302 protein-coding genes, 4 pseudogenes and 1 riboswitch are annotated in these 334,781 nt (G+C 62.1%); of the genes and pseudogenes, 170 read left to right on the top strand and 136 right to left on the bottom strand.

Annotated features, from left to right (window positions below):
• The 3 genes from repC to repA form a co-directional block, all read right to left on the bottom strand.
• Nucleotides 1-1,215 carry a plasmid replication protein RepC gene (repC, locus tag RHEC894_RS28950; protein ID WP_085740117.1) on the bottom strand — a complete coding sequence of 405 codons (1,215 nt, stop codon included), beginning with the start codon at nucleotides 1,213-1,215 and terminating at the stop codon, nucleotides 1-3.
• Between the two features lie 154 nt (nucleotides 1,216-1,369).
• Complete coding sequence (repB, locus tag RHEC894_RS28945) at nucleotides 1,370-2,362, bottom strand: plasmid partitioning protein RepB (RefSeq protein ID WP_010068840.1); 993 nt, start codon at nucleotides 2,360-2,362, stop codon at nucleotides 1,370-1,372.
• Nucleotides 2,359-3,555 carry a plasmid partitioning protein RepA gene (gene repA, locus RHEC894_RS28940; RefSeq protein WP_085740116.1) on the bottom strand — a complete coding sequence of 399 codons (1,197 nt, stop codon included), beginning with the start codon at nucleotides 3,553-3,555 and terminating at the stop codon, nucleotides 2,359-2,361. The genes repB and repA overlap by 4 nt, the downstream gene beginning before the upstream one ends.
• A 200-nt stretch (nucleotides 3,556-3,755) precedes the next feature.
• Here repA and cobF point away from each other — a divergent pair, with 200 nt between their 5' ends.
• The 5 genes from cobF (at nucleotide 3,756) to RHEC894_RS28910 (ending at nucleotide 8,100) form a co-directional block, all read left to right on the top strand.
• Nucleotides 3,756-4,520 carry a precorrin-6A synthase (deacetylating) gene (cobF, locus tag RHEC894_RS28930; RefSeq protein ID WP_085740114.1) on the top strand — a complete coding sequence of 255 codons (765 nt, stop codon included), beginning with the start codon at nucleotides 3,756-3,758 and terminating at the stop codon, nucleotides 4,518-4,520.
• Between the two features lie 73 nt (nucleotides 4,521-4,593).
• Nucleotides 4,594-5,976: a precorrin-3B synthase gene (gene cobG / locus RHEC894_RS28925; protein WP_085740113.1), complete on the top strand. Its 1,383-nt coding sequence runs from the start codon at nucleotides 4,594-4,596 to the stop codon at nucleotides 5,974-5,976.
• Nucleotides 5,977-5,978: 2 nt separating this feature from the next.
• Complete coding sequence (locus tag RHEC894_RS28920; protein WP_085740112.1) at nucleotides 5,979-6,611, top strand: precorrin-8X methylmutase; 633 nt, start codon at nucleotides 5,979-5,981, stop codon at nucleotides 6,609-6,611.
• A complete protein-coding gene (locus tag RHEC894_RS28915; RefSeq protein ID WP_085740111.1) occupies nucleotides 6,608-7,339 on the top strand; it encodes a precorrin-2 C(20)-methyltransferase in 732 nt (243 codons plus the stop codon). The genes RHEC894_RS28920 and RHEC894_RS28915 overlap by 4 nt, the downstream gene beginning before the upstream one ends.
• Complete coding sequence (locus tag RHEC894_RS28910) at nucleotides 7,336-8,100, top strand: precorrin-3B C(17)-methyltransferase (protein ID WP_085740110.1); 765 nt, start codon at nucleotides 7,336-7,338, stop codon at nucleotides 8,098-8,100. The genes RHEC894_RS28915 and RHEC894_RS28910 overlap by 4 nt, the downstream gene beginning before the upstream one ends.
• Here RHEC894_RS28910 and RHEC894_RS28905 read toward each other — a convergent pair.
• The gene (locus RHEC894_RS28905; protein ID WP_085740109.1) at nucleotides 8,064-8,834 is read right to left on the bottom strand and encodes a cobalt-precorrin-6A reductase; all 771 of its coding nucleotides are present in this window, start codon (nucleotides 8,832-8,834) and stop codon (nucleotides 8,064-8,066) included. The genes RHEC894_RS28910 and RHEC894_RS28905 overlap by 37 nt on opposite strands.
• Between RHEC894_RS28905 and cbiE the strand changes: the two genes are divergently transcribed.
• Together cbiE and cobM are read left to right on the top strand one after the other, a co-directional pair.
• The gene (gene cbiE / locus RHEC894_RS28900) at nucleotides 8,833-10,065 is read left to right on the top strand and encodes a precorrin-6y C5,15-methyltransferase (decarboxylating) subunit CbiE (RefSeq protein WP_085740108.1); all 1,233 of its coding nucleotides are present in this window, start codon (nucleotides 8,833-8,835) and stop codon (nucleotides 10,063-10,065) included. The genes RHEC894_RS28905 and cbiE overlap by 2 nt on opposite strands.
• A 4-nt stretch (nucleotides 10,066-10,069) precedes the next feature.
• Nucleotides 10,070-10,828 (top strand): precorrin-4 C(11)-methyltransferase, encoded by a 759-nt coding sequence (gene cobM, locus RHEC894_RS28895; protein WP_085740107.1) that lies wholly within the window; start codon nucleotides 10,070-10,072, stop codon nucleotides 10,826-10,828.
• Nucleotides 10,829-11,057: 229 nt separating this feature from the next.
• On the opposite strand, the gene RHEC894_RS28890 is transcribed toward cobM, so the two are convergent.
• Nucleotides 11,058-11,870: a TIM barrel protein gene (locus RHEC894_RS28890; protein WP_085740106.1), complete on the bottom strand. Its 813-nt coding sequence runs from the start codon at nucleotides 11,868-11,870 to the stop codon at nucleotides 11,058-11,060.
• 162 nt (nucleotides 11,871-12,032) lie between these two features.
• On the bottom strand, nucleotides 12,033-13,061 hold the full coding sequence (locus tag RHEC894_RS28885) for a LacI family DNA-binding transcriptional regulator (protein ID WP_085740105.1): 1,029 nt from the start codon (nucleotides 13,059-13,061) through the stop codon (nucleotides 12,033-12,035).
• Nucleotides 13,062-13,193: 132 nt separating this feature from the next.
• Between RHEC894_RS28885 and RHEC894_RS28880 the strand changes: the two genes are divergently transcribed.
• From RHEC894_RS28880 to RHEC894_RS28825, 13 genes are all read left to right on the top strand, one after another.
• Nucleotides 13,194-14,282, top strand: coding sequence for a fatty acid desaturase family protein (locus tag RHEC894_RS28880; RefSeq protein WP_085740104.1), 1,089 nt, complete (start codon nucleotides 13,194-13,196; stop codon nucleotides 14,280-14,282).
• Nucleotides 14,283-14,303: 21 nt separating this feature from the next.
• Complete coding sequence (locus tag RHEC894_RS28875; protein WP_010067887.1) at nucleotides 14,304-14,618, top strand: MocE family 2Fe-2S type ferredoxin; 315 nt, start codon at nucleotides 14,304-14,306, stop codon at nucleotides 14,616-14,618.
• 10 nt (nucleotides 14,619-14,628) lie between these two features.
• Nucleotides 14,629-15,855, top strand: a complete 1,227-nt coding sequence (locus RHEC894_RS28870; RefSeq protein ID WP_085740103.1) for an FAD-dependent oxidoreductase — start codon at nucleotides 14,629-14,631, stop codon at nucleotides 15,853-15,855.
• Between the two features lie 29 nt (nucleotides 15,856-15,884).
• Nucleotides 15,885-16,697 (top strand): 3-methyl-2-oxobutanoate hydroxymethyltransferase, encoded by an 813-nt coding sequence (locus RHEC894_RS28865; RefSeq protein ID WP_085740102.1) that lies wholly within the window; start codon nucleotides 15,885-15,887, stop codon nucleotides 16,695-16,697.
• Nucleotides 16,698-17,057: 360 nt separating this feature from the next.
• Entirely contained in the window at nucleotides 17,058-17,987 is a 930-nt protein-coding gene (locus RHEC894_RS28860) for a hypothetical protein (RefSeq protein WP_206427946.1), read from the top strand.
• Between the two features lie 69 nt (nucleotides 17,988-18,056).
• The gene (gene nadA / locus RHEC894_RS28855; protein WP_085740100.1) at nucleotides 18,057-19,028 is read left to right on the top strand and encodes a quinolinate synthase NadA; all 972 of its coding nucleotides are present in this window, start codon (nucleotides 18,057-18,059) and stop codon (nucleotides 19,026-19,028) included.
• Nucleotides 19,025-20,584 carry an L-aspartate oxidase gene (locus tag RHEC894_RS28850; RefSeq protein ID WP_085740099.1) on the top strand — a complete coding sequence of 520 codons (1,560 nt, stop codon included), beginning with the start codon at nucleotides 19,025-19,027 and terminating at the stop codon, nucleotides 20,582-20,584. The genes nadA and RHEC894_RS28850 overlap by 4 nt, the downstream gene beginning before the upstream one ends.
• 1 nt (nucleotide 20,585) lies before the next feature.
• Nucleotides 20,586-21,485 (top strand): carboxylating nicotinate-nucleotide diphosphorylase, encoded by a 900-nt coding sequence (nadC, locus tag RHEC894_RS28845; protein ID WP_085740098.1) that lies wholly within the window; start codon nucleotides 20,586-20,588, stop codon nucleotides 21,483-21,485.
• A 225-nt stretch (nucleotides 21,486-21,710) separates the two neighbouring features.
• A complete protein-coding gene (locus RHEC894_RS28840) occupies nucleotides 21,711-23,663 on the top strand; it encodes a BTAD domain-containing putative transcriptional regulator (RefSeq protein ID WP_085740097.1) in 1,953 nt (650 codons plus the stop codon).
• A 104-nt stretch (nucleotides 23,664-23,767) separates the two neighbouring features.
• Nucleotides 23,768-23,911 (top strand): hypothetical protein, encoded by a 144-nt coding sequence (locus RHEC894_RS33190; RefSeq protein ID WP_010065794.1) that lies wholly within the window; start codon nucleotides 23,768-23,770, stop codon nucleotides 23,909-23,911.
• A 94-nt stretch (nucleotides 23,912-24,005) separates the two neighbouring features.
• Nucleotides 24,006-25,289 carry a YcaO-like family protein gene (locus RHEC894_RS28835; protein WP_085740096.1) on the top strand — a complete coding sequence of 428 codons (1,284 nt, stop codon included), beginning with the start codon at nucleotides 24,006-24,008 and terminating at the stop codon, nucleotides 25,287-25,289.
• The gene (locus RHEC894_RS28830) at nucleotides 25,286-26,029 is read left to right on the top strand and encodes a TfuA-like protein (RefSeq protein WP_085740095.1); all 744 of its coding nucleotides are present in this window, start codon (nucleotides 25,286-25,288) and stop codon (nucleotides 26,027-26,029) included. The genes RHEC894_RS28835 and RHEC894_RS28830 overlap by 4 nt, the downstream gene beginning before the upstream one ends.
• A 65-nt stretch (nucleotides 26,030-26,094) precedes the next feature.
• Nucleotides 26,095-26,361 carry a hypothetical protein gene (locus RHEC894_RS28825; protein ID WP_085740094.1) on the top strand — a complete coding sequence of 89 codons (267 nt, stop codon included), beginning with the start codon at nucleotides 26,095-26,097 and terminating at the stop codon, nucleotides 26,359-26,361.
• Between the two features lie 216 nt (nucleotides 26,362-26,577).
• Here the strand turns inward: RHEC894_RS28825 and RHEC894_RS28820 are convergent, their stop codons facing one another.
• The 3 genes from RHEC894_RS28820 to RHEC894_RS28810 form a co-directional block, all read right to left on the bottom strand.
• The gene (locus RHEC894_RS28820; protein WP_085740093.1) at nucleotides 26,578-26,982 is read right to left on the bottom strand and encodes a helix-turn-helix transcriptional regulator; all 405 of its coding nucleotides are present in this window, start codon (nucleotides 26,980-26,982) and stop codon (nucleotides 26,578-26,580) included.
• A 207-nt stretch (nucleotides 26,983-27,189) separates the two neighbouring features.
• On the bottom strand, nucleotides 27,190-28,026 hold the full coding sequence (locus tag RHEC894_RS28815) for an amidohydrolase (RefSeq protein ID WP_085740092.1): 837 nt from the start codon (nucleotides 28,024-28,026) through the stop codon (nucleotides 27,190-27,192).
• Between the two features lie 180 nt (nucleotides 28,027-28,206).
• Nucleotides 28,207-28,992 (bottom strand): IclR family transcriptional regulator, encoded by a 786-nt coding sequence (locus RHEC894_RS28810; protein WP_085740091.1) that lies wholly within the window; start codon nucleotides 28,990-28,992, stop codon nucleotides 28,207-28,209.
• 384 nt (nucleotides 28,993-29,376) lie between these two features.
• Here RHEC894_RS28810 and RHEC894_RS28800 point away from each other — a divergent pair, with 384 nt between their 5' ends.
• From RHEC894_RS28800 to RHEC894_RS28775, 6 genes are all read left to right on the top strand, one after another.
• Complete coding sequence (locus RHEC894_RS28800) at nucleotides 29,377-30,111, top strand: SDR family oxidoreductase (RefSeq protein ID WP_085740090.1); 735 nt, start codon at nucleotides 29,377-29,379, stop codon at nucleotides 30,109-30,111.
• An 87-nt stretch (nucleotides 30,112-30,198) separates the two neighbouring features.
• Entirely contained in the window at nucleotides 30,199-31,476 is a 1,278-nt protein-coding gene (locus RHEC894_RS28795) for an L-fuconate dehydratase (RefSeq protein ID WP_085740089.1), read from the top strand.
• Between the two features lie 224 nt (nucleotides 31,477-31,700).
• Nucleotides 31,701-34,283: a caspase family protein gene (locus RHEC894_RS28790; RefSeq protein WP_085740088.1), complete on the top strand. Its 2,583-nt coding sequence runs from the start codon at nucleotides 31,701-31,703 to the stop codon at nucleotides 34,281-34,283.
• Between the two features lie 24 nt (nucleotides 34,284-34,307).
• Nucleotides 34,308-34,643 carry a hypothetical protein gene (locus RHEC894_RS33185; protein ID WP_164517721.1) on the top strand — a complete coding sequence of 112 codons (336 nt, stop codon included), beginning with the start codon at nucleotides 34,308-34,310 and terminating at the stop codon, nucleotides 34,641-34,643.
• Between the two features lie 14 nt (nucleotides 34,644-34,657).
• The gene (locus tag RHEC894_RS28780) at nucleotides 34,658-35,875 is read left to right on the top strand and encodes an isoprenylcysteine carboxylmethyltransferase family protein (protein WP_085740087.1); all 1,218 of its coding nucleotides are present in this window, start codon (nucleotides 34,658-34,660) and stop codon (nucleotides 35,873-35,875) included.
• Nucleotides 35,876-36,051: 176 nt separating this feature from the next.
• Nucleotides 36,052-37,197, top strand: a complete 1,146-nt coding sequence (locus tag RHEC894_RS28775) for an IS4 family transposase (protein ID WP_010069540.1) — start codon at nucleotides 36,052-36,054, stop codon at nucleotides 37,195-37,197.
• A gap of 182 nt (nucleotides 37,198-37,379) precedes the next feature.
• Here RHEC894_RS28775 and RHEC894_RS28770 read toward each other — a convergent pair whose 3' ends face one another.
• The gene (locus RHEC894_RS28770; RefSeq protein ID WP_085740086.1) at nucleotides 37,380-38,987 is read right to left on the bottom strand and encodes a hypothetical protein; all 1,608 of its coding nucleotides are present in this window, start codon (nucleotides 38,985-38,987) and stop codon (nucleotides 37,380-37,382) included.
• Nucleotides 38,988-39,135: 148 nt separating this feature from the next.
• Between RHEC894_RS28770 and RHEC894_RS28765 the strand changes: the two genes are divergently transcribed.
• The 9 genes from RHEC894_RS28765 (at nucleotide 39,136) to RHEC894_RS28725 (ending at nucleotide 51,526) form a co-directional block, all read left to right on the top strand.
• Complete coding sequence (locus tag RHEC894_RS28765) at nucleotides 39,136-39,726, top strand: hypothetical protein (protein WP_085740085.1); 591 nt, start codon at nucleotides 39,136-39,138, stop codon at nucleotides 39,724-39,726.
• A gap of 134 nt (nucleotides 39,727-39,860) precedes the next feature.
• Nucleotides 39,861-40,232, top strand: coding sequence for a hypothetical protein (locus tag RHEC894_RS28760; RefSeq protein ID WP_085740152.1), 372 nt, complete (start codon nucleotides 39,861-39,863; stop codon nucleotides 40,230-40,232).
• A gap of 212 nt (nucleotides 40,233-40,444) precedes the next feature.
• Nucleotides 40,445-42,370 (top strand): DUF4384 domain-containing protein, encoded by a 1,926-nt coding sequence (locus tag RHEC894_RS28755; RefSeq protein WP_085740084.1) that lies wholly within the window; start codon nucleotides 40,445-40,447, stop codon nucleotides 42,368-42,370.
• A 21-nt stretch (nucleotides 42,371-42,391) separates the two neighbouring features.
• A complete protein-coding gene (locus RHEC894_RS28750; protein ID WP_085740083.1) occupies nucleotides 42,392-44,008 on the top strand; it encodes a caspase family protein in 1,617 nt (538 codons plus the stop codon).
• Nucleotides 44,005-46,602, top strand: a complete 2,598-nt coding sequence (locus tag RHEC894_RS28745; RefSeq protein ID WP_085740082.1) for a trypsin-like serine protease — start codon at nucleotides 44,005-44,007, stop codon at nucleotides 46,600-46,602. The genes RHEC894_RS28750 and RHEC894_RS28745 overlap by 4 nt, the downstream gene beginning before the upstream one ends.
• 13 nt (nucleotides 46,603-46,615) lie before the next feature.
• Nucleotides 46,616-47,818: a serpin family protein gene (locus RHEC894_RS28740; RefSeq protein WP_085740081.1), complete on the top strand. Its 1,203-nt coding sequence runs from the start codon at nucleotides 46,616-46,618 to the stop codon at nucleotides 47,816-47,818.
• A gap of 44 nt (nucleotides 47,819-47,862) precedes the next feature.
• Nucleotides 47,863-50,268: a serine/threonine protein kinase gene (locus tag RHEC894_RS28735; RefSeq protein ID WP_085740080.1), complete on the top strand. Its 2,406-nt coding sequence runs from the start codon at nucleotides 47,863-47,865 to the stop codon at nucleotides 50,266-50,268.
• A 358-nt stretch (nucleotides 50,269-50,626) separates the two neighbouring features.
• Nucleotides 50,627-51,025, top strand: coding sequence for an Imm50 family immunity protein (locus tag RHEC894_RS28730; protein ID WP_010068197.1), 399 nt, complete (start codon nucleotides 50,627-50,629; stop codon nucleotides 51,023-51,025).
• Between the two features lie 189 nt (nucleotides 51,026-51,214).
• A complete protein-coding gene (locus tag RHEC894_RS28725) occupies nucleotides 51,215-51,526 on the top strand; it encodes a DUF982 domain-containing protein (RefSeq protein WP_010068196.1) in 312 nt (103 codons plus the stop codon).
• Nucleotides 51,527-51,919: 393 nt separating this feature from the next.
• Here the strand turns inward: RHEC894_RS28725 and RHEC894_RS28720 are convergent, their stop codons facing one another.
• The 4 genes and pseudogenes from RHEC894_RS28720 to RHEC894_RS28705 form a co-directional block, all read right to left on the bottom strand.
• Nucleotides 51,920-52,138 (bottom strand): hypothetical protein, encoded by a 219-nt coding sequence (locus tag RHEC894_RS28720; protein WP_085740079.1) that lies wholly within the window; start codon nucleotides 52,136-52,138, stop codon nucleotides 51,920-51,922.
• 194 nt (nucleotides 52,139-52,332) lie between these two features.
• Entirely contained in the window at nucleotides 52,333-53,304 is a 972-nt protein-coding gene (locus tag RHEC894_RS28715; protein WP_085740078.1) for a DMT family transporter, read from the bottom strand.
• Between the two features lie 71 nt (nucleotides 53,305-53,375).
• Entirely contained in the window at nucleotides 53,376-54,437 is a 1,062-nt protein-coding gene (locus tag RHEC894_RS28710; protein ID WP_085740077.1) for a DMT family transporter, read from the bottom strand.
• Between the two features lie 269 nt (nucleotides 54,438-54,706).
• A pseudogene (locus tag RHEC894_RS28705) lies at nucleotides 54,707-54,898 on the bottom strand (4-oxalocrotonate tautomerase); the annotation flags it as partial.
• A gap of 119 nt (nucleotides 54,899-55,017) precedes the next feature.
• Between RHEC894_RS28705 and RHEC894_RS28700 the strand changes: the two are divergent.
• Entirely contained in the window at nucleotides 55,018-55,902 is an 885-nt protein-coding gene (locus RHEC894_RS28700; RefSeq protein WP_085740075.1) for a LysR family transcriptional regulator, read from the top strand.
• A gap of 196 nt (nucleotides 55,903-56,098) precedes the next feature.
• Here the strand turns inward: RHEC894_RS28700 and RHEC894_RS28695 are convergent, their stop codons facing one another.
• Entirely contained in the window at nucleotides 56,099-57,220 is a 1,122-nt protein-coding gene (locus tag RHEC894_RS28695) for an NADH:flavin oxidoreductase (protein ID WP_085740074.1), read from the bottom strand.
• Nucleotides 57,221-57,321: 101 nt separating this feature from the next.
• Here RHEC894_RS28695 and RHEC894_RS28690 point away from each other — a divergent pair, with 101 nt between their 5' ends.
• Entirely contained in the window at nucleotides 57,322-57,729 is a 408-nt protein-coding gene (locus RHEC894_RS28690; protein ID WP_085740073.1) for a helix-turn-helix domain-containing protein, read from the top strand.
• Nucleotides 57,730-57,759: 30 nt separating this feature from the next.
• Here RHEC894_RS28690 and RHEC894_RS28685 read toward each other — a convergent pair whose 3' ends face one another.
• Nucleotides 57,760-58,530 (bottom strand): glucose 1-dehydrogenase, encoded by a 771-nt coding sequence (locus RHEC894_RS28685; protein WP_085740151.1) that lies wholly within the window; start codon nucleotides 58,528-58,530, stop codon nucleotides 57,760-57,762.
• Nucleotides 58,531-58,755: 225 nt separating this feature from the next.
• On the opposite strand from RHEC894_RS28685, the pseudogene RHEC894_RS28680 reads away from it, so the two are divergent.
• Nucleotides 58,756-60,680: pseudogene (locus tag RHEC894_RS28680) on the top strand (adenylate/guanylate cyclase domain-containing protein).
• An 886-nt stretch (nucleotides 60,681-61,566) separates the two neighbouring features.
• Here RHEC894_RS28680 and RHEC894_RS28670 read toward each other — a convergent pair.
• Genes RHEC894_RS28670 through RHEC894_RS28620 form a run of 11 tightly spaced genes read right to left on the bottom strand, consistent with a single transcriptional unit; the run spans nucleotide 61,567 to nucleotide 71,905 of the window.
• On the bottom strand, nucleotides 61,567-62,442 hold the full coding sequence (locus RHEC894_RS28670) for an FHA domain-containing protein (RefSeq protein WP_085740071.1): 876 nt from the start codon (nucleotides 62,440-62,442) through the stop codon (nucleotides 61,567-61,569).
• 2 nt (nucleotides 62,443-62,444) lie between these two features.
• Nucleotides 62,445-63,350, bottom strand: a complete 906-nt coding sequence (locus tag RHEC894_RS28665; RefSeq protein WP_085740070.1) for a type II secretion system F family protein — start codon at nucleotides 63,348-63,350, stop codon at nucleotides 62,445-62,447.
• Nucleotides 63,347-64,210: a type II secretion system F family protein gene (locus RHEC894_RS28660; protein WP_085740069.1), complete on the bottom strand. Its 864-nt coding sequence runs from the start codon at nucleotides 64,208-64,210 to the stop codon at nucleotides 63,347-63,349. Before RHEC894_RS28660 ends, RHEC894_RS28665 begins: the two co-directional genes overlap by 4 nt.
• 54 nt (nucleotides 64,211-64,264) lie before the next feature.
• Nucleotides 64,265-66,163: an ATPase, T2SS/T4P/T4SS family gene (locus tag RHEC894_RS28655; RefSeq protein WP_085740068.1), complete on the bottom strand. Its 1,899-nt coding sequence runs from the start codon at nucleotides 66,161-66,163 to the stop codon at nucleotides 64,265-64,267.
• A gap of 20 nt (nucleotides 66,164-66,183) precedes the next feature.
• Nucleotides 66,184-67,122, bottom strand: a complete 939-nt coding sequence (locus RHEC894_RS28650; RefSeq protein ID WP_085740067.1) for an RcpC/CpaB family pilus assembly protein — start codon at nucleotides 67,120-67,122, stop codon at nucleotides 66,184-66,186.
• Nucleotides 67,119-68,030, bottom strand: coding sequence for a hypothetical protein (locus tag RHEC894_RS28645; RefSeq protein ID WP_085740066.1), 912 nt, complete (start codon nucleotides 68,028-68,030; stop codon nucleotides 67,119-67,121). Before RHEC894_RS28645 ends, RHEC894_RS28650 begins: the two co-directional genes overlap by 4 nt.
• Nucleotide 68,031: 1 nt before the next feature.
• Nucleotides 68,032-68,712 carry a TadE family protein gene (locus RHEC894_RS28640; protein ID WP_085740065.1) on the bottom strand — a complete coding sequence of 227 codons (681 nt, stop codon included), beginning with the start codon at nucleotides 68,710-68,712 and terminating at the stop codon, nucleotides 68,032-68,034.
• Nucleotides 68,684-70,324 carry a Tad domain-containing protein gene (locus tag RHEC894_RS28635; RefSeq protein ID WP_085740064.1) on the bottom strand — a complete coding sequence of 547 codons (1,641 nt, stop codon included), beginning with the start codon at nucleotides 70,322-70,324 and terminating at the stop codon, nucleotides 68,684-68,686. The genes RHEC894_RS28640 and RHEC894_RS28635 overlap by 29 nt, the downstream gene beginning before the upstream one ends.
• Entirely contained in the window at nucleotides 70,321-71,118 is a 798-nt protein-coding gene (locus tag RHEC894_RS28630; RefSeq protein ID WP_085740063.1) for a TadE/TadG family type IV pilus assembly protein, read from the bottom strand. The genes RHEC894_RS28635 and RHEC894_RS28630 overlap by 4 nt, the downstream gene beginning before the upstream one ends.
• A gap of 5 nt (nucleotides 71,119-71,123) precedes the next feature.
• Nucleotides 71,124-71,687 (bottom strand): prepilin peptidase, encoded by a 564-nt coding sequence (locus RHEC894_RS28625; protein ID WP_049735002.1) that lies wholly within the window; start codon nucleotides 71,685-71,687, stop codon nucleotides 71,124-71,126.
• A gap of 14 nt (nucleotides 71,688-71,701) precedes the next feature.
• On the bottom strand, nucleotides 71,702-71,905 hold the full coding sequence (locus RHEC894_RS28620) for a hypothetical protein (protein ID WP_003563674.1): 204 nt from the start codon (nucleotides 71,903-71,905) through the stop codon (nucleotides 71,702-71,704).
• Between the two features lie 382 nt (nucleotides 71,906-72,287).
• On the opposite strand from RHEC894_RS28620, the pseudogene RHEC894_RS28610 reads away from it, so the two are divergent.
• Nucleotides 72,288-73,694: pseudogene (locus RHEC894_RS28610) on the top strand (ATPase, T2SS/T4P/T4SS family).
• Nucleotides 73,695-74,176: 482 nt separating this feature from the next.
• Here RHEC894_RS28610 and RHEC894_RS28605 read toward each other — a convergent pair.
• The 7 genes from RHEC894_RS28605 to RHEC894_RS28575 all read right to left on the bottom strand — a co-directional run bounded on the left by RHEC894_RS28605 (nucleotide 74,177) and on the right by RHEC894_RS28575 (nucleotide 81,535).
• Complete coding sequence (locus RHEC894_RS28605; protein ID WP_085740061.1) at nucleotides 74,177-75,070, bottom strand: LysR family transcriptional regulator; 894 nt, start codon at nucleotides 75,068-75,070, stop codon at nucleotides 74,177-74,179.
• A 269-nt stretch (nucleotides 75,071-75,339) separates the two neighbouring features.
• The gene (locus tag RHEC894_RS28600; protein WP_085740150.1) at nucleotides 75,340-76,281 is read right to left on the bottom strand and encodes an XdhC family protein; all 942 of its coding nucleotides are present in this window, start codon (nucleotides 76,279-76,281) and stop codon (nucleotides 75,340-75,342) included.
• A gap of 57 nt (nucleotides 76,282-76,338) precedes the next feature.
• Complete coding sequence (locus RHEC894_RS28595; RefSeq protein WP_085740060.1) at nucleotides 76,339-78,720, bottom strand: xanthine dehydrogenase family protein molybdopterin-binding subunit; 2,382 nt, start codon at nucleotides 78,718-78,720, stop codon at nucleotides 76,339-76,341.
• Nucleotides 78,717-79,709, bottom strand: coding sequence for a xanthine dehydrogenase family protein subunit M (locus RHEC894_RS28590; protein ID WP_085740059.1), 993 nt, complete (start codon nucleotides 79,707-79,709; stop codon nucleotides 78,717-78,719). The genes RHEC894_RS28595 and RHEC894_RS28590 overlap by 4 nt, the downstream gene beginning before the upstream one ends.
• Nucleotides 79,706-80,197, bottom strand: coding sequence for a (2Fe-2S)-binding protein (locus tag RHEC894_RS28585; RefSeq protein WP_085740058.1), 492 nt, complete (start codon nucleotides 80,195-80,197; stop codon nucleotides 79,706-79,708). The genes RHEC894_RS28590 and RHEC894_RS28585 overlap by 4 nt, the downstream gene beginning before the upstream one ends.
• Before the next feature lie 139 nt (nucleotides 80,198-80,336).
• Entirely contained in the window at nucleotides 80,337-81,035 is a 699-nt protein-coding gene (locus RHEC894_RS28580; RefSeq protein ID WP_085740057.1) for a DUF4405 domain-containing protein, read from the bottom strand.
• Nucleotides 81,032-81,535 (bottom strand): cytochrome P460 family protein, encoded by a 504-nt coding sequence (locus RHEC894_RS28575; protein ID WP_010065698.1) that lies wholly within the window; start codon nucleotides 81,533-81,535, stop codon nucleotides 81,032-81,034. Before RHEC894_RS28575 ends, RHEC894_RS28580 begins: the two co-directional genes overlap by 4 nt.
• Before the next feature lie 230 nt (nucleotides 81,536-81,765).
• Between RHEC894_RS28575 and RHEC894_RS28570 the strand changes: the two genes are divergently transcribed.
• The 3 genes from RHEC894_RS28570 (at nucleotide 81,766) to RHEC894_RS28560 (ending at nucleotide 84,114) form a co-directional block, all read left to right on the top strand.
• Nucleotides 81,766-82,389 (top strand): nucleotidyltransferase family protein, encoded by a 624-nt coding sequence (locus RHEC894_RS28570; protein WP_085740056.1) that lies wholly within the window; start codon nucleotides 81,766-81,768, stop codon nucleotides 82,387-82,389.
• A 325-nt stretch (nucleotides 82,390-82,714) separates the two neighbouring features.
• Nucleotides 82,715-82,897 carry a hypothetical protein gene (locus tag RHEC894_RS28565; protein ID WP_010066628.1) on the top strand — a complete coding sequence of 61 codons (183 nt, stop codon included), beginning with the start codon at nucleotides 82,715-82,717 and terminating at the stop codon, nucleotides 82,895-82,897.
• A 26-nt stretch (nucleotides 82,898-82,923) separates the two neighbouring features.
• Nucleotides 82,924-84,114 (top strand): MFS transporter, encoded by a 1,191-nt coding sequence (locus RHEC894_RS28560; RefSeq protein WP_348630168.1) that lies wholly within the window; start codon nucleotides 82,924-82,926, stop codon nucleotides 84,112-84,114.
• Nucleotides 84,115-84,512: 398 nt separating this feature from the next.
• Here RHEC894_RS28560 and RHEC894_RS28555 read toward each other — a convergent pair whose 3' ends face one another.
• The 4 genes from RHEC894_RS28555 to RHEC894_RS28540 all read right to left on the bottom strand — a co-directional run bounded on the left by RHEC894_RS28555 (nucleotide 84,513) and on the right by RHEC894_RS28540 (nucleotide 88,632).
• On the bottom strand, nucleotides 84,513-85,352 hold the full coding sequence (locus RHEC894_RS28555) for an SDR family oxidoreductase (RefSeq protein WP_164517728.1): 840 nt from the start codon (nucleotides 85,350-85,352) through the stop codon (nucleotides 84,513-84,515).
• Nucleotides 85,353-85,426: 74 nt separating this feature from the next.
• Entirely contained in the window at nucleotides 85,427-86,587 is a 1,161-nt protein-coding gene (locus RHEC894_RS28550; RefSeq protein ID WP_085740054.1) for an NADH-dependent flavin oxidoreductase, read from the bottom strand.
• 323 nt (nucleotides 86,588-86,910) lie between these two features.
• Complete coding sequence (locus RHEC894_RS28545; RefSeq protein ID WP_085740053.1) at nucleotides 86,911-87,771, bottom strand: SDR family oxidoreductase; 861 nt, start codon at nucleotides 87,769-87,771, stop codon at nucleotides 86,911-86,913.
• A gap of 261 nt (nucleotides 87,772-88,032) precedes the next feature.
• Complete coding sequence (locus tag RHEC894_RS28540) at nucleotides 88,033-88,632, bottom strand: nuclear transport factor 2 family protein (protein WP_245339571.1); 600 nt, start codon at nucleotides 88,630-88,632, stop codon at nucleotides 88,033-88,035.
• 154 nt (nucleotides 88,633-88,786) lie between these two features.
• Between RHEC894_RS28540 and RHEC894_RS28535 the strand changes: the two genes are divergently transcribed.
• Nucleotides 88,787-89,728 carry a LysR family transcriptional regulator gene (locus RHEC894_RS28535; RefSeq protein ID WP_085740051.1) on the top strand — a complete coding sequence of 314 codons (942 nt, stop codon included), beginning with the start codon at nucleotides 88,787-88,789 and terminating at the stop codon, nucleotides 89,726-89,728.
• Between the two features lie 324 nt (nucleotides 89,729-90,052).
• Here RHEC894_RS28535 and RHEC894_RS28530 read toward each other — a convergent pair whose 3' ends face one another.
• Together RHEC894_RS28530 and RHEC894_RS28525 are read right to left on the bottom strand one after the other, a co-directional pair.
• Nucleotides 90,053-91,459: an RtcB family protein gene (locus RHEC894_RS28530; protein WP_071091744.1), complete on the bottom strand. Its 1,407-nt coding sequence runs from the start codon at nucleotides 91,457-91,459 to the stop codon at nucleotides 90,053-90,055.
• Nucleotides 91,460-92,254: 795 nt separating this feature from the next.
• Entirely contained in the window at nucleotides 92,255-93,805 is a 1,551-nt protein-coding gene (locus RHEC894_RS28525) for an RNA-binding protein (RefSeq protein ID WP_085740050.1), read from the bottom strand.
• A 210-nt stretch (nucleotides 93,806-94,015) separates the two neighbouring features.
• Here RHEC894_RS28525 and rtcR point away from each other — a divergent pair, with 210 nt between their 5' ends.
• Nucleotides 94,016-95,623, top strand: a complete 1,608-nt coding sequence (rtcR, locus tag RHEC894_RS28520) for an RNA repair transcriptional activator RtcR (protein ID WP_085740049.1) — start codon at nucleotides 94,016-94,018, stop codon at nucleotides 95,621-95,623.
• Nucleotides 95,624-95,911: 288 nt separating this feature from the next.
• Here rtcR and RHEC894_RS28515 read toward each other — a convergent pair whose 3' ends face one another.
• The 5 genes from RHEC894_RS28515 to RHEC894_RS28495 all read right to left on the bottom strand — a co-directional run bounded on the left by RHEC894_RS28515 (nucleotide 95,912) and on the right by RHEC894_RS28495 (nucleotide 102,545).
• Nucleotides 95,912-97,042 carry an RNA ligase gene (locus tag RHEC894_RS28515; RefSeq protein WP_010069311.1) on the bottom strand — a complete coding sequence of 377 codons (1,131 nt, stop codon included), beginning with the start codon at nucleotides 97,040-97,042 and terminating at the stop codon, nucleotides 95,912-95,914.
• Nucleotides 97,043-97,507: 465 nt separating this feature from the next.
• On the bottom strand, nucleotides 97,508-98,056 hold the full coding sequence (locus RHEC894_RS28510; protein ID WP_085740048.1) for a sarcosine oxidase subunit gamma family protein: 549 nt from the start codon (nucleotides 98,054-98,056) through the stop codon (nucleotides 97,508-97,510).
• Entirely contained in the window at nucleotides 98,049-101,003 is a 2,955-nt protein-coding gene (locus tag RHEC894_RS28505; protein WP_085740047.1) for a sarcosine oxidase subunit alpha family protein, read from the bottom strand. Before RHEC894_RS28505 ends, RHEC894_RS28510 begins: the two co-directional genes overlap by 8 nt.
• Complete coding sequence (locus RHEC894_RS28500; RefSeq protein WP_085740046.1) at nucleotides 101,000-101,281, bottom strand: sarcosine oxidase subunit delta; 282 nt, start codon at nucleotides 101,279-101,281, stop codon at nucleotides 101,000-101,002. The genes RHEC894_RS28505 and RHEC894_RS28500 overlap by 4 nt, the downstream gene beginning before the upstream one ends.
• A gap of 13 nt (nucleotides 101,282-101,294) precedes the next feature.
• Nucleotides 101,295-102,545, bottom strand: a complete 1,251-nt coding sequence (locus RHEC894_RS28495) for a sarcosine oxidase subunit beta family protein (protein ID WP_085740045.1) — start codon at nucleotides 102,543-102,545, stop codon at nucleotides 101,295-101,297.
• An 86-nt stretch (nucleotides 102,546-102,631) separates the two neighbouring features.
• Here RHEC894_RS28495 and RHEC894_RS28490 point away from each other — a divergent pair, with 86 nt between their 5' ends.
• From RHEC894_RS28490 to purU, 7 genes are all read left to right on the top strand, one after another.
• The gene (locus tag RHEC894_RS28490) at nucleotides 102,632-103,591 is read left to right on the top strand and encodes a GlxA family transcriptional regulator (protein WP_085740044.1); all 960 of its coding nucleotides are present in this window, start codon (nucleotides 102,632-102,634) and stop codon (nucleotides 103,589-103,591) included.
• 81 nt (nucleotides 103,592-103,672) lie between these two features.
• Nucleotides 103,673-104,356, top strand: coding sequence for a helix-turn-helix domain-containing protein (locus RHEC894_RS28485; protein ID WP_085740043.1), 684 nt, complete (start codon nucleotides 103,673-103,675; stop codon nucleotides 104,354-104,356).
• Between the two features lie 89 nt (nucleotides 104,357-104,445).
• Complete coding sequence (locus RHEC894_RS28480) at nucleotides 104,446-105,351, top strand: glutamine amidotransferase family protein (RefSeq protein ID WP_085740042.1); 906 nt, start codon at nucleotides 104,446-104,448, stop codon at nucleotides 105,349-105,351.
• A 69-nt stretch (nucleotides 105,352-105,420) separates the two neighbouring features.
• A complete protein-coding gene (locus tag RHEC894_RS28475; RefSeq protein WP_010068902.1) occupies nucleotides 105,421-106,107 on the top strand; it encodes a GXGXG domain-containing protein in 687 nt (228 codons plus the stop codon).
• Nucleotides 106,108-106,121: 14 nt separating this feature from the next.
• Nucleotides 106,122-107,450, top strand: coding sequence for an FMN-binding glutamate synthase family protein (locus tag RHEC894_RS28470; protein WP_085740041.1), 1,329 nt, complete (start codon nucleotides 106,122-106,124; stop codon nucleotides 107,448-107,450).
• A gap of 80 nt (nucleotides 107,451-107,530) precedes the next feature.
• Nucleotides 107,531-108,838, top strand: a complete 1,308-nt coding sequence (gene glnT, locus RHEC894_RS28465; protein ID WP_085740040.1) for a type III glutamate--ammonia ligase — start codon at nucleotides 107,531-107,533, stop codon at nucleotides 108,836-108,838.
• A 90-nt stretch (nucleotides 108,839-108,928) separates the two neighbouring features.
• Entirely contained in the window at nucleotides 108,929-109,813 is an 885-nt protein-coding gene (gene purU, locus RHEC894_RS28460) for a formyltetrahydrofolate deformylase (RefSeq protein ID WP_085740039.1), read from the top strand.
• Between the two features lie 335 nt (nucleotides 109,814-110,148).
• Here purU and gabD read toward each other — a convergent pair whose 3' ends face one another.
• Together gabD and RHEC894_RS28450 are read right to left on the bottom strand one after the other, a co-directional pair.
• The gene (gene gabD, locus RHEC894_RS28455) at nucleotides 110,149-111,597 is read right to left on the bottom strand and encodes an NADP-dependent succinate-semialdehyde dehydrogenase (RefSeq protein WP_085740038.1); all 1,449 of its coding nucleotides are present in this window, start codon (nucleotides 111,595-111,597) and stop codon (nucleotides 110,149-110,151) included.
• Between the two features lie 33 nt (nucleotides 111,598-111,630).
• Nucleotides 111,631-112,683, bottom strand: a complete 1,053-nt coding sequence (locus tag RHEC894_RS28450; RefSeq protein WP_085740037.1) for a tartrate dehydrogenase — start codon at nucleotides 112,681-112,683, stop codon at nucleotides 111,631-111,633.
• A gap of 421 nt (nucleotides 112,684-113,104) precedes the next feature.
• Between RHEC894_RS28450 and RHEC894_RS28445 the strand changes: the two genes are divergently transcribed.
• The 10 genes from RHEC894_RS28445 to RHEC894_RS28400 all read left to right on the top strand — a co-directional run bounded on the left by RHEC894_RS28445 (nucleotide 113,105) and on the right by RHEC894_RS28400 (nucleotide 125,064).
• Complete coding sequence (locus RHEC894_RS28445; RefSeq protein WP_245339570.1) at nucleotides 113,105-114,007, top strand: LysR substrate-binding domain-containing protein; 903 nt, start codon at nucleotides 113,105-113,107, stop codon at nucleotides 114,005-114,007.
• Between the two features lie 146 nt (nucleotides 114,008-114,153).
• Entirely contained in the window at nucleotides 114,154-115,605 is a 1,452-nt protein-coding gene (locus RHEC894_RS28440; RefSeq protein ID WP_003594316.1) for a gamma-aminobutyraldehyde dehydrogenase, read from the top strand.
• 244 nt (nucleotides 115,606-115,849) lie between these two features.
• Nucleotides 115,850-116,911 (top strand): phosphotransferase, encoded by a 1,062-nt coding sequence (locus RHEC894_RS28435; RefSeq protein ID WP_049732715.1) that lies wholly within the window; start codon nucleotides 115,850-115,852, stop codon nucleotides 116,909-116,911.
• Complete coding sequence (locus RHEC894_RS28430) at nucleotides 116,908-118,254, top strand: aspartate aminotransferase family protein (protein ID WP_085740035.1); 1,347 nt, start codon at nucleotides 116,908-116,910, stop codon at nucleotides 118,252-118,254. Before RHEC894_RS28435 ends, RHEC894_RS28430 begins: the two co-directional genes overlap by 4 nt.
• Nucleotides 118,255-118,310: 56 nt before the next feature.
• Nucleotides 118,311-119,348 carry an ABC transporter ATP-binding protein gene (locus RHEC894_RS28425; protein ID WP_085740034.1) on the top strand — a complete coding sequence of 346 codons (1,038 nt, stop codon included), beginning with the start codon at nucleotides 118,311-118,313 and terminating at the stop codon, nucleotides 119,346-119,348.
• A 58-nt stretch (nucleotides 119,349-119,406) separates the two neighbouring features.
• Nucleotides 119,407-120,861 (top strand): sugar ABC transporter substrate-binding protein, encoded by a 1,455-nt coding sequence (locus tag RHEC894_RS28420; protein WP_245339569.1) that lies wholly within the window; start codon nucleotides 119,407-119,409, stop codon nucleotides 120,859-120,861.
• A gap of 59 nt (nucleotides 120,862-120,920) precedes the next feature.
• Nucleotides 120,921-121,781, top strand: a complete 861-nt coding sequence (locus RHEC894_RS28415) for a carbohydrate ABC transporter permease (protein WP_049732711.1) — start codon at nucleotides 120,921-120,923, stop codon at nucleotides 121,779-121,781.
• Nucleotides 121,778-122,740: a sugar ABC transporter permease gene (locus tag RHEC894_RS28410; RefSeq protein ID WP_049732710.1), complete on the top strand. Its 963-nt coding sequence runs from the start codon at nucleotides 121,778-121,780 to the stop codon at nucleotides 122,738-122,740. Before RHEC894_RS28415 ends, RHEC894_RS28410 begins: the two co-directional genes overlap by 4 nt.
• 50 nt (nucleotides 122,741-122,790) lie before the next feature.
• A complete protein-coding gene (locus RHEC894_RS28405) occupies nucleotides 122,791-123,225 on the top strand; it encodes a hypothetical protein (RefSeq protein WP_049732709.1) in 435 nt (144 codons plus the stop codon).
• A 105-nt stretch (nucleotides 123,226-123,330) separates the two neighbouring features.
• The gene (locus tag RHEC894_RS28400; protein ID WP_085740032.1) at nucleotides 123,331-125,064 is read left to right on the top strand and encodes an NAD(P)/FAD-dependent oxidoreductase; all 1,734 of its coding nucleotides are present in this window, start codon (nucleotides 123,331-123,333) and stop codon (nucleotides 125,062-125,064) included.
• 314 nt (nucleotides 125,065-125,378) lie between these two features.
• Here the strand turns inward: RHEC894_RS28400 and RHEC894_RS28395 are convergent, their stop codons facing one another.
• The 5 genes from RHEC894_RS28395 to RHEC894_RS28375 all read right to left on the bottom strand — a co-directional run bounded on the left by RHEC894_RS28395 (nucleotide 125,379) and on the right by RHEC894_RS28375 (nucleotide 132,162).
• Entirely contained in the window at nucleotides 125,379-126,200 is an 822-nt protein-coding gene (locus RHEC894_RS28395; protein WP_085740031.1) for an oxidoreductase, read from the bottom strand.
• Nucleotides 126,201-126,491: 291 nt separating this feature from the next.
• Entirely contained in the window at nucleotides 126,492-127,238 is a 747-nt protein-coding gene (locus RHEC894_RS28390) for an NAD(P)-binding domain-containing protein (protein WP_085740030.1), read from the bottom strand.
• Entirely contained in the window at nucleotides 127,235-127,900 is a 666-nt protein-coding gene (locus RHEC894_RS28385; RefSeq protein WP_085740029.1) for a TetR/AcrR family transcriptional regulator, read from the bottom strand. The genes RHEC894_RS28390 and RHEC894_RS28385 overlap by 4 nt, the downstream gene beginning before the upstream one ends.
• An 18-nt stretch (nucleotides 127,901-127,918) precedes the next feature.
• Nucleotides 127,919-131,047 (bottom strand): efflux RND transporter permease subunit, encoded by a 3,129-nt coding sequence (locus RHEC894_RS28380; protein ID WP_085740028.1) that lies wholly within the window; start codon nucleotides 131,045-131,047, stop codon nucleotides 127,919-127,921.
• A complete protein-coding gene (locus RHEC894_RS28375) occupies nucleotides 131,047-132,162 on the bottom strand; it encodes an efflux RND transporter periplasmic adaptor subunit (protein ID WP_085740027.1) in 1,116 nt (371 codons plus the stop codon). The genes RHEC894_RS28380 and RHEC894_RS28375 overlap by 1 nt, the downstream gene beginning before the upstream one ends.
• Before the next feature lie 98 nt (nucleotides 132,163-132,260).
• Between RHEC894_RS28375 and RHEC894_RS28370 the strand changes: the two genes are divergently transcribed.
• From RHEC894_RS28370 to minE, 11 genes are all read left to right on the top strand, one after another.
• Nucleotides 132,261-132,848 (top strand): TetR/AcrR family transcriptional regulator, encoded by a 588-nt coding sequence (locus RHEC894_RS28370; RefSeq protein ID WP_085740026.1) that lies wholly within the window; start codon nucleotides 132,261-132,263, stop codon nucleotides 132,846-132,848.
• Nucleotides 132,808-133,929, top strand: coding sequence for a helix-turn-helix domain-containing protein (locus tag RHEC894_RS28365; protein WP_348630167.1), 1,122 nt, complete (start codon nucleotides 132,808-132,810; stop codon nucleotides 133,927-133,929). The genes RHEC894_RS28370 and RHEC894_RS28365 overlap by 41 nt, the downstream gene beginning before the upstream one ends.
• A 225-nt stretch (nucleotides 133,930-134,154) precedes the next feature.
• Nucleotides 134,155-135,288 (top strand): aminomethyltransferase family protein, encoded by a 1,134-nt coding sequence (locus tag RHEC894_RS28360; protein WP_085740024.1) that lies wholly within the window; start codon nucleotides 134,155-134,157, stop codon nucleotides 135,286-135,288.
• A gap of 11 nt (nucleotides 135,289-135,299) precedes the next feature.
• A complete protein-coding gene (locus RHEC894_RS28355) occupies nucleotides 135,300-135,905 on the top strand; it encodes a dimethylamine monooxygenase subunit DmmA family protein (protein ID WP_085740023.1) in 606 nt (201 codons plus the stop codon).
• Nucleotides 135,902-136,867, top strand: coding sequence for a PDR/VanB family oxidoreductase (locus RHEC894_RS28350; RefSeq protein WP_085740022.1), 966 nt, complete (start codon nucleotides 135,902-135,904; stop codon nucleotides 136,865-136,867). Before RHEC894_RS28355 ends, RHEC894_RS28350 begins: the two co-directional genes overlap by 4 nt.
• Before the next feature lie 34 nt (nucleotides 136,868-136,901).
• The gene (locus RHEC894_RS28345) at nucleotides 136,902-137,942 is read left to right on the top strand and encodes a DUF3445 domain-containing protein (RefSeq protein ID WP_085740021.1); all 1,041 of its coding nucleotides are present in this window, start codon (nucleotides 136,902-136,904) and stop codon (nucleotides 137,940-137,942) included.
• Nucleotides 137,943-138,021: 79 nt separating this feature from the next.
• Nucleotides 138,022-139,359 (top strand): NAD(P)/FAD-dependent oxidoreductase, encoded by a 1,338-nt coding sequence (locus tag RHEC894_RS28340; protein ID WP_085740020.1) that lies wholly within the window; start codon nucleotides 138,022-138,024, stop codon nucleotides 139,357-139,359.
• A 93-nt stretch (nucleotides 139,360-139,452) separates the two neighbouring features.
• Complete coding sequence (locus tag RHEC894_RS33845) at nucleotides 139,453-140,055, top strand: PAS domain-containing protein (RefSeq protein ID WP_085740019.1); 603 nt, start codon at nucleotides 139,453-139,455, stop codon at nucleotides 140,053-140,055.
• Between the two features lie 210 nt (nucleotides 140,056-140,265).
• The gene (gene minC, locus RHEC894_RS28330) at nucleotides 140,266-140,991 is read left to right on the top strand and encodes a septum site-determining protein MinC (RefSeq protein WP_085740018.1); all 726 of its coding nucleotides are present in this window, start codon (nucleotides 140,266-140,268) and stop codon (nucleotides 140,989-140,991) included.
• An 82-nt stretch (nucleotides 140,992-141,073) separates the two neighbouring features.
• A complete protein-coding gene (gene minD, locus RHEC894_RS28325; RefSeq protein WP_085740017.1) occupies nucleotides 141,074-141,889 on the top strand; it encodes a septum site-determining protein MinD in 816 nt (271 codons plus the stop codon).
• Nucleotides 141,886-142,146: a cell division topological specificity factor MinE gene (gene minE, locus RHEC894_RS28320; protein ID WP_049734360.1), complete on the top strand. Its 261-nt coding sequence runs from the start codon at nucleotides 141,886-141,888 to the stop codon at nucleotides 142,144-142,146. Before minD ends, minE begins: the two co-directional genes overlap by 4 nt.
• A 41-nt stretch (nucleotides 142,147-142,187) precedes the next feature.
• On the opposite strand, the gene RHEC894_RS28315 is transcribed toward minE, so the two are convergent.
• Nucleotides 142,188-142,568, bottom strand: coding sequence for a DUF6481 family protein (locus RHEC894_RS28315; RefSeq protein ID WP_085740016.1), 381 nt, complete (start codon nucleotides 142,566-142,568; stop codon nucleotides 142,188-142,190).
• 267 nt (nucleotides 142,569-142,835) lie between these two features.
• Nucleotides 142,836-145,205: a DUF1989 domain-containing protein gene (locus RHEC894_RS28310; protein WP_085740015.1), complete on the bottom strand. Its 2,370-nt coding sequence runs from the start codon at nucleotides 145,203-145,205 to the stop codon at nucleotides 142,836-142,838.
• Between the two features lie 249 nt (nucleotides 145,206-145,454).
• Here RHEC894_RS28310 and RHEC894_RS28305 point away from each other — a divergent pair, with 249 nt between their 5' ends.
• Nucleotides 145,455-147,239, top strand: a complete 1,785-nt coding sequence (locus RHEC894_RS28305; protein ID WP_085740014.1) for an APC family permease — start codon at nucleotides 145,455-145,457, stop codon at nucleotides 147,237-147,239.
• 66 nt (nucleotides 147,240-147,305) lie between these two features.
• Here the strand turns inward: RHEC894_RS28305 and RHEC894_RS28300 are convergent, their stop codons facing one another.
• Nucleotides 147,306-148,337: an aldo/keto reductase gene (locus RHEC894_RS28300; RefSeq protein WP_071091679.1), complete on the bottom strand. Its 1,032-nt coding sequence runs from the start codon at nucleotides 148,335-148,337 to the stop codon at nucleotides 147,306-147,308.
• A gap of 333 nt (nucleotides 148,338-148,670) precedes the next feature.
• Complete coding sequence (locus RHEC894_RS28295; RefSeq protein WP_085740013.1) at nucleotides 148,671-149,936, bottom strand: NAD(P)/FAD-dependent oxidoreductase; 1,266 nt, start codon at nucleotides 149,934-149,936, stop codon at nucleotides 148,671-148,673.
• Between the two features lie 113 nt (nucleotides 149,937-150,049).
• Between RHEC894_RS28295 and RHEC894_RS28290 the strand changes: the two genes are divergently transcribed.
• The 5 genes from RHEC894_RS28290 to RHEC894_RS28270 all read left to right on the top strand — a co-directional run bounded on the left by RHEC894_RS28290 (nucleotide 150,050) and on the right by RHEC894_RS28270 (nucleotide 154,487).
• On the top strand, nucleotides 150,050-151,030 hold the full coding sequence (locus RHEC894_RS28290; protein ID WP_085740012.1) for a 3'-5' exonuclease: 981 nt from the start codon (nucleotides 150,050-150,052) through the stop codon (nucleotides 151,028-151,030).
• 190 nt (nucleotides 151,031-151,220) lie between these two features.
• Nucleotides 151,221-151,367: a DUF1127 domain-containing protein gene (locus tag RHEC894_RS28285; protein WP_003594835.1), complete on the top strand. Its 147-nt coding sequence runs from the start codon at nucleotides 151,221-151,223 to the stop codon at nucleotides 151,365-151,367.
• Nucleotides 151,368-151,965: 598 nt separating this feature from the next.
• Nucleotides 151,966-152,802: a 5-dehydro-4-deoxy-D-glucuronate isomerase gene (gene kduI, locus RHEC894_RS28280; protein WP_085740011.1), complete on the top strand. Its 837-nt coding sequence runs from the start codon at nucleotides 151,966-151,968 to the stop codon at nucleotides 152,800-152,802.
• The gene (gene kduD / locus RHEC894_RS28275; protein WP_281069169.1) at nucleotides 152,799-153,563 is read left to right on the top strand and encodes a 2-dehydro-3-deoxy-D-gluconate 5-dehydrogenase KduD; all 765 of its coding nucleotides are present in this window, start codon (nucleotides 152,799-152,801) and stop codon (nucleotides 153,561-153,563) included. The genes kduI and kduD overlap by 4 nt, the downstream gene beginning before the upstream one ends.
• A 177-nt stretch (nucleotides 153,564-153,740) precedes the next feature.
• Nucleotides 153,741-154,487, top strand: a complete 747-nt coding sequence (locus RHEC894_RS28270; RefSeq protein WP_085740010.1) for a FadR/GntR family transcriptional regulator — start codon at nucleotides 153,741-153,743, stop codon at nucleotides 154,485-154,487.
• 3 nt (nucleotides 154,488-154,490) lie between these two features.
• Here the strand turns inward: RHEC894_RS28270 and RHEC894_RS28265 are convergent, their stop codons facing one another.
• The 3 genes from RHEC894_RS28265 to RHEC894_RS28255 form a co-directional block, all read right to left on the bottom strand.
• A complete protein-coding gene (locus RHEC894_RS28265) occupies nucleotides 154,491-157,775 on the bottom strand; it encodes a cellobiose phosphorylase (protein ID WP_085740009.1) in 3,285 nt (1,094 codons plus the stop codon).
• A 105-nt stretch (nucleotides 157,776-157,880) separates the two neighbouring features.
• Nucleotides 157,881-159,422 carry a DHA2 family efflux MFS transporter permease subunit gene (locus tag RHEC894_RS28260; RefSeq protein WP_085740008.1) on the bottom strand — a complete coding sequence of 514 codons (1,542 nt, stop codon included), beginning with the start codon at nucleotides 159,420-159,422 and terminating at the stop codon, nucleotides 157,881-157,883.
• Nucleotides 159,423-159,681: 259 nt separating this feature from the next.
• On the bottom strand, nucleotides 159,682-160,590 hold the full coding sequence (locus RHEC894_RS28255) for a flagellin (protein ID WP_085740007.1): 909 nt from the start codon (nucleotides 160,588-160,590) through the stop codon (nucleotides 159,682-159,684).
• Nucleotides 160,591-160,619: 29 nt separating this feature from the next.
• Here RHEC894_RS28255 and RHEC894_RS28250 point away from each other — a divergent pair, with 29 nt between their 5' ends.
• From RHEC894_RS28250 to RHEC894_RS28220, 7 genes are all read left to right on the top strand, one after another.
• Complete coding sequence (locus tag RHEC894_RS28250; RefSeq protein ID WP_085740006.1) at nucleotides 160,620-160,850, top strand: hypothetical protein; 231 nt, start codon at nucleotides 160,620-160,622, stop codon at nucleotides 160,848-160,850.
• A 77-nt stretch (nucleotides 160,851-160,927) separates the two neighbouring features.
• Nucleotides 160,928-162,619, top strand: coding sequence for an ABC transporter substrate-binding protein (locus tag RHEC894_RS28245; protein ID WP_085740005.1), 1,692 nt, complete (start codon nucleotides 160,928-160,930; stop codon nucleotides 162,617-162,619).
• An 18-nt stretch (nucleotides 162,620-162,637) separates the two neighbouring features.
• Nucleotides 162,638-163,618 (top strand): ABC transporter permease, encoded by a 981-nt coding sequence (locus RHEC894_RS28240; protein WP_085740004.1) that lies wholly within the window; start codon nucleotides 162,638-162,640, stop codon nucleotides 163,616-163,618.
• Nucleotides 163,618-164,520, top strand: coding sequence for an ABC transporter permease (locus tag RHEC894_RS28235; protein WP_085740003.1), 903 nt, complete (start codon nucleotides 163,618-163,620; stop codon nucleotides 164,518-164,520). The genes RHEC894_RS28240 and RHEC894_RS28235 overlap by 1 nt, the downstream gene beginning before the upstream one ends.
• Nucleotides 164,517-165,332, top strand: coding sequence for an ABC transporter ATP-binding protein (locus RHEC894_RS28230; protein ID WP_085740002.1), 816 nt, complete (start codon nucleotides 164,517-164,519; stop codon nucleotides 165,330-165,332). The genes RHEC894_RS28235 and RHEC894_RS28230 overlap by 4 nt, the downstream gene beginning before the upstream one ends.
• Nucleotides 165,329-166,273 carry an ABC transporter ATP-binding protein gene (locus tag RHEC894_RS28225; protein ID WP_085740001.1) on the top strand — a complete coding sequence of 315 codons (945 nt, stop codon included), beginning with the start codon at nucleotides 165,329-165,331 and terminating at the stop codon, nucleotides 166,271-166,273. Before RHEC894_RS28230 ends, RHEC894_RS28225 begins: the two co-directional genes overlap by 4 nt.
• Nucleotides 166,274-166,324: 51 nt before the next feature.
• Nucleotides 166,325-168,346: a beta-N-acetylhexosaminidase gene (locus RHEC894_RS28220; protein ID WP_010069372.1), complete on the top strand. Its 2,022-nt coding sequence runs from the start codon at nucleotides 166,325-166,327 to the stop codon at nucleotides 168,344-168,346.
• 82 nt (nucleotides 168,347-168,428) lie between these two features.
• Here RHEC894_RS28220 and RHEC894_RS28215 read toward each other — a convergent pair whose 3' ends face one another.
• Entirely contained in the window at nucleotides 168,429-168,905 is a 477-nt protein-coding gene (locus RHEC894_RS28215; RefSeq protein WP_010069371.1) for a helix-turn-helix domain-containing protein, read from the bottom strand.
• Between the two features lie 188 nt (nucleotides 168,906-169,093).
• On the opposite strand from RHEC894_RS28215, the gene RHEC894_RS28210 reads away from it, so the two are divergent.
• The gene (locus RHEC894_RS28210) at nucleotides 169,094-170,095 is read left to right on the top strand and encodes an NADP-dependent oxidoreductase (RefSeq protein ID WP_085740000.1); all 1,002 of its coding nucleotides are present in this window, start codon (nucleotides 169,094-169,096) and stop codon (nucleotides 170,093-170,095) included.
• Nucleotides 170,096-170,107: 12 nt separating this feature from the next.
• Here RHEC894_RS28210 and RHEC894_RS28205 read toward each other — a convergent pair whose 3' ends face one another.
• A complete protein-coding gene (locus tag RHEC894_RS28205; protein WP_085739999.1) occupies nucleotides 170,108-170,848 on the bottom strand; it encodes an AraC family transcriptional regulator in 741 nt (246 codons plus the stop codon).
• Between the two features lie 276 nt (nucleotides 170,849-171,124).
• On the opposite strand from RHEC894_RS28205, the gene RHEC894_RS28200 reads away from it, so the two are divergent.
• The 3 genes from RHEC894_RS28200 to RHEC894_RS28190 all read left to right on the top strand — a co-directional run bounded on the left by RHEC894_RS28200 (nucleotide 171,125) and on the right by RHEC894_RS28190 (nucleotide 176,534).
• Entirely contained in the window at nucleotides 171,125-172,039 is a 915-nt protein-coding gene (locus tag RHEC894_RS28200) for a DMT family transporter (RefSeq protein WP_085739998.1), read from the top strand.
• Nucleotides 172,040-172,220: 181 nt separating this feature from the next.
• Nucleotides 172,221-173,600, top strand: coding sequence for a M20 family metallopeptidase (locus tag RHEC894_RS28195; RefSeq protein WP_164517726.1), 1,380 nt, complete (start codon nucleotides 172,221-172,223; stop codon nucleotides 173,598-173,600).
• A 15-nt stretch (nucleotides 173,601-173,615) separates the two neighbouring features.
• Nucleotides 173,616-176,534, top strand: coding sequence for a P-loop NTPase fold protein (locus tag RHEC894_RS28190; protein WP_085739996.1), 2,919 nt, complete (start codon nucleotides 173,616-173,618; stop codon nucleotides 176,532-176,534).
• Nucleotides 176,535-176,633: 99 nt separating this feature from the next.
• On the opposite strand, the gene RHEC894_RS28185 is transcribed toward RHEC894_RS28190, so the two are convergent.
• The 5 genes from RHEC894_RS28185 to RHEC894_RS28165 all read right to left on the bottom strand — a co-directional run bounded on the left by RHEC894_RS28185 (nucleotide 176,634) and on the right by RHEC894_RS28165 (nucleotide 181,310).
• A complete protein-coding gene (locus RHEC894_RS28185; RefSeq protein WP_085739995.1) occupies nucleotides 176,634-177,836 on the bottom strand; it encodes an ROK family transcriptional regulator in 1,203 nt (400 codons plus the stop codon).
• Between the two features lie 75 nt (nucleotides 177,837-177,911).
• Nucleotides 177,912-179,135 carry a major facilitator superfamily MFS_1 gene (locus RHEC894_RS28180; RefSeq protein ID WP_010066808.1) on the bottom strand — a complete coding sequence of 408 codons (1,224 nt, stop codon included), beginning with the start codon at nucleotides 179,133-179,135 and terminating at the stop codon, nucleotides 177,912-177,914.
• Nucleotides 179,136-179,233: 98 nt separating this feature from the next.
• Entirely contained in the window at nucleotides 179,234-180,010 is a 777-nt protein-coding gene (locus tag RHEC894_RS28175) for an SDR family oxidoreductase (protein ID WP_085739994.1), read from the bottom strand.
• 25 nt (nucleotides 180,011-180,035) lie between these two features.
• Complete coding sequence (locus tag RHEC894_RS28170) at nucleotides 180,036-180,899, bottom strand: MurR/RpiR family transcriptional regulator (protein ID WP_010067848.1); 864 nt, start codon at nucleotides 180,897-180,899, stop codon at nucleotides 180,036-180,038.
• A gap of 21 nt (nucleotides 180,900-180,920) precedes the next feature.
• Complete coding sequence (locus tag RHEC894_RS28165) at nucleotides 180,921-181,310, bottom strand: RidA family protein (protein ID WP_049735854.1); 390 nt, start codon at nucleotides 181,308-181,310, stop codon at nucleotides 180,921-180,923.
• A gap of 111 nt (nucleotides 181,311-181,421) precedes the next feature.
• Here RHEC894_RS28165 and RHEC894_RS28160 point away from each other — a divergent pair, with 111 nt between their 5' ends.
• The 4 genes from RHEC894_RS28160 to RHEC894_RS28145 all read left to right on the top strand — a co-directional run bounded on the left by RHEC894_RS28160 (nucleotide 181,422) and on the right by RHEC894_RS28145 (nucleotide 185,949).
• Nucleotides 181,422-181,904 carry a hypothetical protein gene (locus RHEC894_RS28160; RefSeq protein ID WP_085739993.1) on the top strand — a complete coding sequence of 161 codons (483 nt, stop codon included), beginning with the start codon at nucleotides 181,422-181,424 and terminating at the stop codon, nucleotides 181,902-181,904.
• 29 nt (nucleotides 181,905-181,933) lie between these two features.
• Complete coding sequence (locus RHEC894_RS28155; RefSeq protein ID WP_085739992.1) at nucleotides 181,934-183,409, top strand: M81 family metallopeptidase; 1,476 nt, start codon at nucleotides 181,934-181,936, stop codon at nucleotides 183,407-183,409.
• Nucleotides 183,410-184,510 (top strand): D-TA family PLP-dependent enzyme, encoded by a 1,101-nt coding sequence (locus RHEC894_RS28150; protein WP_085739991.1) that lies wholly within the window; start codon nucleotides 183,410-183,412, stop codon nucleotides 184,508-184,510. It abuts the gene before it with no gap.
• A gap of 293 nt (nucleotides 184,511-184,803) precedes the next feature.
• Entirely contained in the window at nucleotides 184,804-185,949 is a 1,146-nt protein-coding gene (locus RHEC894_RS28145; RefSeq protein WP_010069540.1) for an IS4 family transposase, read from the top strand.
• Between the two features lie 630 nt (nucleotides 185,950-186,579).
• Here RHEC894_RS28145 and RHEC894_RS28140 read toward each other — a convergent pair.
• Nucleotides 186,580-187,746, bottom strand: a complete 1,167-nt coding sequence (locus RHEC894_RS28140; RefSeq protein WP_085739990.1) for a DUF262 domain-containing protein — start codon at nucleotides 187,744-187,746, stop codon at nucleotides 186,580-186,582.
• 276 nt (nucleotides 187,747-188,022) lie between these two features.
• On the opposite strand from RHEC894_RS28140, the gene RHEC894_RS28135 reads away from it, so the two are divergent.
• Nucleotides 188,023-188,715 carry a hypothetical protein gene (locus tag RHEC894_RS28135; RefSeq protein ID WP_085739989.1) on the top strand — a complete coding sequence of 231 codons (693 nt, stop codon included), beginning with the start codon at nucleotides 188,023-188,025 and terminating at the stop codon, nucleotides 188,713-188,715.
• 45 nt (nucleotides 188,716-188,760) lie between these two features.
• Here the strand turns inward: RHEC894_RS28135 and ugpC (RHEC894_RS28130) are convergent, their stop codons facing one another.
• From ugpC (RHEC894_RS28130) to RHEC894_RS28110, 5 genes are all read right to left on the bottom strand, one after another.
• The gene (gene ugpC / locus RHEC894_RS28130) at nucleotides 188,761-189,894 is read right to left on the bottom strand and encodes a sn-glycerol-3-phosphate ABC transporter ATP-binding protein UgpC (protein ID WP_085739988.1); all 1,134 of its coding nucleotides are present in this window, start codon (nucleotides 189,892-189,894) and stop codon (nucleotides 188,761-188,763) included.
• A 93-nt stretch (nucleotides 189,895-189,987) separates the two neighbouring features.
• Nucleotides 189,988-191,193: an extracellular solute-binding protein gene (locus RHEC894_RS28125; RefSeq protein WP_085739987.1), complete on the bottom strand. Its 1,206-nt coding sequence runs from the start codon at nucleotides 191,191-191,193 to the stop codon at nucleotides 189,988-189,990.
• A 73-nt stretch (nucleotides 191,194-191,266) separates the two neighbouring features.
• Nucleotides 191,267-192,124, bottom strand: a complete 858-nt coding sequence (locus tag RHEC894_RS28120; protein ID WP_049735831.1) for a carbohydrate ABC transporter permease — start codon at nucleotides 192,122-192,124, stop codon at nucleotides 191,267-191,269.
• Complete coding sequence (locus RHEC894_RS28115) at nucleotides 192,121-193,005, bottom strand: sugar ABC transporter permease (protein ID WP_085740148.1); 885 nt, start codon at nucleotides 193,003-193,005, stop codon at nucleotides 192,121-192,123. Before RHEC894_RS28115 ends, RHEC894_RS28120 begins: the two co-directional genes overlap by 4 nt.
• Before the next feature lie 13 nt (nucleotides 193,006-193,018).
• Nucleotides 193,019-194,176 (bottom strand): Gfo/Idh/MocA family oxidoreductase, encoded by a 1,158-nt coding sequence (locus RHEC894_RS28110; RefSeq protein ID WP_085739986.1) that lies wholly within the window; start codon nucleotides 194,174-194,176, stop codon nucleotides 193,019-193,021.
• Between the two features lie 297 nt (nucleotides 194,177-194,473).
• Between RHEC894_RS28110 and yghX the strand changes: the two genes are divergently transcribed.
• Together yghX and RHEC894_RS28100 are read left to right on the top strand one after the other, a co-directional pair.
• Nucleotides 194,474-195,361, top strand: coding sequence for a YghX family hydrolase (yghX, locus tag RHEC894_RS28105; protein WP_085739985.1), 888 nt, complete (start codon nucleotides 194,474-194,476; stop codon nucleotides 195,359-195,361).
• Nucleotides 195,362-195,723: 362 nt separating this feature from the next.
• Entirely contained in the window at nucleotides 195,724-195,948 is a 225-nt protein-coding gene (locus tag RHEC894_RS28100; RefSeq protein WP_049735827.1) for a hypothetical protein, read from the top strand.
• A 47-nt stretch (nucleotides 195,949-195,995) separates the two neighbouring features.
• On the opposite strand, the gene RHEC894_RS28095 is transcribed toward RHEC894_RS28100, so the two are convergent.
• Nucleotides 195,996-196,436, bottom strand: a complete 441-nt coding sequence (locus tag RHEC894_RS28095) for a DMT family transporter (RefSeq protein ID WP_010066180.1) — start codon at nucleotides 196,434-196,436, stop codon at nucleotides 195,996-195,998.
• Entirely contained in the window at nucleotides 196,433-196,918 is a 486-nt protein-coding gene (locus RHEC894_RS28090) for a DMT family transporter (RefSeq protein ID WP_085739984.1), read from the bottom strand. Before RHEC894_RS28090 ends, RHEC894_RS28095 begins: the two co-directional genes overlap by 4 nt.
• A gap of 170 nt (nucleotides 196,919-197,088) precedes the next feature.
• Between RHEC894_RS28090 and RHEC894_RS28085 the strand changes: the two genes are divergently transcribed.
• On the top strand, nucleotides 197,089-197,328 hold the full coding sequence (locus RHEC894_RS28085) for a hypothetical protein (RefSeq protein WP_085739983.1): 240 nt from the start codon (nucleotides 197,089-197,091) through the stop codon (nucleotides 197,326-197,328).
• A 64-nt stretch (nucleotides 197,329-197,392) separates the two neighbouring features.
• Here RHEC894_RS28085 and RHEC894_RS28080 read toward each other — a convergent pair whose 3' ends face one another.
• Nucleotides 197,393-199,159: an SLC13 family permease gene (locus tag RHEC894_RS28080; RefSeq protein WP_085740147.1), complete on the bottom strand. Its 1,767-nt coding sequence runs from the start codon at nucleotides 199,157-199,159 to the stop codon at nucleotides 197,393-197,395.
• Between the two features lie 241 nt (nucleotides 199,160-199,400).
• Here RHEC894_RS28080 and ligD (RHEC894_RS28075) point away from each other — a divergent pair, with 241 nt between their 5' ends.
• From ligD (RHEC894_RS28075) to RHEC894_RS28040, 8 genes are all read left to right on the top strand, one after another.
• Nucleotides 199,401-202,046, top strand: a complete 2,646-nt coding sequence (ligD, locus tag RHEC894_RS28075; RefSeq protein WP_085740146.1) for a DNA ligase D — start codon at nucleotides 199,401-199,403, stop codon at nucleotides 202,044-202,046.
• 200 nt (nucleotides 202,047-202,246) lie between these two features.
• Nucleotides 202,247-202,972, top strand: coding sequence for an FCD domain-containing protein (locus tag RHEC894_RS28070; protein ID WP_085739982.1), 726 nt, complete (start codon nucleotides 202,247-202,249; stop codon nucleotides 202,970-202,972).
• A 51-nt stretch (nucleotides 202,973-203,023) separates the two neighbouring features.
• Nucleotides 203,024-204,016 (top strand): D-erythronate dehydrogenase, encoded by a 993-nt coding sequence (gene denD, locus RHEC894_RS28065; protein WP_085739981.1) that lies wholly within the window; start codon nucleotides 203,024-203,026, stop codon nucleotides 204,014-204,016.
• A 141-nt stretch (nucleotides 204,017-204,157) separates the two neighbouring features.
• Entirely contained in the window at nucleotides 204,158-205,225 is a 1,068-nt protein-coding gene (ugpC, locus tag RHEC894_RS28060; protein ID WP_085739980.1) for a sn-glycerol-3-phosphate ABC transporter ATP-binding protein UgpC, read from the top strand.
• A gap of 156 nt (nucleotides 205,226-205,381) precedes the next feature.
• Nucleotides 205,382-206,686 (top strand): ABC transporter substrate-binding protein, encoded by a 1,305-nt coding sequence (locus RHEC894_RS28055; RefSeq protein ID WP_085739979.1) that lies wholly within the window; start codon nucleotides 205,382-205,384, stop codon nucleotides 206,684-206,686.
• Between the two features lie 142 nt (nucleotides 206,687-206,828).
• The gene (locus RHEC894_RS28050; RefSeq protein WP_085739978.1) at nucleotides 206,829-207,761 is read left to right on the top strand and encodes a sugar ABC transporter permease; all 933 of its coding nucleotides are present in this window, start codon (nucleotides 206,829-206,831) and stop codon (nucleotides 207,759-207,761) included.
• A 10-nt stretch (nucleotides 207,762-207,771) separates the two neighbouring features.
• Nucleotides 207,772-208,671, top strand: coding sequence for a carbohydrate ABC transporter permease (locus tag RHEC894_RS28045; protein ID WP_085739977.1), 900 nt, complete (start codon nucleotides 207,772-207,774; stop codon nucleotides 208,669-208,671).
• 88 nt (nucleotides 208,672-208,759) lie between these two features.
• On the top strand, nucleotides 208,760-209,440 hold the full coding sequence (locus RHEC894_RS28040) for a redoxin domain-containing protein (protein ID WP_085739976.1): 681 nt from the start codon (nucleotides 208,760-208,762) through the stop codon (nucleotides 209,438-209,440).
• Between the two features lie 26 nt (nucleotides 209,441-209,466).
• Here RHEC894_RS28040 and RHEC894_RS28035 read toward each other — a convergent pair whose 3' ends face one another.
• Nucleotides 209,467-210,060, bottom strand: a complete 594-nt coding sequence (locus tag RHEC894_RS28035) for a TetR/AcrR family transcriptional regulator (RefSeq protein ID WP_085739975.1) — start codon at nucleotides 210,058-210,060, stop codon at nucleotides 209,467-209,469.
• Nucleotides 210,061-210,213: 153 nt separating this feature from the next.
• Between RHEC894_RS28035 and RHEC894_RS28030 the strand changes: the two genes are divergently transcribed.
• The 3 genes from RHEC894_RS28030 to RHEC894_RS28020 all read left to right on the top strand — a co-directional run bounded on the left by RHEC894_RS28030 (nucleotide 210,214) and on the right by RHEC894_RS28020 (nucleotide 211,830).
• Nucleotides 210,214-210,612: a RidA family protein gene (locus tag RHEC894_RS28030; RefSeq protein WP_085739974.1), complete on the top strand. Its 399-nt coding sequence runs from the start codon at nucleotides 210,214-210,216 to the stop codon at nucleotides 210,610-210,612.
• A gap of 301 nt (nucleotides 210,613-210,913) precedes the next feature.
• On the top strand, nucleotides 210,914-211,399 hold the full coding sequence (locus RHEC894_RS28025; protein WP_085739973.1) for an NUDIX domain-containing protein: 486 nt from the start codon (nucleotides 210,914-210,916) through the stop codon (nucleotides 211,397-211,399).
• 149 nt (nucleotides 211,400-211,548) lie between these two features.
• The gene (locus tag RHEC894_RS28020; protein WP_085739972.1) at nucleotides 211,549-211,830 is read left to right on the top strand and encodes a hypothetical protein; all 282 of its coding nucleotides are present in this window, start codon (nucleotides 211,549-211,551) and stop codon (nucleotides 211,828-211,830) included.
• 32 nt (nucleotides 211,831-211,862) lie between these two features.
• On the opposite strand, the gene RHEC894_RS28015 is transcribed toward RHEC894_RS28020, so the two are convergent.
• Nucleotides 211,863-213,908 carry a flotillin family protein gene (locus RHEC894_RS28015; RefSeq protein WP_085739971.1) on the bottom strand — a complete coding sequence of 682 codons (2,046 nt, stop codon included), beginning with the start codon at nucleotides 213,906-213,908 and terminating at the stop codon, nucleotides 211,863-211,865.
• A gap of 487 nt (nucleotides 213,909-214,395) precedes the next feature.
• On the bottom strand, nucleotides 214,396-215,448 hold the full coding sequence (gene ligD, locus RHEC894_RS28010) for a non-homologous end-joining DNA ligase (protein ID WP_085739970.1): 1,053 nt from the start codon (nucleotides 215,446-215,448) through the stop codon (nucleotides 214,396-214,398).
• 279 nt (nucleotides 215,449-215,727) lie between these two features.
• Here ligD (RHEC894_RS28010) and RHEC894_RS28005 point away from each other — a divergent pair, with 279 nt between their 5' ends.
• Nucleotides 215,728-215,910: a hypothetical protein gene (locus RHEC894_RS28005; protein ID WP_085740145.1), complete on the top strand. Its 183-nt coding sequence runs from the start codon at nucleotides 215,728-215,730 to the stop codon at nucleotides 215,908-215,910.
• Nucleotides 215,911-215,922: 12 nt separating this feature from the next.
• On the opposite strand, the gene RHEC894_RS28000 is transcribed toward RHEC894_RS28005, so the two are convergent.
• From RHEC894_RS28000 to RHEC894_RS27980, 5 genes are all read right to left on the bottom strand, one after another.
• Nucleotides 215,923-216,837 carry an SMP-30/gluconolactonase/LRE family protein gene (locus RHEC894_RS28000; RefSeq protein ID WP_085739969.1) on the bottom strand — a complete coding sequence of 305 codons (915 nt, stop codon included), beginning with the start codon at nucleotides 216,835-216,837 and terminating at the stop codon, nucleotides 215,923-215,925.
• Nucleotides 216,838-216,851: 14 nt separating this feature from the next.
• The gene (locus RHEC894_RS27995; RefSeq protein ID WP_085739968.1) at nucleotides 216,852-217,802 is read right to left on the bottom strand and encodes an ABC transporter permease; all 951 of its coding nucleotides are present in this window, start codon (nucleotides 217,800-217,802) and stop codon (nucleotides 216,852-216,854) included.
• The gene (locus RHEC894_RS27990) at nucleotides 217,799-218,746 is read right to left on the bottom strand and encodes an ABC transporter permease (RefSeq protein WP_085739967.1); all 948 of its coding nucleotides are present in this window, start codon (nucleotides 218,744-218,746) and stop codon (nucleotides 217,799-217,801) included. Before RHEC894_RS27990 ends, RHEC894_RS27995 begins: the two co-directional genes overlap by 4 nt.
• On the bottom strand, nucleotides 218,743-220,194 hold the full coding sequence (locus tag RHEC894_RS27985) for a sugar ABC transporter ATP-binding protein (RefSeq protein WP_085739966.1): 1,452 nt from the start codon (nucleotides 220,192-220,194) through the stop codon (nucleotides 218,743-218,745). The genes RHEC894_RS27990 and RHEC894_RS27985 overlap by 4 nt, the downstream gene beginning before the upstream one ends.
• Nucleotides 220,195-220,265: 71 nt before the next feature.
• Nucleotides 220,266-221,282, bottom strand: coding sequence for an ABC transporter substrate-binding protein (locus tag RHEC894_RS27980; RefSeq protein WP_085739965.1), 1,017 nt, complete (start codon nucleotides 221,280-221,282; stop codon nucleotides 220,266-220,268).
• 279 nt (nucleotides 221,283-221,561) lie between these two features.
• Between RHEC894_RS27980 and RHEC894_RS27975 the strand changes: the two genes are divergently transcribed.
• Together RHEC894_RS27975 and RHEC894_RS27970 are read left to right on the top strand one after the other, a co-directional pair.
• Entirely contained in the window at nucleotides 221,562-222,815 is a 1,254-nt protein-coding gene (locus RHEC894_RS27975; RefSeq protein WP_085739964.1) for a sensor histidine kinase, read from the top strand.
• Nucleotides 222,812-223,534, top strand: coding sequence for a response regulator transcription factor (locus RHEC894_RS27970; RefSeq protein WP_049735793.1), 723 nt, complete (start codon nucleotides 222,812-222,814; stop codon nucleotides 223,532-223,534). The genes RHEC894_RS27975 and RHEC894_RS27970 overlap by 4 nt, the downstream gene beginning before the upstream one ends.
• 124 nt (nucleotides 223,535-223,658) lie before the next feature.
• Here RHEC894_RS27970 and RHEC894_RS27965 read toward each other — a convergent pair whose 3' ends face one another.
• A complete protein-coding gene (locus RHEC894_RS27965; RefSeq protein ID WP_085739963.1) occupies nucleotides 223,659-224,687 on the bottom strand; it encodes a proline racemase family protein in 1,029 nt (342 codons plus the stop codon).
• A 230-nt stretch (nucleotides 224,688-224,917) separates the two neighbouring features.
• Between RHEC894_RS27965 and RHEC894_RS33180 the strand changes: the two genes are divergently transcribed.
• A complete protein-coding gene (locus RHEC894_RS33180; protein ID WP_164517725.1) occupies nucleotides 224,918-225,061 on the top strand; it encodes a hypothetical protein in 144 nt (47 codons plus the stop codon).
• A gap of 14 nt (nucleotides 225,062-225,075) precedes the next feature.
• On the opposite strand, the gene RHEC894_RS27960 is transcribed toward RHEC894_RS33180, so the two are convergent.
• Together RHEC894_RS27960 and RHEC894_RS27955 are read right to left on the bottom strand one after the other, a co-directional pair.
• Nucleotides 225,076-226,098: a class I SAM-dependent methyltransferase gene (locus RHEC894_RS27960; protein WP_085739962.1), complete on the bottom strand. Its 1,023-nt coding sequence runs from the start codon at nucleotides 226,096-226,098 to the stop codon at nucleotides 225,076-225,078.
• Nucleotides 226,099-226,297: 199 nt separating this feature from the next.
• Nucleotides 226,298-226,705: a carboxymuconolactone decarboxylase family protein gene (locus RHEC894_RS27955; RefSeq protein WP_085739961.1), complete on the bottom strand. Its 408-nt coding sequence runs from the start codon at nucleotides 226,703-226,705 to the stop codon at nucleotides 226,298-226,300.
• A 294-nt stretch (nucleotides 226,706-226,999) separates the two neighbouring features.
• Here RHEC894_RS27955 and RHEC894_RS27950 point away from each other — a divergent pair, with 294 nt between their 5' ends.
• The gene (locus RHEC894_RS27950; protein WP_085739960.1) at nucleotides 227,000-227,929 is read left to right on the top strand and encodes a TauD/TfdA family dioxygenase; all 930 of its coding nucleotides are present in this window, start codon (nucleotides 227,000-227,002) and stop codon (nucleotides 227,927-227,929) included.
• 46 nt (nucleotides 227,930-227,975) lie between these two features.
• Here the strand turns inward: RHEC894_RS27950 and aspA are convergent, their stop codons facing one another.
• The 12 genes from aspA to RHEC894_RS27885 form a co-directional block, all read right to left on the bottom strand.
• Nucleotides 227,976-229,403: an aspartate ammonia-lyase gene (gene aspA, locus RHEC894_RS27945; protein ID WP_071091469.1), complete on the bottom strand. Its 1,428-nt coding sequence runs from the start codon at nucleotides 229,401-229,403 to the stop codon at nucleotides 227,976-227,978.
• 146 nt (nucleotides 229,404-229,549) lie between these two features.
• Nucleotides 229,550-230,608 carry an asparaginase gene (locus tag RHEC894_RS27940; protein WP_085739959.1) on the bottom strand — a complete coding sequence of 353 codons (1,059 nt, stop codon included), beginning with the start codon at nucleotides 230,606-230,608 and terminating at the stop codon, nucleotides 229,550-229,552.
• Nucleotides 230,609-230,681: 73 nt separating this feature from the next.
• On the bottom strand, nucleotides 230,682-232,154 hold the full coding sequence (locus RHEC894_RS27935; protein ID WP_071091463.1) for an amino acid permease: 1,473 nt from the start codon (nucleotides 232,152-232,154) through the stop codon (nucleotides 230,682-230,684).
• A 237-nt stretch (nucleotides 232,155-232,391) separates the two neighbouring features.
• Nucleotides 232,392-233,096, bottom strand: coding sequence for a FadR/GntR family transcriptional regulator (locus RHEC894_RS27930; protein ID WP_085739958.1), 705 nt, complete (start codon nucleotides 233,094-233,096; stop codon nucleotides 232,392-232,394).
• Between the two features lie 51 nt (nucleotides 233,097-233,147).
• Nucleotides 233,148-233,867, bottom strand: a complete 720-nt coding sequence (locus RHEC894_RS27925) for a FadR/GntR family transcriptional regulator (RefSeq protein ID WP_085739957.1) — start codon at nucleotides 233,865-233,867, stop codon at nucleotides 233,148-233,150.
• 73 nt (nucleotides 233,868-233,940) lie between these two features.
• A complete protein-coding gene (locus tag RHEC894_RS27920; protein ID WP_085739956.1) occupies nucleotides 233,941-234,762 on the bottom strand; it encodes a bifunctional allantoicase/(S)-ureidoglycine aminohydrolase in 822 nt (273 codons plus the stop codon).
• A gap of 79 nt (nucleotides 234,763-234,841) precedes the next feature.
• The gene (locus RHEC894_RS27915) at nucleotides 234,842-236,677 is read right to left on the bottom strand and encodes an ABC transporter ATP-binding protein (RefSeq protein WP_085739955.1); all 1,836 of its coding nucleotides are present in this window, start codon (nucleotides 236,675-236,677) and stop codon (nucleotides 234,842-234,844) included.
• A gap of 18 nt (nucleotides 236,678-236,695) precedes the next feature.
• Complete coding sequence (locus RHEC894_RS27910) at nucleotides 236,696-237,892, bottom strand: aminotransferase class V-fold PLP-dependent enzyme (protein ID WP_085739954.1); 1,197 nt, start codon at nucleotides 237,890-237,892, stop codon at nucleotides 236,696-236,698.
• A 71-nt stretch (nucleotides 237,893-237,963) separates the two neighbouring features.
• Complete coding sequence (locus RHEC894_RS27905; protein WP_085739953.1) at nucleotides 237,964-238,476, bottom strand: RidA family protein; 513 nt, start codon at nucleotides 238,474-238,476, stop codon at nucleotides 237,964-237,966.
• A 48-nt stretch (nucleotides 238,477-238,524) separates the two neighbouring features.
• Nucleotides 238,525-239,394, bottom strand: coding sequence for an ABC transporter permease (locus RHEC894_RS27900; protein WP_085739952.1), 870 nt, complete (start codon nucleotides 239,392-239,394; stop codon nucleotides 238,525-238,527).
• Complete coding sequence (locus RHEC894_RS27895) at nucleotides 239,394-240,335, bottom strand: ABC transporter permease (protein WP_085739951.1); 942 nt, start codon at nucleotides 240,333-240,335, stop codon at nucleotides 239,394-239,396. Before RHEC894_RS27895 ends, RHEC894_RS27900 begins: the two co-directional genes overlap by 1 nt.
• Before the next feature lie 237 nt (nucleotides 240,336-240,572).
• The gene (locus RHEC894_RS27885) at nucleotides 240,573-242,099 is read right to left on the bottom strand and encodes an ABC transporter substrate-binding protein (RefSeq protein ID WP_085739949.1); all 1,527 of its coding nucleotides are present in this window, start codon (nucleotides 242,097-242,099) and stop codon (nucleotides 240,573-240,575) included.
• A 228-nt stretch (nucleotides 242,100-242,327) separates the two neighbouring features.
• On the opposite strand from RHEC894_RS27885, the gene RHEC894_RS27880 reads away from it, so the two are divergent.
• The 11 genes from RHEC894_RS27880 (at nucleotide 242,328) to RHEC894_RS27830 (ending at nucleotide 252,526) form a co-directional block, all read left to right on the top strand.
• Complete coding sequence (locus RHEC894_RS27880; protein ID WP_085739948.1) at nucleotides 242,328-242,912, top strand: DUF1349 domain-containing protein; 585 nt, start codon at nucleotides 242,328-242,330, stop codon at nucleotides 242,910-242,912.
• A 128-nt stretch (nucleotides 242,913-243,040) separates the two neighbouring features.
• Nucleotides 243,041-243,137: riboswitch (TPP riboswitch) on the top strand.
• Between the two features lie 51 nt (nucleotides 243,138-243,188).
• Nucleotides 243,189-243,992, top strand: a complete 804-nt coding sequence (thiM, locus tag RHEC894_RS27875; protein ID WP_085739947.1) for a hydroxyethylthiazole kinase — start codon at nucleotides 243,189-243,191, stop codon at nucleotides 243,990-243,992.
• The gene (gene thiE / locus RHEC894_RS27870; protein ID WP_085739946.1) at nucleotides 243,989-244,624 is read left to right on the top strand and encodes a thiamine phosphate synthase; all 636 of its coding nucleotides are present in this window, start codon (nucleotides 243,989-243,991) and stop codon (nucleotides 244,622-244,624) included. The genes thiM and thiE overlap by 4 nt, the downstream gene beginning before the upstream one ends.
• On the top strand, nucleotides 244,621-245,430 hold the full coding sequence (thiD, locus tag RHEC894_RS27865; RefSeq protein ID WP_085739945.1) for a bifunctional hydroxymethylpyrimidine kinase/phosphomethylpyrimidine kinase: 810 nt from the start codon (nucleotides 244,621-244,623) through the stop codon (nucleotides 245,428-245,430). The genes thiE and thiD overlap by 4 nt, the downstream gene beginning before the upstream one ends.
• Before the next feature lie 216 nt (nucleotides 245,431-245,646).
• A complete protein-coding gene (locus RHEC894_RS27860) occupies nucleotides 245,647-246,126 on the top strand; it encodes a GNAT family N-acetyltransferase (protein WP_085739944.1) in 480 nt (159 codons plus the stop codon).
• Between the two features lie 24 nt (nucleotides 246,127-246,150).
• Nucleotides 246,151-247,173 carry a glycoside hydrolase family 3 N-terminal domain-containing protein gene (locus RHEC894_RS27855; RefSeq protein WP_085739943.1) on the top strand — a complete coding sequence of 341 codons (1,023 nt, stop codon included), beginning with the start codon at nucleotides 246,151-246,153 and terminating at the stop codon, nucleotides 247,171-247,173.
• A 43-nt stretch (nucleotides 247,174-247,216) separates the two neighbouring features.
• Nucleotides 247,217-248,863, top strand: coding sequence for an ABC transporter substrate-binding protein (locus RHEC894_RS27850; protein WP_085739942.1), 1,647 nt, complete (start codon nucleotides 247,217-247,219; stop codon nucleotides 248,861-248,863).
• A 109-nt stretch (nucleotides 248,864-248,972) separates the two neighbouring features.
• Nucleotides 248,973-249,950 carry an ABC transporter permease gene (locus tag RHEC894_RS27845; RefSeq protein WP_085739941.1) on the top strand — a complete coding sequence of 326 codons (978 nt, stop codon included), beginning with the start codon at nucleotides 248,973-248,975 and terminating at the stop codon, nucleotides 249,948-249,950.
• A gap of 1 nt (nucleotide 249,951) precedes the next feature.
• Entirely contained in the window at nucleotides 249,952-250,830 is an 879-nt protein-coding gene (locus tag RHEC894_RS27840; protein ID WP_085739940.1) for an ABC transporter permease, read from the top strand.
• Nucleotides 250,827-251,630 carry an ABC transporter ATP-binding protein gene (locus RHEC894_RS27835; RefSeq protein ID WP_085739939.1) on the top strand — a complete coding sequence of 268 codons (804 nt, stop codon included), beginning with the start codon at nucleotides 250,827-250,829 and terminating at the stop codon, nucleotides 251,628-251,630. The genes RHEC894_RS27840 and RHEC894_RS27835 overlap by 4 nt, the downstream gene beginning before the upstream one ends.
• Complete coding sequence (locus RHEC894_RS27830; RefSeq protein ID WP_085739938.1) at nucleotides 251,627-252,526, top strand: ATP-binding cassette domain-containing protein; 900 nt, start codon at nucleotides 251,627-251,629, stop codon at nucleotides 252,524-252,526. Before RHEC894_RS27835 ends, RHEC894_RS27830 begins: the two co-directional genes overlap by 4 nt.
• Before the next feature lie 19 nt (nucleotides 252,527-252,545).
• Here RHEC894_RS27830 and RHEC894_RS27825 read toward each other — a convergent pair whose 3' ends face one another.
• Nucleotides 252,546-252,983: a VOC family protein gene (locus tag RHEC894_RS27825; RefSeq protein WP_085739937.1), complete on the bottom strand. Its 438-nt coding sequence runs from the start codon at nucleotides 252,981-252,983 to the stop codon at nucleotides 252,546-252,548.
• A 209-nt stretch (nucleotides 252,984-253,192) separates the two neighbouring features.
• Here RHEC894_RS27825 and RHEC894_RS27820 point away from each other — a divergent pair, with 209 nt between their 5' ends.
• A complete protein-coding gene (locus RHEC894_RS27820) occupies nucleotides 253,193-253,873 on the top strand; it encodes a hypothetical protein (RefSeq protein WP_085739936.1) in 681 nt (226 codons plus the stop codon).
• A gap of 37 nt (nucleotides 253,874-253,910) precedes the next feature.
• Here the strand turns inward: RHEC894_RS27820 and RHEC894_RS27815 are convergent, their stop codons facing one another.
• The 3 genes from RHEC894_RS27815 to RHEC894_RS27805 all read right to left on the bottom strand — a co-directional run bounded on the left by RHEC894_RS27815 (nucleotide 253,911) and on the right by RHEC894_RS27805 (nucleotide 255,939).
• Entirely contained in the window at nucleotides 253,911-254,705 is a 795-nt protein-coding gene (locus RHEC894_RS27815) for an aldolase/citrate lyase family protein (protein WP_085739935.1), read from the bottom strand.
• 37 nt (nucleotides 254,706-254,742) lie between these two features.
• Entirely contained in the window at nucleotides 254,743-254,943 is a 201-nt protein-coding gene (locus RHEC894_RS27810) for a hypothetical protein (RefSeq protein ID WP_085739934.1), read from the bottom strand.
• A 90-nt stretch (nucleotides 254,944-255,033) separates the two neighbouring features.
• Nucleotides 255,034-255,939 carry a LysR family transcriptional regulator gene (locus tag RHEC894_RS27805; RefSeq protein WP_085739933.1) on the bottom strand — a complete coding sequence of 302 codons (906 nt, stop codon included), beginning with the start codon at nucleotides 255,937-255,939 and terminating at the stop codon, nucleotides 255,034-255,036.
• Between the two features lie 94 nt (nucleotides 255,940-256,033).
• Here RHEC894_RS27805 and betC point away from each other — a divergent pair, with 94 nt between their 5' ends.
• The gene (gene betC / locus RHEC894_RS27800; RefSeq protein ID WP_085739932.1) at nucleotides 256,034-257,548 is read left to right on the top strand and encodes a choline-sulfatase; all 1,515 of its coding nucleotides are present in this window, start codon (nucleotides 256,034-256,036) and stop codon (nucleotides 257,546-257,548) included.
• Between the two features lie 18 nt (nucleotides 257,549-257,566).
• On the opposite strand, the gene RHEC894_RS27795 is transcribed toward betC, so the two are convergent.
• Both RHEC894_RS27795 and RHEC894_RS27790 read right to left on the bottom strand, forming a co-directional pair.
• Entirely contained in the window at nucleotides 257,567-258,427 is an 861-nt protein-coding gene (locus RHEC894_RS27795) for a TIM barrel protein (RefSeq protein WP_085739931.1), read from the bottom strand.
• A gap of 65 nt (nucleotides 258,428-258,492) precedes the next feature.
• Nucleotides 258,493-259,863, bottom strand: a complete 1,371-nt coding sequence (locus RHEC894_RS27790; protein WP_085739930.1) for an amidase — start codon at nucleotides 259,861-259,863, stop codon at nucleotides 258,493-258,495.
• A 278-nt stretch (nucleotides 259,864-260,141) separates the two neighbouring features.
• On the opposite strand from RHEC894_RS27790, the gene RHEC894_RS27785 reads away from it, so the two are divergent.
• Both RHEC894_RS27785 and RHEC894_RS27780 read left to right on the top strand, forming a co-directional pair.
• Nucleotides 260,142-260,420, top strand: coding sequence for a hypothetical protein (locus RHEC894_RS27785; RefSeq protein ID WP_206427949.1), 279 nt, complete (start codon nucleotides 260,142-260,144; stop codon nucleotides 260,418-260,420).
• Nucleotides 260,421-260,528: 108 nt separating this feature from the next.
• On the top strand, nucleotides 260,529-260,966 hold the full coding sequence (locus RHEC894_RS27780; protein ID WP_085739928.1) for a DUF1810 domain-containing protein: 438 nt from the start codon (nucleotides 260,529-260,531) through the stop codon (nucleotides 260,964-260,966).
• On the opposite strand, the gene RHEC894_RS27775 is transcribed toward RHEC894_RS27780, so the two are convergent.
• Complete coding sequence (locus tag RHEC894_RS27775) at nucleotides 260,963-261,151, bottom strand: hypothetical protein (RefSeq protein WP_085739927.1); 189 nt, start codon at nucleotides 261,149-261,151, stop codon at nucleotides 260,963-260,965. The genes RHEC894_RS27780 and RHEC894_RS27775 overlap by 4 nt on opposite strands.
• 71 nt (nucleotides 261,152-261,222) lie before the next feature.
• On the bottom strand, nucleotides 261,223-261,843 hold the full coding sequence (locus RHEC894_RS27770) for a TetR/AcrR family transcriptional regulator (RefSeq protein ID WP_085739926.1): 621 nt from the start codon (nucleotides 261,841-261,843) through the stop codon (nucleotides 261,223-261,225).
• Between the two features lie 128 nt (nucleotides 261,844-261,971).
• Between RHEC894_RS27770 and RHEC894_RS27765 the strand changes: the two genes are divergently transcribed.
• Nucleotides 261,972-262,187, top strand: a complete 216-nt coding sequence (locus tag RHEC894_RS27765; RefSeq protein ID WP_085739925.1) for a hypothetical protein — start codon at nucleotides 261,972-261,974, stop codon at nucleotides 262,185-262,187.
• A 56-nt stretch (nucleotides 262,188-262,243) separates the two neighbouring features.
• Here the strand turns inward: RHEC894_RS27765 and RHEC894_RS27760 are convergent, their stop codons facing one another.
• Nucleotides 262,244-262,774 (bottom strand): winged helix DNA-binding protein, encoded by a 531-nt coding sequence (locus RHEC894_RS27760; RefSeq protein ID WP_085739924.1) that lies wholly within the window; start codon nucleotides 262,772-262,774, stop codon nucleotides 262,244-262,246.
• An 86-nt stretch (nucleotides 262,775-262,860) separates the two neighbouring features.
• On the opposite strand from RHEC894_RS27760, the gene RHEC894_RS27755 reads away from it, so the two are divergent.
• Entirely contained in the window at nucleotides 262,861-266,472 is a 3,612-nt protein-coding gene (locus RHEC894_RS27755; RefSeq protein WP_085739923.1) for a hydantoinase B/oxoprolinase family protein, read from the top strand.
• An 89-nt stretch (nucleotides 266,473-266,561) separates the two neighbouring features.
• Here the strand turns inward: RHEC894_RS27755 and RHEC894_RS27750 are convergent, their stop codons facing one another.
• Nucleotides 266,562-267,419, bottom strand: coding sequence for an SDR family oxidoreductase (locus RHEC894_RS27750; protein WP_085739922.1), 858 nt, complete (start codon nucleotides 267,417-267,419; stop codon nucleotides 266,562-266,564).
• Nucleotides 267,420-267,534: 115 nt separating this feature from the next.
• Here RHEC894_RS27750 and RHEC894_RS27745 point away from each other — a divergent pair, with 115 nt between their 5' ends.
• Together RHEC894_RS27745 and RHEC894_RS27740 are read left to right on the top strand one after the other, a co-directional pair.
• A complete protein-coding gene (locus RHEC894_RS27745) occupies nucleotides 267,535-267,783 on the top strand; it encodes a type II toxin-antitoxin system prevent-host-death family antitoxin (RefSeq protein WP_085739921.1) in 249 nt (82 codons plus the stop codon).
• 203 nt (nucleotides 267,784-267,986) lie between these two features.
• A complete protein-coding gene (locus RHEC894_RS27740; protein ID WP_085739920.1) occupies nucleotides 267,987-268,826 on the top strand; it encodes an IclR family transcriptional regulator in 840 nt (279 codons plus the stop codon).
• A 7-nt stretch (nucleotides 268,827-268,833) separates the two neighbouring features.
• Here the strand turns inward: RHEC894_RS27740 and RHEC894_RS27735 are convergent, their stop codons facing one another.
• The 3 genes from RHEC894_RS27735 to RHEC894_RS27725 form a co-directional block, all read right to left on the bottom strand.
• A complete protein-coding gene (locus tag RHEC894_RS27735) occupies nucleotides 268,834-270,042 on the bottom strand; it encodes an amidohydrolase/deacetylase family metallohydrolase (protein ID WP_085740144.1) in 1,209 nt (402 codons plus the stop codon).
• A gap of 444 nt (nucleotides 270,043-270,486) precedes the next feature.
• Entirely contained in the window at nucleotides 270,487-271,779 is a 1,293-nt protein-coding gene (gene rhaI / locus RHEC894_RS27730; RefSeq protein WP_085739919.1) for an L-rhamnose catabolism isomerase, read from the bottom strand.
• Between the two features lie 187 nt (nucleotides 271,780-271,966).
• Complete coding sequence (locus tag RHEC894_RS27725; protein ID WP_085739918.1) at nucleotides 271,967-274,063, bottom strand: bifunctional rhamnulose-1-phosphate aldolase/short-chain dehydrogenase; 2,097 nt, start codon at nucleotides 274,061-274,063, stop codon at nucleotides 271,967-271,969.
• A gap of 197 nt (nucleotides 274,064-274,260) precedes the next feature.
• Here RHEC894_RS27725 and RHEC894_RS27720 point away from each other — a divergent pair, with 197 nt between their 5' ends.
• The 9 genes from RHEC894_RS27720 to RHEC894_RS27680 all read left to right on the top strand — a co-directional run bounded on the left by RHEC894_RS27720 (nucleotide 274,261) and on the right by RHEC894_RS27680 (nucleotide 283,252).
• A complete protein-coding gene (locus RHEC894_RS27720) occupies nucleotides 274,261-275,073 on the top strand; it encodes a DeoR/GlpR family DNA-binding transcription regulator (protein ID WP_085739917.1) in 813 nt (270 codons plus the stop codon).
• 48 nt (nucleotides 275,074-275,121) lie between these two features.
• A complete protein-coding gene (rhaS, locus tag RHEC894_RS27715; RefSeq protein ID WP_085739916.1) occupies nucleotides 275,122-276,117 on the top strand; it encodes a rhamnose ABC transporter substrate-binding protein in 996 nt (331 codons plus the stop codon).
• A gap of 154 nt (nucleotides 276,118-276,271) precedes the next feature.
• Nucleotides 276,272-277,807: a sugar ABC transporter ATP-binding protein gene (locus RHEC894_RS27710; protein WP_089152753.1), complete on the top strand. Its 1,536-nt coding sequence runs from the start codon at nucleotides 276,272-276,274 to the stop codon at nucleotides 277,805-277,807.
• 10 nt (nucleotides 277,808-277,817) lie between these two features.
• Complete coding sequence (locus RHEC894_RS27705) at nucleotides 277,818-278,807, top strand: ABC transporter permease (RefSeq protein ID WP_085740143.1); 990 nt, start codon at nucleotides 277,818-277,820, stop codon at nucleotides 278,805-278,807.
• Nucleotides 278,804-279,814, top strand: a complete 1,011-nt coding sequence (locus tag RHEC894_RS27700; protein ID WP_085739914.1) for an ABC transporter permease — start codon at nucleotides 278,804-278,806, stop codon at nucleotides 279,812-279,814. The genes RHEC894_RS27705 and RHEC894_RS27700 overlap by 4 nt, the downstream gene beginning before the upstream one ends.
• Entirely contained in the window at nucleotides 279,811-280,131 is a 321-nt protein-coding gene (rhaM, locus tag RHEC894_RS27695; protein ID WP_010068510.1) for an L-rhamnose mutarotase, read from the top strand. The genes RHEC894_RS27700 and rhaM overlap by 4 nt, the downstream gene beginning before the upstream one ends.
• Nucleotides 280,128-281,507, top strand: coding sequence for an FGGY-family carbohydrate kinase (locus tag RHEC894_RS27690; RefSeq protein ID WP_085739913.1), 1,380 nt, complete (start codon nucleotides 280,128-280,130; stop codon nucleotides 281,505-281,507). Before rhaM ends, RHEC894_RS27690 begins: the two co-directional genes overlap by 4 nt.
• A gap of 78 nt (nucleotides 281,508-281,585) precedes the next feature.
• Nucleotides 281,586-282,344: a fumarylacetoacetate hydrolase family protein gene (locus RHEC894_RS27685; RefSeq protein ID WP_085739912.1), complete on the top strand. Its 759-nt coding sequence runs from the start codon at nucleotides 281,586-281,588 to the stop codon at nucleotides 282,342-282,344.
• A gap of 128 nt (nucleotides 282,345-282,472) precedes the next feature.
• Nucleotides 282,473-283,252, top strand: coding sequence for an ATP-binding cassette domain-containing protein (locus tag RHEC894_RS27680; protein WP_085740142.1), 780 nt, complete (start codon nucleotides 282,473-282,475; stop codon nucleotides 283,250-283,252).
• A gap of 8 nt (nucleotides 283,253-283,260) precedes the next feature.
• Here the strand turns inward: RHEC894_RS27680 and mmsB are convergent, their stop codons facing one another.
• From mmsB to RHEC894_RS27640, 8 genes are all read right to left on the bottom strand, one after another.
• The gene (mmsB, locus tag RHEC894_RS27675; RefSeq protein ID WP_085739911.1) at nucleotides 283,261-284,142 is read right to left on the bottom strand and encodes a 3-hydroxyisobutyrate dehydrogenase; all 882 of its coding nucleotides are present in this window, start codon (nucleotides 284,140-284,142) and stop codon (nucleotides 283,261-283,263) included.
• A 9-nt stretch (nucleotides 284,143-284,151) separates the two neighbouring features.
• On the bottom strand, nucleotides 284,152-285,747 hold the full coding sequence (locus RHEC894_RS27670) for a GMC family oxidoreductase N-terminal domain-containing protein (protein WP_085739910.1): 1,596 nt from the start codon (nucleotides 285,745-285,747) through the stop codon (nucleotides 284,152-284,154).
• A 68-nt stretch (nucleotides 285,748-285,815) separates the two neighbouring features.
• The gene (locus RHEC894_RS27665) at nucleotides 285,816-286,805 is read right to left on the bottom strand and encodes a branched-chain amino acid ABC transporter permease (protein ID WP_085739909.1); all 990 of its coding nucleotides are present in this window, start codon (nucleotides 286,803-286,805) and stop codon (nucleotides 285,816-285,818) included.
• A 1-nt stretch (nucleotide 286,806) separates the two neighbouring features.
• On the bottom strand, nucleotides 286,807-287,694 hold the full coding sequence (locus tag RHEC894_RS27660) for a branched-chain amino acid ABC transporter permease (protein WP_085739908.1): 888 nt from the start codon (nucleotides 287,692-287,694) through the stop codon (nucleotides 286,807-286,809).
• A 4-nt stretch (nucleotides 287,695-287,698) separates the two neighbouring features.
• Nucleotides 287,699-287,938, bottom strand: coding sequence for a hypothetical protein (locus tag RHEC894_RS33175; RefSeq protein WP_164517724.1), 240 nt, complete (start codon nucleotides 287,936-287,938; stop codon nucleotides 287,699-287,701).
• Between the two features lie 2 nt (nucleotides 287,939-287,940).
• Entirely contained in the window at nucleotides 287,941-288,642 is a 702-nt protein-coding gene (locus tag RHEC894_RS27650) for an ABC transporter ATP-binding protein (RefSeq protein ID WP_085739907.1), read from the bottom strand.
• Nucleotides 288,642-289,424 carry an ABC transporter ATP-binding protein gene (locus RHEC894_RS27645; protein ID WP_085739906.1) on the bottom strand — a complete coding sequence of 261 codons (783 nt, stop codon included), beginning with the start codon at nucleotides 289,422-289,424 and terminating at the stop codon, nucleotides 288,642-288,644. The genes RHEC894_RS27650 and RHEC894_RS27645 overlap by 1 nt, the downstream gene beginning before the upstream one ends.
• Nucleotides 289,425-289,429: 5 nt before the next feature.
• A complete protein-coding gene (locus RHEC894_RS27640) occupies nucleotides 289,430-290,635 on the bottom strand; it encodes an ABC transporter substrate-binding protein (RefSeq protein WP_085739905.1) in 1,206 nt (401 codons plus the stop codon).
• A 174-nt stretch (nucleotides 290,636-290,809) separates the two neighbouring features.
• On the opposite strand from RHEC894_RS27640, the gene RHEC894_RS27635 reads away from it, so the two are divergent.
• The gene (locus tag RHEC894_RS27635) at nucleotides 290,810-291,763 is read left to right on the top strand and encodes a LysR family transcriptional regulator (protein ID WP_085740140.1); all 954 of its coding nucleotides are present in this window, start codon (nucleotides 290,810-290,812) and stop codon (nucleotides 291,761-291,763) included.
• On the opposite strand, the gene RHEC894_RS27630 is transcribed toward RHEC894_RS27635, so the two are convergent.
• Nucleotides 291,764-292,102: a cupin domain-containing protein gene (locus RHEC894_RS27630; protein ID WP_085740139.1), complete on the bottom strand. Its 339-nt coding sequence runs from the start codon at nucleotides 292,100-292,102 to the stop codon at nucleotides 291,764-291,766.
• 174 nt (nucleotides 292,103-292,276) lie between these two features.
• On the opposite strand from RHEC894_RS27630, the gene RHEC894_RS27625 reads away from it, so the two are divergent.
• The 4 genes from RHEC894_RS27625 to RHEC894_RS27610 all read left to right on the top strand — a co-directional run bounded on the left by RHEC894_RS27625 (nucleotide 292,277) and on the right by RHEC894_RS27610 (nucleotide 295,986).
• The gene (locus tag RHEC894_RS27625; RefSeq protein WP_085739904.1) at nucleotides 292,277-293,464 is read left to right on the top strand and encodes an acyl-CoA dehydrogenase; all 1,188 of its coding nucleotides are present in this window, start codon (nucleotides 292,277-292,279) and stop codon (nucleotides 293,462-293,464) included.
• Between the two features lie 91 nt (nucleotides 293,465-293,555).
• Nucleotides 293,556-294,017: a DUF4126 family protein gene (locus RHEC894_RS27620; protein ID WP_085739903.1), complete on the top strand. Its 462-nt coding sequence runs from the start codon at nucleotides 293,556-293,558 to the stop codon at nucleotides 294,015-294,017.
• Nucleotides 294,014-295,375 (top strand): FAD-containing oxidoreductase, encoded by a 1,362-nt coding sequence (locus RHEC894_RS27615; protein WP_085739902.1) that lies wholly within the window; start codon nucleotides 294,014-294,016, stop codon nucleotides 295,373-295,375. The genes RHEC894_RS27620 and RHEC894_RS27615 overlap by 4 nt, the downstream gene beginning before the upstream one ends.
• Before the next feature lie 41 nt (nucleotides 295,376-295,416).
• Nucleotides 295,417-295,986, top strand: coding sequence for a DedA family protein (locus tag RHEC894_RS27610; RefSeq protein ID WP_085739901.1), 570 nt, complete (start codon nucleotides 295,417-295,419; stop codon nucleotides 295,984-295,986).
• A 15-nt stretch (nucleotides 295,987-296,001) separates the two neighbouring features.
• Here the strand turns inward: RHEC894_RS27610 and RHEC894_RS27605 are convergent, their stop codons facing one another.
• On the bottom strand, nucleotides 296,002-297,045 hold the full coding sequence (locus RHEC894_RS27605) for an NAD(P)-dependent alcohol dehydrogenase (protein ID WP_085739900.1): 1,044 nt from the start codon (nucleotides 297,043-297,045) through the stop codon (nucleotides 296,002-296,004).
• 497 nt (nucleotides 297,046-297,542) lie between these two features.
• Between RHEC894_RS27605 and RHEC894_RS27595 the strand changes: the two genes are divergently transcribed.
• The 8 genes from RHEC894_RS27595 (at nucleotide 297,543) to RHEC894_RS27560 (ending at nucleotide 306,933) form a co-directional block, all read left to right on the top strand.
• Nucleotides 297,543-297,905 (top strand): copper resistance protein CopC, encoded by a 363-nt coding sequence (locus RHEC894_RS27595; RefSeq protein WP_085739898.1) that lies wholly within the window; start codon nucleotides 297,543-297,545, stop codon nucleotides 297,903-297,905.
• A gap of 300 nt (nucleotides 297,906-298,205) precedes the next feature.
• Nucleotides 298,206-298,295, top strand: coding sequence for a K(+)-transporting ATPase subunit F (kdpF, locus tag RHEC894_RS27590; protein ID WP_085739897.1), 90 nt, complete (start codon nucleotides 298,206-298,208; stop codon nucleotides 298,293-298,295).
• A gap of 69 nt (nucleotides 298,296-298,364) precedes the next feature.
• The gene (gene kdpA, locus RHEC894_RS27585; protein ID WP_085739896.1) at nucleotides 298,365-300,068 is read left to right on the top strand and encodes a potassium-transporting ATPase subunit KdpA; all 1,704 of its coding nucleotides are present in this window, start codon (nucleotides 298,365-298,367) and stop codon (nucleotides 300,066-300,068) included.
• A 63-nt stretch (nucleotides 300,069-300,131) separates the two neighbouring features.
• Nucleotides 300,132-302,189 carry a potassium-transporting ATPase subunit KdpB gene (kdpB, locus tag RHEC894_RS27580; protein WP_085739895.1) on the top strand — a complete coding sequence of 686 codons (2,058 nt, stop codon included), beginning with the start codon at nucleotides 300,132-300,134 and terminating at the stop codon, nucleotides 302,187-302,189.
• Nucleotides 302,190-302,249: 60 nt separating this feature from the next.
• On the top strand, nucleotides 302,250-302,819 hold the full coding sequence (gene kdpC, locus RHEC894_RS27575) for a potassium-transporting ATPase subunit KdpC (protein WP_085739894.1): 570 nt from the start codon (nucleotides 302,250-302,252) through the stop codon (nucleotides 302,817-302,819).
• 178 nt (nucleotides 302,820-302,997) lie between these two features.
• A complete protein-coding gene (locus RHEC894_RS27570) occupies nucleotides 302,998-305,706 on the top strand; it encodes a sensor histidine kinase KdpD (RefSeq protein WP_085739893.1) in 2,709 nt (902 codons plus the stop codon).
• Complete coding sequence (locus RHEC894_RS27565) at nucleotides 305,703-306,395, top strand: response regulator transcription factor (RefSeq protein ID WP_010067185.1); 693 nt, start codon at nucleotides 305,703-305,705, stop codon at nucleotides 306,393-306,395. The genes RHEC894_RS27570 and RHEC894_RS27565 overlap by 4 nt, the downstream gene beginning before the upstream one ends.
• 82 nt (nucleotides 306,396-306,477) lie before the next feature.
• Nucleotides 306,478-306,933, top strand: a complete 456-nt coding sequence (locus RHEC894_RS27560) for a PTS sugar transporter subunit IIA (RefSeq protein WP_085739892.1) — start codon at nucleotides 306,478-306,480, stop codon at nucleotides 306,931-306,933.
• A gap of 49 nt (nucleotides 306,934-306,982) precedes the next feature.
• Here RHEC894_RS27560 and RHEC894_RS27555 read toward each other — a convergent pair whose 3' ends face one another.
• Nucleotides 306,983-307,999, bottom strand: coding sequence for a porin (locus RHEC894_RS27555; RefSeq protein WP_085739891.1), 1,017 nt, complete (start codon nucleotides 307,997-307,999; stop codon nucleotides 306,983-306,985).
• Nucleotides 308,000-308,359: 360 nt separating this feature from the next.
• Here RHEC894_RS27555 and RHEC894_RS27550 point away from each other — a divergent pair, with 360 nt between their 5' ends.
• The 5 genes from RHEC894_RS27550 to RHEC894_RS27530 all read left to right on the top strand — a co-directional run bounded on the left by RHEC894_RS27550 (nucleotide 308,360) and on the right by RHEC894_RS27530 (nucleotide 313,266).
• Nucleotides 308,360-309,385 carry a sulfate ABC transporter substrate-binding protein gene (locus RHEC894_RS27550; RefSeq protein WP_085739890.1) on the top strand — a complete coding sequence of 342 codons (1,026 nt, stop codon included), beginning with the start codon at nucleotides 308,360-308,362 and terminating at the stop codon, nucleotides 309,383-309,385.
• Nucleotides 309,386-309,393: 8 nt separating this feature from the next.
• Nucleotides 309,394-310,251 (top strand): sulfate ABC transporter permease subunit CysT, encoded by an 858-nt coding sequence (cysT, locus tag RHEC894_RS27545; protein WP_085739889.1) that lies wholly within the window; start codon nucleotides 309,394-309,396, stop codon nucleotides 310,249-310,251.
• Nucleotides 310,241-311,113: a sulfate ABC transporter permease subunit CysW gene (gene cysW / locus RHEC894_RS27540; RefSeq protein WP_085739888.1), complete on the top strand. Its 873-nt coding sequence runs from the start codon at nucleotides 310,241-310,243 to the stop codon at nucleotides 311,111-311,113. The genes cysT and cysW overlap by 11 nt, the downstream gene beginning before the upstream one ends.
• A gap of 10 nt (nucleotides 311,114-311,123) precedes the next feature.
• A complete protein-coding gene (locus RHEC894_RS27535) occupies nucleotides 311,124-312,164 on the top strand; it encodes a sulfate/molybdate ABC transporter ATP-binding protein (protein ID WP_085739887.1) in 1,041 nt (346 codons plus the stop codon).
• A 223-nt stretch (nucleotides 312,165-312,387) separates the two neighbouring features.
• Complete coding sequence (locus RHEC894_RS27530; RefSeq protein WP_085739886.1) at nucleotides 312,388-313,266, top strand: cell wall hydrolase; 879 nt, start codon at nucleotides 312,388-312,390, stop codon at nucleotides 313,264-313,266.
• Between the two features lie 50 nt (nucleotides 313,267-313,316).
• Here RHEC894_RS27530 and RHEC894_RS27525 read toward each other — a convergent pair whose 3' ends face one another.
• Complete coding sequence (locus tag RHEC894_RS27525) at nucleotides 313,317-314,255, bottom strand: SDR family NAD(P)-dependent oxidoreductase (RefSeq protein WP_085739885.1); 939 nt, start codon at nucleotides 314,253-314,255, stop codon at nucleotides 313,317-313,319.
• Nucleotides 314,256-314,421: 166 nt separating this feature from the next.
• On the opposite strand from RHEC894_RS27525, the gene RHEC894_RS27520 reads away from it, so the two are divergent.
• Nucleotides 314,422-314,958: a TetR/AcrR family transcriptional regulator gene (locus tag RHEC894_RS27520; protein WP_010066785.1), complete on the top strand. Its 537-nt coding sequence runs from the start codon at nucleotides 314,422-314,424 to the stop codon at nucleotides 314,956-314,958.
• Nucleotides 314,959-314,965: 7 nt separating this feature from the next.
• On the opposite strand, the gene pepT is transcribed toward RHEC894_RS27520, so the two are convergent.
• The 7 genes from pepT to RHEC894_RS27480 form a co-directional block, all read right to left on the bottom strand.
• Entirely contained in the window at nucleotides 314,966-316,198 is a 1,233-nt protein-coding gene (gene pepT / locus RHEC894_RS27515) for a peptidase T (protein ID WP_085739884.1), read from the bottom strand.
• Between the two features lie 94 nt (nucleotides 316,199-316,292).
• Complete coding sequence (ugpC, locus tag RHEC894_RS27510; protein WP_085739883.1) at nucleotides 316,293-317,351, bottom strand: sn-glycerol-3-phosphate ABC transporter ATP-binding protein UgpC; 1,059 nt, start codon at nucleotides 317,349-317,351, stop codon at nucleotides 316,293-316,295.
• Nucleotides 317,352-317,356: 5 nt separating this feature from the next.
• Nucleotides 317,357-318,187, bottom strand: coding sequence for a carbohydrate ABC transporter permease (locus RHEC894_RS27505; RefSeq protein WP_085739882.1), 831 nt, complete (start codon nucleotides 318,185-318,187; stop codon nucleotides 317,357-317,359).
• Between the two features lie 4 nt (nucleotides 318,188-318,191).
• Nucleotides 318,192-319,127, bottom strand: a complete 936-nt coding sequence (locus RHEC894_RS27500; protein ID WP_085739881.1) for a sugar ABC transporter permease — start codon at nucleotides 319,125-319,127, stop codon at nucleotides 318,192-318,194.
• Between the two features lie 213 nt (nucleotides 319,128-319,340).
• Complete coding sequence (locus tag RHEC894_RS27490) at nucleotides 319,341-320,600, bottom strand: sugar ABC transporter substrate-binding protein (RefSeq protein ID WP_085739879.1); 1,260 nt, start codon at nucleotides 320,598-320,600, stop codon at nucleotides 319,341-319,343.
• 31 nt (nucleotides 320,601-320,631) lie between these two features.
• Entirely contained in the window at nucleotides 320,632-321,804 is a 1,173-nt protein-coding gene (locus RHEC894_RS27485; protein WP_085739878.1) for a PLP-dependent transferase, read from the bottom strand.
• Nucleotides 321,801-322,523, bottom strand: coding sequence for a FadR/GntR family transcriptional regulator (locus tag RHEC894_RS27480; RefSeq protein WP_085739877.1), 723 nt, complete (start codon nucleotides 322,521-322,523; stop codon nucleotides 321,801-321,803). Before RHEC894_RS27480 ends, RHEC894_RS27485 begins: the two co-directional genes overlap by 4 nt.
• Nucleotides 322,524-322,851: 328 nt before the next feature.
• Between RHEC894_RS27480 and RHEC894_RS27475 the strand changes: the two genes are divergently transcribed.
• Entirely contained in the window at nucleotides 322,852-323,544 is a 693-nt protein-coding gene (locus RHEC894_RS27475) for a PDZ domain-containing protein (RefSeq protein ID WP_085739876.1), read from the top strand.
• A gap of 252 nt (nucleotides 323,545-323,796) precedes the next feature.
• The gene (locus tag RHEC894_RS27470; protein ID WP_085739875.1) at nucleotides 323,797-324,360 is read left to right on the top strand and encodes a hypothetical protein; all 564 of its coding nucleotides are present in this window, start codon (nucleotides 323,797-323,799) and stop codon (nucleotides 324,358-324,360) included.
• Between the two features lie 71 nt (nucleotides 324,361-324,431).
• Here RHEC894_RS27470 and RHEC894_RS33665 read toward each other — a convergent pair.
• Nucleotides 324,432-324,987: pseudogene (locus tag RHEC894_RS33665) on the bottom strand (cytochrome c).
• Nucleotides 324,988-325,175: 188 nt separating this feature from the next.
• Between RHEC894_RS33665 and RHEC894_RS27460 the strand changes: the two are divergent.
• From RHEC894_RS27460 to RHEC894_RS27425, 8 genes are all read left to right on the top strand, one after another.
• Nucleotides 325,176-325,679 carry a cytochrome b/b6 domain-containing protein gene (locus tag RHEC894_RS27460; RefSeq protein ID WP_085739874.1) on the top strand — a complete coding sequence of 168 codons (504 nt, stop codon included), beginning with the start codon at nucleotides 325,176-325,178 and terminating at the stop codon, nucleotides 325,677-325,679.
• Nucleotides 325,680-325,804: 125 nt separating this feature from the next.
• Nucleotides 325,805-326,203: a hypothetical protein gene (locus RHEC894_RS27455; RefSeq protein ID WP_085739873.1), complete on the top strand. Its 399-nt coding sequence runs from the start codon at nucleotides 325,805-325,807 to the stop codon at nucleotides 326,201-326,203.
• Between the two features lie 93 nt (nucleotides 326,204-326,296).
• Nucleotides 326,297-326,524, top strand: coding sequence for a hypothetical protein (locus RHEC894_RS27450; protein WP_085739872.1), 228 nt, complete (start codon nucleotides 326,297-326,299; stop codon nucleotides 326,522-326,524).
• Nucleotides 326,521-327,987, top strand: coding sequence for a TolC family protein (locus tag RHEC894_RS27445; RefSeq protein WP_085739871.1), 1,467 nt, complete (start codon nucleotides 326,521-326,523; stop codon nucleotides 327,985-327,987). Before RHEC894_RS27450 ends, RHEC894_RS27445 begins: the two co-directional genes overlap by 4 nt.
• Nucleotides 327,988-328,001: 14 nt before the next feature.
• Complete coding sequence (locus RHEC894_RS27440) at nucleotides 328,002-329,348, top strand: copper oxidase (RefSeq protein ID WP_085739870.1); 1,347 nt, start codon at nucleotides 328,002-328,004, stop codon at nucleotides 329,346-329,348.
• A 34-nt stretch (nucleotides 329,349-329,382) separates the two neighbouring features.
• Nucleotides 329,383-329,862, top strand: coding sequence for a plastocyanin/azurin family copper-binding protein (locus tag RHEC894_RS27435; protein WP_085739869.1), 480 nt, complete (start codon nucleotides 329,383-329,385; stop codon nucleotides 329,860-329,862).
• A gap of 24 nt (nucleotides 329,863-329,886) precedes the next feature.
• Nucleotides 329,887-330,174: a copper-binding protein gene (locus RHEC894_RS27430; RefSeq protein ID WP_085740137.1), complete on the top strand. Its 288-nt coding sequence runs from the start codon at nucleotides 329,887-329,889 to the stop codon at nucleotides 330,172-330,174.
• 57 nt (nucleotides 330,175-330,231) lie between these two features.
• Nucleotides 330,232-330,690: a DUF411 domain-containing protein gene (locus tag RHEC894_RS27425; RefSeq protein ID WP_085739868.1), complete on the top strand. Its 459-nt coding sequence runs from the start codon at nucleotides 330,232-330,234 to the stop codon at nucleotides 330,688-330,690.
• Between the two features lie 29 nt (nucleotides 330,691-330,719).
• Here the strand turns inward: RHEC894_RS27425 and RHEC894_RS27420 are convergent, their stop codons facing one another.
• The 5 genes from RHEC894_RS27420 to RHEC894_RS27400 form a co-directional block, all read right to left on the bottom strand.
• Complete coding sequence (locus RHEC894_RS27420) at nucleotides 330,720-331,088, bottom strand: hypothetical protein (RefSeq protein ID WP_085739867.1); 369 nt, start codon at nucleotides 331,086-331,088, stop codon at nucleotides 330,720-330,722.
• 94 nt (nucleotides 331,089-331,182) lie between these two features.
• On the bottom strand, nucleotides 331,183-331,611 hold the full coding sequence (locus tag RHEC894_RS27415; RefSeq protein ID WP_085739866.1) for an EF-hand domain-containing protein: 429 nt from the start codon (nucleotides 331,609-331,611) through the stop codon (nucleotides 331,183-331,185).
• 155 nt (nucleotides 331,612-331,766) lie between these two features.
• A complete protein-coding gene (locus RHEC894_RS27410; protein ID WP_085739865.1) occupies nucleotides 331,767-332,072 on the bottom strand; it encodes a hypothetical protein in 306 nt (101 codons plus the stop codon).
• A 231-nt stretch (nucleotides 332,073-332,303) separates the two neighbouring features.
• A complete protein-coding gene (locus RHEC894_RS27405; protein WP_085739864.1) occupies nucleotides 332,304-333,119 on the bottom strand; it encodes an endonuclease/exonuclease/phosphatase family protein in 816 nt (271 codons plus the stop codon).
• Nucleotides 333,120-333,214: 95 nt separating this feature from the next.
• Nucleotides 333,215-334,678, bottom strand: coding sequence for a phosphatidylserine/phosphatidylglycerophosphate/cardiolipin synthase family protein (locus RHEC894_RS27400; protein ID WP_085739863.1), 1,464 nt, complete (start codon nucleotides 334,676-334,678; stop codon nucleotides 333,215-333,217).
• Nucleotides 334,679-334,781: the final 103 nt, after the last annotated feature.

The following is a 334,781-nucleotide window of genomic DNA, read 5'->3' as shown; positions in this document are numbered from 1 at the left end:
TCATCCGGTTTTCCTCGCTACCGGGCCATTTGCCCGCATCAGCGCCATCAGCATCGGACCGAGCGAGAATTCGCCGCGCTCCGCCCGCCGTGTGAGATCACGCAGATAGCCGCCGGCCGAGTTGATATGACCGCCCCTTTCCAGAATGCAGGCGATCACCGTGGCGGCGTTTTCCGGCCCCATGACGTCGCAGGCCAGCTGATAGGCACTCGGGCTGACGCCAAGCATCGATCGGACGATGACGGCTGCGGCCATCAGATCCCGCCAGCTGCCGATCCCGCCGCCCGGCCCGTAAGCGACGATCTCCGGGCAAGCCTGCAGCACCATGGCAAGCGGGAAGGATTTCGGCGGCTCCCGCCACGGCCGCGGTTCGTCCTCCGGCTTTGCGCCCTGCTTCGGTTCGAAGCTTGGTTCAAGTTCAGATTGGGGGTGTGGGTTTGAATTATGTATGTGCCGACCGTTTTGGCTGTCATTGGCGTCTGTTTTTTCTGTTTTCGTCTTCAATTCCAGCGTCTTGACGATCATTTCACGGAAGGCTTCGAGATCGGCCAGCAGGCTTTGCATCTCGGCGGCCGACGGGCGGCGCGGCAGGCTGGCGGACAGCAGATTGAAATGCCGCTGCATCTCGATCCATTCGCCGGCAATCTGCTCTTCCAGCGCGATCTCGATGAGCTTGGTTATATCCCGCCGGCAAAGCGTCAGCCGCTCCCGCAGGCGCTTCCATTCGAGCTTGGCAGCCATCACCTCGGCCGCCTGCCCCTCGATCTCGCGGGCGCGGACAAGGAGAGGTGCCAGGCTGAAGCCGAAGGCCTCTCCAAGCCCGCCCTCGCCGTTGCGACGGGCAAAACGTTTGCCGTTCGGGCTGTCCCTGCGGATGATCAGCCCCGCCTCCACCAGCATCGCCAGGTTCCGCCGCAGCGTCGTGCCGGCCATGCCATGCGTGCGCAGCGACAATTGCTCGTTCGAGGGAAAGACGACGAAGCCATTGGCCTCGGCAATCTCGTTCTTCGGGTAGAAGGTCAACAGCGCGTTGAGAACCGCGAGCGCACGATCTGATACGCCGACGAGCTCCTTTGCTTCGCAGAGCGAACGAAAGATCTTCCACTTGTCGACCGATGCTTCCGGATCGACCCTGCTGGCATTTTCCTGGCTTGCCAGCATGCCAAGCGTCATCGATCGCCGCCCAAAGGGCGTCGATACATATTGAGGCTCCATGTCCCTCACCTTTTTTCAAGGCAAAAGAAACCTACCACCCAAAAGGATGCCGAAGACGCTTGACAGTGATTCGAGGAAGTGCGATTCTCAGATTGTCCAGATATGAGAAAGGCTTCCGCGGCGGCAACGTTCGGAGGCTTTTTTCTTTTGCGGCCTACTCTCCTGCTTGCAACTTGCCGGCCCGATAGGCTTCGTAAAGCTCATCGAGGCGACGTGAAATGTAAGCGCCGAAATCCGGCGCGTCGCCGGTTTTCAACGCGATCGTGAAGGAATTGCCGGCGCTCTTGATTCGGCCGGCAATCTTGCCGCCGGTCTTCGGCTTCCAGTCATATTCCGTGGCTTCGGGCTTGGCCTCTTTCCTGGCGAGCTCGGCAACCAACAGCTCGAAACGGCGGTCGCTCTCTTCGGCTCGGAAATTTTGCGAGGCAATAAGCTTCGCTAGCCGGGCGGCCGTCAGCCCGTTCCAGTCCTGGGCAAGCGCCATCCACCTGCGCCGTCCGATGCCCGGCGCGGCGCCGACCGACCTGACGATCTCGGCCGGAATGGCTTTTGCCACGGATAGCAGCTTCGACAGCTCGGTTTTGTCGGTCGACAGCGCCTTCATGATCACCGGCCGCTCGAAGCCCTTGAGCTCGAGATTGAAGGCAAAGACGGCACGCTCGATATAGGAAAGATTGCGCCGCGCCGAATTTTCGATGCCCTGCGCGATGACGACATCGGTATCGTCGAGCTGACGAACGATCGCCTGCACCTTGCGCCCGAGCAGCTTGATGGCCTGCAGCCGGCGATGGCCGTAGGCGATCTGATAGCGCTCCTCGTCATCGGGATGACGGCGGACGAGGATCGGCACTTCCTGGCCGTTCTCGGCAATCGACTGCACCAGCTCGTCCTCGATATCGAGCTGATCGGCAAGGCGGTCGCGGACGAAGGAGGAATCGATCAGATCCGGGTCGAGTTCGACGATGCGTTCGCCGGAGAGCAAGGCGGCTTCCATCGCCCTGCTCTCTTCCTCCATGCGCCCGAGGGTCAGCGCCATCGTCCGCACCGGCCCGGCCGATCCGCGTAAAGACGTCTCCTCGTAGTTGGCCGCGGCCAACTCCTGCGCCGTATCGTCGAACAGGCCTTTCAGGCGATCGCGTCTGCTCATGTGCGGCCCCAGGCTTTGTGAATGCCGGCGAGAACCTCGCCATTGGCGGCATTGACCGATTCCAGCGCCCGATCATAGGTCGAGCGCCGCACCTGCCCCTTCTCGATTTCAAAAAGCGTCTGCTTTGTCAGGCCGGCATCGGCGATCGCCGTCGATTTGAGAATGGTCGCCGTCAACACGTCGTCGCCGAAGAGGCTGCGCAGCAACGCAACGATCTGCGACTGCGGCGCATCGAAAGGCTCGTGACGGGTGACGATGTATTTGATGAAATCATGCTGCAGATCGCCGCCGGCCTTGCGCACCACGGAGAGCAGATCCGAAGTCATCAGCAGGAATTGCGACATGGAGGCGACATCGACCATCTGCGGATGGATGGTGATCAGCAGCGACGTGGCGGCGCAGACGGCGCCGAGCGTGAGGTAACCGAGCTGCGGCGGGCAGTCGATCACCACGACGTCGTAATTGGCCTCGACCTCGGCGATGGCAACGCCGACGCGGCGGAAGAACAGTTCCGCCGGCCTCTGGCGATCGTTGAGCGCCCGCGGCGTCTCATGTTCGAATTCCATCAGTTCGAGATTGCCCGGCACCAGATCGAGCCCGTCGAAATAGGTCTTGCGGACGATGTCCTTCAGCGGCTTGCGGCCGGCATCGTAGCGGATGGCGCCATAGAGCGTATCGCCGTCGGCAAGATCGAATTCCGGCTGGACGCCAAGCATGGAAGACAGCGAGGCCTGCGGATCGAGATCGATGGCGAGCACCCGGTAACCCTCCAGCGCCAGATACTGCGCCAGATAAAGCGTCGTCGTCGTCTTGGCCGAGCCGCCCTTGAAATTGGTGACGGCAACCGTCTGCAGCTTCTCGCCGGGGCGCCGCCAGGGCAGATAGCTGAGCGCGTCCTTCGGCTTGAGCTTTGCCATATAATGGCGCAATTCGTTGATCTGGCCGAGCGTATAGGAGCGCCGGCCGTTCTGGGAAAGCTCCGGCTGCGGGCCTTTGCCGTCGAGCGAAAGCTGACGAAGATAACCGTCGGAAACGCCGATCATCTGCGCCGCCTCGCCGGAGGAGAATGTGCGCAGCGTCTTCTGCGCGAGCGGCGGGAACAGCTTGTCGCGGAGGAGCTTCAACTGCCGCGAAAGCTGGTTCGCATGCCGCTCGATCCGCACATCTGTCGTCGATACGCTAATGTTGTCCAAAACACCCAATCCTTTTCGATGCGCTTTTCTGTCAATATAGCGTCAAAAAGCGTATCGAAAGTGACACGATTCGGGATTTGCAGCAAGAATAGGGCTCCGGCGCGTCCACAGGCTCGGTTGGCCGCGGCCAACTCGCTGCTGCGCCCTTGCGGCGAGCCGGCTTTTTCGGCAAGACCGCCAGGAATCACGGGAGTATCGGCTTGAGGCACATCCTTATCATCGGCATCGGCACGGGCAACCCGGAGCACGTCACCATACAGGCGATCAATGCGATGAACGCAGCCGATGCGATCTTCCTGCCGGTCAAGGGCGCCGACAAGGAAGAGCTCGCCGCGGTTCGGCGTGACATCTGCGAACGCTACATCACCCGGCCAGACGTCAGTATTTCAGAATTCGAGGTGCCGCAAAGGCAGACGGCGGATAGAAGCTACGCACAAAGCGTCGACGCCTGGCACGGCGAGATCGCCCGCATCTATCAAGAGCTGATCTCCAGCCTCCCGGATAATGGCAGCGGCGCCTTTCTCGTCTGGGGCGATCCCAGTCTCTACGACAGCACGATCCGTATCGTCGAACGCGTGCGGCAGGTAGGCATCTTGGATTTCGATTACAGTGTCATTCCCGGCATCACCAGCATCCAGGCCCTGGCGGCCAGTCACAAAATCCCGGTCAACCTTGTCGGCAAGCCAATCGAGATCACCACCGGGCGCAGATTGGCGCAGGACGGGCTCCAGGCGGCTTCGACGGTCGTCATGCTCGACGGCGAACAGGCCTTTGCGAAAATCGACGATCCCGATGCCGAGATCTTCTGGGGTGCCTATCTCGGCACCGGGGATGAGATCGTCAGATCCGGACGGCTCGGCGATATCGCCGCCGACATTCTGACCCTGAGGGCGGAGGCCAGGCAACGGCACGGCTGGATCATGGACATCTATCTCCTTCGCAAGGGGCAGGATTTCGAGGAATAGCCGGCCAGAACCGTTTCCATCATGTTTTGCCGCACCGGCTGCGATCATGTAAGACATGGTCAGAGGATTGAGCATGGGCATTGAGGCCGTCACAGTAATCGACAGGACAGGCGAGACAGATCGGCACGGTCGCCCCACGGCGAAAATCCGTGCCCGCGGCGCCTGCCCTGCCCTTGCCGCGCCGATGCCGACCGGCGACGGCCTGCTGGTGCGGCTGCGACCGTCTGGCGGCGCCTTGACGCTGTCGCAATTTTCAAGCCTCGCCCGCGCCGCTGCGGCGCACGGAAACGGCATTCTCGAGATCACCGCGCGCGGCAATCTGCAGATCCGCGGGCTGCGGGCCGACACCGTCGGCCGGCTCGCTGCCGATATCGATGCCGCCGGGATCACCGTGCCGGATGGACCGACGATCGAGATCTCGCCGCTGCACGGCATCGACCCGGAAGAGACAAGCGATCCGGCGGCAATGGAACTGGCCTTGCGCGGCACGCTCCGCGATCGCCTCGCCTCGCCGCGGCTTGCGCCGAAACTGTCGGTCGTCGTCGATGGCGGTGGAGCATTCAATCTGTCGGCACTTTCCGCCGATATCCGTCTCGTCGCCTTGTCTGACGCCGATTGGCTTGTCGCGATCAATGGCGATGACGAGACGGCAACGCCCGTGGCGATCGGTCCTGCGGCGGCGGCGATATCGGCCGTCGGCGAAATTCTGAGCCTGCTGGCAGCGCTCGGACAGGGCAGGCGGGCACGGCATATCGATCCGGCGCTTCTGCGGGCACGTTTTCCCGCTGCGGATAACCTTCGCGCCGCTCCGTCACCTGCAGTAAGCATGCCGCTTTCCGGCCTGCATCGGCTAACAGACGGCAAAACGGTACTTGGCATCAGGCCGGAATTCGGACAGATGCGGGCAGCCGACCTGACCGCCTTCATCGATCTCGCCAGCGCCCATGGCGCAACCGCCATCCGGTTTGCACCCGGCCGCGGTTTCTTCCTCATCGGGCTGCCCGCAAATACAGTGCCGGCTATGCAGATCGCAGCGGCCGGGCATGGTTTCAGCGCGCAGGCCGGCGAGCGCAGCGAACATATCGCCGCCTGTGCCGGCGCCGGCGCCTGTGGCTCTGCCTTCTATGAGACGAGGGCGCTGGCGCGCCGCATCCTTGTCGCGGCACCCGCCCTCTTCGACGGTTCGCTGACGCTGCATCTCTCCGGCTGCGCCAAGGGCTGCGCCCATGCCCGGCCGGCGCTGACCCTTTCGGGCACGGCCGAAGGTTACGACCTCATCCTCAACGGATCGGCAGGGGATCGCCCGGATGAACGGATCGCTGGCGGTCGGATCGATTTCGCTATAGAGAGGCTCGCCCGGTCCATCGAAGACAACAGAAGCGCTGGCGAATCGGCTGCCGCCTGCCTTACACGGCTTGGCGCAACCGGCGTTTTAGAGGCGCTGCGACAGGAATAAGAATGCCAGACTACGATTATATCCGCAGCGGCGACGCGATCTACGAGCGTTCCTTTGCGATCATCCGCGCCGAGGCCGATCTCTCGCGCTTCAGCGAAGAGCAGGCCGAAATCGCCGTGCGCATGATCCATGCCTGCGGGCTGGTCGAGGCGGCGGAGCATTTCGTCTTCTCCGCCGACGTCGTGGATGCGGCGCGCGCCGCGCTGAAGGCCGGGGCGCCGATCTTCTGCGACGCGGAAATGGTCTCGCACGGTGTGACCCGGGCGCGGTTGCCGGCGCTGAATGAGGTGATCTGCACGCTGCGCGATCCCGCCACGCCGGAACTGGCGCGCGAGACCGGCAATACGCGATCGGCCGCCGCCATGCATCTCTGGCTCGACCGGCTCGGCGGCAGCGTCGTTGCGATCGGCAATGCGCCGACCGCGCTCTTCCATCTGCTCGAACTCCTGCGCGACGGCGCCCCGAAACCCGCAGCGATCCTCGGCATGCCTGTCGGCTTTGTCGGCGCGGCCGAATCGAAGGATGCGCTGGCCGAGAATTCCTATGGCGTACCCTTTGCCATCGTGCGCGGCCGGCTCGGCGGCAGCGCCATGACGGCGGCTGCCATCAACGCACTGGCGAGGCCGGGCCTATGACGACACCAGGCCGTCTCATCGGCGTCGGCACCGGTCCCGGCGACCCGGAACTTTTGACCCTCAAGGCCGTCCGCGCCATCGAAGGCGCCGACGCGATTGCCTATTTCGCCAAGCAGGGCAGGGGGGGCAATGGCAAGGCGATCGTCGAGCCGCTGTTGAAACCCGGCATAACGCTGCTGCCGCTCTATTATCCCGTCACCACCGAGATCGACAAGAACGACGAAAGCTACCGGAGCCTGATCACGGAGTTCTATGATCGCTCCGCCCAGGCCGTCGCCGGCCATCTCGATGCCGGGCGGACGGTCGCCGTGCTCAGCGAAGGCGATCCGCTGTTCTACGGCTCCTATATGCACCTGCATGTCAGGCTTTCCCAGCGCTACCCGACGGAAGTGATCCCCGGCATCAGCGCCATGTCGGGCTGCTGGTCGCTGGCCGGCCTGCCGATCGTTCAGGGCGACGACGTGCTTTCCGTACTGCCGGGTACTATGGCGGAGACCGAGCTGACCCGCCGTCTTGCCGATACGCAGGCCGCCGTCATCATGAAGGTCGGCCGCAACCTGCCGAAGATCCGTCGCGCCCTGGCGGCGGCCGGCCGGCTTACCGAAGCCGTCTATGTCGAACGCGGCACCATGGCGAATGCCGCGATGGAAAAGCTTGCCGACAGGACCGAGGGCGACGCGCCATATTTTTCGCTCGTGCTGGTGCCGGGCTGGGAGGGCAGCCGATGAGCGGCCGGCTTTTCGTGATCGGCACCGGTCCCGGCAATCCCGAGCAGATGACGCCGGAGGCGCTGGCCGTCGTCGATCAGGCAACGGATTTCTTCGGTTACGGACCGTATCTCGACAGGCTGCAGCTGCGCCACGATCAGCTGCGCCATGCCTCGGACAATCGCGAAGAGCTGAGCAGGGCCGGAGCGGCACTCTCGATGGCGGCTGACGGCGCCAAGGTCTGCGTCGTCTCCGGCGGCGACCCCGGCGTCTTCGCCATGGCGGCGGCCGTCTGCGAAGCGATCGAGAATGGGCCGGCGGCTTGGCGCGCGGTCGATCTCACCATCCTGCCCGGCATCACGGCGATGCTGGCGGTGGCGGCAAGGGCCGGCGCACCGCTTGGCCACGATTTCTGCGCCATCTCGCTGTCAGACAATCTAAAGCCTTGGAATATAATCGAAAAACGCCTGGAGCTGGCGGCGAAGGCAGGCTTTGTCATAGCCCTTTACAATCCGATCAGCCGGGCGCGGCCCTGGCAGCTCGGCGACGCCTTCAAGCTGTTGCGCGACCATCTGCCCGCAACAACGCCGGTTATTTTCGGCCGCGCGGCCGGACGACCGGATGAGCGCATCGCGGTACAGCCGCTGGCGCAGGCCGATGCCACGATAGCCGATATGGCGACCTGTATCATCATCGGCTCGGCCGAGACGCGCATCGTCACGCGGCCGGGCCGGCCGGATCTCGTCTATACCCCGCGTTTCATGGCGGAGGGGAAGAGGTGATCGATCGCCGCCAGCGCCGCCTCGACAGTGTCGACCGTCCTGACGGTGGACGCCGCCGCGCGTGCCACCATCAGCACCTCGATGCCGAGCAGGCGGGCTGCCTCGATCTTCGCATAGGTGGCGGTCCCACCGCTGTTCTTGGCAATGATGACGTCGATGCCGTGCTGCTTCAGCAAGGCGCTTTCGCCTTCCAGCGTGAACGGGCCGCGATCAATCACATAGTCGACATTGGCAAGCGCCGCGGGCGGTTCGACGGGATCGACGCTGCGGATGAGATAGTGATGTTGCGGCGCCGCTTCCGCATGATGCGCGCCCTGCCGGCCCGTCGCCAGGAAGACATGGCGAGGGGAGGGGCCGAGCGCTGCGATGGCAGCCGGAATGCTCCGCACGTCGCGCCAGCGGTCGCCCGGCAGGCGCTGCCATTCCGGACGGCGCAGAGCGATTGCGGTTATACCGGTCGCCTCGGCCGCAAAGGCGGCATTGGCGGAAATCCGCTCGGCGAAGGGATGCGTGGCGTCGATCAGCAGATCATATCCGCCGGCCTTCAGAAAATCGGCCAGCGCCGCAGCGCCACCGAAGCCGCCGATGCGAACCGGAACCGGCTGCGCGGCCGGTTTTTCGGTGCGGCCGGCCAGCGACAGAAGAACATCGCAATCTCCCCGCGCCGCGAGCGCCTCGGCAAGCAGCCGCGCTTCGCCGGTGCCGCCGAGGATCAGGATGCGAGGTCTTCCCATGTCTGATCTTTCTCCTGCCTCAAGCCCGCGCTGGCTGACTATTATCGGCATCGGCGAAGATGGTCCAGAAGGGCTCGGCGAAGAGGCGAGGCGGCTGATCGCCACCGCGCCTGCCGTCTTCGGCGGCGCGCGGCACCATGCGCTTGCCGCCTCGCTGATATCAGGCGAGACGTTTTCCTGGCAGAGCCCGTTCGAGCGCTCGATCGATGCCATCCTCCAAAGGCGCGGCACGCCCGTCGTCGTGCTCGCCTCCGGCGATCCGTTTCTCTACGGCGTCGGCGCAACGCTTTCCCGCCACGTGGCGGCGGCAGAGATGCGCACCATCCCCGCGCCCTCGGCCTTCAGCCTTGCCGCCTCGCGCCTGGGTTGGCCACTGCAGCATGCCACTGCGATTTCGCTGCATGGCAGGCCGATCGACCTGATCCGGCCGCATCTGCATCCCGGGCGGCGCATCATCGCCTTGACCTCGGACGAGAAGGGGCCGCGCGAACTCGCAACTTTGCTTGCCGCAACCGGCTTCGGTCAGTCGCAACTGACCGTGCTCGAGGCGCTTGGCGGCGATCGGGAACGGCAGAGAAGCGTCGTGGCGGCGGATTTCGATCTTGTGGACATCGATCCCCTCAACGTCTGCGCCCTTGAGATCGCGGCAGGGGAGGGGGCTCGCATTCTGCCTTTCAGCCCCGGGCTCGAGGATGATCTCTTCGAGCATGACGGACAGATCACCAAGCGCGAAATCCGGGCGATGACGCTGTCGGCGCTCGCGCCGCGTCACGGTGAGCTGCTCTGGGATATCGGCGCCGGTTCGGGATCGATCGGCATCGAATGGATGCTGGCCGATCCCAGCGTGAAGGCGATCGCCATCGAGCAGTCGCCGGAGCGGGCCGCCCGCATCGCCCGAAACGCATCGGCCTTCGGCGTGCCGCATCTTGCCGTCATCGAAGGCGCGGCGCCCGCCGCGCTGGCGGGCTTGCCGCAACCCGACACGATCTTCCTCGGCGGCGGCGGCAGCGAGCCTGGCGTCATCGATGCCGCGATTGCCGCGCTGAAACAGGGAGGGCGGTTGGTCGCCAACGCCGTGACGCTGGAGATGGAAGCCGTGCTGCTCGCAGAACACGCAAAAGGCGGCGGCTCGCTGACACGCATCGAAATATCGCGCGCCGCGCCTGTCGGCGGCATGAGCGGCTGGCGGCCGGCCATGCCGGTAACGCAGTGGCGCTGGACGAAAGGATAACGGCATGAAGGTGCATTTCATCGGCGCGGGGCCAGGGGCTGCGGATCTGATCACGGTGCGCGGCCGCGATCTCATCGCCCAATGCCCGGTCTGCCTCTATGCCGGCTCGATCGTCTCGCCGGAACTGCTGCAATATTGCCCGGCGGATGCGCGCATCGTCGATACCGCGCCGATGTCGCTCGACGAGATCGAGGCGGAATATCTCAGTGCCGCTGCGGCTGGCCAGGATGTCGCCCGGCTGCATTCCGGCGATCTCTCGGTCTGGAGCGCGGTCGCGGAGCAGGTGCGCCGGCTTGAGAAACACGGCATTGCCTATACGATGACGCCTGGTGTGCCGGCCTTTGCCGCCGCAGCCTCGGTGCTCGGGCGCGAGTTGACCATCCCGGCCGTCGCCCAAAGCGTGGTGCTCACCCGCGTTTCCGGCCGGGCGTCACCGATGCCGAATGACGAGACGCTCGCCAAATTCGGCGCGACGGGCGCCACACTGGCGATCCATCTGGCAATCCATGCGCTGAAGCAGGTGGTGGAGGAATTGACGCCGCTTTACGGCGCCGATTGCCCGGTCGCCATCGTCGTCAAGGCCTCCTGGCCGGACGAGCGCATCCTGCGCGGTAGGCTCTCCGATATCGAGGAGAAAGTCGCGGCCGAACCGATCGAACGCACGGCGATCATCTTCGTCGGCCCGTCGCTCGCAGCGGCGGATTTCCGCGAGAGCTCGCTCTACGACCCGGCCTATCAGCGCCGGTTCAGGGGCCGGGAATAATTTCAAAAAATGGCCGCGCTGGTGCGCGACCTCTCGGAGCCCAATAACAGGCGAGCCTGCTCGCCCTCGGTTTGTTGACAAGCCTGCAAAACCCGCGGCGTCATCCTCGGCCTTGTGCCGAGGATGACGCCGGTCCAATTAAGTACCTGAAAAGAAAAGTTTTCCTGTCAACCAACAGCAGTGGTCAGATGCTCGGCACAAGGCCGAGCATAACAGAGGAGATTTTGTCTCAGACCCGCGCGGTCAGATACTCCATGCTGGCGCGAAGCACGCCGGCCGGGTCCTTGACCGCATGCACCTCGGCCGCGAAGGGCTCGAAGGAGAACGGGCCGTTATAGCCCGCCTGCAGCAGCGCCTTGATCTGCCCGGCATTGTCGAGCCGGTCGTCGGCGCCGACGAGCACACGATGGGAATCGCGCATGTCGGCAACGGAAACGGCAGGGTCGCTGACGCCGGAAATGTGCACAAGACCGGCAAGCTCCGGGAAGGTCGCGGCTTCGCCGGCAAGATGATGGTGGAAAGTGTCGTGGACGAGTTTGAAGGTCGATTGTGCGCCGAGCTCCCTGATCGCCTCGGCCGCCTCGGTCTTCGAGCGCAGCGAGCAGATCTCGAAACCGAGCGGCTCGACCAGGCCAGTGATGCCGGCTTTTTCAAGCATCGGCTTCAGCGCCGACAGAGACTGGCGCAGATTGGCCTGCCGTTCGCCGTCGGCGCAGCCGGTGCCGTCGTTCTTCGGAACGAGGACCAGCGCCTTGGCGCCGCAGGCGCTCGCATAATCGATCAATTCCTGCGCTTCCCGAGCGCGGGCTTCATTCCATTCGTTGAAACGCTGCAGGGCGTTGATCGAGATGATCGTCAGCCCGTGGCGGGCGGCGGCCTCTCTGATCGCTTCCGGTTTGGTGCCGTCGAGAATGGCATTGCCGGAAAGGTCGTTGCGGATCTCGACCGCATCGATGCCGAGCGACTTTGCCAGCGCGAAGAAATCATCGATAGCGAGCGACGGCGCGGCCATATGGTTGAGCGCAAAGCGGATCGAAGTCATGACGGATTCTCCTCCTCGTCTCCGCGACATCAGCGGAGCGGTTCCTCGTGAATGGGTGAGCGAATCTCTATCGGAATTCCCAGGGCAATCCATCCGTCATCACCAGCGCCGGCTCTCATTCCTGATAGAATTTCGGCGATAATGATAGAATCCCATCATTCCTCAGATATTCTCTGAAAGGTAGATGTCGAAGGGCAGGAAAGACTGACCGGGGATGGCGGCTTCGCTGTTCTCGATCGCATCCTTCATCAGGACCATCAATTCCTGACAGAGCCCGGGCAGGGGAGTGCCGATCGCCATGGCGACGATGTCATCGGCAAGACCTGCCTTGCTGTCGGGCGTAAGTTCGTTGACCACCAGCACCACCTTGCCGCCAAGGCTTTCTTCGCGGAACGCCGAGATTGCCCCTTCCATGCCGCCGCCGCAGATATAAAGCCCGACAAGGTCGGGATGTTTCTGCAGCAATGTCAACGTCGCCTCATGCGTGATCTCGGGCGTATCCAGGTTGATCAGTGTGTCGATCACGTCAAATTCGGGCGCATTTTCGCGGAAATAGGAGCGGAAGCCGATTTCCCGCAGTTCATGACCATGGAAACGATGACTGCCGACGAAACAGGCGACCTTCCCCGGCTTGCGCGCCGTCCGCGCGATCAGCCAGGCGGCGGTGCGGCCGACCTTGCGGTTGTTGACGCCGATGTAACCGGTGCGTACGCCCGACGCGAAATCGGAGAGCAGCGAGAAGACCGGGACGCCTTTTTCTTTCAACTCCTCGATAGCGGCCGTGACCGCCGGGTAGTCAGGCGCCACCAGGGCAACCGCCTGGTTGCGCGCGCCGAGAGCTTTGAGTTTCTCGACGATCGCAGCCGGCGTGGCGGCGGAGGGAAAGTCGATCTGCGTCTGAATGCGGGCGTTCGTGACCGCCCGCGCCGCCGCTTCGATCTCGCGGGCGAACGCCTGATAGAACTGCTGCGTCGGCTTCTGCAGCAGAAAGGCGAGCTTGTATTGCGGCAGATCCTCGAAGACGCGCTGCCGGATGAGGCCGACGGCATGATAGCCGATCTCCTGCGCCGCGTCATAAACCCGCCGCGCCGTTTCCTCCCGCACGCGGTGGCGGGCGTTGAGAACCCGGTCGACGGTGGCAACGCTGACGCCGGAGGCGCGGGCAAGATCGGATATGGTGGGACGGCGCATGAGTTTTCCTGATGGATTCGATCATTTCTGCAAGCCACTTCTGATGGCTTTTGATAGAATATATCAAGCCTGCATTGAGCCTCTTCCGAAGTCAACCTATTCTCTCGGCAACGGCATAACGGGAGGCGGATAATGGCGATCGAGGCAAAGAAACGGGACTACGACCTGCTCGGCGAAAGCGGCCGCACCGCCGTCGAGACGGGGCTGGCGGCAGCGCAGTGGTATCACACCGACATTCCACGCAAGGAGATGAAGGCGCTGATGCAGCGCTCCGACGCGCCTGCTATCCGCGACACCGTCATCTGGCTCGGCAGCATGGTCATCTTTGCCGGGATCGGCATTTATTTCTGGGGCTCTTGGGTCGCCGTGCCCTTCTTTCTCGCCTATGGCGTGCTCTACGGCTCGGCCTCCGACAGCCGCTGGCACGAATGCGGTCACGGCACCGCCTTCAAGACGCGCTGGATGAACGATGCCGTCTATCAGATCGCCTGCTTCATGATCATGCGCAATCCGGTGACCTGGCGCTGGAGCCACACGCGCCATCACACCGATACCGTCATCGTCGGCCGCGATCCCGAGATCGCCGTCATGCGGCCGCCCGATCTCGCTCGGCTGGTCCTCAATTTCTTCGGCATCCTCGACGCCTGGCATGCCATCGTCGACATGCTGCGCAATGCTTTCGGCGTCATCAGCCCGGCGGAAAAGACCTTCATTCCGGAGATGGAGCAGCCGAAGGCGATCCGCTTTGCCCGCATCTGGCTGGCGATCTATCTCGTCACCATCGCCGCCGCGGTCGCCATGGGCTCGATCCTGCCGTTGATGCTGATCGGCCTGCCGCGCCTCTACGGCGCCTGGCACCATGTGCTGACCGGGCTCCTGCAGCATGGCGGCCTGGCCGACAACGTCATCGACCACCGGCTGAACAGCCGCACGGTCTATATGAACCCGATCAGCCGCTTCATCTATTGGAACATGAACTATCACGTCGAACATCACATGTTCCCGATGGTGCCCTATCACGCGCTGCCGAGGCTGCACGCGATGATCAAGCACGACCTGCCGGCGGCAAACCCGTCGATCCTGTCGGGCTATCGCGAGATGATCCCGGCCTTCCTGCGCCAGTTGCGTAACGAGGATTATTTCCTGAGGCGCGAACTGCCGGCGACAGCGCGGCCCTATCGCGAAGAGTTCCACAATGAGCTGGCCCCGGCCGCGCAATAATCACGATCAAGGGAGGATAAGATGAGCGGAAACTGGATCCAGGTCTGCGCCAAGGACGAGATCGACGAAGAGGATGTCATCAGCTTCGATCACGACGGACGCACCTTCGCGGTCTATCGCAGCCCGGACGACGAATTCTTCGCCACCGACGGTCTCTGCACCCATGAACATATTCATCTCGCCGACGGGCTTGTCATGGATGAAATTATCGAATGCCCGAAACATAACGGCCGCTTCAACTACAAGACGGGCGAAGCCAAGGGCGCGCCGGTCTGCGTCAACCTCAAGACCTATCCGGTCAAGGTCGAAGGCGGCAGCGTCTTCATCTCGGTCTGAGGAGGCGGATGTGGCTCATTTCGTCATCATCGGAGCCGGCGAATGCGGCGCGCGTGCCGCCTTCGCCTTACGCGAAAAAGGTTTTGACGGCGAAATAACGCTTGTCGGCGCCGAACCCCTCCATCCCTATGAACGGCCGCCGCTGTCGAAGGCCGGTTCCGCCGAGGCCAGCGATCCGAAATTCATCGCTGCGGCGGAAAAATATGCCGACAGCGGCATCCGGCTGCTGACCGGCCTGGAAGCCCGGGATTTCGATACATCCTCCGAGACCGTCACGCTTTCGGACGGGACGACGCTTTCCTATGACAAACTTCTGCTGGCGACAGGTGCAAGCGCTCGATCCTTTCCCGGCGCGCCGGAAGATAGCCCGCATATCCGCTCGTTGAGGACGCACCACGATGCGGCGGCGCTGCGCGGTGCGATGAAACCGGGGAAACATATCGCCATCATCGGCGGCGGTTTCATCGGGCTGGAACTTGCGGCGACCGCGCGCCTGCTCGGCGCCGAGGTCACCGTCGTCGAGGGGCTGGAACGGGTGCTGAAGCGCGGCGTGCCGGAGGAGATCGCTCATCTCCTGACCGAGCGCCATCGCGCCGCGGGTGTCGATATCCGCTGCGGTGTGTCGATCGAGGCGCTGACCGAGGAAGGCGGAAAAGCCGCGATCAGGTTGTCGGGCGGTGACGTGATCGAAGCCGATCTCGCCCTTGTCGGCATCGGCGCCCGGCCGAATGTCGAGATCGCCGAAAGGGCGGGGCTAACCATCGACAACGGCATATCAGTCGATATCCATCTGCAGACCTCGGCGCCTGATATATTTGCCGCCGGCGACTGCTGCTCCTTTCCGCTGCCGATCTATGGCGGCCGGCGGGTGCGGCTCGAATCCTGGCGCAACGCCCAGGAGCAGGGCACATTGGCCGCGGCCAACATGCTCGGTCTCGATGAGGCCGTTTCATCAGTGCCATGGTTCTGGTCGGATCAATACGACGTGACGCTGCAAATTGCTGGCCTCGCCGAAGGGGCCGCCACGCATCAGCGCCGCGAGCTCGGTGTTGGCGCCTTCATCCTGTTCCATCTCGATGCCGGCGGGCGGTTGATCGCCGCCAGCGGCATCGGCCCCGGCAATGCGGTGGCGCGTGATATCCGTCTCGCCGAAATGCTGATCGCAGCCGGCGCCCATCCGGATCCCGCCGCACTCGCCGCCAGCGACATCAAACTGAAATCCCTGCTGGCCGCCTGAGCCGGCCGATATATTCAAAGGAATTGACGATGAAGAAACATAGACGCGCGACCGTCGCCGATCTGCTCGCGGAAAAGGGCAAGCGCCAGCTCACCATGCTGCGCGTTACCTCGCTGGAGGAGGCGGAAGCCGCCGAAAAGGCGGGCATCGATATCGTCTCGGTGCCGCCCTCGCTGCTCGGCCCGGTCTTCCGCGAGATCGCCCCGACGCCCTTTGCCATTCCGGGCCTCGAATATGGCGACCACGTCTCCGCCGAGGACTATCTGCGCGCCGCCTTCGCGGCGTTGAAAGCCGGTGGCGATGCCGTCTATTGCGCCGCAAGTCTGCAGACCATCCGGCGCATGCGTGACGAGGGCATCCCGGTCTGCGGCCATCTCGGCCTGATCCCGTCGAAGGCCACCTGGACCGGCGGTTTCCGCGCCGTCGGCAAGACGGCGGCCAGTGCCGCCGAAATCTGGCGGCAGACCAAGGCGCTGGAAGAGGCCGGCGCCTTCGCCGCCGAAATCGAAGTCGTGCCGGGCGATGTCGCTGCCGCCATCAGCAGCAACACCTCGATGCTGATGATCTCCATGGGCGCCGGCAGCGGCTGCGACGCCCAATATCTCTTCGCCGACGACGTGCTCGGCGCCAATCGCGACCACTATCCCCGCCATGCCAAGGTCTATCGCAACTTCGCCGCCGAACACGACCGGCTGCAGCGCGAACGCATCGCCGCCTTCACCGAATTCGCCGAGGATGTCCGCACCGGCGCCTACCCGGAGAAGCGCCATTGCGTCGGCATCGACGAAGCGGAATTGACGGCTTTCCTGGATCGGTTGGCGAGCGAGACCGGCAATCGTTGAAGTAGTCCCACCTATTCTTTGCCTTCGCTTACGCTCCGCATTCGCTTCGCTCACCCCATCTGCCTGCCGGCATCTTCCCCGCTGGGGAAAAGGGGGGGTGTGGCGGCGTCTCGCGCCTCTTGAGACCTTTGCTGTAGGAATGGCACCGTGCGGCTTGCTCCCCCTTCTCCCCAGCGGGGAGAAGATGCCCGTCAGGGCAGATGAGGGGGGGGAGGAGCGTCAGCGACGAACGCCTTGAGCGGTAGGCGAAAGGCAAACACGGCGTGCCCAGCCGCCCGCTCATCCACCTGACAGCACCTTCTAACCCGCTGGGGAGAAGGGGGAGCACGCCATTGGCTTCCGTCTCGGCCTGTGTCAGGAATGACCCAACCGGAACGGAGTATTCTGCCCCCTGTGACGATCGGCTTTGCGCATGCGGAATTGATTGCGGTGCTCGTCGCGGTGACGGGGGACGAGCCGCGTGTGATGACGATCCGCTCCGGCAATGCGCTGCCGTCAGGCCCTTTCGAAATGGGCCATCGCACCCTGCAATCGGGCCTGCGGGAATGGGTGCAGGAGCAGACGGAGCACCCCGTCGGCTATCTCGAACAGCTCTATACTTTCGCCGACCGCGACCGGAACAACGACATTCCGGGCGGGCGGACGATCTCGATCAGCTATCTCGGCCTCGTCAACGAACAGTCGGGCGCCGGCCGGCCAGGCTGGCACGGCTGGTACGAATATTTTCCCTGGGAAGACCATCGCCACGGCCGCCCGGCCGTGCTGGACGAGATCATGGCGCGGCTGAGACGCTGGGCCGATGCCGATCCCTTCAGACGCGACCACCGCCATCGCCGGGCGGATTTCACCTTCGGCCTCGACGGCGGCGGCTGGAACGAGGATCTGGTGCTGCAGCGCTATGAGCTGCTCTATGAAGCGGGGCTCGTCACCGAGGCCGGATGCGAAATAGAGGCCAATCTCGGCCGGGCAATGTTTGCCGACCACCGCCGGATTCTGGCGACCGGGATCGCCCGGCTGCGCGCCAAGATCAAATACCGCCCCGTCGTCTTCGAGCTGATGCCGGAGAGTTTTACGCTGCTGCAACTGCAGCGCGCCATCGAGGCGCTCGCCGGCCTGACGCTGCACAAGCAGAATTTCCGCCGCCTGATCGAACAGCAGGAGCTGGTCGAGGAAACCGGCGGCACCGAAAGCGAAACCGGCGGGCGGCCGGCCAAGCTCTTCCGCTTCCGTCACACGGTGCTCGAAGAACGGGCTCTTGCCGGAACGAAATTACCGCTCTCCCGCAATTGACATATGCTCATGGTGAGAATATCTATTTGCCCATAATATGCTCAAATAGAGCATAATTAGGAGCCGGCCATGAATCATCCTGTTTCCGCATCTTCGCTCTATCAGCGCGTCAGCCGCGTCATTCCCAAAGCCGAATGGATGGCCTTCGAAAACGACGTCGACGCCATCCTCGAGCTCAAGCGCCGCCGCAACGCCGTCATCCTGGCGCACAACTACCAGACGCCGGAGATCTTTCACGGCGTCGCCGATATCGTCGGCGACAGCCTGGCGCTCGCCCGCAAGGCGATCGAGGTCGATGCCGACGTCATCGTGCTGGCCGGCGTGCATTTCATGGCCGAGACCGCCAAGCTTCTGAACCCCGAAAAAACCGTGCTGATCCCCGATCTCGGCGCCGGCTGTTCGCTGGCGGATTCGATCACGCCGGAAGACATCGCGCTGCTTCGCCAGGCCCATCCCGGTGTGCCCATCATCACCTATGTCAACACCTCGGCGGCGGTGAAGGCCGCCTCCGACATCTGCTGCACTTCGGGCAATGCCAAACAGGTGGTGGAATCGCTCGGCGTGCCGAAGGTGCTGATGATCCCGGACGAATATCTGGCGCGCAACGTCGCCCGCGAGACCGATGTCGAGATCATCGCCTGGCACGGGCATTGCGAAGTGCATGAACTCTTCACCGCCGACGACGTGCGCCAGCTGCGCGAAAACCACCCCGGCGTGACGGTGCTCGCCCATCCCGAATGCCCGCCCGAGGTGGTAGCAGAAGCCGATTTCGCCGGCTCGACGGCCGTGATGTCGGATTATGTCGGCACGCAAAAGCCGGCCCGCGTCGTGCTGCTCACCGAATGCTCGATGAGCGACAATGTCGCCGTGCATCATCCCGATGTCGAGTTCATTCGCCCCTGCAATCTCTGCCCACATATGAAGCGGATCACCCTTGCCAATATCCGCGCCGCCCTTGAGGAAAACCGTCACGAGGTGACCGTCGATCCGGCGATTGCGGTGGCGGCGCGCCGCGCCGTCGAAAGGATGCTGGCGATATGACCGAGATTCTCCACAATCTCCCGGGGCGCACGGTGATCGTCGGCAGCGGCCTTGCCGGGCTGATGACCGCGCTGACGCTGGCGCCCGAACCTTCCGTCATCGTCACCCGCGCCGCCCTCGGCATGGAGACATCGAGCGCCTGGGCCCAGGGCGGCATCGCCGCCGGCATGGGCGCGGACGACAGCGCGGCGCTGCATCTTGCCGATACGCTTGCCGCCGGCGACGGCCTCTGCGATCCCACTATTGCCGCCGGCATCGTCGCCCAAGCACCGGCAGCGATCACAGCGCTGGAGCAAGCCGGCGTGCGTTTCGACCGCAATGCCGCGGGCGAACTTTCGCTCGGGCTGGAGGCCGCCCATAGCCGCCGCCGCATCGTCCATGCCGAAGGCGATGGTTCGGGAGCGGCGATCGTCGCCGCCCTGGTGCGGGCGGTGAAGCAGACACCGTCCGTCACCGCGCTCGAAGGCTTTGAGGCGCGGCGGATTTTGATGGAGGGCGAGCATGTCGCCGGCCTGCTCTGCGCGACCGTGAATGGCGCCGCCATCCTGCCGACATCAAAACTGGTGCTCGCCACCGGCGGCATCGGCGGGCTTTATGAAGCGACCACCAATCCGATGGGCAATTTCGGCCAGGGGATCGCGCTTGCCGCAAGGGCGGGCGCCGAGCTCACTGACATGGAATTCGTCCAGTTCCATCCGACGGCGCTCGATTCCCGCCGCAGGCCCCTGGCGCTGGTCAGCGAGGCGGTGCGTGGCGAGGGGGCCTTGCTCGTCAACGAGCGCGGCGACCGGTTCATGGCCCGAATCCCGGGCGCCGAGCTTGCGCCGCGTGACGTCGTCGCACGCGCCATCAGCGCCGAAATCGCCCGCGGCGGCCGTGTCTTCCTCGATGCCCGCGCGGCACTCGGCAGCCGCTTTGCCGCCCGCTTTCCCGTCATCGCAGCCCTTTGCGGCGAGGCCGGCATCGATCCGGCGAAAGACCTCATTCCCGTGCGACCGGCCATTCACTATCACATGGGCGGCGTTGCCACGGATGAGAATGGCCTGAGTTCGGTTTCCGGTCTGTGGGTGGTGGGAGAGGCAGCCTCGACCGGCCTGCACGGCGCCAATCGCCTCGCCAGCAATTCGCTGCTGGAGGCGGCTGTCATGGGCATGCGGGCGGCGCGCGACATCTCGGCCATGCCGGCAGGCCCCGCCGGCGCCACCCTCGCCGCGAGGCTGCCGGCGCCGGCCGATGCATCGCTCGTCCGGCCGATCGTCTCGCGCCATCTCGGCGTCTTGCGCAACGCCGATGCCATAGATGGGGCGATCGCTGCCCTGCTGCCGCTTGCCGAAGGTGACGGCCCTGCCGCCGATCCGGCTATCGTCGCGCTGCTGATTGCCGTCTTTGCCGGCCTGCGGGCGGAATCGCGCGGCGCCCATGCCCGCACCGATTTTCCGCTGAAGCTTGCCCAGGCGAACCGGCGGCGGATGCACCTTGCCCAAGCGCTGGAGATCGCCCGCGCCACGCCGCCCTATGCCTTTGCCCCGCTCCATACTCTTGCAAGGAGTGCCTGAGATGACCCTCGTTCCGCTTCCGCGCCTGATCGTCGAACCCTTGGTCCGGGCAGCCCTGCTCGAAGATCTCGGCCTTGCCGGCGACATCACCTCGGCCTCGGTCATTCCCCACGACCACCGCTCGACGGTCATCATGGCCGCCCGTCAGCCGGGCGTGATCGCCGGTCTCGACGCGGCCGAACTCGCCTTTGCCCTTGTCGATCCGGAGATCGTCCTGCGCCGGCATCTCCAGGACGGTGACGCGGTCAAGCCGGGCGACGTCATCGCCACCATCGAAGGTCCATCCCGCGGCCTGCTAACGGCTGAGCGCACCGCGCTGAATTTCCTCGGCCATCTCTCCGGCATCGCCACCGTGACGGCGGAGATTGCCGCCGCCATCCGCGGCGCCAAGGCTAGGGTCACCTGCACCCGCAAGACGACGCCGGGGCTGAGAGCGCTGGAGAAATATGCGGTGCGGGCCGGCGGCGGCATGAACCACCGTTTCGCGCTGCATGACGCGGTGCTGATCAAGGACAATCACGTCGCGATATCCGGCAGCGTCGCCGAGGCCATCCGCCGGGCGCGAGCCGGCATCGGCCATCTGGTGAAGATCGAAGTCGAAGTCGACACCCTCGATCAGCTGCGCGAGGCGATGGAGACCGGCGTCGACGCCGTTCTGCTCGACAATATGACGCCGGATCAGCTGCGCCAGGCCGTCGCCATCGTCGCCGGCCGGGCAATCACCGAGGCCTCCGGCCGCGTCACCCCGGCAACCGCCGCCGCAATCGCAGCCTCCGGCGTCGATCTCATCTCCGTCGGCTGGCTGACGCACAGCGCGCCGGTGCTGGATATCGGACTTGATTTCGTCGCGGCAGCGGCGGCAACGAAAACATATTCCAGGCGGACTTCGCAGGCGCTGTAACGGAGGACGGCGGCAATAACGTGCCGTGCCGCGACGCAAAAACACCTGTCATGAAAGTGTCGGCCAAGCATCTTCTCGGCGAGCGGCATGCAAAAATGCAAATAATCGCTGAAATTTCTTCTTTTTATAGCAAGGGCCGCTATGCGCGGCGGCTTTATAGCTTTAACATGATTTCTTGACCGCTGGTGCGTTTACGCGCCTTGGCTTTCAGGGGTGAGAACCGAGATGCAACCGACATCCGGGCAAAAGTCGACGAACAGGCTGTGCCTGCTCGGACGACCGAGATTGCTGGCGGCGGGGAAAGAACTCCCCCTGCCGGAGAAGTCTTATTTTCTCCTCGCCATGCTCGCCGCCGAAGCCGGTCTCGAACTCGATCGCGAAACAATCAGGCGGCAGCTCTGGCAATCGGAACTGCCGGAAAAGCGGGCAGGCAGCCTGCGCCAGTTGTTGGCGCGCATCGAGCAGAGCATTCCTGCCGGCCTTCCGCCGCTGCTGGCCGCAACTCGAACCCATATCGGGCTTGCCGACGGCTGGGAGGTCGACGTCCATATCCTGAAGCAGAAAGGGCCGCTCGCTCCCGAAGACCGCGATATGCTGAACGGCGATTTGCTCGAAGGCGCCAAATCGCCGACGCAGGGCGCCGAGGACTGGCTGACCTTCGAGCGCCAGCGGATCGATGAATTGCGCTCGGCCCATCTCACCCGGCTGATCGAAACGTCGGAAGACGGATCGGAAGACGAGCAGGTGACGCTTGCCAGGCGCCTGCTGCAGCTCGACCCTGCCAATGAGACGGCCTATCGCGCCCTGATGCGCACCCATGTCAGGCTGAACGATCCGGCCGCCGCCCGTCAGGCCTATTTGAAGTGCAAGAGCCAGCTGAAGGACGACTTCGACACCGAGCCGGAGGAAAGCACCACGGCGCTTGCCCGCGAACTCGGCCTGATCCCGCCAGCACAAGCCGCCGCCCCGGAGCGCCCGCCGGCCTCAGGCATATCGGCTGATATGCTCGGCCAGCCGCGCATCATCATCCTGCCGCCGGAAAGCATCTTCACCGATCCGCTGATGGAGCGCGTCGGCAGGGCGCTTCTCGAAGACGTCACCATCGGCCTCAGCCAGCAGCGCGGCTTCAAGGTGATTGCGGCCCATACCAGCCTGGAAATCCTCAGCCGTTCGATCGATCCGGCGCGTGCCGTGCCCGGCCCGCTCGACCTCAGCTTCGACTATGCGGTCTACGTCACCATCCAGGGCCGCGACGAGGATGTCTTTGCCACCTGCCGGCTGACGCGGACGACGACCTCGGAGGTGATCTGGGCCCTGGAACTGCCGCTGGTCATGCAGAAGATCAGCGAATCCTTCGCGCATCTGACGCGGCGGATCGTCTCCTCGCTCGCCGACACGATCGAGCGCCATGAACTGGCGATGCCGATCGGCGAGGCGCCGGCCTCTGCCTACCGTCTCTACCTGGAAGGCAAGCGGCTGATCGCCCAGACCGATCTGCAGCATCTGCGCCAGGCGCGCAAATGGTTCAAATCCTCGCTCAATCGTTATGAGCATTTCTCCGCCGCCCATGCCGGCGTGTCGCGCGCGCTCGGCATGGAATGGCTGATCCGCGGCATGCGGGACAAGGAACTGCTCGACGAGGCGAATGGTGCTGCGCGGCTGGCGCAGCAGTCCGACCCCAATAGCGGCCGGGCTTACCGCGAGCTTGGCTTCGTCGCGCTGTATCGCCGCCGCTTCGACGAAAGCCTGGAATATTTCCAGCAGGCGCAGGATCTCAATCCCAACGATGCCGACATTCTGGCCGATTTCGCCGACGCGCTTTCGCATGACGGCGATTTCGACCGGGCGCTGGAGCTGAGCCGCGCCGCCTTCAAACTCAATCCGCTGCCGCCGGACTATTATTACTGGAACCTCGGCGGCATCCACTTCATGCGCGAAGAGTATGAAAAGGCGATCGAGGCGCTGGAGCCGGTGAAGGCGAAACAGGCGACGGCGCGTCTGCTGGCCGCCTCCCATGCCATGGCCGGCGATACGGCCAAGGCCGGAAATTATGCCCGGACGGTTCTGGAAAACTTCCCGGACTTCCGCAGCGAGGACATTCGTCACTTCGTCCCCGATCGCGATCCCGCCTTTACCGACCCGCTGATAAGAGGCCTGCAACTCGCCGGTCTTCCTTGATTGCATCGCCTTTTAACGAAGCCTGTAACGCTTAAATGACGCAGGCAATGTTTTCCTCCGATGGTTAACGGCAGCAAGGGCTGCCCAACAATCGGAGATGAACCATGAAGACGAATGCTGAAACCACCGCCCTTCAGACACAGTCCCTGCGTTTCTCTGCAGCCGCCAAAGCAGCCATGAAGCAGGACGAACTCAGCGTTTCCGCCAATGGGCTCGAGAGCCTGACACACGCCCTGAGGTTCCGCTAAGGGCGAGATCGGTATGTCCGCTTGCACCGACCCAGAGCAATTCCAGCAGAAATGTGCAGCGGTTTTGCGTCCGGAATTGCGTGAAAAAAACGAGATGGAGCATTTTCGCGATTCGAGGAGAAACGAAAATGCTCTTCAGACGCTTGCCGGTGATCTCGAACGATCGTCGGCGGGCGTCAGCGATTATCACGACCGCGCGATCACCCCGGCTCAGACGCTTGCGGCCATCAGGCCGCATCTGCGCGAATTCGGCATTACCCGCGTCGGTCTGCTGACCGCGCTTGACGTCCTCAACATTCCCGTCGCCTTCGCCACGCGGCCGAACAGCCATACGCTCTCGGTGTTTCAGGGCAAGGGGATCGACAATGACGCCGCCATGACCTCGGCCGCCATGGAAGCGATCGAGACGCGGATCGCCGAAATCCCACCCGCCGACCTGACGCAGGCGACGGTCGAGAGCATGCGGGCGGAACATGCCGCCATGATCGATCTCGACAATGTCGCTCGCTGCGCACCCGACGAGATCGGCAGCGGACCCATCCCCTGGTGCTCCGGGCTCGACATCCTGTCCGGCCGCAGCGTTTTCGTGCCCTGGTGGCTGGTCGGCCTCGACCATCGCGGCGACAGGCCGCCGGGCTTCGAGCAGTCGAGCGATGGGCTCGCCTCCGGCAACACGCCGTCAGAAGCGGTGCTGCACGGGCTTTGCGAACTGGTGGAGCGCGACGCCTGGGCCTTGACCCAGCTGAAATCGCCGCAGCGGCTGAAGGAGAGCCGCATCGACCCCGCCTGTTTCGGCGATGCGGTCATCGACATCATGACCGATCGGATCACCCGCGCCGGCATGCGGCTGCTGCTGCTCGATATGACCACGGATATCGGCATCCCGGCTTTTCTTGCCGTCATCATGCCCGGCAATCTTTCCGACCGGGTCGATGCCCGCTGGGCCCATGTCTGCGGCGGCTGCGGCTGCCATCCCGATCCCGTGCGCGCCGCGCTGCGCGCCATCACCGAAGCGGCGCAGAGCCGGCTGACCGCCATTGCAGGCAGCCGCGACGATTTCTCGCCGCGCGTCTATCAGCGGCTCGACCGGAGCGAGGCGATGCAGCAGGTGGTCGAGCTCTGTGAGGGCGGTGGCCGGATGCGCGCCTTCCAGCCCCGTCATGCCAGGGCTGCAACGATCCAGGCAACCATCGGCCAGATTGCCGGCCGGCTGGCGGCAGCCGGCATCGATCAGATCGTCGTCGTGCCGTTTGCGCACCGGGCTCTGCCGGTCTCCGTCGTCAGGGTGATCGTGCCGGGCCTGGAGGTCGATATATCGGGCCAGTACGTCCAGCTCGGCCTGCGCGCGGTCAATACCATCAGAGGAGCCCAATCATGAAGGTGCTGTTCGTCGGCCCGAGCCTCGGCAGCGATCTCACTGCTGCGAGAATCATGTCCCCCCGCATCGATTTCCGGCCGCCGGCCGCCTGCGGCGATATCCTGAAAGCCGTCCACGACGGCGCCACCGCCATCGGCCTCGTCGACGGTTATTTCGGCGATCTGCCGTCGGTCTGGCACAAGGAAATTCTTTTCGCCCTCGACCATAATGTCGCCGTTGCCGGCGGCGCCAGCATGGGCGCGTTGCGGGCAGCCGAATGCGCGCCTTTCGGCATGGTCGGGATCGGTTCGATCTTCGAGGATTACGAGAACGGGCGGCTGCTCGACGACGAGGCCGTCGCTCTGGTGCATGCGCCGCAGGCGCTCGGCTGGCTGCCGCTGTCGGTGCCCTGGGTCGATTTCGAGCCGACGATCGATGCGCTTCTTGCCGGCGGCGAGATCTCGACCGCCGAGCGCAAGAAACTGCTGCTTGCCGGACGTTTCCTGCATTTTTCCGAACGCACCTATGCCAAGGTCGTCGACGAGTGCCATTTTCGCAAGCCGCGGCGCGACACCATCCTCGCCGCCATCCGCGGCAATCGCGTCGAGCGCAAGCGCAACGACGCCCGGCTGGTATTGGAATGGCTGCGCCGGGACGAATTCCTGCCCGTCGACCGTGACTGGCACTTTGCCGCCACCTCGCATTGGCAGCTTCTGCACGCCGAAGTCACGCGTAATAAGGTTCCTGTAACGCTTGAATAACGGTCGCGGCGGAAGATGCAGTGGTGATGGAATCTTAGGGTTTCGCGACCAGAGGGGCGGGAACGATGTTTGAACAACACAACGAGCCGACGGGCAGCGAATACGCAAGGATCTTCCGGCTGCTGTCGGCAGCCAAGGAGGAGGCTGAAAAGCTTCAGCTGCGTAATCTGATGCACCTGACAAACATGGCGCTGCTGCAGGTCGTCATCGATTGGGACGGCATAGATCCCGACAGGGAGCTAGACGTCAATCTCGAGAAGCTGCTCGGCAGCAAGGCCAAGATCGCAATGAAGGATGCCAGCGAGAATCTGATCCTGATCGATCGCCATTGATCCCAATCGATAACTATCGATCTCGGTCGATGACTATCGATCACCGTCGATGACTATTGATCCCGATCGATAATTTTCGATGTCGATCGATGGCAAATTGAGCCGATCGATGGCAACTGATCCGGATTGATCCCCTTGGTCCCGATCGATTGCTATCGTGATGGCTCGCCACTGATCCTCATGCGGATCGCCTGGAGCGCGTGAAGGCCAGCCGGTTTATTCGGCGGCGTCCGCTTCCATCTGCTCGGTATGCGCGATCGCCTGGACGAGCTTCAGGATCTTCTTGCGAAGAGCTTCGTTCTTGATCGAGAAGAACGCAGCATTGAGAAGCACGCCTTCGCGCGAAATCACGAATTCCTCGCTGGGGGCCGGGTTGTCGTTGGCGGTATCCGGCGCGGCCATGTCGTCGAAAAACGTCCTGACGTCGACCTTCAAAGCGCCGGCGATTTCCACCAGCATGCTTGCGGAAACGCGGTTGGAGCCCTTTTCGTATTTCTGGATCTGCTGGAACGTTACGCCGACACGATCTCCCAGTTCCGTCTGGGAAACTTTCCTCAGCAGACGCTGTATACGGATCGTCTTGCCGACATGGACATCCACTGCATGTGGTTCTTCTTTCATTTGTTTTCCCTCCTGAGGACACCGGATATGAAGTTATTCGCCAAATCCGTATCTGACAACTTTTACCTGAGATGGCTAAAGCTAGCAATTGTCCGGTGGTAAGTCGTCCCAAACCGAAACACTTGCGTTACTTCATCCTTACACAAGCAAAAGACATGCCAAAGTAGCACTTTTGCATGCCACAGCACATCACATGATTTTGTGACCTCAGAGCGACCAGAGGCGCTGCGCATTGGCGAAAAGCAGCCTGGAACGCTCCGCCTCGCTGCTCGAAGCAAGCACGGCATGGGTCGCGGCGACCCAGGTGGAGAGGCCGCCGCCGAGCGTGCAGACCGGCCAGTCGCTGCCCCAGACGACACGATCCCAGCCGAAATTGGCAATCACATGCTCGATATAGGGCCGCAGCGTTTGCGCCGTCCATGTCGCGGCATCGGCATAGGCAACGACGCCGGAGATCTTGCAGACGACATTCGGCCGCCGGGCAATCTCCGATATACCGGCCTTCCATGGCTCGAAGGCATCGGAGCGGATATCCGGCACGCCGCAATGGTCGAGGACGAATTGCACATCCGGCGCGAGATCGACGAGGGCGGTGGCGCGGCCCGCCTGGTGCGGCAGGGTGCAGAGGTCGAAGGTCAGGCCGCTGCCGCCGATGCGCCGGATATTTTCGCGAAACAGCGCGCCTTCGGAAACCTCGTCGGGCACCACATGCAGCACGCGGCGGAAGCCCTTGACGAAGCGATCGGCCTTCTGCCGTTCGAGATAGGCGGCAAAACCTTCCTCTTCCGGCCGGCAGGAGACGATGGCCCCGGCAATCAGGCTGCCTGCCTTTCCCGCGATGGCGGCGACATGGTCGGTCTCAGCCTGCATGGCGGCGGGATCGACATCGACCTCCATGTGCAGCGCCGTGGTGATGCCGCAGCGCCGCGCCTCGGCCGCATAGGTCTCGTAGAGGAAATCGTGATCGAGAGCAGGAACGCCGGAGAGCCAGGGATAGGGCAGCGCCGAGCGATCGATAATGTGCAGATGGGTGTCGATGAGCACGCGTTTCTCCTCCAACAATGGCCACGCCGCAGCCTATTTCTGGTGAATGAATTATTCAAATAGAAATTCCGCCCAGACGTACCGTGCGAGAGTGAAGGGGAAACGGAGAGGCGGCTTTCAAGCCCTCTTCCCCCTCGGGGAGAAGAGGATCGAGACGCCCCGGCACATCCCTTCGACCCATCAACCAGAATTGACGACATCCGCCCCCGCCAGCAGCGAAAGCTGCGCGGCGGCCTTCTGCACCAGCATGATCGCCTGGGTGATATCGGGCGCCGACGGCGCATTGACGAGCGCGATGAAAGGGCAGGTGAGGGCGGCGATGCAGCGGCGGTCCGGCCCGAGAACCGGCGCGGACAGATTGTAGACGCCCGATGTCTGGGCGCTCGCCATCATCTCGTAGCCGCGCTCGCGGATCTGGTCGAGGCGATCGTAGAATTCCGGCCCGAGTTCGATATCGGCGCGGCTGCGCACATGCTCGGAGATCATCATCTCCCGCTCCTCCGCGCTGCGGAAGGCGAGCAGCACATGCCCCGAACCGGTATCGAACAGGCTGATATGGGCGCCGACGCGGATCGAGAACCCCCAGTAGTCGGGCGCCTCCTGCTGGGCGATGACGACGGCAGCGCCGCGATCGAAGACGGCGAGATGATTGGCCTGGCGTGTGCGCTGGGCGAGCTCGCGCATCAACGGCGTGGCGTAGGAGGCAAGCCGGCGCACCGGCGCGTGCAACTGAGCAAGACCGAAGAGCTTCAGCGTCAGCGAATAGCGGTCGCCGTCCAGCCGGGTGACGTAACCGCGGCGCACCAGGCGGTCGAGCATGCGGTAGAATTCATTGGGGCTGCGGTCGAGCCGCTTGGCGATTTCAGCCTGGGTGAGACCGCTGTCGACGCCGGCGAGCAATTCCAGGATATCGAGACCCTTGTCGAGCGCAGGAGCGCGGTAGCGGTCTGACTCGTCGGTCTCCATTCCTTCCTCCTGTGAATATGGTTCTGCATATACGCAGAACCGCCGCCGGAAAAGGAAAAGTTTAGGCTTGCCTCTTGGCTAATCGTCTGTTTGTCTATAAACAGACAAATCATCACTGAAAACGCTCGCTCGGCAGCGCGTGCAACTGGGGTGCCGAAGGCGGCCAAGCGGCAAGATCGCAAACAGCCGGGCAGGGAGGAAAACAATGCAGCGCATGGCAACGATCCTGCGGCCGCATGCCTTGCCAGAGGCCGGTCGAAGCGCGCAAAAAGACAGGTGGAGGCGATGATGATGGGTGCGTTCCGCTATCGCCACCCAGCCTTCGTCAAGACATGAACTGCATTCCATCGTTCGGCGTAGACAATTCCAGAAAAGGCCCGTGACATGACAAACAAACTTTCCGGCAAGTCCGTTCTCATCACCGCCGCCGGCCAGGGCATCGGCCGGGCGACGGCGGCAGCCTTTGCCGCGGCCGGCGCCAAGGTCCACGCGACCGACATCAATACCGACGCGCTGGCGACGCTTGCGGCCGAAACCGGGGTTTCGACCCATCAGCTGAACGTGCTCGAAGAGGATGCGGTCAATGCGCTCGTCGCCAGGATCGGCGCGGTCGACGTGCTGTTCAACTGCGCCGGCTTCGTCCATGCCGGCTCCATCCTCGAGATGAAGGACGCCGATTTCGAATTCGCCCTCGATCTCAACGTCAAGGCGATGATCCGTACCATCCGCGCCGTTCTGCCCGGCATGCTCGAGCGCAAGGACGGGTCGATCATCAACATGGCCTCCGTCGCCTCCAGCATCAAGGGCGTGCCGAACCGCTTCGCCTATGGCGTCACCAAGGCGGCGGTGATCGGGCTGACCAAATCCGTCGCCGCCGATTATGTCGCTCAAGGCATCCGCTGCAACGCCATCTGCCCCGGCACGGTGGAAAGCCCGTCGCTGCAGGATCGCATGCGCGCGCAGGGCGATTACGACGCGGCGCGCGCCGCCTTCATCGCCCGTCAGCCGATGGGCCGGCTCGGCTCGCCGGAGGAGATCGCCGATCTTGCCGTCTATCTCGCCGGCGCCACCTACACCTCGGGTCAGGCGATCGCCATCGACGGCGGCTGGACGATCTGAGCTCGGCCGATGACGCGGCCGGCAGCATTGCCGGCCGGCAAGATGATCGGCCGATATGACAGGCCTTAAGAATCGGGAGGAACAACCATGACCCGCATCACCGACCTTCGTGTCTTCGATCTCCGTTTTCCCACCTCGCAGAGCCTGGACGGATCGGATGCGATGAACCCCGATCCGGATTATTCGGCCGCCTATGTCATTCTCGATACGGATGCGCCCGATCTTGCCGGCCACGGCCTGACCTTCACCATCGGCCGCGGCAACGACATTTGCTGCATGGCGATCGAGGCGATGCGCCATCTCGTCGTCGGTACTGAGCTTGCCGATGTCCTCGCCCATCCCGGAAAGTTCTGGCGGCATCTGACCAGCGACAGCCAGCTGCGCTGGATCGGCCCGGAAAAGGGCGCCATTCATCTGGCGACCGGCGCCGTCGTCAACGCCGTCTGGGATCTGCTTGCCAAACAGGCGGGAAAACCGGTCTGGCGGCTCGTCGCCGACATGTCGCCGGAAGAGATCGCCGACATTGTCGACTATCGTTATCTCACCGACGTGCTGACCCGCGACGAGGCGATCGAGATCCTCAAGCGCGCCGAAGCCGGCAGGGCCGAACGCATCGCCACCCTCGAAAAGGAGGGTTACGCCTGCTACACGACCTCGGCCGGCTGGCTCGGTTATGAAGACGAGAAACTGCGCCGCCTCTGCCGGGAGGCGATCGAGGCCGGCTTCAACCATATCAAGATGAAGGTCGGCCGCGACCTGGAAGACGATATCCGCCGCTTGCGGATCGCCCGCGAGGTGATCGGCCCCGATCGTTACCTGATGATCGACGCCAATCAGGTCTGGGATGTCGGTCAGGCGATCGACTGGGTCAAGGCGCTTGCCCCGGCCAAGCCCTTCTTCATCGAGGAACCCACCAGCCCCGACGACGTTGCCGGTCACCGCAAGATCCGCCAGGCGATCGCGCCGGTGAAGGTCGCGACCGGCGAAATGTGCCAGAACCGCATCATGTTCAAGCAGTTCATCGCCGAGGGCGCAATCGACATCGTCCAGATCGATTCCTGCCGCATGGGCGGGCTGAACGAGGTTCTCTCCGTGCTGCTGATTGCCGCCAAATTCGGCCTGCCGGTCTGGCCGCATGCCGGCGGCGTCGGCCTCTGCGAATATGTGCAGCACCTGTCGATGATCGATTACGTCGCTGTGTCGGGCACCAAGGACGGCCGCGTCATCGAATATGTCGACCATCTCCATGAACACTTCCTCGACCCCTGCCGGATCGAGAACGCCGCCTATATGCCGCCCGTCCTGCCGGGCTTCTCCATCGAGATGAAACCGGACTCGATCAGCAACTATACGTTTCGAGGCTAATGAAACCTCGCCGGTCCACATGATAATTTCCTGTTTTCGATAGTCTTTCCTTGAGGTAACGGACTTCCAATCAGACGGGACTGCTCCAATTCACTTGGAAGCGGCGAAGCTTGCTTTTTTTAGCAGTGGGGAATATTTTCGAATTGTGAATGCGAAGGGGGCCCAGCACCAGCAGGCCAGCAAATTTTATTGAACTTAAACAATAGAATGTTTGCGATCCAGCCATGCCCAAGTTTCACCACGTCAAGAGACTGTGCGCCTATCTGCTGATCCTGGCGGCAATGCTGCTGCCGGTCGGCCTGGCGCATGCCGCCGTAACCGAAGGCGAGAACGGACGCCGTGTCGCCCTCGTCATCGGCAACTCGGTCTATAAGACGCTGCCGTCGCTCCCCAATCCCGCCAATGATGTCGAAGAGGTCGCCAACACGCTGCGGGCCGCCGGTTTCGACGTCACGATCGGCGTCAATGTCGACCGTATCGGGCTCGAAGATACGGTGCGCCGCTTCCTGCGCTCGACCAGCCATGCCGATGCCGGCCTGATCTATTATTCGGGCCACGGCATCCAGGTGGGCGGACAGAATTTCCTCGTGCCGGTCGATGCGACGCTGGAGACGCCCTATGACGTCGAGACCCAGACCATGCCGCTCGACCTCATCCTGAACCACCTGAAACAGAATTCGCGGGTGCAGCTGATTTTCCTCGACGCCTGCCGCAACAATCCCTTCAACGCCCAGAAATTCTGGATGGCGGAAAAGCTGGAACCGGTCGGCGCCACCCGCGGCCTCGCGCGCATCGACAGCGATCTCGGCAGCCTGATCGCCTTTTCCACCGAGCCGGGCCAGGTGGCCCTCGACGGCGAGGGCGCGCTCAGCCCCTATTCCGAATCCTTCATCAAACGCGCCAGCGAACCCAACAAGGAAATCCGCCAGGTCCTGACCGACGTGCGCCGCGACGTGATCGCCATGACCAACGGCAAGCAGGTTCCCTGGGAAAATTCCTCGCTGATGGACAGCTTCTATTTCATTCCGGCGCCGCCGCCGCCGAGCGTCGAGGCGATGCAGCAGGTGAGCGTGCCGGAGGGAGCAGCCGCCACGAAACTGCCGATCGCCCCACCGCATGACGAGACCGGCTCGGCTCTGCTCGTCACCCTGAACCAGCTTCCCCAGACCGGCAAACTCAGCTTCGACGGCAAACCGGTCGAACAGGGCGCCAAAATGCCCGCCGCGGCGCTGACGGCGCTCACCTATGATTCATCCGGTGTCGCCGCCGGAACCGTCGGCCTGATCGGTTATACCGTCAGCGATCCCTATGGCCAGGCGACGCAGGGCGTCGTCGCCATTACCGTCTCGGCCGATGCCGGCGCCAAGCTCGCCCAGCTCGAACAGCAGAAGCAGACCCGGCTTGCCGATGCCGGCGCCTATCTGAAGGAACTGCCGCGTGACGTCGACGCGACGATCGGCGTTGGCCCCGTTGCAGCCGCTCTGCCTGAAATCCCGGCATCGGCTGCGGAAATGACCTTCAAGGTCGCGGCCCTGCCCGACAAGGGCACGCTGCGGGCCGGAGATCGGGTGATCGGCCTCGGCCATGTGTTGGAGTCCGCCGATATTCCAGCATTGTCCTACGAACCGCAGATCGGCACCGAAAACCAGCCTTTCGCCCTGACGCTGCAGGCCGCCAATGACAACCTGCCGCCGGCCACCGTCACCTTCAAGCCGACGCTCGACGCCTGCGACAGCGCAGCCGCAGCACCGCTCGACCTGCAGGGTGTGACTTCGGGCAAACTGCCAAACGAGATCGATCCGGCCATCGCGGTGCCAGCCTGCACGGACGCAATAAAGACCTATCCTCAGGTGGCGCGCTTCGTCTACCAGCTCGGCCGCGCCCAGCTTGCCAACCGCGACACCAAGACGGCCTTTGCGACGATCAAGAAGGCGATGGATGCCGGGCATGTCCGGGCGATTCAGGAATTGTCGAGCCTTTATGAGTTTGGCGCTTCCGTTCCACGTGATGCCGCCAAGGCCAGCGAGATTGCTAAAGGGGGCGCCGCCAAGGGCGATCCCTTCGCCCTGCACAGCTACGGCAAGTCCCTCTACTACGGCCGTGGTACCAAGGCCAATCAGCGAGAGGGATTGCGGATGATGCTGCAGGCCGCCGACCTTGGCCATACTTATGCGATGAACGAGCTCGGATATATCTTCCTGAATGGTGTCAACGTCCCAGCCGATCCCGAGCGCGGTATTCGTTTCTATGAGGCCGGTGTCGAACGCAACGACATCTACTCCTTGAACAATCTTGCCCTAGTCTATCGCTTTGGAAAAGGTGCCCCCCAGGATCTTACCAAGGCACTTGACCTTTTCACTCGGGCTGCAGAAGGCGGACAGCCTCATGCCCCGACAAACCTCGGGCGCATGTATCGCGACGGCGTTGGCGTTGCCGCAGACAAGACGGAAGCGGTGAAGTGGCTGGAGATGGGCGCCGAACGCGGCGACTATTGGGGTGCTCTCGACCGTGCCGTCCTGGCGAAGGAAGAAGGCGGCGATAGTGACGGCCTTGCGACGGCGGCGCATTATTTCGCGCTGGCGACCGCCATCAACATGCCGGGCAGCGGCGATCCGAAGAACCAGGCTTTGGCAGAACTCAAGAGGCTGCCCAATGCTGCGAAGAAGAACGCAGAAGCCGCCTTTGTCGCCGACCTGACTGCTCAGGAGCAAAAAGCAATTCCAAAATCTAAGTCGATCGAGGACAGGCTCGTCAAGCTCGCCAAGGCGACATGGATAAAGCGAAATCCGAGGTACGATCTCTTCTGAAATGGCGAACCGGGGGCGCCCTACATGAACAGCAAGCTCATCATCCGTGTGCTATTGTGCTCTACCTTCATCGCGGGCTCAGCCGCTATCCTACAGAGTTGTGTGTTCGACCCAGGCGCCAAGACGCTGTTCGCCAGCGACGAGCCGAATAGGAACACCCCGAACGCCACGCCGACCAGGAAAACAACGCCCACTGTCAAAAAGGTGGTAGCAAAGAGCAATGAAACGGCTTTTGGCCGTTCCGGCAATGACTCCGGTTCGAATTCCGGCTCCGGTTCCGGTGGCATGGGCGGCGGCTCATCGAGTTCCGGTGGTTCTTCTAGCTCCGGCAACTCTTCGAGCGGCGGCCCGTCCTGGTAGGGGCAGGATCCTTCATGATTCAAGTTGCGACCCTTATCGGAGGCGTCGCCGGCATTGCGCTCTCGAACTATCTGCTGCTTGAGCCCGGCCAGGCGATGGCGCTTGCGCTGTTCTGCCTTCTCCTCGTTTGGATCGTCGTTGACGGCATGCCGGCCACCCGAGGGGTTTGGGTGTCGAGACAGAGGCGGAACGAAGCTTCGGCCCTCTTCTGGCGGCGCGTCGGGACCAAGCTTGTTGGCCTCGCTGCGCTTTTGGGTGCGGTCGTCATCGCCTGCTCGGTCTTTCCGTTTTTCACGCAGTCGTCGGCGGTCCAATGGTTCATCGGGGCCGGCCACACGACCATTCCCATTTCCATCGTCCTTGCCGGCGCCACTATTCTCTACGTCGCGGTCACCGATCTCGTTGCCGAGGAGCCCGACGATTATCTCCATCAGGCCGGGCGTGCGGTGCTGATGCAGGATTTTCGCGAAGAGGACGTGCTCTTTGCATTGCGCCTGCTCGCGATCAAATGCTTCTTTCTCGTGCTGATGTTTTCAAGCGGCATGGCGGCTCTTTCCGATCTGGCCGACAAGCCGGCCTGGGCCTTTCCTCCACTGTCAGCGGCCTGGTTCGAAGGCTGGACGCGGCTTGTCTTTCTCCTCGACGTCATCCTTGCAGCCGGCGGCTACATCGCCACCTTCAAGCTTTTCGGCTGGCATGCCAGGGCAACGGAGACGACGGCGCTCGGCTGGCTCGTCTGCCTCGTCTGTTACGAGCCGTTCTTTCCTGCGATCTCGCATGCCTTCGTGCCCTATGGCGAGGGGCCGGGCTGGGAGAGCGTCATCCGGGAGGGATCGGCAGTCTTCATCCTCTGGAGTGCCGCGATGCTGTTCTGCGCCCTGATCTATGTCTGGGCGACCATCGCCTTCGGGCCGCGTTTCTCCAACCTTACCCATCGCGGCATCATCACCTCAGGCCCCTATCGCTTCATCAAACATCCGGCCTATGTCTCGAAGAACATCGCCTGGTGGCTGTTTGCGGCCCCGAGCTTTATCGCCAGCGGGTTTGCGGAAGGACTTGCCCGGGCAGGCATGCTGGCGATCGTCACTCTCATCTACATCATGCGCGCCCGCGCCGAAGAACGCATGCTGAGCCGGGATCCAGCCTATCGGGACTATGCCGAGCGGGTCGCAGCACACGGTCTTCTGGCGATGGCGAAGCGGCGTCTGGCGCCGACAGCGCCGCGCGTCTGAAAGTCGGGCGAAGTAGGCGAGGGTGAGTTTGGCGGAAACGGCCCCTCATTCTCCGTCATCCTCGGCCTTGAGCCACTGCTGTCCGGTTTAAATTTAGTGGACATGGTGCACGGTGTTGATTCTACTCGTATTCGAGCGTTTCGCGACGATCTCGGACACGAAATAGGAGCAACACCGTGCGGCATGACAATAGCGTCTTTCATGATCTGTTGAAGCGGATTCCGTGGACGATCTTCGAAAGACTTGTGGAGGAGCATCAGGCCGACAAGCATGTTCGGCGGCTGTCGACGAAGAGCCAGTTGATCGCCCTGCTTTACGGCCAGCTTGCCGGTGCCGTCAGCCTGCGCGAGATCGTCGGGTCCCTGGAAAGCCATAGTGCCCGCCTTTACCATCTCGGCGCTCGCCCGGTGTCGCGCTCGACTTTCGCCGATGCCAACGGCCTGCGTCCGAGCGCCGTTTTTACCGAGTTGTTTACGCAGATGCTGGCCCGCGCCGGGCGCGGCCTCAAGCGGGCCATCGGCGAGGCGGTCTATCTGATCGACGGCAGCAGTCTGCCACTTTCCGGGGCGGGATCGCAGTGGGCCCGCTTTTCCGATCAGGCCTGCGGCGCCAAGATGCACGTCGTCTATGATGCCAATGCCGAACGGCCGATCTATGCGGCCGTCACCGCGGCCAATGTCAACGACATCACCGCCGCCAAGGAGATGCCGATCGAGGCGGGCGCCACCTATGTCTTCGATCTCGGCTATTACGATTTCGGCTGGTGGGCGAAGCTGGATGCCGCCGGCTGCCGCATCGTCACCCGCCTCAAGTCCCATACGAAACTGACAGCGAGCGCCGAGCAGGCGGTCAACGAGGATGCCGGCATCCTGTTCGACCGCATCGGCCTGTTGCCGCAGCGCCAGGCCAGGAGCCGCCGCAATCCGATGAACCGGCCGGTGCGCGAGATCGGCGTGCGGATCGAAACCGGCAAGATATTGCGCATCTTCTCCAACGATCTTACCGCCCCGGCCGAGGAGATCGCCGCACTTTACAAGCGCCGCTGGGCGATCGAACTGTTCTTCCGCTGGGTCAAGCAGACGCTGAAAATCCGCCATTTCCTCGGCAACAGCGAAAATGCAGTGCGCATCCAGGTGGCCGTCGCTCTGATCGCCTATCTGCTGCTGCAGATGGCAAAGGCCGACCAGGCCACCATCATAAGCCCGCTGGCCTTCGCCCGCCTGGTGCGCACCAACCTGATGCACCGCAAAAGGATCGACCGCCTGCTAAAACCACGCAACAACCCTCCCGGAAATCCCGGCCAGATGAGCCTCCAATGGTGACACAATTTAAACCGGACAGCAGTGGCTCAAGGCCGAGCATGACGGAGGACGAGGTGGCGGAAGTGGCAAATCATAGCGTGGACACCCGCGTCAGCAATGTGGTCCGCATGCCTCAGAGAGCTGCGGCGGCCGCCGTAATAGTTTGAATTATGCAGCAGACAGCCGGCGTGACGCTCCCGCGGTCACCCATCCAGCCCCTTGAAGCGCACCGGCTGGTAGCCGCGCATCAGCAGGCTGCCGAGGGAATAGGTGTTGCGGCAGACGCGGCCCTTGCAGGCGTTCGGCGAGGCCTCCATCACTTCCACCTTGCGGTCGTCGGTGAAGCGCATGAACAACAGCACATGCGAGCCCGGCTTGTTCAGCGCGTCGCCCGGACGCAGCGACCAGGGGTCGGAGAGGCGTTTGGTGATGCCGGGGATGGCGCGCGTCGAGACATGCATCTTCAGGCCCCAGGCGTCGCTGACGAAACCGGAGCAGTCGACGCCGAGAATGTTGGATTGCGGCGCGCTCTTGGTGCAGACATTGCCGGCGGTCTGGCCCTTTTCGACGCCGCCGATGAAATTCTCGAGCGGCGTCTTGCAGCCCCAGCAATAGGGAACGCCCTTCACCGTCTGGCCGCGCTTGCCGATCAGGTAGATCGGCCGGCGCAGCCGGTTCATGTTGAGGCAGCCGGGCCCGGGATCGCCGCCATAGGCGGTCGGCGTCACCAGCCAGTTCAGCGTCTCGAAGCCGATCGCCCGCTCGATGACGTCGTCGCGAGATTTCGGCACGATCGCCACCTTCGGCGTCCTGCCGGGTTTATCGGGTTTGAGCGGCTTGGCGGGGTTGATGACGGCAAGCTTGCGGCCGGGATCGCGGCCGTCGAGTTTGACCACCTGCGCCCGGCCCTCCTGCGATCTTAAATAGAGCACATCGCCGCGCGGGCCGATCGCCACGAAGCGCCTGGAGAACACCGTGCCGGGGTCGATCGGCAGGTCGTAGACCCGGTCCATCGCGCCGTTCGGCGTGAAGCGCGCCACCAGCATGCCGGTGCGCTCGGGCCGGTCGGCCGGCACCAGTTCGACCAGCGCATAAGGCCTGCCCGTCGTATCGATGTCGAGAAGTTCGACGGTTCCGATCCGCCCGTCCGCACTCAGCTGCAGCGACAGGAAATTCTCCTCCGAGCTCGCCCGCCGCAGCAGGATCTCCGCCTTGTCGTTGCCGGCCGAGACCTCGGCGACGATATCGCCGAGCCCGCGGCTCGGCACATATTGGATAACAGGCGGGCGGGCCTCGGGCCGGCTGACGCTGCGGCCGATCTCGTCGATGATGCTGTTCAGCGGCCCTGGCGGCACCGAGCCCATCGAGGCAAAGACCGAGCGGGTGTAATCGTCGGCATCGCCGCCGCCGTCGACGGCGCGCAATGTCTGCGCCCGGCCATCGGCCTCGGTGGAGCGCTCGAGCGGCACGACGCCGTCGGACCAGAGATAGAGCTCGTTATGGACGACGGCGAGATCCTCCGGCGCGGCATTCTCCGGCAGCGGCAGGATCTCGGGCTCGGCCTGCGAGCGTTCGGCGTCGATGGCGAGCACGCGGCCGTTGTTCTGGTCGAGGATATAGATGGTGCCGTCGTCGCCGACGGTGATCGCCGCCGGGCCGGAGGCTTCGACCTCCTCATTGGCGGAAATGATGCCGACCGAGCGCCCGCCGTCGCCGCCGGGAAGCTCGATGATCACAGTGTCTTTGGCAAAAACCGGCGAAGCGACCGCAAGTGCCGCGGCAAACAGAATATGCGACGCCAAACTACGCATTGCCTCGACCCCCAAAAGTCGTCAAGTCTTTAAAATGTTAGGACAGTTGCGCCTCCTCAGCAAGCTGTTGCTTTCCAAACGATTTGGAGATCTGCGCTGGGAATAGTACAAGATCATCGTCTCGACGATTTGCTGGCAGGGAATGCTTATGCTGGAATGGAACGGTGACGAACTGGCGCTCGACATCAGCCTGCTGGAGCAGGTGCGCGCCGCGCGGATCGGCTTCTCCGATCGGGTCTGCGCCGCCTCGGCCAGCAAGGACGACAAGCATCTGGCGCAGCTGCGCTCCGAGCCGACCTATCTGATGGCCGAGTTCCTCTATTCGATGAAGGTCTTCGGCATCAGCACCGCCGAGGATATCGAACGTTTCGCCGATCTGCACAATGATTACGTGGTGTCGCTGACCCGCGACCCGGCCAAGCTGCAGCGTCTCGGGCTGTCGCAGGATCGCGCGCTCGCCTCGATGTTCACCGCCGACACCAAGCCGCGGCTGATCCAGAACTGGACGGAGAAGGCGGGCGCCATAGACCAGTCCAATCTCGCCCGGTTCCTGGTGGCGGTCATGTCGAGCGAGACCTGCCGCAAGACGCTGATCGATTTCGAGACGGCGGGCTTCATGCAGCGCAAACGCTCGCCCTACGGCACCATGGTCGTCTGGTCGACGGGCAAGATCGAGGAAATCTTCGGCGAGATGCTGCGCGATCTCCGCCTCGGCCTGCAGCAATTGAAGATCCTCTGATTTCTAACCGATTTCACCCCTCCCAACCGATTGGCACTCGATTGGCACCGGGCGCCGTTGCCATCTTTCCGGCCTCTGCCTATTGTTTCAGCGATAGCCTCGCAAATGGCGCCACCAAGACGGATGCGACGACGATGACGAAATCCCGGCTCATATCCCTGTCGATCGGCCTTCTCATGGCGCTGCCTCAGCTCGGTCATGCCGGCCCCGCCGAGGATGCGCTGGCGGCGCGCAACCCCTCGCTTGCCGCGCTGCGCCAGCATGACGAAAAGGCCTTTTTGGCGGCAGCCGCGATCATCGCCGACCATGAACGCGCTGAGGGACTGACACCCGGCGCGGGCAGGCTGCCGGATCAGACGTCGCCCGGCCGCGACATGGGCTCCAGCCCCGGCAAGGAATTCACCGTCGATAATCCGGATATTCTCTGGCTCTACAATTCCTCGCCCGAGGGCATGAGCGACCTGATCTCGATTTTGAAATCAGCCGGGCAGAAGCCGAAGAACTAAGCACCGTTCCAAAGTCGAAACGACTATAACAGGCGGCGGATATTGCCGGTCCTTGAGTCTTGCTCACGTCTTTTGCCTGCCGGAGACTTCCAGGCTCCAAATAATTTGTAACCCTCCCTCAAGCAAGACGGCCGAAACCATCCCAATTTCACCGGTCAGTGCTATTCTCATCTTCAACACAGTGTGAGATTGTTCGAAGAGGAGGTTTTCCAATGCCGAACCGTAAAGCCATCCTAGCCGCAGCTACATTTCTTTCGTTCTTTGCGGTAGTTCCGGTCGTCGAGGCGCAGAACGAACGCACACTGACCGAAGCGCCGGCGCAGACCGGCCCCGTCAGCATCACCTTCGATCGCGCGGAGGCCAAATACGCCATCGGCGAAGTCGTCGGCCTCTTCATCCAGTCGAGCGAGAATGCCTATGTCACGGTGCTGAACGTCTCGCCGGACGGTTCCGTCGTCAAACTTTTCCCGAACAAGTATCAGACCGATGCGCTGGTCGGCGCCGGCAAGCGCGTACAGGTGCCGGATCCGGCAAGCGGCGCCCGGCTGCAGGTCTCCGGCCCGGTCGGCCAGGAGCAGATCAAGGTCTTCTATTCTTCCAAGCCGCTCAACATTTTCGCCGATCTCGGCGGCAGCGGCAGCGGCATGTTCCGCTCGATCGACGGCGGCATGGATGCCGTTTCCCGCAGCCTCGAAGAAGCCCGCAGCCTCGGCACCAAGATCAGCAGCAAGACGCTGATGCTGACGACGGTCGACAGCCCGGCGGCCCTGCCGCCCGTCGCAACCCCGCCGGTTGCCGCCGCTCCCGCCGCAAAACCGGTCGAACAGGCGGTAAAGCCGCCGGTTGCACCGAAGCCTAAGCCGGCGAAACAGGAGGTCGCCAAGAAGCCGGAAACGGTGGTGGAAAAACCGAAGCCCGCCGCCCCGAAGAAGGTGGCGCCGAAGCCGGTCGAACAGGCCACGACGCAGCCGCCGAAGAAATACAAGATCGTCACCAACCTGGCGCCCGGCCAGGAGCTTGCCGCCGACGAGCTGCAGCTGATCGGCCCGGCCGACACCACGTCCTCCACCCGCCCCAGCCAATATAAGCAGCCCACCCAGTCCTACCAATCATCCCAGACGAAGATGCCGCAGCTCAAGATGCCGCAATTCAAGCTTCCCGGCGGTTTCAGCATCAAGATGCCGCAGCTCAACCTTGGCCGTTCGGCAGAGCGCGACCAGGCCGGCGAAGGCGAACAGATCGAGGTGGCCAATGCCGACACCCCCGCCTGCACCGCCCTGCTCGACAAGCTGAACGAGGCCGTCGCCGCCAAGGACATCCCGGCTGCCGCGACGGAAGCCGATGCGATCGCCGTCAGCGCCGAATGCGGCCAGTTCCAGGTGAATGCCCAGCGCCGCGTCGCAGCGCTCAGGCTTGCCGCCGCCCAGGAGATGATGGCCGCCGACAAACCGGTCGCCGATTACGAGCCGCTGCTGGTGGCCGCCGACAGCCCGCAGGTGCTCTGGCAGGCCTCGGCGACACTCGGCGAGATCTATTTCTCCGCCCGCCGCTTTGCCGATGCCGCCGCCGATTACCAACAGGCGATCGAGATCATCAAGAACGAGACCCGCACGCCGAAAGCGCCGCCGGCCGATACGATTTCCGATCTTATCCAGCGCGCCGCCCAGGCCCGCATCCTTGCCGCCAATCCGTCGAGCGACAACCCTGAAGGCAGCTTCGTGCCGGCCGAGAAGGATCACCGCAGCGGCGTGCTCGGCGGCATCTATTCGGAAAATGTCCGCGGCATCGTGCCGGTCTCCATCCCGGTTCCAATCACCTTCGATTTCGACAAATCGACCTTCACCTCGATCGGCACCGAGGCCGCCGAGGAACTGCTGGAAGCGCTGAAGGAGCAGAAGCCCGGCCGCATCATCCTCATCGGTCACACCGACCGGCGCGGCGGCGACGATTACAATCAGAAGCTCTCCGAGCGCCGCGCCCAGGCGGTTGCCGATTTCCTCAAGAGCCACGGCATCGACGCCTCGATCGATGCTGAAGGCCGCGGCGCTTCCGAACCGGTTGACGTGACCGCAACCGCAAACCTCACCGAAGACGATGTCGATGCGCTGAACCGGCGCGTCGAATGGCGCCGCGAATAGCTGGGGCGAGGGGGCTCGGCCATGTCCACATCCGTTTCCCTGGCCGCAGTCCTTGCCTTCCTCACTTTGACGGCCTCGGGCAGCCTGGCAAGGACGATCGAGGCGCCCGAGCGCGGTGCCGTCCGGGCGGTGCTGATCGGCATCGACCTCTACCGCAACGTTCCGCCGCTGCACGGCGCCGTCGCCGATGCCGAAGACCTCTCGCTGTCGCTGCGCTCGGTCGGCGTCGAGGACATGACGCTGTTGAAAAACGGCGCTGCCGACCGCGAGGGCATATTCCACGCGATCGAAGCCGTCACCGAAAGGGCAGGGCCTGGCGATCTCGTCGTGCTCGGCATTGCCGGCCACGGCTCGAGCGAGCCGGAGCGCGTCAAGGGCTCGAAACCGAGCGGCCGCGACGAGGTCTATGTGCTTGCCGGCTTCGATACCCGGTTGCCGGGCTCGCGCGAGCGCATCTTCGGCGATGAGTTCAAGGTGCTGATCCATAATCTCGAAGCCAAGGGCGCCGATGTCGTCTTCATCGCCGATACCTGCCATGCCGGCGGCATGACCCGCGACGTCGATCCGCGCGGCGCCGACATCACCTGGCGCCAGGCGCCGTCCTATACGATCGAGGAGGACGACCTCGCGCCAATTTCGACGACATCAGATGCGCTGTCCACCGGCTTCGATTTCAAGCGGCTGACCTTTCTCGCCGCCGTAGACGACAACACCAAATCGCCCGAAATCTCGATCCCCGGCATTGCGCAGAAACGCGGTGCGCTGAGTTATGCCACGGCCCGCGCCTTCGAAGGCGCGGCCGACCGCAACGGCGACGGCGCGGTCAGCCGCCGCGAACTCTTCGAATATGTGCGCCAGGCGGTCTATCAGTTCACCGACCAGCGGCAGAACATTTTTACCGAAAGCCCGCCCGGAACCGATCTCGACCGCGCCGTCGTCTACACCTACGAAGGGGCCGGAGCGCAGGTGGCGGCCGCGAAATCGACCGCCCCCCCGCCCGCCGCAGCCGCGCCGATCAGCATTGCCGCCCTCGGCCCGGATCACCCGCTGCAGGGGATCAGCCCCGCCGTCACGCCGTTCACGCTGACAGAGGCTGCCGATGCAGAACTGGTCTTCGATCCGGAAAAACACGAGGCGATTGCCGGCGGCGATGTCGTCGCCTCCGGCGTCGGTGCCGGCGACATGCCCTTCGTCGTCGACCGCATGGCGGCGCTCGATACGCTGAAGCCGCTGTCGGAGGCCAATCCGCAGACGGTGCGCGTCACACCGTCGGATGCGGTGCATCGCGAAGGCGAGCGCGTCGGCGTCACCGTGTCTGATCTCGCCGGCCGCAAGCTCGTGCTCTTCGACGTCACCGGCGATGGAACGGTGCAGTTCCTTTATCCCGGCGAAAAAGATGCCGATGCCGGAATGCCGCAGAGCTTCGATCTCGATCTTTCCGTCGTCGCACCCTTCGGCACCGACCTGCTCGTTGCCGTCAGCTCTGAAACCCCGATGCCGCAGCTTGTCGAGTTCCTGAAGCAGAACGACAGGCGCCGCACGGCCGGCAATATCGCCAGGCGCCTCGGCGAATTCCTGCCCGAAGGCGCACGCGTCGGGTTTACGGTCCTCTATACCTCCGCCGGAGCCAAGTTATGAGCACGTCGATCAGCAGGATCCTCAATATTGCGTCCGTCATGCTGCTTCTGTCCGCTCCGGTGCTGGCGCAGCAGGATACCGATTTCGCCGGCGAGGATGGCGGGCGCGTCATCGGCGGTCAGGCGGCGAAGAAGGGCGAATGGCCCTGGCAGGTGAAGATCCTGGCGCCAGATCCCGAGCAGCGCGGCCGCTTCGGCGGCCATTGCGGCGGCTCACTGATCGCCCCGCGCTGGATCCTGACGGCCGCCCATTGCGTCACCAGCGGCCGCTCCGGCAAGCAGGATCTCTTCGCCCGCGACCTTCTCATCGTCGAAGGCAAGTCGAAGATCGACAAGGTGATATCGGTCGACGGCCCCGACAAGCCGGGTCTCGCCGTAGAAGACGTCATCATCCACGAGGATTTCGACCGCAAGGTCTTCGCCAACGACATCGCCCTCATCAAGCTCGCCGAACCCGCCGTTTCCAGGCCGGCCATTCTCGCCTCGGCCTCGGACGAGGACGTGGAGGCCGCCGGCCACAAGGCCGTCGTCACCGGCTGGGGCTACACCAAGGCCGATCACGGCTGGGACGATAAATACCTGCCGACCGAACTGCAGGAGGTCGAACTGCCGATCGTCCCGCGCGAGGATTGCCGTGCCGCCTATCGCGACAGCTCGATGCGCATGAACCCGATCGACGAGCGCAATGTCTGCGCCGGTTATGCCGAAGGCGGCAAGGATGCCTGCCAGGGCGACAGCGGCGGGCCGCTGGTCGCCCAGCGCCCGGACAAACGCTGGATCCAGCTCGGCATCGTCAGTTGGGGCGCCGGCTGCGCCGAGGCCGAGCATTACGGCGTCTACACGCGTGTGGCCGCCTTCCGCGACTGGATCGCGGCAAAGACCGACGGCGATGTGCCGAACGTTGAAGGGCCTGATGCCGGGCAAGCCGGCGACGATCAGGTCGCGTCGACCACAACAGGCACCGGGGCAAAGCAGAAACAGTCCGGCCAGCAACAAGCCAACCTCGCCATCACCTCACCAAGTGGTGAGACCTCGCCGACAGGTGAGACCTCACCGACAGGTGAGACCTCGCCAACCGGCGACACCCCGCCCGCCGGCGCAACCGAAACGCCGAACCCCGACGTGCCGGCCGCGGATGCGCCGCTCGACAATCAGCCCGCCGTCCAGCCGGCACCCGTTCAAACCCCTGCGACCCAAAGCTCTCCCGGCGACCGCGCGCTGCTGATCGGCATCGACGATTACGAGATGCGCGAGGCCAAACTCACCGGCTCGGCGAGCGACGTGAAGGCCATGCAGCTCTTCCTCGCCAAGACGCTCGCCTACCGCCCGGAACAGATCCATACGCTGACCAACCGCAAGGCGACCCGTGAGGCGATCCTGGCCGAGATCGACGACTGGCTGGTGCGCCAGTCGACGCCGGGCAGCCGCGTCTTCCTCTATTTCAGCGGCCAGGGTTCCGAGGAAATGGGCTCGGAAGAGATGGGCGCCGAGGCAACGACGAGCCCGACGCTGGTCGCAGCCGATGCCAAACTGACGCGCGAGGGCGGCAAGGTGACGGTCACCAACCAGATCCGCGAAACCGAGATCGCCGCCCGGCTGAACAGCCTCAAGGACCGCCGCGTCACGCTGCTGATCGACGCCTGCCATGTCGGCCCCGGCAGCCGCAGCGCGGTGGCCGCCCCCGCCGGCGGCACCGTGCGCTGCCTCGGTCCGGCGCTTGCCGCCCTGGAGCCGCCCAACAAATCGGGCAAGGAAGCGAAATTTTCTTTCGGCGGCGAAAACGCCATGGTCTGGTCGGCCGTCAACGCGGGCCAATGGGCACTGGTCGATCGTGAGGCCAAGCCGGCGCTCGGCGTCTTCACCCGCCGCTTCATCGAAGGCGTGCAGAATGGCGTCGCGCGCGCCGCCGACAAGCCCGACGTCAGCAATGCCGCCCTGCTCGATTATGTCAGGCGCAAATCGGACGAATATTGCCGGACGCATGCGCAAGACTGCCGCTTCACGCCGGTGCCGCAATTTTATGGCCAACCGGATGCGCTCGGCCGCGACGTCATCACCGGCGAGGAAGCAAAGACCCCGGTCGCCGCCGTCGAAAACACGCTGAAGACCGATAACGAAGCCGGTGTCGCCGTCGACATGCTGCCCGGCACGTCGGTCGGCATCGGCGACAAGGTGGCGATGCGCGTCTCCACCAAGAAATCAGGCTATCTCATCCTGGTCGATATCGACGCCTCCGGCAAACTCACCCAGCTTTACCCGAACAAGCGCTCGATGGGCCTGAAACCGACAGCCAAGAGTGGCGACAACCGGCTCGATCCGGCCCGCCCGGTCGTGGTGCCCGATGCCCGCAATCCCTATATCGGCTTCGAATATCAGGTGGAGGGACCGGCCGGCGTCGGCATGGTCGTCGCCATCCTCAGCGACAAGCCGATCGAAGTGCTCGACCTGCCGGATGTGCCGACACCGCTCGTCGGCCAGCGCGCCGCCTTCAATTATGTCTACGACCTCGCCCGCAGCCTCAGGATCGTCGGCGACGACGAGACCGGCGCCCAGGGCAAATGGTCGTTCGATTCCAAATTCTATCGCATCCGCTAACGAGGAGCGAACCATGCCGAAATCCATTCTGCTGGCCAGTCTTGCCGCTTCGCTGATCACGCTTGCCCCAGCCGCCCATGCCGGTGAGACCGGCGACGGCAAGGCGTTGCTCACCGCGCAGACGAGGCTTGCCGTCGAACTGCTCGACCGCACGCTGGCGAGCGAAAAGGCGGCCAATATCATGGTGTCGCCGGCAAGCCTTGCCGCCGCCCTCGGCCTCGCAAGCCTCGGCGCTTCGGATCAAGGCAAGGCGTCGATCGCCAGAGGCCTTGGCTTCGGCAGCGCAGTGCAGGGTCCGGCGAACGTGCTCGACGCGATGATCCCGGAGAAGCCGGCAGCGGCGGATGCGCCTTTGGCAACGGCGGTTGCGATCGTCTTCGACGACCGGCTGGTGCTTGTCCCCGACGCACTCCCCATGCTCGCCACCCATCGCATCAAACCGACGATCGAGGACCTGGACGGCCCGGCATCGGTCGAGCACGTCAACGCCTGGGTCAAGGAGACGACGCGGGGCGCCATTCCGTCGATCCTCGACGCGCCGCCCGGCGGCGGTTTCGTCAGCCTCGGCGCACTCTCCTTCAAGGCGCACTGGAAGACCTCCTTCGATCGGGAAAGCCCGGCAAGCCCCTTTCAGCGGCCTGATGGTTCGACGATCTCGGTGCCGATGATGCATCTTGCCGGCGACGGCCAAAAATTCCGCTCCGACGAGAAATTCTCAGCCGTCGACCTTGCCTATTCAGGCGAGAACTACAGCATGGTCGTGGTGGCGGCACGCTCCGGCAAGGGTGTCGACGGCACCGATCTGAAGGCGCTCACCTCCTGGCTGCAAGGGGAAAAATTCGAAGCCGCCAAGGGCGAAATCTTCCTGCCGCGCTTTTCCCTGAACGACGGGCGTGATTTGATGCCGGTCCTGAACGCGATGGGCGTAGTGCCCGAAAAGGCCCGAAAGACTGAGAAGGCCGGGGATGCGGCTTTCCCGGGTTTCACCAGGGAAAACATCCGCTTGTCGCGCGTCCTGCAGAAGACCATGATCAAGGTCGACGAAAACGGCACGGAGGCAGCGGCAGCCACGGCTGCGATCACCGAGCGCAGCATCGATCCGAAGCTGGTGCGCGTCGTCGCCGATGCCCGCTTCGCCTTTGCGCTGCGCGATACAAGGACCGGCCTGGTGCTCGCCGCAGGCCTGATCGGCGATCCACTACTGGCCGGCGAATAGAATTCGGTTTCATGGAATGCCAATGATTGCAGGGGGACATGTGCATGAGAAGTGATCTGATCGCCCGCTACACGATCGGCGAGCCGATCTATGAAAACGAATTCATCGTCTATCCCGCTGAGGATAAGCGGATGGGCCATGCGGTGTTCATCGTCACGCCCGATGTGGCGCTGAAACTGGACAAAGCCCGTTTCGAGCGGGTCTGGGCCTCGATCAACGAGGCCAAATCGCTGACGGCGCGGCGCTTCGTCGAAATCGAAGACCTCATCCCGCCGTCGCCGGAAGACGATAATTTCTATATCGTCGAGAAGCGGCCGTCGAAAACCCTGCACCAATATCTCGACGAAACCGAAATGGTGGCCTATGAGCGCGCCGTAGAAATCGGCCGCCACATCCTCGAAGGGCTGGCGACGCTGCATGGCGCCGGTTACGCCCATAATGCGCTGACCGACCAGTGCATCTATGTCTCCGAGGATTATTCCGGCCTCTCGGTCCGGATCGGCAACCTGCACCTGATCTCGAAGATCGGCGAGCACATCATCCCGCCCTATGTGCCGGAATTCGGCGCGCCGGAGATCTATGCCAGCGGCACCTTCTCCGCCTCGCCGGCCCTCGATATCTACGCCATGGGCATGATCGCCTATAAGCTCTTCCTGCCGCGCCAGACCTATGCCAGCGTCTTCGACAGCGTCATGGTCTGGGAGGATGAGCACCAGCGCGAGCAGAGCTGGAAGAACATCCATCTCGACCCCTCCAATATCTTCCCGCGCCTTGATGTGCTGATCCCCGGCTTTCCCGAGGGCCTTGCCAGCCTGATCGAGCGCATGCTGAGCCGTGATCCCGGCGTGCGGCCGCGCACCGGCGCCGATGCGCTCGGCGAATTCAGCCGCGTCACGACAGGCATCCAGCCGATGTCCTGGGATCCGCGTGGCGGCATGCCGCAGCAGCCGGAATCCCCGAAGCGGAAAAAATGGACGCTTGCGCATATCTCGATGTTTACAGCGCTGCTGCTGATCTGCATCGGCGTCGGCATCGTCACCATTCCCAAATTGCTGCGCCCGGATCCGAAACTCGTCGCCGATGTCGGCACCTGGAAGAAGGAGGCCGAAAGCCGCAAGCAGAAGGCGATCGCCGCCAAGGCGCCGGAGCGTCCGGCCAGCGACCAGGCGAAACTTTCCTATGACACCGGCGCCACGGCCCTGACCTCGGCCGACGCCCTGCTCAAGGACGAGGATTACGACAAGGCGCTTCCGGGCTACCAGTCTGCTGCCATCAATCTCGGCAATGCGCTGATCGCCATATCAAGGGAAAATGCCGAAAAGGCGAAAGCCGCCGCCTCGGCCGCCGGCGGCGACAAGGCGCCGAGCTTTGCCGAGGCCGAGACCAAGATGAAGGCTGCCGCCGATGGCGCGGCCGCCAAGCAGATGCATGCCGCCGTCGACAATTACGACGCGGCGAAAGCCGCCTACGACGGCCTCGCCAAGGCGCTGACCGCGCTGACCGCGGCCGAAAAGGATGCGGCGGCAAAACGCGAAACCGTCACCCGCATCGTCGCCGGCGACAGCCCCGACGTCGCCAAGGCGAGCAGCCTGATGACCGAGGCCAAGGCCAAGGCGGAGCAATGGCAGCTGCCGGCCGCGACCTCGGGCTATGGCGACGCCGCCAAGCTGTTCGACAAGCTGATATCAGATGTCATGGCGGCCAAGGACGAGGCGACGGCGCTGCGGCAGAAAGTCACCGATCTCCACGCCTCGATCACGACACGCGCCGGCGCCGCCGACCCCACGCTGGCAGCGCTCACGCCGAAGCTGACCGAGGCCGACGGCCGCTACACCAACGAAGCCTATAAGCTCGCCATCGCAGCCTACCAGCCGATCCTCGCCGATCTCGAAGCCCTGTCGGCGCGCGGCTTCTGCCCGGTGTCGCAAACCCTTGCCTTCGAGACCGTGCCGGCCGGAAGTTATCCGCTTGACAATGTCCGGCTGATGACTTCGTCGCTGAAGGATCTCGGCGGCATGCTCGGCGTCGCCAATGGCGCCGTGAAGGTCGAAAAATCCTTCTGCATGCAGGCGAGAGCCGTGACCCGCGCCGAGATCGCGCAATACTACACCGCCAACTCGGACCCCACCGCCGCACAAGCCTATGCCGACAATCCCGAGCAGCCCGCCGACGACGTGCCGCTCGCCGTGGCGCAGAACTACACCGCCTGGCTGTCGAAACAGCTGAACACCCCCGTCCACCTGCCATCGGCGACGGAATGGATGGCCAGCGCCGTCAAGCTGACGCCCGAAAAACTGCCCGACAACGGCGACATCATCCTGCAATGGAGCGCCACCCCCTGCGAAGCCGGCGGCAACGTCGCCTTCATGGCGCAAGAGGGCTCCACCTTCGTCGTCTGCTCGGATGCCTCGGCCGGCGGGATTTTTCGGGTGAGTGCGGAGTTGCGGTGAAGGAGCGGGGAGTGTGGGAATTGAAGGGGAAGCTGGATGCTGCTGACTGTGCGCCAAAAGCGGCCGAAGAAATTTCCGCTTTGCGATGACACTGTTGAAAAACGCGGTTGCGCTTGCTTCAGAATACGCGTTTGTTGTGCCCGGCTATTCAAGAGGCATAATGGTAGGCGCGCTCATGCGAACCTGGGGACGCCGCATGGGGAAAAATCAACCTGTCGACATGTCGGCACTTCGGTCGGATGCGAAGACCACGTCGAAATATCTCGTTTCTCAGGCAATGAAGACGCCCTGGATGAAAGCGTCCTGGACGACATCTTGAAAGACCGGCGTTGACGGTCAATCTCACTCGCGAGCAATAATGTCCTCTACATCAATCCTACACGACATTCCCGGAGGCAAGCCGCTGCTTGAGTGGTTTGGGCGCGTACCCCGCTTCCATGATGCCAAACTGCTTGAGATCGCCTTCTCCAATAGCGGAGCCGGACTGCTGCGCATTCACGCCTGGAACATGACGGACGAGGTGGATGCCGCGGGCTACTTCGTCCTCGACAAGCACGCGATAGTCACTCTTACCCTTGAGGGCGTGAGCGCGATCAATTGTACCGATTTCGATATGGCACCGGGCATCATCTTCGATTTGGAGATCACCAAAGTCGACGAGCATTTCCGCGTTGAGTGGGATGCGAGCTACGGCGTGACCGGGCTAGTCACCGCCAGGCACATACGCATCAATTTGGAGCCGGGGAAACCCGATTAAGACTCTTTTCGAGATAGGCTCTCAGGATCGGGGGCGCGCCGACGCAAGGTCGCAGAGCGCCCTTTCCTGGCATTCGGCACCTTCACGCCCAAGCAGTGTTCGTCATAAAGTTTTCAATTCCCAATTTTAAAATACGCGCGTATATTGCAGCCGGGATTGCAGTATCCGTGCCTTGAGGGGTCGAGGACAATGTGCTGGAATACATCGTCGGCATTCACGCCGGTCGCGCTTTCTTTGAGCCGTCCGGTATCTCGCAAAATCGTACGGACGCTGGGTGACGCCGCGTATCTCCTGATCAACGACTGGCCTTTCGATGACGGCGAGGAATATGTCGCTGCCGTGAAAGCCTGCGTCGACGCCATCAGCGGGAAGATTGCCCCGGAACAATTCCGGGAAGCGCTTCTGCGGGCGGCCGAGGAGGCCGGCATCGCTGCTCTATCGCTCGTCCCGCAGGGCGTTGGACAGCGACGAGCCGACCTGCCCCCGGCGATGCGAACATAGGCCTTGTTTCACGCGGCGGCCGGCCTTTCGGCATCAGGTTTGCGCCAATAGCAGACGTCCAAGAAAAACGAAAATGCCACCAGATATTTGCCGTGGCTCTGCTTCAGGATAGACTGGCGCCGTGCGTGTGGCCCCCTCATCCGACCCTTCGGGCCACCTTCTCCCCACGGGGGAGAAGAGAGAGATTGCCGCGTCGCCATCCACCCCGTTGGAGGGAGTGCCGTTAAGCAGGCCGTTCGTTTGGGTACTGCCGGTGCGCCTTGCACCCTCTTCTCCCCTCGGGGAGAAGGTGGCCCGAAGGGTCGGATGAGGGGGCCACACGGCACGCCTCTCATTCGAGCAATTCCAAAAAACTGCGTAGCAGCTTTGTATCAGGAACGCCCCCGCCCGATCTCAATGGCTGCGCGGCTGTGCTTTTGCGAGAGCTTCGTCGAGCCATTTATCATGCACGATATTGTCACACTTCGGATAGTAGCATTTCTCGGTCTCGTAGGTGAAGCGGCTCGGATCCATTCCTTCGAGCGACAGATTGCTGAGCGAATAAACCCCGGCCAAACCGGCAAAGAGGCAGAGCAGAATGACCGCATAGGTAATGTGACGTGTTGTGATCAATCGCGCAGCTCCAAAGCCGCAAGCTTATAGGAAGGCTGTTTGTCGTTTCGTCACCAAATTCGTTAAAATTGCACGACAACGCACTGCCGGCGATGCGTTGAGAAACCAGGCCTGACGGAGCGTGATGCCGGAGGTCGAGAAGCGCCACAGCGGGCGGGCGGAAGCGGTCACCGGGAAAGCCATTGCGCTCGTCCTCAGGCTTTGGCCGCCTCCGCTCTGGTCGTCGGCTTCAGCAGGATGATGAGCAGCAGGCCGGCGACGATGAGTGCCGCGCCTTCGAGATGATAGCGTTGCAACTGTTCGCCGAGGAACAGGTAGGCGAGCACGGCGATAAAGATCGTCTGGATGTAAAGCAGCACGCCCGCCCGCGCCGCGCCCAGGGCCTCGATGCTGCGATTGAAGAGATAATACATGACCGCGCCGCCGGGGATCGAGACATAGCCGAGCGCGATGAGGCCGCTGGCATTCAGCGTCGAGCGCTCGTCAGAGGCGAGCTCGAAAAGGTAGAAGGGCAGCGCCGTCAGCACCGCCGCACCGAGAAGGAGGACCAGGAGCGCAAGCCGATTGAGATCGAATTTCGCCCGGCGCAGCAGCACGGTATAGAGGCTGAAACAGAAGGCGCCGGCGACGATCCATAATTCGCCGGGATTGAGGTCGAGGCGCAGCAGTGCGGCCGGGCTGCCCTTGACGATGATGACGACGATCCCGAGAAAGGCGAGGATCGATCCGATCACCTGCCAGCGCCCCATCGGCTCGGCCAGAATGAAACGGGCAAGAATCATGGTGATGATCGGGATGAGGGCGATGATGATGCCGGCGGTCGTGGCATCGGCATGTTCGAGGCCGACAAAAATCAGGCCCTGGCAGATCGCAAGCCCGATACCGCCGATGGCGAGCAGCTCGAGGCCGCGAGCCCGCACGAGCGCGGCCATGGCGCCGAAATGCCGGGCGACGATCGGCATCAGGATCGCCCAGGCGATCAGCACGCGCCAGAAACACAGCGCCCAGGGCGGCATCTCCGAAGAAACCCATTTCGCGGCGATATAGACGCCGGCCGACAGCAGCCAGCAGAAAACCCCCACGGAATAGGCGGCAGCAAGTGAACCGCCCGCCGCCTGTTCCGTCCCGACCGTGTCGCGATGGACCGCCAAGACATGTATCGCCATCGCCCAGTTATGCCACAATTCCCGAGCGCTGCACAGATGACGCGGCGCCAAGGGCCGCCATGGCTGGTCATCTATTCATGGGAATGGCGATGGTGCAGATCGGGGTAGTGAGGATGTTTATGCCTCAGAGGCTCATGGCGATGCCAATGCGAGTGCGGCTCGCTGACTGGGCCGTCATGGGAATGTTGGTGATGCTCGTCATGTACATGGGAGTGCTCGTGTTCCAGCGCCGCATGCTCGTGCTCATGGTCGTGACGTTCGGCCAGATGAAGCCAAAGGCCAATCGCCATGAGAACACCGGCCGCAACGATCTGAAATGTTACAGCCTCGCCGAAAATGACGACCGCAAGCACCGCACCGATGAACGGCGCTAAAGAAAAATAGGCTCCCGTGCGGGCTGTCCCAAGATGGCGAAGCCCAAGCATGAACAAAACCAGGCTGACGCCGACGCCCAGGAAGCCGACGAACGCGCCCGCTCCGACGAGCGCAATATTGGGTGGCGACGCACCGAAGCCGAACGCCAGCAGAAGGTTGCTGCTTCCCGCGACGACACCCTTGATCGTGGCGATTTGAACCGGGTCAGCCGACGACAATTTGCGGGTCAGGTTGTTGTCTATACCCCATGAAAGGCACGCGGCCGCAATGAATAAGCTGCCCTCGTCAAGCCGCAGGGACTGACCGTTCCACGACAAAAGCACCGCGCCCGCAAGGATCGCACCGGCGCCCAACAATAGTCGCCTGTCGACATTTTCCCGAAACACCAGCCAGGCAATGCCCATGGTCGCCAGTCCCTCCAGATTGAGGAGCAGCGATCCCGAGGATGCAGACGTATGAGATAGCCCCAGCATCAAGAACAGAGGGCCGAGCATTCCTCCGAACAGGATGACAAAAGCGAGCCAAGGGAGGTCGGCCGTTTGCAGCGGGGCCTCGACATTGACAAGTCCAATCAGGCGGCGGCCCCAATGAACGACGGCGAGACCAAGTCCGGCGCCGAGATAAAGGATACCCGCCAGCAACCATGGGTCAATTGAACCCACAAGCAGTTTGGAAACCGGCGCAGATGCACCGAACAGAACGGCAGAACCCAAAGCGAGGGGAACGCCGGGCCAAAGGTGTGTGTGTTTGTCAGCCATGGCTGCGGTGTATCACGACGGATGAGGCACCTGCTATTGCCTTTTAGCCGTCACCGATAATCGCTTCGGCGTGAACTCCGTCATGGCTCGGAAGCGCCGGAGAAAAAATTCCCCGGCGAAATCGGCTGGCCGCACGCCGGCGGGCAGGGGCTGCAGACAGTCGGGCCGATCCGTCACCCGCCCCGCCAGCACGAGAGCCGAGCGCCGGCTCCCTGTCCACTCCCATGGCGGCGGCGGGCAGCTAGCTCCCCGGCGCAGCGGGGCGTCTCTCAGCCCTCGGATTTCAGCTTGCCGCCGACTGCCCAGGCATCCTTGGCGATCTCCGTGATCAGGATTTCCACCGATTCCGGCGGGCACGCCAGGGTTTCGACGGCGGCCTTCGTCGCTTCGCGGGCGAAGGCGCGCTTCTGATCGTCGGTGCGGCCGGGATGCATCTGCAGGTGAAGAATGGGCATGTTTTCTCCTTGGTCACGTTGGCAATGTCCGCCGCCTTGGCGCGGGCATAACGACTATGTTGTAAATACTGAGGTTGATAAATAAGCTGCCAGTGTCTTCATTCAAAACCATACGGTAGGCAATCATGGACAAGCTGGCCGGCATGGCGATGTTCGTCAGGGTCATCGACACCGGCAGTTTCGCCGCCGCCGCGGAGATCGCGCAGGTGTCGCCTGCCATGGTCGCCAAGCACATCAAGACGATCGAGACCCGGCTCGGGGCGAAGCTGATCCATCGCACCACGCGACGCCATCAGCTGACGGAGGTCGGCCAGCTCTATTACGAGCGCTGCAAGCGGGCGCTGTCCGAAGTGGCGCTGGCCGAGGCTTCGGCAAGCGAACTGCAATCGGCGCCGCGCGGCCGGCTGCGGCTGGTGGCGCCCGTCAGCTTCGGCACGCAGAACCTGGTGCCGGCGCTGGTCGAGTACCAGAACGCCTATCCCGACGTCAGCATCGAGCTGTCGCTCGACAACAATGTCCATGATCTCGTCGGCGAGGGGTTCGAACTCGGCATCCACATCGGCCCGCTCGCCGACGATAGCCTGGTCGCCCGTCCGCTGACGCCCTACCGGCGGATCCTCGCCGCCTCACCGGATTATCTCGTCCGCCATGGCCGGCCGGCTTCGCCGGAAGCGCTGACCAACCATCTCTGCCTCGGCCACTCCTATTGGCGCAAGCAGGACCGATGGCACCTGGTCGGACCGGGAGGCGAAATGCGGGATGTGTTGATTTCCGGAAAATTCTCCACCAACCAGGGGGCAGCCCTTCGCATGGCCGCGCTCAGCGGCGCCGGAATTGCACTCCAGCCGGAACTGCTGCTCGCCGCCGATATCGCTGAAGGCCGGCTTGAGCAGGTGCTGCCGGAATGGTCCTACAAGCCAGTGCCGATGTCGCTCGTCTATGCGCCGAACCGCCGGCCGACAGCGATGTTGCGGACGGTGATCGATTTCCTGGTGCAGCGGTTCGGCTAGCGACGGGGCGGAAGGTTTTCAAATCTCATTCTGTTTGGCTTCTGGGTAGACCATCTGGGGCGACCCTAGATGTCGGACGCAGTTTCAGACCGAACCGCGCAACCAAGGTTTCGAGTCCCAGTTCGGCATTGAGATATGAGCAAGCGACGGGATGAACGGATGCAGCCCGCGCTTGCATCCGTTCACCGCGTCTTGGTCAGGCAAGCTCGGATAAGGTAGCTGGGTCGAACCCTTTCAATTCGGCATATTGGCCATTCTCAATTTTGGCGACCCAATTTGGATCGGTCAGCAGGGCGCGCCCCACGGCAATAAGGTCGAACTCATTGCGTTCCATGCGGTCGATTAAGCGATCGATGCTGGCTGTGGTTGCCCCCTTCCCGACAAAAGCGCTTGCAGTCACGTCGTTGTCGAGGCCCACCGAGCCGACAGCGATTGTCGCGGCACCCGTCACTTTCTTTGCCCAGCCCGCGCCGTTGAGGCCGTTCTCGCCATCAATTTCTGGGAATTCTGGCTCCCAGAAGCGACGCTGCGACATGTGAAGGACATCTACCCCTGCCTCAACCAGCGGCAGGAGCCAAGTCTCCATCTCTGCTGGTGTTTCTGCGAGACGCACGGTTAAATCTTGCTGCTTCCATTGACTGACGCGCAGAATGATCGGGAAATCAGGTCCCACCGCTTGGCGTACGGCGGAAACGATCTCGCGCGCAAAGCGCGAGCGCTCCTTAATCGTGGGCCCACCATACCGGTCGGTGCGCAGGTTCGTGCCCGACCAGAAGAATTGATCGATCAGATAGCCGTGCGCGCCATGGATTTCAACCGTGTCAAAGCCGAGCCGTTTGGCGTCTGCCGCCGCTTTGGCGAATGCGGCGACAGAATCGGCGATATCCTCCTCAGTCATCGCGACGCCGCGAGCCTCGCTTGGCGCGTTGAGGCCGGACGGGCTTTCCACCGGGGCGTCGGGCTCCCAATTATTGATGTAGCGAGTCGCTCCGGTGTGCCAGATCTGTGGCCCCATGCGACCACCAGCACCATGAACAGCGTCGATCACTTTTTTCCACCCTTTCAGCGCCGCTTCACCGTGGAAAAACGGAATCCCACCGTCGTTGCGGGAGGCCGGGCGATCAATCACCGTCCCTTCAGATAATAGCAGTCCCGCACGACCTTCTGCTCGGCGCCTGTAGTAGTCAGCATTTGCCGGCCCCGGCACGCCTTCTGGCGCAAACAAGCGGGTCATTGGCGCCATAACTATACGATTTTTCAGTTCAAGCGACCGAATGGTGAAAGGTCGAAACAGGCTGCTTGTATCGGGATTGGGCATTAATAGAACTCCGTTGCGTAAAACGGACTTCTAGGTATACGATGTAAATCTAGCGTCAATCAGGCACCTGAAGTCGCCTAGGTATATTGAAGGAAACCGACATGCTCGAACTTAAACCGCTCTGCTTCTCTTCCGAATGCCCGAGCCGGGCTCTATTCGATCAGATCGCTGACAAGTGGTCGATGATGGTGATTGCAGTTCTCAATGAGGGACCTCAGCGCTTCAACGCTATCCGCCGCCGTTTGCAAGGGGTGACGCAGAAGGCTCTCACTCAATGCCTTCGCCGCCTCGAGCGCAACGGTCTCGTGGCCAGAGAGGTGATTTCACTGTCTCCGGTCGCGGTTCAATACCACCTGACACCACTTGGTCACACATTGCGGGAACCCCTTCAGGAACTGCACAAATGGACGCTCGTAAAACTGCCGGAGGTCAACGCAGCGAGAGAGGCTTTCGACGCCGCTGATGGTGCGAAGAAGGGAGATCGTTCGCTGATTCAGCTACGCCTGTGACGAGAAACTGAGCGCGGAGCTTTTTCCGCCTCAGGCGACGGACCATCCACCGTCCACCAGCAGGTTGGCGCCGGTGATCAGGCTTGCAGCCGGCGATGCCAGGAAGACGACGGCGCCCACCACATCATCGGTTTCACCGATACGGCCGAGCGGAATGTGATCGAGCGTCGCTTTGCGATTGTCGGCATCGGATAGGAAAGGTGCTGTGCCATCGGTGTGGATGAAGGTCGGCGATACGGTGTTTACCGTGATATTATACGCGGCCCATTCGGCGGCAAGGCAGCGCGTCAGGTGATTGATTGCCGCCTTGCTCATGCAATAGATGGACTCGCCGCGCAGCGCCACGGTGCCGGCCTGCGAGCTGATGTTGATGATCCGGCCGCCCTTGCGCCTGATCATCTGACGCCCGACTGCCTGCGTCATCAGGAAGGTGCCCTTGATGTTGACATCGAGGATCTCGTCAAGGTCCTTCTCCTCGACGAGTTCCGCGAGATTGCCGGGAGCCACGCCGACATTGTTGATGAGCACGTCGATCCGGCCGAATGTCGCCAGTGCTGCATCGACGGCCTGTGCAATATGGGCCTTGTTGGGAATATCAAGTTCAACAGCGAGGACTTTTCTTCCCAGCCCCTCGAGTTCGGCAACCAGTCCCGCCGACGCTGCGACATCGCGCACCCCCAAGACAATATCGGAGCCCGTTGCGGCACAGGCAAGCGCGCAAGCCCGACCGATGCCACGGCTCGCTCCCGTCACCAAAGTCACCTTGCCCTCAAGGCTGAAGTCCGGCGCATTCTTCTGCATCATCGTGCCTCCCTCGATGACATCAATTTATGGCAGGGTCGGCGGGCGGATGCCAGATATTCCACGCAGGCTGAGGAGCCTCCCTTTTGGGCGCATGCGGTCTGCTTCGACTTCGGGCCGGATAGCCCCTCAAGCAGCCATACCGTTTTGGCGGCCTTGCTAGTTGCGGCGCTTCGATAGGTGTAGACTGGCGACACGATTGCATGGTCATGCAAGGCAACGATGATGGGCACCCCCGCGCTCGACCGAAAGCTGCTCGCGATCCTCGCGGCGGATATGGTCGGTTACTCCACGGCGATGGAAGCCGATGAGGCCGGCACCATCAAGCGGCTGAAGGCGATCCGCGCCGAGCTGATCCCGCCATCTCCGAGCGCCATGGCACCGTCATCAAGCTGATGGGCGACGGCGCGCTGGTCGCCTTCGACAGCGTGGTTGATGCGGTTGCCTGCGCCGCGGAGTTTCAGAAGGCCGTTGCGATGCGCAACGCCGAGCTGCCGGAGCCGGAGCGCATCATATTCCGCGTCGGCATCAATCTCGGCGATGTCGCCCTGGTGGATGGCGATGTCTATGGAGACGGGGTGAATGTCGCCGCGCGGCTGGAGCATCTGGCCGAGCCGGGCGGCGTGGTGGTGTCGGGCACCGCCTACGATCATCTCCAGGGCAAACTCGACTGGCCGCTCGATTTCGCCGGCGAACAGCAGGTCAGGAATATCAGCCGCCCGGTGCGGATGTATCGGCTGAGGCTCGACGGCAAACGGGCGCGTCGCCCGCTTCTCGCAACGGTGCCGCGCTGGGCCAAAACGGCCGCGGCGGCGGTCGTCGCGCTGGCTCTGGCAGGCGGCGCGGCCTGGTGGTTCCTCCAGCCGGAACCCCTGGTCGGCAAGCCGTCGGTGGCGGTGCTGCCCTTCGACAATTTTGGCGGTGATGAGGCGAGCGGGCGTCTGGCTGATGGCCTGACCGAGGACGTTATCACCGACCTCGCGCGGTTTCCCGAATTCGAGGTGGTGGCGCGCAATTCGACGGAAGTTTACAAAGGCAAGCCGGTGGATGCCCGCCAGATCGCAACCGCGCTCCATGTCGGCTTCGTCCTGGAAGGCTCTATCCAGCGGCAGAGCGGCCGGGTGCGGATCACGGCACAGTTGATCGACGCAAAAACCGGCCACCATCTTTGGTCGGAGAATTGGGACCGGCCCGCCGAGGACGTCTTCGCCGTTCAGACCGCAATCGCAGAGCAGGTCGCCAACCGCCTCGGCGGCGGCGTGGGGCTGATTCAACAGGCCGGCCGGGCCGCAGCCAAGCGCAAACGGCCTGAAAACCTCAATGCCTATGATTATTATCTGCTCGGCTCCGAGAAGATCGAAAAGCTCACCAAAGCCGATGACGAGGAGGCCATCACCTTTCTCAACCGCGCCGTCGCGCTGGATCCTGGGCTGGCGCGGGCGTGGGTGGAACTTTACCATGCCCATGATCTGATGGGCGTGTTCGGCGTCGATCCCGAGAGCCACCGCAAGGTGGCAGCCGATGTGGCCGAACGCGCGGTGCGGCTTGATCCAGGCGACGCCGAAGCCCATGCGGTGTTCGGCATGAGCCTTGCCAATAAGGGCGACATGGGCCGCGCCAAGTCCGAATTCGACACGGCCCTTCGTCTGGCGCCCGGTTCGTCCGAAATCCTGACCTTCTACAGCGGCTATGCCGCCCGCTTCAACGAACCGGAACGCGGTGCTCAAATGGTCGACAAGGTCATGCGGCTCGACCCGAACTACCCGATGTGGGCGTCCAACTTCTTCGCCCCTGCCTATTTCATGGCGGGGCGCTATCAGGACGCGGTGACGATGCTGGAGCGGATGACGCCGAACAATTACCAAAGGTGGACCTGGGTGATCCGCAGCAGCGCGCTAGCGGCACTGGGCCGAACCGACGAGGCCCATGCTTCAACCATGGAAGCTCTGAAGCAGCACCCCGAGGTGACCGTCGAGAGCATGATCAACGAACCCGGCCTCAGCACAATCGAGCGCAGCCGCTTCATGGAGACAATGCCGCTCGCCGGCTTCCCGCCATGCGCCAAGCCCGAGGCGCTGGCGAACCTCGCCAAACCTGTGCGGCTGCCGGAATGCGAGGCGGGGCAGGCGGAGCCTCCCGTGCAGCCATAGAACAGGCCTGCAAAGCGCGCGCCGCCGATCGCCCTTGCACCGGCCTGCGCAACCTCCCAGAGAGCCTCATCGTGAGGTGTCCCGCAGGGGCCTCGAAGGACGAGGCGGGTGTGCCGGCGTTGATCCATGCAAGAAGCAGCGTTGCGGCGCGCTTCGAGGCTTCGCCCTTTCGGGCTGCGCACCTCAGCATGAGGAACGTTGGAGGATGCCGCGCCCCCAATAACAGGCGCTTGAGATGCCATATGCAAATCACGGGGGTCGGAGAATGTGGCGCCGCAGTTCAAGAGAGCCTCATCCTGAGGCGCCCGCAGGGGCCTCGAAGGGCGAGGCGGGTGCGCCGACATCAAGCGCAGCAAAGGCATTGGAAGAACGTCGCGCCACCGATGAGAACGCACGACACCTCCTCTTCATTTGCCGGCTCGCAGCAAGCCCAGTCGTCGCCCGGCTTCGCAGCGGCCCATAATCTCACGGCTCGTTGCAACTTATGATAATTTCGAGTAGCCCAAAATTGCCGGGCCTTCAAATGGATGTGGAATGTCGAAGCTTAACATCTACAGATCGATATTGATTATTTGCCTTGCCGCCATCGTATATGTCTGGCCCTTGGCGGCTGTCATAATCGCTGGCTGGTGGAGCACGGCTCTAATCGGTGCTTGGGCGAAGAAAGTCGACCCCTCGCACGGAGAGAGTTCGCTCTCCAAGGTTCTAAATGGAGACTCTTTCGGAGCATTGTCAGCCTGGCTCGGCCTTTGGAATGGTTTCTACGTCTGGAAAGACCTAGATCACGACTACCATCGCCGAAACCGCGAGTGATCCCTGAAAGGCCGCTAAGGGCCGTCAGCGGTCATTGGCGAGCGAGGCTAGAGTAGGCGTGCACGACCAGCCGTCACCGCCTTGCCGGCGGCTTCACCGCCGCCCGCCGCTGCAGCGCGAAACGCGCCGCCGAGCAGTTGATGTCGGGAACGAGATCGTAGGTCTGCTGGTAGAGCGTCTGCGCCAGCGTGTTGTTGCCGCGGTTTTCCGAGGCAAGGGCTGCGAGCGCCGTGCGTTTATAGGCCTCGACGATCGGTTCGGCGGCCTTTGCCAGTGCGGCGTCGTCGGAGGGTTCGGCGGCCAGCGAAAGGGCGGCATAGGTCGCCTCGCCATCGCGGCCGACGCGGCCGCCGACCGCACCGTTGAAGCTTTGCTCGGAAACCTGGCGCATGCGCCTGGCATTCTTGATGCATGTCGGGATGCGGACGGCTTCCGCATTGATGCGCTCCGCTGTCGGGCCGCTCTCGGCGCTCTCGCCGCCGGAAAGGATCACGTAGCCGATGATGCCGACGATGGCGAGATAGGCCAGCCCCATGCCGGCGAGGAAGGCGGGCTGCTTGAAGAGCGGCTTTTTCGGCTTGGTGTCGCCCGCCTTGGCGGCTTCCTTCTTTGGCGCCTCCCTGGCGGGCGCCTTGACGACGAACTGGAATTCGACGTCCTTGCCGAGACGAAAACTGTCGCCGGCTTTGAGAGACGCCGTCTGCAGCAGCGCTTCGCCGCGCAGCATGATCGGGTTCAGCCCCATGCGGCGGATGATGAAACCGCCGTCGCTCTGCTTTTCGATGCGGGCATGGATCGGCGCCAGGAACGGATCGTCGACGACGATATCGGCATTGCCTGCCCGGCCGATCGACATCTCAGGCCGGTCCAGCACATGGCTGCGGCTCTGGCCGCCGGGGCCGGTCTGCAGAAGGCTTGGCTTGTTTCCGCGAAAGAAGGAGAAGACCATGATCAGAACATCCCACTCGACATCATCTCGACAATTGCCGGCGCCAGCACCAGAAGCAGGATCGACACGACGATCATCATCGCCGGCATGACGATCTTGGCCTTCAGCTTTTCACTGGCCCTGTCGGCCTTTTCCCAGCGGCGGAAGCGCAGGTCGCGCGCATGTTCGCGCAACAGCTCGACGCGGTTGCTGCCCTCGACCTCGCCCTGGATCACGGCGCGGATGACGCGCACCACCTCTTCGGCGGTCATACGCGCCTCCAGGCGCTGCAGCGCCTCGACCATGCCGGTGCCGAGCGCCACGTCCTTCAGCGTCTGGTCGATCTCCTCGCTCATCACGGTGCCGGGGGCGGCCTCGGCATAGAGCCTGAGGCTTTCCGGCAGCGTTGCCTGCGCCTGCTGCGTCATGACGACGAGATCGAGGAAATAGGGAAATTCGCGCGAAATGCGCTCCTTGCGATCCTGCATCTTGTCGTCGGCGACCACCCAGAAATAAATGGCGGGGATCAGGCCGAGGATCAGCCCGGCCACCAGCCCGCCGATGATGCTGCCGCTGGCAATGCCGAACAGCACGCCGAGCAGCACGAAGCCGAACAGGCTCATGACGACGAGAAGGGCGATATATTCGCGGCCCGTGACGCCGCCGAAAGGCCGGCCGCCATAGATCAGCTTCTGCTCGAGCTGCGCGCCGTAATCGGCAAGAACCGGCTCGAAATGGGCGAGCACGAATTCGACAGGCGTGCGCATGCCGATGCTGTCGACGATATTCGGCGGCGGGCCGTCGCCGCCGGCGGAGCGGCGCACCACCTGGATGCTGCCGAGCAGATCGCCGATCCACCAGACGAAGAGGGCGGCGGTGATGCCGGCAAGCACGACGGCGATCGGGGCAAGCGGGATGTGCGACATCATACCGACACCTTCATCATCGAGCGCATCCAGAAGAAGCCGGTGGCATAGAGAATGGCGCCGACGATGGCGATGACGATGCCGATGGCGTTGCCGAACACCTTGTCGATCAGCTCGGGCTGGCCGAAGAAGATCATCAGGATCATGAACAGCGCGCCGCCGTTGACGACGCGGAAATTCATCCGCGCCTGCGACGACGAGGTGGTGATCTTCTGATCGAGCTTCCAGATTTCCTTGAAGGATTTCGACATTTCCGTCAGCGGCTCGGAAATGTCGCCGCCCTGGCGGGCAAAGAGGCCGAGGGCGGCGTCGACCATCTTGAAGTGCAGGCTCGGCACGGTGCGGCCGTGGCGGTCGAGTGCCTCGACCAGGCCGATGCCGAGCTTCTGTTCGCGGGCGATGCGCTCGAATTCGCGCGAGGCCGGCATCTGGCCGGTATCGGCCACTGCATTGACGGCAACGGCGAGCGGCTTGCCGGTGCGCACCGCCGAGACGATCTGGTCGACGGCATAGGGAAGCTGCGATTCGATCTGCAGCCAGCGCCGCTGCAGGAAATAGCGGATCACCGCCTTGGGCAGGAAGAAGGCGACCGGGATCGCGACGACGATGCCGAAGATCGGCCCGAAGATCAGCGAGATGATTGCGAAGACGACGATCGCCGTGATGATGTAGGCGAGGATCATCGTATAGGGCGGCACGGCATCGCGCCCGAAGACCTGGGCCGCCTCGCTGGCGAGCGCGATATCGCGCTCGGTGGCGCGCAGCAGCGGCGCCGGCCAGCGCACCGGCGCGCCCCAGACGAGCAGCCCCGCCGTCACCGCGCCGAGGGCGACCGTAAAAATCTGCAGAATGCTGATATCCATGGCTTCCCCCTTAAAAACAAAAGTAGTTCTTCGCTTCCGCGAAACCTGAACCGCCTAGACGAACATATCGAGTTTTTCGATTTCGCCGTCTTCGCCGAACTCGACGAGTTCGGCGACGAAGCTCGGCAGATAGCCGGTGAAGGCATGCACCGCCTGGCCGCCGGCGCGGCCGACGAGATGGAAGATCGGCTCGACGATGACGAGGCCGGTATCGGGATCGATGCCGATCACCTCGGATATTTCGGTCACGGCGCGCCGCCCGCTTTCCAGGCGGTTGAGCTGCACGACGAGCTCGACGGCGGCAACGATCTGCTGGCGGATCGCCATCACAGGCAGCGAGCTCTGGCCCTGCAGCACCATCACCTCCAAGCGGGTCATCATGTCCTGTGGCGTGTTGGCATGCGCCGTCGTCATCGAGCCGGCATGACCGGTGTTCATCGCCTGCAGCATGTCGATCGCCTCCGCACCGCGACACTCGCCGACGATGATGCGGTCGGGGCGCATGCGCAGCGCATTGCGCACCAGGTCGCGGATGGTGACGCTGGTTTCGGATTCCGCCGTCTTCGGCCGCGATTGCAGATAGACGACATGGATGCCGTCGAGCTGCAGCTCGGACGTATCCTCGACGGCAACGACGCGCTCACCGATCGGAATGAATTGCGACAGGCTGTTCAAGAGCGTCGTCTTGCCGGAGCCGGTGCCGCCCGACACGACGATGTTCTTGCGGGCGCGCACCGCCGCCTCGAGGAAGGCCCGCATCGGTTCGCTGAGCGCCCCTGCTGTGACCAGCTTGCTGATGTCGAGCCGCGACTTGCCGCCGAATTTGCGGATGGTGAGGCAAGCGCCCTTGACCGCCAGCGGCGGAATGACAGCGTTGACGCGCGAACCATCCGGCATGCGGAAGTCGGCCATCGCCTCGCTCTCGTTGATCGAGCGGTTGGAATCGACGGCGATGCGCTCGATCACCTTCATCAGCTGCCGCTCGTTGGCGAAGGCGAAGGGATAGCGCTCCAGCAGGCCGAATTTTTCGACGTAGATCTCGTCGTAGCGCGTCACCATGATTTCCGAGATGACGTCGAGATCCATCAGTTCGGAGATCGTGCCCCAGCGATACATCAGCTCCTCGATGTTGGAGCGCAGATGCATATGGGCGATCTCGTAGCGGTCGCCGGCATTGAAGAGCGCCTGCCGGGACTGGAAGGCGGCGCTGAACCGCGTGTCGAGCTGGGCGAAGTCGGAACGGGTGGATTCGAAGTTCAGCTTCAATTGCAGCGCCGAGATCAGCGCCTTGCCGACGTCGAAGAGCCGGCGGTTGTCCTGCTCCTCGCGCGCGAGGCTCGCCGCATTCGACGAGGCGTCGCGCCGGCCGGTGCGGGCGATGCGTTTGGCGAGCCACCGGTACACGGCGTTCTTGATGACGAGGATGACGAGATCTTGTGGTGCGCTGTCCAGCGCCTCCTTGATGAACATGTCGAGCCGCTCGCGAATGCGGTTTCGCGTATCCTCGCGGCCGAAATCGGAAGATTTCACCAGCCGGTCATATTGCGTGTCTTTTAGCAGTCGCTCGTGGATCTCCATCTGCAAGGCGAGCACGCGTTCCTGATCGGGAAACTGCGTCACCGCTTCTTGAGCCGCGGCCGGTTCGACCAGCTCGATCGTGACGTTCGGCACCCAGATCGACATGCCGGCCGAGACCGCCACCGGCGTCCCGGCCCTGAGCGGCTGGTCGTCGACCCGCGTCGGATTGCGGCCATGATGTTGCACCGACCAGCCCTGGCCGGATTTGCGCAGCACGAATTGCGGCGAAGAGACGTGGCTGCCGCGCAGCCGCACGACCCCGGCGCCGGCGGGCAGCGTCAGCGTGCTGCTTTCGCCGACGAAATAGGTCTCGTTCGAAGAAAGCGGGATCACCTCCCGCCCGCTGCCGTCCTCATAGGAAATCTTCAACAGCATGGCTCATTCCCCCGCAACGCTCACATGCGCGTCCAGTTGATGCTCGGCAGGTCCTCGACGGTATTGTCGGCCGGATTGCGCAGCACGAGGTTGAGGCTGCCGTTCGATTGCCCAAGCGCAAAGATCAGCATCTCGGCTTCCGCCGGCGTCACTTCGACGGTCACGTTGTTGTAAGTGCTGTTGGCCTTGGTGACGGCGCCTTCCGCCGTCGTCGCCGCGCCGACGGCCAGCACTTTGACATTCTGCAGGAAGGTGCGGGTGACGACGCGGGTGCGCGAGCTGATGCCGAGCTTATAATCCTGCGCCTGCTTGCGGTAGGCGTTGACATCATTCTCGTCGGCGCCCGGATATTGGGTCAGATAGTTCTTCAGCATCTGCTCGACCGGCGAGGGCGGCTGGGCCGGAGCCTGCGGCTGCCCGGCCGTAGCAGGCGCTTGGCCCGGAACGGCAGGTGCCTGGCCGAGGGTTCCCGGCTGGGCCGCGGCGGCCGGTGCCACCGGCTCGACCGGCTCATCGACCGTGCCGAGAATATCGACATAGCTGCCCGGCTCGACGAAGTGGCCGACGGCGGCGGCGGCGTTGACGGGCAGGGTCAGCGCCCGCTTTCCGGGCGCGATCATCGTCGTCAGGCGCCCGCCGTCATTGTCGTCGAAATACTGGAAGAGCAGCACCGAGCCGGCCGGAATGTCGGCGGCAGCCGTCCGATCCTTCAGCCATTCCCGGTAGGCGCTCGCCGCCGGCACGGCGAGTTTGGCGAGCGCCCCGAAACTTTCAGGCAGCATGACCGGTTCGGCGAGCATATCGGGCGTGATCGCCTGACCGCGCGTCACCTTCCTGTCGGGCTGGAGCCGCATGAAGGCATAGGCCACCTGCTCGTTCTTGACACTCTCGGTCCAGAAGTAGAGCAGAACGCCGGTGATCAGCCCGACGATGACGGCCGCGATGAGCTTCCAGTTCATGGTGTTATTCCTTCGACGAAGGGTTGCCTGATTTGAATGACCTCGACGGTCCGGCCGTCGGCCTTGCTGCTGGTGTAGAGAACATTGGCCTCGACGCTGCCGCGCCGGCCGTAGAGCGCGGTGACCCCGCCCCTCTGCGCCGGCTGTGTCTCGATGGTGAAACCGTCACGGGCGAGAAGATCGGCGCGCGCATCGGCCCAACGCACGGCCGACAGAGAGCCTTTGGAGACGACCGTGCGTGAGGTATGGCCCTTGTCGCGGTCGCCGATATCGCTCAGCACCTCGACGCCGGCCGGCGGACGCAGCGACGGCGGCAGCTTGCCGGCATCGGCAGGCGCTGCAAAGGCCGGCAGCGACGACGCCACGTCCTCGAAGCGGGTCATCAGCACCTCGGTCACCGGTGCATCGGCGGGGCGGCGAATCATGATCGAGACGCCGGGGATCGGCGCTCTCGCCAAAGGATTTGCCGGGTCCTGCCGTCTGAGATAATCGAGCGCCGCCTCGCCATCGCCGTCGAAGAAACGAACCACCACGGCAAGGTCGTCGCGGATGCGGCTTACCTTCGGGACGATCAGCATGTTGGCGGCGATGACCGCGGTCAGTTCCTGCCTGTCATTGCTTTTCGGCAGGGCAGGGCGGGTATTGACGGCCAGCACCCGCAGCCATTCGTCGGTGATGTCGGAAATGCTGCGATCGCTCTGGTAGGGCGTGAATTCCAGCGGCTGGCCGTTGATGACGAGATCGCGCGGCGAACGTTCCGGCGCGCCGACAATGCCGGCCAGCATCGAATTCAGCGTCGCCCGGAAATCCTTGTAGACCTCGGCGCGGCCGGGTGTGGCGGCAACGGCAAGCCCGACGGCCAACGCCATGCTGAGCAGATGAACGGAGATACGCGCGCCCTGTCTCATCTCACTTCGCTCCCGGAAAGACGCCGTCGAACAGATCGCCGGAATCGTCGGCCACATCGCGGATTTCCCGGCGCAGCGTCGGATCGTAGCCGCGGCGCGTCGTGTCGTTGTTGTGCGAGGCAAACAGCGTTGCATCATCGACCGTGAAGGCGTCCTTCCAGCGGATGCTCCTGATCGTATCGAGATCGTCGGAATCCCTGAACTTGTAGACCCGGTCGGCCGTTGCGGTGACCAGTTGCGGCTTTTCATTGGCGAGGTCGCCGACCATATCGCCGAAATCGCGGCCGTCGCTCTTCAGCGTGTTCTGCACGTCGTCCCAGACGAAGGTGCGCTGCGGGTCGCCGCCGCCTTCATGCGAGGGTGCGCGCGAGCAGCTCATGGCATCGCGCCCGGGCAGCGCCGGCAAGGCCGGAAGCGGGAAGACATTTGAGAAATCCGAGGTGCAGTCCAGCCCGTTCGCCTCGGCGAAGGCGGCGTTCCGCATGGCCAGCATGGTCCCGACCTTCTTGGTGGAAATCCTGTTGGCATGGATCATGAAGATCACGATCAGCAGAATGACCGGTGCGGCGAGCACGAATTCGATCGAGGCCAGGCCGCGGCTGTCGCGGTGCAGCCGCATCATCAGGCCACCGGCCGGCGCGCCGCCGGTCGTCTCAGTGTGTGTTGACGGCAGCCCAGGCATTGGCTCCTCCCTGGTCGAAGACGCGGGTCAGGCCGGTGAAGCTGTCGGCGGCCGGGCTCTGCTTGATGGTGTTCGAAACCTCGCCGGTATCGTCGGCGAGCGTGGCAGGCGCCAGCGATGCCAGCCAGTCCTGCGTGTAGAGATCGAAGGCCGTATAGTTGTGGACCCAGCTCTGCGCCAAAGCATAGGCGGAGGGCGTCTTGTCCTTGAAAATGCGGATCTGCAGCCGGGCCCGCGGCGCGCGCGAAACGATCGCCAGCGTCTGATAGTCGTCGAGTTGCTCGCCGCCGAAGGGCGTGAAGTTGAAGGGGATGCGCCCCTTCAGCCAGTAGGGCTTCGGGAAGGAGATCACGGGCAGGGGAGCACCTGCCACCGAGATCGCGCCGCCGGCCGGGCCGCAGACCTGGTTCCAGATCATGTCGAACTTGCGGGTGAAATCGTTCTCGTCCTTCGTCTGCTTATCGGAATAGCGCGGCGGCACGTCGATCGGCAGCTGGAAAGGGTTCACGACGCCGAATTCGAGGCCGAAGAACTCCTCTGCAACGAAGAAGCTGGCATCGAGCGTGAGTTCCTCCCACCAGCTCAGATCGGCATATTGCTCGATGATCGCCTTGAACGGGATCTTGCTCAGATAGGCCGGGCCGAAGGCTTCATAGAAGATGTAGAAGTTCACCAGCGCATCGTCGATGCCGCTTTCGTGGTTGACGAAGTCGCGGATATGGCTGCCGTCGACGCCGCCGGCCGTCAACGGACCCTTGCCGTTGGGGAAGCCGCGATTGGCAAACTCGCCGCGCATCAGGAACGGGTCCTGTCCCTCCGTGCCCCGGCTCATCGCCAGGCACATTTCGGCATAGGCCGCAGCGGGATTGATGCCGTCGCGATCGACCGGCAGGTTGCCGCCCGCACCTTCTCCGGCGTCGTTGCAGGATTCGCATGGCGGATGGAAGACGACATGGTCCGACTTGTTCATGCGCACCAGATGCAGGGCCTCATTGCCGACCCGCTGCGGAAAGCTTTCGACGAGGTAGTCGTTGAGATCGTTCATGCCGTCGATGATGTCGCTGGATTTCACGATGAGGCCCCAGGGATCATAATCGATCTGTGCTTTTACCGTGTAGGCAATGGCAATGGTGGCTTCCGTCGCCCGGAACCCCTGGAACGCCAGGCAAGCGCCGTAGATGATGCCGCCGACAATCGGAACCTTCTGCCAGCCCGGGCAATAGGGCATCGGCGGCATCGGCGGCAGCAGGGACGCCGGTCCGAAGCCTTCGGTGAAGGAGTATTCGGCAAGTTTCGCGAGAATGGCGGTCGAGCGCAGGGCCAGTTCCGCCGTGGTGAGCTGGAAGGCGACCGAGGTCGCCATGACGACGGTTGCCTGCGAGGAGGCGACATTGTTCATCGCCATGATGTTGAGATAGCGCGCTTCCCAGTCGGCATGGACGAGCGCGGCGGCGTCGGCCGTGTCCTGCGTGCGCTGCTTGTCGTAGATCATCTGTCCGGTATTCAGGATCCAGACGATCATCAGGGCGAGCGCGATCGTCATGTAGAGAATGATCGGCGACAGGAAGCCGCGTTCGTCGCGGTGCAGGCGTTTGATGAGGGTCGGTGTCATAGCAGGTTCACCTCCGCCTTCGAGATCGTGTAGTAGCGGCCGTCTTTCCTCTGGCCGCGGGCAAAGACCCAGCCGGCATATTCGAGCAGCAGGAAGCGCGCTTCGACCTTGGCGGTCACCGGCACATGCGGCGAGCGATTGATGGCGGCATAGAGCGCCATCGGCGCGCGGTCGACGGTGACGGTGACGTTCTGCGGGTCGAACATGTAGCGGGCCTGGTTGCGCATCGCCCGCCAGTTCTTCGAAAGCCCGGAAGCATCGGCAAGGGCCTTCAGCGCCTCTTCCGGCGGCTGGCAGGCGCCGACGCATTTCAACTGGTCGTAGGGGGCGGCCGGGATCAGCGCCAGGCGGGCGGCAAGATCGGCCTTGCCGGGAGCAGCATCGTCATCGCAGGTCTTGGCGTCGATGAAGCTGCGGATGGTGATCGGCAGGGCCGGGCAGAAATAGACGCGGGCGCTGCGGGCCGCCGCATAGGCGGCATAATGGGTGAAGAGGTGATTTTTTGCCAGGATTGCGAACTGGAAGACCACGAACATGAAGAAGACGAAGACCGGCGTGATGAGCACGAAATCCATCATCGTCGTGCTGCCGGAGATATCGCCATGCAGCTCCGATATCCGGCGCCGGCGGGCGGAAAGCCGCGGCAACAGCAGCATCGAGGCAAGCAAAATCATGGCGATCGCAAAGGTGCCGAAGAGCGCGCCGTGATCCTCAGGGATCCAGAAGGTCCGTGAGTGCAGGATCGAACTCCAGAAGGCACCGTCGAAGAGGGGGCGTTCGAGTTCAGCGCGCATTGCCGTTACCTCACGAGTGAAAGAGGGGTGAAATCGGGCATGAACAGGCACCAGAGAAGTCCGAGAGCGGCGGCAACGCCGAAGCGGACGGTATGATGTGTCTCGCGCGGCTTCAGCACCGAGGCGGCATCGCGGAAACCGGCAGGCAGCAGCAGGGCAAACAATCCGACGTTCCGGGCCAGTACGCTCCACTGAACGCGCAGCGCCATCGAGAAAACGGCGATCACACCGCCAACCATCAGCGATGCGAGCGTCACGTCGATGGCGGGCCAGAGGCCGAGAATGGCGCCGAGCGCCGCCATCAGCTTGACATCGCCGCCGCCGCAGCTTCCGGCTGCGAAGGCGATGATGAAGATCATGCCGGCCGCAAGGAGGCCGGCAAAGGCAAGGCCGATCCCTGCCAGACCACCGTTGACTGCCGCCAGCATGAAACCGGCAAGCAGGCAGGGATAGGTCACGGCGTTCGGGATGTGACCCTGGCGGTGATCGAGCACCGCCGCGGTCGTGGCGCAGGCGACGGCAAGAGCCGCCGCTGCAGGCATCAGGGTCAGATCGTAGGTCATATCCATGACACGGGACCCGCTTATTGACCCGGCTCGGGAATTCTCTCGGCATCCGAGAGCGCCGTGTTCTTTTCGTTGAACCATTCGCCGATCTGTTTGCCGAATGCGAGCAGGAGCAGCATCAGCGGAATGACGATCAGGGCGACGGCAAGGACGATCTGGGCCATGTCGCCGCGTTCGTCCTGGTGAAGTGCAATTGCGAGAGTCTTGAGTTTTCCAAACATCTGCGTATTCCTCGTTCCTAGGTTTGTTTCGGATCGAAGACCTGAGAGAAGATTACCAAGCATACGGTATCGATCCGAACCAGCACGTTGCTCGTTCCAATGATATGTTCTGCTTCAGCTTTTCTTCCCCGGCGGCCAACGCTTGTTGAGCAACACCATTAAGACCCAAGAGTGCGCCCAAGGCCAGCCCTCCGTCAAGCAAACGGAACGGAGGGTTCCAATTGTCTTGGAGGCGTCTCATGATGAAACGCAGTTGACGGCTGAAATTCCAAACTAACCGCCTGAACCTGCTATAGTTTTGCCCTTTGGAACGCGTTCTTCGCCGGCATTGCGCGCTATCGTTCACTGCCCCATAATTGGTCAATTCTTTCAAGGCGATAGAATAGATGGAACAGAAGCACGAGATCCGCCGCCCGCGCGGGGACGCGACCATGGCGTTGCTTGACGATCTGGATTAAGCTTATCCGACAGATTGGGCTTGGCCCTTCAGTCGTTCCGGAGAGAAAACCATGGAAACGATGAGCAGCATTCTGATACTTGCACTGGTCCTCATTCCGCTGATGATGTTCTTTCCGACCGCGGTCCAGATGATGGCGACATTGTTCGGCATGAGCACGGTTCTGGTGGGGATGCCGCTCTGATGAAGGCCGTTTCCGACGACGCCGCCGAACAGGCGACCTTCCAGGTCCTGACTCGGGCGCTGGACAAGCTCCTGGGGCCGATCCGCTTCCTGCTCGAGGATCCGAGCGTTTCCGAAATCCTGATCAACGGGACATCCGATATCTTCGTCGAAAGGCGCGGCAAGCTCGAACGCGCCGATACGCGGTTTGCCAGCCGCGAGGACCTGGAATCGGCCGCGCGCAGCATCGCGCAATTCTCCGGCAAACGGCTGACGCCGGAGGAGCCGAGCGTCGAAGCCCGCCTGCCGGATGGCTCGCGCGTGCAGATGATCCAGCCGCCCGCCGCCCGCACCGGCCTCTGCATCTCCATCCGCCGCTTTTTGAAAGAGCACCGCAGCATCCGCGATCTCGTCACCCAGGGCAGCCTGACCGAGCAGTCGCTGACGCTGCTGCAGGCGGCCGTCGGGCTGCAGAAGAACGTCATCATTTCAGGCGGCACCGGCACCGGCAAGACGACGATGCTGAACGCCCTGTCGGAAGCCTTTGCCGACCACGAGCGCATCATCGTCATTGAGGACACCTCGGAACTGCAGATCCGCAAAGAGCATGTCGTCTATCTCGAAGTGACCAAGCCCGACCGTTTCGGCCGCGGCGGCGCCAGCATCCGCGACCTGTTCCGCTCGTCGCTGCGCATGCGGCCCGACCGCATCATCGTCGGCGAGTGCCGCGGCGGCGAGGCGCTCGACATGATCCAGGCGATGACCTCGGGCCATAGCGGCAGCCTGTCGACGGTGCATGCGAACACGCCCTACGACGCCCTGCACCGGCTGGAAACGCTGGCGCTGATGTCGGATATCGACATGCCGCTGCGGCCGCTACGCGCCCAGATCGCCTCGGCGGTCGACGTCGTCGTGCAGATCGCCCGCTTCAAACGCACCGGCAGGCGCCGGGTGATCGAGATTTCCGAGATCAAGGGTCTCAACGAGGACGGCCAATATATCGTCGAAAGCATCTATAAGCTCGAAGGCGACGGCCATTCCAACTCCGACGGCGCCCTGCTCTGGACAGGTGCCGTCCCGAGCTTCGCCCCCGATGCGGTGGAAGAGTTGCAAGGCGCAGAACGCTCCGAATGGATGAAGGCCGAAGCCACCACGCGGGAAACGGCTTGAAACCTCTCGGCGGACGCCACCTGGGGCTGTCTGCCCGACTCTTGAAGCTTGGTAAGAGCTGAAGCGTCTCGAAGACGACAACGCTCGCTGCACTCATAACGCTCCCCGCAAACGAACTGAGCATAACTGCGTAGAGGTTACGGGCTTTGCCAGAGGGACTGGCGACAAACAGTCTCTCTCCTTTTTATGATCGTCGCTGCCCGTTCGTGTGATGAAGCGACATGTCGAGGCCTCCGATTCTTCGCCACCAGGAGTGAAGTGCGCGAGGTGCAGCACGGGAAGAAGTCATGACCCGCTACCGGCACGCCGAACGCGTCCTTTTTCGACCCGGTGACGCTCCCAGAAGGTAACGATGACTCAGCGGCGGTGCAATTCCTCGCCTTGAAGGGAACCCAACCACCGACCCTCAGTAAGGGCTGGTGCATCTTTGATTTAGATGCGGTTGATACGTTGACATCCACGCTGTGAGCGATGAGCTAACGTCAACCTTTGAATCGAAGTGCCTCGACGAGCAGAGCAAACGCAGCCGTGTGCTGGCGTCTACTCGGATAATACAGGTGATAGCCTGAAAAAGGCTGGCACCAGTCATCAAGAACCCTGATAAGCCGGCCGTCCGCGACGTATGGAGCAACTTGGCTCTCGAACGTGTAGGCAAGCGCCAGCCCGTCCAACGCAGCTGATTCCAGCATGAGTCCATCGTTCATGATCAGCGGACCGTTCATTCGGACTTGCAGTTCCTCGCCGTCGCGCTCGAATTCCCAGGCATACAACCCGCCGCCTGTCGTCTGTCGGTAGCTGACGCCCAAATGCTCGCCGAGGTCCCGAGGTGTTTGCGGGATTTTCCTGTTCGCGAAATAGGAGGGTGAGCCCACAACTGCCATACGAAGGTCCGGCCCAATCCTGACCGCAATCATATCTTTTTGAACCTGTTCTCCAACGCGAATACCGGCATCGAAGCGGTCCGCGACGATATCCGTCAGTCCCTCGTCGAGAATTACCTCCATTTCGATGTCTGGATATTCCGCCAGGAATTTCGTCACAACGGGCCAGAGCACGCTGGTGGCGGCATACCGAAACGTCGTGATGCGGATCGTGCCAGAGGGTTTGTCGCGAAGTGCGGTAATTGCCGCGATCTCATTCTCGATGTTTTCGAACGAGGGCCGAAGATTTCGTAGCATCCGCTGACCGGCATCCGTCAGCGACAGGCTTCGAGTGGTGCGAGAGATCAGCCGCACTCCGAGTTTCTGTTCGAGCATCCTGACCGAATAACTGACAGCGGACTGAGACAGTCCGAGCTTGGCGGCGGCGCGCGTGAAAGTCCCGGCTTCGGCAACGGCGATAAAGGCTGCAAGTTCGCTAAAGTCGCCGTTTCTCATTCATAGATCCTGCTTCTAGCTTCAGGCTGATTATACTATATGGCCACTGGTTGTCCTCGTTGGATTCCCCATTCACAACAGATTGAATTGTCGTGAGCGACCGTCGTTGCTGAATGCGCTCGGCTCGTCCTAATCATGGACCGCCTTCGCCGGAGGCTGGAAACGCATGGGTGCATCAATTCTGGGCCGTGACGATCGAAAGCTTTGGCGACAAGAGAAAATACGACCTGACGATCTGAATCGGGCGACTTGATTCTGGTTTCTGCAGATCAGTGAAGTTGATGGACCGAATACGCCTGGGCGATATCTGCCACGACCGATAGTGCAAGAGCGTTGGCATCGCGCGTCGGCCCGAACATTCCGATCGGCGCCTTGATCCGGTCTGTCTGGGCAAGTGTAAAGCCCAATGCCCACAGCGCCGCGCAACGGCGCTCATGCGTTCGTTTGCTGCCGAGTGCTCCTATGTAGAAGGGCTTTGCGCGCAGCGCTGCCTTCAACCAGGCCAGTTCCTGGTCGAGATCATGATAGAGCAGCGCGACTGCTGTGTCCTGGTCTATGGCGCTGGTGTCGAAATCCCGGGATGTCTGATCGAAGGTCAGGACTTCGAATTCCGAGGCGAGAGCGACCCTGGATGTCGTCACGAGTTCGATCCCGCGCCCGCAGAGAATTAACCGGGGGTTTGGTTTATAGGAACGCAAGAACGATGGACCGCTCCAAACGCCCGCTACTTTCTCTTGTGACTTAACGGCACTTATCGTTTGAGTGCCAGGGTCGTAACGCAGCGCGATCCTCCTGCGTTTTTGGAGCGCCGACAGAATTTGACGGAGCGGCTTCACGTCCTTGACCACGTGAATCGCCAATGTGATGCCTCCGCCGCATGGGAGTATGATGTCGAAGAACTGCGAGCCTTCACCGAGACGGAGATATCTGTCCATACCCCTATTGAGTGCGGCTATCGCCTCTGCTGCCACCGCGGCTTCCGTACAGCCGCCGGAAACATAACCGCAATAACCGCCATCACCACGAACGGCCATTTGAGCGCCAAGTGCGCGTGCAGCACCGCCGCGGATCTCGACAAGCGTCACCAACGCGCTCCCATATTTCGTCTCGGCGCCATCGGCCGCATAGTTGACGATCGCCTCAGGGTCATCGGTCATGAAGGCGCAGAAGGGTAAGGGGGGCGAGTGGAGCACGGAAAACGAGGTCAGCATGAAGGGTCCCAACGAATGAGACCGCTACGGCAAGGCTTTGCCGTAGCGGTCGTCTTTTCAAGCCAGCTTTTCGAGGGTGATCGGCAGGCTGCGGATGCGCTTGCCCGTCGCGTGGTAGACGGCATTGCCGATGGCCGGTGCAACCCCGACAACACCGATCTCGCCAACGCCCTTGCCGCCAAGCGCCGTTGCCTGCATGTCGGGAATACCGACGGAGATCACCTGGATGTCAGGCACGTCGGCATTGACCGGGACGGCATAGTCCGCAAAGTTTGCATTGACTGTGCGGCCGTCCCGCTGGTCGATAAAACCTTCTTCCAACAGTGTCTGCCCGAGACCCATGACCATACCGCTGATCCACTGGCTTTCAGCCAGCTTCGGATTGAAAATTCGGCCGCAACAAAAGGCCGAAACCATGCGCTTGACGCGGATGGTGCCAAAATCCTCATCGACGCGAACCTCAACGAAGTGAGCACACCAGCTATGAGCTGAGACCCCTCCTTCCGCAGGACCTTTCAACTGGGCAAAACTACGGTCGGCGGCGTTTTTCATGTCCTCGGTGGCGCCGGGAGCAAAGGTGTTGCCCTCGATCTCCAGTGTGTCCTTACCCACGGCCTTCAGCAACTCCCCGATGCTGATGCCGCCCGCCAGCCGACGGGTCGGGCGTATTGCGCCGTTCTCAAAGGTCAGTTCCGCCAGCTTCAAGGATTGTAATGGCGACTTCGGATCGGATGCAGCAAGGTGCAGCAACGCATCGCGCGCGTTTCTGGCAGCCGTGTCCACGGCTCCCGAAAGGTTATTGGCTTGCTGGGAGCCGCCGGCGAGCGCCGATCTCGGGAGGTTGGTATCGCCCAACCGAACCACGACAGTCTCGACGGGAACGCCCAAGGCGTCTGCAGCGGTCTGGGCGAGGATCGTATAGGTTCCCGTTCCCATGTCGGTGGCTGCGCTCAGAACCTCGACTTGCCCGCTGGTATGGAAGACGAGCTTGGCTTCGCTGGCGGTGCGGATCATGGGATACGATCCGGCGGCCATGCCATAGCCTATCAACTCGCGACCTTCGCGCATCGAGCGCGGGACAGGGTTGCGCTCCCACCAGCCAATGCCTTCAGCACCGGCGGCGTAGGCTTCCCGCAACTGCCGCGTGGTCCACGGCATGCTGTTGCTGGGGTCGACTTCTGCCCAATTGGCGAGGCGCAGAGCGACCGGGTCCATGTTAAGAGCATAGGCCAGCTCATCAATCGCGCTTTCCAGTGCGTAGGCGCTCGGGTTTTCGCCCGGACCGCGCTTCCAGCCGGGCTGGACGGTATTGACGGGCACGACATTCAGACGCGTCGAGAAGTTCGGCGTCGCGTACATGATCTTCGTCACATTGTTGCAGGCCTCGACATGAACTTCGTCGATCGCCGTCTCGTTCCAGCTCTCATGGACGATCGACGTGATCTTTCCATCCTTGGCGGCGCCGATGGAAAGCGCCTGCCGGGTCGCCGGACGGCCGCCAAGCCCCGTAAACGTTTGAGGACGCGTGAGCGAAACTTTGACGGGCCGGCCAAGCTTGCGCGAGGCAGCGCAGGCCAGTCCCACATGGGGATGGGCGCCGATCTTGGACCCGAACCCGCCGCCGACATAAGGCGAGATCACCCGGACGTTTTCGATTTCGATGCCCAGGAATTCGGCCACGACGCTTCTGGCGCCACCAACCCACTGGCTGGGTTCCCAGACAGTGATCTTGCCGTTATCCCAGGAGGCGATGGTCGCATGTGGCTCCATCGGCACGTTGTATTCCCGCGCGGTCGTATAGGTGACATCGACCTTGACATCGGCGCTGGCCAACCCTGCCGCCGCATCGCCCCACGCCGCTCCCATCGGTTCGATGAGCTGCGCCTTTGCCTTGGGATCGTTGATGTCGAGAATGGCATCGCCGTCCTCGTACTCGACCTTGAGGAGGCCAGCCGCTTCCGTCGCCGCTTCGAAGGTTTCTGCAACCACGAGGGCGATATGCATACCGTTAAAGCGAACGACATCGTCCTGGATCGGCGTGAATTCCTCCGTGGCGCCGCCGCCCTTGCTATAGACGGTCGGCTTGTTGATCTTCAGGGTATTCTGATGAGTGTAGACGTCGATGACACCGGGGACAGCTTTGGCGGCCGAGGTGTCGATATTGACGATACGCCCTGCCGGACGGGTCGACTGGACGGTTACGCCATAGGCCATGTTCTCGAGCTTCTGCTCGAGGGCATACCGGGCCTGGCCGGAGACCTTCAAGGGACCTTCTGCGCGGGAAAGACGGTAACCAAGAGCTGGCGCCTTTGCAGTCGCCGGTTCGGCGGCAAAAGCGCCCGGCGCGAGATTAACGCCGGCGCCGGCGACAACAGCGACGCCCGCGCCGAGTTTCATGACGGTGCGGCGGTCGAGTGTGAAATCGTTCTTTTCTGTCATGCGATATCTCCTACCGTCATCAGGGCGCGTGCCACGACCTTCGGTGTCAGCTCGATCTTGAACGCATTGTGTCCGCTCGACTTTGCGCCATCGACGGCGGCTGCAGCAGCAGTCCGAAGCGTCGCCTCGTCGAGAGGTTTGCCCTTCAGCGAATCTTCTACAGTGCGCAGACGCCAAGGTTTGGTTGCCACGCCACCGACGGCAATGCGCACATCGCGGATCGTCTTGCCGTTGTCTTCAAGTTCGATACCGACCGCGGCGCTGGCGGCGGCGAACTCATAGGATGCGCGATCCCGGACCTTGAGATAATGCGACCGCTTCAACGCGGCGACCCGGGGGATCTCGATGCCGACGATGATCTCGCCGGGTGCAAGCGCGTGCTCGATATGTGGTGTCTGGCCCGGTAGCAGATAAAAGTCGTCGACGGGAATGCGGCGTTCGACCGATCCTTGAACGAGAACGGTGGCGTCGAAAGCCACAAGCGAGACAGCGAAATCGCCGGGATAGATGGCGATGCAGGCGTCGCTGGTGCCGAGCACAGCGTGGTTGCGGTTGACACCCTCAAGCGCTGCGCAGCCCGAGCCTGGATTACGCTTATTACAGTTCGGGTAGGCGCCGGGATCGCGAAAATAGGTGCAGCGTGTTCGCTGCATAAGGTTGCCGCCGATGGACGCCATGTTGCGCAGCTGCGCCGATGCGGCTCGCCAAAGACTTTCGGACAGCGCTGGTGCGGCATCCTTGATGTCGGCGTGATCTGCAACCTTGCTCATCTTTGCCAGCGCACCGATCCGAATGACATCTGCCGAGACCCCGATCACGTCGAGACCGGACAGGCGGGTGATATCGACCAGGTGCGCTGGCCGCTCGACATTCAGTTTCATCAGATCGAGCAGCGTGGTGCCGCCCGCAAGGAACCTCGTCTCGGGCTTGGCGGCCTCGACAATGGCGGTTGCGGTGTCTTCAGCGCGCAAATAATCAAAGGTTCTCATTGTGCTGCCTCCTTCTTGAGGCGGCTTGCGGCATCGCGCACCGCGGCCACGATATGCGGGTAGGCGCCGCACCGACAGATATTGCCGCTCATGTATTCGCGGATGTCCTCGTCCGTGCCGGCATGGCCTTCGCGAATACAGGCGACGGCCGACATGATCTGGCCAGGCGTGCAATATCCACACTGGAAGGCATCATGCTCGATAAAGGCGGTTTGAACCGCATGCATAACACCGTCGGCGGACTGCAGACCTTCGATCGTCGTAACCGGATGGCCTTCGACCTGGGCCGCCAGGGTGAGGCAGCTCAGGACACGCTGGCCATCGACGTGAACGGTACAGGCGCCGCATTGTCCGTGATCGCAGCCCTTCTTCGTTCCAGGCAGGTCGGCGTGCTCGCGAAGCGCGTCAAGCAACGTCGTTCGTATGTCGAGTTGGAGGTCATGGCTTTTGCCATTTACCTCCAGCGATAATTGTCGGGCGGTTGACATCTCGTCTCCTCTCGAACCCAGGTATCGATGATCGAACCTAGCTCCATTGCTGACGAGCAATTAGTGGTCCAAAACTGCATGGGGTTAGAAAGGGGATTGCTAAATCGCGCGCGATGTTAGCGGGGTCATCCCTGATGATTCACTCCGTGATCCCGGGAGCGCGCCGATATCGCCTGTAAAAGCTGAGCAACCTGAGGCTGTAGTGCACGATCATGACGCACAGTGCGATAATCGCCGCATGCCGCAGGATAAATTCGACTGCCGCCGCCTCGAAGTCCCAGAAACTGAAGGTCGTCTCCAACCGAAGCTTGGGTCCGATATCGATAACGAACAGGCTTTGAAAGCCGTAGAGGGCGATCAGAAACGCCAGGCCGCGCAAAGTCGCGGTCGGAATTCGGGTATTCGTCTCGACTTGCAGGGCCTGCCCTATAACCCGCATGATCATCGACCATTGCAGCCCGAGATGAAGGGCCGCAATCAGGAGTACGAGATAGGCGATGAGCGCGTGGATCTGTCGTGCCGTGAAGCTGCTCCGAAGTGCCAGGAAGTCGAAGACGGTCTGCGAGATGATGACGCTGGTGGCGAGCAGGCCCACCATCATGACCAGAAGACAGAGCGTGATGGTCTTGCTGAAAACGCTGCGCGGTTCCTGCCAGCCGTTTGCGACCACGCCATACCAGCGCCGATTGAAGATGTTGTGGCTGATCAACAGTACGAACATCAAGGTGCCGATAATCTCGTGGGCTGCGTTGCCGAACCAATCGTAGGCGAATGCGGCCAGCAACAGGCTGACCGTGAGCAGATCCAGGATCAGACGAAAGAGAAACAGCGGCTTCAAGGAAGGTATGCCCGCATTCTGTCGGTTGTGAACATGAAATCATTATCGGCCTGTCCGCCATGGCACGACTGACAGCGATCGGCGATTGCTTCCCGTTTGATCTGTCCATTGGTATCGAACTGCTGGAAATGCCAGTCGCCGGTCCGCTCATCTTCGGAGGACGCGAGGCCCCAATCGACGCCTTTTTCCATCACGAAGTAGCTCACAAGCTTGTAATCCGTCCAGATTCCAAGCACCAGCTGGGTGCCGGGCGGCAGCGGCTTGCCGGACTTTGCAATCGCTATGGTCTCGGCAGTGGCAAAAGCCTCTTCTTTTGAAGAACCACGGTCGTAGGTGCCGTAAAGCACGTAGTCTTTGAAGTTCTTCGGGAAGGTCGCACGATTGCCGGTTGCCTGCGCTACCGCTTGGCCGCCCATCATGCCTGTACCGGCGATTGCGGCAAATAAGCAGATAATGCCGGCGATGCTTGCGCGGACCGACCGTTGTCTCGATGAAGGCATTGAGGGTCCTCACGTTGAGTATCGGGAGTGAATGGGATTCAAGCGTAGGAGTACCCTGCTACCGCCCATCGCATTAGACGCCTGCGTTTGCATGAGGTTAGAAAGCAGCCTTCTAAATCGGCTGTTCGGCGACTGGCTTGTCCCTTTCTGCTCAAAACGAAATTGGACGGGGGCCGCTAGTTGAACGGACCCATCCGGTGATAGAACCGATGGGAGTAGGTGGAGGAAGCATGGAACAACGCAAAGACGTTTCAGTAGCTGCCATCTTGCTGGCGGCCGGACAGGCAAAGCGCATGGGAGCAAACGGCCAGCATAAGCTGCTGGCCGAGTTTGATGGCGTGCCGCTGGTGCGGCGTTCCGCAATTGTATTGCTGGCCTCAAATGCTACGCCGGTCGTTGCCGTGACGGGCCATCGGCAAGGAGATATCGAAGCGGCCTTGACGGGCCTCGACATCGCCACCTCGTTCAATCCGTCTTACCTGACCGGCATGGCGAGCTCGGTGGCTTGCGGCGTCTCGCATCCTCAAATTGCCGAGTGCGATGGGGTGATTGTCATGTTGGCAGATATGCCCGGCATCGTCACCGAGCATATCGATAGTGTGGTACAGGCCTTCCGGCAATCCGGTGGGGAAGCGATTGTGCGGGCGAGCTTTGGTAACAAGCCTGGACATCCCGTCGTGTTCCCCAAAGTCCTTTACGACCGCTTGATCAGACTGTCAGGCGATGTCGGGGCAAGAGAGCTGATTGCCGATAGCAAACTCCCGGTCGTGATGATCGATATCGGTCCGGCCGCTTTGCTTGACGTCGATACGCCGACGGCCGTTATTGAAAACGGAGGCGTGTTGCTTGACTGAGCCGCGGCAACGGACCGTTTGGCAGGTTCCACCTAGTCCGCCGTCGGTTAGTTTCGCCGCGGCCCGCACGGATGCCATCCCCGCCTAAAATGGAGAGATGTTTGCATCGAGTTTCTCGTGGCATTTAACGGCCGCAGCGCAGCGACTATACCGGTGCGTACTTCACGTGGCGCGACACGCCGTGCCGCGTCGCCGCTCATTCATAAGCCTGGTTTCTAAACTCATGCGGAATTGCGTGGGTTATCAACCATCCGGATTTTGCCGATAACGCTCGTATGAATTGATCCAAAGCTGTCCTCAAGGACGCAATCAGGAACTTATAAAGATGTCATACGATCCGAAAAACTATCATGTCAATGCGCGCAGCCTGGGCTCCGGCGTGCTGCTCGTTGCTGTCGTTCTTAGCGGCATGACACTCGCAAGCCTGGATCTGCATGGGACTGTGCAGGCAGGCTGGTCTGCGATGGCCGGTGAAATGGGTTCAGCGAAAGTCACCCAGTGCAGCTAAGCAACACAAATGCGAAGAACCGGCAGGTGGACGGGTTGTCGAGCAGGCTCGCGGTGTTGTTCGCGATCGCAGGCGGGATTGCCGTTGGGAACCTTTACTGGGCACAGCCGCTCCTCACTGAAATCGCCTCAGCACTTCAGGTATCCACCGGAAGGGTCGGCCTGCTGGTGACCATGACCCAGATCGGTTACGCGGTCGGTGTCCTCCTGATCGTCCCTCTTGGTGACGTGCTCGCGCGGCGAAGTCTCATACCAGGCGTCATGGCCTGCTCGGCTCTGGCACTTCTCGGCGGCGCGTTGTCGCCGAATTTTATGGTCCTGGCAGTTGCCCTTGCTGCCGTCGGCATGACCACCGTCGCCGGCCAGCTCCTGACACCCCTTGCCGGAGATCTGGCATCACCTGAAGAACGCGGTAAGGTCGTCGGCACCATCGTCTCGGGCCTGTTGGCGGGGATCCTTTTGTCCAGGACGGTCAGCGGCGTTCTTTCCGACGCCTTTGGCTGGCGCGTCCTCTACGGTGTCGCCGCACTATGTACGCTCCTTATGGCAGCTGTGCTTTGGTTCGTAATCCCCGCCGAACAGCCACGGCCTCGCGTTGCCTACCGCAAGCTCATTCTGTCTGTCTTCCAAATCGTGGGGAGATACCGCACCGTTCAAGTCACCCTGTTGATCGGCGCTCTTGCGTTCTCCGTCTTCACCCTCTTCTGGACCGGACTGACATTTTTACTGAGCGCTCCTCCCCATTCCTATTCGGTCGCCCAAATCGGCCTCGTCGGTCTTGTCGGCCTTGCCGGGGCGCTTGCTGCGCGGCGCGTCGGCAGGTTCCACGATCGTGGCTGGTCGGTCACCGTTACAGGCTTGGCTATCTGTCTTGCAACGGCATCTCTCCTGGTAGCCACGGTGGGTGCTGGCTGTATTCTTATGGTGCTTCTGGCTGTCCTCCTGCTGGATGTGGCGATCCAGGCAGTGAACGTGCTCAATCAGTCGCGTATTCTGTCGGTTGATCCAGCCTCCCGAAGCAGACTTAACACAGCCTTCGTGGCTTGCAATTTTGTCGGCGGGGCCGTGGGATCGGCTTTGTCAGGACCGCTGTGGTCCTGGGGAGGATGGACGGCGCTAATGCTGTGTGGCGTGTCGTTAGCGGTGCTTGCACTGGCCATCTGGTTCGGCGGGAGGAAGACACTCGGCACCACGAGTGTCGACCGCGACGTCGCGTGAACGCCCCTGAAGGCATACATAGCTGTCGGCCCACCATCGAAGCATCCGTGAGCTGAGAACATCCCGATCAGGATGCCAGACGGCGAAGCACAAGTCTGCGTACTCCGGCCGGAGGAAGACGCCAGCGTACCATCGGGGTCATCGGGCGTTCTTCTCCATATGGGCGGGAGGCCCCCGAGAATCCCTTTTCGGCATGACACAGCGCCTGGCCGACGCCGGGTGCGTCGTATTATTGGCTGACCTGTTTTATCGCTTTGGCCATCATGGTCCGTTCACGCATGGCTTTCTTTGGCTGATGAGACCGACGCAATCAGATCGTGGGGATGGTTGTCGATCTTGGTGACGGAAGAATACAGAAGATTGAGCGGGTGGCTTACAGCCACCCGCTGATAGCGCTTTCAGGCCTGTGTGTCGAAGGCAAGAGAGCTGGACAGTTCCTTGTGGGCGTCGATCTGCTGCTGCACCAAGGCAAGCTTCTGTTCGACCATGCCGACCGCGTCGGCGCCGGCGATGAAGCGGCGGGGCAACTCGGGCAGGTTGACCAACGTGATCAGCGCATGGGCGAGCTTGGCCGGGTCACCCGGCTGCTGACCGTTGGCGGACTTCCAGCCAGCAATGTTCTGGGCTCGCCGTTCGGCGTAGTCGCTGACGGCTGACGCAGCGTACTGGGTGGAATCGTCGCTCAGAAGCTCTGTGCGGAAGAAGCCCGGATTGACGATCATGGTCTCGATACCAAACGGGGCCACTTCAGGCTGCAGCGACTCGATCCAGCCATCCAACGCGAACTTTGCTGCAGCGTAGGCGCTGCAGAATTCAAACCCCACCAGGCTTGCCGTCGACGAGATCGATACGATCTTGCCGGCCCCCTGGCGCCGCATCACCGGCAGCACGGCGCGCGTGACATTCATGGGGCCGATGAGACCGCTCGCCAGCTGCAGATCCATCTGCTCCCGTGTCAGATCCTCGAAATACCCGGCGTAGAAGCTTGCAGCATTGTTGACCAGCACGTCGATGCGTCCGAAACGGTCGATCGCTGCATCGACGGCGGAGACTGCGTCGGCCGGCTTTGTCACATCCAGCGTGGTTACCAGCAGAGTCTCCGATGGTCCGATTGCCTTGGCAACCCGCTCGGGGTTGCGACCGGTGGCAATCAGCTTGTCGCCGGCGGCCAGAACCGCCTTGGCGAAATCCAGGCCCATGCCGCGGCCGGCGCCGGTGATCATCCAAACTTTACTCATAGATATTTCCTTGGTGTTGAATCCCGCTTGGGCTGACTGAATCGCCAGCACCGCCGGGGTTTAGAGAGGAGGTGTTAGGCCCTTGCTTTTTGGATTTCTTCCGGGCGGTCGTCTTTGACCTTGAACCAGCCGGTGGCAGCCTGGATAACGCCCCACAGTTTGCCGGGGATCTCGATCTCAGGAACCTTCGAGGTTCTGACCTCAACCTCGATCTGATTTTCGCTGCCATTCTTCGACAACTCGACCCAATTGGGATTGATGACCAGCCCCTGGCCGACCGCCACGAGCGACAGGCCGAGGTCGAGCGCGCTCCTTGCCTGGTCAGGTGTCCTGATCTGGCCGGCCGCGATAACCGGGACGCGTCCTGCCACGCGGGTGGCGATCAGCTCCGCGATCGTGCGATCGTCGCTGCCGTCAATGGGCTTTGCTTCAAGCACGTTGCTCAGCGACGCGTGGACGTAATCCACGCCAGCTTCGATAAGGCGGTCGATCAAGCCGTAGGCGTCATCGATACGAAGACCACCCTCTTCGGGTTCCTCGGGCGAAATGCGATATCCCAAAAGGAAGGGCCGCTTCGCAAATTCGTCGATGACCCGCTTGACCTCGATGACGACGGCGATCGGAAAACGCATCCGGTTTTCGGGCGACCCACCCCACTCGTCGTCGCGCTGATTGTAGAGCGGCGAGAAGAAGTTCTGCAGCAGGAAGCCGTGTGCGCCGTGGAGTTCGATCCCGTCAAAGCCGGCTTCAATGGCGCGGCGCGTGGCTGCGCCGAAGGCAGAAATCACGTCCAGGATTTCGTCATGGCTCAAGGGGCGTGGCGTCACTCCACCAGCGTTGAAAGGTCCCGCAGCCACCGGGACCGAGCTGGCGCTTACGACATCATCGGCAGGTACCAGACTTGCCTCTGCCTTGTTGCCGGCATGGAAAATCTGAAGCACCGCCGGCGCTCCACCGCTTTTGGCGGCTTCTGCCAGCCGGCGCAGACTTGGTGTGAACTTGTCGTGGTAGGACGCGAATTCGCCGGTGAAGCCGATCCCGTTTGCCGTAACGTGCGTGCAGCCTGTCAGCACCAGGCCAACACCCTGTGCCCTGCGCCGGTAGTAGCTGACTTCCTCGCCGGAGACCGTTTGGTCGTCGCTGGCAGACCATGTGGTCATCGGCGCCATGACGACATGGTTCCGGAGGGTCAATCCGTTCGGAAAGGTGAACGGTTCGAAGAGTGGAGTGTTCATGATAAGCGGTCTTTCTTGCAGTGTGGCTGTTTCTCAACAGACATCTAACAACGAAGACGCGTGTTGATTATTCTGCCTAATCTGCATGCGGTTAGAAACGGCATTTCTGAATACGGCCGCAGCAAAGCAAAATCCTGCCGCAGGATCATCTGCGGCCGGATTTCCACATGGATGGGATTTAAGACGCCAGTTCCTTCAGCGCCTGATCGCTCGAGTCGATATATCGCTCCCGCTGCAAGGCACCGAAACGGCCGTAGGGATAATTGGCCGTCCCATGGCATCAGGCAGCCGCGTATGCGCGGGTTCTGCCTGAGCCGTGAGATTCAGATCAGACCACCATTCGCGAGAATCGTCTGGCCGTTCACCCACATGCCGTCTGACGAGCACAAGGCAGCGACGACATTCGCAATGTCCTCCGGTTCACCGAGTCGATGATGCGGCGTGCGTTGGACAAAACCGGCAATCGCCTGCGCGTTATTCAAGTCCGTGAACAGCGTGGTATTGACCGGACCCGGCGCTATCGCGTTGACGGAAATCATGCGCCCTGCCAGTTCCTTGGCCAGGACATTGGCATAGATCTCCTGCGCGGCCTTGGTGGCTCCATAGGGCCCGGAGGCGGGCAATCTCGCGTGCGCGACGGTGGAAGACAACGTGATAATGCGACCATTGTCACGAACGCGCCGTGCAGCTTCGCGCATCGTGTAAAAGCCGCCTTTCATGTTGACGTCAACCAATCGATTGAAGTTTTCATCCGTCATGTCGCTCATGGGTGTCTGACGAATGATCCCCGCATTTGCGACAACAACGTCGACGCCACCGAAAGCCTTGTCGTTTTCGTCAAAAAGTCGGCGCACCGCGTCGGGGTCGCTTATGTCTGCCTGGACCGCGATTGCTTTTCCGCCTGCACTCTCGATGTCGCGCACGACCGCATCGGCGAGATCGCGGTTCACAATGAAATTCACTGTCACCGTGTATCCCTCGCGCCCAAGACGCTTGGCCACAGCGGCGCCGATTCCACGGGACGATCCTGTCACGATGGCCGCTTTTCCGGTGCCGCCGCGAGCGGTCTCCGCAGAGGCAGTTTCCACAACCACGCCCGCTGCCAGCGGAGCGATCGCTACGGCGCTCAGGAGGCCGCGACGCGACATGGATGCCTGAGGTTGATCTTGGTTCTGATCGGTCATGGTGCTTTCACTTTCCTGGGTGTTTAGGTTTTTTGAATCTGGCGATTGACATCGCAGAACGCTGCGATGCGGTTGCCGCTTCCAGTGTCAGTCTAGGCAAGGGAAGGAGAGGCTCGGACAGGTCGTTAGCGCGCTGGCTTTGCATAAGCGTGGAAGGCCGGTTTCGCTTCTTGCCCCAACGTCGATTTCCGCCCCTAGATATTCGCGGCGGTCCAGCTTTGAGACCGCATCAAATGTCCGAATTCGAAGCCCCTGTTTGGCTTAGTTGTCCTTGCCAACTTCGAAAGTTGAACCGGCAGGATCGGTCTTCACTGTCCACTTGCCGCTCACCCGGAACGCGGAGGCCGTCCCGTAGCTATCTTCCATGAACTGGAAAAACACGATCTTGCCGTCGCGGACCTTGGCGCGAATAGCTAGGGGTGACGTAACGACAATCCCGGTTGCTTTGGCGCGATAGGTGAACTGGCCGAAGACGGCAACATTCTCACCGGCTCCAAACATGTCGAGAACCTTGAAGTCCTCCAGTGTTCCAAATTGCTGAACCCGCATAATCGCGTTGCTGTAGGCTTCTGGCCCCTTCTGGGTTCCGACCCACGGTATGATCTGCTTGAGTTCCGGGTTGTCGAAGTTCAACGAAATGTATGTAGCATCGGGAGCGACCAGACGCTTGGCAGCTGCCTCGACCTTGTCGGCACCGGTGTTGTTGAGGAAGTCGGCGACGATCCCGACGTTGTCGGATACGTCGGCTTTGTTTTCCTGGGCGATCGCAGCTGGCGCAGCCATCATGGCAGCAGTCGATACTGCTCCGGCCGTGGCAACTGCCAGAACAAGGCCAAAGCCGAGATTTTTAAAGTTGGACATCGATGTCTCCATATCGTTGCGATCGTCAGATCGATGGCGCCAAGACACTTCAAGTGTAATGGACCACATTCTGGCATCCGGTGATGCAGTGGTAGGACGAATAGATCCAAACTTGTCGATTGATAATCTGGGCGATGTTCGCTTTAATAGTGCCATGGCGGAACAAATCGGAATAGACCGACTGACAGGTATCATAGCGTTTGCTCGTGCCGCATCGCTTGGCAGTTACACCGCTGCCGCTCGCTCCCTATCGATTTCTCCCTCGGCGATCAGCAAGAGCGTGCAGCGCCTGGAGGAACGGCTAGGAGTCCGGCTCTTCAGCCGCACTACGCGCTCTTTGACCCTGACTTCTGAAGGACTTGCACTTCATGAACGGGCGTTGCGCTTGTTGCAGCAGGCCGAGGAAATCGAACAGGCCGCAGCCGCGACGCGGGCCGAACCCGCCGGATTGATGAAGATCACCGCGCCTCTGCCGGTTGGAGTGCATCTCATCAGTCCGCATCTCCCAGCGTTCCGGGAGCGTTACCCCAAGGTCTCTATCGACCTCCGCCTAGGCGATACCTTCACAGACCTTGTCGAGGAAGGGATCGACGTGGCGATTCGCGTGGGCCAGCCGGTCGATTCACGCCTTATCGCCAGGACACTTGCGCCGAACAGGGTCTGCGCGTTCGCGTCACCAGCCTACCTCGAGCGACGTGGCATTCCGACGCGCCCCGAGGACCTCGATGGGCACGACTGCGTCAACTTCCGCTATCAGAGCTCGGGACAGTCAATGCGATGGCCCTTCCGGACCGGCGAGCGGATCCAGGAGGTCTTGCCCAACGCCAACATCGTCGTCGACAACAGCGATGCGGTCGTGGCGATCCTCGTGAACGACGGCGGCATCGGCATTTCGGCGACGTACATCGCCGGTCCTTACGTCGCCCGCGGCGAACTCGTCCCGGTGCTGAAGACCTACTGGATGGACAGACACCACATAACGGCGCTGTGGCCGGAAAGTCGGCGCGGCAATCCGAACGTAAGGGCGTTCGTTGCATTTCTCGTCGAGCTTTTCCCAGATCCTACGCCGTGGGATACCGCATTCGCCCTCGCATGAACCGTTGATATACGGGCATAGACTTGACGATCGAGACAATGCCGATCGCAGCTCGCTTGGTCGGCGCGTTCGCACTTTCGGAATGTTCAGCTTGGCCGCCTTGAAGGATATCGAACTCTCTGCACATCATTCCCTGAACAGGCGACACGTTATTTGGGTGGTGTAACGTTGTGTTCGGCTTAACGGTTGACTGCCTTCTTCCAAACCTCAACGATCAAACTCATGACAAGAAGGCCGGCCCGATACCCGCTTTCTTGAGCAGACTCTAAGCAGGATTCCATGGCGCATATGAGGGAAGGCAAGCCTGGTTGCCTTCCCCGGTGTTTACCGGCGCTTTTTACGCCAGGGTGCATTCTGCTGCCAGTCGCCGGCCATGATGCTCCCGTAGGGGATCACCTCGTCGACCACTTCGGCGAGACCGTAGTGCGCGATCTGCGCCCGCACGTTCGCAGCGCTCTTGTAGGCGCTCGGCAGTTCCGACACGTCGGCGAAGCCGGAGAAGAACCGCGCGTCGAGACCGCTTGTTTCCTTCTCCAGAATAGCCGCGATGTTGTTCGGGCTGAGCCCCCGCGAATCCGCTCCATACTCCGCAGACAGCTGCCTCATATGCGCGCTGCGCGAAAAGTTGCGGCCAGCGCCATGCGGCGAGAAGCCGAGGCCATGGGCAGCGTTCGAGCCGCGAACGATCAGGATCGGTTCCGCCATATTGAGCGGAATGATGGTCAGATCGGTCGCATCATGCGCCCAGTTGTCGAAGGCGGGGGTGGCACCCTTTCCGTGGTAGAACAGCCCGTCCGACTTCCGGAAGACGAAATTATGCTCGTTCCAGAAGCGGTCCGCGACCTTGGCCGAGAGTTTTTCCGCCGCCATGTCGTGAAGGACATAGTGGTTCTCTTTCGTCCACTGGCGGATCGTCTGCAGCGCCGACCAGTAAAAGTCACCTTCCTCGGTATCCGCCGGAATCCAGGCATTTTCCCGATGCGTCTCGGGCGAAATGCGCTCCCGAAACCGATTGGCGACCTTCATGCCCTTGTCATAGAGGCGGGCGCCCGGTGCTCGCGATCCGTGGTGGGTCACAAGCGCGGTTTCACCGGTCGACTTCATCGTTCCGACATAGGCGAAATGATTGCCGTCGCCCTGGGTGGCGAAATGCTCGATGCCAGCGCTCAGCGCACCGTCGCGCAGATAAGGATTCTGCTCGAAGGCCGAAAGCGTCGCTTCGGAAGGCTTGATCTGCGCACCGCGCGGACGGCCGCCGGGACCGAAATGCGTCACGGCGTGCACGGCATCCAGGAGCGACTTCGGATCCACGCTCGGAAAGATCGAGATCGCCATGGAGCAGCAGATATCGGCCGAATGCATGCCGGGATGGATCGCTTCGGACGCGACGACGCCGCCGACCGGGATCGTTCCGACCGGACCCGCCGGGCAGGCGTCCGGCATGATCGCCGCGGCCCGGACGACCGGCGTGCGCACCAGCGCCCGCATCGTCGCATTGACCTTCTCGACATTGTCCTGCTCGAAGGCGTTCTCGGCGCGGATGTTGGAATAGATCTCGATATCGTTATCGGCCTTCAAGGCAAGCGTCGGCCCGGGCTGGAAGGCCCTTGCCGCCTCCAGCGCATCGGTCACCGAGCCACCCTTGCTCAAAACCGCGTTGGCCGCGTCGAGAGCCGGGCGAAACCACTTCCCCTGGCTCATGCCGGCATCGATCAAATCCTGTCCGCTCATTACCGCTATCATTGTCTTTTCTGCGTTTGCAGTCCTTCTTGTTCCGTTGCGTCTCTTCACACCGCCTGGGCGACGAGCATTGCGGAGATCTATCTCGCCGCACGCATTCCACGATCATGGCGCGATGCGGCCCCTGTAGTCGCCGGCGGCATTCGCCCAAGGCTTTGTTCAATCCCCGGCGACGAGATCTGACAGGACAATTTACTGAGCTACGTGCTCCTTTCGGAAACACGGGATGATTTGAACACCCGACCTGCCCGCCGGAAATCCGAGGGGCCGCTCTCTCCTTGTAGTCCTGCCGGCATTCGCCGGGGTAGTCCGTTCCTGCGTGGCAGGAGCTTGCAGCGGCGACGAGGGTGGACGAAACCGGATGGCCCCGCTCGTGCCAGAGAGCGTATGCCCAGGAGGAGTCGAACCTGCCAGACCATCCAACTTTGGAGGCTGTAGTTCCGTCCGGCATTCGCCACTGCAATCTTCGTCATGACGACAAGTGTCCGGGGAACAGCTTGCTCTACCGACTGAGCTACAGGACCAGGCCCTGGCGAGAATCGAACTCGCGACACAGATGTAGTTCCCCATGCATTCGCCATGTCATTCCATCTGTCCGTGACGACAAGGTGTGGTGAAACGTCCTGCTCTATCCGCTGAGCTACGGGTCCATGAAGTGGAGGACCCGACGGGATTCGAACCCGCGACCTGGAGGGTAACAGCCTGTAGTTTCATCCGGCATTCGTCACGGCTCCCCGCGCCGTTCACGGCGGCGCGAGGATATTGCTTCCTGTGAGCCCGTCAGAGCTAGATTGCCTCGATGGCTTTCACCCAGCCATCCGCGCCCTTGCTACTGGCCGCGAAAGCCGTGATCACCCCATAGACGGCATCCGAGAAGCCACCGATGTTGAGCACGTCTTCCCGCGTCGGCGCCTGCGTCGTGGCGTGGGGCTGGATGTCGAGGCAGACCAGCTTTGCAGCCGGGTTGACCCGCTTGATCCTGGCCCATTCCGTCATCACCGCCGTCGGCTGGCCGCTGCCGCGCGCATCCACCCAGGACTCATTGTCCGAGATGAATACCACCAGATCGACCTTGGCCCTCTCGTTTGCCAACATCTTCAGCGGTGCGGAGCAGTTGGTTCCGCCGCCGCCGATTTTCGCCAGCTTACCGGCATTGGTCATCACCGAATCCCGCTTGTTGAGGCTGACGCGCACCACGTCATTCTCGAACGGCAGCACCCGTGCCTTCGGGTTGCGCTGCAGGAACGCCGCAGCCATCAGACCGGCGACGTCGATGCAACGGACCGAGGACGTCGCGCCCTTCCGGTAGCCGGTCACGGGCGAGCCCATGGAACCCGACACGTCGGGGCAGAGCACGACATTGCCCATCAGGGACGGCACATTGGCGATGGCGGTATCCATCGCGTCCTGAAGCGCATCCCGCACGACATCCGGAACCTGGCCATCGACCATCTTCCACGCCATCATCAACTGATAGGGGAAGACCTTTGCCTTGCGGATTCCCTCCGGATCGGCAAGCCGCACCGCCAGCGCCTCGGCAAAACCCTCGACCTCGAACACGCCGTTGCGTGCAAAGGTGTTGAGGTTCTGCCGCACCATCTGCCAGCCACCCTTGCGGGCGATCTCGACCCAATGCTCCCGCGTCAGCGGCAGCGAGGTCAGCATCTGGAACGGGACATCAGGCACTGGCACCGTCTGGTCACGTCGGAACGCTTCCAATGCCTTGACGAGCTCCGGCAGTGCCGCATAGTCGTGCGGCTTGCCGATCGCCCAGGCATAAAGCGCCTTGCGCTCCTCGGTAGCCGGCTTCGGATGCACCATGCGGATGACGTCGGCGAGCGAAGGATCGTTTCCGACCATCGCACGCAGGATCTGCTCGGTGCCGGCCCGTTCGAGCCACGCCTGCACCACCTTCTTCGGACGTGTGCCGAGCGACTTGCGCCCCGCGGCGCCGGAGCGCATGACCTGCACGAAGCCACGCAGCATCTTGCCGCTCTTCACCACCCGCGGGAATGCACGGGCAAAGGCCTCGCTCTGAAGGCCGGAGAGCACGGCGAGCAGCGTTACCGGCATGTCCTTCATGTGACCCTTTTCAGCGGCGTAAACAGCCACCTTGGCGAGAAATTCCGGCTCGACCTGAAGGGCAAGCGTTTTTACCGCGTCAAGCTGCTCGGCTCCTTCAGCATAGAAGGTGCCGTTGAAGGTGCCGGTCACGGCATATTGCGCCAGCGCCTCGCGCGGCGTCAGCTGGTAGGCCAGGGCCGCTTCATGATTTTTTGTATCCGCTCCCGGGAGCAGTTTCCCGAGGTAGGTTTTGAAGATCGCCTTGTTGACCATGACAGCCCCTCTTGTGTGGTTCGTGCCAGATACATTTCAAGACGCGTGCCAGTTTGAAGAAAAGAACACATCCCCCCTGCATTTTTCTTTTATCTATCTGTTTCTAAATACTAAATTTTTATGAGCCTTTACGCGAAATGATGAATTGCGAAAATCGGCATCCCGATTATATTATCTTAAGCTATATAGATTTATAATTTTGGATAAACCATGAACCGCCGCGTCGCCATCAGCATATTGGGAACCACCCTGGATGCAGGGAAATGGGAAAATCGCTGGAGCCGCTGGCGGCCCAATGTCGCGCTCTGCCAGCAGCCGGGCCTGTTCATCGACCGGCTCGAGCTGATCCACGACAACCACTCGCAAGCTCTCTGTCACCGTATCGTTGCCGACATCGGAACCGTGGCGCCGGCAACGGAGGTGCGGAGCAATGTCATCAACTTCCGGGATCCCTGGGATTTCTCGGAGGTCTACACGCACCTCAGGGACTTTGCCCGCAACTACAACTTCGACCCCGAGAAGGAAGACTATCTCGTCAACATCACCACCGGCACCCATGTGGCACAGATCTGCTGGTTCCTGCTGACCGAAGCCCGCATCATTCCCGGCCAGTTGCTGCAGCTCTCGCCGCCGCGCGACCGGGAGCCGGAGCAGGATTTCGCCGGCACGCATCGGATCATCGACCTCGACCTGTCCCGTTATGACGAAATCGCCAAGCGCTTCGCCTCCGAGCGCGAAGACGCCGCCTCCTTCCTGAAGTCGGGGATTTCGACCCGCAGCGCCGCCTTCAACAAAATGATCGACGAGATCGAGAGGGTGGTGATCCGCTCGACCGCGCCTGTTCTGCTGACCGGGCCGACCGGTGCCGGCAAATCGCAACTCGCCCGCAGGATCTACGAGCTGAAGAAGAGCCAGCGCAAGGTCAGTGGTCCGTTCATCGAGGTGAACTGCGCGCCCCTGCGCGGCGACCATGCCATGTCCACCCTGTTCGGCCATGTGAAAGGCGCGTTTACCGGCGCTGCCGGCGAGCGTGCCGGCTTGCTCAAGTCCGCCGACAAAGGCGTGCTGTTTCTCGACGAGATTGGCGAACTCGGCCTCGACGAACAGGCCATGTGCCTGCGCGCGATCGAGGAAAAGAAGTTCCTGCCCGTGGGCGCTGATCGGGAGGCCTCCGCGGACTTTCAGCTGCTTGCCGGCACCAATCGCGATCTTGGCGAGGATGTCCGCAAAGGCAGGTTCCGCGAAGATCTCTATGCCCGCCTGAACCTCTGGACGTTCCAGCTGCCGGCCCTGCGCGATCGCAAGGAGGACATAGAGCCCAATCTCGACTTCGAGCTCAGGCGTTATCTGGAACGAGAAGGCGAAAATGTGACTTTCAACAAGGAAGCACGCGACCGCTACCTGACTTTCGCAACTGGCTCACAAGCCGTCTGGAGCGCCAACTTTCGCGATCTGTCGGCGTCGGTGACCCGCATGGCGACCCTCGCGCCGCATGGGCGCATCACGACCGACGTCGTTGACGATGAAGTCCGACGGCTGAATGCGTTTTGGCGCAGCTCAAATGACGACGGCAGGGTGGACCTGATCATTGAAGAAGTGCTGGGTGCAGAGACGGCCGCTAGCCTCGATCGCTTCGACACGGCCCAGCTTGCCACCGTTCTTCACACTTGCCGTCAACACGCCACGGCAAGTGCTGCGGGCAGAGCCTTGTTCGCGATGTCGCGACTGGAGAAAAAGAGCAGCAACGACGCCGATCGCCTGAGTAAATATCTCGCGCGCTTCGGCCTCCGATTCGAGGATATTAAGAAAGCCGGATAAAGGCTTGTGATAACCGGTGTTCCACTCCCACGTTGCCCTGTCTGGGCTAATCTGTGATCGGCTTTCCATGGACGAGGGAGTTTCGCCATGGAGAGTACATTGGATGTTTTCACGACCAGGAAGTCTGGGCGTGAGGTTCACCTATCGAACGCCTTCTGGAGCAAAGCACACGTTCCACTTGATGCCGCTATTTAACGCATTATTGCTTCAATGTCACAGCCGAAGGAACTCTCAGCCGAGACCTTCTTCAATCCTGCATTCACGCCAGGGCTACTGTACGCTGCAAATCTACGATGTTGCCTCATCAATCACACGCCCCATGGCATATGACGGCTGGTAACCTGGCAACACGTTGCCAGTGGGTCTGATGGAACGCATCAACGCGTCTCGGGACTTGCCTACGATTGCACCTGCTTTTCGCAAGCCAAAAACGTAAGGACCCACGTCAGCAGGCAGTGAATTGAGCGACAATCCCAACTCTTTATCGGAAAGATGGGCGACAGATGCTGCCAGTTCAGCGACTTTCCTTTCCATCGCCGCGTATGCCGTCGTCAGAAGGAGTACGATGTTGTCAAAATCGCTCCAAAACTCTTCCGGCAAATCACGACGAATCGCGGCCATGTCGTCCCCTGCGGCCATTGCTTCCCACATTGCCAATGGCGTGCAGCGTGAGATCAACGCATGGATACGACGGTACTCGGAGCCTTTGAGTTTGAGGCGCAAGCCATTTGTGAATCTAACGACAAATCCTTCGTTGTCGCGTGGGAGCGTTGCAGTATGAAGCATCATGTCCGCGATATTCCCGAACTCATGGCGTTCGGCCGCACGCCATCCCAACGCTTGGCTGGTCGTTCGAACCTCGTCGTAGGTTACTTCAAGACCTGAAGCGTGGTAGGCCGCCAACATCACCATGGCAGGCTCCGCATATCGCACGACAATTCTGTTTTCCGGATATACCGCCTCGAACAGATATGTCGTATCCGGCGACAGACCGGAGAGATCGTGGGCATCCAACCGTGCTTGAGCCCATAGGGCCTGTTCGGAGTCGAACGCGCCTTTGGTGGCTGCGTGCCAACGGCCAGCATCATTGAACACGATTATCAGACTACCATCGAGCTTTTCGAACGCCTCAAACGGCAGATCGGGTACTTCGCCATGCCGCTCGCCGACATTGAAAAACTTCGGAAACGGCGTGGCAACGACCCGACCAGCGCCCTCGTCCACAATGAGACCGCGAGCGATCAGCGAAAACTGATCCCAACCACCCTCATATACGCACCGGGGGGTATAGATGTAGAGCTGCAAAGTACCGCTTGCGTTCTGACGGCGATGGACATGGCCGAGCCCTTGGGCTCGCTTCAAGCCAGCGATAAGGTCGGGAAACGGGATTTGGCGTGCAGGGTGTATCGGGTCGTTCATCTTTTCACAGCACCCTCCTTTATCGCCTTCAGAATTAATTTCGGCTGAACTTATCAATTGTTCAGCCGTTCCACGCCGTCAAACGCGATTTACTGATAGATTTGATCGTCCGCTCTGATGGATGCAACGCCCCTTGGGTTCGGATCCAGCACAGCCTTTGCCAATGATTTCGCTACTGGCGTTCGCGATCCCCGCGTCGAAGCGTGAATTCGATTTGAGATAACGGTTCGATCAATCATGCTCAAAGAATTTATCTCGCGGCATTATCTAGGCTGCCACAAGGTCTGATTGGGGCACCGCTTACCATCTGCTCGTCAGTCCCTAAAAATTTCGCCGCCACCCTCTCCACTGTAGCGAATTCTCGTGTTGGCTCGACGGTCAACGGCTGCGTGCCACCGCGCCGGAAAGTTGAACCTTACAGCTATTTTCGCTCAATCGTCGATCTTTGCGCCGGCACGGCGGCCCTTAAGCGCCACCGTCCTTTTCAGCACTCGCCGCCATATGCCTGAGTTCGTCCCAGAGGCTTTCGGCGAAGCTGCGCAGAACGGTGAGTTCGAAGCTGTCATCGCCGGTGCGGACGATCTGGACGGAGATGTGGCCGACCATGGTCATCGCCGAACTGCCTTCCGGGAAGACGGCTGGATCCAGATCGATGGCGGTGCCTTTTGAGAGGAGCAGCCGCGAGGAGCGGCCTGATATGCCGATGCGCACGCGCCCGTGGCTCTGGTCCATGACGACGGCTTTTCCGGCAAGCGCTGCCGCTAGGGCTTGGAGACCGGCGGCGGAAAGCGGCTCGTTGCCGGCGACGAACCATTGGCGGAAGCCGGCCTTGCGGATCGAACTATTGGTAAAGCCGGCTTTGGCCAGTTCCGTGGCGAGAGCCGCCGGCTCGACCGCGCCGAGCACGTGCAGGAGATGGCCTTCCGGCAGGGCCTCCAGCCGGATGCTTGCTCCGGAAAGGCCACTATATGCCGTTCCGGCAAGAACCGGTCTGTGCTGGGGAAGATCAGGCATGGAGCTTCTCGTTTTCGGGATCGATGAAGACGGGATGGCAGAGCACCGCATCGGTGAATTCATTGTGCAGGCCGTTCCAGACCGTCACCTTCTCACCGATGCGCTCCGGCCCGCGCCTGACCAGCGCCAGACCGATCTTATGGCCGAGCGTCGGCGAGAAGGCGCTTGACGTGACATAGCCCTGATCGTTTTCCAGCGTCGCCGCAGCGCCCTCGGCAAGAATATGCGAGCCGGTGCGGAAGCCGCTTGCCGGATTGAGCGGCTTGACGCCGACGAGGCGCGGGCGCTCGGGATCCTGCAGGCCTTCGCGGGCAAGCATCGCCTTGCCGATGAAATCCGGCTTGGTGCTGGAAATCATGCGGCCGAAGCCGAGATCGCCGGGTGTTACCGTGCCGTTGATCTCGGCATGGGTGACATGGCCCTTTTCGATACGCATGACGCCGAGCGCTTCGACACCATAGGCTGAGATGCCGTGCTTCTCGCCTGCCGCCATAATGGCATCGGCAACGCTCTCGCCGTAGCCGGCGGGCACCGCAAGCTCGTAGGCGAGCTCGCCCGAGAAGGAGATGCGGAAGAGCCGGCCTTCGAGGCGGCCTGCGAATAGCGACACCTTGCGGGCGCTCATGAAGGGGAAGGCCGCATCCGAGATGTCCTCGTCGACGATCTCGGCGAGGATGGCGCGGGACTTCGGCCCGGCAACGGCCATCTGCGCCCATTGATCGGTCGAGGAGGCGAAACAGACGTCGAGTTCCGGCCAGAGCGTCTGGGCGCAGAATTCGAGATGGGTGAGCACGCCGGCGGCCAGCGCCGTCGTCGTCGTCATGAAGAAGTGGTCGTCGCTGAAGCGGCTGGTGGTGCCGTCGTCATAGATGAAGCCGTCCTCGCGTAGCATGATGCCGTAACGCGCCTTGCCCAGAGCAAGCTTGGAGAAGCCGTTGCAATAGACGCGATCGAGGAAGGTCGCGGCGTCGCGGCCGAAGATTTCGATCTTGCCGAGCGTCGAGACGTCGCAGAGGCCGGCATTTTTGCGGATATTCAGCACTTCGCGGTCGACGCTTTCGCGCCACGTCGTCTCGCCGGCGCGCGGGAACCAGGAGGAGCGATACCAGAGGCCGGTTTCGACGAAGACCGCGCCATTCTTTTTCGCCCAGCCGTGCAACGGCGATTTGCGCGCCGGCTGGAAATCTTTGCCGCGCGATGACCCGGTCAAAGCGCCGAAGGAAACGGGCGTATAGAAGGGCCGGAAGGTCGTCGTTCCCACTTCGGCCGGCGACACGCCGCGCGCCTCGGCAAGAATGCCGATGGCGTTGATGTTGGAAAGCTTGCCCTGGTCGGTCGCCATACCGCTGGTGGTATAACGCTTGGCAAGCTCGACATGGCCGTAGCCTTCGCGCACGGCAAGCCCGAGGTCCTTGAGGTGCACGTCGTTCTGATAATCGACGAAAGCCTTGCCCTTCGAGCCTTTCACCGACCAGAGCGGCTTTGCATGCGGAGCCGTCTCGGGAGCTGAAACAAAGGCCGGTTCCGCTGAAAAGCCGATTGCCTGCAATGCGGCGGCGGCCTTCGCCGCGCCATCGCCGAGGCAGGCCGTGGTTTGCGCAAGGCCGGCGGCTGCGCCGGCAACGGCAAGGCCGTCCTGTGATGCCGGCGCCAGAAAGGCCGAAGACTCCTCGGACCATTGCGGCTTCCCAGCACGATGGCAGGCAAGATGAATGACCGGGCTCCAGCCGCCCGACATGGCGAGCGCATCTGCGTCGATCCGGCGAATGCCGCCTGCGGTCTCGATGCTGACGCCGCGCAGGCGCTTGCCGCCCTCTGCATCGATGACCCGGGCGCCCCGCAGAACCTCGGCGCGGCCCTGCCAGCCCTTGCCGCCATCGGCGCGGCTGTCGACGATCGCGGCAACTCGAAGGCCGGCGGCTTCGAGGTCGGCGGCAGTGTCATATGCACTATCGTTGGTGGTAAAGATCACCGTGCTTTGGCCTGGCGCCACCGCCTGCCGATTGAGATAGCTGCGCATGGCGCCTGCCATCATCACGCCGGGAATATCGTTGCCGCCGAAGACGAGCGGCCGCTCCTCGGCTCCGGTCGCCAGAAGCGCCTGGCGGGCGACGATGCGCCACAATCTTTCGACGGGGCGCTCCGGATCGGGCAGCGCCACATGCTTCTGCACACGTTCGACCGCACCGAAAACATTGTCGTCGTACCAGCCGAACACGGTCATGCGCGGCAGGCGGCGCACATTCGCCAGCCCTTCGAGTTCGGCCAGCAGCTCGCCGAGAACAGCGTCCGCCGGCTTGCCGTCGACAGCGCCCCTTGCGGAAAGCAGGCTGCCGCCGAGTTCGGCGCCTTCGTCGGCAAGAATGACGCGCGCGCCGGCGCGCCCCGCCGTCAGCGCCGCGGCAAGTCCGGCGGGGCCGGCGCCGATCACCAGCAGGTCGCAATGCGCCCAGCATTTCTCATAGGCGTCGGGATCGGCTTCGTAGGAGGCGCGGCCGAGGCCCGCCGCCTTGCGGATCACCGGCTCGTAGAGCTTTTCCCAGAGGGCCGCCGGCCACATGAATGTCTTGTAGTAGAAACCGGCGCTGAGGAAAGGCGAGAGCAGGCCGTTGACGGCGCCGACATCGAAACCGAGCGAAGGCCAGCGGTTCTGGCTCTTGGCCGTCAGCCCCTGGTAAAGCTCGATCATCGTCGCGCGCGTATTCGGTTCGGTGCGCCCGCCGCTGCCTGTCGTCACCAGCGCGTTCGGTTCGGCGGCCCCCGCCGTCAGAATGCCGCGCGGGCGATGATATTTGAAGCTTCGGCCGACGAGCTGGATACCGTTGGCCAGCAGCGCCGAGGCGAGCGTATCGCCCGGATGGCCTTCCAGCGCCTTGCCGTCGAAGGTGAAACCGAGGGTCGCGGCCCGGTCGATGCGGCCGCCGGAGGAAAGACGGAAGCTCGTCATGCTGGTTCTCCGCCTAGCTTCGCAAGAGCGGCATCCCTGACGCCATGGACTGCATGGGTGACGGTATCACGCTCGACGATCAGCCAGCGGCGGCATCCGGAGGAATGGTGCCAGTATTCGCTGTGCCGGCCCTTCGGATTGTCGCGCAGATAGACATAGTCGTACCAGGCATCCGCGCCGGCATCCGGCGCCGGCCGGACCAGGTTCGCATCGCCGCGGATCGAGAATTCCTCCTTGGGCCGGACGCCGCAATGGGGACAAGAAATCAGGCTTGCCATCGTCTAAATGTCCTCAGTGCAGATTGGGCTGGGCGCCGACGCCCTTTTCATCGATCTGATGGCCGCGCGCGAAACGGTCGAGCCGGAAGGCGCGCGCCGTCTGATGCGGCGTGTTGCGGGCGATCAGATGGGCGTAGCAGAAGCCGGAGGCGGGCGTCGCCTTGAAGCCGCCGTAACACCAGCCGGCGTTGAGATAGAGATTATCCATATGGGTGCGGTCGATGATCGGCGAGCCGTCCATGCTCATGTCCATCACCCCGCCCCAGGAGCGCAGGTAGCGCACGCGCGACAAGGACGGGATCATTGCAACCCCGGCCTCGGCGACATGTTCGACCGAAGCCAGATTGCCGCGCTGGGCATAGGAATTATAGCCGTCGATATCGCCGCCGAAGACGAGGCCGCCCTTGTCGGACTGGGAGACGTAGAAATGCCCGGCGCCGAAGGTGACGACATTGTCGATGAAGGGCTTCAGCCCTTCGGAGACGAAGGCCTGCAGCACATGGCTTTCGATCGGCAGGCGGAGGCCGGCCATATCGGCGACGACGGTGGAATTGCCGGCCGCCGCCAGCGCCAGCTTGCCGCAGCCGATGAAGCCTCTGCTGGTTTCGACACCGGTCACCCGACCGTTTTCGCTGCGGATGCCGGTGACTTCGCATTGGGTGATGATATCGACGCCGCGGCTGTCTGCGCCGCGGGCATAACCCCAGGCGACCGCGTCGTGGCGCACCGTGCCGCCGCGCGGCTGGTATAGACCACCCATGACCGGGAAACGGGCATTGTCGAAATCGAGGAACGGAAGCTTCTTGCGCACCGTCTGCCGGTCGAGCAGCTCGGCATCGACGCCGTGCAGCCGCATGGCGTTGCCGCGGCGCGTATAGGCGTCACGCTGCGCATCGGAATGGAAGAGGTTGAGCACGCCGCGCTGCGAAACCATGGCGTTGAAGTTGAAGTCCTGCTCCAGGCCTTCCCAGAGCTTCATCGACAGTTCGTAGAAGGGATTGTTGCCGGGCAGCAGGTAGTTGGAACGGATGATCGTGGTGTTCCTGCCGATATTGCCGGAGCCGAGATAGCCCTTTTCGAGCACGGCGACATTGGTGATGCCGAACTCCTTGGCGAGATAATAGGCGGTGGCCAGACCGTGACCGCCGCCACCGACGATGACGACGTCGTAATGCGGCCTCGGCGCCGGATCGCGCCAGGCAGGCGCCCAGCCCTTGTTGCCGCGAAGGCCGTTCAGAAAAATCGAAAGAGCGGAATAGCGCATGGGTCACCCGGAAAGAACAGCTGCATGATGCCAGAAAGAAGCGGGCAGACTTGCACAATAGGGACATAAATAGCTAAGAAAGGGACATGTCCTCACTTGATAGCAGAAATATCCAGACGATCGGCTTCATCCTGATTCCGGGATTTGCGCTGATGTCCTATGCATCGGCGACGGAGCCGCTGCGGGCGGCAAATCTTCTGGCCGGCCGCGAGATCTATCGTGTCTCCACCTATTCGCCGGACGGCACGCCCGCCCTTTCCTCCTCCGGCGTCAGCGTGCCCGCCGAACCTCTTCCCATGAGGGGATCGGGTCTTGGCACCGCCTTCGTCTGCGCCGGCGGCCTGCCCCGGGACTGGCGATATCCCGGCGTGCTCGCCTGCCTGAGGCAGCTGTCACGCGAAGGCATGCGGATCGGCGGCATTTCCGGCGGCCCCTATCTGATGGCCGCCGCCGGTCTGCTTGCCGGCCGCGACTTCACCATCCACTGGGAATATGCGGCCGCCCTTCTCGAAGCCTTCCCGGACCTCACGCCGCGCCAGGCGCGCTTCATGATCGACGGCAACCGCATCACCTGCGGCGGCGGCATCTCCGCCCTCGATATGATGCATGTGCTGATCGCCGAGCGCATGGGGCCGGATTTCGCCCGCCGGGTCAGCGACTGGTATCTCCACACCGAGGTCAACGAACCCGCCGCCCCGCAGCGCGCCTCGCTCGCCGAGCGTTACGGCGTCCACCACCCCGGCCTGCTCAGCGTTCTCGAACGGATGGAGGAGACGATCGAGATGCCGCTCGAGCGCGCCGCCATGGCGCGCATCGCCGGCGTCACCACCCGCCATCTCGACCGGCTGTTTGCGGCCCATCTCGGCACCAGTTTCCTCGATCAATACCGCCGGATCAGGCTTCAGCATGCCCATCGCCTGCTGAAGCAGAGCCCGCTTTCCGTCTCGGAGATCGCTGTTGCCACCGGTTTTTCCAGTCTCAGCCATTTTTCCCGGATGTTCCGTGCTGTTTATGGTATCGCTCCGCGGGCGGCACGGCGGGAATAGGTTTTCTTCACGGTTGAGAGATTTTCACTATGGCGATAGGATTGCCTTGACGCAAAAGAGAAGGCAGCAGTGAAAAATCCGATGAAGACCAAGGGCGAAGCGGCAGATCAACCGGAACAGGCACAGGGCGGCCGCACGCCTTTTTCCCAGGATCCGCACGCCGTTCGGGAACCGAAGGAAAACAACCTCGAAATGGCGATCGGCCATGAGGTGCGCGCCTACCGCAAGAAACTCGGCATCACCGTCACCGATCTCGCGGCCGCGACCGGCATTTCGCTCGGCATGCTGTCGAAGATCGAGAACGGCAATATCTCGCCGTCGCTGACGACGCTGCAATCGCTGTCGCGGGCGCTCGGCGTGCCGCTGACCGCCTTTTTCCGCCGCTTCGAGGAGCCGCGCAATGCCGTTTTCGTCAAGGCGGGGCAGGGCGTCGAACTCGAACGGCGCGGCACCCGCGCCGGCCACCAATATAATCTGCTCGGCCATATCGACAACAATACCAGCGGTGTCATCGTCGAGCCCTATCTGATCACGCTGACGGCCGATTCCGACATCTTCCCGACCTTCCAGCACGAGGGCATGGAGTTTCTCTATATGCTCGAAGGCGAGGTGGTCTACCGCCACGGCGATCAGCTTTTCCAGATGCAACCGGGCGACAGCCTGTTCTTCGACGCCGATGCGCCGCATGGGCCGGAACAACTGGTGAAACTGCCGAGCAAATACCTGTCGATCATCAGTTATCCCCAGCAGAGCTCGCGGAGCTGAATTGCCTTAGAGGAAAACTTTATTCTTCCCAGTTGATATCCCGATAGAGACCTGTTACTCCTTTCTCAACATGAACGGAGGCACGCGCCATGTGCGGCATTGTAGGACTGTTCCTCAAGGACAAGAGCCTTGAACCTCAGCTCGGGAATCTGCTCTCGGATATGCTGATCACCATGACCGATCGCGGGCCGGATTCGGCCGGCATCGCGATCTATGGCGGCACGGCCGAGGGCAGGGCAAAGATCACCATCCAGTCCGCCAACCCGGGCGCCGATTTCGAGGGCCTCGCCGGCGACCTCGAGAAGGCCGGCATCAAAGCCCATGTGTGGGTCAAGAGCACGCACGCGGTCATCGAGCTTGATGCTTCCAAGCTTGCAGACATGCGCGAGACACTCGAACGGATCCGCCCGGCCGTCCGCCTGATGGGCTCGGGCGAAAGCGTCGAGATCTACAAGGAAATCGGTCTTCCCAAAGACGTCGTAGCGCGCTTCGGTGTCCGCGCGATGAGCGGAACCCACGGCATCGGCCATACCCGCATGGCGACCGAATCCGCCGTCACCACGCTCGGCGCCCATCCGTTCTCGACCGGCGCCGACCAGTGCCTGGTGCATAACGGCTCGCTGTCCAACCACAACAATCTGCGCCGCGAACTGGTGCGCGAAGGCATGACCTTCGAGACGCAGAACGATTCCGAAGTCGCCGCCGCTTATCTCACAGCCGAAATGGCCAAGGGCAAGGATCTCGGCCAGGCGCTGACCGGCGCGCTCGACGATCTCGACGGCTTCTTCACCTTCGTCGTCGGCACCAAGTCCGGCTTCGGCGTGGTGCGCGACCCGATCGCCTGCAAGCCCGCCGTCATGGCCGAAACCGACCAGTACGTCGCCTTCGGTTCGGAATACCGAGCGCTGGTCAACCTTCCCGGCATCGAGAATGCCCGTGTCTGGGAACCGGAGCCGGCAACCGTTTACTTCTGGGATCACGACAAGGCCGCCTGAGGGGCGTCCGAAAGCCAAGAGGCGGCGCAGACCGCCTCCCAGACAAACGAGGCTTCCAACGAGGAATCAATGCCCACATTCGATCTTTCCAACACCCCTCTTCGGGAACTGAACAGCGCGCTGCACGCTCTTTCCAAAGGCGCCAACGACACTGAATTCGAAGTCATCAACCCGCGCGGCAGCCACGCCGTCGCCGTGGGCATCGACAGCTCGGTCACGGTCGCGGTCAGGGGCTCGGTCGGCTATTACTGCGCCGGCATGAATGACGGCGGCACCATTACGGTTCATGGCTCGGCCGGTCCGGGCGTTGCCGAAAACATGATGTCCGGCACCGTCGTCATCGAAGGCGACGCCAGCCAGTATGCCGGCGCCACCGGCCGCGGCGGCCTGCTCGTCATCAAGGGCAATGCGGCCTCGCGCTGCGGCATTTCGATGAAGGGCATCGACATCGTCGTGCATGGCAGCATCGGCCACATGTCGGCCTTCATGGGCCAATCCGGCCATCTCGTCGTGCTCGGCGATGCCGGCGATGCGCTGGGGGATTCGCTCTACGAAGCCAAGCTATTCGTCCGCGGCGAGGTCAAGAGCCTCGGCTCCGACTGCATCGAGAAGGAGATGCGGCGCGAGCATCTGGAAAAGCTTGCCGAGCTGCTCGACAAGGCAGGCGTCACGGGCGTCAGGCCCGAAGAGTTCAAGCGCTACGGCTCGGCCCGCAAGCTCTACAATTTCAACATCGACAACGCCGACGCGTATTGAGCCGAGGGACATCCATGAGCTATCACAACCCCTATACCCCGCCCCGCAAATCCGCGACCTTCGACGATTATACGCTCGCCGAAATCCGCCGCGCGGCGGCCACCGGCATCTATGACATCCGCGGCGCCGGCACCAAGCGCAAGGTTCCGCATTTCGACGATCTCTTGTTTCTCGGCGCCTCGATCTCGCGCTATCCGCTCGAAGGCTATCGCGAGAAGTGCGACACGACAGTGGTGCTCGGCTCGCGTTTCGCCAAGAAGCCGATCACGCTGAAGACGCCGATCACCATTGCCGGCATGAGCTTCGGCGCGCTTTCCGGCAACGCCAAGGAAGCGCTCGGCCGTGGCGCGACGATCGCAGGCACCTCGACCACGACTGGCGACGGCGGCATGACGGATGAAGAACGCGGCCATTCGCAGACGCTGGTCTACCAATATCTGCCCTCGCGCTACGGCATGAACCCTAAGGATTTGCGCCGCGCCGATGCGATCGAAGTCGTGGTCGGCCAAGGCGCCAAGCCCGGCGGCGGCGGCATGCTGCTCGGCCAGAAGATCTCCGACCGCGTCGCCAATATGCGCAATCTGCCGAAGGGCATCGACCAGCGCTCGGCCTGCCGCCATCCGGACTGGACCGGCCCCGACGATCTGGAAATCAAGATCATGGAACTGCGCGAGATCACCGATTGGGAAAAGCCGATCTACGTCAAGGTCGGCGGCGCGCGCCCGTATTACGACACCGCCCTTGCCGTGAAGGCAGGCGCCGACGTCGTCGTGCTCGACGGCATGCAGGGCGGCACGGCGGCCACACAGGACGTCTTCATCGAGAATGTCGGCATGCCGACGCTCGCCTGCATTCGTCCGGCCGTTCAGGCGTTGCAGGACCTCGGCATGCACCGGAAGGTGCAGCTCATCGTTTCCGGCGGCATCCGCTCGGGCGCCGACGTTGCCAAGGCGCTGGCGCTCGGCGCCGACGCGGTGGCGATCGGCACGGCCGCCCTCGTCGCGATCGGCGACAACGATCCGCACTGGGAAGAGGAATATCAGAAACTCGGCACCACGGCCGGTGCTTATGACGATTGGCATGAAGGCAAGGATCCGGCCGGCATCACCACCCAGGATCCGGAGCTCGCAAAACGTCTCGACCCGGTTACGGCCGGCCGCCGCCTTGCCAACTACCTCAAGGTGATGACGCTCGAGGCGCAGACGATCGCGCGCGCCTGCGGCAAGAACCACCTGCACAACCTCGAGCCGGAAGACCTCGTCGCGCTGACGATCGAGGCATCGGCCATGGCGCAGGTGCCGCTCGCCGGAACCAACTGGATTCCCGGCAAGGGAGGCTTCTGATTTCTACCGGCCGGGCCAAAGTCCCGGCCGTCTCATATCCATAACCAAAGTGTCTCCAAGAAATCCAAAGGGGAACGAGAATGACACTGGACCTTGCTGCTTTTGCCAGAGACAAAGGCATCAAATATTTCATGATCAGCTACACGGACCTGTTCGGCGGCCAACGCGCCAAACTGGTCCCGGCTGAAGCAATTGCCGATATGCAGAAGGATGGCGCCGGTTTCGCGGGCTTTGCGACCTGGCTCGATCTGACGCCTGCCCATCCGGACCTGTTTGCGGTTCCCGATGCTTCCTCCGTCATCCAGCTCCCATGGAAGAAGGACGTCGCATGGGTCGCGGCCGACTGCGTCATGGACGATCAGCCTGTCGAACAGGCGCCGCGCGTGCTGCTGAAAAGACTGGTCGCCGAGGCTGCTAAAGAAGGGCTCAGGGTGAAAACCGGCGTTGAGCCGGAATTCTTCCTCATCTCCGCCGACGGCTCGGTGATATCAGATCAGTTCGATACCGCCGAGAAGCCTTGCTACGATCAGCAGGCGGTGATGCGCCGCTATGACGTCATCGCCGAAATTTGCGATTACATGCTCGAGCTCGGCTGGAAGCCCTATCAGAACGACCACGAGGATGCGAACGGCCAGTTCGAGATGAACTGGGAATATGACGACGTTCTGAAGACGGCGGACAAGCATTCCTTCTTCAAGTTCATGGTCAAGTCGGTCGCCGAAAAGCACGGGCTTCGCGCCACCTTCATGCCGAAGCCCTTCAAGGGCCTGACCGGAAACGGCTGCCATGCCCATATCTCGGTCTGGGACCTCGACGGCAGGGTCAACGCTTTCGCCGACAAGGAAATGGCCTTTGGGCTCTCGGCGCAGGGCAAGACCTTCCTCGGCGGCATCATGAAACACGCCTCCGCACTTGCCGCGGTCACCAATCCGACGGTCAATTCCTACAAGCGCATCAACGCGCCGCGCACGACATCGGGCGCCACCTGGTCGCCGAACACCGTGACCTGGACGGGCAACAACCGAACCCACATGGTGCGCGTGCCGGGACCGGGACGTTTCGAGCTGCGGCTGCCGGATGGGGCGGTCAATCCCTACCTGCTGCAGGCGATCATCATCGCCGCCGGCCTCGACGGTATCCGCAGCCAGGCCGACCCAGGCCGGCACTACGATATCGACATGTATGCCGAGGGACACCTGGTGAAGGACGCGCCGCGCCTGCCGCTCAACCTTCTCGATGCGCTGCGCGCCTATGATGACGATGAGGGCCTGAAGGCGGCGATGGGGGCGGAATTTTCCGCCGCCTATCTCAAGCTCAAGCATCGGGAATGGAATGCCTACTGCTCGCATTTTACCCAGTGGGAACGCGACAGCACGCTCGACATCTGAGCGGCCGGACCGATGTCTTCGACGACTGCTGGCACGCCGGGCGACAAAGCCCGGCGTGCCCAGGCCCTCTGCGCTTTAGGAAGAGCCGACATGAAAAACTTCATACTCACGGTATCCTGCAAATCGACGCGCGGCATCGTTGCGGCGATCTCCAGCTATCTGGCCGAGAAGGGCTGCAACATCATCGACAGTTCGCAGTTCGACGATCTCGATACCGGCAGGTTCTTCATGCGCGTCTCCTTCATTTCCGAAGAGGGGCTTTCCGGCACCGAGATCGGCGCCGATTTTGCCGCTGTCGCCGCGCCCTTTGCGATGGATTACGAATTTCACGACAGCGAGAGCCGCATGAAGGTGCTCTTGATGGTGTCGCGCTTCGGCCATTGTCTCAACGACCTGCTCTACCGCTGGAAGATCGGCGCCCTGCCGATCGACATCGTCGGCGTCGTCTCCAACCATTTCGACTACCAGAAGGTCGTGGTCAATCACGACATCCCGTTCCACCATATTCCGGTCACCAAGGCCAATAAGGTGCAGGCCGAAGCCCATATCATGGAGGTGGCCGAGCAGACCGGCACCGAGCTGATCGTGCTCGCCCGCTACATGCAGATCCTCTCGGATGAGATGTGCCAGAAGATGTCGGGCAAGATCATCAACATCCACCACTCTTTCCTGCCGTCCTTCAAGGGCGCCAACCCCTACAAGCAGGCCTATGGCCGCGGCGTCAAGCTGATCGGCGCCACCGCCCATTACGTCACCGCCGATCTCGATGAAGGCCCGATCATCGAGCAGGACACGGCGCGCATCACCCATGCGCAGTCGCCCGACGACTACGTCTCGATCGGCCGCGACGTCGAAAGCCAGGTGCTGGCCCGCGCCATCCACGCCCATATCCACCACCGCACCTTCATCAACGGCAACCGCACCGTCGTCTTCCCGGCAAGCCCGGGAAGCTACGCATCGGAGCGCATGGGGTGAGCGCCGCCTTGGGACACATCAGCAACAACTGAGGCCAGCATCAAGTTATTCCTCACCGCCGGCCAGCGAGCTTAATGCAAAGCGTGTTTCGCCAGTTGCTCCGGCGCACTGCGGCTTTTCGCGCCAGCACGCCGGCGAGCCGATGACGTTTTGGAAGTTTGGGCAAGCCTTTGATTAATGTAGTGTCAGCCAGCAACACGGCAGTAAGGACATGGCGGCGCAGTCCGACGGCCTAAAATCTGGATCTTGTTTCAGCCGCCCCGCTCGGCGCGGACCGCTGCCTCGCTTGAAGTGTTGAATACCACCACCTGCCAGCGAGGCCACCACCAAGATCATCAAACCGACAAACAGACATACTTAAGTTCGAGAAACTCCTCCATGCCATATCGTGAACCTTCCCGACCAAGGCCGGATGATTTCACACCACCAAAAGGTGCTTCCGCCGTCGAGATGAGACCTGTGTTAACGCCAATCATGCCATACTCAAGCGCTTCAGCGACGCGAAATACACGCGAAAGATCCCGCGCATAAAAGTAGGAGGCTAGGCCAAATTCCGTGTAATTTGCTTGGCGAATGACATCGTCTTCATCAGTGAAGCGGAAAAGTGGCGCGACCGGCCCGAACGTCTCTTCGTGCGCAAGCTTCATGTCACTGGTTACGTCTGCGAGCACTGTTGGTTGGAAGAAATTCCCGCCCTTCTGGTGCCGGGCACCACCCAGCACAACCCGCGCACCTTTCGCCCGAGCATCCGAGATATGTTCCTCGACCTTGTTAACGGCCGCACTGTCGATCAGCGGGCCGAGCGCCACATCCGGCTCCATGCCGTTACCGACCCGCAGCTTCAATATCGCCTGGCAAAGCCGTTCTGCATAGGCCTCAAAAACTCCGTCCTGCACATAGATGCGGTTAGCGCAGACGCATGTTTGGCCATTGTTGCGGAATTTAGACACGATCGTACCCTCGACTGCTGCATCCAGGTCAGCATCATCGAATACGATGAAGGGCGCATTTCCCCCAAGCTCCAGCCCCATCTTTTTGATCGTCGAGGCGCTTTGGCGCATCAGTTCCGCGCCGATCTCAGTTGATCCGGTAAACGTCACCTTGCGGACGATTGGGTTCGACGTCATTTCGCCCCCAATCTCCCGTGCCGCGCCGGTTACAACGCTGAAAAGCTCTGGAGGAATACCCGCGCGCTGGGCAAGGACCGCGAGCGCAATCGCGGAGAACGGCGTCTGCGCTGCAGGTTTCAAAACGATTCCGCATCCTGCACCCAAGGCCGGCCCGGCCTTTCGGGTGATCATCGCGTTTGGGAAATTCCATGGCGTGATGGCCGCCACAACGCCAATCGGTTGCTTCATCACCAGGATGCGCTTGTCCGGCTGGTGCCCCAGAATGATGTCGCCATATACGCGACGAGTCTCTTCGGCGAACCACTCTACGAAACTAGCGCCGTAGACGATCTCACCCTTTGCCTCGGTCAAAGGTTTGCCCTGTTCGAGTGTAAGAATTTCGGCGAGATCGTCTTTGTTCTCAATCATGAGTTCGAACCAGCGCCGCAAGAAGCCAGAACGTTCTTTCGCCGTGCGGGCAGCCCATGCTGGCATCGCCAATTGTGCGGCTTCGATTGCTTTTCGCGTTTCGATCGCTCCAAGTTTCGGAACGCGGCCGAGAAGGCGGCCGTCAGCCGGATTGACCACGTCGACCGAAGGACCGTCGCCGACTTCGATCCATTGCCCGGCAACCGGGGCGGCTTGTCTGAACAGGGTCTTATCTTTGAGAGCCATGGCCTCTATCCTTTGCAGAAAGTGTCTGTGCGCCTAGCGCGCAATTTCAAGAAGAATTTCATCTGTAATGCGACGAGTGCCGTAGCTGGAGCCTGATGACCCAGCACCAATTCCACGCACGCAAACGCGGCCGACGGCATCTGAAATTTTGGTCGCGAGTTCCGTCTGGCCCAAGTGCTCGAACATCATTGCCGCCGACCATATCGCGGCGATCGGGTTTGCCACGTCCTTGCCTGCGATGTCCGGTGCTGAACCGTGGACCGGCTCGAACATGGACGGCGAGCGGCCGGTCGGGTCGATATTTGCAGACGCTGCAAATCCGAGTCCTCCCTGAATCGCCGCGCCGATATCGGACAAGATGTCGCCGAACAGGTTGGACGCAACAACGACATCCAACGTTTCCGGGAACATGACCATGCGGGCGGCAATTGCATCAACGTGATAGCTGCGGACCTCGACGTCCGGATACTCCGCGGAAAGCTGCCTTGTTACGTCGTCCCAAAACACCATCGAGTGGCGTTGCGCGTTGGACTTTGTTACCGAAGCAAGCCGCCTCCTGCGCTTTCGCGCCATTTCAAAGCCGTATCGGAGAATCCGCTCCACACCGTAACGGGTGAAAACGCTGGTCTCAACTGCGATCTCTTCCGCCGTACCACGGTGCACCCTGCCGCCAGCGCCAGAATACTCCCCTTCCGTATTTTCGCGGATGCAAAGGATATCGATATTCTCGGCACGAAGAGGTCCAGTCACGCCAGGAAGCAGCTTGTGCGGACGGACATTCGCATAGAGGTCGAACTCTTTCCTGATACGAAGTAGAAGCTCATGCAGAGAAATGTCGTCGGATACCTTCGCCGGCCATCCGATCGCTCCAAGCAAGATCGCATCAAAGGTTCGGAGCGTTTCGATCCCGTCCGCCGGCATCATCGCTCCAGTTTCAAGATAGTGATCGCAAGACCACGGAAATGTCGTTGCGGAAAGATTGACGTCGCAAGCTGCCGCAGCGGCAAGTGAAACTTCCCAGGCTGCCGCAGTCACCTCGACACCTATGCCGTCTCCGGGGATGATTGCGATTTTGAGGTCCACCATACTCTCCGTCCGTGCTTCGAGGAATTTCGATTGAACCATGTAACGCCGGATGCATGGAATTCGGTTCGTTGTGCAGGCTTCTCAAGGTCTCATGCCGTCATTCGACCCGAAGAATTTACCGGTAATTGGCTCGCTCCCGAGTCTGACATACCGACCTGCCGGTTATCCGACATTCAATCTCCCGCTTAGCCAACCGATCCATCTCAGTTCCCAAGCGCGAGCCGGGCCCGATTGAAAGAAGTGGCCTCTCAAACGATGGCGTAGCGTGGGATGACGGCAATGAGTGTAAAATCGAACTCAGCGGGAGGAGAAGTATCTTTTGCCGTTGCCGAGATATCGATTATACCGATACGTTGTTCCGGCCGCGATTAGGCAGAGATAAAGGCGCATGCAAAAGCGCTCTGACAAGTGGGAACAGCTTATGTATTTTACGCTAAGGCAGGTCCAGTATTTTGTGCTGACGGCAGAACTCGGCACCATATCTGGTGCCGCTACTGCTGCGCGAATCTCGCAGTCCGCGCTTACCGAAAGCATCCGGCAACTTGAAGAGCAGGTCGGAAGCGCGCTATTTTCCCGTCACGCCCGGGGGATCGCATTGACGTATGAGGGGCATCGGTTCCTGCGGCACGCCAAACTCATCATTTCCACGGTTAAAGATGCCGAGGACGCCTTCACAGCTAAAATAGACAACGTATCGGGAACCCTTCGCCTGGGCGTGACGAACCTGGTCGCCGGCTATTTTCTCTCCGACATTCTGGCTCGGTTCCGGCGCGTTTTTCCTGAAGTATCTGTAGAAGTGGTCGAGGACCAGCGAAGATATATTGAACATCTCCTCATCAGTGGCGAACTGCAGCTTGCGCTCATGGTTGTGTCCAATATCGAAGAGCAGTTCGCCCTATCGGTCGATTCACTCGTGCGATCGAGATTCAGAGTCTGGGTGTCGCCAAAGAATGGCCTCGCCGACAAGAGCCGTGTCAAATCATCCGATCTGGGCGATCAAAAGCTTATCTTGCTGGCAAATGATGACTTGCTGGAGTCAATCTCCGGTTGGCTGCAAGGCGAGGACCTTATGGATCGGGTCTTTCTCAGAACAACTTCGGTGGAGGCAGTCCGAAGCCTTGTCGGCACAGAGACAGGCGTGGCCATCATGCCCGACCTCGCCTTCCGCCCCTACACCCTCGAAGGCGACCGTCTTGAGGCTCGCCCGGTCGAAGGCCTCTCTATTACGTTGGACGTCGGCCTGGTGTGGCGGCAGGGGTCGCCGGATACCGACCAAGCCGAGATTTTCAAGACCGTCGCCCGTGACTACCATGCGAAACGGTAGCCGAGCGACATATCGATAAAACCGATACGTCATCGCAAGCATTTCGAATTTTCCCTTCCGGTTCTTCCGCGACACACTGTTGACGATTGGATTGCGGCACCACGGCGTGGTGTCTGCGGATCGCCCATCAGTCAGGGAGACATTTAATGGATATGGTTATCACTCCGGCGTTTTCGACGAAGCTGCTCATCAACGGCGAGCTTGTCGAGGGAACTGGCGGCGACGAGAAAATCTTGAACCCGGCTACAGGCTCGACTCTCGTTGCCGTCAAGGAAGCGAGCCGCGATCAGGTAAATGCCGCAGTGGCAGCTGCGCAATCCGCCTTCAAGACTTGGTCGCTGACCACGCCCCGGCAGCGCTCCGAACTTCTGTTGGAAGTCGTTGAGCACCTCAAGCAGAACATCGAAACTTACGCTCGCCTCGAATCCCTCAATTGCGGCAAGCCGTATCTGGGCATGCTGAATGGCGAAATGCCCGCCATCATAGATGCCATTCGTTTCTTCGCCGGCGCGTGCCGAGTGCTGAATGGCAGCGCTGCAGGTGAATACGTCGAAAATCATACGTCCATTATTCGCCGCGATCCGGTCGGCGTGGTGGGCTCAGTGGCTCCGTGGAACTTCCCGCTGATGATGGCCGCCTGGAAGGTCTTTGCACCGATTTCGGTCGGCAACACCGTTGTCGTAAAGCCGTCCGAACAGACTCCCCTCACGCTCCTTCGCCTTTGCGAATTCCTGGCAACTCTTTTGCCGAGAGGCGTCGTCAACGTCGTCACCGGTCGTGGAGAGTCCGTCGGATCCACGCTTGTTTCGCACCCCGGCGTCGCGATGGTCTCCCTGACAGGCGATGTCACGACAGGTCAGAAGGTGCTGCAATCTGCTGTGCCGACATTGAAGCGCACGCACCTTGAACTTGGAGGGAAAGCGCCGGTCATCATATTCAACGACGCCGATCTGGATGCCGCTGTCGAAACAATTCGGATGGCAGGCTTCGAAAATGCCGGCCAGGATTGTTGCGCGGCCTGCCTCGTCTACGTCCAGTCCGGTGTCTACGAAAAGCTTGTCGAGAAGCTAAACGCCGCAATCAAAAGCATCCGCAGCGGTGCGCCCGAGCACGAACAGACTGAACTCGGCCCACTCATCAGCCAGCGTCAGCGAGACCGCGTCGAGAGCTTCGTTCAGCGCGCGCGCACCTCGAAGCATATTGAAGTTCTGACCGGCGGCAAGCCGGCCTCGGGGGACGGCTTCTACTACGAGCCGACTCTCGTTGTCGGCGCAAATGTTCAGGACGAAATCGTCCGTCGCGAGGTCTTCGGGCCGGTCGTCGCGGTATCCCGTTTCGAAACCGCCGAAGAAGTTATCGATTGGTCGAACGAGAGCCATTACGGCTTGGCATCATCCGTGTGGTCGTCAAACGCCACCACAGCGCTCAAAGTGGCGGCTCGCCTGCGCTACGGTACGGTCTGGGTAAACCAGCACTTCACACTCTTGAGTGAAATGCCACACGGTGGGCTGAGACATTCCGGCTACGGCAAAGACCAGTCCATTTACAGCCTCGAGGATTATACCTCGATCCGCCACGTAATGTTCAACTTTTCGTAGAGAAACAATCGGAGCCACGGCGATGGTTCAACATGAGTGGCAGGCGGCGACAATGACCATCACTCCGCTCAACGGGGCTGACGGGACTATGCAAACCGTCTCCCATGTCGGCTCAAGGTCGCCGTGGTCCCGGCCACAAGCAGGTGCGCAGGCAGTCCCGCGTGCAATTGTCGGAATGGGCTGGAGATCTTCGTCCAGTCACAAACCACTCCCGCCCCGTAGTAAGAGCGCAGAGGAGCCCACAATGTCTGAAGAAGACCTCCTCGAGAGGTTTGACGGAGGTGGAGATAGCCACTCTCAGGTCGAGACGCATGAAGTCGCGCGCACTCTCAAACAATATTGGGGGATCCGCGGAAGCCTCAGAAGCCTGGTAGCAGAGCGTGACGAGATCCTGGAGGTTACCACCGATGATAATCGCCGTTACGTCTTAAAGATCTACGGCGCGTCTGAATCGCCATCCTTGGCCGATTTGCGCGCTCGGGCTTGCGTTCACATTGCAGAAAGTGATCCCGCTCTGCCGGTGCCGGAAATTATCCGTACCGATGGCGCTCTGCAGGCGGTGGCGACGATGAAAGCCGGCGAGGATCGTGTGGTCCAGCTGATGACCTTTCTCGACGGCATACCGCAGGTTAGCACTCTCAAAAGCAGCCGGCAGGCATTCGAGATCGGGAAGGCACTTGCAAGAACGGCGAGGGCGCTTGCCCACTTCGAACACCCTGCCGATCGGAGAAACCTCGTCTGGGATCTCGCAAATGCGGCGAACGTCCGACCGCTCCTCCCAGCGATTAGCTCTGGCCGTTGGCAAATGCCTCATCGGATCTTGCAGCGTTTTGAGGATCGCACCCTCTCGATGCTGAGCGACCTTCCCTCGCAAGTGATCCATAACGACTTCAACGGACACAATCTTCTGATGGATCCGTCCGATCCAACAAGGATCACCGGCATCATCGACTTCGGCGATGTGACGAGAAGCCAGCGGATCAACGATGTCGCTATCGCGGCCTGCTATCAGTTGCGTTTTGATGAGTCCGGCCTTTCCGGAGCACTCGACGTGGCGCGAGGCTACAATTCCGTCACCACCTTGAATCCGCATGAGATCGCGATCCTCCCTGACCTCATTCTCACCAGACTCGCGATGGCGGTCGCCATTACGGAATTCCGTGCAACCCGTCTTCCAGAGCGTGCAAGCCAGATCCTGAAGAATACCGGCTACGCATGGCGCGCCCTTTCGCACCTAACGGACCTCGACAAAAACTGGGCAGTCGATCGGTTCTTCGCTGCCTGTGACAAGGAGACTTCCTCATGACCAAGCCGTTGATGATCAATGCGTTCGACCCCAATGCGGTCGACGGGCTAGACGCTGAGACGATGCAGCTGATCGAGCGGCGCAAGAAGGTCCTTGGACCATCCTACAAGCTCTTTTACGAAACGCCGGTCCACGCCGTTTCGGCAGAGGGGGTATGGATCACCGATGGCCGCGGACAGCGTTATCTGGATGTCTACAACAATGTGCCCTCTGTCGGCCACTGCCATCCTAGAGTGGTTGAGGCCGTCTCCCGGCAGATGGCCGTGCTTAACACCCATACGCGTTACCTGAACGATGTCGTCTTGAGTTACGCGGAAAAACTGCTGGGACATTTCCCGCCTGAACTCTCGAATGCCATGTTTACCTGCACGGGCAGCGAATCCTCCGATCTCGCCTTGCGCATCGCCAAAACCTACACCGGCGGGGTTGGCATTGTCGTGACCGAAAACGCCTATCACGGCATCACGGAGCAGATAGCGCGAATGTCTCCGTCTCTGGGCAGTGGCGTTCCGCTCTGGCCCCATGTCAGGACCGTGCCGGCGCCGGATGCATACCGCCTCGGACACGAGAACGTTGCCGAGACCTTTGCCACCTCCATCAAGGAAGCTTTCGAAGATCTGTCTCGCCACGGGTTCAAGCCAGCCGCGTTTGTGGCAGACATGATCTTCTCATCCGACGGCATCTTCGCCGATCCAGCGGGCTTCCTGAAACCTGCTCTCGACGCTGTGCATGCTGCAGGCGCCCTGTTCATTGCCGATGAAGTCCAGCCGGGATTCGGGCGGACAGGTCCGATGTGGGGATTTGCACGCCATGGGATCGTGCCCGACCTGGTCCTGATGGGTAAACCGATGGGTAACGGGCTGCCGATCGGCGGCGTGGTGGCTCGGCCTGAAGTTCTTGGCGAGTTTGCAACCACCGCCCGCTACTTCAATACATTTGGCGGAAACCCCGTCTGCTGCGCCGCCGCTCACGCCACGCTTTGCGTAATCGAGGACGAGGGACTTGCCGAGAATTCCGTGAAGGTCGGTAATTACCTGCAGCAGGGGCTTCGCGAACTCACGACCGGCCTGGCGGCGGCAGGAGATATCCGTGGTGCGGGTCTTTTTGTGGGGCTGGACTTTGTCAAGGATCCCGAGACCAAGGAGCCAGACGGCGATCTCGGCCTGTTCGTTGTAAACGCGCTGCGCGACAGGAACATCCTGATCAGTGCAAGCGGCATCGAGGGCAACGTTTTGAAGATCCGCCCGCCTCTGCCGTTCTCGACCGAACATGCTGACATCTTCCTGGAGGCATTTCAGGACGTCATTCGCAGCACCGAATTCCGGCGGAACGCAGCGGCCTAACAATCGGGCGCCTTTCAAAAGGCGCTCACCGTTCAACAGATACTTGAGGGCATGACATGAGCTTCGTTCAAATCAGCAACGTCACAAAGTCCTTCGGCCATTACGCCGCTGTGAAGGGAATCAGTCTCGACGTGGCCGACGGCGAGTTTCTTGTTTTGCTGGGCCCATCGGGTTGTGGCAAATCGACATTGATGCGGATGATTGCCGGCATCGAAACCGTTACGACTGGAGCCATTAGAATTGATGGCAAGGATGTCACGGACCTGTCACCAAAGGACAGAAACGTCGCAATGGTTTTCCAAACCTATGCGCTTTATCCGCATCTCACCGTTCGTGCCAACATCGAGTTTCCATTGCGAAAGATGAAACTCGACCGCAAGCGGATCGAGGAGCGCACACTTTGGGCCGCTCGCATGTTCAGGATCGAGCAGCATCTTGACCGCAAACCGAAGCAACTTTCGGGAGGCGAGCGTCAGCGCGTTGCCTTGGCACGAGCCCTGGTGCGCAGTCCGTCCGTGTTCATGATGGATGAACCGCTGTCCAACCTCGATGCGAAGCTACGGGCAACCGCCCGGCAGGAAATTCAGCAATTCCAGGCGGAAACGAAGGCAACGACGATCTACGTGACACATGACCAGGTCGAAGCCATGTCGCTCGGGCATCGGATCGCGGTCCTGTCGGACGGCATAGTGCGCCAAGTGGGCACGCCGGATGAAATCTATAATCGTCCGGCCGATACATTCGTCGCAACTTTTGTCGGCTCACCCGCCATGAACATCGTTCCGCGCGGCAATGTCCTTGAAGGCTTTCGTCCTGAACAGCTTCTCCATCCTGGGCTGGTTGGCGAAAAGGTCGCGACCAAGGAAGTCAATATCATTGTCCGGCGGGTAGAGAAACTCGGCTCCACTCAACTCGTCTACGGCACGCTGGATGGGGCCGATAACGTGCAAATCGTGGCCGACGTGCCCGCCATGGCGGGCGGCAAGTTCGTGATCGGGGAGCTGCAGGCATTTCGGGTGCCACTTCGAGAAATTCATTCGTTCGACAAGTCGACCGGAAAACGCCTGGAGTCGAGTGCTGCCGCCGCAGCCTGACCAACCGGGGAACGGTCATTAGGAACGGTACCTCATTCGCGCGACTGGGGCGCGGCTTATGGTGGTGTTGGGCACGCATTCGGTCCCCGTGGACAGCATCACGTCTAGAAGCGAAAGACGGATCGATCACTCAGAATCGAAAAACGATAGGGGAATAATCATGACAGATACACCTCGTTTCACAGTTCCGCATATATCGCGTCGGTTTCTTCTGCAATCGAGCGCGATCGCGCTCGGTGCCGCCGCGTTGCCGTCAGGCTTGCTGGCACAAGGCAAGACGGTCGTCACTCATTCGAACTGGCGTTCGACCGAAATGCCGGATATTTTCCTGAAGGTTTTCGATGATTATCGCAAAGCCAATCCGGATGTCGATCTCCAGGTCGAAGAGATCGGCTTTATCGAATACATCAAGAAAATGGAGCTTTCGGGCCAAGCTGGTGCGTTGCCGGACACGTTCGAACTCTGGGTACCCACACAGCTTGCTCGCTTTGTCGAGGAAGGCTGGATCGCTCCGCTCGACGAATTGATCGATGCAGACAAAGCGGCCGGCAACGATATCCTTGGCGCCTACGAGCCGTGGGCAGACAAGGGCTACAAGGGTTCGACCTACGTCCTTACCTCGCTCGGCCTCACCAACGTTCTTCTCTGGAACAGGACGGCATTCAAGGCAGCCGGCCTTCCGGACCGCGCTCCCGAGACCATCGACGAGATGCTCGAATTCGCAAAGAAACTGAACAAGCCACCGGAAATGTATGGCCTCGGTCTCGATGGTAACGGCCCTGAGCTTTGGCTTGCTCTCGCCTGGATGTTCTACGCGAATGAAACCCGCATCGGCCGTGTCGGCGGAGACTTTCAGATCAACAAGCCAAAAGCGGTCGAAACTGTTCAGTTCATCGTGGATCTTGTGAACAAGCACGGCGTCGTGCCGTCATTCACGACAACCGACTTCGAGAAGCTGAGGAGTTCGTTTGCAGCCGGGCGTGTCGCCATGATGCCGGACTGGAATGGTGTCCCGGCGGTGATCGAGGGGTTGAAGCCAACGTTCGAATGGGCCATTTCGCCGCTGCCCAAGGGCAAGACTACCGGGGCGATGCTGATGGGCGGTGACAGCACCTATGCTATCAGCGCCAACTCGAAAAACAAGAAAGCCGCCTGGGAGTTTATCAAGGTGCTCGCAGGCCATGACACCCAGCAGGCGATCGCTGACAAGTGGCCTTTCCTTATCACCCGGAAGGAAATCTGGGACGAGGTCCAGAAGGGCACCTTAGGCACATCCGACTCGCTGAAGGTCGCCTTGGAGCAGTCGCAGCGCCCCAACGCCTACGATACCTACAGCGAGATGCCGCCACAGCTGTTGCAGGCAGTGGACATTTTCCGAACCGAACTTCATGGCGTCGTTGCCAACCAGCAGACCGCTCAGGAGGGAATGGACAAGGTGGCCGCGCAATGGGCCGACCTTTACCAGCAATGGGACGAGAGCTACGGCGAACTCGGAGACCGCTACACCCGATAGCCAAGCGCGAAGGCAGTGTGCGGCCAATGGGCCGCGCACCAATCTGAAAGGAGTGTGCCATGACCTTCGATAGCCTTGCACCGCGGGAAAGAGCTTCCGCCGTCCGCCGCCTGATACGTGGCAACTATCACACCTACATCATACTGGGGCTTTTGCTCGGTGTAATGCTGCTGCCGATCGCCTACATGATCATCATCGCGATCACGCCGGCAGATCTGCTCTTCAAGCAGATTATTCCCGAGCGAGTGACCTTTCAGAACCTCCTGAAGGTGTTCTCGACCGAGGAACTGGTATTGCCGTTCCGAAACTCTGTCGGGATCTCCGCTCTCACGGCGTTTTTCACGATCGTTTTGGCGGCGCCGGCTGCATATGGCATGTCACGTTATCGAGTGGGACTATCGGGAACCCTTATCGTCCTGCTGTTATTCACCCAGGTCATCCCGGTTGAGATTCTGGTCCTGAGTTACTTCCCGTTCCTAAAATCCAGCGGTCTTATTGACACCTGGACCGGGCTGATTTTCCTAGACACCACGCTGACCGTGCCGTTCTGCACCCTTATCTTGAAATCAATGTTCGACGGGGTACCCGAAGACATCGAGCAGGCAGCCCGAATTGACGGATGCACGTCTCTGGAATGCTTTTTCCGGATCACGCTTCCGCTTAGTTGGGGTGGCATTCTGGCAGCGTTCATCTTCGCGTTCTTGATGGCGTGGCAGGAATTCCTCTACGGGCTGACATTCACCGCCTCGCTTGATGCGCGCCCAATTACAGTCGCACTCAATCTCCTGATTGGTCACTACACGATCAGCTGGGAAGTGCTGATGGCTGCAAGCTTCCTGTCGGCATTTCCCCTGCTTGTCGTTTTTGCACTGTTCCAAGGTGTCTTCATCAAGGGGATGGTTGCGGGAGGTGTGAAATGATCATCGAACAACAGTCTCAAGCAACTCTGGTTCCCGTCAGTGCGAACCGCGTGAAGCTCGCAAGGACCTACCGGCGAGAGTGGGCTTTCTTTGTCGGTCCCACATTCCTGTTTCTGATTATAACCGGCATATTTCCGCTGGTGGCGAGCATCTACACGGGTTTCTTTCAGACGCGACGCGGGGAGCAGCATTTCGTCGGCTTTACCCACTACAAATGGGCGCTGCACGATGACGTGTTCTGGACCTCGACGCTCAATAGCTTCATCTTTACCGGTGGCACGGTCATAGGGCATTTGTTGATCGGCTTGACCTTTGCGCTTCTATTGAACTCAGCAAAAAGCATGCAGTCCTTTTGGCGGGGGCTGCAGTTCATTCCCTGGCTATTCCCCCCCGCGGCTGTGTCAATCCTTTGGATCCTGATCTATCAGGATCAATTCGGGCTCTTGAATTCCCTGTTTCGCGACATCGGCCTCGCCAGCTGGGCATTTGACTGGCTTGGGCAACCGTCTTCGGCACTGGCGGCTGTGACGATCGCCAGTATTTGGAATTGGTATCCCTTCCTGACGCTGATCTTGTTGGCTGCTCTGCAGAACGTACCCGACGATCTCTATGAGGCGATGGACGTCGACGGAGGGAGCGCTTGGGACAAATTTCGACTTGTGACACTTCCCCATCTCGCTCCGGTGATGCTGACGGCCTGCTTGCTCGACTTCTTCTGGACGTTCCGGTTCTTCGACATGACGTGGATCATGACGAAGGGCGGTCCCGGGCGGTCTTCGGAGGTGCTTGCGACCTATCTCTACAAGCTGGCATTCCAGGAATATCGCTTCGATCGAGCTGCAGCTGTTGGTGGCCTCATTCTTCTGATGATGGCTGTTCTCACGGGGCTTTACCTGGTCGCTTACCGATATGTCGAAAATCTGTCGGGGCGCCAAAGAGCCGCGCCGCACGCGAGCTAGGTGAACACCTCCCACTCGCAAGACATTCAAATTGTGAAAGGAAACATCAAATGCGCATGAAAACGATGCTGATCGTTTTTTCTGGAAAAGGAGAGCAGATTGGCCATGCACAGGGATTCGTCTCGTCAGCGGCCGACGGCGTTATCGCAACGTCCGATATGGCAGGTATCGGTCAAGACGGCCAGCTCTCAAATCCCTGCGGGAAGGCGCGCTTCGAGACCGTAGTGATGGCAAGAAATGGCCGAACCGTAGAGGCTGGCCGGGTCTTTTTCCCCGAGATCGACAGCTACCTTGACGTGTTTACTCCAGAAACGGGCATGGTGCTCCCGGCGGACGAGGGAAAGGAGATCGGCTCGATCACCTGGCACATCAAGGAAGGCGGCGGCGAGTTCGAAGGCGCGACCGGCGTCGTAACCGGTAATTTTATAGGTTACCCGGACGGCACTTTCGTCGACCACCAAGTCTACCGTGTACTTTTGCCTTGAAAGCAGGGAGCCGGCCTCACCTTGATCAAAGTGCCTGCGCGGTAGTGACCAAGAAATGGATGAATCTGATCGGCTTGAGTGCCTTTATGGAAGGAACCGCTTGATATGAATACCGGATCCGTAACTGGGGTGAAGACGGACGCCATCGTGATTGGCGCAGGTCACAATGGGCTTGTTTGTGCAAATTATCTCGCAAGAGAAGGTCTTCGCGTCCTTGTTGTCGAGGCGCGCGACGTGATTGGCGGCGCCTGCGTCAGCGAGGAACTCGTCCCCGGCGGGACGTTCTCTTCCTGCTCCTACATCCAAATGATGCTGCGACGCGAAGTCGTCGAGGACCTGGAATTGAAGAAATTCGGTCTGGTCTCGGTCGCACCCGAGATGCTGGAGATGGGTCTGTGGGAAGATGGCGACCATGTGATGCTTTGGCGCGATATCGATCGCACGCTGAAGTCGATCGAAAAGCACAACACTCGCGACGGCGCAAATTTCATGCGCTTTGGAACCAGACTCAGGCGTTTTGGCGAGTTAACCGGCGCGCTTTTGATGAGTGATCCGCCTTCTGTCGAGGAACTTCGCGAGGTTTTCGAGCAGGCCGGCGAAACTGAACTGTTCAACGAGTTCGTCCTAATTTCTGCAGAGGATTTGCTTTCGCGATATTTCGAAAGCGACCGTCTTCGCGGCTTTATGATGTTCATGGGGATGGTTTCGACCTGGGGCGGCCCACGAACACCCGGGACGGCCTATGTCTACGGCTACCACGCTCAGGGCGAGTTCGAAGGCAATTATGGTCAGTACGGCCTTCCGCAAGGTGGAATGGGTATGATTTCGAATGCGCTTGCCAAGGGGCTTGAAGCGCACGGCGGTTCCGTCAGAACCGGCTCCCCCGTTCGCAAGGTAATCGTTCGAGAAGGCAAGGCAGTTGGTGTGGAACTGATGTCTGGCGAATTGATCGAGGCAGATCTGATCATTTCCAACGCAGATCCCAGGCGCTCGCTGGAAGGCTTTCTTGATGCAGGCGTTTTGTCTCCCCCGATTGAAAAGAAGGCATCGGAGATCGACGTTCGTGGCTCGATGGCCCGTATTCATCTTCTCGTCGACACGTTGCCCGATTATGTGGGTTTCGCGCCAGGCAAGACGGGACCGCAACACCAGGGTCTCGTCATCATGGGAGCGAGCCCAGCCCTTTACGAAAAGGCCTGGGAGGCACAAAAAAGGGGCAGCTTCCCGGACGATTTCGTGATCGAAGCACTGATACCTTCCGTTACACATCCCGGCTTGGTCGAAACGCCCGGACATCACACGATATCGCTCGGCGTGCAGCAATTACCATTTGATCTCGCAGAGGGCAACTGGGATAGTCGGAAAGACGAATGGGCCGACAAGGTTCTCGAGGTCTACTTCCGTTACGCGCCCAATCTTCGCGGCAGAATTCTTGGGCGTCATATCATCACGCCGCGCGATCTTGAGCAGGTCTACAATATCACCGGCGGCAACATATTCCATTCCTCGATGGTCGGCACCGAGAATAACTTTGACAAACGTCCGATCGAGGAAGCCGCACACTATCGCACGCCGGTGGAAGGATATTATCTCTGTGGTTCGGGCAGTCATCCTGGCGGCGGCGTCTCTGGTGCACCGGGACATAATGCTGCAAAACGCATCATAGCTGACAGCCAGGGGCGCTACGACGAGCGCCTTATCCGCGAGGATGCCGTCATGCGCAGCTCGACATTGGCAAATCTGGTGATGAGCACGAGCGTTGGTCGCAAGTTCGGTTATTCGGTTGCCCGAAGTTCGATTTTTCGAAAACTAACGGAGCGTATGAACAAGACGAAATAGCCGAAAAGCAAGTCAAACGATCAGGGCTTGATAATGCATTCCGATGAGGCTGGAAGGCTATTTCAATCAGAGATCAGATAGTCTCATTCTAGCGCAGCGATGCGGCCTGTGGGGCGGGCATCTTTCCGCCAGGATGAGAGGAGGTCGGCTCCACCCTGACGAAAATCTGCTCCGGCAGAATGCTTCAATCTGACCAGAAGAGGCTTTAGTCTAAAGCATGTCGCGCGAAAGTGTGCCGCGGTTTTGCGGCAACGACATGCGTGAAAACAAAGAGCTAAAGCGCGTCGCATGAATCAAGTTTGACGTGACGCGCTTTAGGACGCAGGACGCTTTCCGAAGCCGAACGTCTTGCGCAGGCTGCTGTCGACCGCGTTTGCCGGCATAAACCTGCGCAGCCGGCTTAGAAGCGTCGCCTGGCCGCCGGCCGGTTGACGCATTTTGTATGGGCCGTTGATTGCCGCCAATATCTTCTCCGCAACCTTTACAGGCGACGGCGCGGTTTTGATCTGGGCTTGTACCGCCTTGATGGTCGCGTCCGCCTGCGCTGCGTAGGCTCCCAAGGGCGCCTCGGTCTGTGCCGCGTTTACATCGAGCTTGGTGTTGGTGAAGGTCGGTTCAACCAGCACGACGCGCACGTTGAACTCGCGAACCTCATGATCCAGCGACTCCGACAGTCCTTCGAGCGCATGCTTGCTGCTGGCATATATTCCCATGAACGGTGCCGGCAGGAAGCCGAGGACCGAGCTGATATTGATGATGAGCCCGCTGCGAGCGGCGCGCATGGAGGGCAAGGCAGCGCGGATCATGCGCAAAGGGCCGAAAACATTGGCATCGAATACCGTTTGCGCTTCGGCAGGCGAGGTGTTTTCGACAGGGCCGACCAGCGAAACGCCGGCATTGTTGACCAGGATGTCGATCTTGCCCGCTTCGGACAAAACCCATTGAACAAAATTGGCGACCGAGGCGTCATCGGTCACGTCGACAGTTCCATAGCGCACGCCGGGAATGGCATTGACACGGCTAGGGTTGCGAACGCCGCCAAAGACCTGGAAGCCGTGTTGTGCGAGAAGGCGGGCTGACGCCTCGCCTATTCCGGAGGAGGCTCCGGTGATCACGACAACTCTGTTTGTAGACATGCATGCTCCTTGGCTTTTGGCGCGAGTGGTTGATGACGTGCTTCGATAGAAGGTCGGAACTTTTCACCCCGTCGCCAAAGGACAGCTTCTCAGAACCTTGACATCCAGGCACGTAAGATTTCGATCGACATCTATAATGGCTTTAGATTTCAATCGAAATATAAAATCAAGCACTTTTTGCTTTGCGGCGATTTTTTCCGATAATCGCGCCTCCAAAACGCGCCGGGGCATGGCGCCGAGCTCGAAGGCCCGCCGACATTACGGCGGGGAGCAGCATGAGCCTCAACGGCTTCAGGATTTCGGAGCGGCAGTCCCCGCTCGGTTTCGAGCGACCATTTCGTCATGGGTCAGGCTCGTGCCTGCCGCGAAGAATTCCTTGATCAGGGCGTCGCGATTATCGGCTGCGCGGGATCGATCCGCCGATTGCAGCGCTTCTTTCAGCTCATTTGCCACAAGCTCGGTGCAATAGGCGGGGGTGCCGGGCTGTTGACGCCAGGACGCTGCCAGCCCCCCAGCATCCAGCGCATCGAAACCGGTGGCCTCGACCAACCCTATGGCAATCGCCTTTGCTTCCGGAGCGTCGCCTGCAACCGGAATGGCGATGCGCCCATCCGTGCCGCCGGACCGCCCCTTCTCCGCCAGCGTCGCCGCCAGTACGGCGTTCCAAGCCTTGACGACGGGCCTGCCGATTTGCCCGCTCACCCAAACGCTTTCGGGCATGCCGCCGTCGACGTCGGCGATCGCACCGTCGCGAAACGGATAATAGTTTGACGTATCGATCACCACGACCTCTTCAGGCACGTTGTTGAAGAGCCCGCCAAGATCGCGATAGTTTGCGAATGGGATCGAAAGAACCATCACCTCGACGCCCCGGACGGCTTCCTCCTTCGAAACGGCGGCCGCTCCGATATCGCCGGCAAGATCGCGGATGGTGTCCGGCCCCTTCGAATTGGCAAGCTTGACCTCATGGCCGCCGGCGACGAGTTTTCTCGCCAGCGTCGCGCCGATATTTCCGGCGCCGATGATACCGATCTTCATGGGATGTCCTTTCTCTGATGTGGAAGGTAGCCCGGCTCAATTACGGCGCGGTCTGATGTGCCGAGCGCTGTCATGATGAAGCGGATTTGGGCGTGGACGCTGACTGCGGTGGCCTCCCCCTCGTGAACGCGCTGCTCAAGCAGAACCGGATGGAAGAACGGCAGGAAGGCGGTGATGATCCCGCGTGCGGCTTCGTCGGCGTCGTCGACTTTGAACTCGCCTGTCTGCAGACCCTCGCGGACAAGCGCCTTGAGGATTGCCAGGATGTCCTCATTATGGGCGTTGATGGTGGCCCAACTTCCATCCATGGCGGCGACGAGCAGCTCGTGCATGGGCCTGTCCTCCACCAGCCTTCTCCTGCTCTGCCGGTGAATGGCAGTCAAAAGATCCGCCAGCTTTTTGCTCGCCGGCCCATCCGTTCGCGCGATCGCCAGAGCGATTTCAGCAACCTCTTTGACCACAAGTCCGCAGACAGAACTGTTGATCGCCGTCCTCGAGGGAAAGAAGCGATAGATATTGGCACGGCTCATGCCGAGTTCGGCGGCGATGTCGGCGACCGACGTCTTATGATAGCCGATCCGCCGAAAATGCTTTTCCGCCACTTCGAGAATTCGCGTCCGCGACTGCTCAAGGTCACTTCCTATCGGATCCGCAAAAGTCATCGCCGCCTCCGGAGAACATCACTCGGCAGCCATTGCCGTCGGCAACTCAACCTCCTTCGATACCTCCACCTCCTTTGGTGGATTTTCATGGCTCTCGTTTTTCGTCGGCTTGATGCGGAACCAGATGGCGTAGAGAGCGGGAAGGAAGAGCAGGATCATCACCGTGCCGACCGCCGTTCCGCCGATCAGCGTGTAGGCCATCGACCCCCAGAACACCGAGTGAGTGAGAGGAATGAAGGCAAGCACGGCGGCAAGGGCGGTCAGAATGACCGGACGCGTCCGCTGCACCGTCGCCTCGATGACGGCATGATAATCGTCGAGACCGGCCGACTTATTGTCCTTGATCTGTTCGGTCAGGATCAGGGTGTTGCGCATCAGGATTCCGGCCAGCCCGATCAATCCGAGAATGGCATTGAAGCCGAAGGGCTTGTCGAAGAGCAGCAGAACCGGCACTGCCCCGGCAAGACCGAGCGGCCCGGTCAGCATGACCATGGTCATCGTCGACAGGCTGCGGACCTGCAGCACGATAACGATCAGCATGGCGGCGATCATCAGTGGGAAGATTTTCACCAGGGCGTCGTTGGCCTTGGTTGATTCCTCGATGTTGCCGCCCATCTCGATCCGATATCCCACGGGCAGCGAGGCAATCAGCGGCTGAAGCGCCTTCATGACCTGCTCCGAGACCTCAGGCGGCTGCGACGCCTCGCTGATATCGGAGCGGATGGTGATGACAGGCGTGCGGTCGCGGCGTTTCAGGATCGGTTCTTCAAACCGGATTTCGGAGTGGCCGATCTGATCGAGCGGAACCTGTCGCCCATCGCGGCTCATCAGCGAGAAGTCTGCCAATCTGGACGGATCGAGCCGGTTGCCGCCGGCACTTCGGGCAACGACAGGCACGTTGCGGATATTCTCGCGAACCTCGGTGATCGGAATTCCGCTCAGCAGCAATTGCAGCTGCTGGGCTGCCTCGGCCGGCGACAGGCCGATCAGGTTCAGCCGATCCTGGTCGGGAACGAAGCGCAGCACCGGCGTGCGGTTGCCCCAATCGCGGTTTGCCTGGCGCACGTCCGGCACGCTCTTCATGATATCGAGGGCTTTGTCGGAGATCTGGTACAGTTGCTCGGGATCCGGGCCGGTGATCCGGAATTCGACCGGAAACGGCGTGTAAGGACCGAAGACCAGCTGCGTGACGCGGACATAGGCTTCGGGGGCGAGCCCATCCGAAACGGCGGCGCGCAGCCGAAGCTTCAAGTCCTCGCGTGTGTGAGCGTCAGGGGTCAGCACGACGATCTTGGCGAAAGACGGGTCCGGCAATTCCGGCGCCATGGCAAAGAAGAAGCGGGGAGCGCCCTGGCCGACATAGCTGGTGACGGTCTTTGCCTCCGGCTGCTTCTGCAGCCAGTTTTCGAGCTTCTCAACCGTTGCCGTCGTCGTCTCGATGCTGGTGCCTTCGGGCATGCGGACTTCGACGAGGACTTCGGGACGGTCCGAGGTCGGGAAGAACTGCTTTTTCACCGATCCCATTCCAACGACGGAGGCCCCCATGGCGATGGCGACCACCGCACAGGTGAGGAACTTGTGGCGCACGGTGAACTCGATCAGCCGCCGCAGGCGCCGGTAGTTCGGGGTGTTGTAGATGGCGTGATGGCCACCTTCGACCGGCTTGATCGCCGGCAGCATCTTGACGCCGAGATAGGGCGTGAAGATCACCGCGACAATCCAGGAGACGATCAGGGCAAAGCCGACGACCCAGAAGATGTTGCCGGCATATTCGCCGGCGGTCGACCGGGCAAAGCCGACCGGCATCAGCCCGATGATCGTCACCAGCGTGCCCGACAGCATCGGCGCTGCGGTATGGCTCCAGGCATAGGCTGCCGCCTTGATGCGGTCCATCCCCTCTTCCATCTTCACCACCATCACCTCGATGGCGATGATGGCGTCGTCGACCAGGAGGCCGAGCGCCAGGATGAGCGCACCAAGGGTGATGCGATCGAAGAACCGGCCGGTTTCCAGCATGATGAGGAAGACGACGGCAAGGGTGAGCGGGACGGCCAGAGCGACGACGATCCCGACACGCCAGCCGAGGCTGACAAGGCTGACGAACAGTACGACGCCGAGCGCCATGGCGAATTTCAGCATGAACTCGCCCACGGCTTCGTCGATGTTGACGGCCTGGTCGCTGACCTTTTCGAGCGTCATGCCGAGCGGCAAGGTCTTTGCGATCGCGGCGGATCTTTCTTCCAGCGCCTTGCCGAGTTCCAGACCGTTCCAGCCCTGTTGCATCACCGCCGCCAGCATGATCGCGGGCTCGCCGTCATGGCGAATGAGATAGGTGGCCGGATCTTGATAACCGCGCCGCACGTCGGCGAAATCCGAAAGCTTCAAGGTGCGCCCGGCCGCAGCGATCGGCGTGTCTGATATCGCCTGGATACTGTCATAGGCGCCATCGAAGCGAATGAACACCTGGGGGCCGCGCGTATCGATCGATCCGGCCGGCGTCACGGTATTCTGCCGCTGCAAGGCGGCCGCGATGTCCTGAGCCGAAATGCCGAGAGTGGCGAGCTTGGCATAGGAGAATTCGACGAAGATCTGTTCGGGCTGCTCTCCGAGGATGTTGATCTTCTTCACTCCCGGCACATGCAGGAGATCCTGGCGGATCACCTCGGCCTGGCGCACAAGCTCGCGCATCGGCATGCCCTTGGCCTTCAGCGCATAAAGCCCGAAGCTGACATCGGAATACTCGTCGTTGACAAAGGGACCGAGCACGCCCCTCGGCAGGTTGCGGGCCTCGTCTCCAAGCTTCTTTCGGGCCTGATAGAATTCCTCCTCGACATCAGTGGCCGGAGTGCTGTCCTTCAGCGTGACGGTCAAAAAGGCGTAGCCCGGCCGCGTTGTCGTCTCGACACGATCGTACCAGGTCAGCTCCTGGAGGCGTTTTTCCAGCGGCTCGGCGACCAGATCCTGCATTTCGCGCGCTGTCGCGCCTGGCCACACGGCTGTCACGGTCAGGGTCTTGATGGTGAAGGACGGGTCCTCGGCGCGCCCGAGCTTGACGAATGAATAGGCGCCAGCGGCGGCCAGCAGAACGATGAAGAACAGCGTGACGGCCCGCTCGCGAACGGCGAGCGCGGAAAGATTGAAATTCATCAGTTTGCCGCCTCTGCCTGTTCCGCCTTGGTGCGCACGCTGGCGCCGTCCTGCAGCAGATGGGCTCCGAGAGCGACGACCGGCTCGCCTGCATTGACGCTGGAAACCACCGCGACCTCCTCACCCATCTGTTCAATTTTTACCTGCCGGAAGCGGACGGTCGACGATGTCTCGTCGAAGACCCAGACGCCGGTGCGGCTGCCGTCGTCCAATACGGCGCCGACCGGCACCGCGGCATGCGATTGGCCGCTGTTGTTGGAGATCCTGATCGTCACTGTCGCGCCCAGCGGGGCCGACGCTGCGGCGCCATCCAGGACCCAGCGCGCCTCATAGGTGCGGGTTTGCGGATCGGCTGCGTCGGAGATCTGCCGAAGCCGCGCCTTGTCCTGCCGGCTTTCACTCCCATAGACACTGGCATCGGCGATGTCGCCGATCTCAGGCCTGAGGAATTCCGGAAGCCAGACCAGCGCTTCACGCGGACCGGCCTGTGCGAGCCGGACCACGGTTTGTCCCGCCGTCACGACTTGCCCCGGCTCGCCCAGCGTTTCGACGACCGTTCCATCAGTATCGGCAACCAGGACGGAATAGGCGGTCTCGTTTTCCGCGACCTTGGCGTCCGCTTCGGCCGCGGCAAGCTGCGCGGTGGCGGTGTCAAGCGCTGCCTTTGCCTGCTCGTAGCGCTGCGGCGTCGCGGCCAGTCCGTTTTTCACCAAAGCGGCATAGCGTCTCTCGTCTGCCTGCGCTTGGGTCAGCACGGCCTCAGCCGCAGCGACCGCATTTCGTTTCGCCGTGAGGGCGAGACGCAGATCGGTTTCGTCGATGCGCATCAGCGGCTGACCCGCCTTGACCTGCACGCCAACGTCCACATAACGCTGCATAATCTTGCCCGGCACACGAAAACCAAGATTGCTTTGCACCCGAGCGGCGATGGTGCCGGTGAAGCTGCGCTCGGCCGTCTCCGGCTTCATTGCCTCCACCAGCTTGACGAATGGCGGTGCGGTTCGGGGATCGGCGGCTTGCGCGCTTCCTTTCGAGGGCGCCCCGACAAAGACGAATGCCGTGGCGCCGGCAGCTGCCAGCAGGCCGAACGAGGCGAGGAGGATTTTGCGGTTCATGTCAGTAAGCCTTCTTGACGGGCGCAGCGATTAAATTAGATTGCGATCTAACTCTAAAACTGCTATAGATGTCAAATGAAATCTAATTGGAGATCGCAATGAGAGTCAGTCGCGCTCAGGCCGAGGCCAATCGTGAGACGGTAATCAATGTCGCAAGCCGGCTTTTCCGGGAGCATGGCTTCGACGGCATCGGGCTGAAGGATCTGATGAAAGGAGCCGGCCTCACCCAAGGCGGATTCTACAAGCAGTTCGAATCGAAGGATGATCTTGTGGCGCTGGCGTCCGGGCGGGCGATGGAAAGTGCCGTCCGCAGATGGTCGAGGGTTGCCGCCGGAAGCGCCGAACCGCTTGAAGCGGTTGTCGGCATGTATCTGTCGACCGGGCACCAGGAAGAGAAAGGTGATGGCTGCCCCTTGGCCGCACTCGGCTCCGATGCGGCACGCCAGAGTGAAGAGGTGCGAGTTCCGTTCCAAAATGGCATCGAGGCGCATCTTCAGATTCTCGACGAATTGATCCCGGCATCGGACGGCGCGAAACCCTATGACAAAGCCATGGTCGTCCTGTCCCTCATGGTGGGTGCCGTAACCATCTCTCGCATCATGACCGATCAGGGCATGTCGGAGCGACTGCTGGAAGCGGCGGCTGATGCCGTCAAGCGCATCGCGGGCGACACAGCGGAGGAATAAGATCCCGGCTCTGCACCGTCATCGCCGAAAACGAAGCGCAGGCGAATGGCCTCACCGCTCCTCACCCGCGAATTCAGAGGCCCTCATGGTCCATAACGCCGCACGCACTCCACGATGGGCCGGCGCAGACTTCAACGGAATGTTGGAGACATTCCTCGGACCTGCCCACTTCGACGCATCGCCGGTTCATAGCGCGAAAGGCTTTCGTTGGTCGGCGGATGCACGGACTCACGGTGCGGTGACGGTTGCCGATCTCGCATGCAATGGAGAGTGGAACCTTTCGGCCACCGCAGAGACGCCGGAATGGCTCACCATTCACGTGCCGCGCGAGGGTTTCTCCGGCATGACGCGACGGCAGATCACGACAACAGCGTCGCCGGGCCAGATGCTGCTTGGCCAAAGCCACGAGGCGGATCAGTTCCTCGTGCGGGGAGCGCTGCATCAATCGCAAAAACTCTTTCTCGATTGGGAGCAGATTCGCCGGACCTTCGGGCAGTTGTTCGAAGCCCCGCTTGTCGGATCGCTGGACCTGTCACCCGTCGTTGATGGATCAACTCCCTCAGGACATCTCGTCAAGAAGCTCGTCGAGACGATGATCTCCGGCATGCTCGGAGACGGCATCTTGCTGCAGTCGCCGATAGCGATGAGCAACCTCCCCCAGGCGCTCGCAGAATTGCTGATCAGATCGGTGCCGCATCGCTACTCTCAGCATCTGGAGCAGGCAGCATTTACACCCGCTCCCCGGCACATTCGCCGGGCTATCGATTTCATGCACGCCAATATTGCCGAGCCGATCACCATCGCAATGATCGCTCAATCCGCCAACGTCTCGGTTCGTTCCCTGGAAACCGGCTTCCGGACGTTCAAAGGGGCGACACCTGGCAGTTACCTCAGAACTCTAAGGCTACGGGCCGCCAGAAAAGACCTTCTGGACCGGTCGAACTTGCAGAGCATCAGGGATATCTGCCTGAGATGGGGCTTCGTCCAGGCCGGCCGCTTTTCTGCACTATACCGTTCGGTTTACGGGGAAAGTCCTCGGGAAACCCGCAGGCGAAAATCGGAAGTCGTCTCACCTCGGTAGACGGCAGCCTTTTGGCTCTCCAGAGATAGCTTATGACATCTGCCGCGTTAATCCGAAGCCAGCTGAGCCGACGTCCTCCAGCCGGCATAGCCGCCGGGTCACGGGCGGCAGCGCAGATGCCGCCAAAGTTTTGAGGAAATGCACATCGGATGGGCTTGCCACGACGCAAAAGACTTATATAGTCAAGAAATAAATATTCCGTACAGGAAATAAGAGGGAACGAAAATGGCTCTATCATGGCGTTTCTCCACCTTGGCGGATCGGCACCGCGCTCTTGGCTCGAAGCTTGAGGACTGGAGCGGCATGGGGACCGCCTGGACCTATGACAAGGACATGTCGGAAGAACATGTCGCCGTCCGCACCAAGGCCGGCCTCATGGATGTTTCCGGCCTGAAGAAGGTGCATCTGGTCGGCCCGCACGCCATCGCCGTGCTCGATTACATCACCACCCGCGACATGACGAAGATCTATCCCGGCCGCTCGGTCTATGCGGCCATGCTGAACGACCGCGGCCATTTCACCGACGATTGCATCGTCTACCGCACCGGCCCGAACTCCTGGATGCTGGTGCATGGCTCCGGCTCCGGCCACGAGGAAGTGGTCAGGCAGGCGGCAGGCCGCAATTGCGCCGTGCTCTTCGACGACGATCTGCACGACCTGTCGCTGCAGGGTCCGCTCGCCGTCGACTATCTCGCCAAATATGTGCCCGGCATCCGCGATCTCAAATATTTCCACCACATGCAGACGACGCTGTTCGGCGCGCCGGTGATGATCTCGCGCACCGGCTATACCGGCGAACGCGGCTACGAGATCTTCGTGCGCGGCCAGGATGCCGTCATGGTCTGGGACCGGATCGTCGAGGAGGGCAGGGACATGGGGATCATCCCCTGCTGTTTCTCCGTGCTCGACATGCTGCGCGTCGAAAGCTATCTGCTCTTCTATCCCTACGACAATTCGCAGATGTATCCCTTCGCCGATCAGCCGCCCGGCGACAGCCTCTGGGAACTCGGCCTCGACTTCACCGTCAGCCCCGGCAAGACCGGCTTTCGTGGCGCCGAGGAACATGCCCGCCTGAAAGGCAAGGAACGCTTCAAGATCTTCGGCATGCTGATCGATGCCGACGGACCGGCCGATCTCGGCGACGAGGTCTTTGCCGACGACAGAAAGGTCGGCGTCATTACCTGCCCGAGCTATTCGTCGCTGACGAAGAAATCCATGGCGATCGCCCGCCTGGACGTTGACAAGGCGGTGCATGGGACGAAACTCGACGTCCGCGGCAAGACCGTGCAGGCAAGCGCCACCGCCCATACGCTTCCCTTCGACGATCCGGAGAAGAAGAAGAGGACTGCCGTAGGTTAAGGAGCACGCGAATGCTCGTTGCAGGCATCAAGAGCCGACCGGTCTACAAGGGCCTCATCATCCAGCCGCGTGCCCGGCGGCACATTTTCGCACTCGAAGGGGAGGGCGCTCAGGCTCTCCTCGATCAACGCCCGGCGCTGGACGAAACGATCCTTTCCCGCAGCGAAATCCTCTATGTCGCCCGCGGTTCGCAAGGCACCGGCCTGGACGAGGCACTGCGCCACCTCGGCGCCGACATGTTCTTCACCGCCCCGACGATCGCGACATTGCTCTTCCGGTTGAAGGGATCGCTGGCTACCGCCCATATGGGCACACGGCTTTATATATCGGGGACCGAAGGCTTCATCGGCCAGGCGATGCTGCTGGCGCTCGACTACGGCATGGACCACGCCTCCGTCATCACCGAGCACCGCGGGTCGCTCGCCAGGCGCGTGCAATGCGTCCATTGCAAGGGCATCACCGACGACGTCACCGCCAGCCCCTTTTCCTGCAGCCATTGCGGGCTGACGCTTCTGGTGCGCGATCATTATTCGCGCCGGCTCGCCGCCTTCCAGGGCGTCAATATCGACGCCGAGGAACCCGGCAGCGCGCCCGACCCCGAGGAGTTGTTCCTTTGAGCGGCGGCACTGAAATTCCCGTCCGCGTGGCGCGGATCACCCCGATCGCCGAACGCGTCAAACGTTTCCGCTTCGAACGTCTGGACGGCAAGCCGATGCCTTATTTTTCCGGCGGCGCGCATATTATCGTCTCGATGAACGATGGCGGCCATGTCAGACGCAACGCCTATTCGCTGATGTCGCCGCCGCATGATTGCGCAGCCTATGAGATCAGCGTGCTGCACGTCGAGGAGTCGCGCGGCGGCTCCACCTTCATGCATGAGAACGTGCGGGAAGGCGACGAGCTGAGGGTCAGCTATCCCGTCAACCTCTTCCAGCCGGACTGGCGCGGGCGCAAGCATCTTCTGATCGCCGGCGGCATTGGCATTACGCCCTTCATCGCGATGATGGAGCAGTTTTCCCGCGAAGGCGCCGCCTTCGAGCTGCATTATGCCATCCGCGCGCGCGACCGCGGCGCCTATTGGCGGGAGCTTCTGGAGCGCTACGGCCCGCATCGCATCAAGATCTATTGCGACGCTGAAGGCAGCACCATCCCGTTGACGCGTCTGCTCGACGGCCAGCCGCTCGGCACGCATCTTTATGTCTGCGGGCCCTCCGGCATGATCGATGGCGTGCTCAAGGCGGGGCTGGAGGCCGGCTGGCCGGAGCAGAACCTACATTCGGAACGGTTCCTGTCGTCGCTGCCCGGCAAGCCCTTCACGATGGAGCTGATCCGCTCCGGCAAGACGGTGAAGGTCGGCCATCACGAAAGTATGCTCGAGGCAATCGAAGCGGCGGGTATCGACGCGCCCTTCCTCTGTCGCGGCGGCGCCTGCGGTCAATGCGAAACTGGTGTCGTCACCTGCGACGGCAAGCTGCTGCACAATGACGTCTATCTGACAAGTGAAGAAAAGGCATCCGGGCGGAAGGTGATGATCTGCGTTTCCCGCTTCGAGGGGAACATTCTGCATCTCGATCTTTGACGGCACCGGAAAAAGCGAAAAAAGGAGACCGGACATGGCAATCGCTTTCAAGCAGGAAACATTCCGGGACGATTTCAGCTACCGCAACAGCCCCGGGAACATCCGCCGCTTCCCGTTTCCCTTCGACCGCGACGAATATATGTATTCCGTCAACATGGAGCCGCATGTGCGCGGCCGGGCCGGCACCGTCTTCGAAAACCTGATCGACGTCGACGAACACTATGTCGCCGAGATGCACGACAGGGCACTTGTTTTAAAAGAGGATCCGCTGCGCTATCAGGCCCTGCCGCACATGATGAGCGCGCAATGGGACACGCTGGAACTGCTGATGGAAGAGCAGGCGGCGGGTAACCCCGAGCATTTCACGCTGATCCGCAACGGCGACCAGTGGCGCTGGATCAATCGGCCGCTCGGCATCGACGACAGCTTCACCTTCGGCGACGCTTCGACGCTGCCCTATGAGCCGTTCGAATACATTACTCGTCAGGCCCAGGGCGATTTCTGCATCGTCGACCAACGCGACGGCAATCTGTGGATGGATGCCGGCATGGTGACGACGCAGGCCGACTGGTCGCTCGATTTCGATATCGGCATGAATTTCATGGAATGGCACGGACCGGTGCCGCTCGCCCACCAGATCGGCGTCTTCGACCGGGCACTGAAATTCCTGCTGAACCTGCAGCAGGGCAAGCCGACACGACGCTTCAACTGGACGATGACGATCAATCCGCGGCTCGACACCAGCCCTGAGAATTATCATAAATGGGGCCCTGACCGCACGACGGTGACATCAGACAATGTCGGCGAGAAGGTGCATTTGCGCGTCGAGCTGCAGAGCCTCTGGCGCCTGCCGCGCTCCAACGCCATCCTCTTCGTCATCCGCTGCTATCTCATGAACATGGACGAGCTCGTCACCGTGCCGAAATGGGCGCGGCGCTTCCCGCGCGTGCTGAAGACGCTGCCGCCGGAGCTCATTGACTACAAGGGCCTCACCCGCTTCCGCGAGACCACGATCGACTGGCTTTCCAAATACGACGATGGGGCGCCGACCAGCCCCGGCATCTATCCGGACTGAGGCGCGGGGGATGCGCAGCCGTGCGTCTTCTCACACGCCCGAACCAAGCAATGACATATAATCAAGAGGGGAATGCTTCATGACAAGAGTAGCCGTCATCGGTGCCGGTCCTTCCGGGCTGGCGCAGCTGCGTGCCTTTCAATCGGCAGCCCAGAAGGGCGCCGAGATCCCGGAGATCGTGTGCTTCGAAAAGCAGTCGGACTGGGGCGGGCTCTGGAACTATACCTGGCGCACCGGCCTCGACGAATATGGCGAACCGGTGCACGGCAGCATGTATCGTTACCTCTGGTCGAACGGGCCGAAGGAATGCCTCGAATTCGCCGACTATTCCTTCGAGGAGCATTTCGGCAAGCCGATCGCCTCCTATCCGCCGCGCGCAGTGCTCTGGGATTACATCAAGGGCCGCGTCGAGAAAGCGAATGTTCGCCACTGGGTGCGCTTCAGCACGCCGGTGCGCATGGTCCGCTTCGACGAGGCAACGAAGAAATTCACCGTGACGGCGCATAATCGCGTCGAGGATCGGATGTATGACGAGGAGTTCGACTATGTCGTCGTGGCATCAGGTCACTTCTCGACGCCGAACGTGCCCTATTTCGAGGGCGTGAAGACGTTCAACGGCCGTGTCCTGCACGCCCATGATTTCCGCGACGCGGTCGAGTTCAAGGGCAAGGACATACTGATCGTCGGCCGAAGCTATTCGGCCGAAGACATCGGCTCGCAGTGCTGGAAATACGGCGCAAAATCGGTGACGACGAGCTACCGGTCGAAGCCAATGGGCTTCAAATGGCCTGAAAATTTCGAGGAGAGGCCACTTCTGACCCGGCTCGAGAACCGCACGGCACATTTCCTCGACGGCTCGACCAAGGAGGTCGACGCGCTGATCCTCTGCACCGGATATCAGCACCATTTCCCCTTCCTGCCCGACGATCTCCGGCTGAAAACCGCCAACCGCCTCTGGGCGGACAGCCTCTACAAGGGGGTGATCTTCGATAAAAACCCGCAGCTCTTCTATATCGGCATGCAGGACCAGTTCTATACTTTCAACATGTTCGACGTGCAGGCCTGGTGGGCCCGCGACGTGATGATGGGCCGCATCACCCTGCCGCCGGAAGAGGAGCTGAAAGCCAATTTCGACATGTGGCGCGCTCGCGAAGAGACGCTCGAGGATGCCGAGCAGATGATCTGGTATCAGGGCGACTATGTGAAGGAACTGCTCGCCGAAACCGATTATCCCTCCTTCGACATCGAAGGCACCAACCGGACCTTCATGGAGTGGGAACATCACAAGGCGGACAATATCATGGGCTTCCGCGACCACGCCTATCGGTCGCTGATGACCGGCAACATGTCGCCGAAGCACCACACGCCCTGGGTCGAGGCGCTCGACGATTCCAAGGAGGAATATCTGCGCAACTGACGAGATTGAGATCGCCGGAGGAGGTGTCGCGCTCTTCCGGCGCTTTGGGCAGCAATCAATCCATTCGCAACCTTCTCTTCTCATGTGGTCTTCATGGATTTTCAAACGAGCATTCTCGGACGCATGAGCGGTTTTCTCTATCGCTGCCGTGCCGATGAAAACTACACGATGCTTGAGATGACCGACGGCATCGAGCGCATCTTCGGTTATCCCGCTGACGAAATCATCGGCAACCGCACGCGAACCTTCACCTCGATCATGTACGAGGAAGATGTGCCTTTGATGGATGAAATCGTCGGCCGGGCGCTGGAGAAGCGCGTGGACTGGACGATGGAATACCGTATCCGCCATGCGATGGGCCATCTCATCTGGGTGACCGAGACCGGCGGCGGCATCTGGGATCAGAAGGGCGAGCTTCTCTACCTCGAAGGGAGCATCATCAACATCGAATCGCTCTATCAGCGAATCGACGAACGAACAGCCGACATGCGCGTCACCGCTTCGAAGACCAACGAGATCCTGCAGTCGCTGCGCTACCTGAAGCTGCTTGCCGTCAATGCCGGCATCGAGGCTGCCCGCGCCGGCACCGCCGGATCGGGCTTTGCCGTGCTTGCCGCCGAGATGCGCACGCTTGCCAACTCCTCCGAAGAGGCCGCCCGCGCCATTTCCGAGGCGCAACGCAAGGCCGAAGGCTGAGCGTTTCCGCGGGCAAGGAAATATTTACGGCTCAGGTCGAAATCCGGGTTGTTAACCCTCCTGCGTCAACTGACATTATAAAACATTTTCAATGGCTTGCTGCAATTGTTCGGCTGGAAAATCTCATGTCATTATGGGGAATATTAAGGCCGCGTTAACTTTTTGTTAACCATAGCCGCGCTAGACATGGTCAACGATTTCTTCACATAGATGACCAAAGTGCTAACAGACGCTCGCTCTATCCGCATCAAGGGCCGCTCTTTCCTGGCGGTCATGCTGTCCCCGGATCTTCCCATCGATGATTGGTTGATCCGGCTCGACGATCTGGCTGCGCGTTCGGCCGGCTTTTTCCTCGGACGGCCCGTCGTGCTCGATCTCACGGATCTGCAGATCGACCGGCAGCAGCTGAAGGATCTCATTGCCGAGCTTGCCAAGCGCAATGTCAGCATCATGGGTATCGAGGGCGCCCGGCCTTCGATCCTCGGCGCGGGCATGCCTCCGGCGCTCAAAGGCGGCCGGTCCGTTTCCGATATCGAGGTTCCCGCCAAGGAGAGCGTCGATGCGCCGGTCAAAGCGGCTGCGGCCGTGGCCGAGACGCGTCCGGCAACGCAATCGATCGTCATTCGCGAGCCGGTGCGCTCCGGGCAATCGGTGATTTTCCCGGAAGGCGACGTCACCATCGTCGGATCTGTCGCCTCGGGCGCGGAAGTCATCGCCGGCGGGTCGGTGCATATCTATGGGGCGCTGCGTGGCCGGGCCATGGCGGGATCGATCGGCAACGCATCGGCGCGGATCTTTTGCCGCAAGCTCGAGGCCGAGCTGGTGGCAATCGACGGCATTTACAAAATGGCGGAAGACATGGCCGCCGATCTTCGCGGACAGGCTGTTCAGCTCTGGCTCGAAGACGATGCGATCATGGCTGAGAAACTGACCTGACGACAGCGCCGCGCGTCTTTGAGAAACGCGCGAAGGACGCTGGAACACTTCGAATTACTGCGGCACGGCAAAGGAGAGAGACATGGGGAAAGTGATCGTCGTCACGTCAGGCAAGGGCGGGGTCGGCAAGACGACCTCGACCGCCGCATTGGGAGCGGCGCTGGCGCAACGCAATGAAAAAGTCGTCGTCGTCGATTTCGACGTCGGCCTGCGCAATCTCGACCTCGTCATGGGCGCCGAGCGCCGGGTCGTCTACGACCTGATCAATGTCATCCAGGGCGACGCCAAGCTCACCCAGGCGCTGATCCGCGACAAGCGGCTGGAAACGCTGTTCCTGCTGCCGGCCTCGCAGACGCGCGACAAGGACAATCTGACGGCCGAGGGCGTCGAACGCGTCATCAACGACCTGAAGCGCTATTTCGACTGGATCATCTGCGACAGCCCCGCCGGCATCGAGCGCGGCGCAACGCTTGCCATGCGCCATGCCGATGTCGCCGTCGTCGTCACCAACCCGGAAGTTTCGTCGGTGCGCGATTCCGATCGCATCATCGGCCTGCTGGATGCCAAGACCGCCAAGGCCGAACGCGGCGAGCGGATGGAAAAGCACCTGCTGTTGACCCGCTACGACGCCAACCGCGCCGAGCGCGGCGACATGCTGAAGGTCGACGACGTGCTGGAAATCCTGTCCATCCCGCTGCTCGGCATCGTGCCCGAAAGCATGGACGTCCTGCGCGCCTCCAACATCGGCGCGCCGGTCACGCTGGCCGAAAGCCGCAGCCCGGCCGCCATGGCCTATTTCGATGCCGCCCGCCGGCTCGCCGGCGAGACGCTGCCGATGGCGATCCCCGAGGAAAAACGCAATATTTTCGGCAAGATCTTCGGACGGAGGGCAGCATGAATATTTTCCGTCTCTTCAATAAGCAGAGAACCGCACCGGCCGCCCGCGAACGCCTGCAGGTGCTTCTTGCCCATGAGCGCTCTTCGGCAGGCTCAGACCTCGTCACCCTGCTGCGCGAGGAAATCCTTGCGGTGATCGCAAAGCATGTCGAGCTCGATCATGACAAGGTGCAGGTGACGATCGATCGCAACGAGTACGTCTCGACGCTCGAGATCGATGTCGAAATCCCGCTGAACGCAGCCGTGCAGGCCGCCTGAAACAGAGCGCCGCCCGTTGCGACAACAGGCGGCGCCGGAACTTACGACTTTCTGGCTTTTCGGTTGGCGTAACGCAGGTCGCGTGCGGCCTTCCGGGCGGCTTCATCGGCAATGACGCGAGCGATCCGGTCTTTCTCGGCCGCTTCGCGCGCCTCGATGTCGGCACGTGCGGCTGCCTCTGCGGCCGCCTGCCGTTCTGCTTCGGCGGCTTGAGCCTGTGCGCGCTGCTCGAGCTTGAGCCGTTCCCGCTCGGCGCGGCGTTCTTCCCTGGCCGCGGCGACGGCCTGACGCTCCGCCTGCTTGGCGAGCCGGGTCGGCTCAGCCTTATCCTTGGCCTCGCGATACGCATTGAGCAGAGCAGCCTTGGCTTCGGCAGCGGCGCTGCGACGATCGGAGAGCTCGTTGTTTCTGGCGTTTTTCAATTCTGTTTCCTGACTGTTTGACTTTGACCCTGAAGCATGGTGTCGAAAAGCGCGAGCGGTTTTCGGCCAACATCTGCTTCATTTTGCGACCTGGATTCGGATGATTTTATGCCGATCCGGGCTTAAAATCATCCGAATCTAAAGCGCGTCGCGATCTTTCGGATTCGCTTGCTTTCAGCTCTTTATTTCATGTGCGTCGTTATCGCAAACCGCTGCGCAATTTTTGCGCCGCGGGCAGACGACAGCTCCACGTCTCGAAAGCATATTCTATGAGCGCGGCCGCGTCTTCTGCGGATCATAATGCGATAGCGGCACGATTGTCGCCGGCAGGCGCTTCTGGTGGCCGTCGAGCTTGCCGATTTCGACCTCGGTGCCGGAGTTCGCATGCATCACGTCGATACGGGCGAGCGCGATCGTCTTGCCGAGAACAGGCGAGCGGGTGGCGCTGGTGACGACGCCGATCTGGGCTCGGCCGATATGGATGCAATCGCCATGGCCGACGGCCTCGTTGGCCTTGATGTCGAGGCCGACGAGCAGATGGCGCGGATGCTCCTTGCGCCGGATCAGCGCTTCGCGGCCGATGAAATCGTCCTGCTTGGATTTCAGCGGCACGGTGAAGCCGATGCCGGCCTCGAACGGGTCCGTCTGGTCGGTGAATTCGTGATGGGCAAAAATCAGGCCCGCCTCGATGCGGACCATGTCGAGCGCTTCCAGCCCCATCGGCTTCAACCCGTGCGGCTGCCCAGCCTCCCAGACCGCGTCGAACACCGCCAGCGCATCCTTCGGATGACAGAAGATTTCGTAACCGAGTTCGCCGGTATAACCCGTGCGCGAGACGACGACGGGAGCGCCCTCGAAGCCACCGATGCGGCCGATGGTGAAGCGGAACCATTCGAGCTCGCCGATATCGGGCTGGCGCGGCGCCGTCCAGATGATCTCCTTCAGGATATCGCGGCTCTTCGGGCCCTGCAGGGCGATATTGTGCATCTGATCGGTCGACGAGCGAACCCAGGCCTTGAAGCCCTTCTTCTCGGCCTGCTGACGCAGCCACAGGCCACTGAAGTCATCGCCGCCGATCCAGCGAAAGTTCTGGTCGCCGAGCCGGAAGAGCGTGCCATCGTCGATCATGCCGCCGTTTTCGTAACACATGGCGGAATAGACGACCTGGCCGGTCGACAGTTTGCGGACGTCGCGTGTCAGGCAATATTGCAAGAGCTGCTCGGCATCCGGCCCCGTCACCTCGAATTTCCGCAAGGGCGAGAGGTCGATGACGGCGGCGCGCTCGCGGCAGGCCCAATACTCCTCCACCGGCCCTTCGGCGGAAAAGCGGTTCGGCAGCCAGTAGCCGCGATATTCACCGTAGTCCCGCGTTAACGCGGAGAGGCGGGGATGGAATGCGGTTTCGCGCGTCAGTTCGGCGTCGGCATCTGGGGTCATGCGATAGGCCACCGCTCGTGAGAATTTCTCTTTTCCGGAAAAGGTGCGGACGTGGATATCCGTCGGATCCCAGCCGTTCGCCGCGTCGATATCGTCGGGGCAAGACGAGGAGACGCAGACGAGATCGGTCAGCGCCCGCATCAGCACGTAATCGCCGGGGCGCGACCAGGGCTCGTCGAGATAGAGCTGGTTGTTGTGATCGATATTGGTGTTGTAGAAATAGTTCAGCGCTTCCCAGCCCTTGCGGCCGGCAATGCCGTAAGGCGCCAGCGCGGCGTTGAAATTGTCCGTGCAGTTGACATGGCCGGGATAGCCCATGTCGTCGTAATAGCGCGAATTGCAGGCGGTCGCGAAAGCGTCGTGGCGCCCGACAGTATCCTGGACGATCTCGACCAGCGGCTCGAAGTCGCGGTCGAAGGCCTTGGAAGGCAAGCCCGGCATCGGATAGCTGCGACCGAGCAGCGTGCGGGTGACCGTCGAATCCAGCGCCAGATCGAGGCCCTTGTCGACCTTGCGGGCGGCGAAAGCCTGGAAATCGGTGCACTGGCGTCCGTAAACGTCGATGATCTGGATGAATTCGCCGGCGCGAACGAAATAGGCGGCGGCAGTCGCCGCCCGGATGCGGATATCCTCGATGGGATCGGCGGCCGGTTCCGGCAGGGCGGAGGCATAATCGCGGATCAGCAGGCTGCGCTTGATCCTGACCTCGATCGGCGTCGCCGTATCCTGCGACTCCGGCGACATGGCGCCGGTCGGTGCTGCGACGATCAGCAGGCCCTTCATGGTAGCAGTGAAATCCGCCCGGCTGCCCGGGCTCGATCCCGCCCCGAAGATGCGGAGCGCTCCGGCCGCGGCAAGATCGGCGCCGCGCCGCTCAAGCGCTGCGCGCGTGCGGGCTGCACCCTCATCTTCTCCTTGAAGAATGGCCTTTAAGCCTTCGGCCGAATTGCTGAATGCCGTTCCAAGACCTGTCGCCAGGAAGCGCCCCTTTTCGTCGAGGAAGGAGATCTCGCAAACCTGCCCGCCCTCGCTATCGATGACGCTGACGCAGTCGCCCGTCTCGACGCGCACCACGACCGATCCGCCGCCTTTTGCCCTGTAGCGCTCCGTTCCCTCCGGCAAGGTGGGAATGCCGGGATAGTGCACAAGGCTCGCGGCCGCCGGCCGCAGGCCCGTCATAGCAGGATGAAGTTCTCGCATTCTGCCCTCATGGGAGGATCGGCATGCCCTCGGGCACCCACGCATACAGGTTACAAAATGGCCGGCGAAAGTAAAGGCGCGTTGACTAAAAAGAAAATATCTTCACTATGCATAAAGAGTTGAGACTCGGGGAATCCGTCGGGACACGGATCGCCAAAATCATCCGGGCTGGCTTGAGACTGTCAGGGAGACACGTTCAGGGAGACGTACAGAGATACGTCCGGAACAATCGAATGGGGAATTTCACCGATGACAGACGTTGTGGAGGCCGGGATTCCATCCGGCACCGAAGGTAAGCTTGTACGCGCGCTCGACTGGAAGGGCGCATTCTGGGTGGCGGCGGGCGTGCCACCGCTCGTTCTCTTCTCCATCGGCGGTATTGCAGGCACGACGGGCAAGCTCGCCTTCGTCGTCTGGATCATTTCGATGGTGATGGGTTTCCTGCAATCCTTCACCTATGCCGAAATCGCCGGCATGTTCGCCAACAAATCCGGCGGCGCCTCGGTCTATGGCGCCACGGCCTGGCTGCGTTATTCGAAGTTCATCGCGCCGCTGTCGGTCTGGTGCAACTGGTTTGCCTGGTCGCCCGTCCTGTCGCTCGGCTGCGCCATCGCCGCCGGTTATATTCTCAATGCATTCTTCCCGATCCCGGCGGCGGATTCGCAGATGGTCCTCGACTGGATCTCCGCGCACGCCGCTTCCATCACGGCCGATAGCCCCCGCGTCGCCGAATATATTGCGGCCCATGCCGGCACGACGCCCGATGACGCGGTCAAGGCGTTGCTCGGCACCGACGGCGTCGCTGCGCTGACGCCGTGGATCCGCAGCTGGTCGCTCGTCAGCTTCAGCATTCCCTTTCTCGCCACCGCCAACGTCAATGCGACCTTTTTCATCGGCGGCATCCTGATGCTGATCATCTTCGCGATCCAGCATCGGGGCATCTCGGAAACCGCCAGCGTGCAAAAGTGGCTGGCGATCATCGTGCTCGTGCCGCTGCTGATCATCGGCCTCTACCCGATCGTCAGCGGCCATATCCTTGCCGCCAACGTCACCGGCCTGGTGCCACCGACGGCCGCCTATTCCGGCGCCGACGGCACCTGGAGCAACGGCGGCTGGACGCTCTTCCTCGGCGGGCTCTATATCGCCGCTTGGTCGACCTACGGCTTCGAGACGGCCGTCTGCTACACCCGCGAACTCAAGAATCCGAAGACCGACACCTTCAAGGCGATCTTTTATTCCGGCCTTGCCTGCTGCCTGTTCTTCTTCCTCGTGCCCTTCGCCTTCCAGGGCGTTCTCGGTCACGCGGGCATGCTCGCGCCCGGCATTGTCGACGGCACCGGCGTTGCCGAAGCGCTCGGCGGCCTGATCGGCGCCGGCCGGGTGATCACCCAGCTGCTCGTCGTGCTGATGATCATGGCGCTCTTCCTCGCCATCATGACCGCCATGGCCGGTTCCTCGCGCACGCTCTACCAGGGCTCGAAGGACGGCTGGCTGCCGAAATATCTCGACCACGTCAACGAGAACGGCGCGCCGACGCGGGCGATGTGGACCGATTTCGCCTTCAACCTCTTCCTGCTGGCCATCGCCTCGGATACCGGCGGTTACTTCTTCGTGCTCGCCGTCTCAAATGTCGGCTACATCATCTTCAACTTCCTGAACCTCAACTCCGGCTGGATCCACCGGATGGATTCCGGCCATATCGAACGCCCCTGGAAGGCGCCGACCTGGCTGATCGGTCTCAACACCGTGCTTGCCTTCATCAACGCGCTGTTCCTCGGCGCGGGCGCCAAGGTCTGGGGCTACTCCAATGCGCTCTGGGTCGGCTTCATCTTCGCCGCCCTGATCCTGCCGGTCTTTGCCTACCGCCACTATGTGCGCGACGGCGGCAAATTCCCGGCAGGCGCGATGGAAGATCTCGGCCTCGTCGGCCAGGATCTCGGCGTCAAGAAGGCCGGCATTCTGCCCTATCTCGCGCTCGCCGCCGGTCTGGCGATCGTCCTGATCGCCAACGTGATCTTCCAGCTTCCGGCTTAAAATGCCTCCCAGGCAGAAAGGCCGCCATGAAAAAACATGGCGGCTTTTTGCATTTGTGGGCGAAGCTCAGCGGCCGCCTTCGATCTTGCGGTGGCGCTGGTTGATGCCGCCCTTGCCGTAGGGATAGTCGAAGGGCTGAGGGGCGCTGACCTCATTCAGTCTCGCCATGTCTTCGTTTGTGAGTTTGAGCTTCATGGCACCGAGATTGTCGGCCAGCTGTTCCGGCGTGCGGGCGCCGAGGATGACCGAGGTGATCGCCGGCTGCGCCGCCGTCCAGGCGAGCGCCACCTGCGCCATGCTGACGCCGTGCGCCTTGGCGATTTCCTCGACAACAGCGATGATCGCCCAGGTGCGTTCCATCGCATTGCGCGGCGCATAGGATTCGCCGCCGCGATTGGGGTTTTCACCGAGGCGGGTGGCGCCGGTCGGCATCTCGTCGCGCTTGTATTTGCCGGTCAGCCAGCCGCCGCCAAGCGGCGACCAGGGCAACAGGCCCATGCCCGCATCCTGGCAGGCGGCGACGATTTCGAGTTCGATGTCGCGCACCAGCAGGTTATATTGCGGCTGCAGCGTCACCGGGCGCGTATAACCGCGCGCCTTGGCGATCTCCGAGGCCTTGGCGATATGCCAGCCGACATAGTTGGAGAAGCCGTAATAGCCGATCTTGCCTGAGGAAACCGCATCGTCGAGGAAGCGCAGCGTCTCCTCGATCGGCGTCAGCGCGTCCCAGGCATGCATCTGGTAGAGATCGATCTGCTCGAGGCCGAGGCGGCGCAGAGAATCGTCGAGCGCCTGGCCGAGATGCCGGCGCGACAGGCCGATATCGTTCGGTCCATTGCCCATCGGGAAACGGCCCTTGGTGGCGACGATCGCCTGGCGGGCTTCGGTCGGGCGTGCCTTCAGCCAGCGTCCGATGATCTCTTCCGACTTGCCGGCGCTGTAGACATCGGCGGTATCGATGAAATTGCCGCCCCAGGCGAAGTAATCGTCGAGCAGCCTGTGCGAGGCCGCTTCGTCGGCCTCCGCGCCAAAGGTCATGGTGCCCAGGCAATAGGCGGTGACGACGGTCCCGCTGGGACCGAGCTTGCGATAATCCATTTCTTCCTCCTCATGCGGAGGCCCGCAGCCGACGCGCAAAATCGCCGGGGTAGAAGCCGGGGCTTCCGCAATCTAATGACAATATCGAGCCAGAACAGGATGATTTGAGGCCGTTCGGCCTAAAATCTGAATCCTGTTCTGAATTAGGGAGGGAGCATGATGTCGTCCGAAAACCGCTCACACTTTTCGGCATCATGCTCCGGGCGGCCGCTTGCCGCCGGATGACGTCTGGCGCCCTGGCTCATTTAGCACAGGGGCGAGGGCAGCATACCCAATCCCGCCCGTGCCACAAGTGGGAAAAATTATTCCCGCCGGCCGCGCAGTCGGTGGCAGCTACTGATTTTTCGAAAGAGAGCCGGCGATCAGATCGGCTGCGGCGACGCCGGTCTCATAGGCGCCGTGCGCCGTCGAATAACGCGCGCGCGAACAGGCTTCGCCGGCAAAGAAGATCCGTTCATCATGCGGTGCGGCAAGCACTCCGCGCAGATCGGAGGCGCCCGGCTCGGCATAGGAATAGGAGCCGCCGATATGGGGTGTCGCGGCCCATGCCGAGATCGCCGCCACCGACAATTGCTTGCGGATATCGGCGCCGAACTGCGCCGCCAGCTCATCGGCGGCGAAGGAGAAGGCAGCCTCTCCACCCTCCCGCTCCAGATCATGCGCGAGGTCGCCGGCAAAATAGGCTTCGACGACGGGAGCGCCGAGCGGCCGGAGCTGATAGGTGCCGGTCGCGCCGCGGCTGAGGGAGCCGAGCATATGGGTATCGGCCGGCAGCGCCTGCGGATGCGCAAGCCCGAGGAAGAGCTTGTCGGCAAGCCCGAGCGGCAGACGGGCGGCTGCCTCGATCTTCTCGGGCAGAGGAGGGTCGAACGTGATCCTGCCGGCGGCAAGCACATTCGTCGAAACGGTCAGCAGCACCGCGCGGGCACTCAGCAGACCGCGGTTCGTCTCGATGCCGACCCGGCCGGCAGGGCGGTGGTCGATGCGCCTCACCTCCGTGCCGAGCCTTGCCGGAACCGGCCCGCCGTAAAGCGAGATCAGCCTGCCATAGCCCTGGCGCACCCGCCAGTCGGGGCCGGGGCCGGGATCGTATTTGTTATAGTCGACGACCGACGAGCGTTCCAGTTCGGCGCCGGTGATATAGGTGCCGATCGCCCGGATCTGGCCGTTCCAGGCATTATCGGGTTCGAGCATCGCGGCCAGATCGGTGTCATCGCCCTCATGGCTGTCGAGGCGTTCGAAATAGGCGCCGATGGCATCCTGCGCGGCATCGCGGTCAGCGTCATCCCGCTCGAGCTGCCGGCCGCCATTCCAGGGGGCAGGCGTGCGGTCGACGGTCAGTCCGACCTCGCCGGCGATACCAGTCCAGGCATTGGTCCGCGCGCCGTGCAGCCAGCCGCAGCCGAGATCGAGCCCGATCTCGGATTCAGGCAGCCCGACCGTCCAGGCACGGCCGCCGAGACGATCGCCGGCCTCAAGCAGCAGGATGGAAAGATCCGGGCGAGTTTCCTGCAGGCGGCGCGCGGCGGCAATGCCGGCGGCGCCGGCGCCGATGATGACGACATCCTCCTCGGCACTCTTGCCGTTGTCACCAGGCATGCAGTCTCCTTCGGTCACTCACCGCTCAGCTAAGCGCCCATGTCGGCGAAACGCAAGGGGATAGCGCCCCGCCTGCGATGGATTAAACCGCCTCTCCGTGACATACAGGTCCGATGAGCGTGCACAGAGATTCGCAACTCGACATGTTTGCCAAGGCATCGCCGGCGATCGCCAAGGCGCGCGCTCCATCGCGTGGGCGGCCGTTACAGCCGGGCGCCCATTGCGAAGAAGACATGGCGCGCACGCTCGAGGAAAGCGGCAATTATCGCATCTTGAGAAAACTGACCGCCCGGCCGATTGCCTCGGTCAGGCGGCCGGAGTTTTCGCGGCTCGGCGTCATTCTCGATACCGAAACGACAGGTCTCAGCCACCGCAGCGACGAGATCATCGAAATCGGCGCGGTCGCCTTCACCTTCGACGATGATGGCAGGATCGGCGATGTCGTCGGCATCTATGGCGGTCTGCAGCAGCCGTCGCGGCCGATCCCGCCCGAGATTACCCGGCTGACCGGCATCACCGATGCGATGGTCGAAGGACAGCTCATCGACATCAGGTCGTTGAGCGCCCTGATCCAGCCGGCCGATCTGATCATCGCCCACAATGCCGGTTTCGACCGGCCGTTCTGCGAGGCTTTCTCGACCATATTCGCCGGCAAGGCATGGGCCTGTTCGGTGTCGGAGATCGACTGGAGCGCCCGCGGCTTCGAGGGCACCAAGCTCGGTTATCTCGTCGGCCAGGCCGGTTATTTCCATGAGGGCCATCGCGCAGTGGACGATTGCCACGCACTGCTGGAAATCCTCGATCGGCAACAGCGCGACGGTGAAAGCCCATTCGCCGAACTCTACCGCGCCAGCCAGCGCTCGCGCATCCGCATCTTTGCCGAACACAGCCCGTTCGAGATGAAGGACCATTTGAAGGCGAGGGGCTATCGCTGGTCGGACGGAAGCGACGGCCGCCTGAAATCCTGGTGGATCGAAGTCGGCGAAGACGATCTCGGCGACGAGCTTTCCTATCTGCGCTCGGAAATTTACCGCTGGAAAGAGGCGGAGCCACCGACCGTGCGGCTGACGGCCTTCGATCGCTTCAAACTCTGAGCGCGAAGCGGTTCGGATCGTGCGCGCGAAAAATCCTCTAATATGACCACCCATGCAAGCACCGCATAGGTGCAGTGCCGCATTGGCGCTGCAACAATCGCAGGGCTCGTATTATATAAAGCTCATCGAAGCGAACGAAGCGCCAAGGACTGGCAGCTAAGCTTCGAAAGCCCACGGAAAGGGGATCATCATGAACGTAGCACGCTCTTTCAACAACTGGCGCAAGTACCGTCAGACGGTCGCTGAACTGGGCCGTATGTCCGCGCGCGAACTGGACGACCTCGGCATCGGCCGCGGCGACATCCGCAACGTCGCGCGCGCCGCCATCGCCCGCTAACGGCCTCGCAGACCACATTTTTTGAGACTTGCCCAGCGCCTGCTTCCTCCCGAGCGGGCGCTTTGCTTTTGCGCTTGCCGGCTGGAGGATAAGACGCCCGCTTTTCGCATAGCGCATAGCTGCCCTGCAAAGAAATGCCTACCAACTGAGCAGGAAATAAGTATGATTATTTCTATCGAAGCGATGCACCTCCTCCCGCATCCCTTCGATATGCAGGCGCCCCACCCTCCTCCCAGGGTCGTCTGCGGGAACGGCAGCACTCCTCCTCCCAGCTGTCGTTCGGTTTTTTTCGAAAGCCTGCCGCACCTCCTCCCGCGGCAGGCTTTTTCGTTTTGGCCGATTGAAATTTCCATCGGGCCGAGAACGACCCTTGCGACCCATCGCGCGGCAGAGGACTCTTCCGCCTGTTTGTTATTGATTTTATTGCCGATTTTTCGATGTCGCCTCCTGGTACGAGCGCGCGGGCAGAAACATATTGACTTCGAACTTGTCGTACAACTATGTAACCATATGGTTCATTGCCTTGTGCAACGGACGGCCGAGCCGGCTTCGCGACAGCAACAACGCTTGACGACAACGAAAACTGAGGAAATTCGACATGCAGATCGACGTGAGACATGCCTCCCATCCCGAGGCTGTGCGCAATTTCGACACCGAAACGCTGCGGCGTCACTTTCTGGTCGAGACCATCTTCGAAGGCGGCGAGATCCGGCTCACCTATTCCCATTACGACCGCATGGTCATCGGCGGTGCCGCACCGCTCGGCGCCGGTCTGACGCTGACGGCGCCGACGGCGATCGGGCAGGAAACCTTCCTGGCCGAGCGTGAACTCGGCGCGCTGAACATCGGCGGCGCCGGCCGCATCATCGTCGACGGCACCAGCTACGATCTTGCCAAATATGATTGCCTCTATGCCGGCAAGGGCGCCAAGGACATCCGCTTCGAGAGCGCCGATGCCGCCAATCCGGCAAAGTTCTATCTGGTCTCGACGCCCGCGCATCAGACGCATCCGACCGTGCTGCTCACCCGCGAAAAGGCCCGCCACCTGACGCCGGGCGAAGCCGCCACGGCCAACAAGCGGTCGATCTACCAGTTCATCCATCCTGATGTCTGCCAGTCCTGCCAGCTCACTCTCGGCTTCACCATGATCGAGCCGGGCAGCGTCTGGAACACCATGCCGGCCCATACGCATGACCGCCGCATGGAAGCCTATCTCTATTTCGATCTCGAAACCGACCAGCGTGTCTTCCACTTCATGGGTGAGCCGCAGCAGACCCGGCATATGCTCGTCGCCAACGAGCAGGCGGTCATCTCGCCGCCCTGGTCGATCCATTCGGGCGCCGGCACCAAGAATTACAGCTTCATCTGGGCGATGGCCGGCGACAATAAGAGCTTCACCGACATGGATCACATCGCCATTGCGGATCTGAGGTGAGCGCCGTGGCCAATCCCTTCGACCTCACAGGCCGGACTGCCGTCGTCACCGGCGCCAATACCGGCATCGGCCAGGCGATTGCCGCCGCACTGGCCGAGGCCGGTGCGGCGATCGTCGCCGTCGGGCGCTCCTCGATGGACGAAACCGAGGCGCTGGTGAGAGCTGCGGGCAGTCGCTTCCACGTCGTCAAGGCCGATCTCGGCACGATCCAGCCGGTCAAGGGGATCGTCGAGGAGACGATCAAGACCTTCGGCGGCCTCGACATCCTCGTCAACAATGCCGGCATCATCCGCCGCGCCGATGCGCTCGACTTCACCGAGGAAGACTGGGACGCGGTGATCGACGTCAATCTGAAGACGGCCTTCTTCCTGTCGCAGGCGGCCGGCCGCCACATGGTCGAGAAGGGCAGGGGCAAGATCATCAACATCGCCTCGCTGCTCTCCTTCCAGGGCGGCATTCGCATCCCGTCCTATACCGCCTCGAAAAGCGGTCTGGCCGGATTGACCAAGCTGCTTGCCTGCGAATGGGCCGGCAAGGGCGTCAACGTCAACGCCATCGCGCCGGGTTACTTCGTCACCAACAATACCACGGCGCTGCGCGAGGATGCCGACCGCAACGCCGCCATCCTTTCGCGTATTCCGGCCGGACGCTGGGGAACGCCTGCCGAACTCGGCGGCGCTGCCGTGTTCCTGGCATCGGCGGCCTCCGATTACGTGCATGGAACGGTGCTGCCAGTCGATGGCGGCTGGCTGGCGCGCTGATCCGTTCCACGGAGCGGCAACATTGAAAATGCGACGGCGCCCGCGCGTTTGAAAAGACGCGCGGACTTGCCGGCATGGAACTGCCGGGACCGGCACCGTTTTGCCTTTCCTGCCGGCATGCGTTAGCAACAGGAAATGGGGCCGGCGTCGCCACATCGCAGGCAGGATTCGACAGGGATGACGGACAGGGACAACGCGGTCTTCAACATGATGCGCCAGCCGCCCAACCTGCGCAGCGGCCTTGCCGACACGCTGATGGCGCAGATCGAGTCCGGCGATCTGAAGCCCGGTCAGCGCCTGCCGACCGAACAGGCGATCATGCGGGCGACCGGCGTCAGCCGGACGATCGTTCGCGAAGCGCTCGCCACGCTGCGCGCCAAGGGGCTGATCACCACGCGGCAAGGACTTGGGGCTTTCGTCTCGAACGACCCGATGGCGAGATCCTTCTCGATCATTCCGAACGACCTGCAGTCGATCGACGACGTGCTGCGCGTGCTGGAGCTGCGTATCGGGGTCGAATATGAAGCCGCCGGTCTTGCCGCGCTGCGGCGCAGGCAGGAGGACCTCGACCGCATGCAGGATCGGCTCGATGCCCTCGACAAGGCGCTCGAAGAGGGCGGATACGGCGCACAGGAGGACTACGCCTTCCACCGGTCCATTCTGGTCGCGACCCAGAATTCCTATTACAGTCGCCTGTTCGATACGTTCGGCGACATCATGGTGCCGCGGCAATGGGCGCGCCTGGACAAGATGACGGTGACCGAGCGCAAGCGTCATGCGGCGCGCATGCGCCGGGAACATCACGCCATATTCACGGCGATCCGCAACGGCGACGAGGCCGCCGCGCGCCGCGCCATCCGCAGCCACCTGTCGAAGAGCACCGCCCGCTTCGAAGAGCTGCGCGACGCCAGCACGTCGTCGTGACGGTCAGGCCTGCGGCTTCGGCTTCAACCGCCGCCAGGCGGCGTGATCGGTCTGCAGATCGACGGAGGCGTGAATCTCCGGCAGCAGCGGCTTGCGTCTGCGCCGGCCGAAGCGCCGTTTGAAGCCCAGGATATTTTCGACGAAGCTCCGGGTGTAGAGCCCGGGCCCACTCGAATAGATGCGCCATCCGCCGTCGACGGCAATCTTGCCCGCCTTGACGCGCTGCCATTCGGCCGCGGCCTGATAGCGGTCATGGAAAGCCGCATCGCTGCTGCTGAAATAGGTGTTGCGCTGACGCAGCGAGGCATGCGGCAGGGCCGTGGTGACGGCAATCGGATTGACGACTGATATTGCTTTCCAGAGCTCATCCGCCTCGGCATCGAGCGCCAGCGTTTCGCAGTAGCGCAGATGCGCATGCACATACATCAGCCCGATCTCACGGCCGAAGAAGGAGGAGGATTCGGCGCGGCGAAACAGCGTCTCGGGTCCGCCGGCATAGGTCGCGGGCTTTTCCATCAGCCGCACACCGTCGGGAAAGAGCAGATGCTTCCTGATCAGCTTCATATGATCCTGTCTCTGCGCCGGCGTGAACAGCCGGCCGAGCATTGCCTGCGTCATCGAGATCAGCGAGAAAGAGAGGCCGGTGCGCCGGTCGCTCGGATGCAGCAGCAATTCGACGCCGGCATGGGCGGGATCGAAGATGCCGTAGCCGGCCACGACGCCGTCACGGATGAGATGGCGGTTGAAATCCCGGCGCATCGCCGTTGCGATCTTCCTGAGCGACTTGGCCTTTTCGCCATGGCCGAGGCGGCGCTGGATTGCGGAGTAACGGACGATTTGCTCATAGAGCAGGGCAACGGTCCAGCTGCTGACCATCCAGTCGCGCAGATGCGGATCGGCCGGCTGTAGCGAGTCGTTCCAGTCTCCCTCGCCATAGCGGATCAGATGCGTTCCCGGGATGAAGCGTTCGCGGACGGTATCGAGCAGCTTTTCCACGTGGATGGCAATAGAGCTCGCCTTCTCAGACTTCTGCATGGTCTTTTCGTCGCGCCACGAGACCTTCTCGTCGAGGACGGCGAGATCGCCGGTCGCTTCGATATAGTCGCAGAGCGCCTTCAGCGGCCAGACGACGATATCGCCATGGCTGTCGCCCGCCCGGATATTGGCATAGGGCTCCAGCATGAACCATTGCGGCCAGTCGCCGTCTTTCAGATATTGTTCGCTGAAGACGGTTTTCAGCACCTCTTTGGCCTCACGATCATGCTCGTAGGCGAGCAGGAATTCGATCGGGCCCTGGCAGGCATCGCGTGTGCCCCAGGCGGCACCGGTATATTGCTCGAGGCCGTGCGGCACGCTCAGATGCACGATGGCGTCATGCGCGAGCCAGGGCAGCAGCGTCGCCTGCGCGGCAAGATCGGGCGAAGGGCTGGCGATCGCCAGGCCGCGCACGGCGTTGCGCCAGAATGTCGAGGCCGGCGCCAGCATGGCTTCGTCGCTGACGCCGGCTTCGTAACGCTCTGCCAGCCGCTCGGCTTCTTCAGCATCGGTCATCGAGCCGACGACGGCAAAGGAGAACGCCTGCGTCGGCCGGGAGCGCAGGGCGACGAAGGCGCCGTCGCGGGCAATGCCGTCGGTATAAAGCAGTTCGTCGCCGCCGATCTCTTCGATGGCATCGGGCGTCGAACTCACCAGCCAATAGCCAGCATCGGGATAACGCTCGCCCCAGAGCCAGGCAGGATCCGGCCGGAAGGAAATTCGTTTGCGCGCGGGATCGAATTCGATCTGCCCGCCGGCATCATATTCGCGCTCGCCGAGCACGACATGACCGAACACCAGGAAGCGGCAGGGCTTGCCCTCGACGGACACGGTCCATTGCATCGCCGCATCCTCGCCGGAAGCGACCGCCGTTACGGTGATCGTGCGGTCCGTGCACTTGTAGATCCAGCGGCAGTCGCTGAGGCCCATTTCGAAAGCCGACGGCACCGCCAGCAACTGCCAGCCGGCGCCGACATCGGCCATGATGCGCAAGCCACTGGCGCGCGTCAGGTTGTAGGGGTCGCGGGAGACGGAAAAGAGCTTGTGGAAGGAGGTGTTGCCGATCGTCAGCTGCGCGGCGAAAATGCCCTGCATCCAGCAGGTGGCGGCAAGTGTCCTATCGTCGAGCAGCATGTTCTGACCGCTGCGCACGATCGCGCCGTGGCGGCGCGCCACCAAAAGTTCCTTTTCACGCAGGACGACGTGGCGGTTCAAAGCGCCGTCCGGCACGAAAAACGAAAGCAGCTTTCCGTCGGCGTGCTCCTCCAGACTCCGCTGGGGATAGAGCTGGCCAATCGCCTTTTTGTCCAGCGGTTCGACCTTCAGCAAAGCAGCATCCTGGAGCAGGCTGCGGAGCGGCGCCGTCTCAGCGAGATCGTCGGCGGCGCCCTCCAGGCCCGCAAGCCCATCGAGCCGTAACAGGTCGGCATCATCAGACGCCTCGGGATGATCGGCGGCGAAGATGGCGAAGAAGGTCGCAGTCGCGCCGCTTGCCGGACCGGAGAGCGATTTCGACTGGATGGCCGGGCAGGCCGTCTCCTGCTGCCGCCGTTCGCTCGGCAGGCAGGTGCCGAAGGGGCCGACCAGCAGATCGCCGAGACGGTCTTTCGCCTGCACCAGCTGGATCGCATCCGTGGCATAGGCCGCCGCCCCATCCAGGCAGCCCTGAACGAGCCAGGGATTGCGGCCGCCGCCCTGTTTGAGATTTTGCCGGTTCATCACCACAGGGCCGAATATCCGGTGATTGGCGATGTGGTGATCGACATATTGCGAGGCATAGGCTTCGCTGTTCATCAGGAAGCCGCGATCGCCCAGACCGACATCCTGCATCAGCACCACATCCACCGGTACCGCTACATCCTTGAGATGCCGGACGGATACCCGCCAGAACCAGGCCGTTTCGGAGGGATGAAGCGCCAGACGGACGTTGTAGCCGATATCGCCGGCTTCGCCGCTCCAGGAAAAGCTCGTCGCATCGTGGCCGAAGCCGCCATCGGCGCCCGGCCCGACAATTTCGACGACATCGGGCCTTTTGCCACCGACGCGCAGATAAAGCCGGCCGATGCCGCCGAACAAAGGCGAGCCCTGGATCTGATTGATCTGCACCGCTCCCTTGTCGTCGGCATATTCGATGGCAAACAGCGTGCCGTTCGGCAGCGCCGATATCGACAGGCCGGAACCGTTGGCGATCGTCAACAGGCCAAGTTGTTCGCGCCGGGGCATCTGAAAACTGCGGGTAAGGTCCTGGGCCATTGCTATCTCGTGAATTGGCTTCAAAGAGGAATTGGAGGATGACGCAAAATGATTGAGAGAAATCTTACCGGCGATCCGAAGATCGGCAACCTGTCGCGACGGTTTTCACGTCGGCGCCGGCCGCCTGGCGAAGGGCACCGAGAGCAGGGCGCAGCCGGTGAGGACGGCGATGACCATCCAGGCTTCGTTGATCGCCTGGACGCTGGCCGCGGTCTGGACCAGCGGATCGAGCAGCGCCGTGGCATCCGTATCGAAACTGCCGCTATGGCCAGATATGATTTCGGCAGGGGCGCCGACGAATGCCGCAGCCGCGATATCGCCGGCCTGGAGGCGTGCCCAGAGGCCTTGGCCCAGCGGTTCCGAGCGGGTGTAGATGATGGTGTCGATCAGGGCGATGCCGATGGCGCCGCCGAGATTGCGCATCAGGTTGAAAAGACCGCTGGCATCGGGAATGCGATCGGGCGGAAGCGTGCCGAGCGCCAGCCGCGTCGGCGGCAGCAGGCAGAACATGATGGCGACGCCGCGCACGATCTGCGGCCAGAACATCGCATCGTAATCCGAACGGGGATCCTGAAAGGCGCTCATTGCGACGCCGACCGCAAACAAGGCGAAACCGGCGGCCGAGAGCAGCCGTGCATCCATGCGCTTCTCCAGCGCCACCGCGATCGGTGCGGTGATCAGCTGCGCGATGCCGGTGACCAGCATGGTCATGCCGATTTCGAGCGCATCGTGGCCCCTGACGAAAGCGAGAAAGACCGGCATCAGATAGACCGAGCCGAACAGGCCGATGCCGAGCACGAAGCTTAAGGTCGAGCCGACGAGAAAGTTACGATCTGCGAAATTGCCGAGATCGACGATCGGCCGGCGCCGGCGCAGCGATCGGCCTACGAAAGCGCCGCCCGACACAAGGCAGACGGCCAGCAGGCTGAGGACATAGGCCGAGGCCCAGCCGCTGGTCGGCGCCTCTTTCAGGCTGAGTTCCAGGCTCGTCAGCGCCGCGGCCATGAGCACAAGCGACAGACCGTCGAGATGCCTGAGTTCGGAGGAGTCGGCCGCCTGCCTCGGCAGGAAGCGCGCTGCCAGGATGGCCGAGGCGATGCCCGGAAGGATGTTGATCAGGAACAGCCAGTGCCAGGAATAGGTCTCGGTCAGCCATCCGCCGACGATCGGCCCGACGGTCGGCGCCAGCACCGCCAGCACGCCGGCGATCGTCGTCGCCAGCGCCTGCCGCTCATTGGGGAACAGGATGAATACGGCTGAAAACACCGAGGGGATCAGGGTTCCGCCGGAAAAGCCCTGAAGCACCCGCCAGGCGACCAGTTCGCTGAAGCTGCTGCTGGCCGCGCAGCCGGCCGAAGCCGTCACGAACAGACCGATGGCGGCGACGAACAGCCATCGCATCGTCAGCAGCCGCGTCAACAGGCCGGTCAGCGGGATCGCCACCACTTCGGCGATGAGATAGGCGGTCTGTATCCAGCTCATCTGATCCGGGCCGATATCCAGCGCCGACTGGATGGTCGGCAGCGATGTCGCCACGACCTGGACATCGAGGATCGCCATGAACATGCCGATGCACATGGCGATGAAGCCGATCCAGACGATGGCGGGCGCTCCGTCGGGACGGGCAGGCTCAGCTCGTTTCAGCATGCGAATGATCCAGTGAACGCGGCATTTCCGCCCCGGCTGGGAGCGATCATGTTTGCGAGAGCATCGGCATGTCAACCTTGCGTTCCGGCAACGGTCTTCATCAGAGCGTCGTAGGTCCGGACGCAAAAGGGCATTTCGACACTTCGACGCTACGCGTCGTGCGAAACGCGATCGAGCCCGGCCGGAAGGCCGGGCTCCATCGGTTGGTTTGGGCCGGGCCTTCCATATGCCCGGCCGTCTCTCAGATTGGCCGGCGGTCTTAGCCGCGGAAGAGCGACAGGATGTTCTGGGACGACGAATTGGCGATCGACAGCGACTGGATCGCCAGCTGCTGCTGCGTCTGCAAGGCGGAGAGTTTGCTCGATTCCTCCTCCATGTCGGCATCGACCAGCCGTCCGACGCCGGAGTCGATGGAATCCGACAGCGCACCGACGAAGTCTTCCTGCAGATCGATGCGTGTCGAGATCGAACCCAATTGCGCACCGGCCGAGGTCATCGCCGATAGCGCGGATTCGATGGTCGACAGCGCCGACTGGATCTGGCCGGTGGTAAAGTTGGTAATGTCGAGCGAGTAGACGGAATCGCCGTTTGCATCGGCCGTTCCGAGGATACCGGTGGAGGTTTCGATCGAGCCGCCGCTCATGCCGAACAGCACGTTGCCGGCGGAACTGGTATCCAGAACGTAGTCCGTCATCTTGACGGAAACGGCGCCGGAGCCGTCGCGAACGAAGGAGGATACGACATTTTTCGTGCCGTCGGCGCCGGCGACCCAGTTCTCACCCGAGAACGATGCCGACTGGGCAATGCTCATCAGCTGCTCCTGCAGCTGGCTGATTTCTTCCTGGACCTTCGACTTGTCGACACCGTCTTCGGTCGCTGCCACCAGCTTGGACTTGATCTCGTCGACGACGTCGATCGCGCTGTCCATCGCCGTATAGGCGGTATCGACCTTTGCGGCGCCGAGGCCGAGCGCATCGGACACGGCCGACAGCGCCTTGTTGTCGGAGCGCATCGTCGTGGCGATCGACCAGTAGGCGGCGTTGTCGGATGCGGTATCGACCCGGTAGCCGGTGGAAACGCTGTTCTGTGTCGTTTCGAGATTGGAATTGATGCTGCGCAGCGTCTGAAGGGCAGCCATCGCGGAATTGTTGGTATTGATGCTCGTCATGGGAAATTCGCCTGCTTCGGAGGTTGAATATGTTGCAGCCCGGGGAACATCCCGGCCATGGCGAGCAGCCTCATGCCTATCGACCGGTTGTTTCCGATCAATTCGCCATCGTTGGGTTAATTATCGTACTTAAAAGTACCTTAATGGTTAACGCAGCGAGCCCGACGCTTATTTTTTTGTTCACCATGAAATCGCGCCCGTCGATGCCCGCCGAAATCGGCTCCGGACGCTCCCCGCAAAAATTTGAGATCGGCAATTGACGGGCCGGCGGGAAACTGACTATCAATATTAAATCAATTTGATTGACTCCAAAAAACATAATGAGGGGAGCATTGGAATGAGATCGAGCAAAAGCCTATTCCGCAGAATTTCCGTGCGCACCGGCTGGGCGGCGGCGACCGCGCTGACGGCGCTCGTCGCTTTCGGGGCAGGTGGTGCCGCCGCTGAATCGGTGCTGACGATGCATATCGAGGAGCAGACCAGCTGGGTTCAGAACTTCAATCCGTTCGATCTCGCCGGCCGCCGGCAGAGCACGATGGATTTCGTCTATGAGCCGCTGGTCATCTTCAATGCCGAGGATGGCGGCAAGCCTGTCTTCCGCCTGGCGACCGGCTATAAATTCTCCGAGGACATGAAATCGGTCACCTATACGCTGCGGCCCGATCTCAAATGGTCGGACGGGCAGCCGCTGACCTCGGCCGACGTGAAATATACGATCGATCTGATGCTGAAGAATGCCGCGCTCGATACCGTCGGCGTCGGCGAGACCGTTGCCTCCGTCGAGACGCCGTCGCCGACCGAGGTGAAGATCGATCTCAAGGCGGTCAATTCCGATTTCCCGGAAACGCTTGCCGATCTCGCCGTCGTTCCCGAGCATATCTGGAAGGACGTTTCCGATCCTGTCGCCTTCAAGAACGAGAAGCCGGTCGGTTCCGGCCCGATGACGGAGCTGCGCCGCTTCACGCCGCAGGTCTACGAACAGTGCCGCAACCCGAACTATTGGGATGCCGCCTCGCTGCATGTCGATTGTCTCAGGCTGCCGCAGATCTCCGGCAACGACCAGATGCTGGCCATTCTGCCCGAAGGCAATATGGATTGGATCGGCTCCTTCATTCCCCAGATCGACAAGACCTTCGTGGCGCTCGATGCCGACCACAACGGCTATTGGCAGCCGCCGGCCGAAACCGTCGCCTTCCAGATGAATTTCAAGAGCGGCAATGAGGGCAATCTCGAGGCCTATAAGGACCTGAACTTCCGCCATGCCTTCAGCCTCGCCATGGATCGCAAATCCATGGTCGATATTGCCGGCTTCGGCTATCCCGTCGTCAACGAGCATGCGACCGGCCTGCCGCCGCGCTTCGAAAGCTGGCGCAACAAACAGGCGGAAGGCGACAAGGACGCCTTCATGGGCTTCGATACCGAGAAGGCCAACAAGATCCTCGACGATGCCGGTTACAAGAAGGGCGCCGACGGCTTCCGCACGACGCCGAGCGGCAAGCCGATCGCCTTCCCGATCATCGTTCCGAACGGCTGGACGGACTGGATCGATGCAGTCCAGATCGCGGTCGAAGGCCTGCGCGCCGCCGGCATCAATGCCTCGGTCGCCACCCCGGAATACGAACAATGGCGCAAAGAGATCATCGACGGCAGCTTCGAGGTCGTCATGAATTCCCGTGCCGACGGCGCAACCCCGTTCCGCGGCTATTACCAGAGCCTTTCCACAGCCTATGGCGGGCGCATCACCGGCGCCCCCTCGCGTTATTCGAACCCGAAATTGGACGCGCTTTTCGATCAATATCTGCAGGCGACTTCGGATGACGATCACAAGAAGATCTTCAACGACATTCAGCTGCTTGTCGCCGACGACTTCCCCGTCGTTCCCGTCTTCAACGGCCCGACCTGGTATCAGTTCTCCAGCAAGCGCTTCACCGGCTGGGTCACCGACAAGGATCCGGTCATGAACCCGGAAGATCATGACAACAACCGCATGCGCCTGATGCATCTCTTGCGTCTCAAGCCGGTCAGTTAAGCCTCGCGGGGAGCGGACATGCGCATTTCGAGCCGGCGCCTCGGCGTCTATGCGGTCGCCCTGGCCTTCGCCATCGTCGTGAACTTCATTCTTCCCCGGCTGATGCCGGGGAGCCCGGTCGATGCCATGGTCGCCCAGCTCGGCCCGCGGGCAACGCCTGCCGCCGTCGAGGCGATCAAGGCGCGCTTCGGCGCGGTCGACCAGCCGATGCTTTGGCAATTCGCCGATTATCTGAAGGGGCTTGCCACCTTCGATCTCGGCGTCTCGGTCAAATATTATCCCCAGACCGTCGTCCAGGTTCTCGGCCGCTCGACGCTCTGGACCGTCTTCCTGGTGACGACAGCGATCATCTTCTCGCTCTGCGTCGGTGTCGTGCTGGGCGCGGTTTCGGCCTGGCGCCGCGGCGGGCGTTTCGACACGATCGTCTCGCCGCTCTCGGTGATCATGATTTCGGTGCCGCCCGTCATCGTGGCGCTGACGACGCTTTTCGTCTTCGCGGTTTCGCTGCGCTGGTTTCCTGTGGGCTATGCCTATGATCCCAATCTCGATCCCGCCTTCAATTTCACCTTTGTCGGCAGCGTCTTCGCCCATGCGATCCTGCCGGTGCTGACGCTCTCGCCGTTTCTGATCGGCGAATTCCAGACGACGATGCGCTCGTCGATGATCTCGGTGCTCGGCGAGGACTATGTGACCATGGGCCGCGCCAAGGGGCTGAGCCACCTCACCGTGATGTTCGGCTATGGCGCCCGCAATGCGATGCTTCCCGTTCTCACCAATCTGGCGCTGATGCTCGGCGCCGTCTTCGGCGGTTCGATCGTCACCGAGATCGTCTTCAACTATCCCGGCCTCGGACTGACGCTTTATACCGCGAGCATCGCCCGCGATTACCCGGTCATCCAGGGCCAGCTGCTGCTGATGACACTCGCGACCCTCGGCGCCAATTTCCTGGTCGACATGATTTACGGGCTCGTCGATCCGAGATTGCGGGAGGCTGCGTGATGAATTTTGCGCTATGGCCCGTCCTCAAGCAGAAAAAGGCGCTCGCCGGCCTGATCATCATCGCCGTCCTGTGGCTGATGGCGCTGTTTGCGCCGCTCGTTGCACCCGGCGAGCCCGGAGCGCGTGTCGGACGTTCGCACCAGCCGCCGTCGATCGAACATGTTCTCGGCACCACCAAAATGGGGCGGGACGTCTATCGCCAGTTCGTCTGGGGCGCCCGCAGCTCTCTCTCGGTCGGTTTTGTCACGGGTATTGCCATCACCGTTCTCGGCACCGCCATCGGGCTTATCGCCGGTTACGCCGGCGGCAGGACGGATGCCTGTCTCGACCTCGCGACGAATGCCGTGCTCGTCATCCCGAATATGCCGCTCTTGATCCTGCTCGCCTCCTTCGCCGGCACGGTGGGGCCGATGACGATCATGACGATCATCGCGCTGACCTCCTGGCCGTGGGGCGCCCGCATGACGCGGTCGCAGACGATGGCGCTGCGCAATCGCGATTTCGTCACCGCGTCGAAGATGATCGGCGAGCCGGCCTGGCGCATCATCTTCGTGGAAGTCCTGCCGAACCTGACGACGCTGATCGGCATCAACCTCGTCGGCAGCATCATCTACGCGATCGTTGCCCAGACGACGCTCGAATATCTCGGCTTCGGCGATCCCCTGAAAGTCTCCTGGGGCACGATGCTCTACAATGCCCAGAACTCCTCGGCGATCATGGTCGGCGCCTGGTGGGACATCGGAGTGCCGGCGCTCGGCATCGCGCTGACCGGCCTTGGGCTTGCGCTGTTGAATTTCACCTTCGACGAGATTGCCAATCCGCAACTGCGCTCCGGCCCGGCGCTGACCCGCTGGTTCCGCCTCAACCGCGCCCGCAACCGGGAACTGGAGCTTGGCCGATGAGCGACAATCTGCTGGAAATCGAAAAGCTCAATGTCGACTACCTCGTCGACAAGGGAGAATTCCGCGCCGTCAAGGACGTCTCCTTCACGATCGGCCGCGGCGAAATCTTCGGGCTTGCCGGTGAATCCGGCTGCGGCAAGAGCACGATCGCCTATGCGATCACCCGTCTTTCCAAGGCGCCCGCCTGGATCAGCGGCGGCAGCATCCGCCTCACCGGGCAGGATCTGCTCAGACTGCCGGAACGCGAGCTGCAGACGATCCGCTGGAAGCGCATCGGCATGGTCTTCCAGAGCGCGATGAATTCGCTCAATCCGCTGATGCGGGTCGAGGCGCAGTTCCACGACGTCCTGCGCCGGCACACCGGCTGCTCGCAGGCGGAATCCCGAGCGCGGGCCGAAGAGATGTTCCGTCTCGTCGGCATTCCCACCCATCGCATCGGCGATTACCCGCACCAGTTTTCCGGCGGCATGCGCCAGCGCATCGTCATCGCGATCTGCCTTGCGCTCAGACCAGAACTCATCATCATGGACGAGCCGACGACGGCGCTCGACGTGGTGGTGCAGCGGGAGATCCTCGAACAGGTTGTCGACCTGCAGCGGACCTACGGCTTCTCCGTGCTCTTCATCACCCATGACCTGCACCTGATGGCGCAGCTCTGCCGGCGCATCGGCGTCATGCTGAAGGGCGAGCTCGTCGAAGTGGGTGACGTCAGCCAGGTCGCCCATGCGCCGAAGCACGACTATACGCGCAAGCTCTGGAACGCCATTCCACAGCTTCCCGGCAATCCGCATCTATCGGAGCTCATGGCATGAAAGCGGAGGCAAATCCCGTTACCGCCGAAGCCGTGATCCGGCTCGAGGACATCAAGCGCGATTTCGGTGCCGTCCGGGCGCTGAAGGGCGTATCCTTCTCGCTCTTTCCCGGCCGGGCATTGGCGCTCGTCGGCGAATCCGGCTGCGGCAAGACGACCTGCGCCCGCATCATCGCGCGCCTGGACAAACCGACCGGCGGCAGGCTGTTTTTCCGCGGACAGGAGCTGACCGCCCGCGGCGAGACCGGGGATGAGCATCGCTACCGCAGGGAGGTGCAGATGGTCTTTCAGGATCCGTTCTCATCGCTCAACCCGGCCTTCACCGTCAGCCATCATCTGGCGCGACCGCTGCAACTGCATCGGCCCACCGGCGCCAGAACGGCGCTTGCCGAGGAGATTGCCCGGCTGCTGGCAAGCGTCGGGCTGGAGCCTGACGTGACCAGGCAGAAATTCCCGCATGAACTCTCCGGCGGCCAGCGGCAGCGCGTCAACATCGCCCGGGCGCTGGCCGTCGCACCGAGCGTGCTGGTCGCCGACGAGCCGACCTCGATGCTCGACGTTTCCATCCGCAAGGATATTCTCGATCTGCTCGCCAGGGTGAAACGTGAAAACGACCTCGCCATGCTCTATATCACCCACGATATCGCAACCGCGGCGCATGTGGCCGAGGAGATCGTCGTGATGTTTGCCGGCCAGATGGTCGAATGGGGCGACACCGAAAAGGTTCTCTCCGATCCCAGCCATCCCTATACGCGATTGCTGCTTTCCGCCGTTCCGGATGGCAGCAGGCCGTTCGTGACCGGCGGAAGCGCGCGTTTCCTCGAACAGGCGGAAAAGGTGCGCGCGCTGAGCCGGCCTGAATCAGCCGTGATCGAACAGGTCGGCCCCAACCACTTCATACGCGCGCTCGGCGTTTCCAATGCCGGAATGCACAAGAGCTGATTTCAAAAGCCCGCTTCTCAAGAGGCCAATCTTCAAAAGGAAAGAGTGACCATGTCCACACTGCGACCGAAGGCCCTGCGGCTAGAAACTCTCTGGAACCCGCCTGCCGACGGCAAGGAATTCTCCTATGTCCTGCGCCTCAAGAACCTCGGCAGCGAGCCGCTCTCGCATTTCTCCCTCTGCGTCAGCGGCCCGGGCCGCGTCGATCCGGCCGGGCGGGTGGAAGGCGCCACCGTCTCGAAGCGGCTCTCCAATTTCACCGAATTCCAGCCGCCGGCCGATTTCGTTCTCGGCGCCGGCGAGACCTGGACGATTGCGGTTTTCGCGCTGAGCTGGCAGTTCCGCCATTGGACGGACGGCGCAACGAGCGCTTATCTCGCACTTTCCGACGGCAGCGCCATCGTGCTCAGCATCGAGCCGACGCGTTCTTCGGTCAGCAATGCGACCCTGAAGCGTGGCGCCGAGATCTATCCGGTTCCCGCTCATGCGCCGGTTCAGGTGTCGATCATTCCCTGGCCGAACCACGTGGCGGTCACCTCCCGCCGTCCCTTGCCGGCCGGTTTTGCGCCGCGGGCGCAGAGTGGCGAAGGGGAGGCGGCGGCGGCAAGTTTCGCGGCGCTGGTGGAGCATCTCTTCGCCGTCGAAGGCATCGTGCGCACCGAGGCGGAAGGCGCAGTCCCGGTCATCCTCAAGGATGCCGCCGGCTTCGGTCCCGAAGCCTATCGGCTGAGCTTCGACGAGGAAACCTTGACCGTCGAGGCAAGCAGCCGGACCGGCTTTCTCTACGGCCTGGTAACCCTCGGCCAGATCTGGCGCGGCGCCAGGCTGCATCCCGGAACCTTCCAGTTTCCGGCGTCTGGCGAGATCGTCGACGAGCCGGCGATGGGCTGGCGCGGGCTGCATCTCGATGTCGCCCGCCAATTCTATGGCGCGGCCGAAGTCAAGAAGCTGATCGCCGTGCTGGCCTGGAACAAGCTCAACCGCTTCCACTGGCACCTTTCCGACGACGAGGCCTGGCGCGTCGAGATCGACGCCTATCCCACGCTGACCGAGATCGGCGCCTGGCGCGGCCACGGCCTCGCCGTGCCGCCGCTGCTTGGGTCCAGCCCGGCCCGCACAGGCGGTTATTATCCCAAATCAGTCATCCGCGAGATCGTCGCTGAGGCAAAGAGCTTCGGCGTCGAGATCGTGCCTGAAATCGACATGCCCGGCCATTGTTACGCCATGCAGCAGGCGATACCCGAGCTGCGCGATCCGGCCGAGCTCGGCAGCTATTATTCGGTTCAGGGCTTTCCCGACAATTGCATCAATCCGGCGCTTGAGAAGACCTACGAGATCGTCGAGACCATCCTGACGGAACTCATCGAGCTCTTCCCGTTCAAGGTGATCCATCTCGGCGCCGACGAGGTGCCGCTCGGGGCGTGGTCCGGCTCACCGGCAGCGCTCGACCGCCTTCGCACTGTGGCCGGCGACGCGGTTGCCGATGCCCATGCCAAGCGGCTGAACGTCGTCACCAATACGCATGGCGCTGACGATATCCACGGTTCGGGTGCGGCCATCCTGCAGGCGGAGTTCCTCGAACGGGTGCAACGCTTCCTGGCGAGCAAGGGCTGCATCACCGGCGGCTGGGAAGAGGCGGCCCATGGCGATGTCATCGACAAATCCAAGAGCTACCTCTGCAGCTGGCGCAATGTCGAAGTCTCGGCCGAACTTGCCGAACGCGGCTACGACATGGTCGTCTGCCCCGGGCAGGTCTATTACCTCGACATGGCGCTGCGGCCGGACTGGGACGAGCCCGGCGCCAGCTGGGCGGGAACATCAGACGCCGAAAAGCTCTATAATTTCGATCCGCTCAGTGGCTGGACGGCAGCGCAGAAACAGAAACTCCTCGGCATCCAGGCCTGCATCTGGTCCGAACCGATGACGGATCGCGCCGTGTTCGACCGCCTGGTTTTTCCGCGTATCTCCGGACTTGCCGAAACCGGCTGGACGAAGCCGTCCGCCAAGTCATGGGAACGCTTCAAGGCGCTCGCAGGGCTGATGCCGCTGCTTTACGGGCTGCAACAGTCGTAGCGCTCGGATTGGGCCGAGCTGTGATTTGCGGACTATCCTTGCCATCGCGGGAGGCGGCGATGGCAAGGATGCCGGCATCGCTTCAAGCGGAACTGCCGGAGCCAGCGTCATCCGCGGCGGGCGGCTTACAGCCGGGTGCGGCGACACGGATAGGACGGGTTCCAACAGGAGCGCCAGTCGCCCGGTCGATGGTCACCGGATCGATCTCCGTTCTGGTCTCGGCGTCGAAGAAGCGGGTGACGTCACCGCCGCCGCGGTGTTTGCGGCCCCAGGCGCCGATCGCAAACAGCACCGGCAGAAAGTCGCGGCCGGCTTCCGTCAGCACATATTCGTCGCGCGGCGGACGCTCGGAATAGCGGCGTTTTTGCAGCAGCCCTTCCTCTGTCAGCGATGACAGCCGCCCCGTCAACATGGTCGGGGCGATGCCGAGGCTTTTTCGAAAATCATCGAAGCGGGTCAGCCCCGCATGGGCGTCGCGCATGATCAACATGCTCCACGCATCGCCGACAAGCGCCAGGCTGCGGGCGATCAGGCACGGCTGTTCCGAAAGATTCTTCATATCGATATCTTTTTAGTAGTGACTTGCTATCGATTTGATAGTAACAGATTGCGCATGGATGTTCCACGATAAAACGAAGGCGCGTCGACGAGCAGGAGAGAACCCGGCATTGCCTGGTTTCAACCGGCTTCCCGATTGAACCTGCATTGCCGCGCCACCGGCTCCTCATAGAAACGAAAGTTCGTCCCATGAAAGCATTCCTGATCGATCGTTACAAGAAAGGCGGCGCCCTGAGGCTCGGCCAGAGCCCTGAACCGCAGCTGCGCGAGAATGACGTCATGGTCGATATCCATGCCGCCAGCGTCAACCCGCTGGATGCCAAGATCCGGGACGGAGAGTTCAAGCTGATCCTGCCGTACCGGCTTCCGTTGGTGCTCGGCAATGATGTCGCCGGCGTCGTGGCGCGGGTGGGCGCCAATGTCCGCCAATTCAAACCCGGCGACCAGGTCTACGCACGGCCCGGTCAGGATCGCATCGGCACGTTCGCGGAGTATATTGCCATCGACGCTGCCGATCTCGCGTTGAAGCCCGCCAATCTCGGCATGGAAGAGGCCGCATCCATTCCGCTTGCGGCACTGACCGCATGGCAGGCGCTGGTCGAGCGCGCCAAGCTGCAGAAAGGGCAGAGGGTGCTGATCCATGCAGGCTCCGGCGGCGTCGGCACCATCGCGATCCAGCTTGCCAAACATCTCGGCGCCCATGTGGCGACGACAGTGAGCACGGCAAACGTCGATCTGGTGAAAAGCCTCGGCGCCGACGTGGTGGTCGATTACAAGAAGGACGACTTCGAAAAGCTGCTGAAGGGCTATGACGTCGTGCTGAACAGCCTCGGCAAGGACACGCTGGAGAAATCGCTCGCCGTCCTCAAGCCCGGCGGCAAGCTGATCTCGATATCGGGTCCGCCCGATCCCGATTTCGCCAGGGAAAACGGCCTCGGCTGGCCGCTGCAGCAGGTCATGCGCTTGTTGAGCTTCGGCATCCGGCGGAAATCGAAACGCCAGGGGATCGGCTATTCCTTCCTCTTCATGACGGCAAACGGCGCGCAGCTCGGCAAGATCACCGCGCTGATCGAGGCGGGCGCCATCCGCCCCGTCATCGACCGGACCTTCCAATTCGAGAAGACCAACGAGGCGCTGACCTATGTGGAAACGGGACGTTCGAAAGGCAAGGTCGTCATCGCGGTGAAGTGAGGTAGAGGCGCGTCACGGTCGCTGCCGGTAGGCAGAGGGCGTGACGCCGGTGCCCAGCTTGAATGCCCGGGTCATGTGGCTCTGGCTGCTGAAGCCGCAGGCCGAAGCGATCTGCGCGATGGGTTCCGTGCCTGATAGCATCGACTTGGCACGCTCGACACGCCGGTGGGCCACCCAGCCATGCGGGGACACACCATAGCTTGCCCGGAACATCCGCTGAAAATGAAAGGCGCTGAGCTGCCCGATGGCTGCCAGATCCTGCAAGCGGATCGTCTCGTCGAGATGGGCCTCGATATAGTCCACGATCCGGCGCCTGATATGAGGAGCGAGCCCGCCGCTGATTGTGCGGGAACGCATCCCTCCGTAACGCGGATCAACGAAGAAATCCTTGATCGTCTGCGTCATTGCTTCTTCAGCCGACAGATGGTCGCCGGCCGACATCGCTTTCGTCATCTGCCGAAGCGTGCGCGCCAGGGCGGGTGCATCCGCGAAGGTCGCTTCGGGAAGGACCATAAGCCTGGAATCGCGGTCAAACGTCTCGGCAAACATCCGGCGCATCTGATCGTCCGGAACGTAGAGATGGACGAATTCGAAGGGGTCGGTGATTTCCCATTCGGACGAGTGCCCCTGCGGCATGATGCACAAGGCTCCGGGCCGGCCCCGCGCCGCGGGGCTGCCATCCAGACGGCGCGTTCCGGCGCCGCCGGTGAGATAGAGGCTGAACGTATGTCCGTCCGGCCGCTCATAGCTCATCCTGTCGCTGCCATTGCTCCAGAGGGCCGCCGATCGCCCGAACCCCAAATCGATCGACTGCGACATGAGAGCAGAGGGGGATGCGGACAAAAAGCTGTAAACCGAGAGGCGGCTATCTTTCACCTATTCTTCCTCACACCTGTACGTCCTCGCGAATAATACCGGTGGACGGTCCGCGTGGCGAGCAGGAAGTCCGGGGCAGTAAATTTCGTAGCAAGAATCTGCAAGAGCCCGGCTCACGGTTGGCCTATCGATCGAGAAAACGAGGATCACTCCATGGCAAATGCCGCTCTCTTCATCGCGACCGTCCTGATATGGGGGACGACCTGGATCGCCATTGCGATGCAGGTCGGTCCCGTGCCGGTCCTGGTCTCGGTCTTTTACAGATTTGCGCTCGCGGCCGTGATCCTCGTCGCCATCCTGGCCGTCATGCGGCAGCTGAAGCTGCCTGCCTTGCGCGATCAGCCTTTCATCCTTGCGCAAGCGCTCTGCCTGTTCAGCCTCAATTTCATTTGTTTCTACAACGCCGCCGGCTATATCCCGTCCGGGCTGATCTCGGTGATCTTCTCGCTCGCAACGATCTACAATGCCGTCAATGCGCGCCTGTTCTTCGGTGACCGCATTACCGGCCGCACGCTTCTGGCGGCCGCGCTCGGCGCCACCGGCCTCCTCCTGCTGTTCGCAGAGGAAATTGGCGTCGATTTCAATCTGGGCACGTTGAAAGGGATCGGGCTCGCGGCGCTCGGCACGCTGTTCTTCTCGCTCGGCAATATGGCGTCGCGCCGAAACAGCGCGGCCGGGATCTCACCGCTGACCGCCAATGCCTGGGGCATGACCTATGGCGCGATTTTCCTCCTCCTGCTGATTGCCGTGACGCAAACGCCGGTCGTGACGCCGCCCGACATCAGGTATCTTGCCGCGCTGCTCTATCTCGCGGCAATCGGATCGGTGATCGGCTTCACCACCTACCTCATGCTGGTGTCGCGCATCGGCTCCTCACGCGCTGCCTATGCCACCGTGCTGTTCCCGATCGTCGCCCTGTCGCTGTCGACGATCTTCGAGGGCTACCACTGGACCGGTCTCGGCCTGACCGGCCTGGCGCTGACGCTTCTCGGCAACGTGGTCATCTTTGCGCGGCCTCCGGCGCGCCGCGCGCTGCAAGCAGAGGCGAGGGTGCCGGCAGGCGAGTGAGGGAGCCGGCATCGGCAATCTCCCGGACCGAAGTGCGCTAGCCGAGCGGCTTTCGTAGGGCGGCAACGGTTCGATGTTTTCCGGATCTCTCATCGAAGAACCGCCGTCTCTTACCTACATCACAGATTGTTTTACTAGCAAAAGTTGTGGTATGTGGGACTGGGGGCATTGGGGGATCATCATGCGCTTCAAATCCAAGAAGGTTGGGGGTGTCCAGATCTTCGCGGTCAGCGGCACCAACACGGTTTCGTTTGGCATAAACTTTGACCGGAGCGGGTTAACGGCCTTCTCGGTTTCGTCATTCATGTATGGCTTCGTCTGGAAAGCCATCCAAGCCACCCTGATCGCAGCCGTATGCGGCTTGACGGCGATGCCTGTAGCAGCCGGCGAAGCAGATGATGCTTATGCCTATCTCCACCGCAATCCGGAAATCGGCAAGGACCTACCCAAGGCTCATGCCTATATCGTCGATCGCTTGCAGGCCATGGGCGGCTTCTCGCTGGTGGCCGTACCGGCTCTGCCCTCGGCAGTGATAGCCGTGCTTGACAGTGGCAAGCCCGGCCCGACGATCGCTCTGCGTGCCGACATGGATGCCCGCCGCCTCGATACCGGCGAGGAGCCCGAAGATCACGATCCGCGTTCAGAGACGCCTGGGCTGATGCACAACTGCGGCCATGATGCCCACAGCGCCATGCTGCTCGGTGCCGCCGCCGAGCTACGCAACCATCCAGAGACGTTCGTCGGCAAGATCGTGTTTTTGTTTCAGCCCGCTGAGGAGGTGAAAGGCGGCGCCGACGACATTACCGCGGACGGTGTGCTCCAGCGGCTCGGCGTCCGCGCGATCTTCGCGCAGCATGTCGTGCCGGGCCAGCCGGTCGGCGAAGTGAGTGTGTCTCAGGGCTCGGCGATGGCTGGCAGCAACACGTTCAAACTCACTCTGCGTGGTACGGCGTCGCACGCAGCGATGCCTTATGAGGGCACTGATCTCGGCCTAACGGCCGCCAAAGTCATTGTCGAGCTTGCAAACCTGCCTGCGCGAGGATGGGATTCATCGAACCGCCCTGCAGTCATCTCGGTAACCAAGATTGCCAGCAGCTCGACGTCGATCAATGCCACTCCCGCCGAGGTGACCGTGGAAGGCACGCTTCGTGCTTTCGAGCCACTCGGCGATGCCGCAACGACCGGCACGCTCAACAACCTCATCGCGGCAAGGGTCGGTGCGCTCGCTCACGTTTACGGCGCGACCGCCGAGTGGATCGTGACGCCGGGAACGCCACCAACTGTCAACGATGTCGAGACCATTCGTGCTCTTGCGGCAGACCTGCCCGGTGAGGCAGGCATAAAGCTGACAGTGTCAACCGAACGCTACATGACTTCAGAAGATTTCGCCTTCTATGGCCAGTTGCTGCCAGCGGTGTATTTCGGACAGGGCATCGCCAAGGACGCGTTGGGCAATGTCGGGGTCCATCAGAGCGGCTTCACGATCCATCCCGATGCGCTCGACAATGGTGTCCGACTTCTGGTCGCATTGGTACACCTTGCGACCGTGAAGTTGCAATAGACGGCCGAGCAGAACATGGAAACTACCGAAGAACTGCTCGAGGCGACAATCGGATCCACGATCTCCGTGCGGGTAACGGCGCCGCCGGAGGCCGATGTCATCTTCCTGCCAACCGATGCGGCCGGTACGCCCGGACAATTGAACGGCGAGATTCTCCGTCGGCTCGGCCTTTCTCCGGATCTGCCGAGCGCTCGTGAGCTGAAGCGCGGTTATCATGTCGAGCGAACGTCACGCGGTCTCATCTGCTTCGTCGTCACCGTCGCCAGCAGTCCCCCGGAAGAGGCGCTGCGAGTAAATCTCCGGCTGGCGCTCGCCGACCCAGCGATCGAGGGCGCGAGCTCGATCTGGGTTCCTTTGATGGGGACGGGCGTGGGCCGAATCCCGTTCGATCGGAGCTTTTCGATCATCCTCGATGTGCTACAGACCGACCGGCGTATCATCAGCGGCACCATGAAAGCGATGATTTCGGTCCCCGACGACATGCCGTTGGACCAGCGAGACTTTCTATCGGACCAAATCCGTGCAGCGTCTGCGACCCTCACGGTTACCCCACCGACCCAGGCAAGCGCCACTCCCTACGAACTCGCCCGGTCGGACGCGGTGACGGCCGCCCTCAATCATGCAACGAGCCTCGGTCAATTGCATCGCAGGCCACGCAAAGCACTCTCGACAACGCTCCTGTTCTTCGCGCTTGCTGACAGCCAGTCCACTGCGACGCCTGTCGAGCTTCGCGACGATGTGGCGGCCGAATTCTTCAGAGCCGCCGTTCATTTCCTGGCTGGCGATCGATATTCTGCGGCTTGGCAGGACTATTTCGGAACAGATCAACAGCTTTCGTCGCCAGACAAAGCCGTCAAACTGCTGGAGCCGACCAAGAATATCGCATCGGTGCTCCACAGTGCGTCTGCGATTGCCGGCGGAGCAGAGAGGCCAATCCAGATCGACCATCTTGTAACGGCTCTGCTCGCGCAAGAAGAGGCTAGGCTCCGGCGTGTGCTCTCAGAAATGGGGATGACGGCGGACAAGCTTGCTACGGAATACAAGGACGCACGTCTCGGCCAAGTCCTCAAGCGATTTAACAACGACGTCCCGACGAGCGATGATCAACTCGGTTACGACAGCTATGCAACCGCAATCTATGAGTTCTTGACGCACGTCGAAACGCCGCCGCCGCTCAGCATCAGCATCCAAGCGCCATGGGGCGGCGGAAAATCATCGCTGATGAACTTGATACGCGAGAAGCTCGATCCGCGCAGTTTCAGGGAGAAGCACAAACCGGCAATCGGGGGAATTGCGGGCGCGCCGCGACTGTTGCTCGGAGCGGTCCTCCGGTTTCTCGACCGTGATGAGGATTTCTCCGTCAACCCGGAACCGGCGCCGAACATCGGCCCGACGAAGCGGCTCTGGACGATCTGGTTCAATGCATGGAAATACGAAACAACCGAGCAGGTCTGGGCGGGGCTGGTCGACGCCATCGTTTCGCAGGTTGCCGAACGTTTGCCGCCGCTCGAGAGGGAGAAATTCCTTTTAAAGCTCCAGCTCGCGCGTATCGACGATGGCGAGATCCGCAAGCGCATCTATAACAGGGTCATCACCATTTGGTGGGCGAAGGCTCGCGCATGGGTGCTTGCGGGTGTGTCGACGACCTTAGCGTTGTTTGGTCTCGGTGTCGTGAAGCCCGATCTCCCCGGAACCATTCAGAAGGCGATCTCGCTATGGGTACCCGACGGCAATGGGTACGCCAGCGCGGTTGCAGTCCAGATAATTCTGTCGATCTATCTTGTCGGCAGCTATTTTAAAAGCCGCGATGAAACACGTAAGGAACCGGCAACTTTCAGCCTTGCCGAATATATTAGGGTGCCCGACTACGGCAAAGCAATCGGAGAGATCCACCACATTCACTCGGACCTCAGGCGCGTGCTCGGCGTCGTACCTAAAGAGCCCGGTGAGAGCGAACACGCCCCCATCGTCATCTTCATTGACGATCTAGACCGCTGCTCGCCAAGCAAGGTGGCGAGCGTCGTCGAGGGCGTGAGCATGCTGCTCGCCAGCGATACCTACCGCTGCATGTTCGTCATCGGCATGGACCCGCAGATGGTGGCTGCAGCGCTCGAAAGTGCGCATGAAGACGTACGCAAGCAGCTTCCGACCTATGAGCGCGCCGTGCCGCTCGGCTGGCGCTTCATGGACAAATTCATACAGCTCCCTTTCACAATCCCGCCAAGCGGTGGGCGGCAGTTTGAAGGTTATGTGGACTGGCTCGTCGGCGCTGTCCCGCCCACCACACCATCCGGGAAGAATGATGGGACAGTTGCCCCTGCGAATGGGTTTGAGTTGCAGCGCCCGCTGATTCCGCCCGAGGAGACAGGGCCTGACACGCCAGCGCGTAAACCAGTGTCGGCTCCCCCACTGGACGACAAGCCGGCAGACATGGCCACGACAGCGTTTGCGGAGAGCCGAGACGTTGGTGCGATCATTCGTAAGATTGCCGCCTACTCCATCGGCAATCCACGCGAAATGAAACGGATGGTCAATCTGGCTCGCTTCTATCTTTCTTTACGCTCGGCGAGACGCGCGCGCGACGCTCATTGGCGCGCGCCAGATCTGGATCAATATGCACGCTGGATTGCGATCACATTGCGGTGGCCGGATATGTTGCGATGGCTGCAATGGGGAGCCGACGAAGCTCACTGGCCGCCGGAGCAGCAGGGAACTGACCTTGTAATCCGCCGGTTAAGGGTTCTTGAGTTCCACGCATCGACATCGGACCTCCCCGATAAGTGGCGCGCCGCGCTTAGATCCGAGCTCAATGTTCCAATCGATTCCGACAGTGACTGGGCATGCGACACCAAGCTGTTCGAGTTCTTCAAGACGGAATCTGCGTTAGCGGAGGGCAAGCGCCTCTCGGATGCGGTGATGCGCGGTTTTTGGTGATATCGCACCTTGTCATTTTAAGGGCTCAGCCAGACCAAGGGAGATGTTCGATGAAATCGTCAGCGGACAATTGCCTTGGTTCTTTCGGCTAAACCGAATTCAGCCGACCGGCTTTTGCAGGACGTCGAAGCGTGGATTGGTTTCGGAAAAGATCGGCAGGGCGGCTGCGCCGAGGATCGCGGTATCCTTGCCGGTCATGCCGATCATGACGCGGGGCACCATCCGCTTTTGATTGGGGTCGATCGGGGTGTGCAGCGGCTCCAGCCGCTCGGCAAGCCGGGCCATCAGCGATGTCGAGATGCTGCCGCCGAGCACGATGGTCTGCGGATCGAAGGCGAGTTCGAGGAAGTCGAGCGTCTGCCGCAGCGGTTGGACGGCCTGGTCGAGCCAGGCGTCCAGGCCTTCGCCGCCTCTGGCGATCCGCGCGTCGAGATCGTCAGGCGATAGCTCCTCGGCATTGGCGATGCCCATGAATTCGTAAGCGACGGTCGGCGAGACGTAGCGGTCCAGGCAGCCGCGCTTGCCGCAGCTGCAGAGCTTGCCGTGCGGCTCGACGATGATATGGCCGATCTCGCCGGCATTGTTGCGGCTGCCCTTGTAGAGATGGCCGTCGAGGAACATTCCGGCGCCGATGCCGCCGCCGCCGGCAAGAAACAGATAGACGAAGCTGCCCAAACCGCGGGCGACGCCGTGGAGGCGCTCGCCGATCGCGGCAGCCGTTGCGTCGTTTTCAACGAGCACCGGCACCTTGACCCGCTGTTCCAGCTCATACCCCACAGGAAAATCCTGCCAGCCGGGCAGATTCTGCGGGCTGAGAGAGGTGATGCCGCCATCGGCATAGCGGCCGGGCAGGGCCATGCCGACGCCGAGCAGCCGGTTTCGGTCGAATTCGAAGGCCTGCTGAATGTCCTCGACAATCGATTGCAGAACCGGCATCGCCCGTTGCGGATCGGGATGTTCGACATGGCGCTCGATGCGCGCGCAGACGGCGCCGGAGAGATCCGTCAGAACCCCGCTGGCACGCTGGCGGCCAAGTTCGAGACCGATCGAATAGGCGCCGGCGGGATTGATCGAATAGGGGATGATCGGCTGTCCGCGGGCCAGCTTCTGCGCCTCGGCCGGAACGAGAAGATGCGACCGCTCCAATTCCTCGACGATATTCGACACGGTCTGGGCCGTCAGCGCCGTCATCCGCGCGATCGCCGCGCGCGACAAGGGACCATGCGTCCGCACGGCTTCGATCACCACACGCCGGTTGTGGGATTTGGCCTGCTCGAGATTCGTGCCGGAGATCGCCTTCATGTCGCCTTCAAAGGAAATGAGGCCTCACCCTTGTCACAAGACGGATAGGGATGAAAGCCACATTCTTCGTCAGGTCTATTGAACCTCAGCATCACCAGGGGCAACGGCATTGCGGCGCTGCAGCAGGCCGAGAATTGTGATGCCCGACAATCCGGTGACGGCGCTCAGCATGGCGGTTCCGGAATAACCCGCGACCGATGTGCCGACGGCAAAGACCAGCGCGCCGATGCCCGCACTGGCAAAGATATTGACCGAGATCAGCGCACTGCCGAGCCCCGGCCGATCGGCAATGAGATCCTGCAGATAGGTGATCGGAATGCTGATGATCGCCGCAGCACCGATGCCGGCAAGCAAGGTCAGCGCATAGAGGTGCCACGGCTCAGAGGCAAAACCGAGAAGGCTGAGGAACAGGGCATAGATGATCGTGCCGGCGGCAAGCGCCGTCATCTGGCCGGCGTTGCGCGCAATCCGCGACCAGACGATGATGAAGACGACTTCCAGCAATGCGACGATGCCGACAAGGATGCCGACATCGCTCAGCCGGCCATGGGCAGCACCTGTGGCGATCAGCGGCAGAAGCGCGTCGTTCAGATGCAGCGTGCTTGATATCAGCGCCACCCCTGCGATATGCGCCGAGATCCGCGGCGAAACCACCTGCCTGAGCGCCCCGAGATAGCTGAGGTGATGAACTGCGGCCATTTTCGCTCCGGCCCGTTTCGGCAGGGCGAAGAGGATGATGCCCTGGCACAGAAGGCACGAGACGGCGGCGAAGAGATAGGCCGGCAGCATGCTCGATGCACCGGAGAGTACAAGGCCTGTAATGCCCGGAATCAGCACCCAGGAGAGTGAGATCATCGCGCGCACGCCTGAATTGGCCGTCACCATGTCATTCCGGTTCATGCCCTGCATTGCCGCGCGCGCATTGGCAAACAGCAGCGAATTCAGCGCTCCGAAGATCGGCAGCGGCAGCAGGCCGCTGAGGGCGAAGATGGCCGCGCTCGGAAAGGCATAGACCATGCCGTAACCGATAATGCCGAAGATGCAGGCGCCGATCATCGCCGAACGGTATTCGCCGAGCCGGTCCGCAAGATTGCCGAGCAGGACGCTGACGATCACGTTCACCGCCGCCGAGGCGAAGCTCAGGACGGAATAGAGGCCGTCGCTCAAGCCCAGTTCGCGGATGCCGACGATCGAACGATAGGGCGCTGTCATCGCCCCCGCCATTCCGAACGTGAAAATGGCGATCATGCTGGCGCGGATCGCCGGATTGCGGAAGACGTCGGGGAAGAGGCGGCTCATGGGGTCATCAATTGTCAGGGAAATCGGCAGGCGCGGCCGCGGCGGGCAGTCCGGAAGGTCATGTTATCGTTTCGGCTCAGAGATCGCAGCCCAGAATTTCAATAATATTCCGATTGCGAGAAGGTTCGCGCCAGTTCGGCCTGGCCGGCGGTGAGGCCGCAATCGACGGGCAGGCAGACGCCTGAAATGGCGGCGGCGAGCGGACCGGCCAGGAAGCCGACGGCATTGGCGACATCTTTCGGATCGACGACGCGCTGCAGCGGATACCAGCGGCGCGCCTCCTCGAAGACATTCGGATTGGCGGCGGCGCGTTTCTCCCAGGCCTGCGTCTTCACCGTGCCGGGGGCGACGGCATTGGAGCGGATGCCGAACTTGCCGTATTCGACGGCGACCAGCCGGGTGAAATGCAGAAGCCCGGCCTTGGCAGCGCTATAGGCCGGATGCCCGAAGACATTCATGCCGTTGACCGAGGCGATGTTGACGACGGACCCCTTCGAAGCCTTCAGCATCGGCTCGAAGGCACGGAAACACAGGAATGCCGCTTCGAGGTTCAGCGCATTGTCCGCCCGCCAGATCTCCGGCGTCGTCTCGTGCAGGCTGGTGGCCCGCGCCGCGCCGGCATTGTTGACCAGGGTTCGCACCAGGCCGGCTTCGGCGGCACGGCTGACCAATTCCGATATGCTCGCCTCGCGGGTCACATCGCACCCGGCGGCGACGAAGCGATCGGCTGGCCCGAGCTTCGAGGCGACGGCTGAGGCAGCCGCAGCATCGATATCGGCGAGAAACACGACATCATGGTCATCGGCGAGCTTTGCTGCGATCGCGGCCCCGATATCGCCCGCCGCGCCGGTCACGATGGCTATCGACTTCGTCATTTTCCCAGACTCCCGTTCATCAGCTTCAATCTCCAAGCAATTGCCGGTCGTCGCCGTCGCGGTGAATGACGAGCTGCTGCTTGATGCGCCGCAGCGTGGTCGTCGCCTTCGGCTGAACCGCATAGGCGACCAGGCTCGAGAGAATATCGACCGTCGCGATATAGGCGATGCGCGTCGAAGTCGGGCGGTAGATATTATTGCCTTCGGGAAGGTCGATCGGCACGACGATTTCGGCCGCCTTGGCAACCGGGCTTTCCGTCTGGGTGAGAGCGATCGTCTTGACCTTCGTGTCGCGGGCAAGCTCGAAGGCCCGCACCAGCTCCAGATTGCGCCCCGAGAAGGACGAGCCGATCAACACGTCGCCCGGCCTTGCTGCCGCCGCCATCATCAGCTGCATGCTGTGATCGGAACTGGCGGTAATGCGAAGCCCGAGCCGGAAGAGCCGGTTCTGCAGCTCGTCGGCGATCATCGACGAATTGCCGCCAGAGCCGAAGGCGTAGATCATATCGGCCTTGGCGATGTGTGAAACGGCGGCTTCGATGGCGGCAAGATCGAGCGACCGGTGCAGCAGAAACAGCGCGTTCTGCGCCTTGGTGATGATATCCTGGGCGACATCGGCCGGATCGGTGCTTTTCGATTCCGGCTTCAGATAACGCACGCCGATATGGGCAGTGCGGGCGAGCTGCACCTTGAAATCGGAAAAGCTCTCGCAGCCCAGCCGCCGGCAAAAGCGGGTGACGGTCGGCGGCGATACCTCGGCGCGTTCGGCAAGCTCGATGATCGAGGCGTTCACGGCGAACTCGAAATCATTGACGATGATCTCGGCGATGCGGCTTTCGGAGGGAGAGAGCCGGCCCTTGTCTTCCTGCAATGTCGAAAAGATATCCAAAGCCGCTCCCGCCCTTATTCCTTATGCACCCTTCTTCTTATAGGCCACGCAGTCGATCTCAACCTTGCAATCGACCATCATCGACGATTGCACACAGGCGCGCGCCGGCGGATGCTCGCCGAAATACTCCTGATAGATCTTGTTGAAGGTCCAGAAGTCGCGCGGATCGTCGAGCCAGACGCCGACGCGCACGACATCCTCGACGCCGTATCCGGCCTCTTCGAGAATCGCCAGAACATTGGCGATCGTCTTGTGGGTCTGGGCGATGATGTTGCCGTCGATGATCTCGCCATCTTCCATTGCAACCTGGCCGGAAACATAGAGCCATCCGTCGGCCTCGACCGCACGCGCGAAAGGCAGCGCCTTGCCGCCGGCCCCCGTTTGAACAGTGCCATAGCGCTTGATGGGCATGCTGAAGTCCTTGCAAATTATTTTCTTGATACGTTGACAAATGACCATAGAAAGCAGAATTTGACCAGTGAAAAACACGAATTATGAAAAGAATTTCAATCCGGGGCTGATATGCGCGACCCTTTCCAGAATCCTTTCCCCACCGACAACGCCCGGCAGGCGATCTGGGAAATGCTCGTTCCGCGCGATATCGATGCTTTTCTCGCCGCCGACTGGTCGAAGGTCGAGCATGATTTCGTCGAAGAGGGCTTCATCGGCATTGATGCCCAGAAGCAGGTCAGCCCCGACCGGTGGCGCCTGGCATTTCCGACGCTCGCGGCCTATCGCCAGGAATGGCTGAGGCAGGCGAAGGATTTCGCCGAGCAGAGCTTCGCGGAAGATCCGCGCACGGCGATCTTCACCACGACGACGCTCGAGGATATCGAGATCGAAGGCGAGATGGCGCTGGTGCGCAAGAAATTCGACGGCGGCATCACCAGGGCTGACGGCACCCGCGACATCCTGCAATGGCAGACGCTCTATTATTGCCGGCTGCACCAGGGGCGCTGGAAGATCTCAGGTTTCACCGGCTACCTGCCGAACCCGATGGGCTAAAGCGGGAAGACAACACGAAGGCGACTTTCTTGCGCATTTTCACGGCGGCATTGGCGACCGAGACCAATACTTTCTCCCCGATCTGCGTGGATCGCCGCGCATTCGAAGCCTCGCTTTATGCGCCCCCCGGCCAGCATCCGGAAACACCGACCCTCTGCACCGCACCGATCACCGTCGGAAGGCGCGTCACCCGGGAAAAGGGCTGGCAGCTGATCGAGGGAACCGCCACCTGGGCCGACCCCGCCGGCCTCGTCAACCGGACGACCTATGAGGAGCTGCGCGACGAAATCCTCGGCCAGCTCCGCGTGGCCATGCCGGTCGATGCCGTCGTCATGGGCCTGCATGGCGCCATGGTGGCGGCCGGATATGAGGATACGGAAGGCGATCTTCTCCAGCGCATGCGCGAGATCGTCGGACCGGATGTGCTCATCTGCGCCGAACTCGATCCGCACAGCCATCTGACGGCCAAACGTGTCGCGGCGCTCGATTTCGCCGTCTATTTCAAGGAATTTCCGCACACCGATTTCGTCGATCGCGCCGAGGATCTCTGGCGCATCGCCGTCGACACGCTGGAAGGCCGGGTCAAGCCTGTTATCTCGGTGTTCGACTGCCGGATGATCGACGTCTTCCCGACCTCGCGCGAGCCGATGCGCTCCTTCGTCGACAAGATCATGCGGATCGAAAAGGACGATCCCGATATCCTGTCGATCTCGGTGATCCACGGCTTCATGGTCGGCGACGTTCCCGAGATGGGAACGAAGCTGCTCGTCGTCACCGATAACAAGCCGGAAAAGGGCGCGGCTTTGGCGCGCGAGCTCGGACTCGAACTGTTTTCCAAGCGCGGCACCTTCATGGTCCCGCAGATCGACGAGAAAGAAGCCGTCTCGCGCGCGATTGCCGCGACCGCATGGCCCGTCGTCATCGCCGATGTCTGGGACAATCCGGGCGGCGGCACGGCGGGCGATGCGACCGTTGTTCTCGCCGAGCTGATGGCCCGCGGCGTTACCAGTGCGGCAATCGGCACCATCTGGGACCCGGTGGCGGTGCAGATCTGTTTTGCGGCGGGCGAGGGGTCTGAGATTCCGCTGCGCTTCGGCGCCAAATCGGCGCCCGGCACCGGCAACCCGATCGACGGCACGGTGAAGGTCGTCAAGCTGGTAAAAAATGCCGAGATGCAGTTCGGCGAGAGCCTGGCGCCTTTCGGCGACGCCGCCCATATCGCGCTCGACGGCATCGATATCATCCTCAATTCGACGCGCGCCCAGAGCTTCGATCCGAGCCTGTTTTCAGTGATGGGCATCGATCCCGAGAAGCAGAAGATCCTGGTGATCAAATCCACCAATCACTTCTTCGCGTCCTTCTCCAGGATCGCCGCCGAGATCCTTTACTGCTCCGCCGGAACGCCCTATCCCAATAATCCGGCGACGACGCCATACCGGCGGGCGCCGAAGACCATCTGGCCGATCGTGGCCGATCCACACGGAAGAGAACGCGGAGCCGCCTAGATGTCTGATGCCAGCTTTGCCGTCGTCGCCAGGGCAGGAGACAGGATCGCCGATCTCTCGACGCCGCGCCCCGTGATCGACGAAGACAGGCTGGCCGCCAACATCGCCCGCGTTCAATCCCACATGGATCAGCACGGGCTGAACTTCCGCCCGCATATCAAGACGCACAAGATTCCGGCGCTCGCCGTCGCGCAGCTTGCCGCCGGCGCCAGGGGCATCAATTGCCAGAAGGTGACGGAGGCCGAAGTCTTTGCCGCAGCCGGCTTCGGCGACATCCTGATCACCTTCAACATAATCGGGCAGCAGAAGCTCGAACGCCTGGAAAAGCTGAACGAGAAAATCCCGGCGCTGAAGGTTGTCGCCGACAGCGAAACGACGGTCGACGGCCTCTCGGCGCATTTCTCCGGCCACCAGCCGCTGACGGTGCTGGTGGAATGCGACACCGGCGGCGGCCGCTGCGGCGTGCAGACGCCTGAAGAAGCGGCCGCGCTCGCCAGGCGCATCGCCGCCGCCGACGGCCTCACCTTCGGCGGCATCGTCACCTATCCGAAGCCGCAAGCGGCCGCCGCCGTCGAGGCCTTCATCGTCGAGACGCTAGACCGCCTGAAATCCGACGCCATCGCCTGTCCGATCGTCAGCAATGGCGGAACGCCGAGCCTGTTCGAGGCGCATCTCGTCCCTTCGGCCACCGAACACCGCGCCGGCACCTATATCTACAACGACCGCCAGATGGTGCGCATGGGCCATTGCACCGAGGATGACTGCGCCATGCATGTGCTGGCAACCGTCGTCTCACGGCCCACCGCCGACCGCGCCGTCATCGATGCCGGCTCGAAGGCGCTGACCTCGGACCTCCAGGGCTTCAGCGATTACGGCCTGATCGTCGGCTATCCCCAGGCGCGGATCACCAGCCTCTCGGAAGAACACGGCGTGATCGATCTCTCAAACTGCACCGGCCCCCGGCCGCAGATCGGCGAAAAGCTCTTCATCATCCCGAACCACACGTGCGTGGTTTCCAACCTGTTCGATACGATGGTGTTTCATCGGGGCGGGGTGGTGACCCGTGTCGAGGACGTCGCAGCGCGCGGTCTCGTCTGGTAGGGATCCCAGTTGAGAGGGAAATGACCGTGATCGGATGGTTCCTGTAAGAAACACCGCTAATTACGGGGTGCGCCTCATGAGGGCGAAACAGGAGAGTGCTATGATCAAACGATGGCTTTCCGCAACCTATCCAATGCGTCGTCCAGCTCCGTGAACCCTGCTAGGATGTGTGTCATCCACTGCACCATGTCACTGCTGTCCGGTTTAAATTTAGTGGACATGGTGCACGGTGTTGATTCTACTCGTATTCGAGCGTTTCGCGACGATCTCGGACACGAAATAGGAGCAACACCGTGCGGCATGACAATAGCGTCTTTCATGATCTGTTGAAGCGGATTCCGTGGACGATCTTCGAAAGACTTGTGGAGGAGCATCAGGCCGACAAGCATGTTCGGCGGCTGTCGACGAAGAGCCAGTTGATCGCCCTGCTTTACGGCCAGCTTGCCGGTGCCGTCAGCCTGCGCGAGATCGTCGGGTCCCTGGAAAGCCATAGTGCCCGCCTTTACCATCTCGGCGCTCGCCCGGTGTCGCGCTCGACTTTCGCCGATGCCAACGGCCTGCGTCCGAGCGCCGTTTTTACCGAGTTGTTTACGCAGATGCTGGCCCGCGCCGGGCGCGGCCTCAAGCGGGCCATCGGCGAGGCGGTCTATCTGATCGACGGCAGCAGTCTGCCACTTTCCGGGGCGGGATCGCAGTGGGCCCGCTTTTCCGATCAGGCCTGCGGCGCCAAGATGCACGTCGTCTATGATGCCAATGCCGAACGGCCGATCTATGCGGCCGTCACCGCGGCCAATGTCAACGACATCACCGCCGCCAAGGAGATGCCGATCGAGGCGGGCGCCACCTATGTCTTCGATCTCGGCTATTACGATTTCGGCTGGTGGGCGAAGCTGGATGCCGCCGGCTGCCGCATCGTCACCCGCCTCAAGTCCCATACGAAACTGACAGCGAGCGCCGAGCAGGCGGTCAACGAGGATGCCGGCATCCTGTTCGACCGCATCGGCCTGTTGCCGCAGCGCCAGGCCAGGAGCCGCCGCAATCCGATGAACCGGCCGGTGCGCGAGATCGGCGTGCGGATCGAAACCGGCAAGATATTGCGCATCTTCTCCAACGATCTTACCGCCCCGGCCGAGGAGATCGCCGCACTTTACAAGCGCCGCTGGGCGATCGAACTGTTCTTCCGCTGGGTCAAGCAGACGCTGAAAATCCGCCATTTCCTCGGCAACAGCGAAAATGCAGTGCGCATCCAGGTGGCCGTCGCTCTGATCGCCTATCTGCTGCTGCAGATGGCAAAGGCCGACCAGGCCACCATCATAAGCCCGCTGGCCTTCGCCCGCCTGGTGCGCACCAACCTGATGCACCGCAAAAGGATCGACCGCCTGCTAAAACCACGCAACAACCCTCCCGGAAATCCCGGCCAGATGAGCCTCCAATGGTGACACAATTTAAACCGGACAGCAGTGGCACCATGTCCGTAGTGGGTGTGATCAAGTTGGCCGCAACGACATGGCGATGAGCCGCCCCACCTCGCAGTTCCCAAAGTCGCTGAAGGCCATTTACGAAATCGACATCGAATGCACCGACGTTGACTCCGATGGAGCCTAGAAGCTTGAAATAGTGTCTTACGCCGATGCCGTGATTGTCTTTCAGCGCCTTTTTGTACTGTATTTCGCTCCGTTTTAGCAGTCTCTCGAGTTCGACGCTTGCGGTAGCGGCGTAACTCTTCTTGATCTGAACCATGAATCCGGGACTTCCCAAGACAGCTTTCAACGCGTCCCTGTCGGTGTTGTCAGCGGGAAAATTCACAAAAGGTGTGATGCAGAGGTGCTTCGCGACGCGACCAAGTTTTCGTGCATTGTAGAACTTCTGATACGCTTCCTGAGAAATCTTGCCACAACGCTCTTCAATGTAGTGCTCGCATGCGGCTGCACCAAAGACAGCAAAAGCGGAAATCAAATCGGCCTCAGCCTGCGTCCACGGAGTGGGAATGATCGGGGTAGCGGGTAGCGTGGCTACAAGATGCTGCAACCGAGCTACCAATTGCTGAAGCTCCGGAGACGGCATATAGGCTAACCAATCTGATATTCGTCAGAAGGGTAAGGACGGACGGCAGCGCCTATCACATTGTTCAGGGAGTGCCCCCACGCTTCAAAACGAAGGGCCGTAGCCGCCTCAGTTTTTGTTGAGCTTTGGAGCGCCCGCACAAACTCCGCATTGCCCTCGCACAGGTCTTTGAAGCCCCCTTGCAGGGCCTGTGCATGAGGGAGCGCCGCTTCAGCAGTGCTTGGGTCGGCAAAATAGTAATTCATTATGTCCATGACCGCGCGGTTACGGGCGGGCTGGAAGCGCTCGTTCTGCCAGATTCGATAGGCATTCTCGCCAAAGATATCGAACGTCGTTTCTATCGCGCGTTCATATCGAAGCCATGCATCTTCAAGCTGGGCGCGACGCGGGCGGAAGTGAGAGGTGAGGTCGTTTGTCACGCCGTCCAAAAACTTCTTGAGGTTACCGCGATACGAGGCCCCGTACATGTCGAACGCCAGATGACGCAGGGCCACTTCCATGTCACGCATTCGAAAATCGGGAACCTGCGCAAAAATCAGCCTCATCCCTGGTGAGTTGGTCGTTTGCTCGTCCAGCCAAGTCATAAACTCGCCCGGATAAAGTGCACGACGCAACTCCTGTGACGACAAAGGCACACTGTTTTGGTTGAGGCGGAGGAACAGCAGGTAGACCAACTCACTCGACCGCCAGTTTTTAATGACGATAGTCCGAACTGTGTGCGACTGAAAAGCCCCAACGGCGTCGGCAAGATCATCACGTTTCAGCATTTCATCGTACGTCAAGCCCTCAAGGTCTTCACGATATTCGCAGTTCTTCAACCGCAACGGCCGTCGCTTGTCGGCGCAGAAACGGGCAATGGAGTTAAGGCGTTGCTTGCCGTCGATAACCGCAAATCTGCCCGGGCGCGTTTCGGCAAGAACGATTTGCGGTACGGGCAGGCGAAGAAACAGGCTCTCAATGAACTTTGACATCTTGTCTTCAGTCCAGGCCACACGCCGCTGGTAGTTCGGCGCGAGGTCGATAATCTGCCTGTCCAGAAGATCGGTCAGAACACTTATCGTCCAGTCGGTCGGTGCGACTACCATTTCCTGAAAATCGCGGTCGCCAATGGCCAATTCAGATTCAGACACCTCGCCATAGGCATCTAAAATGTCGTCATCAATATCGGCCATCGTCGTAATCCTTGCAGGTGATCTTCAGCTATATCATTCAATTCATAGCTGTCTATAGAAGCAAATAACCCTGCCCTCTATGAAGCCGGCGCAGACAGTCGAATTACGTTGCGCGGGCCATAAGGCCGCAGTTGCACGCGTGCGCACGGCGCATAACTTGGCCGCGTTAAGGGCGGACGTTGCCACCGTTGTCGAACGTTGCTAGGCATACACAAATTCAATGTCCGCACACCCTTCGAGAATTCCAATCATCTCCTCGACGACCTCCGAGCACGTATGAATTTTTTCGCTGCCATATTGGGTGGACTCGCCATTTGCGTCCTGCTGCTCATAGCCACTATAGCTGCCCTCTTTCTTGGCTTGCGCAGCATCTGGCGGCGGACACAGCCTAACCAATTGGTTCTGAGAGGTCTCATCATCGCTCTTGGTCTGGGGGTTATCGCATTCCCCTACGTTGCCACTAAAATTGGGGAGCGACACCACGTTCTCGCACGCGTTCCCGAACCGCTCGAAGTGGCGGAGATCGAATACCGCCTGGAAGAATCTTGGGGTGTCGGTTTCATGCCCGGCGACAACGAGACCGGCTTCGTTGTCTATCGGCTAACCGATGACAGCGCAGACTGGGCACGGAAACAGGGGAGTCAGCTGGGCGATATTCTTTCGGGAGTAAAAGGAGCGTGGCGTGAAACACCGGTCGACGACAGTAGCGACGAAACAGCGATAGCCAAATGGCATCCCTACGACCGTGATCCGGGTATGATGGCAACAGAGCTTCCTAAGCACCACCCTCCCACAATATTCGAATACCTGGAAAAGTATGGCTTCACGATCCCGATTGAAGAAGGGCGTGACCACGAAGCCAACCAATCGATCCAATCAAGTGGATCGTTTTATTCCTACGGACAGGGCGGCAGTGTGACGATCGTTGATCCGGGTCGAGGTAAGGTTTATTTCGCCTATGCTGGGTGAGCATCCCTGACCAGCAGGACGAACTACCGACACAGAGCCACTTGTTCATGCCGCCGTCGGGTTGATCACGTTCATGTCGATCTCCGTCAGTTCCACGCACCGCTCAAACGCAATGCCTGCCTCGTCGAAGAGATGGCAGTCCGCAGCGTTGATGCCGGTGGCCACAGGCGCATCCGCGCGGATGCCGACGCTGCCGGGGAGCATGGCGCAGAAGTTCTCGGCCTCGCCGTTGAGCGAGGCATAGGCGACCGTATTGGCGCCGAGGCGTTCGATGACCGTGGGCGCCACGGTAAAGACGATGTCGCCGCCGTTGAGCTGGATATGCTCCGGGCGGATGCCGAGCGTCAGGGTCTTGCCTGATATGCCGTCGCGCGGCGTCACCGGCAGGAGGGCGGTCTGGCCGCGATATTCCACCTCCACGCCGGCGGCGCTGACGCTCTTGCAGGTGACGGGCAGGAAATTCATTTTCGGGTTGCCGATGAAGCCGGCGACGAACTGGTTGGCGGGCTTGTGGTAAAGCTCCAGCGGCGCGCCGGTTTGCGAGATATTGCCGGCGTCGAGCACGACGATGCGGTCGGCCATCGTCATCGCTTCGACTTGGTCGTGCGTGACATAGATCATCGTCGCCTTCAGCTGCCGGTGCAGCTTGGCAAGCTCGATGCGCATGTCGGCGCGCAGTGCTGCGTCGAGGTTGGACAGCGGCTCGTCGAACAGGAATATCTTCGGTTCGCGCACGATGGCGCGGCCGATCGCGACGCGCTGGCGCTGGCCGCCGGAGAGCATGCCGGGCTTCTGCTGCAGCCGCTCTTCGAGGTGCAGGATGCGCGCCGCGTTCTCAACCCTGGCCTTGAGCTTTGCCTCTTCCATCTTTTCGACGCGCAGCGGGAAGGCGATGTTTTCGAAGACGGTCATGTGCGGATAGAGCGCGTAGGACTGGAACACCATGGCGATGCCGCGCTTGACCGGCGGCAGGTCGTTGACCCTGACGCCATTGATGACGATGTCGCCCGCCGTCGTCGCATCGAGGCCGGCGATCATCCGCAACAGGGTGGATTTGCCGCAGCCGGACGGCCCGACGAAGACGACGAACTCGCCATTCCTCACCTCGAGCTGCACGCCCTTCAGAACTTCGTAATCGCCGTAGAATTTCTGAACTTTGTTGAGAAGGAGCTGTCCCAAAAATCTGTCTCCGCCGGCGGTCTTCGTCGCACATTCGATAGAGGGGAGGGGCCGCGGCTTGTGCCGCGACCCCAGGGAGAGCCTCAAAAAGGCTTACTTGAAGGCTTCGATTTCGCCGGCGGCCTTCTTGAGTGCGGCTTCCGGTTCGGCCTTGCCTGTCACGACCGACTGGATCATCTCGATCATCGAGTTCTGGAAGCCCTTATAGTCGGTGAAGAGCGGCTCGGGACCACCATAGCTGATGCCCTCGATGAGCGGCTTCCAGTAGGGGTCCTTGGCGACGAACTCGTCGACCTTCTTCGAGGGACGCAGCGGGGTGAGGCCGGCGCCGCCCTGCAGCTCGTATTCCGACTGGACATCGGGCGAGGTGATGAACTTGGCGAACTCGGTCGCCTTGTCCTCGACGCCGGAGCCCTTGAAGATCGCCAGGCTGTCGGTGATCAGCAGCGTGCCCGGGCCCTTGGCGTCGGGGCCGAGCGGCAGCGTCGTAATGCCCCAGCTGATCTGCGTCTTCTTCAGGCGGTCGGCGGCACCAGAGCCGGCCTGGATCATCGCCACCTTGCCGTCGAGGAAGATGGCGCGGACTTCGTTCTGCTCATAGGCGGTCGGGCCTTCTTCGGAGTAGGGGACGATGTCCTTATAGGCCTTCAGCGCAGCGAGGATCTGCGGGCTGTCGAGCGTGACCTTGCCTTCGGCATCGGTCACCGCGCCATTGTTGGTGTAAACCCAATGCATGAACTGGTGCATGGTGTTGTCGAAGGTCTTGGCGGAGAGACCGAAGCCCGGAATGCCGGTCTTTTCCTTGATGGTCTTTGCCATCTCGATTTCTTCGGCCCAGGTCTTCGGCGGCTTCTCGGGGTCAAGGCCGGCCTGCTTGAAGAGATCCTTGTTCCAGTAAAGCGCCTTGGTGGAGAAGGCGATCGGAACGCCCCACTGGTTGCCCTCGAAGGTCACCGTGTCGACGATGTGGGGGTAATAGGTCTTCTTCTCGTCATCGGTCATCGGCACCGGAACGATAAGATCGTTCTGCGCGAATTCCTTCAGCGTGCGCGAGCCGACATAGGCCATGGCAACCGGCGTGCCGGCGGCGGCCAGCGTCGTCGCCTTGTCCTGGCACTGCGCCCAGCCGACGACTTCAGGCGCGATCTTCCAGCCTGCGTTCTTTTCTTCCCACTGCTTGATGTATTTGACGTGGACCGGGTCGATCGTGTCGCCGCAATAGATCCAGCTGATTTCCTTGTCGGCCGCATGGGCAGTGACCGCGGTCAATGCCGTCGAACCAAGCAAAGCGAGGGCCATAAGGCCTGTCTTGATTGTTATGCTCACGTCGTGACTCCCGTTCTTGTGTTAGCTGTTCACTCGTTTTTTGATCTTATTGTTTCACCGCACCGGCGGTCAGCCCGCCGACAAGGTAGCGCTGAAGGAAGAAGATGACGACCATCGCCGGCGCGATGCCGACGAAGGAAGCCGCCATCAGTTCGTTCCAGATGACCTCCTGCTTGCCGAAGTAAGCAAAGAGACCCACCGGAAGGGGCATGTATTCGGTCTTCGAGTTGAAGGTCAGCGCGAAGATGAATTGCTGGGCGTAAGCGCCGATGAAGGTGGTGATGGCGACGACGATGATCCCCGGCATCGCAATCGGCAGGATGACGCGGCGCAGCGTGTAGAAATGGCTGGCGCCATCCATATAGGCCGCTTCGTTGAGCTCCTGCGGAATGCGGATCATATAGGTGCGCAGCAGCCAGATCGCCGAGGGGATCAGGAAGGCGACACCGGGCACGATCATGGCGAGATAGGTGTTGAGCACGCCCATGCTGCGCATCAGCCGGAAGAGCGGGATCAGAAGCACGGCGCCGGAGAACATGTTCACCGTCAGGAAGGCGCCGAGCAGGATGCCCATGCCCTTGAATTCGAACTTGGCGAAGGCATAGGCCGCCGGAATGACGAGGCAGAGCACGATCAGCGTGACGATGATCGAGATGAAGAAGGAGTTGAAGATATAGCGCCCGAAACCCGGCACGCTGACCCACATCGTCCGGTAGGCTTCGAAGGAGCCGTTCTCCGGCCAGAAGCGGTAGGGCGAGGAAAAGAGCTGGCTGAGCGGCTTCAACGATACCATGAAGCCTTCGAAGAAGGGCGCCAGCACGAAGAACAGAAACAGCGCGATGCCGCAATAGATCAGGATGATTTCCCACCAGCGGTAACGGTCGATCATGGCCGGGCTGCTCATGCGCGCTTCTCCGGGTTGAGGCGGCGGGTGACGCGGAAATAGGCAAAGCAGAAGAGCGACAGGAAGATGCAGATCAGCACGGCGCGCGCCGCCCCTTCACCGTATTTCTTCGAGCCGATGGCGGTCTGATAGGTGTCGATGATCATCGTCGTCGTCTCGCCGCTCGGGCCGCCCTGGGTCAGGATCCAGATGATGTCGAACGAGTTGAAGGTGGCGATCAAGGACAGCATCGACATGGTGATGATCGCGGGCACCATCAGCGGCAGGGTGATGCGGCGGAAGCGGTACCAGCGGCCGGCGCCGTCGGTCCAGGCGGCCTCGTAGAGATCCTTCGGGATCGACTGGATCGCCGCCAGGAAATAGATCGTCACCAGCGGCACGCCGATCCACACGTCGGTGACGATGGTCGCCCAGAAGGCGGTGCTGCCATAGGCGAGGAAGGCGACCGGGCCGTCGACCAGGCCGAAGCGCTGCAAGACGCCCGATATCATCCCGAACTGGCCGTTATACATCCAGCCCCACATGAAGATGCCGATCGCCATCGGCACGATCCAGGGCGGCATGGTCAAGAGCCGGAACAGCGAGCGGCCGGGCACCGCGGCATTCAGCATCGTCGCGCCGAAGGTGCCGATCACCATTTTCAGCGCAACAGAGAAGAAGGTCCAGATGAAGGTGCGGAAGATGACCTCCGCAAAGGTGGCGTTGAAGATCTTCTGGTAATTGACCCAGCCGACCCAATTGGTGGTCTTCTTCAGCGATGCGTCGGTGAAGGAGAGGATGAAGGTATCGACGAGGGGATAGGCGACGATGGCGAGAACATAGAGAACGGCCGGAAGGAGGAGGATCCAGGCGAAGATGAAGGCGCTTCTTTGAACACTCATCTTGCCGCCGTCCTCAAGCCGCTCTTGCGTGAAGGGCCTCATCGAAGCGGTCCCAGATGGGTCTGAGATCGACGACGGTTTTCTTCATCCTCGCTTCGTCCATCGCGAGCGCCAGAATGCCGGCTTCGAGCGCGTTCAGCGTGGAAACGGGAAGTTCGAGCCCGGTGCGCACGCTTTCCAAGAGATCGCTCGCCATCTGTTCGTCGGCGCCATAATGCTGGGAGAGCTCGGTGGCGGCATATTTGTTTTCCACCACCTTGTTGCCGGTCAGCTGCTCGTGCACATCGAGATAGCCGCGCACGAAATCGCCTTCGGCCATGCCGCGCGATCCCATGATGGCGAAACGGCGGAACTGGTCGGGCACGTTCAGATTGGTGTGAAAATTCATGCCGACGCCATTTTCATATTCGACGATCGCCACCTGATAGTCGATGATATCGGCATCGCTGTCGAAGACCTTGTCCGAGCCCATCCAGCCGCTCGGCTTGCGATGGAAAAGCTCGAGATCGTTGATGCCCTCGCGTGCCGGGTCGTTGGCCGGAGTGAAGCTCTTGCGGCCGCCGAAACTGGCGACGCGCTCCGGCCTTGCGCCGACAACACCATTATAGAGGTCGAGGTCGTGGCAGCATTTCTCCAGCATGAAGCTGCCGGAATAGCGCTCGTAGCGGCGCCAGTCGCGCATGAAGAAGGCACCGTGATAGGGCTCGATATGTTCGGACGCCTCGATCGAGACGATCTGGCCGAGTTTGCCCGCGGCCTGGATGGCGCGCAGATCCTTGTAGAGAGGCGAATAGCGCAGCACTAGGCCGACCATCAGCCGCTCATGGCCGAACTTCGCCATCAGATGCGCCAGCTCGATGCTTTCGGCAATCGTGGTAACGATCGGTTTTTCGCAGAAGACCTTGAGACCGGCCTCAAGCCCGAGCCTGATATGGCCGAGATGCAGGTGATTGGGGGAGCCGATCATCAAGAGATCGAGCTTTTCGGAAGCGAGCAGCTCTTCCGGCGAGCCATAGGCCTTGCCGACCGAGATTCCCTTTTCCGTCAATCCTGGAAGCCCGGCGGGTTCCGGATCCACATAGCCGACAATGTCGAAGCTGCTATCGATCGCTTTGAAGACGTAGCCGAGATAGCCGAGCCGGAATCCGAGCCCGATGATTCCCACTTTCATGCCGATCAGGTTCCCAATTTAGGTAATTTATTTTCTTTAAGTTGGGACAAAAAACGAGAGGCGTCAATAGAAAACGGGCCTCACAGCGTGAATATGAAATTTATTTTCATAGATCGGTAGGCGGCTGCCGATTGTGCGCCGCGACCGGCCGGACCTCGATTACAGCATGGAAACGCCGGCACGCGCCTGAGGCGGCAGGCGAATTCGGGCCTCACGCTCATCTCGCGAAATGTTGAAAAGAACCGCGAGTTTACGTGTGTAGGATGATCCGAGAACCCGAGGCCAGGAGGAGCCATCATGACCCGCATGACAGCCAAGGATTTCCCGCAGGAACTTCTCGAACTCTACGATTACTACGCGCATGGGAGAATCACCAAGCGCGAGTTTCTCGACCGGGCCGCCAAATTCGCCGTCGGCGGCGTAACGGCAGCCGCCATTCTGGCCTCCCTCAGCCCCGATTATGCGCTGGCGACCCAGGTGGAGTTCACCGATCCCGACATATCAGCGGAATACATCACCTATCCCTCGCCGAAAGGAAATGGAGACGTTCGCGCCTATCTCGTCCGCCCCGCAAAAGCCGCCGGCAAAGTCGCGGCCGTGGTGGTCGTGCACGAGAACAGAGGCCTCAACCCCTATATCGAGGATGTGGCGCGGCGTGTGGCAAAGGCCGGTTTCATCGCGCTGGCGCCGGATGGACTGACCTCGGTCGGCGGCTACCCCGGCAACGACGAAAAAGGCAAGGAGCTGCAGCAGAAGGTCGACCCGGAGAAACTGATGAACGACTTCTTCGCCGCCGTCGAATTTCTGATGAAGAGCGACCTCACCACCGGCAAGGTCGGCATCACCGGTTTCTGCTACGGCGGCGGCGTCGCCAATGCCGCGGCGGTCGCCTATCCCGAACTTGCCGCCGCCGTGCCGTTCTACGGCAGGCAGCCGCGCGCCGAGGACGTGCCGAAGATCAAGGCGCCCCTGCTTCTCCATTATGCCGGGCTCGACAAGGGCATCAACGAAGGCTGGCCGGCCTATGAAGCGGCGCTGAAATCAGCCGGAAAAACCTACGAGGCCTATATCTATCCCGACGTCAACCACGGCTTCCACAACGATTCCACGCCACGCTACGACGAAGCGGCAGCCAAGCTCGCCTGGCAGCGAACGGTCGACTGGTTCACGAAATACCTCGCCTGAGGAGTGCCTTGAATGATCGGCGGGCGGGGAGGGCATTCCTCGCCCAGCTATCTGCGGCCGGCCGATGGAAGAGCGCGGTCGGTGATCGCATTGACGCGCAAAGAGCGCTGTAACGGCCTGAATCGCAGCACAATCCTCAAGCCGCTTCCGATTTAAGCAATTATGCGGTAGCCTGTCTGCTGGCTTTTAATCGGGCGAAGGTTTTCGCTCGACGCTGGAGACGGCCTCAAACAGCGAAGTGCCGACCGTCGGGATGTCAGAATACGTTCTGTCATCGATGCTTAGGCCAAAATGCGATGTGCACGGAACAAGGATGCCTGTCATTGGGTTTCGAACCTTAGCGTTCAAAAGGAGGAGCATTCATGCCTACGGTTGCTGCGACATCCATCACCCCACCGGACCAGCATCTTGTCACGGCGCGCGAGGCCCTTGAGCCGCTTTACGAGAAGCTCGAGCTGCAAACGGAATCGCTGGTGCTGGCCGCGGCGCTGGAAGCCGGATGGTCTTCGGATGAGGCGACGAAGGCACTGGCGGCACTCAGACTGCAGGATGCTCTTTCCACCCTTGACGAACGAACCAGCCTGTAAATTCCGAGAATATCCGCGGCCTCTAACTCAGGCAGAATTGCTAGCGGCTATTGCGAGCCGCCGCTTTTGCGTCGCCTGCGGCTGACCATCATTCCGCCGACGATCAGAACAATTCCGGTCGCGTTCGCCCAGAACGAGGTTGGAACGGCGCTGAGATAATCGAACGCCACCCCGGTTACCATCTGGCCGCCAATGATCAGCAGTGCCGCATTGACCGCGCCGATGCGCGCAATCGCCCAGCTGCCTGCCGCCACGAAGATGACGCCGATCGGACCACCGAGATAAATATACCATGGCGCTTGGGCGGCACCGGCGGGAAGCAGGCCCCCGACAAAAAGACCGAGGCAGGTGAGGACGGCAAAGCCGACGGCATGGTTCCAGAAGGATGCGATCAGCGGCGTGGTGGAGATGCTCAGCCGCCCATTGAGCTGACGGCTGAGGCCGACGAGCACGCCGCCGAGGCAGGCGAGGAGAACGAATATCGTCACGCTCCACCTCGCCCGAACAGGATAATGAGTGCGCCGCCGGTGACGACCAGGCCGAGCGCGACGATGTCTTGGAGATCCGGGCGTCGCTTCGGCAGGCCGAACAGTCCCCAACTGTCGGCCGCCAGGCTGAAAGCGACCTGACCTGCCAGACCCAAAGCCAAGGTGCCGGAGAGCCCGAGCGGCGAGTTGACCGCTGTCGAGGTCAAAATGACCGTTGCGGCGCCGGATACGCCGCCGAGATAGGCCCACAAGGGCGCTCTGGGGGTTTTTCCCGCCATCGGCGTGCGCCGGCGGTAGAGCGCCAGAAGAAGGATGACGGCAGCGACCATGCCTGTGCCGTGAGCGGTCCAGGATGAGAACAGCGGATTGGCGTAGCGCGCCAGCTCCCCATTGAGATGCACCATGAAGGTGAGGAGCCCACCGGTCGCAAAAGCGCCGATGAAATAGATGGGATGCGGATTGCGTGCCGCTTCGATGGTCATTGCAGATCCCGTCAAAGAATCGATTGCGCCCGGTATTTTTCAGATTGCTACCACAGCACGCTCAGCTTTTCAGGACGCGCAAAAGACGCCGCAGCGTCCTGATCCGGCCGGAGCTTTCGGCTTCGACATCGGAGTGCTAAACGGCAGCGTCTGCACTTAAAGGAAATATAATGAGAAAATTGCTTCGCCTGCTGCTGGTCGTCGCTCTGGCCGTCGTCGTCTTTACCGGCTTCCGCTGGTATCGCTATGTCAGCAACACCGACAGCCCCTATGATGAAATCGGCATCACCCTCAACAATGCCATGCCCGGCCCGATCAACAGCTGGGGCTGCGCCAAGCTGAAAACCACCTTTTCCGGTTCCCTGCCGCCTTTGGGCTGCGCTGCCGCCGACGCGACGCAGTGGAAGTAACACTGCAAGGCTGCGCCATCGGCGCAGCCTGAATTGCCGCGCGGCGTGGGCCGAATGCACTAGCTCAGATCGGCCAGACGGCCAGCAGGGCCGGCACGCTGACCAGCACGACGATGAGCGAGAGCGGCAGGCCCAATCGCGCATAGTCGCCAAATCGATATCCGCCCGGCCCCATCACCAGCGTGTTGCACTGGTGGCCGATCGGCGTGAGGAAATCACAGCCGGCGCCTATGGCCACCGCCATCAGAAAGGCATCGGGGCGAAAGCCCAGCTTGGCGGCAAAGGTCGCGGCGATCGGCGCCATGACCAGAACGGTCGCCGCATTGTTCAAAAACGGCGTCACGGCCATGGCCGCAACCAGGATGAGAGCCAGGGCGCCGAATGGCGGCAGCATTTCGGCGGTGCGCGACAGGAGGTCGGCGATGATCTCGGTCGTTCCGGTGGTTCGGAGCGAATCGCTGATCGGGATGAGAGCGGCCAGCATGATCAGGATGGGAGCATCGAGATGATGATAGACCTCACGTACCGGAATGGATCCGGTCATCACCATCAGAAAGGCGGCGGCGAAAAATGCCGTCGCCACGGGAATGCCGCCAAAGGCCGTCGCCGCCATCGTCGCCAGCAGGATCATGACGGGAATCATGCCGTTGCGGGCATTGCCGAGCTTCAAATCCCGTTCGACCAGCGGCAGGCAACCCCATTCGCGCAAAAGATCCGGCAGCTTCTGCAAGTCGCCCTGCAAGACCACGACGTCGCCATTGCGGATCTTGATCTCGCCGAGACGCTCGGTGATGCGCCTGTCCCGGCGGCTGACGGCGAGAAGGTTGAGGCCGGTGTTGTGGAAGAGGGCGACGTCTTTGGCGCTGACGCCGATCAGGCGGGAATGTTCGCCGACAATGGCTTCGACGGAACTGATGTCCCGGCGCATCTCGGGCTCGTGTTTACGATCGGACAATTGAAGCCTGGCTTCGCTGACGATCTTGTCGAGGGCGCTCTGCTCCCCCTCGATAATCAGAAGGTCGCCATCCCTAATCACGGTGTCGGGAAGAGGCGTTCGTCTCTGGCCGCTGCCGCCGATGATCGCGGTCACCATCGCATCGCCGCCGGCCGGTTTCTGCAGCCAGCTGACGGACCGGCCGATCGCCGCCGACGGCGTGACGACCTTGGCTTCGGTCGTGTAATTCTTGATCGCCACCGCCTCGTCCATCGACGTTTCCACCCGCGATCTCTCGGGAAGCAGCTTGTAGAACAGCCCCAGGAAGACGACGCCTGTGACCGCGAGCGTCAGGCCGACAGGCGTATAGTCGAACATTGTGAACGGCTGCCCGGTGATCTCCTCACGCACCCGGGAAACGATGATATTCGGCGATGTGCCGATCTGCGTCATCAGCCCTCCAAGCAGAGAGGCGAAAGACATCGGCATCAGGAACATGGACGGCGACACGCGGGATTTCCGCGCCATCTGCACGGCAACCGGAATCATGATCGCCAATGCGCCGATATTTTTGACGAAAGCCGAGAGCGCGGCGACGATGGCGACCAGAATGATCAGCTGCATGCGTGGCCCGCGTCTTTCCGGAGAAAATCGGCGCAATGTGAGATCCATGATCCCCGACCGGGAGATTGCCGCACTGACGATGAGCGCGCTGCCGACAATGATGACAATGTCATCGGCAAAACCGGAAAAGGCGGTTTTGGCAGGCACGATGCCGACGATGACTGCCACGAGCAGAGAGCTGACGGCGACGATATCATATCGATAGCGCCCCCATACGAAGGCGCCCATCATCAGCGCGATGACGAGAAGAGAGAGCCATTGATCAACGCGCATGTTTGCATCCCTGTGGTAGCAATTAACGTTTGACACGTGAGAACGATGCGGCGAGCCGGAGAATTTTTCATCGATCCTCGCCGCCTCCCGCCGCCGACAATCGAGGTTCGGCTCGTTTTTGATAAGGCGGGGCCTGGCTTTGGCGCAGTTGTAGCCAATATTTGAGCTGGAGAAGGCCATCATGGAACTTCCGGCCGCCGGCCGGCATTCCGTGCTTTGGATGCGGCTTGCGGGAACGACCATGGCCAGTGACAACCTCTCGACATATCGATCGAAGCGCGATTTTCGAAAGACGGCGGAGCCGAGCGGCGAGAAGCAGATCGCGCGCAGCAACCGCCGCCGCTTCGTCATCCAGAAACATGACGCCACCCGGCTGCATTACGACCTGCGGCTCGAGCTCGACGGCGTCTTCAAATCCTGGGCCGTGACCAAAGGCCCATCGCTCGATCCGCACGACAAACGGCTGGCCGTCGAAGTGGAAGATCACCCGCTCGATTATGGCGACTTCGAAGGCACGATCCCGAAGGGCCAGTATGGCGGCGGCACGGTGATGTTGTGGGACCGCGGCTATTGGGAGCCCGAGGGAAAGAAGAGCCCGCAGCAGGCGCTCGCCAAGGGCGACTTCAAGTTCACCCTGGAAGGCGAGAGGCTGCACGGCAGCTTCGTGCTGGTGCGCATGCGCAATGACCGCGACGGCGGCAAGCGAACCAACTGGCTGCTGATCAAGCACCACGACGCCTTCTCGGTCGAGGAGGATGGCGCAGCCGTCCTGGAGGAAAACGACACCTCCGTCGCCTCCGGCCGGACGATGGAGGCGATCGCCGCCGGCAAGGGCCGCAAGCCGAAGCCGTTCATGATGAAGGGCGGCGACATCAAGGCGGATGCCGTCTGGGACAGCAATCACGGGCTGGCCGCCGAAGAACGGAAGGCGGAGGGGCGGGCCGGCAGGACGCCGAAAACGGCGGCAAGGATCGACCTCCCGGATTTCATCGCGCCACAACTTTGCCAGACCCTGGAGCGGCCGCCGTCCGGCGAGGGCTGGATCCACGAGATCAAGTTCGACGGCTACCGTATCCAGATGCGCATACTCGCGGGCGAGGTGACGCTGAAGACCCGGAAGGGGCTCGACTGGACCGGCAAATATCCGGAGATCGCCGAGGCGGCATCGGCGCTGCCCGACGCCATCATCGACGGTGAGATTTGCGCTCTCGACGACCATGGCGTGCCGGATTTCGCCGCCCTGCAGGCCGCCATTTCGGAAGGCAGGACCGGCGATCTCGTCTATTTCGCCTTCGATCTTCTTTATGAGGGGGACGAGGACCTGCGATCTCTGCCTGTCGTCGAGCGCAAGGCGCGGCTGCAAAGCCTGCTGTCGGAGGCCGGCGATGAGCCTCGGATCCGTTTCGTCGAGCATTTCGAGACCGGCGGCGATGCGGTCCTGCGCTCTGCCTGCAAACTGTCGCTGGAAGGCATCGTCTCCAAACAGGGCGATGCACCCTATCAATCCGGCCGCACCGACAGCTGGGCGAAGTCGAAATGCCGCGCCGGCCACGAAGTGGTGATCGGCGCCTATGCCAAGACCAACGGCAAATTCCGATCGCTGCTGGTCGGCGTCTACCGCGGCGACCACTTCGTCTATGTCGGCCGCGTCGGCACGGGATATGGCGCGAAGAAAGTGGAAATGCTGCTGCCGAAGCTGCAGGCGCTCGAGGCAGCGAAATCGCCCTTCACCGGCATCGGCGCACCGAAGAAGGAGGCCGAGGTCACCTGGCTGAAGCCCAAGCTGGTGGCGGAAATCGAGTTCGCCGGCTGGACCGCCGACGGCATCGTCCGCCAGGCGGCCTTCAAGGGACTGCGTGAGGACAAGCCGGCCAAGGAGGTCAAGGCCGAACACCCAGCGAAGCCTGCCGAGACCGACGTGCCGGAGCCGGCGGCCGAGGTGGAGGCGAGGCGCGCTCGCCGAAAGGGCGCCAAAGCCGAGGTCATGGGCGTGATGATCTCCAGTCCGGGCAAGCCGCTATGGCCGGATGCCAATGACGGCAGACCGGTGACCAAGGAGGAGCTCGCCCGCTATTATGAAGCCGTCGGCGGCTGGATGATCGCGCATATCGAGGGGCGCCCCTGTTCGATCATCCGCGCGCCGGATGGGCTGGGTGGCGAGCAGTTCTTTCAGCGCCATGCAATGCCCGGCACCTCGAACCTTCTCGAACTGGTCAAGGTCTTCGGCGACAAGAAACCCTATCTGCAGATCGACCGGGTCGAGGGCCTGGCCGCCGTCGCGCAGATCGGCGCCGTCGAGCTGCATCCCTGGAATTGCCAACCGCATAGACCGGAGGTGCCGGGCCGGCTCGTCTTCGACCTCGACCCCGGCCCCGACGTGCCGTTCTCCACCGTCGTTGCCGCCGCCTGCGAAATGCGCGACCGTCTCGACGCGCTGGGTCTCGTCAGTTTCTGCAAGACCACAGGCGGCAAGGGCCTGCACGTCGTCACGCCGCTTGCGATCAACAAACGAAAGCCGCTTTCCTGGGCGCAGGCGAAGAGCTTCGCGCATGACGTCTGCCAGCAGATGGCGCGCGACAATCCCGATCTCTATCTGATCAAGATGACCAAGAGCCTGCGGAACGGCCGCATCTTCCTCGACTATCTCCGCAATGACCGGATGGCGACGGCTGTCGCGCCGTTGTCGCCCCGCGCCCGGCCGGGCGCCACCGTCTCGATGCCGCTCACCTGGGCCCAGGTCAAATCCGATCTCGACCCGAAACGCTTCACCATCCGCACCGTGCCGGCGCTGCTGTCGAAATCATCGGCCTGGCAGGATTACAGCGATGGCCAGCGCCCGCTGGAGCAGGCAATCAAACGGCTTGGCAAGGTCTTAAGCGCGGGTTGAGCTTCGCGAACGGCAGAGCTTGTCCGTGGCCGGCTGGTTTGGGCGGGATGAACTTTCTCCGCGTGCCGTCTTGCCCTTCCCAAAACCACTCCCAATTCCGGCGGAGTGGATTGCCGACATCAAGCGTTTGACAATCCTCTTCCCCTGAGGTCTACTGGCCCACTTACCGGACCAGTAGACCTCAGGGGGAGGGCATGGCGATGGATGTGCGGGCCATGCTCGAAGAGGTTGCGACGCTTGGGGGAGCGCCGAAGAAGTCGATGAAGGACTTCGTCGTCCAGAAGATTGCGACCTTCATCGCCACCGGCATCCTCAAGACGGGCGATCCGCTGCCCAGCGAACGTGAGCTGGCTGCCGCGCTCTCGGTCAGCCGCGAGACCGTCCGGGGCGCGATCCTCATCCTGTCCACCCATGGAATTCTCTCGGTTGCCCAGGGAACGCGCACGGTTGTGGCATCTGAAGATGTCGGCGAATTGGCTGTTCAGGCGGCGCGCTATCGCGACATTGCGGCCTACAGCCTCGACAATGTTCACGAGGCGCGGCTTTTGATCGAAGCGCAGGTCGTCAGGGCCGCCGCGGTCAAGATGGACGCGTCGACGCTTGATTATCTCCGCAAGTCGATTGCGGCTCAGGAAGCCGCCTGTGACGATCCCGTCCGTTTCTTGATCTGCGACCGGGAATTTCACACCGCCATCTACCGGTCCAGCGGCAATGCGGTGCTCGCCGATATGGCCGCCGATCTTTATTCCTATCTTCTGAGCCATCGCCGGCGCGTCGTATCGCAGCCCGGCACGATCGCCACGAGCATCGCCGATCACCGGCTGATCCTTGCCGGCCTGGAGACGCGGGATCCGGACGCCGCATGCGCGGCCTTCGCGATCCATGAAACCCGCATTTACACGACAACCAAACTGCTCCTCGCCTAGTTCGCAGGCGAAGAACGGGTGAGACACGACATCGAAGACAGGGGGAAGAGGATGCATATTCTCATTATTGGGGCGGGCGGAATGATCGGCCGGAAGCTCGCCGCCAGCTTGGCGCGCAGCGGTTCCCTCGGCGCTCGAACGATCACCCGCATGACGCTTGTCGATATCGCGCCGCCACCGGTGCCATCAGGCGCCGTTGCCTCGGTCGAAGCGCTGGCGGCCGATATTTCCGAAGGCGATGCCGCGCAGGCCCTGGCGGCTCGCCGGGCCGACGTGATCTTCCATCTTGCCGCGATCGTTTCCGGCGAGGCCGAGCGCAATTTCGAACTCGGCTACCGGGTCAATCTCGATGGCACGCGATTGCTGCTGGAAGCGATCCGTCATGAGGGAAGCCGGCAAGCCTATGTTCCCCGGCTCGTCTTCTCCTCGTCGATCGCGGTCTACGGCGCGCCGTTTCCCGATCCGATCCCCGACGACTATGTCCAGGCGCCGCTCACCAGCTACGGCGTGCAGAAGGCGATATCCGAGCTTCTGCTGGCCGATTATTCGCGCCGCGGCTTCGTCGACGGCGTGGGAATTCGATTGCCGACCATCGTCATCCGGCCGGGTGCGCCGAATGCTGCCGCGTCCGGCTTCTTTTCCGGAATCCTGCGGGAGCCGCTGGCCGGCCAACGGGCTGTTCTTCCCGTTGAGGAAACGGTCAAACACTGGCTGGCAAGCCCGCGTTCCGCCGTCAAATTTCTGATCCACGCCGCAACGCTCGAGACATCGTCGCTGGGCGCGCGGCGCACGCTCACCATGCCCGGCGTTGCCGCCACCGTTGCCGACCAGATCGCCGCGTTGCGCCGGGCTGCCGGCCCCGAGGCGGTCGAGCTGATTGACCGCCGCCGCGACGAAGTCATCGAAGGGATCGTCGCCGGATGGCCGAAATCCTTTGCGCCGGACCGTGCGACAGAGCTGGGTTTTACTGCCGAAACAAGCGTCGACGAGCTCATCGAGGTCTATCTCGCGGAAGACGCTCCGGGTGCGTCCCGCGGAGATTAAGGCGAGGGCGGAGGAGGCCCCTCCCCACAGATGCGGGATTGCGGTGGCTGAAGGACTTGGGAGAGATGACAGCCGCCGGCAAGACATAGTGAAATACGAATACTTAAAGCATGTAACGCTCGATTTCTGGGAGGAGTGAGTATGGCAGGCGTTCAATTCGCAGATGTGCGGAAGTCCTTCGGTGTGCATCCTGTCATCAAGGGGGTGGACATCGACATTGCCGATGGGGAATTCGTCATCCTCGTCGGCCCGTCGGGCTGCGGCAAATCCACACTGCTGCGGATGCTGGCCGGGCTCGAGAACATTTCCGGCGGCGAGATCAAGATCGGCGGGCGCGTGGTCAACACGCTGCCGCCGAAGGACCGCGACATCGCCATGGTGTTTCAGAACTATGCACTCTATCCGCATATGACGGTGGAGCAGAACATGGGCTTTTCGCTCATGCTGAACAAGGCGCCGAAGGCGGAAGCGGAAAAGCGGGTGAAATATGCCGCCGGCATCCTCGGCCTCGACAAGCTGCTCGACCGCTATCCGCGCCAGCTTTCCGGCGGCCAGCGCCAGCGCGTCGCCATGGGCCGCGCCATCGTGCGCGATCCTGAAGTTTTCCTGTTCGACGAACCGCTCTCCAACCTCGATGCCAAGCTGCGCGTCGCCATGCGCGCCGAGATCAAGGAACTGCACCAGCGGCTGAAAACAACCACTGTCTACGTCACCCACGACCAGATCGAGGCGATGACCATGGCCGACAAGATCGTCGTCATGCATGACGGCATCGTCGAGCAGATCGGATCGCCGCTCGAGCTTTATGACAAGCCGGCCAATCTCTTCGTCGGCGGCTTCATCGGCTCGCCGGCGATGAACATGATCAAGGGCAGGCTCGACCCGGAAGACGCCCGCCAGTTCGTCGCCGCCAACGGCACCCGGCTGCCCGTCGCCAACCCGCCGGCGAGCGCGATCGGCCGCGATCTCGTCTACGGGCTGCGCCCCGAATACATCTCGCTCGATGCCAATGGGGTGCCGGCCGAAATCGTGGTGATCGAGCCGACCGGCTATGAGACCCATCTGACCGTTCGCCTCGGCGGCAGCGAGGTCAGCTGCGTGTTCCGGGAGCGTGTCAATGCGCGCCCGGGCGAAGCGATCCGCGTGGCGATCGACGCTTCGCACGTCCATCTCTTCGATGCCGAAGGCGGGCAGAGGTTGACCGACTGACGCCATCCGACGGCACGGGAGGGGAGGAGTCTTCCCAGCCGCCGGAGCGCACGCATTCCGTGGGAGCTTCCACTCCGGGGATGCCAGACCGACGTTCGCCAAGCGGGAGGCGGACGCCGGAGAATTGCTCCCGCTGTTTCAATGAGGAGGAATCTCATGACGATCAAGAGACGTGAATTTCTTGCTGCAACGGCTGCCGTCGCCGGCGCCGCCGGCTTCGGCATCAAGCCATCGCTGGCGCAGGCCGAACCGACCTACACGCCGGAAAGCGGCGCCAGCCTTCGCCTGCTGCGCTGGACGCCCTTCGTCAAGGGCGATGAAGAGGCCTGGCTTGCCAACACCAAGAAATTCACGGAAGCCACGGGTGTGGAAGTCCGCATCGACAAGGAAAGCTGGGAGGACATCCGCCCGAAGGCAGCCGTTGCCGCCAATGTCGGCTCCGGTCCCGATCTCATCATGTGCTGGTTCGACGACGCGCATCAATATCCCGACAAGCTGGTCGATCTCACCGAACTCGGCAACTATCTCGGCAACAAGTATGAGGGCTGGTACGACGGCGTGAAGGGATATGCCACGCGCGGCGACACCTTCATCGCCATGCCGCTGACGGCGATCGGCAATGCCGTCGTCTATCGCGACAGCCATGTGAAGGCCGCCGGCTTCAACGAATTCCCGAACGATACCGCAGGCTTCCTCGAGCTGTGCAAGGCGATGAAGGCAAAGGGCACGCCGGCCGGCTTCCCGCATGGCAAGGCGGTTGGCGACGGCAACAACTACGCCCATTGGCTGCTCTGGAGCCATAACGGCATGATGGTCGACGAGAGCGGCAAGGTCACGATCAACAGCCCGGAGACGCTGGCGTCGATCAACTATGCCAAGGAGCTCTATGCGACCTTCATTCCGGGCACGGAAAGCTGGCAGGACGTCAACAACAACCGCGCCTTCCTTGCCGGCCAGGTCTCGCTGATCGCCAACGGCGTCTCGGTCTATTACACCGCCAAGAACGACCCGAAGCTCGCCGAGATCGCTAGGGATATCCGCACGACGAACTTCCCGATCGGGCCGGTCGGCAAGAGCGTGGAACTTTGCCAGACGAGCTCGCTGCTTCTGTTCAAGCACAGCAAATATCCGGAAGCGGCAAAGGCCTACATCAAGTTCATGATGGAAGCCGACCAGATGAACGCCTGGATTCAGGGCTCCAGCGCCTATTGCTGCCAACCGCTCAAGGCCTTCGCCAAGAACCCGATCTGGACCGCCGATCCGGTCCACGCGCCCTATGCCCGCGCCTCGGAAAAGCTGCGCCCGAACGGCTATGCCGGCCCGCTCGGTTATGCCTCGGCGGCGACCATGGCCGACTATGTGCTGGTCGACATGTATGCCGCCGCCGTCACCGGCCAGATGTCGCCGGAGGATGCGATGAAGGAAGCCGAACGCCGGGCGAACCGCTACTACCGCGTCTGAGCCGCGCTTAATGCATGTCGCCCGGAAGTGTGTAGCGGTTCCGGATAACGATATGCATGAAAACAACAGACAAACCATGCGGCATGCCGGCCTTCGGCATGCCGCGATAACTGCAGTTCAAACGGCGATCTGGAGATCAGCAATGTCAATGGCGAATTCGGAAGGTGAGCGCGGGCCGGTCTCTTCGCTCCTGCAGAACAACAATGTGCTCGGCTTCCTGTTCATGCTGCCGGCGGCGGTGTTTCTCGTCTGCTTTCTCACCTATCCGCTGGGGCTCGGCGTCTGGCTCGGCTTCACCGATACCCGGATCGGCCGCGACGGCATCTTCATCGGGCTGGAGAACTACCAGTTCCTGATGGAGGACTCGGTCTTCTGGCTGTCGGTCTTCAACACCATCCTCTATACCTTCGTCGCCTCTGTGCTGAAGTTCGCGCTCGGGCTCTGGCTGGCGATGCTGCTGAACCAGCACCTGCCCTACAAATCCTTCTTCCGGGCAATCGTCCTGCTGCCCTGGGTGGTGCCGACGGTGCTTTCGGCGCTGGCCTTCTGGTGGATCTACGATTCCCAGTTTTCGATCATCTCCTGGTCGCTGATGAAGCTGGGCCTGATCAGCGGGCCGATCAACTTCCTCGGCGATCCGATCAATGCGCGCATATCCGTCATCGTCGCCAATGTCTGGCGCGGCATTCCCTTCGTGGCGATCTCGCTGCTCGCCGGCCTGCAGACCATCCCGGCCTCGCTGCAGGAGGCCGCCTCGCTCGACGGCGCCACGAGCTGGCAGCGCTTCCGCTATGTGACGCTGCCGATGCTGACACCGATTATCGCCGTGGTGATGACCTTCTCGGTGCTTTTCACCTTTACCGATTTCCAGCTGATCTACGTGCTGACCAAGGGCGGCCCCGTCAACGCGACGCATCTGATGGCGACGCTCTCGTTCCAGCGCGGCATTCCCGGCGGCCAGCTGGGCGAGGGTGCGGCGATCGCCGTCGCCATGGTGCCCTTCCTGCTCGGCGCGATCATGTTCAGCTTCTTCGGCCTGCAGCGGCGCAAATGGCAGCAGGGCGGCCAGGATTAGGAGAATGACGATGTCGACACATTCTAACACCGCCGATCAGGCCCTGACCGACAATGCCGAAGGCATGAGCTATCTGAACCGCCTGCCGCGGCGGATCGTGATGCTCTATTTGCCGATGGCTGTCTTCGTCTTCGTGCTGCTCTTCCCGTTCTACTGGATGGCGATCACCGCGGTAAAACCCAATGAACAGCTGACCGACTATAGCAATTACAGCCCCTTCTGGGTGGTGGGACCGACGATCGCCCACATCAAATACCTGTTCCTCGAAACCTCCTATCCCGGCTGGCTGTGGAACACGATGCTGGTGGCGGTCTGCTCCACCTTTCTCTCGCTGGTGGCGTCAGTCTTGGGCGCCTATGCCATCGAGCGCGTGCGCTTCACCGGCTCGCGTTCTGTCGGTCTGGTGATCTTCCTCGCCTATCTCGTGCCGCCGTCGATCCTGTTCATCCCGCTTGCCTTCATCGTCTTCAAGCTCGGGATCTACGACTCGCGGCTGGCGCTGATCTTCACCTATCCGACCTTCCTCATTCCCTTCTGCACCTGGCTGCTGATGGGTTATTTCCGCTCGATCCCCTTCGAACTGGAGGAAAGCGCGCTGGTGGACGGCGCCAACCGGTGGCAGATCCTCGTCAAGATCATCCTGCCGCTCGCCGTGCCGGGGCTGATCTCGGCCGGCATCTTCGCCTTCACGCTGTCCTGGAACGAATTCATCTATGCCCTTACTTTCATTCAATCTTCGGAAAACAAAACCATCCCGGTCGGGGTACTGACCGAGCTGGTGCGCGGCGATGTCTTCGAATGGGGGGCGCTGATGGCGGGAGCCTTGTTCGGCTCGCTGCCGGTGGTCATCCTCTACTCGTTCTTCGTGGACTACTACGTTTCGTCGATGACCGGGGCGGTGAAGGAGTGACAGACGCTGAGCACTGGGCCTTCTTGCGACACGTGGTATAGTTGAATTCCGGTCGTCCTCCTGGACGATACGACAAGGGAATTGTTCCATGGGGGACCAGAAACGCCCGCTGCAGCCTGGAGAAGCCGCGCCCGGATTCGCCCTGGCCTCGGCCAACTTCGACGGCACGGTCTCTTTTGCCGACTTGCGCGGCCGCCCGTTCCTGATCGGCTTCTTTCGCGGGCTGCACTGCCCGTTCTGCCGACGCCAGCTGGAACAGCTTGCCGCGGTACAACCGACCCTGCGCGCCGCCGGGGTGGAGACCGTCGCCGTTATCAACACCCCGGCGGAACGGGCTCGTCTGTATTTCCGCCACCGGCCGACGCCGATAATGCTTCTCTGCGACCCGGACTGCCGCACGCACCGGGCCTACGGTGTGCCGCATGCCGAGTTTCTGCGCGACGGGAGCCGCGAGCAGCCCGAATGGCCCTATAGCGCAACGATGGCGCAATTCCAGGCGGTGCGGATCAACCCCACCGGCGAACTGCCGGAACCGCTGCACCCGATGGAAGCCAACACGATACTCAACGCCAAGGACGGCTTCGAGCTTACCGAAGCCGATCATACGATCTTCGCGAACCACGCGACCCAGCTCGTCGGGCACTTCCTGGTCGATGCGGACGGCACCATCGGCTGGGCGCGAATCGAGGCACTCGACGAGCCGAACAACCTCTCCGTCTTCCCCACGACGGCCGAGATCATCGCCGCCGCCGGCAACCTGGGGCACTGACCTGCAGCAAACGCTCCGTCAGCCGATCACAAACGCTGCAAAAGCAGACCTGCCGCCAAAGCATGAAAAGCTTCGACCGCCTTCGGCAGCACGCCCTGCGGGTTGTCGCTCGCCGCAATCCAGAGAGCCGCATTGAGAGCCGCGCCGCTCAGCAATCGGGCCGCTGCTTCAGCGTCGAGGGGCTTGAGGATGCCTTGTGCGGTCAGGCGCTCCACGGTGCTCTTGGTCACCTGCAGACAGCTGTTCTGGCTCGGCCACTGCGAGGGATCCCCCAGCACAGCAGGCCCGTCGAGCAGGACGATGCGCTGAACCTCCGGATTGAGCGCCATCTCGATATAGGCCGCCCCCTCGGCAAGCAGTCCCTGCCAATCACTATCAGCGCGCGCCCCGATTTCTTTGGCACGTGCCGCCATTTCGGTATCGATCTGATCGACGACCGCCGCCAGCAGCCCGCGCTTGTCTCCGAAATTGTGGTAGAGCGCGCCGCGCGTCAGCCCGGCGTCAGCCGTCAGCTCGTCCATGGACGCTGCCGCGTACCCTTTTTCGGCAAAAGCCTTGCGCGCAGCCGCGATCAGCTTGGCGCGGTTTTCCTGCATCGTTTCGCTGCGTGTCTTTGCCATTCGATCCCTCATTCACATACGAAGCGTATATGAACTTGACATACGAAGCGTATGCCGCTACCTCACATACGCACCGTATATCAAATGGAGGGCTGACTTGTGAAGTCTCACCCGGCCCTCATCGGTGGTTCCCAACAATCAAGAGAGATCAGAATGACCCAACGCGAAGCAATCTTTCCTGCCGGCAGGCACGATCTTTACGAAAAGCACGGCTATTCCGCCGCGATCCGCTCCGGTGACCTGCTGTTTGTCTCCGGACAGGTCGGCAGCCGTTCCGATGGAACGCCCGAACCGGATTTCGAACGCCAGGTCCGGCTGGCCTTTGAAAACCTGAAGGCGACGCTCAGCGCCGCCGGCTGCACGTTCGACGATATCGTCGATGTCACCAGCTTCCACACTGATCCTGAAAACCAGTTCGGAACCATCCTGGCGGTCAAGCAGGAGATTTTCAGCAAGCCGCCCTATCCGAACTGGACTGCGCTCGGCGTCAACTGGCTCGCCGGCTTCGACTTCGAAATCAAGGTCATCGCCCGCATTCCGGCCAGTCACTGACATCGCCAAACCCCGGTTGCACGGAAAACGCCCTGCCGCTGCCGTTGTCGAGAACTTGCCGACATCGGCAGCCGCTCCTATCTCATATCCAAGAGACTGATGGAGCGACGAGATGGCGGAGCTTGTGGCCGACACTCTATTCGATACCACGATCGAGATCATTCCTCCGGAAGACACGAGAGATGAGCCAGATGGCCGTGTCTGCCTTTGCTGTCAGCGCCGATGCCGATGGATGGATGACGACGGCTGCGGCATCTGCGAGGAATGCCTGGCCTCGTGAACGCGACAAGGGCACGAGGCAATGGCAATCCGTAGCGCCGGACTTCTGATCTATCGGCGCCTGTCCACGGACGTCGAAGTCCTTCTCGTCCATCCGGGTGGTCCCTTCTGGGCTGGGAAAGACGAGGCTGCCTGGTCGATCCCGAAGGGATTGATCGGGCCGGAAGAGGATGAGCTCACGGCGGCGCTGAGGGAGACGGCCGAAGAGCTGGGTGTCGCGGTCGACGGCATATGCACACGGCTGGGCGAATACCGGCAGCCCGGCGGCAAGATCGTCGTCGCCTGGTCGATCGAAGCCGATCCTGTGCTGGACCTGAACGCGATACGGAGTTCGGAATTTCAAATGGAATGGCCGCCGAAATCGGGCCGGATCAGGAGCTTTCCGGAGGTTGATCGCGCCGGCTGGTTTTCCCCGACCGAGGCAGCAACAAAGCTCTTGAAAGGCCAGCGGCCAATGCTTGCCGACCTCCTGAGATATCAGCAAGGATCGACGCGAAATGGTGATTGAGCCGCCCCTTGCTGCACGCATGCGTCAAGCGCGCGGCAGCCATGCTTTGCTTCTGCGGCCATCCATCTCCATCTGACAGTCACAGCCACCTCTCTCAAATCGAGAAATCGGCGCTGCGGCCCGCCTTGGGCGCGCGCGAGGAGACAATCATGAACGGCATTTCGAAAACCCTGAACGACATGACGCTTGTTGAACGGTCGAGCCTGCTCGACACCGTCGCCGATGCTCTGGAGGCCACTGCCGAAGAGGCCGAAGAGGAGGGCGACGCCCGCTTCGTCGCCAACTCCGTCTGCATCGCCAATACCATCCGCGGACTGGCCGGGGAGCTTGGCCCACACGATCTGCGGGCCGCCGAGTTGCTGCTCGAGCAGGGCATCATGCTCGTCCACCAGTTCGCCAACCGGGCGAAACCACGCGGAATGGTTCATTAAAGGATGGGCCGGCATGACCGGCCCATCCGCAATCAATGCTGTTCGGCCGGCGCCGGCACCACATCAGGGGAATCCTGTCGTCCAAGCCGGTCGGCGACCAGCATCGACAACATCATTTCCACCAGTCCGTTCGCACCGCCCTTCTCGCCGCCGGCACCGCCGAGCTGGATCTGCGGCACGAGCGGCAGCCTGCCGTTCTCGATCGCTTCGGCAAACCGCATCAGCACCTGCGAATGCAGCTGGTAGTCCGGACCACCGAAGGCCGCGACCTTCTTCTCGGTGGCTTCCGCTTCCGCCAGACCGACGGCGCGCACCTTCTGGGCATCGGCAAGGCCGGTCGCCTTGATACGCTCCGCATCGGCAAGGGCGATCGCCTTGATCCTGTCGGCCTCGCCAAGGCCGGCAAGCCGGACCTTTTCCGCTTCGGCCTTAGCGGTGACCTGAATGGTCTCCGCCTGCTGGCGGGTGCGGGCGAGTTGCGCCTTGCCTTCGTTCTCGCTGATCTCGATGGTGAGCGCCGATGCCGTGATCTTCGCCTGCTGTTCGGCGAGCGCTTCCTTCTCGCGCAATGTGCGCTCTTGGATCGCCGCCGCCTCCTGCAATTTATAGGTCTCGACTTTTTCGACGGCGATCTGACGCTCGCGCAGTTGGATCAGGATCTGCTCTATGCTGTTCTGGCCATTGTTAGCGCGGGGCGTACCGATCAGCACCTCCTGCAACTCGAGGCTGTAGGAGCCGAATTTCTCGCGCATTTCGTCGCCGGATTTGCGCTGGATTTCGCTGCGTTCCTGTAGCAGTTGGATCAGCGTCTTGGTCTGAGCGATGTTCTTGAAATAGGCCGAGACCATCGGGTCGAGCGTCTGTTCGACCAGCCGTTTGATATCGCCGAAGCGCTGCACCACCAGCGGCGCCTTCATATAGTCGATATGCACGACGACCGAGAGCGGCAGGACCGGTTCGAATGCATCCTTGGTGATCAGCGACACTTCGGAAAGATTTTCGTCCAGTCTGTGCTCGCCGAACTGTTCCTTCGTCCATTTGAGCACGAAGTTGGTGGTCGGCACGATGATGATATTGCCGGCATAGGTGTTGAAAGCATATTTGCCCGGCAGAAGCGGCGTCGACCAGACACCGCGTGCCCCCGTCTCGACCAGCTCGCCATGGCGATAGGACTGGCCTGAAATATCCGCGCTTCGCCGGCCCGTATAGGAAACGACGACACCCACCGTGCCGACGTCGATGATCGTCTTCTCCACAAGTTCGACGGTCGCAAAGATGCGGTTGAGGAAATAACTGCCGTCGGCAAGCACCTGCAATTGCCGGCCGCGATAACCGCCGGCATTGAGAAACTTCTCCGGATCCTGGAAATTATTGTGGAAGTTTGCATCCTTCGGATTATTGGCAACGGTCGGGGCGATGATCTCGCCATCGGGCAGCGCCGGACCGTCATGAATGGTGACGATGCCGATCAGGTCCTCGGCGTCATGGATGACGACGGGCTCGAAGCCATTGCGCTCGCTGATCAAAGTAGACATGTCGGCAAAGAGTTTTTGTTCCGACGCGTTCAGGTTGACGGCATAGGTCGATTGCGCGGTCAGCACGATGAACTGCGCGAGGTTGATGGCATAGGTGCCTTCGCGCAGGATCTTGCGCTGCGGCCCCTTCTGGCCGCCCTTGGTCAGAAAGCCGCGCACGTCTTGAAAATCATCGGCGTCGACATTCGAGGCAAGCGTCTGGGTCGGCGGCAGCGGCTCGCCATCGCGGGCGAAGACATAGCCGATCTGGCCCTGCGGAATGGTCACGAGATTGGCGCGGTGCATCGAATACTGGAACGGCATGAAGAAATGCAGGCCGCCGCGCACGACGTCCGGCTGGAAGCCGGCCTCGCCGTAGAGCGCAATGAAGCCATTGTCGACGGAGCCGCGAAAGCTCCATAGCTTCTCGAGAATGCCGAGCCTGTCGTTGGGGATATAGCGGATCACGCCGCTCCACCGGAACAGCATGACCACCACGATGAACGGAAAGGCAATGACGATCGCCCTCCATCCCATCGGACCAAGATATTGCAGGTTTTCCATCTTTTCTCTCGTATGGGCGCACGGGTTCATCCACCCGATGGCCGCCCGGTTGGTATTGGTTGATTAAAACGGGGAGAACGCGCCTATTGGCTCGACGCACTCAGAGTGTGTCGAACGCTTGGGCTGCTCATTGTCCGGAAAAAATGACCGCGCGTCCCGAGTCCCCGATGAGGGGCGGCGTGGTCGTGAATGCTCTCACATTGGTGTCGCCTTGATAGACATGACGATGGAGGACGTAAGGATTGCGCCTACAGGTTTAAAGATGCTGGATGCAGAAATCGAGCAAGTACTTCCAACGATTTCAATATTTCGAGCATTCAATTCTACTAAATTATGTCGTTTCGGCCTATTTGTTTCGGCCAGTATTTCCCTTGCCAAGCATCCGCAAAATTTGACGACAGTATTGGTGATTGGAGAACCCGACGAGTGGAGCGCGTTCCAGACGCGACCATCGCGGTTTCGCATCTTCCACCGGCAATCGTGATCCTCAATCGCCGAACCCTGTCATATCGAACACGGCCGCGTTGTCCTGAACGTCGCGCAGCCCCTTGTAGGAGGCGTGACGAAGGCTGCCGTCATCGGTCCAGCCGCGAAACTCGATCTCGGCGATGAGGGTCGGCTGCACGAAGACGTAGCGTTTGCCCTTCAGGGGAACGGCCGGCCGGTTCGTTTTCAACCGGTCTAGCGTCTTTTTCAGCTGCTCGGCATCCCTGGCGCTGAAGCCGGTTCCAACGGATCCGACGTAAATCCAGTCGAAGCCCTTTTTGCCGGCAAGCAGCAGACTGCCGATGCCGCTGCGGGCGGATGCCGATTGTTCGTAGCCGACGATCATGAAGCTCTGGCTCTCGACGCACTTGATCTTCAGCCAGTCGCCGGTGCGGCCACTGCTGTAGGGCCGGTCGCGATGCTTGGCGATAATGCCTTCCAGCCGATGATGGCAGGCATGCTCAAGCAGGTCTTCGGCCGGCAGTTCCAGCTCTTCGGAAAAGCGGATCGTCCCATCGCCGCCCGGTATCAGGTCTTCAAGAAGATGCCGGCGCACGGCGAGCTCGGTGCCTGTGAGGTCATGCCCGTCGAGATACAATAGGTCGAAGACGTAGAATATGGACTCGGTCGAAGCCCGCTTGCCGCCTCGGCCTCCGAGCGAACGTTGCAGCGCGCCGAAATCCGATCGGCCGTGCTCGTCGATAACCACCGCTTCTCCATCCAGTATGGCGGTGGTCACGCCAAGTTCTTTTGCCGCCGCGGCGATGGTGGGAAAGCGGTGGGTCCAGTCATGGCCGCCGCGGGTGATGACACGAACGCCCTTCGGCTCGATGTGGATCGCCAGCCGGTAGCCATCCCATTTCACCTCGTAGAGCCAATCCGATCCCAGCGGCACGACAGGCTTCAGCAGCGCCAGGCATGGCTCGATCCTCGACGGCATCGGATCGAACGGCAGGCTCGGCTGGTCAGGATCGCGCTTGCGGATCGGACGAGACTGCAGCGTCGCACTGGACTCGTTGAGGAATGGCAATGAGGGGCGGCGCGAGCGCGTCATGATCGTTGTCTGTCCTTCTCGGACCGGTTTTCAGGCCCTTCTCCAAACATCATGTCGCCTTTCCCGCTCGCGGGGAAGCCATGTCGTCATACTCCGGACGCAAGCAGTGCGAGTCAACCCGATCGGGGAGCGGATTGTTCCGTGCCGAAACGAATCAAATTCAATGGCTTGCGGCACATGCGCCAGTCCCTATTACGAGCCGCAAGATGCTCTTGATTCCATGCATCTTTTTGCCGCGCCATACGTTCTAATGAGAGTGCAACCACAGGCATGATCACCATGACCAAACGCGAACTCCTCGATACCAGCACCGACAAACGCTACGTCCGCCGCGATGAAAAGGGCCAATTCAAGGAAAGCGACGGCGTCGGTCGCTCGCTGTCAGCCGACCGCCGCCAAACGGCGAAGGCCAAAGCCAAGCCGGGGGAGGGCGATCGCGGCGATCGGAATATCAAGCACTGAGGATTCACGCTCTCACGGCACCTGAGCCCCACTCACCGCAACGTAGACCGCATAAACCGACCGCGTCGCCGCGATGAACAGCCGGTTGCGTTGAGGCCCGCCGAAGGTGAGGTTGGCAACGGTTTGCGGTACGCGGATCTTGCCGATCAGTTTGCCTGTCGGGTCGAAGCAATGCACGCCATCGGCCGCACTCGACCAGAGGTTTCCGTTCACGTCGGTGCGGATCCCGTCCGGAATGCCGTTGTCGATCAGGCAGAAGACGCGGCCGTTTGTGAGGCTGCTACCATCGATCACGTCGAAAGCGCGGATGTGACGCGGCAGGCTTTCGTCGTGGCTTGCTGCCGAGTCCGCCACGTAGAGGATGGTCTCGTCGGGCGAGAAGGCGAGGCCGTTCGGCTGGATGAAATCCTTGACGACGGCCGCAAGCGCGCCGGTCGCCGGGTCGAGCCGGTAGACGTTGCGGGCCGGCTGCTCCGGCACGGCGCGATAGCCTTCATAGTCCGACATGATGCCGTAGGTGGGATCTGTGAACCAGATCGTGCCGTCCGATTTCACCACCACGTCGTTCGGCGAATTCAACCTGGCGCCCTCGAAACGGTCGGCGAGCACAGTGATCGAACCATCGACCTCGGTGCGGGTGACGCGGCGCCCACCATGTTCGCAGGAGATCAGCCGGCCCTGCCGGTCGCGCGTGTGGCCGTTGGCGAAATTGGAGGGTTGCCGGTAGACGGAGACGCCGCTCTCCGGCGTCCATCGCAGCATGCGCTGATTGGGAATATCGCTCCACAGCAGCTGGTTGGCATCGGCGAACCAGACGGGACCTTCCGCCCAGCGGCAGCCGGAATAGAGTTCATCGAGGCCGGCGCTCGTGACGATCATCTGCCGGAAGCGCGGGTCGTGGATTTCATAGATACTGGCCTCGGCCATGGCGGTCTTCCCGTTTATCGCATGCCGGCCCGGCGGCCGCCGGCGAGCATGATGACGCTGATGATAATGAGGCCGGTCATGATGAGGCGAATGCCGGCGCCGACCCCGTAAGTGTTGAGCATGGAGACGACCAGGAACATGAAGAGCGATGCGCCCCAGATGCCCGGCACATTGGAATCACCGCCGGCGACCGCGGTGCCGCCGATCACGACGACGGCAATCGACATCAAGAGATATTCCGAGCCCATGTTGAGTGCTGCGCCGCCGGAAAAGCAGGCGAGCAGATAACCCGCGACCGAGGCGAGCACGGCGCAGAACAGATAGGTGACGAAACGTGTTCCGTCGACCGGGATGCCGGCCATCCGCGCGGCCGGCATGCTCTGGCCGATCGCCGAGATCCAGCGCCCGTAGATCGTCTTCTCGAGCAGAAACCAGGCGAGAAGCGAGATGAGCAGCGCGACGATCGCCACATTCGGCATGCCGAGCGTGTTCGACGTGGTGAATTCCGCCAGCATGCTCGGGGGCTTGATGCGCAGGCCGCGGTTCGTCCAGATCGCGGCGGACTGCACGATGAAGCTCATGGACAGCGTCGCGATGATCGGCGGGATGCGCAGCGCCTTGATCAGCGCATAGTTGCCGAGGCCGACGACAAGGCCCAGGACGATGGCGACGAGAAGGCCGGGCAGGATCATGCCGTTTTCGACATTCATCAGCTTCAGCGCCACCGTGCCGGCCAGCGTCATGGTGGCGGGAACCGAGAGGTCGATGTTGCCGGGACCGAGCGTGATGACGAACATCTGGCCGATGCCGACGATGACCGAGAAGGCGGCGAAGGTGAGGGCTGCCTGCGACAGGCCGAGCGTGCTGGCGCCGAGCGTCACCATGATCGTCAGGAACCAGACGACGAAAGCGGCAAGCCACGACCATATCCAGGGTCTGCCGAAAAGGCGGAGCAGCGGGGTCATCCGCGTTTCTCCCGCTTTTCCAGGCGGTTCAGCATCAGGCGGAGCGCGAGAACGACGATCAGGATCGCCCCCTGAGCCCCGATCTGCCAGTCCGGCGAAATGCGCAGGAAAGACAGGAACGAGCCCGCAAGCGTCAGGGTCAGCGCGCCGATGACGGCGCCGACAGGGGAGACGCGGCCGCCGATGAACTCGCCGCCGCCGAGGATCACGCCCGCGATCGACAGCAGCGTGTAGCGCAGCGCGATATTGGCGTCGGCCGAGGTAGTCAGGCCGACGAGGGCAATGCCGGCGAGCACCGCGAAGAAGCCGGCAAGTCCGTAGGCGGTGGCCCGCGCCCCGACAATCGACCAGCCGGCGCGCTCGACCGAGCGCTGGTTGCCGCCGATGCCGCGGATCAGCACGCCGAGCGAGGAGCGCATGACGAGGAGATGGGCGACCACGGCAATGACGATGCTGGCTACGATCGCCATCGGCGCCAGCGGCGGCTTGACGGTCATCAGAAAGCGCACCCAGTCCGGCGCCTGGCCGCCGGGTGCGGGCAGCAGCAATACGGCAAGGCCGCCCCAGACGAAGCTCATGCCGAGGGTGACGACGATGGACGGCAGGTTGCGCAGATGGATGACGACGCCGAGTACGGCATAGGTGGCGATCGCGCCGGAAAGGATCAGCATGCCGGTCATGGGGGCATCCCGCAGAAAGGTCGCGGTGACGCAGGCGACGAAGCTGACGAAGGTGCCCATCGACAGATCGAGATCGTTGACCGCCATGACCAGCATCTGGGCGATCGTCGCAAGTGCGATCGGCACCGCCAGGTTGAACAGCAGGTTGAGCCCGACATAGCTCATGGCGCGCGGCTGCAGCCAGAAGACGGCGGCAAGCAGCAGCGTCAGCGACAGAGCGGGAATGGCAAGACGCAAGGCGTCGGACGAAAGCCGGAACGTCATGCGGCGACCCCTTCGAAGGAGGCGGCGATGATATTCGTCTCGTTGACGGCGTCGCCGGCGAGCTCGGCGGTGATGCGGCCTTCGCGGAAGACGTAGACGCGATCGCAGAGCCGCACCTCGTCCATTTCGGTCGAATACCAGATGAAGGTGCGGCCGTGCGCTGCCTCCTCGCGGATGATCGCGTAGACCTCCTGCTTGGTGCCGACATCGACGCCGCGCATCGGATCGTCCATCAGCACGACAGGCGCGCGCGTCGCAAGGGCGCGGGCGAACAGCACCTTCTGCTGGTTGCCGCCGGAAAGCGACAGGATACGATTTTCCATATCGGGCGTGCGGATCTCGATCCGCCGCTTCCAGTCGGCGCCTTTCGTCTCTTCTTCGCTGGCACGGATGAGGCCGCGGCGGGACAGATCGCCGAGCGAGGCGATGGAGAAGTTGCGCAGGATGCTCCACAGTTCGAAGACGCCGTTGAGGCGGCGGTCGCCGGCGACGAAGGTGACGAGCGGATCGCGCTCGGGCAGCCAGTTGCCGGACTGGGCGGCATGCAGGGCAAGCAGCAGCTCGGTCTGGCCGTGGCCGGCCAGCCCCGCCAGTCCGACGATCTCGCCCTTGCGCGCCGTGAAGGGCAGGCCTCTTGCCGGGTGCGACAGAATGACGGGCGCGGTGGATTGCTCGCGCGCCGCGTGCTGCCCGCTCTCCTCTTTCGCAACAGTGCCCATCGCTTCGACGAGACCGTGATGGTCGAATCCATCAGCCGGCCGTTCGGCGACGACGCGGCCGTCCTTCATGACGATAATGCGGTCGGAGGTTTCGAGGATTTCGTGCAGGATATGCGAGATGAAGATGACGGCCCCGCCGGCGGCGGTGAAACGGCGGACATGATCGAGCATCTGGCGGGCAAGGCTTGCATCGAGCGACGAGGTGGGTTCGTCGAGGATGACCAGCCGCGGCGGGGTGCCGGCGTCGGAAAAGGCCATTGAAATCTCGACCATCTGCCGCTCGGCGATCGAAAGATCGCCGACGGCCCGGCCGCTGTCGATGCCATGGCCGGGAAAGACGGTGTCGAGGCTCTTCTCGATGATATCGGCGGCGCGCCTGCGCCAGCCGAAACCGCCGAGATGGCGATGCATGATGCGGGCGTTCTCGACGATCGAGAGATTGGGGCAGAGCGAAAGCTCCTGAAAGACGCAGCGCACGCCGCGGGCGCGCGCCGCATTGATGCCGTAGCGCTCCAGCCGCTCGCCGTCGCTCGCCACACTCCCTTCATGCGGCGTCAGGCCGCCATTGATGACGCTGACGATCGTCGATTTGCCGGCGCCGTTGTGCCCGACGAGGCCGACGCATTCGCCCGGCATGACGCGGAGCGTGACACCGTCGAGCGCCCTGACCGCGCCGAAGCTCACCTTGGCACTATCGACGGCAATCACCGCCTTTAAAACCTCATCCATGCTGCCCCGCCATGCCTGCTCGCAAAGAATGCCGCGCGGCCATTTGCGGCCGCGCGGCAGCCGCCGGGAGATTACTTTGCCTGCTCGATGACCTTGATTGCATCAGCCTGGGTGTATTCCACGTTGGCGACGCCGCCAGCCTGGGTATTGGCGAGGTTGGTTTCGAGATTGTCCTGGTCGATGCGCAGGAAGGGCACGACGAGATCTTTCTTGACCTGCTTGCCGTCGAGAATCTGCTGGGCGACCCAGAAGGCCAGCGTGGAGACGCCGGGCGCGATCGACACCGACATCGTCTCGTAGCCCTTGGCGTCCTTCTGTTCCTTCCACCATTTCAGCTCGTCTTCGCGGTTGCCCATGATGATGGTCGGCATCTTCCGGTCGGTCGCGGCGATCGCCTGCGCGGCGCCATAACCGTCGCCGCCCTGCGTCACCACGCCGACGATATCGGGCAGGCTCGGCAGGATGCCGGCAACCGCCTTCTGCGCCACGTCCTGCGCCCAGTCGCCGTGAACGGAGCCGACGACCTTGAACTGCGGGAACTGCTTGACGCCGTCATGGATGCCGGCCGAGATCTCGTCGTCGACGAAGACGCCGGCCAGGCCGCGGATCTCGAGCAGATTGCCGCCGGCCGGCAGTTTCTTCGACAGGTACTCGACCTCGCTGCGGCCCATTTCCTTGAAGTTGACGGCGATGCGCCAGGCGCAGGGTTCGGTCACGATACCGTCGAAGGAAACGACGGTGATGCCGGCGTCGCAGGCTTCCTTGACCGCGCCGTTCAGCGCCGTCGGCGAGGCGGCGTTCAGCACGATTGCATCATAGCCCTGCAGGATCATGTTCTGGATCTGCGCCGCCTGTTCCGTCGCCTGGTTCTCGGCGGTGGTAAAAGGATCGGCTGCGGCAACGACGCCGGCCTTGACGGCCTCGCCGGTGACTTTGCCCCAGCTCGTCAGCATGGCCTGGCGCCAGGAGTTGCCGGCATAATTGTTGGAAAGGGCGATTTTCTTGGCCGACGTGTCGGCAAAGGCGGAAACGGGCATCGCGGCGCAAGCAATAGCGGCCGATGCCAGAAGCATCTTACGAATTGTCATGTCTCTCTCCCTTTGATCGCGCCGGTCGGCGGATCGTTCACTCCTGTGTGCCCAAAATGGGCACGAGTGAAAATTGTTCTTGCACTGAGCTTCCTCCTCTCAGTAAGGGCAGGATGCGGGAGATCGACCGGCCTGTACAGGGGCAAGGCAGCAAGTCGTTTGCGGGTTTTGCGCAATTAGCTGCGGGTTTACGCAAGACGGCGGCGCTTCCGCGGGCGCTTACTGCGAAGGGCGCGCTGCGGGTTGAGGAGCCTGCTGCCGTCTCGGGGAGGAACCACCATGCTGCATCTCGCACCCGCAGCCATGTTCGACCACTATCTCGGCATTTCCCGGCTGCTCGCGGGCCAGCTCGATTTCCGCTCGGCCATCCGTTCCGTTGCCGCCGAGGTCGCCCATATCATCCCGCACGACCATCTAGATGTCTGCGTGCTGCTCGAGGGCGGCAACTACCACACGGCCTATGAGACGGGCATCGAGACCGCCTGGGGCGACCTTGCCGGGGCGCCGGTGGTCAACAGCCCGATCCGCTCGCTGCTCTGGGGCGAGGTGGATTTTCTGCTGGCCGACGACGCCATGACGGACCAACGTTTCCACTTCGAGGGCGCCTTCAAGCGGCCGATCGTCGAGGAGTCGCTGCGGAGCCGCCTTCACGTGCCGATGAAGGTGCAGGGCACGATTATCGCCGCACTCTCCTGCTCGTCGCGAACGGCAGGCGTCTACACGATGGAGGATATCGAACGCGCCCGCATCATCGCCGACCTGCTGACGCCCTATTTCTTCGCGCTGCAGGCTGCCGAGCAGGCGCAGCGCTCGGCCATCGTCGAGGCGGAGGCCCGGGCCCGCGAGGAGGGGCTGCGGCAGGGCGCGCTGAAGCTGACCGAGGCACTGGAGCAGGAGCGCCAGCGGATCGGCATGGACCTGCACGACCAGACGCTCGCCGACCTGACGCGGCTCGCCCGCCGGATCGATCGCCTGTCGCGCAACGGCGAGGTGACGCCCGAGGCGCTGGAGCCGGTGTCCCGCTCGCTGCAGCATTGCATGCAGGATCTGCGGCAGATCATCGAACAGGCCAAACCCTCGGTGCTCCAGCTCTTCGGTCTCGCGCAGGCGATCGAGCATCATCTCGACCGCTCGACCCGCGACACCGGATCGGCGATCGAATGGGGTCTGGTCGACGAGACGCATGGCGCATTGGAGCGGCTGGAGCCGACCGTCAGCGTCGCGCTGTTCCGCATCGCCCAAGAGGCGATCAACAATGCGGTGCGCCATGCCGCACCGCTCACTGTGACGGTGCGGCTGGAGGCCGATGAGGAGCGGCTGTCGATCGAAATTTCCGACGACGGGAGCGGGCTCGCCAAGGCACGCGGCCGGATCGGCGGCGGCATCGATAATATGAAGACCCGTGCGCGGCTGATTTCGGCGCGCTTCACCACCGGGCCCGGCCATAACAATCGCGGCACCGTGGTGCGCGTCGTCCTGCCGCTAACCCCGCACGACCCGGCGAGCGGGCCGGACCGAGGAGAGACACGATGAAGGTTCTGATTGTCGAGGACGACCCGCTGCACCGCTCCTATCTGCACGAGGCGGTCAACGCCGCTCTGCCGGAATGCGATACGGTGATCGAGGCCGAGAACGGCACGGCCGGCGAGAAGCTCGCCCGCGACCACAAGTCGGCGCATATCGTCATGGACCTGCAGATGGCGAACCGCAACGGCATCGAGGCGGCGCGCACCATCTGGAAGGAGCGGCCGGAGACCCGCATCCTGTTCTGGTCGAACTATTCTGATGAGGCTTATGTACGCGGCGTCTCGCGCATCGTGCCGGATGGCGCCGCCTACGGCTATGTGCTGAAATCCGCCTCGGACGAGCGGCTGAAGCTGGCGCTGCGCTCGATCTTCATCGAGAGCCAATGCGTCATCGACCGCGAGGTGCGCGGCCTGCAGCAGAAGAGCCTCGGCCAGACGAACGGCTTTACCGATTCCGAATACGAAATCCTCGTCGATATCGCGCTCGGCCTCACCGACCGGGCCATCGCCAAACGCCGGGGCCTGTCGCTACGCAGCGTACAGAACCGCCTGCAGCAACTCTACGACAAGCTCGATGTCTACCAGAGCGCCGGCGACGACCACGAGGATGGCCGCTTCAATCTCCGCGCTCGCGCCGTCACCGTCGCCTTCCTGCGCAAGCTCCTCAATTACAGCGCTCTGGAGCGAGCCGAGGCGGAGCTGCAGGAGTGGCTTGACGGAAAATAGGTCCGGAGCGCACGCGCGTTCGGGCAAACCGGGAATAGACGCCGGCAACATGCATTCGGCACTGGCGCTGCAGCGACCAAAAGCCAAACAACCAGGCATCAGGCCGCTTCGCGATAGGGCTCTGCTACAGGTCCATCGGCCAGGTATCGGAGAGGCGGTAGCCGGCCGGGAAGGGGTCGGCGGGATCGACCATCAGCTGCTTGGTGCCGATGACCCAGGCTCGGCCCGAGATGATCGGGCTGATCCCGGCCTTGCCATGGATGTCGACCTCGCTGTCGATGCTGCAATGAAATTCAGTGTCGATGAGCGAGGTGCCGACGAACTTGTCACCCACCGTCATCTGACCCTTGGCGTGAAGGACCGCCATGCGGGCGGAGCAACCAGTCCCGCATGGAGACCGATCGATCTTGCCCGGCCGGATGGCGACCGCGTTCCTGCCCCAGAGCACGCCGTCCTTCATCATCAGGGGATCCGTGATCTGGCAGAAGGAAATGTGGTCCCAGTCGTTGGCAGGGTGCTTGAAGCCGAGCTGCTCATTGGCCGCCGCGGTAATCTTGACACCCATGCGGGCGATATCGCGCGCCTGATCGGGCTGCAGGCAGAGGCCGAGCGATGCGGCATCGACAAGAACAAAGCTGTCCCCGCCATAAGCCGTATCCACCGTGATGGTGCCGAGACCCTCGACTTCAATCTTGGCATCGAGCTTGTCGGCAAATGACGGGACGTTCCTGACCCGGATCCGCTCGGCCTTGCCGTCACGGCATTCCGCCTCGACCTCGATCAGACCGCCCGGCGCCTCGAGAACCATGCGGGTGACTGGTTGCTGCATCGGGATGATGCCGGTGTCGAGCAGAACGGTCGACACGCACATCGAGTTCGAACCGGACATCGGCGGGGTATCGGCCGGCTCCATGACAATCCAGCCCATCTGCGCCCTTGGATTCTTCGGGGGAACCAGCAGGTTGACGTGCCTGAAGACGCCGCCGCGAGGCTCGTTCAGCACGAAATTGCGCAGCGTCTCATCCTCGGCGATCCAGCGGGATTGCTCCCAGACCGTGGCGCCCGGGGGCGGAGCGACGCCGCCGACAATCACATCGCCGACTTCGCCTTCCGCATGGCAGCTCACGAGATGGATGACCTTCGATGTGCGCATATGTTCCTCCTGCTGAGTGACCGCGCCTCCGGCGCCTTCGATATAGGATATCGTATACGATTCACAAAGATCAAGTCAAGCGCCGGCAAGAGCGCTGCATGACTCCTCCGATGTTCCATAATTCCCATTACGCCACATTTTGTATAGCCGGCTACATAAACTTTCCAAGTGCGACATATGCAGCTCTTCGCCGGCCGCGCTTTGGCTCGCTGCTATTGAGGCTCTGGCCGATGATGGCGGCGATCGTCGCTGCGACGGTATTGGGATCGTCGTTTATCGCAAGCAACAACACCGTTCTCACAACCGCCGCGCTCGGAGGCGCGCTCGCCCTCTATTTGCTCAATCGCTTCACGCTTTGCCTGGAGTTGCCGTAGCAGCGATCGGCAGGCTATTGAAAGAGGATGATGCTTGCCGGCGTTGGCGGCATCGGTTTGACCGTGACGCCGGCAAGGCCGGCCAGTCTTGCCATCTGTGTCAGCTCACTTTGGGTGTAAGCTTGGCCGGCCGGCGTGCTGGCCAGCATCTCCCAGGAGAACGCCGCGGGAAAAGGCGGCGACACGCCATCTTCGTTCGGCACGAAATCGACCGCGACGATCCGGCCTTCCGCCGCAAGGCTGGCGATGATCTTTCGCAACAGTTCAGCACATGTCGGCAAATCGAAGTGGTGCAGAAAATTCGGAAGCAGGACGAGATCGTAACCCGTACCCCAATCCACATCGAAGGCACTGCCGGCGATCGTCCGGTACCGGTCAGCGACGCCGGCCTTTTCCGCATTCTGTCTCGACAGTTCCAACACAGCGGCCCAGTCGACGGCGACGATCTCCGCCGATGGAAAGGCCTTCGCAATTTCGATCCCGAACATGCCGGGACCGGCAGCGATATCCAAAACCTTTTTGGCAGACCTCCGCCAGCCGGAGATTTCGCCGGCCAGTATTTTGGCGCTGAGACCGGTAAAGGAGCCCATGCCGCGCGCAAACTTCAACCAGACGGGGTTGTCTGCCGACATGTTCGCAAGCCCGGCCGAACCGCCGTTTCGCACGGCGGCGGCCGGATCGCGCAGAAAATTATCCAGGATTTCGGGTGCGGCGACGAACTCGACAGCAGAGCCCATATAGGCCGGCGAATTGCGATCGAGGAACATCCTGGTCGAAGGCGTCATTCGGTACTGGCCGCTCTCCTTTGTCAGGAAACCATGGACCACGAGATAGTCGCACAGGATGCGCACCCCACGCTCCGAGGCGCCTGTTGCCGACGCCAGCAATTCTGCCGTTTTGCCCTCGCCGATATGCGTAAAGAGATCAAGTTCGATGGCTGCCCTCATCGCCGCGGTCTTTCGGCATGCAAAGAGTGCATCGACCACGAGTTCGGGCGACACGACGCCGGTATGAGCGTCCTCGACAATTGTTTCCATAGGATCCCCCGAGCTCTCGACCGATCTTGCCCGGCAGCGCCGGCCGCAGGAATTATGCGTACATTGGCATATTCTACAATACGCACTGCGCTAACCCTATCGGGTGCTCCCCGCCTCGATGGCCGAGCCGTCCTGACGGCCGCTCCCGCCCGCATGACGTAATGACGGCGCATGTCTGTGAGCCCCGAGTCCGTCTTTTCTACCGTACCTCAAATTCCGGATCGGACGGAACCTGCATGGCGAGGGCAAGATGGTTTGTCTGCGCGGCAAGGCCGATGATCGTCAAAAGTTCACCATGTTGGGCATCCGTCATCCCGCGGGTCCGGGCGGCTGCGGTATGGGATTGAATGCAATACTGGCAGGCATTGGCCGTCGACACCGCGATGTAGATCATCTCCCGCGTCAACGGATCGATTGCGCCTTCGACCGTCATGACCGCTTTCAGCGTTTCCCATACCCGCTTGAGGTTGGCCGGATCGTTCGCCAGGGCGCGCCAGAAATTGTTGATGAAATCGGTCTTGCGCGTCGCCCGGATGTCGTCGAACACGGCTTGAACGGCCGGAATGGCGGCGGCCTCTTGGTCCGACAGGAGTTTGACTGTTGCCATCGAAAGTTCCTTTCCGCGCGCCGATCTACGGCCTCAGCATGATATTGCTCGGCGATCCGCCGCCTGCGGAAGATAGGAAGAAACGGCAACGGCTGCCAGCCTCCCCGCCGGCGAGGAAATCGAAGCGGCTGTTTCACGAAAACGGGCAAAATTAGAAATTATTGTCTACAGATTTTGTAGATTATACCGTTCCATAGCCCTGTCGACTTCAGCGCTGAGAATTCGAACGCCCGATGGATGCATCCTTGGGCGCATGTGACCTGCCGACTCTTCCCATATCAACAGGAGATTTCCATGAGCAATCCGGTTCTCGTCAATCAGATCATTCCCGACACCGATGTCGTCCGGCTGACCGGCCGTGTCGGCGCCGAAATCAAAGGTATCCGCCTCGGCGGAGAACTTTCGGATACAACGGTGGCAGCCATCAACCAGCTTCTCCTGAAGCACAAGGTGATCTTCTTCCGCGATCAGGGACATCTTGACGATTCCGAACAGGAGGCTTTCGCGCGCCGCCTCGGCGACCTCGTGCCGCATCCAACCCAGGGCCCGGTTGACGGCACGGCTTCCATCCTCAACCTCGATTCCAGCCGCGGCGGTGGCCGGGCGGATCAGTGGCACACAGACGTCACCTTCGTGGACGCCTACCCCAAATTCTCCGTCCTGCGCGGCGTCGTCATCCCGGCGGCCGGCGGCGATACGATCTGGTCCAACACCCACGCCGCATACGAAAGCCTGCCGGCGCCGCTCAAACTGCTGGCGGAGAATTTGTGGGCCATTCACAGCAATGCCTATGACTATGCCGCCGTGCGCCCTCGCGCCACCGCCGAAGAGAAGAAGCATTTCGAGGAGGTTTTCACCTCGACCATTTACGAAACCGAGCATCCGGTCGTGCGTGTCCATCCGGAAACCGGCGAAAGATCGCTGCTGCTCGGCAACTTCGTTCAGCGCCTGGTCGGCCTGTCGAAGAGCGACTCCGCCAAACTCTACGAAGTGTTCCAGTCCTACGTCACCGCCCCGGAAAATACCGTGCGCTGGCGCTGGAGAGCCGGAGATGTCGCGATCTGGGACAACCGCGCCACCCAGCACTATGCCGTCAACGACTATGGTGACCAGCACCGCGTCGTGCGCCGCGCCACCGTCGACGGCGATGTTCCCATCAGCATCGACGGCCGCCGCAGCATAACCCACGTCAAGGCTGCCAAGCCGCAAGCAAAGGCGGCGTGATCGCCCACATATGAGTGTCGCCCGGAAGCAAAATGGGCCGCATGCCTTACGAGAAGGACAGCTTCTCGCTTGGCCGGGTCAGGGTTTCCGGGCGCAGCACCGCATCGAGATGCTCCTTCTGCATCAGGCCGCGTTCGAGAAGGATTTCGTAGACCCCCCGTCCCGAATGATGCGCTTCCAACGCAACCTCGGTGGCGTTGCGATAGCCGATATAGGGGTTGAGCGCCGTGACGATGCCGATCGACTGCTCGACCGTCTGCCGCAAACGGTCGCGATTGGCGGTGATGCCGCAAATACAATTCGCCTCGAGCGTCAGGCAGGCATTGGTCAGGTGGCTCAGGCTGCGGTAGAGGCTGTAGAAGATCACCGGCTCGAAAGCGTTCAGCTGCAGCTGGCCAGCCTCGGCGGCCATGGTGATCGTCACGTCGTTGCCGATCACTTCGAAGGCGACCTGGTTGACGACCTCGGGGATCACCGGATTGACCTTGCCGGGCATGATCGAGGAACCGGCCTGGCGCGCCGGCAGATTGATCTCGTTCAATCCGGCCCGCGGCCCCGAGGACAGCAGCCGCAGATCGTTGCAGGTCTTGGAAAGCTTGACCGCGACGCGCTTCAGAACACCCGAAAGCTGCACGAAGGAGCCGCAATCCTGTGTCGCCTCCACCAGATCAGGTGATGTCACCAGATCGATACCGACGATTTCGGACAGGCGCTCGCGCACCAGCGCTGCGTAGCGAGGATGAGCGGTGATGCCGGTGCCGATCGCGGTTGCGCCGAGATTGATCTCACGGATCAACGAGACCGCCTCGGAAAGACGCGCCTCGTCCTCCGCCAGCATCAGCGCATAGGTTCCGAATTCCTGCCCCAGTGTCATCGGCACGGCGTCCTGCAACTGGGTGCGGCCCATCTTCAGGACGTCGGCAAACTCGACCGCCTTGGCCTCGAATGCCCGGCGCAGAATGCCCATGGCGTCGACCAGGCGGTGAACGCCGATCCATGCGGCAAGCTTCAGCGCCGTTGGATAGACGTCGTTGGTGGATTGCGAGAGATTGACGTGCTCGTTCGGATGCAGGTGCTGGTACTCGCCCCGGCGATGGCCCAGGATTTCGAGCGCCCTGTTGGCAATCACCTCGTTGGCGTTCATGTTGGTCGAGGTTCCCGCCCCGCCCTGGATCAGATCGACGACGAAATGATCGTGCAGCGCACCGTCGCGGATTTCGATGCAGGCCGCGATGATCGCGTCGGCGCGCTCCTGATCCAGAAGGCCGAGGCTCGCATTGGCCTGAGCCGCCGCCTGCTTGATCGCCGCGAGCGACGCGATCAGATCCGCCGATTCCTTCAGCGTCTGGCCGGTAATCGGAAAATTCTCGACCGCACGCAGCGTGTGCACGCCGTAATAGGCCGAGGCCGGCACGTCGCGATCGCCGATCAGGTCGTGCTCGACGCGGATAGCAGTGATATCGGATGTCGTCATGGCAGGAACCTTCGAGTGGGGCGCTGCGGGCACGCATTGCGGCAGCAGGCTGAAGACGAGAATGGCTGGTGACGCGGCGGGGTTAGCCGCGTCGACAGACGTCATCGGGCAAGGGCGGCAAGGCGAAGATCGTCGCCGTCCGCCTTCTATCCGCGCAGTTTGAACGGAAAAGACACGCCGCCCGTCGTAACACCCATCGTATTGACACGCTGAGGATGGTGGAACGGCGCGAGCTGGCTGCGGATCTCAGGCGAACCGATGCCGAGCCGCTCGAGAAGCTCAGTCACGACGGCGTAAAGAATTTCGAGATTGCCGTCCTCGATCTTGACCGAGATGCCGAGCGCACCGTCCGTCCCCAATCGCCGGGTTTCGTCCGAGGCCCGCACGCCGATCGCGTAGCTGGCATCGGCCCCGAGCTTGCCGATGAGGGCGCCGTTGAATGCGCGCATCAGGGCCGTGCAGTAGCGCCCCTCGCCCGCAACCATGTCAGGGTGGTGTGCCATTGCATGGAAGATGCGGGCCAGTGCGGCACCGCGCCTCGACGACCCCTCGCCCGCCCCGTCGCCATCCGCTGCCGCGGCAAGCTTGGTATAGATTCGGGCCAGGCGATCCAGGGGAAAGGCCGGGGTCGGGAGATTGCATCCGTCGATCCCCCATTCGACATCCCGAACATCCAGATCGCAGAGTTCGGCGACAGTGCGCTTGACCCTCCCCTGCATCGGATGATCCGCCAGGTGGTAGCCTTCCATGTCTGCGCCGATCGCCCGGGCGCCGGCAAGCATGCCGACGTGCTTACCCGAGCAATTGCTGCAGACGGCTGTCGGGACAAAGTCCTGCCTGATCCAGGAGCGGTTGACCGTTTCGAACAGCGAAGGATGACCGCCGCAGCGAAGGTCAGCCTCCTCGGCCTTGATCTTCGACAGCATGGCCCGCGTGCGCGCGATATGCCGCTCTTCGCTGCTGTGGGACGCGCACATCAGCGCAACATCCGCATCATCGAAGCCGAAACGCTCGACGCCCTCCGCCTCCAGGATGGCAAGCGCCTGGGCCGGCTTGGCGGCGGAGCGGGCAAGCGTCATACGCTCGGGATTTCCCAGCGCGTAAAGCAGCCTGCCCTTTGCATCGACGACAGCCGCGTGGACGCGATGGCGGTTCTCGACGATGCCGCCACGATCGGTGACGACGAAATCCTCACTCGGGGTCATGTCTCTCTCCATTTCATGCCGCACCCCGGCGGCGACATGCGCCGCCGGAGCAAGCCTCGATTGTCGATCGGTGTCAGGCGAGATCGAAACCGCCGCGATCCTCGCCCTGTTCGGCGGCGAGCATGTAGATGCGCTCACGCATCAGCAGCCAGCCGACCACTAGCGCCGGAATGATCAGCGCCAGAGAAGCGACCGTGTAGGTTCCGACCGGATAGTCGAGAGCCATCAGGATCACGACGACGGCAAGGAAACCCAGCGTCAGCACGCCGGTATAGGGCGCGCCGAACATCCGGAATTCAGGCCGCGCCAGCTTGCCCTGCCGCGACAGCTGCCACAGCTTGAGCTGGCAGAGCACGATCACGCCCCATGCGGCGATGATGCCGAGGGCGGCGACATTCAGGCCGATTTCGAAGGCCTCCGCCGGAACGACGGCGTTCAGCACGACGCCGAAGGCGGTCACGACAGCCGTCACCGCAATGCCGACATAAGGCACGCCGGATCGGTTCATCTTCGCCAGCGCCGCCGGCGCCGAGCCGGAAACCGCCATGGAATGCAGGATGCGGCCTGTGGAATAGAGGCCGGCATTCAGCGACGACAGGACGGCGGTCAGCACGACCAGGTTCATGACGACGTCGGCGCCCTGGATGCCGATCTTGCCGAAGAAGGTCACGAACGGGCTCTCGCCGCCCTTATAGGCGGTATAGGGCAGTAGCAGTGACAGCAGCAGGACCGAGCCGACATAGAAGACCACCAGGCGCAGCACGACTGTCCGGATCGCCCGCGGCATGACCTTGCGGGCATTTTCGGTTTCACCGGCGGCGGTGCCGATCAGCTCGATCGAGGCATAGGCGAAAACCACGCCCTGTATCACCACCAGGGCCGGCAGGATGCTGTTCGGGAACATGCCTCCGAAATCGGTGATCGTGCTGAGGCCTGGAACATGGCCGTCGATCGGCGTGCCGGTGACGACGAAGTAGACCCCGACGATCAGGAAGACGACGAGGGCGAGAACCTTGACGAGGCTGAACCAGAATTCCAGTTCACCGAAGACCTTCACCGACAGAAGATTCATCGAGAGGACGAGGACCAGCGCCGCCAGCGCAAAGACCCACTGATCGATCATGGCGATCCATGGAACATAGGCCTTGAAGAAATTCATGTAGAGGGCGACCGCAGTGACGTCGGCGACCGCCGTCATCGCCCAGGTCAGCCAATACATCCAGCCGACCGCGAAGGCGAGCTTTTCGCCGTAAAATTCCCGGGCATAGGAGACGAACGAGCCCGAGGTCGGGCGATGGACGATCAGTTCGCCAAGAGCCCTCAGAACGAGAAAGGCGAAAAAGCCGCACAAGGCATAGACCAGCACAAGTGCCGGACCGGCAGCGGCAAGCCGGCCGCCGGCGCCGAGAAATAGCCCCGTGCCGATGGCGCCGCCGATGGCGATCATCTGGATCTGCCGCGGCTTCAGCGCCTTGTGGTAGCCGAGATCCTCCTCGGCAAAGACTTGGCCTTCGGCCTCGCTTCTATTGGATTGCATGACTGTCATTTCTCCTCCCTATCCCTGGGTTCGGCAACCTCCCGGCCGCCCCTCCGAGCAGATGTCATAAAGATGTTAATCTGCTATGCGGTCTGACAGATTTGGCGAATAAAGGAAAAACCACCCTGCAGTCAAGGATTTTCCCTCTGCTATTTGTGGATGCGTCACCGGCGGCCTGGAGAAAGGCAGTCTTTGGCGGCGGGATTGGATCGATTTCCTAGGCTTCCGTCAAAAGCGCCAAAGATATCAGAGCTCGATGCCGATGATGCGGCTGACAGCCGCCGCGACCTTCCTGAGATGGATTTCCATCGCTGCCTGAGCCTCGGTCTCCGCCCCTATGCGAATGGCTTCGACGATGGCGCGATGCTCTTCATTCGATTCCTGACGGCGTGGCCCCAAGGCGGTCAGCAGCCCAGATTGCTGCGCCATCGCTTCGCGGACGTCATCGACGATATCGCGGAAGACGGCGTTCTTCGAAGCTTCGGCGATCAGCCCGTGAAAATCCGAATCCAGCCGCACCCAAGCCTCGGTATCTTGTTCCTGCTCCATCCGGTCGCAAAGGTGAAGCAGCCGGGACAGCTCATCGTCGCTCCGGCGCAGCGCTGCCCAGCCGGCAGCGGATACTTCGACGAAGGGCCGCGCCTCCACCAGATCACGCGCCGAATAATCGCCGTAACGGATATCTCCGCCGCCGCCAGCCGCGAGCACATAGGTTCCGCTTCCCGTTCGCGTCTCCGTCAGCCCCAAAATCTGCAGCGAGCGCAGCGCTTCCCGCACGATCGGACGGCTGACGCCGTATTTTGCCGCGAGCTTGGCTTCCGACGGCAGCTTGGAACCTTCGGCAAACCGGCCGGAGACAATGAGATTGCGCAATTCCTCGAACACCAGTTCCGAGGCGCTTTTTCGACTGAGGATCGCGGAGTCGGAAAGCCAGTTTTCCAGATCATTCATCGTCTTGCATTCGATCGGCAGCGCAGCCGGATATGGGGTGCAAATTTAAAATCATACCTTAGGCGCAGTCCCTCTTTCATCGGCAATCCCGATGATGGAACGCTTGACCTCCAGCAGATGCTCGGCCATCGCGGCCTGCGCATCCCTCTCGCTGCCCGCGGCAACGGCCCGGAGAATGCGGCGGTGCTCGGCGTTGGAGGCTTTGCGCCGGCCGCGAACATGCTCCACCAGTTCCGATTGCGTCGAAAGCGCGCCGCGGACATCGGCGACGACTTTTCGGAAGATCGCATTGCCCGAGGCTTCGGCGATCTCTCCATGGAACTCGGCGTCCATCCGCACCCATGTCTGGACGTCGTCCTCCTCATCCATCCGGTCGCACAAGGATGAGAGCGACGCCAGCTGCTCGTTCGAGCGCCGCAATGCCGCCCAACCCGCAGCCGGGATCTCGATGCAGGGGCGCGCCTCCATGAGATCGCGGGCGGAATAGGCGCCGCCGCCGAGCTGTCGCGCCGGGCTTTCCGAAACGATATAGGTGCCCCGGCCGGTTCTGGTCTGCGTGAACCCCAGCGTCTGCAGCGAGCGGAGCGCTTCACGCACGATCGCCCGGCTGATGCCGTAACGTTCGGCGAGCTGCACTTCCGAGGGAAGACGGGTGCCGAGCGCCAGTTTCCGACCAACAATGGCGGTGCGGATATCTTGGAAGACCGCTTCGGCAGCGTTTCTCCGGCCGATCTCTTTCTTCTCTGACAGCCATGAATCCATATCCTGCATCGAAGGACGATGCGGGCATTCGAAAGAGCTGTCAAGCAACCGGACAGGTGCCGGCGGCCTGCCGACGCGTGGCCTACCAGAGCTTCATGTGACGGTTGACGTCCTTGTAGAGCAGGTAGCGGAAGCGGCCGGGGCCGCCGGCGTAGCAGGCCTGCGGGCAGAAGGCGCGCAGCCACATGAAATCGCCGGCCTCGACCTCGACCCAATCCTGGTTCAGGCGATAGACCGCCTTGCCCTCCAGCACATAGAGACCGTGCTCCATCACATGGGTCTCCATGAAGGGGATCACCGCGCCAGGCTCCAGCGTGACGATATTGACGTGCATATCGTAGCGCACATCGGCCGGATCGATGAAGCGGGTCGTGCCCCAGCGGCCGTCGGTGTCGGGCATGGCGCGGATCGGATGGTCGTCCTCATGGGTGACGATCGCCGGCGGCGGCTCCAGCCCCTCGACCTCCTGAAAGGCCTTTCTGACCCAGTGGAAGATGGCAGCGGCCGAACCGTCGTTTTTCAGCCGCCAGGCCGAACCGGCGGGAATGTAGACGAAGGAGCCGGCGCGCAGCGCGTGGCTGACGCCTTCGAGCTCCACCATCATGCCGCCTTCGACGACGAAGAGGACTGCTTCGGCCCGCTTGTCCGGCTCCGGCCGATCACTGCCGCCGCCCGGCTGAACCTCCATGACGTATTGCGAGAAGGTCTCGGAGAAACCGGAAAGCGGACGGGAGAGAACCCATGCCCGCGTTCCCGTCCAATGCGGAAGCAGGCTGGTGACGATATCGCTCATGACGCCGCGGGGGATGACCGCGTAAGCCGTGGTGAAGACGGCCCTGCCGGAAAGCAATTGGGTCTGCGGCGGCAAACCGCCGAGCTTCGAAAAATACTCTGTCTTGTCCATTGATGCGGCTTTCCAGGCAGATGTCACTGCATCTGCTTTATGCGCCGTCGGCCGGTTAGGCAACTCCCAACGCCTTTCGCTACCGGTCGGCCATCACCAGGTGGCCCGGCCCGACTTCACGATAGAAGGTGGCCGGAGGCTGGTAGTCGACTGATCGCATCGGGCTCTTGATCTCGTCATTCGCCACCATGCGTTTTTCGTGGCGGCGGTCGGGATCCGGCACCGGCACGGCGGCGATGAGTTTCTTCGTATAGGGGTGTTGCGGGTTTTCGAAGACGGCGGCGCGCGGGCCGATCTCAACGATCTCGCCGAGATACATCACCGCCACGCGGTGGCTGACGCGCTCGACCACCGCCATATCGTGCGAGATGAACAGGAAGGCGAGGTCGAGGCTCTGCTGCAGGTCGAGCATCAGGTTGATCACCTGCGCTTTGATCGACACGTCGAGCGCCGACACGCTTTCGTCGGCGACGATGACCTTCGGCTGCAGGGCGAGCGCGCGGGCAATGCAGATGCGCTGGCGCTGGCCGCCGGAAAATTCATGCGGATAGCGCGCCGCCATATCCGCGGACAGGCCGACCTTGACCAGCAGATCGGCAACGACCTCTTTTGCCTGTTTCGAACCGCCCATTCTGTGTTCGAGATAGGGCTCGGCGATCGCGGCCCCCACCGTCATGCGCGGATTGAGGCTGGCAAAGGGATCCTGGAAGATCATCTGCACGGATTTGCGCATCTCGCGCAGATCCTTCCTGTCGAGGCCGAGCACCTCCCTGCCCTCGACGAGAACGGAACCGGCCTGCGGCTCGATGAGACGCATGATGGCGCGGCCCGTCGTCGATTTGCCGCAGCCGGATTCGCCGACAAGCGACAGGGTTTCGCCGGCGTGCAGATCGAAGGAGACGTTTTCGACCGCATGCACCCGGCTGGTCAGCCGGCCGAACAGGCCGGAATGAATGTCGAAACGCTTGGTGAGGTTCTTCACCTCAAGCACCGGCGTCGCCGCGACGGTATCGGCGGCCTCGGCCGGACTATCCGACTGACCCGTCGCCGTGTTGACCACCGGGAAGCGCAGCGGCCGCTGGCGGCCCTGCATCGAGCCGAGCACCGGCACGGCCGACAGCAGCGCTCTGGTATAGGGATGTCTGCCGCGGTGGAAGATATCGGCGGTGACGCCGCTTTCGACCTGTTCGCCGCGATACATGACCACCGTCCGATCGGCGATCTCGGCGACGACGCCCATATCATGGGTGATGAAGAGAACAGACGTCCCCTCCTCTTCCTGCAGCATCTTGATGAGATCGAGGATCTGACCCTGGATCGTCACGTCGAGCGCCGTCGTCGGCTCGTCGGCGATCAGGAGCCTCGGCCGGCTGGCAAGCGCCATGGCGATCATCACCCGCTGGCGCATGCCGCCGGAAAAGCGGTGCGGATATTCGTCGAAGCGCGAGGCGGCCGAGGGGATGCGGACTTTTTCCAGCAGCCTGATCGTCTCGGCCCTGGCATTGGCCTTGCTCATCTCGGAATGGCAGAGCAGCGCTTCGGAAATCTGATCGCCGATGGTGAACAGCGGATTGAGCGAGGTCATCGGCTCCTGGAAGATCATCGCCACCTCGTTGCCGCGCACCTGCCGCATGGCATGTTCGGGCAAGGTCAGCAGGTCGCGGCCGCCGAGCATGACCCGGCCCTCGACGCAGCTGCTATCGGCCTGCAGCAGCCGCATGATCGAGAGCGAGGTGACGCTTTTGCCCGAACCGGATTCGCCGACGATCGCCACGGTTTCGCCAGGTGCGACGGTGAAGGAGACGTCGCGCACGACCGGTTTCCAGGCGCCATCGACCAAGAAGGACGTCGTCAGCCCCTCGACGGAAAGAACGGCGGCGGCTGTCTCGATCGATTCTGCCTGGACGCTGCCCATCTCGGTTCCTCCTCCGGCTCAATCCGGCCAGCGCAGCAGCCCGTCGAAACGGTGCCGGCTGCGGTTTTCGATCGGCGTGGCGATGATCTCGTTGGAGGCGAGGGCCTTGTCGAGTTCCTCAGCCAAGCGGTTGGCGACGATGACCTCCTGGCCCGGATGCAGGTTGCACGGGTCGAGATAGAAATAGCGGTGCTCCACCTCGTGATCGCGCACGATGATCGGCGGGCTGCCCTTCGCCAGTGCATCGGCCAGATCCCAGGCGGTAATATGCGCCTCTTCGGCATCGACGATCAGGCGCAGCCGGTCGAGCGGATTGTTGGTCGGGTCGGGCTCGACCAGCGCGGTGACGCCGGGACGGCCGTCGAGTGTCTTCTTCCAAAGGTTGAGATAGCCGGTTTCGCGTTCGCGAATGCCGGCATGGTCGCGCCTTTCCCAGGCTTCGAGTGCTGCCATGACACCGAAGATGCTTTCCTTGCCGACCTTCATGCCGCGGCCGATGCCCATATTCTGCAGGAAGGCATGGCGCACAAGTTCCTTGCGGCCGGCGACGATGCCGGACGTCGGGCCGCCGAGGAATTTGTGGCCGGAATAAAGCGCGATATCGGCCCCCTGCTCCAGGAAAATCCTGAGATCATATTCCGAGGCGGCATCGACGATCACCGGCACGCCCCTGGCATGAGCGATCTCGACGAATTCCTTCAGGTTCAGCAGGCCGTAGTCGACGACATGGTGGGAGACGACATAGACGGCGGCGGCGGTCTTTTCGGTGATCGCCTTTTCCATGTGGAAGCGGTGCGTCGAGGTCGCTTGTCCCACAAGCACGACCTTGCCGCCGGCAAGCCGGATCGCCTGATCGACCGGTGCGCCGTAGCTCACCACATGGCCCATCTGCACCAGCACCTCGTTCTTCTCGGGCACGGCATCCGGCAGCTTCTCGATTGCCAGCAGATTGTCGCCTGACATGGCGCCGGCGACCGCCAGCGAAATGCCGGCCGAGCAGGAAGCGGTGACGAAGCCCGCCTCACCGCCGGTCAGCCGGGCGATGACCGCGCTTGCCTTGCGCTGCAGGTCGTTGATCTCGACGAAATGCGGCAGGATCGATGCCATCGCCTCGATCGCCTCCGGCACGACGATCGAGGCGCCGAGGCTGGTCATCGTGCCCGAGACGTTGATGACGGGGCGAAGGCCGAGCGATGATCGCATATCAGTGGACATGAAGTTCTCCAGAATTCCGGGGTCGGGGAGCGGCGCATGGGGGAACGCTCCTCCAAATATGAAAACTTTCGTCAGCCGTGCAAGGCGACGATGGCCTCAATCTCGACGGTGATGTTGCCGGGCAACGAACCGAAGCCGACCGCCGAGCGGGCATGTTCGCCGGCCGGCCCGAAGACTTCGATGAAGAGATCCGAGCAGCCGTTGATGACGCTCGGATGATCCTCGAAATCGGGCACGGCATTGACCATGCCGAGCAGCTTGACCACCCGCCTGACGCGGGAGAGATCGCCCAGCGCCTCGTGCATCACGGCAAGCAGATTGATGCCGGTCAGCCGGGCGTGGCCATAGGCCGCCTCGACACCGACGCCGCCGCCGACCTTGCCGGCATGCAGCAAACCGTCGGCCTCGCGCGGCCCCTGGCCGGAGAGATAGAGCATGTTGCCCTCCAGCACATGCGTCACGAAATTGGCGATCGGCGGCGGTGGCGGCGGCAGCGTTATGCCGAGGGCGGCAAGCCGTTCGTAAGGCGAGCTCTCGACCTTGCCGGCGGCGGTGGGAAACTGGTTCACGCAAACTCCTGTCATGCAATTTTCGATTTGGCGAATTTGGGAACCGACCGAGAGGTCGGCGGATTAAAGATCCTTGCGAAGTCTTGGATCGAGCATGTCCCTGAGGCCGTCGCCGACCATCTGCAGCGACAGCACCGAGAGAATGATGGCAACACCCGGAAACAGCGTCATCCAGTCGGCCTGACCGATATATTGGCGGCCGGCGGCGATCATCGTTCCCCAGGTCGGGATCTCCGGGCTGACGCCGAGGCCGAGGAAGGAGAGGCCGGCTTCGGCAAGCATGGCGCTGGCGAAGAGGAAAGTCGCCTGCACAAGGATCGGCGACAGCAGGTTGCGCAGCACATGCCGCGTCATGATGTGGAAGGTCGAAATCCCAAGCGCCCTCGCCGCCTCGACATAGGGCAGCTCGCGAATGACGAGCGTCGAGGCACGGACGATGCGGGCAAGGCGGGGCGCATAAACGATCGACAGCGCGATGATGACTGTTGTCAGCGACGGACCAAGGGCAGCGACCAGCGCGATCGCCAGCAGGATATCCGGGAAAGCCATCATCGCATCGATCAGCCGGGCGATCGGCGTATCGAGCTTCTGGAAAAAGCCGGCGAGCAGGCCGAGCGTCACGCCGATCGCCGCCGACAGGGCGACGACGGCGGCGCCGACCAGCAGCGACAGCCGACCGGCAAAGATGGTGCGGGAGAAAACGTCGCGACCGAACTCGTCCGTGCCGAAGAAGAAAATCTCACTCGGCGGCTTCAGCCGGTTGACGATCGAAAGCTTGGACGGCGAATAGGGCGCGACAACGGGCGCGAAGACCGCCAGCAGCACGAAGATCGTCAGGATCAGCAGGCCGAAGGCCACCGTCTTGCGCTTCAGCAGGCGGCGGACGAATTTGCTGCCTTCGCTCTCGGCTGATTTGATTGCGATATCGGCCATCAGTAGCGCACCCTCGGATCGACCAGCAGATAGAGCATGTCGATCGCAAAATTGATCAGCACATAGAGGGCGGCGATGACGAGCAGAGCCCCCTGGATGACGGGATAGTCGCGGCGCAGAACCGCGGAGACGACGAGATTGCCGACACCCGGCAGGCCAAAGACGGTCTCGGTGACGACGGCCCCTGAAATCAGCACCGCCGCCGTCAAGCCGAGCACCGTCAGGATCGGGATCAGCGCATTCTTCAGCGCGTGTTTGAGGATGACCCGGCGCTCGACCAGCCCCTTGGCGCGCGCCGTGCGGATATAATCGTCGCCGAGCACGTCGAGCATCGAGGCGCGGGTAAAGCGCAGGATCAGTGCCGAAGAGACGATGCCGAGCGCGAATGCCGGCAGCGTCAGGTGATACATGCGCTCGAGAAAACTCGAGCCGGGACCGCCATAACCGGAGACGGGGAAGAGGTTCAGGCGGACGGCAAAGAACTGCATCAGGATGAGACCGAGCCAGAAGCTGGGAATGCTGGCGGCAAACATGGCGAGCGTCGTCGCCGCCTGATCGACCAGGGAGCCGCGCCGATAGGCGGCATAGATGCCGATCGGCAGCGCGATGATGCTGGCGATGGCAAGCGAAAACAGCGTCAGGAAGAAGGTCGGCTCGGCGCGATCGATGAGCGCCGACGTCACGGGCATGTTGAGGAAAATCGACTGGCCGAGATCGCCCTTCAGCAGCTGGCCGATATAATAGACATATTGCAGGCCGAGCGACCGATCGAGGCCAAGCCGGGATCTCAGATCAGCAATATCCTGCGGCGTCGCATCCGGCCCGAGCATGACGGCGGCCGGATCTCCCGGCGTCACGCGCACGATGACGAAGACGATCGTGACGACGAGAAACATCACGACGATCATGCCGAACAGGCGCTGGAGGATGTAGCGGATCATCCAAACTGCTCCCACCGCTGGTGCTTGGAGCACCCTAGCGGATGCCGCCTCTCTCCCTCATTCCTGTGCTCGTCACAGGAATCCAGCGCGCCCAAGTCCTTGGGCGCAGAAGACTCTCCGACTGGACAAGGGTCAATCACAGCGCAGAAGCGCCGTGGCTGGATTCCTGTGACGTCCCTCGGGTCAAGCCCGAGGACAGGAATGAGGGAGCAAGTACTAGGCACCGAAATCACTCCATCACTTCTTGATCGAAGCGTTCCAGAAATACGGCCACGGGGCCGGATCGACGCCGTCGAGCTTGACCGACTTCGCCGAGACAGCGTTGAAATCGCCGATCTTCATGAAGGGCGCGTCGGTATAGATAGCCTTCTGGACATCGGCCCAGAGCGCCACCCGCTTCTTCGGGTCGACCTCGGAGGTGAAGGCATCGACGGCGGCCTTGCGGGCCGGCGTGTCCCACCAGCCGGGCGAACTGGTCGAGAGCGATCCGATCAACGCCGGTTCCGGCAGGAAGGGGCTGTGGGTGATGTAGATATCCCAGAGCTTCGGATCGGTGCGGCGCTGCGTCAGCGTCGCCCAGTCCACCACCTGCATATCGACGGTGAAACCGGCAAGCTTCAGATATTCGGCGGCGACCTGCGCCATCTTGTAGTGGAATTCGTACTGGCGGCTGGTCAGGATGCGGATCGGCTCGCCGTTATAACCGGCCTTCTTGGCGGCAGCTGCCGCCCCTTCCGGATCGGCGACATTATAGGCGCCCTCGACGCCGGCATCCGTCGACCAGGCAAAGGTCTTCGGGTAGACGGCGCCGTCGAGCGCATAAAAATCCTTGCTGCCGAAGGCCGCGGCCAGCATGTCTTCCATGCTGAGCGCCTGGCGGATCGCCTTGCGGACCTCGACATTCCCAGCGACACCTTCCTTCGTGTTGAAGACGAAAACAGGATAACCGAAGGGCTTGAGCATGACCGGCTGCGAGGCGGTGGAGGCCTTCAGCTTGTCGTAGGATTCGACCGGGATCGAATCGACATAATCATACTGGCCGGAGATGGCGGCCTCGACGCGAGTGTTCGGGTCCGGCACCGGCACGAAGCGGATTTCATCGAGATATTGATGGCGGGCGCCGCCATAACCATTGCTGTCGCCTTCGCGGGACTTGTAGCCATCGAAGCGGACGAGCTGGATATACTGGTCGGCCTTGCGCTCCTTCAGCATATAGGGACCGGTGCCGATGAATTCCTTCATCGGCTCGTCCTGCTTTTCCGAGGGGATGATGATCGCGGCCGAATTGTTGAAAGCAAGCAGCGAAGTCAGCGGCGCATAGGGCTGCTTCAGCGTGATGGTGACGGTGGAGGCATCGCCAGCAGTGATCTTGTCGATGAAGCCGGCCACCTGCTTGCCACGCGAGGCGATCTTCATCCAGCGGTTCAGCGAGGCGACGACATCATCCGAGGTCATGTCGCTATTGTCGTGGAACTTGATGCCGGTCCTGAGCCTGATCGTATAGGTTTTGCCGTCGGCGCTGATCTCGGGCAGGCTTTCGGCCAGAAGCGGCGTGACGTTCCAGCTCTTGTCGAACGTGTAGAGCGTTTCGAAAATATGCTGGGTGACGATGCCGACGAGATCGGCCGTCGAAGACATCGGATCGAGCGTCGGCGGTTCACCGATCGTCGCGACATTGATAACGCCGCCCTTTTCCTGGGCAAGTAGGGTGGAAGGCAAAGCGACGAGCGCAGTGCCGAGCAGGAATGCGACCAGTGTTTTCATGTGACGGCTCCCGTTTAGTTCCATTATTATGCAATTCATCTTTTTGTAACAGAATAAGAACTGGATCGATCCTGTCAAGCGCGGGCGATGGAATATGCAGCCGCGGATAGCGCGACGTCGAAAAAACACCATCGTCGGCTGCGGCTGGCTGCGCTGCGCGAAAGCGGTGTGATATGCCAACGTCAGGCGATTGCTTGCGGTGAGGCTTCAACGGAACGAGAGAACGGGATGAGCATCGATTTCAACAAAGGAAAATGGCTGAACGAGCCGGCCAGTTGGCGCGCAGACGAAACCGGCCTCACCCTGACGACCGACGAGAAAACCGATTTCTGGCGCGAAACCCATTACGGCTTCACCCGCGACAACGGCCATTTCCTCGCTTTTCCCACGACCGAGAGCTTCACCGCCCAAATCCGCGTCCAGGGCGAATTCCGCACCCTCTACGACCAAGCCGGCCTGATGGTGCGCCTCGACGAGAAACGCTGGGTAAAGACCGGCGTCGAATTCACCGACGGCGAAGCCTTCCTCAGCACCGTCGTCACCGACGGCAGATCCGACTGGTCGGTGTCCCAGCCCTTCAAGGACCTCGAAGATTTCCACATCCGCGTCACCGTCGCAAACGGCGCAATGCGCATCCAGGCCTCCCGCGACGGCCGCCGCTGGCCGCTGTTGCGGTTAGCGCCGTTTCCGGCCGCAGACCGCTATGAGGTCGGGCCGACGGCCTGCACGCCGGAGCGCAGTGGTTTGACGGTGCGGTTTTCGGAATTTTCGATCGGGGCGGCGATTACGACGGATCTTCATGATTTGAGTTAGCCGGATAGGATGCGATCGGGATTGCATTCCTGAGCAGCAAGTTCACGCCTAAAGCGCAGCCGCAAGGAGAGTACCGGACCCTCATTTTCGATGATGACATCCGCCCCGTTCTCTGCGAAAAAGAGCCCGATGAGAGACAGGGGCGCCCGTCGACAGACGGGCTGAGAAGCACCCTTCGAACCTGAACCGGATAATGCCGGCGGAGGGAGTCGCTCGGGGTCGCGGCTTAGCCCGCACGAATTGCCCCGTGCCCGCCCCCCGCCTGAAAGGGGCCACATGCAGACCAGGACCACACCAGGAGCCATGCTGAAGGCGATGCGCGAAAAGCCGCCGCTCGTTCAGTGCATCACCAATTATGTCGCCATGAACATCGCCGCCAATGTTCTCTTGGCCGCGGGCGCCTCGCCGGCCATGGTGCATGCGGCTGAGGAAGCCGGTGAGTTCGCCGGCATCGCGAGCGCGCTGACCGTCAATATCGGCACGCTGTCGACGCAATGGATCGACGGCATGCAGGCGGCGGCGAAGGCGGCGACCTCGGCCGGCAAACCCTGGGTGCTCGATCCGGTCGCCCATTATGCCACGGCCTTTCGCCGCGACGCGGTCGCCGGTCTGCTGGCGCTCAAGCCCACGATCATCCGCGGCAACGCTTCCGAGATCATCGCGCTTGCCGGCGGCGAGAGCCGCGGCCAGGGCGTCGATAGCCGCGATCCGGTCGAGCAGGCCGAGGGTTCGGCGCGATGGCTGGCCGAGCGGCAGCAGGCGATCGTCGCCGTCACCGGTGCCGTCGATTTCGTCACCGACGGCGAGCGGGCAGTGCGCATAACAGGCGGATCGACCTTGATGCCGCAGGTCACTGCCCTCGGCTGCTCGCTCACCTGCCTCGTCGGCGCCTTTGCCGCCGCGGTGCCCGAGGATCTGTTCGGGGCGACGGTCGCCGCCCTCGCAACCTTCGCCATCGCCGGCGAGGAGGCAGCGCTCGGTGCGGCCGGTCCCGGCTCCTTCGCATGGCGCTTCCTCGACGCGTTGAACGCGCTCGATGCCGAAACGCTCGATGCCCGGGCAAGGATATCGGCGGCATGAAGAGTTTCGACCTTTCGCTCTATCTCGTCCTCGATCCCGATCTCTGCGCCGGGATCGGCATGGTCGAGACGGCGCGGCTTGCCGTTGCGGGCGGCGCGACGATGGTGCAACTGCGCGACAAACATGCCGGCACGGCCGGAATGATCGAGACCGGACGAGCCTTGAAACAGGTGCTTGTTGGCACCGGCGCCCGCCTCATCGTCAACGACGACGTCGAGGCGGCCATCGCCATCGGCGCCGACGGTCTGCATATCGGCCAGGAGGACATGGATGCGGTGAGCGCGCGGGCGATGATCGGTCCCGGGATGATCCTCGGCCTGTCGGTCGAAACCGCAGCGCTTGCCGCTGCCGTCGATCCCGATGTCGTCGACTATACCGGCGTCGGCCCGGTGTTTGCGACCCCGACCAAGGCCAACCACAAGCAGCCGATCGGCTTTGACGGTCTTGCCATTCTGGTGGCGGCTTCGCCGGTGCCCTCGGTTGCTATCGGCGGACTCAAGGCGGAGCATGTGGCCGACGTCTTTGCCGCAGGCGCGAGCGGGCTTGCCGTCGTCTCCGCCATCTCCGGCACGCCTGACCCGGAAGCGGCGACGCGCCGCATCGCCGCAGAAATCCGAAAGGCCCGCGCATGATCCGCAACGTCCTCTCCATCGCCGGCTCCGATCCCTCAGGCGGCGCCGGCATCCAGGCCGATCTCAAGGCCTTTTCCGCCCGCGGCGTCTACGGCATGGCGGTGCTGACCGCGCTGACGGCGCAGAACACGCAAGGGGTCACTGGCGTGCATCTGGTGCCGCCTGCATTCGTTGCCGATCAGATCAACGCCGTCTTTGCCGATGTGCGTGTCGATGCCGTCAAGATCGGCATGATCGCCAATGCGGGCATCGCCGAGGCCGTTGCTGGAGCGCTCGCCGATCAGCGCAGCATCCCCATCGTCATCGATCCGGTGATGATCGCCAAGGGCGGTGCCGCCCTGCTGGCGCCCGAAGCCGTCGATGTGCTTACCCGCCGGCTGCTGCCGCTCGCCACGCTGCTGACCCCGAACCTGCCTGAGGCCGCCGCCCTGCTGCACCAGCCGGTCGCGACAAACCGCGCCGAGATGGCGGCGCAGGCCGAGCAGCTGCGCGCACTCGGCCCGGCCGCCGTGCTGGTCAAGGGCGGTCATCTCGACAGCGAGGAAAGCCCTGACGTGCTTGCCGCGGCCGATGGCCTGCACTGGTTCGAAGCCCGACGCGTGCCGACCAAGAACACCCACGGCACCGGCTGCACGCTGTCGAGCGCGCTGGCGGCCGAGCTTGCCAAGGGCGCCTCGGCTGAAGAGGCGGTCGCCATCGCCAAGGATTATCTCGCCGGCGCGGTTGCGGCTGCCGGCAGCCTCACCGTCGGCTCCGGCCACGGCCCGGTGCAGCATTTTCATGCGCTTTGGAAAGCGGCGGGATAAGCGCTTCGCGTCGACGCACGCCTTCAATCAAAACGGCTCGGGCTTCCCGGGCCGTTTTTGCATTTTGGACCCACCCGCATTGGAACCCGGCCGTCGCGAGGGCCGGCTCTGCGGCTCATTTCAGAATCCCTGTTGACAAGCCCGGTCGCATGGCCAAATCTATGCCATTAAAAGGGGATATATTCCGCAATAAAGGAATATCGGGAGGAGGACGGGGTGCCAGACCTGCTTGTGAGTCTATACTCGACAGAGCTCGCCGACCTGCAACGGAAAGCCGATCATGTCGGCACCTCCATTCGCCCGGCCCTCCCCCCGGAACTGCATCTCGTCGTCAACTGGGTTCGCGAACGGTTCAGCGAGAATTGGGCAAGCGAGGTCTCGGTCGCCTTCTCCCGCCAGCCCGTCGCCTGCCTGATCGCCATCGAAGACCGTGAGCTGCTCGGCTTTGCCTGCTACGACACGACGGCGCGCGGCTTCTTCGGCCCGACCGGAGTCGATCCTGAAGCCCGCGGCAAGGGTATCGGGCTCGCGCTGTTTTCCGCCTGCCTTCAGAGCATGAAGACGCTTGGCCATGCCTATGCCTTTATCGGCGATGCCGGCCCGGTCGATTTCTACGCCAAGACCGCAGGCGCAATCACCATCCCCGCCCCCGACAAGGGCATCTACGAAGGCATGCTGAGAAGCATGCCGACATGACCATCTGATCCCGGAGCACCAAAATTGTCCTCGACCCCGCTCGCCCTTTTCGTCGGCCTTCCCAATCCCGTGATTTCGGATGATGAATTCGCCCTCTTCCGTGAGACCAATCCGCTCGGCCTCTTCGTCGGCCGGCGCAATCAGCGCGAGCCGGAGCAGACGAAACGGCTGATCGAGCGCTTTCGCGAAGCCGTCGGCCGCGACGACGCCCCCGTCTTCACCGACCAGGAGGGCGGGCGCGTCCAGCACCTCGATGCCGGCCCCTGGCCGCTCTTCCGCAGCTTCGGGCAGTTCGCCGAACTGGCGCGCCGCGATTTCGAGCTCGGCAAAAGAGCATTGCGCCTTTCCTCCCAGGCCATGGGCGCGATGATGACGGAACTCGGCCTTTCGAGCGGCTGCTCGCCCGTTCTCGACCTCGTCTTCGAGACGACGAGCGCGGTCATCGGCGCCCGCTCCTTCGGCTCCGATCCCGATGTCATCGCCGCCCTCGGCCGCGAGGTGGTCGACGGCCTGCTTGAGACCGGCAACATGCCCGTGATGAAGCATATTCCCGGCCATGGCCGCGCCACGCTCGATTCCCACAAGGAGCGCCCGGTGGTCGATGCCAGCCGCGAAACGCTCACCGCCACCGATTTAAAGCCCTTCGTCGCCCTGAGGGATACGCCCTGGGCCATGGTCGCCCACGTCGTCTATTCCGCCTACGATAGGGCGCTGCCGGCCTCCGTCTCTCCCGTCATGCACGACGTGATCCGTAACGATCTCGGCTATGACGGGGTGCTGATCTCCGACTGCATCTTCATGGAATCGCTCGCCGGAACGTTGCCGGAACGCGTCGAACAGGTGCTCGACGCCGGCTTCGACATCGTCCTCCACAGCCACGGCGACGTCAGGGAAAGCGAAGCCGCCGCCAGGGCCGCCCGGCCGCTGACGGAGGCGGCGCTGAAGCGCATTGCCGCCGGCCAGGCCCGCCTCGGCAATCTCAGGGTCGACGTCCGCGCCGCCCACCGCCAAGTCGAAGACATGTTTGCCAGCGCCTCGGCCTCCTGACCGGCGTGCATCTCTCACCGCATAAGAAAAAGGGGAATAGAACATGAAAAAATATCTTCTAGCAGCCGCTGCCCTGACACTGCTTTCGGGCTCCGCCATGGCGCAGACGGTCCTGACCGCGAATATCGAGCCGGCGACCACCTGGGTACGCAACTTCAACCCGTTCAACCAGACCTCGGCGCGCCAGTCGACGCTCGATTTCATCTATGAGCCGCTTGTTATTTTCAACCGTTTCGACAGCAACAAGCCGGTCTATCGCCTGGCCGAAAGCTTCAAGCTCTCCGACGACCTGAAGAGTATCGAATTCAAGCTGCGTCCGAACCTCAAATGGTCTGACGGCAAGCCGCTGACCTCTACCGACGTCAAGTTCACCTATGATTACCTGAAGAAATTCCCGGCGCTCGACTTCGTCAGCATCTGGACCTTCGTCACCGATGTGCAGGCCGTCGATGCCCAGACCGTGCGCTTCACGCTCGCCAATCCGAGCTCGCTTGCCGCCGAGCAGATCTCGCAGCTGCCGATCGTTCCCGAACATGTCTGGAAAGACATCGCCGATCCCGTCACCTTCGCCAACGAGACCCCGGTCGGCAGCGGCCCGCTGACCGAGGTGCCGCGTTTCACCGGCCAGACCTACGACCAGTGCCGCAACCCGAACTACTGGGACAATGCGCATCTGAAGGTCGATTGCATGCGCTTTCCGCAGCTTGCCGACAACAACCAGATCCTGACGGCAACCGCGGACGGCACACTCGACTGGGGTGTCTCCTTCATTCCCGATATCGACAATGTCTATGTCTCCAAGGATCCGGCGCATTTCCACTATTGGTATTCGCCAAGCAGCATGGTCGCCTTCCTGTTCAACCTGGAAACAGCAAACGAGAACAACAAGAAGGCCTTCAACGACCTGAAATTCCGCCGCGCCGTCGGCATGGCGCTCGACCGCAAGACGATGATCGACGTCGCCGGCTACGGCTATCCGACGCTGAACGAAGACCCCGGCCTGATGGGCGAGCTCTATAAGAGCTGGGCGGACCCTTCCATCAAAGCCGACTTCGGCAAGTTCGCGACCTATGACGCCGGCGCCGCGAAGGCGCTGCTCGACGAGGCCGGCTATAAGGACAAGGACGGCGACGGCTTCCGCGACAATCCCGACGGCAGCAAGATCGCCTTCTCGATCATCGTCCCGAACTCCTGGACGGACTGGGTCGACACCGTCAACATCGCCGTCGAAGGCATGCAGGCGGTCGGTATCGACGCCAAGATCGAAACGCCTGAAGAAGCGGTCTGGACCGGTAACCTGATCAACGGCAGCTTCGATGCGGCGATCAACAGCCTGCCGGCCTCGGCCTCACCCTATTATCCCTATAAGCGCGCCTTCAGCGCCTCGGACAAAGGCAAGACCCGCTTCACCGCGCAGCGCTGGTTCAACCCCGATGTCGAGAAGCTCGTCACCGAGTTCACCCAGACCGCCGATCTCGCCAAGCAGAAGGACGCGATGAACAAGGCGCAGCGCATCGTCGCCGAAAACATGCCCATGATCCCGGTGTTCAACAATCCGAACTGGTATCAGTACAACACCAAGCGTTTCACCGGCTGGTCGACCAAGGAAAATCCCTTCGTCAATCCGTCGATCTCGCGGACCAATCCGGCACGCCTCTTGAACCTGCTCGCGCTCGAGCCGGTCAAGTAAGCGTTATCTTCCCGGGAGCGGCGTCAGAGCCTGATGCCGAAAAGCGTCAGCGGTTTCGGATGAGATCATCCTCATCCGGAAGCGCCGCTCCCGTCACGACGGAGTTCCCATGGCTTTCCTGCTTCGCCGCCTCGTCTTCTACATGGCAGCCTTCATCGCGGCAGCGACGATCAATTTCTTCCTGCCGCGTCTGATGCCGGGCGATCCGGTGCAGATCATGTTTTCGAGCGCCGGCACCGAATTGCCGCCGGAAAGCCTGCAGGCGCTGAAGCTGACCTTCGGCTTCGTCGACGGCCCGCTCTGGCAGCAATATCTCACCTATCTCGGCAGCATCTTCACCGGCGATCTCGGCCGCTCGATCAAATATTTCCCGCTGCCGGTCACCTCGGTGCTCGGCCATGCCCTCGTCTGGACCGTCGCGCTGATGGGAACGGCGACGATCGTCAGCTTCGCGCTCGGCACCTTCCTCGGCATCCTCGCCGCCTGGCGTCGCGGCAGCCGGTTCGATGTGATCATCTCCGTCGGCGCGATCTTTGCCACCTCGGTGCCAGCAGTCGTCACGTCGCTGATCGTGCTCTTCATCTTCGGCTTCACGCTCGGCTGGTTTCCGAACGGCTATGCCGCCGACCCCGCGCTCGATCCGGCCTTCAGCCTGCACTATCTCGGCAGTGTCGCCTATCACGGCATCCTGCCGATGGTCACACTCTGCACCGTGCTGATCGGCGGCTTCACCGTCACCATGCGCAACAACATGATCAACCTGCTCGGCGAGGACTATATCGTCATGGCCCGCGCCAAGGGCCTGTCCGACCGACATGTGATGCTCTGGTATGCGGCGCGCAACGCCCTTCTGCCGACAGTCTCCAGCCTTGCCATCGCCATCGGCACCATCCTCGGCGGCTCGCTGGTGACGGAGGTCGTCTACAACTATCCCGGCCTCGGCAATATTCTTTACCAGGCGATCCTCGCCCGCGATTACCCGGTCATCCAGGGCCAGCTGCTGATCATGACCGCGACCATGCTGATCGCCAATTTCATCGTCGACGTCAGTTATATCCTGCTCGACCCGCGGCTGAAGGGAGCGTGAGATGAAAACTCTGCTGCGAAACCGCAAGGCACTCACCGGCCTCGTCATCATCGCTTTCATCATCATCGTCGCGATCGCCGCACCACTGCTGACGCAATACGACCCCGCCGCCCGCACCGGGCGGCCGCACCAGCCGCCGTCGCTCGACCATATTCTCGGCACCACCCGCATCGGCCAGGATGTCTTCGCCCGGCTGATCTACGGCGCCCGCACCTCGCTTGCCGTCGGTTTCGGCGCCGGCCTGCTGATTACCCTCGCCGGCACCGCGCTCGGCATCATCTCCGGCTATCGCGGCGGCAGGACCGACGAGGTCATCAGCTTCTTCACCAACATGGTGCTCGTCGTTCCCAATCTGCCGCTGCTCTTGGTGCTTGCCGCCTTCATCGGCCAGGCAAGCCCCGTAGTCATCGCGCTCATCCTCGGCGCCACCTCCTGGGCCTGGGGCGCCCGTGTCACCCGCGCCGAAACGCTCTCCGTCAAACACAAGGATTTCGTCAAATCCGCCGAGATGATGGGCGAGCCGCAATGGCGCATCATGACATTCGAGATCTTCCCCAACGTGATTTCAATCGTCGGCATCAATTTCATCGGCAGCGTCATCTTCGCGATCATCACCGAAGCGACGCTTGAGTTTCTCGGCCTCGGCGATCCCAAAGCGATCTCCTGGGGCACCATGCTTTACAATGCTCAGAAGGCCTCGGCCCTTTCGGTCGGCGCCTGGTGGGATATCCTCACCCCCTGCTTCGCGCTCGCCTTCCTCGGCATCGGCATGTCGCTCCTGAACTTCGCCGTCGACGAGATCGCCAATCCGCGACTGCGCACCGGCAATCATCTGAAGCGCTGGTCCCTGCTCGTTCGCTCAGGGGAGGGCCGCCTGTGACGCAGCCGCTGCTCTCGGTGAGAAATCTCACTATCGACTATATCGGCGAGGAAAAGGATTTCCGTGCCGTCGACGACGTCAGCTTCGATGTCGCCCCCGGCGAGGTCTTTGGCCTTGCCGGCGAATCCGGCTGCGGCAAGAGCACCATCGCCTTCGCCATCAGCCGCCTGCACAAGCCGCCGGCGCTGATCCGCAAGGAGAGCCGCATCCTGCTCGACGGCCTTGACGTGCTCGGCCTCGACCGGCAGGCGCTGAGCGCCTTCCGCTGGCGCGAGGTCGCCATGGTCTTTCAGAGCGCCATGAATTCGCTGAACCCGGTGCTGCGCATCGAGAGGCAATTTTATGACATGCTGCGCACCCACAAGGGCATGAGCCGCGCGCAAGCCCGTGAACGCACCGCCGAAATGCTGAGGCTCGTCGACATCGCGCCGGACCGCATGCGTGACTATCCGCACCAGTTTTCCGGCGGCATGCGCCAGCGCATCGTCATCGCCATCTGCATGGCGCTCGACCCGAAACTGGTCGTCATGGACGAGCCGACGACGGCGCTCGATGTCGTCGTCCAGCGCGAGATCCTGCAGCGCATCAACGAGCTGCGCCGCAGCTTCGGCTTCTCGGTGCTGTTCATCACCCATGATCTCGGGCTGATGGTGCAGTTCTGCGACCGCATCGGCATCATGCTCGCAGGCAGGCTCGTCGAGCAGAACACCGCCGAAGCGATCTACAAGACGCCGCAGCATGACTACACGAAAAAGCTCTGGGCCTCCTTCCCCTCGCTGCATGGAGGCGTGCTGTCATGAGCGAAACCATTCTTACCCTCGACAAGGTGACGAAGACCTTCGGCTACGGCACGTCCGCCGTGCATGCTGCCCGCGCCATCTCCTTCTCCCTGCAGGCCGGCCGGGCGCTGGCCCTCGTCGGTGAATCCGGCAGCGGCAAGACCACCTGCGCCCGCATGGCGATGCGCGAGTATCAGCCGACATCCGGGCAGATCCTCTACAAGGGCCTCCCCGTCGAAGACGCCAAGGCGGATGAGATCGCCCGCTATCGCCGATCGGTGCAGATGATCTTCCAGGATCCTTTCGCCTCGCTGAACCCTGCCCACACCATCGCCCACCACCTCCGGCGGCCGCTGAAGCTGCATCGCCCCGATATTAAGGGGGCTGATATTGAATCCACGGTGCGCGAACTGCTGCAGCGCGTCAGGCTCGATCCCGATCTCGTCGCGCCGAAATATCCGCATGAGCTCTCCGGCGGCCAGCGCCAGCGCGTCAACATCGCCCGCGCCCTTGCCGTCCGGCCGGAAGTGATCGTGGCGGACGAGCCGACCTCGATGCTCGACGTCTCGGTGCGCCTCGGCGTGCTGAACCTTCTGAACGAGATGAAGCAGGAGATGAATCTCGGCCTGCTCTACATTACCCATGATATCGCCACCGCCCGCTACGTCGCCGAGGACATCGCCGTGATGTATGCCGGCCAGATCGTCGAATGGGGCAGTACCGCCCGGGTAATCGACAATCCGCAGCATCCCTATACAAAGCTGCTGCTTTCCGCCGTGCCCGATCCTGACGTCCGCTTCGAGGATCCAAAGGCCCGTCTCCGGCCCGACGAGGTCGAGGATATCCGCCGCCGTTCGGCCGCGGCCCAGGACGACATCGTCGAAGTAGAGCCGGGTCATTTCATGCGGATGATCTGAGCATCCGTTTGATTGCGCCTCAGCTGAGTTCCTGGGCAAGCCCGAGGAGAAGCCCTTCTGGCCCTCTTATGTAGCAGAGCCGATAGGTGTCTCCATAATGGACGACCTCGCCTACGAGCTGCGCGCCGCGCGCGCGGAGCCTCTCAAGCGTCTCGTCGATGTCGTCGACGGTAAACATGACGCGGAGATAGCCGAGCGCGTTGACCGGAGCGTTGCGGTGATCTGCGATGACATCAGGCATGAGAAAGCGGGAGAGTTCGAGCCGGCTGTGGCCATCAGGTGTGCGCATCATGGCGATCTCGACACGCTGATCGCCCAGTCCGGTGATCCGTCCGGCCCATCCTCCCTCGATCATGGCCCGACCTTCGAGCGTAAGGCCGAGTTCGCCAAAGAAATCAATCGCCCGTCCAAGGTCTTCGACGACGATGCCGACATTGTCCATCCGCTTGAGCGCCATGTTTCCAATCTCCAAGGTGTCGTTGCAAAATACGAGGTGCCGCCTCGTCTAACAAAGGACGTTCGAGGAACCCCGACACCGACAGCCTCCAGCCCAAATTCGCTGCTGTTCAAACCACCGCCCGGTTTTCAAACGGTCTCCGCCTGCTTACTGGCCCCGCTCATCGCCCTATGCTAGGGGACGGTTCTTTCACGTGAGGCGAAACCGTCATGCTGCCCTGGATCCAGCTCGATTCCGCGACCATTCCCGGCGAAGGCGGCGAACTCAGGCTGAAGCAGCGCGGCAGCGAGTTCTCGATCATGCTCGGCGCCAACGAGCTGATGAACAGCCGCCTCAGCGGTTCGGAGGAAGCGCTGGCGACGCTGTCCTGGGAACGGATCAAGTCGCATCCGAAGCCGAAGGTGCTGATCGGCGGGCTCGGCATGGGTTTTACCCTGCGCGCCGCTCTCGCTATCCTTCCAGAGGATGCCGGCGTCACCGTCGCCGAACTGGTGCCGGCCGTCGTCACCTGGGCGCGCGGGCCGATGGCCGAGGTCTTCAAGGGCTGTCTCGACGATCCCCGCGTCGCCATCCATCAGGGGGATGTCGGCGAAGCGATCCGCGCCGGCAAGGGCGCCTATGATGCGATCCTGCTCGATGTCGACAATGGCCCGGACGGGCTGACCCGCAAATCCAACGACCGGCTCTATGATTTCGCCGGCCTGCGCGCCGCCCGCGACGCGCTTCGCCCCGGCGGCGTGCTCGCCGTCTGGTCATCCGGTCCGGACCCCGATTTCACCCGACGCCTTAGGGATAGCGGCTTTTCCGTCGATGCCGTCAACACCCGCGCCAACGGCAAACGCGGCGGCGCCCGCCATGTCATCTGGCTGGCGGTGAAGCCGGCCCGCTGATCACAGCTCCTTAACGAATGAGGTAGCGCCACCGCAATCAACTGCCCGAAGCGATCCTGCGGGCGGCGTTGATGGCGCGGCGGGCGCCGGAGCGCAGTTGTGTAGTCTCGGCGCCGGCGATGACCAGGTCGAAGCCGAATTTCAGGAGTTCACCGGCCCGCTCGCCATCGGCGGCAAAGGCGCAGGCGAACTTGCCGTGGGCGCGGCAGCGCTCGACGGCATGCTGCATGGCGCTGTCGATTTCGGCAGCGTTCGGCGCCACCTGATCGCCATTCGACAGCGCGATCGAAAGGTCGGAAGGGCCGATGAAAATGCCGTCGATGCCGGTCACGCCGAGAATGCCGTCGATCGCATCGAGCGCGGCGCGGGTCTCGATCATGGCGATGGCGACGGTGAGCGCGTTGGCGTTCTTCAAATAATCGTCGCCCGACAGGCCGGTATGGTTCAGCGCCAATGACGGCCCCCAGCTACGCTCGCCGACGGGCGGATATTTCGTCGTCCGGACCAGGGCTCTCGCATCGTCGGGCGAATTGATCATCGGCGCGATGATGCCGGAGGCGCCGGCATCGAGCAGGCGCGAGGCGGAGGCGAAATCGCCGACCGGGATGCGCGCCAGGGCCGGCTTGCCGGCAACACGCACCTGCGCGATGCCATTGGCCGCCGACGGCATGTCCCACATGCCGTGCTGCATATCCAGCACGACGGCGTCGAAGGCCTCCTGCGCCAGGTGGTTGACGAGCATGGCGTCGGGAATGCCGACCCAGGCGGAGATCATCCCACCCCGGCTGCCCCTGATCCGGTTCGCAAAGCCGTCGATGTCAGCTGCAGCCATGCCCTTCTCCTCAACTCGTAAGCCTCCCAGCGGCGGCTCACACTCTCCGGCGCAGCCGCGAGACGATGATCATGACGGCAATGCCGGCTGCGGCGAGAATAGCACCCCACAGGACCCAGATCGTTTGGGCGATCATGAAGCTCGAGGCCGGATAGGGAAAATAGCCGCTTCCCTGTCCGATCCAGATCAGCCCGAGGAGGGTCATAAGCAGTCCGATGATATATCCGATCGTTCGCATGCTTGCGTCACTTTCGCTATGGATTCGCTCCCACAATGTCGGTCGGCGTCGCCGATGACAAGGCTCCCGCGGAGGGAAATGCAGCCGTTGCTAACTGCTCCGCTTCACCTCGTCCAATAGCCAGGCACCGAGCCCTTCGCTATGAGCGCTTGGAGATCGCGGCGGCACCAGCCAGTATCCGCGCTCCTGCGCCTCGAGCGGCGGGCCGGCGTCGACCAGCATGCGAGCGGAGAGCAGCGTATCGACGAGCCCCATCCAGCCGATCGCCACGCCCTGCCCGCTCAGCGCCGCCTGAACGACCAGCGAATAGGTATTGAAGCTGATATCGCCGCGGCCGGCATTGATGTCGCGCAGGACGGAGAATTCGGTCAAATAGCTGCGCCAGTCGAACCAGGGCGATGGCATCGGCGTATCGAGATGGATCAGCACTGCCCTGGCAAGCTGCCTCGGATCGTCGAATGGGCCGTTGCGGTCGAGAAATCCCTGCGTGCAGACCGGCATGACCTTTTCCGGCAGCAGAAGCGTGCCGATGGCGCCGAATTCCGCCCGCGTGCCGAAAACGACCGCGACATCCGCCTCGTCGCGAAAGCCGGCTGAAAATCGCTGCGTCGCGACGATCTGGATGTCCGTTTCCGGGTGAAGAAGACGGAAACCGTCCATGCGCGGGATCAGCCAGAGCGATGAAAAGGCATAGTCGGTTCTCAACCTGACGACGGGTCTTTGGGCTTCGGCACGGAAACTGCGGGCGAGCGCATCGATGTCGCCGACCGCCTTGGCGGCGACGTCGAGAAGCCGCTCGCCTTCAGCCGTCAGCGTCACGCCGCGATGCTGGCGGCGCAGCAGGCTGACGCCGAACTGCTCCTCCAGCCGGCGGATCTGATAGCTGACGGCCGGCTGGGTAAGCCCGAGCAGCACTGCTGCCGACGAAAAGCTCCCGAGTCTTGCCACCTCGACGAAGACGCGCATCCAGCCAAGCTCAAGCGGGTGCTCTGGCATAAAAAATCCTTTGATGACCCATCGAAAAAAGCCAGCTTTACAGGCGCGATAATAGGCGCTTCAATAAAATCTGCAAATAGCATAGAGGAACGACATGACGCGCCCGAATATTCTCATCCTGATGGTCGATCAGTTGAACGGGACCCTCTTTCCCGATGGGCCTGCCGACTTCCTGCATGCGCCGCATCTGAAATCATTGGCGGAGCGTTCCGTGCGCTTCGCCAACACCTATACGGCAAGCCCGCTCTGCGCGCCGGCGCGGGCCTCCTTCATGTCCGGGCAATTGCCGAGCCGGACGCGCGTCTACGACAATGCCGCGGAATTTGCCTCCGACATTCCGACCTATGCGCATCATCTGCGCGCCAGCGGATATCAGACGGCGCTATCGGGCAAGATGCATTTCGTCGGCCCCGACCAGTTGCATGGTTTCGAGGAGCGGCTGACGACGGATATCTATCCGGCCGATTTCGGCTGGACGCCCGACTATACCAAACCCGGTGAGCGCATCGACTGGTGGTATCACAATTTGGGTTCAGTGACCGGCGCCGGCGTCGCCGAGATCACCAACCAGATGGAATATGACGACGAGGTCGCCTACCACGCCAGCCGCAAGCTGTTCGACCTCTCACGCGGCCATGACGGACGCCCCTGGTGCCTGACCGTCAGCTTCACCCATCCGCACGACCCCTATGTCGCACGCCGCAAATTCTGGGACCTCTATGAAGACTGCCCGGCGCTTGACCCGGCAGTGGCGCCGATCGCCTTCGAGCAGCAGGACCCGCATTCGCAGCGGCTGATGAAAGCCTGCGACCACGATGCTTTCGACATCAGCCCGGAAGAGATCCGGCGGGCAAGGCGGGGCTACTTCGCCAATATCTCCTATGTCGACGACAAGATCGGCGACATTCTCGGCGTGCTGGAACGCACCCGCATGGCCGACAACACCATCATCCTCTTCGTGTCCGACCATGGCGACATGCTCGGCGATCGTGGCCTCTGGTTCAAGATGAACTTCTTCGAGGGATCGGCGCGTGTTCCGCTGATGATCGCGGCACCCGGCTGGAAGCCGCAGCGCATCGATCAGCCCGTCTCCACGCTCGACGTGACGCCGACGCTGGCTGCCCTTGCCGGGATCGACATCGCCTCGTTGAAACCATGGACCGAGGGTGAGGATCTTTCAGCACTTGCCGCAGGCACGGGCAGCCGCAGCCCGGTGCCGATGGAATATGCCGCCGAGGGCTCCGAAGCGCCGCTCGTCTGCATCCGGGACGGGCGCTACAAGCTCTCGCTCTGCGAAAAGGATCCGCCGATGCTGTTCGACCTCGAAGCCGATCCACAGGAACTCGACAATCTGGCGGAAAAGCCGGCCCATGCCGACACCCTGGCACGGCTTGTCGAACAGGCCCGCCGGCGCTGGAACCTTGCCGATTTCGACGCAGCCGTGCGTGAAAGCCAGGCGCGCCGCTGGGTGGTCTATGCGGCGCTGCGCAACGGCGCCTATTATCCCTGGGACCATCAGCCGCTGCAGAAAGCCTCGGAGCGCTACATGCGCAACCACATGGATCTGAACGTGCTGGAGGAAAGCCAGAGATTCCCGCGCCAGGAATGAGCGGCAGAGGCTCGCGGTTTAAGCCGTCCGGCGTGCCGGCGCCTCGCGCAGGAAATCCTCGATGAAGGCCTTTTGCAGCAGGATACCGTCCCATTCGTCGGGGAAAAACGGCGAGTCGTAGATCAATGTGAAGGGACCGGCGTAACCGGCCCGCTCGCACATCTCCAGGCATTTGCGGTAATCGTCGGCATCAAGGCCGGCGACGCCGTAATCGGCCTTGGCATGGCAGATTTCCGCCCGGCGCATGATGTCGGCAAGGCCTTCGTATTTCGCCGGTGCGGCCCAGTTGCCGAGATCGCCGTTAAGGCCGATCTTGCCGTTCAGTCGGTCCAGCAGCCAGTTCATCTCGACGGGCGACGGCAAGAGGTCGAACCAGTTCTCGACGACGACACGCACGCCACTGCCTTCGGCTTGTTCGCCCAGCCAGCCGAGGTAACGGGCGGAGCGGCTGAGGTTTTCCTCGGTCGGTTTCTGCTTGCCGGCGATGACGCGCATCTTCTGCGCTCCGAGGGCCGCGGCGATATCGATCCATTCGGCCATCCATCTGACGTCGCGTTCGGCCGTTTCTGGATGGCTCGGATCGCCGTCCTCGACGAGCAGCGTCTGGAACAGCACGTCCGAGACCGTCATCGCGTCGCGCAATTCGCTTATATAGGCGGCCTCAAGGCTCGGCAGATGGAAGGAGCAGACCTCCAGCCGGTGGATGCCGCGGGCTGCGAGCGCCGCCGGCATGTCGATCAGCGCCGCAGCGCCCGGACCATAAGGTTCTTTCGGCGCGGCACTTTTATCAGGATCGGGGCTGTAGCCATGGACAGGGCCGAGCAGCCGATGCAGCGACCATGTCGAAACCGCGAAACGTCCGCTCTGCAAGATCTGCACGTGCCGTCCTCCAGGATCTCCTCATGCCATCAATGGCAACAAAAGCCCGGCGGTTCAATCGCCGATCAGGCGAAATCACCGCGAATGACCGGCTCGGCGGCAAGCGCGATCCCGAGCAGCGCCTCGTCGCGATTGGCTGTCGCCGATAAAAGCACACCGACCGGCATGCCTGACAGGCCGGTGCCGCAGGGAATGGAAACGCCGCACCAGTCGAGGAAATTGCCGAGCGCGGTGTTGCGCAGCGTCTTGTTGTTCGTCGCAAAAAACAGCTCGTCGTCCTGCTCCAGCGGTGCGATCGGCGGAGCGACATGAGCAACCGTTGGAAAGGCGATCAGCCGGTCGCCGACGAGATGCTCGACATCGGCGATCAGCCGGCTGCGCGCTTCGAGGATCGCCAGATAATCGGCCAAGGTCGTCTTGGCGCCGAGGCGGGTGCGCATGACGACGCGGTGGTCCATGCGGCCTGCTTCCGGTCCTGCCAAACGTTGGTAGTGAAGCGCGAAAGCCTCCGCCGTCACCAGCGGACCATATCGCGTCATCAGATCGAAAATCTCGTTAAAGGCTGGAATGACGGCGCGGGAAACGCGGGCGCCGGCTTGCTGAAGACGTTCCAAAGCGGCCTCGAACGCGGCGACGACACCGGGTTCGGCCGCGTCGAAGACGATATTTTCAGGCACCAGCAATTCCAGCCCCTGCAGGCGACGCTCGACGACGTCGGGCGCGGTGCGGCCGCGCATCGCCGCATCGATCCAGACCGCGTCGCGGACACTGCGGCAGAGCGGCCCCAGCGAATCCAGGCTCTTTGCCAGCGGATAGACGCCTTCCATCGCATGACGGCCGCGGGTTGCCTTGTAGCCGACAATGCCGTTGAAGGCGGCGGGAATACGCACCGAGCCGCCGGTATCGGTGCCCATCGCGACCGGCACCAGACCGGCTGCGACGGCGGCACCGGCGCCGGAGGACGAGCCGCCCGGAATGCGCGGCAGATCCGTGCCGCGCGGATTGACCGGCGTGCCGTAATGCGGATTGATGCCGAGGCCGGAAAAGGCGAATTCGCTCATATTGGTGCGGCCGACGGCGACCATGCCGGCCTGCCGGAGAAGATCGACGACGGCCGCATCGCGCTCGGCCGGCGCATCCCCGGCCAGCACGACGGAACCCGCCGTCGTCGCCAGGCCCTCGATGTCGAAAAGATCCTTCCAGGTGATCGGAATGCCGTCCAGCAATCCGAGCGAGCGCCCTTCCCGCAACCGTTTCGAGGAGGCACGCGCCTCCTCCATTGCCCGGCTTTCGGTCAGCACGGTGAAAACAGCCTTATCGGCGTAATTGGCGATGGATTCGAAGACCGCCTCGGCCACGTCGACCGGATCGACGGCGGCGCCTTGAATGAGGACGGAAAGCTGGGCGACCGACATCGCACCGAAGGATTTGCTCATGGGACGCGATCCAGACGAAAGATGATGCTCTCGCATTATCCCGGATCATTCCGGCGAGCCAGAGCTTCACGATATTTTGCATTTATTAGGACGATTTTTTGAACACTGAGTTTGCATATCGCCCCTTCAATTGCCGCGATTAAAGACACACATGCTGCACGCATGCGGGAGTCGGTTCGCCATGAGGGTTGAGAGTTTATTCTTGAGAGACCGGCATCGCATGCGTTGCAGGAGTAATTGAAATGACAGATTGTGAAACTTTGACCCGTCGCCACGATATGGTGACCCATCATGTGAAAGAGGATGAAACCGCCGGCTCGGGCGAACGCGACTATGCCGAACATGTCAGCGCCCAGAAACTTTCAGGCTTCGAGCGTGTTGTCGTGGTCGCAGCACTGGCTCTCTTGAGCTTTGTCGGTTTCGCCGCATATTCTTCCAATCAGACGGATCCGGTGACGACATCGGCCATTGCCGCCCCATCAGGCGACAACGGGCCGCACCATCCGCCTTACGGCCATTGCCGTGACAGCAGCCCTTACGCTGAAAGGGTCTGCTGAGGGCGAGCGCAGTTCTCCCGGGCGAACTGGTTCTGCCCGGGCAAAACGACCTCGCCGGGCATGAGACCTTGGCCCAGGCTGCACCGACAGCGGAAAGGGACAAGGACCATGGCCGGTGGTATCGACTACAATCTTCACCGCTTCGTCGACGCTCAGAACGGTGTCTATGAACGGGCGCTTTCCGAGCTGAAAGCCGGGCGCAAGACCTCCCACTGGATGTGGTTCATCTTCCCGCAGATATCAGGTCTCGGCACCTCGCCGATGGCAGAAAAATATGCCATCCGCTCGGCCGAGGAAGCCGCCGCCTATCTCGCCGATCCCATTCTCTCCAGCCGGCTGTTGCGCTGCGTCGAGGCGATCCTGTCGGTCGACGGCCGATCCGCGCATGAGATCCTGGGCTCGCCCGACGACCTCAAGCTGCGTTCATCGATGACCTTGTTTGCCGCGATCAGCGACCATAGCTCGCCCTTCCACCGGGCGATCGAGCGTTTCTATCAGGGGAAATTCGACGAACGGACGATGGAAATCCTCAGCGCCGGGGATTAGCGTCCCGGCCTGCTTTCCAGCGCGTCGATTTCGTCGGAAATTTCGCTCAGCCGCTGACGCAGATCGCTGTCGGTGCCGTCATCGACCTCTTCTTCGCCAAAACAATAGCGCGCATCGTGAAGCTCAAGCTTGGCTTCGAGCTCGGCGCGTTTGTCATACAGGCGCTTGAGATAGACGTAGTTCATCTCCCGGTCTCCACTTGTCCTCCGGTGATGGAAAAACGGCGTGGAAGCGGTAAGGTTCCCGAAAGACCGGTTTAGGCGAAAGAAGCGATCGCCGCGTTGCAGGCCTTGGCGAAATGACCGCAGCAGCTGGCAGCGCCCATGGCCTGGCGGCTGACGCGGGCGCCCTCGAGCAACAACGTCAGCGTATCGGCCAACAGCTCGGCTTCGCGCGCGCCGGCCGCCGAACAGAGCGCGGCCAGGCGATCACGCTGCTCGGCCTTGTGGCGCTCGATCATTTCATGGGCGGGATGGCCCTCACCCTTCAGCTCGATGGCGGCATTGGCGAGATCGCAGCCGGCGGGCTCGCCGTTCAGACATTGCGCCCGCATCTCCACCCAGGCGTAGAGCTGGGCGCGCGGATTGCCGGGATAGGCCGCTTCCAGGTCGCGCCAGATGGCGCCCGCCTTTTCGGAGGCGCGACGCAGCGTCTCGCAGACGAGTTCGTCCTTCGAGCCGAAATGCCGGTAGAGCGTCATCTTGTTGGTCAGGGCGGCGTCGGCAATGGCATCGACGCCGATGCCACGGATGCCGCGCTCGCGGAAAAGCTCCGATGCGGTCGAGACGATGCGCTCCCTCGGCGGGATGCGATCTTCTGGACCGGCGGAGATTTCATTCGAAGTTTCTGATTTTTTTGCGGACGTCGTCCTTGACATCGATGTGACCGATCGGTAACAAATGCATTGTTACTTACCGGTAACACCACGAAACGCGAAAGTCAATGTCGAGAACACGGCAGCGCACAGTGGAACACGGGCGACCGCCCACGAAAGGAGGACAAGCCATGAGAAAGACCAGAGACGACCTGACGATATCCGAAGCCCTTCGCGACCCCCTGATCGCCATGGTATTGCGCGCCGACGGCGTGAAGCTTGACGATTTCAAGCAACTCCTGGAGACGGCCGCCGGCAAACGCGAACCGCGCCCGACGCCGGTGGGCAAGATGATCGGAGCGCTCGCAAGCCGCGCCAATCTGCCGGCGATGCCCTGCTTCGGTTGACCAGACCGGCTGAACATTTCGGGGGATCTCTCCCTGCCCCCGGTCAAGGGCTGCCGTCATAAAGAGGCGGCGGCCCTTGCCGCTTGATCGTAGTGGCCGGAAAGCGCCCGGAGCGTTGCGGCCACCGCCGATGCTGCGGCAGCATCGAGCCCCAGCCCCTTGACCGATTCCACCAGCAGCGCTTCGCGCACCGCCCGGTATTTCAGGCAGATTTCCAAGCCCTTTTCGGTGGCGGCGATCAACTTCTCCTTGCCCGCCCGCGTGCTCGTCACCAAGCCGCGCTTTTCCAGCTTCTTGATCGCATAAATCACCAGATGCGCATCCTCGACACCGAGTACACTGCAGAGGTCGCCGAGCCGCTTCGGCCGCTGTCTGTGCGCCACCGAATGCAGCACCAGCACATCGATCGCCGCACATCCGGGCTCGCCCGCCGCCGTCATGCAGCGTACCATCCAGCGGTCGAAGGCATTGCCGGCGAGGATGAGGCCGAATTCCAGCTCGGAGAGAGCAGGAAGCGCACCATCGGCCAGATGGGCGGAAGAGACGATCGGCCCGATTTCCGTTTGTCTTCCGCGCCCATCTGCCATGTCCACCCTCCACGATGCGAGAGGAAAAACGTTGACATTTTATCGATAAATCGTCAATAAATTTTCAGACTAACAGGAGACCGAACATGGGCAGTCAGTGGGATTTCTGGGTCGATCGCGGCGGCACTTTCACCGATATCGTCGCACGCCGTCCGGATGGCTCGCTCGTCGCCCACAAGCTGCTTTCTGAAAATCCGGAAGCCTATCGCGACCCGGCCGTGCACGGCATCCGTGAACTGCTTGGGCTCAAGCCTGGCAAGCCGATCCCTTCGGGCCTCGTCGGCGCCGTGAAGATGGGAACGACGGTCGCCACCAATGCGCTTCTCGAACGCAAGGGCGATCCGACGCTGCTGGTGACGACGAAGGGTTTCCGCGATGCGCTGGAGATCGGCTACCAGGCCCGCGCCGATATCTTCGCCAAGAAGATCGTCAAGCCGGAGCTGCTCTATGCCGATGTCATCGAGGCCGACGAGCGCGTGCTGGCGGACGGCACGGTTGAACGCCCGTTCGATGAGCAGGGCCTGCGGCAAGCGCTCGAAACCGCCTATGCCAGCGGCCTGCGCGCCGTCGCCATCGTCTTCATGCATGCCTACCGTTATCCCGAGCACGAGCAGCAGGCCGCCGCCATCGCCCGCGCGATCGGCTTCACGCAAGTCTCGCCCTCGCACGTCGTTTCTCCGCTGATCAAGCTGGTCGGGCGCGGCGACACCGCCGTCGTCGATGCCTACCTGTCTCCGGTTCTCCGGCGCTATGTCGACCAGGTCGCCGCAGAACTCGGGGCCGCCGAGGGAGAAGGCCCGAAGCTGATGTTCATGCAGTCCTCCGGCGGGCTGACCGATGCGCATCTCTTCCAGGGCAAGGACGCGATCCTCTCAGGTCCTGCCGGGGGCGTCGTCGGTGCAGTCGAAGTCTCGCGCATTGCCGGTTTCGACAGGATGATCGGCTTCGACATGGGCGGCACCTCGACCGACGTTTCGCATTACGACGGTGAATTGGAGCGCGCCTTCGAAACGGAAGTCGCCGGCGTGCGGATGCGTGCGCCGATGATGAAGATCCACACCGTTGCCGCCGGCGGCGGCTCGATCCTCAGCTATGACGGCTCGCGTTTCCGCGTCGGCCCTGATTCAGCCGGTGCGACACCCGGCCCGAAATCCTATCGCCGCGGCGGCCCGCTTGCCGTGACCGACGCCAACATCATGACCGGCAAGCTGCTGCCGGATTTTTTCCCCGAAATCTTCGGGCCCGCGCAGGACCAGCCGCTCGATGCCGAGGCGGTGCGCATCGCCTTTGCCGAGCTGGCGCAGACGATCGGCGGCGGGCGGGCGGCGGAAGATGTCGCTGACGGCTTCCTTGCCATCGCCGTCGAGAACATGGCCAATGCCATCAAGAAGATCTCCGTCCAGCGCGGTTATGATGTTTCCGATTATGCGCTCACCTGCTTCGGCGGCGCCGGTGGCCAGCATGCCTGTCTCGTCGCCGACAGCCTCGGCATGAAAAAAGTGCTGATCCACCCCTTCTCCGGCATTCTCTCGGCCTATGGCATGGGGCTCGCCGACATCCGCGCCACGCGCCAGCGCGCGGTGCTGACCGAACTCGCCACCGCCCTGACGACGATCGGCGGCATCCGCGCCGAGCTCGAAGAGGAGGTGTGCGGGGAGTTGACGCTGCAAGGTGTCGAGGCCGGCGACATGGAGATCGTCACCCGGTTGCACCTGCAATATAAGGGCACCGACACGGCCCTGCCCGTCGCCTTCGCGACGCAGGAAGAAATGACGCAAGCCTTTGCGGCCGCCCACAAGAAGCAGTTCGGCTTCATCTTCGAAGACCGGCCTGTTGTCGTCGATTCCATCGAGGTCGAAGGCATCGGCGGCGGCGCCGACATCGAAGAGGCGGAAATCCGGGCGGAGGCCTCAGAACCGGAAGCACTGCGCACCACCCGCTTCTATTCCGGCGGAACATGGCAGGAGGCCGGCATCTTCAAGCGCGAGGCGCTGAAGCCCGGCGCTGTCGTCAGAGGACCTGCCCTGATCATCGAACCGCATCAGACGATCGTCGTCGAGGCTGGCTGGCAGGCAAGGCTCACCGGCCGCAACCATATCGTTCTCACCCGCGAGGTTCCGCTGTCCCGTCATGCGGCGATCGGCACCAGCGCCGATCCCGTCATGCTCGAAGTGTTCAACAACCTGTTCATGGCAATCGCCGAGCAGATGGGCGTGACGCTGCAGAACACCGCCCATTCGGTCAATATCAAGGAGCGGCTCGATTTCTCCTGTGCCGTCTTCGACCGCACCGGCGCGCTCGTCGCCAACGCGCCGCATATGCCGGTGCATCTCGGCTCCATGGACCGCTCCGTCGAAACCATCATCCGCCTCAATGAGGACCGCATCCGCCCGGGCGACGTCTTCGCGCTCAACGCACCCTATAATGGCGGCACGCATCTGCCCGACATCACCGTCGTCACGCCTGTTTTCGACGACACGGGGGAGATCATCCTGTTTTACGTCGCCTCGCGCGGCCATCATGCCGATATCGGCGGCAAGGCGCCGGGCTCGATGACGCCGCGCGCGACTAACGTCGATGAAGAAGGCGTGCTGATCGACAATTTCCTGCTGGTCGACAAGGGCCGTTTCCGCGAGGCCGAATTCGCCGCGATGCTGCGCGACCACCCCTACCCCGCCCGCAATCCGGCCCAGAACCTCGCCGACGTGAAAGCGCAGATCGCCGCCAACGAAAAGGGCGTGCAGGAATTGCGCAAAATGGTCGCCCATTTCGGGCTCGATGTCGTCGAAGCCTATATGGGGCATGTGCAGGACAATGCCGAGGAGAGCGTTCGCCGGGTGATTGCCCGCCTCAGCGACAGCGAATTCACCTATCCCACCGATCAGGGCGCCGTCATCAAGGTGAAGATCACCGTCGACAGGAAGGCGCGTGAGGCGACGGTCGATTTCACCGGCACCAGCGCGCAGCAGCCGACCAATTTCAATGCGCCGGAACCGGTGACGCGCGCCGCGGTGCTTTACGTCTTCCGTGTCATGGTCGAGCAGCCGATCCCGATGAATGCCGGCTGCCTCAGGCCGATCCGGATCATCGTGCCGGACGGGTCGATGCTGCGCCCGGCCTATCCGGCTGCCGTCGTCGCCGGCAATGTCGAGACCAGCCAGCATGTGACGAACGCGCTGTTCGGGGCGCTCGGAACGCTGGCGGCGGCTCAGGGCTCGATGAACAATCTGACCTTCGGCAATGCCACCTACCAATATTACGAGACGATCTGCGCCGGCGGCCCCGCCGGCCTGCTCAATGACGGCACCGGCTTCAGCGGCGCCGACGGCGTGCACAGCCACATGACCAATTCGCGGCTGACCGATCCCGAAGTGCTGGAATTCCGTTTTCCCGTCGTGCTCGAGGATTTCCATATCCGCCGCGGGTCCGGCGGCAGCGGACGGTATCATTCCGGCGGCGGTACCGAGCGTACCATCCGCTTCCTGGAAATGATGGATTGCAGCATTCTCTCCTCGCATCGCATGATCCGGCCTTTCGGCCTCTACGGCGGTGAAGACGGGCAATTGGGAAAAACCGAGATCCGTCGTGGCGACGGCACGGTCGAAAGGCTTGAAGGTTGCGACCAGGCAATGCTCGCTGCCGGCGACGCCGTGATCGTCACGACGCCGACCGGCGGCGGCTACGGCAAACCCGACTGAAGCGCATCGCCTCAGAGCTTGGTCGATGCATTTCAGCTGCTTGTCCTCAAGCATGTTATCCCGGAACCGCCAATTCCGGGCGGCATGCATTAAAGGATGGGCTTGCCGCCTGTGACCGCGATTGTCGTGCCTGAGACATAGCTCGACAAGGGATCGGCCAGCATCACATAGGCTGTCGCAAGCTCGGCCGGCTGGCCCGGCCGCTTCATCGGCACCTGCTTGCCGAAATTGTTGACGCTGTCTTCAGGCAGCGTCGAGGGAATGAGCGGTGTCCAGATCGGCCCCGGCGCCACGGCATTGGCGCGAATGCCCTTCTCGGCCAGAAGCTGGGCAAGGCCAGCGGTGAAATTCTGGATCGCGCCCTTGGTCGTCGCATAGGCGAGCAATGTCGGATTCGGACTGTCGGAGTTGATCGAGGCCGTATTGATGATGGCGCTGCCGGGCTTCATATGGGCGACGGCCGCCTTGGTCAGGTAGAACATCGCATGGATATTGACCTTGAAGGTCAGTTCCCACTCCTCGTCGCTGATCTCGTCGATGCTCTTGAAGCTTGCCTGATGCGCGGCATTGTTGACGAGGATGTCGATACCGCCGAGCTCCTTGACCGCCGTCTCGACGATCTGCCGGCAGAGAGCCGGATCCTGGATATCGCCGCTGACGAGGACGGCCTTGCGGCCGGCCTCTTCGACCAGCCGCTTCGTCTCGTCGGCATCCTCATCCTCGTCGAGATAGGAAATCACAATATCGGCGCCTTCGCGGGCATAGGCGATCGCTACCGCCCGGCCGATGCCGCTGTCGCCGCCGGTGATGATCGCCCTCTTGCCTTTCAACCGTTGCGAACCCCGATAGCTTTTTTCGCCATGGTCGGGAACAGGATCCATCTGCGCGGTAAAACCCGGCATCGGCTGTTTCTGGGATGGGAAAGGCGGTGTCGGATAATTCGTCATCATGACCTCCTGGGTTAAGGGTCAAACTCAGGCTGCGGTTTGTTGTTCCAAGCCGGATGACGACCGCATGGTTCTCGGACTAAAATGCCCGGGAAATAACCATCGAGGACGCATCATGGGACGTGTCAAACTGGAGGAAGCCGAGGTCCGTCTCAGCGAATTGCTCGATCGCGTCGAAGCAGGCGAGATTTTCGAGATATTGCGGCATGGCACGCCGGTAGCGCGACTCGTGGCTGTGAAGACATCGGCAAAACCGATCGATGTCGAACAGTTGAAGACATTTACCGCCTCGATGGAGCCGCCTGACGAGCCGGTCGATTCCGCAACGTTCATTCGGGGTATGCGCGACACAGATCGCTATTGATGCTTTCTGCCGGGCTCGTCACCGATGGTGGTGGCTGAAGGGTAACCCGTGAGTTTTTCGTTCCTCAGGTTCGTTTCACATGACTCTTCAAGCTTCCACCACTGTCGCATCCGCGCGCACGATCAACCTACAAGATGTTGCGATTTGCCACAGCGACCGCTATGCCATAGTAATGTAACATCATCGCAGTTTTAACGAGGTACGTGGAATTGGACGGCAAGACATCACCCGCAGTTTACACCGAAGATGAGGACCTTGCCGGCGAGACCGGCGGCAAGGGTGCGCGCCGTGCGCGCGTCAGCGGCATCGACCGGGCGCTTCAGGTGATCGATCATCTCTATGAAACCGGATCGCCGGCCGGCGTCTATGCCATCGCCAAGGCGGTGAAGGCGCCGCTGTCGACCGTTTATGTCATCGTCGACGATCTCGTCGAGAAGAACATGCTGACGCGTCAGGCTGATGGTTCGGTCTGGCTCGGCGCGCGGCTCTATCACTACGGCCTCGCCTATGCCCGGTCGCTGGATTTCATGAGCATCGCTACCCACGAAATGCACGATCTCTGTCGCCAGGCCGGCGAAACCGTGCAGGTCTGCGGCCGCGACGGTGATTATATGCTGGTGCTCGCCATGGCCGACGGCCCGAGCCACTTTCAGGTGGCGTCCCGCGTCGGCACCCGGGTGCCGCTGAACTGGACGGCATCCGGCCGCCTGCTCGTCGGCCACCTGGCCGAGGAGGAGCGTATCGAGCTGTTCAAACGCTGCGCCCGCTCGTCACCGACCGGCCGCGCCGAGATCGACCCGGGCACGCTGTCGGAAGCTGCCGCCAAGGCCTTCGAGTCGCGCCTGTCGATCCAGGCCGGCGAATCCGACTATGCGGTTGCCTGCATCGCCTCGCCGATCTGCGATCGCGACGGCCAATGCGTCGCCACTATTTCCATCGTGCTGCCGGAGCAGAAGGCCTTTTCCGACGAAAACCACTATACGGCGCATGTACGCAGTTCGGCCGAGCGGATCGAAAAGCTGATGGGCTGGCGCAACCGCTGAAGCACTTCTACCGGTAGGAATAGCCGTGGCTGTGGCGCACGAGCTTGCGCGCCCGCGGCACGTAGCGGCTGGCAGCGAACGCATCGGCGCCGATCACAGCATAGCGCGGCTCGAACAGCTTGTTGAGGACCGAGACATCCCCATTCGAATCCGTCGCTTCGACCTCGGAATCAACGAGGTCGAAAATGGTGAACTCGGCTTGCGCGCCGACTGAAAACCGGTTCTCCATCGACAGCTTGATGACGGATGCGGGCGCATGGGTGACGGCTTCCACCACCTTGTCGAAGGGCATGCCGACACTGAGCAGCTTCGACATCGTCGTGGCGAGATCCCAGACCGGGAAGTTCATCGAATGGCCGTGCAGGTCGGTCGAGATCGAGAATGGCAGCAGCCCCCGCGCAATCGCCGCTTCGGCGACCTTGAAGGAGAAGGAGGCGCCGCCATGGCCGATGTCGAGGCGGATGCCCTCCGAGGCGCAGCGCTCGGCGAGATAGAAAAGGTCCTCGTCCTCCATGATGCTCGAGCCGGCCTTGCCGTTGAAGCAGTGGGTGACGACATCGCCGGGTCCAAGGATCTCGAGCACCTCGTCGTAGAGCGCCGGCGGCTCGCCGACATGCACCATCATCGGCACTTTCAGGATCTTGGCGATCTTCTTGCCGAGCTTGACCGGGGTGACGCCCCAGGAGCCGGTGATGACGTGGCTCGCGCGCACCTTGATGCCGACGATGTGTTCGCTGTTTTCGGCATAGACTTCGAGGATGCGGTCGAGATCGATATCTCTGATGTCTCTGAGTTCGGCCACACGGTTGCAGGCGACGAGGCCGATCGAGCCGAGGTTCAGGAAAGCCTTGATGCGCTCGCGCGCGGGCTCGATGATATATTCGCGGAAACCATGGAAATTCGCCTCGCCGGCCGAACCGGCATCGACCAGCGTGGTGACACCGCGCTCGACACCGCATTCGGAGGGGCGAATGGAAATGTCGGTGCCGCCGTGCCAGATATGCACATGCAGATCGATCCAGCCGGGCGAGACGAAGGCGCCCTTGCCGTCGATACGTGTCACATCCTGGGAAACGGCGAGCGAGGCACCGATCTCCGCGATCCTGCCGTCGCCATCGACGAGAATGTCGACCGTCCCGCCCGGCGCACCGGCGCCGAAAGCCATAGGTCTGACATTGGCGAGCAGGAGCGGTTTCTTCGCCTGGTCCCCGGGCATGATATGCATTCCTTTCGAACTCTCGGACATGAATCGCTCCGCATTGCGGCGATCCGTCTGCTGGTCGTCGTGGAGGATGATGGAATCCTACCGCTTTCCGGTAATTCCATAATTATGGATCACTAATCTTTATAGCAGAATATAAGCAGCAGCGTCTGTGTCAAGAAAAATGACGTATGATGACTGTGCAATAATACCGGCGGGCACGCTGTTTTCGGCAACGCGCCGTCGTGCAAAACAGGTCGGGAAAACTGAATGGTCGACGCATGCGAGATGGTCCGCATGGGCGAAGGCGTCGATCGCTTGGATCGTGCCGTTGGCGAGCGCGACGGCGACACGCAGCTGCTGGCGCCAGGCTGGATATCGCCACCCGCCAGATCGCCGTCGCCTGAAAGCCGTAAAGGGCGATTGCCGGCAGCACCCTGTGCTGCCGGCAATTTAAACTCAGATGATACCGCCGCCGCCGGCAACCGAAGCCGGGCGTTCGGCCGCCACCTTGTTGCGATAACCGCTGGCGCGGTAGGCGGCGATCGGGTCGATCGCGCCGCCGGCCCGGCGGCGCGCTTCGGCAAGGATCGGCTCGACATCGGCGCGATAAGCGCGCTTCAGCGTTTCCGACGCCATCAGCGCGTCATTGTCCTGCTGATAGCCGTCGAGCGCCTTGCGGTCGACGAGCAGCGCCTGCGCATAGGCGCGGCGGATTTCGTTGGCGCTGTTGATCAGGCTTTCGATCGGGTCGGTGACATTATGCGACTGGTCGATCATATGGGCCGGGTTGAAGTCGTTGACGCCGCGCTGCTCGGCATCCACCAGCTCGTTGAAGACCAGGAACAGCCGGTAGGGATCGATCGCGCCGGCGTCGAGATCGTCGTCGCCATATTTCGAATCGTTGAAGTGGAAACCGCCGAGCTTGCCGAACTGGATCAGGCGGGCGACGATCATCTCGATATTGGTGTTCGGCGCATGATGGCCGAGATCGACGAGGCAATGGGCCTTGGGGCCGAGCGTCTGGGCGATCAGGTAGTTGGTGCCCCAGTCCTGCACGATTGTCGAATAGAAGGCCGGCTCGTACATCTTGTGCTCGGAGAACAGCTTCCAATCGTCGGGCAGCGCCTTGTAGATATCGGCCATCGAGGCGAGATAACGTTCGAATGCCCTCGTGAAATTGCTCTGGCCGGGGAAGTTCGAGCCGTCGCCGATCCAGACGGTGAGCGCCTTGGAGCCGATCGCGTTGCCGATCTCGATGCATTCGAGATTATGCTCGACCGCCTGCGCCCGCGTCGCCGCATCGGTATGGCTGAGCGAGCCGTATTTATAGGAATGGGCCTGCCCCGGCGCATCGGAAAAGGTGTTCGAATTCATCGCGTCGAATCCGAGACCGAGCGCATCGCCCTTGGCCTTCAATTCGCGCGCATCCGCCTTGTCCCAGGGAATATGCAGCGAGACATTCGGGGTCGCCTGGGTCAGCTGGTTGATAACGGCGCAATCGTCGAGCTTGTCGAAGATGCCGCGCGGCTCGCCGCTGCCCGGGAAGCGGGCAAAGCGCGTGCCGCCGGTGCCCACACCCCAGGAGGGAACGGCGACAAAAAATTCGGCGACCTTGCGGGTGATTGCTTCGATATCGACGCCGCGGCGGTCAAGGTTCGCGCCCAGCGCCTCGTAATCGGCTTTCAATGCGGCTGCCCGCTTGTCGTTTTCTGTCGCGACCAGATCCTGCGCGATCCTGAACTCGGCCATTTCTACCTCCCGATTGTTTCTCTCTTCCCTTCTCCCCGGCGGGGAGAAGGTGGCCCGAAGGGTCGGGGCGACACGGCATGACGCCAATAGTTCTTCGCTTCCCGCTCAGAACACGCATCGCTTCGCTCTGCGTCCCCCTCATCTGCCTGCCGGCATCTTCTCCCCGCTGGGGAGAAGAGACCACGCCCTACCGCGTAAAACTCTGCACGTTGCCGGCATCGACGTTGATGATATTGCCGGTCGACTTTGCCGAAAGGTCCGAGGCCAGGAAGTAGATCGCCTCGGCGATATCCTCCGGAAACACATTGAGTTTCAGCATCGAACGCTTGCGGTAATGCTCCTCGAGATCGTCAACCTCGATCTTCGAGGAGGCGGCGCGCTGTTCGCGCCACTCACCGCTCCAGATCTTCGAGCCGCGCAGCACCGCATCGGGGTTGACGGTGTTGACGCGAATGCCGGCATCAGCACCTTCCAAGGCCAGGCAGCGGGCGAGATGGATTTCGGCGGCCTTTGCCGTGCAGTAGGCCGAGGCATTCGGCGAGGCGGCAAGGCCGTTTTTCGAGGCGACGAAGACGATGTTGCCGCCGAGCGCCTGACGGCGGAACAGGCGGAAGGCTTCGCGCGAAACCAGGAAATAGCCGGTCGCCAGAATATCGATATTGCGGTTCCAGGTCGAAAGCTCGGTGGCTTCGATCGGCGCGGAGGAGGCGATGCCGGCATTCGAGACGAGGATATCGACGCCGCCGAATTCGACGGACGCTTCCGTGAAGGAGGCGATCACCGCATCTTCCTTGGTGACGTCGAGCCGGACGCTGCGCACGGCGTCAGTCCCGTATTTCTTGACGAAATCGGCTTCCGTGGCTTCGAGCGCCGCCTGGTCGATATCGGCAAGCACGACGCAGACGCCCTCGCCGACGAGACGGGCGGCCGTTGCCCGGCCGATGCCGCCGGCGCCGCCGGTGACGAAAGCCACCCGGCCTGCGAGGCTCTTCGGCTTCGGCATGCGCTGGAGCTTCGCCTCTTCGAGCAGCCAGTATTCGATATCGAAAGCTTCCTGCTCCGGCAGGCCCTGATATTCCGAAACCGTCGAGGCGCCGCGCATGACGTTGATGGCGTTGACGTAGAATTCGCTGGCGATGCGTGACGTCGCCTTGTCGCGGGCAAAGGACAGCATGCCGACGCCGGGAACAAGGAAGATGACAGGATTGGCGTCGCGCATGGCGGGCGAATTGTCATGCTTGCAGTCGTTGTAATAGCGGGCGTAATCGGCGCGGTAATCTTCCAGCGCGTTGTCGAGGCCGGCGACGATCGCATCGACATCCGGCTTGGCGGGATCGAAATCGACGATCAGCGGCCGGATCTTGGTGCGCAGGAAATGATCGGGGCAGCTGGTGCCGAGCGCGCCGAGCGGACGCAAATCCCTGGAATTGACGAATTCGAGGACGGCGTCCTGATCGTCGAAATGCCCGAGCTTGCGTTCCTGCTTGCCGATGCGGCCGCGAATCTCCGGCATCAGCCGGGCGGCGATGGCGCGGCGTTCGGCAACCGGCAAGCTCTCGGAAACGGCGCCGCCGAAAATCGTCTTGCCCTCAGCCTGACCGGCAAACCATTCGATCGCCTTGTTGATGATCTCGAGCGTCAGCTCGTAGCAAGCCTTGGCGTCATTTGCCCAGGTGAAGAGACCATGGCTTTCGAGCACGACGCCCTTGGCGCTCGGGTTCGCCTTGACGAAAGCTTCGAGATCGAGGCCGAGCTGGAAGCCCGGACGGCGCCAGGGCAGCCAGCCGATCTCGTCGCCGAAGATCTGCTGTGTCAATTCCCTGGAATTCTTCGATGCGGCGATGGCGATGATCGCATCGGGATGCATGTGGTCGACATGGGTGAACGGCACGAAACCGTGCAGCGGCGTGTCGATCGAGGCAGCGCGGCCGTTCAGGTTGAAGGTGCAATGCGGCAGGAAGCCGACCATGCGGTCCTCGTCCTCGACACCCTTATAGATGCCTTTCAGCGATTCCAGCTTGTCCTGGTAAAGCGTAGCAAAACCGTCGAGCTTGATGGTGCCGACGTCGCCACCCGAGCCCTTGACCCAAAGCACCTTGACCTTGCCGCCTGTCAACGGATCGGTTTCCATCACCTTCGCCGAGGTGTTGCCGCCGCCGTAATTGGTGATGCGCTTGTCGGCGCCGAGCAGATTGGAGCGATAGAGCAGCTTGCCGGGCTCATCGAGGCCTGCCGCATAACCATCATCCCACCGGTTTTCCAGAAGCCGGACGTTCGCCGCCATGTCATCCTCCCATATAGGCTTGCAAGGCGCAGCGATCAGCGCGCCCTTTCGCTCACGGTATCGCGCATCAAAAGTGCGCTTGTCAATCGAAAACGATCAAATTCGATTATTGTGCAGCGCAATATGAAAATTTATGATCGTTTGTGATTGACAGTCTTTAACGGATACGAAATAAATATGACAAGAGGAGGAGCCCAATGCACGAACGCGAACGTCATCGCATTATCTTAAGCGCCGTTCAGGAAAAGTCCGTCGTCACGATCCAGGACATTTCCGAATTGACGGAAGCTTCTGAAGCGACAATCCGGCGCGATATTGCGGCCCTTCACGTGCAGGGCAAGATCCGCCGCGTCCGCGGCGGCGCGGAGGCGGTGCATCCGCCGCAGCTCGGCAATCTCGCCGGCCGACCCTTCCGGGTTTCAGAATCGGTCAATATCGATAAAAAACGCGCAATTGCGCGCGCCGCCGTCGAACTCTGCGAGGCCGGCGACGCCATCATCATCAATGGCGGCACGACGACCTTCCAGATGGTGCATTACATGGCCGGCCACCGCCTGCAGGTGATGACCAACTCGTTCGCCATTGCCGAACATCTGGTGAAGCATTCGAAAAACACGGTGACGGTGCCGGGCGGCGCGATCTATCGCGAGCAGAGCCTGATCCTGTCGCCTTTCGACAATGACGCGATCCGCAATTTTTATGCGCGGCGCATGTTCATCGGCGCGCAGGGCGTCGGCCCGCTCGGCATCATGGAGGCGGACGCCCTCATCATCCAGAGCGAGCAGAAGCTGATGCACCAGGCCGACGAACTCGTCGTCATGGTCGATTCAAGCAAATTCAATCGCCGGTCGAGCCTCATTCTCTGCGCGCTCGACCGCGTCACTGCGATCATCACCGATGACGGGATTTCAGAAGAGGCAGCTCGCATGGTCGAGAATGCCGGTGTCCGGCTGATTGTCGCGACCCCGGTGGCGCAGCTTGCGAAGGAGGATTCCTCGTCGGTCGCATGAGGCGCCGCCGAGGTGTGGAAGTCTAAATCTTAATGGGAGGAAAGTGACATGAAATTCGCAAAGACACTGGCGCTCGGCGCAGCGCTCGCCGTCGCTATGATGGCCGGCACTGCCAGCGCCAAGGACATCAAGATCGGCCTCGTCGTCAAGTCGCTCGGCAACGGCTTCTTCGACGCCGCCAACAAGGGCGCCCAGGAAGCCGCCAAGGAACTCGGCGGCGTAGAAGTGATCTACACCGGCCCGACCTCGACGACGGCCGAAGGCCAGATCGAAGTGATCAACTCGCTGATCGCTCAGGGCGTCGATGCCATCGCCGTTTCGGCCAACGACCCCGACGCGCTCGTTCCGGCGCTGAAGAAGGCTGCCCAGCGCGGCATCAAGGTCATCTCCTGGGATTCCGGCGTCGCACCCGAAGGCCGCATCCTGCAACTCAACCCGTCGTCCAACGAACTGATCGGCAAGATGTGCCTGACGCTCGTCAAGGACCACCTCGACGGCGGCAAGGGTGACTTCGCCATCCTGTCGGCCACGACCACCTCGACCAACCAGAACATCTGGATCGACCAGATGAAGAAGCAGCTCAAGGATTTTGCCGGCCTCAACCTCGTCACTACAGTCTATGGCGACGACCTCTCCGACAAGTCCTATCGTGAAGCCGAAGGCCTGCTGAAGTCCAACCCGAACGTCAAGGTCATCGTCGCTCCGACGACGGTCGGCGTTCTCGCCGCTTCCAAGGTCGTCGAAGACAAGGGCCTCGTCGGCAAGGTCTACGTCACCGGTCTCGGCCTGCCGTCCGAAATGGCCGGCGCGATCAAGTCGGGCGCGACGAAGGAATTCGCCATCTGGAACCCGATCGACCTCGGCTACTCCGCCACCCAGATCGCCTATCGCCTCGTCAAGGGCGAGACCGACGGCAAGCCGGGCAGCGAAATCCCTGCCGGCCGCATGGGCAAGATCAAGGTCGGCGACAACGGCGAAGCCGCCATGGCCGATCCCTTCGTCTACAATGCTTCGAACATCGACCAGTTCTCCAAGGTCTTCTGATCGTTAAGACCCCTTCTGGCCTGCCGGCCATCTCCCCCACAAGGGGAGATAATATGAAGCAACGCCCCGCCCATCGCGAGCCTCGGCATCGCGGTGGGTCAAGCCCCTACCCCTTGTGGGGAGGGGTTGGGGAGGGGTTTTCAAGGTGAAACGAATGATGCACGCCGCAACGCAAAAGCACGATACCAGCCCCATGCCCGAAGCACCTGCCATTCTGGAAATGCGCGGCATCTCCCAGATCTTTCCCGGCGTGAAGGCGCTGGACAATGTCAGCATCGCCCTTCATCCGGGCACAGTGACGGCGCTGATCGGCGAAAACGGCGCCGGCAAATCGACGCTCGTCAAGATCCTGACCGGCATCTACCGGCCGAACGAAGGCGAGATCCTGGTCGACGGCCGGACAGTGACCTTCGCCAGCGCCCAGGCGGCGATCGATGCCGGCGTCACCGCTATCCATCAGGAAACCGTGCTGTTCGACGAACTGACGGTTGCCGAAAACATCTTCCTCGGCCATGCGCCGCGCACGCGCTTTCGCACCATCGACTGGCAGGTGATGAACAGCCGCTCGAAGACGCTGCTGACGGCGCTTGAAAGCAATATCGATCCGACGATCCGGCTGAAAGACCTCTCGATTGCGCAGCGCCACCTGGTGGCGATTGCCCGCGCTCTGTCGATCGAGGCCCGCATCGTCATCATGGACGAACCGACGGCCGCCCTCTCCCGCAAGGAGATCGACGATCTCTTCCGCATCATCAAGAGCCTGAAGGAACAGGGCAAGGCGATCCTGTTCATCAGCCACAAGTTCGACGAGCTTTACGAGATCGCCGACGATTTCGTCGTCTTCCGCGACGGCCGCGCCGTCGGCCAGGGCCGGCTCAAGGAAACGCCGCAGGACGAGATCGTCCGCATGATGGTCGGCCGCGACGTCGAGAACGCCTTTCCGAAGATCGACGTGGCGATCGGCGCTCCGGTGCTCGAAGTGGAAAAATACAGCCACCGCACCGAATTCCGCGATATTTCGCTGACCCTGCGCAAGGGTGAGATTCTCGGCATCTACGGCCTGATCGGCGCCGGACGGTCGGAACTCGCACAGTCGCTCTTCGGCATCACCCGGCCGCTCTCCGGCCGGCTGACGCTCGAAGGCCGGGAGATTTCGATCAACTCGCCGCATGATGCGATCAAAGCCGGCATCGTCTATGTGCCGGAAGAGCGCGGCCGCCACGGCCTGGCGCTGCCGATGCCGATCTATCAGAACATGACGCTGCCGTCGCTGACGCGGACCTCGCGCAAGGGCTTCCTGCAGGCGGCCGAAGAATTCGCGCTCGCCCGCAAATATGCCGAGCGACTGGATCTGCGCGCCGCCGCCCTCTCCGTGCCGGTCGGCACGCTGTCGGGCGGCAACCAGCAGAAGGTCGTCATCGGCAAGTGGCTCGCCACCATGCCCAAGGTCATCATCCTCGATGAACCCACAAAGGGCATCGACATCGGCTCGAAGGCTGCCGTCCACGGCTTCATCAGCGAGCTTGCGGCCGAGGGCCTCTCCATCATCATGATCTCTTCCGAACTGCCCGAAATCATCGGCATGTCGGACCGTGTGCTTGTCATGAAGGAAGGCCTGTCGGCCGGGCTCTTCGAGCGCAATCAGCTTTCGCCGGAAGCGCTGGTGCGCGCCGCGACCGGAAATGCATGAGGTGATGGGCATGGCCAAACTGATCAGAAAACGCGAAACCCTGCTCTTTGCCATCATCGTGCTGATGATTGGCATCTTCTCGACGCGGGCGGCCGATTTCGCGACACCGGATAATCTCGCCGGCATCTTCAACGACACAGCGATCCTCATCATTCTGGGCCTTGCCCAGATGACGGTTATCCTGACGAAATCGATCGATCTCTCGGTTGCCGCCAACCTCGCCTTTACCGGCATGGCGATCGCGATGATGAACGCCGCCTTTCCGGGCCTGCCGCTGATCGTGCTCATCCTCTCCGCGGTCGTGATCGGCGCCGCCCTCGGCACTATCAACGGCTTCCTCGTCTGGCGCCTGGAAATCCCGCCGATCGTCGTGACCCTCGGCACGCTCACCATCTATCGCGGCATGGCCTTCGTGCTCTCGGGCGGCGCCTGGGTAAACGCCCATCAGATGACGCCGACCTTCCTCGCCGTCCCCCGCACGCCGATCCTTGGCCTGCCGGTGCTGAGCTGGGTTGCGATCATCATCGTCGCGCTGATGTACATGCTGCTGCGCTACAGCCCGTTCGGCCGCTCGGCCTATGCGACCGGCGGCAATCCCACGGCTGCCGTCTATGCCGGCATCGATACCGGCCGGACGAAATTCCTGGCCTTCGTGCTCTCCGGCGCGCTCGCCGGCCTTTCCAGCTATCTCTGGGTTTCGCGTTATGCGGTTGCCTATGTCGATATCGCTAACGGCTTCGAGCTCGACAGCGTCGCGGCCTGCGTCATCGGCGGCATCTCGATTGCCGGCGGCGTCGGCTCGGTCGCCGGCACCGTGCTCGGCGCGCTGTTCCTCGGCGTCATCAAGAACGCCCTGCCGGTTATCGGCATTTCGCCCTTCACGCAGATGGCGATCTCCGGCACCGTGATCATTCTCGCCGTCGTCTTCAACGCAAGGCGCGAGCGCAATCGAGGCCGCATCATCCTGCGTGACCGCGCAGCAGCGGAGGTCGCAGCATGAGCACCGTTTCTTCAACACCCGAAAAACGGGTCATTCCCGATCGGCTCGGCACGCCGTTCAAACGCATCATGTCGAGCTGGGAAGTGCTGCTCTTTGCCGTCGCCGTCCTGATCTTCATCTTCAATTCTGTGGCCTCGCCCTATTTCCTCGATGCCTGGAACCTCTCGGACGCCACCTTCAACTTCACCGAAAAGGCGATGATCGCCTTTGCCATGGCGCTGCTCGTCATCTCAGGCGAGATCGACCTCTCGGTCGCCGCGATTATCGCGCTCGCCTCGACGGCGATGGGGGCGGCGGCTCAACTCGGCGTCGGCACGCCGGGCCTGGTATTGATCGGCATCGGCACCGGGCTTGCCTGCGGCATCTTCAACGGCGTGCTCGTTTCGGTGCTGAAATTGCCGTCGATCGTCGTCACCATCGGTACGATGAGCCTGTTCCGCGGCATTTCCTATATCGTGCTCGGCGACCAGGCCTACGGCAAGTACCCTGCCGATTTCGCCTATTTCGGCCAGGGCTACGTGTTCTGGGTGTTCTCCTTCGAATTCGTGCTGTTCTTCGTGCTGGCGATCGCCTTCGCCATCCTGCTGCATGCGACGAATTTCGGCCGGCAGGTCTATGCGATCGGCAACAATGATTTCGCCGCCCGCTTCTCCGGCATCCCGGTCGAGCGCGTCAAATTCATCCTCTTCCTGCTGACCGGCGTCATGAGCGGTGTTGCCGCCGTCTGCCTGACCTCGCGCCTCGGCTCGACCCGGCCGTCGATCGCGCAAGGCTGGGAGCTCGAAGTCGTCACCATGGTCGTGCTCGGCGGCATCTCGATCCTCGGTGGCTCCGGCACGATCGGCGGCGTCGTCATCGCCGCCTTCGTCATGGGCCTCGTCACCTTCGGCCTCGGCCTCTTGAACGTGCCCGGCATCGTCATGTCGATCTTCATCGGTCTGCTGCTCATCATCACCATCGCGATCCCGATCATCGCCCGTCGCATCAAGCTCATGAGCTCCCGATGACCTTGGAAAAACACGCCTTCAAGATGCAGCTCAATCCCGGCATGGAAGCCGAATACCGCAAGCGGCATGACGAAATCTGGCCGGAACTGGTCGATCTCCTGCACCAGTCGGGCGCCAGCGACTATTCCATTCATCTCGACCGCGACACCAACACGCTGTTCGGCGTGCTGACGCGGCCTGCCGGTCACACGATGGCGAGCCTGCCGGAGCATCCCGTCATGAAAAAATGGTGGGCTCACATGGCCGATATCATGGCGACCAATCCGGATAATTCGCCGGTTCAAAGCGACCTCGTCACCCTCTTCCATATGCCATGACCACCACCTCCTATCGTCGCATCGCCGTTCTCGACATCGGCAAGACCAATGCCAAGGTCGTCGTGCTCGACAGCGGGACAGGCGCCGAGATCGCTGTCCTGAAACGGCCGAACATCACGATCAAGACCGGCCCCTACCCGCATTATGATATCGAAGCTCTGTGGTCCTTCGCCCTCGACGCGCTGAAGAGCCTTGCGCGGGAACCCGGCTTCGACGCCATCTCGATCACCACCCATGGCGCCGCGGCCGCGCTGCTCGACCGGGACGGTGCGCTCGCCATGCCCGTGATCGACTACGAGCATGAATACCCAGAAGCGATCCGCAATGCCTATACGGCCTTGCGTCCTTCCTTCGGCGAAACCTTCTCGCCGCGCCTTGCGATGGGGCTTAATGTCGGCGCGCAGCTGCACTACCAGAAGAGCGCCTTTCCGGAAGACTTCGCTGGGGTCGCAACCATCCTCACCTATGCGCAATACTGGACGGCGCGGCTGACCGGTGTCGCCGTCAATGAACTGACCTCGCTCGGCTGCCATACCGACCTCTGGAACCCGAAAACATCAGACTATTCCTCGCTCGTCGACAAGCTCGGCATCCGCGATCTGATGGCGCCGATCCGTTCGGCCTTCGATGCGCTCGGCCCGGTCCTGCCCGAGATCGCCGCGGAGCTCGGGCTTTCAGCACCGGTGCCGGTCTATTGCGGCATCCACGATTCCAACGCCTCGCTGCTGCCGCATCTGGTTCATCGCGAAGCACCCTTCGCCGTCGTCTCCACCGGCACGTGGGTGATCAATTTCGGCGTCGGCGGCGATCTCGATCATCTCGATCCGGGCCGCGATGCGCTCGCCAATGTCGATGCCTATGGTCGCGCCGTTCCCTCCTCGCGTTTCATGGGCGGGCGGGAATTCGAGATCCTTTCGGCCGAAATCGGCCCTGTCGACGAAACGGCCGCGCAGGCGGCGATCGGCGCCGTCATTGACAAGGGCATCATGCTGCTCGCCAATATCGCCTCCGGTTCGGGACCGTTTCCGGGAAAGGCAAGCCGCTGGATCAATGCCCAAGAGGCAAGCCGCGAGGAGCGTTTTGCCGCCGCCTGCCTCTACCTCGCCTTGATGACCGATGCCTGTCTCGGGCTGATCGGCGCCAAAGGCCCCATCGTCGTCGAGGGTCCCTTTGCCCTGAACGGGGCTTATCTCAAGCTCCTCGCCGCCCTAACCGGCCGCGACGTTATGGCCCTTCCGGGCTCGACCGGCACCAGCCAGGGGGCCGCCCTGCTCACCGGCATCCGGCCGGTCTCGGGGGCAGAGACGCATGTTCCGCCGACCGATATCACCGGACTGAAGGCCTATCGCGATCGCTGGTTCGCGGCAATGGCATAGGAGCTTTTCCAAGAACGGCCCTTGTTCATGCCGGACTTGCCGTTAGTGTGTCCCCGAAAATCAGGTTGAGGACACAGCATGACAGAAGCATTCGATCCGCGCGCGCTTGCAGCCAGGCTTCACGGCCTGCACCAGGCCGGCCGGCAGGAGGAAACGGGCACTTTCACGCTGCCGGCCGATCTGCATCAGGCGATGGAAGCGCAAAATTTCCTCACGGCGGCCGACGGCGTTTCCAGCAATGCCTGGAAGGTGACGGTCTCGCCGCAGGGCCTGGCGGTCGCTGCTCCGCTGCATCCCTATGCCGAAGCCGTCTCCGGCGCCGATATTGCCTGGTATCCCGGGCTGAAATTCGAGACCGAGATTGCCGTGCGCCTCGGCAGGGATCTGCCGATCCGCGCAGGCACTCCTTACAGCCGCGCCGAAGTGGTCGAGGCGATCTCCACCGTTCATCTCGGGGCCGAACTGCTGGTCAGCGCCGTCCGGGAAAGCGGCGGCGTTTCCTTTCTGCTGTTCGTCGCCGACCGGCTCGGCAATAGCGGCTATGTCCTCGGTCCCAAGATCGACAAGAGCGCTGTCGACACCGCCGGCGGCACACCGCTCAAGGTCACCCATGCCGGCCGCATCATCTATGACGGTCCGGCGCAGCATCCGAAGGGCGACGTTCTCACCTGGCTCGTCGACTACGCCAATGACGGGCTGCGCCCCGAAGCATCGCTGAAGGCAGGCGCGCTGATCACGACGGGCACGTTGAGCGGCGCAATCGAACTGGCCGAACCCGGCGCGATCGACATCCTCTTCGGCAATGTCAGGCTGAGTTTTTCGGTGTCGAAGATATGATCGACGCCGATTCTGGCTGCGGTGGCGACCATGCCCGCATGGCCGTCTTCACGCTCGGCAGAAAATGTTAAGTTGACAATCCAGGTTTAGTTTTGCAGGAACCTGCCATGCGGAACCTGGAGCAGACCATGCCTTCGTCTTTCCTTGCCCTGTCTGACATCACCTATGCCATTGGGCCGAAGCCGATCCTCCATGGCATCGACCTGACCCTCGATCAGGGCCGCATCTACGGTCTGGTCGGCCCGAACGGCTCCGGCAAAAGCACGCTTTTGAAGATCATCGCCCGGCAGGTCGCGCCGCAATCCGGCGCCATCTCCTTCGGCGGCAAGGCGGCGGCGGACTGGGGCGCACGGGAATTTGCCCGACACGTCGCCTATATGCCCCAATTCACCCCGGCGACCGACGGGATGACCGTGGGCGAACTGGTGGCGCTCGGCCGTTTTCCCTGGCACGGCACCCTCGGCCGCTTCACCGCAACGGATCGCAGCAAGGTCGAGGAAGCCATCGCCCGCACCGAGCTTGAGGACTTTGCCGATCGTCCCGTCGCCAACATGTCCGGCGGCGAACGCCAGCGCGCCTGGATCGCCATGATGCTCGCCCAGGATGCCCGCTGCCTGCTGCTCGACGAACCGACATCGGCACTCGACCTCGCCCACCAGGCAAGCGTTCTCTCCCTGGTGCAGGATCTCAGCCACGAACGCGGGTTGACCGTCGTCATCGTGCTGCACGATATCAATCTTGCCGCGCGTTACTGCGACGCGATCGTCGCGCTCAGCCGCGGCCGGATCACCGCCGAAGGCACGCCCGCCGAGATCATGCAGGCCGACACGCTGCATTCGATTTTCGGCGTCGGCATGGGCGTCTTCCCGCATCCGGTGCGCAAAGAGCCGGTCAGCTATCTCCTGTAGGCCGTCGGCTATACCTTTTCGCGGAACATCTCGATGATGGCGGAAAAATCCCGTCCGCCATTGCCCTGCTTTTCGAAGAGCGCGAAAAGCTGGGCCGCTTCCGCACCCATCGGCGTGGACGCACCGCTCGCCAGCGCCGCCTCCTGCGACAGCCTGAGATCCTTCAGCATCAGCGCTGCGGCAAAACCCGGCTTGTAACCGTTGTTGGCAGGCGAGGTCGGCACGGGTCCCGGTACCGGGCAATAAGTATTGATCGCCCAGCACTGGCCCGACGAGGTGGAGGCGACGTCGAACAGCGCCTGATGCGAGAGGCCGAGTTTCTCGGCAAGCACGAAGCCTTCACAGACGCCAATCATCGAAATGCCGAGGATCATGTTGTTGCAGATCTTTGCCGCCTGGCCGGCACCCGCCTCGCCGCAATGGACGATCTTTTTGCCCATCGCCTCGAGGATCGGCTTCGCCCGGGCGAAGGCCTCGTCCGAGCCGCCCGCCATGAAGGTCAACGTGCCCGCGGTCGCCCCGCCCGTGCCGCCGGAGACGGGCGCGTCAAGCGACGGGCAGCCTGCGGCCTTGGCCATCTCATGCGCCTTGCGGCTGCTGTCGACATCGATTGTGGAACAATCGATGACAAGCGTGTCCTGCGCAGCCGTCTGCAGGATGTCGGTCCAGGCCGTCAGCACGTGTTTGCCCTGCGGCAGCATCGTGATGACGATTTCGGCGTCCTTCACCGCTTGGCTGGCGTGGCTCGCCGCTTTGACGCCGCTCGCCTCGGCCACCTTCAGCACGGGAGCGGCGAGATCGAAGCCAAGGACTTCGTGACCTGATTTGACGAGATTGGCCGCCATCGGCCCGCCCATGTTGCCCAATCCGATGAATGCGATCCTTGCCATGGTCTTCTCCTATCGATTGTCTTCAAGGATCATCGCGGCCGCCTTTTCGGCGATCATGATGGTCGGCGAATTGGTGTTGCCCGAGGTGATCGACGGCATCACCGAGGCGTCGGCGATCCTGAGCTTGCCGAGCGCGCGCAGTTTCAGCCGGGGATCGACGACGCTGTCCCGGTCGGCGCCCATGCGGCAGGTGCCGACGGGATGGAAAATCGTCGTGCCGATATCGCCCGCCGCCCGCTCCAGATCGGCCTCGGTCTGGTAGGCCGGCCCCGGCTTGAACTCCTCCGGCCGGAAGCGGGCGAACGAAGGCTGCGCGACGATCCTGCGCGTCAACCGTATGGAACGGACAGCTATGTCACGATCGCGCTGCGTCGAGAGGTATTTCGGGCTGATCGTCGGCTGGGCGGCAAAATCCGGGCTCGACAAATGCACCGAACCCCGGCTTTCAGGCCTCAGATTGCAGACGCTCGCGGTGATCGCCGGGAAGGGATGGACGGGATCGCCGAACTTCTCCAGCGAGACCGGCTGCACGTGATATTGCAGATCAGGCGTTTCCCGGTCCGGACCCGAGCGGGTGAAGATGCCGAGCTGGCTCGGCGCCATCGCCATCGGCCCGGAGCGGCGGACGAGATATTCGAGCCCGATCGCCGCCTTGCCAATCAGCTTCGTCGCCTTCTCGTTCAACGTCGGAACGCCCGTCACCTTGTAGGCCAGGCGCAATTGCAGATGGTCCTGCAGGTTCTCGCCGACGCCCTTCACCTCGGCAAGAACGTCGACGCCAGCCCGGCGCAGCACCTCGCCTTTGCCGATGCCGGACAGTTCCAGAATATGCGGCGAGCCGATCGAGCCGGCGGAAAGGATGGTTTCCCTGGCCGCATAGGCGCGCTTGGCAACACCGTCGTGCTGGAACTCGACGCCGGCAACAGTGCCCTCCTCCAGCAGCAGCCGGCGGACCTGCGCCTTGGTCAAAACGGTCAGGTTGGCGCGCTTCATTGCTGGGCGCAGAAAGGCCTTGGAAGTGTTCCAGCGAATGCCGGACCGCTGGTTGACGTCGAAATAGCCGGAACCCTCGTTGCTGCCGCGGTTGAAATCCGCCGTCTCCGGAATCCCTGCTTCCCTCGCCGCCTGCTGGAAGGCGTCGAGCACGGCCCAGCGCACCCGCGCCTTCTCGATGCGCCATTCGCCGCCCGCCCCATGCATGTCGTCGGCGCCGCGATAAAAATCCTCGGACTTCATGAAGAAGGGCAGAACGTCGTCCCAGCCCCAGCCGGCGCAGCCCATCTGGCGCCAGAGATCGTAATCGCGCGCCTGGCCGCGCATATAGATCATGCCGTTGATCGACGAGCAGCCGCCGAGCACCTTGCCGCGGGGATAACTCAGCGCCCGGCCGTTCAGCCCCGCTTCCGGCGCCGTGGTGAAGCACCAGTCGGTGCGAGGATTGTTGATGCAGTAGAGATAGCCGACCGGGATATGGATCCAGTGGTAATTGTCGCTGCCGCCGGCTTCCAATAGCAGCACCCGGCTCCTGCCGTCGGCGGATAAGCGGTTGGCGAGCACGCAGCCGGCGCTGCCCGCCCCGATGATGATGTAGTCGTAACGATCCATATGCGCCCTGCACGAACTCCAGATGCTCGCCGCTTCCCCTCCCCGAGGACGGGAAGAGGTTCGCCCATTCAGCGGCGATAAACAAAACCCAGCTTCCGCCCCAGCCGCGAGGCGTAGAATTCGCCGATGACGCCGCGGCGGAAGATCAGTACGCAGACCATGAAGACGATGCCGGTGATGATCGTCACCGGGAATTCCGAGGTGGCGAGGTAGTTTTCCAGCGCCACCACCAGCCCGGCGCCGAAGAGCGGGCCGATCAGCGTGCCGATGCCGCCAAGCAGCGTCATCAGGATCACCTCACCCGACATCTGCCAGGCGACGTCGGTGAGCGTCGCGAACTGGAAGACGATCGATTTCACTGCGCCCGCAAGCCCGGCCAGCGCCGCCGACATGACGAAGGCCCCGAGCTTGTAGCGCGCCACGGAATAGCCGAGCGAGATCGCCCGTTGCTCGTTTTCGCGGATCGATTTCAGGATCATGCCGAAGGGCGAATTGATGAAACGCCAGATGATCAGCACGCCGATCAGGAAAACCGCCAGCACGAAATAATACATATTGGTCGAGCTGTTCAGATCGATGACGCCGAACAGGTGACCGCGCGGCACCGACTGGATGCCGTCCTCGCCTTCGGTGAACTTTGCCTGCAGACAGAAGAAGAAGAACATCTGCGACAGCGCCAGCGTGATCATCGCGAAATAGATGCCCTGGCGGCGGATCGCGAAGAAACCCATGATCAGGCCGAGAAAGGCCGCACCCGCCACGCCGACCAGGATGCCGAGTTCCGGCGGCAGCCCCCATGCTTTCACCGTATAGGCGGTGAAATAGGCCGCACCGCCGAAGAAGGTGGCATGGCCGAAGGAAAGCAGGCCGGTATAGCCGAGCAGCAGGTTGAAGGCACAGGCAAAGAGCGCGAAGCAGAGCAGCTTCATCAGGAAGATCGGATAGAAGAAGAACGGCGCCAGCAGCAGAAGCAGCAGTCCCACGAGCAGGAAGCCCGCCTGCACCGATAGGGCGGTCCGGCTTTTTTCCGTTCGGATGGTGTCGGTGATGTCAGCCATGTCAAGCATCCCGGCCGAAGAGGCCCGCGGGCCTGATGAGAAGCACGATCGCCATGATGACGAAGATCACGATGTTGGAAGCCTCGGGATAGAAGACCTTGGTCAGGCCTTCGGCGATGCCGAGCACATAACCGGTGATGATCGCGCCCATGATCGATCCCATGCCGCCGACAACGACCACGGCGAAGACGACGATGATCATGTTCGAGCCCATCAACGGCGAGACCTGGTAGATCGGCGCCGCCAGCACGCCGGCAAAGGCGGCAAGACCGGCGCCGAGCGCATAGGTCAGCGTCAGCAGCACCGGCACGTTGACGCCGAAGACCTGCACCAGCACGGCGTTTTCGGTGGCGGCCCTGAGATAGGCGCCGAGCTTGGTCTTTTCGATCAGCAGCCATGTGCCGAGGCAGACGACCAGCGAGACGACGACCACCCAGCCGCGATAGATCGGCAGGAACATGAAGCCGAGATTGGCCCCGCCAGCAAGCGCTGCCGGCGTCGCATAGGGCTGGCCGGACGAGCCGTAGAGATAGCGGAAGGTGCCTTCGACCGCGAGCGCCAGCCCGAAGGTGAAGAGCAGGCCGTAGAGCGGATCGAGATCGTAGAGCCGGCGCAGGAACAGCCGCTCGATGACGGCACCGGCAAGCCCGACGATGACGGGCGCCAGGATCAGCGACGGCCAGTAGCCGATGCCGGCATAGGTGAGCAGCAGATAGGCGACGAAGGCGCCGAGCATATATTGCGCGCCATGGGCGAAGTTGATCACCCTGAGCAGGCCGAAAATGATGGCGAGGCCGAGGCTCAGCAGCGCATAGAACGAGCCGTTGATCAGGCCGATCAACAGCTGGCCGAGCAGCGCCTGCAGGGGAATGCCGAAGATCATCGTCATCTGGTCATACTCCCGAGGTGAAGTTCGAGGCCGGCCATGCGCAGTCCTCTACGCTTCCCTCATTCCTGTGCTCGTCACAGGAATCCAGCAGCGCCGCGTCTGCGGCGCGAAGGAGTCGTTTCGGCCCAAAGACTTGGGCCGGCTGGATTCCTGTGACATCGCTCGGGTCGCGCCCGAGCACAGGAATGAGGGAGGAGATGTTGACGCCCAATATCCCGGAAGAATATCCGAAGGTCATCATCATACCTAAACTCCCAGAACCTTGTGCAGCGTATCCATGCGCTGCGGCAGTTCGCCGACCGGGAATTCCGACACCATCTGCCCATGATCCATCAGATAGAAGCGATCGGCAATACGGCTGGCGAAACGGAAATTCTGCTCGACGAGCAGGATCGTCATGCCGCGCTCCTTGAGTTTCTTCAGCACGTCGCCGATGCGCTGGACGATGACGGGGGCAAGCCCTTCCGTCGGTTCGTCGAGGATGAGCAGCCGCACACCGGTGCGCAGAATCCGGGCGATCGCCAGCATCTGCTGCTCGCCGCCTGAGAGTTTAGTGCCCGGGCTGCCGCGGCGCTCGTAGAGATTGGGAAAAAGCTCGTAGATCTCGTCGAGCGTCATGCCGCCGTTCGCCACGACAGGCGGCAGCAACAGGTTTTCCGAAACGGTGAGCGTGGAAAAGATGCCGCGCTCCTCCGGCACGAAGCCTATGCCGCGATGCGCCGTCTTGTGCAGCGGCACCTGCATCATGTCGCTGCCGGCAAAGCTGATCCTGCCCTTGCGGGCCCGCACGATGCCGGTGATGGTGCGCAGCGTCGTCGTCTTGCCGACGCCGTTGCGGCCGAGAATGGTGATCGTCTCGCCTTCGCCGACATGCATGTCGACGCCGTGCAATATATGGCTTTCGCCGTACCAGGCGTTGAGGCCCTGGACTTCGAGCAGAGCGGCCATCAATGCTCCTCCGTGCCCATATAGGCCACACGGACGCGCTCGTCCTGGCTGACGGTGGCATAGTCGCCTTCGGCGAGGATCTCGCCGCGCTGCAGCACGGTGACATGCTGACAGATATTGGCGACGACGGAGAGATTGTGCTCGACCATCAGCACCGCCCGGTCGCGGGCGACGTCGCGGATGATCGCCGAGACGACGCCGACATCCTCATGCCCCATGCCGGCCATCGGCTCGTCGAGCAGCAGCACTTTCGGATCGAGCGCCAGCGTCGTGGCGATCTCCAGCACCCGCTTGCGGCCATAGGAAAGATCGGCGGCGAGATGATCGCGCTCCTTGGACAGCCCGACGCTGGCGAGCAACTGCTCGGCGCGCTCGTTCAGCCGGTCGAGCGCCGAAAGCGGCCGCCAGAACTGCGTGGAAAGATTGTTCGGCCGCTGCAGCGCCACGCGCACATTGTCGAGCACGGACAGATGCGGGAAGACCGCCGAGATCTGGAAGGAGCGCACCAGCCCCATGCGCGCCACCCTGTCGGGCGGCGTTCCGGTGATGTCGGTGCCCATCAGCGTGATCGAGCCCGCCGTCGGCTGCAGGAACTTGGTCAGCAGGTTGAAGACCGTTGTCTTGCCGGCGCCGTTCGGGCCGATCAGCGCATGCACGCTGGCGTCATGCACGTCGAGATTGACGTTCTTGACGGCCGTGAAGCCACCGAAATCGCGGCGCAGGCCGCGGGCGGAAAGCACCACCCGCGGCTTTGCCTGCGTTTCAATCGCGGAAACCGCCATCGCGCTTACTTCACCAGATCGCAGCCGCTCTTGGCGGGATCGATATAGGCCTCCTTGCCGGGAATGGTGGCGAGAACGTTGAAGTAATCCCACGGCTCCTTGCTGTCGGCCGGCTTCTTGACCTGCAGCAGGTACATGTCGTGGATCATGCGGCCGTTGGCGCCGACCGTGCCGCCGCGGCCGAAGACGTCGTCGACGGGCATTTCATGCAGCAGCTTGGCGACGGCTTCCGTATCGTCGGTGCCGGCCTTCTGCACCGCCTTCAGATATTGCGTCACCGCCGAATAGGTGCCGGTGTGGATCATGTTCGGCATCTTGCCGGTGCGGGCGAAGAACTTCTTGGCGAAGGCGCGGCTTTCGTCGTCGCGGTTCCAGTAGAAGCCTTCCGTCAGCGTCAGGCCCTGCGCCGCCTCGAGGCCGAGGCCGTGGACTTCGGCAAGCGTGAAGAGCAGCGCCGCCAGATGCTGGCCGCCCTGGGTGATGCCGAATTCGGCCGCCTGCTTGATGGCGTTCGAGGTGTCGAGGCCGGCATTGGCAAGGCCGATCACCTTGGCGCCTGATGATTGCGCCTGCAGCAGGAAGGAGGAGAAATCCTGGGTCGACAGCGGATGGCGGACGGCGCCGACGACCGTGCCGCCGCTCGCCTTGACATAGTCGGTGGTCTGCTGCTCCAGCGAATAGCCGAAGGCATAATCGGCGGTCAGAAAGAACCAGCTGTCGCCGCCCTGCTTGACGAGCGCGCCGCCGGTGCCGACGGCGAGCGCATGGGTGTCGTAGGCCCAATGGAAGCCGTAGGGCGAGCACGCCTTGCCGGTCAGATCCGTCGTCGCTGCACCGGTGACGATGTCGATCTTCTTCTTTTCCTTGGCAATCGCCTGGACGGCGAGCGCCACCGACGAGGTCGTCAGTTCCATGATCGCGTCCACCTGCTCGGTGTCATACCACTGGCGAGCGATGTTGGAGGCGATATCCGGCTTGTTCTGGTGATCGGCATCGACGATCTCGACCGGAACGCCCAATACCTTGCCGCCGAAATCCTCGACCGCCATCTTGGCGGCCTCGACGGAAGACTTGCCGCCGAAATCGGCATAGACGCCCGACTGGTCGTTCAGAATGCCGATCTTGACCTTGCCGTCGGTCGCGCTCTGCGCGAGCACCGCTGTGCTGCTTGCAAGCAGAAATGCAACCGATGCAATGAGATTCTTACGCATATTCTCTCCTCCCAGAGATGAGCCAAATTGCGGATCTGTTCAGATTTGGCCAGCCGCACTCCTCAGAACGGCGAACCTCGCCCTACGATCATGGAAATTCCTCGTTGAAGCAACGGGTGGTTTACAACTAATTCCAAACAGTATCTGTTCGTTTTTGAACAGATGGGGACGGCGATGACCAATCCACCGCAGTTTACTTGGGACGATCTTCAGTTTTTTCTAGCCGTCGCCCGCACCGGACAGCTCTCGACGGCGGCACGCCAGCTGCGTTCCAGTCATGCCACGGTTTCGCGGCGCATCGACCGGCTGGAATTCACCCTGAAGGTCAAGCTCTTCGAGCGCAATCCGCGCGGCTATGTGCTGACGGCCATGGGCACGCGCTTCGTCGAAACGGCCGAGCGGATGGAGCAGGAGACCGAGCGGCTGCGCGCCGACCTTGCCGATGGCTCGATGGCGCAGCGCGGCCTGGTGCGCCTCAGCGCGCCGGAGGGTTTTGCCAATTTCTTCTTCGCCACCGTGCTGCCGCGGTTTGCCGCGCAGCATCCGCATCTGTCGCTCGAGCTGGTGACGATCCAGCAGATCATGTCGCTGTCGCGCAAGGAAGCCGATCTTTCCGTCGTGCTCGATGAGCCGAAGGGCGGGCCTTATTTCGCCGAGAAGCTGACGGACTATCATCTGCAGATCTACGGCTCGCGCGACTATCTGGCAAAGGCGCCCGCGATCACCCGCCGCGAGGACCTGCTTGAGCATCCCTTCGTCAGCTATATCGAGGAGATGATTTTCGCGCCGGGGCTGGATTATCTCAGCGATGTGCATCCGCGCATCAAGCCGCAATTCCAGAGCTCCAGCATCTTCGCCCAGCTGACCGCCACCCGAAACGGCCTCGGCCTCTGCATCCTGCCCTATTTTTTCGCCAGCCGTTATCCCGAGCTCGTGCGGGTGCTGCCCGCGGAGATCGACCTCAAGCGCCAGTACTGGATCACCTGCCACCGCGACCTGAAACAGGCGCCGCGCGTGCGCGCCGTCATCGACTTCCTGCGCGAGGCGGTGCGCGGCGAGGATGCGCGCTTCGTGCCGCCCTATGTCACGCCAGCCGGCCCGGTGCGCCGATCGGAAGTGGAAACCTGACTATTTCAGGAATTCGGCCCGATGCGGGGTGAACGCATCGATCAGCCGGCCCTTTTCCAGCGCCTTGACGCCGTGGACGAGATTGGGCGGCACGATGAAGCTGCCGCCCTGCTTGAGCACCTCCGTGCGGCCATCGATCGTCACTTCGAAGCTGCCCTCGGCGACATAACTTGCCTGGATATGCGGATGCGAATGGGCCGCACCGACGGCGCCGCTTTCGAAGGCCACTTCCACCATCATCATCTCGGGCAGATAGGTCATGATGCGCCTGGTAACGCCGGGCTCGGGATTGACCCATTCGGCGCCTTCGGCCGATACGAACAGATCGCTTGACGACATTTCCGTCTCCTCGTTCCAGAATCGATCGCGGGCAAAGTGGATCATGCCGACGCTTTTGAAAAGATGGCGGTCCCTGTCTTTTCGAGAGGGTCGCCTTTAGTTGACGCGCTCGGCTGGCGGGTCTATGCGACCTTGGATGAGGCAAGCCTGAATTAATGGTGAGGAGACGCCGACATGCAGCATACGCGCGAGGTTTTCGACTGGGCCGACCCGTTCCGGCTGTCGGAGCAGCTGACCGACGAAGAGCGCATGGTGCAGGATACGGCCCATGCCTATGCGCAGGAAAAGCTTGCGCCGCGCGTTCTCGACGCCTTCCGCAATGAAAAGACCGATCCCGAAATCTTCCGCGAAATGGGCGCGCTCGGCCTGCTCGGCCCGACGATCTCGCCCGATTACGGCGGCGCCGGCCTCGGTTATACCGCCTACGGCCTGATCGCCCGCGAGGTCGAGCGGGTCGACAGCGGCTATCGTTCGATGATGAGCGTGCAGTCGTCGCTGGTCATGGTGCCGATCGAAACCTTCGGGTCCGAGGCGCAGAAGCTGAAATACCTGCCGAAACTTGCAACCGGCGAATGGATCGGCTGCTTCGGCCTGACCGAACCCGATCACGGCTCCGATCCCGGCTCGATGGCGACACGCGCGAAAAAAGTCGACGGCGGCTACAGCCTGACCGGCTCGAAGACCTGGATCTCGAACGCGCCGATCGCCGATGTCTTCGTCGTCTGGGCCAAGACCGAGGACGGGCTCATCCGCGGCTTCATCCTCGAAAAGGGCTGGAAGGGGCTTTCGGCGCCCGCCATCCACGGCAAGGTCGGCCTGCGCGCCTCGATCACCGGCGAAGTGGTGATGGACGGGGTCTTCGTGCCCGAGGAAAATCTCCTGCCCGGTGTCACCGGCCTCAAGGGGCCGTTCACCTGCCTCAACTCGGCCCGTTTCGGCATCGCCTGGGGCGCGCTCGGTGCTGCCGAGGATTGTTATGCAAGAGCACGGCAATATACGCTGGAGCGCAAGCAGTTCGGCCGGCCGCTCGCGGCCAACCAACTGATCCAGAAGAAGCTCGCCGACATGGCGGCGGAGATCTCGCTCGGCCTGCAAGGCTGCCTGCGGCTCGGCCGCATGAAGGAGGAAGGCCATCCGCCGGTGGAGCTGACCTCGATCCTCAAGCGCAACAGCTGCGGCAAGGCCCTTGAGATCGCGAGGGCGTCCCGCGACATGCTCGGCGGCAACGGCATCTCCGACGAATTCGGCATTGCCCGCCATCTCGTCAACCTCGAAGTGGTCAACACCTACGAGGGCACGCACGACATCCATGCGCTGATCATCGGCCGCGCAATCACCGGCATCGCCGCCTTTGCGAACTAAATCTCCGGCGCGGCAAGGCGAATTGCCACGCGCCTGACAATATGCAACCTTCCCTCTGGCGGCACGAAGCCGGCAATGAGGGGGATCACGCATGTTTCTGCTTCTTGCATTGCTGATCGGTGTCATCTCCGGCCTTCGCACCATGACGGCGCCGGCCGCCGTCGCCTGGGGCGCGGCACTCGGCTGGTTCGACGTGTCGCAGACGCCGCTTGCCTTCCTGGGGTATCGGTGGACACCGTGGATCTTCACGGTTCTCGCCATCGTCGAACTGATCGCCGACCAGCTGCCGTCTACGCCCTCGCGCAAGGTGCCGATGCAATTCGGTGCCCGTATCGTCTCGGGGGCGCTGTCGGGTGCTGCGATCGGGGCCGCCAGCAGCCTGCTGTTCGGCGGGCTGGTCGCCGGCGTGATCGGCGCCGTGATCGGCACCTATGGCGGGGCGGCCGTCCGCGCCAAGCTTGCCGGCTCCTTCGGCAGGGACCTGCCGGCCGCTCTCATCGAGGATGCCGTCGCGGTCATCGGCGCGGTGCTGATCGTGGGGGCCGTGTCATGAAGAGCTTCGATGCCATCGTCATCGGCGCCGGCCAGGCCGGCCCGTCGCTTGCCGCCCGCATGGTCGACAAGGGCATGAAAGTGGCGCTGATCGAGCGCAAATTCCTCGGCGGCACCTGCGTCAATGCCGGCTGCATGCCGACGAAGACGCTGGTCGCCAGCGCCCGCGCCGCCCATGTCGCGAGAAACGGTGCCGCCTATGGCGTCAATATCCCCGGTGAGATCGCCGTCGACATGAAGGTGGTGAGAGCCCGGGCCGAAACGGTGACGATGAATGCCCGCAACGGCCTGATCGGCTGGCTCGGCGGCATGGACGGCATGAGCGTGATCTACGGCCACGCCCGTTTCGAGAGCCCGAAGACCGTCAGCGTCAACGGCGAGACACTGACGGCGCCGCGCATCTTCCTGAATGTCGGCGCGCGGCCCGTCATTCCCGAGCTGCCCGGTATCAATGATATCGACTACCTCACCAGCACCTCGATCATCCATGTCGATAGGCTGCCGCGGCATCTGGCGGTGATCGGCGGCAGCTATATCGGCCTGGAATTTGCGCAGATGTATCGCCGCTTCGGCGCCGAAGTCAGCGTCATCGAACACGGGCCGAAGCTCGCATCGCGCGAGGACGAGGATATATCGGACGTGATCGCCGAGATCCTGCGTTCGGAAGGCATCGGCGTCCACACCGACGCCGATAAGATCGCCTTCGCCAGCAACGGCAGCGGCGTGAGCGTCACCGCCGGCTCGGCGACGATCGATGCGAGCCATGTGCTGATCGCCACCGGCCGCAAACCGAATACCGACGATCTCGGCCTCGATGTCGCCGGCGTCGCCACCGACAAACGCGGCTTCATCACGGTCGACGACAGGCTCGCCACCAATGTCGAGGGCATCTGGGCGCTCGGCGACTGCAACGGCCACGGCGCCTTCACCCACACCTCCTACAATGATTTCGAGATCGCCGCCGCCAACCTGCTCGATGGCGACGACCGCAAAGTTTCGAGCCGCATCCCGGCCTATGCGCTCTATATCGACCCGCCCCTCGGCCGCGTCGGCATGACGGAGAAGCAGGCGCGGGAGTCGGGACGCAGGATCATGGTCTCGACCCGGCCGATGAGCCGCGTTGGCCGCGCCAACGAGCGCGGCGAGACCAAGGGCTTCATGAAGGTGATTGCCGACGCCGAGACCAAGCAGATCCTCGGCGCGGCGATATTGGGCATCGAGGGCGACGAGGTGATCCATGGGCTTATCGACGCGATGAATGCGGGCACGACCTATCCGGCCTTGCAATGGTCGGTGCCGATCCATCCGACAGTGTCGGAGCTGATCCCAACGCTGCTTGGCGATCTGAAGCCCGTTTGACGGTGACCTGACGCTTCGGGAACAGGTGAGGGCGAGCCGTCATGTCTATCGAACTGCTGATCGAAAATTACGGCCTGCTGGCGATCTTTCTGGGCGCCGCCTTCGAAGGCGAAACGGCCGCCTTCCTCGGCGGCGTGATTTCCCACCGCGGGCTGCTGCCCTATTGGTCGGCGTCGCTCGCGGCCACGGCCGGATCTTTCGCCGGCGATCAATTGTGGTTCCTCGCCGGTCGTTACGCGGCCCGCTGGAGCCTCGTGCGGCGGCTGATGGAAAAGCCGGCGCTCGCCCGCGTTACCGAACTTCTGGAAAAATATCCGACAGGCTTCATCCTTGCCTTTCGTTTCCTTGTCGGGTTGCGGACGATCAGCCCTGTCGTCATCGGAACGACGCGGATACCGACCGGAAAATTCGTCGTCTTGAACGCCGCAGCCGCGCTGGTGTGGGGACAGCTTTTCACCGCGCTCGGCTATTTGTTCGGGCACGGCATCGAGCAGATATTGGGCCACCTTTCCCTTCACCGGCATCTGCTGGTGGCCATCGGCGCCGCGGCTGTCGTCGCGGCTGCGGCCCTTGCCTTTCGCAAGATGAGACCGAGCGCCGGGCACTCATAGAAGTGGCGCGGCGCCCTACTCCATCACGATCTGCAGCTTGACGTCGCTCGGCCTCGCCTCGACGGCGCGATCGAAGGCCTTGATCGAATCCGCGAACGTGAAGGTCTCCGATATCAGCGGCTTCAGGTCCACGCGCCCCGAGGCGAGCAGCGCGATCGAGCGCTCATACTGGTGCGCGTAGCGGAACACCGTCTCGATGCGGATCTCCTTGGTCGAGGCCGTGGAGACGTCGAAACCAACAGGGTTGACCGGCAGGCCGACGGCGACGATGACGCCGCCCGGGCGCGGCAGCGCCATGATCGTCTCCCAGGCCTTCGGCGAACCGGAGCATTCGAAGACGACATCGGCACCCCAGCCGTCCGTCAGCCGGCCAACCTCCTCGATCAGGTTCGTCTCGCGAATATTGACCGGAATGACGCCCTGATATTGCGCTGATATATCGAGCTTCGGCTGGGCGAGATCGGCGACGATCGCCCGGGCGCAGCCGCCTGCAAGAGCGGCGATCGCCACCATCGTGCCGATCGGCCCGGCGCCAAGCACGATCGCGGTATCGCCTGGTGTAATCTTCGCCTTGCTCGCCGCCTGCATGCCGACGGCGAAGGGCTCGACCATCGCGCCTTCGGCGAAGCTGACATTGTCGGGCAGCTTGAACGTGTAATTGGCGGGATGCACGACTTCGGGCGTCAGCACGCCATGGACCGGCGGCGTCGCCCAGAAGGTCACGGCCGGGTCGATATTATACATGCCGAGCCGGCTTGCCTTGGAATTCGGATCGGGAATGCCCGGCTCCATGCAGACGCGGTCGCCGACGTTCAGATGCGTCACACCGGCCCCGACCTCGACCACCGTGCCGGCCGCCTCATGGCCGAGCACCATCGGCGCGTTGACGATGAAGGGGCCGATCTTGCCGTGGGTATAATAATGGACATCGGAACCGCAGACACCGACCGTATGGATCCTGATTTTCACCTCGCCGGGACCGGTTTCGAGCGGCAGATCGATATCGCGAAGCGCAAGCTCATGCTGGCGCTCCAGCACCAGCGCACGGACTTTGGTCATGATCGGTTTCCTTCCCTATTGCCCCGCGGTTCATCGCGTGCCGTTGAAGCGACTATAAGACTGTAAGGCGCGGCAATTCAATCGTTGAGACCAAGCTTTTGCTCAACATATGATGAAATGCCCATTTTCCATAATCCGAAAGATTTGCCTTCCAAGACCTCCGTATGATTCCAGCCGGGGCCATCGGAGAGTACATTTTGCATTCGAGATCCAGACCATGAGGACAGGCAGAGAGCGATGAAGAACGATCACGACAATGCCGGCGGAAAGCGGTCTTCCGGCCCGACGATATCAAGGTCAATCCGGCAATTCTGGCAGCGGCTTGTGGATCTGATCGCCGCGCTGCCGAAAGGTCCCCGGCCGCGGCCGGCGCGCGTTATCGCAAAAACTAGGGATCGAAATCCTCCCCCGCAGCGTTAAAGTGATGCGTCGGCATGGCGTCACGGAAGCATGACGGCTCCGGGCACATGCGGGTCGGCACGATAAGGAAGACCATCATGAAGTCGATCGCGTCATTCTGTCTGTTTGTCTCCCTTCTCTTCATCGCAAGTGAGGCGTCTGCGGCCCTGGAACAAGCCTCTCTTCCGCCGCAGCAGCAGGAAGTAAGGTTGGCGCCGGCCAACCTCGAACTCACCTTCACCGGCCCGGTCGATCTTGCCCGTTCGACGGCCGTGCTGCTCAATGCCGAGGGTACGGCGCTGCCCACCGGCAAGCCGTTTCTCTCCGGTCCCGAGGGATCGATCTTCAAGATTCCGCTCGATCCTGCCATGGCGCCCGGCCTCTATACGGTCGACTGGCGCGTCCTCTCGATGGACGGCCGCAGCGCCGAAGGCCAATACCGGTTCCGGGTCGATCCTTGAGCCCGTTCGCTGAAAAGCATTTATAAGATTTTTATATTGACGGACCCCCGCCCGTCTCGAACCTTTATGGCCTTCGGCTCCATATTCATGCCCGAGAGATCGAACGATCCTCTCCACGCCAGAAAGCATGAAAGGCGGCCCTTCCAAGGGAGGGGCGCCCTTTGTCTTGTCTGACTCCAAGAAAGCAACAGGAGTCACGATCATGATGGATATCATTCTGCTTGGCACCGCGATCATATTCTTCGCGCTGTGCTTTGCCTACACCAGAGCCTGCGACAGGCTGTGACCGGAGAAACGACGATGACCCTCGATTATCTCTTGAGCGGTGCCGTAACCGTGTTTCTCACCGTTTACCTCACCTACGCTCTCCTTCGCCCAGAACGCTTTTAAAGAGAACCGGCGCTTCTGATGTCGCTCACGCGCGACCGGGAGCCAGCCGGGTATTGAAAGTTTACCTCCATGACCCTCAACGGATGGCTTCAGATCCTGCTTTATTGCGGGATCGTCCTCGTGCTCGTCAAACCGCTCGGCGGTTACATGACCCGTGTCTACAACGGCGAGCGCACATTCCTGTCACCCGTCCTCGTTCCGATCGAACGGGGGCTTTACCGCATTGCCGGCACCAGCGAACGCGAAGAGCAGCATTGGACCTCCTATGCCTTCGCGATGCTGATGTTCAACCTGCTCGGCGTCCTCGTCCTCTACGCGCTCCTGCGCCTGCAGGACGTCCTGCCCTATAATCCGGTCGGCATGGCCGCCGTTCCGCCGGACCTTTCCTTCAATACCGCCGTCAGCTTTCCCACAAATACCAACTGGCAGAACTATGGCGGCGAAAGCACCATGTCGTATCTCACCCAGATGGCCGGCTTCACGGTGCAGAACTTCCTGTCCGCCGCGACCGGCATGGCGATCGCGGTCGCTTTCATCCGCGCCTTCTCGCGCGCCTCGGGCAAGGCGATCGGTAATTTCTGGGTCGATATGATCCGCGGCACCTTCTACATCCTGCTGCCGATCTGCATCGTGCTGACCATCGTCTTCGTCTATCTCGGCGTGCCGCAAACGCTCGGCCCCTATGTCAATGCAACGACACTCGAAGGCGCACAGCAGACGATTGCCGTCGGCCCCGTCGCCTCGCAGCTTGCGATCAAGATGCTCGGTACCAATGGCGGCGGCTTCTTCAACGCCAACTCCGCCCATCCGTTCGAAAACCCCGATGCGATCTCCAACCTCATCCAGATGGTTTCGATCTTCGCGATCGGTGCGGCGCTGACCAACGTCTTCGGCCGCATGGTCGGCAATCAGCGCCAGGGTTGGGCGATCCTCGCCACGATGGGCGTGCTGTTCCTCGCCGGGGTCATCGTCACCTATTGGGCGGAAGCCGCCGGCAACCCGCTGATGCACGCCTTCGGTCTTGGCGGCGGTAATATGGAAGGCAAGGAAGTCCGCTTCGGCGTCGCCCTGTCCTCGCTCTTTGCGGTTATCACCACGGCCGCCTCCTGCGGCGCGGTCAACGCGATGCACGGCTCGTTCACCGCGCTCGGCGGCCTCATTCCGCTGATCAACATGCAGCTCGGCGAGATCATCGTCGGCGGTGTCGGCGCCGGCTTCTACGGCATCCTGCTGTTCATTATCGTCGCCGTCTTCGTTGCCGGCCTGATGGTCGGCCGCACGCCGGAATATCTTGGCAAGAAGATCGAGGCGAAGGAAATGAAAATGGCTGTCCTCGCCATCCTCTGCCTGCCGCTCGCCATGCTCGTCTTCACCGCGATCGCCACGGTGCTGCCGTCGGCCGTCGCTTCGGTCGGCACCGCCGGCCCGCACGGCTTCTCCGAAATCCTCTATGCCTACACCTCGGCTGCGGCCAATAACGGCTCGGCTTTCGGCGGCCTGACGGGCAATACGCCCTGGTACAACATCACCCTCGGCATCGGCATGCTCGCCGGCCGCTTCCTGGTGATCATCCCGGCGCTTGCCATCGCCGGCTCGCTGATCGTCAAGAAGACGGTTCCGGCCTCGGCAGGCACCTTCCCGACCGACGGCCCGCTCTTCGTCGGCCTGCTCGTTGGCACCATCCTGATTGTCGGCGGCCTGACCTTCTTCCCGGCGCTGGCCCTCGGCCCGATCGTCGAACACCTGGTCGCGATTGCCGGACAAACCTTCTGAGGCGATGCCCGACCCTGCATCGCCGGGGTCCTTCGCCATCCTCGTTTCAAGCTGGAGTCTCTTATGAGCCAGGCAAAATCCGCGAGCATCGTCGATTCTCGCATCCTCATTCCGGCAGCGGGCGCCGCCTTTAAAAAGCTCGATCCGCGCGCACTCGCCCGAAACCCGGTCATGTTCGTGGTGGCCACGGTCTCGGTGCTGACCACCGTGCTCTTTCTACGCGACCTCGTCGCCGGCAACGGCAATCTCGGCTTCTCCTTCCAGATCAATCTCTGGCTCTGGTTCACCGTGCTCTTTGCCAATTTCGCCGAAGCCGTCGCCGAAGGCCGCGGCAAGGCGCAGGCGGATTCGCTGCGCAAGGCGCGCACCGAAACCCAGGCCAAGCTGCTGACCAACAATGGCAGCGACTATCGCATGGTGCCGGGCACCAGCCTCAAGGTCGGCGATATCGTGCTCGTCGAGGCCGGCGACATCATCCCCTCGGACGGCGAAGTCATCGAAGGTGTCGCCTCCGTCAATGAAGCGGCAATCACCGGCGAATCCGCCCCGGTCATCCGCGAATCCGGCGGCGATCGCTCGGCGGTCACCGGCGGCACCCAGGTGCTGTCCGACTGGATCCGCGTCCGCATCACCGCCGCCGCCGGCTCGACTTTCATCGACCGGATGATCGCGCTGGTCGAAGGTGCGGAACGCCAGAAGACGCCGAACGAGATCGCGCTCAACATTCTGCTGGCCGGCATGACGTTGATCTTCGTGCTCGCCACCGCGACGATCCCGAGCTTTGCCATCTATGCCGGCGGCTCGATCCCGATCATCGTGCTCGTCGCCCTCTTCGTCACCCTGATCCCGACGACGATCGGCGCGCTGCTGTCGGCGATCGGCATTGCCGGCATGGACCGTCTCGTCCGCTTCAACGTGCTCGCCATGTCCGGCCGCGCCGTCGAAGCCGCCGGCGACGTCGATACGCTGCTGCTCGACAAGACGGGCACGATCACCCTCGGCAACCGCCAGGCGACGAGCTTCCGCCCGGTGCGCGGCGTCTCCGAACAGGATCTTGCCGACGCCGCCCAGCTTGCCTCGCTGGCCGACGAGACGCCTGAGGGACGTTCCATCGTCGTGCTCGCCAAGGAGAAATATGCGATCCGCGGCCGCGACATGGCGAGCCTCAAGGCGACCTTCGTGCCCTTCACCGCCCAGAGCCGCATGAGCGGCGTCGATCTTGAAGGCGCCGCGATCCGCAAGGGTGCGGTCGATGCCGTGCTGACCTATGTCAATGGCGACGCGCCTTCGAAAAACGGCAGCGAGGTCGTGCGCGAACTGCAGTCGATCGCCGACGAGGTCGCCAAATCGGGCGGCACGCCGCTCGCCGTCGCCCGCGACGGCCGGCTGCTCGGCATCATCCAGTTGAAGGATATCGTCAAGGGTGGCATCCGCGAACGCTTCACGGAGCTGCGCCGCATGGGCATCCGCACCGTGATGATCACGGGCGACAACCCGCTGACGGCAGCGGCCATCGCCGCCGAGGCCGGCGTCGACGATTTCCTCGCCCAGGCGACCCCGGAGATGAAACTGGCGCTGATGCGCGAGGAGCAGGCCAAGGGCAAGCTGGTCGCCATGTGCGGCGACGGCACCAACGATGCGCCGGCGCTCGCCCAGGCCGATGTCGGCGTCGCTATGAACACCGGCACGGTCGCCGCCCGCGAGGCCGGCAACATGGTCGATCTCGATAGCGACCCGACCAAGCTCATCGAGATCGTCGAGATCGGCAAGCAACTGCTGATGACGCGCGGCGCGCTGACGACCTTCTCGATCGCCAACGACATCGCCAAATACTTCGCCATCATCCCGGCGATGTTCCTGACCTTCTACCCGCAGCTCGGCGTGCTCAACGTCATGGGACTGTCGACGCCGCAAAGCGCCATCCTCTCGGCGATCATCTTCAACGCGCTGATCATCATCGCGCTGATCCCGCTGTCGCTGAAGGGCGTGCGTTACCGGCCGATCGGCGCCGGCGCGCTTCTGTCACGCAACCTGCTGATCTACGGCCTCGGCGGCATCCTCGTTCCCTTCATCGGCATCAAGGCGATCGACATGGCCATCGCAGCCCTCGGCCTCGCCTAGCGGAAGACCCGGTTCCTCGCCGGAACCGGTCTCCGCCTGAACACTCCAAGGAGTAAGAACATGTTGAAAGAATTGCGTCCGGCCGTCGTCATGATCGTCGCCACCACCGCCATCACCGGCCTTCTCTACCCGCTCGCCATGACCGGGGCGGCCCAGGCCCTCTTCCCCGCCCAAGCGAACGGCAGTCTGGTCGAGAAGAACGGCCAGGTGATCGGCTCGACCCTGATCGGCCAGGCCTTCACGTCGGACAAATATTTCCACGGCCGCCCCTCGGCCGCCGGCGACGGCTACAATGCCGCCGCCTCCAGCGGCTCGAACCTCGGCCCGACCAGCCAGAAACTGATCGACCGCGTCAAGAGCGACTACGAGGCGGCCAAGGCGGAAAACCCGACTGTCCAGGTGCCCGCCGACCTCGTCACCGCCTCGGGCAGCGGCCTCGATCCCCATATTTCGCCGGAGGCCGCCTACTTCCAGGTGGCTCGTGTCGCCAAGGCGCGGAACCTGGATGAAGCCAAGGTCAAGGCGCTGGTCGACGGCGCCGTCCAGGCCCGCGAACTCGGCCTTCTCGGCGAACCCACCGTCAATGTTCTGGCGTTGAATCAGAGGCTTGATGCTTCTATGACTGAGTAAAGGTAGGCGGGCCACAACCTCGCCCTCATTCCTGTGCTTGTCACAGGAATCCAGCCACGCGAAGTCTTTCGCGTGAAAGAGTCCTTAGCGTCGCGGACGCGACGCTGCTGGATCCCTGTGACGAGCACAGGGATGAGGGAAAGTGGAGCAAGCCTCGCCGTCAGGAAAGACCACACGCATGCCAGACGACAATCGCGACCAGGCCGGCAGGCCATCGCCCGATGCGCTTCTCGAAAAGGCCCGGGCGGAAACGCGCGGCCGTCTGAAAATCTTCCTCGGCGCCGCCCCCGGCGTCGGCAAGACCTATGAGATGCTGATTTCCGGCCGCGCCAAGATCGCTGACGGCCTCGATGTCGTCATCGGCGTCGTCGAGACCCATGGCCGCAAGGAGACCGAGGCGCTGGTCGCCGGCTTCGAGATCATCCCCCGCGTCGAAATCGACTATAAGGGCCGGGTGCTCGAAGAGATGGACCTCGACGGCATCCTCGCCCGCCGGCCCGACCTCGTGCTGGTCGACGAACTCGCCCATACCAATGCCGAGGGCAGCCGCCATCCGAAACGCTACCTTGACGTCAAGGAATTGCTCGATCGCGGCATCGACGTCTATACGACGCTGAACATCCAGCATGTCGAAAGCCTGAACGACGTCGTCTCGCAGATCACCCGCATCCGCGTGCGCGAGACGGTGCCGGATTCGATCATCGACCTGGCCGACGATGTCGAGATCATCGATCTGACGCCCGACGATCTCATCAAGCGCCTGCATGACGGCAAGGTCTACATGCCGCGCACCGCCGAGCGGGCACTGACCAACTACTTCACCCCGGGCAATCTGACGGCGCTTCGTGAACTGGCGCTGCGCAAGACCGCCCAGCGCGTCGACGACCAGTTGCTGACTCATATGCAGGCCCATGCCATATCGGGCCCCTGGGCGGCAGGCGAGCGTGTGCTCGTCTCGGTCGACCATCATCCGCGCTCGGCTTCGCTGGTGCGCTATGCAGCCCGCATGGCCTCGCGCCTGCGCGCGCCCTGGGCGGCCGTCTATATCGAGACCAACCGTTCGATCAATCTCTCCGAAGCCGAACGCGATACCGTCGCCGCTACGCTGCGGCTTGCCGAACAGCTCGGCGGCGAGGCGATCACCCTCCCCGGCCGCGAGGTGGCCGAAGAACTCGTCCGCCACGCCAGTGCCAACAACGTCACCCATATCGTCATCGGCGCCCCGAAGAAGCCCAGCTGGCGCGACTGGTGGAGCCGGTCGATCACCGACGAGCTGATCCGCAAGACGGGCGAGATCAGCGTCCATGTCATCTCGGGCACCGAGAAGGACGGCACCACGGCGCGCGGCATCAAGGCCGCCGCCACCGCGCCGCCGTTGGATTTCCGGGCCTACCTGCTCGCGACCGTCTATGTCGCCATCGCTCTCGCCGTCGGCATCGTACTCGACCAGGTGCTCGACGTGCGCAACCTCGCCCTGGTCTTTCTGATGGCGGTGCTGACCTCGGCGGTCATCCACGGCCTGCGGCCGGCGCTCTACAGCTGCATTCTGGGCGCGCTCTCCTTCAATTTCTTCTTCCTGCCGCCGCGCTACACGCTGACGATCAGCGATCCGGAAAGCGTGCTTGCGCTGTTCTTCTTCCTCGGCGTCGCCATCATCGCCAGCAACCTGACCGCAACCGTGCAGCGCCAGGCCGCGGCCGCCCGGCAGCGGGCGCGCACGACCGAGGATCTCTATCTCTTCTCCAAGAAACTCGCCGGCACCGGCACGCTCGACGACGTGCTCTGGGCGACCGCCTTCCAGCTCGCCTCGATGCTGAAGGTCCGCGTCGTGCTGCTACTGCCGGAAGAAGGCAGCATCGCCGTCAAGGCCGGTTACCCCCCCGACGATACGCTCGACGATGCCGATATCGCCGCCGCCCGCTGGGCGTGGGAGCACAATCATGCCGCCGGCCGCGGCGCCGATACGCTGCCCGGCGCCAAACGCCTTTACGTGCCGCTCAGAACCGGGCGCACCGCCGTCGGCGTCATCGGCCTCGACAGCGACCGCCGCGACGGACCGCTGCTGACGCCGGAGCAGCAGCGGCTGCTCGATGCGCTGGCCGACCAGGCGGCGCTTGCCATCGAACGCGTCCAACTCGTCGCCGATGTCGACCGGGCAAGGCTTGCGGCCGAAGCCGACCGGCTGCGCTCGGCCCTGCTGACCTCGATCTCGCACGATCTGAAGACGCCGCTTGCCGCAATCCTCGGCGCCGCCGGCACGCTGCGCGACTATTTCACCGCCATGCCGGAGGAGGATCGCAGCGACCTGCTTTCAACGGTCGTCGACGAGTCCGAGCGCCTCAACCGCTTCATCGCCAATCTGCTCGACATGACCAAGATCGAATCCGGGGCGATGGAGCCGAATTCCGCGCCGCATTATGCCGGCGATATCGTCGGCAGCGCGCTGCGCCGCGCCGCCAAAATCCTCGAGCACCACAAGACCGAGATGCGCATTCCCGCCGACCTGCCGATGGTGCGCGTCGATCCGGTGCTGTTCGAACAGGCGATCTTCAACCTGCTCGACAATGCCGCGAAATACGCGCCAGAGGGATCCGTGGTCCGCATCGAGGGCTGGGCCGATGCCGACTACGTCGTCGTGCAGGTCTCGGATGAAGGTCCGGGCATTCCGCCGGCCGATCTCGCCCGCGTCTTCGACACCTTCTACCGGGTGCGCAAGGGCGATCAGGTGCGCGCCGGCACCGGTCTCGGCCTTTCCATCTGCCGCGGCTTCATCGAGGCGATGGGCGGCACGATCGCCGCCGGCAACCGGATGGCCGGCCAGGGCGCCGTCTTCACCATCCGCCTGCCGAAACCCAACGACATTCCGAAACTGGATGAACTCCCATGACCGGTTCAGCCGTCAAAATCCTCGTCGTCGACGACGAACCGCCGATCCGCAAGTTGCTCCGCGTCGGCCTGACCGCGCAGGGCTATGAGGTGCAGGAAGCGCCGAACGCTGCCAGCGCCCGTCAGTCGGTCGCAGACGGCACGCCCGATCTCATCGTGCTCGACCTCGGCCTGCCCGACACATCAGGCCATGACTTGCTTCAGGAGTGGCGCGAAGAAGGGCTTTCCGTTCCCGTCATTATCCTCTCCAGCCGCACCGACGAGGCCGGCATCGTCACGGCGCTGGAAAGCGGCGCGGACGACTACGTGACCAAGCCCTTCGGCGTCAACGAACTCGGCGCCCGCATCCGTGTCGCGCTGCGCCACCGCCTGCAGCAGCAGGGCGAAAAGGCGATCTTCCAGACCGGCGGGTTGTCGATCGATCTCGTCAAGCGCATCGTCAAGGTCGACGGCCAGGAGATAAAATTATCGCCGAAGGAATACGACATCCTGCGCGTACTCGCCCAGCACGCCGGCAAGGTGCTGACACATCAGTTTCTTTTGAAGCAGATATGGGGACCGGCCGCCGATGTGCAGTATCTGCGCGTCTACGTCAGGCAGCTGCGACAAAAAGTCGAGAAAATTCCCGATCAGCCGCACTATATCACCACCGAGACCGGCGTCGGCTACCGGCTGAGGGAACCGGACTGACTTCCCTCCCGCTGCCCGAACGGATCAAGCCCGAACAGCGTCCAGCCCAACTGCATCGAACCAAAATAGCATTGAGAATGACATGAACCTTCCCAACATCATCCGGCCGGAACACACCTTCATCGGTGTGTCGGCGCCGACGAAATGGCGCGCGCTGCAGCTTATAGCGGACAAGGCCGCCAAGGCTTTTTCCGTTGACGGCCAAGCCATTCTGAAGGCGCTGGAAGAGCGTGAGAAGCTCGGCTCCACCGGCATCGGCAACGGCATCGCCATTCCACACGCGGCGATCGACGGCATGAGCAGCCCGCGCGGCCTTCTGCTGCGCTTTGCCCAGCCGCTGGATTTCGAAGCGATCGACGATATCCCGACCGACATCGCCTTCGTGCTGCTCTTCGGCGAAAACAATCGCGGCGAATATCTGAACGTATTGTCCGCCATCGCACGCCGCCTGCAATCGGACGGCACGCTTGCCGCTATGCGCAAGGCAAGGACGGTCGACGAATTTTATTCCGATTTCATCGCCGACTCGCGGGTATAAAAAAGGCGCGCCCCGAAGACCGCGCCTCCCCATCTGCAATCAGACGATGTTAGAAATCGCGCTGGAAGCGCAGGAAGCCGAACACTTCGTCGTCGCCTTCGTCCTCATCGTGATATTGCACGCTGAGCTTGGTGCGGAGGTCGTCGACGATCCGGTAATCGATCGTGACGCCTGTGGTGTAGGCGCTGCCGCCGCTGAAGCCGTTGCCGTCAGCGTCGAGCGAGATGTTTTCGAAGTACTGGAAGCCGGGGGTGACCGACCACTTGTCGTTGATCTTCAAAGCGTATTCTGCTGCGATCGTCCATTCGGACTCTTCGTAGTAGTAGTTCGCGCCGCTTGCCCAAACGCCGGCAATGCCGAGCGTGCCCGGGCCGATGTCGGCATAGACGATGCCGCGAACCGCGACTTCGCTGGTGTCGGTGTCATAACCGGCCAGCAGGTAAGCGCTGATGGCGCCGGCCTTGTAGGAGACCTGGCCTGCGACACCGAAGTTGTTCGGGCCTTCGCCCGGCTTGGTGGCGTAGTCGTCTTCCAGTTCGTCGACCGAGATGCCGGCCGTGAAAGCACCCGACTCGTACTGATAACGGATCGAGTTATGGGTCGTTTCGTTGCTGGCGAGCGTATCGGTCTCGCCGCTCATGTCGTCATCCCACCAGCTGTAGAGCTTACCGACGCGGAACCCGGCAATGTCGATATAGCCTTCGTCAAGCAGCGCTTCCTGATCGGAGGCGCTGTCGGCATTGTAGCGCAGCGTGATGACGCCGGTCAGCGTACCGTACTCGGTGTCGTTCTTGGCCTGGAAGGTGACCTGGCCACGCGTCCAGAAGTTTACGTCGGAATCGCCGGAGATCTGATCACCGAAGCGCACTTCGGTACGGATGTAACCGCCGATCGAAAGGCATGTTTCCGTCCCCGGAATATAAAAATAGCCGGTACCGTAGGCGTCGCAAACGCGAACATATTCCACGGGCTCGGGTTCCGCCGCCACGATGGCGTCGGCAGCACGGGCTCCGGAGGCCGCGGCAAGGGCGGCAACGGAGGCAAAAAGGATCGTTCTGATATTCATTTTGAATGGCCCTAACAGGTTTGGAATGCGAGGCGCATTTCAAGGGATGCCCCCGCGTAGCGGCCGGTGAATACGACCGCACGGGAGGCGATATAGGAATCCGCAAGTGCCATCGTGGCAAAAAACCGGCAAAAATCCGCATGACCGTGTCCCTTTCGTGGAGGAACTGTGGCCAAAAAAACACGGTCCTGCGGCGGCCCCACAGTGGCGGCCGATTGGCCGCGGCCAACTCCGGCACGTCCATTTCAAAATCGGCCATCAAATGGAATGACATTCTAACGACCCCGCCGGAACCGGAAGAACCTTCGTTTCATTATACGACTGAGTTGATAGAGTTAAGGCAGAAAACAGGAGGGTTCCATGCAGACACAACGGCTCACCCGGCTCATCGCAGCGGCGGTCATGGCAGGCAGCTTCGCGATCGGGGGCATCGCTCCGGCATTCGCCGATCAGACGCTTCTCAACGTTTCCTACGATCCGACTCGCGAATTGTATAAGGATTTCAACGCCGCCTTTGCCGCCAAGTGGCAGAAGGATACCGGCGAAGCCGTGACGATCCAGGCATCGCATGGCGGCTCCGGCGCCCAGGCCCGCTCGGTCATCGACGGCCTCGACGCAGACGTGGTCACGCTGGCCCTCGAAGGCGATATCGACGCCATCGCCAAGAAGACCGGCAAGATTCCGGCCGACTGGAAGACCAAGCTGCCCAACAATTCGACGCCCTATACGTCGACGATCGTCTTCCTCGTCCGCAAGGGCAACCCGAAGGGCATCAAGGATTGGGGCGACCTGGTCAAGGACGACGTGCAGGTCATCACCCCGAACCCGAAGACCTCGGGCGGCGCCCGCTGGAACTTCCTGGCCGCCTGGGCATGGGCCAAGCAGGCGAATGGCGGCGACGACGCCAAGGCGCAGGACTATGTGACGAAATTGCTGCAGCATGTTCCGGTTCTCGATACCGGCGCGCGCGGGGCGACGACGACCTTCGTCCAGCGCGGCCTCGGCGACGTGCTGCTTGCCTGGGAGAACGAAGCCTATCTTTCGCTCGAAGAACTCGGTCCCGACCAGTTCGAGATCGTGACGCCGACCTTCTCCATCCGCGCCGACCCGCCGGTCGCCGTCGTCGACGGCAATGTCGACAAGAAGGGCACGCGCAAGGTCGCCGAAGCCTACCTCAATTATCTCTATTCCGACGAAGGCCAGAAGATCGCCGCCAAGCATTATTACCGGCCGATCAAGCCTGAAGCCGCCGATCCGGCCGATATCGCCCGCTTTCCGAAGCTGACGCTTGCCACCATCGACGACTTCGGCGGCTGGAAGGAAGCCCAGCCGAAATTCTTCGGTGACGGCGGGGTATTTGACCAAATCTACAAGCCGGCACAATAATAGACTTCATGAAAGCACATAGCCCCACGCGGTGGCGGTTCAAGCGGCCGAGCGTCATTCCGGGTTTCGGAATGGCGCTCGGTCTCACATTGACCTGGCTCACCCTTCTGATCCTCATCCCGCTCTCCGGCCTTGCCGTCCGGTCGAGCGCGCTCGGCTGGGAGAAATTCTGGTCGATCGCGTTCGATCCGCGCATATTGAACGCGCTGCGCATCAGCTTCGGCAGCGCCTTCATCGCTGCGATCATCAACGCCGTCTTCGGCATTATTCTCGCCTGGGTGCTGGTGCGCTACCGTTTCCCCGGCAAGCGCGTCATCGACGCGATGGTCGACCTGCCCTTCGCGCTGCCGACGGCCGTCGCGGGCATTGCATTGGCAACGCTCTACGCGCCGAACGGCTGGATCGGCCAGTTCCTGACACCGCTCGGCATCAAGATCGCCTTCACGCCGGCCGGTATCGTCGTGGCGCTGATCTTCGTCGGCCTGCCCTTCGTGGTGCGCACCGTGCAGCCGGTCATGGAGGAAATCGACAAGGAAGTGGAAGAGGCCGCGGCAACGCTCGGCGCCAACCGCCTCCAAACGATTTTCCGCGTGCTGCTGCCGGGGCTGGCGCCGGCCGTGCTCACCGGCTTCGCGCTGGCTTTTGCCCGCGGCGTCGGCGAATACGGTTCGGTCATCTTCATCGCCGGCAACCTGCCGTTCAAATCGGAGATCGCGCCGCTGCTGATCGTCATCAAACTCGAAGAGTATAATTATGCGGCAGCGACCGGCATTGCGGCGATCATGCTGGTGATCTCGTTCGCCATGCTGCTGGTGATCAATCTCATCCAGAGCTGGAGCAGGCGGAGGTATGGCCATGGCGCTTGATGCAACCGTTCAACCAGCAAAGTTGCGTTCGGTGACCACCGAACACAGGTTTGCACGCTTTAGTCTGATCGCCCTGTCGCTGGTCTTCCTGCTGCTGATCCTGCTGCTGCCGCTCGCCGCCGTCTTCGTCGAGGCCTTCCGCAAGGGACTAGGCCCCTTTCTCCAGGCGCTCAGCGATCTCGAAACCTTCTCGGCGATCCGGCTGACGCTGATCGTCGCCGGCGTCAGCGTGCCGCTCAACCTCGTCTTCGGAGTTGCCGCCGCCTGGGCGATCGCCAAGTTCGAGTTCAAGGGCAAGGCGTTCCTGACGACGCTGATCGACATGCCCTTCTCCGTCTCGCCTGTTATATCCGGCCTGGTCTTCGTGCTCTTGTTCGGCGCCAATACCTGGCTCGGCCAATGGCTCAGCGCCTACGACATCAAGATCCTGTTCGCCGTGCCGGGGCTGATCCTTGCGACGATGTTCGTCACCTTCCCCTTCGTCGCGCGCGAGCTGATTCCGCTGATGCAGGAGCAGGGAACGGCCGATGAGGAGGCAGCCCTGTCGCTGGGCGCCAGCGGCTGGCAGACCTTCTGGCATGTGACGCTGCCGAACATCAAATGGGGCCTGCTCTACGGCGTGCTGCTCTGCAACGCCCGCGCCATGGGCGAATTCGGCGCCGTCTCGGTGGTTTCCGGCCACATTCGCGGCCAGACGAACACCATGCCGCTGCAGGTGGAAATCCTCTATAACGAGTATAATTTTACCGGCGCTTTTGCCGTCGCCACGCTTTTGGCCTTGCTGGCGCTCGTCACTCTTGTTTTGAAAACGCTGCTGGAAATGCGCTATAGCGCTGAAATCTCCGCCAGCCGGCGGCACTGAAGGATTTGGAATGGAAGTACGCGTTCAAAACATCCGCAAGGAATTCGATCGTTTTCCGGCGCTGCACGATGTCTCGCTCGGCATCCGCTCCGGCGAGCTGATCGCCCTGCTCGGCCCGTCGGGCTCCGGCAAGACGACATTGCTGCGGCTGATCGCCGGCTTGGAAAGCCCGACGGAAGGGCAGATCTTCTTCGGTGACGAGGATGCCTCGAAGAAGACTGTGCAGCAGCGCAATATCGGCTTCGTCTTTCAGCATTATGCTCTGTTCCGCTATATGACGGTGCTCGACAACGTCTCTTTCGGCCTGAAGGTCAGAAAGGGCGCGCGGCGGCCTGCGAAGGCCGACATCCGCCGGCGGGCGCTGGAACTGCTCGAGCTCGTGCAGCTTTCCGGCCTTGAGAAACGCTATCCGGCACAGCTTTCCGGCGGCCAGCGCCAGCGCGTGGCGCTCGCCCGCGCCATGGCTGTCGAGCCGAACGTGCTGCTGCTCGACGAACCCTTCGGGGCGCTCGACGCACAGGTGCGCAAGGACCTGCGCAAATGGCTGCGCGAGATCCACGACCGCACCGGCCACACCACCGTCTTCGTCACCCACGACCAGGATGAAGCCCTGGAGCTCGCCGACCGCGTCGTCGTCATGAGCCAGGGCGCGATCGAACAGGTCGGCACGCCTGACGAGGTCTATGACAATCCGAATTCTCCCTTCGTCTTCGGATTTATCGGCCAGTCGAACTGCCTGCAGGTCGAAATCTCGGGCGGCGACATCCGCTTCGACGGCCGCTCGCTCGGCCTCAATGCCGACGGCGAGCCGGACGGCCCGGCGCAGCTCTATTTCCGCCCGCATGACGTCAGGCTCTGCGAATCGGCTGAAAACTGTATTGCCGGCCAGCCGGTCTCCAGCCGCCGCGTCGCCGGCACCCGCCATATCGAATTGGATATCGGCAATGACCGCCCGCATATCGAGATCGAGCTGCCGCCGAGCGAGGCCGACAGACTCGACCGCAACCGCGTGGCGTTCAAGCCGACTCGCTGGAAGCTGTTTCGCAGCTGATCAGCGCAAACGGCGCTGTAACGCATTGAGTTGCTGCATAATTCCTTAATTTTTGCGAATTATGCAGCAGATGGCCTCCGGGCGCATCGCCGGAATCGCATTTGGCGAGAGTCCCTCAGGATTTTTGTTATCTAAGGTTGTTTGTATTTCAATCATATGACGAGTAAAAGATTTTGCGCGTTAATCATAAAGGGCTGGACTCATTCCTAGGAGGCACCTGGCGTTGAGGGCGGAGATTTCCTTTGGAAAATCCCTGATCGGGATTTTGTTCGCAGGACTGGCGGCCACCGGCTGCACGACGACATCGCAACCGGCAGCAACGCCGGCAAAGACCAAGACGAAGCAGGCTCAAGCCGCGAAAGTCACCTTCAATTATACGGCCAAGGATCGCGACTGCCTGAAGCGCGCGATGTATTTCGAATCGCAGCATTCGGATGAGGACGGCTATATGGCTGTCGGCACCGTCGTCATGAACAGGCTCACGTCAGGCGCCTATCCTCCGTCCATCTGCGGCGTCGTCGCCCAGGAGAAGCAGTTTGCCCCCGGCGTGATGACGCGCGAAGTCAAGCCGCAGGCCGAACCGGAGCTTGCCACCGCCGCCGATGCGATCCTCCTGAAAGGTGCGCGCCATCCCGCGGTGAAGGATGCGATGTTCTTCCATACCGACGGGCTGAAATTCCCTTACGGCAACATGCATTATGTGACGGTCGCCGGCGGCAACGCCTTCTACGAGAAGCGCGACTCCAACGGCATGCTTCAAACACCGCCGCCGCTGCCCTCCTATGAGGTGGCGATGAATTATGTGCCCGGCGAAAGCATGTTGCCGCCGCAGTTCGAGGCGCTGATCCCCTCGGCGGTTCCCGTTCCCCTCCCGTCACCGGACCCGATGGCGACGGCGAGCACGATGTCCGCGGTCAATATGGCGCCCACGGCACGGATGGCGCCGATCGCAAATCCCATGCCGATGCAGATCACGGCACCGGTGACCTTGCCGGAACCCTTGATCGAACCTGACCCGGGAATGCGGATCGCGATCCCCATCCCTCGCCCCGCTTTTGACAGCGTCATGCTGCGCGGCAGCGTTGCGGCGAACGGCGGCTGAAGCGCGTCGCGATCTTTTCGATTCGCGGCTTGCGCTTTAGCTCTTTGTTTTCACGCGCGTCGTTCCCCGAAACCGACCTCGCTAAAGCTATAGTGGACGCCGGTAATCCGCGCGAGGTCATCAAAAAGAGCGCACCAGGCGGAGGGGTCGTCCGCATAGGGAGCCGTCCTGGTTTCGACGGGATTGCCGCGCAGTTCGATAAACCCGCCGGGGCCGTAATAGCCGCCAGGCCGGGCATTCTCCAAAGTCGCCGCCATCAGTGTCGGCCAGGCGCCCTTTTCAGGGCTCTGGAGCAACGGGTACGTCAGAATGCCAGCGATCTTGGTGCTGAGCGTCGTGGCAGCAAAGAGATTGGTCCGCGCCCCACCGGGATGGCTGATGGTAGACAGCAGACGATCGCCGGCGCGGCGCTGCAATTCGCGGGCAAACAGGATGTTGGCGAGCTTCGTCTTGGCATAGACGCGCATCGGTACATAGCCGGTCCTGGCCTCGAAATCGGTGATCGGTCCCGGCTTGAACATTTTGTGGGTGTTCGAAGCGACCGTGACGACCCGGGGACGGGACGCCTGCAGCAATGCGGGCAGAAGCAGACCGGTCAGCCGGTAAGGCCCGAAAACGTTGGTCGCAAACTGCAGCTCATGGCCGTCGACGCTGACTTCGCACCGCGGCAGACCCATTATGCCTGCATTGTTGATCAGCATGTCGATCGGCCGGCCATTCTCAAGCTCGCCGTCGGCGAATGCCTGAATGGACATGGGGATCGAGAGGTCCAGCACGCCTGAGCGGACGGCAGCTTTCGGAATAATCGCACGGATGCGCTTCACCGCATCTTCGCCCTTGGATTTGCTGCGGGCGGCAATCGTGACCTCGGCGCCGGCGCGGACCAACTCGAGCGCCGTATACCAACCGATGCCGCTGTTGGCGCCGGTTACGATCACCCGCTTGCCGGCTTGCGACGGAATTTTCGCGGGGGTCCAGGTCTCACTCATATTGCTTGCTTTCTGTCTGGGCACTGTTGGGCGCGGCCCGATCGCCGCCAGCCATTTTGGACGTTTTGACATTTTTAATACTTTTTGTCAACATCGGTTGCGTCAGCATTCAACCAGGGCCGCGGCTGCCGTTGACAAAAAACACTGAATTCGTCAGGAAGGTGCTATGGCACCCAAAATCACCCCTGAGGACGCGGCATCGCGGCGCGACACGGTCTTGAAGGCGGCCCGATGGTGTTTCCTGAACTTCGGGTATTCCAAGACGTCTCTGGATGATATCGCCAAGCGCGCCAACTTATCGCGTACGCTGCTCTACAAGACATTCAGCGACAAGCAGGAGATCTACACTGCAGTGTTCCGGCACTGGCTGGTGTCGCGGCATCCGCAGGCGCGTGAAGCGGCTCAGGCCGTCGGCGACCCGCAGGATCGCCTTTTCCACGTGTGCCGGGTGATGGTCATTGAGCCCTGGGCCGACATGGTCGGGGCGCCGATGGCCGGCGAATTCTTTGACGTATGCGAACGCCTCGATCCGGAGATCGACGCACTGCACCGTCAGGTCGCGCTTGAATGTATCGCAGCCGTGCTATTGGACGACGCAGCCGCCGAAGTCTTCCTGCTCTCGCTTGACGGTCTGATTGGCGATGAACCGACGGTATCTGACCTTGAGAAACGCGTGAGGCTGCTGGTCGCCCGCTTCGTCTAGACGCGAACTAAGCGCGCTCTTCCCAGACTTTGGCCAGTTCGACGATCGTCTTGACCGCCTTTTCCATATCCTGGCGGCTGACCCATTCGAGCGGCGAGTGAAAGGCATGGCCGCCGGCGAAGATGTTCGGGCATGGCAGTCCCATGAAGGAAAGCCGCGAACCATCCGTGCCGCCGCGGATGCTGCCTCGTACCGGCGTCATGCCGGCCCGTCGCACCGCTTCGACGGCGTTGTCGACGATCTCGGGGTGACGGTCGAGCACCACTTTCATGTTGCGGTACTGTTCCCTGACCTCGAAATGATAGGTCGAACCGGGATAGGCTGATATCACCTCTCTCACGATGGCTTCGAGCAAGGTCTCCTTTTCCACGAGCCCCGCGTCGGTGAAGTCGCGGATGATGAAGCTCAGCGACGCTTTCTCCATCGAGCCGGTCACACCCACCGGATGGATGAAGCCCTGCTTTCCCTCCGTGGTTTCGGGCGCGATCTCCTTCGGCAGCCGGTCGATGATGGCGCCGGCGATCTTGATGGCGTTCTCCATGCGGTCCTTGGCAAAACCCGGATGGATCGCGACGCCCGAGATGCCGATCTCGACGCCATCGGCCGAGAAGGTCTCGTCCTCGATATGGCCTGATGTCTCGCCGTCCATCGTATAGGCGAAGTCGGCGCCGAGCTTCTTCAGATCGACCTTGTTGACGCCGCGCCCGACTTCCTCGTCGGGGGTGAACAGGATCTTGATCGTCCCGTGCCGGATATCGGGATTGTCGACCAAGAACTGCGCTGCGGTCATGATCTCCGCCAGTCCGGCCTTGTCGTCGGCGCCGAGCAATGTCGTTCCGTCGGTCGTGACGATGTCGTTGCCGATCTGGTTGTTCAGTTCCGGATGCTCGGAAACCCGGATCACCCGGCTCTGATCGCCGGCAAGTGTGATATCGCCGCCGGCATAATTCCGGATGATCTGCGGCTTGACGCCTGTGCCGCTGAAATCCGGCGCCGTATCCATATGCGAGCAGAAACAGATGACCGGCAGCGTCTTGTCGCTGTTGGCGGGAATCGTCGCATAGACATAACCGTGTTCATCGAGATGCGCGTCCGCAAGACCGATCGCCAGCAATTCCTCGACCAGAATCCGTCCGAGATCCTTCTGTTTGCTTGTGGTCGGCTGGGTCGACGAAGAGGGATCGGATTGGGTATCGATAACGACATAGCGCAGAAAGCGGTCGAGAACAGTGTCGGTCATGGCATCCACTCCAGCAAGATTACGCAAGGGATATAACCCTTGCGGGCGGTGCGGCAAAAGATTTTTCAGCGCGCAGCGCGTGAGGATTGCCCGGTCAATCCAAGCGTTGTCCCTCGCCATCGAACACATGCAGATATTGAGCTGGGAAAGCCACAGTGACCTTCGGACCCGCCTTCAGCGCCTCGCGGTTTAACGTGAAGATCTTGAACGGCAGACCATGCAGGGCAAGGTGCAGGATGATGCCGAAGCCCGTCGGCTCGACAAGTTCCACATCCGCGGCCAGTCCGGCGCCGTTGTCGCTCATCGTCACATGCTCCGGCCGGATGCCGAGCGTCACTTTGGTCCCCTCGGAAAGCGGCAGCGGTTTTGCCAACGGCACGACCGTTCCGTCCTTCAGCTTCACGCCGCCTGTGACGGAGCTGGCCTCGAGGAAATTCATCCCCGGCGAGCCGATGAAGCCGGCGACGAAAAGATTGGCGGGGCGGTCGTAGAGTTCGAGCGGACTGCCGACCTGCTGGACGACGCCGCCATGCATGGCAACGATCCGGTCCGCCAGCGTCATCGCCTCGATCTGGTCATGGGTGACATAGATCGAGGTCGCCTTCAGCTCGCCATGCAGTTTCTTGATTTCGGCGCGCATCTGCTCGCGCAGGCGCGCATCGAGGTTGGACAGCGGCTCGTCGAACAGGAAGGCCTTCGGCTGGCGCACGATGGCGCGGCCCATGGCGACACGCTGGCGCTGGCCGCCGGAAAGCGCCTTCGGCCTGCGTTCGAGCAGCGGATCGAGGCCGAGCTTGGCGGCGGCCGCCGCCACGGCACTTGCAATCTTCTCCTTCGCTGTTTTCCGGAGCTTCAGGCTGTAGCTCATATTGCCGGCGACGTTCATATGCGGGTAGAGCGCATAGGACTGGAACACCATGGCAATGTCGCGGTCTTTGGGATGCAGCTCGTTCACCCGGCCGCCCGCAATGCGGATCTCGCCTGATGTGACATCCTCCAGCCCGGCGATCATGCGCAAGAGCGTGGATTTGCCGCAGCCGGAGGGGCCGACGAGCACGACGAATTCACCGTCCCTGATTTCGAGATCGACGCCGTGCAGCACCTGCACATGGCCATAGGCTTTACGGATATTCTGGATATCGATCGATGCCATTCTGTTTAACCCTTGACCGCGCCGGCCGTCAGGCCCTGGACGAGATAACGCTGGATGAGCAGGAAGAAGAGGCCGGCCGGAATGAGCGCCATGACGCCCGCCGCCATCATCTGCCCGAAATCCACCGAGAATTTCGAAACGAAGGTGAGAAGCCCGACCGGGAAGGTCGCCGCGTCATTACCGTTGATCAGCATCAGGGCGAAGAGCAGCTCGCTCCAGGCGGCGGTGAAGACGAAGCCGAGTGTGGCGGCAATGCCCGGCAGCGTCAGCGGCAGGATGATCTGGCGAAAGGCGGTGAACTGCGTCGCCCCGTCGATCATCGCCGCCTCTTCCAGATCCCTGGGGATGCCATCGAAGAAGGACTGCATCAGGAAGGTGGCAAAGGGCACGTTGAAGGCGGTGTAGACGATGACGAGCCCGGTCAGGCTGTTGGTCAGATGCAAGGGCGACAGGATCTTGAAGATCGGCGCCACCAGCATGACCAGCGGGAACATCTGGGTCAGCAGCATCAGCGCGACGATCCAATATTTCGCCCGGAAATTGAAGCGCGACAGCGCATAGCCGGAGAGCGAGGCTGAGATTGTCACCGTCACCGCCGTCGAGGTCGAGACGATCAGGCTGTTCTTGAAGAAGGTCGGGAAGGCGCTGTGCTGCAGCACGAAGGCATAGTGCTCCCATGTCGTGCGCGACGGCCACATGCGCACGCCTTCGCTATAGAGCAGGTCGTTCGGCGTCACCGAGACCTTGAGCAGCCAGAACAGCGGGAAGAGCGCGAAGGCAATGTAGCAGAGGATCGCCAAGCGATGCGCAATGGTGGGAATGACGGATCGTCTCATGATCTCAATCCTTGTTCAGCAGCGTCTGCCGCAGCAGGATGATCAGCATCGAATAGGCAAGCAGCAGCACGAGCAGCACCAGCGCGATCGCCGAGGCATAACCGAAATCGAGCCGCTTGAACGCCGTCGTGAAGATGTAGCTCGCGACGATCTGCGTCCGGTCGGCCGGCCCGCCATTGGTCATGACGACGATGAGATCGGCGAAATTGGAAATCCACACGGTGCGCAAGAGCACGGTGATGGCGATCGTCGGCGCCAGGAACGGCAGGGTGATCGAGCGGAAACGCTGGAACCAGCCGGCGCCGTCGATCGAGGCGGCCTCGTAGAGATCGCGCGGGATTGCCTGCAGGGCGGCAAGCAGGGTGATGGCGAAGAAGGGAATACCCCACCACACATTGGCGGCAATCGGCCCCCACATCGCGTAATCGGGATCGGAAAGAATATTCCCCGGCTCATGCATCAGCCCAAGCCCGAAGAGCCAGTGCGGTATCGGCCCGATGACCGGATTGAACAGCCAGGCCCAGTTCAGGCCGGCGAGAAAGGACGGCACCGCCCAGGGCAGGAAGACCAGCGCTTGCGCGATCGCCCGGCCCGAGAACGGCTTGTCGAGCAGCAGCGCCAGGATCAGCCCGAAGACGAACTGCAGGACGACGGAGGCGCCGGTCCACCAGAGCGTATTCCGCAGCGCGCCATAAAAGGCGGCATCGCCTGCAAGTTCGCGAAAATGATCGAGCCCGATGAAGCCGCCGGAAAACGGATTGAGCAGTTGGATATCGCGGAAGGCGTAGGACAGCCCGAGCGTCAGCGGCACCAGCATCACCGCGATGATCAGGATCAGCGACGGAGCGCTGTAGAGATAGGGCTCCGAAGCATCGGCAAGACGCCGCAGCCATGGCCTGCGGTCACGACGCATGTCGAGCATATCGGCGGAAATGGTCATCAGTGCGTAATTTCCATGTCTACCCGGGTGCGGATTCTCGCGCGGGTAATGCTTCTGAAAACTGGGCGGCCGCGGCCCCCTCATCCGACCCTTCGGGCCACCTTCTCCCCGCTGGGGAGAAGGGGATGGAGAGGTTGCGGCATGTTCCCTTCTCCCCGTCGGGGAGAAGGTGCCGGCAGGCGGATGAGGGGGCCGCAGTCGCCCCCTCACCCCTTACTTCTTGCTCAAGAACTTCTGCTGCGCCTTGGTCAGATAGTCCGCCCACTGGTCGGCCAGATCCTTCGCCGAGATATCGCCGAGCAAGGCCTGCTGCGAGGTCTTGATCGCCAGCGAATCCTTGAAGAAGGCAAACTCCTCCAGATAGGTCGGCATGACCGTCGGCACCGTGTTCGGGTCCGCCAGTTCCTCGAACCAGCCCTTGAACTGGTCACCGGCATAGAAGGGATCCTTCTCGGCCGCGGTATAGGCCGGCAGCGCGCCGATGCGCTTGTTCCACTCGATATTGCCTTCCGGCCCTTCGAGGGTGGCGATCAGCTTCCAGGAGAGATCCTTGTTGCCGCTGGTCGAAAACATCGACCAGCCGCCATAGCCGATGGTCGGGAAGGACTTGCCGTCCGGGCCCTTCGGCAGTGGCATGACGCCGAAATCTTCCTTTTTCATGCGTTCGGCAATGGCGATCAGCGCATCCGGATCCTGGTCGAGGAAGGCGCAGGTGCCGGAATAGAAGCCGGCGACGACTTCGTTGAAGCCCCAGTTGACGCTGTCCTTCGGCGCGTAGCCCTTCTTGTAGAGATCGACCATCCATTCGATGCCCTTGGCCCAGCCGGGGCTGTTCATAGTCGAGGTGCCGTCTTCCTTGAAGTATTTGTTCGAGCCGGCCATCGAGGCGGCGAAGATCATCCAGCCGTTGAGGCCGCCTGCGCCGCCGCGCATGCAGTAGCCGTATTTGCCCTGCAGCTTGGAGACCTTTTCCGAAGCGGCGGTGAACTCCTCCAGCGTCTTCGGCGGCGCTGCGACACCGGCTTCCGAAAGCAGCTTCTTGTTGTAGAACATCGCCCTCAAATAGAAGCCGTAGGGCAGCATATAGGCGGTGTTCTTGACGTCGCGGCCGAGCTCGAGGGCACGCGGCGTCAGCTCCTTGGTGTGCTCCCACTTTGCGAGATAGGGCTCGAGGCTTTCGAGCATGCCGTTATTGGCATAGAGCGACAGCCAGGTATCCGGCATTTCCATCACGTCGGGCACGTCGCCGGCCGACACCATGGTCGCGAACTTCTGGAAAGCCTCGTTCCAGGGCAGCGAGATGATGTCGACCTTGGTGCCGGGATTGGCGGCCTCGAACTTGCCGACGATCGATTTCAGCGTTTCGGTACGCTCCGGGCTGGTGATGACTTCGACGAGCTTCAGCGTCGTATCGGCAAAGGCCGTACCCGCCATCATCGAAGCAAAGAGCGTCGAGATTATTAGTTTTTTCATGCTCAGTTCCCCCTTTTAGGTTCTCTCGGTTTCAAGATTGCGAGGCGGCGGCGAGCGCCTCCTCGATGTCTCTCCACAGCGCCTCGGTTCCTTCGAGACCGACATGGAGACGTACGGATCGCGCATGGATGCCAAAGGTTTGCGCGGAATTCGGCTGTGCCTTCTGCTGCAGCACCACCTCGCCCGGTACGATCAGGCTTTCGTGCCCACCCCAGCTCACACCCAGTTTGAAGAGCTTGAGGTGATCGGCGAAGGCGCGGATATCGACGCCTTCGCGGAAAATGAACGAGAAGAGGCCCGACGTGCCGTTGAGCCCGGCGGGCAGGCGGTTGGCGAGACCCGGATGGCAGACCGTCTCCACCACCTCGAGCCGCTGCAGGCGTCGGGCGATCTCGAGCGCCGAGGCCTCATGCGCCTTCATGCGCAGCGGCAAGGTGCGCAGGCCGCGGATCAGCAGCCAGGCATCAAAGGGCGAAAGCTTGCCGCCGAGATAGGGATAGGCTTCGGCCTTGATGCGGGCGATCATCTCCTTCGAGCCGGCAACGACGCCTGCGACGACATCGCTGTGGCCGCCGAGATATTTCGAGGCCGAATGGATGACGAGATCGACGCCGAGTGTCAGCGGTCGCTGGAAGAACGGGCTCGCCCAGCTGTTGTCGATCATCGAGACTGCGCCGTGCTGCCTGGCGAGGGCTGCGAGCGCGCCGACGTCATGCGCTTCCATCACCCAACTCGTCGGGCTTTCCAGGTAGAGGAGTTTGGCGCCCGGCAGCGCGCGCGCGACCGCTTCCTCGTCGCGCCCGTCGACATAGGTCACCTCGATCTTCATCCGTTTCAGGATGGTGCCGAACAGCCGGAAGGCATCGGGATAGACATGTTTGACGGCAACGATGCGGTCGCCCGGCTCGACGAAACTCAGCACTGCCGACGAAATCGCCGCCATGCCACTGGCAAAACCCAGCGCATCGTCAGCGCCTTCGAGCTTGGCCAGCATCTCCTCGAAGGCGCGTACCGTCGGGTTCAGCCCGCGCGTATAGGTCGGCCGCACCTTCTCGCCGCGATAGACGGTGATCATTTCGTCGTAATCGGAAAAGGTGAAAAGCGAGGTCTGGAAGATCGGCGGTACGACGGCGTCGGCGAAGTTGCCGTCGTCGTGGGCAGTGATGATGGAGGCAAGATCGAACGGGTCGGCGCCGTTGCTCATTTGGACATTTCCTTGATGTCTTCCTCGACGATATCGAGAATTTTCAATGTTTCCGCCCGCGCCGCCTCGGCATCCCGAGCAGCGATCGCGTTGAAAAGCGTGCGGTGAAAGGGAAAGGACCGGCGGGCAAAATCCTGCCGGTCGAACGGATGCTCCCAGAAGCGCTCGAAGGTCTCGCGCATCTGCTCGAGAAGCTGGCGAAACAGCGGATTGTGGGTGGCGTCGTAGACGGCGAGATGGAAGGCAAGGTCTTCCGGCCCTGATGTGCCCTGCTCCAGATGCACCCGCTCCATCTCGTTGAGTTTCTCCTCGATGACGACGAGGTCTCTTGCCGTGCGCCGCCGGGCCGCGACCATGCCCGCCTCGCATTCGATGCCGCGGCGGACCTCCAGCGTCTGCAGCAGTGCATCGCGCAGATGCACCGCGTCGAAGGACAGCGGCATATGGATCGTCGCCCGGGACACAGGCTTCAAAAGGTAGGTGCCGCTGCCCTTGCGCGTCTCGATGACGCCGAGCGCCTGAAAATGCCGGATCGCTTCGCGAATGGTCGAACGGCCGACGGCAAGAGCCGCCATCAGCTCCCGCTCGGCCGGCAGCCGATCGCCCGCCTGCAACCGTGCCTCCTCGACATAATCCGCCAGCGCATCGGTCACCTGACGCGCGCGGTCCATGACTGGAAGCGGCCGGATCACCGGCCTGTCGCTACGATTTGCCTTCATGGTTCCCCATTTTCTTATCAGGCAGTCAGACGTTGAAATTGGTCTGACATCTTAGCATTTCCCAAATATGGGAAGGCGTCAAGCGGTGTTTTGCGACGTGAGACGATGCCCAGTCAGCGTCGCGCTGGCCGGAGTCGGGGACTGCTAATCTATAATTGAATCGCGTCTTCGGATGGTTTCATGATCATAGATCGCCCGATGCAGTTTATCGAACGCGCATGCGCGGGAGGATCATGTTACGCCCGCTCGACAAATTAGCGATATATTAAAAATAGACTGCTATTGCTCGCACTCTATGCATTGCCAGCAAGTACCGGATGGAAAAAAAGTGAAGACCTCATATAACGCACTACGCGCATTGCTTATCATTGCCAATATTACATCACCATTGACCGGATATTCCGCCGCCTATGCCGCGGCACCGCCGACGCACGGGCTTCCTTCGCCTCAGATTTCCAAGGCGCTCGATGCGCTGCTGCTGCCCGTCAACAAGGCAGTCATAAAGAAGTTCAAGCTTGCCAAGGGCGAGCACGGCGTATTGGTGCTCTCGGTCAAGAAGGGCGGCGTCGCCGACAAGCAGGGGATCAAGCCGGGCGATGTGCTGTCGGAGGTTCACGGGCACAAGGTTCATAAACCTGTCGACGTCGACATCGCCGTCAGCCGCGACCTGAAGGCAGGCAAATCCGATATCGCCATGGCCGTCCTTCGGGATGGTGCGCCGGTGACCGTCGCCGCCGTCATTACGCTCGAGGAGTACAACGAGGCCATCTCGGTCACCGAAGTTTCGACCTGGGAGAGCGACACATCGGAGGCGTCTTTCTCCTATTCCGAATATGTGTCCGAGGAAACGCAGACAATCGAGACCTCCTATGAAAGCGAAGAGACGACCGTCGAGGAAGCAATGACGCAGGAAGAATCTTCCAGCGACGAGGAGACGAGCGACGACAGTTCCGAGGATGACGGCGACGACGATGCCGGTGACGACGACGGCGGTGACGACTCGGACGGCGATTCCGAATAGCGATAGCCTACCGGAGATCTGCGGCTTGTGACCCATCTGCCGCATCGCATCGGCCACCACGTTGTGACCGATGCGACGATCGACCGCAAAATCGTCCGGCTGTCGGTGGATCGACGGCTCCGGCGCCACCCCTTTCGGTCCTAAAAATTTTCAGCCTATGCTGACAGACGCTTGCAACGACACAAGCATCCGTTGTTCCTTCGAGCGGACCATGAGATGGTCCGGCGCGAGGCATACCGCTGGAACAAAAGCATGTGCGACTATCTGAAAAGTAGAGAGTTTCACCGGCATATGCGGTTGCTGCTGGCCCCGGAGCACGGCTGGGAGCCGCAACCGGGCAAGTGCAGCTTTATCCGTGGCAAAAGGGCTTTTTGGCTACAGGTTTCCCAATATTCGAACAGCCTGGTGGGCGGCAAATTTACGCTCAACATGACGGAAGATTCCGGCCCCGCCGGTGACACAAGAATACTTTCGCGCCTGACCGAGGCGGATCGAGCAATTGGCAAGGCTTTAGAAGAGCAGATCATCGCCCGCCTTCCCCGGCCCGATCCCGATCCGGAAATCGAGGTGGTGGGGGAAAACGGCGGAACCGTCTTGGTAAAGCTCGGCGATCTCGCTCGCGCAAATCCAAGACAGTGGGATGGTCCCTCCGACGTCTGGCTGCCCTACTTCAGCAAAAGCGATCTCGACGACTGGGCCGCGTTTCTTCTGCCTCGGCTTGACCGGCTCACTCGGCCGTCCACGCCTGAAAACAGCGATCCGATGGCCTGGACCAAGCGGTTTGATCGCCTCACGGATTTGTTTCGCAGGAGATGAGCCGGACGCTCAATCGGCCGGACCGCTAACCAATGGGTGCTGTGCCGCCGTCTGCGAGCAGACGCCTCGCGTCAGCGCTCCATCCTGAACCGCGCATGGCAGGTCGTGCAGGTCTGCAGCATCAAGTGGAAAATGTGTTCGGCGGGAAGTGACGACAGCCTCGACGCGTTGGCGACATGGGTTCCGAGCGGTCCGCCGCCCATCGGCTCGCCCGGCCGCATCCGCATGCGTTCGGTCATCTCCCCGGGATTGGCTTTTGCCGCCGCGTCGAGTGCACGCGCATAGGCCCGAAGATCCTCGGCAAGACGATCGAAGCGGTCACGCTCCTCGGCGATGTCAGGCTTCGCTTCCGACCGCGCATCCCCCGATGCCATCCGCGAAATGCCCTGCAAGCACCTCGCCCGACCTCTCGGCGATGGTGCCGGCGGCGGCTGCGAATTCCTTCGACGAATAGGTGTCGGGGTTCCGGAACATCTCAGCCACGGTCTTCGCCGCCGCGGCCATGGCTTTCATGTCGGCCTGACGGTCACCGATGATATCCGCATTTGCCGGGGCAACCAGTACGGAGATAGCGATGACGGCCCCGAGAATGGTGGTCACTCCTGAAATCATCGGGAAACCTCGCATGTGATTGACCCGCCGGTCGCCCATTCTGGAGAGGCGGACTGCACGACCCTCCGATCCTGTCGCAGCGAAGTCGAGCGAAAAGAGGGCGTAACTGCTCTGCCACGCGGCAGGCGTCGATCCTACCGCGCTGGCAGCGCACGAAGCATTAACTGCGGCAGGATAGTTGTGGAGCAGGTCCGGAGGGGATGATGAAAGGCAGCTATTCGACGACGCAGATAGGCCTTCATTGGCTGATCGCTCTGCTTCTCCCGGTCCAGTACCTCACCGGGGGCAGCATCGAACGCACTCACCATGCCACCCATATGGGCGTAACACCCTCGTCCTTCGATCTCTTCCAGCACAACGTCCACAATTATGCCGGCATGCTGATCGGAGTCCTGATGGGCGTCCGGTTGCTTCTGCGCATCATGAGGTCGCCGGCGCCGCAATCGCCGGCTTCGTGGGGGCAGAAGGCCGCGACTGCCCTTCACCACGCCCTGTACGCGGCAATCCTGGTGCAGGCCGGCTTGGGTTTCGTCACCAGCTATCTCTGGTTCGGAACCGCGGCCTACCATGTCGCCTTGGCGAAAATCATCCTGCTGATCGTCGCCCTCCACTTCGGCGCTGCGGCATGGCACACGCTTGTCCTCAAGGACGAGACGCTTGACCGGATGATTTTTCCCCGCCGCAATCCATCCTCCGAAAAGCTGTAGACTCACATCCACCAATGTGTCCGCCTGCCGGCGCATGATGCGCCGGCGTCACAGAAATGGCGCGAATCTCTGCTACTCCTCCCGCGCAATTGATAATGGACGGCGTTCGATGTAATCGACGCACTATGGGCAATATGTACCGAATCGCACTGAGCAGACTGCTCCTCCTCGTGCGGCTGGCGATCATCGTATCGCTGGCTGGGTACAGCATTTCCAATGTCGACGCCGCCATGCACGGTCCGACCCTGCAAGTCGAAAAGACCGTATCGAGTGCTGCGGCCCACGGCAGCCACGATATGGCCGGCGTCTCAAGTCACAAGCACGCACATGGCGATGCGGCCGACAATGATGGTCCTTCCAAGATCGCCAAACAGGAATGCTGCAAAGATTTTTGCGGCGGCTTCGTGCTTCTGTGCGCGAGCCAGAGCTTGGGTGGTCCGGTCGTCGCCTCGATCCGGCAGTTTATCGACGATCAGCACGTGCCGGGGGAATTGCCGCCCCTGGATCGCCCCCCGAATATCTGATGAGGGATATACCGGCTTGACCGGGTCCAGTCGGTCGCCTGCCTGCATCCGGGCAAGCGCGCCGTAGGCTATCTCTTTTTCGGAAATTTTATAATGAAACCCTCGCTTTTCGTGGTGGGGCTGCCGCTTGTTGTCGGCGGCTGCGCATCCACGCTTCCTCCCGACGTGGTGGCGTCTTCCGCCGCGATCGAAGAGCCGGCCCCGAAACCGGTCGCCTATCGGTCACCGGTTTCGGGTTATGTCACCCGGCAGCCGGTCGACCCCAAACCATGGCGCAGACAGAACGATCTGCAGTCTCCTCAGAAGGGAGACGCCTCATGATCGGCCTCGGAAAATTCGTCACGGTGCTGGCGTTCCCGCTGATACTGAGCGGCTGCGTCACGGGCGCCGAATATGCAAGCAAGCAAGCCGGCTTTGCCTCCGTTGCCGACAAGACGGCGATCGTCACCACAAAGCAGACGGTCTGGATACAGAACCAGAACCAGGCCCGCTCGGCGGCGGCGCAGGTTAAAAGCCTGCTTGCGCAAAAGAAGACCATCGATGCCGAGACTGCCGTCCAGATCGCCCTGCTCAACAACAAGGGCCTGCAGGCCGCCTACGCCGATCTCGGCGACAGCGCGGCCGATGCCTGGCAGTCGACGATGTTCATCAACCCGACCGTTGCCATCGGTACGACGGGATTAGGGACGCCGGAACTTGGGGCATTCAAGACCATCGAGGCGATGATCACGACGAACATTCTGGCGCTCGCCACCAGGAACCGGGACATAGCGATCGCCGACACCCGTTTCCGCCAGGCGCAACTGACCGCAGCCGTCAGGACGCTCCAGGTCGCCGCCGACACGCGACGTGCCTGGATCGGGACAGTGGCAGCCTGGGAGACCGTCGGCCAGCTCCAGCGTGCCCAGGCAGCGGCGGACGCCGCTTCCGAACTGGCGGAGAAGCTCGGCGAGACAGGCGCGATGACCAAGGGCGCCCAGGCCCGCGAACATGTATTCGTCGCCGAACTTGCCGGAGAGACGGCAAAGGCCCGACTGGCGGCACGCCTCGCCAAGGAGGAGCTGACGCGGCTCATGGGCTTGTGGGGCAGCGACCTGGATTATCAGGTCCCGAACAGCCTTGCGCCGCTGCCCAGGGCCATCGGTGGACGAGACGCCATCGAGGCCGGAGCAATCCGAAACCGGATAGACCTCCAGATCGCGAAGCTCGAACTCGAAACCACCGCCAAGTCCTACGGCCTGACCGAGGCGACACGCTATGTCACCGACCTCGAGATCCTGACCGGCTTCGAAACGGAGCAGGAAATCGAGGATGACGAGAAGAAGACGAGGACGACCGGCCAGGTCGAGCTTGCGTTTGCCATCCCGATCTTCGACAGCGGAAAGGCCCGGATGCGCAAGGCTGAGCTGGCATACATGCGGGCGGCGAACCAGCTCGCGGAGAAGGCCGTCAACGTCCGCTCGGAAGCGCGCTCCGCTTACGAGGCGTACCGCTCGAACTACGACATCGCGCGGCACTACCGCAACAATGTCGTTCCGCTGCGCAGCAAGGTCGAGGAGGAGTCCCTGCTGTCCTACAACGGCATGATTACCAACACCTTCGAGCTGCTGACCGACACGCGCGACAAGATCAACTCCATCCTGCTCTCCGTCAATGCGAAACGCGACTTCTGGCTGGCCGAAGCCACTCTCGCGCCCGCGATCTATGGCGGCGAGGCGTCGAACGCGTCGGCAGAAACCGAAGTCGCCGCTGCTTCCGAAAGCAGCGGTGGCGGCGGCCATTGAGAAAGGACCTCACCATGTTCAACAGAAGACAACTGTTCGGAGCAAGCGCGGCCCTGCTGGCGGCTGGCGCCTGGACAAAGACCTCGGCCATGGGCCTTCCCGACGCTCCGACAATGGCGTCGGCCGACATGCAGCCGCCGCTTCACCCGACCTCGGGCCCCGACTACCAGCCGGTTGTCACCCTCAATGGCTGGACCCTGCCCCACCGGATGAATAACGGCGTCAAGGAGTTCCACCTCGTCGCCGAACCGGTGGAGCGTGAGATGGCCGACGGCATGACCGCCTACCTGTGGGGTTACAACGGCCAGTCGCCCGGACCGACGATCGAGGCCGTTGAGGGCGACCGAGTCCGCATCTTCGTTACCAACAAGCTGCCGGAACACACGACCATCCACTGGCATGGCATGATCCTGCCATCCGGCATGGACGGTGTCGGTGGATTGACGCAGCCGCACATCCCCGTCGGCAAGACCTACATCTACGAGTTCGACCTCGTGAAATCAGGCACCTTCATGTACCACCCGCATTCCGACGAGATGGTGCAGATGGCGATGGGCATGATGGGCTTCTTCGTCGTCCATCCCCGCGATCCGACGTTCATGCGCGTCGACCGCGACTTCGTCTTCCTGCTCAACGCCTATGACATCGATCCCGGTTCCTATGTGCCGCGCATCATGGAGATGACCGATTTCAACATGTGGTGCTGGAACAGCCGCGTGTTTCCGGGCATCAGCCCGCTGGTCGTCTCGAAAAACGACAGGGTGCGGGTGCGCGTCGGCAACCTGACGATGACCAACCACCCCGTCCACATGCATGGCTACGACTTCGAGGTGACATGCACGGATGGCGGCTGGGTGCGGCCGGAGGCGCGCTGGCCCGAGGTCAGCATCGACATCCCGGTCGGCGCGATGCGGGCCTACGAGTTCGACGCCAAGTATCTCGGCGACTGGGCCATCCACTGCCACAAGTCGCATCATACGATGAACGCGATGGGGCACGACATCCCGACCTTCATCGGTGCCGACAAGTCGAAGGTTGCCGAGAAGATCAGGAAGCTGCAGCCGGAATACATGCCCATGGGCACCAAGGGCATGGCCGATATGGGCGAGATGGAAATGCCCATCCCTGAAAACACTGTCCCCATGATGACGGGCTGGGGCCCGCATGGCCCCATCGAGATGGGCGGCATGTTCTCGGTGGTGAAAGTCCGCGAGGGCATCTCGGCGGACGATTACGCCGATCCGGGCTGGTACGATAACCCGCCCGGAACACAGGCCTGGGAATGGACCGGCGAACTGCCGGACGCGACCAAGGCCAAAGACGCAAAAATGCAAATCACACCGAAGCCGACAAAAGGCTGAGGCTCAATCCCCCACGTCCAGAAAGGATATACGCATGAAGAACCATATACTCGCATTGGCGTTCGTCGCCCTGGCAGGCCCGGCTTTCGCCTCCGGCAATCACGCCGGCGGCCACGGTGAGAAGATGGCTGTCGGCGAGCCCGGCGACAAGGCCAAGGCGACGCAGACGATCCGCGTCACGATGACGGAAACCGACGACGGCAAGATGCTCTTCACCCCGGCCGTCTTCTCCGTCCGCAGGGGTCAGACGGTCAAGATCGCGATCAAGAATGCCGGGACGGTCGACCACGAGTTCGTGCTCGATCAGGAAGACAAGATCCTGGAGCACAAGAAGGTCATGGAGAAGTTCCCCGAAATGGAACATGCCGACGCCAATTCCATCCGCCTCCCGGCCGGACAATCCGGCGAGATCGTCTGGAAATTCACGTCCGACGGCGCCTTCAAGTTCGCCTGCCTCATCCCCGGCCACTACGAAGCCGGCATGCACGGCGACGTCACCGTCGCTGGCAAGTGAACCGCAACACAAGGAGATATGAAGATGAAATCCACAATGATCAAAATCGGCATAGCCGCTCTGCTCTCGGTCTCGGCAGCCTTCGGTGCATTGGCCGAGGAATTCACCAAGGGCGTCGTCAACAAGGTCGATGCCAAGGCGAAGAAGGTCACCATCAAGCATGAAGACCTGAAGAATCTCGACATGCCTGGAATGACCATGGTCTTCCGGGTCGAGGACCCGGCACTGCTCGAAAAGCTGAAGGAAGGTTCAAGCATCGAGTTCGTCGCCGAACGCGTGAATGGCAAGCTGACCGTCACCGAAGTAAAATAACGTACGGCCGCCCGGGTACCAACTCGGCCCCCGGGCGGCGCATTAAGGAGTGGATATATGCGCAGGAGAAGCTTCGTTGCAATGGCGGCATCCGCTCTGGCGTTTCCTCGCCGAGGGGCCTTCGCCGTTACGACGAAGATGACAATCTACAAGGATCCCGATTGTGGCTGCTGCCATGAATGGTCGAAGGCGATGGCCGCGGCGGGATTTTCCGTCGACGTCCGCGACACCGACGACCTCGCCGCGATCAAGGCGCGCTTGGGCGTGCCGGCCGATTTGGAGGGCTGCCACACCGCCGTCGTCGAAGAATACTACCTCGAGGGACACGTGCCGCTCGCGTCCGTCCGGCAACTCCTGCAGGAGCGGCCGCCGCTCCGCGGGCTGGCTGTGCCGGGCATGCCGCCCGGTTCGCTGGGAATGGGTGAACACCGGCGGGCGTCCTATGATGTTTATGCTATCCCCTCGGGCGGCGAAGCACCCTACGTGTTCAAAGAGGTTCGCCCCGGGAAAGGCTGATGCGGCAGTCGTCAAACCACGTCGGCCAGTCAGGAAATCGGCGCTTTGCAGAGCGCGGCCCAGAGATCGTGCTTCCAGTCCGCGCCCGGCCGCGCCGACACGTCGATCGGGTAGTCGGCGGAACTCATCCTGACCATGGCGGGGGAAACGCAACGCACGCTTGCCTGGTGCCTTCCGGCGTCCCGATAGAGCACTATCCCGCCACCGTCGAGTTCCGATAGCGCGATGACGACGTCGAAATCAAAAGCCGGGTCGCGAGCGGGACCGCCCACCGCCAGGCTGAGGCTGATCGACCGGTTGCTGCCGACCGAAGCCGTATGGAAGACCGAAAGCTCGGAGGCAGCCGAGATCGAGGCTGACTGTACGAAAAGGATCAGAGCCAGAAGAACGCGACGCATTGACCCCTCCCGCGGTGAATGCGTCAGCATCGTATCATATCCTCTGAGGCTCCGCGACCATCCACGGAGCTCCGCACCAGATCCGCCGGGTTGTCTAAGGCCGCCAGAACGCCTGCATTTCCTCAGTCGTGACCTTTCCATCCTTGTTGGCATCCACGCTGTCGAAGATCCGCTTGTGAACCGCCGTCACCTCCTCGAAAGACAAGGCACCGTCCCCATCGGTATCTGCCACGGCGAACATGATCCTCATCATAGACCCACGCATTCCCATCATCGGCATGCCGCCCATCATGCCGGATCGCATCATCATGCCCTGCCCCATCATTCCGCCGGACATCATGTCGGAGCCGGGCATTGCTCCCTGGCTTCCGGTCATCCCTTCCATGTCGGAAGGCGAGGCAGCCTGTGGCGAGCTTTCGGGATGATGCTGATCCGCTCCACTGGCCTGAGCAAAGCTCAGACCTGCCCCGCCCACGGTGATGGCCCCGGCCAGCAGGACAGTGTTGATAAACGTCGCTTTCATATGCCTTCTCCTTTTTGGCTGGTCACAGTTCACCGCTGCCGCCTGACGCGGCACCGCGACTTCGAATTTATGTGCTGCGGGTACACGCCGACGGGTCAGGCCCGATCGACAGAAACCACCGGCTGGGCCACAGAAGCCCAAGGCGGCGTAGTCCATCAGCCGAAACGGCGGCTGATGACGTTGAAAATGGTTCCGAGCAATGCGCCCGCATAGCCCCCGAAGATGAGGCTTTGAGCCGTGCCGAGCACCACGCTCCAAAGGTCGAAGCCGGTAAGCCCGAGGTAGAACTGCAGCCACGGCCTATGGAGCCCCCATTCGGGGGCGACGAAGCCGAGAGCCATGCAAAGCAGGAACGATACGGCTGTAAATACCGCCACCGTCGCGCCGAGAACCGGAACGGAAACTTGCGCGGGCGTCGCCGTCGACGCATCGGAACGAGTCTGGAAGGTTGTGTTCGCCATTGTGGTTCTCCTTCGGAGTTGTTGATGCCGCAAGACCACAAGGTGACGGTACGTTTATCCCTTCGCTATGACCTTGATCCAGGTCAAGAACCGCGCATGTCTCGTCGAGGCAGCATGGCAGGTTTCTCAAACTCGGTGCGAAATTGCTCGACGTGACCATGGCGAGTTTTGCCGCTGGACCGAGTCTCTAATTCTCAGGGAGGCGTTTGCGCGCATTTGCGGAATGCTGGCCTATCGGCCCGCCGATTTCAAATCGATAAGTGCCTTGATCGGTAAATGGTCCGAGGCGATACGCGCGAGCGGCGTATCGTGCGCCTCCACTTCCGAGACGATACCCTTGCGGTTGGCGATGATGCGGTCGAGGGCGAGAAGCGGCAGGCCGGCGGGGAAGCTCGGGACGGCGGGCGGCAGTTCGCCGAAGGCGGATTGGAAGGTGTTGAGCGAGGAGCGGTCGCCGAGCCGCCATTCGTTGAGGTCGCCGAGCAGGATGGTCGGCATCTCGTGCCGGTCGTTGATGAGTTCGACCAGCATGCGGGCCTGCTGGGCTCTGTTGTGGCGCAGCAGGCCGAAATGCGCGGCGATGATGCGCAGCACCCCGCCCTGCTCGAGTTCGATTTCGGCGACAAGGGCGCCGCGCGGCTCCAGCCCCGGCAGCTTGACCTGGTGCACGTCATGCACCAAGCCCTTCTTGAACAGCACCACATTGCCGTGCCAGCCATGCGCCTTGGCCATGCCGGCGACCGGCACGGGGATCAGTCCCGTCTCCCGCTCGAGCCGGCCGAGGTCGAGAAGGCCGGTGCGCTCGCCGAAGCGCGTATCGGCCTCCTGCAGCGCGATCACATCGGCGCCGATTTCATGGATCACCCGGCTGGTGCGCTCCGGATCGAAACGACGGTCGGTGCCGACGCATTTGTGCACGTTATAAGAGGCGATCAGCGTGCCGGCACTGCGAGGCCTTGCCTCCGTATAGGCCGGGTCGAGCCGCTTTTTCCTGCTCCTGATCGAGGCGAGAATGCTGGCGGGAAGATTGTGTTTTCTGGCCTGCATCGAAAGGCGCGCTTGTTCCGTTGATCAAAAAAGGTTTACTCCGGCAGTATAGGCGGCCAAGCCGAACTTGCCACATCAGAGCGCAAATAATCCCTTCAGAGATAGGGTGATCCAAGCCATAACACCTTCTCCAGCAGCCGCACCGGGAAGGGTCGTGCCTGTAAGCCTTCCAGCGTCACCGGCGTTGCCGATTTCAGGGTTTCCTCGATGTGCTCGTCGATCTCGCCGGCAAAGCCCTCGTTCAGCACTTCGAGATCGACCTCGAAGTTCAGCCGGAGCGAGCGCGGATCAAGATTGGAAGAGCCGACATAGGCCCAGGTGCCGTCGATCGTCAAAAGCTTCGAGTGGCTGAAGCTGCCGGTCGAGCGCCAGATGCGGCAATAGTTCTTGAGGATCTGATCGAATTGCGCCGTCATCGCCCGGTCGACCAGCACGAGATTGTTCACCGCCGGCACGATGATATCGACTTCGACGCCGCGCCGCGCCGCCGTCACCAGGGCGCCGATCAACTCGCGGTCCGGCAGGAAATAGGGCGACATGATGCGGATCGACTGGCGCGCCACGGAAAAGGCGCCCGTCAGCATCTTGTGGTTTGTCTCGAGGCTGCGGTCCGGCCCGGAAGCGACGACGCGCATCAGGATCGGATCGCCGGGGTTGCGCTGCGTCGGCTCGATGCGCCAGGCCTCGCCGTTCAACAGTTCCTGCGTGGAGAAGCGCCAGTCTTCGGCGGCAAGATCGAAGAGGTCGGCGACGACAGGGCCGGTGACGCTGAAATGGGTATCGTGCGCAAAGCTCTCGCCCGTCGCTTCCTCGCTGAAACCCGCTCTTATGTTCATCCCGCCCGTCAGCGCGATCTTGCCGTCGACGATCAGGATCTTGCGGTGGGTGCGCAGATTGGCATAGGGCAGCCGCAAGCCCATGATGACATTGCCGTTGAAGACGGCGACGGTGACGCCGCCATCCCGGAGATGGCCGAGAATGCTCGGCACCGAATAACGCGCGCCGACCGCGTCGATCAGCACCCGCACCTCGACACCGCGCCGGACCGCCGCAATCAGCGCATCGGCGATGCGAAGGCCGATGACGTCGCGGTCGAAAATATAGGTTTCGAGGAGGATGCTGCGCGCCGCCTCGTCGATCGCTGATTTCATCGCCGCATAGGCCTCGTCGCCGGTCTCCAGCACATCGATCGAATTACCAGAGGTCAGCGGATTGCGGGTCACCCGGTCGCCGAGCGTCTGCAGCGCAGCAAATCGGCGGCCGTACTGGCTGATGACGGTCTCGGCCTCGGCGTCGAATGTCTCCAGCTCGTCGATTTCGGCCGCCGGCAGCAGCGCGTCGCGGCGAATGCTCAGCGATTTCCGGCGAATGCGGTTGATGCCGGCAATCGCATAAAGCACCGCACCGATGATCGGAGACAGAATGATGACGCCGACCCAGCCGATCGCCGCGCGCACCTCTTCCTTGGTCATGGCGGCATGGATCGCCGCCGCGGCCCCCATGGCGATCGAAACGACAAAGAGGATATGCGGCCAGTAGGTCGACAGGAGATAGAACATCGCTGGCAAATATAGCCGGGAAACGGCGGCGTTCAATCGCGCCGGCTCTCTCTCATGACGCGAATTTTTCGCCGTGTTCATTTTGCCGGCTCGCTCCCCTACG

This window comes from Rhizobium sp. CIAT894 (assembly GCF_000172795.2).
Lineage (GTDB): Bacteria > Pseudomonadota > Alphaproteobacteria > Rhizobiales > Rhizobiaceae > Rhizobium.
Note: the sequence above shows the minus strand (reverse complement) of the source record. Positions and strands in the feature narration are given on the sequence as shown.

What these genes read in the sequence shown, in the direction of transcription:
- RHEC894_RS27785 (WP_206427949.1), top strand. Translation starts at nt 260,142, where the DNA reads ATGGTGACCCATCATGTGAAAGAGGATGAAACCGCCGGCTCGGGCGAA.
- RHEC894_RS28565 (WP_010066628.1), top strand. Translation starts at nt 82,715, where the DNA reads ATGTCATACGATCCGAAAAACTATCATGTCAATGCGCGCAGCCTGGGC.
- mmsB (WP_085739911.1), bottom strand. Translation starts at nt 284,142, where the DNA reads ATGGCAAGGATCGCATTCATCGGATTGGGCAACATGGGCGGGCCGATG.
- RHEC894_RS27415 (WP_085739866.1), bottom strand. Translation starts at nt 331,611, where the DNA reads ATGAAAGCGACGTTTATCAACACTGTCCTGCTGGCCGGGGCCATCACC.
- RHEC894_RS27720 (WP_085739917.1), top strand. Translation starts at nt 274,261, where the DNA reads ATGCACGAACGCGAACGTCATCGCATTATCTTAAGCGCCGTTCAGGAA.
- RHEC894_RS28735 (WP_085740080.1), top strand. Translation starts at nt 47,863, where the DNA reads ATGAGAAGTGATCTGATCGCCCGCTACACGATCGGCGAGCCGATCTAT.
- RHEC894_RS28830 (WP_085740095.1), top strand. Translation starts at nt 25,286, where the DNA reads ATGAAGGTGCTGTTCGTCGGCCCGAGCCTCGGCAGCGATCTCACTGCT.
- RHEC894_RS28445 (WP_245339570.1), top strand. Translation starts at nt 113,105, where the DNA reads ATGTATTTTACGCTAAGGCAGGTCCAGTATTTTGTGCTGACGGCAGAA.
- repC (WP_085740117.1), bottom strand. Translation starts at nt 1,215, where the DNA reads ATGGAGCCTCAATATGTATCGACGCCCTTTGGGCGGCGATCGATGACG.
- RHEC894_RS28495 (WP_085740045.1), bottom strand. Translation starts at nt 102,545, where the DNA reads ATGCGCTATTCCGCTCTTTCGATTTTTCTGAACGGCCTTCGCGGCAAC.
- RHEC894_RS28355 (WP_085740023.1), top strand. Translation starts at nt 135,300, where the DNA reads ATGCTCGTTGCAGGCATCAAGAGCCGACCGGTCTACAAGGGCCTCATC.
- RHEC894_RS28305 (WP_085740014.1), top strand. Translation starts at nt 145,455, where the DNA reads ATGACAGACGTTGTGGAGGCCGGGATTCCATCCGGCACCGAAGGTAAG.
- RHEC894_RS28880 (WP_085740104.1), top strand. Translation starts at nt 13,194, where the DNA reads ATGGCGATCGAGGCAAAGAAACGGGACTACGACCTGCTCGGCGAAAGC.
- RHEC894_RS28810 (WP_085740091.1), bottom strand. Translation starts at nt 28,992, where the DNA reads ATGGAGACCGACGAGTCAGACCGCTACCGCGCTCCTGCGCTCGACAAG.
- RHEC894_RS27725 (WP_085739918.1), bottom strand. Translation starts at nt 274,063, where the DNA reads ATGGCGGCGAACGTCCGGCTTCTGGAAAACCGGTGGGATGATGGTTAT.
- RHEC894_RS27400 (WP_085739863.1), bottom strand. Translation starts at nt 334,678, where the DNA reads ATGTTCTATCTCCTGTCGACCTACTGGCCGCATATCCTCTTTGTCGTT.
- RHEC894_RS28195 (WP_164517726.1), top strand. Translation starts at nt 172,221, where the DNA reads ATGCGCTTCAAATCCAAGAAGGTTGGGGGTGTCCAGATCTTCGCGGTC.
- RHEC894_RS27685 (WP_085739912.1), top strand. Translation starts at nt 281,586, where the DNA reads ATGACAGAAGCATTCGATCCGCGCGCGCTTGCAGCCAGGCTTCACGGC.
- RHEC894_RS28685 (WP_085740151.1), bottom strand. Translation starts at nt 58,530, where the DNA reads ATGCAGAAGAATGCGCCGGACTTCAGCCTTGAGGGCAAGGTGACTTTG.
- RHEC894_RS27410 (WP_085739865.1), bottom strand. Translation starts at nt 332,072, where the DNA reads ATGGCGAACACAACCTTCCAGACTCGTTCCGATGCGTCGACGGCGACG.
- RHEC894_RS27830 (WP_085739938.1), top strand. Translation starts at nt 251,627, where the DNA reads ATGAGCGAAACCATTCTTACCCTCGACAAGGTGACGAAGACCTTCGGC.
- RHEC894_RS28640 (WP_085740065.1), bottom strand. Translation starts at nt 68,712, where the DNA reads ATGCCTGGGCTGCCGTCAACACACACTGAGACGACCGGCGGCGCGCCG.
- denD (WP_085739981.1), top strand. Translation starts at nt 203,024, where the DNA reads ATGCATATTCTCATTATTGGGGCGGGCGGAATGATCGGCCGGAAGCTC.
- kduI (WP_085740011.1), top strand. Translation starts at nt 151,966, where the DNA reads ATGCAGATCGACGTGAGACATGCCTCCCATCCCGAGGCTGTGCGCAAT.
- RHEC894_RS28620 (WP_003563674.1), bottom strand. Translation starts at nt 71,905, where the DNA reads ATGTTTGGAAAACTCAAGACTCTCGCAATTGCACTTCACCAGGACGAA.
- RHEC894_RS28300 (WP_071091679.1), bottom strand. Translation starts at nt 148,337, where the DNA reads ATGGATTATCGCAAGCTCGGTCCCAGCGGGACCGTCGTCACCGCCTAT.
- RHEC894_RS28245 (WP_085740005.1), top strand. Translation starts at nt 160,928, where the DNA reads ATGAGATCGAGCAAAAGCCTATTCCGCAGAATTTCCGTGCGCACCGGC.
- RHEC894_RS28655 (WP_085740068.1), bottom strand. Translation starts at nt 66,163, where the DNA reads ATGCTGTTGAAGATTTCCTATGAGGACGGCAGCGGGCGGGAGGTGATC.
- RHEC894_RS28435 (WP_049732715.1), top strand. Translation starts at nt 115,850, where the DNA reads ATGTCTGAAGAAGACCTCCTCGAGAGGTTTGACGGAGGTGGAGATAGC.
- RHEC894_RS27955 (WP_085739961.1), bottom strand. Translation starts at nt 226,705, where the DNA reads ATGGCAACAGTCAAACTCCTGTCGGACCAAGAGGCCGCCGCCATTCCG.
- RHEC894_RS28790 (WP_085740088.1), top strand. Translation starts at nt 31,701, where the DNA reads ATGCCCAAGTTTCACCACGTCAAGAGACTGTGCGCCTATCTGCTGATC.
- RHEC894_RS27990 (WP_085739967.1), bottom strand. Translation starts at nt 218,746, where the DNA reads ATGACGTTCCGGCTTTCGTCCGACGCCTTGCGTCTTGCCATTCCCGCT.
- RHEC894_RS28600 (WP_085740150.1), bottom strand. Translation starts at nt 76,281, where the DNA reads ATGCTGACCTCGTTTTCCGTGCTCCACTCGCCCCCCTTACCCTTCTGC.
- RHEC894_RS28550 (WP_085740054.1), bottom strand. Translation starts at nt 86,587, where the DNA reads ATGAACACTCCACTCTTCGAACCGTTCACCTTTCCGAACGGATTGACC.
- RHEC894_RS27550 (WP_085739890.1), top strand. Translation starts at nt 308,360, where the DNA reads ATGCAGACACAACGGCTCACCCGGCTCATCGCAGCGGCGGTCATGGCA.
- RHEC894_RS28670 (WP_085740071.1), bottom strand. Translation starts at nt 62,442, where the DNA reads ATGGTCTTCTCCTTCTTTCGCGGAAACAAGCCAAGCCTTCTGCAGACC.
- thiD (WP_085739945.1), top strand. Translation starts at nt 244,621, where the DNA reads ATGATCCGCAACGTCCTCTCCATCGCCGGCTCCGATCCCTCAGGCGGC.
- RHEC894_RS33180 (WP_164517725.1), top strand. Translation starts at nt 224,918, where the DNA reads ATGATGGCGGCGATCGTCGCTGCGACGGTATTGGGATCGTCGTTTATC.
- RHEC894_RS28090 (WP_085739984.1), bottom strand. Translation starts at nt 196,918, where the DNA reads ATGACCATCGAAGCGGCACGCAATCCGCATCCCATCTATTTCATCGGC.
- RHEC894_RS28120 (WP_049735831.1), bottom strand. Translation starts at nt 192,124, where the DNA reads ATGAGCAGCCCGGCCATGATCGACCGTTACCGCTGGTGGGAAATCATC.
- pepT (WP_085739884.1), bottom strand. Translation starts at nt 316,198, where the DNA reads ATGACCGACACTGTTCTCGACCGCTTTCTGCGCTATGTCGTTATCGAT.
- RHEC894_RS27670 (WP_085739910.1), bottom strand. Translation starts at nt 285,747, where the DNA reads ATGGATCGTTACGACTACATCATCATCGGGGCGGGCAGCGCCGGCTGC.
- RHEC894_RS28175 (WP_085739994.1), bottom strand. Translation starts at nt 180,010, where the DNA reads ATGACGAAGTCGATAGCCATCGTGACCGGCGCGGCGGGCGATATCGGG.
- RHEC894_RS28575 (WP_010065698.1), bottom strand. Translation starts at nt 81,535, where the DNA reads ATGCCTTCATCGAGACAACGGTCGGTCCGCGCAAGCATCGCCGGCATT.
- minD (WP_085740017.1), top strand. Translation starts at nt 141,074, where the DNA reads ATGGGGAAAGTGATCGTCGTCACGTCAGGCAAGGGCGGGGTCGGCAAG.
- RHEC894_RS28645 (WP_085740066.1), bottom strand. Translation starts at nt 68,030, where the DNA reads ATGAGACAGGGCGCGCGTATCTCCGTTCATCTGCTCAGCATGGCGTTG.
- rhaM (WP_010068510.1), top strand. Translation starts at nt 279,811, where the DNA reads ATGACCTTGGAAAAACACGCCTTCAAGATGCAGCTCAATCCCGGCATG.
- RHEC894_RS27900 (WP_085739952.1), bottom strand. Translation starts at nt 239,394, where the DNA reads ATGGCCGATATCGCAATCAAATCAGCCGAGAGCGAAGGCAGCAAATTC.
- RHEC894_RS27450 (WP_085739872.1), top strand. Translation starts at nt 326,297, where the DNA reads ATGAAACCCTCGCTTTTCGTGGTGGGGCTGCCGCTTGTTGTCGGCGGC.
- RHEC894_RS28690 (WP_085740073.1), top strand. Translation starts at nt 57,322, where the DNA reads ATGCTCGAACTTAAACCGCTCTGCTTCTCTTCCGAATGCCCGAGCCGG.
- RHEC894_RS27760 (WP_085739924.1), bottom strand. Translation starts at nt 262,774, where the DNA reads ATGGCAGATGGGCGCGGAAGACAAACGGAAATCGGGCCGATCGTCTCT.
- RHEC894_RS28185 (WP_085739995.1), bottom strand. Translation starts at nt 177,836, where the DNA reads ATGAAGGCGATCTCCGGCACGAATCTCGAGCAGGCCAAATCCCACAAC.
- RHEC894_RS27615 (WP_085739902.1), top strand. Translation starts at nt 294,014, where the DNA reads ATGAAGAGCTTCGATGCCATCGTCATCGGCGCCGGCCAGGCCGGCCCG.
- RHEC894_RS27920 (WP_085739956.1), bottom strand. Translation starts at nt 234,762, where the DNA reads ATGGACAAGACAGAGTATTTTTCGAAGCTCGGCGGTTTGCCGCCGCAG.
- RHEC894_RS27520 (WP_010066785.1), top strand. Translation starts at nt 314,422, where the DNA reads ATGGCACCCAAAATCACCCCTGAGGACGCGGCATCGCGGCGCGACACG.
- RHEC894_RS27705 (WP_085740143.1), top strand. Translation starts at nt 277,818, where the DNA reads ATGGCCAAACTGATCAGAAAACGCGAAACCCTGCTCTTTGCCATCATC.
- RHEC894_RS27460 (WP_085739874.1), top strand. Translation starts at nt 325,176, where the DNA reads ATGAAAGGCAGCTATTCGACGACGCAGATAGGCCTTCATTGGCTGATC.
- RHEC894_RS28135 (WP_085739989.1), top strand. Translation starts at nt 188,023, where the DNA reads ATGAATTTTTTCGCTGCCATATTGGGTGGACTCGCCATTTGCGTCCTG.
- RHEC894_RS27960 (WP_085739962.1), bottom strand. Translation starts at nt 226,098, where the DNA reads ATGGAAACAATTGTCGAGGACGCTCATACCGGCGTCGTGTCGCCCGAA.
- RHEC894_RS27485 (WP_085739878.1), bottom strand. Translation starts at nt 321,804, where the DNA reads ATGAGCAACGGCGCCGACCCGTTCGATCTTGCCTCCATCATCACTGCC.
- RHEC894_RS27965 (WP_085739963.1), bottom strand. Translation starts at nt 224,687, where the DNA reads ATGCGCACATCGAAGGTCATCCATCTCGTGAGCTGCCATGCGGAAGGC.
- RHEC894_RS28500 (WP_085740046.1), bottom strand. Translation starts at nt 101,281, where the DNA reads ATGGCAAGCCTGATTTCTTGTCCCCATTGCGGCGTCCGGCCCAAGGAG.
- RHEC894_RS28910 (WP_085740110.1), top strand. Translation starts at nt 7,336, where the DNA reads ATGAGCGGCCGGCTTTTCGTGATCGGCACCGGTCCCGGCAATCCCGAG.
- RHEC894_RS28425 (WP_085740034.1), top strand. Translation starts at nt 118,311, where the DNA reads ATGAGCTTCGTTCAAATCAGCAACGTCACAAAGTCCTTCGGCCATTAC.
- RHEC894_RS28715 (WP_085740078.1), bottom strand. Translation starts at nt 53,304, where the DNA reads ATGGCGATACATGTCTTGGCGGTCCATCGCGACACGGTCGGGACGGAA.
- RHEC894_RS27775 (WP_085739927.1), bottom strand. Translation starts at nt 261,151, where the DNA reads ATGAACTACGTCTATCTCAAGCGCCTGTATGACAAACGCGCCGAGCTC.
- RHEC894_RS28225 (WP_085740001.1), top strand. Translation starts at nt 165,329, where the DNA reads ATGAAAGCGGAGGCAAATCCCGTTACCGCCGAAGCCGTGATCCGGCTC.
- RHEC894_RS28310 (WP_085740015.1), bottom strand. Translation starts at nt 145,205, where the DNA reads ATGCGAGAACTTCATCCTGCTATGACGGGCCTGCGGCCGGCGGCCGCG.
- RHEC894_RS28470 (WP_085740041.1), top strand. Translation starts at nt 106,122, where the DNA reads ATGAGCTATCACAACCCCTATACCCCGCCCCGCAAATCCGCGACCTTC.
- RHEC894_RS28360 (WP_085740024.1), top strand. Translation starts at nt 134,155, where the DNA reads ATGGCTCTATCATGGCGTTTCTCCACCTTGGCGGATCGGCACCGCGCT.
- RHEC894_RS27910 (WP_085739954.1), bottom strand. Translation starts at nt 237,892, where the DNA reads ATGTCCACTGATATGCGATCATCGCTCGGCCTTCGCCCCGTCATCAAC.
- RHEC894_RS27405 (WP_085739864.1), bottom strand. Translation starts at nt 333,119, where the DNA reads ATGCAGGCCAGAAAACACAATCTTCCCGCCAGCATTCTCGCCTCGATC.
- RHEC894_RS28590 (WP_085740059.1), bottom strand. Translation starts at nt 79,709, where the DNA reads ATGAGAACCTTTGATTATTTGCGCGCTGAAGACACCGCAACCGCCATT.
- RHEC894_RS28240 (WP_085740004.1), top strand. Translation starts at nt 162,638, where the DNA reads ATGCGCATTTCGAGCCGGCGCCTCGGCGTCTATGCGGTCGCCCTGGCC.
- RHEC894_RS27535 (WP_085739887.1), top strand. Translation starts at nt 311,124, where the DNA reads ATGGAAGTACGCGTTCAAAACATCCGCAAGGAATTCGATCGTTTTCCG.
- RHEC894_RS27970 (WP_049735793.1), top strand. Translation starts at nt 222,812, where the DNA reads ATGAAGGTTCTGATTGTCGAGGACGACCCGCTGCACCGCTCCTATCTG.
- RHEC894_RS28035 (WP_085739975.1), bottom strand. Translation starts at nt 210,060, where the DNA reads ATGGCAAAGACACGCAGCGAAACGATGCAGGAAAACCGCGCCAAGCTG.
- RHEC894_RS28265 (WP_085740009.1), bottom strand. Translation starts at nt 157,775, where the DNA reads ATGGCCCAGGACCTTACCCGCAGTTTTCAGATGCCCCGGCGCGAACAA.
- RHEC894_RS28380 (WP_085740028.1), bottom strand. Translation starts at nt 131,047, where the DNA reads ATGAATTTCAATCTTTCCGCGCTCGCCGTTCGCGAGCGGGCCGTCACG.
- rhaI (WP_085739919.1), bottom strand. Translation starts at nt 271,779, where the DNA reads ATGGCCGAGTTCAGGATCGCGCAGGATCTGGTCGCGACAGAAAACGAC.
- RHEC894_RS28700 (WP_085740075.1), top strand. Translation starts at nt 55,018, where the DNA reads ATGGACAAGCTGGCCGGCATGGCGATGTTCGTCAGGGTCATCGACACC.
- RHEC894_RS27980 (WP_085739965.1), bottom strand. Translation starts at nt 221,282, where the DNA reads ATGACAATTCGTAAGATGCTTCTGGCATCGGCCGCTATTGCTTGCGCC.
- RHEC894_RS28510 (WP_085740048.1), bottom strand. Translation starts at nt 98,056, where the DNA reads ATGCCTGATCTTCCCCAGCACAGACCGGTTCTTGCCGGAACGGCATAT.
- RHEC894_RS28755 (WP_085740084.1), top strand. Translation starts at nt 40,445, where the DNA reads ATGCCGAACCGTAAAGCCATCCTAGCCGCAGCTACATTTCTTTCGTTC.
- RHEC894_RS28780 (WP_085740087.1), top strand. Translation starts at nt 34,658, where the DNA reads ATGATTCAAGTTGCGACCCTTATCGGAGGCGTCGCCGGCATTGCGCTC.
- RHEC894_RS28770 (WP_085740086.1), bottom strand. Translation starts at nt 38,987, where the DNA reads ATGCGTAGTTTGGCGTCGCATATTCTGTTTGCCGCGGCACTTGCGGTC.
- RHEC894_RS27665 (WP_085739909.1), bottom strand. Translation starts at nt 286,805, where the DNA reads ATGGCTGACATCACCGACACCATCCGAACGGAAAAAAGCCGGACCGCC.
- RHEC894_RS28045 (WP_085739977.1), top strand. Translation starts at nt 207,772, where the DNA reads ATGTCGACACATTCTAACACCGCCGATCAGGCCCTGACCGACAATGCC.
- RHEC894_RS28850 (WP_085740099.1), top strand. Translation starts at nt 19,025, where the DNA reads ATGACCGAGATTCTCCACAATCTCCCGGGGCGCACGGTGATCGTCGGC.
- RHEC894_RS27840 (WP_085739940.1), top strand. Translation starts at nt 249,952, where the DNA reads ATGAAAACTCTGCTGCGAAACCGCAAGGCACTCACCGGCCTCGTCATC.
- RHEC894_RS27455 (WP_085739873.1), top strand. Translation starts at nt 325,805, where the DNA reads ATGGGCAATATGTACCGAATCGCACTGAGCAGACTGCTCCTCCTCGTG.
- RHEC894_RS28695 (WP_085740074.1), bottom strand. Translation starts at nt 57,220, where the DNA reads ATGCCCAATCCCGATACAAGCAGCCTGTTTCGACCTTTCACCATTCGG.
- RHEC894_RS28215 (WP_010069371.1), bottom strand. Translation starts at nt 168,905, where the DNA reads ATGAAGAATCTTTCGGAACAGCCGTGCCTGATCGCCCGCAGCCTGGCG.
- RHEC894_RS28250 (WP_085740006.1), top strand. Translation starts at nt 160,620, where the DNA reads ATGTTGCAGCCCGGGGAACATCCCGGCCATGGCGAGCAGCCTCATGCC.
- RHEC894_RS28015 (WP_085739971.1), bottom strand. Translation starts at nt 213,908, where the DNA reads ATGGAAAACCTGCAATATCTTGGTCCGATGGGATGGAGGGCGATCGTC.
- RHEC894_RS28080 (WP_085740147.1), bottom strand. Translation starts at nt 199,159, where the DNA reads ATGCGCGTTGATCAATGGCTCTCTCTTCTCGTCATCGCGCTGATGATG.
- RHEC894_RS28840 (WP_085740097.1), top strand. Translation starts at nt 21,711, where the DNA reads ATGCAACCGACATCCGGGCAAAAGTCGACGAACAGGCTGTGCCTGCTC.
- RHEC894_RS28905 (WP_085740109.1), bottom strand. Translation starts at nt 8,834, where the DNA reads ATGGGAAGACCTCGCATCCTGATCCTCGGCGGCACCGGCGAAGCGCGG.
- RHEC894_RS28860 (WP_206427946.1), top strand. Translation starts at nt 17,058, where the DNA reads ATGACCCAACCGGAACGGAGTATTCTGCCCCCTGTGACGATCGGCTTT.
- RHEC894_RS28595 (WP_085740060.1), bottom strand. Translation starts at nt 78,720, where the DNA reads ATGACAGAAAAGAACGATTTCACACTCGACCGCCGCACCGTCATGAAA.
- RHEC894_RS28115 (WP_085740148.1), bottom strand. Translation starts at nt 193,005, where the DNA reads ATGAGTGTTCAAAGAAGCGCCTTCATCTTCGCCTGGATCCTCCTCCTT.
- RHEC894_RS28030 (WP_085739974.1), top strand. Translation starts at nt 210,214, where the DNA reads ATGACCCAACGCGAAGCAATCTTTCCTGCCGGCAGGCACGATCTTTAC.
- RHEC894_RS28345 (WP_085740021.1), top strand. Translation starts at nt 136,902, where the DNA reads ATGGCAATCGCTTTCAAGCAGGAAACATTCCGGGACGATTTCAGCTAC.
- RHEC894_RS27680 (WP_085740142.1), top strand. Translation starts at nt 282,473, where the DNA reads ATGCCTTCGTCTTTCCTTGCCCTGTCTGACATCACCTATGCCATTGGG.
- RHEC894_RS27925 (WP_085739957.1), bottom strand. Translation starts at nt 233,867, where the DNA reads ATGCAGGATATGGATTCATGGCTGTCAGAGAAGAAAGAGATCGGCCGG.
- RHEC894_RS28190 (WP_085739996.1), top strand. Translation starts at nt 173,616, where the DNA reads ATGGAAACTACCGAAGAACTGCTCGAGGCGACAATCGGATCCACGATC.
- RHEC894_RS28745 (WP_085740082.1), top strand. Translation starts at nt 44,005, where the DNA reads ATGAGCACGTCGATCAGCAGGATCCTCAATATTGCGTCCGTCATGCTG.
- RHEC894_RS27505 (WP_085739882.1), bottom strand. Translation starts at nt 318,187, where the DNA reads ATGAGACGATCCGTCATTCCCACCATTGCGCATCGCTTGGCGATCCTC.
- glnT (WP_085740040.1), top strand. Translation starts at nt 107,531, where the DNA reads ATGACACTGGACCTTGCTGCTTTTGCCAGAGACAAAGGCATCAAATAT.
- RHEC894_RS27445 (WP_085739871.1), top strand. Translation starts at nt 326,521, where the DNA reads ATGATCGGCCTCGGAAAATTCGTCACGGTGCTGGCGTTCCCGCTGATA.
- RHEC894_RS28270 (WP_085740010.1), top strand. Translation starts at nt 153,741, where the DNA reads ATGACGGACAGGGACAACGCGGTCTTCAACATGATGCGCCAGCCGCCC.
- RHEC894_RS33175 (WP_164517724.1), bottom strand. Translation starts at nt 287,938, where the DNA reads ATGATGATGACCTTCGGATATTCTTCCGGGATATTGGGCGTCAACATC.
- RHEC894_RS27905 (WP_085739953.1), bottom strand. Translation starts at nt 238,476, where the DNA reads ATGACAGGAGTTTGCGTGAACCAGTTTCCCACCGCCGCCGGCAAGGTC.
- RHEC894_RS28765 (WP_085740085.1), top strand. Translation starts at nt 39,136, where the DNA reads ATGCTGGAATGGAACGGTGACGAACTGGCGCTCGACATCAGCCTGCTG.
- ugpC (WP_085739883.1), bottom strand. Translation starts at nt 317,351, where the DNA reads ATGGCATCGATCGATATCCAGAATATCCGTAAAGCCTATGGCCATGTG.
- rtcR (WP_085740049.1), top strand. Translation starts at nt 94,016, where the DNA reads ATGAACCGCCGCGTCGCCATCAGCATATTGGGAACCACCCTGGATGCA.
- RHEC894_RS27650 (WP_085739907.1), bottom strand. Translation starts at nt 288,642, where the DNA reads ATGGCCGCTCTGCTCGAAGTCCAGGGCCTCAACGCCTGGTACGGCGAA.
- RHEC894_RS28665 (WP_085740070.1), bottom strand. Translation starts at nt 63,350, where the DNA reads ATGATGTCGCACATCCCGCTTGCCCCGATCGCCGTCGTGCTTGCCGGC.
- minE (WP_049734360.1), top strand. Translation starts at nt 141,886, where the DNA reads ATGAATATTTTCCGTCTCTTCAATAAGCAGAGAACCGCACCGGCCGCC.
- RHEC894_RS28725 (WP_010068196.1), top strand. Translation starts at nt 51,215, where the DNA reads ATGTGCTGGAATACATCGTCGGCATTCACGCCGGTCGCGCTTTCTTTG.
- RHEC894_RS28100 (WP_049735827.1), top strand. Translation starts at nt 195,724, where the DNA reads ATGCCTACGGTTGCTGCGACATCCATCACCCCACCGGACCAGCATCTT.
- RHEC894_RS28420 (WP_245339569.1), top strand. Translation starts at nt 119,407, where the DNA reads ATGGTGGTGTTGGGCACGCATTCGGTCCCCGTGGACAGCATCACGTCT.
- RHEC894_RS28450 (WP_085740037.1), bottom strand. Translation starts at nt 112,683, where the DNA reads ATGGTGGACCTCAAAATCGCAATCATCCCCGGAGACGGCATAGGTGTC.
- RHEC894_RS27525 (WP_085739885.1), bottom strand. Translation starts at nt 314,255, where the DNA reads ATGAGTGAGACCTGGACCCCCGCGAAAATTCCGTCGCAAGCCGGCAAG.
- RHEC894_RS28625 (WP_049735002.1), bottom strand. Translation starts at nt 71,687, where the DNA reads ATGGATATGACCTACGATCTGACCCTGATGCCTGCAGCGGCGGCTCTT.
- RHEC894_RS27555 (WP_085739891.1), bottom strand. Translation starts at nt 307,999, where the DNA reads ATGAATATCAGAACGATCCTTTTTGCCTCCGTTGCCGCCCTTGCCGCG.
- RHEC894_RS28025 (WP_085739973.1), top strand. Translation starts at nt 210,914, where the DNA reads ATGGCAATCCGTAGCGCCGGACTTCTGATCTATCGGCGCCTGTCCACG.
- RHEC894_RS28070 (WP_085739982.1), top strand. Translation starts at nt 202,247, where the DNA reads ATGGATGTGCGGGCCATGCTCGAAGAGGTTGCGACGCTTGGGGGAGCG.
- RHEC894_RS28140 (WP_085739990.1), bottom strand. Translation starts at nt 187,746, where the DNA reads ATGGCCGATATTGATGACGACATTTTAGATGCCTATGGCGAGGTGTCT.
- RHEC894_RS27815 (WP_085739935.1), bottom strand. Translation starts at nt 254,705, where the DNA reads ATGGCTGCAGCTGACATCGACGGCTTTGCGAACCGGATCAGGGGCAGC.
- RHEC894_RS27420 (WP_085739867.1), bottom strand. Translation starts at nt 331,088, where the DNA reads ATGCGTCGCGTTCTTCTGGCTCTGATCCTTTTCGTACAGTCAGCCTCG.
- RHEC894_RS27935 (WP_071091463.1), bottom strand. Translation starts at nt 232,154, where the DNA reads ATGACAGTCATGCAATCCAATAGAAGCGAGGCCGAAGGCCAAGTCTTT.
- RHEC894_RS28570 (WP_085740056.1), top strand. Translation starts at nt 81,766, where the DNA reads ATGGAACAACGCAAAGACGTTTCAGTAGCTGCCATCTTGCTGGCGGCC.
- RHEC894_RS27755 (WP_085739923.1), top strand. Translation starts at nt 262,861, where the DNA reads ATGGGCAGTCAGTGGGATTTCTGGGTCGATCGCGGCGGCACTTTCACC.
- RHEC894_RS28730 (WP_010068197.1), top strand. Translation starts at nt 50,627, where the DNA reads ATGTCCTCTACATCAATCCTACACGACATTCCCGGAGGCAAGCCGCTG.
- RHEC894_RS28885 (WP_085740105.1), bottom strand. Translation starts at nt 13,061, where the DNA reads ATGCGCCGTCCCACCATATCCGATCTTGCCCGCGCCTCCGGCGTCAGC.
- kdpF (WP_085739897.1), top strand. Translation starts at nt 298,206, where the DNA reads ATGACCCTCGATTATCTCTTGAGCGGTGCCGTAACCGTGTTTCTCACC.
- RHEC894_RS27595 (WP_085739898.1), top strand. Translation starts at nt 297,543, where the DNA reads ATGAAGTCGATCGCGTCATTCTGTCTGTTTGTCTCCCTTCTCTTCATC.
- betC (WP_085739932.1), top strand. Translation starts at nt 256,034, where the DNA reads ATGACGCGCCCGAATATTCTCATCCTGATGGTCGATCAGTTGAACGGG.
- RHEC894_RS28825 (WP_085740094.1), top strand. Translation starts at nt 26,095, where the DNA reads ATGTTTGAACAACACAACGAGCCGACGGGCAGCGAATACGCAAGGATC.
- RHEC894_RS28125 (WP_085739987.1), bottom strand. Translation starts at nt 191,193, where the DNA reads ATGGCCCTCGCTTTGCTTGGTTCGACGGCATTGACCGCGGTCACTGCC.
- yghX (WP_085739985.1), top strand. Translation starts at nt 194,474, where the DNA reads ATGACCCGCATGACAGCCAAGGATTTCCCGCAGGAACTTCTCGAACTC.
- kdpA (WP_085739896.1), top strand. Translation starts at nt 298,365, where the DNA reads ATGACCCTCAACGGATGGCTTCAGATCCTGCTTTATTGCGGGATCGTC.
- RHEC894_RS28370 (WP_085740026.1), top strand. Translation starts at nt 132,261, where the DNA reads ATGAGAGTCAGTCGCGCTCAGGCCGAGGCCAATCGTGAGACGGTAATC.
- RHEC894_RS28865 (WP_085740102.1), top strand. Translation starts at nt 15,885, where the DNA reads ATGAAGAAACATAGACGCGCGACCGTCGCCGATCTGCTCGCGGAAAAG.
- RHEC894_RS27435 (WP_085739869.1), top strand. Translation starts at nt 329,383, where the DNA reads ATGAAGAACCATATACTCGCATTGGCGTTCGTCGCCCTGGCAGGCCCG.
- RHEC894_RS27610 (WP_085739901.1), top strand. Translation starts at nt 295,417, where the DNA reads ATGTCTATCGAACTGCTGATCGAAAATTACGGCCTGCTGGCGATCTTT.
- RHEC894_RS27430 (WP_085740137.1), top strand. Translation starts at nt 329,887, where the DNA reads ATGAAATCCACAATGATCAAAATCGGCATAGCCGCTCTGCTCTCGGTC.
- RHEC894_RS28150 (WP_085739991.1), top strand. Translation starts at nt 183,410, where the DNA reads ATGTCTGATGCCAGCTTTGCCGTCGTCGCCAGGGCAGGAGACAGGATC.
- RHEC894_RS33845 (WP_085740019.1), top strand. Translation starts at nt 139,453, where the DNA reads ATGGATTTTCAAACGAGCATTCTCGGACGCATGAGCGGTTTTCTCTAT.
- RHEC894_RS28255 (WP_085740007.1), bottom strand. Translation starts at nt 160,590, where the DNA reads ATGACGAGCATCAATACCAACAATTCCGCGATGGCTGCCCTTCAGACG.
- RHEC894_RS28890 (WP_085740106.1), bottom strand. Translation starts at nt 11,870, where the DNA reads ATGACTTCGATCCGCTTTGCGCTCAACCATATGGCCGCGCCGTCGCTC.
- RHEC894_RS28165 (WP_049735854.1), bottom strand. Translation starts at nt 181,310, where the DNA reads ATGCCCATCAAGCGCTATGGCACTGTTCAAACGGGGGCCGGCGGCAAG.
- RHEC894_RS28835 (WP_085740096.1), top strand. Translation starts at nt 24,006, where the DNA reads ATGGAGCATTTTCGCGATTCGAGGAGAAACGAAAATGCTCTTCAGACG.
- RHEC894_RS27930 (WP_085739958.1), bottom strand. Translation starts at nt 233,096, where the DNA reads ATGAATGATCTGGAAAACTGGCTTTCCGACTCCGCGATCCTCAGTCGA.
- RHEC894_RS27735 (WP_085740144.1), bottom strand. Translation starts at nt 270,042, where the DNA reads ATGCCCGGGGACCAGGCGAAGAAACCGCTCCTGCTCGCCAATGTCAGA.
- RHEC894_RS27625 (WP_085739904.1), top strand. Translation starts at nt 292,277, where the DNA reads ATGCAGCATACGCGCGAGGTTTTCGACTGGGCCGACCCGTTCCGGCTG.
- RHEC894_RS28230 (WP_085740002.1), top strand. Translation starts at nt 164,517, where the DNA reads ATGAGCGACAATCTGCTGGAAATCGAAAAGCTCAATGTCGACTACCTC.
- RHEC894_RS28385 (WP_085740029.1), bottom strand. Translation starts at nt 127,900, where the DNA reads ATGACTTTTGCGGATCCGATAGGAAGTGACCTTGAGCAGTCGCGGACG.
- purU (WP_085740039.1), top strand. Translation starts at nt 108,929, where the DNA reads ATGAAAAACTTCATACTCACGGTATCCTGCAAATCGACGCGCGGCATC.
- RHEC894_RS28020 (WP_085739972.1), top strand. Translation starts at nt 211,549, where the DNA reads ATGAACGGCATTTCGAAAACCCTGAACGACATGACGCTTGTTGAACGG.
- cobM (WP_085740107.1), top strand. Translation starts at nt 10,070, where the DNA reads ATGAAGGTGCATTTCATCGGCGCGGGGCCAGGGGCTGCGGATCTGATC.
- RHEC894_RS28205 (WP_085739999.1), bottom strand. Translation starts at nt 170,848, where the DNA reads ATGAGCTATGAGCGGCCGGACGGACATACGTTCAGCCTCTATCTCACC.
- RHEC894_RS28050 (WP_085739978.1), top strand. Translation starts at nt 206,829, where the DNA reads ATGTCAATGGCGAATTCGGAAGGTGAGCGCGGGCCGGTCTCTTCGCTC.
- RHEC894_RS28440 (WP_003594316.1), top strand. Translation starts at nt 114,154, where the DNA reads ATGGATATGGTTATCACTCCGGCGTTTTCGACGAAGCTGCTCATCAAC.
- RHEC894_RS28480 (WP_085740042.1), top strand. Translation starts at nt 104,446, where the DNA reads ATGTGCGGCATTGTAGGACTGTTCCTCAAGGACAAGAGCCTTGAACCT.
- RHEC894_RS28750 (WP_085740083.1), top strand. Translation starts at nt 42,392, where the DNA reads ATGTCCACATCCGTTTCCCTGGCCGCAGTCCTTGCCTTCCTCACTTTG.
- RHEC894_RS28040 (WP_085739976.1), top strand. Translation starts at nt 208,760, where the DNA reads ATGGGGGACCAGAAACGCCCGCTGCAGCCTGGAGAAGCCGCGCCCGGA.
- RHEC894_RS27500 (WP_085739881.1), bottom strand. Translation starts at nt 319,127, where the DNA reads ATGACCATTTCCGCCGATATGCTCGACATGCGTCGTGACCGCAGGCCA.
- RHEC894_RS27995 (WP_085739968.1), bottom strand. Translation starts at nt 217,802, where the DNA reads ATGACCCCGCTGCTCCGCCTTTTCGGCAGACCCTGGATATGGTCGTGG.
- RHEC894_RS28490 (WP_085740044.1), top strand. Translation starts at nt 102,632, where the DNA reads ATGTCCTCACTTGATAGCAGAAATATCCAGACGATCGGCTTCATCCTG.
- RHEC894_RS28180 (WP_010066808.1), bottom strand. Translation starts at nt 179,135, where the DNA reads ATGAGCCGCCTCTTCCCCGACGTCTTCCGCAATCCGGCGATCCGCGCC.
- aspA (WP_071091469.1), bottom strand. Translation starts at nt 229,403, where the DNA reads ATGACGACATCCGATATCACTGCTATCCGCGTCGAGCACGACCTGATC.
- RHEC894_RS28635 (WP_085740064.1), bottom strand. Translation starts at nt 70,324, where the DNA reads ATGACACCGACCCTCATCAAACGCCTGCACCGCGACGAACGCGGCTTC.
- RHEC894_RS28820 (WP_085740093.1), bottom strand. Translation starts at nt 26,982, where the DNA reads ATGAAAGAAGAACCACATGCAGTGGATGTCCATGTCGGCAAGACGATC.
- cysW (WP_085739888.1), top strand. Translation starts at nt 310,241, where the DNA reads ATGGCGCTTGATGCAACCGTTCAACCAGCAAAGTTGCGTTCGGTGACC.
- thiM (WP_085739947.1), top strand. Translation starts at nt 243,189, where the DNA reads ATGCAGACCAGGACCACACCAGGAGCCATGCTGAAGGCGATGCGCGAA.
- RHEC894_RS27710 (WP_089152753.1), top strand. Translation starts at nt 276,272, where the DNA reads ATGATGCACGCCGCAACGCAAAAGCACGATACCAGCCCCATGCCCGAA.
- RHEC894_RS28110 (WP_085739986.1), bottom strand. Translation starts at nt 194,176, where the DNA reads ATGAAAGTGGGAATCATCGGGCTCGGATTCCGGCTCGGCTATCTCGGC.
- RHEC894_RS27880 (WP_085739948.1), top strand. Translation starts at nt 242,328, where the DNA reads ATGAGCATCGATTTCAACAAAGGAAAATGGCTGAACGAGCCGGCCAGT.
- minC (WP_085740018.1), top strand. Translation starts at nt 140,266, where the DNA reads ATGACCAAAGTGCTAACAGACGCTCGCTCTATCCGCATCAAGGGCCGC.
- kdpC (WP_085739894.1), top strand. Translation starts at nt 302,250, where the DNA reads ATGTTGAAAGAATTGCGTCCGGCCGTCGTCATGATCGTCGCCACCACC.
- RHEC894_RS28430 (WP_085740035.1), top strand. Translation starts at nt 116,908, where the DNA reads ATGACCAAGCCGTTGATGATCAATGCGTTCGACCCCAATGCGGTCGAC.
- RHEC894_RS33185 (WP_164517721.1), top strand. Translation starts at nt 34,308, where the DNA reads ATGAACAGCAAGCTCATCATCCGTGTGCTATTGTGCTCTACCTTCATC.
- RHEC894_RS27745 (WP_085739921.1), top strand. Translation starts at nt 267,535, where the DNA reads ATGGGACGTGTCAAACTGGAGGAAGCCGAGGTCCGTCTCAGCGAATTG.
- RHEC894_RS28410 (WP_049732710.1), top strand. Translation starts at nt 121,778, where the DNA reads ATGATCATCGAACAACAGTCTCAAGCAACTCTGGTTCCCGTCAGTGCG.
- RHEC894_RS27425 (WP_085739868.1), top strand. Translation starts at nt 330,232, where the DNA reads ATGCGCAGGAGAAGCTTCGTTGCAATGGCGGCATCCGCTCTGGCGTTT.
- RHEC894_RS28795 (WP_085740089.1), top strand. Translation starts at nt 30,199, where the DNA reads ATGACCCGCATCACCGACCTTCGTGTCTTCGATCTCCGTTTTCCCACC.
- RHEC894_RS28390 (WP_085740030.1), bottom strand. Translation starts at nt 127,238, where the DNA reads ATGAAGATCGGTATCATCGGCGCCGGAAATATCGGCGCGACGCTGGCG.
- RHEC894_RS28400 (WP_085740032.1), top strand. Translation starts at nt 123,331, where the DNA reads ATGAATACCGGATCCGTAACTGGGGTGAAGACGGACGCCATCGTGATT.
- RHEC894_RS28540 (WP_245339571.1), bottom strand. Translation starts at nt 88,632, where the DNA reads ATGTCCAACTTTAAAAATCTCGGCTTTGGCCTTGTTCTGGCAGTTGCC.
- RHEC894_RS27950 (WP_085739960.1), top strand. Translation starts at nt 227,000, where the DNA reads ATGAGCAATCCGGTTCTCGTCAATCAGATCATTCCCGACACCGATGTC.
- RHEC894_RS28200 (WP_085739998.1), top strand. Translation starts at nt 171,125, where the DNA reads ATGGCAAATGCCGCTCTCTTCATCGCGACCGTCCTGATATGGGGGACG.
- RHEC894_RS27765 (WP_085739925.1), top strand. Translation starts at nt 261,972, where the DNA reads ATGAGAAAGACCAGAGACGACCTGACGATATCCGAAGCCCTTCGCGAC.
- RHEC894_RS28920 (WP_085740112.1), top strand. Translation starts at nt 5,979, where the DNA reads ATGCCAGACTACGATTATATCCGCAGCGGCGACGCGATCTACGAGCGT.
- nadC (WP_085740098.1), top strand. Translation starts at nt 20,586, where the DNA reads ATGACCCTCGTTCCGCTTCCGCGCCTGATCGTCGAACCCTTGGTCCGG.
- rhaS (WP_085739916.1), top strand. Translation starts at nt 275,122, where the DNA reads ATGAAATTCGCAAAGACACTGGCGCTCGGCGCAGCGCTCGCCGTCGCT.
- RHEC894_RS27440 (WP_085739870.1), top strand. Translation starts at nt 328,002, where the DNA reads ATGTTCAACAGAAGACAACTGTTCGGAGCAAGCGCGGCCCTGCTGGCG.
- RHEC894_RS27750 (WP_085739922.1), bottom strand. Translation starts at nt 267,419, where the DNA reads ATGACGAATTATCCGACACCGCCTTTCCCATCCCAGAAACAGCCGATG.
- RHEC894_RS27640 (WP_085739905.1), bottom strand. Translation starts at nt 290,635, where the DNA reads ATGCGTAAGAATCTCATTGCATCGGTTGCATTTCTGCTTGCAAGCAGC.
- RHEC894_RS27885 (WP_085739949.1), bottom strand. Translation starts at nt 242,099, where the DNA reads ATGAAAACACTGGTCGCATTCCTGCTCGGCACTGCGCTCGTCGCTTTG.
- RHEC894_RS28285 (WP_003594835.1), top strand. Translation starts at nt 151,221, where the DNA reads ATGAACGTAGCACGCTCTTTCAACAACTGGCGCAAGTACCGTCAGACG.
- RHEC894_RS27620 (WP_085739903.1), top strand. Translation starts at nt 293,556, where the DNA reads ATGTTTCTGCTTCTTGCATTGCTGATCGGTGTCATCTCCGGCCTTCGC.
- RHEC894_RS27565 (WP_010067185.1), top strand. Translation starts at nt 305,703, where the DNA reads ATGACCGGTTCAGCCGTCAAAATCCTCGTCGTCGACGACGAACCGCCG.
- cbiE (WP_085740108.1), top strand. Translation starts at nt 8,833, where the DNA reads ATGTCTGATCTTTCTCCTGCCTCAAGCCCGCGCTGGCTGACTATTATC.
- RHEC894_RS28160 (WP_085739993.1), top strand. Translation starts at nt 181,422, where the DNA reads ATGCGCGACCCTTTCCAGAATCCTTTCCCCACCGACAACGCCCGGCAG.
- RHEC894_RS28915 (WP_085740111.1), top strand. Translation starts at nt 6,608, where the DNA reads ATGACGACACCAGGCCGTCTCATCGGCGTCGGCACCGGTCCCGGCGAC.
- RHEC894_RS28260 (WP_085740008.1), bottom strand. Translation starts at nt 159,422, where the DNA reads ATGCTGAAACGAGCTGAGCCTGCCCGTCCCGACGGAGCGCCCGCCATC.
- RHEC894_RS28000 (WP_085739969.1), bottom strand. Translation starts at nt 216,837, where the DNA reads ATGGCCGAGGCCAGTATCTATGAAATCCACGACCCGCGCTTCCGGCAG.
- RHEC894_RS28375 (WP_085740027.1), bottom strand. Translation starts at nt 132,162, where the DNA reads ATGAACCGCAAAATCCTCCTCGCCTCGTTCGGCCTGCTGGCAGCTGCC.
- RHEC894_RS28530 (WP_071091744.1), bottom strand. Translation starts at nt 91,459, where the DNA reads ATGAGCGGACAGGATTTGATCGATGCCGGCATGAGCCAGGGGAAGTGG.
- RHEC894_RS27915 (WP_085739955.1), bottom strand. Translation starts at nt 236,677, where the DNA reads ATGGGCAGCGTCCAGGCAGAATCGATCGAGACAGCCGCCGCCGTTCTT.
- RHEC894_RS27940 (WP_085739959.1), bottom strand. Translation starts at nt 230,608, where the DNA reads ATGACCCCGAGTGAGGATTTCGTCGTCACCGATCGTGGCGGCATCGTC.
- RHEC894_RS28875 (WP_010067887.1), top strand. Translation starts at nt 14,304, where the DNA reads ATGAGCGGAAACTGGATCCAGGTCTGCGCCAAGGACGAGATCGACGAA.
- RHEC894_RS27635 (WP_085740140.1), top strand. Translation starts at nt 290,810, where the DNA reads ATGACCAATCCACCGCAGTTTACTTGGGACGATCTTCAGTTTTTTCTA.
- RHEC894_RS28630 (WP_085740063.1), bottom strand. Translation starts at nt 71,118, where the DNA reads ATGCGCGCTGAACTCGAACGCCCCCTCTTCGACGGTGCCTTCTGGAGT.
- RHEC894_RS27790 (WP_085739930.1), bottom strand. Translation starts at nt 259,863, where the DNA reads ATGAGCAAATCCTTCGGTGCGATGTCGGTCGCCCAGCTTTCCGTCCTC.
- gabD (WP_085740038.1), bottom strand. Translation starts at nt 111,597, where the DNA reads ATGGCTCTCAAAGATAAGACCCTGTTCAGACAAGCCGCCCCGGTTGCC.
- RHEC894_RS28005 (WP_085740145.1), top strand. Translation starts at nt 215,728, where the DNA reads ATGACCAAACGCGAACTCCTCGATACCAGCACCGACAAACGCTACGTC.
- RHEC894_RS27560 (WP_085739892.1), top strand. Translation starts at nt 306,478, where the DNA reads ATGAACCTTCCCAACATCATCCGGCCGGAACACACCTTCATCGGTGTG.
- RHEC894_RS27805 (WP_085739933.1), bottom strand. Translation starts at nt 255,939, where the DNA reads ATGCCAGAGCACCCGCTTGAGCTTGGCTGGATGCGCGTCTTCGTCGAG.
- RHEC894_RS27810 (WP_085739934.1), bottom strand. Translation starts at nt 254,943, where the DNA reads ATGCGAACGATCGGATATATCATCGGACTGCTTATGACCCTCCTCGGG.
- RHEC894_RS28085 (WP_085739983.1), top strand. Translation starts at nt 197,089, where the DNA reads ATGAGAAAATTGCTTCGCCTGCTGCTGGTCGTCGCTCTGGCCGTCGTC.
- RHEC894_RS28740 (WP_085740081.1), top strand. Translation starts at nt 46,616, where the DNA reads ATGCCGAAATCCATTCTGCTGGCCAGTCTTGCCGCTTCGCTGATCACG.
- RHEC894_RS27985 (WP_085739966.1), bottom strand. Translation starts at nt 220,194, where the DNA reads ATGGATGAGGTTTTAAAGGCGGTGATTGCCGTCGATAGTGCCAAGGTG.
- RHEC894_RS28710 (WP_085740077.1), bottom strand. Translation starts at nt 54,437, where the DNA reads ATGGCTGACAAACACACACACCTTTGGCCCGGCGTTCCCCTCGCTTTG.
- RHEC894_RS28660 (WP_085740069.1), bottom strand. Translation starts at nt 64,210, where the DNA reads ATGGATATCAGCATTCTGCAGATTTTTACGGTCGCCCTCGGCGCGGTG.
- repB (WP_010068840.1), bottom strand. Translation starts at nt 2,362, where the DNA reads ATGAGCAGACGCGATCGCCTGAAAGGCCTGTTCGACGATACGGCGCAG.
- RHEC894_RS27770 (WP_085739926.1), bottom strand. Translation starts at nt 261,843, where the DNA reads ATGTCAAGGACGACGTCCGCAAAAAAATCAGAAACTTCGAATGAAATC.
- RHEC894_RS28405 (WP_049732709.1), top strand. Translation starts at nt 122,791, where the DNA reads ATGCGCATGAAAACGATGCTGATCGTTTTTTCTGGAAAAGGAGAGCAG.
- RHEC894_RS28235 (WP_085740003.1), top strand. Translation starts at nt 163,618, where the DNA reads ATGAATTTTGCGCTATGGCCCGTCCTCAAGCAGAAAAAGGCGCTCGCC.
- RHEC894_RS28340 (WP_085740020.1), top strand. Translation starts at nt 138,022, where the DNA reads ATGACAAGAGTAGCCGTCATCGGTGCCGGTCCTTCCGGGCTGGCGCAG.
- RHEC894_RS28650 (WP_085740067.1), bottom strand. Translation starts at nt 67,122, where the DNA reads ATGAACTGGAAGCTCATCGCGGCCGTCATCGTCGGGCTGATCACCGGC.
- RHEC894_RS27660 (WP_085739908.1), bottom strand. Translation starts at nt 287,694, where the DNA reads ATGACGATGATCTTCGGCATTCCCCTGCAGGCGCTGCTCGGCCAGCTG.
- thiE (WP_085739946.1), top strand. Translation starts at nt 243,989, where the DNA reads ATGAAGAGTTTCGACCTTTCGCTCTATCTCGTCCTCGATCCCGATCTC.
- RHEC894_RS28415 (WP_049732711.1), top strand. Translation starts at nt 120,921, where the DNA reads ATGACCTTCGATAGCCTTGCACCGCGGGAAAGAGCTTCCGCCGTCCGC.
- RHEC894_RS27780 (WP_085739928.1), top strand. Translation starts at nt 260,529, where the DNA reads ATGGCCGGTGGTATCGACTACAATCTTCACCGCTTCGTCGACGCTCAG.
- RHEC894_RS27490 (WP_085739879.1), bottom strand. Translation starts at nt 320,600, where the DNA reads ATGAAAAAACTAATAATCTCGACGCTCTTTGCTTCGATGATGGCGGGT.
- RHEC894_RS27605 (WP_085739900.1), bottom strand. Translation starts at nt 297,045, where the DNA reads ATGACCAAAGTCCGTGCGCTGGTGCTGGAGCGCCAGCATGAGCTTGCG.
- ugpC (WP_085739980.1), top strand. Translation starts at nt 204,158, where the DNA reads ATGGCAGGCGTTCAATTCGCAGATGTGCGGAAGTCCTTCGGTGTGCAT.
- RHEC894_RS28290 (WP_085740012.1), top strand. Translation starts at nt 150,050, where the DNA reads ATGAGCGTGCACAGAGATTCGCAACTCGACATGTTTGCCAAGGCATCG.
- RHEC894_RS28365 (WP_348630167.1), top strand. Translation starts at nt 132,808, where the DNA reads ATGCCGTCAAGCGCATCGCGGGCGACACAGCGGAGGAATAAGATCCCG.
- kdpB (WP_085739895.1), top strand. Translation starts at nt 300,132, where the DNA reads ATGAGCCAGGCAAAATCCGCGAGCATCGTCGATTCTCGCATCCTCATT.
- RHEC894_RS28395 (WP_085740031.1), bottom strand. Translation starts at nt 126,200, where the DNA reads ATGTCTACAAACAGAGTTGTCGTGATCACCGGAGCCTCCTCCGGAATA.
- cobG (WP_085740113.1), top strand. Translation starts at nt 4,594, where the DNA reads ATGGGCATTGAGGCCGTCACAGTAATCGACAGGACAGGCGAGACAGAT.
- RHEC894_RS28585 (WP_085740058.1), bottom strand. Translation starts at nt 80,197, where the DNA reads ATGTCAACCGCCCGACAATTATCGCTGGAGGTAAATGGCAAAAGCCAT.
- RHEC894_RS27700 (WP_085739914.1), top strand. Translation starts at nt 278,804, where the DNA reads ATGAGCACCGTTTCTTCAACACCCGAAAAACGGGTCATTCCCGATCGG.
- RHEC894_RS28515 (WP_010069311.1), bottom strand. Translation starts at nt 97,042, where the DNA reads ATGAACGACCCGATACACCCTGCACGCCAAATCCCGTTTCCCGACCTT.
- RHEC894_RS28485 (WP_085740043.1), top strand. Translation starts at nt 103,673, where the DNA reads ATGAAGACCAAGGGCGAAGCGGCAGATCAACCGGAACAGGCACAGGGC.
- nadA (WP_085740100.1), top strand. Translation starts at nt 18,057, where the DNA reads ATGAATCATCCTGTTTCCGCATCTTCGCTCTATCAGCGCGTCAGCCGC.
- RHEC894_RS28545 (WP_085740053.1), bottom strand. Translation starts at nt 87,771, where the DNA reads ATGACCGATCAGAACCAAGATCAACCTCAGGCATCCATGTCGCGTCGC.
- RHEC894_RS28800 (WP_085740090.1), top strand. Translation starts at nt 29,377, where the DNA reads ATGACAAACAAACTTTCCGGCAAGTCCGTTCTCATCACCGCCGCCGGC.
- RHEC894_RS27480 (WP_085739877.1), bottom strand. Translation starts at nt 322,523, where the DNA reads ATGAAGGCAAATCGTAGCGACAGGCCGGTGATCCGGCCGCTTCCAGTC.
- RHEC894_RS28605 (WP_085740061.1), bottom strand. Translation starts at nt 75,070, where the DNA reads ATGAGAAACGGCGACTTTAGCGAACTTGCAGCCTTTATCGCCGTTGCC.
- RHEC894_RS27570 (WP_085739893.1), top strand. Translation starts at nt 302,998, where the DNA reads ATGCCAGACGACAATCGCGACCAGGCCGGCAGGCCATCGCCCGATGCG.
- RHEC894_RS27825 (WP_085739937.1), bottom strand. Translation starts at nt 252,983, where the DNA reads ATGGCGCTCAAGCGGATGGACAATGTCGGCATCGTCGTCGAAGACCTT.
- RHEC894_RS28295 (WP_085740013.1), bottom strand. Translation starts at nt 149,936, where the DNA reads ATGCCTGGTGACAACGGCAAGAGTGCCGAGGAGGATGTCGTCATCATC.
- RHEC894_RS28760 (WP_085740152.1), top strand. Translation starts at nt 39,861, where the DNA reads ATGACGAAATCCCGGCTCATATCCCTGTCGATCGGCCTTCTCATGGCG.
- RHEC894_RS28220 (WP_010069372.1), top strand. Translation starts at nt 166,325, where the DNA reads ATGTCCACACTGCGACCGAAGGCCCTGCGGCTAGAAACTCTCTGGAAC.
- RHEC894_RS27470 (WP_085739875.1), top strand. Translation starts at nt 323,797, where the DNA reads ATGTGCGACTATCTGAAAAGTAGAGAGTTTCACCGGCATATGCGGTTG.
- RHEC894_RS28055 (WP_085739979.1), top strand. Translation starts at nt 205,382, where the DNA reads ATGACGATCAAGAGACGTGAATTTCTTGCTGCAACGGCTGCCGTCGCC.
- RHEC894_RS27690 (WP_085739913.1), top strand. Translation starts at nt 280,128, where the DNA reads ATGACCACCACCTCCTATCGTCGCATCGCCGTTCTCGACATCGGCAAG.
- RHEC894_RS28475 (WP_010068902.1), top strand. Translation starts at nt 105,421, where the DNA reads ATGCCCACATTCGATCTTTCCAACACCCCTCTTCGGGAACTGAACAGC.
- RHEC894_RS27895 (WP_085739951.1), bottom strand. Translation starts at nt 240,335, where the DNA reads ATGATCCGCTACATCCTCCAGCGCCTGTTCGGCATGATCGTCGTGATG.
- RHEC894_RS27630 (WP_085740139.1), bottom strand. Translation starts at nt 292,102, where the DNA reads ATGTCGTCAAGCGATCTGTTCGTATCGGCCGAAGGCGCCGAATGGGTC.
- RHEC894_RS28535 (WP_085740051.1), top strand. Translation starts at nt 88,787, where the DNA reads ATGGCGGAACAAATCGGAATAGACCGACTGACAGGTATCATAGCGTTT.
- RHEC894_RS28555 (WP_164517728.1), bottom strand. Translation starts at nt 85,352, where the DNA reads ATGAGTAAAGTTTGGATGATCACCGGCGCCGGCCGCGGCATGGGCCTG.
- RHEC894_RS28210 (WP_085740000.1), top strand. Translation starts at nt 169,094, where the DNA reads ATGAAAGCATTCCTGATCGATCGTTACAAGAAAGGCGGCGCCCTGAGG.
- RHEC894_RS28505 (WP_085740047.1), bottom strand. Translation starts at nt 101,003, where the DNA reads ATGACGAGCTTCCGTCTTTCCTCCGGCGGCCGCATCGACCGGGCCGCG.
- RHEC894_RS28525 (WP_085740050.1), bottom strand. Translation starts at nt 93,805, where the DNA reads ATGGTCAACAAGGCGATCTTCAAAACCTACCTCGGGAAACTGCTCCCG.
- RHEC894_RS27645 (WP_085739906.1), bottom strand. Translation starts at nt 289,424, where the DNA reads ATGGCGGTTTCCGCGATTGAAACGCAGGCAAAGCCGCGGGTGGTGCTT.
- cysT (WP_085739889.1), top strand. Translation starts at nt 309,394, where the DNA reads ATGAAAGCACATAGCCCCACGCGGTGGCGGTTCAAGCGGCCGAGCGTC.
- ligD (WP_085739970.1), bottom strand. Translation starts at nt 215,448, where the DNA reads ATGACGCGCTCGCGCCGCCCCTCATTGCCATTCCTCAACGAGTCCAGT.
- RHEC894_RS27850 (WP_085739942.1), top strand. Translation starts at nt 247,217, where the DNA reads ATGAAAAAATATCTTCTAGCAGCCGCTGCCCTGACACTGCTTTCGGGC.
- RHEC894_RS33190 (WP_010065794.1), top strand. Translation starts at nt 23,768, where the DNA reads ATGAAGACGAATGCTGAAACCACCGCCCTTCAGACACAGTCCCTGCGT.
- RHEC894_RS27845 (WP_085739941.1), top strand. Translation starts at nt 248,973, where the DNA reads ATGGCTTTCCTGCTTCGCCGCCTCGTCTTCTACATGGCAGCCTTCATC.
- ligD (WP_085740146.1), top strand. Translation starts at nt 199,401, where the DNA reads ATGGCCAGTGACAACCTCTCGACATATCGATCGAAGCGCGATTTTCGA.
- RHEC894_RS27820 (WP_085739936.1), top strand. Translation starts at nt 253,193, where the DNA reads ATGCTGCCCTGGATCCAGCTCGATTCCGCGACCATTCCCGGCGAAGGC.
- RHEC894_RS27975 (WP_085739964.1), top strand. Translation starts at nt 221,562, where the DNA reads ATGCTGCATCTCGCACCCGCAGCCATGTTCGACCACTATCTCGGCATT.